Origin of the sequence: Brachybacterium halotolerans, from assembly GCF_016623465.1 — a bacterium.
Lineage (GTDB): Bacteria > Actinomycetota > Actinomycetes > Actinomycetales > Dermabacteraceae > Brachybacterium > Brachybacterium halotolerans.
Map to the genome: position 1 here is coordinate 609,519 of NZ_JAEDAJ010000001.1, position 357,635 is coordinate 967,153.

The window sequence follows — 357,635 nt, forward strand, 5'->3', positions numbered from 1 at the left end:
GAGCACGTGCTCGGGCAGTGTTCCCGCGAGAGCGGAGAACCAGAGGTCGCAGCCCGCCAGCAGCGCTATGGCTCCCGCTCCGTCCCCGGACACGCCGATCCGAACGTTCGCGGGCACCGCCTCCCGGATCCGCTGCAGGTGCGCCCGCGCAGCAGCCGCATCCAGCGGAACCGGAGGGATCTTCACCGCAGCCACCCTGGGCAGCGAGGCAACGCGCGCATAGGTCTCGAGCGAGAGCTCGACGTGGGTGGTCGCCGGGTTGTCGTACACGACCAGCGGCACCGAGAGCTCGCGCACGGCGTCTTCGTACAGCGCGACGATCTCGTCATCGGTGAGGGGCTGATAGGCCACGGGCGCGAGCAGGACGCCACGAGCCCCGGCCTGCTGCGCATCCTGTGCGAGCGCCGCGACCTCGCTGCTCGCGCAGTGCCCCACACCCACGAGCACCGGGACGCCGTCGCTCTCGGCCACGGCGATCCGCGCGACCTGACGTCGCTGTTCCCTGGTCAGGTACGTGTACGCGCCCGTGGAGCCGAGAACGCCGATCGACTCGACGCCTGCCCCGACGAGCCGGTGCACGAGGCCGGCCAACGCCGCCTCATCGACCCGACCGTCCCGCAGCGGTGTCAGGGGGAAGGCACTCACCCCGGTCAGCCAGTCGTCGCCCACGTCGTCCCCTCTCCAGGTCGCGCCAGTCGCCAGCGGCCCACATCCATCTGTCCCACGCATCATCCCCCGCCGCGAGCACGTTGCCGTCCGCGCGCAGCGCCAGGGAGTGCTGCGGGCCGGCGGCGAGGGCGATGACGTCGTCCCATGTCTCGATCTCCGCCCGGCCCGGCGTTCCGTCCCCGGTGACCAGCACCTGACCGTCGGCCCGCAGTCCGAGGACGCGGTGACTGCCGGAGGAGATCGCGACGATGTCCGTCCACCCGCTGACGGCGTGCCGACCATCGCCCGTGTCGCCGGCGACGAGCACGTGGCCGGTCGAGGTCAGGCCCACGGTGTGCAGGTGGCCGGCGTCGACGGCGACGAGGTCGTGCCAGCCGCCCACGGCGCACTGGCCCCGGGTGTCGTTGCCCGTCGCCCGCGCGGTGCCGTCGCCCCTGAGGCCCACCGTGTGCCAGTCCCCGCAGGCGGCATCGACGATGCCGCGCCATGCGTCCACGTCGCACGCGCCTTCGTCCCGGCGTCCGACGGCGAGCACCGTGCCGTCCTCCCGCACGCCCACGGTCCTGCGCCAGCCCGCGGCGATCGCCGAGACGGCGCCCCACTCCGAGACCTCGCACTGGCCATGGGCGTTCCATCCGACCGCCGCGACGGTGCCGTCCGACCGGAGCGCGACGGAGTGCGCGCGGCCGGTGTTCGCGGCGACGTGGACGCTCCCCACCGCGACCGAGACGATGCCCGTCCAGTCCTGCACGCGCTCGGCGCCCGACGGGTCCCGACCGGCGGTGACCACGGTCCCGTCGGCCCGGAGCCCGAGGGAGTGCCGGGGACCCGCGGCCAGGACGCGGCGCGCCGCGCGCGAGGGCGCGGTCACGGGGTCACTTCTTCTGGTCTGCTGCGGAGGCGTCGGAGGAGTCCTCGGTGTCCGCGCCGTCGAACCCTTCCTCGTCGGACGAGCCGTCGTCCGCCGGACCGTTCTCCAGCAGGTCCTTGAACCCCGCCTCGTCGAGGATGGTGAGGCCGAGGTCGCGGGCCTTGTCCTCCTTGGACCCGGCGTTCTCGCCCACCACCACGAAGTCCGTCTTCTTGGAGACAGAGCCGGAGGCCTTGCCGCCGCGGGAGATGATCGCCTCCTTGGCGCCGTCCCGCGTGAAGTCCTCGAGGCCGCCGGTGACCACGACCGTCAGCCCCTCGAGGGTCTTCACGAAGCCCTCCTCGACGTCGTCGGCCATGCGCACACCGGAGGCCGCCCACGCCTCGACGAGCTCGCGGTGCCAGTCGACGTCGAACCACTCGTGGACGCTCTCGGCGATGATGCCGCCCACGCCATCGGTCTCGGTGAGCTGCGCCAGGTCGGCCTCGCGGATCGCGTCCATGGACCCGTAGGCGGTCGCCAGGGAGCGCGCGGCCGTCGGCCCCACGTGTCGGATGGAGAGGGCGACGAGCACCCGCCACAGCGGCTGGGACCTGGCCTTCTCGAGCTCGTCGGCCAGCAGCTCCGTGTTCTTCAGGACGGTCGAGGGCTTCTGCTGCTTCCACGCGTTCTCGCGCTTGTAGTGGCGGAACGTGGGCCGTGACCAGAACGTCGGCTGCACGCGCCAGTCCCCCGTCACCTCCCCATCGCGCCGCTCGGGCTGCCACACGAACACCTCGCGCAGATCCTCGGCGGTGAGGTCGAAGAGGTTCGCCCCCGTCGTCACCACGGGCGTCTGCAGCGCCGGCAGCAGAGGGTCGTCCTCACGCGTGATCCGCAGCAGCGGCACGCCGTCGGCCCCCTGGACCTCCTGCCCGTTCTTGAGCACGACGAAGTTCTCGAGCTCGGCGTCCTCTGCCGAGCGGATCGGCAGGTAGATCACGTGGCCGCCGCGCAGGGCGGCGAGCGCCTCGGCTCGCCGCTTGTCCGGGTCCGTGAGCGCGATGGCGCTCTCCTCCCCGAGGGACTCGATGTCGAAGGCACCGCGCGACGCGGCGTGCTCGATGCGGCCCGTGACCTGGCTGGGGCACGACTTCGTGTTCGGGCAGCGCCAGTCCTTGTCGCCCTCCTTCATCGGGCCGATGGGCGTGCCGCAGGCGGGACACTCCTTCGGCATCTCGAACGCACGCTCGCTGCCGTCGCGCAGCGCCTCGACCGGCCCCAGGATCTCGGGGATCACGTCCCCGGCCTTGCGCAGCACCACGGTGTCGCCGATGAGCACGCCCTTGCGCTCGACCTCGAACTGGTTGTGCAGCGTCGCCATCTGCACGGTCGACCCGGCGACCTTCACCGGCTCCATGACGCCGAAGGGCGTCACGCGCCCGGTCCGCCCCACGTTGACCTGGATGTCCAGGAGCTTCGTGGTGACCTCCTCCGGCGGGTACTTGAAGGCGATGGCCCATCGCGGCGCGCGCGAGGTCGACCCCAGCCGGCGCTGCTGCGCGAAGGAGTCGATCTTCAGCACGATCCCGTCGATCTCGTGCTCGACGTCGTGGCGGTGCTCGCCGTGGTACTCGATGAACTCGTGGACGTCGGCGAGCGCGTCCAGCACCCGCCAGTGCGGGGAGGTCGGCAGGCCCCACGCCTTCAGCTGCTCGTACACTTCGGACTGCGAGGCGAGGGCGACGCCCTCGTGCACGCCGATCCCGTGGACGTAGACGGCGAGATCGCGCGAGGCCGTCACGCTCGGATCCTTCTGGCGCAGCGAGCCCGCCGCCGTGTTCCTCGGGTTCGCGAACTCCGGCAGCCCCGCCTCGCGCCGCTGCTCGTTGAGCTCCTCGAACGCGGCCGTCGGATAGAAGACCTCTCCCCTGACCTCGAGCACCGCGGGCGGATCGTCGGTCTCCAGACGATCGGGCACGTTGTCGATCGTGCGCACGTTCGCCGTCACGTCCTCCCCGACGCGGCCGTCGCCGCGGGTGACGCCGCGGGTCAGCACGCCGTCCTCGTAGATCAGGTCGATCGCGAGCCCGTCGATCTTCAGCTCGCACAGGTACTGGACGTCGGCGCCGGACCCCAGACCCTCGCCGGCACGGACCGCCCAGGCGTCGACCTCCTCGAGGCTGAACGCGTTGTCCAGGCTCAGCATCCGCTCGAGGTGCTCGACGGGCGCGAAGCCCGCCGCGACGTCGCCGTGCACGGTCTGGGTGGGCGAGTCCGCCTTCGCCAGCTGCGGGTTCTTCGCCTCGAGCTCCTTGAGCTCCCGCTCGAGCTCGTCGTACTGCGCGTCGGCCATCGTGGGCGCGTCGTGGACGTAGTAGTCCTCGATCGCCTGCTCGATCTGCGCGGTCAGCTCCGCGATGCGCTCCTGCGCGCTGCGCGGATCCGAAGCTCCCTCGGTCGAGGAGTCCGTGCCTGGGTTCCGGGGTGCGGGGGTGTCGTGTCCACTCACCCGTCCATTCTCCCCCATGGGTCCGACGGGGCGGCGGCCGGGCGGGGCATGGATGGCCGGGCGGCGGGACGAGGGCGCGGGTGGAGGGCGCGGGTGGAGGGTGCGGGTGGAGGGTGCGGGTGGAGGGTGCGGGTGCAGAGGGCAGGTGGACGGCACCGGAAATGTCGTGCTGTCCTCTGAGCTCGTTGCCTATCGTGCGGGCATGGACGAGACGGCGCGGATCCGCGAGGCGAGACGGGAGGATCTCGCGACCCTCGAGGCGATCGAGGCCGAGGGCGATGCCATGTTCGCCGACCTCTTCGGCCCGGAGCCCTTCGGTCCGGACTCCGCCGAGAGCGGGGAGGCGCGGGCGGCGGAGCCCGGGATCGTGCTGGTCGCCGTGGTGGGAGCAGCGGCCGACGAGCGGGTCGCGGGCTTCGCCCACGTGCTCGAGATCGACGGTGCCGCCGCTCGCGGGGACAGGGCGGAGGCGCATCTCGAGCAGCTGGCGGTGCTGCCCGCCTTCGGCCGCCGCGGCATCGGCCGGGCGCTCGTGGAGGCGTCGTGCACATGGGCCGCGGGGCGGGGCCACATGCGGATCACCCTGCGCACCTATGCCGAGGTGCCGTGGAACGCGCCCTTCTACGCCCGCTGCGGGTTCCGCGTCGTCGACCCGACGGTCGGTGGTGGAGACTTCGACACGGCCTTCCAGCGCGGGCTCGTCGAGACCGAGCGCAGGGCGGGGCTCGGGAGGCATGGACGACGGGTCCTCATGGTGCGGGACGTCGGCCCCGGCGTCGGTCACGACGTCGGCCCCGCGGCTTCATCCGCGACGCGCGCATGCTCCTGCGCACCTGGTCCGTGCCGATGAGCACCATCGACACGCACAGCGCGGCCGCCCCGCACGCGCACCACAGGGGCGCCGACGACGGGTGGGGCTTCCATCCGTACTCCCCTGACCCATAGCGGTAGATCGTGATGTGTTCGCCGACGTCCGCGGATCCTCCGGAGACCGTGTCCTCGACTCCCTGATCCGTGCGGAAGACGACGACCGTTCCTCTCCTGAAATGGGTCACCTGCGTCGCGGTGGCATGGACTTCCACAGGATCAGCCGCGCCGTTCCCGGAGTAGATCGCTGCGGCGACCACGGCTGCCGCTCCGAACATCAGGGCTGCGACTGCGAAGGTGACGGAGAGGAAGGCGGTGCGCACAGGATCGGAGCCTAGCCGGGCGGCGCATGCACGCGGCCCCGGCGAGTCGACCCGGCGCGACGGACGGCCCGAGGACCTCCCGCACTGCGTTGCATTCGCAACGAAGAGTTCTCCACAGTGCCCGATTCGTACTGGTTTTCGAAGGAGGCGTCGCCTAAACTGGACATATCGAACACAGTTCCGACCCGAGCTCTCTCGGGCACCCCGCTGCAGCACTCGCGATCACGAGGAGGTGAGCACGATGACGATGACCGATCCCGGCATCCACCAGGGCGTTCTGGGCGGCGCCGACTTCTTCGAGCCCGTCCCCGCGGGCGATGTGGTCGTGCTCGAGCCCCTGCTGCCTGCGCGGACCAGGACCCCGGTGAACCGGGAGAACGCCTCCCGCCACGTCCAGGTCAGCCCCACCCTCGAGGTCGACGAACTGGTGCACACGACGTGGGACCAGGGCGTCCACGAAGCACGCGAGCTGGCGCGCTCCCTGCTCCTCCTCGCACCGGCATGGGAGGGCCGCCATCTCCCGGATGCGGATCGCGACAGGGTCCGTGTCGCCGACCTCGCGGTCGCGACCGCTCTGCGCTGCACCATCGATGGGGCGCAGCGCCGTATCCGCGACGCCCACCGCGCCGTCGATCTCCTCCCCCACGTGCACGCCCTCCTCGAGACGGGCGCCTTCCCGGCGTCCTGGTTCACCGAGCTCCTCTCCCGCACCAGCGGCCTCACGGACGACGAGATGGCGGTCGTCGACCTCACTGTGCGCTTCTGGGACGTCGGCATCGCGCCCGAGCAGTTCACGCGCAGCCTGAGCTCGGTGATCGCACGGCTGCTCTCCCGCCGCGAGCTGCCACCGCATCTCGCATCCGAGAACCGTCGGCGCGTCGAACTCCTCCCGGACGACATCCCAGGGATCGCCCGCATCGAAGTGCAGGGGCCGGCGCACGAAGTCGTCTCCTTCGCTCGCCGCCTGGACGCGAGCGCCCGCGCGGTCCAGCAGGCCCAGCGCCACGCCCTCGAGGACGGTTCCCCGATCCCGTGGGATCCCGAGGGCGAGGTCCTCGCCACCGGCATGCCCCTCTCGCTCGGTCACATCCGCTATCTCCTCACCACCCTCACCACGCCCGACACCCAGGGTGTGCACGTGCCTGCGGAGCGCTTCCGGCTCGGCGTGCTGGTGCCGATGATGACGATGCTCGGCCAGGACGACGCCCCCGGCATGCTCGACGGGCGCATCCCCATCCCGGCGGACATGGCCCGTGACATCGCCGCCGGCCAGGACGACTGGGTGCGGATCCTCACCGATCCCAGCAGCGGCGAGTTCCTCCCGCTGCCCGCGGACCGCTACCGCCCCACGCAGGCCATGCTCGAGCACCTGTGCGATCGCATGACCACGTGCGGCCTGCCCGGATGCACGCGCCCGGCGACCACGGCCACCGAAGCCGACCACGTCGTCGAGTACGACCACGAGGATCCCGCGAGCGGCGGCGCGACAGCGGTCGACAACCTGCACATGCTCTGCTGGCAGCACCACGCGATGAAGACCGAGGGACTCATCGACCCCGTGCGCATCGGGCCCGAGGACTCCCCCAGCGGCCGGTGGGGCACGCTCTGGGACGTGGCGGACAGGTGCCGCGTCTTCCTCGAGGACAACGCGGACATGGCCACGGCCGAGACCGTCGCCGATCTCGAAGAGGCCTGGGACCAGCTGTGCGACGCCCGCGCCAAGCATCGGCGGGCGCGCGACGGGCTCCCGTCGCTCACCGATCACCCGCCATGTGCAGACCCGTCCACCGGGTTCGGCTCTCCGCCACCGGCGGGCCCACCGCCGCCAGCGGGCTCACCGCCGCCGGCACCCCGCGAGCCCTCGCCGCCCCCACCGTTCTGACCCGAGAGCACCCGAGGCACAGCTCCTGATCCGATGGGCTGCGTCCCAACACCCGGTCACCTCACCACTGGCATCTCACCGACCGCACCCGGTCGCGCTGCACCCGCTGTTTCGTCGGCGAGGGCATGCGCGCCGGGTGCGAGTCATGCCCGAGGCACGTGTGTCCTCGGCCTGCACCTCACACGCTCGGTGCACGAATCGCACGCACGTCCCGTGCCATCCGGGCTCGACGCGCATCACCCGCGCTCAGCGCCGTCGGCGATCAGCGCCTGGAGCGCGCCCTCGAGCCGTCCCGGCCTCACGCCCGACCACACGGCCCGCAGCGAGCGCTCCACCGCGACACCCCGCACCGGCACCTCCACGAGACGTCCCTCGCGCAGATCCCCGGCGACCACCAACCGGCTCAGCAGGGCGCAGCCCGCGCCGCCCGCCACGGCGGTGCGCACCGCGGCGTTCGAGTGCAGCTCGAGTGCGGGCTCCGCGACCTCTCGCGGCGCGAGCGCCCGGGTGAGCACGTCACGCGTCCCCGACCCCTCCTCGCGCACCACAAGCGGTGTGCGCGCGAGCAGGTCCGCGTCGATCCCGTGCTCGAGCACGTCCCGATCCAGAGCCCACGGATGCCTCGGAGCGACCACAGCGACCAGCCGATCCCGCGCGACCTCGAGCGTGGTGAGCTCGTGCGGCACCTCGAGGCCCTCCACGAACCCGAGATCCCCGCGCCCGCGGCGGAGCGCGGCGATCACCCCGGCCGTGTTCTCGACCTCGAAGGAGACCGGCACACCCGGCTGGTCCGCGGCGAGGGCGGCGAGGAACGTGGGCATCAGGTGCTCGGCGATCGTCTGCGAGGCGAGGATCCGGATCCGCCCGGCGCCCGCGGCCGAGCGGACCTGCTCGACGAGCCCATCGGCCGCGTCGAGCACGCGCCGGGCATGCTCCACCGCGACCCGGCCCGCGGCCGTCGGCTCGGAGCCCCGCGCACCCCGATCCACGAGGCGAGCGCCCAGGCGTCGCTCGAGACGGGAGAGCTGTCGCGAGGCATTGGGCTGGGCGAGACCCAGGGCCGAGGCTGCGGCGGAGACGCTGCCCAGGTCGACCACGGCGACCAGCAGCTCGAGGGAGGCCAGGTCGGGCCTCGACGCATCATGCAACGGCATATCCCCGATGATATGCGCCCGATCAGATCGACCACTACCGGGGACCGCCCTCAGCCGTGAGGCTGGATCACATGCCCGAACCCCGCCCAGACACTTCCCCGCGCACCTCGACCGCGACGGCGACGACGCCCGCGCCGTCGACCCGCCCGACGACACCGTCCGCCCCCACCCCGGGTTCCCCGCTCCTCCGCGTTCTGCCCGGGCTGCTGCTGTCGTTCGCCGTCGCCGGGCTCGCCTACGGCCTGGGAATGCTCGTCCCCGTGGCATCCCCGGCGCTCGCGGCGATCCTCGTCGGCGCGCTCGCGGCGAACCTGGGACTGCTGCCGCCGGCGCTGAAGCCAGGACTGGACCTGGCCGCGAAGCCCGTGCTGAGGATCGGGATCGTGCTGCTCGGTCTGCAGCTCGCGATCGGCGACGTGATCGCCCTCGGACCGCTGACCATCGTGGTGATCGTGGCGATCGTCGGCATCGGGATGGCGAGCGGTCTGCTCATCGGCCGGGCTCTGCACCTCCCGCCCACGCAGGCGCTGCTCATCGCCTGCGGGTTCTCGATCTGCGGCGCCGCCGCCGTGGCGGCGGCCGGCGGGGCGATCACGCCGCGGCGTCGCGAGGGCGAGAGCGCCGAGGAGGCGACCGAGCGCCTGGAGACGCAGATCGCGACGGCCGTCGCACTCGTCGTCGTGTTCGGGACGCTGATGATCCCGCTGCTGCCGCTCGTGGCCCGCGCCCTGGGCCTGGGCACGGACGCATCCGGGACCTGGGCCGGGGCGTCGATCCACGAGGTCGCGCAGGTCGTCGCCGCCGGCAGCATCCTGGGCGGCGGGGCGCTCGGCATCGCCGTGCTCGTGAAGCTGGGCCGGGTGCTGATGCTCGCTCCGGTGATCGCGATCCTCACCGCCGTGGAGCGTCGAGCGGCGGAGACCGACCGGACGTCCGTCGACTCCCCCGCCGGCGCCCCCGCGCCCGCCGCCAAGCGCCCGCCCCTGGTCCCGTTCTTCGTGCTCGCGTTCATCGTCGCGGTGTGCATCCGTTCGACCGGTCTGCTGCCCGAGGCGGTCGTCGACGTCTCGAAGCCCGTGCAGGCGCTGTGCCTGGCAGCGGCGATGTTCGCGCTCGGGACCGGGGTGCGCGTGCGTCTGCTGAGGCAGGTCGGCGGACGTCCTGTGGTGCAGGCCGCGCTGGTCACGCTCGTGGTCGCGGCCGTCGGTCTCGGCGGGGCGCTCCTGGCCGCCTGAGCCGGCTGCCCCGGACGGTCCGGCCCTCCCGCTCGGTCGTCCTGCCTGGTGATCCCGCCCAGCCATCCCGCATACCCTGACTCCATGAAGGATCCGACTCGCCGCGAGGGCACGCGCCCGTGAACCCGCTGCTGCGGGCAGTGCTGCGTCTGTTCGCCGCGCCGCGCATCGACATGCGCCAGGACTATGCGAAGGTGCGCCGGCTGCAGCGACAGTTGGCCGCGCGGCCGATCCCCCGGTTCCGCTCGCTGGATCGGCAGATCATGTCCGCCGACGGCGGGCACCAGATCCCCGTGCGCGTGTTCTCGCCCAAGGAGCGTCGGCGCGAGGACGTGCTGCTGTTCTTCCACGGCGGCGGCTGGGTCACGGGCGACATCGAGAGCTACACCCCGGCGTGCGCGACGATGGCGGACCTCACCGGCTGCGTCGTCGCCTCGGTCGACTACCGCCTCGCGCCGGAGCATCCCTTCCCGGCGGGGCTCGAGGACTGTGCGCGCGTCGCGCGGCTGCTGCTCGAGGATCCGCAGCGCGCGGGCATCAGCGACCCGCGGCGCATCGTGCTGGTGGGCGACTCGGCGGGCGGGAACCTCGCCGCTGTGCTCTCGCTGATGCTGAGGGACGAGGGAGGGCCCGTGCCCTCGCGCCAGATCCTGCTGTACCCGGTGACGCACTGGGACCACGACCCCGAGACATCGCCGTTCGCCTCGGTGCGTCGCCATGGCAGCGACTACCGCCTCACCGACACCGAGGTCCAGGACTACATGGAGCTCTACGTCCCGGACCGGGGGCGCCGGCAGGACCCGCTGGTGGCGCCGCTGATGGCGACGGATCTGAGCGCCCAGCCCGAGACGCTGCTGATCACGGCCGAACTGGATCTGCTGTGCGACGAGGGCGAGGCCTATGGCGCCGCCCTCGCAGACGCGGGGAACGACGCGGAGGTGCACAGGGTCGACGGCGCCCTGCACGGCTTCATCACCCTGCCCCGCTTCGCGCGCCCGCTGCGCGAGGCCTACCAGCACATCGACGCGTTCCTCGAGCGGACCTCGCCCACATGAGCCGCCGGACCTGGGTGCGGCTCGACAACGCCTCGAACATCTTCCTCGCCGCGCGCACCGAGTCGGACACCAAGGTGTTCCGGCTGAGCGCCGAGATGGATGCCGAGGTGGATCCGGGCGTGCTCCAGGAGGCCCTCGACGCGGTCTTCGAGCTCTATCCCCTCTACCGCGCGGTGCTGCGCCGCGGCGTGTTCTGGTACTACCTGCAGGACAGCGACCTGCGCCCCGTGGTCGAGCCCGAGCGTCGCCCCAGCTGCGCGCCGATCTACCAGGACGGCAGGCGCACCCTGCTGTTCCGGGTGATCCACCATCGCCGGCGGATCTCCCTGGAGGTCTTCCACGCGCTCTCCGACGGGACCGGGGCGATGTGGTTCCTCACCGACCTGCTCGTCGAGTACGCGCGGAGGCGCTACCCCGCGGATGCGGCGGGCGCAGCGGGCGCGCCGGGGACGACGGACGGCGCGGAGACGCCGCGCGCGCCGGCTGCGGCCGCGGCGGGAGACTCCCCGTCCTCCCACGCGCTGGAGACCGACAGCTTCGCCCACTACTTCCGACGCCGCCGCCCCACCGCCTTCGAGGAGGCGTTCGCCGAGGCCGCCGCTCCCGCCGCGCTGACCCTCGCCGAGAAGACCGTGCGCGCGGCAGGCTCCACCGGCGGCATCCCGACGAGCGCCTCCCCCGCCCCGTCCGACGCCGTCCCCGCCGGGCCTGCGCGACGCACCCGCATCCACCGCGTCCGCGGCACCCGCACGCCGGACGACCGCACCCGCGCCGTCGAGCTGACGATGCCGACCGCCCAGCTGCTCGCCCTCTCGAAGGCCGCCGGAGCGAGCCCGACCATGTATCTCACGGCGCTGTTCATGGACGCGGTGCGCGAGTCCTCGGGCGGCCTGGGCAGGGCCCGCACGCTGAGCGCCTCGGTGCCCGTGAACCTGCGGCAGTTCTTCCCCTCCACGAGCGCCCGCAACTTCTTCGCGACCATCCGCGTCGAGCACACCTTCTCCCCCGACGGCAGCGACGGCCGTGATGGCTCAGTCGGCCCAGACGGCCCCGACTCCCCCGAGGCGGTCGCCCGCGCCCTGGAGGCCGAGTTCCGCCCGCAGGCATCGGCCGCGGCGCTCGCGCCGAAGGTCGCGCGGTTCATCCGCGTGGAGCGCTCCCCGCTGCTGCGGATCGTGCCGCGTCCCCTCAAGGACCTCATCCTGGGCTGGCTGAACGCCGCCTCGAACCGGCACCTGAGCCTCGCGGTCTCGAACCTGGGGCGGCTGCGCCTGCCGGAGCCGGCGGCCTCGCACGTGGGCCGGGTGCTCTTCCAGGTCTCGGCCGCGCGCCCGCAGTTCTGCGCGATCTCCCACGGCGAGCAGATGACCGTCACCTTCACCTCGCCGTTCACTCAGACCGGGCACGTGCGTGCCTTCGCCCGCTCGCTGAGCGCGCGCGGGATCGACGTGTCGGTGACGGCCGCCCGGGTCACCGAGGCCGAGCTCGCGGAGGTCGCGCCATGAGGCGGTGCACCGAGTGCGCGGTGCGGATCGAGGGCAACTGGTCGCGCTGCCCGCTGTGCGGGTCGCACCTGGTGGGCCATCCCTCCCCCGATCCGCTGCCGAGTGTGCCCCTGCGCTTCTCCCGCCGTCGCCTGCTGCGGATCCTCACGGTGATCTCGCTCGTGCTGGTCGCGATCTCGTTCGTCGTCCAGCTGTGGCTGGGGCATCGACCGGCCGAGTTCGGGGCGGTCCGCTCGGTGTGGCTGGGCGTGTGCACCATGTGGCTGGTCGCGCTGATGGCGCTGCGCGGCCGACGCGACCTCGCCCGGTCCACCCTGACGCTGCTGGTCCTGGCCGCGCTCGTGTGCACGTATTGGGACTATCTGACCGGCTGGCATCGCTGGTCGCTGACCTTCGCGGTGCCGATCATGTGCGGATGCGCGATCATCGCGCTGGTGATCCTCGAGCACGTCATGCGCCTCGAGGTCGGCGAGCACGCCCTCTACAGCGCGCTCACCGTGCTGCTGGGGATCGTGCCGATCCTCTTCCTGCTGCTGGGCTGGGTGACCACGCCCGTGCCGTCGGCGATCTGCGTGGTGCTCGCGCTGCTCTCGCTCGCGCTGCTGCAGCTCGAGCGCGCGGCGGAGGTTCGCGACGAGCTCGCGAAGAAGCTCCACGTCTGAGTCGCGCTCCTCGGGGCGGCCGGTGGCGCGTCCTTCACGCTCGGTTCTCGATGCGCTCAGCCCTCGACGCGCTCGGCCCAGGCCGGCGCCGCGCGCAGCAGGGTCTGCAGATCGCTCTCGTCCAGGAGGGACGCGCGGGAGGGCTCGGCCGACGGGTCTGTGCCGCCGCCGGGAAGGGCGGGGCCGACGGCCCGATCCGGTCGATGGGCGAGCCACGTGAAGCCCGCGAGGTCGCGCGGACCGAAGCCGAGCTCCCGCCAGCTGCGGGTGACGGACCCGAGCTGCGCCTCGAGGCGCTGCGGGCCGGCGGGATCCACGACGAGCTCGATGCCGACTCCGGCCTCGCGCAGCTCGGCGAGCAGCTCCCAGGCGGAGAAGCCCGCCGGGGAGAGCGCGAGCCGGGTGGCGCCGGCGGTGCGGGCGGCGCTCAGCAGCGCCGTGTCGCCGCTGGGCGCGAGGGTCACGTCCTGGACGTCGAGGCCCGCTCCGGACCGGAGCTCCTCGAGCAGGGTGCGCCAGACCTCGCCGATGTCGGGAACGGGCAGCGCCGGGTAGCGGCGGTACTCCGAGGGCGTGGGGATCGCGCCGCGTGCCAGCGCGAGGGCGGCGCCGTCGCGGATCAGCAGGCGCGGCCGGGCGCCGGGCACGTGGCTGCGCACCGCGTCGAGGTGCTCGGCGATGCCCTCGGCGAGCAGGTGCGGGAGGTCGCGCAGGGCACCGCGGTCGGCGAGGGTGCGCTCGCCCGAGCCGAGGAAGGTCGCGGCGGCGAGGGTGAGCGGGCCGAGCGTGGTGACGACGAGGTCGCCCTCGTACCCGTGCAGGGCGATGCGGGCGGCCTCGAGGAGGCGCTCGCGCAGCTCCTGGGCGCGACGCCACGTGCGCGAGCTGCCCGGCCCGATCCGCCATCCGTAGCTCGCGAGATCGCCCGTGGTGCCGGCGAGCAGGGTGAGCGATTGCGGGAGCAGCTGGTCGGCACCCTCGGTGCCGAGCGCCGCGGGCAGGAACAGGCGCGTGGCGATCTGCTCCTCGAGGTCGTCGCCGAGCAGGCCCCGCAGACGGGTGAGGGCGAGCAGGCGGTCCGCATCGCCATCCGCGAGATCGGAGGCACCGCCGGACGTCCGCGCGTCCCGGCCGCCGGTCGCCCCGGACGGCACGTGCCCGGTCAGCATCTGCCCGGTCGTCTCCTGCCGGGTCGGCACCTGCCAGGTCCCGTCGCCCGTGATCGTCACGAGAGGATCGGCGCCCGTGGTGCCGCCGCCCGCCGCGCGCTGTTCCGTCACGCGGCCCTCACTCATGCGGCCCACCGTCATGCGGCGCGGCGCTCGAGGGTCGCCGACGCGATCACGCGGTCACCGTCGTACAGCACGAGGGTCTGCCCGGGGGCGACGCCGCGCACCGGGGAGCTGAGGCGCACGCTGAGCATGTCGTCGGCCCGCTCGATGATGCCGGGCAGCGCCTCGCCGTGGGCGCGGATCTGGGCGCTCACCTCGCGTCCCGGCGCGAGCGGCTCGAAGGGGATCGGCGCGGACGCCTCGAGCAGGGTGGTCGAGAGCAGCTCGGCCGCGCCGACGACGACCTGCCGGGTCTCGGGCTTCACGTCGAGGACGTAGCGCGGGGCGCCGTCGGCCGCGGGGCGGTCCAGGCCCAGTCCCTTGCGCTGGCCCACGGTGAAGCCGAAGGTGCCGCGGTGGGTGCCCAGCACGGTGCCATCGGCGTCGACCACCTCGCCCGGGGCCTCGCCGAGGCTGCGCTCGAGGAAGCCGCGGGTGTCGCCGTCGGCGATGAAGCAGATGTCGTAGCTGTCGGGCTTCGTGGACACGCCCAGTCGGCGCTCGCGGGCCTCGGCGCGCACGGCCTCCTTGTCCTCGAACGCTCCGAGGGGGAACACGGCGCGGGAGACGGCCTCGGGGCCCATGACCGCGAGCACGTAGGACTGGTCCTTGGGGAGGTTGCGGGCACGGTGCAGCGAGGGGGCGCCGTCCGGGCCCTCGGCGCGCACGTCCGCGTAGTGGCCGGTGCACACGGCGTCGAAGCCGAGGGCGCGGGCGCGCTCCATGAGGGTCGCGAACTTGATGTGCTCGTTGCAGCGCACGCACGGGTTCGGGGTGCGGCCGGCCGCGTACTCGGCCAGGAAGTCCGAGACGACCAGGTCGTGGAAGTCGTCGGAGAGGTCCCAGACGTAGAAGGGGATGCCGATGCGCTCGGCGGCGCGGCGGGCGTCGGCCGCGTCCTCGACGGTGCAGCATCCGCGCGATCCGGTGCGGTTCTCGGCCCGGTTCTTGGACAGCGCCATGTGGACGCCGACCACGTCGTGGCCCGCCTCGTGGGCGCGCGCGGCCGCGACGGCGGAATCGACGCCGCCGCTCATCGCTGCCAGCACCTTCATGGGGACCTCGCCTCCTGCTCGGATGCCGCGCGGATCCGGGACGCGCGGCCGCACCAGTCTACGAAGCGCCGGATGCGGACAGGCAACCGCTCGACGAGCGCTTGCTCACCGCACGAGCGCGCCGACGGCCCGCGCCCGCTCGATGGCCTCGGGCAGGGCGGCGAGCACGCGGTCCACGTCGTCCACGCGGCTCGACCAGCCCAGCGAGAGCCGCAGGGCGCCGCGCGCAAGATCGGGCTCGATGCCCATCGCGGTCAGCACGTGGCTGGCCCGGGTGACGCCAGCCGAGCACGCGGAGCCCGCCGAGGCGTCGATCCCCTGCTGGTCGAGCATGAGCAGCAGGGCGTCCTGGTCGCATCCGGGCAGCAGCACGTGCACCACGTGCGGGCTGCGCGGGGCGGCCTCGGCGGTGAGCACGGCGTCCGGGGCGATCTCCCGGATGCCCGCGCGCAGGCGCTGCGCCATCTCCCCCAGTCGCGCCGACTCCGCCTCCCGGTCCGCGAGGGTGCGTGCGAGCGCGGCGGCGAGCGATGCGGTCTGCGGGGCGTCGAGCGTGCCCGGGCGCACGCCGCGCTGCTGCCCGCCGCCGGTGAGGCCCGCGACGAAGGGGATGTCGGGGCGCACCACCAGCAGGCCCACGCCCACGGGGGCGCCGATCTTGTGGCCGGTCAGGCTCAGCATGTCCACCGTGCGCACGGGCAGCTCGACATGGCTCGTGGCCTGGACGGCGTCGGTGTGGACGAGGGCGCCGGCGGCGTGGGCGATCTCGGCGACCGCCGCGAGGTCCTGGACCACGCCGGTCTCGTTGTTCACGAGGGCGACGCTCACCACGCTCACGTCGCCCGGGGCGAGGGCCTCCCGCAGCGCCTCGAGGTCCAGCAGACCGTCGCCGTCCACGGGGATCTCACGCGACTCGATGCCGGGGGCCAGGGAGCGGGCGGTCTCGAGCACCGCCGGATGGTCGGTCGCGCAGACCGCGACGGCCCGGCGGGACGGATCGGCCGCCTGGGCGGCGAGGGCCGCGCCGCGCACGGCGAGGTTGTCGGCCTCGGTCCCGCCGGAGGTCAGGGTCAGCCAGGAGACCGGGACGTCGAGCGAGGCCGCGAGCGAGTCGAGGGCGTCGTCGAGGACGCCGCGGGCGCGGCGGCCGGAGCCGTGGCGCGAGGTCGGGTTCCCCGGAAAGGCGGAGGCGTCGAGGAAGGCGTCGCGGGCCTCGGGCCGGAGCGGCGCCGTGGCCGCGTGGTCGATGTAGACGCGCGGCGGGGTGCCGTGCTCACCAGGGCTGGCTGGGGTCACTGCTCGCTCCGTCGTCCGAGTCCTCGCCGTCGCCCGAGTTCGCGTCGCCGTTGCGCTTCTCGAGGTCCTCGGCCTTCTTCTGGTCCTCCGCGTCGCCCTGCGTGGGAGCCTCCTCGTCGGGCCCGTCGCCCTTCGGATCCTCCTTCTTGGGGTCGCCCGGGTCCTTGGGCGCACTGCCCTTCCCGTCCTGATCGCCCTGGTCCTCGCCCTGGCCCTGGTCGTCGCCCTCCTGGCCCTTGTCACGGGCGTCCGGGTCGTTGCCGGCCTCCTTGTCGGACGAGCGGCGCTCCTCCTCGATGCGCTTGCCGTTGTCGCCGGTGGTGCCCTTGTCCTCGTTGCCCGAGCCCTCGCCCTCGCCCTGCTGGTCCTCGCCCTGGCCTCCGCCGCCCTGGCCCTCGCCGTCGCCGCCTCCTCCGCCACCGGCGCAGGGGGCGAGCAGCTGCTCGGCCTCGTACAGGCGGTCGGCGCGGTCGCCGGCGTCGTCGATCTCGTTCGCCTGGCGCTCGATGGAGATCGCGAGGTTGTTGAGGATCTTGCACTGGGCGTGGGGCGGCTGGTTGAGGTCCTTGCCCTCCTGCCAGTCCTTCAGCGCCACGCGCAGCTCGGTCTCGGCCTCGGCGTTCTTGTCCTGCTGGAGCAGGTCCGTGCCCTTGGTGAGGTGCGGGAGGTAGGGCTCGAACCAGTTGGCATTCTGCACGGGCCACAGCCGCTCGCTCGCCCGGGCGTAGGACCCGTCGCCGTAGGCGCCGTCGTGCCATGCCTGGGTGAGGGGCATGGAGACGAAGCGGACGGCGAGCAGGGCGAGGATCAGCAGCGGGATGCCGAGGATCGCGAAGGCGATGAGCCGGATCCGGCGCAGCAGCCGCACGTCGAGCCCGAAGTCCTGGGGCCGACGGGGCTCGGCCTCGGCGAGCGGCCGCGCGGCGTCGTCGGCCGCCCCGTCCTGCGGGGACGGGCTCGCGGCCGATGGGCCCGAAGGACCGGAAGGGCCAGAGGCGCCGGGCGGCGCGGGCGGCGGAGGGGTGAGGGTCGAGCTCATGACCTGCCTCCTTCTCCCGGGGGATCGCCCGGACCGGCGGATCCCGCACCGGTCGCGGCGAGCAGCTCACTGCGGTCGCGCCGACGCGGCAGACGATACGTCATCTCCCCCAGCTCCCAGATGAACAGGGCGGCCAGCGGGATCGCCGCCACCCAGTACCAGTCGCGGAAGCTCGCCACGTCACGGCGGGACTCGATGGGGATGGGCTTGAGGGTGATGCCCTCCATCGTGCCCTCGATCGGGGCCTCGGGATCGGTGCGGTGCAGGTACGGGACGCCCATCTGCTGCGCGATGGCCTTCAGCTGGTCCTCGTCGATGCGGGAGATGCCCTTCGCGCCCGAGGAGTCGGTGATGTACTCGCCGTGCGTGCCGGCGCCCGAGGCCTTCATAGGCCCGCCCTCGCTGGTGCCGTAGCCGAGCACCGCGCCGCCGTCGATCATCGGCTTCAGCTGGTCGAAGGGCTCCGCGTCGCGGTCGTCGGTGTTCTCGCCGTCGCTGAGGAAGTACACGAGGGAGTACGAGTCCGGGTCGTCGGTCTGCGCGTCGGAGAGGGCCTTCGTGAGGGTCGCGAGCGGGCGGTCCACGTTCGAGCCCTTGGACTGGGCGGTGGACTCGGTGGCGAGGGTGTTGATCCAGGCCTTCGCGGCGCCCGCATCGGTGGTCAGCGGCAGCTGGGAGGCGGCGGTCGAGTCGAAGGAGATGATCGAGTAGCGGGACCCCTGGGTCTCGGACATGATCTGCTCCATGTCGTGCTTGACGCCGTCGAGTCGGGACTGTCCCTTCGCGTAGTCCTCGGCGTTCATGGAGCCGGTGCGGTCCACGACGAAGAACACGTTCGCGTTCATGCGCTGGGTCTGCTCGGCCTCCGTATAGGTCGCCGGGCGCAGGGCGACCACCGCGAGCAGCGCGACCATCAGCGCGCGCCGCAGCCACGCCCAGCGCTGTCGCGGGCGGCGCACCATCATCACGACCGCGAGCGCGAGCAGCGGGACGAAGACGAGGATCGTGGCCCACAGCGGGATCAGATGCTCCAGATGCATGCTCTCCTCCGTCTCTCAGCGGTTGCGCCAGCCCACGATCAGCACCCCGGCGAGGGCGATGAGCGTGAGCACGAAGGCGAACAGCGGATGATCGGTGCGGATGAGGGTGGGCTCGGCTCCCATCTTCTGGGCCTGGGTCTGCTGGATCTCCCGGATGATCGAGGGGATCGCGTTCGGGTCCGAGGACTGGTAGAGCGTGCCGCCGTGGTCCTCGGTGACCTTCTGGAGCTCGTCGAAGCACTCCTCGGAGCACTCGTAGGCGCCCGGGTAGAACGTGTACAGATCGATGTCGCGGTCCTCGATGGTCTTGGCGGCCTCGTCGAGGGAGTAGATCGGGTCGCCGTTCACCTCGTTGTCGGTCGCGAAGATGATCGAGCGGCTGCGGTCCGTCTCGGCATGGTCGAACAGCTGACCGCACGAGGCGAGGCCGTCGGGCACGATCGAGGCCTGGTCGTCGAGGCCGCGCGTGCCCTCGACGAAGTCCGCGTACTTCTCGACCTTGTCCTGCGGGTAGTCGCGGCTGCCCAGGCGGTAGCCGAACTCGTCGAAGTCGATCGCCTCGGCTCCCTCGCTGAGCTCGCGCTCGACGAGGTCGTAGTCGTCGGTGAGCGGGAAGACGGTGCGGGACGTCGAGTTGAAGATCGACAGGGCGATGCGCTCGCCGTGGAAGTCGTCGACCATCGAGGCGAAGGTCTGCAGGATCTCCGTGTCGTACTCGTACATCGAGCCGGAGACGTCCAGGCACAGCACGATGTCGCGATCGGCGAACTCGGGGGTCTGCACGCGCTCGGTGGCGATCCGGCCGGAGAGCAGGGCGGCTGCGAGCAGGCCCAGCACGGCGACGCCCACCTGCACCACGCGCAGCACGCGTGCGAGCCGCTGGCTGCGCACGAAGCTCGGGATCCGCTCGAGGAACGAGGAGTTCGCGACGAGCACGGGCGCGCGGTGCATCGAGCGGCGGTTCCAGAAGGTGATCGCCCAGACCACGATCCCGGCGACCAGGAGCAGGCAGGCCACCCACCACAGCGTCATGACCATCGGCGGATCACCTCCCGCGCGCGGTGCACGGAGCCCTCGAGGTCGACGTCGCTCGCCGGCGCGAAGTCCGGCTCGTAGAGGCGGGCGATGAGCTCGCCGACGTCCCGTGTCCGGGGATCGGCGATGAGCGTGGCGACGTCTTGGCTGGTGACGTCGTGCCCGGTGGTGCGGCGCACGAAGCGGCGCATCACGGCGGTGAGCTCGAGGTGGCCGGTGCGCTCGTCGATCGCGCCGTCCTCGTGTCGCGCCGCGATGTCGTTGACGGAGCGCAGGAACTCGGCCTTGAGCGATTCGGGCTCGTCGGGCCGCCGGCGGTAGGCGCGGCGGGAGACGACGGCGCGGGAGATCCGCAGCACGCCCACGATGATCGCGACGATGACGATCACGCACAGAACGGCGAGGATCAGCCAGGCGATCGAGTACTGGGGCGGATCGATGATCGTCGCGGGCGACGGGCTCGGCGTGGGATCGGCGAGCACCGTGAGGTCATGCGCGGGCATGGCGGTACTCCCTCTCCCGCAGCATGGCGATCATGTCGTCCACGACGGTGCTGTCGCCGGCCGTGAGCAGGTGGGTGATGTGCAGGCTGTCGAGCATCTCGGTGGTCGCCTCGCGGCGGGCGCGGCGGTAGTTCTCGACGTCCCGGGCCACCTTCGTGGAGACGCGGGCGAGCTCGGAGATCTCCCGGGGCGATTCGACGTCGACGACCTCGTGGTCGAGGTCGCCCGCCTGCAGCGGGTCGGCGTCGCCGATGCGGATGACCATGACGTCGTGCCGGGTGGACAGGCGCCGCAGCAGGGAGTGGTCCTCGGGGCCGGGGTGCGCCTCGTCGGTGATGATCGTCATCAGGGTCGAGCGGCGGGTGACGCGGAAGGCCCGCTCGAGCAGCCAGGAGACGTCCGACGGGCGGGATCCGGCGGTCGTGGACTGCTGGACGGTGCGCAGGAGCAGTTCGAGGTGCCCGTCGCTCGAGCGGGAGGGCAGCTGCACCGGCCGGGACTCGGAGCCGCCGACGAGGCCCACGAGGTCGCCGTTGTTCTGGGCGAGGAAGCACACGAGGCCCGCGGCGGTGACCATGGCGTCGCGCTTGGAGGTGCCGTCGGCCGCGAGGGTCGCCATCGCCGAGGAGGTGTCGGCGACGATCGAGAGGTGCCGCACCCGCTCCTCGTTGAACTGGCGGATCAGCGGCTCGCCCGAGCGCGCCGTCGCCTTCCAGTCGATGTCGGAGATGCGGTCGCCCGGCTGGTAGTACTTCAGGTCGTCGAAGTCCTCGCCGCTGCCCTTGAACACCGAGCGGCCGCGCCCCTGGACGATGCCGCGGGCGCGGCGTCCGGTGTGCAGGTCCACGCGCGCCTTGACGCGGGTGAGCAGGGAGGTCGCCATCAGCGGATCCTGCTCAGGGCATCGGCACGGCGTGGAAGACCGCGTCGATGATCTGCTCGGGGGTCACGCCGCCCGCGAGGGCGTCGAAGGTGAGCACGAGGCGGTGGCGCAGCACCGCGTAGCGCATGGCGCGCACGTCGTCCGGGGTGGCGTAGTCGCGCCCGTGGAGGAGGGCGTTCGCCTGGGCGACGCGCATCAGCGCGAGGGAGCCGCGGGGGCTCGCCCCCACCCGCACGCTCTGGGTGAGGTTCGCGACCGGGCGCGGGCCGGAGCCGCGGGTCGTGAAGACGAGGTCGATGATGTAGCGCTTGACGCTCTGGTCGACGTACACCTGGTCGACCATCTCTTGGAGGAACCGGATGTCCTCGAGGCCGACGGTCTGCGCCGCCTGGCGGGGCGCGGTGAGGGTGCCGCTCGTGGAGCGGTCGAGGATCTCGTGCTCCTCGGCGGGGCGCGGGTAGGTGAGGACCTCCTTCATGAGGAAGCGGTCCATCTGCGCCTCGGGGAGGACGTAGGTGCCCTCCTCCTCGATGGGGTTCTGGGTCGCGAGCACCATGAACGGCTCGGGCAGCGGGTAGACCTCGCCGCCGATGGAGGTCTGGCGCTCCTGCATCGCCTCGAGCATCGCCGACTGGGTCTTGGCGCTCGAGCGGTTGATCTCGTCCAGCAGGACCACGTTCGCGTGGACCGGGCCCAGCTGGGTGGTGAAGGTGCCCGATCCGTAGTTGAAGATCTGGGTGCCGATGATGTCGTTGGGCATCAGGTCCGGCGTGCACTGGATGCGGGAGAAGGAGCCCGAGATGCCGGAGGCGAGCGCGGAGGCCGCGGTCGTCTTCGCGAGGCCCGGCACGGACTCGAGCAGCACGTGGCCGCCCGCGGCGAGCGCCGCCAGCAGGGTGCGGCGCAGGTTCTCCTGGCCCACCACGCGGGACTGGAAGACCTGGGTGATGCTGCGGACGATGCTCCCCGCACGCTCCATGCTCGCCGGAGGGATCGCGGGCTGCGCAGGGGCGAAGGCGGCGCCTGAGCGGCCGGGGGCGGGACGCCCGGGGGATTCCTGAGGCTGCTGGGTCATCTGCGGGGGTGCTCCCGTCGCGTGGTGCTGCGTGCGGATCGTGCGGCAGCCGGCACGCCCGGTGCGGCCGACGCGCTGCTGGTGCTGCCTGGGGACGACGGGCCGTGCCCGGCGCCCCGACGATCCTAACCTCTCCGGGCCCCGCGCCCCGGTCCTGTTCGCGGGGCGCCCCGGACGGGTGCACAGGCCGCTCGTGTCGTGCTCGGGGCGGTGTGCCCGCGGTGGAAGAATGCGACGATGCCCCATCCCCCGCTCACCGGTCCCGGCGGTCCCGGCGCCGACCGCGCACGTCGCCGCGCCCCGTCCCCGCCCACGCGTCCCGGCCTCCACGTCGATGCCGGAGGGCACGGGACCTTCGCCGTGGTCGCGCCGCGCGCCGAGAGGGTCGAGCTGTGCGTGCGCCGCGACCTGGGCGGCGGACGCTTCCGCGAGGAGCGCACGACGCTGCGCCACGTCGACGGCGGACTGCACTGGGACGAGGTCGAGGCCATGGTGCCCGGCACCCTCTACGGCCTGCGCGCCCACGGGCCGTGGGACCCCGAGCGCGGCGCCTGGTTCAATCCCGCGAAGCTGCTCCTGGATCCGCGCGCCCGCGCCGTCTCGCACGCCTCCCCGCTCGCCTCCGGGATGTTCCCCCACGAGGTCGACGCGATGCTCGACCCGATCTCGCCCCTGCGCCGCAGCGAGAGCGACGACGCCGACGTGGCCGTGTGGTCCGTCGTCGCGGGCAGCCCGGAGCAGAGGGCCGCCGACGGCCCCCGCCCATCGGCCGGTTCCGACCCGTCGGCGGATTCCGACCCGTCGGCCGCGCCGCCCCGCACCCCCTGGTCGGACACGGTGGTCTGCGAGCTGCACGTCAAAGGGTTCACCCAACTGCACCCCGACGTCCCGCCCGAGCTGCGCGGCACCTACGCGGGTCTCGCGCATCCCGCCGTCACCTCGTACCTCAGCGGGCTGGGCGTCACCGCGGTGGAGCTGCTGCCGATCCATGCGGCCATGGACGAGCCGCACCTGACGCGGCGCGGCCTCACGAACTACTGGGGCTACTCGACGCTCTCCTACCTCGCGCCGAATCCCGCGTACGCGAGCGCCGCCGCCCGTCTCCAGGGGCCGCTCGCCGTGCTCGAGGAGGTGCGCGCGATGGTCCGCGCCCTCCACGCCGCGGACCTCGAGGTCATCCTCGACGTCGTCTTCAACCACACCGCCGAGGGCGGCTTCGGCGGGCCCTCCCTGAGCCTGCGCGGGCTCGATGCGAGCGAGCACTACTGGATGGACGGCGGCGCCTTCGTGGACGTCACCGGCACCGGGGCGACACTCGACCCGCGCTCCCCCGCCGTCGTGGACCTCGTGCTCGAGTCCCTGCGGCACTGGGTCCTCGACATGGGGGTCGACGGCTTCCGCTTCGACCTCGCGGCGACGCTGGGGCGCGACTCCTCCGGTTTCCGACCCGACCACGCCCTGCTGCGGGCGATCACCCTGGATCCCGTGCTGCGCGGCACCAAGCTCATCGCCGAGCCCTGGGACGTGGGAGGAGGCGGATGGCAGACAGGCGCCTTCCCCGCCCCCTTCGCCGAATGGAACGACGCCTTCCGCGACGACCTGCGGTCCTTCTGGCTCACGGACAGGGCGGCGCGCGAGCGCGAGGGCGAGGCCGGGGGCAGCGGCGTGCGCGATCTCGCCAGCCGCCTGGCCGGCTCCCGCGACGTGATGGCCGGCCGGGACCCCGCCGATCTGCCCGCGGGCCGCAGCCTGCGCGCTCCCTGGGCCTCGGTCAACTTCGTGACCGCGCACGACGGCTTCACCCTCCAGGACCTCGTGAGCTACGACGAGAGGCACAACGAGGCCAACGGCGAGGCCGGACGCGACGGCACCGCCGACAACCGCTCGTGGAACCACGGCCACGAGGGACCGCCGCCCGCCGACGACCCCGGCGCCGCGGCCCTCGAGGCGCGTCGCGAGCGCAGTGCGCGCGCGCTGCTCGCGAGCCTGCTGCTGGCCGCGGGCACGCCCATGCTCACCGCGGGCGACGAGTTCGGACGCACCCAGCGCGGCAACAACAACGCCTACTGCCAGGACAACGAGATCTCCTGGGTCGACTGGTCCCTGGTCGCGCAGCGCCCGGGGCGGATCGAGGCGGTCCGCGCTCTCCTCGCGATCCGCGCCCGCTTCCCGCAGCTGCGCGCGGCCCGCTACCTGCGCCCGCTCGACCCCCGCCGTCCGGGACCCGGGCAGGCCGGCTGGTACGACGAGCACGGCGAGGGCATGGACCACGAGCCCTGGCAGGATCCCAGCCGGCACGTGCTGCAGATGCTGCTCCCGGGCGGGACGGACGACGCGGGCGGGACCGGCGGGATCGACGCGGGCGACGGGGCCCATCGGGCCGACGGGACCGCTCGCGCCGATCATCTGCTCGTGATCCTCTCCGCCGACGAGGCCGATCTCGAGGTCGCCCTGCCCCGTGAGCCGTGGCTGGACGGCGATGTCCGCGTGCTGTTCGACAGCGCGGTCGAGGACCCCGCCGCGCTGTTCGCAGGCGGTGAGAAGGGACGGGTGCGCGAGGGCCGCACGCACGTGCGCGGGGCCTCCGTCCTCGTCCTCGCGATCGCGGGATACGGGCATCCCGACGAGCGGCTATCGTGAGTCCACCGGCGGCCCTGGGAGACCGTCGTCACCTCGCGAGACCCCGTGCACGACCGAGCGATCAGGAGCGTCCATGGCTTCCCTCCCCCCGTCCTCCGCCGCCTCGCAGCCGACGGGCCTCGACGCGGGCATCGGCCGGATCCCGGTGATGGCCGCCGGGCCCGTGGTGGACGCGGGCCGCTTCCCCGCCTCGTGCGCCGAGGGCGAGAGCGTCCGCATCACCGCGAACGCCTTCCGCGAGGGGCACGACGCGATGGGCGTGCAGGTGGTCCTCCGCGACCCCGAGGGGAACGAGACCCGGCAGTCCCTCGCGAGCACGAACCCCGGGCTCGACCTCTGGGAGACCCGGATCCGCCCCCGCGCGACCGGGCACTGGCAGTTCACGATCGAGGCCTTCGGCGACGTCTACGCGACGTGGGCGCACGTCGCCGAGGTGAAGATCCCCGCCGAGATCGACGTCGACCTCGTCATCGCCGAGGGCGCCGAGGTGCTGGGCCGCGTGCTCGCCGAGATCGAGGACGGCGAGCGCCCCGCCTCCGACGGGCCCGTCGTCCGCGCCGCGATCGACGCCCTGCGCAACCATTCCCTCTCCCCGTCGGCCCGGGTCGCCCCGGCGCTCGCCGCCGACCTGCGGGCGATCCTCGCCGCGCGGCCGCTGCGCGAGGGCGTCACGCCCGACGGGCCGCACGAGCTCGTCGTCCACCGGCGCCTCGCGCTGTTCGGCTCCTGGTACGAGTTCTTCCCCCGCTCGATCGGCGCGCGCTTCAGCGCCGAGGAGGGCGGCTGGAGGAGCGGCACCCTGCGCAGCGCGGCCGGGGAGCTGGACCGGGTGGCCGCGATGGGCTTCGACGTCGCCTACCTGACCCCGATCCACCCGATCGGCGAGACCTTCCGCAAGGGCCGCAACAACACGCTCGAGACCCGGCCCGGCGACCCCGGTTCGCCCTACGCGATCGGCGGGACCGAGGGCGGACACGACGCGATCCACCCCGAACTGGGCACCATGGAGGACTTCGAGGCGTTCGTGGGCCGTGCCCACGAGCTCGGTCTCGAGGTCGCCCTCGACGTGGCGCTGCAGTGCTCCCCCGACCACCCGTGGGTGCGGGAGCATCCCGAGTGGTTCGTGGTGCGGCCCGACGGCACCATCGCCTACGCGGAGAACCCGCCCAAGAAGTACCAGGACATCTACCCGCTGAGCTTCGACACCGACTACGAGGGGCTCTACGCGGCGATCCGCGACGTCCTCGAGGGCTGGGTCGAGCGCGGAGTCACGCTGTTCCGCATCGACAACCCGCACACCAAGCCCGTGCGCTTCTGGCAGGAGCTGCTCGCCGAGTTCGACGAGAAGCATCCCGAGGTCATCTTCCTCGCCGAGGCATTCACCCGGCCCACGATGATGCGCACGCTCGGCAAGGTCGGATTCCACCAGTCCTACACGTACTTCACGTGGCGCCACACCCCGGAGGAGCTCGAGGAGTACCTGCTCGAGCTCGTGGACTCGGCGCCATACATGACGCCGAGCTTCTGGCCGACGACCCACGACATCCTCACGCCCTTCATGTCCCAGGGCGGCCGCCCCGCGTTCCGGCTGCGCGCGATCCTCGCCGCGACCCTCGTGCCCACCTGGGGCGTCTATTCGGGGTACGAGCTCGTCGAGGACGTGCCGCGCCCCGGCGCCGAGGAGCAGATCGACAACGAGAAGTACGAGTACCGGCCCCGCGACTTCGCGGGCGCGCTGCAGTGCGGCCAGAGCCTCGAGCCGCTGCTCACGCAGCTCAACCTCATCCGGCGCGAGCACCCCGCGCTGCAGACCCTCACCGAGATCGTCTTCCACGAGGCCGACGACCCCCAGGTGGTCGTCTTCTCCAAGCACCTGCCGGGCTCGCAGACCGACTCCGGCCGCGCCGACACCGTCATCGTGGTGTCCCTGACCCGGTACGACCAGGGCACGGGCTCCACCATCCACCTGGACACCGGGGCCCTCGACGTCGAGGGGAGCTTCGAGGTCGAGGACCTGCTGACCGGCGAGCGCTTCACATGGGACGAGAGCCCCTTCGTGATCCTCTCGCCCACCGACCGCCCCGCGCACGTGCTGCGCGTGGTCCGCAGCGAGGAGTGAGCACCATGGACGAGAACACGACGACCACCGGCGGCACCCCGGCCCCGCGCGTGATGCCCGTGGGCACCCACGAGCTGGGGTCGGCGGCGACCGGCAGCTACCACGACCCGCACTCGGTGCTGGGCGTGCACTCCTACGACGGCGGCGTCACCGTGCGCACGCTCAAGCCCCTCGCGCACGAGGTCTCCCTCGTCCTGCCCGACGGCACCGTGCATCCCATGCGCCACGAGTACGACGGCATCTGGGTGGTCGCGGTCCCCCGCGCGCACCTGGATGCGTACCGCATCCGCGTGCAGTGGGCGCCCGAGGGCGGGAGCGTCGAGCTCGAGGAGCCCTACCGCTTCCTCCCCACGCTCGGCGAGCTCGACCTCCACCTCATCCGCGAGGGGCGCCACGAGGAGCTGTGGCAGGTGCTCGGCGCGCACGTGCGCGAGGTCGACGGCGTGCCGGGCACCTCCTTCGCCGTCTGGGCGCCGAACGCCCGGGCCGTCCAGGTCGTCGGCGACTTCAACGGCTGGGACGGCCGCGGGCACGCCCTGCGCTCCCTGGGATCCGCAGGGGTGTGGGAGATCTTCGTGCCCGGGGTCGGCGACGGGGCGGTGTACAAATTCCGCATCCTGGATGCGACCTCGCAGTGGCGCGACAAGGCCGACCCGATGGCGCGGCGCGCCGAGGTCCCGCCGGCGACCGGCTCGATCGTCACCACGAGCGATTACGAGTGGGCCGACGACGCCTGGCTCGCCGCGCGCGCCCAGCACGACGCGCTCGCCGGCCCGATGTCGGTCTACGAGGTCCACCTGGGCAGCTGGAAGCCGGGGCTCGGCTACCGCGAGCTCGCCACCGAGCTCGTCGAGTACGTGCAGGCCATGGGCTTCACGCACGTCGAGTTCATGCCCGTGGCAGAGCATCCCTTCGGCGGCTCCTGGGGCTACCAGGTCACCGGCTACTACGCGCCGACCTCACGCTGGGGAACGCCCGACGACCTGCGTGCGCTGATCGACGCCCTGCACGCCGCCGGCATCGGCGTGATCATGGACTGGGTGCCCGCCCACTTCCCCAAGGACGAGTGGGCGCTCGCACGCTTCGACGGCACCCCGCTGTACGAGCACGCGGACCCGCGCCGCGGCGAGCACCCCGACTGGGGCACGCTGATCTTCGACACCGGCCGCAGCGAGGTGCGCAACTTCCTGGTCGCCAACGCCTGCTACTGGCTCGAGGAGTTCCACGTCGACGGCCTGCGCGTGGACGCCGTCGCCTCGATGCTCTACCTGGACTACTCCCGGGACGACGGCGAATGGGTGCCCAACCGCGAGGGCGGTCGGGAGGACCTCGAGTCCATCGCCTTCCTGCAGGAGGCGAACGCCACCGCCTACAAGCGCGCGCCCGGCGTCGTTATGATCGCCGAGGAGTCCACGTCCTTCCCCGGCGTCACCCGCCCCACGGATGCGGGCGGCCTGGGCTTCGGCTTCAAGTGGAACATGGGCTGGATGCACGACACCCTCGAGTACATCGGCGAGGACCCGATCAACCGCCAGTACCACCACGGCGAGCTGACGTTCTCGATGGTCTACCAGTACTCGGAGAACTTCGTGCTGCCGATCTCCCACGACGAGGTCGTCCACGGCAAGAAGCCCCTGCTGCGCAAGGCGCCGGGCGACGACTGGCAGCAGGCGGCGACGCTGCGCGCCTATCTCGCCCTGCAGTGGACCCATCCGGGCAAGCAGCTGCTGTTCATGGGCAGCGAGTTCGGGCAGTCCTCGGAGTGGAACGAGTCGACGGGCCTGGACTGGTGGCTGCTCGAGTTCGACATGCACCAGGGCATCCAGCGCTTCGTCAGGGACCTCAACGCCCTGCTGCGCGAGCACCCGGCGCTCTCCGAGCTCGACCAGGACCCCGACGGCTTCGAATGGCTGCTGGCCGACGACGCCTCGCACGACACCATCGCGTTCCTGCGCCGCGACCGCGCCGGCCGCGAGCTCGTGGTGGTCCTGAACTTCTCGCCCGAGCCCTGGCACGAGCATCGCATCCCCATGCCCTCGGGCGGCTCGTGGAGCGAGGTCCTGAACTCCGACGCACCAGTGTACGGCGGCAGCGGGGTCGGGAACCTGGGCCGCGTGGACGTCGAGCAGGTTCCCGCCGGCGGGCGCTCCCATTCCGTGCGCCTCTCGGTGCCGCCGCTCGGGGCCCTGGTGCTCCGCCCCGACGACCGCGGCTGACCGGGCGCGACCTGCGCCGGGCGCGGCGCGGGGTGACCCGCCCGGCCCGGTCGGCGCAGGTCAGAAGAGCAGGTTCGCCAGTCGCTTGCGGGCGGGGGCGACGCGCGGATCCTCGGGTCCGGCGACCTCGAAGAGGTCGAGCAGGCGCGCGCGGACGCGGTCCTTGGTGTCCTGGTCGGCGCCGCGCAGCAGGTCGAGCAGGCGGCTGAAGGCATCGTCGACGTGGCCGCCGAGCATGTCGAGGTCGGCGACGAGCAGCTGCGCGTCGAGGTCCTGCGGTGCGTCGGCCGCGGCCTTGCGGGCGGCGTCGAGCTGGGCGTCCCGGGTGCGGTCCATGAGATGCACGGTCGCCAGGCCGGCCTTGGCCTCGGCGTCGGCCGGGTTCTGGTTCAGGTGCTCCTCGAAGGCGGTCTGCGCGCCGGGGAGGTCGCCCGCCTCGATCGCGTCGTAGGCGGTCTGCAGGAGGGGCGGCAGCTCGGGCTGTGCGGGGGCCGCGCCGTCCGCGTCCTCCGCGCCGGAGCCGTCGGCCCCCTGCCCGTCGGCCGCACCGCTGACGTCGAGACCGGTCTGCTGGGCGACCTGCACGATCTGGTCGAGCAGCCCGGGGATCTGGTCGGCGGGGACCATGGACTCGGCGATCGGCTGGAGCTGCCCCTGCAGGAGCAGCATGAGGGTGGGCAGCTGCTGCACGCGCAGGGCGCCCGCCACGCGGGGCTGGGTGTCCGCGTCGACGACGGCGAGACGCAGCGCGCCGCCCTTCGCGTCGACGCCGGAGCGCAGCGCGCCCAGCAGCTCGTCGATGCCCGGGACGCGCGAGCTCGTGACGAGCAGGAGCGTCGCGACCCGCGCGGAGTCCTGGATCATCTGCTCGAGGTTCGCCTCGTCGACGGACACCTCGTGCTCGCCGACGGGCCCCGCGTTCTCGGAGCCCTCGGGCTTCTTGAGCGATGCGAGGTCGATGACGCCGTAGGGATCGGTCATGGGATGCTCCTTCGCGTTGCGGGACTGCTGGGAATCTCAGGGGCGGGGTCGCCCGGGCCGGTCGGCCCGGCCGGTCACTCGCCGCTGGCGCCGATCACGGCCCGCGTCGCCCCGATGGGCTGGACCTTCGCGTCGGAGCCCTTCGGCGGGATGTAGAGGGCGACGGTCGTGCCGTACTCGCGCACGTACTCCTTGGTGAAGGTGCGGCTGCCGATGATCGTGGTGAAGATGTTGTCCTCGCCGTAGCTGACCTTCGAGCCGTCGGTGACCTTCAGGGTGCGCTTCGAGGTCATGGTGCCCAGCACGATCGCGCCGCCGTCCTCCGTGCGCAGGCCGGCGATCTCGTCCTTCACGGGCGTGTAGATCTCGCGGATCGTGCCCACCTCGTCCTTCTCGACGCCCTTGTTGAGCTGCTTGCGCTCCTCCTGGATGTCCTTGTGGGTCCGGGTGGTGAAGGGATCGCTCGCGAGCTGCTTCTTGGAGTCCTTGCCGCCGCCCCAGGCGAGCACCTCGGAGTAGAGGGTCATGGCGTCGGCAGGGGTCATCAGCAGGTCGTCGGCCTTGCCGTCGACCGCCTCGCTGCCCACCTTCGCCGAGGGAACGGTCGGCATGTCCACGCCCACGGCCTGCTGCGCCCAGCCCCAGGTCGCGTACGGGGAGTGCGCGTCCTTCTGCTGCAGGATCATGAAGTACGGGGCGGCGTCGTCGTCACCATCGGCCTCGACGAGCGCGATCGCGGTGCGCGGGAAGTCCGAGGTGGTCGAGGTGATCGGGACGACGGCCTTCTCGCCGGGCCTGTCGAGGGCGCTGGTGCGGAAGTCCTCGGCGTTCTTCGCGATCCAGTCCTTGTTCTTGGTGAGGATCGAGTAGGTGTCCTTGCGGAAGGAGGCGGCCGAACCGATCACGCGGGGCGCGAGGGCCTTCGCGTCGAGGTCGTCGTCCGCCTTCTCCACTGCGGAGTGGACCGCCTTGAGGTAGGCGGCCATCTGATCACTGGTCACCGCGGGGGTCGGCCCCTCGGCCTCGGGGCCCGTGGGCACCGCGGGCGGGGTCGAGTCATCGGATCCGCAGGCCGCCAGCAGACCGCCGACGGCGAGCACGCCGATGCTGCCCAGGAACCCGCGCCTGTTCCACGCGCTCATCGCTGCTCCTCCTCGGTGTCGGAGCCGTGCTCGGGCCCCGTGTGCTGTGCGCCGTCCTGGGATCCCTCGCCGTGCTCCGGCTCCGGGGTCGTGGCGCGGTGGCGGTGCGAGCGCCGCGGCAGCGCGGCCGACGCGTCCTCGCCCGGTCCCGCGATCGGCTCGTCGATCCGGTCGATGACCTCCGTGGGCTCCTCGGATCCCTCGGCGTCGTCGTGGCCGGCGCCCGTTCCGTCGGCGCCGCCGACGGGGATCGGCGCGGTCACCGGGCGCCGCTCGCCCTGCGCGGACAGCTGCTCCGTCGCGGGCTCGTCGGTCGAGGGCTCGGCGGGTTCGAGCTCGGTGGTCGCGGGTGTTTCCGCGCCGACGGGCTCCTGCTCGGCCGGGTCCGCATCGGCGGCGCCGGGCTCCTCGTCGACCCGATCGAGCGCGTCCGTCGAAGGCTCGGCCGACGGCGCGGCCTGCGCCTGCTCCTCGCCGACCTGCCAGGCGTCGACGCTCTCGTGCTCGTGCGTCGGGGCCTTGTCGGCTGCGAGGGTCTCGTCGGCTGCGTGAGTCTCATCGGCTGCGTGGGGCCCGTCGTCCTCGCGGGTCTCGTCGGCGTCGCCGGCGAGATGCGCCGCGCCCGCAGAGGACGAAGCAAGTGCGGACGCGGATGCCGATGCGGGCTCGAGATCCGATGCGGGAGCGTCGTCCGCCCCGAGCTCCTCGGAGTCATCCCGGGCGCCCACCCGCTCGCGCTCGCGGCGCGAGGAGCCGAAGGAGACCACGAGCATCACGAGGCCCACGATGATGAGGGTCGCGCCCGCCGCGTATGCGAAGGGGACCCACTCGTTCTTCTCGTCGACGGGCCAGGTGACCGAGATGCTGTCGGCGCCGGGCTTGCTGCCGTCGGTGACGAGCAGGATCGCGCGGTAAGGCTGCGGATCCGTCGAGGTCTCCTCGGCGTAGAAGTCGGCGATGTCGATCGTCGTCGGGCTCTTCGAGGTCTTGACGCTGCGCCAGAGGTCGGAGGACGTGGGATCGGAGATCGAGTCGTCGTCGCCGTCGACCGTCTCGGTCTTCAGCGTGCTCCAGTCGCTCAGGCCCGTGACCTGCGTGTGCTTCACGCCGTCGAGGTACGCGTCGATGTCGTCGTTGGAGGCGGTGATCACGGAGACGTCGGAGTCCGCGGTGATCTTCACGTCCCCCTGGGTGCCGCCCACGTACAGCACGCCCGGGTCGATGACGACGGCCGGGCCGGGGTCGGACAGGTCCACGGTCGCGGTGCGCTCGGTCTCGGGAGCCCACGTGGTCTCCCCCAGGCGCCCGATGAGGAGCCCCACCAGTCCCAGCACCACCAGGACGGCTGCAATGATCTTGTAGATGATGACGATCTCCTCGTTCGCACCGAATCCCTGCCACGATACGAGAATCGAACGACGAGCACATCCCCTTCGCGCGCGAGCGTGAGAGGCCGCACGCGAGGCGCATGCCTCGCCTCGCCCGTGCGCAGGCGGGCACATGGCGGCGTGCGGCCCGGGGGTCGGCCGTCCTGCCGTACCCTGGCCGGGTGCGTCTCGTCGTTGCTCAGTGCTCGGTCGACTACACCGGTCGGCTCACCGCCCATCTGCCCCTGGCCACCCGTCTGCTCATCGTCAAGGCCGACGGCAGCGTGCTCGTCCATTCCGACGGCGGCAGCTACAAGCCGCTGAACTGGATGAGCCCGCCCTGCCAGCTGAAGGTCGTGGACCGGGCCGACGTCGAGGACACGGCCGACGACCCCACCGACGACCCCGCTCCCCTCCCCGAGGAGGACTGGGTGCAGCAGTGGGACGTGGTCCATGCGAAGACCGGTGACCGCCTGCGCGTGCGCCTGCACGAGATCCTCGAGGACACGAGCGTCGAGCTCGGCATCGACCCGGGCCTGCAGAAGGACGGCGTCGAGGCGCATCTGCAGGCGCTGCTCGCCCAGAACATCGAGACCCTCGGGACGGACTGGTCGCTCGTGCGCCGCGAGTACCCGACGGCCATCGGACCGGTCGACATCCTGGCCCGCGACGCCGACGGCGCCACCGTCGCCATCGAGATCAAGCGGCGCGGCGAGATCGACGGCGTCGAGCAGCTCACCCGCTATCTCGATCTGCTCAACCGCGACCCGCTGCTCGCGCCGGTGCGCGGCATGTTCGCCGCCCAGGCCATCAAGCCCCAGGCCAAGGTGCTCGCCCACGACCGCGGCATCGACTGCGTGACGCTGGACTACGACGCCCTGCGCGGCATCGACGACGCCGAGAGCCGCCTCTTCTGACTCCGTTCCCGCACGCACCCCGTCACCGCACGCACCAGGAGCATCGATGCCCTCCACCGACGTCCCCGTCGATCCGCAGCACGCAGAGACCCTGCATGCCGATCTCGCCGTCCGCGGCACGGCCGTGCTCGATCGGGGCGTGCTCCCGAGTGCGCTGCTGCTCCTCGTGGGCGACCGCATCCTGTGGGCGGGGCCCGAGGAGCAGGCGCCGGCGCACCGGGCCGAGCGGACTCTCGAGCATCCGGGGCTGATCCTCCCCGGTCTCGTGGACCTGCACTGCCACGGCGGCGGCGGCGCCTCCTTCCCCGACTGCGCCGACGCCCAGGAGGCGATGGTCGCCGTGCGCGAGCACCGTCGCCACGGCACCACGTCCCTCGTCGCCTCGCTCGTGACCGCCTCGGCCGACGAGCTCGGCCGGCGCGTGGGCATGCTCGCCGGGCTCGTCGAGGACGGCGAGGTCGAGGCGATCCATCTCGAGGGCCCCTTCATCTCCGAGGCGCGCAAGGGCGCCCAGAACCTCGCCCACATCACCGGCGGCGACGCCGCTCTCGTCGGCGAGCTGTGCGCGGCGGGCCGCGGCGCGGTCGCGACGATGACCATGGCCCCGGAGACGGCGTCGGCCACCGCGGTCATCGACGCCCTCGCCGCCGGCGGTGCCGTCCCCTCGCTCGGCCACACCGACTGCGACAGCGCCCAGATGGACGCGGCGATCATCGCCTCCCGCGATGCCCTGCGCCGTCATCACGGCCGCTCCGCGCTGCCCACCGCGACGCACCTGTTCAACGGCATGCGGCCCATCCACCACCGCGATCCGGGCCCGGCACTCTCCGCGCTCGACGCGGCCGGCCGCGGGGACATCGTCGTCGAGGTCATCGCCGACGGGGTCCACCTCGCGGCGGAGACCGTCGCCCACGTCTTCTCCCTCGCGGCCGACGGCTGCGTCGTGCTCATCACCGATGCCATGGCCGCCGCGGGCATGGCGGATGGCAGCTACCGGCTCGGTGCGCTGGACGTGGACGTGCAGGACGGCGTCGCGACCCTCGCCGACGGCGGCTCGATCGCGGGAGGGACCGCGCATCTCATCGACGTCGTGCGCTTCGCCGTGCGCGAGGCCGGCGTGGATCTGGCCGTCGCCGTGCGCGCGGCCACCGCGGTCCCGGCGCGCGTGCTCGGACGCGAGGACGAGATCGGTGCGCTGCGCGAGGGACTCGCGGCCGACGTGCTGCTGGTCGACTCCGACCTGCGTCCCGTGCAGGTCATCCGTCGGGGCGAGCTCGTCGGCACCGCCCAGGCGGACTGAGCTCGCAGCACCCGGCGGGCACCTCGCGCACTGCTCAGTCGGCGTCCCCGCGCACCGCGCCCGTCGGCGCCGCCTCGTACCAGGCGATGACGGCCGAGGAGGTCGTGAAGGGCAGCATGAGCCACAGCGGCTCGCCCTCCCGGCGGACGAACTCGATCTCGGTGTCCAGGACGATGCGCGTCCCTCCGGGGCCGCTCGTCCCGCCGGCGTCAGTCACCGCGCCGGCGTCACTCGCCCCGACGACGCCCTCCGCACCGTCGCCCGCTCCCCCACGACCGACGACGTTCTGCCGCTGGACGTCGAGGATCTCGCTGCGGCGCAGCAGCACCTCACCGCCGGGGAACAGAGCATCGGTGCGGTGCCAGAGCAGACCCTGGGAGGTGAAGCGCAGGCGCCCGCCGCGCCAGGCGCCGCGTCCTCCTCGGGCCCGGGGTCGCCACAGGAAGCAGTCGAGCGCGCCGCCGCGGCGCGCGATCACCACGGAGCGGACCAGCACAGCGAGCGCCAGCAGAACGACCAACGTCCCGATCACCACGAGGGTGATCGGGACGTTGACGTGCATCATCGGTGCGCGTTCGCCTCAGCGGGCGGCCGTGGCGCGATCGGCATGATCGACGGCGATCGTCACCACGTCGCGATCCATGGAGACGAAGCCCCCGTCGACCGCTCGCTCGGTGACCTCACCGTCCTCGCCGATGATCCGCACCGCGCCGCGCTCGAGGATCGCGAGCGTGGGCTGCATGCGCGGCAGGATGCCCATCGAGCCGTCGGCGGCGGGGACCACGACCTGGGCGGCGGAGCCGCTCCAGACCGTCCGGTCCGCGGAGACGAAGGTGACCTCGAGGGTGCTCACTCTCCGAGCTCCTTCTGGATCCGGTGCCAGTTCTCCATGACCATGTCGATCCCGCCGACGTTGAAGAACGCCTGCTCGGGGATGTGGTCGAACTCGCCGTCGCAGATGCCCTTGAAGGACTCGATGGTGTCCTTGAGCGGCACGTCCGAGCCGTCCACACCGGTGAACTGCTTGGCCAGGTGCGTGTTCTGCGAGAGGAACTGCTGGATGCGGCGGGCGCGGCCGACGATGACCTTGTCCTCCTCGGACAGCTCGTCGACACCGAGCATCGCGATGATGTCCTGCAGCTCCTTGTTGCGCTGGAGGATCTGCTTCACGCGGTTGGCGACGTCGTAGTGCTCCTGGCCCACATAGCGCGGGTCGAGGATGCGCGAGGTCGAGGTCAGCGGGTCGATCGCCGGGTACAGACCGCGCGAGGCGATCTCGCGGGAGAGCTCGGTGGTCGCGTCCAGGTGGGCGAAGGTCGTCGCCGGGGCCGGGTCGGTGTAGTCGTCGGCCGGGACGTAGATCGCCTGCATCGAGGTGATCGAGTGGCCGCGGGTCGAGGTGATGCGCTCCTGGAGCTGCCCCATCTCGTCGGCCAGGTTCGGCTGATATCCCACGGCCGAGGGCATGCGGCCCAACAGCGTGGAGACCTCGGAGCCCGCCTGCGTGAAGCGGAAGATGTTGTCGATGAACAGCAGCACGTCCTGGCTCTGCACATCGCGGAAGTACTCCGCCATGGTCAGCGCCGAGAGGGCCACGCGCAGACGCGTGCCCGGCGGCTCGTCCATCTGGCCGAAGACCAGGGCGGTCTTCTCGATGACGCCGGACTCGGTCATCTCCTCGATGAGGTCCCAGCCCTCACGGGTGCGCTCGCCCACGCCGGCGAACACGGAGACGCCGTCGTGGTTGTTCGCCACGCGGTAGATCATCTCCTGGATGAGGACGGTCTTGCCGACGCCCGCGCCGCCGAACAGGCCGATCTTGCCGCCCTGCACGTACGGGGTGAGGAGGTCGATCGACTTGATGCCGGTCTCGAACATCTCGGTCTTGGACTCGAGCTGGTCGAAGCTGGGGGCCGTGCGGTGGATGGGCCAGCGCTCGGAGACCTCGAAGGTCTGGCCCTCCTCGATGTTCAGCGGGTTGCCGACCACGTCGAAGACGGTGCCGAGGGTGACGTCGCCGACCGGCACGGAGATCGGGGCGCCGGTGTCGGTCACGGACTGGCCGCGCACGAGGCCGTCCGTCGGCTTGAGCGCAATCGCGCGGACCATGCCGTCGCCGAGGTGCTGGGCCGTCTCGAGCGTGAGGACGGAGGGCTCGAGGCCCGCGCCCTCGGCGCTGATCTCCGTGGTCAGAGCGTTGTAGAGATCGGGGATGTTGCCCGGGGGGAACTCGATGTCGACGACCGCGCCCGTGACACGGGCGATGCGGCCGGTGCCCTGCTGCGCGGAGGCAGCCGGGGCGTCGGTGGTGACTGGGGTGCTCATACGTTTCTCTCCAATGGGTCAGGCCGGCGCGCGGAGCGCTCGCGGCGGCTCAGCGTTCGGTGCGACCGGATCCCGAGAGGGCGTCGGCGCCGCCGACGATCTCCGAGATCTCCTGGGTGATCTCCGCCTGGCGCGCCGAGTTGGCCAGCCGGGTGAACTTGCGGATCTGCTGTTCGGCGTTGTCCGTGGCCGTCTTCATCGCGCGCTGCGTCGCCGCGTGCTCGGAGGCCATCGACTGCATGAGCAGGTTGACGATGCGCGACTCGAGGTAGCGCGGGATCAGCTCGTCCATGACCGTCTCGGCGTCGGGCGCGAACTCGTACAGCGGGTACGAGGGCGCCTCGGCGCCCGCCTCGGCGTCGACGACCTCGAGCGGGACCAGGCGGGTCGCCCGAGCCACCTGCCGGAACCTGCTGAGGAAGCGGGTGCCCACGAGGTACGCCTCGTCGAGATGCACCTCCGGGTCCTCGCTGAGCAGGTCGCCGGTGAGACGCTGCGCGATCTCGTGACCGAGCGCAGGGATCTCGCTCTCCTGGAACGGGGTCCAGGCCGTGACCGGCGGACGGTTGCGGAACGTGTAGTAGGTCTCGCCCTTGCGCCCGACGACGTACAGCACGGGCGTCTTGCCCTCGTCGATCAGGTGGTTGGCGAGCTCCTCCGCGGCGCGGATCGCGTTGTGCGAGTACGAGCCCGTCATCCCGCGGTCGGCCGTGATGAGCAGGATGCCGGCGCGGCCGGTCTCGCTGCGCTCCTGGTCGAGGAACGGATGCTCGACGTCGGCCGAATGGGTCGCGACGGCGCCGATCGCCCGAGTGATCGCCTCGGCGTACGGCGTGGTCGCGAGCACCCGGGCGTGGGCCTTGGCGATGCGCGAGGCCGCGACCATCTCCTTGGCCTTGAAGATCTTCTTCATGCCCTGAGCGGAGGTGATCCGCTTCTTGTACTCCCTCTGCTGTGCTCCCATGTCTCTCCTTCGCGGGATGCTCCGGCTGGTCCCGGCGCCGCCCTTCCCTGCAGGATCTCCCCTGCCCGGGCGGACGGCGCACCGGATCATCCGCGGACGATGCGCTCCTGGTCGATGTCCTCGTCCTCCGCGCTCTCGTGCACGTCGGTGCGAGCCTCGCTCTGGCCCTTGCCGGCCAGGAAGTCGCGCTTGACCTGCTCGAGCAGCTCGGTGGCCTGCTGCTCGGTCTCCTCGGAGAACTTCTTCGAGGTGCGGATGTCCTCGAGCACGGTGCCGTTGTGGCGCAGGTGCTCGAGGAGCAGGGACTCGAACTCGCGGACGTCCTCGACCTCGATGTCGTCGAACTTGCCGGTGGTGCCGCCCCAGATCGAGATGACCTCCTCCTCGACCGGGAAGGGCGAGGACTGGGGCTGCTTGAGCAGCTCCATGAGGCGCGCGCCGCGGTTCAGCTGCTGCTTGGAGGCCGCGTCGAGGTCCGAGGCGAACATGGCGAAGGACTCGAGGTCGCGGTACTGCGCGAGCGAGATCTTCAGCGTGCCGGAGACGCCCTTCATCGCCTTGATCTGGGCGGAGCCGCCGACGCGGGAGACCGAGATGCCGACGTCGACAGCGGGGCGCTGATCGGCGTTGAACAGGTCGGACTGCAGGAAGACCTGGCCGTCGGTGATCGAGATGACGTTGGTCGGGATGTACGCCGAGACGTCGTTGGCCTTGGTCTCGATGATCGGCAGGCCGGTCATCGAGCCGCCGCCCATCTCGTCGCTGAGCTTCGCACAGCGCTCGAGGAGGCGGGAGTGCAGGTAGAACACGTCACCGGGGTAGGCCTCGCGGCCCGGCGGGCGGCGCAGCAGCAGCGACACGGCGCGGTAGGCCTCGGCCTGCTTGGTGAGGTCGTCGAAGACGATGAGGACGTGCTTGCCCTCGTACATCCAGTGCTGGCCGATGGCCGAGCCCGCGTAGGGGGCGATGTACTTGAAGCCCGCGGGATCGGAGGCGGGGGCCGCCACGATCGTCGTGTAGTCGAGGGCGCCGGCCTCCTCGAGGGTGGCGCGGACCGACGCGATGGTCGAGCCCTTCTGGCCGACGGCCACGTAGATGCAGCGCACCTGCTGGCTCGGGTCGCCGGACTCCCAGTTCGCCTTCTGGTTCAGGATCGTGTCCAGGGCGATGGTGGTCTTGCCGGTCTGGCGGTCGCCGATGATCAGCTGGCGCTGGCCGCGGCCGATCGGGGTCATCGAGTCGATGGCCTTGATGCCGGTCTGCATCGGCTCCTTGACGCTCTTGCGCTGCATGACCGTGGGGGCCTGCAGCTCGAGGGCGCGGCGCTCGGTGCTGGCGATCTCGCCGAGACCGTCGATGGGGGCGCCGGTGGGGTCGACCACGCGGCCGAGGAAGTCGTCGCCGACGGGCACGGAGAGCACCTCGCCGGTGCGGCGCACCTCCTGGCCCTCCTCGATGCCGGAGAACTCGCCGAGGACGACGACGCCGACCTCGCGCAGCTCGAGGTTCAGGGCCAGACCGAGAGTGCCGTCCTCGAAGCGGACGAGCTCGTTGGCCATGACGCCGGGGAGCCCCTCGACGCGGGCGATGCCGTCGGCCGACTCGGTGACGCGGCCGATCTCCTCGCGCTCGGGCGTGCCGGCCTGGTAGGTGGACACTGCGGTGTCCAGGGCGTTCCGGATGTCCTCCGGGCGGATCTTGAGCTCAGCCATCGCGGTGCTTCGCTTCCTTCTCTGCCCCGCGGGCGGGGCGGTGGTCGTACCAGCTGTGGTCGTCAGAGGGGAGGTCCCGGGGGATCTCCGGTGGATCTCGCCGCGCGGCCGTCAGGCCACCAGGCGGGAGCGCGCCTGGGCCAGGCGCGCGAGGACTGTCGCGTCGTAGAGGTCGTCCTCGACCTGGACGCGCAGGCCGCCGACGACGTCCTCGTCCAGCTCGAAGTTGGTCTGGACCTCGCGGCCGTAGATCCGGGCGAGGATCGAGGACAGGCGCGACTGCTGCTCGGGGGTGAGCTGTCGCGCGCTGCGCACGATCGCCAGCAGACGGCGGCGCCGCGCCGAGGCGAACTCGGCGAAGCCCAGGAGGCGGCGAGCGGGCTTGACGTCCGTGCGCCGACCCACCGCACGGCGGGCGAGCGCGAGGGTCAGCGGGTGCACGCGGCCCTCGAGCAGTCGCGAGACGATCCCCGCACGCTGCTCGGGCTGCTCGCGGGCGTCGTCCAGGGCGCCGGTGAGCTCGCCGCTCTCGTCGATCACGCGGGAGATCTGGAAGAGCTCCTCCTCGACCTGCTCGAGCACGCCCTCGCGGGCCGCCTGCTCGAGGAGGGCCTCGACGCCGAGCTGCTCGAGGGCGTCCAGGACGTCCTCCTGCTCGGACCAGCGGCGGCCGACGATCTCGAGAATCACGGAGAGCGCTCCGGGGCTGACGCGCCCTTCGAAGAGCGAGCGCGCCACGGACTGCTTGACCTCGGCGGGTCGGCCTCCGTCGCTCAGCATCCGCACCAGCTGGTTGCTGGAGTCGATCGCGTCGGCGGCCCCGAAGAGGTCCTCGGCGACCTGCGCCAGCGACGTGTCGTCGCCGCGCAGGAGGTCCTGGGACCGCTGGGTCACCTCACGCAGGGAGGTGGAGGAGGTTCCTCGCATCTGGTGTCCTTATCGGGTCGCGGTCTGGGACGACTCGAGGTCGTCCAGGAACCGGTCGATCACGCGGCGGGAGCGCTCGTCGTCGGTGAGGGACTCCCCGACGATCTTGGAGGCGAGGTCGCTCGCGAGCGTGCCGACCTCTCCCTTGAGCTGGGCCGCGGCGGTGGTGCGCTCGGCCGAGAGCTGCTGACGGCCGGCGGTGAGGATGCGCTCGTTCTCGGCCTCGGCGCGCGCCTTGGCCTCCTCGACGATCGCGGCGCCGTCCGCACGGGCCTTCTCGCGGATGGAGGCGGCCTCCTGGCGCGCCGCCGCGAGCTCCTGCTCCTGCTCGTCCTTCAGCTGGTCCGCCTGCTGCTGTACCTCCTCGGCCTTCTTCAGACCGCCTTCGATCTTCTCGCTGCGCTCATCGAGCACGGCGTTCAGCCGCGGCAGGATGAACTTGATGAAGACGACGGCGAAGATGACCAGGAAGATCAGCGACCAGACGATCTCCTGGGGCTCGGGCACCAGGATCTTCCAGCCCTCGACCTCTTCCGAGGTGCCTTCGGCAAGAATCATGGTGGGGGTCCTCAGCTGTTGAAGAGGAAGCCGGTGACGATCGCCAGCAGCGTCAGGATCTCGGTGAAGGCGATACCGATGAACATGGTCGACTGCAGGGCGCCGCGCAGCTCGGGCTGGCGGGCGGTCGCCTCGGCGGTCTTGCCCACGATGATGCCGATGCCGATGCCGGGGCCGATCGCCGCGAGGCCGTAGCCGATCGACGCGACGTTGCCGGAGAGAGCAGCGAGGGTGGTGGCGTCCACAGGGTTTCCTTTCGTTGTGCCGACCGGGTGGACGGCGCGTTCTGGGGAGGTGACGACGGAGCGGGTCAGTGCTCGTCCGACGTCGCCATGTTGATGTACACGGCGGTCAGGATGGTGAAGATGAAGGCCTGCAGGGCGGCCACGAAGATCTCGAAGCCGTAGATGCCGATCGCGAGGGCCCCGGAGAAGGGCGCGACGGCGATGAGCGCGGAGCCCGAGAACAGCAGGCCCTGTGTGAGCCCGATGAAGACCACGAGCATGATGTGCCCGGCGACCATGTTGGCGAGCAGTCGGATCGTCAGCGAGGCCCAGCGGATCACGGCGAGCTGGAGGAACTCGATCGGGATCAGCAGGATGTAGATCGGCTTCGGCACGCCGGGGGGCATCGTCTCGTGCTTGAGGTAGCCGCCCAGGCCGTGCTTCTTGATGCCGAAGGAGATGTAGACGATGAACGTCCACAGCGCCGCGAGCAGCGGCAGGCCGATCACCGAGGTGCCGGCGAGGTTCAGCCCGGGGATCACGCCCGCGAGGTTCATCGTGAGGATGAAGAAGAACATCGTCACGAGCATGGGGGCGTACTTCTTGCCCTCGCGCATGCCCAGGGTGTTCTCGATGATCGAGTGGTCGACGAACTCGATGATCATCTCGACGATGCTCTGCGCGCGACCGGGCACGAGCTTGGCGCGGGAGGCTATGACCGCCATCACCGTGAGCACGACGACGAGGATGATGAGCCGCACGAGCTGGACGCGGTTGAACTCGAACCACGTGCCGCCGAAGAGGATGGCGTCCGGGAAGAACTCGGAGATGCTCGGCGTGTGGAACTCGAAGCCCTCGGCGAGGAGGTTCGGAGTGGCGTCGGCGGTGTTCAGCGCGATCTCCCGTGGTCGTCGTGTCGGCATCCGCCCCGCCGGTTCCGGCGGACGGGTGACGAGGCCCTGGGGCCTCGGCCGTCGCTGGCGTCAGCAGTCTGGATGGTCGTGCATGTCCTCTGATCCCCCACCGGGGTCGGGGATGCCGCGAGACGGTGCCGCCGGGCCGCGGACGAGCCGAGGTCGGGGAGGCGGCGTCGGAACGATCCGGGACCCGCCGAACCCACGGCTCACCCCGGAGGGGCGGTGTGGTGGAGTGTCACGGGGGCCGTTCCAGGCCACGCGAAGACTCCCCGAGCATATCAGAGCGTCACTGCTCCCGAGGGGGTTCCGCGACCTCCAGACGTGCACGTGAGCGCACCATCCCGACCGCCTCGGTGACAGCCGCCACGACCGCCCCCGCGAGCAGGGCGACGCCGAGCCAGGGCCGCGAGAGCCAGCTCGCGTCGCCGAGCAGCAGGAGCGCGATGACCAGCACGAACATCTTCACGAGCCAGCTTCCCATGAGCACCATGGCGTACGAGGTGCCGGGCAGCGGACGGGCGATCCGGGCGCTCACCACTGTGGGCAGGGTCACCACGAGAGCGAGGCCACTCCCGACCAGCGCGCCGGGCACCGCGCCCGCGCCGCCGAGCAGCGCGGCGAGGAGGATGACGACCGCGTCGACGACGATCCCCGCGAGGATCGCGAGCAGCAGGGCCCGCATCAGCAGACGGTCGTTGTGGCGGCGGGCGCGCGCGATCCCCTCGTCGCTCGCAGCGGCGGGATCGGGTCGGTCGGCGGCGGGCATCGGCGTCTCGGATTCCTCGGGGGTCTCGGGTCGGGTCGGGTCGAGTCAGGTCTGGGCTGGGCTGGTCTGGTCTGGGGCCGCGGCCGACGGGGTCAGCCGGCCTCGCGCTCGTGGGCGGGGCGGCGCCGGGCGGAGCGGCGGCGCAGTCGGGCGACCGGATCGATCGTCACCACGAAGGCGACGAGCAGCCCGATCCCCCAGAAGATCACGACGGTGCGCATGTCCACGAGGGCCGGAAGCAGCATCCCCACCGAGATCACGATCGCCCACATGTACATGATCAGGACCGCGCCGAGCTGCGAGTGGCCGATCGCGAGGAGGCGATGGTGCAGGTGGAGCTTGTCGGCGTGGAAGGGCGAGTGGCCCGAGCCGATGCGGCGGACGACGGCGAGCACGAAGTCGAGGAACGGGATGAACATGACGCCGATGGGCAGCAGGATCGGCAGGAACTGACCGATCACCTTCGCGTCGGACAGCTGCGCGGTGTCGATCTGGCCGGTCACCGTGATGGTGCTCGCGGCGAGGAGCAGGCCCAGGAGCATCGAGCCCGAATCGCCCATGAAGATCTTCGCGCGCGGCAGGTTGTGCGGCAGGAACCCCAGACAGGCGCCCACCATCGCGGCCGTGATCAGGGCCGCGAGCGAGGAGTAGTCCGTGGTCGAGGCGCTGCGGGTGAGCATGTAGGCGTAGGCGAAGAACGCCGTGCCGCCGATAGCCATGACTCCTGCGGCCAGGCCGTCCAGACCGTCCACGAAGTTCACGGCGTTCATCGAGACCACCACGACGAGCACCGTGAGGATGATGGCGCTGCGCGAGGACAGCAGGGTGACGCCGCCGATGGGCAGGGACACCAGGCGCACGCCCTCGGCGGCCAGCAGGACGGCGGCGAGCACCTGGCCCGCGAGCTTGGTGACCCAGTCGAGGTCCCATTTGTCGTCGGCGGCGCCCAGGAGGGCGACGATCCCGGCGGCGGCGAGGATCGCCCAGGGCTGGCTGCTCTCGTGGAACAGGCCGTGGAGGAACGGGATGCGGCTGGCGATGAGCATCGCCGCGGCGACCCCCACCAGGATCCCCAGTCCCCCGAGACGCGGGGTCACGACCGTGTGGACGTCGCGCGAGCGGACCGCCGTCATCGCCCCGATCCTGCGCGCCATGAGGCGCACCGCGGGTGTGACCAGGAAGGTCACCGCCGCCGCGAGGAGCAGGACGAACAGGTAGATCCTCACGCGGGGCGGCTCCCGGTCTCCCCGGGTCCGTCGGCGGAGGCATCGGGCTCTGCGGAGGAGTCGGGATCGGCGGCGGAAGCGTCCACGACGTCGACGTCGACGTCCGCGGCGGCCGTCCCGGACTCGCCGGGCGCGACCAGCGGGGTGGAGCCGGCGGCGGCGAAGGCGTCGGCGCCGATGTCCTCGACGTTCTCCTCGCCCGCCGTCGCGGCGGACTCGTCGGCCGCGGTCTCCGCGTCCGTCGCCCCCTCGGCCGGCACATCCTCCGCCGTCGCCTCGTCGGCGTCGGTCGCGGTCCCGTCGGCGTCGGTCGTGGTCCCGTCGGCGTCGGAGTCGACCTCGCCGCCATCGGCCTCCGTCCCGGCTGCGGATCCGCCCTCGGGCTCCTCGGGCTCGGGCGCGGTGAAGATGTCGCCGACGGCCTCGACGATCTGCTCGCGGGTGAGCGCGCCCTCGCGGACGATCTCCGCGGGCTCGACCGTGGTGTCGATGATCGTGGAGGCGGTGCCCAGGCGCGCGGGGCCACCGTCGAGGTAGACGTCGACGCGGTCGCCGAGCTGGGTGGCGGCATCCATGATGCTGAGCGCCGCGGGCTTGCCGTGGCGATTCGCGCTCGAGACGGCGAGCGGGCCGGTGCGGCGCAGCAGCTCGAGGGTGACCTCGTCGTCGGGCATGCGCAGGGCGACGGTGCCCCGGGTCTCCCCCAGGTCCCAGTTCAGAGAGGGCTGCGCGGTGAGGATCAGGGTGAGCGCGCCGGGCCAGAAGGCCTCGGTGAGGCGCTCGGCGTACTCGGGGACGTCGACCGCGAGTCCCAGCAGCACGGCGGGGTCACCGACGAGCACCGGCGGCGGGGCGTCGCGCCCGCGGTCCTTGGCGTCCAGGAGCGCCTGCACGGCGTCCGGGGTGAAGGCGTCCGCGCCGATGCCGTAGACGGTGTCGGTGGGGAGCACGATCAGGCCGCCGTCGGAGAGGGCGTCCTGGGCGGCCTGGAGGCCCTCGTCGCGGGTGGCTTCGTTCGTGGTGTCGTACACGCTCACGGCGCTCAGTCTCTCATCTCGTGCTGGGGGTGGACGGGTCGGCGCGGAGGGCGACCAGGAAGCGGTCGCGGTCGGTGAGGTCGCGGACCGTGCGGATGTCGGTGAACGAGCCCGTGCCATGGGCGAGGGCTCGCGTCGAGGAGCCCTGCACGTCGGCGTGCTCCATCACGAGCAGACCGCCGGGGCGCAGCAGGCGCGCGGCGAGCGCGACCACGGAGCGGGGCACGTCGAGTCCGTCCTCTCCCCCGCCGAACAGCGCGCGGGCCGGATCGTGCTCGCGCACCTCCTGATCACGGGGGATCGCATCGGCGGGGATGTAGGGCGGGTTCGCGAGCACCGCGTCGACGCCGCCGGCGAGGGCGCCGAGGCCGGCCTCGGGGTCCGCGAGCAGACGCGCGTCCTCCACGTCGCCCGCGCGGACTGCTCCCCGCTCCGGGTCCACGGCCGCGAGGTTCTGCTCGGCCAGGTCCCGGGCGGCGGGGTCGATCTCGACGGCGAGGACGCGAGCTGCGGGCATCTCGTCGAGGACGGCGGCGGCGAGGGCGCCGCTCCCGGTGCAGAGGTCCACGACCGTGCGCACGTCGTGCGACCGCGCGTGCTCGAGGAGCAGATCGATCGCGAGCTCGGTCTCCGGGCGCGGGATGAACACGCCGGGAGCGGTGGCGAGCTGGAGGCGGCGGAACGGGGCGCGGCCGAGGATCAGCTGCAGGGGCTCTCTGCGCTCGCGGCGGGCCACGAGCTCCTCGAGGCGCGCGTCGAAGTCCTCCGGGAGCGCATCGAGCATGACCAGCGGCCCGTCGGCGCGCGCTGCGGCCTCGATGAGCGTGCGGGACTCGGCGCTCGAGGACACGATGCCGGCCTCGCCCAGACGGGCGGTCGTGCGCGACAGCGCGCTGCGCAGGCGCATCCGCACGTCGTCGCTCACAGCTCCCCCTCGGCGGCGTCGCGCAGGCGCTGCTCGGCCTCGGCGCGGCGGGAGGAGTCGATGAGGGCGTCGAGGTCGCCCGCGAGGACGGCCTCGAGGTTGCCGGCCTTGAAGCCGGTGCGGTGGTCGGTCACCCGCGACTCGGGGAAGTTGTACGTGCGGATCCGCTCGGAGCGGTCGACGGTGCGCACCTGGGAGCGGCGGCTCGCGGAGGCCTCGGCATCCTGCGCGGCGCGGCGCGCCTCGAGCAGGCGCGAGCGCAGGATCCGCATCGCCTGCTCGCGGTTCTGCAGCTGGCTCTTCTCGTTCTGGCAGGAGACGACGATGCCGGTGGGCAGGTGGGTGATGCGCACGGCGGAGTCCGTCGTGTTCACGCTCTGCCCGCCCGGCCCGGAGGAGCGGAAGACGTCGATGCGCAGGTTCGCCGAGGCCATCTGCTCGGCGAGCAGCTCCGCCTCGTCGGTCTCGTCGGCCTCGGGCATCACCAGGACGCCGACGGCGGAGGTGTGGATGCGACCGGCGGACTCGGTGACCGGCACGCGCTGGACCCGGTGGACGCCGCCCTCGTGCTTGAGGTGCGCCCAGACGCCGACGGCCGCTCCCCCGCCGGCACCGCCTGTCGCGCCACCGGTCCCGACCCCGCCGCCGACGGCGGACGAGCCCGCCCGGATCGAGAGGGTCGCGTCCTTGATGCCGCCCAGGTCGGAGTCGGTGGAGTCGATGACCTCGAGCGTCCAGCCCCGGGAGAGCGCGTACTGCCGGTACATGCGCAGCATCTCCGCGGCGAACAGGGCGGATTCCTCGCCGCCGGCGCCCGCTTTGATCTCCATGAGCACGTCCCGGGAGTCGTCCTCGTCGCGCGGGGCGAGAAGCTCTCGCAGGTGCTCGCGGAGGGTCGCGACGCGCTCGGCGTCCCGCTCGGCCTCGGCCGCGAACTCGGGGTCCTCTGCGGCGAGCTCGCGCGCGGCGTCGCGGTCCTCGGCCGCGCCGCGCAGGTCGCGCAGCGCAGTGACGATCTGGTCGACCTCGGCGTAGCGGCGCCCCACGCGGCGGGCGCGGGAGGCGTCGGCATGCAGGGCGGGGTCCGCCATGCGCCGCTGCAGCTCGGCGTGCTCGGCCTCGAGGGCGCTCAGCCGCTCGAGCGGGAGGCCGTCGAGGTCATCAGCGGGATGCGCCACGGCCTCTCCTCGGATCAGAACACCGGCAGGATCTTGTCATCGCCGGGCCGGGAGGCCGGATGACACGACACCGGCGGCTCCCCAGGGGAAACCGCCGGTGTCGGAAGCGCTGTTACTTGGACTTCTTGCCGTAGCGGGCCTCGAAGCGGGCCACGCGACCGCCGGTGTCCAGGATCTTCTGCTTGCCCGTGTAGAACGGGTGGCATGCGGAGCAGACCTCGGCGCGGATCTCGCCGTCGCCCTTGGTGCTGCGGGTGGTGAACGTGTTGCCGCAGGTGCAGGTCACCTGGGTCACGTGATAATCCGGGTGGATGTTCGCCTTCATGATCTCTCCTTCGTGAGGTCGCTGGGTCGGTGCCCGACGGGCGCCGTGAACCAGAACCGACGCCCGATTGTGCCACGTGCGCGCGAGCGGGCACACCCCTCGGCGCGCGGGGGTGACGAACTCCCCACGGGGCGCCCGGCCCGTCCCGCTCTCAGGCGGACTCGCGGACCACGAGCCGGTAGGGCACGGTGCGCGCGGCCCCGCCGTCTGCCGCGCTCAGCCGTCCGGTGAACAGCCCGTCCACGAGGTCGACCGCTTCGCGGGCCACGGCCTCGAGGTCGACGCCGATGGTCGTGAGCTCGGGAGAGACCAGCTCCCCCAGCGTGAGCCCGTCGACGCCCGTGACGCGCACGTCCTCGGGCACGTTCAGGCCTCGGGTGCGCAGTGCCTTGAGCACCTGCAGGGCGTGCACGTCGTTCCAGGCCATGAGGGTGTCCGCGCCGGCATCGAGAGCGGCCTCGACCTGCGCCGGGATGCCGTCCGCCGACGCCGGGACGAGGTCCACCGCATCGATCTGCCGGCCGACGGCCTCCCGCATCTGGTGCGCGCGGCGGCTCTCCCCGTCCTGGGCGCTGTCGAGCACGGCGACGCGCGCGGCGCCGGACCTCCTCAGGTGTGCGGCGAGCTCGGACATCGCGTCCTCCTCCGCGAAGCGCACGCCCGCACCGTCGGCCTCCTGGAGGTCTAGGCGCACGAGCGGCATGCGCGCGGGGACGATCTCGTCGGCGTCGGCCGGGAGGCTGTAGCCCAGCAGGGCGTCGGCCCGGCGCACGAGCTCGGTCGCAATCGCCTCGGCCTCCGCTCCGTTCTCGGTCTCGGCGACGACGACGTTCCAGCCGCGCCGTGCGCTCTCGCGGATCACGGCGGCGGCGATCTCCGGGAAGAACGTGTTGGTGAGCTCGTTGACCAGCAGGCCCAGCGTGGGCGGCCCCTGGGAGACGAGACCGCGCCCGAAGCGCGAGGGCCGGTAGTTCAGCTCCTCGGCCGCTGCGAGCACGCGCTCGCGGGTGTCGGGGCTGATGCCGGGCATGTCGTTCATGGCCCGGGTGACCGTCTGCCGCGAGACGCCGGCGAGCGTGGCGACGTCGACGATGGTGGCGCGCCGGGCGCCCGTCGTCCGGTCCGTCCGCGCACCGGCGCTCTCACGGCTTCTGCTCACGCAACGTCCTCCCGAAGATCCAGCCACGCGACCTGCTCGGGGGTCAGCTGCACCGAGAGGCCTTCCATAGAGGATCGCATCTCCGCGATGGAGCGGGGGCCGAACAGCGGGAACGTGGGGAACGGCTGGGCGAGCACGTAAGCGAGCGCGATCGCGGTGGGCGGCACGCCGAACTCGCGGGCGAGGGTGCGGGCGCGCTCGAGGCGCTCGAAGTTGCCGTCGGAGTAGTAGCAGCGCACGAGCTCGGCGTCCGAGCGGTCCTCGGGCGCGGCGCGGCCGGTGAAGAAGCCCCGCGCCTGCGAGGACCAGGGGAAGAGCGGGATCTTCCGCTCCTCGAGCCAGGCCTTCGAGTCCGGGTCGGTCGCGTGCACGCAGCCGGCCCAGGGGACGTCGAGCGCCTCGGCGAGGCCGAAGTGGTTGCTCAGCACGCTGAAGCCCTGCCTGCCGTGGGCCGCGGCGTACGCGTTCGCCTCGTCGACGCGCGCGGGCGTCCAGTTCGACCCGCCGAACGCACGGATCCGACCTGCCTCGAGGTGCTCGTTGAGCACGTCGACGAACTCGCCGACGGGGATGTCGAGGTTGTCCCTGTGCATCATGTAGAGATCCGCGTAGTCGGTCTGCTGGCGCTCGAGCGACTCCAGCAGCTGGCGGCTCAGGGACGCGGGGTCGCAGTGCGGGGTGTGCGCACCCTTGGTGATCACCACGACGTCCTCGCGGATGCCGCGATTCGTGATCCACTGGCCGAGCTGCACCTCGTGGTGACCGCCGCCGTAGATGTATGCGGAGTCGAAGGTGGTGCCGCCGGCCTCGACGAAGGCGTCGAACAGGGCGGAGGCATGGGCGAGGTTCGGCTGGTTGTCGCAGCCCATGACCAGGCGGGAGATCCTCTTGCCGACCCCCGGGATCTCGCCGTAGGGCATGACGGGGTGCTCGCCGTCCTCCCGCACGCGCAGCGGGGCGCCGGAGACGGTGGGGATCGCGGAGTCCTCACGCTCGAACGGATAGCGCAGGCCGATCTGCTCGCGCCAGTCGTCGAGCGCGCGGGCCTGGCCGAGGCTCACCTCGAGGTCGAGCTCGGGCACCTCGGACCGTCCCGCGGAGACGGCGCGGGCGAGAGCATCCGCTTCCAGTGCGTAGGGGTGGGCGTGCTCCACACGGATCTCGCGCGGCTCCTCCCCCACCACGTCGAGGTGGATCACGGTGTCCTCCCCGAGCGTCCACGGATCCTCGAGACGGATCACGCCCCGGCTGCCGGTGATGGTCGCGGACTGCGGGTCCGCCAGGCGCACACCGGTGCGCAGGCTCGCGGTGGCGCCGCCAGGGAAGGTGAGCTCCGCGCTCGCCCACTCGTCGACGCCCGTCGGGCCGACGGTGCCTGCGGCGGAGAGCGAGGCGGGCTCGACGGCGGTGCGCCCGGCGGCGGCCCCGGCGACCAGGCGCGCGAAGGACAGCGGGTAGCAGCCGACGTCGAGGATCCCGCCGCCGGCGATCTGCGGATCGAACAGACGGCCCTCGCGCGCCCCGGTGTCGAAGGAGAACGAGGCGTCGACGTGCGCGAGCTCGCCGATCGCGCCCTCGCGCACGAGGTCGAGCACCTGGAGGGTCTGCGGATGGAAGCGGTACATGAAGGCCTCGAGCAGCACGCGCCCGGTGCGGCGGGCGACGTCCGCGACGGCCATCGCGGTGCCGTGGTTCGCCGCCAGAGGCTTCTCGCACAGCACGTGCTTGCCGGCCTCGAGTGCGGCGATGCTCAGGCGCGCGTGCTCGGTGTGCACCGTGGAGACGTACACGGCGTCGACCGCGTCGGAGGCCAGCACCTCCTCGTAGGTGCCGATCACGGCGCCCGGGTCCTCCGCGATGCCGAACTCGCGCGCGAACTCGTGGGCCCGCTCCGGGTCGCGACTGCCCGCGCCCACGAGCACGCCGAGCTCGCTGTGCGGCAGCTGGCCCGCGAAGCGACGGGCGATCGAGCCGGGGCCGAGCACGGCCCAGCGCAGGCGGGCGGTGTCATTAGGCGCGGCAGATGCCGGGCGCTCCGTGCTGCTGTCGTCGTGGATGGGGGCGCTGCTGTCGGTGCTCATGGATGCGACCTCGCTGTCGAAGGGTGGGGAGCTGCGGAAGGCGGGTGCTGCGGGCGGATGCCGGACGAGGGCCGCACCGGGACCGCCGCGACCCGTCGGTGATGCGTGAACGTTCACGACAGGGATCACGCTACACGTCCACCGGCCGCGGCGCCATGCCTCGCGGATCTCCACCCGGGTGCGAAGACCCCCTGGGGGACCCCGGACCGGCCGCGCAGCGATGCACAGAAGAGCCGCCCTGTGTCCGGTCGGCGCCGCGAGGTCCACGGACGGCTGTGACCCTTGACACTCTCGGGGGCGGATGCCATAGTCCAGGCCAGCTGTGAACGTTCACGGCCCTGATCGCCTGCTCGATGACGAGGAGAGCCCATGCACCCACCCACACGACGACACGTCCTGCGAGGCCTCGGCCTGGCGGGGCTGGCAGCGGGAGGACTGGCCGCCTGCGGCTCCTCCCCCACGATCTCCGACGACCCCGACGAGCTGGTCATGTGGTACTGGAACCGGTCCGCCAGCCCGAAACTCCTCGAGCAGGCCGCGAAGAACGTCCCCGGCACCGATCGGCACGTGCGCGCCGACGTCATCGGCACCACCTTCGACACCAAGCTGCGCACGAGCCTCGCGGGCGGCGCCTACATCCCGGACATCACGTACATCAACTCGAACAACGCCCTCTACTTCCGCAACGAGCACCAGTTCCTGGACATGAACGACCTGGGGGCCGCCCAGCACGCGGACGACTACTACGAGTGGAAGTGGAAGCTCGGGATCACCCCCGAGGAGCGCTTCTGCTTCTTCCCTCTCGACATCGGCCCCACCGGCTTCTACTACCGCCAGGACGTGTTCGAGAAGGCGGGCCTGCCGACGGAACCGGACGAGGTCTCCGCAGCGGTCTCGACGTGGAAGGAGTGGATCGCACTCGGCGCCGAGCTCCGGAAGGCGACCGGCTCCGCGCTCGTCAACACCGCGCAGTCCATCTACGAGCAGTTCCTCAACGCGAGTCCCGAGCGCTACCTCGACGCCGAGGACACGCCCCTGTACACGGCCGAGGGCTCGGCGGTGCGCGAGGCCTGGGACACGGCCGTCGCCGCGATCGACGCGCACATCACGGCGGGGATCCCGGACGCCCGCGGCACGGACCAGAACGCCGCGTGGTCCAGCGGGAAGACCGCCGGCCACGTGAACGCCTCGTGGTGGTCCCAGATCATCCAGGAGTCCGCGCCCGACTCCGCGGGCCTCTGGCGCCTGGCCGACCAGCCCGTGCGCCCGGGGAACTCAGGAGGCTCCTTCGCCGCCATCCCCCACACCTGCAATGACCCGGAAGCCGCCTTCGCCTTCATCCGCTGGATCAACACCCCGGACCACCAGGCCGAGGCCTACAACGACGTCCAGCTCTTCCCCTCAGCACCAGCCTCCTACGAGAGCGGCACCATGAAGTACGCCGGCGACTTCTTCGGGGACCAGGATCCGCTCGCCTTCTTCTCGCACGCCGCCGAGCAGGTGCCGGAATCGTTCATCAGCACGTGGGAGAGCGTCGTCTCCGGCAGCTTCACCCTCGAGATCACCAACGTCGAGACCGCCGGCAAGGACCCGGACCGCGCATGGGCCGATGCGATCGCCGCCGCCGAGAAGGCACTGCGCAAACGAGGAGTCCAGCGATGAGCGTCATGACCACTCCCCCGCCCGTCGACGCGGCCAGGCCCTCCACCGCGGCCGTCCCGCGCACCCGGGCCCTCGGCTGGAGAGGAGTGCTCTCCCACTGGCCGCAGTACGTCGCGATCGCCCCGTTCTACGTGCTCTTCCTCGTGTTCGGGCTGTTCCCCATCGTGTTCTCGATCGTGCTCTCCTTCACCGACTGGGACGGCATGGGCGAGATCCGCTTCGCCGGGCTCTCCCAGTACATCTACCTCGTCCAGGACTCCCGGTTCTGGAACGCGGTCGCGAACACGTTCATCATCTGGTTCCTCTCCACGGTCCCGATGCTGTTCCTGGCGCTCGTCATCGCGTTCCTGCTGCACCAGAACATCCGCTTCCGCGGGTTCTACCGGGTGGCCTTCTTCCTGCCGAACGTCACCAGCATGGTCGCGATGGCGATCGTCTTCGGGTCGGTGTTCTCCGACTCCTTCGGACTCGTCAATTCGGCGCTGACCGCCCTGCACGTCGACTCCGTGCCCTGGCTCTCGAGCAGCCTGGGCATCAAGGTCACCATCGCCGTCATGGTGATCTGGCGGTTCACCGGCTACAACGCGATCATCTACCTCGCCGGGCTCCAGTCGATCCCGACGGACCTGTACGACGCAGCGAAGACCGACGGCGCCTCGACCTGGCAGATCTTCACCCGCGTGACGATCCCGATGCTGCGGCCGATCATCCTGTTCACCGTCATCACCTCGACCGTCGGCGGGCTGAGCCTGTTCACCGAGCCGCAGGTGCTCCTCGGCGACGCCGGCGGCAACGGCGAGGCCGGCATGACCATCGTGCTCTACCAGTACAACCAGGCGTTCACGCAGTTCGACTTCGGCTACGGCTCGGCCATCGCCTGGGCCCTCTTCGTCCTCGCCTCCGTGTTCGCGATCATCAACTGGCGCCTGCTCAGCGAGCGCAGGGACGCGCCCCGTCGGACCGGCAGGAAGGCACGCTCATGACCACCGCTGATTCCACCCGCACCTCCGGACCCGAGGCACCGGGAGGCCCGGCGGAGCCGCGCTCGAACGACCGGCCGGGACTGCGGACCTCGGGCGACCGGGCCGCGATCGCGCGCGCCCGCCTCGAGAAGGTGATCACGCATCTGCTGATCCTCGTCGGCGTCGTGCTGTCGGTGTTCCCGTTCTACTGGCTCGCGGTGATGTCGACGTCGACGACCGCGCAGATCTTCGGGTACCCGCCGCGTCTCACCTTCGGCACGAGCTTCGCGGAGAACCTGAGGAACCTGTTCTCGAGCGTGGACATCCTCTCCGCGCTCGTGAACACGATCATCGTGTCCGCGCTGTGCGCCGTGCTGGTGATGTTCTTCGACTCCCTCGCCGCCTTCGCCTTCGCGAAGTACGACTTCCCTGGGAAGAACGCCCTGTTCGTGCTGATGATCGCGACCTTCCTGATCCCCGGCAGCCTGTCGCTGGTGCCGAGCTTCATCCTCATGTCGAAGATCGGCTGGGTGGGGACGCTGCAGGCGCTCATCGTCCCGGGCGCCGCGAACGCCTTCGGGATCTTCCTGCTGCGGCAGATGGCGAGCTCGTCCATCCCCGACGAGCTCGTGGAGTCCGCGCGGATCGACGGCGCCGGCTTCTTCACCATCTACCGCCGGATCGGCGTGCCGATGATGCGCGGCGGCCTCGCGTTCCTGGGCATCTTCACGTTCATCACCGCATGGAACGACTACGTGTGGCCGTTGATCGTGCTGGTCGACCCGAATCGCCAGACCCTGCAGACCGCCCTGCAGAACCTCAACTCGCTGTACCTCACGGACTACGGGATGGTCATGGCGGGCGCGCTGGTCAGCGTGCTGCCGCTCATCGGGGTCTTCATCATCGGCTCGCGCCACTTCATCGCGAACATCGCGGCGGGCGCGATCAAGGGATGACGGAGCCGGGATGACGGATCCGGAATGACGAAGCGGGGGGGGGGCCCCCGGGGCCCCCCCCCCCCCCCCCCCCCCCCGCCCCCGGCGCCCCCCCCCCCCGCCCCCCGGGGGGGGGGGGGCCGGGGGCCGGGGGGGGGGGCGGGGGGGGGGGGGCCCCGGGGGCGGGGGGGGGGGGGGCCCCCGCCGCCCCCCCCCCGCCGTCGTCGACCCGGATATCCGGGCCAAGGAGCCCGCTCCCCGGGGAGGTCAGTCGCCGGAGCGGCCGCCCACGCTGGGGGTGTTCTTGGAGACCGTCATCAGGAACTCGGTGTTCGACTGGGTCTTCTTCACGCGCTCCAGGAGCAGCTCGAGCGCCTGCTGCTGGTCGAGTGCGCCGAGCACGCGGCGGAGCTTCCACATGATGGCCAGCTCCTCCTTGCCCATGAGCTCCTCCTCGCGGCGGGTGCTCGAGGCGTTGACGTCCACCGCCGGGAAGATGCGCTTGTCCGCGAGGTTCCGCGAGAGGCGCAGCTCCATGTTGCCGGTGCCCTTGAACTCCTCGAAGATGACCTCGTCCATCTTGGAGCCGGTCTCCACCAGGGCCGAGGCGAGGATGGTCAGCGAGCCGCCGTTCTCGATGTTGCGAGCGGCGCCGAAGAACCGCTTGGGCGGGTACAGCGCCGAGGCGTCGACACCGCCGGAGAGGATGCGGCCCGAGGCCGGGGCGGCCAGGTTGTAGGCGCGCGAGAGGCGGGTGAGCGAGTCCAGCAGCACCACCACGTCCTTGCCCATCTCCACGAGGCGCTTGGCGCGCTCGATCGCGAGCTCGGCCACGATCGTGTGGTCCGAGGCGGGCCGGTCGAAGGTCGAGGCGATGACCTCGCCCTTCACCGTGCGCTGCATGTCGGTGACCTCCTCGGGGCGCTCGTCGACGAGCACGACCATGAGGTGGGCCTCGGGGTTGTTCGTGGTGATCGCGTTCGCGATCTGCTGCATGATGATCGTCTTGCCGGCCTTCGGGGGCGCGACGATGAGGCCGCGCTGGCCCTTGCCGATCGGCGAGACGAGGTCGATGATGCGCGGCGCGACCGCGTTGGGGGCGGTCTCCAGGCGCAGGCGCTCGTCCGGGTAGAGCGGGGTGAGCTTGCCGAAGTCCACGCGCTGACGGGCGCGATCGGGGGTGAGCCCGTTGACGGTGTCGACCTGCAGCAGCGGGGCGTACTTGCCCTGCTGGTTGCCGCCGCGGTTGCGGCGGTTGCGCCCGCCGCCCTGCTGCGGCTGCTCCTGGCGCTGCTCCTCGCCGTCCTTGGGCGCCCGCACGAGGCCCGTGATCGCGTCGCCCTTGCGCAGTCCGCTCTTGCGGACCATGTTCATGGAGACGTAGACGTCGCTCGCGCCGGGCAGGTAGCCGGTGGTGCGCACGTAGGCGTTGTTGTCGCGCACGTCGAGGATGCCGGCGACGCTCACGAGCTCCTCGCCCTCGCGGACCTGCTGCTCGTCCTCGCTGCCGCCGCCGTCCTGCTGCGGGTTGTCGCCGCCGTTGCGGCCGCGGCGCTTGCGATCGCGCGAGCGGTTGCGGGAGCGGCGGTTGCGACCGTCCTCGGAGTCTCCGCGGCCGCCCCGGCCGCCCTGGTCGTTGCGGCTCATGTCGGAGTCCTCACCCGTGCGATCAGGCAGCTCGATGTCCTCGAGACGGGGACGCGACCCGCGTCCGCCCTGATCGCCGTGGTCGTTGCGGTCGTTGCTGTCCTTGCGGTTGTCCCGGTCCTTGCGGTTCTCGCGGCCCGCACGGTCGCCGCGGTCCTGACGGTCGCCGCGATCCTGTCGGTCGCCGCGCTGGCGGCCCTCGCCCTGGTCGCCGCGCTCCTGGCGCTCGGAGCGATCGCTCCGCTCCGCGCGCTCGTTGCGCTCGTTGCGCTCGTTGCGACCCTGACGGTCCTCGCGGCCGCGGCGCTCCTGGCGCCCGCCCGTGCCGCGCTCGTCCTGCGTGGGCAGATCCAGGCCCAGGTCCAGGACATCGGCCGACGACGCCGAGCCCTCGGAGGCTCCGCTCGTCGGCGCCGCCTTCTGCGGGGCGGTGTCGCCCGCTGCCGCGGACGTCGACGCGGTGGCCTCCGGCGCGGTCTTCGTCGGAGCGGTGCGCTTCGGGGCCGTGGTCTTCGGGGCGGAGGAGCCGCCCCCGTTGATCGCGTCGATGAGCTCGCCCTTGCGGAGGCGACGCGCCCCCTTGATGCCGAGCCCGGCAGCGATCTGCTGCAGCTCGGGAAGCTTCTTCGCCGCGAGCGACGTGCTGTCGCCCTGCGGTGCGGTGGTGTCGTTCACCCAGGTTCCTTCCTGTGGATCGCGCGGCGCGCGTCCGTGATGAGTGCATGAGCTGCGCGGCGACCGGGCCGGTGGACGGCGGGGTTCGCGGCAGTCCTCTCCCCGAGGGCGGCCGTGGCGCACAGCGCACGGAAGCACGCGAATGCGGCGTCGCCGGGGATTCTCTGGGGTACGTCCTCACCCGGGACCTCTCTGCACCCACTGTGCGGAAGTCTCCGGGCCGTGGTCGCCGGCACTGGGCCGGGCCGATCACGTCGTCGGACGCGGCTTCAAGGTACCACAGGCTCCGCACCGGTCGATGAGAGTCCGACACGGGCGATGCGCCATGCGCGGGGGTCGTCGACCACGCGTCGCACGAGCGGCGCGAGGTCGGGTCCTGCGCCGTCGATGACCAGCACGGACGGGCCTGCGCCGGAGATCACGGCGGGGTATCCCTCGCTGCGCAGCACGCGCACGAGCTCGACGCTCTGCGGCATGCCCGGGGCGCGGTACTCCTGGTGCAGGCGGTCCTCGGTCGCTGGCAGCAGCAGCGAGGGGTCACTCGTGAGCGCGTGCACGAGCAGAGCGGCCCGTGCCGCGTTGAACGCTGCGTCGGCGTGGGGCACCGTCTCGGGCAGCAGCGAGCGGGCCGTGCTCGTGGCGAGCCGGGCCGTCGGCAGCAGCACGACGGGGCGGATCGCGGGCTCCTGCGCGGTCCCGCTCCCGCTCTGTCCGGCCCCGTTCCCGCGCTGCGCCCGGTCGCCGGGCGTCGCGAGATCGAGGCGCTCCGCGCGGGCGCCGGCGCGGTCCGTCCAGGAGAGGACGACGCCGCCCAGCAGAGCCGGGGCGGCGTTGTCCGGGTGGCCCTCCATCTCGGTCGCCAGGTCCAGGAGCACCTGGTCGTCCAGGGCCTCCGGCTCGGAGACCAGGAGGCGCGCGAGCATGAGGCCGGCGACGGTCGCCGCCGCGCTCGAGCCCAGGCCGCGACCGTGCGGGATCCGGTTGCGGCAGTGCAGGCGCACCCCGGCCTGGGGGGCGCCCGCGTGGTCGAGGCCCCGTCGCAGGGCACGCACCACGAGGTGGTCCTCCCCCGCCGGGACGTCGCCCGCGCCCTCCCCCTCGACGGTGACCTCGACCCGGCCGGTGGTGGCCTCGAGCTCGAGGTCGTCGACGAGGTGCAGGGCGAGGCCCAGCGCGTCGAAGCCCGGCCCCAGGTTCGCGCTGGTGGCGGGCACGCGCACGCCGACGCGCTCGGTGGTGATCCTCATGCCGGGCGGCTCACAGCCCCATCGCGTCGGCCGCGGCCTCGACGTCGACCGGGATGACAGTCGGGGTCAGGTCCTGGCGGGTCAGCGCGGTGTCGATGTCCTTGAGCCCGTTGCCGGTGACGGTGATCGCGATGGTCGCACCGCGGGGCACGAGCCCCTTCTCGGCCTGCTGGAGGAGCCCGGCGACGCCCGCGGCCGAGGCGGGCTCGACGAAGATGCCGACCTCGCCCGCGAGCAGCGCCTGCGCATCGAGGATCTGGTCGTCGGAGACGGCGTCGATGAGCCCGCCCGAGTCGTCGCGCGCCGCGACGGCGAGGCTCCAGGAGGCGGGGGCGCCGATGCGGATCGCGGTGGCGACCGTCTCGGGATCGGTGATCGGGCGGCCGGCCTTGAAGGGCGCGGCGCCCTCTGCCTGGAAGCCCCACATGGCGGGGGCGGACCCGGTGATGCCCTTGTCGCGGTACTCGGTGTACCCCATCCAGTAGGCGGAGATGTTCCCCGCGTTGCCCACGGGAAGGATGTGGATGTCCGGCGCCTTGCCGAGCGCGTCGCAGACCTCGAAGGCGCCGGTCTTCTGGCCCTGGAGCCGGAAGGGGTTCACGGAGTTCACGAGCTCCACGGGGTGAGCGGCGTCGAGCTTGCGGGCGATCTCGAGGCAGTCGTCGAAGTTGCCCTCGACCTGGATGAGCTTCGCCCCGTGGACGACGGCCTGGGCGAGCTTGCCGGCGGCGATCTTGCCCTGCGGCAGCAGCACGGCGCAGGTGATCCCGGCGCGCGTCGCGTAGGCGGCGGCCGAGGCGCTGGTGTTGCCCGTCGAGGCGCAGACCACGGACTTCGCCCCGTCGGACACGGCGCGGGACATCGCGGAGACCATGCCGCGGTCCTTGAAGGAGCCCGTGGGGTTCATGCCCTCCACCTTGACGTGGACGTCGGCCCCGACCGTGCGCGAGAGGGACGGCGAGTGGACGAGGGGCGTACCGCCCTCGCCGAGGGTCAGCAGGGTGTCCTCGTCGGAGAACGGGAGGTGCTCGCGGTACTCGGCGAGCACGCCGCGCCACTGGTGTGCCATCGGGTCATTCTCCTTCGAGGCGGATCACGGAATCGATCGTGAGGACGGCGCCGGAGCTGTCCAGGTCGTCCAGGGCGGAGTCCATCGCGGACTCGAGCGCCCGGTAGGTGGCGATGCCGATGCGCGCGCGCTCGGGCTCGCCCTCCTCGGCCGGCTCCGTCTCCTGATGGATCGTCGAGATCGAGATGCCGTGGGAGGACAGGGTGCCGGCGACCTCGGCGAGCACGCCGGGCTTGTCCTGCACGGTGAGGGAGACGTAGAAGGCGTTGCGCAGCGCGTCGACCGGGATGATCCCGAGGTCCGCATAGCGCGACTCGCGCGGGCCGACGCCGCCGTGCACGCGCTGGCGGGCGACGGTCACGAGGTCGCCCAGGACCGCGGACGCCGTGGGCGCGCCGCCCGCGCCCTGCCCGTAGAACATGAGCGAGCCGGCGGCCTCGGCCTCGACGAACACCGCGTTGTACGCCTCGGACACCGAGGCGAGCGGGTGGCTGTCGGGGAGCATCGCCGGGTAGACCCGCGCGGAGACGCGCTCCTCGCCCTCCTCCTCGACCCGCTCGACGATCGAGAGCAGCTTGATCGTGCGCCCCATGCGGGAGGCGGCGGCGATGTCCGCGGCGGTCACCGACGTGATGCCCTCGCAGTGTACGTCCTGCATGCCCACGCGGGTGTGGAAGGCGAGGGAGGCGAGGATCGAGGCCTTCGCGGCGGCGTCGTGGCCCTCGACGTCGGCCGTCGGGTCCGCCTCGGCGTAGCCGAGCTCCTGGGCGCTGGCCAGGGCGTCGTCGAAGGAGGCGCCGGTGCGGGCCATCGCGTCGAGGACGTAGTTCGTGGTGCCGTTGACGATGCCGAGCACCTTCTCGATCCGGTCGCCCGCGAGCGATTCGCGGATCGGCCGCACCAGCGGGATCGCGCCGGCGACGGCCGCCTCGAAGTGCAGGTCCACGCCGTTCGCGTCGGCCGCCTCGTAGAGGGCGACGCCGTCCTGCGCGAGCAGGGCCTTGTTCGCGGTCACGACGCTCGCGCCGTGCGACATGGCCTCGAGCAGCAGGGTGCGGGCGGGCTCGATGCCCCCCATCACCTCGACGACGATGTCCGCGCCGGCGATCGCGGAGGCCGGATCATCGGTGAGCAGCGCACGGTCCACGTGCTCCCCGCGGTCCTTGCCGAGGTCCGTCACGGCGATTCCCGTGACCTCGAGCGGCGCGCCGATGCGGTGCGCGAGCTCGTCTCCGCTGGTGCCGATGACGCGCAGCACGTCGGCTCCGACGGTGCCGGCGCCGAGCACGGCGACCCGCAGCGGGGCGTGGTCGGGCAGGGGATCAGTCATCAGTGGTCCTTCCGCAGAATCCGGGCGACGACGGGCGATTCCAGCGTGGCCAGCGGCCTTGAGGGCCCGCGGGCTCAGGAAACTGTATCCAACTCCGAGTCGCGAACGCGTCGCCATGTGTCCGTATGCGTCGAGCGCGGGGCGGCCGTGGTGGCGCCGCCTCCCTCAGCCGACGTCGAGGGCGAGCAGGTCCTCCTCGCTCTCGCGTCGCACGAGAGTGCGCCATCGGCCATCCTTGACCGCGACCACCGGGGGCCGCGGCACGTGGTTGTAGTTCGAGGCCAGCGAGTAGCAGTAGGCGCCGGTCACGGGCACCGAGACGAGGTCCCCGCGCTGCACGTCGGCGGGCAGGTACTCGTCCTTGACCACGATGTCGCCGCTCTCGCAGTGCTTGCCGACCACGCGCACCACCTCGGGCTGGGCGTCGGAGACGCGTCCGGCGAGCAGGCACGAGTAGTCGGCGTCGTACAGGGCCGTGCGCACGTTGTCGCTCATCCCGCCGTCGACTGAGACGTACACGCGGTGGTGCGGGCCGCCCAGGCGCACGTCCTTCACCGTGCCCACCGTGTACAGGGTCTGGGTCGAGGGTCCGGCGATCGCGCGTCCGGGCTCGAACGCCACGTGCGGGACCTCGAGCTCGAGCTCGTGGCACTCCTTCTCGATGATCCCGGCGATGCCGCTCGCGAGCGCCTCGGGGGTCGAGGGGGTGTGCTGGGTGTTGTACATGACGCCGAAGCCGCCGCCGAGGTCGAGGTGCTCGATGGTGTGCCCGAGCTCCTCGCGGACCTGGGCGACGAGGTCGAGGACGCGGCGGGCGGCGACCTCGAAGCCGCCGACGTCGAAGATCTGGGAGCCGATGTGGGAGTGCAGGCCCACGAGATCCAGCTCGGGGCTCGCGAGCACCTCCCGCACGGCCGTCATGGCGTCGCCGGAGGTGATCGAGAGGCCGAACTTCTGGTCCTCGTGGGCGGTCGCGATGAACTCGTGGGTGTGCGCCTCGACGCCGGTGGTCACGCGCAGCATGACGTGCGCGCTCACGCCCAGCTCGGACGCCACGCGCGCGGCCTGCCGGACCTCGGCGAGGGAGTCGATGACGATGCGGCCCACGCCCGCTTCGAGCGCCCGGGCGATCTCGCGATCGGACTTGTTGTTGCCGTGCAGGGCCATGCGCTCGGTCGGGAATCCGGCGCGCAGCGCGACGGCCAGCTCCCCGCCGGTGCACACGTCCAGTCCCAGGCCGTCCTCGTCGACCCAGCGGGCGACGGCCCCGCACAGGAACGCCTTGCCGGCGTAGTAGACGTCGGCCCCGGCGTGGGGGGCGAAGGCCGAGGTGAAGGCGTCGCGGAAGGCGCGGGCCCGCTCGCGGAAGTCGTCCTCGTCCAGCACGAAGGCGGGTGTGCCCACCTCCTCGGCGAGCGTCGTGACGCTCACGCCGCCGACCTCGAGGGCTCCGTCCGCGTCGCGCCCGCAGGTGCTCGACCAGAGGCCCGGGATCAGCGTGTTGACATCGGTGGGATAGGGCAGCCAGGTGGGCGCGGCGTCGTTGCCGTGCAGGGCTCCTGCTTCATGGGCTCGCATCGCGCGTGGCCTCCTGGGTCGGGCGTCGGGCTCGGTCTTCGGGAACGGACGTGCCGGGCGGCCGGATGCATGCGACGATCCGCCGCATGCGGCGATCGGCGGCTCCGGCCGGGCTCCCGGGGCCGCGCGTCCGCGCGGAGCGGACGCGGTCCCGAGGACGAACACTATGCGGCGCGGACGGACGCTCGCTGGCCGTGTCCACGCAGTGAGGAGGCGCGCGCCCGTGCCCGCGCCGTCTCCGGCATCTCCCCTGGTGGCGAGCGAGGCGGCGACGACCCGGCGCACTCACGACCAGGGCCCTCGGCGAGGCTTCGGACGCGAGGTCGCGCGGTCTTCGTGACCCCTCTCACTTGATAGCCTGGCGGTGTCGTCCCACACGTCAGGAGGCCCCTGTGGCATCGCAAGAACTGCACGATCTGGTGGTCGTCGCCAACCGTCTCCCGGTCGACGCGAAGACCCTTCCCGACGGCGCCACGGAGTGGGTGACGAGCCCCGGCGGTCTGGTGACCGCGATGGAGAGCGTGATGCGGAACGTCGACTCGGCGGCCTGGGTGGGCTGGGCCGGCTCCCCGGGCGAGGCGCCCGAGCCGTTCCGGGCCGACGGCATGGACCTGTACCCGGTGAGCCTGGATGCGACGGACATCGAGAAGTACTACGAGGGCTTCTCCAACGGGACGCTCTGGCCGCTCTACCACGACGTGATCGTCGACCCCGCCTACCACCGCACCTGGTGGGACACCTATGTGAGCGCGAACCGCCGCTTCGCGAAGGCCGCGGCCGCCGTCACCGCGCCCGGCGGCACGATCTGGGTGCACGACTACCAGCTCCAGCTCGTGCCCGAGATGATCCGCTCCGAGCGGCCCGACGTCCGCATCGGCTTCTTCAACCACATCCCCTTCCCGCCCGTCGAGCTCTTCAGCCAGCTGCCCAAGCGCAACCAGGTGCTGCGCGGACTGCTGGGCGCGGACCTCGTGGGCTTCCAGCGCGAGAGCGACACCCTGAACTTCCTCGCCTCGGTGCGCCACCTGCTGGGGTACCAGGTCGACCAGCGCACCGTCACCGTGCCCGGGATCGGCGCGGTCGAGCCGCGCGACGTGATCGCCGGGACCTTCCCGATCTCTCTCGACACCCAGGCCGTCACCGCGCTGACCGACGACCCCGAGATCCAGGAGCGCGCCCGCCAGCTGCGCCACGACCTCGGGGACCCCGAGAAGGTCGTGCTGGGCGTGGACCGTCTCGACTACACCAAGGGCATCCGCCATCGCCTCAAGGCCTGGGGAGAGCTGCTGAACGACGGCTCGATCGACCCGCGCGAGACCGTCCTCGTGCAGGTCGCGACGCCCTCGCGCGAGAGGGTCGACGCCTACCGTCAGCTGCGCGACGAGGTCGAGCTGACCGTCGGCCGCATCAACGGCGACCACGCCCCCATTGGCCGCCCGGCCATCTCCTACCTGCACCGCTCCTTCAACCGCCGGGACATGACGGCGCTGTACATGGCGGCCGACGTGGTGCTGGTGACCGCCCTGCGCGACGGCATGAACCTCGTCGCCAAGGAGTACGTGGCCTCGCGCCCGGACCTGCGCGGCGTGCTGGTGCTCTCCGAGTTCGCCGGCGCGGCCGACGAGCTGCGCGCCGCCCTGCTGGTGAACCCGCACGACATCGACGAGCTGAAGTCCGCGGCGCTGCGTGCGCTCAGCATGCCGGAGGAGGAGCAGGAGGAGATGATGACCTCGCTGCGCCGGCAGGTGCTCGACCACGACGTGCAGTCCTGGGCGAAGCACTTCCTCGACGAGCTCGAGGCCGTCGGCGAGCCCGCTCCCCCGTCGGCCCCGATCATCCGGCTGTCCGGGACCGAGTCCCCGGATGCCGCGCAGCTCGACGCGGCGCTCGAGGCCTTCGCCGACACCCCGCGCATCCTCGTCGCCTCGGACTTCGACGGCGTGCTCGCACCGATCGTCACCGACCGCGACGCGGTGCAGGCGAACCCGCGCTCGATCGGCGCGCTTCGCGGGCTCACCGAGCTGTCCGGGGTGAACGTCGCGCTCGTCTCCGGGCGGGCGCTCGAGGACCTCCAGCACCACGCGGGCATGCCCAGCTCCGTCGCGCTCGTCGGCTCGCACGGCGCCGAGGTCGGGGCCCTGCCCTCGGACCTCCACGCTGACGTCATGGACGCGGGAACGATGACCATGGACGAGACCCGGCAGAACCTGCGCGACTCCATCGCGCGCCGCCTCCAACACATCGCCGACCAGCATCCGGGGGCGGAGGTCGAGGTCAAGCCCGCCTCCGCTGTGCTGCACACGCGCAATGCGAAGGGCCGCGGCGCGGGCAACGCCACCGAGGCCGCGCTCGAGTTCGCACGCGGCCTCCCCGACGTCACCGTCACGCCGGGCAAGGAGGTCGTCGAGTTCTCCGTGGTCGACTCCCACAAGGGCACCGCGGTGCGCGCGCTCGGCCGGGCCGCCGCGGCCGACGCGATCCTCTACCTCGGAGACGACGTGACCGACGAGAACGTCTTCGCGATCCTCGAGGACGGCGATCTGGGCGTGAAGGTGGGCGACGGCGACACGGCCGCCGCCTTCCGGATCGAGGGCACCGACGCGGTCGCCGAGCTCCTCGAACGCCTGCTGGAGCTGCGCGCCGGCGAGGCGTGAGCCCGGGGCCGCGACGCCCCGCATGCAGGAATCCCCGGCCGGTGACTTCGAGAGGTCTCCGTCCGGGGATTCCGTCGGTGCTCCCCGCTGGACTCAAACCGAACGTGCAGCAGCGGTTTGAACGGCTAGAAACGGTGTGGAACCAGGCGAGGATGGGCATCCGCGATAGCGGAGCGTCCCAGCGGGAGGATGACTTTGCGGTCGTCACAGAGCCAAGCAGACCGACTAGAACGCCTCCCACGCCAGAGGAAGTGGACGCTATTAGAACGGCGAAGGCCAGCGGCGAGAGCGTCCGCTCCATCGCCGAGCGCTTCAACAAGCATCGGAGCACGGTTTGGCGGCACACGAAGGACATCCGGTGACTCTCGGGCTCCGACGCTGGCAGCTCGAAGTCGCGTACCCATAAGGCACGGAGCGCTAGCAAGTTGTGCGTTCGCGTTGCTCTTGTTCAGGAACTGTGCGGCGCCTATCAGTTAGAAGGTTCCAACCACTTCGAACCCGAGTTGCCTGAGTTTTTCGGACGTGGCGTGCACGTCAGCCACTTCCTTCTGGGGGATCACGATGTCGAGTTCTGACCTTGCCCGAGAACACCCGACATAGAAGAGCCGGTAGGCAGCTAGCAAACCCTCGATCGCCGACAGTTTGAAGAGCTTTTTTGCGTGCGTCACCCCAGGCCTCTCGAGATACGCGCCATATGACTCCCCGTAGAGTTCGACAATTAAATCAGAATCGTTCAACTCATCCGCGACAATCCGAGCCTGCGCGGTGATCACTTCTGCGAACGCCGGAAAAGTCTCCTTATTCAGCTTTGAGATGTCCACGCCGATCACGTCTTTTGCTGAACGGAACAACTCGGACAGCTTTCCGTAAAGCCCTTCCAGGGAGTCGAGGTTCAGGTCGTATCTTGGCCAGAGGTCGAATAGGGACCTCATGCGCACCACCGGTGACGTACTCGTCTCCGCAATGAACACCACTTTCTCGTGGCTCTCGCCCTTGACTCCGTGCTGAGTCGAGCGAGTAGGTGATGAGCGAAAGTCGAAAACGTTGCGCACCTGCTGGAACGGGACCAGCATGATCGCGTCGTAGTCTGCATTGCCCAAGTAGTCGCTGACATCCGCAGCCCGGGTGACCGAAAGATTTGAGAGCGTTTCGAGCACATCTTTGATACTCGAAGTGCCGTTACGCATCACTTCAAAAAGCACGCCAAGTTGATTCGCAAGTCGTTCCTTGTCCTCATGAACACGGAGTGTGAAATCACCGAAATCTTTTGAATGTGCACGCAGCGTGGTGATCACAGTTCCGACGTGACCACGTGTATGTTCAGATTCGAGATCAAGCAGGCCATATAGGAGCCGAATTAGAGGGTTGGGAACCTTCTCCCAATCTGACTCAGTCAGCGCGGACGCTGCCGGGTATCGGGAGTTGTAGCCGTGATCAGGCATATCTTTTAGAGCGTTAAAGAGTTCGAGGCTGCCGATAGCTCCAAAGATCGACGAATTGTGAACGCTCAAAATCAAAGTATCTGGATCTGCAATCCGAGCTACGGTGTCGTCGGGCGTTGCGCAAAAGTGCACCCTTGGAACGCTGCCGCCAGCCTTGGAATCGGCAACCTGCCGCAGGGTCTCATCGTTGTAGATGTTGTTGAGCACTGAGACGATGGCCTCAGTTGAGCGGTAGTTGACAACCTCGCGGCGTGGTACATCGAAGGCACAGATCAGAGCCTGAAAGCGTTCTGGGTCTGATTTGTAGATCTGCTGCATGCGATCCCCGTACAGATGAAGACCGGTGTCTGAACCGCGCAGGGCCTCGAAAAAGAACTCGAGTACATTAACGTCTGTGTCTTGATACTCGTCGATGATCACCCGGCGATACTTTGCACTCACTCGCCGGTAAATATTCGGATATCGCTTTGCGCAGGATGCGACGAAGGACAGCAGGTCGTCGTGCGACAGCCCCCCGCGATAGAGGGTGTTAAACGGTCGTTCGTTGTAGTAGAGCGATTCAACTGACTCTCTAACGAGTTCGAAGGTCAGAGGATCACCCAACTCCTCGCGGTATCTCGCATTGCTTTCCTCTGTTGTGACGCTTTCCTCGGCATTTTCAATCCGAGCCTTGATCGCGTCGCCATAGATCTCAAAATAGTAAGCAACGATCTCGCGCGCTGAGAACAAGGATTGGCTGAACCTGCTCAAGAACGAGTGGATCGTGGAAACCTCGATATACGGAGAAGAGATGTCTGCCTTGAGTTCATCGGCAGCTCGATTCGTGTAGGTTACGCACAGCAACCGGTCGAGAGGACGTTCTGCCGACCACTCGCGAACGAGGCGCTTAATCTCCGTGCTCTTACCGCTACCTGCGGGCGCGTTGACAAGCTGCAACTGGCTCATGATTCTAGCCACTGGAGTGCAGAGGAGATATACGGTGGAACTGTCTTCATCAGTTCCGGTTTGAGGAGCAGAGAATACATGAAGTCGGTCTTCTGGTTCGATGTTGACAAGACGATCTCTCGGATTGTCGGAGACTCCGGTTCTCGGGGTATCGAGAATTTCAACCCAGAATCCTCGCGGTACTGTTTCCAATCTTCTTGGGTCCGAGGCGACCAGACATCCGCATTCAGCAAGACAGCAAGGATCGCCTCTTCGAAAGTGCGTGCGTAGCCTTCACGTCCTGACTGGAAAGCGACGGCTGCTGACTGCGCGTCAGGCATCGGTGCTACTCCTGTGTCTGGTGAAACTTTCCCAAGCAGGTTTTCGATCGTTAGCGTCTTCACGCCCTCGGGTTCAGTAGCCGCGCTTTCTTCGCCGAAAAGGGCGTTCAATGTTGCATTGGTCGAGCGGAGCGGTTTTAGTTCATCGAAGCTTGAAGTCACGCTCGACTTATCGTAATCAGTATCGGTAATTACCACTGTTTTTAGGCGAAGCGCGTCGACAACGAGCGGTTTGTACACATGAGCGTAAGCGCCGCCAACCTGAACATATGAGATGTACTGGGCTCGGAGGCTCGAGAGTTCTGGAAGTTCTCGGATTAGGGCCTGAATGTACATTCGCTCAGTGTCGCCTTCATACATGATGACTTTGTCAGCGAAGAGCAGGTCGGAAAAATTGATCGCATACAGGAAGCTAAATAGTCGTTGCGTTTCTGATGACTTTCCTGCAATCTCGGCGGTGTGAAAGTCCCGCAGATCGACTATGCGGCATCCATGGTCTTCAGATTTGAGGACGCGGAGCTGCTCAATTCCGCTTGCCCTCACGATCTCGCTCGAGTGCGATGTGACGGCCGCTTGAAGTCCTCCAACCTTCTCAACCCTCGACAGAAGATGTTTGATGAAGGCGCTTTGCATCTGCGGGTGCATGTGCGACTCTGGTTCCTCAAGAACCAACAGGTTTACTAGATATCCATTCTCGTCACTAGCGGCCGATCGAATGAATGACTCGGCTTCAAGATGCAAGTAGATGAGGTTGCTGTAGCCCAAACCTTGGGAGGCCTCGCCCAATGGAACGCCCGCCCCGAGGTAGCGAGTCTGCATTGCTCGCGCAATCATTTGGACAGCATGGTCCTCGGTCACATGGAAATCCAGGAAGAGGTCATTCTGTTTCGATCCGTTCGTGTTCGAGATTGACTCGATGACCGCGTTTAGGCTCTTAAGCGCTTCGTCGGCCATTACTTCACGAATCTTTAAGCCCTGAATCGCTGATAGCACCTGGTCGGGCAGCTTAGAGAGAATCTCTAGCCAGTTCTCATCCTCTTTCGCAACCTCGATTAGGCGCTGGTTCAGTCCGCCTGACTTATCTTCGTTGATGTCATCGAGGGCTCGCGACGCCTTTACTGCTCGGAAGTTGATCAGTCGCTTGAGATTCTTGTGCGTTCCCATGGGGAGGATGTTGGTGTAGCTCTCATCTGCGAAGAACACTTCCGACCTGGAGCAGTCAACGAGCGAAGCATCGACCTTTGCCTGGAGTACAAGGAACTCTGATGAGCCTGGCTTGGCGTCGTTCGCAGATGTCCAGCCGCAACTATCTATGGTCTTCTTGATGTCGGGATAGAGTTCGACGTAGGCGGCGATCAGGCCATCTCGCCTCGCGGAGAAGCGAAACTGGAAGTAAAATGAACTCTTTGTTGATTCCAAGTCCATCAAGTAGTCTGCGAATTCGCGAATGTCGTCAGAGGCTCTGTCATACTTCACTTCGAGGCGAACATCAACCGCTGGAACCTGTTCAAGAAGGTCTTCTTGCTCTAGGAAACCTCGATACGCATCCTCACCTTTAACCGCTGCATCGACGAGGGCTTTGAACCACTCATGACGAGCTGATGCGCTGAGATCCTCGGCCCGGAGGCTCCCTTCCCCTCCAAGCACGACGCGCAGAAGATCGATGAGAGAGGTCTTGCCCGAGTTGTTGGCACCAGCGAGAATGGTTGTTCCATCCTCAAACTTGATGTTCTGTGCTTTGAATCGACGGTAACCATCGATGTAGATCGAGCTGACCTTCATTGTTTGCTCCTGCCGAAGTCTCCACACTTGTCCTGAAACCGGCCAGCTCTATCATCAAGGTCCTCGGCAGAACCTTGGTCGGCCTCGACCGGGGTTAGCGCGTGGTACTTGCTCTGAAGCTCTCCATGTTCATCTCCGTCTGATTATGACAGGAACCCTGCTCTGCGGTGTAGCTTTCGGGCTTCCCCTTCGGCTCGTCGCTAGAGCTGCTGAGCTCTGTCGATCTTGCGCTGATGCTGCCGCTCCGGCCGTGATGCCGACTGCTGCGCGACGCGTCTGGCGCGTGCGAGCGCTGCCAGTGCTGCTCGGTGCTCGGATGCCTGGTCTGCGGTCGTGACGGCCTTGGCTTCACCCAGCGGTGCTGGGCCAGTGATCTCGTGGCGGTAGCGGTATAGCGCGACCGTGGCGGCGTGTGCCTCCCACCGCTCTCGCGCTTCGGGTCGTGTACTCGGCTGCCCGAGCCGCGTCACCCATGCGGCTCCTGCTTCCTGGGCGTCGTGCAGGAGTCCGCGCGCGGCAGTCTCGATGAGCATCTGCCGTTCGGTGAGCGCGGTCGGGACTGATGCACGGATAGGTGTCAGTCGGGGTTAGGCCGCCAGGCTGACGGTCTGGTTCATGATGGTCTCGTACTCGATGGGGTCAACCGGCCCAGCCGGCTCTGCCTGCGACGACGGTGGTAGGTCCTTTCGATCCAGGTCACGATCGCGATCCTCAGCTCGTCTCGTGTCCGCCACCGCCGACGGTTCAGGACGTTCTTCTGCAGCAACGCGAAGAACGACTCCATCGCGGCGTTGTCGCCGGCAGCACCGACCTTGCCCATCGAGCCCACGAGTCGATGATGGTTCAGGGCATGCACGAAACTCTGGGCCCGAAACTGGGATCCTCGGTCCGAGTGCACGACGCAACCGGCGACGTCACCACGCTTGGCCACGGCGCTGACCAGGGCGTTCACCGCGAGGCGGGCTTTCATCCGGTCGCTGATGGAGTAGCCCACGATCCGACCAGAGAACACGTCCTTGATCGCGCAGAGGTAGAGCTTGCCCTGGTCGGTCCAGTGCTCAGTGATGTCGGTCAGCCAGCGCTCGTCGACGTGATCGGCGGTGAAGTTCCGCTTGACCAGGTCGTCGTGCACGGGCGGGCCGGGGCGTTTCCCGTTCTTGCCCCGCTTCTTCCCGAACACCGACCACCAGTGATTGTCCCGGCAGATCCGCCAGGCGGTCCGCTCACACATGCGTTGACCAGCGGTCTCCGTTTCGCCGGCGAGGAATCGGTAGCCGAACTCGGGATCGTCCCGGTGGGCGTCGAACAAAGCGTTGGCCCGGTGGGCTTCGATCAGCTCAGACGGGGTGACGTGCTGTTGCCGCCAGCGGTAGTAGGGCTGGCGGGAGAGCTTCAGGACCCGCAGGGACACCGCGACGCGGATCCCGTCGGCGGCGAGCTCGCTCACGAGCGGGTAGAACCTTTTCCCGGCAGGTTCGCCTGGGAAAGGTATGCCGCTGCGCGGCGCAGGACCTCGTTCTCCTGCTCGAGGAGGCGGTTTCGTCGCCGAAGGTCGCGGAGCTCGGTCGAGTCTTCACGGGTCTTCCCGGGCCGGTTGCCGTCCTCGACGTCGGCCTGGCGCATCCAGTTCGTCAGGCAGGATTCCGAGATCCCGAAGTCCTTCGCGATCGTCGAGAGCTTCTGGCCAGGTTCACGGTTCCTCGCGACGCGGACCACGTCATCACGGAACTCCTGGGGATAGGGAGCGGGCATGGTGCACATCCTTCCCTGCGGCGCTCCACAACGCCACAGATCATGTGACACCTATCCGTGCATCAGTCCCCCCCCCCCGGCGCACATGAACCGTTGCTCGATGTCGACGTATGGGAACGAGTGCAACGCATTCTGGACGCTCGGGGGCTTGCCTCCGAACGACGCCGCACCCATGACCACTACCTCAAGGGGTCACTGTTCTGCGGTTCGTTCGGGTCACGGATGCAGCTCGACTTCCCGACCAACAGTCAGGGCATCCGATATGCATACTTCGTCTGCTCTGGGCGAGCGTCAAAACGGAAGCGCTGCACCCGGCGGGCGGTGCCCGTGGGGACCGTGGAGAAGCTGGTCGCCGACTGCTACCGGGACATCTCCATCACCGAGGCGCAGTACACCGCGCTGGCTGCGCAAGTCGAGGCGGCGTTCGATGAGCGGCTGGCCTCGAAGTCCTCCGAGATCGCGGAACTCATGTCTACCCGTAAGCGCCTCCAAGACGAGAGCGAGAAGCTGCTCGCCGCGCACTTCGCCGACGCCATCGACCTGGACACCCTCAAACGACACCAAGACCGCATCCGCACGGGGCTGGCCGACATCGACCGACGTCTCACCCAGGAGCACGAGGGCAGCGAAGGAACACGGCAGCATCTCACCGCTGCGCTGCGCCTGCTGATCGACTGCGCCACTATGTACGCGCGCACCGATGACCACGGCAGGCGTCTCGCGAACCAAGCACTGACCAGCGGCATCGACATCGGGGAGGACGGCGAGGCCACGATCCGCCTCGCCGAACCCCTCGCGTCGATCACCGAACCTGAGACATCTTCCGATGTCTCAGGTTCTAGTACGTCGCACAGAGTGCCCGCGACAGGATTCGAACCTACGACCTTCTGCTCCGGAGGCAGACGCTCTATCCACTGAGCTACGCGGGCGGACCGTGACAGTCTAGCGCGAGGACCCCGTCGTCCGCGCCCCGAGCCGGGGCGCGCGGCGCGAGTGAGGCACAGGTCTCAGCGCCGCCGGAGGGCGCCGGCCGCTCAGACGGCGAAGCCCGCGGGCAGCGGCAGCTGCGCGCCGTGGAGCACGGCCGAGGGATCGGCGGCGATCTGCAGGCCGCTGGGCGAGGCGCCGCCGCGCACCAGCAGGTCGCCGACCGCGGCGATCATCGCGCCGTTGTCGGTGCACAGCCGGATCGGCGGGATGCGCAGCTCGACGCCCGCGGCGTCGCAGCGCTCCTGGGCGACGGCGCGCAGCCGCTGGTTCGCGGCGACTCCCCCGACGATGACCAGGGTGTCGAGTCCCTTCTCCTCGATGGCGCGCAGCGCCTTCGTGACCAGGACGTCCACGACGGCCTGCTCGAAGGAGGCGGCGATGTCCGCGACGGGCACTTCCTCGCCCGCACGCTCGAGGGACTCGACAGTGCGCGCCACGGCCGTCTTCAGCCCCGAGAAGGAGAAGACGTACGGCTGATCGCCCGGGCGCAGCATGGCACGGGGGAAGGAGAAGGCCTCCGGGTCCCCGCCGACGGCCGCCTTCGAGATCGCGGGGCCGCCCGGGTAGCCGAGGCCGAGCAGGCGCGAGACCTTGTCGAAGGCCTCGCCGGCGGCGTCGTCGAGGGTGTCGCCGAGGTGCTCGATGGGGTCGGCGACCAGGTCCTTCACGTGGAGGATCGAGGTGTGCCCGCCGGAGACGATGAGGATGATCGACTGCGCGGGCAGCGGGCCGTGCTCGAGGGTGTCGGCCGCGGCATGTCCGGCGAGGTGGTGCACCCCGTACAGCGGGACCCCGAGGGACCAGGCGACGGACTTCGCGGCGGCCAGTCCCACGTGCACCGCGGTCGCGAGACCGGGACCGGAGGTCGCGGCGACGTGCGTGATGTCGCGCAGCTCGACGCCCGCGTCGTGCAGGGCGATGCGCAGGGTGGGGACGGCCGCCTCGAGATGGGCGCGGGCCGCGATCTCGGGGACCACTCCCCCGAACTCGGCGTGCTGGGAGGCGCTCGACGCGAGGCCCTGGCCGAGCAGGACGCCGTCGCTGACGATCCCGAAGCCGGTCTCGTCGCACGAGGACTCGACGCCCAGGACGACGGGGACGGTGCTCATAGGACCCTCCCGTCGGAGGTCGCGGGGACGGCCGCGCGCATCGAGGTCACTTGAACAGCGACATCGGGTTCGAGTAGGTGCCGGACTCGTCCATCTTCGCGAAGTGCAGGTGGCAGCCGGTGGAGCGGCCGGTCGAGCCGACCTCCCCGATGACGTCGCCCTGCTCGACCTTCGCGCCCACGCTCGTCTTGAACGAGGAGAGGTGGTAGTAGCCGGTGATGACGCCGTCGCCGTGGTCGATCTTCACGCGGTTGCCGGAGGCCGAGTTGTGCTCGACGGCGACCACGGTGCCGGCGGCCGCTGCGTGCACGTCGGTGCCGCAGGCCGCGCCGAAGTCAACGCCGTCGTGCATGATCCGCGTGTGCAGCACCGGGTGGACGCGCTCGCCGTACGGGGAGGTGATCCGGGCGTTGACCGGGTGGATGAAGCCCTCGTCGGACTCGCCGCCGAGGGCCTCGATGGCCTCCGCGTTGGGCGAGGTCTCCACGGAGAGGTCACCGGTGGTCTCCTGGGAGGACGACGCGTTCGACGCGGCGTCGGCGCCCTTCGCGTCGGAGCCCGCGGTGGCCGTGGCGATGGAGACCGGGGCGAGCTGGGTGCTCGCGGACTTCGCCTGCGCGGCGGACTGGCCGCCGTTGATGGTGGGCAGCGGAGCGGACTGGCCGCCCGCGCTCGCGGACGCGAGGGGGAAGGCGATGGTGGCGGTCGCGAGCGCGCCGAGCACGCCGACCTTCAGCACACCGGCCTGCACTGCCGAGTCACGATGGGAGGCGCTGCCTGTGCGCAGCGTCCGGACGTGTGCCCGGCCGAGGGCGCGATGATTCGCCACGATGGAGCTCCTGGAGGGGGGTCGGAGACGCAGAGTCCTGGTGAGTGCCCGGGGTGCGACGCCGGACGGGGAAGGACGCGTCGCCGAACAACGCGCTCCAAGGTACCCAGGTCAGCGAGGTCCGACGTCGCGAGAAGCGACCTCATTACCGAACCTTTGCCCCGCACCACGGGCGGGTAAAGACCCTTGACCCGCCTCGCAGGCCGCGTGTCGTGTCGGTCACCTCGGCGCACGGGCGCCGGACCGGGCGTCAGGACGGGCGGTCAGGCCGGACGATCAGGCCGGACGTCAGGCCCGGCTGCGCTGCATGACGTCCTTGACCTCTCCCACGAGCTCCTCCAGGACGTCCTCGAGGAACACGGCGCCCACGCTGCGCGAGGTCGGGGCGTCGACGCGGGCCAGGTGCGCGCCGTTGTACTGCATGGCGCGCAGGGCCTCCTCGATCTCGTCGTCGTCGGCCACGGAGACCACGGCGCGCACGATCCCGGGGTGGATCGGCCGGTCGTAGTCCTCCTCGGGGGCGTCCGCCGGCAGCAGCACGTCCTTGAGGTGGACGTAGCCCACCAGATCGCCCGCGTCGTTGCGCACCCCGATGCGGCTGAAGCCCGTGGCCGCGACGATCTGCTCGATCTGGCCCGGCGTGACGTCGTAGGTGACGGTGACGACGTCGGCCATGGGGACCATGACGTCCCCGGCGGTGCGGTCGGAGAACTGGATGGCGCCCTGCAGGAGTCCCTGCTCGTCCTCGAGGAGGCCCTCGCGGCGCGACTCGTCCACGATCGCGGAGATCTCCTCGGCGGTGAAGCGCGACTCGACCTCGTCCTTGGGCTGGACGCCCAGGAGGCGCAGGATCATGTTCGCGGTGTGGTTGAGCACCCAGATCACCGGAGTGAACACGCGCGCCACGAGCGCGAGCGGGGTGGCGAGCACCAGCACCGCGCCCACGGGCACGGCGATCGAGATGTTCTTGGGGACCATCTCGCCGAAGACCACGTGCAGGTACGAGGCGATGAGCAGGGCCACCACGAAGGCGATCGGGTGGGTGAGCACGGCGGGCACCGAGAGGTGCTCGAGCAGCGGCTCGAGGAAGTGCGCGATAGCTGGCTCGGCGACGGCGCCCAGGGTGACCGAGCAGACGGTCACGCCGAACTGCGCCGCGGCGAGCATCACGGAGACGTGCTCGACGGCCCAGAGCGCGGTCTTCGCGCCCGGGCGACCGGCCTCGACGAGGGGCTCGAGCTGGCTGCGACGGGCGCTCATCACGGCGAACTCGGCGCCCACGAAGAAGGCGTTGCCGAGCAGCATGGCCAGGCCCAGGGCCAGGGCGGCGGTGTCGCTCATCGGTGGTCCGCCTTCCGCTCGTCGGCGCTCTCGTCCTCGTTCTCCTCCTCGCGGCGCACGAGCGCCGCGGGGTCGGTGGCGCGCAGCCGCACCTGGTCGACGCGCCGTCCGTCCATCTCGAGGACCTCGAGGCGCAGGCCGGCGACGTCGACGACGTCTCCCGCCGCGGGGACCCGGTGGAGGTTGTCCATGACGAGGCCGCCCAGGGTGTCGTAGTCGGCGGACTCGGGCACGCGCACGCCGAGCTCACGGCGGATCTCGTCGGGCCGCATGAGGCCGCTGACGCTCCAGCCGTCCTCGCCGTCGGGCAGGAACCGCTCGGGCTCGTCGTCGTCATGCTCGTCGCTCACCTCGCCGACGATCTCTTCGATGACGTCCTCGAGGGTGACGATGCCGGAGGTGCCTCCGTACTCGTCGACGACGACGGCGAGCTGCGCGCCCACGTCCCTCAGGTCGATCAGCAGGTCGTCCAGCGGCACCGTCTCCGGCACGCGCGGGATCTCGGCCATGAGCTCGCTCGCGGGGGTGCGCGAGCGCTCGGGTCGCGGGACCGCGACGGCCTGGCGCACCTGGACGACGCCCACGATGTCGTCCTCGCCGCCGTCGGTGACGGGGAAGCGGGAGTGGCCCGTGGTGCGGGAGAGCTCGAGCACCTCCTGGGCGCTCGTGTCCGCGGCGACACTCACCATGGCGCCGCGGTGGGTGAGCACGTCGCCCGCCTCGCGGTCGCCGAGCTGGAGGGTGCGGGAGAGCAGCACCGCGGTGCCCTCGTCGAGGGTGCCGGCGCGCGCCGAGTGGCGCACGAGGGACTCGAGCTCCGCGGGAGAGCGGGCGGCCGAGAGCTCCTCCTGGGGCTCGATGTTCACCAGGCGCAGCACGGCGTTCGCGGTCGCGTTGAACACGGCGATCAGCGGCTTGAAGATCATCGTGAAGCCGTGCTGGATCGGGGCGACGATGCGCGCAGTGCCCATCGGAGTGGCGATCGCGAGGTTCTTGGGCACGAGCTCCCCGAAGATCATCGAGAAGGCGTAGGCGATGACCATCGCGACGACCACGGAGACGGGGACCGCGACGTCCTCGCCGAGGCCAGCGGCCCGGGCGAGGGGGGTGAGCAGTCCGGCCAGCGGGTCCTGGACGGCGAAGCCGAACAGCAGGGTGGTGATGGTGATGCCCAGCTGGGCGCCGGAGAGGTTCGTGGAGAGGTGCGTGAGGGCGTGGAGCACGCCGCCGGCGCGCTTGTCCCCGCCGTCGCGGGCCTTCTCGACCGTGTGGCGATCGAGGGCCACGAGCGAGAACTCGGAGGCGACGAACACCGCCGTGCCCAGCGTGAGGACGATCCCTGCTGCGAGCAGGATCCAGGTCATCGGGTGATCTCCCCACGGGCGGGGAGGGCGCGCATCCGCGGCACAGAGTCCGTCCGGGTGCGCGCGCCGGTACTCGGCACGGGCGAATCGCTCATAGTGGCACCGAGTGTATAGGAGCGCGTGCGCGCGGGCGCAGGGAGCGTCCAGGGTCCGACGGGGTCTTGTGCAGGGCCGTGCGGTTACAGTGACGCCATGTCGAAGCCTGCCGAGACCGAGAGCGCGAGCCGCCCGACCCGCGTGGTCGTCGTCGAGGACGAGCCCACCATCACCCGCGCGATCGCCGACCGCCTGACCGCCGAGGGCTGGGAGGTCTCGACCGCGCTCGACGGCCCCTCGGGCGTCGCCGCCGTGCGCGAGGCCGCGCCCGACGTCGTGGTCCTGGACGTGATGCTCCCGGGCTTCGACGGCCTCGAGGTGTGCCGTCGGATCCAGGCGGAGGACCCGGTCCCGGTGCTCATGCTCACCGCGCGCGACGACGAGACCGACATGCTCGTGGGCCTCGGCGTCGGGGCCGACGACTACATGACCAAGCCGTTCTCGATGCGCGAGCTCGTGGCGCGCCTGAAGGCGCTGCTGCGACGGGTGCGCCGTGCCACGTCGGCCCCCGAGGTCGGGAGCGGCGGCGTCGGCGAGGCGCCCGCCGTGCTGCAGCTGGGCGACCTGGTCATCGACCGCGCCGCGCACCGCGTCACCCGCGCCGGCGCGCCCGCACACCTCACCCCCACCGAGTTCGACCTGCTGCTGTGCCTGGCGAACGCGCCCGGCACCGTGCTCACCCGCGAGCAGCTGCTCGCGGACGTCTGGGACTGGGTGGACGCGACGGGCACCCGCACGGTCGACTCCCATGTCAAGGCGCTGCGCCGCAAGCTCGGCGCGGACCTCGTGCGCACCGTCCACGGCGTCGGCTACGCGCTCGAGCTGCCCGATGACGAGGACGAGCCGAGGTCCGAGGGACTCGGGTCCGACGGGTCGGGGCGGTCCTCCTGAGGCGCCCGAGCCGCGCGGCGGTCCAGGAGTCGCTCGAGAACCTCGAGGTGCGGCCGCTGGACCAGCTGCGCTCGTTCAAGGTCAAGCTCGGCGTGCTGGTCGCCGTGAGCGTCACCGTGGCGGTGGTGCTCACCTGGCTGAGCCTCGCCGCGAACCTGCATCCCCTGCTCACCCTGCCGCTCGTGGTGCTCGCGGCGCTCGCGGTCACCCAGGTCCTCGCGCGCGGCATGACCTCGCCGCTGCGCCAGATGACCCGCGCCGCGCGCGCCATGGCCCGCGGGGACTACTCCCAGCGCATCGAGGCCTCGAGCCGCGACGAGGTGGGCCAGCTCGCCGAGGCCTTCACCCGCATGGCCACCGAGCTGCAGGTCACCGACAAGGTGCGGCGCGACCTCGTGGCGAACGTCTCGCACGAGCTGCGCACTCCCGTGGCGGGGCTGCGCGCCCAGCTCGAGAACATCGTGGACGGCGTCACCGACCCCGATCCGGCCGCGCTCGAGGTGGCGCTCGGGGAGACAGAGCGCCTCTCCGACCTCGTCGACGACCTCCTGGACCTCTCGCGGATCGATGCCGGCGTGATCGACATCGACGTCGAGCAGGTCGCCCTCACCCCGTTCCTCCACGAGGCGGTCGACGCCGCGGACCTGGGCGCCCGGGCTCGCGGTCGCGAGCTGCGCTGGGTCGTGGAGGTCGACCCCGCCGACCTCACCGCCGCGGCCGACGCCGCCCGCATCCGCCAGGTCATCGCGAACCTCCTGGACAACGCCTCCCGCCACTCCCCGCCCGACGGCAGGGTGCGCGTGCGCGCCGAGCGCACCGCGGCCGACGACGGCGTGCTCATCGAGGTGCGCGACGAGGGCCCGGGCATCGCCCGCGCCGACCGCGAGCGCGTCTTCGAGCGCTTCCAGCACGGCGGGGGCACCGACGACGGATCCGGCGGCACCGGCCTGGGCCTCGCGATCGCCCGCTGGGCGGTCGAGCTGCACGGCGGGCGGATCCAGGTGATCGACGACCCGCGCCCGCACACGGACCCGGACCGCTCCTCGGCGATCCGCCTGACGCTTCCCGACCGCTGATCCCCGCCTCCGCGGACGCGGTCGCCGGGCCCTCCGGGCGGTGTCGGCTCTGGCCGCCCGCGCCGGAGGTGATCTACCCCTCCGTCATGGGTGCGCGGATGCCCACTTCATGGGCGCGGGGACCCCTCCCCTCGGTTAGGGTGGACGAGTCCGCTCCATTCGATTTTCATGAAGGTTGGCGATCGCAGAGTGTCACAGAAGACACCCCTCTCCGATTCCGTTGACGAGGAGCCCGAGTTCGGGCCCAACCAGTGGCTGGTGGACGAGCTCCACGAGCAGTGGAAGGCCGACCCCTCGAGCGTCGATCCGAGCTGGGCAGAGTTCTTCCGCTCACGCGCGCAGCAGACCCCGAGCGCCCCGGCATCCGCGTCCGGTTCCTCGTCGTCCTCCGCCGAGGACTCACCCGCTTCCTCGGAGCATCCTGCTCCGTCCGAGCAGCCCGCTCCCTCCGAGCAGCCCCCCGCGGCAGCGCAGGCGACGAAGCCCGCGCCCGATCCCGCGCCGGCCGCCTCGGCTGCTGCTCCCGCCGAGGAGCCCGCCCCCGCGGCGCCGGCCACGAAGCCCGCGTCGGCCCCGACGCCCGAGCCGACCCCGTCGTCCGCGTCCGCCGGTGCCACCCGCTCCGCATCCGCCGACGCCTCCCCGACCGCACCCTCTTCTGCGAAGGACTCCCCTGCCGTGAACGACGCTCCCGCCGCGAAGGTCTCCGACACCTCCGACCGGCCGATGCGGTCCACCACCCCGAGCTCGACCATCCCCGAGCGCGAGTTCACCGAGCCCGTCCCGACCAAGCTGCGCGGCCCCGCCGCCGCCGTGGTGCGGAACATGGACGAGTCGCTCACGGTGCCCACGGCGACGTCCGTGCGCGACGTCCCGGTCAAGCTGCTGTTCGACAACCGCATCGTGATCAACAACCACCTCAAGCGGAACCGCCGCGGCAAGGTCTCCTTCACCCACCTCATCGGCTGGGCGATGGTCGAGGCCATCACCGAGATGCCCGACATGAACAACGGCTTCGACGTCGACGAGAAGGGCAAGCCGCTCCTGCTCCAGCGCGAGGACGTGAACTTCGGCCTCGCGATCGACATGCCCCGGCCCGACGGCTCGCGCTCCCTCGTGGTCCCGTCGATCAAGGCCGCTCAGCAGCTGGACTTCTTCAGCTTCTGGGCGAGCTACGAGGAGGTCGTCAAGCGCGCCCGCGCCGGCAAGCTCACGATGGACGACTTCACCGGCACCACCGTGACCCTGACGAACCCCGGCGGCATCGGCACCGTCCACTCGATCCCGCGGCTGATGTCCGGTCAGGGCACGATCGTCGGCGTCGGCGCGATGGACTACCCCGCGCAGTTCCAGGGCGCGAGCCAGGCCACCCTCGCCGAGCTCGCGGTCTCGAAGGTCATGACGCTGACCTCGACCTACGACCACCGGATCATCCAGGGCGCCGCCTCCGGCGAGTTCCTCAAGAAGATGGCCGACAAGCTCCTGGGCAAGGACGGCTTCTACGACCGCGTCTTCGCCTCGCTGCGGATCCCCTACGAGCCCGTGCGCTGGATCGCCGACAACCCGCTGCACGACACCGAGGCTGAGAAGCTCGCGCACGTCATGGATCTCATCCATGCCTTCCGCGTGCGCGGCCATCTGATGGCAGACACGGACCCGCTGCAGTACCGCGTGCGCACCCACCCCGACCTCGACGTGCAGACCTACGGCCTCACCCTGTGGGACCTGGACCGCACCTTCCCGACCCGCGGGCTGGGAGGCCGCAAGGAGGCCACGCTCCGCGACATCCTCGGGATCCTGCGCGACGCCTACTGCCGCACCGTGGGCGTGGAGTACATGCACATCGCCGATCCGGAGGAGCGCCTCTGGATCCAGGAGCAGTTCGAGTCGCCCAAGAAGCAGTACGACAAGGACCAGGTCACCCACATCATGGACCGCCTCAACGCCGCCGAGGCGTTCGAGACGTTCCTGCAGACCAAGTTCGTGGGCCAGAAGCGCTTCAGCCTCGAGGGCGGCGAGTCCGTGATCCCGCTGCTGGACTCGATCCTCTCCGACGCCGCCCACGGCGACATCGCGGAGGTCTGCATCGGCATGGCCCACCGCGGCCGGCTCAACGTCCTCTCGAACCTGGCCGGCAAGAGCTTCGGCCAGATCTTCCAGGAGTTCGACGGCTCCTCGGGCGGCCTGGGCTCGGGAGACGTCAAGTACCACCTGGGCACAGAGGGCACGTACACCGCCGAGGACGGCACCACCACCAAGGTGTACCTCGCGGCGAACCCCTCGCACCTCGAGGCCGCGAACCCCGTGCTCGAGGGCATCGTGCGCGCCAAGCAGGACCAGCTCGAGCGGGTCACCGACTTCCCGGTGCTGCCCATCCTGATCCACGGCGACGCGGCCTTCGCCGGCCAGGGCGTGGTCACCGAGACCCTGAACCTCTCGGAGCTGCGCGGCTACCGCACCGGCGGCACCGTCCACGTGATCATCAACAACCAGATCGGCTTCACCACGCTGCCGGACTCCTCGCGCTCCTCGTTCTACTCGAGCGACGCCGCGAAGACCACGCAGCTGCCGGTCTTCCACGTCAACGGCGACGACCCCGAGGCCTGCGTGCGGGTCGCCGAGATCGCCTTCGCCTACCGCGAGAAGTTCCACCGCGACGTGGTCATCGACATGATCTGCTACCGCCGCCGCGGCCACAACGAGGGCGACGACCCGGCCATGACGCAGCCGCTCATGTACAACCTCATCAAGGACCGCCCCTCCGTCCGCAAGCTCTACACGGACTCCCTCATCGAGCGCGGCGACCTCACCGAGGACGAGACCGGCGCCCTGGTGAAGAACTTCCAGCAGCACCTGGACCAGGCCTTCGCCGACGCCCGCAACGCCAGCAGCGAAGCCGACCCGAAGAACTCGGTGCAGGGCCTGGACCTGCCCAGCTCGCAGCACACCGGCGAGATCGTGGTGCCCTCGGCGACCGCCGTCTCCGCCTCGGTGCTCGAGCGCATCGGCGACGCCCACATGGCCGCCCCCGAGGGCTTCACCGTCTACCCGAAGCTCACGGGCCTGCTCGAGAAGCGCCAGGAGATGTCCCGCAGCGGCAGCATCGACTGGGCCTACGGCGAGCTGCTGGCCTTCGGCTCCCTGCTCATGGAGGGCACGCGCGTGCGCCTGGCGGGCCAGGACTCGCGCCGCGGCACCTTCGTGCAGCGCCACAGCGTGCTCATCGACTCCCTGAACCAGGACACGTTCACCCCGCTGCTGCACCTGAGCGAGGACCAGGCGCGCTTCAACGTCTACGACTCCTCGCTCTCCGAGTTCGCGGCGCTCGGCTTCGAGTACGGCTACTCCGTGGAGAGCCCGAACGCCCTGGTGCTGTGGGAGGCGCAGTTCGGCGACTTCGTCGACGGGGCGCAGACCATCATCGACGAGTTCGTCTCCTCCTCCGAGCAGAAGTGGGGACAGCAGTCCTCCGTGGTGATGCTCCTCCCCCACGGCTACGACGGCCAGGGCCCGGATCACTCCTCCGCCCGCATCGAGCGCTTCCTCGTGCTGTGCGCCGAGGAGAACATGCGCGTGGCGATGCCCTCGACGCCGGCGAGCTACTTCCACCTGCTGCGCCGCCAGGCCCGCACCGAGCCGCGCAAGCCGCTGATCGTCTTCACCCCGAAGTCGATGCTGCGCAACAAGGCCGCCGTGAGCTCCGTCGAGGACTTCACCTCGGGCACCTTCGAGCCCGTGCTCCCGGATCAGACCGTGGACCCCTCGAAGGTCAAGAAGGTTCTGCTGACCAGCGGGAAGTTCTACTGGGAGCTCGTCGCCGCGCGGGAGAAGCAGGGGATCGACGACGTCGCGATCGTGCGCCTCGAGCAGTACTACCCGCTGCCGGAGGAGGAGCTGCGCGAGACGCTCTCCGCCTACCCCGATGCCGATCTCGTCTGGGTGCAGGAGGAGCCTCTGAACCAGGGCGCCTGGGGCTTCATGGCCCTGAACTTCCCTGCCGCTGTGGGGCGTACCCTGCAGGTCGTGGCGCGACCGGCCTCCGCCTCGCCGGCCACCGGGTCCGCCAAGACCCACAAGGCCGAGCAGGAGACCCTGGTCGCGCAGGCACTGCAGAACTGACGAGGAGACGACGTGGAACAGCCCGCCCCCCGCTCGGTCCCGGTCCAGCGGACCGTCCCGGCCAGCCCCGCCCCCGCGAGCGACAGGCCGATCCGCCTGGTGGCCCTCGGCGAGGAGCTCCTCGCCGGCGTGGGCGACGCACGCGCGCTCGGCTGGCTCGGCCGGGCCGTCGCCAAGGAGCAGGGGCCGAGGCCGCGGGTCGAGCTGTACACGAGCGCGGTGCCGTCGGAGACCTCGGCAGATCTCTCGGAGCGCTGGGACGAGGAGGTGCGTCTGCGCACCGACGCCGAGGGCCTCGCCCAGGGCACCGTGGAGCACCGCGTGGTGCTGGGCCTGGGCGGCGGGGACGTCGACGCCGGCATCTCGCTGGCCCGTTCGCGTCTGAACCTCGCCAAGGTCCTCGACGGTCTCGAGCGGCTGCGGATCCCGGCGTTCGTCGTCGGCCCGCCGCCGAGCGCCGATCGCGCGCGCACCGCCGCCCTCGTCGAGCTCTCCGGGGCATTCGACGACGTGTGCGCCCGGCGCCGCGTGCCCTACGTGGACACCGTGCGGTCCCTCGAGGGGCACGAACAGTGGACATCGGACCTCGCCCGCGGCGGCGCCGACCACCCCGGGCAGACCGGCTACGGCCTCATGGCCTGGCTGGTCCTGCATGGTGGCTTCGGTCGCTTCCTGGGCACCTCCGACTGAACCAGCCGATCCCCTGTGACAGAATGCTGAGGTTGTCTGTCCGGGCGAAGGAAGGAGAGCGTGATGAGCAAGCGCGGTCGCAAGCGCCGGTCCCGTCGCAAGAACGGCGCCAATCACGGCAAGCGTCCCAACACCTGAGGCGCGCTCGTGCAGCGTGAGGGAGAGCCGATCCGTCGGCCCCGACACGCGGCATCCCGAGCATCGACGAGGCCCCCTCCATCCGGAGGGGGCCTCGTCGCATCTGGGGCCGGCTCGGCCGAGGTCGGCGGGGATCGGCCCCGCTCAGCCCCGGTCGGCCCGGGTCAGCCCAGGGTGTCGCGGCGCACCGTGGTGGAGCGGAAGGTCGCGCCGTCGGGTCCGTGCTCGACCTCGAGGCGCTGGTACTCCACGCTGCGGTACTGCACGCTGATGCGCTCGCGCAGGGTCTGCGGGGCGGTGTCCTTCGCGCAGCAGCGCCGCACCAGGTCCTTCATGGCGCGCAGGCGCTCGAGCTCGTCGGCGCACTCCGGGCAGTCCTCGGCGTGGCGCGTCATGCGCTCGACCACGTCGCGCGGGAGCTCGCCGTCCAGCGCCTCCTCGAGACCGAACCTCAGGTCGCGGCGGGTCTCGTCATGCTCCTCGGTCATCGTCCCTCCTCCCCGTCATCTGCTCCGTCCCGCAGGAACCCGCTGCTGCGCGCGTAGTCGCTCAGCGCTTCGCGCAGCTGGCGGCGTCCGCGGTGCAGTCGGGACATGACGGTGCCGATCGGCGTGTCCATGATCTCGGCGATCTCCTTGTATGCGAAGCCCTCGACGTCGGCGAGGTAGACCGCCATGCGGTAGTCCTCACGCAGGTCCTGCAGGGCCGTCTTCACCGCGGTGTCGGGCAGGCGGTCCAGCGCCTCGGCCTCGGCCGAGCGCAGACCGCGGCTCGAATGGGACTCGACCTCCGCGAGCTGCCAGTCCTCGACCTCGTCGGTCCACGACTCGCGCGGCCGACGCTGCTTCTGCCGGTACGACGAGATGTACGAGTTGGTCATGATGCGGTACAGCCAGGCGCGCAGGTTCGTGCCCGGCGTGAAGCGGTCGCGCGCCCGCAGCGCCTTGAGGTAGGTCTCCTGGACCAGGTCCTCGGCGTCCTGGGGGTTGCGGGTCATGCGCAGGGCGCCGCCGTAGAGCGAGTCGAGGTGCGCGAGCGCCTCGGCCTCGAAGTCGAAGTCCCCGGGCGCCGTGTCCTCGGGGGCGGCGCCGGGGGCTCGGTCGCCGTCGTGATCAGTGGTGGTCATCAGGCTCCACGGTACGGCACCGGTCGGTGCGAGGACGGTCGTGCGCGAGGTCCCGCGCAGGCGGGACGGGGCCGACGGGACGGCGGGCGGCGCGGTCGGCACCGGGGTCGGCATCGGGGCCGACGGCGGTCGCGTCCGCAGGCACGTGGTCATCGGCTCTCTCCTCTCCCGGCGGCGCGGGGCGCGCTGGTGCGAACGGTGCGGACGGGCCGTCCGTTCGAGCGCGCCCCGCAGGGTCCGGTCCTTGCAACGCGCACCGAGGCTCGACTGTTCCCCGGTGGCCGGACGCACGGGGCGGGGTGCGCGATAGGCTGGTCACAACGCCGGGCCGCGCCCGGCAGAGTCCATCGAACCCGAGACGTGAGGACACCATGTCGCTCATCCGCCGCATCGCCCGCCCTGCTCTCGCCGCCCCTTTCATCTTCGAGGGCGTGCGCACCGCGATCTCCCCCGAGCGTGAGATCGAGGTCGCGCCCTCCGCCTTCGCCCAGGTCGACAAGGCCCTCGAGAGCTCGTCGGCCCCCGCCTTCGTCGACTCGCGCACCGTGCTGCGCGCCACCGGCGCCGTCGCCGCCGTCGCGGGCCTCGCCTACGCGACCGGCCGTGCGCCCCGCACCGCGGCCGGCGTGCTGCTCGTGACCACGAGCGTGGGCCTGGCCGGGCGCAAGAAGGTCTGGCAGCTGCGCGGCGAGGAGCGCATGGACGAGATCAAGTCGATCCTCGCCGACGTCGGCCTGCTGGGCGGCGTGATGATCGCGGTGCTGGACCGCGAGGGCCGCCCGTCGCTGGGCTACCAGTGGGGCCAGTTCGTCGAGCGCAGCCAGAAGAAGGCCGCCGCCACCCAGCGCGACCTCGAGAAGAAGGCCGATCGGCTGACGAAGAAGGCGGGCAGCTCCTCGGGCTCTCTCTCGAAGAAGGCGAGCAAGAAGGCCGACGAGCTGAGCAAGAAGGCCTCGATGAAGGCCGACGAGGTCGCCAAGCAGGCCAGGAAGTCCACCGAGAAGCTCGCGGACCAGCTCGGCTGATCGATGTCGGAGGTCACCTGGACCGCCCCCGTCGCGGGCAGTCCCGTGGACGCGCTCGTGCGCGTGCCCGGTTCGAAATCGCTCACGGCCCGCTGGATGATGCTCTCGGCGATCGCCGACGCCCCGACCGCGCTCACGGGGGTTCTGGTCTCCCGTGACACGCGTCTGATGCGCGATGCCCTCGAGCGCCTGGGGGCGACCCTGAGCGTCGAGGGCGAGGCGCTGCGAGTCACCCCGATCCCACCGCCCGCGGAGCATGCCGAGGGGCCGGTCGAGATCCACACGGGTCTCGCGGGCACCGTCATGCGCTTCGTCCCCCTGCTCGCGGCCCTGCACCACGGCGACGTCTCCTTCACCGGGGACGAGTCGGCGCTGCTGCGGCCCATGGGGCCGGCGATCCAGGCGCTGCGCTCACTCGGCGTCGAGGTCACCGAGACGGGCGAGCCCGGGCATCTGCCGTTCGTCGTCCACGGACGCGGGCGCCTGGCCGGCGGGAGCATCGACGTGGACGCGTCGGCCTCGAGCCAGTTCATCTCGAACCTGCTGCTGGTCGGCGCGCGCTGCGAGCAGGATCTGCAGGTGCGGCACGTCGGGGATTCCCTGCCCTCGCTCCCCCACATCGAGATGACGATGACGGAGATGCGCCGCGCGGGCATCGACGTCTCCCACAGCCAGGAGGCCGACGGCACCCACGTGTGGACCGTCCGCTCCGGGCCGATCGCCTTCGGCGACGTGCGCATCGAGCCCGACCTCTCCAACGCGGGCCCGTTCCTGGCCGCCGCGCTGGTCGCCGGCGGGGAGATCGAGATCGCCGACTGGCCCCGTCGCACCGACCAGCCGGGCGACGCCTTCCGCACCCTGCTCGCCCGCATGGGCGGGGAGTTCTGGCGCGAGGACGAGGACGTGTGTGTGCGCGGCACCGGCGTCATCCACGGGATCGACGCGGACCTCTCGGCGACCGGCGAGCTGACGCCCACGATCGCCGCCCTCGCCGCTCTCGCGGACTCCCCCAGCCATCTGCGCGGCATCAAGCATCTGCGCGGCCACGAGACCGACCGCATCCATGCCCTCGCCACGGAGCTCTCGAAGCTGGGCTGCCGCACCGTCGAGCACGAGGGGTCCCTCGAGATCCATCCCGGGCCGCTCACCGGCTGCGAGTTCGAGACCTACCAGGACCATCGCATGGCGACCGCGGGCGCGATCATCGGCCTCCGCGTGCCGGACGTGCGCGTGGTCGACGTCGCCACCACCCAGAAGACCCTCCCGGACTTCGTGGGCATGTGGCTGGCCATGCTGCACACCGACGAGGCGGGCGAGGCGCGGTGAGTCGCCGGATCCGCGACCTGGACGAATCCGACGTCCGGATCCGGCCCAATCGCCGCGGCTCGCGGCCGCGCACGAAGATCCGCCCGAGCCACGACGACGCGGTCCCGGCGTTCGTCACCGCGGTCGATCGCGGGCGCTGGCGCACCGTCGTCGGCTCCGGAACGGCCGACGAGCACGTGGTCACCGCGATGCGGGCCCGAGAGCTGGGCCGCACTCCGATCGTGCCCGGCGACGTGGTGGGTCTGGTCGGCGACACCAGTGGGACGGAGGGATCGCTCGCCCGCATCGTGAAGGTGCACGAGCGCTCCTCGTTCCTCCGGCGCAGCGCCGACGACGACGACCCGACGGAGCGCCCCCTGGTCGCGAACGCCGACCTCATGGTGATCGTCACGGCGCTCGCGGACCCCGAGCCGCGCGGCGGCATGATCGACCGCTGCCTGGTCGCGGCCTGGGTCGCCGGGATCGACGCCCTGCTGTGCCTGACGAAGTCCGACCTGCGCGAGCCCGCCGGTTTCCTCGCCCAGTACGCGCCGCTGGGCGTCGAGCACGTGGTCACGCACCTGGACGCGGAAGGGCGCGTCGTGGGCGTCGAGGAGCTCGCCGCTCACCTGCACGGCCGCACGAGCGTGCTCATCGGACATTCGGGCGTGGGCAAGTCGACCCTGCTGAATGCCCTGGTGCCGGGCGCCGATCGGGCGACGGGCCACGTCAACGACGTCACCGGCCGCGGTCGCCACACCTCGTCCTCGGCGCTCGCGCTGCGCCTGCCCGACCAGTCGGGATGGGTGATCGACACCCCGGGCGTGCGGTCCTTCGGGCTCGGGCACGTCTCCCCCGAGGAGCTGCTCGAGGCCTTCGCCGATCTCGCCCCGCTCGCCGAGGAGTGCCCGCGCGGCTGCACCCACGCCGCCGACGCCCCCGACTGCGCGCTGGACGCGGCGGTCGAGGAGGGGCGCGCGGGTTCGGCCGGACCGGAGCGCCTGGCCTCCTACCGCCGCCTCGACGAGGCGCTGCGCCGCAACGACCCGTGGGACGCGTGAGCACGGCGGTGCTGAACCCGGCGGTCGTGGGCGCGGCGGTCGTGAGCACGGCGTGGGCGGTGCCGGGAATCGGGGCGCGCAGGCCGTAGGGTTGGGCGCATGTCCTCTCGATTCGCCGATGATCTGCGGCTCGCCCACGTCCTCGCCGATGCGGTCGATCAGCTCACCATGTCCCGCTTCAAGGCCCAGGACCTCACGGTCGAGACCAAGCCGGATCTGACGGAGGTCACCGACGCCGACACCGCGGCGGAGGAGCTCGTGCGCGCCCAGCTCGCCCGCTCCCGCTCGCGCGACCAGGTGATCGGCGAGGAGTTCGGCTCCACCGGCCACTCCCCCCGCCAGTGGATCATCGACCCGATCGACGGCACCTCGAACTTCGTGCGCGGAGTGCCCGTCTGGGCGACGCTCATCGGCCTCGTCGAGGACGGCGAGACCGTTGTCGGCCTGGTCTCCGCGCCCGGGCTCTCGCGCCGCTGGTGGGCGGGATCCGGGACCGGCGCGTGGACGGGCACACGCCTCAACGCGGCGACGAAGATGCAGGTCTCGGACGTGCGGAACATCAAGGACGCCTCACTGTCCTACTCGTCGCTGCACGGGTGGGCGGATCTGGACCGGCTCCCCCAGATGCTCAACTTCATGCAGCGCTTCTGGCGCACCCGCGCCTACGGCGACTTCTGGTCGTACATGCTGCTGGCCGAGGGCGCGGTCGACGTCGCGACCGAGCCCGAGCTCAAGCTTCACGACATGGCCGCGCTCGTCCCGATCGTCACGGAGGCGGGCGGCCGCTTCACCTCGCTCGACGGCGAGGACGGTCCCTTCGGCGGCAACGCGGTGGCCACCAACGGCCACCTGCACGAGGAGACGCTCGAGGCCCTCGCCGCGCGCGACTGACGCGTCGCGCCGAGGGGTCCGACGCGCGGGCCGCCGGAGCGTGTCCGCGCACCCGGCCGATACGATGGTCGGGTTGTCCACGCGCTGCGCGGTCCGCATCCGTGCGCGCACGTCCCGTACACCGCGAAGGACCTGACCCATGACGATCAAGCGCGTCGCACTGCTCACCGCCGGCGGCTACGCCCCCTGCCTCTCCTCCGCCGTGGGAGGACTGATCGAGCGCTACACCGAGCTCGTGCCCGACGTCGAGATCATCGCCTACAAGCACGGCTACTGGGGCCTGCTCTCCGGCGAGAAAATCATCGTGGACGACGAGGTGCGCAAGCACGCCGGGATTCTCCACAACTACGGCGGCTCCCCTATCGGCAACTCCCGCGTGAAGCTCACCAACACCGCCGACCTGGTCAAGCGCGGGCTCATCCAGGAGGGCGAGGACGCCCTCGAGGTCGCGGCGAACAAGCTCAAGGCCGACGGGGTGGACGTGCTCCACACGATCGGCGGCGACGACACCAACACCACCGCCGCGGACCTCGCGAAGCACCTCCACGACAACGGCTTCGACCTGCAGGTCGTGGGGCTGCCCAAGACGATCGACAACGACATCGTCCCGATCCGCCAGTCCCTGGGCGCGAAGACCGCAGCCGAGCAGACCAGCGTCTTCGCCCAGAACGTCCTCGCGGAGCACGGCTCGAACCCACGCATGCTCATCATCCACGAGATCATGGGCCGCTCCTGCGGATACCTCACAGCGCAGGCCGCCGATTACTACCAGCAGTGGCACGCCCAGCAGCAGTGGCTTCCCGGCATCGGCCACACGCCCGAGCGCTGGGACGTGCACGCCGTGTTCCTGCCCGAGATGAAGCTCGACATCGACGGCGAGGCCGAGCGCCTGAAGGCCGTCATGGACACGGCCGGCTGCGTGAACATCTTCCTGTCCGAGGGCGCCGGCATCCCCGAGATCGTCGCCGAGATGCAGGCTCGCGGCGAGGAGCCGGAGAAGGACCCCTTCGGCCACGTCAAGCTCGACACCATCAACCCCGGCCAGTGGTTCGCGAAGCAGTTCGCGGAGCGCCTGGGCGCGGAGAAGGTCATGGTGCAGAAGTCGGGATACTTCTCGCGCTCGGCCAAGGCGAACGCGGAGGATCTGCGCCTCATCAAGTCCATGACGGACCTCGCCGTGCAGGTCGCCCTCGAGGGCGGCACCGGCGTGATCGGGCACGACGAGGAGCGGGGCGATCTGCTGCGCGCGATCGAGTTCGAGCGCATCGCCGGCCACAAGGCCTTCGACATCTCCCAGCCCTGGTTCGGTGAGATCATGGCGCGCATCGGCCAGGACGTCGAGCCCGTCGAGGACCACTGAGCAGGCTCTCCCGTCCATGAGCCGGCGCGGCCGGCTGCGCGCTCGTCGTCCCCCTGCACGGCGGGCGCGCGTGCTGTCCGCGGGCCCTGCTGACGTCGGTTTTCGCGTCGGCGACGTCCCGTTCGATCTCAAGGCCCGTCCGCGCCGAGGAGCATTCGGCAATTGCTGTGCGGCGGCGATGGGCTCGATCCACGAGGAGGCGTCCGCGCCCATCGCAGGGATGATCAGGGCCACGAGCGGTCGAGCAGCGTGCGGGGGCCGCGCGCGTCGCGGTCGGTCGACGCGAGCCGACGAGCGGGGCCGCTCAGCGCCTCGGGTCCACCGTCGCGAAGGCCTCGAGCCAGGCGTCGGCCAGCAGGCGGTGCCCCGCGATCGTCGGGTGCACGCCGTCCTCGGCGATGGTCGCCGGGGTGTGACCGGCGGCGTAGGCGCGCTCCAGCAGGTGCTCGGTGTCCACGACGGGGTGGCCGAACTCGCGGGCGAGCGCGCGGATCCGCGCGACCTTGGGGTCGAGATCCTCGTGATAGCAGGCCTTCTCCTCGTCGATGTCGGTGACGAACGGGAGGATCAGCAGCACGGGCACGCCCGGTCGTGCACCCGAGAGCTGATCGAGCAGATAGCGGTACCCGGCCTCGAAGTCCTCCACGGAGGTGGGGTCGTCGCTGTCGAAGCGGCGCCAGGTGTCGTTCACGCCCACGTAGACGGTGACGACGTCGGGCGCGAGGTCCAGGCAGTCAGGACCGAAGCGTGCCACCAGGTCCGGCACGCGGTTCCCGCCGATCCCCGTGTTCAGGACCTTCGCCTGCGGCTCATGGGCCGCGAAATGCTCGGCAATCAGCCGAACGTATCCGAATCCGAGGTGCTCCAAATCCTCGCGACGTCCGGCGTCGGTGATCGAGTCCCCGACGAAGACGAGAGTGCGGGCCGTAGATCTGCCGTGCTCAAAGGCATCCATGCCTCGATTCTTCCAGAGGGCGGAGGAGAATTCTCAGTCGACGCGGAAGTTGCTCGAACGGATCGCACCCAGTTCACCCGTGGACGGGTCCCAGTAGGCGATCCCGATCGTGTGCTCGCCGTGATCGAGGCAGAGCCATGCGTGGTGGTGCTCCCGTCCTGGACTATCCGTGATCTCCTCGGAACCGTCGACGATGAACCTGAATTGTTCACCCCGTTGCTTCGATACGGCGACGTGCACCGAGGTGCCGACTCTGCTCGCTGTGCTGCACGACCCTTGCCCTGCGACCCTAGACCCGTCCCTCGGGCTGCTAATTCGTGGGGCGTCGTAGGTGAGGAGTTCCGAGCGTGCGCTCGCCTCCGATGCGACTCCATCGACTTCCTGCACCGCCGTGTACCAGGTGCTCGAGCCGGCCTCCGGCGGTTCGGGGGTCAGCGCCCAGGTACCGTCATCATCCACCGTGCCGTAAGCGACGTCCTTCCCGCTCTGGTCCTGCAGCCTGACGGAGGCACCCGGCTGCCCCGTCCCGGTGATGTGAGCACGTACCAGCACCGTGTCGTCGCTGTTCCACGGGTCGATGCTGGGCGCACCAGGCCGCTCGGCGACGTTCGTGGTCGGCGCGACAGGCGTCGTCGTGGTCGGCGCGACAGGCGTCGTCGTGGTCGGCGCGACCGAGGGCGTCACCGAGGATGTACCGGAGTCCTCTGTGCCGCCGTCTGCGCGAGGCTCCGCTTCGGCGCTGGATGACTCGGGCGGAACGTCCGTGGAGGGTGCCGATGCCCGGGCAGAGGCTCGCAGCGATCCACTCGGAGAAGAGCTCTGGGCGCTCGGCGTCTGCGTCGAGGGCTCCACGGGCTGCGGCGTCTCCGTGTCCGGACGCAAGGGGTCGCCCTCTGCGAGGGACGGCCCTGATGATGCGGCCCTCCGTGCGGGATCTTGCTGCTCGGCGGGCGATGCGGACGGCGGTGACGAGGCGGCTGTGGAGACATCAGGATGTGAGCCGACCCCATCATGTGGCTGCGAACGTGTGGTCTCGGACGAGCCGCTCGGCTCGGGAGCCGCAGGGCTCGTCGGGCTCATGTCGGATGAATCGACGGACGTCCTCTCCGAGCCGGGGCTCATGGACGTCGTCGCCGCCTCCGCCGCGGGAGGCCCGGTACGCGTCGATCCGACCATATGGACCGCGAGGACGATGCCCCCGAGCACGAGTGCCGAGATCGCAGCCGCGGCGACCCATCCCCCGGAAGCGCCCGCACCCGCGAGAGTTGTGCCCGACGAAGAAGCCGGACCGGTGCTCGACGACTGTCCGGCATAGCCAGCAGTCGTCTCCGACGGGTCCACGGGCACCGCGGACCCTGCCTCCGCAGCGACCGCAGTGTGAGCTGCGCCGACCCTGATGATCTCCCGCAGGCCCTCCAGCAGCGGCGCCGAGCCGAGGAGCGCTGGAAGCAGGACCGCTCGCGGCCGATCGGACAGTCGTTCCAGCGCGACCAGTACCGGGCGGCACTGCTCGCATCCGGAGGCGTGCTCGAAAGCCGCGTCGTGGATCCTGGCCCCGTCCGGCTCGAGGAGTGCTCCCCGGGCATCTCGGCAGCTGGCGGCAGCCGTGGGTTCGGAATTGACGCGGATCCACGCGGCCCTCAGCCCCTCGCGGGCGCGACGAGCCAGCTGGGCGACGGAGTTCGCGCCCAGCTGGAAGTGCGCGGTCAGGGCTCGAGGCGGGACGCCCTCGACCTCCGTCATCCAGAGGATCTCGCGCCATCGGTCCGGCAGCGATGCGAATGCCGACGCGAGGAGATCATGATCCACCAGCGCTTCCACGTGGTCCTCGACGGGGGCGCTCGCCTCATCGACGAGTGCGCTTCCAGCGTCCTCGAGGGGTTCGACGCGCTGCGAGCGACGGCTCCGATCGATGGACTCGTTGCGCACGGTCCGCAGGAGGTACGGCAGGAATCGTCCCGTAGGGCCCTGACCGGTCTGCAGAGAGTCGAGGATCCTGAGGAAGGCCTCATGGACCACATCCGGGGCATCCTGTGCTGCGCCCCAGCGCTGCGCGACCGCTTGCGCCTCGTCACGATGTCGAAGGTAGAGCTGCGCATACGCAGCAGATGCCCCAGCGCGCACGTCCCGCACCAGCTCCTCGTCGCTGGCTCCCCCGCGGGCGCGCGCGAGATCATGCGGGCCGTGCTCGGTCATCGATCGTCCCCCCGGAGTCCCCACCGGGCCCGTCGCATCTCCTTGCCCACCGGAGCATCCGCGACGTGATCCGGGTACGCCGCGCATACGGACTCACCGTAAGTGCACAACCGTCCGGCTGTCTGTCCGAATTGCGAACGTCACACCCGCAGCGACCGAGATTCGGGGCCGTGGCGCAGGCCTGCCGCCGCTGTGGCGCAGGCCTCTCGAGAACCGGGCGCACGGCGCGTCATAGTTTCCCTCGATGTGCGTGGTAAGAGCAGCACGGGCGCAGAAGCACCGCCCACCGACGAGTATCGAAAGCACGGTCGAGCATGGACAACATCGAGATGACGGATGCCGACGGCGACAGCGTGACCCTCCAGGTCCGCGAGGACGGCACCTGGATCACATGCACCACCACGGACGGCGAAGTGACGGTGGGGCCGCTTCCAACGAGCGTTCTCCAGGTCGCCGTGGCGAAGGCGGGCGTCTTCAGCGCGACCCAGCAGGACTGCCACGCCCGCTGAGGCAGGAGACTCAGGAACCGGAGATCGACTCTCAGGACGGGCGCTTCGCTGCGCTCGTCCGAGGACACTGTGGTGACTCAGCCCGAACGAAGAGGTCGTTCCCGGCGCGGTCGCGCTCGCGTGGGCCGCCTTCTCGTGTCCCGATCGATCTGAAGGCGCCCCGCAGGGTACGCACAGCGGACCCTGGACCGGAGGCGGCTCACTCTGCTGCCCACCGCGGCCGCGGAGCGCCCCGACCGTCTCGCCTGAGTCCCGGGGACGAGACGGCACCGCGACCATCTCCCTCACGGCAAAGGAAAGGGCCCCTGCCTGGTGGATCACCAGGCAGGGGCCCTCATGCGTAGCGGGGGCAGGATTTGAACCTACGACCTCCGGGATCGAGCGTCGCCTGGTCGACCCGACGACCCCGGCACGCCCCGACGGAGCCGAGGCGCTGGACTCCATCGTGGATACAGCGCTCACCGAGTACTGCTCGGGCAACCTCAACGGCGATCAGGTGGCCGACTTCCTGGCCGAGTGTGGCGTGCGGGTCGGCGCTTCAACGGGCGCGCCAACGAGCGGTGGTCGTTGACGCGCCCGTTGGCGCGGCGGCTCGTGGGTCAGCAGAACGTCAGCCGGGAAGCGGGCTAGCTCCTACCCACTGGGCAACTAGATCGCTCATGACGGTCGATGTGTCACCGGAGCCGACGAACTCTCCTTGGCCCGAGTAGAAGCACACCGTGTCGAGGTAGTTGGACTCTCGAGCCAGCCATTGTTTCGCAAGGTCAGACCCACACCACCAGTGCAAGACCACCTCATGCCTGGGCAGTGCAGGGTCCTCAGGGGAACTGCGGAGCCTGATTTGTAAAGCTTCGACATTCGCCCCGGTGTCCTCTGCCTCGACCGAAACGAGGCGACCAGATCCGGATTCGCTATGCATTCAGCGAGCTCCTCAGCACTTCGCGGGTGCGGCGGCGGGGGCAACTTCGAGTTTGTCGATCATGAGCTTCGCTCCTCGATCTCGGACCATCACCTGCCAGTACGGCTTCGGCTTGGGACATCCGACCGGCTGGTACTTCCAGCACGCCGTGTCCGGACGCTTGACCCAGTCCACGTGGTCAATCAGCCAGGTTCTGCGACGCTCGCAACCAGCGGCAGAAGTGATGTGGTTGCCATCGTAGGCGACCCACGTCTGCTGGGCTGCCGCGTCGGTCGCCTGCGGTGCCGACGAGGCGGGTTCGTCCCCAGCTGCAAACGCCTGACCGGGCAGCGCCATTACGAGCACTGCAAAAACAATCGCGACGGCTCTTCTCGCTGAGAGGGAAGTAGCGCTCTTCATTGAGATATCCATTCTAGAAGGAGAACAGGGATGTGGTGTACACCACGTGCAGAGACTATGGCTGTCCGCGCCAAGGAGCAAGGCGCTGCGTGGAGCAATCTCGACCGCGCCCGAGCCGAAGCCGAGGACGCCGCCACCATCGCGCACCCGCCCATCAGGCGTGAGGACGGGAGCTCCTACGGCTCCGATGAGCACATCGCTTACCGGCGGGGGTTCATCGCCGGTGCCGAGTGGCAGGCGTCCCTCCCGCCGACCGACGTCGAGCTCGAGGACGCGATCGAGGATCGGCTCTACGACGCGGGCCTCGTCCGGTCGTCTGTCGATCCCGAGGGTGATCCCGTCGCGACGGTGGACGCCCCGCTGGTCGAGGTCGTGCGCGCCGTCATGGACGCCTTGACCGCCGCGAGGGAGACCCAGCGATGAAGAACCCAGCATGCGCGATCGGCCTCCACTGGTGGAGGTTCACCCGGCACCGCCCCGCGCTCATGCCCGTGCAGCGGTGCGCGTGGTGCGGCGCGGGGCGGTGCGACTTCACCGGGGAGACCTGGACACCAGAGCAGTACCGAGGGGAATGGGGAAGCCGATGACCACCGAACCGACCGAGCTGCGCGAAAAGATCGCGCGGGCGCTGGAGGCCGAGGGGCTGCACCCGAACCCCGACCAGTACGACTCCAGCATCCACGGCTGGCGGTGCGAGAACCCGGATATGTACGGCCCGTGCACGTGCTTCCAGGAGTGCGTGGATGCCGTGCAGGCAATCGTGCGGGAGGCGCAGGCCGAGGTCCTCCGCGACGCCGCCCAAGCGATCGAGGACAGCGACAAGGCCCTGCCCGACCTCGCCATCGCCACCGCCGTCCGCTCCCTCCGGTTCCGCGCAGACGACCTGACCGAGGGGGACCGATGAGCCTCGCGAAGCCCACGCCCTACGGCAACGCCGAAGACCTCGCCATGTTCAACCGGTCCCTCGTGGCGCAGCTCCGGAAGGAGCGGGCCACGATCCAGCGCGTCCGCGCCCTCCACGAGCACCGCGCCCCCGAGTCCCCGTACGTCGAGTACTGCGAGCACTGCGGGGCCGACTGGCCGTGTCAGACCGTGCGGGTGCTCGACGCCTGATCCCACCCGGCCCACCAAGCCCGTCCCGGATGTCCGACCCGCGGGTGATGATGGGGGCTCGCGCACCTCGGTGCACCACCACAACACGGAGGACTCATGCTCTACCTCTTGGCCCCGCCCTACCAGCTTCACTGGACGCCCCAGCCGGAATCGTGGATCGACCTCGCGAAGGAGCACGGCACCGACCTCGGGCAGATCGACTGGGCCCCGGCCGAGGAGCCGCACTCCCCCAGCATCGTCGTCAGGCTCGCGCTCCGATATGGCACCGAGTGCTCTCGCGGGATCGTGCTCCCTGCGTGGACACTCAGCCAGGCGGAGAAGCCGGTGTAGCTTGCCGCGCTCACCGGTCAGCTGCGGGAGTCCTCGGCACGGATCGCAGAGTCCAACGATCCCCTGATGGAAGCCGTCATCCCCGGGTGGACGAAGTACAACGCCGAGCAGGATCGCGAGCTCGACGCCAGCATGAAGGAGTCGATCGCTCGAGCTCAGGAGGACGCCGACGAGCTCCTGTCGGCCCCGGAGCTTCCCCACCTCGTGAGCATGTGGCAGCGGATGGGGGGCATCGCGCCCGCGCACGCGGACTGAATCAATTCCCGGCCTTTAACCGGCCCTGGACGCATTCTCGCCCGAAAAGCGAAAGGCCCCTCACCGGTGAAACACCAGGTGAGGGGCCTTCTCTTCGTAGCGGGGGCAGGATTTGAACCTACGACCTCCGGGTTATGAGCCCGGCGAGCTACCGAACTGCTCCACCCCGCGTCGACATGCTCAACTCTAGGACACCCCTGATCCGGAGTCCAGCCAGGAGGGCGGGAACGTGTGCCATGACACGTCGCTGCGCTTCGACGGTCCTGGTCACAGGCGAGTCCGAGCAGCCAGGGCGACTCTCCGCCCCGCGTCGGCCGGCCCAGACGCGCGCGGGGCCGGCCGACGTGTTCACGGTCTCCGGATCACCCTTCGTCGCCGTCGCTCGCGCCCCCGCCGTCGCTCGCCGCGCCGCCGGAGCCGGAGCCCTCGATCTCGCTGTTGGCGTCGACCGCCCGCTGCAGAGCGTCGGAGAGCTCGTCCTGCGCCGTGCCGTAGGCGTTCCAGTCGCCCTGCTTCATCGCGGCGTCGGCATCCTTGGTGGCCTGGTCCATGTCCTTCAGCGCCTGATCCAGACGCTGCTGGGCGGTGCCGCCGGCCGTGTCCGACCCCGCGTCGCCGGAGTCGCCCGAGTCCTTCGAGGCGCCCGACGCGTCGCTCTTGTCGGCCTCCCCGCTCTCGGTGTCCACGGAGCCCGAGACCACATCACTCTGGTCGCTCTGGACCTCCGCGTCGCCCGCGTTGGCACCCGAGTCGCCCTCGAAGACCTTGTCGAGGGCCTCGTCGAGCGTCGGCGCGAAGCCGATCTTGTCCCCGAAGGAGACCAGCACCAGCTGCAGCAGCGGGTACTGGGTGCCGCCGCCTGCGGACGAGGACTGGATGTAGACGGGCTGGACGTAGAGCAGACCGCCGCCCACGGGGACCGTGAGCAGGTTGCCGTTGATGACCTCGGAGTTCCCCGACTTCAGCAGGTTCAGCGCCTGCGAGACGTTGGGCTCGGCGTTGAAGGTGGCCTGGACCTGCCCAGGGCCGTTGACCGGGTTCGTCGTCGGCAGCACCAGGAGGTTCATCTTGCCGAAGGTCTTGGCGGGGTTGCCGGCCTTGTCCCCTGTCTCCGAGTCCACCGCGAGCAGGCCCGTCATCACGTTCTGCCCGCTCTGCCCCTGATAGGGGATGTAGTTCGAGGACAGGGTGAAGCGCGGGGACTCCTCCCCCGGCATCTGCATCGTGAGGTAGTACGGCGGCTGCGGGGCCTGGGTGCCCTTGGAGCCGTCGGCGTTGGTCGATGCCTTCGCCGTCGGGTCCGGCGAGACCTGCCAGAAGTCCTGCTGGCCGAAGAACTCGTCGGCCTCCGTGACGTGGTACTTCGCGAGGATCTCGCGCTGGGCCTTGAAGTAGTCGGCCGGGTAGCGCAGATGGCTCATGAGGTCGCCGGAGATCTCCGAGGCCGGCTTCAGCGAGTCCGGGAACACCTGCTGCCAGGACTTGAGGATCGGGTCCTCGGTGTCCCAGGTGTACAGGTTCACGCTGCCGTCGAAGGCGTTGACGGTGGCTTTCACGGAATTCCGCATGTAGTTCGCGTGGGCATCCTGGTAGTTGCCGCTCGCGTCCTCCTCGGCGGTCTTGGAGTCGACCGTGGCGGAGTCCAGGTTCTGCTTCGTCGAGTACGGGTAGGCGTCGGTGGTCGTGTAGCCGTCGATCACCCACACCATCTGTCCGTCCACGACCGCCGGGTACATCTCGGAGTCCAGCTGCAGGAACGGCGCGACCTCCTTCACGCGCTCCTGCGGCTGACGGTCGTAGAGGATCTGCGAGTCGGAGTTGACGTAGCTGGAGATGACGATGTTGGGGTCGCGGAACTTGATCGCGTACAGCAGGCGGTTGAAGAAGCTGCCGACCTTCGGTCCGCCGTCACCGGTGAAGGTGTTGTTGTGCTGGGCGCCCTCGTTCTTCTCGTCGGTCCCGGTCTGGTAGTCGAACTCCTCGGGCTCCGAGCCCTCGGGTCCGCCGACGATCGAGTAGTCCGGGGAGTGGCGGCCGAAGTAGACGCGCTCCTCGAAGTCGCCCAGCTCGCCCTTGCCGGGGACGCCGGACTGCAGGAAGTCGGGCTCGCCGTCGGAGTTGCGCTGGTTGCCGTAGGCGGCGGCGAGGCCGTAGCCGTGCGTGTAGACGATGTGCCGGTTGACCCAGCCGCGGCTGTCGAGGTTGAACTTGTCCGGCCGCAGCTCGCGCACACCGATCACGGTGTCCTGGAGGCGGTCGTCGATCGTGTAGCGGTCCACGCTGAGCACCTGGTCGAAGCCCCAGTACTGGCGGTTCGCCTCGCGCTGCTCGAACGTCGGGGAGACGATCGAGGGGTCCAGCAGCCGGATCTGCGCGGTCGTGTCGGCGTCCTCGCGCAGGGCGCCCGCCTCGGCCGTGGTGGACGCGGAGTACGAGGTCTCGGTGACGTCGTCGACGTTCCACGCGGTGCGCGTCGCCTCGATGTTGCGCTGGATGTAGGGCTGCTCGAGGGCGCGCTCGTTCGGGGTCACCTTGAACTGCTGGATGGCCCACGGGTAGGCGGTGCCCACCACGAGGGTGGAGAGCACCATCAGGCCTGCGCCGACGGCGGGGATCCGCCAGTCGGCCCGCCAGATCCAGAGCACGAAGAGGGCCGCGACGATGACCGCGGCGATCGCGAGGATCGTCTGGGCGGGCAGGATCGCGTGGACGTCCGTGTAGGAGGCGCCGTCGAAGCGGTCGTGCTCGCCGGTGAGCATGCCGTAGCGGTGGAACCAGTGGCCCACGCCCAGCAGCAGCACGTAGACGGCGGCGAGGATCCCGAGGTGGCGACGCGCCGTCGTGGTGACCTCGAGGCCGCTCTCCTGCGTCCAGCTGATCCCGCCGTACACGAAGTGCCCGGCCACGGCCGCGACCGCGGAGACCAGCACCATGAACTGCAGGAACGAGATGATCATCGTGATCACCGGCAGCGTGAACACGTAGAAGCCGACGTCCAGACCGAACACCGCGTCGGTGCTGCCGTAGGACTGGGGGTGCAGGAACAGCTGCACGTCCTGCCAGCGTCGGGTCGCGGCGAGACCGGCGAAGGCGCCGATGACGACGGGCGCGACGATCGTGATGCCGCGGCGCAGCGGGTCCACGGCCGCGCGGAACTGCTCCATGGCCTCCTGCTCGCGCGTCACAGGCGGGTAGACCGGCCGGCGCGTGTAGGTCAGGCGCAGGGAGAAGAACAGCGGCACCGCGAACACCAGGAAGCCGATCAGGAACAGGAGCCCCTGCGTCAGCCAGCGCGTGGTGAGCACGTCGGTGAAGCCGATCTGGTCGAACCAGAGGAATCTGGTCCATACCGCGGAGGCGATCAGCAGGAGGATCACGAGGAGCGCGAGCACGCCGATCGTGATCGAGAGCGGGGAGATGCGGCGACGCCTCCCCGACGAACCGGCACCGGCCGGCTGTGGTCGGGGTCGGGGCTGGTCGCCGAGCGGTGCGGAGAAGCTCACGGGGTCCTCTGGGAGAGTCGTGGGATGAACACCGCACCGGGGCTTCATCGCCGGGTGGAGGAGACGCCGCTCCGGATACAGTGTGTGGCCGACCGCGTGCAACGGTGGCCCTCCCATCTTGCCAGGTCTCCCCTGGAAGGATTGTGATGAGTGAGACTCCCCGTGGGGCCGATGCCCCGCACGACGACCTCGACCCCGCGCAGGCGGCCCTGGCCGGCGTGCTCCTGGAGGTGCTGCGCCACCTCGAGGAGCCGACGCTCGAGCGCGTCCATTGGTTCGCCCTCCTGCGCAGCGCTCAGCTGCTGGCCGAGCAGCCGGGGCTCGCGGCGCTGCTGGGCGATGACGTGGCGCTGAGCCTGGCCCAGGACTCCCGGCACCTCACCCCCGTCGAGCTCGACGACGTGCCCGCGGATTCCGATCCCCTCTCCTCGCTCTCGGCCCTCGCGTGGCCCGAGGGCATCACGGGTCTTGCCGCGTGCTTCGACCTGAGCGCCGCGCAGCGCGAGGAGCGCGCCCCCGAGGACTCGCTCCCCACGGGCGCCGGCAGCATGCGCGCGGCGGTCGCCGCCCTCGAGGACGGCACCATGTTCTGCGCGGTGCGCCGCGAGGGCCACAAGGAGGTCACGCTCGGCGCGCAGCTCCTCCCCGATGTCGTCGCGGCGATCCGCGAGGCCGTCACCGGGGAGGAGTGAGCCCGGTCCGCTGCGGGGACCCGGTTCAGAACGGAGCGTCGGCGCCACCCGCTCCCTGACCGGCGAGCTGCCTGCTCTCGTCCTCCTCCGGCCCTGCGCCGTCCGAGGAGCCCTCGGGCTGCGTGACGGCGGGCGCATCGTCCCCGTCGTCGCCCACGAACCCGCCGAGGGGCCGCACCAGGGAGTGCTGCCCATCGGGGAAGACCTCTCCGGTGGTGACGTCGACCGGCGGATCGTCGTGGCGCTGTGCGCGCGTCATGTGCGTGGTGCCGAACACGAGATCGTGGCCCACCGCATCCGCGCGCACCTGCATGCTGCGACCCTCGGAGCCGTCCTCCCATGTCCACTCGGAATAGCTGAGGCGGCCGGTCGCGATGACCGGGTCGCCCTTCTTCACCGAGCGCAGCATGTTCCTGCCCAGCGCCTTGGTGCCGTAGATGTTGAAGAAGTCCGGGGTGGCGGCGTCCTTGAAGTCGTCGGTCCCCTTGTCGTAGTAGCGGCGGTTCACGGCGATCCGCACCATCACGGTCGGCTCGCTCTGGTTGTTCGTGACGTGGGCGTCGCTCGTGGCGTTGCCGCGGACGGTGACGTAGACATCCCTCATGCTCATGGCGGGTTCCTTCCTCAGAGGCGGGGCTCGGCCCGCCGTCGGCCCTCTGCCGACTCCCCCAGAGTTCCCAGCAGCGTTGCCGTCCGCCACGGTCGCGGCAGGAATGGGGAAAACCGCCGATGGGGAGGACCCGCAGGTTCGAGGTGCGAACGTTGTGCCGTGAGCGGGCGGGGGCGTCGGCCGGCGCATCGGCTCCTCCGCCGGCACCGCCGAGTCCAGGAGACATGAAGAGACCGGCGGCCGACTCCTCATCAGGAGCAGGCCGCCGGTCGAGCTGATCGCTCGCCCACAGACGCAGCGCCGGTGCTCGGGCGCCCGCGCGGGGGTCAGCGGGTCAGGTGGGTCGAGGCGCTCAGGCGCCGGGGTTGACCAGGCCCTTCGTGCTGCGCGCGTTCTCGAACCGCGCCTGGACATCCGCCCAGTTCACGATGTTCCAGATCGCCTTCACGTAATCGGCCTTCACGTTCTGGTAATCCAGGTAGAACGCGTGCTCCCACATGTCCAGCTGGAACAGCGGCACCGTCGCGACCGGGATCCCGTTCTGCTGATCGTAGAACTGCTCGATCACCAGGTTCCCCTCGATCGGCTCATACGCCAGGATCGCCCAGCCCGACCCCTGGATCCCCAGGGCCGCCGCCGTGAACTGCGCCTGGAACGCATCGAACGACCCGAAGTACTCGTCGATCGCGCTCGCCAGCTCACCCGTGGGCTTGTCCCCGCCCTCCGGGGAGAGGTTCTTCCAGAAGATCGAGTGGTTCGTGTGACCACCCAGGTTGAACGCCAGGTCCTTGGACAGCTGGTTGATCGCACCGAAATCGTTCGCCTCGCGCGCCGCCGCCAGCTTCTCCAGCGCCGTGTTCGCGCCCTTCACGTACGTCGCATGGTGCTTGTCATGGTGCAGCTCCATGATCCGGCCCGAGATATGGGGCTCCAGCGCCGCGTAGTCATAATCGAGATCGGGAAGCGTGTACTCCGCCATGAGGTTCATCCCTTCCATTCGAGGTCGCGGGGACCGCAGACGGGTCCCGCCGTGTCCTCCATCCTGCCACGTCGGCCCTGCATGCGGGCAGGACGCGTTCACACAGGATCCGCGGTCGACGCGGGCCCCACCGTCTGTCGGCAGCGCGCGCGCCGGCCCCGTCTCCGACGCCCGGCCCCGTTCGTCGGGCAGCCTTGCGAGAATGGCCCGATGGCGAGCGCACGAGGTGCTGATCGGGGCAGCGGCTCCGGCACGGGGACCGATGCCGGGACGGACCTCGCCCCGGCGTCGGCCGCCTCTGCGGTGCCCGAGCGCTTCTCGCCCGCGACCCGCGCCTGGTTCACCGAGGCGTTCGCCGCGCCCACGCCCGCACAGCAGGGCGCCTGGGAGGCGATCGGCCGCGACGAGGACACGCTCGTGGTCGCCCCGACCGGATCGGGCAAGACCCTCGCCGCTTTCCTCACCGCGATCGACGATCTCGCCTTCGGCCGCGACGAGCGCCCCGGGGCCACCTCCGTCCTCTACGTCTCCCCGCTCAAGGCGCTCGGCGTCGACGTCGAGCGGAACCTCACGTCCCCGCTGGTGGGGACGATGCGCGCCGCTCAGCGCCTCGGGCTCGCGCACCGCGAGCTGCGGGTGGGCGTGCGCACGGGGGACACCTCTCCCGCCGAGAGGCGGCGTCTGCTCAGCCGCCCGCCGGACATCCTCATCACGACCCCCGAGTCGCTGTTCCTCATGCTGTCCTCGTCCGCGCGCGAGACCCTCGCCGGCGTGCGCACCGTGATCGTCGACGAGGTCCACGCGGTCGCGGGCACCAAGCGCGGCGTGCACCTCGCGCTCTCCCTCGCCCGGCTCGACGCGATGCTCGAGCATCCCGCGCAGAGAATCGGGCTCTCGGCGACCGTGGAACCGGTCGACGAGGTCGCCGCGTTCCTCGGCGGGGCGGGCCGACGGGGCGGGGAGGTGCAGGTGGTGCGTCCGCCGTCGGCCAAGACCTGGGACATCGGCGTGCGCCTGCCCGTGCCGGACCTGTCCGCGATCGACCCGCCCGCGGACGCGGTCGACGAGGACGACGTCTCGGGGACGATCTGGCCGCACGTGGAGCGGGCCGTGCTCGCGGAGGTCCTCACCCATCGCTCGACGATCGTGTTCACGAACTCCCGTCGCCAGGCCGAGCGCCTGACGTCGAAGCTCAACACCCTCCACCGCAGGCAGGTCGTCGGCGACGAGGCGGCCCGCGTGCTCGGGGCCGAGGCGGACTCCGATCTCGTGGCCCGTGCACCCGAGGACCTCGCCGTCTCCCCCGATGAGGTCGAGGACGTGGCCCGTGCGCACCACGGCTCGATGTCCAAGGAGATCCGCGCGAGCATCGAGGACCAGCTGAAGTCCGGGGCGCTGCGCTGCGTGGTGGCGACCTCCTCCCTCGAGCTCGGCATCGACATGGGGTCGGTGGACCTCGTGATCCAGGTGGAGACGCCGTTCAGCGTCTCGAGCCTTCTGCAGCGCATCGGCCGGGCCGGGCACGACGTCGGCGCGACCTCGCAGGGGATTCTCCATCCCCTCCATGCCTCCGACGTGCTGCGCGCGGCGGTCACCGTGCACGAGGCCGTCGAGGGTCGCATCGAGCCGCTCGCGGTGCCCCGCAACACCCTGGACGTGCTCGCCCAGCACACCCTCTCGGCGGCCCTCGCGGAGGACCTGGACGTCGAGGACTGGTTCGACCTGGTCCGCGAGGCCCATCCCTACCGCTCGCTGCCGCGCTCGGCCTACGACCAGACGATCGACCTGCTCGCCGGCCGGTACCCCTCGACCGCCTTCTCGGAGCTGCGGCCGCGGCTCGTGCACGACCACGAGTCCGGCACCCTGCAGGCCCGGCCCGGTGCGCAGCGGCTCGTGGTCACCAGCGGCGGCACCATCCCCGACCGGGGCCTCTACCCCGTGCACCTGGTCGCGGCCGAGGGGGACACCCAGCCGCGCCGGGTGGGCGAGCTCGACGAGGAGATGGTCTACGAGTCCCGCCGCGGGGACGTCATCACGCTGGGCACCTCGAGCTGGCGGATCGAGGAGATCACCGCCGACCGCGTCACCGTCTCCCCCGCCTTCGGCCTCACCGGCCGCATCCCCTTCTGGCACGGCGAGGGCGCTGGGCGGCCGGCGACCCTGGGCCGTGCGATCGCGAGCATGCAGGCCGAGCTCGCGGCCCTCCCGGACGAGACCGCCCGCGAGCGCCTGGGCTCCCTCGGCCTCGACGAGAACGCGCGCGGCGCCGTCGTCGACCATCTCGCCGAGCAGCAGCAGGCCACCGGGGTCGTCCCCGGCCCGGACCAGCTGGTGATCGAGCGCTTCCTCGACGAGCTCGGCGACTGGCGGGTGGTGCTGCACTGCGCGCTGGGCCAGCGGATCACCGGGCCGTGGGCCCTCGCCGTCGGCGCCCGCGTCGAGGAGCGGTACGGGCTGGACGGCCAGGTGATGGCGGCCGACGACGGCATCGTGCTGCGCATCCCCCACGGCGAGGAGCCTCCCGGGGCGGACCTGTTCGTGTTCACGCCCGAGGAGATCGAGGAGGAGGTGCGGCGGCTCGTCGGCACCTCCGCCCTGTTCGCCGCCAGGTTCCGCGAGTGCGCTGCCCGGGCCCTGCTGCTGCCGCGCCGCGACCCGCGCTCGCGGGCGCCGCTGTGGCAGCAGCGCCAGAGGGCCGGCCACCTGCTCGAGGTGGCCCGCCCCTATCCGCAGTTCCCGATCATGCTCGAGGCGGCGCGGGAGTGCCTGCAGGACGTCTACGACCTCCCCGCCCTGGTCGAGCTCATGCGCGGGGTCGCCGGGCGCCGCGTGCAGGTGCGGGAGGTCGAGACGGACTCCCCCTCGCCCTTCGCGCGGTCCCTGCTGTTCGGCTACCTCGCCCAGTTCATCTACGACACCGACGCCCCGCTCGCCGAGCGCCGCACCGCCGCCCTCGCCCTGGACCAGTCGCTGCTCGCGGAGCTGCTGGGCAGCGTGAGCCTGCGGGAGCTGCTCGACGCGCGCGTGATCGAGGACGTCGAGCGCCGCGCGCAGGGCCTCGACGGGGAGCATCCGCTGCGCGGCGCCGAGGACGCGGCCGACGCCCTGCGCCGCCTCGGCCCGCTCACGCTCGCGCAGATCGCCGCGCGGCTCGCGGAGTCGGACGACCCCGCGGGTGACCGCGCGGAGGACCGCGCCGCCGAGATCGGCCGCGAGCTGTTCGACGCGCGCCGCGCCGTCGCCGTGCGCATCGGCGGCGTCGAGCACCTGGCCGCGATCGAGGACGCAGGACTCCTGCGCGACGCGCTCGGGGCCGCGCTGCCGCCCGGGATCCCCGAGGCGCACCTGGCCGCCGTGCCGCGGGCGGTCGCGGACCTCGTCTCGCGATGGGCGCGCAGCCGCGGCCCCTTCGCCCCGTCGGACCTCGTCGACGCCTTCGACCTGGCACCCGGGGTCGCGCGCACGGCGCTCGAGCAGCTCACTGCCGAGCGGATCCTCCAGCAGGGCGAGTTCACCCCCGGCCGCGAGGGCGAGGAGTGGGTGGACGCCCAGATGCTGCGGCGCATCCGCCGGGCCTCCCTGGCCGCCTCGCGCAAGGACATCGCCCCCGTCCCCCACCCCGTCTACGCGCGCTTCCTCTCCGACTGGCAGCACCTGCCGGCGCGGCGCCCCGACGGGCGCCGGGCCCGGGCCGACTGGCGAGGGGCCGATGGCCTGCTCTCGGTGATCGACCAGCTCGCGGGCGTCTCCTTGCCGCTGAGCGCCTGGGAGACCCAGATCCTTCCCGCGCGCCTCCCGGACTTCTCCCCCGCCGTCCTCGACGCCGCCTTCGCCTCCGGCGAGGTGGTCTGGTCCGGGCACGGCCGGCTCGGTGCGGCCGACGGGTGGGTGCGCCTCCATCTGGCCGACGCGCTCCCCCTGGGCCTGGATGCGGGGGCCCTCGAGGAGGCAGTGGCCGCGCTCGTCGAGGGATCGCTGCCCGCCCGCGTGCTCGCGCTGCTGCGTGCGACCCCGGGCGCGCTGCGCCACGGCGAGATCCTCACCGCGCTCGCGAGCGACGCAGAGGACGAGGCGGGCGAGGCCGCCCGCCCGCAGGACGTGCACGAGGCCCTCTGGGACCTCGCCTTCGCAGGTCTCGTCACCAACGACTCCTTCGAGGCGCTGCGGACCTATGCGCTGGGTCCCGCACCGTCCCGCGGCGCGGGACGCTCCGGAGGCGCCGGCCGCTCGAGCCGCTCGCGTCCGCTCACCCGGCGCGGGGCGGCGCGGCTCTCGGCGGCCATGATGCGGCAGGGCGCCGCCGAGCCGTCGCAGCTGGTCACCGGGCCGGTCGGCGCAGGGCGCTGGTCGGCGCTGCGAGTCGAGGCGGTGGAGCCCTCGGCCCGGTCCGCGGCGCTCGCGACGCTGCTGCTCGACCGCCACGGCGTCCTCACCCGCGGAGCGATGGACGTGGAGGACGTGCCCGGCTCCTTCGCGGGCGTCTACCGGGTGCTCTCGGCGCTCGAGGAGGCCGGCAGCTGCCGGCGCGGCTACTTCGTGGACGGCCTCGGCGCCTCCCAGTTCGCGCCCGTGGAGGCCGTGGACCTGCTGCGCGACCGCGAGCACGAGGCGGAGGCGCGGCGGCACGCGGTCCCGGATGCGCGCGACGACACCGCCGGGCCCCCGACCCTCGTGCTCGCCGCGACCGATCCGGCGAACCCCTATGGCGCCGCCCTTCCCTGGCCGGCCCTGCCGATCGCCCCGCCCGAGGGGACGACCGCACGGCCCGCGCGCCGCGCCGGGACGCTCGTCGTCCTCGTCGACGGGGAGGTGGCCGCGTTCGTGGAGCGCGGCGGGAAGAGCCTGCTGTGGTGGGCCGGCGAGGACGCCACGCCGCTGGTGGCCGAGCAGCTCGCCCGCGCGATCCGTGACGACTCCCTGCTGCCGCAGCTGCAGGTCGAGCGGATCGTCGGGCACGGGCTCGAGGACACGGAGGTCGCCCATGTGACCCGGGCGCTCGTCGACGCCGGCTGCTACCGCTCACCGCGGTCGCTGCGCCTGCGCGCGGGAGGCCGCTGATGCCCGAGGGCGACACCGTCTTCCGCCAGTGCCGGATCCTCCACGAGGCCCTCGCCGGCGCCGAGATCACCCGCAGCGACCTGCGGGTGCCTGCCGCCGCGACCGCGGACCTGCGCGGCTGGAGCGTGAGCGAGGTGGTCCCGCGCGGCAAGCACCTGCTGCTGCGGCTGCTCCCTCCCACAGGGCCGGGCGCGCCCACCGGCCCGGGCACGTCCACTCATCCGGGCACGTCCACCCGGACGGCAGAGCCGCTGACCCTGCACAGCCACCTGATGATGGACGGGATCTGGCACGTCGACGGGGTCTCCCTGCGCTCGAGCGACACGAGCGCCGGCCCGCGTCCTCGGCACACCGCCCGCGTGGTGCTCGAGGCGATCCGGGTCGACGGCCGCGAGGTCCGCGCGGTCGGGTACGACGTGAAGCAGGTGCGCCTGCTGCGCACGGCGGACGAGGGCGAGCTCATCGGCCACCTGGGCCCCGACCTGCTCGACCCCGACTGGTCCGAACAGCTGCGTGCGAGGGCGCTCGAGAACCTGCGTGCACGCCCCGAGCGGCCCGTGGGCCTCGCCCTCCTGGATCAGCGGAACCTCGCCGGGATCGGCAACATCTATCGCTGCGAGCTGTGCTTCCTGCATCGGGTCCACCCCTCGGCCCCGCTACGCGAGGTCGCGGACCTGCCCGGCATGGTCGATCTCGCGCGGCGCCTGCTCACCGTGAACACAGGCCGTGCGGTGCGGATGACGACCGGCGGGATGATGGGCCGACGCGGCGATCTGTGGGTCTACGGGCGGGCCGGGGAGCCATGCCGCCGCTGCGGCGCGCGCATCCAGCGCGGTGAACTGCTCGAACCGGAGATCCAGGGCTCCGAGGGACGCGTGATCTTCGCGTGCCCGCGCTGCCAGGCCGGCGCATCGGAGAAGAGCTCACGGCGAGGACAGGGCGCCGCGGCAGGCTCCCGAGGGTCGCGGGGGCGCGGGTTCAGGACCTGACGAGCCCCTGGGCGATCATGCTGCGTCCGGCGTCGAGAATGGCGTCCTGTGCGGGCCGCGGCTCCCAGCCGAGCTCGCGGGCCGCCTTCTCGTGCGAGGCGCGCTTGGCGACGCCGAGGTCGGCGACGATGGCGCGCATCTGCCGGGAGAACAGCCCTGCGATGTGCACCACCGCGTTGGGCAGCGAGCGCGTGGGGACCTTCGCGGCGGCCTCGCCGAGGTGCTCGCGCAGGATCCGTGCGACCTCCTGCATCTCGAGCGCCGGCCCGTCGGACAGCAGGTACCTCTGCCCCGCGGCCGACGGGGTCTGCAGCGCGAGCACATGGGCGCGGGCGACGTCGCGCACGTCGACGATCGGGAAGAACAGGTGCGGGCTCGCCGGGATGGCGCCCTGCAGGAGGCTCAGGACCACGTGATTGGCGCCCGAGGCTCCCGCGCTCAGCAGCGGGCCCATGACGGCGACAGGCAGCATGGTCACGAGCTCCGGGGCGCCCGGCTCGCTGCGGGCGAACTCCCAGGCTGCCTGCTCGGCGAGGGTCTTCGAGCGGGCGTAGGCGTCGGCCCCGGGCCCGTCGAGCACCGTCCAGTCCTCCTCGGTGAAGACCCGGCCCGTGTCGGCGTGCCCCCAGCTCACGGCGTGGAAGGCGGAGGTGAGGATCACCCGCTCCACCCCGGCGTCGCGGGCCGCGCGCAGCACCCGCAGGGTGCCCTCGCGGGCCGTGGCCACGAGCCGGGCCTCGTCCTCCACGTGACCCGGCATGACCGGGGAGGCGACGTGGAGGACGGCGTCGACGCCGTCCAGGGCGCGCTCCCAGCCGTCGTCGGAGGTGAGGTCCGCCGCGGCGAACTCGAGGTTCTCACCACGGGTGAGGCCGGCCGCCTCGAGCTCGGAGCGCACGCGCGCCTCCTTCTCGAGGGAGCGCATCGTGGCGCGGACCCGGTGCCCCTCGTCGAGCAGCTGCAGGAGACAGTGGCCGGCGATGAATCCGGAGCCGCCGGTGACGAGGATGCGCTGTGCCGGCATGGTGGCCTCCATCAGGCGTCGAGGGGTGCGACGGTCTCGAGGAACAGTCGGGCGACAGCATCCTCCTGCGCCCCGAGAACCACCTGCACGTGCTTCCCTGTGTCCGCGAGCCCGTGCTCGGCGTCCTCTCCGGGACCGCGTCTGCGGTCGACGACGGTCTGACCCCGTGCAGGGCCGGCCGCCGTCTCCACACGCACCGGCAGGGTGCGGATGTCCATGAGATCGGGGGCGACGAGCGAGCAGACGGCGCCGGCGTCGCCGATGCGCGCCGCCTCCGGACCTCCGGGCAGGCCGTCCTCGTCGCGGAGCCAGAAGTCCAGCAGCTCGCCGAGCGCAGTGGTCAAGGGGTCGGTGCTCGCCGCGAGCCGCGCCACGGACTCCTCGTCGAGCCCCACCCGGTCGAAGACGTCGAGTCCGTACATGCGCACGGGCAGCTCGCTCTCGAAGACGATGCGCGCGGCCTCCGGGTCGTGCCACACGTTGAACTCGGCGACCGCGGTCGCGTTCCCGACCGAGGCGGAGCCGCCCATCAGCACGATGTCCTGCAGCCGTGCCGCGGTCTCGGGGTACATGCGCAGCAGCAGCGCGACATTCGTGAGCGGCGCGAGGGCGACCAGGGTGAGGGGTTCGCGAGAGTCCTCGATCGTCCGGCGCATGAGCTCCACGGCGTGCAGATCGGAGACGGGACGATCACTGTGCGGGAGCAAGATCCCGCCCAGTCCGTCGGCCCCGTGGGCCTGCGCAGCATCGCGCGGCGCCTCGAGAAGGGGCCGGGAGGCCCCGGCCGCGACGGGCAGGTCCCGCGGGGCGCCGAGCGCGTCGAGCACCCGGCAGGTGTTCTGCAGGACGCGCGGCAGCGGCACGTTGCCGTCCACGCAGGTCACCGCCCGCACATCGATGTCCTGGTGGCGCACGGCGAACATGATCGCCATCGCGTCGTCCACGCCGGTGTCGACGTCGAGCAGGATGTGATGGGTCGCCATCGGGACCTCCAGGGGATGCGGGCACAGGCGCGGGGACGGGCGCGGGGACGGGGTTCACTGTCCCACGTCATGCGCCCGCTGCGCGTCAGGTGCAGAGGCTCGTGCTGGATAGACTGGTCGGCGCATCCGCACCGGTGCGCCGAGCACCCGGCTCGGATGCACGCCTCCATAGCTCAATGGATAGAGCAACGGCCTTCTAATCCGTAGGTTGCAGGTTCGAGTCCTGCTGGGGGCACCCGACTCGTTCCGCGGAGAATTCAGACACCGACGCGATGACCCGCCAGATGCTCCTCGAGCACCTCGGTGACCAGCGCGTGCTCTACCTCGTCGCTCACGCCCGAGGCGACGGCGACTCCCACCTGGGTGGCGCCGATGCGGATCGGCACCGCTCCCCCGCTGAAGGTGAACTCCAGCGGGTCGAGCCCCAGGGCGGGCGTCGGGGCGTCGATGCCCACGGATCGCCAGCGCAGGCGCACGAGCTGCGAGCTCGCGTCATAGCGGCGCACGACGTTGACCTTGCGCAGCATCCAGCCGTGGTTGTCGGCGGTGGTCCCGGCGAGCGCGCCGTGGAAGACGAGCTGCTGGCCCAGCCACACGGAGCACGCGATGGTCTGCTCGCGCTCGCGGGCGAGGTCCATGATCCTCGCGCCCACGTGCAGCGCGTCGTCATGGGCGAAGCGGTCGAAGCGCAGGCGCGCCTCCTGGGCCTGCAGGGCGATGATCTCGTCCTGGATGTCGCCGGGCACGGTGGTCTCCTTCGGTGGGACGGGTCGATGTGCGGGTACGTCGATGTGCAGGTGAGTCGGCCGGCTCTGCCGGACGACCACTGATCGCCGTTCAACGAGACGGCGCGGGTCCCGTCGAGGAGCGGACGGCGAGCTCTGCGAGCGTCGCCTGGTCCTCGGCGGGCGCCTCCGGGTGCTCGAGACGGCGCTCGATCGCGGCGAGGGTCGCCCGGGCCGTGCGGTCGACGTCCTGGTGGACGCTCGTGAGGTCGACGTACGAGAGGGCTGCGACGCTGCTGTCGTCGTAGCCGGTCAGGGATACGTCCTCGGGGATGCGGAGGCCCGCCCGCACGAGGGCGCCGAGCATCCCGGCGCCGCAGTGATCGCTGCATCCGATGACGGCGGTGGGCAGGCGCTCGCGTGCGAGCAGGGTCCGGACCGCGAGGGCGCCGTCCTCCTCGCCGAAGCCGACGCCCAGCACGTCGATCTGTGCGTCGAGCCCCGCCGCGTGCATGGCCTCGCGGTAGGCGTCCGCACGGTCGGTGCCCACGCGTCCGCCCGCGCCGCCCGCGTAGGCGATCTCCGTGTGGCCCAGCCCGTGCAGGTGCTCGACGAGCAGGCGGAGCCCGGTCGCCTCGTCGGTGCGGACGGCATCGAGGAGGCCCCCGTCGGCCCCGAGGTCCGGCGCCCGCTCCCCCAGCCAGACCACGGGCATCGCGGCGATCGCGCTGCGCAGCGCGGGCGAGTGCGGATCGGGGTTGTAGCAGGCGAGGGCCTCGACCCGGTGCTCGAGCAGCTCGGTGACGACGACCTCGGTGGTGCGCAGCTCGCTCACGGGTCCCAGGACCACGTCGAAGCCCTGCTCGGCGGTGACCTCGAGGATCCGCTCGACGACCTGCAGCTCGAAGGTGTTCGCGGCCGCGTAGAGCACGCCGATCAGCCGGCTGCGCCGCTGGCGGAGAAGCCGCGCCGAGGCGTTGCGCCGGTAGCGTAGGGACGCGGCGGCCTCGAGCACCTTCTCGCGCGAGGCGGAGCTCGGACCCGCCTCGCCCCGCAGCACGAGGGAGACCGTCTGCTGGGAGACGCCCGCGCGCGCGGCGACATCCTTCATCGTCGGCGCAGCCCGCCCCTGTCCGCCGTCCGGATTCTCCCCGCCGGGGCTCGACCCCCTGGCGACCATCCCTGGCCCGCCCTCAGGCGCCCGCGGCGATCTGCCGGCGCACCTCATCGATCGTCGCCATCACGGAGACGATCTCCTCGTGCGGATGCACCGGCGATTCGACGAGGCCCTCGCCCACGAACTGCGCGAAGGCCGTGGCCTGGTAGCCGAGCCCGTCGTGCAGCTCGCCGCCGGTCCCGTCGGTCCAGGTCGCGATCTCGTCGCCCCCGATCGAGCCCAGCACGAGCCGCAGGCCCGTCGGCCCGAAGAAAGGGCTCGCGACCTCGAGGCGCCCTGCGCTGCCGTGGATCGACGCCTCGACCGGCAGGGAGGCGAGCAGGGAGGTGGAGAGCACGGCCTGTGCGCCGCCCTCGGTGTCCACGAGGATGTTCGCCGCGGCGTCCACGCCGGTCCCGGCGACGGCGCCGATCGCGGAGATCGCGCTCGGCCTCCCGATGACCGAGGAGGCGAAGGAGACCGGGTAGACGCCCGCGTCCAGCATCGCGCCGCCGCCCAGCTCGGGGCTCCACAGCCGGTGCTCGGGGTCCATGGGCATGACGAAGCCGAAGTCGGCGCGCACCAGGGAGACGTCTCCCAGGGCGCCGGCGTCGAGGACCTGGCGGATCACGTCGGCCTGCGGGAGATAGCGGGTCCACATGGCCTCGGTGACCAGCACCCCGGCGGCGCGACCGGCGTCGAGGATCTCACGGGCTTCCCCGGCGGACATCGCGATCGGCTTCTCGATGAGCACGTGCTTCCCGGCGGCGATCGCGGCGAGCGCCTGCTCTCGGTGGAGCGGATGCGGGGTCGCGATGTAGACGACGTCGACGTCGTCGTCCTCGAGCAGCGCGTCGACGTCGGGATGGACGGTGGGGATGGCGTGCTCGGCGGCGAAGTCGCGGGTCTTCTCGGCATCTCGCGCTGCGACCGCGACGACCTTCTGCTGGGTGCGGGCCGCGATCCCGCGCACGAACTTCGCGGCGATGCCCGTTCCGATCACGCCCCAGCGGAGGGACGGCACGGAGGCCGGGTCCAGGAGGCGAGGGGCGGGCAGCGAGCAGGTCATGGGAATCCTCCGTCGGGGGTGCCGTGCGCTCCGTGCGCAACGCGCGTTTGGTACGAACCAAGAACGTGGTGGAGACACTAGCCCGCGACAGCGGAGGGACACAAGGGATGTCCGGGGAGGACGGCGGGGATCGCGGCCGGGGACCGTGCGGAGCGCACCTGGCTGCTGGAGTCGTCTCCCGACTCGACGCGCGGCGTTCCGTCCCTGCCGCGACCAGGATATCTCCCCCACCGGGGCTTGCGGCAAGGCCCCCTCGGCCCGCCAGAATGCTCGCTCGCGGCCGGATGCTCCGGCTGCAGAGGGGCGGAGGCGCACATGGTGGACGCACGGATGGACGAGGACGTTCACGACGTGCTCGTGGTCGGCGGCGGGCCGACGGGCATGATGCTCGCGGCCGAGCTGCGGCTGCAGGGCATCGACGTGGTGGTGCTCGAGAAGGAGAAGGAGCCGAGCCGCCTCGTGCGCTCGCTCGGCCTGCACGCCCGCAGCATCGAGATCCTGGACCAGCGGGGGATCCTCGAGCGCTTCCTCGCGGAGGGGACGGTGTACCCGGGCATCGGTCGGTTCGCCGGGATCCCGTCGGCCAGCTCCCCCGAGCTCGACACCGCTCACGGGTACACGCTCGGCATCCCGCAGCCTGTGACCGATCGTCTGCTCGAGGAGAGAGCGCGCGAGCTCGGGGCCGACGTGCAACGCGGACGCGAGGTCGTCGACATCGCCCAGGGCGCGGAGTCCGTGGATCTCGTCCTCGCCGAGGGCGAGCACGTGCGCGGACGCTGGGCGGTCGCATGCGACGGCGGACGCAGCCGCGTGCGGGGCCTGCTCGGGATCGGCTTCCCGGGCGAGGCGGCCGACCACGAGTGGCTGCTCGGGGAGATGGAGGTGACGGCCCCGGCCGAGGAGGTCGCCGCCGTCTCGGAGCGCGTGCGGCGCGAGCACCGCGGCTCAGGGATCGGCCCGTCCTCGAATCCGGGGCTCCACCGGGCCGTCGTCCCCGCGGAGGGCGTGGCCGAGGACCGCACGGAGGGGCCGACGTTCGAGGAGTTCCTCGAGCGGCTGCGCGCCTTCGTGGGCACCGACTTCGGCGGCCACTCCCCCGTCTCGCTCACCCGCTTCACCGACGCCACGCGGCTCGCCGAGCGCTTCCGCAGCGGCCGAGTGCTCCTCGCGGGGGACGCCGCGCACGTGCACCCGCCGCTGGGCGGCCAGGGGCTGAACCTCGGCATCCAGGACGCCTTCAACCTGGGGTGGAAGCTCGCCGCGGTCATCGCGGGGCAGGCCCCACCCGCGCTCCTCGACAGCTACGAGGCGGAGCGGCGCCCGGTCGCCGCCGACGTCCTGACCACCACGCGCGCGCAGAGCGTGCTGATCTCCGGCGAGCCCGGCGCACTCGCCCTGCGGCGTGTGCTCGGCGAGCTGATGGACCTCCCGGAGGTGGACCGGCTGCTGAGCGAGAAGATCGCCTCGCTCTCGATCCGCTACGACCTCTGGCCCGGCGGTGAGACGCCGAGCGGCATCGTCGGCCGCAGACTGCGGGACCTGCCCGTGAGCTCCGGGCGTCTGTTCGAGCGGATGCGCGAGGGCAGGTGGACGCTGCTCGATCCGTCCGGCGCCTTCGACGCCGAGCGGTGGTCGGATGCGGTGGTCCATGTGGTCGAGCCCGTCGAGGACCTCCCCGCGCCCGCCGTTCTGCTGAGGCCCGACGGGCACATCGCCTGGGCCGCCACGGCGCCGGCGCTCGACGGCCCAGGACGGCCCGCCGCGCAGTCCTCACCCGACCCCTCGAGCCCGGAGCCCGACCCCTCGACCCTGGAGTCGGTGCTCGAGCACTGGCTCCCGCGGTGACCTCGGGGTGCCCGGATCCGCGTCCTGACGCCTAGCGTGGGGGCGAGGGCCGGATCGCCGAGCCCTCGCCCATCCACGAGGACGTCGGAGGTCCAGGCCATGAGCGATGCATCCACCCCCATCACCGCGAGCGCGACGATCGCGACATGGCTCGAGCACCCCCGCGGCGGCCCCGTGCTGCGCGCCTTCTTCGAGCACAGCGGCACCAGCCCGGACTCCCTCGGCCCGGCGCTCGACATGCCGCTTCGGCAGCTCGTGCCGCTGAGCCGCGGGCAGCTCCCCCAGAGCGCCCTCGACGACATGGTGCGCGCCGCGAACGACGGGGAGATCCCCGCGGAGGCGGACGCAGGCGTCGCGGCGGACGGGGCGGACCGGGCCGACCGGGCTGACCGGGCTGACCGGGCTGACCGGGCCGACGCATCCTCCGGCCGCTTCGCAGGCCGCACGGTCGTGGTCACCGGCGCCGCCGGCGGCATCGGCCGGGCGACGGCCGAACGGCTGCTCGCCGAGGGCGCGCGCGTGGTCGCGACCGACATCTCCGCCGAGCGCCTCGAGGCGCTCGCGGCCGAGATCTCTGACGCGCACGCGGACCGGCTGGTCACGGTCGTCGGCGATCTCGGCTCCGCGCAGACGATCGACGCGATCCTCGCCGCGGCCGGCGAGCGCGTCGACGCGCTCGCGAACGTCGCCGGGATCAACGACGACTTCTCCGCGATCCACGAGGTCAGCGACGAGATGTGGGCGAAGGTGCTCGCGGTGAACGTGGGCGGTCTCGTCGCCCTCACACGGGCGGTCACCACCCGGATGCTCGAGACCGGGGGCGGCTCGATCGTGCACGTCGCGAGCGAGGCGGGACTGCGCGGCTCGGCCTCGGGCGTCGCCTACACGGCCTCCAAGCATGCGGTCATCGGGATCACCCGGTCGATGGCCTTCATGTACGCGAAGAAGGGGATCCGCACGAATGCCGTCGCGCCGGGCGCGGTCGCGACGGGCATCCCGATGCAGCCGGAGATCGCGCCCTTCGGCAGCGCCCGGCTCGAGGAGGCGCGCGGGAACATCCCGTCCCTCGCCACGGCCGAGCAGCTCGCCTCCTCGATCCTGTACCTGCTCTCCGAGGACGCCTCGAACGTCAACGGCGCGGTGCTCGCGTCCGACGGGGGCTGGTCGGCGGTGTGACGGGACGCCGGGTCCGGGTCTCCGTCCGGGTCACAGCAGCAGGGCGATGATCGCGCCGATCACGAGGACGGCACCCGTGAAGGCCGGGATCGCCCAGTCGCCCGGCGTCGCCGACGGGCCGGCGCCTCCGCGCAGGGCCGCGGGGGCGTCGGGCCCCGCCCCGGCGAGCGCGTCGGCCCGACGGTCCGCGAGTCGGCACACCACGAACAGTCCGATCGCGAGGACCCCCGCGAGGACCATGTACAGCGGGGTGCGGTAGAGCCACCAGTACGGGGAGAAGTGCACGATCGTCACCGCCGCGAGGACGATCGGGACCTGCCGGTGCGCGCGGCGCAGGATCAGGTAGATGAGGATCGGCAGCGCGAACACCTGGGAGACGGCGAGCGCCGTGGACAGCTCGTCGAGCAGCGAGTCCTGGGGGCGCGGTCCGGCGGCGGTCAGGGCCATCAGGCCGAAGGCGATCGGCAGGGCGATCACCCCCTGCAGCAGCACCGCGTACGCGCCCGCGCGCTGCCCGCGCCATCGCCAGACGCCCGCCGCGAGCAGCCAGGTGAGGCCGTAGGCGAGGAGGAAGGCGAAGCCGTGGTGGTTGACGGTCGCGAGCTGGCTCAGATCCGTATCCATGCCGACGGTCTACCAGGGTCGGCGCCCGCCGTCCCCGGGTCCGTGCGAGGTCAGGACATCTGTCGTGGGGCACCTCGTGACGCCGGTCCCTGATCGCTCTCTAACCCGGCCAGCACCTCGCGGATCACGGCCGCGGGGTCGCTCGCGCCCATGATCGCGCGCACCAGGGCGACCCCGGCGACACCGGTCGCGGCGAGCGCGGGGACGTCGGCGGGCGTCACGTCGCCGATCGCGACGATCGGCAGGCGCGTGTTCGCGAGCAGCGTCCGGTAGCCGTCGATGCCCAGCGGCGTGCGACCCGAGTCCTTCGTGGGCGTGGGCCGGAAGGGACCGGCGCCCACGTAGTCCAGCAGCTCCGCCTGCGCCTCGGCGGACTTCACGAGGTCGAGGGTGCCCGTGGTCAGCCCGATGATCGCGTCCGGGCCCAGCAGCGCGCGAGCCGCGGTGACGGGCAGGTCGTCCTGGCCGAGGTGGACGCCGTGCACGTGCGCGCCGCGCGCCCGGGCGGCGAAGGCGACGTCCGCCCGGTCGTCGACCAGGACCCGGCACGCGGGAGCGACGGAGCCGACCGCACGGGCCACCGCGGTCACGAGACCGAGCAGCTCACGGGCCTCGAGCCCCTTCGCACGGACCTGGACGATGCCCGCGCCGGCCGCGGCGGCGGCAGCCGCGGTCTCCACGGTGCGGCGGTCGCTCCCGGAGGTCACGAGGTAGCAGCGCAGGTCGAGCGGCGCCGGGGCCGCCCCGTCTCCGTCCAGGCCCGGGTGGTCGTGGGCGTAGTCGTGGCCGTGGTCCCGATGGTGATCATGGGGCAGGGTCATCGGTCCTCCTCGGCGGTCTGCAGGGCGTGCTCGCCGATCTCGTCCAGGGCATCGAGCAGGGCGGTGCGAAAGGCACCGGGCCGCGGCGCGCACCGAGCGGCGCGCTCCCCCGCGACGTCGAGCCACACGGTCGCGGCGTGTGCGGCGTGTGCGGCGCGAGCGACACGAGCTGCGAGGTCCGATGGCCCGACGGGCGGATCGGGGGGCCCGATCCTCTCCACCGCGACGAGGCACGCGGCGGTGAGCGCCCCGAGCAGGCAGCCGGTGCCGGTCACGCGCGTGAGCAGCGGATGGCCCCGTCGGACCTCGATCCCCGGTGTGCCGTCCTCATCGGAATCACCCGTTCCTGCACCTGCACCTGCACCTGCACCTGCACCTGCACCTGCACCGACGATCCGGTCGACGGGACCCGAGACGGCCACCGCCCCGCCGGTGAGGGCGACGATCTCGCGGGCGGCGCCCCGAGCGCTCTCAATTCCGTCGCTCGCGTCGGCCCCGCGTCCGCCGGACCCTCCGCGCAGCGCGAGGACCTCCGAGGCGTTCCCGCGCACCACGTCCGGACGCAGCCCCACGAGCTCGCGGGCGAGGGCCGTGCGCACGGGCGCGCGCCCGATCGCGGTCGGATCGAGCACCCAGGGGTGACCGGCCGCGATGCTCGCGGCCACGGTCGCGGGAATGCCCGACATCGCATCGGTGCTGAGGGTCCCGAGGTTCACCAGCAGCGCGTCGGCCGCTCCGGTGACCACGGGCGCCTCGGCCTCCGTCTCCGTCATCATCGGGCGCGCGCCGGCGGCGAGCAGCCCGTCCGCCACGATGCCCATCGACACCGTCGCGGTGAGGCAGTGGACGAGCGGCGGGCACCGGCGCACCTCGGCGATCACCGGGGCGACCGCGCGCAGGTCCGCATCGTCGCCGTGCTCGTGCGGATGCTCGTCGTGGCTCATCGCCCACTCCCGCGGCCGTCCCGTGAGGCAACGGCATCGAGGTCCCGATCGATCTCAACCGCCGACAGCCGCGGCCCGAGCGCCGCGCCGAGGACGAGGAGGATCCCGCCGAGCACGAGCAGCGCGAGCACCGCGGCGCGCGGCCCGAGCAGCGCCGAGAGCCAGGGCAGGTAGAACGGGTAGAGCGCGGGAAGGATCAGCGAGAGGCTGTAGCCCATCCCGTAGCCCGTGGACCGCACCGACGTCGGGAAGCGCTCGGAGAGGTAGGCGGAGACCGGCCCGTACGCGGCGACGGTGACGACCTGGAGCGCCGCGGCGAGCACGGCCGCACCGGCCAGAGTGCTCGAGCCCACCGCCGTCCACCACAGCACCGGGCCCAGCACGGTCGCCGCGATCCCCCACCCGATGAGCAGTCGGCGCCTGCCGGTGCTCGTGGAGAGATGCCCGGCGAGCGCCATCGCGAGCGCCTGCGCGCATGAGGCGATGCCCATCGCGACCGAGACGCTGGTCGCCGGAAGGCCCGTGTCCTCGCCGAGCTGGGCGGTGAGCATGATGACGGTCGTGTTCGTGAGCAGCCACAGCCCCGTCATCAGGGTGAAGACCTGCCAGAAGGCGCACGCCCAGCGTCCGCGCAGCATGGCCGCGATGCCCGTGACGGCGGGCTCGTCCTTCGGCTCGGGCCCCTGGGGCCGCTCGCGCTCGCGCCGGGCGATCGGCGCGTCGACCACGCGCCGTCGGTAGTAGACCAGCATGCCGAGGGAGGCGAGCGCCCCGAGCACGAACAGCGCGCGCCAGCCCCAGGCGGCATAGGCGTCGGGCCCCAGGACCAGCAGCAGCGCGGCGGTCGCGAAGGCGATCGCGGCCTGCGCCCACGGCGCCATCGAGAGGATGAGCCCGCTCATGATGCCGCGCCGTCGCGGGGCCGACCATTCCATGGCCAGGGGGATCGCGGCCGAGTACTCGCCGGCCACGAAGATCCCGCCGAGGAAGCGCAGGCAGAGGATCAGACCGATCGTCCCCGCACCCAGCAGCTCATGGGTGGGCAAGGCGGCGATCAGCAGGGCGCAGGCGGCCGTGCCGGTGATCGCGACCTTCGTGGTGCGCGTGCGCCCCAGGCGGTCCGAGATCCTGCCGAAGACCATGCCGCCGACGGGCCTGCCCAGCATCATCGCGATGACCACGATCGCTCCCGTGGTGGCGGCGATCCCCGGGCCCGCGACGACGGCGAGCGCCGGGGTCAGCGCGGTGAGCGGCAGGAACACGTGGACGTTGTCGATGAAGTTGCCGACCACCCCGGCGCGCAGTGCGGCGCGGCCCTCGGGCGGCAGCTGCGGCGTCGGCCCCGCCGGCGGCGGGTGGGCCGCGGCGGCGGTCGTGGTCGGGCTCTCGGGCAGACGTGACCGCATGGCGGACATCCCTTCGTCAGTGCGAACTGCATCAGGTTCCACGGGTGTGATCTCAGCGCGCGCGGCGCACCCCGTGTCCGGCTCGCCAGTATTCCAGAGCCGCCGACGGGGCCGCGGCGCCGTCCGCGGCGACTACCCTTGCCACGTGAGCACTTCGAACCGTGGAACCGCCGACCGCATCGTCTGGGTCGACTGCGAGATGACCGGACTGGACAAGGAGAAGGACGCGCTCGTCGAGATCGCCGTCCTGGTCACCGATGGTGACCTCAACATCCTCGGGGAGGGCGTGGACGTGGTCGTCAGGCCCCCGGCCGAGGCGCTGGAGCAGATGGGCGACTTCGTGCGCACCATGCACACGAACTCCGGGCTGCTGGAGGAGCTGGACGCGGGCATCACCCTCGAGGCCGCGCAGGAGCAGTGCCTGGCCTACGTGCGCGAGCACTGCCCGGAGGCCGGCAAGGCGCCGCTCGCGGGCAACTCCGTGGGCACCGACCGCGTGTTCCTCGACAAGGACGTGCCGGAGTTCGCAGCCTGGCTCTCCTATCGCACGATCGACGTCTCGAGCCTCAAGGAGCTCGCCAAGCGCTGGTTCCCCCGCGTCTTCTACAACACGCCCGCCAAGCACGGGGGCCACCGCGCCCTCGCCGACATCCGCGAGTCCATCCAGGAGCTCAAGTACTACCGCGAGGTGCTGTTCGTGGCCGACCCGGGGCCGACGACCGCGCAGGCCCAGGCCGCCGCGCGCACCTTCGAGCTCACGGCCGACGGCGAGAGCGCCGACGGGTCCGACGACGCGGCCGCAGGCGCCGCGGGCTCCTCCGCACCGGCGGTGCCCTGGCTGCAGCGCGCCACCCATCGCACCTGGCTGGACTCCGAGGGCGAGGAGCTGCTCGTCTTCGGCGCCGAGTCGCTGCGGGAGGACGGCGGCTTCGGATGGCTCGACGAGGACGGCGAGCTCGACGGCGACAAGCCGGCCGAGCTCTGGGTGACCTGCCGCATGACCCACTGCTTCGCGCTCGCCACGATGCTGGGCAGCCCCGAGTACGGGCGCTTCGTGGACCACGGCATCGAGTCCCTGCGCACCGTCTTCAGGGACGAGGAGCACGGCGGCTGGTTCTCGAAGATCGCCGGGGAGACCGTCATCGACGACGCCAAGGAGGCCTACGCGCACGCGTTCGTGGTGCTCGCGGCCGCCTCCGCGACCGCCGCCGGACGCCCGCACGCCGCGGAGCTGCTCGAGGAGGCCCTGGGCGTCCTCGACGAGAAGTTCTACGACGAGGAGGCGGGGATGAGCGTGGACACCTTCGACCGCGCCTTCGCCGTCTGCGAGGAGTACCGGGGCATCAACGCGAACATGCACACGACCGAGGCCCTGCTCGCCGCGGCCGACGTCACCGGGGAGCGCCGCTGGCTGGACCGGGCCGTGGGCATCATGACCCGGGCGATCGACGAGTTCGCGCGCGAGCAGGACTGGCTGCTGCCGGAGCACTTCGACACCTCGTGGAACCCGATCCTCGACTACAACGAGGACAAGCCGGCCGACCCGTTCCGCCCCTACGGCGCGACCGTCGGCCATTGGCTCGAGTGGTCCCGCCTGGTGCTGCACGGGCGCGCCGCGCTGCTCGCGAAGGACGGCGAGGCACCCGAGTGGATGCTCGAGGCCGCGAACGCCCTCATGGGCAGGGCCGACGACGCCTTCGGCATGGACGGCGAGCCCGGCTTCCCCTACACGGTGGACTGGGACGGCACGCCCGTGGTGCACGAGCGCATGCACTGGGTCGCCGCCGAGGCGACCGCCGCCGCGGCCGCGATGTTCCAGGTGACGGGCGACCGGAAGTGGGCCGACCGCTACCAGGCCTGGTGGGAGTACGTCAGCGAGTTCCTGCTGGATCCCGAGCGGGGCAGCTGGCACCACGAGCTGGACCGGCGCAACCAGCCCCAGGCGCGCACCTGGGAGGGCAAGCCGGACATCTACCACGCCTACCAGGCCACGCTCATCCCGCGACTGCCCGTCACCCCGACCATGGCCGCCGCGGTCCGCGACGGCCTGGTCGACGAGATCGGCTGATTCAGCCTGGCGGCGCCGCCCTCACATGCGGCGCCGCCCTCAGCCCCGGTCGAGGGCGGCGTCGAGGCGCTCGATCTTCCCGTCGAGCTCGCCCTCGTGCCCGGGGCGGATATCGGCCTTGAGCACGAGGGAGACGCGCGAGCCGAAGCGGCCGGCCTCGGCCGTCGCGCGTCGCACGACGTCCATCACCTCGTCCCAGTCGCCCTCGATCTCGGTGAACATCGAGCTGGTGCGGTTCGGGAGCCCGGACTCCCGGACCACGCGGACGGCGGCGGCGACGGCGTCGTGGACGCTCGCGGCGTCGGATCCCTCGGCGAGGTCGCGGGTGAGGCCGGGATCGGAGGGCTCACCGGTGGGCTGGACGGAGAAGGCGATGATCATGCCCCCACTGTTCTCCCCCATCGGCCCGCGGGCAAGCGCATCATGCGCTGACGACGGCCCGCGGCTCCTCGAGATCCACTCCCGCAGCCGCGAGACCGTGTCCACGACGGGTGTCCCGGTCGTGTCGATGACCTCGACCTGCCACGCGCGCGGCCTCCCGGCGGGAGGCAGCCAGCGCTCCCATCGCATGCCCGGCTCGCCCGTCGCGACGATCACCTCGGGGGCGTGGGCGGGGTCCGCGGCGTGCCGCCGGTGCCAGCGAGCCCATCCCAGGAACGCGTCGACCTGCGTCGGCGACCACGTCCCGGGATCACGGGCCGCCAATCGGCGTCGGCGCACCTCGTCCGCGACGTCGAGGAGGCACACCGCCGCGCGCAGGTCTGCGACTTCCGGGACCGCCAGCAGTTCGCCGATCGGCGACTGGCCCGTGAGCAGCAGGTCCACACCGTGTTCCTCGAGCCGGATCGCCTCGCGCACCCACCAGCGCAGTTCGCGCTGGCGCCAGGCGGTGTCGGCATCGCTCGGCACGCCGCGCTCGTCGCTGTCGTGGACCACGAGGCGCGGAAGATCAGCGCACGAGAAGGCCGCCGTGGTCTTCCCGGAGCAGCTGGAGCCGGTCACGAGCAGGAGCATGCGGCGAGCCTGTCATGACGAGGCGGGATCCGGCTCCTGCTTTTCGGGCCTCTGCGACAGGGCCGGCCTCACCCCGCGATGGGCGGCCGCATCCCTCTCGGCATCGAGCCGACGGTGGGCCTCGATCACGCCCGCGCGCACCGCGGACCGGATCACCCAGTACGCGACGACAGCGACCGTCACCCAGAACATCACGAAGACCAGCAGCATGAGGATCTCCCACCCTGCGAATCCTCCCCCGTCGACCGCTCCCATGTGTGCTCCCCCTCGTCTGTCCGCCGGCTCGTGGGCCGACTGCTCCATCGGGCCCGGAGTCCTCCGGACCGATGCCCCAGTCTGCCGTGCCGGCGAAGTGCAAGGCGTCTCACAGCGAGAACCCCCGTCCGAGGGTGCGGAGCAGGGCCGACGCCCGGTATGCTTGCTTCTCGTTGCGGTCCTCGGAGCGCACATGGTGGTCGTAGCTCAGTAGGTAGAGCTCCTGGTTGTGGTCCAGGCGGTCGCGGGTTCAAATCCCGTCGATCACCCCAAGAAACGCCCTGGTGACAGGGCGTTTTTTCTGTCCGGAGGGTTATCCGGACATCGTCGTTGACACCAGCGGCGCCCAGCGAGCCGATGCACCCGCCGCACCGCACCCCGCTCTCATGCGACGCCGCCTCTCCCGCCTCCCACTGCAGCCCGCCACTGCCCGCCGCTGCCCGGGAATCATTCGAATCTCGATGGATTGGATTCATGATCGTTGCGCGGGAGATACCCCGCACCCATTCTCCGAACCCCTCGACCCGCGTGCGCACCGCGATCCGCCCTCACCCGGGCTTTATTCTTCCTCCATATCTCCCGTCAATTCACTTACCGTTCGTCCGCATTCCGTTCACCGCCCGTACACCTGACGTACCGTGCCCGTTCCCTCAGCCGGTGAAGTCGACCACGGATCCCCGTCCGAGCCTGTTCCGCGCACCTCGCCGGGCCAGAAACCAGCACCCGTCGATGCCGGGTCGCGACGCCGCGACCTGCACGCCATGGCCGCCGATGTTCCTCACCTGGGGTGATACCGCGTTCGCCCACCGCACCCGACGGCGGCCCGCCCCGCGATCACCGGCCCCGCACCCCGCCCTCGCCGCCCGTCCGCCGCGGTGGCCCCCGTCGGCCTGCGGGATCTCGCCAACACACCGACGCGACACGACCGATTTCCCGCGGCGATGCTGGGCTAGACTCGCCGCAAGCATTTCGGTCGCCCGCCCGGAACAACGAACGCATCGAATTCACGGGCACACGCACGAAATGCATCACAGACTCCAGGCGTCACCTCCTGCAGCAAGCGATGAGAGGCAAGGATTCACCAGATGACCGATCCGAAGCAGACATTCGACGTCGCCGTGTGCGGTTGGTGGTACGGGAAGAACTACGGGTCGATCCTCACGTACTACGGCCTGAACCGAGCGATCGAGAACCTCGGCCACTCGGTGCTCATGGTCCACGAGCCCCTGGGCTACAACGGCTTCCGTGTCGAGTGGCCGGACGACATCGTCTCGATGCAGTTCGCCGAGCGCGTCGGCTACCACACCACCCAGCAGATGCACTTCACCGAGCTGCCGCGCCTGAACGAGCGCGCGCGCACCTTCGTGGTGGGCAGCGATCAGCTGTGGAACCCGCTGATCGGCCGCGTGAACAGCGATCTCTTCCTGGACTTCGTCTCCGAGCAGAACAACCGCGTCGCCTACGGCACCTCCTTCGGGAACCGCGGCACGAAGAAGTTCACGCCCGAGTTCATCGCCACCCACGCCGCGCAGCTGCAGCGCTTCAAGGCGATCTCCGTGCGCGAGGGCTATGCGGTGGACACCGCGCGCGACATCTTCGGCGCGAAGGCCTCGCTGGTCGTCGACCCGGTCTTCCTGCTCCCCCGCGAGCACTACGACGAGCTCGCCGCGAAGGCCACGGTCGCCCCCGAGGGCGAGTACCTCAGCGTGTTCTTCCTCGACCCGACCGAGGAGAAGAAGGCCGTCGCGCAGGGCATCGCGGACAAGCTCGGCCTCGAGATCATCCGCGTGATCCCGAACCCTGACGACGGCATCGAGCACTGCCGGACCCTGTGGGCCGACGAGCCGCGCGCCCAGATCCTCGACGAGGACCGTCCGGAGAACTTCCTGCGCACCTACCAGGACGCGGAGTACGTCGTCACCGACAGCTTCCACGGCTCCGCCTTCGCGGCGATCTTCGAGAAGCCCTTCTCCTCGATCTTCAACACCAAGCGCGGTGCGGACCGCTTCAAGAACCTCATGAGCTCGCTCGGCTTCGACGAGACGCGGCGCGTGCGCGAGACCGACTCCCACGAGGACATCGCCGCGAACCCGAACGTCACCCGCGAGATCGACTACTCGACCGCCCGCGACTACATCAGCTCCGGCCGCGAGTCCTCGATGGCTTGGCTGAAGGACGCGCTGGACCCGAGCACCACCGGCTCCGCCGCGCTCTACCCGCGCCAGAAGCTCACGCTCACGGCGCCGGAGTTCGCGACCGGCGGCTCCGGCTGGAAGATCGCCCGTCGCGGGAAGCAGACCCGCCTGCGGGTGGCTCGCGACGGCGCCGTGCTGGGCAACCTGGTGTGGACCGATCTGCCGGAGCCGCTCGTCGCGGGCTCGGCCTACCAGCTGCGCATCGATTGGACGCCGACTACCGACGCCAAGAAGGTCAACATCCACGTGCGCAACCCCGAGTCGACGCGCTTCCGCGTCGTCGGCGCCGTGAACGTCGAGGGCGCACGCGGCCAGGCCCGCACCGACACGCTCACCTTCACGGTCTCCGAGCCCGGGTTCACCCAGTTCATGCTCGGCGGCGTGCACTTCACCGGCCGCCGTGCCGGGGCCGACATCCGCAGCATCGAGATCGAGCGGATCCCCACCGGCGCCCTCGCCGCGCAGGCCCCGGCCAAGCGCAAGGGCGGCGCCCCCGCGGGCGGCTTCTCCGCCCAGGCGAAGGCGCTCGCGCTCAAGGACTCCGAGCGCCAGGTGCGCTCCTTCGGCCACGCCCGCTCGGCCGACGGGGTCTCCGGCGCCCAGGCGCGGATGATCTTCCACGCGCACGCCATCGAGAAGGGGCTGAGCCGCAGCAACTTCCGACCCGGCTTCGGCGGCCGCGCGGTCCCGGGCCTCGCCAAGGAGATGAACGCCTGGCTCGCCGCGGATCGTGACACCTCGGACGAGTTCCTGCAGAGCTCGGCCGCCGTGATGAAGGCCTACTTCGATCGCCATGATCAGCTCGGCACCGACGTCTCGCACTTCCGTCAGCTGTTCTCCGAGGCAGCCCAGGCACTCATCGACGGCACCACCCATTCCGAGGGCGGCGTGCTGCCGGCCGGGCAGGTCCGGGAGCTCGTCGGCGAGGTGGAGAACGAGGACGCGGAGCGCAGCTTCCTGGACGTGGTCTACGGCCGCCGCAGCGTGCGCGAGTACACCTCCGAGCCCGTGAAGGACGAGGAGATCGCGCGCGCGGTGCAGATCGCGATGCAGTCGCCCTCGGTCTGCAACCGCCAGGGCGCGAGGGTCCACCAGTTCGAGGACCCCGACGTCATCAAGAAGGTGCTGGACATCCAGGGCGGCTTCGCCGGCTACGAGATGCCGCCCAGGCTGCTGCTGGTCTCCGCGGACCTGGACGCGTTCCTCTTCGCGCCCGAGCGCAATCAGCCGTTCGTGGACGGCGGGCTGTTCATGATGTCGCTGCTGCTGGGGCTCACGCAGGTGGGTCTGGGCTCGGTGCCGCTGAACACGGCGATGGGCACGGAGAAGGAGACCAAGATCCGCGAGCTCATCGACATCCCGGACCACGAGGTCTTCATCTCGTTCATCGGCGTGGGCCACTTCGACGAGAACGTCCTGGTGCCCCGTTCGAAGCGCACCGGCGTGCAGCGCGCGCTGGTCCAGCACAAGGACGCCTGAGGCGCGCGGAACCACCGCCCCTCCGGGGCCTGGGCAGGTGGGAGGATGCCCCGATGGACACCTCCCCCGCCTTGGTCCCGGAGCTCATGGTCGAGGACCTCACGCGCAGTCTGCGCTTCTGGGTCGAGGAGTGCGGCTTCTCCGTCCGCTATGCGCGCCCCGAGGAGGGCTTCGCCTACCTCGAGCTGGCGAGCGCCCACGTCATGCTCGATCAGCGCGGCATCGGCCGCGACTGGGTCACCGGGCGGCTCGATCCCCCGCTGGGCCGGGGCATCAACCTGCAGATCGGCGTCCCGGACGCGGAGTCGCTGGCGCAACGCCTGGTGAGGCGCGGCGTGGAGCTGTTCCTCCCTCCCGAGACCCGCTGGTACCGCATGGGAGTGCAGGAGGCGGGAGTCGTGCAGTTCCTGGTCCAGGATCCCGACGGCTACCTGCTCCGCTTCCAGTCCTCCGTCGGGAAGCGGACGGTCTAGGCGGTCGCCACGTACTTCCGCGCGCCCTCCTGGACGCCCGCGAAGCGGAACGGCGCCGTGGTCACGCGCGGGGTCTCGACGTCCTCGTCGCTGCCCAGCAGGCGCTCGTGCAGCTCCTCGTACTCGGCGACGGTCACGGGGACGCGCTCATCCAGGGCCGCTCGAGTCGCCGCGGCCCGCTCGGGACGTGCGTACCCGGGCTGGACGGTGCCGGTGAGCATCTCCCCCGCACTGCCGGAGCCGTAGCTGAACAGGCCGATCCGTCGACCCCCGAGCCCGTCGCGGTGGTCCAGCAGCGCGGCGAGGCCCGCCCACAGCGAGGCGGTGTAGGTGTTGCCGAGACGGCGGTCGTAGACGGCGCCCTGCTCGAGCGCCTCGGGGTCGAGACGGCCGCCGGTGTGCTGGTCGAGGAAGCGCTGCGCCTTGACGGCCATCTTCGTGAAGGGCTGGTGGTAGACCACGGCGTCGAGCTCGTCGACGCCGGGGCCGCCCTGCGCCTGCAGGTCGTCCCACGCTCCCAGCAGCGCGTTCTTGTAGGCGCTGATCGAGAGCCTGCCGTTCACCAGCGCGGTCGTGGAGTCGTTCGGGCGCCAGAAGTCGTCGACGTCGGCCGAGTAGACGCCGGAGACGGGGTCGATCGCGAGGAGCGCCGGGTCGGCGGCGATCAGCAGCGCGACGGCGCCGGCGCCCTGGGTGGGCTCGCCGGAGGTGCCCAGGCCGTAGCGGGCGACGTCGGCGGCGATCACGAGGACCTTCTCCTGGGGCCGACGGGCCACGATACCGATGGCCGTCTGCACGGCGGCCGCGCCCGCGTAGCAGGCCTGCTTGAGCTCGACGGAGCGCACCGAGCTCGGCAGGCCGAGCAGTCCGTGGACGATCACCGCACCGGACTTGGACTGGTCCACGCCGGACTCGGTCGCGAACAGCACGGTGCGCAGGCCCTCGGTCCCGGTGCGCGCGAGCAGCCGCGAGGCGGCGGAGGCGCCCAGGGAGACTACGTCCTCGTCGGCCGCGACCACGCCCATCTCGTCCAGGCCGATGCCGCGCGTGTACTTCGCAGGGTCGACGCCGCGCGCCTCGGCGAGCGCGCCGAGGTCCAGGACGTGATGGGAGGCGGCGAGCTCGAGGTCCTCGATGCCGATGCTGGTGCTGGTGGATTCTCCGGTGCTGGTCATGAGCGCGGTGCCTTCCTCCGCTCGAGGCGACGATGGGCCGTCATCAGCTCACCCTGGTTGGTCTGGGCGGCCAGCAGCGAGAGCTCGCCGCAGAGCACGCTCGCGGCGATCAGCGCCGCCAGCCGGCGCGAGTTCGCGCCGGGCTCGCGCTCCTCGCGGCAGCCGAGGCGCTCCATCGCGTAGTCGACGTGCGGGAGGTCCTTGCCGTTGCCCACGGTGCCGACGATCAGGTGCGGGAGCGTGCACGAGAAGTACAGCCCCTCCTCGCGGACCTCGGCGTGGGTGAATCCCTGGGAGCCCTCGACGATGTTCGCGGCGTCCTGCCCGGTCGCGAGGTAGAAGGCGAGCAGCATGTTCGCGTAGTGCGCATTGGCCGAGCGCAGGGCGCCGGCGATCGTGGACCCGATCCAGTCCTTGCGCACCACCAGGTCGGTGATCCGCTCGGCGGTCGAGCGCAGCTGCTTCTCGACGGTCTCGTGCGGGATGAGGATCTCGGCGACGACGCTGCGGCCGCGGCCCAGGACGCCGTTGACGGCGGTGGCCTTCTTGTCCGAGCAGAAGTTCCCGGAGATCGATCCGTACTCGATCCCCAGGTCCCAGGAGAGGATCCGCTCCATGAGCTGCTCGGAGGCCTGCGTGACCATGTTGTGGCCCGAGGCGTCGCCCGTGGTGAGCGCGAAGCGCGTGAACAGCAGGTTCCCGACGATCTCGGGGTGGATATCCTCGAGACGGGCGAAGCGGGACCCCGAGGAGACGACCTCGCGCAGCTCGTCGACGCGCTCGGCGATGACCTTCGACGCCTCGAAGGCGGTCGCCGCGTCGGGAGCGACGAACAGCGTGGAGCGGGTCATCCGCTCCTCCAGCACGGTCGCGCGGATGCCGCCCTCGACCAGCCGGGAGATCCGCGCCCCGCGGCCGACGGACGGCCACAGCGGGGTCTCGTAGGTCGCGAGCGGCACCTCGATCTCCCCCTCGACGGCGTTGCCGCTCATCCGCAGGGGGCCGACCCAGCGGGTGGGGATCTGCGTGGTGGGCGCGGGCGCAGCGGGGGCAGATGCAGTGGTGGCGGATGCGGTGGGTTCGGGCTCGGTGCTCATCGCTGCTCCTGGGGGTCGGAGGGATCGTCGGTGGCGCGGGCGGAGCGGTGCGCGAAGGCGCCCGCGTCGATGCCGCGCAGGGTGCAGAACTCGCGCAGGCGCCCGCGCACGAGCACATCGGTGCCCGTGAGGCCCGCTGCCGTGCGGGCGCCGAGCAGGGCCGCGAGCTCGCGGGTGTGGTGCTGCCAGGAGCCGATGAGCTCGACGAGCCCTTCGGGCCCGCCCTCGACCACGGCCTTGAGGAAGGAGCCGGCGACGCCGACGGCGCGGGCGCCGAGCGCGAGGGCCTTGACGACGTCGAGGGGGTCGCGGACACCGCCGGAGGCGAGCAGCGTCATCCCGCCCAGCTCGCCCTGGTGGGCGCGGGCGTCCAGCAGCGCGGCGGGCGCGGACTGGCCGAAGCCGGTGAGATACGAGTAGTCGCGGCCGGGGCGGCGGTCGTTCTCGATGGCGAGGAAGTCCGTGCCGCCGCGTCCTGAGACGTCGGCCCAGGCCACGCCGATGGATGCGAGGTCGGCGAGGGTGCGGGCGCTGAGCCCGAAGCCGACCTCCTTCACGAGCACCGGCACCTCGAGCGCCGCCACGATCTGCTCGATGCCCCGCAGCCACGAGGAGAAGTCCGGGCTGCCCTCGGGCATGACGGTCTCCTGCACGGCGTTGACGTGCACCTGGAGGACGTCGGCCTGCAGCAGGTCGACGGCGCGGCGGGCGTCCTCGACGCTGCGGCCCACGCCGATGTTCGCCATCACGAGGCCGTCGGGGTTCTCGCGGCGGATCACGCGGAAGGCGTCCGCGGCGGACTCGTCCTCGAGGGCGATGGAGACGGAGCCGCAGCCCATGGCGGTGCCGGTCTCGCGCGCGGCGATCGCGAGCTGCTGGTTGATGCGCCCGGTGGACTCCGTGCCGCCGGTCATGCCGTTGATGTAGAACGGGGCCGCCACGGTGCGGCCGAACAGCTCGATGCCGAGGTCGACCTCCGGCAGGCTGACCCCGCCGAGCGCGTGGTGGAGAAACTCGAGATCGTCGAACTCGGTGGTGCGCTTCCCACCCTGCCACTGCGCGGTGGCGAGGCGCACGTGGTCCTCCTTGCGCTCGCGGCGTCCCGCGGCGTCGGCGTCGGGCCTCGGCCCGTCGGTCCCCGCGCTCATCGCACGGCCCCCGCGGTGTCCGCGGTCTGCGGGAGGTGGGGGCGCAGATCGAGGCGCAGGATGTCGTGCTCGCGCCAGGTGGCGAGCACCGCGTCGTCGCTCACGTCGCCGGGCAGGAGCATGATGCCGCAGTCGCCGCCGCCCGCCCCGGAGGGCTTGCCGGCGGCGCCGCTGGCCTCGGAGAGGTCGCACAGGGTGCGCAGCTGGTCGGTCTCGATGGTGGTGCCGCGCAGGCGTCCGAGCTTCTGGAGCAGGCGGCGGCAGCGGCGGATGATCTCGAGCATCGTCGCGGGGTCGCTGTCCCAGGCGGCGACGAGCTCCTCGACGGCGGTGCGGGAGTCGTCGAGGAACCGGGCGTAGTGCGCGTCGAGGTCGTCCTCGCTCATGCGCACCCGGTCCACGAGCCTCTCGGTCGAGGCGGGAGAGCCGGTCCAGCCCACGAGCAGGCGCAGCGCGGTGAGGTCCGGCAGCGGACGCACCGTGCACACGTCCCATTCGGGGGCGGTGAGCACCTCCGCCACCGGGACGGCGTCGCTGAGGGCGAGCAGCCGCGCCCGGTCGGGCGCGGTGTAGGCGATCCACCCGCCGAAGGTCGAGGCCGCGAGGTCTCCGCCGGAGGCCTTCGGGGCGACGTGGATGGTCGCGAGCAGCGCGAGGCGGAAGCGCTCCATCGCGGTGAGCCCGAGTCCGTAGAACCGATCGAGCGCGTCGACGACGGCGACGGTGACGGCGGCCGAGGACCCCAGCCCGAACTTGCGACCGCTGGAGTCGTCCAGCTCGGAGTCGATGTGCAGGTCGAAGTAGCGCGGGTCGAGTCCCCGCTCGGAGCGCAGGCGCTCGAGGATCGTGATCGCCGCGGTGACGTAGTCGAAGGGGCTGTGGTCCACCACGATGGTGTCGCCGTCGGCGTCGCGCACCCAGGTCACGGGGCCGTGCCCGTAGCGGCTCGAGTGGACGCGTCCCATGCCGATCGCCTCGGTGAGGCGCACGGTGAGGTAGCGGTCGACGGCCACGAGGATCGCGGGATGGCCGGGCTCGACCACGGCGTACTCGCCGGCGATGTAGAGCTTGCCGGGGGCGCGGGTCTCGATCATCGCTCGCTCCCGTCCGTCTCGGCCGCATCGACCGTCGCGTCCACGAGGTGCGCGCCGGGCCCGGGGCCGACGATCCGGACGCTGCCGTGCGCGGAGACCGCCCGGGCGACCGTCTCGGCGTCCGCGGGCGTGGTCAGCACGCACACGTTGGGGCCGGCATCGGCGGTGGGGTGGGCGACGACGCCCTGGGCCCGCAGCGCGGCGGCGGTGTCGAAGACGGCCACGCTCGCGGGCGCGAGGTACCGCACGGGCGGCTCGCTCGAGGCGATGACGGCGTGCATGCGCAGGGCATGGGACTCGGTGATCTCGCCGATCCGGGTGAGGTCCCCGGCGCCGCACGCGCACACCATCTCCTCGAGGGTGCGGGCGGTCGAGGTGATCCAGGCGTCGTAGAACGGCGAGGTCGCGGCCGTGCGGCGCATGCCCTCGCGGCTCGAGACGGCCTTCTGTGCGCCGTCGACCGTGACGATCACCAGGCGCAGGTCCGGGGCGTCGATCTGCTCGGCGTAGGAGGTCTCGTCGTCGGTCCCCGCGTGCCAGACCGCATAGCGGTCGACGACGGAGCGGCAGGCCGAGCCGGAGCCGCGGCGGGCCAGGCGGCTGAGCGCGCGCTCGTCGAGCGCGAGCCCGAAGGCGCGGGAGGCGGCGAGGGCGAGGGCTGCGAATCCCGAGGCGGAGGAGGCGAGGCCCGCGGCGGTGGGCGCCTCGTTCACCGAGTCCACGCGCGCACGCTCGCTCGAGCCGGAGAGCTCGCGCACGTGGTCGAGGAACCGCGTGGTCCGGGCGAGGGCCGTTCCGGTCGCCTGCGTGCCGTTGAGGACGAAGGAGTCCTCGTCGGCCTCCGGGTCCAGAGTCACCGTGGTCGTCGTGGCGAAGGCGTCGAGGGTCATGGACATGCTGCCGGCGACGGGGAGGATGAGCTCCTCGTCGGCCTTGCCCCAGTACTTCACGAGCGCGATGTTCGGGTGCGCGCGCGCTGTCGCCGTTCTCATGCGGTCTCCACCGTGGTCTGCCAGGTGCGGGTCGCGCCGGCGTCCCGCAGCATCGTCTCAAGGTCCGCGGCGCGGGCCGCGTCGGGAGCGAGGGCGAGCACGCAGCCTCCGCGCCCTCCCCCGGTGAGCTTCGCGCCCGCCGCGCCGGCCCCGCGGGCCGCGCCGACGAGGCGGTCGAGGGTCGCATCGGACACCTCGAGCTCGGTGAGCAGGGAGTGCGCCTCGTCCATGAGCGCGCCGAGCGCGGGGACGTCGCCGGTGGCGAAGCGGTCGAGGGACTCCTCGACGATGCCGCCCAGGCGGCCGATGATCCCGTCGACACGGCTCGGGAAGGTCTCGCGCAGCTCGCGGACCGCGCCGACGGCCTCCGCGGTCGAGCCCTCGTGGCCGCTGTCGGCGAGGACGAAGGTGAGCGGCGCGCCGACGGGGACGGGGGTGACCTCCCCGCCGCGGAAGCGGATGGGCACGTCGGACGCGACGGCCCTGCCGTCCAGTCCGCTCGAGCGGCCGTGGGCGATGGTCTCGGCGGCCATGACGACGTCGTGGACGACCTCGGGATCCAGGGGCGTCTCGGTGAGGTCGCCGATCGCGCGGGCGATGCCGGCGGCCACGGCCGCGCTCGAGCCGAGCCCGCGCTCGAAGGGGATCGCCGAGTCGATCTCGACGTCCAGGCCGATCGGCGCCGAGGTGGTGAGCGCGAGGGCAGCGTGGATCGCGGTGACCAGGGGGTGCAGGCGCTGCGGGGCATCGGCCGCGGAGCCGGTGAACAGGGCGCTGCGCAGGTGGAGCTGTTCGTCGGCGCGCTCGGTGACGCGCACGGTGAGGTCGAGCGCATGCAACGGGACGGCGATCGCGGGCGTGCCGTACACGACGGCGTGCTCGCCCAGCAGGATCGATTTCGCGTGGGCCCGTCCGATGCCGGTGCGCGCACCGTGCACGCTCGTGCGCGCTGGGTTCATCCTCGCCTCTCCCCGCTGCCTGGTGGGTTGCCGGCCGACCTCCGGCCGTGCGCCAGGATACGGCGCGCCGCCCCGGGCCCGCCCGCTGCGGTGGGCCTGCTCACCTGCACGCTCACCTGCACGGACGTCGAGGGAGGACATGCGTCGATTCTGGCACGCGCCTCGCCGCCCCGAGCGGGGTTCCTGGGCCGGGCGTGCGAAGGTTCTGTGAACACCCCGGCACAGTCGCCGGAGGGCTCGCCTCACATGCGCGACCAGCCGGGGGTCGAGGGGCCGATGAGAGGGCGCCAGCCCGTCTCGGACATGAAGCGCACGGAGCTCACGCGCAGGCTGCGGCGCTGGACGTCGAGCCGGGTGCCGACGACGGCCTGCGCGATCTCGGGGTAGAACTTCGCGGGACCCTTGGCCTTGGCCTCGGTGCCGAGGTCCTTGGCCCAGCGGCCGCGGGTGATCGGCTCCCCGCCCACGTTGTAGAAGCCGCTGCGCGCGCCGAGGGCGGCGACGAAGGCGCGGCCCGCGTCGCGATGGTGCAGCAGGGTGATGTAGCTCTCGGGCCGGCCCAGCAGGATCTGGTCGCCGCTGCGGGTGGCCTTGAGCGTGTGCGTGGTCTGCGGGTCGCGGCCGAAGAGCTGGCCGAGGCGCAGGATCACGGCGCTGCGCCCGCCGGTCGCGAAGTCGACGGCCGCGCGCATCTCGCGCACTCGCGGGCGGAAGGCCTGGTTGCGGACGGACAGCGGCTCGTCCTCGCCGATCCACTCGTCGCCGTTGTCCGGGTAGAGGAAGATCGTGGACTCCTGGACCAGGCGCTGCACGCCCGCCTTCTGCGCGGCCGAGGCGATCGCGACGGAGGCCTCCATGTGCAGCTTGTCGTCCTCGCGCCAGGCCAGCGGGCGCATGGCCGCCATGCCCTTCGGGACGTGGGCGAGGGTGTTCACGACCACGTCGTGGCCCGCGAAGACGTCCTCGAGGGCGGCGGCGTCGAAGACATCGGCGACGACCGCGGAGGCGCCGCGGCCCTCGACCACGGGGATGCCGCGCTCACGGCGGGTCACCCCCGTCACCTCGTGGCCCGCGGAGACGAGCGCCTCGACCGCCTCCTGCCCCAGAACGCCGGTGGCACCGGTGACGGCGATCTTCACAGCCGATCTCCTTCCGCAGGTCGCATGTCGCGTCGTGCGCGGATCGTCCGGATCGAGAGCCCTCGAGCGGATCGAGCCTGCGCAGGTCGAGTCTAAGTGATCCTGCACCGCTCTCCCGATCCGCGGCTGGGAGCGGCGTGCACGCGACCCGGACAGGGTTCGCGAGGACGATGGGAACGACGAAGCCCCCGCGGCATGTGCGACGGGGGCTTCTCGATCGGGTGCGCCATCAGGGACTCGAACCCCGGACCCGCTGATTAAGAGTCAGCTGCTCTAACCAACTGAGCTAATGGCGCCGACGAACAAAAACATTACCCCGCTCGGGTCCGAGCGCAAAACCGGAGGCCACGCCCTGTGAGCGAGCAAACAGGAAGCGGCCCGGCCGGGCGCACCGCGCGCCGGCCGGGGCCCCCCGCCCGCGGGAAAGGGGGGCACCGCCCCCCGGGGGGGGGGCCCCCCGCCGGGGGGGGGGGGGGCGCGCCCCGCCCCCCCCCCCCCCCGGCCCCCCCCCCCCCCACGGATCGACGGTCGGGGGCGACGGTCGGGTGCGACGAGCCGGTGCGGCGGGCCGGGCGCAGCGGGCCCTGTGCGACGGTGAGCTGCGGCGGGCCGGGCGCGGCGCCGGGTCAGCTGCCCAGGGCCTTCTCGATCTTGTCGGGGAGCTGCTTGAGCGCGTACTCCTGGGCGAGCACGGTGCCCAGGGAGAAGGCGCTCTGGAGGTCGCCGTTCACGACCACGTCGCGGCCGTCGGCCACGGCGGGGATCTGGTTCCACTGCTTGTCGTCGGTGATCTCGGTGGTCTCGATGTAGATCGGGAAGGCGACGATGAGGTCGGCGTCCAGCTCGTCGAGCTGCTCAGCAGAGATCGAGACGGAGAACCCGGAATCACCGGTGGGCAGCGCCGCGATCTTCTTGGACTGCGTGAATCCGAGGTTCTGGAGGAAGCCCAGGCGGGTCTCGCCTTCGATGTACGCGCCCCACCCCTCGGAGGTCCTCGTCGCGACCGTCACCGACTTGCCCTTCCAGTCGGGGTGCGCGTCGGCGACCTTCGAGAACTTCTCGTCGAGGCCCTTCTGGAGCTCGTCGGCCTTCGCGGTAGCGCCGAGCGCCCGGCCGATCATCGCGAGCTGCTCCTTCGGGGAGCCCAGATAGTTCGCGCCATCCTTCGGGACGCCCACGGTGGTCGCGATCTGGGAGAGGCGCTTGTAGCGATCCTTGTCGCCCGAGCTCTTGACGTCCAGAATCAGGTCCGGCTCGAGCGCGGCGATGGCCTCGAAGTCGGGCTCGAGGGTCTCGATGATCGTGGGGGCCTTGTCGTACATGCCCTTGGCCCAGGGCCCGACGCCCTCGCCGCCGAAGGCGATCCAGTCGGAGGCTCCCACCGGCTGCACGCCGAGCGAGAGCGCCGTCTCCGCGTCGCCCCAGCCCAGCGCGACCACGCGGGTGGGCTTCTCGGAGACCTCGACGTCACCGAACAGGGTGGAGATGGTGACGGGGAACGCGCCGTCGGCCCCGCCAGCGTCCGAGCCCGACCCCGAGCCCGAGGAGCTCGAGTCGTCGGACCCGCCGCAGGCGGCGAGCAGGCCGACGGACCCGAGGGCGAGTCCGGTCGCGAAGAGGGAACGGCGTGTGAGCATCGAGAGGCCTCCGGGTGGGAGTGGACACAGGGGACGCTCGCGCAGTCGGGCGCGAGTCATAACAAAGGTTAGACTCACCTCAGCTGTGCGCCCAGTCCCCGACGGCGCACTTACCGCACGTCACATCCAGTCCGACCCGCGCATCCGCCGCGCGTCCCGCATCCTGTGGGACCGCATCGACCCGATCGCCTCCCGCGAGGTGACGGTGCCCGAGGCGTGAGCGCCGCCGATCCGGAGGCACCATGAGCAGTCCCGCCGCGGCGCCCTCCGCGCGCGCCCCGCGCTCCGGTGCTGGCGCTCCGCGCGCGGGCGGCCACGCCACTCGCTCGGGCGGCGGGACCACGGAGCGCGCCGCCGACAGGACGGGGCGGCACCCGTCCCCCGGCGCGGCGCGTCGCGCTCCCGCGACCCATGGCGCGCGCCCCGCCCTCCTGATCGCCGCGGTCCTCGTGATCCTGCTGGCGCTGTGCGTCGCCTCCCTCGCGATCGGGTCCCGCCCGGTCCCGCCGAGCACGGTGCTGCGTGTCCTGCTCGACACGGTCACCCACCTCGGCGGCGGCGGATCGGGCGCCCGCGCGGGGTCCCTCGGCCTGAGCGTCCAGGACTACGCGGCCGTCAGCGACCTGCGGCTGCCGCGCACGGCGATCGCCCTGCTCGCCGGGGCCGCGCTGGGCCTCGCCGGAGGCCTCATCCAGTCGCTCACCCGCAACCCCATGGCCGAGTCGGGGATCCTGGGTCTGAACGCCGGCGCGGCCTTCGCGGTCGCCCTGGCGATCACGGTCCTGGGGATCACCTCGCCGGCGGGCTTCGTCTGGTTCGCGCTGCTCGGCGCGTTCGTGGGGACGGTCGCCGTGTGGCTGATCGGCACGGCCGGCGGCATGGTCTCCCCCGAGCGGCTCACCCTCGCGGGCGTCGCCCTGGGCGCGGTCCTCGCCGGCATCACCTCGGCGATGCGGCTGACGAACCCGCAGCGGTTCTCGGCCCTGCTGGTCTGGGAGAGCGGCGATCTGTCCCAGCGCGGATGGTCCCTCGTGGTGCCTGCGCTCCCATTCCTCGCGATCGGCGTGGTCCTCGCCCTGCTGCTCGCGCCGGGCATGAACCTGCTGGCCCTCGGCGACGACCTCGCGGTCGCGGCGGGCGCCCACCTGCTGCGGATCCGTGTGCTCATGGTGCTCGCGATCACCCTGCTCGCGGGAGCGGCGACGGTGATGGCCGGACCGATCTCCTTCGTCGGCCTGATGGCCCCGCACGTGGCCCGGTGGATCGTCGGCCCCGATCAGCGCCGGCTGCTGCCGCTCGCGATGGCGATCTCCGCAGCAGTCATGCTCGTGGCCGACGTGCTGGCGCGGGTGATCCTCTGGCCGAGCGAGGTCCCCGCCGGGATCGTCGCGGCCGTCGTCGGCGCCCCCGTGCTCATCGTGCTCGTGCGCCGGACCCGAGCGAGCGGCCTGTGAGCACCGCGTCCGCCTCCCCCGACGCGCCCGCCGGCCGCTCCGGATCCGCCGACCCGGTCGCCCGGCGCCGACGCGACGAGCGCCGCCGGGACCGCATCGTCCTGGGTGCCCTGGTCTTCGCGACGCTGGCGATCGCCCTGCTCGCCCTGTACCTGGGAAGCTCCTCCGTGATCTTCTCCGACACCCCGCACGGCACGCTCGGCGGCCTCCTCGAGGCGCTGCGCGGCGATGGCCCGCGCGCGATGATCGTGCGCGAGTGGCGACTGCCGCGGGTGGTCGCGGGCCTCGCCTTCGGCGCGGCGCTCGGCGCCTCGGGCGCGATCTTCCAGACCCTCACCCGCAACGCCCTGGGCTCGCCCGACGTCCTCGGCTTCTCCACCGGCTCCTACACGGGCGTCCTGGTCGCGACCGTGCTCCTGGGCGCAGGCGGACTCGCCTCGAGCGACAGCGCGCTCGCGCAGGCGGCGGCCTCCCTGGGCGAGACCGGCGGAGCCCTGCTGGGCGGGATCGGCGCGGCGATCCTCGTCTACGTGCTCGCCTACCGGGACGGGATCCAGGGGTTCCGCCTGATCATCGTGGGCATCGCCATCGCCGCGACCCTCTCGAGCGTCAACACGTTCCTGCTGCTGCGGGCGAAGGAGGAGGTGGCGATGGCGGCGAGCATCTGGGGAGCCGGCTCCTTCGACCTCATGTCCTGGCCCGCACTGCTGCCCGCCCTCGCGGTCCTCGTGCTGCTCACGCCCGCGGTGATCGCATCCGTCCCGGTGATCCACCAGCTCGAGCTGGGCGACGACACCGCGGCCATGCACGGCGTGCGCGTGGAGCGGGCGCGCCGCATCGTGCTGCTCATCGCCGTCGCCCTGGTGGCGGTGTGCACGGCCGTCGCCGGCCCGATCGCCTTCATCGCGCTGTCCGCGCCGCAGGTCGGCCGGCTGCTGGTGCGCCGCCCGGGCATCCCGATCCTGCCGGCCGCCCTCGTCGGCGCGCTCCTGCTCACCTCGGCCGACGTCGCCTCCCAGCAGCTGCTCCCGCAGACCGTCCCCGTGGGCATGGTCACCGTGGTCCTGGGCGGGGTGTACCTCGTCGCGCTCCTGCTCGCGCAGTCCGCGCGCTCCCTGCGCCGACGGGTGTGAGGCACCCGTCCCACTCGCTCACTGCCCACGTGGAGGACTGATCGTTAGGGTCGGATCCATGCCCATCGACGACCTCCTGCCGCAGCTGTCCGCCCCGGCCGACGAAGCGACCACCCTCATGGGGAGCCTCGTGGAATGGCTCCTGAGCCATGGCGTGCGCATCCTGGTGATCATCGTGGTCGCCGCCCTGATCTCGACCATCGGCACCTGGCTGATCAAGCGCTTCGTGAACACGATGATCGACTCGTCGACGAAGATCTCGACCGTCGCCGGATCCGTCGTCAAGCGCGACGACCGCTCGGCGAAGCTCGCCCAGGCCCGCCGTGCGCAGCGCGCGACGACGCTCTCGAACGTCGCGCGCAACGTGTTCACGATGGTGGTCTGGGCGATCGCCCTGGTGATGGTCCTGGACCAGCTGGGGCTGAACGTCGCCCCCGTCATCGCCTCGCTCGGCGTGCTGGGGCTGGCCGCCGGCATCGGCGCGCAGAACATCATCAAGGACGTCGTCTCCGGCGTGCTCATGCTCTTCGAGGACCTCGTGGCCGTGGGCGACGTGGTGGACCTCGAGTACGCCAGCGGCACCGTGGAGAACATCAACCTGCGCACCACGCAGGTGCGCGCCCTCGACGGCTCCCTGTGGACCGTGCGCAACGGCGAGGTCATCCGCGTGGGCAACATGTCCCGCGGGTTCTCCAACGCCGTGGTCGTCCTGGACATCGACCACGCGGCCGACTACACGAAGGTCACCGAGATCCTCGACGAGGTCGGCGCGGAGTTCGGCGAGGACGAGCAGTGGAAGGAGCTGCTGCTGGGCCCCGTCACCGTCTCGGGCATGCTCGAGGTCGACGGCGCGAGCTACCAGCGCCGCGTCGTGGTGCGCGTCGAGCCCGGCCAGCAGTGGACCATCGAGATGGAGCTGCGCCGGCGCATCCGCCTGGCCTTCCGCGAGGCCGACATCGACTTCGCGCTCCCCCGCTTCGGGGCCGTCTCCGCGGCCTCCTGAGATCATGGGCGGCGCGCACGCGGCCGCCCGAGAACCTGGAGCATTCCATGACGATCCCCCTGCAGGGCCCCTCCTCCGATCCGTCTCGGGGCGGGTCGTCGGCCGGTCCGACGGCCCGCCCGACGGACGGTCCGACGGCCGCCCCCGCGACCGGCGGCGGCCCGGCTCCCGCATCGGCTCCGGCGCCCGCCCAGCGGCAGACGTTCTACGAGGCCGTCGGCGGTCACGAGGCCTTCGCGCGGCTCGTCCACCGCTTCTACGAGGGCGTCGCCGAGGACCCGGAGCTGCGCGCGATGTATCCCGAGGAGGATCTGGGGCCGGCGGAGGAGCGCCTGCGGATGTTCCTCGAGCAGTACTGGGGCGGTCCGAAGACCTATGGCGAGCGGCGCGGCCATCCCCGGCTGCGCAGGCGTCACGCGCCCTTCGCCGTCTCGCCCTCGCAGCGCGACGCCTGGCTGCGGCACATGCGCGCCGCGGTCGACTCCCTCGAGCTCGCGCCGATGCTCGAGGAGCCGCTGTGGGACTACCTCGAGCGCGCCGCCCACTCGATGGTCAACACCGTGGACGGCGGCGAGGCGCCGATGCCGGGAGCCGCGCTCCCCGGCCACATGGACTGAGCACCCCGGCTCGGTCCGGATCCGCCGGCGCCCCGGATCCGCCGACGCCCCGGCTCAGCCCGGATCCGCCGCGCCGCGCGCCTGCTGGCGCATTCCCTCGAGGATGAGGTCGAGCCCGGCGCGGAACTGGTCGGCGTCGTCGTGGCCGACGAACTCCTCGATGATCGCGTGGATGTACGGGAACTCCTCGGGGTCCAGGTCCCGCCAGACCTGCGCATACTGCTCGAGACCGCTGTCGCGGTCCTCGAGGGTCGCCGCCAGCTCGGCGGGCGGCTCCTGGCCCAGATCGATCGCGGTGCCGATGACGAAGCCGAGCACCGTGGAGACCGCGTGGAACGTCTCGCGCGGCGCCATCCCCAGTCGCATCACCTGCTCGCCGAGCGCCTCGTAGGCACGCACCACGTGCGGTTGGGTCGAGCTGTCGCGCATCATGTAGCGGCCCGTCCAGGGGTGCTCGCGGATCGTGTCGAACAGGTCGACGGCGAGCGCACGCAGGTCCGCGAGCGGATCCTCCGACCCGGGCAGGTGGGCTGTGCGCTCGACGTACTCCGAGACGACCTGGTCGGTCGCGCGATCCAGCAGCTCGTCCTTGCTCGAGACGTACCAGTAGATGCTCGCGACGCCGCCGCCGAGTCGCGCGGCGAGCGCGCGAAAGGTCAGCGCCCCTTCGCCGTCGGCGTCGAGCAGGGCGATCGCCTCGGTGAGCACGGCCTCGAGCGAATGCGCCGTCCGCTGTCGACCGCGCTGGGGCCCTCGCCCGGTCGCCGGTGCACGCCCGGGACCGCGCCCGGGGCCACGTCCGCCGGAGGGACCCTGACCCGGGACTCCTCCGTGACCGCGCCGGCCTCGGGGATCACCGACTCCGCGAGGGCCCCCTGGTCCGCGAGGACCGCCCGGTCCGCGCGGATCACCGGGACCCTGGTGACCGCCGGGGCCTCCCGCGCCGCCCGGACCACGGCGACCCTGTGACGCACCAGCCATGCCCATCGCCTCCCTCCGCCTTGTGCTCGTGACGGTCCAGGTCTACCTTATCGAACGTTGTTCCATTCTCGAACGTCGTTCGATACGACTCCCCAGGAGGTTCCCATGACCACCACCCGACCGTCCGTCCCACCCGACGCCCCCGACGCGTCGACTCCGTCCACCCCGACCGCCGCGCCCACCCCGTCGGCCCGCATCTATCCGAGCCTCCGCGCCGCCTGGCTGCCGATGCTCGCCCTGTGCCTCGCCTTCTTCGTCGAGATGGTCGACAACACGCTGCTGAGCATCGCGCTGCCCACCATCAGCCGCGACCTGGGCAGCGGCACCACCGCCATGCAATGGATCACCGGCGCCTACTCGCTGACCTTCGGCGGGCTCCTGCTGACCGCCGGCTCCGCGGCCGATCGCCTCGGCCGCCGCCGCGTGCTGCTCGTGGGCCTCGCCGTCTTCGGCCTGCTCAGCCTGCTGGTCGCCTTCGTCGAGACCACCGGCGAGCTGATCGCGCTGCGCGCCGCGCTCGGCATCGCCGCCGCGGCCATGGCGCCGATCACGAACTCGCTGGTCTTCCGCCTGTTCGACGACGACACCGTGCGCATGCGCGCCATCACCGTGATGATGATCGTGGGCATGAGCGGCTTCATCCTCGGCCCGCTGCTCGGCGGCACCGCCCTGGCCCACGTGCGCTGGGAGTGGCTGCTCATGGTCAACGCCCCGATCGCCCTCATCGCCTTCATCGGCGTGCGCCGCGGCGTCGCCCCGGACCGTCCCGAGGACCTCACCACTGAGAAGCTCGATCTGCCCGGCTCGATCCTCTCCATCGCCGCCATCGGCCTGGGCTGCTTCATGCTCACCAGCGGCGTCGAGAACGGCTGGACCTCGCCGGCCACGCTCGGCTGCCTCGTGGGCTGCGTGCTCGCGATCGTGCTGTTCGTCCTGCGCGAGCGCACCGCCGCCTCCCCCATGCTGGATCTGCGCCTGCTCGCGACCGGCACCGTCCGCGGCGCGGCGCTCGCCCAGATCGGCACCTCGATCGCCATGGCCGGCGTCATGTTCGCCCTGGTCATGCACTTCCAGTTCGCCTACGGCTGGTCCCCCGTGCTCGCCGGACTCGCGAACCTGCCGATGATCCTCACGATGCTGGTCGCCTCACCGCTCGTGGAGCGTCTGGTGGCTCGCTTCGGCCACCGCATCGCCTGCCTCGTGGGCGCGGCGAGCCTGTTCGTGTCCCTCGCGGGGATGGCCTGGAGCGTGGACCACGGCTACCTGCCGATCGCGATCTCCATGGTCATCATGTCCTTCGGCCTGCGGATCGTCATGACCACCTGCGCGGTCGCCCTCATCGGCGGCATGCCCGAGGACCGCACCTCCATCGGCGCGGCCCTGAACGACACCGCGCAGGAGGTCGGCACCAGCGTCGGCACCGCCGTGGTGGGCACCCTCATCGCCGCGCTCGTGACGGCGACGCTGCCCGCCGGCACCTGGTCCGACGGCCTGGTCGCGTCCTTCTTCCACGGCGAGCGGATCACCTTCGCGATCCTCGCGGTCGCCGTCGGGATCATCGCGACCGTCGGTGCGCTCACGCTCACCGACTCCCACGAGACCGACGAGCACCCGGCCTGATCAGCCGCGGAACTCGAGCGGCTCGTCGGTGTACTGGTCCAGCAGCACGCGCACCTCGTCGCTCAGACGCGTCGCCCGCCCCTGCTCGCGCTCGACCACCACGATCGTGGTGCGCGCGCTGACGTAGGGGTAGGCGCCGTCCTGGTCGTCGGCCCGCAGCAGCCTGTAGTCCACGTCGAAGCTCGCCCCGCCCACGCGCGGCACCCACATCCGCACCAGCGCGCCCTCGCGCAGGTACTCGATGGGCCGGTGGTACTCCAGGCGCTGGGAGGCGATGAGGGTGAGCAGCGGCGAGGTCGCGTCGAACAGGTCGAGCTGCGAGGGCCGGCGCACGGCCCCGCGCTCGATCTGCTCCTCGCTGGGCGACCAGAACGCGGCGATCCGCGCCTCCTCGAGGAGGCGCACCACGGCCGCGTTGTTCACGTGGCCGTAGGCGTCCAGATCGGTCCAGCGGACAGGGACTGTGATGTCGAGATGAGCCATGGGGCCATCGTAGGGATCCGTGGGGGTCCGACGTACCATCGGCGCATGTCGAACGCGCATCCCGATCCGCTCTCCGGCCCCACGACCGGCGCCGACGCGCCCGATCCCGCCGCGGTCTCCGCCGCGCTGCTCGACCTGCTGGACCTGCGCACCCTCGAGGCCGACGGGACCAGCGGGTCCACCGGGGCCGACGGGGTCGACGGGGTCGACGGAGCCGTCTTCGAGGGCGACACGCGCCCTCAGCCCGGCGGGCACGTCTTCGGCGGGCAGGTGATGGGCCAGGCCGTCGTCGCCGTGGGCCGCACCGTCCCCGAGACCCGGCACATCCACTCGATGTACTCCTACTTCCTGGCACCGGGCGATCCGCATCAGCCGATCCGCTTCAGCGTCGACGCGCTGCGCGACGGCGGCTCCTTCTCGGTGCGCCGCGTGCTCGCGACCCAGGGCGAGCGCACGATCCTCGCGATGACGGCGTCGTTCCAGGAGGTGCAGGACGGCCTCCAGCACCAGGACCGCGCTCCCGAGGCGCCGGACCCCGAGGGCCTGCCCACCACGGCCGAGGTCCTCGCCGGGATCGACCATCCCGTGGCGCGCTACTGGGCGACGCAGCGTCCGATCGACATCCGCCACGTCACCGACCCGATCTACCTGCGGCCCGACGGCTCGGGCGCCGAGTCCCAGATGCTGTGGATGCGGGTGCTCACGCCGATCGAGGCGGACCCGCTCGTGCACGACGCGATCCTCGCGTTCGCGAGCGACTACACGCCCTTCGAGCCCATCCTGCGCCGCCAGGGCCTGAGCTGGGTGACGCCGGGCCTGCGGATGGCGACGATCGACCATGCGATCTGGTGGCACCAGCACGTGGACGCCGGCGAATGGCTGCTGTACGTGCAGCGCTCCCCCTCGGCGTCGGGCGGTCGCGGCCTCACCCAGGGCGAGATGTTCGCGCGCGACGGCTCCCTGGTCGCGACCATCACCCAGGAGGGCATGATCCGCACCGGGGCCGACCGCCGCTGACGCGCGGCGCCGCCCCTCAGCGCGTCACTTCATCGCCTCGTTGCCAGCCTTCTGCGCCTCCGGGAGGCCGTCCTTCGCGCTCTTGCGGCCGATGAAGATCTCCTGGAACACGGGCATCGCCGCGGTGAGCCCGGCGTTCGCCTTGGCACCGGTGTCGGCGGGGGCCGGGTCCTTGGCGGCGTCGATGAAGACGCTGACGTCCTGCCCCTTGTCCTTCCAGTAGTTCACGAAGGTGTCCTGGACGTCGCTGTTGCCCGGGAAGGAGACGCCCATCTCGCCGAAGGGCCGCTGCCCGTCGGCGCTGCCCAGCCAGGTCAGGAGCTTCGCGATGCCCTCCTGCTGGTCGTCGTCGGCCTTCGCGTTCCCCACGGCGACCACGCCGTGGACCAGGGACTTCGCGCCCGCCGGGCCGGCGACCATCGGGGCGATGCCCCACTCGAAGCTGTCGCCCACGGCCTCGTCGATCGCGCTCAGGCTGTAGGGGCCGGACTGGAAGAGCGCGAGCTTGCCCTGGGCGAACATGTCGCGGCAGAGGTCGCCGTTCTCGTTGGTGTCGGCCGCGTCGGGCGCGATCTGGTCCTTGTTCACGAGGTCCGCAAGGTACTGGAAGGTCGCGATGCCCTCCTTCGAGGCGAAGGCGTACTGGTCCTTGTCGTTCTCCCAGTCCGCTCCGTTCGAGGCGAGGAACGGGCCGATGATCGCCTGGCGGTCGCACGAGGAGTTGAAGCCGAACCGGCTGCGGGAGTCCGCGTCGAAGCCCTTGTCGCCGGGGTGGCGGTCCTCCTTGTCGACCGTGAGGGCCTTGCCCGCCTCGCGCAGCGGGTCGGAGTCCTTGGAGGGGTCGAAGGAGAGGTCGGCAGGATCGATCTTCTCGGCGTCCAGCAGCTCCTTGTTGTAGAACAGCGCGATCGAGTCCCACAGCTGCGGGACCCCCCAGAGCTTCCCGTCGCGGGTGTAGAGGTCCACGACGGCCTTCTGCCACTGGTCCTTGTCGGCGCCGTCGACCGCGTCGTCGATCGCGACCAGGTTCCCGGCCTCCTGGAACTGCACGTAGTTCGCGGAGTTCATGAGGTAGACGTCGGGGGCGTCGCCGCTCGCGACGTCCAGGGGCAGCTTCGTCCAGTAATCGTCCCAGGCGACGACGTCGATGCTCACCTTCCACCCGGAGTCCTTCTCGAAGGCCTCGAAGGACTTCTCGTAGGCGGCCTTGGCGGTGTCGTCCCAGAGGCGGAACGTGAGGGACTTGCCGCCCTTGCCGGAGCCGGAGCCCGAACCGGAGTCGCCCGAGCCCGAGGGCGAGCAGGCCGCGGCGGCCCCCACGGCACCTGTCGCGGCGAGGGCGGAGATCATGCGGCGTCGACTGATCATGGCGGGTCCTTCCGGAGGGCGGGCGCGAGCGGGTCGGCGGGCTGATGCGGCCGACGCCCGGTGGGTCGGGCGCGGTGGTCTCCCGCCGATCCGCCCATTGTGCCCCGATCCGGCCGACGAGCCGGGACCATTCCGACGTCCGAGGACACCCGGCGTCACGCTCAGCGCAGGGTGCTCGCGCCGATCGACCGGGTGATCTGGCGCTGGAAGATCACGAACAGTGCGATGAGCGGGAGCATCGCGAGGGTCGTCGCGGACATCACGAGGGTCCAGTTGCTCGCGTACTGCGACTGCAGGGCCGAGGTGGCCACCGTGACCGTCTGCCACGTCGGCCCCGAGGTGATGATCAGCGGCCACATGAAGCTGTTCCAATGGGTGACCACCGTGATCAGCACGAGGGTGACGATGATGGGCCGGTTCAGCGGGATCACGAGGTTCCACAGCAGGCGCAGGGTGCCCGCGCCGTCCAGGCGCATGGCGTCCATGAGCTCGGTGGACATGCCGCGGAAGTTCTCGCGCAGCAGGAAGATCGCGTACGGGGAGCCCAGCACGAAGGGCAGCACGAGCGCCCAGAACGTGTTGCGCATCCCCGCCTCGCTCATCATCAGGTACAGCGGCACCACCACCACGACCTGCGGCACCATGAGCGTCGCGACGTACACCCAGAACAGCAGGTCGCGGCCGGGGAACCGCAGCAGCGCGAAGGCGTAGGCGGCGAGCACGGAGAACACCATCTGCCCCACGAGGATCACGGCCACCATCTGCAGGGTGACCACGAGCGGGGTGACGAAGCCGCCCTCGGAGGTGGTGAACAGGGACGTGAAGTTCTCGAGGGTGAGCGGTGAGGGCAGGGCCAGCGGCCCGTCCTGGACGAACTGGCGGGGCGTCTTCAGAGCCGTGATCACCGACAGCGCGAACGGCGCGAGGGTTAGCAGGACGGCGATCAGCAGGACCGCGTAGGTCGCGGCCAGGGACAGGGCTCGGCGTGCGTGCATCGGGGTCCTCCTTCAGCTCAGGTCGTAGGTGATGCGGCGGCCGAAGTACCGCTGCTGGGCGACGGTGATCACGACCAGCAGGAGGAACAGCACCACCGCGACGGCGCTCGCCTTCCCCACGGCGAAGGAGTCGAAGGCCTGGTTGTAGATGAGCGAGGCGATCACCTCGGTGCGGTGCTCGGGTCCGCCGCCGGTGAGCGCGTAGACCATGTCGAACACCTGGAAGCTCGCGACCACCTGGGTGACTCCCAGGAAGAAGGTCGTGGGTCGCAGCAGCGGGATCGTCATGAAGCGCAGCTGCTGGAGGGGGCTCGCCCCGTCGATGCGCGCCGCCTCGTAGATGCTCTCGGGGATCCGGGCCAGGCCGGCCTGGAAGAACAGGGACACGTATCCCACCTGCTGCCAGATCGCGACGAAGGCGACGGCGGGCAGCGCGAGCATCGGAGAGGTCAGCCATTCCACGCGCACGCCGAGCAGGGCGTTCAGCGCGCCCGTCGAGGGCTGGAAGATCCACTTCCACACCACGCCCAGGGCCAGCGGCGCGCACACCCACGGGATCACCACGATCACCCGCACGAGCGAGGATCCGGGCACGGCGCGCACGAGCTGCGTGGCGAGCACGAGACCCAGGGCGAGCGTGACGGGCACCGCGATGACGGTGAAGAGCACCGTGACGACCAGCGAGTTCAGCAGCGCTCCGCCGCTGAGCAGATCCGCGTAGTTCGCCAGCCCCACGAACTCGCGGGTGCCGATGAGGTCCCAGCGGAACAGGGAGACGACGAAGGCGAGCAGCACCGGCAGCAGCAGGAAGGCGGTCACGCCGATGAGGCTGGGGGCGAGCAGGAGATAGCCGACCACGGGCGAACGGGGACGCATCGGACCAGTATGACGCCCGCGGCGGGTGCTCCCACCATGCGCATCGCCGACGGGCCGCGCCCGCCGTTCCCGGTGTCAAGGCTGTCGCCGACCGGCACATAGCGGCTCTCTCTGCCACATGTGGCAGAGAGAGCCGCTATACGCCGCTCCGCGACACAGGCCCACGCCGCCGGCTGCCTCCACGAGAGCAGAGCACGGCCGGCCGGCCACTTCGGGCGCAGCGCGGCGCCGGCGCCGGCGCCGGGATCAGGCGGTGACGATGAGCCCGAGCTCGGCGGGCGAGGCGAGCACCCGGTGGCGGGGCACCACGCGCACGTTCACGCCCAGCTCGCCCGGGCGGGCGAGGGTGAAGGACGCGGACCAGCGGGCCGCTCCCCCGTCCTCCGCGCCGATTCCTGCGCTCGCGCCGGCATCCGACTCCGACCCTGCGGCCGCTTCTGCGCCGGCACCCGGGCGCAGCGGGATGAGCTGCGGGGACTCGATCTCGCCATCGGGGCCGACGGGGCCCACGAGCGCCTCGACCTCGACATCGTGGTCGCCGAGCCCGGCGAGGTCGACGGCGGCCGAGAGCGTGATCTCGGCGCCCGTGGGCACGAGGCCCTCACCGCGCCCGCCCCCGATGCGCACGTCGCGCACGCTGATGCGGCCGAAGGCATCGGCGACGCGCCCCTTCCAGGCAGTGAACTCGTCGGCGAGCGCGGGGTCGTCGGCGAAGGCCTCGGCCGCTCCGGCCGCAGGCAGGTACAGCTCGGTGACGTAGTCGCGGACCATGCGGGCGGCGGTGATCTGCGGGGCGATCCGCACCAGGGAGGTGCGCACGCGGTCGCACCAGCCGTGGCGCATGCCCTCGGCGTCGACGTCGTGGAAGAGGGGCGCGATCTCGTGCTCGAGGATCTCGTAGAGGGCGTCGGACTCGAGGCGGTCCCGCTCGCCCTGGTCCGCGACGTGGGCGGTGGGGATCGTCCAGCCGGCCTCGTCGTCCTTCATCTCGTCCCACCAGCCGTCGGAGATCGAGAAGGTGAGGCCGCCGTTGAGCACCGCCTTCATGCCGGAGGTGCCGGAGGCCTCCTCCGGGCGGATGGGGTTGTTCAGCCACACGTCGCAGCCGGCCACGAGCACGGAGGCCATGGTGATGTCGTAGTCGGGCAGGAAGACGATGCGGTGGCGCACGCCGGCCTCGTCGGCGAAGCGCACCATCTGCTGGAGGAACTCCTTGCCGGGCACGTCGGCCGGATGGGACTTGCCGGCGATGACGAACTGCACGGGGCGCTCGGCGTCGAGGAGGATCCGCCGCAGGCGCTCGGGGTCGCGGAGCATGAGGGTCAGGCGCTTGTAGGTGGAGACGCGGCGGGCGAAGCCGATGGTCAGCGCGTCGGGATCGAGGACCTCCTGGGTCCAGCCGAGCTCGGCGTCGTCGGCCCCGCGCTGGAGCCACGAGGCGCGCAGGCGCTCGCGCACCATCGTCACCAGCTCGCCGCGCAGCTGGTCGCGCACGGCCGTGAGCTCGTGGTCCCCGAGGGTCGCGAGCGGGCTCCAGTCCGACAGCGCCGAGATGTCGACGTCCCCGAGCACCTTCTTGTACAGGTCGTCCATCGCGCGCGAGGTCCAGGTGCGGCGGTGCACACCGTTGGTGATCGAGGTGATCGGCACCTCGGCGACGTCGAAGCCCGGGTAGAGGGAGCGGAACATGCTGCGCGAGACGGCACCGTGGAGCTCGGCGACCCCGTTGGAGCGCTGGGCGAGTCGCAGACCCATGTGGGCCATGTTGAAGACCTCGCCGCCGTCCTCGAGGCCGAGCGCGAGGGCGGCCTCGACGGGCAGGCCGTCGACGAGCCGGGAGATGCCGGACTCGTCGGCGTCCAGCACGCGCCGCAGCTCCCCGACGTCGAAGCGGTCGATGCCGGCGGGCACGGGGGTGTGCGTGGTGAAGACGGTGCCGGCGCGGACCTCGGTCAGGGCCTCGTCGAAGCTGCGGCCGCGCTGCATGATCCGGCCGACGCGCTCGAGCCCGGAGAAGCCCGCATGGCCCTCGTTGAGGTGGAAGACCTCGGGGGCGGGGAAGGCGCCGGTCTCGCTGAACGCGGCGACGGCGCGCACGCCGCCCACGCCCAGCACGATCTCCTGGAGGATCCGATGGTCGTGGTCGCCGCCGTAGAGACGGTCGGTGATCGCCCGCGACTCCTCGTCGTTCTCCTCGACGTCCGTGTCCAGGAGGAGCAGGGGCACGCGCCCCACCTGCACCTTCCACACGGCGATCCGCACCTCGCGGCCCCCGGGGAGTGCCACCGAGACGGTCATCGGCTCGCCGGCGGCGTCGACGACGGGCTCGACCGGAAGGTCCGCGGGATCGTTCAGGCGGTAGCTCTCGCGCTGCCAGCCGTCGCGGTCGAGGCTCTGCGAGAAGTAGCCCCACTGGTAGAGCAGGCCGACGGCGACCAGCGGGACGCCCAGGTCCGAGGCCGACTTCAGATGATCGCCGGCGAGGATCCCGAGGCCTCCCGAGTAGATCGGCAGCGTGGGGGTGATGCCGAACTCCATGGAGAAGTAGGCGACGGCCGGGGTGCGCTCCCCAGCGGCCCCCTGGGTGGGCACGGTGCGCTGGAACCAGCGGCCGGAGTCGAGGTAGGTGCGCAGGTCACCGATCTCGGCGCGCATCCTGGCGAGGTAGTCCTCGTCGCCGGCCATCTGCGCGAGACGGCTCGCGGGCACGAGGGGGAGCATCGCGATCGGGCTGCCTCCGCTCGCGGCGAAGGCCTCCGGATCGAGGTCCTGGAAGAGGGCGAGGGTCTGCCTGCGCCAGGACCAGCGCAGGTTCATCGCGAGGGTGCGCAGCGGCTCGAGCGCGGCGGGCAGATCGGAGGCGACCGTGAAGGTGGCGGCAGGCTTCATGGGGCCGAGAGTACAGGCGGAATCGGACACCGATCACCACGCGTCAGCGCGTCGGCGACCCCGCGTCACCTGCATGACCGAGACTGGACGCCGAGCGTGCACCCGCGCGAGCGCCCGGAGGGCCCTCGTGCCCGCCCGTCTGCTTCCCGACCCCCGGCCGCCCGTCCCCGAAGGAGTCCCTCCCATGTCGATCCCGCTTCCGCTTCCGACCCTCACCCTGCACGGGCGGCTCGTGGATCTCGTGCCGCTGAGCCACGATCACCTCGCGGGACTGCAGGACGCGGTGGCCGACGGCGAGCTGTGGTCCACCTGGTACACCACGGTCCCCCGCCCCGAGGACATGGCCGAGGAGATCGACCGGCGCCTCGCGCTGCGCGAGGAGGGCATGATGCTGCCGTTCACGACGATCCGGCGGGCCGACGGCCTGGTGCTGGGGATGACCACGTTCATGAACATCGACCCCTCGGTGCCGCGCGTGGAGATCGGATCGACCTGGAACCGCGCCTCCGTCCACGGCACCGGCACGAACCCCGATTCGAAGCTGCTGCTGTTCGCCCACGCCTTCGAGCAGTGGGAGGTGGAGGCGGTGCGCTTCCGCACCCATCGGGCGAACCAGCAGTCCCGCACGGCGATCGAGCGCCTGGGTGCGGAGCTCGAGGGTATCCTCCGCGCCGATTCCCGCGACCGCTTCGGGATCGTGCGCGACACCGCCCAGTTCAGCGTGCTCGCCCGCGACTGGCCGATGGTCCGCGCGACCCTCGAGCACCGGGTGGGTCGACACCTGGGCTGACGCGCGCCCGGTGCACTCGCTGCGCATGCACGACGCCCCCCCGCAGAGCGATCTGCAGGGGGCGTCGTGCGTGCTGGGGCGGTCGGGTCGTCGGCTCGGATCCTGCCGACCCGACCGGACTCAGCGGGTCAGGCGGCGGTGAGTCACGCGGTGAGGCCGTGCGGCCTCCTCGCCCAGGCGCTCGACCTTGTTCTTCTCGTAGGCCTCGAAGTTGCCCTCGAACCAGTACCAGTTCGCCGGGTCCTCCTCGGTGCCCTCGTAGGCCAGGATGTGCGTGGCGACGCGGTCGAGGAACCAGCGGTCGTGCGAGACCACGACGGCGCAGCCCGGGAACTCCAGCAGTGCGTTCTCGAGCGAGCCGAGGGTCTGGACGTCCAGGTCGTTCGTCGGCTCGTCGAGCAGGAGCACGTTGCCGCCCTGCTTGAGGGTGAGCGCGAGGTTCAGGCGGTTGCGCTCGCCACCGGAGAGCACGCCGGCCTTCTTCTGCTGGTCGGGGCCCTTGAAGCCGAACTGGCTGACGTAGGCGCGCGAGGGGATCTCGACCTTGCCGACCTGGATGAAGTCGAGGCCGTCGGAGACGACCTCCCAGAGGTTCTTCTCCGGGTCGATGTTCTCGCGGTTCTGGTCGACGTAGCTGATCTTGACGCTCTGGCCGACCTCGAGGTCGCCGCCGTCCAGCGGCTCCAGGCCCACGATCGTCTTGAACAGGGTCGTCTTGCCGACGCCGTTGGGACCGATGACGCCGACGATGCCGTTCGGGGGCAGCGAGAAGCTGAGCCCGTCGATGAGCAGACGCTCGCCGAAGCCCTTCCTGAGGTCCTCGGCCTCGATGACCTTCGTGCCCAGGCGCGGGCCCGGCGGGATGGTGATCTCCTCGAAGTCGAGCTTGCGGGTGCGCTCGGCCTCGGCGGCCATCTCCTCGTAGCGGGCCAGACGCGCCTTGGACTTCGTCTGCCGGCCCTTGGCGGAGGACCGCACCCACTCGAGCTCGTCCTTGAGGCGCTTGGCGAGCTTCGCGTCCTTCTTGCCCTGGACCGCCAGGCGCTCCTCCTTCTTCTCCAGGTAGGTGGAGTAGTTGCCCTCGTAGGGGTAGAGGTGGCCGCGGTCGACCTCGGCGATCCACTGGGCGACGTGGTCCAGGAAGTAGCGGTCGTGGGTGACGGCGATGACGGCGCCCTCGTACTGCTGGAGGTGGTTCTCGAGCCAGAGCACGCTCTCGGCGTCGAGGTGGTTGGTGGGCTCGTCCAGCAGCAGCAGGTCGGGCTTCTCCAGGAGCAGCTTGCACAGCGCGACGCGGCGCTTCTCACCACCGGAGAGGTGGGTGACCTTCTCGTCGCCGGGAGGGCAGCGCAGGGCGTCCATCGCCTGCTCGAGCTGCGAGTCGAGATCCCAGCCGTTGGCGTTGTCGATCTCGGTCTGGAGCTTGCCCATCTCCTCCATGAGGGCGTCGAAGTCCGCGTCGGGCTGGCCCATCTCCTCGCCGATGGCGTTGAAGCGCTGGACCTTGCGGAACAGGTCGCCCAGGCCCTCCTGGACGTTCTCCAGGACGGTCTTGGACTCGTCCAGCGGCGGCTCCTGGAGCAGGATGCCGACGCTGTAGCCGGGACTCAGACGCGCTTCGCCGTTGGAGGGCTGGTCGAGGCCGGCCATGATCTTGAGGATCGTGGACTTGCCGGCGCCGTTGGGGCCGACCATGCCGATCTTCGCGCCCGGGTAGAAGCTCATGGTGACGTCGTCGAGGATGACCTTGTCGCCCACGGCCTTGCGGGCCTTGTACATGGTGTAGATGAACTCTGCCAAGCTGTTCTCCCTGGTAGACGGTCGATATCGCCACGGTGCGGGCCGGTGTGCACCGGCGCGCGCGTGCGGTGGTGAGGTGGTCCCTGGAATACCCGGGCCCGACGGGCGCGCGGATGTGCGCGGTCGAGCCCCTGGATGCCCTCACCAGGGTACCCGCCCTGCCCAGCAGCCGCGGATCACGCACCGTCATCGCGATCGCTGATCGGCGCTCCGTCCCGGCGCTGTTCTCCCAGCGACCCGCGACCCGCTCGTCAGGACAGCGGGACTCCGCGTCCCTCGAGCACGCGCCGAGCCATGACCGCGCCGGGCTCGGCGGCGCCGTCCTCGCCGTTGCGAGGCCACAGGTGCGCGTCGATCCCGAGGGCGCGCGCCGCCTCCACGTTCTCGGCGCGGTCGTCGAAGAACACGACGTCGCCGGGGCGGGCCACTCCCCCGGTCTCGTGGGCGAGGACGTCCAGCAGGATCCGGTAGATCTCCGCGTCCGGCTTGACGGCCTCCTCCTCGGCGGAGATCACGGCCAGGGTGAAGGCCTCGAACCAGTCGGCGCGGCGCACGTCCTCGCCGAAGGCGGCCGAGGCGTTGGACAGCAGCGCCATCCGCATCCCGTTGCGGGCGAGGTCGTGGAGCAGCTCGCGCGAGCGCTGGTCGAGCTGCAGGAAGTAGCGGTTGTCGGCGCTCTGCAGCTCGCGCACCTCGGTCTCGGTGAGGTTCTCGATGCCCGCGGCGGCGGCCACCCGGCCCCAGTACTCGGCGGCGACGATGCGGCCCGCGTCGTAGTCGCCGCGATGCTCCCAGAGCGCCTCCCCGACCGCCTCGGCATCCCCGCCCAGCAGCTCGTGGATGGTGGGCACCGGATCGTGCCCGGCGCTGAGCACGCCTCCGAAGTCGAAGACGACGGTGATCCGCTTCGGGTCCGCGGCGGAGGTGCCGCGCCTCTTCCTGCTCATGATCGACTCTCCTGTGCTGCGCTCGTGCTCGGATGCTGGTGCACGGACACTCACCCGCAGGTGGGCAGGCCCTTGGTGCTGTGGTCCTTCGCGATGGTCTGCACGGCGTGCAGGGCCCCGTCGAAGTCCTCGACCTTCACCACCTGCAGCCCGTCGGGGACGTGCCCGACGACCTCGTCGCAGTTGGAGGCCGGGGCGAGGAAGTAGTCGGCGCCGGAGTCCCGCGCGCCGACCATCTTCTGGCGGATCCCGCCGATGGCGCCGACCTTCCCCTTCTCGTCGATGGTGCCGGTGCCGGCGATGTCCTGGCCGCCGGTGAGGGCGCCGGGGGTGAGCTCGTCGTAGATGGACAGGGCGAACATGGTGCCGGCGCTGGGACCGCCCACGTCGCCCACGCCCAGGTCCACGTCGAAGGGGAACTCGAAGCCGTCGGCCAGGATGATGCCCATGCGGGCCTTGCCGTCGACGTCGCGGGTGGGGACCTGCAGGTCGAGCTTCTTGCCGTCGCGCTCGACGCGCATGGAGACCTTGTCCCCCGGCGTGGTCTTCGCGGCGAGCGCGCGGTAGGCCTCCGCGCTGTCGGCGCTCGCGCCGCTGATGGCCAGGACGCGGTCTCCGGGCTTCAGCACACCGTCGGCCGGGGAGCCCTGCTCGACGCCGGAGACCTGCACGGAGTCCTCGTGGTCGATGCCGAGCTCGTCGAGGGCGACGACGACGGCCTCCTGCTGGGAGCTGCTCATCTGGACGGAGTTCTCCAGCGTGGTCTCCTGCGCGGTCTGGTCCTCGGGGAAGACGAGCTCGCGCGGCAGCACCGAGCGGGTGGGGTCGAACCAGGCGCGCATCACCTCGACCGGCGTCACCGGGTAGCCGGGTCCGCCGTCGACCGAGACGGTGGTCATCATCAGCGACCCGTCGGTGGGGTAGGTCTTGTGGCCTTCGATGGAGAGCACCTGCTTGTCGTCGTACTTCCCGAGGACGTCGATCGCGGGTCCGGGCTGCTCGACCACGTAGGGCACGGGCACGAACATGGCACCCAGCAGCATCGCGCAGACCACGAGGAGACTGCCGGCCGCGAGCCGCGGGTGGGCGAAGGCCTCGCCGCCGAGGAACCGGGTGACGCGCCCCATGCGCGGTTCGCCGCCGGGCGTCCCATCGGCCGACGGCCCGCCGACCGGCTGCTCACCAGCGGACGCCTCCGTCCCGGCGTCGGGTGCGGCGGGGTGCGAGGGCTGCGCGCCGTCGGGCGTCGGTCCAGGGTGGCGGGAGGTCACCGGACCATTGTGCCGCACATGCCCTGACCGGTCCGTGGCGGGGACCGCTCCGTGGCCTGGACCGCTCCGTGCCCGGGACCGCTGGGCAGCGGGAGGCGGCTTCGACGCCCTGAGCGAAACTGAATGCCCGCCCGATGCGTCCTGGATCCGGCTCGGTACGCTGATCACGACGTTGATCCAGGCCGCACCGGCCGCGAGAGCGCGGGCGGCCGCACCCGGAGGTGCCCCATGACCGAGAACCCGACACCCGACGACGACGCCCTGCGCCGCTTCCTGGAGGAGGCCCTGGGCGGCGCGATCCCCGAGGGCGCCCTGGACGGCGTGGACCTCAGCGAGCTCGCCAAGCAGGCGAACCTCCCCAGCGACCCGGCGATGCTCAAGGCCGCGGCCGCCCAGATGCAGCACGTGCTGAACGCCCAGGGCGAGGGGCCCGTGAACTGGACGCTCGCCCAGGACCTCTCGCGCCGCACCGCGCAGGGCACGGTCCAGGTGCCGGGCGCCCCGGCGCCCGCCGGCACGCCCGGCGATCCCTCGCCGAGCGACCAGCAGATCAAGGAGCTCGAGGAGGCGGCGAACATCGCCTCGCTCTGGCTGGCGGATGCGATCTCCTTCGACCTGCCCTCCCGCCCGCTCGAGGTGTGGACCCGCGGCACCTGGCTGCACCGCACCCAGGAGCGCTGGCAGTCGATCGTCGAACCCGTCGCGAAGTACATGGCCGGCGCGATCGGCGAGGCCATGACCGCGCAGATGCAGCAGGCCGAGCTGCAGTTGCCCGGGGACCCCGGCCAGATGATGGAGCGCATGGGCGGCACCTTGTTCGGCGTGCAGTTCGGCCATGCGATCGGCTCGCTCGCCCGCGAGGTCTTCGGCACCACGGACCTCTCCCTGCCGCTGGGCCCCGAGGGCCGGCCCGCGCTGGTCGCCGCGAACGTCGCCGACCTCGTGGAATCCCACGGGCTGGACGCGCCGGCCGCGAGGATCTTCCTGGCCGCGCGCGAGCTCGCCCACACCGCGCTGTTCTCCTCCGCGTCCTGGCTGCCGCGCGCCCTGTTCTCCGCGATCGAGGACTACGCGCGCGGCATCACCCTGGACCTCGATGCGCTCGACGAGATGGTGCGCGACCTGGACCTCTCTGATCCCTCGGCGCTGCAGGCCCGTCGGCCCGAGGAGATGTTCGTCTTCACCCGCCGCGCCTCCCAGGAGCGCGCCCTCGAGGAGCTCGCGACGACGCTCGCGCTCGTCGAGGCCTGGGTCGACCACGTGACCTCTCAGGCCCTGGCCGGGAAGCTCCCGCAGCTCGACGCCCTGCGCGAGGTGCTGCGCCGACGCCGCGCGAGCGGCTCGCCGGCCGAGGAGATGCTCTCCAAGACGGTGGGCATCGAGCTGCGCCCGCGCCGCGTGCGCGAGGCGCTCGCCTGGTGGGAGAGCGTGCTGGACACCGAGGGCGAGCAGGCCCGCGACGGCAAGTGGGCCCACCCCGATCTGCTGCCCGACGTGGCCGTGCTCAGCGGCCGCCCGCAGGCCCCTGCGTCCGACGCGCCCGCCCTCGCCGCCGACGGCCAGAGCGAGGAGGCCGAGGAGGCCATGGCCCTGCCCGACGACATCGACGCCGAGCTCGCCAAGCTCCTCGACGAGGCCGGCTCAGCCGATTCCGGGCCCGCGGACGGGTCGGAAGGGTCCGCGGACGGCTCGGACGGGACCTCGTCGGACGGACCCGCGTCGGACGGCTCCTCCCCCGACGACTCCCCCTCGGACGATGACCCGCGCTCCTGACCCCACGGCCCCCGCGCTCACGGCGCGCGCTCTCGAGGAGCTGCGCGCCGCATCGGAGGTCGCGATCGATCCGGCCGTGCGCGCGGACTACGTGCATCTGCTCGAGGCGATCCCCGATGCCGTGCTGCGCGACGGCCCGGCGCTGGCTGCGGAGGGCGGGTCGCTGCACCTGACGGCGAGCGCCGTCGTGCTCGACGGGCCGGCCGAGAACCTCGCACTCGTCTGGCATGCGCGCGGCCGCTGCTGGGTGCAGCCCGGCGGGCACCTCGAGGCCTCCGATGCGTCGCTCGAGGCGGCGGTGCGTCGTGAGATCGCGGAGGAGACCGGCCTGGGCGCGGAGACCGGACCGGGGGCCGACGCACGCCTCGAGCTGGTGGGGCCGGGCCCCGCGCTGCTCGAGGCCCATGACCTCGCCTCCACGTTCGGTGCGTGCGGCGGTCATTGGGACGTCGTGCTCGTGCTGCGCGCTGATGCCGCGGCCGCAGATATGCCGCTGAGGGCGGAGAAGCCCGGCGCGCCCACGCCCGTGTGGGTCCCCTGGCCGCGGATCGAGGGCCCCAGCGGCGGCTTCTCCCGCCGCGTCCCGCTGCCGGCCGACGCCGCGTCCGACATGCCCGAGATCCTCGAGCGCCTCGCGCCCTATCTGGACGAGTTCGCCGTCGAGCCGTCAGGGGACACCGGACCTGCCTCGGGCTGAGCTCCGTCGGCCGATCGCGTCCCGTCCGTCGGCCCCGCCGATCAGTCGACGCCGTCGGCGGCCGTCTCGCGACCGGGCGGGCGGGATCCTTCCGCTCCCGGCTCCGAGGGGCCCTCGTCTTGGCCCTCCCATGTCCCGCCGCCGGTGCCGTACTGCTGGGCGAAGGAGACGCCCTCGAGGAATCCGCGCGCGTGGGCGGTGCGGGGATAGTTGTCCACGAGGGCCCAGAACTCCGCCGAATGGTCGTCGACCAGCAGGTGTGTGAGCTCATGGACCAGCACGTACTCGAGCACGTGCTGGGGCATCGGGCGCAGGCGCGCGGACAGTCGGATCTCCCCCGTCGAGGAGGTGCAGGATCCCCAGCGGTGCTGCTGGCGGGTGGACCAGGCGACCGAGGTGGGACGCGCGCGACCGCCCAGGTGCGCGTCGGAGAGCCGGCGCGCCAGGCGCATGAGGTCCTCGTCGCTGCTGCGGGCGGGACCGCGGGCGAGCTCCTTGCGCTGGAGCTGATCGATCATGCTGCGAACCCAGTGCCGTTCCTGGCGGGAGCCGAAGGATGCCGGCATCGAGATCACGAGATCGCCCTCGCGGCGGGTGATGGAGACGGTGCGGCGGCGACGGGCGGAACGGCGCACGAGGACTCGCTCCCCCTGCGGGCCGCGGACCCCCTCGTGCTCGGTGAGCTCTGGCATGGAGACAGGATCTCAGAAAAAATTCTGGGATCGGCGTGTCGTCCCCAGCTGTGCATGACGAGCGTGCACGTCAGTCCTCCCCAGTGCTCGCGCGTCCTCTCGTCGTCCACAGAGGGGCGCGGATCATGCACCGTCCGTCCACACGATGAGGCGGCTTGTCCACAGCGGATCCACTGGACTGCCTTTGACCCGCACCCGGCCAGCGGCTAGTTTCGTACGTCAGTGGAGCCCCGGGATAACGGGCATGGTGCGTACGGGGAAGGTGCACACGATGCTGAGCGCCCCCGGGGCTCCACGAGAGACGCAGAGCATCTCCCGCACCCCCGCGATCCCCCGTCGTCGCGGGGGTGCGTCTTTGCGCCGACGGCGGCGCGCGGCGCGCACCCGTCCGGCAGTCCGAGGCCTGCGACACCACCTCGCGACACCCCCTGGTGTCGATTCCGTCCCTGCCCTCCCGGACCTATACAGTGTCGGGGACGACCTCGCAGGGCCCGGCCGTGATGTGCGATGCCGGGGCCGCGGGGGCAAGAGAAGGAGTGAACATGGCTGACGAGAAGTACAGCGGCGAGTTCTACTGCGTGAAGTGCCGCGAGAAGCGCGAGGCCACGGGCGACGTCGTCGTCTCGAACGAGCGTCGCATGGCCAAGGCCGTGTGCCCGGTCTGCGGCACCAAGCTGAACCGGATCCTCGGCAAGGCCTGATCAGCCAGGATCGAAGGGATCCGCTCCGCGCGGATCCTGCGGCGAGCGCCCAGCGCTCGCGTCTCAGGGGCGGCCCACCATCTGGTGGGCCGCCCCTGACGCTGTGAGGGCGCATCCGCGCGCCGGCACGCAGCCGCGTGCGGTCCCCGGGCGGGCACGCGCGTCGCCTGTCAGGCGGCGTTCTTGCGGGGCCGTCCGCGTCCGCGCTTGAACGCGATGACGGCTCCGTTCTCGAGGATCTGCCCTCCCCAGACGCCCCAGGGCTCGCCCCGGTCGAGGGCGCCCTCGAGGCAGACCGCCCGCAGGGGGCAGTCGGCGCAGAGCACCTTCGCGGACTCGAGGTCCGCGGGGCGCTCGGAGAAGAACAGGTCTGCCGCCTCGATGTCCTGGCAGGGCAGGATCGCCGAGGACGCGGCATCGTGCCGGGTATCGGTGATGGTCGTGGAGTCACTGCGGGTGAGGACGTCTGTCATCGTCTCGCTGCTTCGAAATCGTCGTGGTCGAGGAAGGGCGGGCGCAGCAGTGCGCTCTCGCCGGAGGGGGCGGCAGATCGAGACGGATGGGTCCCGATCAGATCAAGCCGTCAGCCCCTTGGGTCGATAGACCCGCTCGTTCAGGAGAGCGGGCGCCGCGAGAAGGGCGGCGTCGGACCCGGTGAAGCCGATCGGCTCGATCTGCGTCTTCCATGTGGTCATTGACGACACCCCCTTCCTGTGCGCGCGCCCCGGTCTCCCGGACCACGTCGTGGACGATGAACGAGAACAGACTACACGCCCTCGAGATCCGCGACACCTATTTTTTGACCTGCGGTTTCGTGCTGGTCAGCGGTGGCTCGCGAGGATCTCGAGGAGCTCCTCGCCGAAACGCTGGCCCTTCAGCGGGCCGACGCCGGGGACATGCACGAGTGCATCGAGGTCCGATGGTGCGCGCTCGGCGATCGCGGCGAGCGCGGCGTCGGTGAGCACCGAGTAGGCGGGGACGCCGAGCTGCGCGCTGCGCTGGCGGCGCCAGAGCCGCAGCTCGTCCAGCACGCTCTCGTCGTGGCTCGGCGGGCAGGCGACGTGACGTCCGAGCCGCTGCTCGCCGGGGGTGTTCAGGTTCTTGCCGCACGCACGGCAGCTGCTGAAGGTGGTCGCGCCGCGGCGGCCGGTGCGGCGGGCCTGCGGCCCTTTCGCCGGAGTCCTCTCGGCGGGCTGGAGCAGGCCGTCGAGGAAGCGCGAGGGCTTGCGCGAGCCGCGGGAGCCCGCGCTGCGGGCGGCGGCCCAGGAGATCGTCAGCAGGTCCTTCGCGCGGGTGAGCGCGACGTAGAAGAGGCGGCGCTCCTCCTCGACCTCGGCGGCGGTCTGCGCCATGGAGATGGGCAGCAGCCCGTCGCTCGCGCCGATGAGGAACACGACCGGCCATTCGAGGCCCTTGGCGGCGTGGACGGAGGCGAGGGTGACGCCGTCGACCGTGGGGGCGCTCTGCGCCTCGGCACGCTCCTCGAGCTCCCGCACCACGTCCGCGAGGGTCGCGCCCGGGCGGGCGAGGATCGTGTCCGTGAGGCCGACCAGGGCGTTCAACGAGTCCCAGCGCTCGCGCACGGCACCGGTGGTCTCCGGTGCCTGCGCGCTCCAGCCGAGCCCGCCCACCACGTCGCGGACGGCCCGCGCAGGGTCCTCCGGCTGGACGCGCGCGGCGGCGCGCAGCGCGACCATGGCGCGGCGGATCTCCTGGCGCTCGAAGTACTTGTCGCCCCCGCGCACGAGGTACCCGATGCCGCGGGCGGTGAGGGCCTGCTCGACCGCCTCGGACTGGCTGTTGGTGCGGAAGAGCACGGCCGTCTCCGCGGCGCTGCGCCCCTGGGAGACGAGGTCGGCGATGCGCTCGGCGACGCCTTCGGCCTCGGCGACGTCGTCGGGATAGGACTCGATGACCGGCGGTGGGCCCTCGGCGCGCTGGGAGGCGAGGGTCAGGCGGTGATCGCGCGTGCGCCCGCGCGCGCCGTCGAGCACGGTGTTGGCCAGCCGCACGATCTGCGGCGTGGAGCGGTAGTTGCGCTCCAGCCGGATCACCAGCGCCCCGCGGAACTCCTTGGGGAAGTCCAGCAGGTACGAGGCGCGCGCACCGGCGAACGTGTAGATGGTCTGGGCGGCATCGCCCACCACGCACAGGTCGCCGCTGGTCCCCAGCCACAGGCGCAGCAGGGAGTGCTGGAGGGCGGAGACGTCCTGGTACTCGTCCACCACGAAGTGCTTGTACTGGCCGTGGACCTCGCGGGCGACGTCCGGCCGCTCGGTGAGGAAGCCGACCATATGGAGCAGCACGTCCTCGAAGTCGATGACGCCCTTCTCCTTCTTCACCTCCTCGTACTGGGTGAGGATCCGGGAGATCGATCGCGAGTCGAAGCCCGCGACGCCGGGCCGACGGGTCGCCGCGGCCGCCTCGGGGTAGCTCTCGGGCGTGAGCATCGAGACCCGCGACCATTCGACCTCGGAGACGATGTCGCGCAGGGCGGCACGGTCCACGCTCATGTGCAGGCGCTGGCAGGCCTCCGCGACGCCCGCGTACTTGTTGGCCATGATCTCGGGCACGGGGCCGCCCACCACGCGCGGCCAGAAATGGCGGAGCTGGCGCAGGGCCGCGGCGTGGAACGTGCGGGCCTGCACGGCGGGCACGCCGAGGTCGCGCAGACGCGAGCGCATCTCCGCGGCGGCCTTCGCGGTGAAGGTCACCGCGAGCACGTGCCGGGGGTTGAGCCGGCCGGTCATCACCCCGTAGGCGATGCGGTGGGTGATCGCGCGCGTCTTGCCGGTGCCGGCGCCGGCGAGCACGCACACGGGCGCGTCGAAGCTGCGGGCGACCTCCCGCTGCTCGGGGTCGAGCGCCTCGAGCACCGCCTCGGCGGTGAGAGGCGGGGCGGACTCGTCCACGGGGCCCATGGTGTCGGTGTCGGACTGGTGCGCGGTCATCGCCTCCCAGTCTGCCAGCGCCCACCGACGCGCGAGGACGCGCTGTGGACCGCGACTCGCTGGGGAGGGACCGCCGGGCCCCGTCGTCGGGAGCGCCCGCGACCGGCCGCCGTCGACGGATCGGCCGCGGATCAGCCCTCGTCGATGGGACCGCCGTACCAGTCCTCGACGAGCGCGCGGCCGACGGACGCGACGTTCGGCACCTGGATCTCGCCCGCGGCGACCGCGGCGGTGAGCTCCTCGCGCGTGAACCAGCGGGCGGAGGCGAGCTCGCCGTCGGCCAGCACGATCTCCTGGCCGTCGGCCGCCCAGGCGCGGAAGGCGAGCATCAGGGAGCGCGGGAAGGGCCAGGGCTGGGAGCCGACGTACTCGACCTCCTCGACGACGAGGGAGACCTCCTCGGCGACCTCGCGGGCGACGGCCGCCTCGATCGTCTCCCCCGGTTCGACGAAGCCGGCGAGCACGGAGTGGAACCCGCTGCGGAAGCTCGCGTTGCGGGCCAGCAGCAGGCGGTCCTGCTCGTCCCGCACCGCCATGATCACGGCCGGATCGGTGCGCGGGAAGTGCTCCGTGCCGTCCTCGGTGCAGACCAGCACCCAGCCGCCCAGCCGCGCCTCGAGCAGCGCCCCGCACAGGGGGCAGTGGCGCATCGAGCGGTGCCAGGACCCCATCGCGACCGCCGCGACGGCGAGCGCGGCGTCCTCAGGTCCGAGGTCGCCGACCACGCGCCGCAGGTCGCGCATGTCGCGGCCCGGATCGTCGAGCTCGGCGCTGGGCTCGGGGAGCTCCACGGCGATGACGCGCCTGCCCTCGCGCTGCCCGAGGTAGACGGCGGAGGCGCTCTGGTGGCCGCGGGGATCGGCCTCCTCGAAGACGGGGACCAGACGGCCCTCGCCGTCCTCGAGCATGCTCGCCGCGCCCGAGCGAGTCACCAGGAAGACGGCGTCCTCCCCCGCGTCGAGCACGTGGGGGTCGGAGCGGCGCAGGGCGCCACGATCCAGATCATGCCGGGTCAGAGGGGTCTGCAGCTGGGGTCCGCGCACTCGCACCATGCGATCAGCGTAGAGCCATCTCACACCCGCGCGTCGACGCGTCCGGGAGCTCGTGCGCGCGCATCGCGGACGCACCGTGTGTCCGCCGCTGCTCCCAGCCGACGGCCGGGTACGGTGGATCCGTGCGCCACAACTCCTACTCCCTGGCAGCCTTCGCCGCCGCCTCGGTCCCCGGCTTCGAGCCCGCGCGGACCGTGGCGATCCCGACCCCGCAGGACGACGTCGACGTCGCCGGGGTCATCAGCCAGGAAGGGCGCAAGGTCCTGGTGACCTGCCCGCGCACCACCGCCGGCGGCGTGCGCCTCGAGAAGGAGCTCAGCATCTCCGGCTCCCTCGCCCAGCACGCGCTGAGCGACCTGGTGCCCGCCGTGCTCGGATCCGTGAAGCTGCCCGAGGGCGGCCGCGCCGCCGTCACGGAGGTGCACGAGGGCGCCCCGCTGCTGCTGGACCTCCTGGACCGCGACCGCGCCCTGGTCACCTCGCTCGGAGAGGTGATCGCCCGGATCCACCGCGTCCCCGCGCACGTGGTCGAGACCGTCGGCGCCGAGGCGTACACCGCGCAGGCGCTGCGCGAGGCCCACCGCGCGCAGCTCGCCCGCGCCCGCGCGCTCGAGACGATCCCCACCGCCGTCCTCCAGCGCTGGGAGACCCTGCTGGCCGACGACGGCCTCTGGGACCTCCGGCCAGTGGTCGTCCACGGCGACCTCTCCGAGGAGAGCCTGTTCTTCCACGGCTCGAGGATCACCGGCGTGCGCGGCTGGGACGCGGCGCGCATCGGCGACCCGGCCGACGATCTGGCCTGGCTCGCCTCCGCGCTCGAGGCCGAGGCCTTCGACGACCTGTTCTCCGCCTACCGCAACGCCCTGGGCACGCCCGTGCACCCGCGGCTGCTCGAGCGCGCCCATGCCGTGGGCGAGTTCGCGGTGATCGACTGGCTGCTGCACGGCATCGAGGCCGAGGACGACGTCATCATCGAGGACGCCCGCGGAATGCTCCGCGACCTCGAGTCTGACCTCTCGCAGATCGCGAAGGACCAGGCCGAATCGGCCTACCACTCCCTGGACGTGCACGACGGCCTCGCCTCCGCGCCCTCTCCCCTGCCGTCCTCGGCCGCCTCGCCCGCCGAGTCGGGCTCCGCGGTCTCGGCCACGGAGGGGTCGGCGCCCGAGGAGCCGGCGCCCGAGGAGCCGGACCACGAAGAGTCGGACCACGGGGCTTCGGATCTCCAGGGATCGACCTCCGAGGATCGGGCCGGCCAGTGGGACGCCACCGGCGGCCCGGTCCGCCGCGAGAGCCCGTCCGACGACGCACCCGAGGATCCTCGGGCCTTCTGAGCCCGACCGGGACCGTCCTCCGGGCCGGCGCCGCGCGCCGACCGGCCCACCCGGTCCGTCGCGTCGGGCACCATTCAGGTTCGCCCGCACGCGCCCTGCGCATGACGCGTCGGCCCCGTCGCCTCCGCTCACCGGCGGACGTATTCGCGACCAAGGTCTGATCCCCCGGGCGCGGAGTGGTGGTGTGCTCGTACTCGTGCAGTCGATGCCGCCCGCTCCTGCTCCGGGATGCTCCGTCATCGAGATCGTCCTTCTCCGGGATCCGGCGCCGGCGACTGTCCCTGCCCCATCGGGCGGGTCCGGTGCGCGCCGCGCACTTCTCGAGAACGCGAGAGGCAGACAACGATCATGCGATCCCTGAACCGTCGAGAACTGCTGGGAGGCGGCATCGGACTCGCCGCCGCGACCGCCGCCACGTTCGCCAGCACCGCTCCGGTGCTCGCGGAGGGCTCCGCGAAGGGCCTGGGCCCGAAGAACTGGAAGGCGCTGGACGAGGAGCTGCGCGGCAGCGTGCTGCTGCCCGACGACCACGATTACGCCGCGGACAAGAAGCTGTTCAACCCCGCCTTCGACTCCCGCAGCCCGACCGCGGTGATCCGGCCGCGCTCCCGCGCCGACGTCGAGCGCGTCATGGAGTTCGCCCGGGTCCACGGCCTGAAGGTCTCCGCGCGCGGCGGCGGGCACTCGTACGTCGGCGCGTCCGCGACCGACAGCACCGTGACCCTCGACATGCGCGACTACCACGGCCTCTCCTACTCTGCGAGCACGAAGCACGTGACCGTCCAGGCGGGCGCGGACCTGTACTCGGTGCACGAGGCGCTCTCCGCGCACGACCGCATGATCCCGACGGGCACCTGCCCGACGGTGGGCGTCGTGGGGCTCGCGCTCGGCGGCGGCATCGGGGTCGACACCCGCAGGTACGGGACGACGAGCGACTCGCTGGTCTCCGCCCACGTGGTGCTGCCCGACGGGAGGACGGTCGTCGCCTCCGCTGACTCCCGTCCGGACCTGTTCTGGGCGCTGCGCGGCGGCGGAGGCGGACTGAACGGCGTGGTCACCGACCTCACCTTCGCGACGCATCCCATCCATGCACAGGCCAGCTTCGCCCTGGTCTTCCCCGCCTCGGCCGCGACGAAGGTCATCACCGGATGGGCGTCGTGGCTGAAGTCCTCCGGCGGCAGCCGCTGGGCGAGCGTGAAGATCAGCACCGACGGGCACGGCACGATGAAGGTGAACGTCATCGGCGTCGCCTATGCCGATGACGCCCGCGACGCCGTGAACTCGCTCGCGAAGGCCACCGGCACGCGTCCCGACAGCGCGACGTACAAATCCCGCTCCCACATGGACCTCGTCGACTACCTGGGCGGCGGGAGCACCTCGGACCGCGAGATCTTCGCTGCCGGCACCGACGTGCTGCGCAGCGTCGGCTCGAGCACGGCCGAGGCGATCGTCGCGGCCGTGAAGAAGCGCTCGACGTCCGGGCAGAAGACCGCGGCGATCCTCGATCCCCTCGACGGCGCCGTCCACGACGTGAAGCGCTCCGGCACCGCGTTCCCGTGGCGCTCGCAGACCGCTTCGCTGCAGTGGTACGCGAGCCTGACCTCCACCTCGGGCCTGACGTCCGCGAGGTCGTGGGTCGAGGCCTCGCACAAGGGCGTCGCCTCAGCCAGCAGCGGCGGATACGTCAACTACCTCGAACCCGGCGACACCGCGAAGCGCTGCTTCGCCGACAACGCCGCGAAGCTCGCGCAGATCCGCTCGCACTACGACCCCAGCCACCGGATCACCTGCGGGCTCGAGGTGTGAGCTCGGGGGCTACGGCCGCCCCGCCGACGGGGTGTCCGACGGCGGGGTGTCCGCCGGCGGGGCGTCCGTCGAGGTGGGGTCCGACGGCTCGCCCTCCGCGAGGAGCATGTGCTCGAGGGCCCGGCGCGAGGGGTGGCGGCGCACCTCGTCGGTCCTGCCCGCGGAGACGTAGAAGAACACGGTGCGGATCCGCGACAGCGGCAGGCCCGTGCGCTCGTGCCAGGCCAGGCGGTACACCGACAGCTGCAGGGCGCGGGCGCGCCGACGGGCGCCGGTGGGCGGCGCCCCGGTCTTCCAGTCCAGGATGACCACGCCGTCCTCGGACTCCGGATCGGGGAACACGGCGTCGATGACGCCGCGGATCGCGAGCGGTCCGATGCGCGTGGTCACGGGCTCTTCCACGGCGAGAGGCACCTGCTGGGCGTAGGGCGAGCGCTCGAAGGACTCGCGCATGCGGGCCAGCGCCTCGGCGTCCGAGAGGTCCCCGTCGGCCATGCCCGCGGGGTCCGCGTCGGGCGCATCCGTGAGCGGAGAGTCCTCGAGGTCGGCGAGCTCGGTGAGGTCCTCGAGGTCCAGGAGCGCACCGCCCTCGAGGCGCTGCTCGAGCCATGCATGGAAGGCGGTGCCACGGCGGGCCGAGCGCGAGGGCCGTCGCGGCAGCGGCCGCAGCATCGCCCGGGCCGCCGCCTGCGGGTCCTGGGCGCGGGCGACGATCTGGGAGGCCGAGAGCCGTGCGGGCGAGCGCACCGTGAGCTGAGCGCGGCGCTCCGCGAGATCCGCGAGGACCCGGCGGGTCTGCTCGGCCAGCGCGGCGTCCTCGGGGAGATCCGGCAGTCGCCCCTCGGCAGCGGCGCGCACGAGCGCCTCGGCATCGGCGCGACGGTGCTCCGCCTCCCCCGGCGCCGGCGGCCAGGAGGCCTCGAACAGCCGCGCGTCCAGCGGGTTCGTCTCGGGGACCTCCTCGATCTCCTGGAAGCGCTCGGGCACCAGGGGCAGCGCCTCGCGCAGGTAGCGCGAGCGCGGCCGGGGCCTGGCCGCGCCGGTGCGCCACGCGCACGAGCTGAGCAGCAGGTCCTCCCGCGCCCGGGTGACCGCGACGTACATCAGCCGCCGGTCCTCGCGCAGGGACTCCTCGCCCTGGGCGAAGCGGAACTCCTGGACCAGGGACTCGGCGTCGACCTGGGTGTCGGCGCTCGCCCAGTCGAGCTGCGGCAGGATGTCGGCGTCCCCGCGCAGGGAGCTGGGGATCGAGGCATCGGCGAGCTTCCCGATCCATCCGGAGTCCGCCACGCGCACGGTGCCGTCCTCCGTGGTCTTCGCGCGGCGCAGGTCGTAGGACGGGACGGAGCCCTCGCTGAGCCCGGCGACCGCGACCAGGTCCCATTCGAGGCCCTTGGCGGAGTGCATGGTGACCACCGTGACCGCATCGGGGTCGGGGTCGGCCTGGCCCGCTCCCATGGCGAGCCCCGCCTCCTGGTCCTCGCTGATCTCGAGCAGGGCGAGGAAGGGGCCCAGGCCCGGACGCTGGGCGGTGCGCTCGAAGGCCGCCGCGTGCTCGCGCAGCGCCGGGAGCCCGCCGAGGGGCGGGTCGGCAGGCGACTGAGAGAGCAGGGTGAGGTCGAGGCCCAGCGCGCGCACGGCCTCCTGGATGAGGTCGGGCAGAGGCAGCGCCAGACGCCGCCGCAGGGCGCGCAGGATCCCCTGCAGGTCGCGCAGGCGCTCACGGGCGGTGGGGCTGAGGGAGCGTCCGTCCGGGTCGGTCCAGTCCGGGGCGGGGAGATCGTCGACCGCGTCGATGAGGGTCATCTCGTCGGCTCCGTCGGCCCCGCCGACGCCCGTCGCCCCGGTACCCGCCGCGCTGCCGCCCGCCGCACTGCCGCTCCCCTCGGCGCCTGCGCCGACGGTGGATCCTGCGACCGCTGCGGCGCGACGACGCCGTGCCGCGAGCTGCTCGCGCCAGCGGCCGAGGACGGACATGTCGCGCGCGCCGAGGCGGAAGCGGGGCCCGGCGAGCAGACGCATGAGCCAGTCGCCGCGCCCGGGGTCGTGGACGCATTCGAGGAGGGCGCGCACGTCGGCCACCTCGGGCCGGTCCAGGAGTCCGCCCAGGCCCATGACCTGCACGGGGAGTCCGGTTTCTTCGAGAGCCTCGACGATCGGAGCGATCTGCTTGCGCGCGCGCACGAGCACGGCGGCGCTCGGCAGCGGCTCCGATCCTGCCTCGCCCGCCGTCCCGGACGGGTGAGACGTCGCATCCGCGGCACCGCCGGCCCGTCCGCGCCGCTCGAGGATCCAGCGGGCGATCGCCCGCGCCTCGGAGCGCTCGTCGGCGGCCTCGTGGACGTGCACCGTCCCTTCGCCGGCGCCCGGGCGCACCTGCAGCTCGGGGATGGCGATGGCCGTCGAGGCGCTGCGCAGCGGGGCGGCGATGCGGTTGGCGACGTCAAGGACGGCGCGGTCGTTCCGCCAGGAGGTCGACAGGGTGCGCTGCAGCACCGGTGCGGCGGGGGCGTCCGGTGAGTCAGGGGTCGCGAAGGCCCTCGCGAAGCCGTCGAGGGAGGCGGCCGACGCGCCGCGCCATCCGTAGATCGCCTGCTGGGGGTCGCCGACGGCGCACGCGGCATGGCCGGGGCCGAAGAGGTCCGCGAGCATGCGCAGCTGGGCGACCGAGGTGTCCTGGAACTCGTCGAGCAGCACCACGGGGTGCAGCTCGCGGGCCAGACGGCCGGCCTCGGGCACCTCGCGGGCGATGCGCGCGGCCAGGTGCACCTGGTCGGAGAACTCCAGGGCGCTGCGCTCGGTGCGGATCGCGGCGAAGCGTTCGAGCAGCGGGATCAGCTCGAGCCGCTGCTCGCACGCGGAGATGACGGCGGCGACGTCCTTGGGTGTCGTGCGTCGGCGTCCGCTGACCTGGAGGGGGATCTGGCCGAGGTGGTCGCGGATCGCGCGCAGCTCGGCGGCGAGCTTCTCGGGTCCGACGAGGTGGTCCGCGAGCGAGGACGTGAGCGAGACGAGGGCCGCGGTGAGCGAGGCGGGCGAGGCATCGAGGTCCAGGGAGTCGTCCGTCGCCTCGACGAGCTCATGGGCGAGCTGCCAGGCGGCCGAGGGCGACATCATGGAGAACTCGGGGTCCAGCCCCACGCGCAGCGCGTGCTCGCGCACGAGGTCGAGGGCGAAGCCGTTGTAGGTGTGGACCTGGACCTCCTGGCCCAGCAGGTCGTCCCCCGCCCGCTCGAGGCCGCGCGGGACGGGCAGTCCTTCGGCGCGCAGCGCGGTCGCGAGGGTTCCGAGGCGCCCGGTGATGCGCTCGGCCAGCTCGTGGGCGGCCTTGCGCGTGAAGGTCAGCCCCAGCACCTGCCGGGGTTCGACCAGGCCGTTCGCGATCAGCCAGACCACCCGCGAGGCCATCGTCTCGGTCTTGCCGCTCCCCGCCCCGGCGACGACGAGCATCGGGGCGAGAGGCGCTTCGATGACGGCGATCTGCTCGTCGGTGGGCGCGGGCCGGTCCATGAGGGCGGCGAGGCGAGCCGCGCTCAGACGGGTCGTGTTCACAGCTCGGCCCCCTCGGCCCACAGCGGGCAGATGCGGCGCACCGCGCAGGTGTCGCAGTGGGCGTTGCGGCGGGCGGTGACGCGCGCGCCCGAGACCTCGCGGGCGGTGTCCTCGACGACGGCCTCGAACCAGTGCGGGTCCTCGGCCGTGCCGAGCGCGCTCTGGGTGCGCAGCACGGGTTTCGCGGTCCCGGTGCCGACGTAGACGAGCTGGGCCCCGGCCAGGCGCTCCGGGGCGTCCGAACCGAGGGCCTCGGCGAGGGCACCGGAGGCGACGGCGCTCTGGTAGGCGCCCAATTGCAGGTCCTCCTCGACGTCGGCCGCCTTCTTCGCCGCGCGGCCCGTCTTGAGGTCGACGATCCTCAGCGAGCCGATGTCCTTCCGGGCGGGGCTCTGTCCGGCGCCGGCCGGTTCGGCTCCCTCCTCGGCGCTCTCCTGGGCGCCCGCCTCAGCGCTCGCCCGCGTCTCGCCCTCGATGCGGTCGATCGCGCCGCGCAGCACGACGTCGCCGAGGGTGACCTCGAAGGGCGCCTCGATCGCGGCCGCGGGCGGCGCGGTGCGCAGGTAGTCCTCGAGCAGGCGCACGGAGTCCTCGGCGCGGCGCAGGGTGCGCCTGCCGGACCACGTGTCCTCGAGCTGCAGGGGTCGCAGCAGCATGTGCAGGCGCACCACCACGTCCTCGACGCGGTCGGGGGCCACGCCGGCGGGGCTCTCCTGGGCGAGGCGATGCACGGCGGTGCCCACGAGCTGTGCGGGCCCGGAGGGCTTCGAGCCGCCCGAGCGCTCGAGGAGCCAGGCCAGCGGGCACGCGTGGGCGCGCTCGAGGGCCGACGGGCTGAGCCGCACCTGCGCGCCGCTCTGCCGCACGGGCTCATCGACGCTGGGATCCTGGTGGTACCAGGTCGTCGGGTCGGTGCCCGGCACGCCCTCCGCACGCAGGCTCTCCAGGAGCACAGCTGCCTGCGCGCTCGTCCCGCTCCCCTGGGTCTCCTCCGCGTCCAGCAGGCGACGGCGCAGGGCGGCGACCAGGCGGCGCGCGTCGGGCGCCGGTCCCGGGTCCTCGGTGAGGACGGCGGGGTCGAGCCAGCCCTCGCCGGCGCGGGACTGCAGAAGCGGGACCAGGGCCGACGGCGCGACCTCCCCGCCGTCCACCGCGGTGACGAGGACGCGCTCGCGCGCCCGGGTGAGGGCGCTGAGGGCGAGGCGGACCTCGTCGGCCACGACGCTCTCGCGCTGGACGGCGCGCAGGGCCGCGGGTTCGAGCGGCAGCTCCTCGCCGTCAGGCCTCGAGCCGAGCAGGCTCAGCTCAGCGGCGCCGAACAGCGTCGAGCGCAGGCGGACATTGGGCCAGGTGCCCTCCTGGACGCGCGCGAGCACGACCGTGTCGCGCTCGGCGCCCGCGAGCTGCGCGGGGGTGAGCACGGCGACGCGCCCGGCGGCCTCGGCGCACGGCGCGAGGGTGTCCTCGGCGACGGCTTGAGTGCGGATCTGGTCGATGAAGACGAGCGCGTCGGCCTGGCCGCGACGCTCGGTGAAGCGGTCGACGGCGGCGAACAGGGCGCCGACCGCGTCGAGGCGGTGGGAGGTGAGACGGGCGCGGGCGCCGTCGACGTCCTCCGCGTCCTCACTGAGCGCCGCGCGCTGCCAGCCCTCGGCCAGGTGCGCGGCCTCCCAGGCGGCCCAGAGGGCGTCGGCCGCGGCGGGAGCGGGTCCGAGCTCGCGCACGGCGCGGATCATGCGGCGCATGCGCAGCACGGGGGTCGCGGTGCGGCCGCCGTCCTCGAGGCCCGCGGGGGCCTGCTCCGCCACGAGCGCTCGGGCGAGCAGGTCGCTCGAGCCCACGGGCGCCGCGGGGCCCTCACGCGCTTCGGGGGCCGGTGCTGAGGACTCGGCCGACGCGGCGGTCTCGGCCGACGCGGCAGTTTCGGTCGGCGCGGCGGTCTCGGTCGGCGCGGCGCGGCGGGCGTCGAGCAGTGCGCGGCGGATCCTGCGCAGGCGCAGGTCATCGGCGTCCCCGTAGGGTCCGCGCAGCAGCTGCGCGGCCTCGGCCGCCGTCAGCGCGGGAGCGAGGTCCTCCCCTGCGGGATCCGTCGCGGGACGGGCACCGGATGCGGACGCAGGCCCGAGCGCCGGGCCGCTCACCGCGAGCTCGACGATGCGCAGCAGGTCGGTGACCACGGGCTCCTCCCGCAGGGCGGGCAGGCGCTGCGGGGTGGTGACGGCGAGCCCATGGCGGGCGAGCATGTCGGCGACCTCGCGCACGATCCCGCCCGAGCGGCAGATCACGGCCATCTCGTCGTAGGGGACGTCCCCGCGATGGTGCAGATCGCGCAGGGCGCCCGCGATCGCGCGTCCCTCCTCCTCGGGGTCCGAGGCGGTGAGCACGGAGAGCCCTGCGGGGACGGCGCGCTCCGACGGGCCCGAGGACGGCTCCCCAGCGGGCCGTCGCACCTCGGCGGGTGCGCCGGCCAGCGGGAGCCGTCCGCGCAGGGCGTCGAGGGCGGCGCGGGGAGCCGCCGAGCGGTGGGCGGAGGTGAGCAGGACGGTGCGGGCGGAGCGCGGGAGGCCTGCCTCGATGCGCGCCGCGGCGTCGGCCACCGCTCCGCGGAAGGAGTCGACCATCACGTCGGGGCAGGTGGTCACGAGCACCCGGGAGCCGGCCCGGGCCAGCGCGAGGACGAGGGAGACGCCGGCGACGGTGAGGTCCTGGGCGTCGTCGACGATCACGGCGGCTGGCAGGAGGCGCGGATCGAGCCGCTCGACGAGTCGGGCGGCGCGGCGCACGAGCGCGCCGGAGTCCAGGCGGGGCCCGGCGTCGAGCGCGGCCTGGGACTGCAGGTCGAGCACGTCGAGGTATTCGCGGAGGATGTCGGCGGCGTCGAGCCAGGCGGCGCGGCCCCGATGGTGGCCCAGCCGGCGCAGCGCCGCGGGGCCGATGCCGAGCTCCTGGGCGCGGGTGATGAGGTCGCGCAGCTCCGTGCGGAAGCCCGCGAGGGTGCGGGTGGCGGCGTCCACGTCGAGCGACCAGTCGGCGCGGTCGAGGACGAGGTCGCCCAGCAGCGCGTCCTGCTCCGCGCCGGTGACCAGCGTCGGCTCCCCCCGGCCGTCCTCGAGCGCGGCGGCGCGCACCAGGGCGAACCCGAAGGCGGGAGGGGTCGCGACGCGCACCGCGGGGCCGCGCGCATCCGAGGCGCCGCCCGCCAGGGCGACCGCGTCGCGCAGCGGATCGGCCGCCGCACGACGGGGTGAGAGCAGGAGGATCTCCCGGTGCTGGTCCCAGTCGCGCCCGTCGGCCGTGCCGCGGGCGTCCTCGTCGCCCGGCGCGTCCCGTTGTTCCTCGTCCTGTTCGCGATCCTCCTCGCGCGCTCCCCCGTGCGCCTCGGCGCCCGTGCGCGCGAGGGCGGCGGCGAGCGCGAGGGCCGTGCGTCCTGTGCCCGGTGCGCCGTGGACGAGCACATCGCTCCCGCCGAGGAACGCGTCCAGCGCCTCGCGCTGCGTGGGATCCAGGTCCTGGGGGCGCAGCAGGGCGGGCAGGCGCCGGGGGTCCGGCGGCAGCACCCGCAGCTCGCCGATCCCTGGTCCCGCCTCCGTCTTCTGCACGTCGTCCAGTGGACCACAGCGGGCGGACATCCGAGGCCACGGACGAGGCCCGCGGGCGCGGGACGACGCGCGATCCCGGCAAGCCCGGCTTACCGGACAAATGCCCTAGAATGTCCCGTGCAGGTCGTGCGCGAGGGGTCGCGACCGCGCATCGACATGAGGGCCGAGGGTCGTCCTCTGCCGGGAGGAGCCACAGATGGCACGGTCCACGCAGCGGATGCCGAAGTCGGAGCGCCGTGCGCTGGTCCTCGCCACAGCCACCGACGCCTTCGTCGCGCACGGCTTCCGCAGCACCTCCATGGAGGACATCGCGCGCGCCGTGGGCGTCACCAAGCCCGTCCTGTACCAGCACTTCGACTCGAAGGAAGCGCTGTATCTCATGGTCGTCGAGGGCGTGGGCGCCCGCGTTCTCGCCGCCGCCCGCTCGCTGCCGCCGCTGACCGGGGACACCCAGGAGCGCGCGCGAGGAGCGATCCGTCGCGTGCAGCGTCTGGCCGACGACCATCTGGGCGTGCGCCTGCTGCTGAGCGAGGAGTCCGTGTCCCGGCCGGTGAGCGCCCTGGTCTCGGTCTTCCGCACCCAGCTCGCGCGCACCCTCGCCCAGGCCCTCGTGCACCGCCCCGTCCTGCCCGACCGCACGGCCGTCCTGCTGGGCCGCTGCCTGATCGCCCTCGCGGCGGGCGACGTGCTGCGCCCCGAAGGGACGGGGGCCGATGGCCCGGAGTGGACCGACCCGGAGGGGGCCGACCCGGCGGCGACTGCCGCGGACGGGACTGCCGCGGCAGGAGCCGGACCGCCCGGTCCGGCGGGCCCGTCGGCTGCGGAGCTCGACCTGCTCTCGCGGTTCGTGGCCTCGGGCATCGCCGGTCTCGAGGAGGACTCTCCGGCGGCCGACGGGGCGCACGAGCTGGTCTGAGACCACGTGGCGGACGCCGCCCCCTCCCTCCGTGATTCCGCCGACGGCGGATTCACCCCAGAGCGCACCGCACAGGGCCCCGGGACCCGCCCGTGGCGAGGCATCCGGCGATAGACTCCCGGATCGACCGCACGCACGAGGGAAGGACCTCACATGGACATCCGCATCGGCATCCAGCACGCGCCTCGCGAGCTCGTGATCGAGACCGAGGAGAGCGCCGAGTCGGTGCAGGCCGCTCTCGAGACCGCCCTGGGCGACGGCTCGATCGCGACTCTCAAGGACTCCAAGGGCGGCACCGTCCTGGTGCCGGGCGCGAAGATCGCCTACGCCGAGATCTCCAGCCCCACGCAGAAGCGGGTCGGCTTCCTGGGCTGAGTCCAGCGGCGACCGCGTCGAGCAGCACGGCCGACGGCAGCAGGGCGGAGAGCCCCTGTCGTCGGCCGTCGTGCGTCCTGGCCCGCCCAGCCCGTCTCCGCCGTCGTCCCACCCCGCCGTCGGCCGACCCCGCCGTCGGCCCGCCCCGTCGTCGGCCCGCCCCGTCGTCGCCCCCTCCATCGGGCGACGGGGCGCACAACGCTACGATGGCAGTGCACCACTTTGATCAGAGAGATGAACTGTGCCCGAATCCACCCCGCACACCCCTGAGGCCACCGGCGCGATCGCGCCCGACACCCCGGCCTCCTCCATCGCCGTCGAGCAGAGCTCCGGCACCCCCGATCCCGAGGCGACGGCCGCTGCGGCCGCGCCCGCCGAGGACACCGCTCCGTCGCAGACCTTCGCCGATTTCGACGTCCGCGAGGACATCGTCGAGGCGCTGGCCGCGAAGGGGATCACCCACCCGTTCCCGATCCAGGCCATGACCCTGCCGATCGCCCTCAAGGGGCGCGACATCATCGGCCAGGCGAAGACCGGTACCGGCAAGACCCTGGGCTTCGGCATCCCGATGCTCCAGAGCGTTGTCGCCCCCGGCGAGGACAACCCGCAGAGCCGACCCGTCGGCAAGCCGCAGGGCCTCGTCGTGCTGCCCACGCGCGAGCTCGCGGTCCAGGTCGCCTCCGACCTGCAGGCGGCCTCCGCCAAGCGTCCCGTGCGCCTGCTCACCATCTACGGCGGCCGCGCGTACGAGCCGCAGATCGAGGCCCTGGACAAGGGCATCGAGATCGTCGTCGGCACCCCCGGTCGCCTCATCGACCTCATGCGACAGGGCCACCTGGACCTCTCGCAGGTCCGCACCGCGGTCCTCGACGAGGCCGACGAGATGCTGGACCTGGGCTTCCTCGAGGACATCGAGAAGATCCTCAAGGCCGTCCCGACGACGCGCCAGACGATGCTGTTCTCCGCAACGATGCCCGGTCCGATCATGGCCCTGGCCCGCCGCTTCATGAGCCGGCCCACGCACATCCGCGCCCACGACCCGGGTGACGCCTCGCGCACCAAGGCCGACATCAAGCAGGTCATCTACCGCGCCCACCAGCTCGACAAGATCGAGGTGCTCGCGCGCATCCTGCAGGCCCGCGGACGCGGCCTGACGATCGTGTTCATGCGCACCAAGCGCCAGGCGGACAAGGTCGCCCACGACCTCATGGACCGCGGCTTCGCGGCCGCCCCGCTGCACGGCGACCTGGGCCAGGGCGCTCGCGAGCAGGCCCTGCGCGCCTTCCGCACCGGCAAGATCGACGTGCTCGTGGCGACCGACGTCGCCGCCCGCGGCATCGACGTCGAGGACGTCACGCACGTCATCAACTGGAACTCCCCGGACGACGACAAGACCTACCTGCACCGCACCGGCCGCACCGGGCGCGCAGGCAAGAAGGGCACCGCCGTGACCTTCGTGGACTGGGAGGACCTCGCGCGCTGGGCGCTCATCGCCCGGCAGCTGGGCCTGGAGTCCACCGAGGCCGTCGAGACCTACTCGACCTCCGAGCACCTGTTCACCGACCTCGACATCCCGACCGACGCGAAGGGCACCCTCCCCAAGGAGCGGCGAACCCGCGAGGGCCTGGACGCCGAGGAGATCGAGGACCTGGGCGGTCCCGAGTCGCGTCGCGAGGACTCCTCGCGCGGCGGCCGGGGGCGCGAGGGCGGCGGTCGCGGCGGTCGCGATGAGGGCCGACGCGGTGGTCGTGGCGAGGGCGGACGCGGAGAGGGCGGTCGCGGTGGACGCGGCGGTCGCTCCCGCGGCGACTCCGAGCGTCCGGCCCGTGCCGAGGGCTCCGGCGAGGGCTCGGACGCCGAGAAGCCGGCGCAGGACCGGCCGCGCCGCTCGCGCAGCCGCACCCGCACCCGTCGTGTGAACGGCGAGGTCGTCTCCGGCTCCGAGAACGGCGGCGCCTCCGGCGGCTCCGCGACCAGCGGTCCCGACAAGGGCGGCCGCGACGGCGAGGAGTCCTCGCGCCCGCGTCGTCGGCGCTCCCGCGGAGGCCGCGGTCGTCGCCAGGGCGACCAGGGCGAGCAGAGCAGCACGGGCGGGCGCTCCGAGTCCGGCCCGGAGTCCTGACCCGGCTCCGATGACCTCCCCCGCCTGCCTGATCCTCGGCGGCACCGGCACTCTCGCCGCTGCCGCCGAGGATCTCGCACGTTCAGGGGTCGATGTCACCGTCACCTGCCGTCGTCCCGAGCTCGCCCCGCGGCACTGGACCGCGCTCGGCATCCGCGTGCTCGCCCTCGACCGGGACGACGCACCCGGGATCGACGCGCTCGTCGGGGACGGCGTCGACGGGATCGTCGACGGCCAGTGCTACACCCCGGACCATGCGGCCGCCCTCGCCCGCTGGTCGCGTGCGAGCGGAAGCACGATCATGCTGTCCTCCCGCGCCGTCTACGTCGATGCCGCCGGCCGTCACGCGAACTCCGAGGAGGCGCCGCAGTGGCCAGGTCCCACTCCGGAGACCACCGCGACGATGGAGCACCACGGCGAGCCGTACGCCTCGCGCCTGGGCTACGGGGCGAACAAGGCGCAGGCCGAGCGGGTCCTCGCCGCGGACGGGGAGCGCGTGAGCGTGCTGCGGGCGGCCCGCATCCACGGCCCCTCGACCCGCCGCGTGCGCGAGTGGCCGCTGGTGCGCTCCGTGCTCGAGGGCGCGCGGGAGATCGCCGTCGCGCGGGCCGATGAGATCGGCACCCTCACCTCCACCGCGTCCCTCGCGCAGGCCCTCGCCGCGTGCCTGCGCCGGCCCGGTTCCCGCGTCGTGAACGTCGGCGACGCGCCCGCGGTGACGAACCTCCAGGCGGCCCGGATCCTCACCGGCGCACTCCGGGACGGCGGCACGACCGCGACCGGTCTCGCGGTGCGCCCTGCCGCACCCGGCGAGGCGGGCGCGCTCCCGGGGGCCTGGGCCACCGGGCAGGAGCTCGACCTCAGCACCCTGCGCGAGCTCGTCGGCCCTCCCCCGGAGCCTGCGGCGACGCTCGCGCGGACGGCCCGGTGGGTGCGATCGATCGCCCGACGCGGGGCCGACGGCGCCTGGGAGCTGCCCGACCAGTTCGACGGAGGCTGACCCCTCGGGCGGCGGCCCCGGGCGGCCCTGTCGGGACGTCGAACGGTGCGAAGTCGTTGCCAAGAGCGCTCTTGGCAACCGTTTCGCACCTCTCACGCCTCGGCGGGGCCCGGGGCGACGACGAGGCGATGGGACCCCGCGCGTCAGGACGCGGCGATCACGCCCCAGGTCTGCAGGAACGAATGCACGGAGTCGAAGAGCATCTGCACGCTGATCGCGGCGAGCAGCACGCCGGAGATCCGGGTGACCAGGGTGACGCCGCCGTCGCCCAGGATCTTCGCGATGACGTCGGCGAAGCGCATGAACACGTACAGCACGACCGCCATCACCACGAGCGCGATGACCAGCGCGTTCACCCGCGCGAGCTCGCCGTGGGACTGGTCGACGAACAGCATCATCGCCACGATCGCGCCGGGACCGCCCAGCAGCGGGGTGCCCAGCGGCACCAGGGCCACGTTCACTCCGCTGCTCTGGGCGAGCTCGCCCTCCTTGCCCATCAGCAGCTGCAGGGAGATGAGCAGCAGGAGCAGACCGCCGGAGAACTGCAGCGCCGGCAGCGAGATGTGCATGTAGGCGAGGATGAAGCGGCCGAACACGGCGAAGGACGCGATGATGAGGATCGCGACGCCCACGGCGACCATCGCCGCGCGCGAGCGCTGCTTCGATGTCATCGTGCGCGTGAGCGAGAGGAAGATCGGGACCGTCCCCGGCGGGTCGACGATCACGAACAGCGTGACGAACACTCCCGCGAGGAAGCGCAGATCGACCACGTTCACGGGAGGAGGACCTCGGTTCTGCTCGTGGCGCGCTCGATCAGAGCGGCCAGCACGGACGGACGGGTGAGGTTCTCGCCCAGCCGGTTCGGTTTGCCCGCGCCATGGTAGTCGCTGCCCCCGGTGACCAGGAGCTCGTGGGATCGGGCGAAGGCGCGCAGTCTCGCCCGCGAGACATCATCGTGCTCACGGTGGTCGACCTCGATGCCGGCCAGTCCCGCGGCGACCATCTCCTCGAGGAGGTCGTCGGGGATGGTGCTGCCGCGGGTGAGCGCGCCGGGGTGGGCGACCACGGCGACGCCGCCCGCCGCGACGATCGCACGCACCGCCTGCGCGGGCTCGGGCGCCCAGTAGCGCACGTAGTACGGGCTCGAGGAGCTCAGCAGATCACCGAAGGCCTCCGTGCGGTCCGCGACGACTCCGCGGGCCACGAGGGCGTCGGCGATGTGGGGGCGTCCGACGGTCGTGCTCTCACCCGCGACCTGCGCTTCGACGTCCTCCCAGCGGATGGGGTGATCGGCGGCGAGGCGCTCGACCATGCGACGGGCGCGCGTGCCGCGGGACTCGCGGGCGTGCTCCATGTGGGAGTGCAGCACGGTGCTCGACGACGGGTCGGGCAGGAGCGCGAGCACGTGCACCGAGAGGTCCTCGCACTCCGTGGAGACCTCGATGCCGGGGATCACCGCGACGCCGTGGCGGCGGGATGCCTCGGCGGCCTCGTCCCAGCCCGCGGTGGTGTCGTGATCGGTGAGCGCGACGACGTCCAGGCCCTCCTCGGCGGCATGGCGCACGAGCGCGTCGACGTCGTCGGTGCCGTCGGAGCACCGGGTGTGCGCGTGCAGATCGATGCGGGACTCGTCGGCGAGCCCCGGGGGCAGGTGGGCCATGCGCCCATCCTGCCAGCCCTGCGCCCGTGCGACCCCGCGCCCGTGCTGTCCCGTGCGTGCGGGCACGGCCCGTGCCCGTACGGCCCCGAGCCGGTGACGAGACAGGATGCGCAGGCCGCGCGCCGACCCCGGCGCGCACCGCGTGAGACGATGCGAGGGTGATGACCCAGAACAACGACGTGCCCCGTCCCACCACCCGCGAGACCCCCGCTCCGGCGGCCCAGGAGGCCCCGGCCGACGGCCCCGGCCCGAGCGCCGAGGAGCTCGCCTCCCGCGGCGACTCGCGCTCCGAGCGCCCCACCAACGAGGCCTTCCGCGCGTTCATCGCGGCCGATTGGGACGAGACCGTCCCGGCGGCCGAGCGCCGTGAAGTCGCGGACTTCACCCCCGCGCGCCGCGACGCCCTGATCGGCGAGATGCCCGCGACGCGCATGGCGCTGCCCGCGGGAGTGTTCAAGGTGCGTGCGAACGACACCGACTACCCGTTCCGCCCGGACACCGGCTTCGTCTACTTCAGCGGCCTGGGCACGGACGAGGAGCCCGACAGCGTGCTCGTCGTCGAGCCCGACCCCGACGCCGCGGAGGGCGAGCCCGCGTCCCGCGCGACCTACTTCTTCCGCCCGCGCGCCGGCTTCGACTCCACCGAGTTCTACGCCGACGCCCGCTACGGCGAGCTGTGGGTCGGGCGCCGTCCCACCCTCGAGGAGACCGCGGCGCGCATCGGGATCGAGTGCCGCCACATCGACGAGCTGCGCGACGCGCTCGCCAAGGACGTCGGCCCGCAGCTCTCGCTCGCGATCGTCCCGGGGGTCGACGCCGGCGTGCAGGGGATGGTCGAGGAGATCCGCTCCCAGAACGGCCTGCCGGACGGCGAGGAGCAGAGGCGCGAGTTCGATCGTCTGCAGGAGGCCGCGAGCGAGCAGCGCCTGGTCAAGGACGACTTCGAGGTCTCGCAGATGCGCGAGGCCGTGAAGGCCACCATCGCCGGCTTCGAGGACGTCGTGGCGGCGCTCCCCCAGGCCGTCGGGCACCGCCGCGGCGAGCGCGTGATCGAGGGCGTCTTCGGCGCCTCCGCGCGCGCCGAGGGCAACGGCGTCGGCTACGACACCATCGCCGCGGCCGGCAACCACGCCTGCACCCTGCACTGGGTGCGCAACGACGGCACGGTGAGCGAGGGCGAGCTCGTGCTCATCGACGCCGGCGTCGAGGTGGATTCCCTGTACACCGCGGACCTCACCCGCACCCTGCCGGTGTCCGGCACCTACTCGCCCGCCCAGCGCAGGGTCTACGAAGCGGTCCTCGAGGCGGCCGACGCGGCCTTCGCCGCGGCCCGCCCCGGCATCCGCTTCCGCGATCTGCACACGACGGCGATGCAGGTCATCGCCCGCCACCTCGAGGAGTGGGGCATGCTCCCCGGCACGGCCGAGGAGTCCCTCGCCCCCGAGGGCCAGTTCCACCGCCGCTGGATGGTGCACGGCACGAGCCACCACCTGGGGCTCGACGTGCACGACTGCGCGCAGGCCCGCCGCGAGATGTACATGGACGCCGAGCTCGTGCCCGGCATGGTGTTCACGATCGAGCCGGGGCTGTACTTCCAGGAGAACGATCTCAAGGTCCCCGAGGAGCTGCGCGGCATCGGCGTGCGGATCGAGGACGACGTGCTCGTGACCGAGGACGGCGTCGAGAACCTCTCGGCCGCGCTGCCCCGTCGGCCCGACGAGATCGAGGCGTGGATGGCATCACTCACCCCGGGCCGCTGACCGGGCAGGGCACTACCCTGAGGGACGTGACCTCTCCGCAGCCCCGCTTCTACGCCGCACGCCTGGCGGGCACCGCCGTCTTCGACCCGATCGGCGAGTCCGTCGGGAAGATCAGGGACGTCGTCGTGCTCCCCCAGGCGCGCGGCGCCGCCCGCGCCGTCGGCTTCGTGGTCGAGGTGCCGGGCAAGCGGCGCGTGTTCCTGCCGGTCACCCGGGTCACGTCGATCATGCCGGGGCAGGTGATCTCCTCGGGCGTGCTGAACCTGCGGCGCTTCGAGAAGCGCAGCGGCGAGCAGCTCGTCATCGGCGATCTGCTCGAGCGCACCGTGTCGCTGCTGGACGGCTCGGGCCGGGCGACCGTGCAGGACGTCGGCCTCGAGCAGAACCGGCAGCACGACTGGGTGGTCGCGAAGCTCTACCTGCGCCGTCTGAAGACGGGCTCGGGGCTCTCGAAGCTGGTCAGCCGCGGGGAGACCCTCACGGTCGATCAGAGCGCGGTCAAGGGCCTGTTCGGCAGCGACACCGAGCAGTCGGCCGCGCTGCTGCTGGCCTCCTACCAGGACCTCAAGCCCGCGGACCTCGCGGACATCGTCCAGGAGCTGGATGCCAAGCGGCGCATCGAGCTGGCCGCGGAGCTCGCCGACGACCGTCTGGCCGACGTCCTCGAGGAGCTGCCCGAGGACACGCGCGTCGAGGTGCTCACCGGTCTGGAGTCGTCCCGCGCGGCCGACGTGCTCGACGAGATGGACCCCGACGACGCCGCGGACCTCGTCCAGGAGCTCCCGGACCAGGTCGCCGAGACGCTGCTGGGGCTCATGGAGCCCGAGGAGGCCGAGGACGTGCGCCGCCTGCTCGCCTACGACGAGTACACCGCGGGCGGCATGATGACCACGGAGCCGCTGATCACGGCCCCGGAGACGCCCGTCGCGCACTGCCTGGCGATGATCAGCCGGGAGGAGCTCTCCCCCGCGCTCGCCTCGACCGTCCACGTGTGCCGCTCGCCGCTCGAGACGCCGACGGGCAAGCTGCTGGGCATCGTCCACTTCCAGCACCTGCTGCGGGAGCGGCCCGACCGGCCCGTCGGCGAGATCCTCGACGCCGACCGCCACACGGTCGAGCCGCAGGTCCCGCTCTCGGGCGTGACGCGAGAGATGGCGACCTACAACCTGGTCTCGATCCCCGTGGTCGACGACGAGGGGCGCCTGCTGGGCGCGGTCACAGTCGACGACGTGCTCGACCACGTGCTGCCCGATGACTGGCGAGAACAGGACGAGCCCCCGGTGACCACGGGTCAGATCGATCTCTCGGAGATCGCCCGCAGCATCCAGAGCGACAGCACGACCACCGACGACTCGCGGAAGGGGTGAGAGAGATGGCAGACCGCACGCCGAACCTGGATGATCCGGAGCCCCTGCGCCGACGCGTCCGCAACCCGCTCTCCGGCGACACCTTCGGCCGCGGCGCCGAGGGCTTCGCCCGCTTCATGGGCACCCCGGCCTTCCTGGTCGGGATGACGCTGTTCTGCGCCGTCTGGCTGGCCTGGAACTCGATCATGCCCGAGAGCGCCCAGTTCGATCCCCGCAGCCTGAACTTCACGCTGCTGACCCTGATCCTCTCGCTGCAGGCCTCCTACGCGGCCCCGCTGCTGCTGCTCGCGCAGAACCGCCAGGACGACCGCGACCGCGTGCAGGCCGAGCAGGACCGCCAGTCCAACGACCGCAACCACGCGACCACGGACTTCATCACGCGCGAGATCGCCTCCCTGCGCATCGCCCTGAACGACGTCGCCACCCGCGACTTCGTGCGCGGGGAGCTGCGCGACCTCCTCGAGGACCTCGAGAAGGAGCGCGAGGAGGACGAGCCCGCCGGGTCGGCCGAGAGCGGTCGTGCGTCCGCGGTCTCCGGGACCTCGGGAGCCTCGGGTGCCTCGGGCTCGGGTGGCTCGGGTTCGGGCTCGGGCGCGGGACCCGCTGTTCTCGTCGCGGAGGCGCAGCCGCAGGCCGTCGGCATCGATCGCGAGGAGCTGCGGGCGATGCTGCGCAGCGAGGTGCGCTCGGCACTCGCGGAGCGCGGGACACCATGACCGCCCCGCAGGACCCCGGCACGCCGGCCCCGGATCCCCGGGACCAGGCCCCGTCGTCGGCCCAGGATCCCCACGGCGCGCCCGCGTCGGCCGAGGACCCCCGGATCGCCCGCATCCATGAGGCGCTCGAGGCGGTGATCGACCCGGAGATCGGCCGCCCCATCACCGAGCTCGACATGGTCGACTCGGTGACGATCGACGCCGCCGGCACCGCCGAGGTGACCATCCTCGTGACGATCGCGGCCTGCCCGATGCGCGACCGGCTCGAGCGCTCGACCGCGGAGGCGACCGCGACCGTGCCCGGCCTGGCCGGCGTGAAGGTCGATTCGCGGGCGATGACCGACGAGCAGCGCAAGGCGCTCACCACGCGCCTGCGCCAGGGGCACCGTCAGATCCCCTTCAACAAGCCCGGGACCCTCACCCGGATCCTCGCCGTCTCCTCCGGCAAGGGCGGGGTCGGCAAGTCCACCGTGACCGCGAACCTCGCCGCCGCCATGGCCGCGCAGGGTCTGTCCGTCGGGGTGATCGACGCGGACATCCACGGCTTCTCGATGCCGGGCATGTTCGGCATCACCGACAAGCCCACGAAGGTGGGCGACCTGCTCATGCCGCCCGAGGCGCACGGCGTGAAGGTCATGAGCATCGGCATGTTCGTGCCCGACGGGCAGGCCGTCGTCTGGCGCGGACCGAAGATGCACCGGGCGATCGAGCAGTTCGCCTCCGACGTCTTCTGGGGCGAACTCGACGTGCTGCTGCTGGACCTCCCGCCCGGCACCGGCGACGTCGCGATCTCCGTCGCCCAGCTGCTGCCCAAGGCGCAGATGCTGGTCGTCACCACTCCGCAGGTCTCCGCGGCCTCCGTCGCCGAGCGGGTGGGCTCGCTCGCCAAGGCCACCAAGCAGGACGTGGCCGGGGTCGTGGAGAACATGAGCGGCCTCGTGCTGCCCGACGGCTCGCGCATGGACGTCTTCGGCACCGGCGGCGGGGAGCGGGTCGCCGAGACCCTCGCCGGCGCCGTCGAGCATCCCGTGCCGGTGCTCGGGCAGGTGCCGCTGGATCCTCGGCTGCGGGAGGGGGCCGACGGCGGTGTGCCGCTCGTGCTCTCCGATCCGGAGCAGCCCGCCGCCCAGCAGCTGCGCGCGATCGCCGCGGCGCTCGTGGCGCGCCCGCGGGGTCTCTCGGGGATGCGTCTGCCGCTCAGCGTGCGCGGCTGAGAGCTGCGGGGCCGACGAGGGCGCGGCGGGGACGGATCAGGAGAGGCGGGTCAGGTCGCCTCGTCGTCGAAGGGGGCCCGCTGGGGTCCCTCGTCCTCCGTCGATCCCTTGGTGGAGCGCTTCGAGCCGGAGGCGGCCGCGGCGGTGCCCGTGACGGCGCCGGTGAGCGCCTTGGTGTCCGGGAGGATGTCGTCCACGCTGGTGTCGCCCCAGGCGTCGCGGATGATGCGGCGCGGGTCGTACTGACGCGGGTCGTACTTGCGCAGCTCGTCCATGGACAGGCCCATCTCGTCCTCGACGGTGGCCCGGGAATCATCGACCCAGCGGCGCGCCTTGCGCACCCACTGCACGATGTTGCGCGTGTACTCCGGAAGGCGCTGCGGTCCGATGAAGATCACGAACACGATGAGCAGGATGAGGATCTCCCAGCCCCCGAAAATGTCCACGAGTCCACCTGCCATCGAACCGAAATGTGCCCGGCCATTATGGCAGAGCAACCCTGTGTGGGGCGCCGGTACGACCTGGGCGGGTGCTGACGTACCCTGGTCGACATCCGCGTGCTCGCGGCGACCCGGCGGTGACCTGCCCGGTCGCGCGACTGCCCATGACCCGACGAACAGGAGGATCCGCAGATGGCATCGGGGAAGGTGACCAGCTGGGCCCACGGCGAGGAGTTCGTCGACGAGGAATCGCTCTTCGAGGAGCCGGGCGTGCTCGCCCGCGCTCGCGAGCGCGGATCGGAGCTCGGGGTCGCCCCCGTGCTGCCCGGGGCCGGCGCCCTCATGCGCGTGCTCGCGGCGTCCGTCGGCGCGCGCAGCGCCGTCGAGATCGGCACCGGTGCCGGAGTGGCCTCCCTGTACGTGCTGGCCGGGATGCACCCCGACGGCGTCCTCACCACGATCGACCCCGAGGTCGAGAACCAGCGCGCGGCCCGCGAGGCCTTCAGCGAGGCGGGCCTGCGCTCGGGGCGTGCGCGCACGATCGCCGGCAGCCCGCGAGAGGTCATCGGCCGCCTCACCGACCATGCCTACGACCTCGTGAGCTTCCACGCCGACGCCCCTCACGCGCGCGACCTGCTGACCCATGCGCGCCGTCTGCTGCGCCCGGGCGGAGTGCTCGTGATCTCCCAGGCGCTCTACCACGACCGGGTCGCCGACCCCACCGCCCGCGACGCCACCACCCAGGAGGTCCGCGCTCTGCTGCGCGAGGTCCAGGAGGCCGAGGACCTCATCCCCGCGCTCTCCCCGAGCGGCGACGGCGTCCTCGCCGCGGTCCTGCGCGGCTGACGCCCCTACCCCGGGGCCACCGGGAACGCGGCACCGGACCCGCACCCCGACGCGGCCGCCGCCCGTCGGATGAACCCGTGAGAAGTACGAAACGGTTGCCAAGAGCGCTCTTGGCAACCGTTTCGCACTTCTCGAGGCGCCACGGACGGTCGTCGGCGCTCCGGGGCGTCCCCGGGACGGCCGGTTCGCCTCCCGAACGCTCCGCCGCCTCCATCGCCGCAATCGCCGACATCGCCGACACCCACGCCGCGCCCGCACACACAGAACCCCGCCCCTCATGTCGAGAAGCGGGGTCCGGTGCTCTGATCAGCAGCCCGTCAGGCCTTGATCACGCCCTCCAGGGCGTCGCGCAGGGTCTCGGCCTCGGAGCCGTCGATCTCGACGACGAGGCGTCCGCCGCCCTCGAGCGGGACACGCATGATGATGCTGCGGCCCTCCTCCACGACCTCGAGCGGACCGTCTCCGGTGCGCGGCTTCATAGCGGCCATGGGCCTGCCTCCTCGGTGATGTGAACGCACGCCGCTCCCACCCCTGCGGGAGCGGCGGCAGCAACTGTCGGCCACCAGTATCTCAGGTTCTCGGAGACGACGCTCACACGTCGGACGATGCGTCCTCGCCGGAGGCGTGGGCGGATGCCTTCCGACACCTCTTCCGACGCCTCCCGGCGCCCCACCGCCGCCCGGCTCCGCGCCGCCGCCGACGGTGCTCGTGATCCGCACCGGGTGCGGGCATCGAGAGGTCGAGCTTCCCCAGGGCAGCGAGCACCATGAGCACGGCGACCACCGCGGCGACGAGGAGCAGCAGCACCACGCCGGGGCTGACGGCGGTCATCGCTGCCGGAGAGCGGCGTCGCGCAGCACGTCCAGGGCCTCGTCGGCGGTGTCGACCACGCGCAGCAGCCCAAGGTCCTTCTCGCTGATCAGCCCGTGGTCGAGCACGGTACCGCGGATCCAGTCGAGCAGGCCCTGCCAGTAGTCGCGGCCCACGAGGACCAGGGGGAACATGCGGATCTTGTGGGTCTGCATGAGGCACAGCGCCTCGAACATCTCGTCGAAGGTGCCGAAGCCGCCGGGCAGCACCACGAAGCCGCTCGAGTACTTCACGAACACGGTCTTGCGGGCGAAGAAGTACCGGAAGTCGACACCCAGGTCGACATAGTCGTTCATCCCCTGTTCGAAGGGCAGCTCGATGCCCAGTCCCACCGAGACCCCGCCGCACTCCTTGGCGCCCTTGTTGCCGGCCTCCATGATCCCCGGCCCGCCGCCCGTGATGACGGCGTACCCGAGGTCGACGACGCCGCGGGCGATCTGCTCGGCCTTCGCGTAGTCCGGGTGGTCCGGGGCGATGCGCGCCGAGCCGAAGATGGAGATGGCGGGACCGAGCTCGGCGAGCGCGCCGAACCCCTCGACGAACTCCGCCTGGATCCGCATCACGCGCCACGGGTCCGAGTGGACCCACTCCCCCGGCCCCTCCTCCTCGAGGAGATGCTGGTCGGTCGTGGTGGTGGGCCGCTGCGCCCCGCGCAGCGTGATGGGGCCCTTGCGGTGCCTGTCGGTGTTCTGGGCGGTCATGGGGCGAGCGTAGCGCCCGTGCATGGTCGTCGGCCCGGGCGACTCAGAGCCCGGGGCGGGAGTGGTCGATCACCGAGGAGGAGTCGAAGAACGGCTCGAGGCTGGTCTCCTGGCCCGCGGCGTTCGCGCGCAGGCGGATGCCGTCGACGTTCATGCGGGCCTGTCGGAGGTAGCCGTCCTGCATCTGCGCCCAGTACTCGGCGGTGCCGTCCACGAGGAAGATGAAGTCGAAGCCGTGGTCGCGCACGGCCCGGTACTTCGGGTCCTGGGTGTCGTAGGGCGGGACGCCGCTGAGGTCGGCGCCGAAGGGGAGGATCAGCAGGTCGGTCGCGCCGGTGAGCGGCTTGACCTCGGCGTCCCAGCGGTCGAAGTCCCGGGTGAGGTGCGCGAGCGAGGACTTCTTGATGTCGAGGTGCCCCCAGCTGTGGCTCGCGATCTCCCACCCGGTGTCCTTGAGGGCGTCGGCGGTCTTCTTCGCCTTCTCCTGGGCGGTCTTGAGCTTGTCGGGGTGGTCCCCGTACTCGCGCTTCGAGCTGCGGTAGCCGAGGATGCCGTTGTAGCCGGTGAGGGCGAGCACGCCCTTGTGGCCGTGGTACGAGAAGTCGGGGTGGTCCTCGAGGAAGTCGTCGACGAGCGGGACCATGTCGTAGGACCCCTCGGACGTCTTCCCGTCGGCGTCGGTGTACGAGTTCACCACGCGGCCCTCGGCGTTCGGGTGGAGGTCCGTGGCGAAGCCGTCGCCCTCCATGTACTCGTAATAGCAGACGTCGTCCTGCGAGAGCACCATGGGCTTGCGGTCCTTGGGCAGCCGGATCGGCAGCGGCTTCATCGTGCCGTCGTCCTGCTTCTCGCAGATGTCGTGCGGGCTGACCAGCACGTACCCGTCGTCGTAGACGTCCTTCATGATCTTCGTGAACTCGTCGATCGTGCACATGTAGTCGTCGTAGCCCTGGGCGTCCTCGTCGCCGTCGAAGGCGCGCTCCGGATCGACGATGAGCGTGTGGAAGAACAGGTGGGAGACCTGCAGGTCGTTCGGCCATTCCACGAGGGCGTCGCGCGCGGAGGAGATCTTCGTGCGCAGCGCGTCGACCTCGTCGCCGTCCTGGCCCTTCAGGGTCTTCTCGGCGGCGTCCGGGTCGTGCTGGGCGAGCTGGCGCTGCGCCCTGGAGACCTTCTGGGCGCGGATCTCCTCGGCCGTCGGCTTCTTGGACGCCGAGCCGCCCTTCTCGCCCCCACCAGGACCGCCCTGCGTGCATCCGGCCGCCGTGAGGGCCGTGCCCCCGAGCGCCGTCGCGGCGAGTGCCGTGCTCACCGTGCGCCGGCTGGGCGTTGCATGCGGTGCGCGCGTCGCTCGTGCCATCTCTGATCCCCCTTCGTCGATGCACCGGGCCCCGATGCGGCGCCGCCGCCCCCGGCGCGTCCACACTACGGCGGCGCTGGGACCGAGCGGGGAGGCGCCGGGGGTGTGTCGGCGGGGCCGACGGGGCCGACGGCGGGGGCGCGGCCGAGGTCTCACCCGGCGACATCGAAGGTGTGTTCCTCGGCCGCAGGTGCGGACCGCCCGGGGTCAGGCGCCGGTGGCGCGCGGGCCGCGCACGAGCAGGACGATCAGCCCGAGCACCGCCCAGACGGCGCCCACGGCGAGCGCGAGCGGACTCGAGGAGACGAGCACCGCGAGCAGGGACAGGGCGCCCAGGATCGGGATCACCAGATGCGGGAGGGGGCGCACCGGTCCCCCGCGTCGGCGCACCACGAAATAGCCGATCACGGAGGCATGGACGAGGACGAAGCCGGTGATCGCGCCGACGTCCACGGCGGAGGAGACCACGTCGAGCCCGTCCGGCCGCAGGGCCGCCCAGAGGGCGACGGCGACGTTCCCGGCGGCGGCCGCGAGCACACCCGCCACGGGCGCCCCGGAGCGGGCGGAGACCTTCGCCAGGCCCCCGGGCAGCGAGCCGGAGCGGGCCATGTCCATGATCACGCGGCTCGCCGCGGCCTGCCCCACCAGCGCGCTGAACATCGCGCCCACACCCTTGGCCAGGGCGAGCAGACCGTGCAGCAGCGGACTGATCGAGGAGTCGACCATCGCGTAGTAGGCGTCGCCCTGCAGGGACGGGTCCGCCTGCAGCTGCGCGGTGCTCTGCGGGGAGAGCAGCGCGCCGATGTACGTCTGGACGATGAAGAGCACGCCGGCGACCGCGAGGCACACGGGCGTCGCCCGGGCGATCGCGGCGGAACCCCCGCGGGTCTCCTCGGCGAAGGTCGCGAGAGCGTCGAACCCCAGGTAGGACAGGACGGCGACGGAGAGCGCACCGAGCACGAGGTGGGGGTGCAGGCCGGCGCCGCCGCCGGTGATCGGGTCGAGCCAGCCGCGCACCGGCCCGTCGGACGCGAGGACCGCGATCCCGGCGATCACGACCGCCGCCAGCACGAGCACCTCGACGAGCACGACCACGGCGGAGACCTTCGACGTCACGCCCACCCCGGCGAGGTTGAGGCCGGTGGTGAGCACGACCGCGACCACCACGAACACCCACACGGGGATCTGCGGGAACAGCGAGTGCAGGGCGATGCCGCTGAACAGGTAGGCGACCGAGGGGATCAGCACGTAGTCCAGCAGCATCATCCAGCCGCCCATGTGTCCCACTCTGCGGCCGATGCCCTCGCTCGCGTAGGCGAAGATGCTGCCGGCGCGCGGCACGGCGCGGGACATGAGCGCGTAGCTCGAGGCGGTCAGCGCCATCACCAGCGTCGCGACGAGGTAGACGACGGGCACCACGCCGCCGGACTTCGCGTCGAGCGTCCCCCACACGCCGACGGCCGCGGCGGGGCCGATGAAGACCAGGCCGTAGGCGAGCAGCTGGCCGAAGCCGATGCTGCGGCGGAGGGCGGGCGCGCCGCCTGCCGGCTCCGCGGATCCGCCGGGCACCCGCGCGCTCGGGCGGCTCATCGGGCCGACGGCGACGGCTCGAGCCAGCGGCGCAGTCCGTCGAGGGCGGCGCGGAGGTCCTCGAAGGGCACGTGCTCGTCGTCGGTGTGGGCGAGGAGGGGGTCGCCGGGGCCGAAGTTCACGGCGGGGGTGCCGAGCTCGGCGAAGCGGGCGACGTCAGTCCACCCCTGCTTGGCGGCGACGCCCACCCCGTCGCCGAGAGCCGCGAGGAACGCGCGGGCGGCGGGGGTGTCCAGGCCCGGCAGGGCGCCGGCGGCGCTGTCGGTGACCACGATGTCCACGTCGCAGCCCTCCAGCAGCTCCCGCACGTGCGCCTCGGCCCGCGCGGGGCTGGTGTCCGGCGCGAAGCGGTAGTTCAGGGTGAGGGAGGCGCGATCGGGGATGACGTTGCCGGCGATGCCGCCGGTGATGGCGACGGCGTTCAGGCACTCGCGGTACTCGAGTCCGTCGATGACGGCGCGGCGGGCCTCGTACGCGTCGAGGCGCTGCAGCACCGGGGCGAGGTGATGGATGGCGTTGTCGCCCACCCAGTCGCGGGCCGAGTGGGCTGCGGTGCCGTGCGCGGTGACCTCGAGCTTCATGGTGCCCTTGCAGCCGCCCTCGACACCGGCGGAGGTGGGCTCGCCGAGGATCGCGAAGTCGCCGCGCAGGTGCTCGGGGTGGGTGCGGGCGATGCGGGTCAGCGAGTTGTCCGCCGCGGCGACCTCCTCGTGGTCGTAGAAGAGGAAGGTGAGGTCCCGTGTGGGATCGGTCGCCTCGACGGCGACCGCGAGCAGCATCGCGACGCCGCCCTTCATGTCGCAGCTGCCGCGGCCCACGAGCTCCTCACGGCCCTCGCGCACACGGCGGGACGAAGGCAGGTTGCCCGCCACCGGCACCGTGTCGAGGTGGCCCGCGAGGACCACGCGCTCCTCGCGCCCGAGGTCCGTGCGGGCGATGACGGTGTCGCCGTCGCGGAGGACCGTGAGGTGCGGGGCATGGGTGCGCAGCGCCTGCTCGACGGCGTCGGCGAGCGTCATCTCGTTCCCGGAGACGGACTCGATGTCCACGATCGCGGCGGTGAGCTCGACGATGTCGGCGCGGGGATCGAGGGACGGTGCGGAGTCGGCGGAGGCAGAACTGGAGGGCGAGGTCATGCGACCTATCGTGTCACGCGGGCAGCGCGCCGCCCCAGGCCGCGAGCCGGCGCGCGACGACCTCGGCGTGGTGCAGCAGCTGCGGGGCCGTGCCGGGCTCCGCGGTGATCGCGGATCCAGGTTGGGCGGTGGAGACCGGGACGCCGACGAGCAGGCGCCGCTCGTGGACCCGCCCGTCCTTGCCGATCGGGGCGTAGAGGCCGTCGACCGCGATCGAGCCCGTCGGCACGCGCCGGCCGGTGCCCCGCGAGGCCCACGAGTCCTGGCGGGCCTCGCCGCGCTCGCGCCAGGCCCGCAGCAGCGGGGAGGTGAAGGCGTTGAGCTCGACGCCCGGCAGATGCGCCTCGAGCACCCCGTCGCAGGAGTAGCGGAAGTCCTCGCCCGCGGTGACGACGAACCTGCCTGCCTCGTCGTCCACGTCCACGCGCATGCCCGGCCCCGTGAAGCGCACGAGCCCGGCCTCCTCGAGGGCGAGCAGCTGGCGCACGCGCAGAACGGGCGGGCCCGACGCCCAGGAGGCGAAGGCGTTGCGCAGGTGGCCGTCGATGTCGCGGGCCACGGACTCCGTGGTGTATGCGCCGAGGTCGATGAGCTGGTTGACCTGGATGCGGCATGCGGTGAGGACCCGGAAGACCAGCAGCCAGGCGGGATCCGGCTCGGCGGCCTCGCGCAGGCTGCGGCGCACCACCTCGAGGGTGCGGGCGTGCGCATCGGTGATCGGGCCGCCGCGCCGCCCGAAGGGGAACAGCATCCGCAGGATGACGGCTTCCTCGGCGAGCGCGCGGAAGCCCGAGACCGCGAGGGCTCGCTGCAGCTCGGCGAGGATCAGCGGCATCACGTCGGCCTCGTGATCGAGGCCGTCGGGTCGCACGGAGAGCTCGAGCACGCGCTCGCGGGTGAGGATCCGCGGCTCGTGGGGCTCGGGGAGGTAGGGCCGCAGATCCGGCTTGGGCCGGTAGACCATGCCGGAGCGCGAGCCGACGATCAGCTGGGGCTCCCCGCCCCCGGGGATGTAGCGCAGACCCGAGGGGGCGTGCGCGTCCGGCGCGAACCTCCCGCCGGCGGCGTCGGCGAGCATGCCGAGCGCGTCGTAGAAGTTCAGTCCCATGCCCTGCACGGCGACCCGCTCGCGGCCCAGCAGCGCGGAGTAGTCCACCTGGAGGGGGTTCGCGGGGGCCGCGTGCACGAGTCCGTGGCGCGCGGCGGCGTGCTCCATCACCTGGGAGCGCGGTCCGGGGGCCGTCGCGAGGTGACCGAGGGCGAGGGCGACGGCGTCCACGGTGAGCTCGGTGCCGTCCTGGAGCGCGACGCGCTGCGGGGTGCCCGGCTCGCCCGAGACGTCGAGAGCGCTGGTCCGGTGCACACGGATCCGCAGTCGGTTCGGGTCGGCGTCGGCGATGGCGCGCTCGAGCACGGCGGCGAGGTAGCGGCCGTGGGCGGCGCGGGAGGCTATGTCGGCCGGCCCCAGCCCTTCGGCGGCGAGGAAGTCGGCGAGGGTCTCCGTGTGTGGGACGGGCAGCTCGGGCCGGCACGACTCGTCGGGGTACATGGTGGTCTGGCAGGTCGCGGTGTTCATGAGCAGCACCTCGCCCTGGTCCTGCCGCCATACGTTGCCGCCGAGGCCCGCGCACGGATCGACGAGGTGCAGCTCGAGAAGGCCCTGCCAGTCGTCCCGCTGCGAGGCGGCGACCAGGCGCTCGATGATCGCGGTGCCGCGCGGGCCGGCCCCGATCACGGCGACCTCGCGGCGTGCCGCGCCGGCTCCGGCGTGCTCGGCGCGCCCGGTAGCGCCCGGCGGCGGCTCGCGGCGCTCGCGGTCCCCCGGGATCTCTCGGCGCGCGCGCTCGCCCGGCGCGGGTGCCGCGGCGCGGGTGCTCGGCGTGGGATCGGGGGCGACGGTCATGGATCCCAGTATCGGGGTGGTCGGCCGCGGGGCGGGAACGGGACCCTCCGGGGCCACTGTGACGTTGGACCGCGCGAGCACGCCCGCGGGGGTTCGGAGTCCTACACTTCCGGAGCGCTCCGGCGCTGCCAGGCTCCCCTCTCAGGTCCGGTCCCGCAGGGACCGTCGGCCGACGGGCGCTCCTCTTACACGACGTCCCAGGAGGACCCCATGCCCGCGGAGCCCCGCGCCACAGACCCCCGCACTGCCGCCCAGGACCCGACGTCGGCCGCGGCCCGGGCCTCGACCCCGGCCCCGGACCAGGCCCCGACGCAGCCCGCCGAGCTCAGGCCGTGGCCCGCGCTGTGGTCGATGATCATCGGCTTCTTCATGCTGCTCGTGGACGGCACGATCGTCTCGATCGCGACCCCGAGGATCCAGGACGAGCTCGACGCCGACATCACCAAGGTCATCTGGGTGACCAGCGCCTACCTGCTCGCCTACGCCGTGCCGCTGCTGGTCACCGGCCGCCTCGGCGACCGCCTGGGCCCCAAGCGGGTCTACCTCGCCGGGCTCGTCGTCTTCACCCTCGCGAGCCTGTGGTGCGGACTGTCCGGCACGATCGAGATGCTGATCCTGGCGCGTGTGGTCCAGGGACTCGGCGCAGCGCTGATGACTCCGCAGACGATGACCGTCATCACCCGCATGTTCCCGCCGCAGCAGCGCGGCCCGGCCATGGCCCTGTGGGGCGCGACCGCGGGGGTCGCGAACCTCGTCGGCCCGATCCTCGGCGGTGTCCTGGTCGATGGTCTCGGCTGGGAGTGGATCTTCTTCGTCAACGTGCCCGTGGGCATCGTCGGCTTCGTCCTGGCCATGCGCCTGGTGCCGAACCTCGAGTCCCATGCGCACCGCTTCGACCTGCCCGGCGTGCTGCTCTCCGCGGTCGGCATGTTCCTGGTGGTGTTCGGCATCCAGGAGGGGTCGACGTACGACTGGGGCACCATCACCGGCATCATCTCCGTCCCGCTGCTGATCGGCGCTGGGATCGTGGTGCTGGTCCTCTTCGTGCTCTGGCAGGCGAAGCAGAAGGGCGGCGAGCCGCTGCTGCCGCTGGGCCTTTTCCGCGACCGGAACTTCGCCGTCGCGAACCTCGCGATCGCCGGTGTGGGCGCCGCGATCGTGACCTTCGCGCTGCCCATCGTGCTGTGGACGCAGAACGTCAAGGGCTTCTCCCCCACCCAGTCGGCTCTGCTGCTCGCACCGATGGCGATCATCGGCGGGGGCCTCTCCCCGCTCGTCGGCAAGAACCTGCACCGCTGGAACACGCGGCTGCTCGCGGTCGTGGGCCTGGCCCTGTTCGGCCTGGGCATCGCGGCCATGGGCGTGCTCGTCATGAACGACGCCGCCTGGTACTGGCTGCTGATCCCGGGCGCCGTCATGGGCCTGGGCAATGCGGGCATGTGGGCGCCGCTGTCGATCTCCGCGACCTACGGACTCTCCCGTGCGCAGGCGGGCGCCGGCTCGGGCGTCTACAACGCGATGCGCCAGCTCGGCGCCGTGATCGGCTCCGCGGCGATCGCCGCGGTGATGGCCTCGCGCATCACTTCCGAGTTCGCGGACGCAGGCCTGGGCGGAGGCTCCGGCGCGGGCGGCGGGGAGAGCGACCACGCCGCCGCGGGCGGCGAGGCCGGCGCATCCTCCGGCGGCGTGCTGCCTGACATGCTGCACGCCCCGTACGCGCATGCGATGGGCGAGAGCCTGTTCCTGCCCGCGGCGATCATGGGCGTCGCGGTGATCGCGGCGCTGTTCCTCCGCAACGCCAACGCGCGGCGCTGAGGGGCCGGCGGGCCGAGCGCCCGACAGCCCGCGGGTTCACCCGCGGGCGGCGTGCTCGTCCTCGTCGGCGACTCGAGCGCCGTCCGCCGACGCGCCGTCGTCGGCACGACCGTCGGTCCGGGGCTCGTCTGCTGCGAGCCCGGTGAGCCGCGCATGCTCCACCCACCCGGCGGCGGCGGGGATCGAGCGCAGATGGGGACCGATGACGGCGATCACCGCCGCCAGTGCGCAGAGGGCGGCGAACACGCCGAGGGTCACCGGCGCCCCCGCGTGCGCCAGCCCCCAGCCCGCGATGGCGGGCGAGAGGGGCATCAGACCCATGGCCACGAGCGCGTTGAGCGCGCCCACCCGCCCCTGCATGGGCGTGGGCGTGATGTGCAGGAAGAACCCTCCGCTGCCGGCGTTCAGAGCGGGCAGCGGGAGACCCATGACCGCGTAGAGCACGGCGATCATCCACGGGGACGGGGCGAAGGGGATCGCCAGGGTGGATGCCGCCAGCACGATGAGACCGCCGATGACCACGATTCCCGTGGGCACCCGCTCGACGATCCGGGGCGCGAGCACGGCGCCCACCAGGATCGAGGCGGCGAGCACCGAGGAGAGCAGGCCGATCTGCGCGGCGGGGACGCCGCGCGCGGCGAGCATGAGGGTGACGGTGAGCAGGGCGCCGTTCGAACCGAGGTTCACGAGCGCGGCCACCGCGCCGAGCTGCACCCGCACGGGCTGGGCGATGCTCCAGCGCAGGGCGTCGAGCAGGTCCCGGCCGACGTGGGAGCGGGACAGCCCTGCCGAGGACTCCGCGGGCCGAGGGCGGTAGTCGCCGCGCATCCGCAGCGTCGCGATCAGCGAGCCGACGTGTCCGATCACGAGGGTGAGGGCAGGCAGTGCGAGGTGCACCGCGAGCAGGGCGCCGCTCGCGGGTCCGCTGCCCAGCTCGATCGCCGCCCCGCGTCCCTCGTTGATCGAGATGGCGCGCGGCAGCTGGGCGGGCGGGACGATCTGCTTGAGCATCGCGTCGGACGCGAACCCCAGGAGCGTGCCGCGCAGCCGATGGACGAAGGCAAGGGCCGCGAGCACCGGAACGCTCGCGACGCCCCCGACGAGCACCGCGACGAGGACGGCCTGGGTGAGGATTCCGGTCGCCGAGGCGAGCAGCCGCAGCCGTCGCCGGTCGAACCGATCGGCGAGCAGACCGCCGGGGATCATGCCGATCAGTCCTCCGATCCCCTCGAGCAGGCCCACGAGCCCCACGGCCGCGACCGAGCCGGTGACCGCGAGGGTGACGAGCGGGAAGGCGAAGGCCGCGATCCCCGCACCGGCGTCCAGCAGCACGTCCCCCACGAGCCAGCGCCTGTATTCGGCGTTCCGTCGGAGCGGCGCGTGGGTCCCGTGTACGGGCTTCGTCGGCCGATGCATGCCGCGAGACTAGACCCGCACAGCCCGTTGCGCAACAGTTATTGCGCATGTGTCGGTGCGGGTTCTCGGTAGGCTCCGGGCATGAGCACCGAGGAACACCACCCGTCGCCTGAGCTCCGCGGTTATGCGACGCAGGAGATGCTGCGGGCGATGGCGCACCCGCTGCGCCTGCAGCTCATGGAGCGCGTGGGCCGCCGCGGCACGGCCCGTGCCGCCGACCTCGCCGAGGAGATGGGTGTGGCGGCGAACGCGCTGAGCTACCACCTGCGCACCCTCGCGAAGGCGGGCGTCATCGAGGAGGCTCCCGGGGAGGCGCGCGACCGCAGGGACCGGGTCTGGCGGCTCACGCAGGCGAGCTTCCACTATGGACAGGGCGAGTCCTCGACCAACGATCCTGATGCGACCGACGACGAGTACCGCCGCGCGGCCATGTCCATGAGCCTCGCCGCGATCGAGTGGATCCGCACCTCTTGGATCGCCCAGAGCGCCCGCTACGAGGCGGGCGAGGCGTCGCAGAACCTCGCCGGGCAGCTGTTCTCCTCGTCGCTGCGCATCTCGCGCGATCAGGCGGAGGATCTCGCCCGACGCGCGAACGACCTCATCATGGAGTTCAACCGCCTGAACCGCGACGAGCGCGGCACGGACCTCGAGGGCGACCCGGACTCCGAGGGCCCTGCCGAGGACTTCCGCGTCCTCTTCGCCCTCGTCGGCGATCGGCCCGCGCCCGACCAGAGGATGACCGGCGGGCAGGAGGATTCCCACACCCCAGAGGGATAGGAAGCACCCGCCGCGCTCCGTAGAATCCTTCGCATGAGCACCCCCGCGAACTCCGCCGACACGACCACGCCGACGCACGCCTGGGGCATCGGCCTCGCCACCGTCGCCGCCGACGGCTCGACCCTCGACACCTGGTACCCGGCCCCGCAGCTCGGCGAGGCGCCCGCGGAACTCGAGTCCCAGCCGCTGCACGCGCAGCTCGGCGCAGCCGCCCGCGAGGACGAGGTGCGCGGCACCCGCCAGGAGGTCGTCGCCCGCGCGATCGAGCTCGCGGCCGCCCCGGCCGACACCGCCGACGCCTACCTGCGCCTGCACCTGCTCTCCCACCGTCTGATCGGGCCCAATGTGCAGAGCCTCGAGGGTCTGTTCGGCCAGCTCACCAACGTCGTCTGGACCTCCGAGGGTCCCTGCGCGGTCCCCGGCTTCGAGGAGACCCGCCTGCGCCTCATCGCCGCCGGCCGCACCCCCACCGTGTTCAGCGTCGACAAGTTCCCGCGCATGGTCGACTACGTGCTGCCCTCCGGCGTGCGCATCGGCGACGCCGATCGCGTCCGCCTCGGCGCCCACCTCGCCGACGGCACCACCGTCATGCACGAGGGATTCGTGAACTTCAACGCCGGCACGCTCGGCCACTCCATGGTCGAGGGCCGCATCTCCCAGGGCGTCGTCGTCGGCGACGGGTCCGACGTGGGCGGCGGCGCCTCCACCATGGGCACCCTCTCCGGAGGCGGCACCGAGCGCGTGCGCATCGGCCGCCGCTCGCTGCTGGGCGCCGAGTCCGGCATCGGGATAGCGCTCGGCGACGACTGCGTGGTCGAGGCCGGCCTGTACGTCACGGCCGGCACGAAGGTCTCCGTCGTCGACCCGCGCGGCGTCGAGGACGGCACCGTCGTCAAGGCGCGCGAGCTCTCCGGCATGGATAACCTCCTGTTCCGCCGCAACTCCGTGACCGGCGCGGTCGAGGTCGTGGCCCGCGAGGGCCGCACCGTCGAGCTCAACGCCGCGCTGCACGCGAACTGACCCCGCGACGCCCCGTCCGACGCCCCGCCGAGACCCGCACCGCCGAGACGACCGCCCATGGCCCGCTCCCGACGCTCCCGCTCCCGCCGCTCGCGCATGCGGCACCTCACAGTGCCCCTCGTGATGCTGCTGGTGCTGGTCTTCGTCGTCGCCGGGACGTTCTTCGCGCTGACCCGCTTCGCGTCCGTCCAGCGCAGCGGGCAGTGCACGGCGGCGGGCCTCGGGACGACGCACGAGTACACGACCGAGCGCACCGCGAACGCGGCGCTGATCAGCGCGGTCGCCGTGGACCGGGGCCTGCCGCCGCGCGCGGCGTCGATCGCGCTCGCCACGGCGTACCAGGAGTCGAAGCTGCAGAACATCGAGCACGGCGACCGCGACTCCCAGGGCCTGTTCCAGCAGCGTCCCTCGCAGGGCTGGGGCACCCAGGCGCAGATCATGGACCCGGTCCATGCGACCAACGCCTTCTACGACTCCCTCGTGAAGCTCGACTACGCCTCGATGAGCGTGAACGACGCCGCCCAGAAGGTGCAGCGCTCGGGCTATCCCGAGGCCTACGGCGACCACGAGACCGAGGGGCGGATCTTCGCCTCCGCACTCACCGGGCAGTCCGGTGCGAACCTCGTGTGCGACATCGCCGCACCCGACTCGGCGGCCTCGCCCCAGAGCGTGCAGGACGCCCTGAAGGATCAGTTCCCGCGACGCACGAAGGCCGGGACGGTCTCGAGCTCTCTGGCCTCCGCCTCATCGGTCGCGACGTCCCGACCCGACGGCTCCAGTGCGACCGCCCTGGTCATCGACACGCACGGTGACACGGCGCTGGGCTGGGCGGTCGCGAACTGGTCCGTCGCCCGTGCGGCCGACGACGGAGTCGTCCAGGTCTCCTATCAGGGGCGTGCCTGGCAGCGCGAGTCCCACGACCAGGAAGCCGGCACCTGGCCGAGCATCGACGGCGACGACGCGGACCGCGTGGTGGTGCTCGTCGCCGGAGGGTGACTACCCTCGGGAGCATGAGCGGGAACGCGCGAGCGGCGCAGGTCCCAGCACCTCCGGACACGACGCCGCAGGTCGGAATGTCGGAAGGTCGCACGGCGGACGGTCCGGCATGGGATTTCGCGAACGACCGGACGGGCAGGCCGCCGGGCATCGAGGCGATGGTCGGCTATCGCGCCCTCGACGTCCCCGAGGTGGTCCATCGCGGACTCCCCGCCTCCCGCCTGACCTTCATCCTCGCCCTCGACGAGGGCGTCGAGGCCGCATCGGGCACCGCCGGCCCGGAGGGTCTGCGCCGCGCGCAGCCGGCGCCCGTGGTCATCGGCGGCCTGCACATGACATCGAGCCTCGTACGACAGCGGCCGTCGCAGGCCGGCATCCAGATGTCCGTCCATCCCCTCGCGGCCCAGGCCCTCCTCGGAGTGCCCGCCGTCGGCCTCCCCGTGGAGGAGTTCGACGCCGCCGGCGTGCTCGGTCAATGGGCCGTCGACCTGCAGGAGCGGGTGCGCGAGGCGAGCTGCTGGCAGGAGAGGTTCGACCTGGTCTCCGCAGGTCTCCGGCAGCGGCTCGGGCAGCATGACCGCGGGCCCAGGGCCAGCGGCGGCCGCCTGCGGCCCGAGCTGCTGCGCGCCTGGTGGCTGCTCGAGCGCAGCGGCGGGCGCGCCCGCATCGGCGACATCGCGGCGGACGTCGGCCTCGGCCCCCGACGCCTCGGCGCCCTGTTCCACCAGGAGCTGGGCCGCTCCCCCAAGCAGGTCGCCGGACTCATGCGCTTCGAGCGTGCGGTGGCCTCGACCGCCCGCTCCGTGCGCACCACTGGCCGGGCCGATCTGGCGTCGATCGCTGCCACCAGCGGCTACGCCGACCAAGCCCACCTGACCCGCGAGTTCAGCCGCTTCGCGGGGATCACGCCCGGCGCGTGGATCCGCGAGGAGTTCCGGAACATTCAAGACGGCGGCCACGGCGCGGCGGAGGATCGTCTGCATGGATGAGACACAGACTCCCCCGCAGACCCACCCGACCATTCCGAGCACGCCGAGCACGCCGACCTCACCGACCGCTTCCGAGCTCACCGCGGACTCCCCCGCGGGCTCCTCCGGGCCGACGCTCTTCGCGACGTTCCGCGCCCGGGACGCCGCCGCGCTGATCGACTACCTGCAGGACGTGCTCGGCTTCGTCCTCACGGCCCGCTACGACGACGGCGAGCGCGTCGCCCACGCGGAGCTGCGCCGGCCCGACGGCCGCGGCGGCGTGATGCTCGGCGACGTCCAGGAGGGCGCCGACTGGTCCCCGGAGCCCGGCGGCGCGGGCCTCTACGTGGTCGTGGATGAGATCGATACGCTGTACGAGCGCGTGGTCGCCAAGGACGCGCAGGTCATCACGCCCCTCGCCGACACCCCGTACGGCAGCCGCGAGTTCGCGGTGCGGGACCCCGAGGGAAACATGTGGTCTTTCGGGACGTACGCGGGGGAACAGGTCCCCGCGGCCCGCGACCCGGAGTGACCTCCGCGAACAGCCACCGAGACAGGAGTGGGCCATGGACATCGACGCCGGCGCCGGCGCACCGGAGATCGTCGCCCATCGCGGGGATCCTGTCGGCGCGATCGAGAACACGCGCGAGGCGATCACGCGGGCCACGGCGTCGGGTGCCCGCACGGTCGAGATCGACGTGCGACTGACGGCCGACGGCATCCCCGTGCTGCTGCACGACCCGACGCTGGAACGGCTCTGGGGCGATCCACGCCCGATCGCGGACATCTCGCATGGGGAGCTGGCCGACCTCGCGCCGCAGATCCCCACTCTGGTCGAGGCGCTGCAGGTCGCGGCTCCCGCCCGACTGCTCATCGACATGCCGGACGCGTCACCGGCCGCCGCGAGCGCCGTGGCCATGGCCGACGCGCGCCGGGGCGCCCCGCAGCTCCCGCCGCCCGCGTGGTGCGGCGACCTCATGGCCCTGCGCATCATCCGCGATGCCGATGCCGAGGCGGAGATCTGGATGACCTGGAAGGAGGACGGCATGCCCTCGCGCGATCTCGTCGACAGCCTGCGACCTCGCTTCTGGAACCCCGAGCACAACAGGGTCACGGCCCGCAGCGCGGCTGCCGCGCGCGCCCTGGGCATGGAGGTCTCGTGCTGGACGGTCGACGACCCCGCGCGCGCCCGGGACCTGGCCGCCCTCGGGGTCCGGGCGATCATCTCCAACCGCGCCGCGCAGGTCAGGGACGCGTTCGCCGACGGGCGGTCTGGAAGCCCGGCGCAGGTCTAGCCGGCTCAGGCCTGGGCCCGCCTCAGGTCCCCAGCCGAGCCGAGGGCCTTCGCACCGCCGACGGCCTTCGACGTCACGGAGCGGCATATAGCGGACGCCTCTGCCATATATGGCAGAGGCGTCCGCTATATGCCGCTGGGCGACAGATCAGCGCCGCGGCAAGGGCCAGTGCAGCAGTCTCGGGCAACGGGACATCAGCCCCGTCGAGGTGCGACGACCCCAGCTCAGGTGCCCACACCCCGCGACCGACCGCGAGGCCCCGGCCCGCTCAGTGGTCCTGGCGGCGCTCCTGGGCGACGCGCTCTTGCTGGGCGCGGCGCTCGGCCTCGAGCTCGGCCTGGAGCTGCTCGAGGCGGATCTCGGTGGTGCCGGTGCGCTCGGGCATCGGGGCGTACTCGCGCAGCTCGGAGCCGGTGTAGATCTGGCGGGGACGGCCGATCTTCGTCTCCGGGTCGTGGATCATCTCGTTCCACTGCGCGATCCAGCCCGGCATGCGGCCGATCGCGAAGAGCACCGTGAACATCTGCGTGGGGAAGCCCATTGCCTTGTAGATGATGCCGGTGTAGAAGTCGACGTTCGGGTAGAGCTTGCGCTCCACGAAGTAGTCGTCCTTGAGCGCGATCTCCTCGAGCTGCATGGCGAGGTCGAGGCGCTCGTCGTGGATGCCCAGGCGCTCCAGGACGTCGTCGGCGATCTTCTTGACGAACTTCGCGCGCGGGTCGTAGTTCTTGTAGACCCGGTGCCCGAAGCCCATCAGGCGGATGCCGTCCTCCTTGTTCTTCACGCGCTCCATGAAGTCCTTGGGATCCATGCCGCGCTCGCTGATCTCGTCGAGCATCTCCATCACGGCAGCGTTGGCGCCGCCGTGGGCGGGACCGGAGAGTGCGCCGATGCCGGCGGAGATCGAGGTGAAGAGGTTGGCCTGCGCGGAGCCGACGAGCCGCACGGCGGAGGCCGAGCAGTTCTGCTCGTGGTCGGCGTGCAGGATGAGCAGCTGCTCGAGCGCACGCACCACGACCGGGTCGGCGATGTACTTCTCGACGGGGAACCCGAAGGTCAGGCGCAGGAAGTTCTCGATGAGGGAGAGCTGGTTGTCCGGGTACAGGAGCGCGTGGCCCTTGCTGACGCGGTAGGCGTAGGCCGCCATGGTGGGGACCTTCGCGAGCAGGCGGTAGCTGCTCAGGCGCACCTGGTCCTCGTCGAACGGGTCGAGGGAGTCCTGGTAGAAGGTCGAGAGCGCGGAGACGCCGGCCTGCATGACGGCCATCGGATGGGCGTCGCGGGGGAAGCCGTCGAAGAGGCTCTTGAATCGCTCGTCGAGCAGGGTGCGCCGCTCCACGGAGGACACGAAGTTCTCGAGCTGCCCCTGGGTGGGCAGCTCGCCGTTGATGAGCAGGTAGGCGACCTCGAGGTAGCTGGAGTGCTCGGCGAGCTGCTCGATCGGGTAGCCGCGGTAGCGCAGGATGCCCTCGTCGCCGTCGATGTAGGTGATCGACGACTTCGTGTTCGCCGTGTTCATGAAGCCCGGGTCGTAGGTGACGTCGCCGGTCTGCTTGCGCAGCGGGGCGATGCTGATGCCGCTGTTGCCCTCGACGGCCTCGACGAAGGGAAGGTCCAGATCCTGGTCGCGGTGGGTGAGGCGGGAGGTCGGCGTCGCGTTGTTCATGTGCTCTCCGTTGTGCATCGGCGTCGGTGGGGGCCGACGGGCGACCCTGGGTCGTGCGGCGGGACGCAAGGGGCGTCCCGATGGTCGTGCGGCGGGACGCGAGGAGCGTCCCGGGGGTTGGTCCGGTCCGGGGACCGGTGCGGTCGGGGTCAGGTGCGGGTCTGGGCCGGGGCCGGTGCGGCCCTCGGGTCCCGGTGGCGGATCAGCGGCGGGTGAGCCGCTCGACCGCGGCGGAGATCCGTTCGTCGCTCGCGGTCAGTGCGATGCGGACGAAACGCTCCCCCGCCTCACCATAGAACATTCCGGGGGCGGTGAGGATTCCCAGCTTCGCGAGCTCGTGGACGCTGGCCATGGAGTCCTCGCCGAAGGTGGTCCAGAGGTACAGCCCCGCGCGCGACCCGTGGATCTCGCCGCCGAAGCCCTCGACGGCCTCGCGCAGCGCGGTGCGGCGGGCGCGGTAGACGCCGTGCTGGGCGCGCACGGCGTCGTCGTCGGCCAGAGCGGCCGTCATGGCGACCTGCACGGGGGTGGGCAGCATCATCCCGGCCTGCTTGCGGATGGCGGTGAGCTCGCCCACGAGCTCCGGGTCGCCGGCGACGAACGCCGCCCGGTAGCCCGCGAGGTTCGACTGCTTCGAGAGCGAGTACACGCAGAGCAGCCCGGTGAGGTCGCCGCCGTGCACGCGCGGATCCAGGATCGAGGGCACCTCCTCGACGTCCCAGGGCAGCAGGGCGTAGCACTCGTCGGAGGCGACGATGATGCCCCGCTCGCGCGCCCACGAGACGATGCTGCGCAGCTGGGAGACGTCCAGGACCTCGCCGGTCGGGTTCCCCGGGGAGTTCAGCCACAGCAGGCCGATCCGCTCGAGGTCCTCGGCGTCGATCGCGGCGTCGCCCTCGGCGGCCAGGCGCTCCATGTCGACGGGCACGCTGCGGGCGCCCACGAAGCGCGCCCCCATGTCGTAGGTCGGGTAGGCGACGTGCGGGAAGGCGACGGCGCCGTCCGCCCCGATGCCGAGCTGGAAGGGCAGGTGGGCGACGAGCTCCTTGGAGCCGACAGTCGGCAGCACGTGCTCGTGGCCGATGCCCGCCGCGCCTGCGGACCCACCGTCGGACCCGCCGTCGGACCCCGCTCCGGCGCCGGCTCCGCGGCGCCTCACCACGAAGTCCACGAGCGCATCGCGCAGGGCCGCGGTGCCGATGGTGGTCGGGTAGCCGTGGGCGTCGGACGCCTCCCGCAGCGCCTGCTGCACGCGTTCGGGGGTCGGGTCCACGGGCGTGCCGACGGACAGGTCGACGAGTCCGCCCGGGTGGGCGCTCGCCGCGCTCTTGGCCTCCGCGAGGGAGTCCCAGGGGAAGGCGGGCAGGCGCGCGGCCAGGGGCTCGCGCGGGGCCGACGGGCGGTGCTGCGCCATCAGATCCTTCTTTCCAGACTGCGTTCCGGGCCGCTCAGCGCAGAGGTCGCCTCACGCGTCCCCGCGCAGAGGTCGCCTCACGCGTCGTTCGGGTTCGGCGGGAGCGCCTCGATGAGCGGGTGGTCCTTGTCGATGACGCCCATCTTCGCAGCCCCGCCGGGGGCGCCGAGCTCGTCGAAGAACTCGACGTTGGCCTTGTAGTAGTCGGCCCACTCGTCCGGGAGGTCGTCCTCGTAGTAGATCGCCTCGACCGGGCAGACGGGCTCGCAGGCGCCGCAGTCCACGCACTCGTCGGGCTGGATGTACAGCGACCGGGTGCCCTCGTAGATGCAGTCCACGGGGCATTCGTCCACGCATGCCCTGTCCTTCACGTCCACGCAGGGCAGGGCGATGACGTACGTCATGCAGCGATCCTTCCAGGGCAGGGACCGGACGACGGCCGGGTCTGTGCCCGCTCCCGGCCGGGGCCGGGGCGGGCGGGCCGCCGCAGCGGGGGCCGACGCGATGGTCCCAGGATGTTCTCGGGCTCCCGGGGCGAGGGAGCCGTCCCCATCATGTCACCGTCGCCCGTGCCTGCGGGGCCCACGGCCCGCCCTCCGGCGCGCAGGTGACGAGGTCGACATCGCGGCCGGGTCCGCCGATAGCCTGGAGCCATGGACCAGGAGCATTCCCCGGATCCGGCAGCGGGCGCGACGCCCGGCGACGCTCCGGACACCGCCGACCCGAGCGCGCCTCCTGCTCCCGCGCGGAGACCCCGTCCGGGGTGGGCGCCGTTCCTCCGGGTGGGGACCCGCGTGGTGGTGCGCTATGCGATCGACCGCAGCGCGTCGCCGCACGGCGAGGGGATGACCGATGCGCTGGGAGTGATCGAGGACGCCGACGAGGACACCCTCACGGTCGCGACCAAGCGCGGCAGCGACCGGGTGGTGCGGGGTCTCGTCACCGCCGCCAGGCCGGTGCCCGATCCTCCCCGCCGCCGCGGTGGCGCAGCGCGCTGAGCAGGTAGCCGGCGCCGGCGATCAGGTGCAGCAGCACGCCGACCCAGACGAGCACGCGCAGCGCCGGGATCGCGGCGGGCAGCCACGCGGCCGCGGCGGCCAGCAGGAACACGGCCGACATCAGCACCGCGGTGCGCGCCTTGCCGATGCGCGAGACGGGCAGCGCGCCCCCGGCGGCGGTGCGGCCGGCGAGCGCGAGCAGCACGATGTCCACGAGGGCGATCACGCCCAGCGGGATCCACGAGAGGACGCCGGCGAGGGCGAGCGAGAGCACCACGCCCACGAGCCCCAGGCGGTCGGCGATCGGGTCGATGATCGCGCCGGTGCGACTGGTCTGGTGCAGGGCGCGGGCCAGCAGCCCGTCGACCCAGTCCGTGAGCGCCCAGACGAGCAGCAGGATCACCGCGAGCGGGTCGGGGCCGCCATCCACCAGCAGCACGCACACCGGCAGGAGCAGCAGGAAGCGCAGCAGGGTGACCGCGTTGGGGATCGTCGCCCAGTCCGGGCGACGTGTCCCGTGGGGCGCGGCAGTGCGACGAGGGTCGGGGTCCTCCACGCCCGCTCAGACCCGTCGGCCGGTGGAGCCCGCCGAGCCCGAGCCGCCCGTCGGCCGAGCCCGACGCGAGGCGAGGTGCTGGATGCCCAGGAACACGAAGGGCACCGCGATGCCGATGCCCTGCACGATCCACCCGGAGCTCTGCGCCTTCTGCGCGATGACGGCGGGCATCAGCACTCCCCCGCCGGGGCTGGTGCCCGCGAAGGGGAGCACCATCAGGCCCCAGACGCAGCCGAGCACCACCACGGGCAGCCGTGCGCCGGTCGCGGCCCACAGGAAGGTCGCGGCGGCGAACTGGAAGACGGCGCCGAACACGAGCCCCACGGGCAGGTCGACGCCCGCGACCGTCAGCTCCAGGCGGTGCATCGTCACCAGCAGGAGCACGGAGACCACCGCCACCACGATCGCGGCGATGACCTGGGAGACCCTGGCCGCGATCGAGGCGGTCTCCGGCGCCGTGCGCGCGAGGCCCCCCGGCGCCGTGCGCACGGGGGCGCCCGGCGACGTGCGTCCGGAGGGGCCGGGGGTCACGCGGTGCCCTTGGTCTTCCCGCGCTGCTTGGAGCGCTCCTGGGCGCTGAGGGCGACCTTGCGGATGCGGACGATCTCGGGGGTGACCTCGACGCACTCGTCCTGGTTCGCGAACTCGAGGGACTCCTCGAGGGTGAGCTTGCGCGGCGGCACGAGGTTCTCGAACGCCTCGGAGGAGGCTGCGCGCATGTTCGTCAGCTTCTTCTCCTTGGTGATGTTGACGTCCATGTCCTCGGCGCGCGAGTTCTCGCCGACGATCTGGCCCTCGTAGACCTCGCTCGTGGGCTCGACGAAGAACGAGCCGCGCTCCTGGAGGTTGATCATCGCGTACGGCGTCACGACGCCGGCGCGGTCGGCGACCAGCGAGCCCGAGGTGCGGAACTCGATGTGGCCCATCCAGGGCTCGAAACCGTCGGCGTAGGAGGAGGCGATGCCGTTGCCGCGGGTCTCGGTGAGGAAGCGGGTGCGGAAGCCGATGAGGCCGCGCGAGGGCACCAGGAACTCCATGCGCACCCAGCCGGAGCCGTGGTTGCTCATGGTCTCCATGCGGCCCTTGCGGGAGGCCATCAGCTGGGTGACGGCGCCCAGGTACTCCTCGGGCACGTCGATGGTCATCCGCTCGACGGGCTCGCAGGTCTTGCCGTCGATCTCGCGGGTCAGCACGCGGGGCTTGCCCACGGTGAGCTCGAAGCCCTCGCGGCGCATCTGCTCGACGAGGATCGCGAGCGCGAGCTCGCCGCGGCCCTGGACCTCCCAGGCGTCGGGACGCTCGGTGGGGAGGATCTTCAGGGACACGTTGCCCACGAGCTCGGCGTCGAGGCGATCCTTGACCTGGCGGGCGGTGAGCTTGTGGCCCTTGCCGTTCTTGCCGGCGAGCGGCGAGGTGTTGATGCCGATGGTCATGGAGATCGCCGGGTCGTCGACCGTGATCAGCGGCAGCGGCCGCGGGTCCTCGACGTCGGTGAGGGTCTCGCCGATCATGATCTCGGGGATGCCGGCGACCGCGACGATGTCGCCCGGGCGGGCCGTGCGGGTCATGGGCTCGCGGGCGAGACCCTTGGTCTCCAGCAGCTCGGTGATCTTCACGGTCTTCGTCTCGCCGTGGCGGGTGCACCAGGCGACCTGCTCGCCCTTGGTGAGCTCGCCGCTCTTGACGCGCAGCAGGGCGAGGCGGCCCAGGAACGGCGAGGCGTCGAGGTTCGTGACGTGGGCCTGCAGCGGCATCTCGTCGTCGAAGCTCGGCGCGGGGATCGACTCGATGATCGTCTTGAACAAGGGCTCCACGTTCTCGGACGCCGGGAGCTCGCCGTCGGCCGGCTGCTCGAGATCGGCGCGGCCGGCCTTGCCCGAGGCGTAGACGACCGGCACGTCGAGGACGGCATCCAGATCGAGGTCCGGGACCTCGTCGGAGAGGTCGGAGGCCAGGCCCAGCAGCAGGTCGGTCGACTCGCCGACGACCTCCTCGATGCGGGCGTCGGGACGGTCCACCTTGTTGACCACGAGGATTACGGGGAGCTTCGCGGCCAGTGCCTTGCGCAGCACGAAGCGGGTCTGCGGGAGCGGGCCCTCCGAGGCGTCCACGAGGAGCACCACGCCGTCGACCATCGAGAGGCCGCGCTCGACCTCTCCGCCGAAGTCGGCGTGGCCGGGGGTGTCGATGACGTTGATGGTGATGCCGTCGGGCTCGCCGTTCGCCGCCGCCGACGGTCCGTGGTACCGGATCGCGGTGTTCTTGGCGAGGATCGTGATGCCCTTCTCGCGCTCGAGCTCACCGGAGTCCATGGCGCGGTCGTCGTGCTTGTCGCGCTCGCCGAGCGCGCCGCCCTGCGTGAGCATGGCATCCACGAGGGTGGTCTTGCCGTGGTCGACGTGGGCGACGATAGCGACATTGCGCAGGTCGGTGCGGTGCTGGAGGGACATGCGGAGGCTGCTCGATTCGTCGTCGGAAGGCGGCGCACTCCTCACGCCGTCGCCCCGCGGCATTCCCGGCAGCGGCCCCTGCGAGGAGGCTCGTGCACGGGTGTCCGGGGCGTGCGGACACGATGCGCCGGAGAGATTCTACCGTCCGACGGCGCCGATCCCGAGGTGCGCTTGGACACGCCGTGCCGAGGCGCCGACGGCAGGCCCAACACCAGAGCCCACGCCAGGGCGCACGGCAGGGCCCACGGCAGGGCCCACGCCAGGTCGCACGCAGACGGCCCGCCGCCTCCTCGCGGAGCGCGGCGGGCCGTCTGCGGTGCCGCACGGGGCGACGGGAGCGGATCGGGCTCGGTCGGGATCAGACGTGCCCGGCGCCGCTGAAGGGATCCTCGGGGTCCCCGCCGAGCGGGTGGTGGCCGTCGGTCCCCTCCCGGTCATCGCCTCGCGCGCCGTCGGCCTCGGGGACGTCCGTGTCGACGTCCACCTCGATGGTCTCCGCTCCCGCGAGCGGGATCGAGCCGCCGGGGATCGCCGCGAGCAGGCGCTTGGTGTATTCCTGCTGCGGGTCGTGGAAGACCTCATCGGTCGAGCCGTGCTCGACGACGCGCCCCTTCTCCATGACCACGGTGTGATCGGCGATCTGGCGCACGACGGCGAGATCGTGGGTGATGAACAGGTAGGACAGCCCCAGCTCGGACTGCAGGTCGTTGAGCAGGTGCAGCACCTGGTCCTGGACCAGCACGTCGAGAGCGGAGACGGCCTCGTCGCACACGACGACCTCGGGATCCAGGGCCAGTGCACGCGCGATCGCGATCCTCTGGCGCTGGCCTCCCGAGAGCTCGTTGGGATAGCGGCGCATCATCGAGGCCGGCAGAGCGACCTTGTCGAGCAGGTCGCGGACCTTCGCCTCACGGGACGACGCGTCCCCGATGCCGTGCAGGCGCAGCGGCTCCTCGATCGTGCGGAAGATCGAGTACATCGGGTCGAGGGTCCCGTAGGGGTTCTGGAAGATCGGCTGCACGCGGCGGCGCAGCGCCATCATCTCCTTCCCCTTCATCCCGGCGATGTCCTGGCCCTCGAACAGCACCCGGCCCGACGTGGGCTCGAGCAGGCGGAGCACCATCTGGGCGACGGTCGACTTCCCGGAACCGGACTCCCCCACGATCGCCGTGGTCGTGCCGCGGCGCAGGTCGAAGGAGACGTCGTCGACGGCGGTGAAGGGGGTCGTCCTCCACGGCACCTTCCCGCGCAGCGGGAACACCTTGGTGAGGTTCTGGACGCTGATCACCGTGTCCTCGCGGGTGCGCTGCGCATCGGCGCCACGCCCTGCGTCTCCGGCAGGGCCGGCCCCACTGGCAGGGCCGGCCCCGCCGGCAGGGGCATCCCCGTCGGTCGCCCTCCCGGACACCGCGACGGATCCGCCGGTCGCACCGGACGCCGCCTGCTCGGTCGCGTCCTGTGCCTCGCCGTTCTTGGTCGAGACCAATCGCCGCGAGGCCAGCGAGGGCGCCGCGGCGATCAGCCGCTTCGTGTACGGGTGCTGCGGGTCCTGGAGGATCTGCAGCGCGGGGCCCGATTCGACGATCTGCCCCTTGTACATCACGACCAGGTGCTGGGCGCGCTCGGCGGCCAGGCCCAGGTCGTGGGTGATCAGCAGGACCGCGACGCCGAGCTCGGCGGTCAGGGTGTCGAGGTGGTCGAGGATCTGCTGCTGGACGGTGACGTCCAGGGCGCTCGTCGGCTCGTCGGCGATGAGCAGTCGCGGCCTCGCGGCGAGGCCCATGGCGATCAGGGCGCGCTGGCGCATGCCGCCGGAGAACTCGTGCGGATACTGGCCGGCGCGGCGCTCGGCGTCGGGCAGCCCCGCCTCCTCGAGCAGCTCGACGGTGCGCTTCGTGGCCGCGGCGCCCTTGGCGACGCCGTTGGCGGCGAGCGCCTCGTCGATCTGGGAGCCGACCTTCCACAGCGGGTTGAGGTTGCTCATGGGGTCCTGCGGGACCAGTCCGATCTCGCTGCCGCGCAGGGCGCGGATCTGGCCGAGCGGCACGGAGGTGATGTCCTTGCCGTCGAAGCGGATCGAGCCGCCGGTGACCTTGCCGTTGCTGGGGAGCAGCCGGGCGATGCTCATCGCCGTGGTCGACTTGCCCGAGCCGGACTCGCCGACGATCGCGACGGTCTCTCCCGGGTAGACCTCGAGGTTGGCGCCGCGCACGGCGTGCACGGGCCCGCTGCCGGTCGAGAACGTGATGTCGAGGTCGCGGATCTCGAGCAGCGCGCCGGCCTCGGCGCTGGCGGGCTGATCGCCCGTTCGGGGTGCAGTGGTGGCGCTCATCGCTTCCTCGCCTTGGGATCCAGGGCGTCGCGGACGGCGTCGCCGAGCATGATGAAGCTCAGCACGCAGATCGCGAGCGCCACTGACGGGTAGAACAGCATCATCGGGTTGTTGCGCAGCGCGGGCTGGGCGTCCGAGATGTCGCTGCCCCACGAGATCGAGCCGTTGCCGAGCCCGAGGTAGGACAGGGTCGCCTGGGCGACGATGAACACGCCCAGGTTCACGGTGGCCGTGACGATCACCGGGGCGATCGCGTTGGGCAGCACGTGCTTGGCGAGGTTCGTGAGCTTCCCCGCGCCCAGGGCGGTCGAGGCGGTCACGAAGTCCTGGCTCTTGACCGAGAGCACGGCGCCGCGGGTGATGCGGGCGATGTTCGTCCAGCCGAAGACCGCGAGGATCAGGGCGATGGTGAAGGTGCTGACCCCGCTGCTGAGAGCGGTGAACGCGACGATCGCGCCGAGCACGAGCGGCAGCGCGAAGAAGATCTCGGTGACGCGGGAGAGGACCTCGTCGATCCAGCCGCCCACGTAGCCGGCGAAGGCGCCGATGACCACGCCGATGACGGTCGAGATGACCATGGCGAAGAAGCCGACGCTCAGCGAGGTGCGCGTGCCGTAGAGGATGCGCGCCCAGACGTCGTACCCCTGGACGGTGGTGCCCAGCAGGTGGCCGTCGCCCGGCTTCTGGTTGGAGACGCCGAGGTCGCCCTTGGTGGGGTCGAAGTCGGTGAAGAGCCCGGGGAACGCCGCGATGAACAGCAGCAGGAGGATCAGCAGGGCGGAGACCACGAACACGGGGTTGCGGATCAGGTTGTGCGCGGCCTCGCCCCACATGGAGCGGGGCGCGGCGGTGGTGTCCACCGCGTCGACCTCGCGCAGCGGCGTCTCGTCCAGGGGCGCGACGAAGTGCTCGTCGGCCGGACGCAGGGTGCGGGGGCTGTGATCACTTCGCATGGCGGATCCTCGGGTCGAGCACGGCGTAGAGCAGGTCCACGATGAGGTTGGTGAGCAGGAAGATCATCACCATGATCGTGACCACGGAGACGATCACGGGACTCTCGGACTTGTTGATCGCCTGGTAGAGCACCGATCCGATGCCGTGGATGTTGAAGATGCGCTCGGTGACGATCGCGCCGCCCATGAGGGAGCCGAGGTCGGCGCCGATGAACGTCACCACGGGGATCAGCGAGTTGCGCATGATGTGCTTGGAGATCACGCCGGTGCGCGAGAGCCCCTTGGCGGTCGCGGTGCGCACGTGGTCGGCCGTCGCGACCTCGGTGATCGAGGTGCGGGTCAGCCGGAGGACGTATGCGAAGGAGACGACGCCGAGCACGAATCCTGGCAGCAGGAGGTTCTGGAGGCTCGCGTCGCGTCCGACGTTCACGGGCACCACCCCGAGCTTCACACCGAGGGTGAACTGGGCGACGAAGCCGATCACGAAGGTGGGGACCGCGATCACCAGCAGCGAGACCATGAGCAGCGTGGTGTCGATCCAGGTGCCCTTCTTGAGGCCCGAGATGACGCCGGCGACGATGCCCAGGATGGTCTCGAAGACCACCGCGATGATCGCGAGGCGGAAGGTCACGGGGAACGCATCGCGGATCTGCTCGATGATCGGTCGGCCGTTGAAGCCGACGCCGAAGTCGCCGCGCACCACCTTCCCGACGTAGATCAGCCACTGCACGATGAGCGGCTTGTCCAGGTTGTACTGCGATCGGAGCTGGTCCTGCACGGCCGGCGAGAGGGGCTTGTCGCCCATGATCGCCTGGATCGGATCGCCGCCCGCGTAGAACGCCATGACGTAGATCAGCAGGGTCGCGCCGAGGAAGACGGGGATCATCTGCAGCAGTCGCCGCCCGATGTACCAGATCACTGGGTCACCTCAGGTTGATGGGAGAGGACGACGATCGCCGTCCCGGGGGAAGTTGGCCGGAGCGCTCGCGCGGGGCCGCTGACGCCCGTGTCCGGGCCGACGCGGGACCGGGACGCGGGCCCGGCCGACGCGGGGCCGGGCCGACGTGGGGGCCGGTCCGGTGCCGGTGGTCCTGGACGGACCTCGGGGCGGGAAGGGCTCCGTGCCCCTCCCGCCCCGGCATCAGCGGATGCGCGCAGCTCCGTCGATCACTTGGTGATCGCGTAGTACAGCGGGACGGTGTCCCAGCCGTACTTCACGTCGGAGACGTTCTCGGAGAAGCCGCCGAAGGTGTTCTGGTACCACAGCGGGATCGCCGGCAGGTCCTCCATGAGGATCGCCTCGGCCGCCTTGTACTTCTCGATCGCGGCGTCCTCGTCGGCCGCCGAGAGGCCCTCCTTGAGCAGATCGTCGAACTCGGGGTTCTTGTAGTCGCCGTCGTTCGAGCCCTTGCCGTCGGCCGCGGCCGAGGAGTAGAGGGGGCCCAGGAAGTTGTAGGCCGAGGGGTAGTCGGCCTGCCAGCCGGAGCGGAACGCGCCCTTGAGCTCGCGCTTGGTGATCTGCTCGCGGAAATCGCCGAAGGCCGGGAACGGCTTGCCCTTGGCGGTGATGCCCAGGGTGTTGGCGATCGAGTTGCACACGGCGTCGACCCAGTCCTTGTGCGGGGCGTCGGCGTTGTAGGCCAGGGTGAACTCGCCCTTGAAGGGCTGCTTCTTCTCCGCCTCGGCCCAGAGCTTCTTTGCCTCGGCCTCGTCGAACTCGAGCACCTCGGCGCCCGGGATGTCCTTCTGGCCGCCGCCGGGGATCACCGGGGCGATGAAGTCCGTGGCGGGGGTGCGGGTGCCGTAGAAGAGCTTGTCGCAGATCTGCTTGCGGTTGATCGCGCGGGAGATGGCCTTGCGGCGCAGCGTGCCGGCCTCGCCCGAGAAGTTCGGGTCGTTCTGGGCGATCGTGAAGGACTGGAAGACGGCGCCGGGATCGTTGACCGCGCGGTCGCCCAGGGTGTCCTGGTAGCTCGACAGGGCCGAGGTCGGGATGAGGTCGGTGACGTCGACCTCGCCGGACTCCAGGTCGCCGTACATGGTGTCGTCCGACGAGTAGATCGTGAAGGTCACGCCGGCGTTCTTCGCCTTGCGGGGGCCGTCGTACTTGTCGTTGGGGACGAGCACGATCTGCTGGTCGTGGTCCCAGGTGTCGACCATGTAGGGGCCGTTGGAGACCGGCTTCTCGCCGAAGGCCTTGGTGTCGTCGTAGAACGACTCGGGCAGCGGCGAGTAGGCGCTGTAGCCCAGGCGGTTGGGGAAGTCGGACTGCTCGGAGACGAGCTTGACGGTGAAGGTCAGGTCGTCGACGACCTTGAGGCCCGAGAGGGTCTCCTTGCCGGTGGCCTTGTCGGCGCTGACCTTGTCGAAGCCCTCGATGGGCTCGAAGAAGCTCTGGCTCAGCTGGGCGTTCTTGGTGTTCGCGCCGAAGTTCCAGGCGTCGACGAACGACTTCGCGGTCACGGGCGAGTCGTCGGAGAACTTCTGGCCGTCCTTGACCTTGATGGTCCAGGTCTGGTTGTCGTCGGACTCGATCGAGTCGGCGACGTCGTTCTCGACCGTGCCGTCGGCCTTGTAGTAGACGAGGCCCGCGAAGACCGAGGTGATGATGCGGCCGCCGCCCACCTCATTGGTGTTGGTCGGGATCAGCGGGTTCTGGGGCTCGGTCTCGTTGGCGTAGACCGGATCGCCCGAGCCGCCGCCGGAGCCGCCGTCGCCGCTGTCGCTCCCGCCGCCGCAGGCGGACAGGGCGAGGGCGGCGGTGCCGGCGGCACCGGTGCCGAGGATCATCGAACGTCGCGAGATGGACATGGACACTCCTTAGTGTCAAGGGATGCCGCGGCCGCGTGGACGGCCGGATCTCCGTACAGGGTCGCGCTCAGGACGATCCCGGAGGATCGGGGCGCGCGTCCTCCAGTGTGCACGACGCGACGGTGTGCGTAGCGCAAGAAGTGTCCATCCATTGGTCACGATACGGTCACTGCCCCGTCCGTCCGTCGATGCCGGGGAGATGCCGGGGAGCAGGCTGAGAGGACTGAGTTCCCACATCGGGCGCACTCGCCTCGCACGTGCGGCCCCTCGCGAGCGACAATGGGGCCATGACTTCCGCACAGAACACGCAGACCCCGCAGGACGCGCCCGTCGACCCCACGACGACGGACGCCTGGGAGCAGCTCCTCGCGCACGACGAGTCGCTCGACGGCTCGCTGCGCGAGTGGTTCGACGAGGACCCGCAGCGCGCGGAGCGCCTCACCCACGACGCCGCCGACCTGCACGTGGACCTCTCCAAGAACCTCGTGACCCCCGAGACCGTGGAGCTCCTGCTGCGCCTCGCCGAGGAGACCGGCGTGCTCGCGCGCCGCGATGCGATGTTCGCCGGCGAGCACATCAACACCACCGAGGACCGCGCCGTGCTGCACACCGCGCTGCGCCGCCCTGAGGGCGCCTCCCCCGATCTCGTCGTCGACGGCCAGGACGTCGACCACGACGTGCACGAGACCCTCGCGCGCATCTACGACTTCGCCCGCAAGGTCCGCTCGGGCGAGTGGACCGGCGTGACCGGCAAGAAGATCGAGACCGTCGTGAACATCGGCATCGGCGGCTCCGACCTGGGCCCCGTCATGGTCTACGAGGCGCTCAAGCCGCTCGCCCAGGAGGGCCTGCAGGCGCGCTTCATCTCCAACATCGATCCGACCGACGCGTACGAGACGACCGCGGACCTCGACCCCGAGACGACCCTGGTGATCGTCGCCTCGAAGACCTTCACGACGCTCGAGACGATCACCAACGCGCGCCTGGTGCGCGAGTGGCTGCTCGCGGGACTGCGCGAGAACGCCGGACTCACCGCCGAGCAGGAGAAGGAGGCCGTGGCCAAGCACTTCGTCGCGGTCTCGACCGCGCTCGACAAGGTCGAGGCCTTCGGCATCGACCCCGCCAACGCCTTCGGCTTCTGGAACTGGGTGGGCGGCCGCTACTCCGTGGACTCCGCGATCGGCACCGTGCTCGCCACGGTCCTGGGCCCCGAGGCCTTCGAGGAGCTGCTCGCCGGCTTCCACGCGATGGACGAGCACTTCCGCACCGCCCCCGCCGCGCAGAACGTGCCGCTGCTGATGGGCCTGCTGAACATCTGGAACGTGAACTTCCTGGAGGCCGAGACCCACGCGGTCCTCCCCTACTCCCAGTACCTGCACCGCTTCCCCGCATACCTCCAGCAGCTGACCATGGAGTCCAACGGCAAGTCGGTGCGCTGGGACGGCTCCACCGTGGTCACCGAGACCGGCGAGGTCTTCTGGGGCGAGCCCGGCACCAACGGGCAGCACGCCTTCTACCAGCTGATCCACCAGGGCACCCGGATCATCCCCGCGGACTTCATCGCCTTCGCGAGCCCCGTGCGCCCGCTCAAGGACGGCGAGCAGGACGTGCACGAGCTGTTCCTCGCGAACTTCTTTGCGCAGACCAAGGCCCTGGCCTTCGGCAAGACCGAGGAGGAGGTGCGCGCCGAGGGCACCGAGGGACCGCTCGTCGCCGCTCGCATGTTCTCCGGCGACCGGCCGTCGACCTCGATCATGGCGCCCTCGCTCACCCCGAGCGTGCTGGGCCAGCTGATCGCGCTGTACGAGCACATCACCTTCGTGGAGGGCTCCGTGTGGGGCATCAACTCCTTCGACCAGTGGGGCGTGGAGCTCGGCAAGCAGCTCGCCAAGGACCTCGCCCCCGCCGTCGCCGGCGACGAGGCCGCCATCGACGCCCAGGACTCCTCGACCGCCGAGCTGATCCGCTACTACCGGGACCACCGCACCGTCTGATCCCGGCCCGGGCGTCGGCGCCCGGCGCCCGGCGCCGGGGCCCGGCGCCCGGCGCCCGGCGTCGGGGCCCGGCGCCCGGCGCCCGGCGTCGGGGCCCGGCGCCCGGCCGACGGAAGCACCGCGAGAAGTACGAAACGGTTGCCCAGAGCGCTCTTGGCAACCGTTTCGTACTTCTCGTCGATTCGAGGGGCACGGCGCGCCATGCCCCGGCGCCCCGGCACGTCACCTCCCGACTCCCGACTCCGGACGCTGCGACTCCCCATCCCGCGTCCCCGCGTCTCATCGGACACCCCGTGGTGGGCCGCGCGATCCGCCGCGAGTACCCTGATCCCAGCGCTCACCGTCGCCGCGGTGGGCGCTTCCGCATTCCGGCCGGTCGTCGCGCTGCGCGCCGCATCCGGTCCGGCGACCCCAGCTCCCCCGCGTCAGGACCCCCTCCGTGCCCGAGACCCCCACTCCGCGACATTCGTCGATCGACTCCGAGCAGTCGAGCCCGTCGGCCGACCCCGCGCTCGCGGGCCCGTCGACCTCCGTGTCCGCGCCCCGCACCGCGCGTCCTGAGGACGAGCGTCTGCCCCTCCCCCGCAGCCTCGTCTACGGCGCCCAGCACGTGCTCTCGATGTACGGCGGCGTGGTCGCCGTCCCGCTGATCGTCGGCGGCGCCGCGGGTCTGCCGGGAGACCAGATCGGGGTGCTCGTCGCGTCGGCCCTGTTCGTCTCGGGCGTGACCACGCTCCTGCAGTCCCTGGGCATCCCCTTCTTCGGGGCGAAGCTGCCGCTCGTGCAGGGCACCACCTTCGGTGCGGTCTCGACGATGCTCGTCATCATCGCGGGCGACGGCGGACTCCCCTCGGTGTTCGGGTCGGTGATCGTCGCCGGTGTCGTCGGCTTCCTGCTCGCACCGGTGGTCTCGCGCCTGCAGCCGCTGTTCCCGCCGGTGGTGACGGGCACGATCATCGCCGCGATGGGCATCTCGCTGCTGCCGGTCGCGGCCGGCTGGATCATGGGCACGGAGGGAGCCCCCGGCTACGGCGGCGCCCTGCATCTGGGACTCGCCGCGCTCACTCTCGTCGCGGTGCTCCTGTTCTCGCGGATCCGGGCGCTCTCGGGCGTGGCGATCCTGCTGGGCATCGCCGTGGGCACCGTGATCGCCGCGATCGTCGGGGCCGCAGACTTCTCGAACGTGCTCACCGGCAGTGTCGTGGCCCTGCCGCGCCCGTTCGCCTTCGGCGTGCCGACGTTCCACCTCGCGGCCATCGTGCCGATGGTCGTGGTCATCATCGTGACCCTCATGGAGACCACCGCGAACCTGTTCGCGGTCACCAAGGTCGTCGGCACCGACCTGCCCCCTCGGCGCCTGGCCGACGGGCTGCGCGCCGACATGGCCGCGAGCGCACTGGCCCCGCTGGTGAACTCGTTCCCGGCGACCGCGTTCGCGCAGAACATCGGACTGATCTCGGTCACCCGCGTGCGCTCGCGCTTCACCGTGGCCGCGGGCGGGGTCATCCTCGTGCTGCTGGGGCTCGTGCCTCTCCTGGGCCGCGTGGTCGCGGCCGTCCCCCAGCCAGTGCTGGGCGGCGCGGGCCTCGTGCTGTTCGGCTCGGTCGCCGCCGCGGGCATCCGCACCATCGGTGAGGCACCGCGCCGCGACGACCGCGACGCGGGCCACGACACCCTCATCGTCGCGGTCTCGCTGTCCCTCGCCGTGCTCCCGGTCGCCGTGCCCGCGCTCTACGACGCCCTGCCCTCGCTGGCCGCGATGGTGCTCGGCTCCGGCGTGAGCGCCGCCGCCTTCAGCGCCGTGCTCCTGAACCTGCTGCTCAAGGGCCGCGGGGGCATCCGCCCCCACGATCACCTCTAGACGGCCCCGAAGGCCCGGCCGCCCGGGTGCTCGGCACCCCGCTGGGCCGGGCGCCCGCGGCCCGAGCCCGGGCACAAGACACGAGGCCGGCGAACCAAGAACGGGCGTCCTCAGTTCGCCGGCCTCATATCTTCTGTCCTCGGCCGACGGGCCGCACCTGCGCGGACCCACGGGCCGGGTCACCGTCGGCCGACGGGCCGTGCGTGCCGGCCGACGGGCCGCGCGTCCCGATCGACGGACCGGCCGCGCCGCGGCGCTCAGGCGAGGTAGTCGACGTCCTTGGTCTCCGAGCCGATGAACAGCGCGACCAGGGTGACCACGGCCGCCAGTGCGAGGTAGCCGCCGACCAGCCAGAGCTGGCCGCCCATGGCCGTCCACAGGGCGATCAGGGCGTAGGGCGCGGGCGCCGCGCCGATCACCGAGGCCATGTTGTAGCTGACGGCGCTGCCGGTGTAGCGGACGTCGGCCGTGAACATCTCGGGCAGGAACGCCGCCATCGGCCCGAAGGTGAGGCCCATGAGCGAGAAGCCGATGATCAGCGCGGTCATGACGCCCACGGTGCCACCGCCCACCAGGGGGTGCAGGAGCAGACCGTAGATGCCGATGAGCACGGTGACGATGAGAAGCATGCGGCGCCGCCCCATGCGGTCGGCGAGCGGACCGGAAACCACAGTGAAGATGCCGAAGAAGACGACGCCGATGATGAGCATGGTCAGGAACGTGGGGCGCGCGTAGCCGAGCCCGGGCACGGCCCCATCGGCCGGCGTGGTGCCGACGACCATGAGGAACGCGGTCATCATGTAGAAGAGCACGTAGGTCGCGACCATGGCGAGGGTCGCGAGGATCAGCGGCTTCCAGGCGGTCCTGAACACGCGGGCGATCGGCACCGAGGCCACGCGCTGCTCGTCGAGGACCTTCTGGAAGGCGGGGGTCTCCATGAGCTTGAGCCGCACCCACAGGCCCACGATCACGAGCGCCGCGGAGAACAGGAACGGCAGGCGCCAGCCCCAGGAGGCGAACTGAGCATCGGTCATGGTGAGGCTGAGGATCACGAACAGGATGTTCGAGAGGATGAAGCCGATGGGCGCGCCGAGCTGCGGGAACGTGCCGTAGAGAGCGCGTTTGCCGGCGGGGGCGTTCTCGGTCGCGAGCAGCGCCGCACCGGACCATTCGCCGCCCAGCCCCACGCCCTGGCAGAAGCGCAGGAGCACGAGGATCGCGGGCGCGAGGATGGTGAAGCCGGGAGCGGAAGCGGTGGGCAGCACGCCGATGAGGAAGGTCGCGATGCCCATCACCAGCAGGCTCGCCACGAGCGTGCGCTTGCGGCCGATGCGGTCGCCGAAGTGCCCGAAGATGATCGAGCCGATGGGGCGCGCGAAGAACGCGACGCCGAAGATGGCGAAGGAGCTCAGCAGCTGCGTCGTGGGCGTCTCGTTCGGGAAGAAGAGCGCGGGGAAGACCAGCGAGGCCGCGGTCGCGTACGCGTAGAAGTCGAAGAACTCGATGGTCGTGCCGACCATCGAGGCGACGATCACGCGTCCGCGGGTGTTCGCGGGGGCTGCGTCGGGAGCGTTCGGCTCGGAGGGGGCCGACGTCGTCGGGGCGGGATAGTGCGTCACGATCGGCGAATGTACGCTCAAGTCTCGACATGCGGAATTGTGTCCGAAATATGGAACTCTGGTGTCCGTCGCCGACCACCGCGTTCCGGTGACGCGGCCCACGCACCGGTGACCGACGGCACGCCCCGTCGTCCACAGCCGCCCTGCGCCGTGTCCTCGCCCGCTCTAGTCTGTCGCTGTGCCCTCAGCGATCACGCGTGATCTGACTCCCGAGGAGGCCCGTGCGCGCCTCGAGGAGGTGCTCGAGGTGTACCGCGCCGCGTGGGACGCGAGCGCGTCCCTGCTCGATCATCTGCGCGGTCGGATCCGCCATTCGCTCTCGCTGGTCCCTAGCACGCGGATCGCGGTCGTGGAGGACGAGCAGACCTCACAGCTGCACTCCATGCTGTTCGGGCACGCCTACCACCCGAGCTCCTGGTGGCCGCGGCAGGTGCAGGGGGCGCTCGAGGCTGCGGGCCTGGCGGACTGGTCGGACGACGCCTTCGAGGTGGTCGAGGTCGCCACCGCCCCCTGGGCGCGCGGACGCGGCTTCGCCCGCGCGCTCCTCGAGCACCTGCACGCGACGATGCCCCAGACCACGTCGCTGCTGTCGACGGGCCCCGACAATCCGGCGCGGGCCCTCTACCGTCGCTGCGGCTACGTGGAGCTGCTGCCGAACTTCCGCTACGAGGTCACCGGCTCCCCCGCCGTCGTCCTCGGCTACCGACGCGCCTGAGGCCGGTCGACCCGGAGGGCCGACGGGCCTGAGAGCCCACGCACCTGAGAGCCGCCGGTCCGGCGGTCCGCCCGGCCCCTCACTTCTCACGCCCGGCCGCTCACTCCCCGCGCTCGGCGCCGATCTCTCCGAGGAGCGCCCGCGCGTAGGAGCCGTGCACGGACTCGTCGTCCGAGGGGTGGTAGAGGCCGGCGCGCACGTCCCGCGAGAGCCTCTCGAGCTCCGAGGTGCGCGAGAAGTGCGCGCCGCCGCTCGCGCGGAGCACCTGGTCGACCGCGCCGATCGCGGCCTCGGTCGCGCGGTGCTTCACGCCCGAGAGCTGCAGGAACCAGCGCGTCCCGTGGTCCACGGTCCCCGGCCCACCCGTGTCCGTGCCCGTCCCCAGCGCGTCGAGGTCGGCGACCAGCTTCTCGATCTGCAGCACCGATCCGTCCAGGGCGATCGCCGCGCCGGCGAGGCGACGGCGCACGTCCGGGTCCTCGGCGAGGACGATGCCGCGCGTGGCGCTGCGGCGCCGCGACGCGATTTGCGTGCCCAGCTCGACGGCGCGTTCGGCCAGTCCCGTGTACACGGACGCCAGGAGCAGCTCGAAGGACCCGAAGATCCCGACCACGAAGGGGTCGGTGTTGGGTCCGACGGGCGTCCGGTCGATGACGTCCTCGGGCGCGAGGCGGGCGCCGTGCAGGCGGGTGGTGCGCGACTGCGTGGCGCGCATGCCGTGGGTGTCCCAGTCCTCGAGCGTCTCGACCGCGTCGGTGCGCTCGATCGAGCCGAGGACGAGCGGGAGGTCGACGTCGTCCCCCGGGATCCTCCCGTGCACGACCAGCCGGTCCCACACGGGGGCGAGCGAGGTGAAGATCTTCGTGCCCTCGAGCAGGTATCCGCCCTGGCCGTCGCTGCGGGCGACGGTCTGGGAGTCGAAGAGCATCGCCTCGTTGCCGGGTTCGGAGATGCCGAAGGCGAGGAGGCGTCCCGCGAGCGCGTGCTCGAGGAGCGGATCAGCCCCTTCGGCGCCCAGGCGATGGGCGTGCAGGGCGGCGCCGGTGATCACGAGGTGCATGTTCATGGCGAGGGCGGTCGCGGGCGCGGCGCCCGCGAGGCGGCGCTGGATGCGGCTCGCCTCCAGCAGGCTCGCGCCGATCCCGCCGAGCTCGCGGGGCACGAGCAGGCGCAGGTAGCCGAGCTCCCGGAGATCCTCGAGGTCATCGCGGGGGAAGGTGTTCTCACGGTCGTGGACCGCGGCGCGCTCGCGGAAGCCGCGCAGCAGCGGATCGGGCAGGAGGGCGGCGGCGTCGACGGTCATGGCCCCACCGTAGGCCAGGCGCGGGCCGCTCAGGCCGGGCCCGTGTCCTCGAGGGTCGCGACGACGGCCCGATGGTCCGATGCCTTCCCCGGCGGCACCTCGACGGCGCGCGCGACGAGCGGCCCGTGGACCCAGATCCCGTCGATCCTCCGCACCGGGAACACGGCGGGGAACGATCCGCGCACTCCTCGATCCGCAGCCCGACCCGTGCCCGGGAGCCGCGAGGCCACGGCGGCGACCACGTTCGAGGCCGCGGAGACCACCGCGGTGGTCGCGACGGCGAGCGCCGGCGAGCGCAGCGCGCCCGCGAGGCTCCTCCACACGCGCCCTGCCGCCGACGCACCACCGATGGCACGGCCCTCCGGGAGGTCCCTGTCCGAGGTGCGGCCGGTACGGCCACCGCCGACCGGGGCCCGGCCACTCGCCTCGAGGGCCGCGTCGCGCCAGCCCGCGGCGGCGAGCAGGCGCATCTCGGTGGCGCTCTGATCGGCGTTCATGTCTCCGAGCAGCAGCGCGGGAGGAGCGGTGGCCTCGCCGATTCCCGATCCGTCGACGCCCGATCCGCGCAGGTCCTGTGCCCGCCGGGCCGCGAGCTCGAGGATCCGCCCGATCTGCGCGCGGCGATGCTCGGGGCGCTCCGTGTCCAGGTGCGTGACGAGGACGGTGAGATCGGGGCTCGCCGGCGCGTCCGCGGGATCGGACCGGTCCCCCGCCGAAGCGTCCGCGGGGCCGGCCTCGTCCCGCGCCGTGCGCACGCTCGCGCACAGCACGGCGCGCGGTTCGCGCAGCGGCCCGAGGCCGGGAGCGGCGGGCAGCAGGTGCGTCTCGGACGCGAGGATCCGTCCTCGGGCCAGCAGTGCGACCCCGTACTGGCGCCGGGGCCCGTCGGGGTCCGTCCCCGGGCGGTCGATGGCCGGCGCGAAGGCCACGTCCATCCCGAGCATCTCGGCGAGCACCCGGGCCTGGTCCTCGCCCGCGGAGCGGCCGCCGAAGGCGACGTCGACCTCCTGCAGGCCCACGACATCCGCGTCCAGTGCGCGGATCTCCGCCGCGGTGCGCGCGAGGTCGAGGTGGTCGTCGGCCGAGGCGCCGTGATGGATGTTGAAGGTCGCCGCGCGCAGCGTCCCCGCTCGTCCGGCCTGTCCGCCTCGTCCGCCACGCCCGGTCCGCCCCGCGTGCGCGCTCATCAGTGCAGGCAGCCGGGGCCCAGCAGAGCCTTGAGCGAGGCGTAGAGCGCGGCCGACGGCGAGACCGCGAGCCTACGGTCGAGCTCCATGAGCGTGGAGCGTCCGGGCTCCTGGAGCTTCAGCCGCACCTCGCTCATGCCGCGGTTGTCCTCGAGCACGCCGCGCAGGTCCTCGGCGATCCGCTGGGTGAAGCGGGCCGCGGGCACGGTGATGATCACGGGGCCGTCGGTCCCCATCGAGCTGGAGGTGTCGGGGATCGTCATCTCCATGACGCGCATCTCGGGCATGCCCTTGGAGGTGTCGACGCGGCCCTTCATGGAGACCACGAGGTCCTCGGCGAGCTCGGTCGCGACGGTCTGGTAGGTGGTCGGGAACAGCAGGCAGTCGATCGCACCCTCGAGGTCCTCGACCGTGGCGATCGCCCACATGTCGCCCTTCTTGGTGGTCTTCCGCTGCAGGCCCGTGATGAGGCCGGCGATCGTGACCATCGTGCCGTCCTCGATCGCGCCGTCGTCCGCCAGGGAGCTGATCGTGGTCGTCGAGTTCTGGGCGATGATGTGCTCGAGCCCGTGCAGCGGGTGGTCCGAGACGTACAGGCCCAGCATGTTGCGCTCGAAGGCGAGCTTCTCCTTGCGGTCCCACTCGGGGACCTCGGGGATCGTGATGGTCGCCGAGGACCCGGAGGCCTCGTCGCCGTCCTCCCCGCCGCCGAAGAGGTCGGAGCCGAACAGGTCGTACTGGCCCTGGGCCTCCTTGCGCTTGACGCCGACGACGGAGTCCACGGCGTCCTCGTGGATGAGGACGAGGGAGCGGCGGTTGGCGCCCAGGGAGTCGAAGGCGCCGCCCTTGATGAGGGACTCGATGGTGCGCTTGTTGCACACGGTGAGCGGGACCTTGTCCAGGAAGTCGGTGAAGGACGTGAAGGCGCCCTTCTCCTCGCGGGCCTGCAGGATCGCCTCGACGACGTTCGCGCCCACGTTGCGGATCGCGGAGAGCCCGAAGCGGATGTCGTCGCCGACGGCCGAGAAGTACATGTCGGACTCGTTGACGTCCGGGGGCAGCACGGTGATGCCGTGGTGGCGGCAGTCGCCGAGGTAGAAGCCGAGGCGGTCGCGGTTCTCCTGGGTGGAGGTGAGCAGGGCCGCCATGTACTCGGTCGGGAAGTGCGCTTTGAGGTAGGCCGTCCAGTAGGAGACCACGCCGTAGGCGGCGGAGTGCGACTTGTTGAACGCGTAGTCCGCGAAGGGCAGCAGCGTGTCCCAGAGGGCCTTGATGGCGGCGGCGGAGTAGCCGCGCTCCTTCATGCCTGCCTCGAAGGAGACGTACTGCTTGTCCAGCTCCGCCTTCTTCTTCTTGCCCATCGCGCGGCGCAGGATGTCGGCCTCGCCGAGCGAGTACCCGGCGACCTTCTGGGCGATCTGCATGACCTGCTCCTGATAGACGATCAGGCCGTAGGTCTCGGCGAGGACCTCCTGCAGGGGCTCCTCGAGCTCGGGATGGATGGGGGTGATGTCCTGCAGCCCGTTCTTGCGCAGGGCGTAGTTCGTGTGCGAGTTCATGCCCATCGGGCCCGGGCGGTAGAGCGCGCCGAGCGCGGAGATGTCGCCGAACTTGTCGGGCTTCATCTGCCGGCAGAGCTCTCGGTAGCCGGCGGAGTCGAACTGGAACACGCCCGCGGTGTCGCCGCGCTGGAGCAGGGTGTACGGGGCGGGATCGTCGAACTCGAGGATCTCCAGGTCCGGGGCGGTCTTCCCGTTCTTCCCGATGTTGTCGAGCGCGTCGGAGACGATCGTGAGGTTGCGCAGCCCCAGGAAGTCCATCTTCAGCAGCCCGAGCGCCTCGCACTCGGGGTACTCGAACTGGGTGATGACCTGGCCGTCCGAGGGGCGGCGCATGATCGGGATGATGTCCGTCAGGGTGTGGCTGGACATGATGATCCCGCAGGCGTGCACGCCCCAGCCGCGGGCCAGTCCCTCGACGCCCTTGGCGATCTCCAGGACGCGCTGGGCGTCGGGGTTCTCGTCGACGACGCGGCGGAACTCACCGGCCTCGGCATAGCGCTTGTGCTCGGGGTCGTGGATGCCCGAGAGCGGGATGTCCTTGCCCATGACCGAGGGCGGCAGGGCCTTGGAGAGCATGTCGCCCATCGCGTACGGGTAGCCCAGCACGCGCGAGGCGTCCTTGAGGGAGTTCTTCGTCTTCATGACGCCGAAGGTCACCAGCTGGGAGACCTTGTCGTCCCCGTACTTGCGGGTCACGTACTCGATGACCTCGCCGCGGCGACGATCATCGAAGTCGACGTCGAAGTCGGGCATGGAGACGCGGTCGGGGTTCAGGAAGCGCTCGAACAGCAGGCCGTGCTCGAGGGGGTTGAGGTCGGTGATGCGCATGGCGTAGGCGACCATCGAGCCTGCGCCCGATCCTCGGCCCGGCCCCACGCGGATCCCGTTCTCCTTGGCCCACTTGATGAAGTCGGAGACGACGAGGAAGTAGCCCGGGAAGCCCATCTGGGTGATGATCCCGGTCTCGTACTCGGCCTGCTTCTTCACGTCGTCCGGGATGCCCTGCGGGAAGCGGTACTCGAGCCCCCGCTGGACCTCCTTGATGAACCACGAGTGCTCGTCCTCGCCGGGCGGGCAGGGGAAGACGGGCATGAAGTTCGCGCCCTCGGCGGTCGTCGTGAAGGAGACCTCGCACATCTCGGCGATCTTCAGGGTGTTGTCGCAGGCCTCGGGCAGCTCGCGGAACAGCTCGCGCATCTCGCGGGCGGACTTCAGGTAGTACCCGGAGCCGCCGAACTTGAAGCGCCCGGGAGTGTCGAAGGTGGAGCCTGAGTTGATGCACAGCAGGGCGTCCTGGATCTTCGCGTCCTCCTCCGTGACGTAGTGGAGGTCGTTGGTCGCCAGCAGTGGGGCTCCGATGTGCTTCGAGAGCTCGATGAGCTCCTTGGTCACGCGCTTCTCGAGATCGAGGCCGTGGTCCATGAGCTCGACGAAGTAGTTCTCCTTGCCGAACATGTCCTGGAACTCGCCGGCGGCCTTCACCGCCTCGTCCCACTGGCCCAGGCGGAGGCGGGTCTGCACCTCGCCCGAGGGGCAGCCGGTGGAGGCGATCAGACCCCCCGAGTACTTCTGCAGGATCTCGCGGTCCATGCGCGGCCACTTGCCCATCTGCCCGTCGAGCGAGGCCTCCGAGGCCAGGCGGAACAGGTTGTGCATGCCCTCGGTCGAGCGCGAGAGCAGGGTGAGGTGCGTGTAGGCGCCGCGGGCGGAGACGTCGTCCCCGGCCTCCTGCTGGGCCTTCGTGCCCCACTGCACGCGGGTGCGGTCGTGACGGCTGGTCCCCGGGGTCACGTAGGCCTCGACGCCGATGATCGGCTTCACGCCGGCGGCCGTCGCGGTCTTGTAGAACTCGTAGGCGCCGAACACGTATCCGTGGTCGGTGATGGCGATGGCCTTCTGGTCCTGGCGGACCACCTCGTCGATGAGTTTGTCGACCTTCGCGGCCCCGTCCAGCAACGAGTAGTCGGTATGGACGTGGAGGTGAACGAAGTCGTCGGCCATGCGCTCCAGCGTACTGGTGAGGGCCGACGGACGGGCCGTCCCGATGGGCCTCGGAAGGGTCGGGGAGGTCACCCCGGCGCGTCGGGCGCGTCGGGAATGCGGGCGCGGTTCCGGGCGTTCGCGGCGGGCGTCCGGGGGGGGCGGCGCGGTCGACGCTCCGGGGGGGGTCGACGCTCCGGGGCCCTGCCTGTCCCCTGTGTCCTGTGCCCTGCCTCCGACCCCGGGCCACCGGCCACCGGTCACCAGTCACCGGTCACCGGCCACGTGTCACCGGGCACGGGACACGGGTCACCGGTCACCGGCCACGGGCCACCCGGCAACGACAACGGCCGGCGGTACGAGCCGCGGGCCACCGGTCCCGCTGTCACCGACCGGCGTATACCGGACCTCTCTGCCATATATGCCAGAGAGGTCGCACCGGCGCCGGTGCGCGACAACTCGGGCGCGTCCGACAGTCCGCTCGCCGGGCGGAGCCGTCGGCCCGGGCACCGGCGTCGACGTCGGCACCGGCGTCGGGTGTCCCCGTCGACCCACCCGCCGGGCTCACCCGTCGGACGGCCTCCCCGCGCTCCCGTCGTCCCCAGCCGCCCCGCCCTCCTCATCCGTCCCGCTCTGCTCAGCGGTCCTGCTCTGCTCAGCGGTGCCGTCCTCCTCGGCCTCCTGCTCGCGGCGCATGCCGGTGAGCAGCTGGTCGAGGTAGTCGTGGACGTCCTCGTAGCTGAGGTGGCGCTCGTCGCGGCGGGGCGGGATGCCGCCCACGAAGGCGCCGCCGTGCCAGGCCATCGAGTCGTCGGGCAGGGTGGGATCGTCGTCGCGCCAGAGGTCCAGCGGGATGGAGTGGGCGGCGAGGTCGCGGGCGATCTCGTCGGCCTTCGCGGGATCGCCCGAGCGCTGCATGACCTGCATCAGCAGGGACTGGGCGGCCCAGGCGGAGGCCTCGTCGCCGCCGGGATCCACGGACTCCTGGACGAGGCCCAGGAAGCTCGCGGCCAGATCGTCCTCGCGGTTCTCGTAGAGGTTTTTGGCCACGCGCAGGGCGATCCTGGGCACGTCCTCGCGCTGCTCCCAGAGCGCGGCCGCGCCGAGCAGCGCCATGCCCGTGCCCGTGGGGAACTCGGGGTCCATGGCGATCGCCGAGCGCGGCATGCGGCCCGCGCGCCGGTCGTCGTCGGCCTCGAGGAAGGCGCGGCCGGCCTCGCTGATGGCCTGGTGCATGCGCTCCTCGTCGTGGAGGACCACTTCGGCATCGGCCGGATCCAGCCCCAGCAGCCGGGCCACACGGCCGACGGGGAAGCCGGGCCTCGCGAGCGCGCGCTCATGGGGAGGGATCAGGGATGTGCCCGCGTCGGGGTCGGGTCGCTCCTCGCTCATGCCTCGACCGTACAGGCCTCGGTGACCCGCACCCGGCATCGGTCCGCTCCGGCGGAGGCGGTGCTCACAGGCGCTCTGACTGCGGGCGCGACGCGCATCGACGACGGACGCGAGAGGCTCAGGCGCCCTCGCGCAGGGCGTCCAGCGCGTGCTGGAGGTCGGCGGGATAGCGCGAGGTGAAGGTGACCTGCTCCCGGGTCACGGGGTGCAGGAAGGAGAGCTCCATGGCGTGCAGCCATTGCCGCTCGAGGCCGATGCGCGCCGCGAGCGTCGGGTCCGAGCCATAGAGGGGGTCCCCGACCAGCGGGTGCCGCATGGCTGAGAAGTGCACGCGGATCTGGTGGGTGCGCCCGGTCTCGAGGCGCACCTCGCAGAGCGCCGCGCCGGGCAGCTCCTCCATCACGTCGTAGTGCGTGACCGAGGGCTTGCCGTCGCGCAGCACGGCGAACTTGTAGTGATGGTTCGGCGAGCGCCCGATGGGCGAGTCGATCGTGCCCTGCGGCGGCACCGGCCGCCCCTGGCACAGCGCGTGGTAGGTCTTGGAGACCTCGCGGGCGCGGAAGGCATCCTTGAGCACGGTGTAGGCGCGCTCGGTGCGGGCGACGACCATGAGGCCGCTCGTGCCCACGTCCAGGCGGGAGACGATTCCGCGCCGCTCGGGGTCGCCCGAGGTCACAATGCTCACGCCCGCGCCGGCGAGGTGCCCGAGGACCGTCGGCCCGCTCCAGCCCGCGCTGGGGTGGGCGGCCACGCCCACGGGCTTGTCGATCACCACGATGTCGTCGTCCTGGTGCACCAGCCCCATGCCCTCGACGATGCTCGGGCGCACCTCGAGAGGCGGAGCCTCCTGCGGGATGCGCACGGTGAGCATCGCGCCGGGCTCCAGGCGGGTCGAGCGCGCAGGCATCGCGCCGTCCACCTCGACCTCGCCGGCCATCACGAGGTCCGCGGCGCGCGTGCGCGAGAGTCCGAACAGACGGGCGATGCCGACGTCCACGCGCTCACCCGCGAGACCGTCGGGGACGGGGACGGTGCGCTCCTCGCTCATCGCGGCGGCTCCTGGGAGGTCGGGTCGGCAGGGGCAGTCGGGTCGGCGGTCGCGTCCGGGCCGGCGGAGGCGGTCGGATCGGCGGTCGCGTCCGGGCCGACGGGGGTGGCCGGGTCGGCGGGCGCGGCCGGGTCGTCGGAGCCGGCCGCGATCTCGGCGGCCGACGGGTTCGCGGGGCGGCCGATCAGTCCCAGCAGCACGACGAGCAGGGCGCCGCCGGTGACGCCCATGTCGGCGACGTTGAAGATCGGCCAATGCGGCAGCTGCAGGAAGTCGACGACCCAGCCGGTGAAGGGGCCGGGGGCCCGCAGCAGCCGGTCGTGGATGTTCCCGAGCGCTCCGCCGAGCACGAGGCCGAGGGCGATCGCGTAGGGACGCGAGCGCACCGAGCGCAGGGCGAACACCACCACGGCGACGGCGATCACGATCTGGACGATCGTCACCACGGGAGTGATGCCCGAGCCCATCCCCCAGGCCGCGCCCGAGTTGTACAGCAGGTTCAGCTGCAGGATCTCGCCGAGCAGCGGCTGCGGGGTGAGCGGTGCGAGGTGCGCCTCCGCCCAGTGCTTGGTGACCTGGTCGAGGATCAGGATGACCGCGGCGACCACCACGACGACGATCAGGGTGGTCGTGCGGGTGATGCCCCGCAGCCCGCTGCCCCCGACCTCGCCGGAGACCGTCGAACGGCGGCGGGCGGCCGCCCCCCCCGGGGGGGGGGGCCCCCCCCCCGGGGCGCCCCCCCCCCCCCCCGACTCGGTGGATCTGCGGCTCACAGGCCGAAGTTCGCGTGCTTGTCCTGGGTCTCGCTCGTCTCGAGCTCGCTGAGTTGGTTCTCCAGGTAGTTGCGCAGACGGTTGCGGTAGTCGCGCTCGAAGGTGCGCAGCTTCTCGATCTTCTTCTCGAGATCGGCCTTCTTGGTCTCGAGGTCGTCGAGCGTGGTGCGCGACTTCTCCTCGGCCTCGCCGACGATCCGCTGGTGCTCGTCGTTCGCCTCGGAGATGAGGCGGTCGCGCTCGGCCTCGCCGTTGCGCACGTGCTCGTCGTGCAGGCGGTTGGCGAGGGCGATGATGCCGGCGGCCGACTGGTCGGGCGTCTCGGCGACGGCGGCCGCGGCGTCCTGCGTGGACTGCGCATCGGCGACGGCGGCGGTGTCCGCCTCGGCGCCACCGGTCTCGACGGTCGCGGCCTCGGGGGCCGCGGTGCTCTCGCTGACCGCAGCGGTCTCGGAGGTCGCGTCCTCGGCCGACTCGGCCGGAGCGGCGGCCGCGGCGGCGGAGCCGTCCTGCGGGGAGCTCTCGAGCTCGGCGACGCGGTTGTGCGCCTCCTCGAGCTCCTTGGTCAGCCGGGCGTTCTCGTCGATGAGCTCCTGCAGGCGCGGAAGCACCTCGAGGTCGAGGTAATTGTCGACCTCGTCCATGTCGTAGCCTTCGGAGAACCGAACCGGGGTGAACCGCTTGTTCTCCAGGTCCTCGGGCATCAGAGCCATGGGTCACCTTCTCGTACGTCGTGTGGTCAACGCGCCGCTCAGCGTCGCACTGCACAGCGTAGCGGATCGCGCGCGGTGCCACGGCCAGGTCGTGAACCCCGCCGCCGTGGCAGGCGCCACGTCCACGGGCGGAGCCTCTCGACCCGTCGGTGCGCGGGCGTCGGCGCAGTCCTCAGATCGCGATGCCCCAGAGCACGCGCATCAGCAGGGAGCACACCAGCAGCAGGATGAGCAGGCTGAGGTCGAGCGAGAAGCTTCCCAGCCGCAGGGGCGGGATCACCCGGCGCAGAGCGCGCACAGGAGGATCCGTGAGCGTGAAGACGATCTCGAACAGCAGCAGCACGATGCCGCGGGGCCGGAAGTCGCGCGCGTACGAGCGGATCCAGTCGAGCACGAGACGTGCCAGCAGGACCAGCGTGTACAGCAGCAGCGCGAGGTAGAGGATCGAGGCGATCAGCTGCACTGCGCGCTCAGCTCTGGTTGTAGAAGCTGCCCTCGTCCGTGGTGGACTCGCCGTCCACCTCGACGAACTCCGGGGAGAGCAGGAACACCTTCCCGGTGATGCGCTCGATGCTGCCGCGCAGCCCGAAGACCAGGCCGGCGCAGAAGTCGACCATGCGCTTGGCGTCGCCGTCCTGCATGTCGCTCAGGTTCACGATCACCGGCACGCCGTCCCGGAAGGACTCGCCGATCGCCTTGGCGTCGTTGTACGAGCGCGGGTGAATGGTGGTGATGCGCTGCATCGTGTCCTCCGACGGGTGGCTGACGGCCACCACGCTGCTCTGGCGCTGACGGATCGGGGTCACCTGCGCCTCCCGCTCGTGGGCCGGCTCCGGCGCGCGCTCGGTGCGGCGCACGGGCGCCACCTCGTCGCGGCGCGGCTGCTCGTCCTCGTAGTAGTCCTCGTCGACCTCGTTGGCGAGGCCGAGAGCGACCATCGCGTTGTGCCAGGCTCCCATGGTGCTCTCCCTGTGCATTCGTTCGTCCGCTGCGGTTGGTGGGACTCCGGGGAAGCACGGGGAGTGCGCGGGAGTCCCGGTCAAGAACCTACCGGAGGGTCGGGACGCTCCGACGGACGTGGACGGCGTGTCGTCGCCCGGCGTGTCGCATCACCTGCGGTCGCGCCGCGTCAGTCGCGCCGGATGACTCCGGCGAACCGGCCCGTGCGCTGCGCGCGGCGGTAGGAGAACAGGGCGTCGGTCTCGAGGGTGCACGGGTGGTCGTCGTCGACGGCCGACGGCTCCAGCCCCGCTCCCTCGAGGATCGCGCGCGCTCCGGCCCGCAGGTCGAGGGCGGGGGTGCCCTGACGCGTGGTCGCCCGGACGGCGGGAAGGTCCGCGGAGGCCCGTGCGCGCATCTCCTCGGGCACCTCGTAGCAGGACCCGCAGATGCCGGGTCCGATGGCCGCCTGCATGTGCTCGGGGCGGGCGCCGAGCGCCCGCATCTTTTCGAGCGTGCGCTCGAGCACTCCGCCGAGAAGACCGGCGCGGCCCGCGTGCGCCGCCGCCACGACGCCCGCCTCGGCGTCGCTGAGCAGCACCGGGAGGCAGTCGGCCACCATGATCGCCAGGGCCACGTCCCCTCGGTCGGTGACCAGCGCGTCCGCGGTCACCACCTGCCGCTCCCCCGCCTCCGACGCATCCGCGGCATCTCCCGCGGCTGCCGCTTCTCCCGCGGCCGCTTCCGAGGACCGCAGCACGTGCACGCGGTCGGAGTGGACCTGCTCGACGAAGACGAGAGGCGCGCCGATGCGCGCGGCGATCAGCTCGCGGTTCCGCGTCACGGCCTCCGGGGCGTCGCCCACGTGGTGGGCGAGGTTCAGACCGTCGAAGGGAGGCTCGGAGACCCCGCCGAGACGGGTCGTGAACAGGGCTCGGGCCCCGCGGAGCCGCGGGGCCCGAGCACCGGTGACGGCCGTCGGCCGCTGGTCGTTCACTGCTGCCGGTCGCTCACTTGAGGAACGAGGGCAGGTCCAGGTCGTCGTCGTCGGCCGGGGGCTCCTCGACGCGCGGCGGGCGAACCGGGGAGGACTGCGGCTGGACGGGCGCCGGCTGGACGGGCTGCGCCTGCTGGGGCGCCTCCTCCTCGACGTCGGCCGGATCGGCCGCGGCGGGCTCGGCGGCCGGCGCCTGCTGCGACGGCGTGAAGCTCTGCTGGGGAGCGCCCCAGCCGCCGCTGGTCGCGGTCGACGCGGAGTCGGCCGAGCGCACCGGGCGCGGCTCGGGGCGGGCCGGGGCCGACGGCGAGGGACGGCTCGCACCGAAGGCGCGGGCGGCGCCCTCCTGTCGGGAGGCGCGGTCCGATCCGCCCGCGGCCAGGCCGCGATCCCCGCGGTCCGATCCGCCCGAGCGCACGGCGCTCGAGGAGTCGGTGCGCGGGGTGGGCCCGCCGCCCTCGAAGCCGGCGGCGATGACGGTCACGCGGACCTCGTCGCCCAGGGCGTCGTCGATGACGGAGCCGAAGATGATGTTCGCGTCCGGGTGCGCGGCCTCCTGCACCAGGCGGGCGGCCTCCGAGACCTCGTACAGGCCCAGGTCGCTGCCGCCCTGGATCGAGAGCAGCACGCCGTAGGCGCCGTCGATCGAGGCCTCCAGCAGGGGGCTGGAGACCGCGAGCTCGGCGGCCTGCAGGGCGCGATCGTCCCCGCGGGAGGAGCCGATGCCCATGAGGGCGCTGCCGGCTCCCTGCATGACGGACTTCACGTCGGCGAAGTCGAGGTTGATCAGGCCCGGCGTGGTGATGAGGTCGGTGATGCCCTGGACGCCGGAGAGCAGGACCTGGTCCGCGCTCTTGAACGCGTCGAGCATCGAGACCTGCTTGTCGGCGATCGAGAGCAGGCGGTCGTTGGGGATGACGATGAGGGTGTCGACCTCGGACTGCAGCGCCTCGATGCCGGACTCGGCCTGGCTCGAGCGGCGACGGCCCTCGAAGGTGAAGGGGCGGGTGACCACGCCGATGGTCAGAGCGCCGAGGCTGCGGGCGATCTTGGCGACGACGGGCGCGCCGCCCGTGCCGGTGCCGCCGCCCTCGCCGGCGGTCACGAAGACCATGTCGGCCCCGCGCAGGACCTCCTCGATCTCCTCGCCGTGGTCCTCGGCGGCCTTGCGGCCCACCTCGGGATCGGCGCCGGCGCCGAGGCCGCGGGTGATCTCCTTGCCCACGTCGAGCTTCACGTCGGCATCCGACATGAGCAGCGCCTGGGCGTCGGTGTTGATCGCGATGAACTCGACGCCCTTGAGGCCGGACTCGATCATGCGGTTGACGGCGTTGACACCGCCGCCGCCGATGCCGACGACCTTGATGACAGCGAGATAGTTCTGGGATCCGGCCACGTTCAGGTCCTTGCTCTTGTCGTACTCGTGCTGATGAGAGAGGGGCGAGATCCGCGAACCCTGACCCTCGACCTCGAGTTGAGGTTGGGACTTCTCCGCTCTCATCCCTTGTCTCGACGCTATGGACGAGGTCTGATCGGCGCAACGACCGACCTGCGCGTGTCGCGGCGTGTTGCGTTGATCTGTGCGGGTCCGTCGCCCGACGGTGCGCCGCGGACGGGCTCGCAGGGGCGGCGGTGCGAAGGCCGGGGAGCTCCCGCCTCCGCGAGCGGGCGCTCGCGCCGCCTCAGCGGGTGACGGGGGCGACCGGGCTGGTGACGTCGATCTCGGTGCCCGGCTGCGTGAGCAGGGTCGTGGCGACCTTCGCCTTCAGCTCGCTGTCCTGCGCGTTGCCCCACACGATGGTCTTCGTCCCGGAGTCGCTCTTCACCGTGAGCGTCACGTCGTTCGTGGAGGACGCGGTGATGCCGGTGACGGTGCTGCGCATCGAGTCCGGCAGGGCCGCGAGGACGGAGAGCATGGAGCCGGAGATCGCGTCGGTGTCGCCGCCCTTCCCGCCGATCGTCAGCGGGACGAGCTCCTTGTCCTTGCCCGCGGCCTCGGGGAGCTCGACGCCGTCCGCATCGAGGATGTGCGTGGAGCCGTCGGAGTCCTTGAGGGTCGCCAGCGGCGTGCGCTCGGTGACCTCGACGCTGAGCGTGCTCGGCCACTTCTTGGAGACCTGTGCCGTCTTCACCCCGGGCACCTTCTCGACCTCCTTCTCCACGGCGCCCGAACGCACGAGCAGCATGCTGTGGTCCTCCTGCGGAGCCGCGGCGTCGGTGATCGCGGATGCGTCCACGTAGCCGGCGCCGCTCACCGTCACCTCGTGCACGCGCAGCGGGGGGATCGTGATCGCGACGACCAGCAGCACGATCAGGGCGAGGAGCGTGCCGGCGGTGCCGAGGATGATCGCGCGGCGGCGGCGCCGCCAGGGGCGCGCCCGCAGCATCCCGCCGAAGCGGTCGGCGGCCTGGACGACGCGTCCCCGGCCCGTCGTCTCCTCGTGCGACGCGTCGGCGCCCGTGCGTCCCTGCGCAGCCGGGGTCGACGCGGACCCGGAGGCCGCGGTGCGCTGCGCGGAGCTCTTCTGCTCCGCCGAGCCCGGACGCTGCGCAGGGCGCTTCTGCGCCGCGGTCCCCTGGCGCTGCGCGGCGCTCTTCCGTGACGCGGGCGCCTGCCGCTGCGCGGGCGCCGCGCGCTGCGCCGAAGTCTGGCGCTGCGCAGGGGTCTCACGCTCCGCGGGTGCCTGACGGCGAGGGGCCGCCGGGCGCTCGTCGGCCGACGGGCGGGCCTCCGGGACTCCGGGGCGAGACCGCGGAGGGGTGGGACGGCGCGCCATCAGGACAGCTCACCGCCGAGCGCTGCGAGCACCCCCGGGGTCGCCTCGACGATGTCCCCCGCTCCGAGCATGAGGACGATGTCGCCGTCCTCGGCGGCGGCCGCGAGAGAGGGTGCGACCTCGGCGCGATCGGTGAGCGCGTGCAGCACGGCGCCCGGCTCGGCACGATCGGTGATGGTGCGCGCGTCGATGGCCGGGTCGGGATCCTCCCGGGCGCCGTAGACGGGCATCACCCAGCTCTCGTCGGCCCGGCCGAGGGCGCGGGCGAAGTCCTCCGCGAACGCGCGGGTGCGCGAGTAGAGATGGGGCTGGAAGGCGACGAGCACGCGCCCGGTGGAGCCGACGATTCCCCGGGCGGCGGCGATCGTCGCCTCGACCTCGCGCGGGTGGTGGGCGTAGTCGTCGAACACGGGCACTCCCCGGACCACTCCGCGCAGGTCGAAGCGGCGGGAGGCGCCGGCGAACGGGCCGACGCCCGTCGCCAGGGCGCGCGCCATCGCCGCGGGGTCCGGCGTCGAGGCGGAGATGCCCGCGGGATCGGCGACGTCGGCGGTCTCGTGTCCGTCCGCGGCCAGCAGGGCGAGGGACCCGGCCAGCGCGCCCATGGCGTTCAGCACGTTGTGGTGCCCGGTGACGTGCAGGTCTAGCTCGATCTCGCCGACAGGGCCTGCGACCCGGGCGTGGGTGCCGGTGGCCTCGGGCGTCTCATCGAGCAGACGCCAGTCGGCGCCCGAGGCGCGTCCGTAGGTCTGGACGTCGACGCCGCGCCCGGCGGACCGCTCCCCCAGCGCCGCGGCACCCGCGTCGTCGGCGCAGACCACGAGCGTGCCGCCCGGGACGACACGGTCGACGAGGGCGTCGAAGGCGGCCACGAGGGTCGCCTCGTCGCCGTGGAAGTCCAGATGGTCGGCCTCGAGGTTGGTGACCACGAGCGCGGAGGGGGCGAAGGCGAGGAAGGAGCCGTCGGACTCGTCGGCCTCGATCACCGCGAGCGCAGCGTCCGGACCGACCTCATCGGTCGGCCGCTCGGAGTCCGCGTCCTCGCGCAGCCCGGCATTGCGGCCCAGGTCCGGGACGGCGGCGCCGAGGGCCCAGGCCGGGTCCGCGTCCGTGCCGCGCAGCGCGAGCACGGCCATGGCGGTCGTCGACGTCTTGCCGTGGGTGCCCGCGACCGCGAGCAGTCGGCGATCCTGCAGCAGCCCGGCGAGGGCCGCGGCGCGATGGATGACGGGGATGCCGCGCTCGCGGGCGGCGATCACCTCGACGTTGTCGGCGCGCACGGCGGTGGAGACGACGACGAGATCGACGTCGTCGGCCAGCAGGCCCGCGTCGAAGCCGATCCCGATGCGGGCGCCCGCCGCGCGCAGCGGGCCGATGAACTGTCCGTCCTGCGAGTCCGAGCCGCTCACGGCGAGCCCCGCTTCGAGGGCGAGCCGCGCGACGGCGGACATGCCCGCACCGCCGATGCGCACCACGTGGATCGAGCGCACGGGGCCCTGGGGCCATGCGGAGTCGGTGACCACGTCTCCGGGACGGAGCATCGTGCGCACCCCGTCGGGCAGGGCGGGAAGGTCGTCGGAGGCAGCGCGCGGGGTCATGCGCCCACGGTAACCGGCGCTCCTCGGAGCCTCCCGGAGGCTCTCCGCGCGTCGTCGGTCACGTGCCCGGGGAGAGCCGGACGGGACCCCGCGACGGAACCCCGCGGCCGGCTCGCGGAGGGGCCGCCCGCAGTGGGGTGAGCGCCTCTGGGATCAGCCGTGCCAGGGCCTGACGCGGTGAGGTCAGCAGCGCTGGGATCAGCCGCGGTGGGCGGCGGCGAGGACGAGACCGGCGAGGCGCTCGGCGGCGTCGGTGATGCCGAAGGCGCGGGAGGCCTCGGACATCGCCCGCAGACGCTCGGGGTCGCTCAGCAGCGGCAGGATCGTGCCGGTCATGACCTGCTCGTCGAGGTCGGCGTCGGAGATCATGAGGGCGCCGCCGGCGCTCACGACCTCCTGGCCGTTCAGCGCCTGCTCGCCGTTGCCGACCGGCAGGGGCACGAACACCGCGGGCAGGCCGACGGCCGTGAGCTCGCTGACGGTGCCGGCCCCGGAGCGGGTGACGGCGAGGTCGGCGGCGGCGTAGGCGTCCTCCATGGCGCTCACGTATTCGACCAGCTGGTAGCCGTCGCGGTCCGCGAGGGCGGCTCCGACCTCGGTCTTCCCTCGGCCGGTGACGTGGAGGATCTGGCCGCCGTGCGCGAGCACCGTCTCCGCGCTGCGCACGACGACCTCGTTGAGGTGCTGGGCACCCAGGGACCCTCCGGTGACCAGCAGCACGGGGCGCTCCGGGTCCAGTCCGAAGGAGCGCACGGCGTCGGTGCGGCGGGCGGCGCGGTCGAGGGCCGCGATGCCCTCGCGCATGGGCATCCCGATGCGGCGGGCACCGGGCAGCGGGGTGTGCTCGAAGGCCGTGAGCACGGCCGCGGCCCCGCGGGCACCGAGACGGTTGGCGAGGCCGGGCCGGCGATTCGCCTCATGGATCAGGCGAGGGATGCGCGCGGAGGCGGAGGCGAGATAGGCGGGCGGGCACACGTAGCCGCCGAAGCCGCAGACAGCGCCGACGCCTCGGTCCTTCATGAGTGCGCGCACCTCGCGCAGGCTGCCGCCGAAGCGGGCCGGGAAGCGCAGCGCAGCGCCGTTGGGACGGCGAGGGAAGGGAACCTTCTCGATGGTGGCGAGCTCGAGGCCCGCGGCCGGGACGAGGTCGGCTTCCAGGCCGTCCGCCGTGCCGAGAGCGAGCACCTCGGCCTCGGGGTCCAGCTCGCGGATCTTCGCGGCGGTGGCGAGCAGGGGCGAGACGTGGCCTGCGGTGCCGCCTCCGGCCAGCAGGACGGTCGGTGCGTTCATCAGCGGGCGTATCCCTCGGTGTCGGGGCGGGCAGTGGGCTCGGCCGATCGGGCCGACGAGCGGGCACGGCTACGTCGCGCGGCGCCCGAGCTGCGGGATCCGGCGCCGCGGGACCCTGTGGTGCGGGTCCCGGAGCTGCGGGCCCCGGCACCGCGGGAGCGGGAGGACGGGGCCGCGGTGCGGGCGCGCCCGCCGGAGGCGGCGGCGCGCGTGGTGGACGCCTTCGCGGTGCCTGCCGTCGCCTTCGTCCTCCGCGCGGACGACGCTCCGCCTGCCGGCTTCGCCCCGCGGCGACCGCGGCGACGACGACGCGTCCCCTCTCCCCCGCGGCTCGCGGGGATCACCGCGAGAGCGCTGCGCACGGTGCCCATGCGGGCGGTGAGGGCCTCCTGGGCGCCGGGCTCGTGGCGGGCGAAGGACAGCAGCATGCCCAGGGCCAGCATGGACGCGACCAGGGCGGAGCCGCCGGAGGAGATGAAGGGCAGCGGCACGCCGAGCACGGGGAGCATGCCGGTGACGACCATCATGTTCACGAAGGCCTGGCCGAGCAGCCAGGCGCCCACGCCGCCGATGGTGATCTGGATGAACGGGTCCCGGGCGCGGGTGATCATCCGGAAGAGGATGAGCGAGAGCACGGAGAACAGCAGCAGCACGCCGAGCGTGCCGATCAGCCCGAGCTCCTCGCCGATGATCGCGAAGATGTAGTCGTCCTGGGCGGCGGGCAGGCGCCCCCACTTCTGGCGCGACTGCCCCAGACCGACGCCCCACCATCCGCCCTCGGCGAGGCCCATGAGGCCCTGGTCGGACTGCAGGCAGGAGTCGCCCTCGCAGGTGCCGTGCAGCCAGTTGCCGATGCGGGCCATGCGGTTGGCGTTGGTCAGGGCGAAGAAGAGGATCGCGGCGACGCCCACGCCGCCGCCGAGCACGAACCAGCGCCGCGGCACGCCGCCGATCCAGAGGGAGCCGGCGACCAGCATCGCCATGATCATCATCGTGCCCAGGTCGTGGCCCAGCAGCACGAGGCCCAGGGCGACCACGATGACCGGCACCACGGGGATCACGAGATGCATCGTGCGGTGCAGCAGCGGGCGCTTGCGAGTGAGGATCGCGCCGAGCCAGACGGCGAGCGCGAGCTTGAGGAGCTCGGAAGGCTGCAGGGTCTGGCCGGCGATGCGGATCCAGTTCGTGTTGCCGCCGGCGGCGACCCCGATGCCCGGCACATGCACGAGGCACTGCAGGGCGATGCCGAGACCGAGCAGCACCCAGGCGAACCTCTCGTAGTTGCGCGGGGGCAGGAACGCGGCGACGAGCAGGCCGACGAGCCCGATCAGTGCGAACTTCCCCTGTGCGAGAAGGCCCGCGAACGGGGAGTCGCCCTTGGCGATGCTCACCACGGAGCTGCTGGAGAGGACCATCACCAGGCCCGTGCCGATGAGCAGGGTGCCCACGCAGATCAGGCCGTAGAAGTCCAGGACCGGGGAGCGGCCCCAGTCGCCGAGGCCGTTGCGCACGCGACCGCCGACGTCGCCCAGGGGGCGGTCCTCGTCCGGGCGCACCACAGCAGGGGCCCGACGGGGCGTCTGCTGGGGGCTCATGCGCGTCCTTCCGGTCCGTCCGGCTCCTGCGTGTCCTCGGCGTCCTGCGTCCCGGTGGCCGCGCGGGCGGCGGCGGCGAAGAGGTCGCCGCGCTCGGCATAGTCCGTGAACTGGTCGATCGAGGCCGCGGCGGGTGCGAGGAGCACCGCGTCGCCATCCCGTGCCAGTCCGGCCGCCGCGTCGACGGCCTCCCGCATCAGTCGGGAACGTCCTTCGGGATCCTCAGTGTCACCCGCGGGCACGCGCACGCGGGGTATTGCGGGGGCGTGTCGCTCGAGCGCCTCGCGGAAGGGCGTGTCGTCGGATCCGATGAGCACGACGCCGCGGAGGCGTCCGGACACCTCGGCGACCAGCGTGTCGACGTCGGCCCCCTTGGTGTCGCCGCCCGCGATCCAGACCACGTGCTCCATGCCGAGCAGGGAGGCGCGGGCCGCGTCGGGATTGGTGGCCTTGGAGTCGTCGACGAAGGCGATGCCGGTGCCGACCGCGACGATCTCGCTGCGATGGCTGCCGGAGCGGAAGGCGCGCAACCCCTCGCGCACGGCCGCCTGGGAGACGCCGTGGGCGCGGGCGAGGGCCGCGGCGGCGAGCGCGTTGAAGACGACGTGGGGCGGGGCGCCGTGGGGGCCCAGGTGCGCCAGGTCGGCCAGCGAGCCGAGCTCGGCGGCCTGACGGCGGCGGTCCTCGACGAAGGCGCGGTCCACGAGCAGGTCGTCGACGACGCCCAGCTCGGACGGGCCGGGGGCGCCCAGGGTCACGCCCACGGCACGGGCGCCCTCGACGACGTCGGCGTCCTCGACGAGCCTCCGGGTGAGGTCGTCGGCCGTGTTGAAGACGCAGGCCACGCGGACGCCCTCGAAGATCTTTCCCTTGGCGCGGGCGTAGGCCTCGAGGCCGCCGTGCCAGTCGAGGTGGTCCTCGGTGATGTTGAGGACGGCCGCGGCCTCGCAGTCCACGTGCTGGGTCCAGTGCAGCTGGAAGCTCGAGAGCTCGACGGCCAGGACGTCGAACCCCTCGGGGTCGAGGGCCGCCTCGATCACGGGCAGGCCGACGTTCCCGCAGGCGACGGCGCGCAGCCCCTCGGCGCGCAGGATCGTCTCGAGCATCGTCACGACGGTGGTCTTGCCGTTGGTGCCGGTGACGCCCAGCCAGGCGGGGCCGTCCGGCGCCTGCATGCGGCGGGCGAGCTCGACCTCGCTCCACACCGGGATGCCCGCGGCGGCGGCCTGCGCGAGCAGGGGCTGATCGGGACGCCATCCGGGGGACGTGACCACGAGGTCGACGTCCGCGTCCTCGGGCAGGGCGAGCGTGTGCTCGGCGCCCAGCCGCACCTCGACGTCGAAGACCTCGAGGATGCGGGCGCGCTCGCGGTGGCGCGGGGTGTCCGCCGCGTCGACGACGATCACGCTCGCACCGCGCTGCATGGTCTGGTCGGCGACCGCGTACCCGGAGACGCCGAAGCCGACGACGAGGATCCTGAGGCCGACGACGTCCAGGCCCGGCCAGGGGCGCGCGTCGACCGGCGTGCCGTCCGAGCTCACGAGGCGATCCCCGGGAGCGCGTCGAGGTAGAACAGGCCCAGTCCGGCCGCGCCGAGGACGCCCGCGATGATCCAGAAGCGGACCACGATCGTGACCTCGTTCCAGCCCTTGAGCTCGAAGTGGTGCTGGAGCGGCGCCATCCGGAACACGCGCTTGCGGGTGAGCTTGAAGCTCGTGACCTGGATGATGACCGACAGCGAGATGATCACGAAGAGGCCGCCGATGATCGCGCCGAGCAGCTCGGTGCGCGAGACGATCGTGAGGCCTGCGAGGGCGCCGCCCAGGGCGAGGGAGCCGGTGTCGCCCATGAAGATCTTCGCGGGCGAGGTGTTGTACCAGAGGAAGCCGATGCACGCGCCGCCGATCGCGGCCGCGATGATCGCAGTGTCCAGCGGGTCGCGCGCGCTGTAGCAGTGGGCGGAGTCCAGCAGGAGGTGCCCGCTCGTGCAGGTCTGGCGCCACTGCCAGAAGGAGATCACGAGGTAGACGCCCGCGAAGATGATGGTGGCGCCGGTGGCGAGGCCGTCGAGCCCGTCGGTGAGGTTCACGCCGTTGGACCACGCGGCGACCAGGAAGTTCGCCCAGATCGCGAAGAGCACGAAGCCGATCGTGGTGCCGGCGAAGGCGAGGTCGAGCCAGGGCAGGTCGCGCACGAAGGAGAGGCGCGTGGACGCGGGCGCATGGCCCGAGTCGTTGCGGAACAGCAGGGCCATGACGGCGAAGGCCGTCGCGATGGCGAACTGGCCGATGAGCTTCTGGTAGGCCCGCAGGCCCAGGCTGCGCTGGCGGGTGATCTTGATGAAGTCGTCGAGGAAGCCGACGACGCCCAGTCCTGTCATCAGGAACAGCACGAGCAGGCCAGAGGCCGACGGCGGCTGCTGGGTGATGAGGTGGGCGACCGCGTACCCGATCAGCACCGAGAGGATGATCGCGACGCCGCCCATGGTGGGGGTGCCGCGCTTGGTGGAGTGCGAGGTCGGCCCGTCGTCGCGGATGAACTGCCCGTAATGGCGCTTGACGAGCACCCGGATGTACAGCGGGGTGCCGATGAGCGCCAGGACGAGCGCGGCGCCGCCGGCGATGATGATCGCGATCATGCGCGTGCGCCTCCTGCGTCTCCCGGCTCGTGGTCGTCGGTCGTGGGTGCCGGCCCGGTCGTCGCCGGGTCCGGCGTCGTGTCCTGCGAGTCTGCCATGCCGTCGGCCGCCCGGGCGTGAGCGCCTGCGGATCCGTCGCTCGGCGCGGCGGCCGGGTCTCCCCCGCCGCGCTCGCGCGCGTCGAGGGCATCGCGCAGCGGTTCGGCGAGCGTGCGCAGCCCGGCGTCGCGCGAGGACTTCAGCAGGATGACGTCGCCCGGCTCCACGATCTCGACGAGGCGCTCGAGGGCGACGTCGAGGTCGGGGACCTCCTCGGACTCGTCGCCGAAGCTGCCCTCGAGGCAGGCGCCCCGATGGATCAGCCGGGCCCCGGGACCGACGGCGATCAGCTGGGAGATGTTGAGGCGGACGGCGAGGCGGCCCACCTCGTCGTGCAGGCGCAGGGAGTCCTCGCCGAGCTCGAGCATCTCGCCGAGCACGGCGATGGTGCGCCGGGTGCGGCCCAGGTGCGCGAGGGTCTTCAGGGCCTGGCGCATGGAGTCGGGGTTCGCGTTGTAGGCGTCGTTGAGGATGAGCACGTCCCCGGCGGCGTGCACGGCCTCCATCCTCTGGCCGGAGCTGAGATGCAGGCGCGGCAGCAGGCGCGCGACGTCCTCGAGGTCCATGCCGAGCACGAGCGCGGCGGTCGCGGCGGCGACGGCGTTCAGCGCCTGGTGCTCGCCGAGCAGGTCGAGGGTGATCTCGCGGGTGTCCTCGGGGATGGCGCTGCCGTCCAGGCGGGTGAGGCCCTCGGGGACGGCGAGGGTGAGGCGGGCGCGGGCCTGCTCGTCGAGGCGGAGGTCCTGGACGCGCACGTCGCCGGAGGCCATGCCCCACGTGGTGACCGGCGCGGAGGTGCGCGAGGCCATGCGCGCGACGCGGGCGTCGTCGGCGTTGAGGATCGCCCGGCCCGTGGGCTGGAGGGCCTCGACGATCTCGCCCTTGGCCTGCGCGATCGCCTCGACCGATCCGAACTCGCCGAGGTGCGCGCTGCCGACGTTCAGCACGAGGGAGACGTCGGGCGGGGCGATCGCGGTGAGGTGGGCGATGTGGCCGATGCCGCGGGCGCCCATCTCCAGCACGAGGAAGCGGGTGTCCTCGGTCAGGGACAGCACCGTGAGCGGCAGGCCGAGCTCGTTGTTGGGGCTGCCGGAGGGCGCGACCGTCGGCCCGAGTTCCCGGAGCAGCGCACCCAGCAGGTCCTTGGTGCCGGTCTTGCCGGCACTGCCCGTGAGGGCGACGACGCGCAGGTCCTCGCGGCGCGCGCGGGCGCTCGCGAGCTGGGCGCGGGCCAGGTCGGACAGGGCTGTCACGACGTCGGCCACGCGCACGGCGGGGACGTCGACGGCGTCGGTGACCAGGGCGAGAGCCGCGCCGGCGTCGCGGGCGGAGCCGACGAAGCGGTGGCCGTCGACGTTCTCGCCGTGGAAGGCGGCGAACAGGTCGCCCCCGCGCACGGCGCGGGAATCGATGCGCGCCTCTCCGGTGACCTGCTCGGTGCCCGTGGCGCCGCCGATCAGCTCACCGCCGGTGAGTTCGGCGATCTCCTGGGCAGTGATGGCGAGCATTCAGCGTCCTTCTCGGGGTCGGGTCGGGGCGTCGTCCGGATCCACGGGCGCGGCGTCGGACCCGGGGAGTCGTCGCCGCAGCTGCACGCGATCATCGAACGGAAGGACTGTATCGCCGATCGTCTGACCGGTCTCCGCGCCCTTGCCGGCCAGCAGGATGGTGTCGCCCACGTCGGCCAGCTCGCACGCGAGGTCGATCGCGCGCTCGCGACCGGCGACGACGTGCACCTCGGCGGAGGTGTCCGCGGGGATGCCGGCGCGCACCTGCTCGCGGATCGAGGCGGGGTCCTCGCTGCGGGGGTTGTCGTCGGTGATGATCACGACATCGGCGAGGTCGGCGGCGACGGCGCCCATGTGGGGCCGCTTGCCGGCGTCGCGGTCGCCGCCCGCGCCGATCACGGCGAGGAGCCGGCGGGTGCCCGGCACCGCGCGCAGGGTGGCGAGGGTCTTGGCGAGGGCGTCCTCGGTGTGGGAGAAGTCGACGACTCCGCGCACGGGCTCCTCGGCGACCAGCTCCATCCGTCCGGGCACGCGGCCGGAGCGCGAGATCGCCTCGCGCACCTCGGGGCCGCTGCGGCCGACGGCCTCGAGCAGGAGCAGGACGGCGATGGTGTTGGCGACGTACGGCATGCCCGGGATCTGGGAGTTCAGATCGTGGGTCGAGCCGTCGGCCTCGCGCACGCGCAGGGAGCTGCCGAAGGCATGGGGCTCGACCTGCTCGACCACGACGTCCGCGGAGCGGGCCGGGTCCGTGGTGAAGGTCGTGACCGGGACGGGCGACTCGCGGGCGAGCCGCATGCCCCAGTCGTCGTCCACGCAGACCACGCCGACGCGCGCGTGCGCGGGCGCGAACAGGGAGGCCTTGGCGCGGAAGTAGTCCTCCATCGTGGGATGGAAGTCCAGGTGGTCCTGGGAGAGGTTGGTGAAGGCGACGGCGTCGAAGGCGATCTCGTCGGCCCGGTGCAGGACCATCGCGTGGCTCGAGACCTCCATGACGCACACCTGCACGCCGCTCTGGAGCATGCGCGCGAGGATCCCCTGCAGGTCCGGCGACTCCGGGGTGGTGCGCACGGTGGTGACCACGGCGTCCTCCCCGTCGCCGTCGCGGTACTCGGTGCCGTTGGTGCCGATGACGCCGGCCGGCACCCCCAGGGAGAGCAGGGTGCGGTGAAGCATCGTGGCGACGGACGTCTTGCCGTTCGTGCCGGTGACGCCGATCATCGTGAGCCGCTGCGAGGGGTCGCCGTAGACGGCGGCCGCGGCGCGCGCGGTCGCCGCACGGGGATCGTCCAGGACCAGGGCGACCAGGCCCGCGCGCACGCACTCCTGGGCGCCGACGGGATCGGTGAGGGCCGCGAGCGCGCCCGAGGCCGCGGCCTGGGAGGCGAAGCGGGCGCCGTGGGTGCGGGCCCCGGGCAGGGCGCAGTAGAGGTCGCCGGGCTCGACGGCGCGGGAGTCCAGGGTCGCGCCCGTCAGCACGATGGCGTCATCGGCAGGGCCGACCACCTCCGCCCCGAGCAGCCGGGCGAGCTCCCCCGCCGTGATCCGCGGGGCCGCGGAGACGTCTTCTCCGTCCTCGGCGCGCCGGGGACGGGGCGGGACCGCGCGGGGATGACCGCTCACCACTCGTCCTCCAGGGTCTTGCCCTTCTTGCCGGTGGGCGCGATGCCCTGGGTCTGGAGGGTGTACTGCATGAGCTCGGAGAACGCGGGGGCGGCCGCCGTGTTGCCCGAGATGAAGGTCTTAAGCCCGTACACGAACACGCCGATGGCGATCTCCGGGTCGTCGATGGGTGCCATCCCGATGAAGGACGCGGTGTAGCCGGCCCCGCTCTCCGCCGTGCCGGTCTTGCCGCCGACCGCGTAGTTCGGGACGGCCGCGTTGGACGCGGCGTCGTCGTCGATGTCGTTGTCCATGAGGTTGCGGATGGTCCGCGCGGTCTCGCTCGAGCAGGCGCGCACGCCCTTGGCGGTGGTGGCCGCGGTCAGCGTGCCCTTCTCGTCGCGGGTGCCCGCCACGATCGTGGGCTGCATGCGCACGCCGTCGTTCCCGAAGGCGCCGATCGCGGCGGTCATCTGGATTGGGGTCACGGAGTACCCCTGGCCGAAGGCGATCGTGAAGCGCAGGCGACCCGCCCAGTCCGCCACGGGGTGCAGGATGCCCTCGGACTCCCCGGGCAGGCCGATGCCGGTCTTCTCGCCGATCCCGAAGGCCTTGAGCGTCGCATAGCGCTGCTTGTCGGAGACGGTCTTGGAGATCTGCACGGTGCCCACATTCGAGCTGTTCTTCAGCACGCCCGCGAGGGTGAGGTGCTGGGTCTCGTGCGGGTGGGAGTCCTTGATCCGGTTGCCGTCGAAGTCCATCGTGTAGGGCACGGTGTAGTGGGAGGATGGCGTGACCTTCTTGTGCTCGAGAGCGCACGCCACGGTGAGGAGCTTGCCCGTGGAGCCCGGCTCGAACACGTTGGACAGCGACTGGTTGCCCAGGTACTCGGGGTCGGTCTTGCCGGGCTTGTTCGGGTCGAACGTCGGGTAGTCGGCGAGGGCGAGCAGCTCGCCGGTGCGCACGTTGTAGATGACGGCGCTGCCGGCGTCGGCCCCGAACTTCTTCACGGTCTCGGCGACCACCTGCTGGGACTTCCACTGCAGGTTCTCGTCGATCGTCAGGACGAGGTCGTCGCCGTCGACGGCCTCCTCGGTGGTCTGCTTGCCGGTGGGGATGACCTGGCCGCCGGCGCCGCGCTCGTAGCGCACCTTGCCGTTCCTGCCGCGCAGGTTCTTGTCGTACTTGTACTCGGCGCCGGCGAGCGCCACGCCGTCGCCGCCCATGAAGCCGATGACGTTGGCGCCGATCTCCCCGGCCGGGTAGATGCGCTCGGAGACGCGGTCCGATCCGATCCCGGGGATCTCCTGCGAGATGACGGCTTCGCGCACGTCGGGCTCGACGTTCTTGCGCAGGTAGAGGAAGCCGCGCTTCCCCGTGAGCGTCTTCTCGAGATCGTCGACGTCCTCGTCCAGCAGCGGGGAGAGCACCTTGGCGGCGGCCTTCACGCCGGTGCCCAGATCCTTGTCCTTGGGCTTGAAGTCGCCGACCTGCAGCTGGTTCACCCAGAGGTCGTAGCGCTCGACGCTGCGTGCGAGCACGGCGCCGTTGCGGTCGATGATCTCTCCGCGCAGGGCGGTGATGGTGCGATCGGTGGTGCGCTGGTCGACCGCCTCGGCGGCGCGCGCGCTCGCGTCCAGCCCCTGCACCCAGACCAGGCGGCCTCCGAGCGTGACGGCACCGGCCCCCATGAGCGTGAGCATGAGGCGGCGGCGCATCAGCGGCTCGCCCACGCGCGGGGCCGGGATCACCGGATGCGCGGGGCGGGTCTGACGGCGTCGGGACGACGACGCGCCGCGCGCCGATCCGGACGACGCGCGCGAGGACGAGGAGCCCGAACGTCCTCGGTCACGGGAGTTCGAGGCCATCGATCAGTCCCCCTCGTTGCCCATTCCGTGGTACGTCTCCACGTCCTCGTAGATCGAGGCCGCGGGGATCGAGGACGATTCTGCCCCTGAGGCGCCCTGGACCGTCTGCGCCTCGCCGACGACCTTGCCATTTCCCAGATCGATGTAGCCCGGGTCCCCGGCCTGGACCATGCCCAGATCCTTCGCGCGCTTGCCGAGCTCCTGGGGAGTGCTCAGCTCGTCCTCCTGCTCCTGCAGCCCCTGGGACTGCTCGGTGAGCTTCTGCGAGGTGGACTGAAGGCGGGTGATCTCGTAGCTGGTGTCGGACATCTGGATGTTCAGGAACAGCACCGAGGAGAGGGTGACCACGGCGATCAGGGTGCACAGGATCGCGAACGGGAGCGGGCTGCGGCGCGTCGACGGCGCGGCGACCACCGCGAGGCGGGGCCTGGCGGAGGTGCGGGCGACGGGTCGCGCGGCGCGGCGGGGTGCGACGCGGGGTGCGGTGCTGATGGCCATGATGCGTTCCGATTCGTCGGTCGTTCGTCAGTGTGCGGGTCGGAGGCGCTCGGCGGCGCGCAGGCGCACCGAGGCGGAGCGGGCATTGGACTCGCGCTCGGCCTCGTCGGCCTGGAGCGCGCCGCGCGTGAGAGCGGCGAAGGTGGGCTTGTGCTCCTCGAGCTCGAAGGGCAGGTCCGGAGGCGCCGAGGAGCGGGTGCGACGGGCCAGGGCCGTCTTCACGAGCCGGTCCTCGCCCGAGTGGTAGGACTCGACGACCACGCGGCCGCCGACGCCGACGGAGTCGAGGGCCCCGTCGATCGCGCGGGCGAGGATCGCGAGCTCGTCGTTCACGGCGATCCGCAGGGCCTGGAAGGAGCGCTTGGCGGGGTGTCCGCCGTGCGCGCGGGAGGCCGCGGGGATCGCACGGTCCAGGAGGTCGACGAGCTCTCCGCTGCGCTCGAGCGGGTGCTCGGCGCGCTCGGAGACGATGCGGCGGGCGATGCGCGGGGCGAAGCGCTCGTCGCCGTACTCCCGCAGGATGCGGGCGAGCTCCTTCTCGTCGAGGTCGCGCAGCAGGTCGGCCGCGGTGGGGCCGCCCGAGGCGGGATCCATGCGCATGTCCAGGGGTGCGTCGGCCGCATAGGAGAAGCCGCGCTCGGACGTGTCGATCTGGAAGCTGGAGAGCCCCAGGTCCATCATCACGGCCGACGCGGTCAGCCCGCGCTCGGCGAGGACCTCGGGGATCGCGTCGTAGGTGGCGTGCACGAGGTCGATGCGGTCGGCGAAGCCGTCCTGCGCGAGGCGCTCGCGGGCGAGCTCGAGGGCTGCGGTGTCACGGTCGATGCCGATGAGGCGGGAGTGCGGGCAGGCGGCGAGCACGGCGCTGGCGTGGCCGCCCATGCCGAGCGTCGCGTCCACGTAGACGGAGCCCGGCTCGACCAGAGCCGGAGAGAGGAGATCGACGCACGCCTGGAGCATGACGGGAGCGTGGCGGTCCTGGGCTCGGACCGGATGCCGGTTCTCGTCCATCCCACCGCCTCTCCTGCGTGATGCGTGCTTCTCGATCGTCGTGGTGCGGCATCGCGTGCTGCTCGTGGTGCCGTCCGGCGGGATTCCTCGTCGCTCCCGACCCGCCACCGGGGAAGTTGCGTCGGGGCGGGAGCGACGAGAGGTCTCGCGGGACGGAGTCCCTCAGAACAGGCCCGGGACCACCGACTCGGCGGTCTGGGCGAAGCCCTCCTCCTTCTGCTCGAGGTAGGACTCCCACGCGGGGAGCGACCAGACCTCGAGGCGGTCCAGAGCGCCGATCACGGCGCATTCCCGGTCCAGGCCCGCGTAGGTGCGCAGCTGGCCGGGGATCGTGATGCGGCCCTGCTTGTCCGGGATGACGTCCTCCGCCCCCGAGAGCAGCACACGCAGGTAGTCGCGCGTGCGCTGATCCGTGGTCGGAGCCCGCCTGGCCTCCTCGAGCTTCTGGCGGAACTCGGCCAGGGGGTACACCGCGATGCAGTGCTCCTGTCCCCGAGTCATCACCAGGCCCGAGGCGAGCTCGTCCCGGAACTTCGCGGGAAAGATCAGGCGGCCCTTGTCGTCGAGCTTGGGCGTGAAGGTTCCGAGGAACATCCGCGCCCCCTTTCTCGACGAGGGATCACCATCTCCCTCCTGCACGCCCCACTTTACCCCACAACTCACCACTTCCCGCTACCCATTCGTCGAACCGACCTCAGATTCGCGGCATCAGGGCAGGTCAAGAGTGTGGAGCGGGGTGGAGGGAAATCCTGCGGCACAGCCGTTCCAGGGCGTGTCCGTGCCTGGCGGGGCCGTCGAACCCTGGGAACGCGTTCAGCAAGAGCGCAGGTCACTGCCCCTCGGAGGCCTTCGGCGGGGGAACCGGGCATGCGCGGGACGGAAGGTGGGGCGAAGTGGGGGGACTCCGGGGAGCGGAGTGGAGGGGTCCCGGGGAGCGGAGTGGGGAGACCCCGGGGAGCGCAGTGGAGGCGCGCGGCGACGAGGCGCGGCCACACGCAGCGCGGGGGCGCGGTGGAGCGCCGAGGGGAGCGCCGAGGGGAGCTCCGCACAGGGCCCGGACAGACGACGACCCCGGGCCGAGGGCTCGGGGTCGCGGGTGGTGACGCGGTGGTGGGGCGCGGTGGAGAGGGCGGGCGTTCAGCCCCGGGGATCATCCCCCGAGCGCTTCTCCCAGCGCTCCTCCATGCGGCGCATGAAATCGCTGCCGCCGTTCTCGGGCTGCCGGGGCTGCTCGCCCCCATCGCCCTGATCGGCGGCCGGACCGCCAGGGCGGCTGCGCGGCGAGGTCACGGCGTAGACCGCTCCGGCGAGCATCAGCAGGAATGCCAGCACGCCCAGCCAGATGTAGTTCAGGGAGACCCCGAGGACGAGGACGCCGAGCCCGACGACGACTCCGGCGAGGCCGAGGACGATGCGGCGGCGGTCGCGCCGGTCCTGGGCGCCGGAGCGGAAGGCGCGGGCGAGCCGGGGATCGTCGGCGAAGAGCTGACGCTCCATCTCATCGAGCATCTTCTGCTCGTGCTCCGAAAGCGGCATCGTTCCGGCTCCTTGTCCCGTGCCGTGTTCCCTGCGGCTGAACGCGATCGACGTGGGCGGCTCGAGCCCCATCGTCGATCCCCTAAGGATACTGCCGCCCGCTGGGGAATGGGAACTCGGCGGCCCACCGCATGACACTCTCCCTCTCACGTCCCGGACGCGTCTCCGCGGGCACCTTCCTGCTGGACTCCGTCCTCTCCCGCTGCGTCCGGCGCGCGGAGGGTCGATCCGCGGGAGAGGCTTCCCGAGCCGAAGCGGTCGCGCGCGCGGTCCATCGCGCTCTCCAATCCCTGCCAGCCGGTTCCGCGGCCGGAGAGCTCTGCCGCGGCGGGCTGCGCGCTGGTCTCCTGCAGGCGCTCGGCCCGCACCCCGGCCAGGCGCACCGCCGGCATGCGCGGCACCTCCCTCTCCCAGAGGGCGACCACGTGCTCGCGAAGACGCTCGCCGCTCGCAGTCGGCTGATCCATAGTGGCCGATCGGGTGATGGTGGTGCCGTCCGGCGAACGGAGCTTGACGGAGACGGCCCGCGCGGCGAGGTGGCTGCGGCGCAGGCTGCGGGACACCTCGTCGGCCATGAGGGTGAGGCGGCGACGCACCTCGGCTGGGTCCACGAGGTCCTCCTCGTAGGTGCGCTCGGTGCCGACGCTGCGATCGCGCACCCGCGTGCCCAGTCCGGTGCGATCCTCCCCCGCCGCGAGCCGCGCGATCATGGGGGCCTGGGGGCCGACGGCACGACGCAGGGTCCCCGCGGGGATGTCGCGCAGCTGACCGACGGTGCGCACCCCGAGCCGTTCGAGGGCCTGCTGCGCCTTGGGGCCGACGCCCGAGATGACGCCCACGGGCAGCGGCGCGAGGAAGGCGGCGGTCTGCTCGGACGGGACGATCAGCATGCCGTCGGGCTTGGCACGGGCGGACGCGATCTTCGCGACCGCCCGGGACACGGACCCTCCGACGCTGCTGGGCAGGTCCAGCTCCTCGCGGATGCGGGTGCGCAGGCGGTGGGCGATCTGCTCGGGCGATCCGAACAGACGGCGGGCACCGGAGATGTCGAGGAAGGCCTCGTCGACGCTGATCTGCTCGATCGCGGGCGTCACCTCCCGGAGCAGATCCATGACCTGCGCGGAGACCTCGCGGTAGCGGTCGATCCGCGGCGGGACGATGACCAGGTCGCGCGCGAGGCGGCGGGCGGTGACCATCGGCATGGCGGAGCGGATGCCGCGCTCGCGCGCCGGATAGCTCGCCGCGGCGACGACGCCGCGCGAACCCGCTCCCCCGACGACGACCGGCAGACCCTGCAGGGCGGGATCGTCGCGGATCTCGATGGAGGCGAAGAAAGCGTCCATGTCCAGGTGCAGGATCGTGCAGTCCTCCGTGCCCGACATCCGTGCTCCCTCCGCTGCTCCTCCCCCGCGCCCGCGCGTGTGGGCCGGAGCGCACCATGGTAATCGGCGCGGGGCAGGTCCCGGAGATCCCCGAGTTGCCCTCGTGCCTGGATCCTCATCCGGCGAGCGCAACCGCCTCCGAGGGGGCGAGGGAGGCCAGCAGCTCCTCGCGGACCTGGGCGATGCGTGCGCGGGTCCCCTCGCGGTGCAGTGCCAGCAGGACGGGATCCGGGGTCGCGCGCTGGTCGCGGTCCAGGCGGTCGCGCTCGACCACGAAGCGCGAGGCGTCCTCCGCCCAGCGCCGGCGATCCCCGCCCATGCGGTCCAGCGCCGTCCACACGTTCAGCGGCAGCTTGCGCCGACGGGTCCGGTTCGCCCGCGTGACGAGGACGCCCGCGGTGCGCAGCGCCGCACGGTGCACGAGCTCGTAGGAGGCGCGCGGGTCGGTCCCGGCGAGCTCCTGGGCGCGTGCGAGCATCGCCTCGGCCCTCTCGAGGGCGGCGAGATCCTGATCCAGGTGGACGAGCTCCGCTGTGTGCGTGGTCATGGTGGGAACGCTAGGCGGAGGCACCGACATCCGACGCGGGAGCGTCGGTGCTGTGGACGCAGGGCACCTGGGGAGGACCGACGGCCCGCGCGCGGTCCGCCCGCACCGCCCCCGTGTGCAGAGACCAGTGCGCGCGCCTCCCGGCCCTAGAGTGTCCGGGTGACCCCACCACCCCGCGGCCGTCGCCGCAGCTCCTCGGAGGCGCCGTTCCCCGATCTCGGGCCCGTCGGCGAGGCCATCCCCATCACGACCGGCAGCGCCGAGCTCGTCGTCGAGTCCGACGGATCGGTGCTGCTCCTGGTCAACGGCGTGCCCTCCTCGCACCTGGATCCCGATCCGGAGCACCTCGTCTTCGAGTACATGCGGTGGATGCGCACGGCGATGCGCTGCTGGGCAGCCGAGAGGCGCGCCGGGGACGGGAAGGACGGCGACGGCTCGCCGCGGCGCGGGCTCGAGCTCGCCGTCGCGCATCTGGGCGGCGCCGGATGCACGCTGCCCCGCACGCTCGCCCATGACTGGCCGCGCGCCCGCCAGATCGTCGTGGAGCTCGACGCGCTCCTCGCCGAGCACGTCAGGACCTGGTTCTCCCTCCCCCGCTCCCCGCAGCTGAGGATCCGCGTCGACGACGCCGCGCATGCGCTCGCGGAATGGCGCGAGGACCGCTTCGACGTGCTCACCCGCGACGTCTTCGCGGGAGATCGCACCCCGTCCTCGCTCACCTCGGTCGCCGCCGCCCGCCACGCCCGCCGGGTGCTCACCGCAGACGGCCTCTACCTGGCCAACTGCGCCTCCCGCCCCGGATCGCGACTTCTCGCCGACGAGCTGACCACACTCTCGAGCGTGTTCGCGCATGTCGGCGCGATCGCCGAGCCGGCGCATCTCAAGGGCAGGCGGCGCGGGAACTGCGTGCTGCTCGCCTCCGACGCCCCGCTGCCCGCCTCGCTCGACCGGGCGCTGCGCTCGGATCCTGTGGCGGTGCGACTGGCCGCTGGGGAGGACGCGGCGCGGATCGCCGCCCCGGGAACGGTGCTCGAGGGCGCTGCGCAGGGCTGATGCGCGGCGGCCGGTCCCTCCCGGGAGGAGGGCCGGACCTCAGAGCGGGCGGACCTGCTCGGCCTGCGGCCCCTTCTCGCCGGGCACCACGTCGACCTCGACCCTCTGGCCCTCCGCGAGGGTGCGGTAGCCGTCCATGTCGATGCGGCTGTGGTGCACGAAGACGTCGGCCCCGGGCCCGTCGACCTCGATGAAGCCGTAGCCCTTCTCTCCGTTGAACCACTTCACGGTGCCCTGCACGGTGCTCTCTGCCATGGAAAGCGTCACTTCCTGTGTCCTGCGATGGTGCTCTGCTGCGCGCGCCGGGGGCGCGTGATGACCGGCGCACGGCGGGTCGCCGGTGCGGCCGACGGGTCCGTCCTCAGGGGACCTCGGGGCCGGAACCGGGCCCCCGCCCCGATCCGCCGCCGGGCCCGTCGTCCTCCTCGCCGGCGAGGAAGCGCTCGAAGCGATCGGCGAGCTCCTCGCCCGTGGGCAGGTCCATCGTGGTGCTGAAGACGCCGTCGCTCTCGGTGGACTGCGCGTCGTACTGCTCCTCGAGGGCCGCGACCATGCTGAGCACCTCCTCGTTGTCGGTGAGGGTGCTCTCGAGCGCCGCGCCCGCGGCCTCGGTGAGATCTCCCAGGTCCACCAGCGGGATGTCCAGACCGGCGCCCTCGCTGACACGGCGCAGCAGCGCGAGCGCGCCCGCCGGGAAGTCGGTGCGCGTGAGGTAGTGCGGGATCTGCGCCGCGTAGCCGATCGCAGGGTGCCCGGCCTTGCCGAGCTCGTGCTCGAGCAGCGCGCCGAACGAGGCCGGGACCACGATCTCCCCGCCCTGCTCGGGCTCGTGCGCAGGGATCAGGTCGGGGTCGTTGGCGTGGGTGATCATGGCGATCGGCCGCGTGTGCGGCATGGCCATGGGGATCGCGCTCATGCCCACGACCTTCTCGACGTCGAAGAACTCGATGAGGTCGATCACGGCCTGGCTGAGGCGGCGCCACTGCAGGTCCGGCTCGGGGCCGTCGAGGTAGAGGAAGGGCCGGTCGCCCTCGTCGTACATGAGGTACAGGGACATCTCGGGGACGGTGACCTCGGTGTACACCGCGCCGTCGAAGACCGCCTGCGGGCGGGAGCCGCGGTAGTCCACGAGCTCGTCGACGTCGAAGGTCACGATCCGCACGTGGCGCAGGGAGTCCTTGAGGTAGGTCGAGGCGATCCGGCACGAGTTGCCGGCGTCCACGAGACCCGGGAGTGCGTGCACGAGCGTCAGGCGGCCGCGGGGAACCGCGGCGATCACATCCGCGGACTCGTAGGCGTAGAGGTCACGGGGGTCACGCATCGATGCACCTCGCTCCTCGCAGTCGCCGTCGAGCAGGGCTTTTCCCCGCGTTCGACGCGTTCCACCATAATGGATCGCCATGTCATCGCGCGCACAGGATCAGGGCGGCACCCCCTCGTGCGCGCGGCCACCGGAAGGACGCCCCGTGGAGCCAGCAGAACCCCGGCCAGATGCGCCAGCGAGCGAGGAGGCGCACGTCGCCCGTGAGATCGCCCTCGAGCAGGACTACGCGGACCGCCTGTACGCGCGCGTGGACGAGCTGATGGCGCAGATCCAGACCAGCCTGGACGAGGTCCAGGGATCGCAGGACGCGGCGACCCATCAGAACCGCTCCGAGCGGGACGCGTTCATGGCGCTGTACGAGGACCGGCTCGCGCTGCTGCGCACGGTGAGCTCGAGCGTCGTGTTCGGCCGGCTCGACACGGACGAGGGCGAGCGCCACTACATCGGCCGCATCGGCCTGTTCACCCCCGAGCGCGAGCAGCTCCTCGTGGACTGGCGCGCCCCGGCCGCGGCCGCCTACTACCAGGCGACCAGCCTCGAGCGGCTGGGCGTGCGTCTGCGCCGCCACCTCATCTCCCAGGGGCGCGCCGTCGTGGGACTCGAGGACGACGTGCTCGACCAGTCCATGCTCGCGCAGGGCGCGGGAGGTGAGGAGGTCGTGCTGCAGGGCGAGGGCGCGCTCCTGGCCGCTGTGTCCTCGCAGCGCACCGGGCGCATGGGCGACATCGTCGCCACCATCCAGGCGGAGCAGGACCGCATCATCCGCTCCGCGAACCGCGGGGTGATGGTCGTCCAGGGCGGGCCGGGAACCGGCAAGACCGCCGTCGCCCTGCACCGCGCCGCCTACCTGCTCTACACCCATCGCCGCCGCCTCGAGCACTCGGGCGTGCTGATCGTCGCCCCCACGCGCGGCTTCCTGCGCTACATCGAGCGCGTGCTGCCGAGCCTCGGCGAGTCCGGCGTGGTGATGTCGACCCCGGGCGGGCTCTTCCCCGGTGTGGAGACGACGCTGCACGATGCGCCCGAGGTCGCGCGCCTCAAGGGCGCGGGCGCGATCGCCGAGCTGCTCTCGCGCGCGGTGAAGCAGCGTCAGCTGGTGCCGGAGCGGGATCTCGAGCTGTCGATCGACGGCACGCCCCTCAGGATCACCCGGAAGATCCTGGCCGAGGCCCGCCGCGAGGCCCGCTCGACGCACAAGCCGCACAACGCCGCGCGCGCCGTGTTCGTGCGCGCGGCCCTGGACCGGCTGGTCCAGCAGTACGAGGCGGAGCTCTCCCGCCGCGGGACCACGGTGATCCCGGAGGACCGACCGGGGTACCTCGACGACCTTCGCCGTGACCCGGAGGTGCGCCGCGCGCTGAACCTGGCGTGGCTGCCGTACACCCCGGAGTCGTTCCTGAGGGTCCTGTTCGCGCATCCCGAGCGGCTGCGCGCGGCCGCGCCGCGCTCCCTCGCCGGCGCGGATCTCGACCTCCTCGTGCGCTCCAAGGACGCGCCGTGGACGATTGAGGACGTGCCCCTGCTCGACGAGGTCGCGGAGCTGCTGGGCGAGGACGACCAGGTCCAGCAGGCGGACGCCGAGCGCTCCCGCCGACGCCGCGAGGCCGATCTCGACTATGCGCGCGAGGTCATCGAGAACATCGACACCTCGGGGATCGTGCGCGACGAGGACCTCGCGGACCGCATGGACCGGGCCTCCGACGGCCGCACGCTCGCCGAGCGGGCCGCGGAGGACCGCAGCTGGACCTACGGGCACGTGGTCGTGGATGAGGCGCAGGAGCTCTCGGCGATGATGTGGCGCACGCTCATGCGCCGCTGCCCCTCGAAGTCGTTCACGATCGTCGGCGACGTCGCGCAGACCTCGTCGTCGGCGGGGACCACCTCGTGGGAGCGCGCGCTCGCCCCCTACGTCGAGGATCGTCTCGAGGTCGAGCCGCTGAGCGTCAACTACCGCACGCCGCGTCGCATCATGGACGTGGCGCAGGCCGTGGCCGAGTCCCGCGACCTCCCGATCACCGAGGTCACCTCGGTGCGCGAGGGCGACTGGCTGGTGCTGCTGCACTCGGCCGACGAAGCGGGACTGCCGGACGCCGTGGCCGACGCCGTCGCCGCGCAGCAGGCCGAGGCGATCGGGCGCCTCGTCGTCCTCACTCCCGGACGGCTGCTCGAGGATGTCGTGCGGGCGCTGCGGGCACGGGACGGACTGGGCCGCATCGGCACCGGGAGCCGCGGCATCGACGACCCGATCGCCGTGATGACCCCGCAGGACGCCAAGGGTCTCGAGTTCGACGGGGTGGTCCTCGTGGAGCCCGCGGAGATCCTCGCCGATTCCGAGGGCGGCGCCGGCGACCTCTACGTCGCGATGACCCGTGCGACCCAGCGCCTGGACGTGGTGCACGCTCGGGAGCTCCCGGCGGGTCTCACCGGCGCCGCGGTCGATTCCTCACCCCGGACATGAGAAGACCGGCGGCCGTGGCTTCCCCTCCACGACCGCCGGTCGGCGGCGCGCCCGCTGGGCGCACCCTGAACATCTTAAGGGCATGACGGCCGTGCTTCGGACCGTTTTCCACCGATCGACACGGATCCCCCACGATTCCCGCGGCTCGCAGGCCTCGTATCGAGCGCCGACGGGCCGCTCCGCGACTCAGGACGCCGCGCCTCCGCTGCCGGCGGACGCGTCCTGACGCAGCTCCGAGATCGCGGACTCGAAGTCGTCGAGGGAATCGAAGCCCTGGTAGACGCTCGCGAACCGGAGATACGCGACCACGTCGAGCTCGCGCAGGGGCTGGAGGATCGCGAGGCCCACGGCGTGGGCGTCGACCTCGGCCTGGCCGCTCTGGCGGATGGTCTCCTCGACGCGCTGGGCGAGGACGGCCAGCTGATCGTCGCTGACCGGACGACCCTGGCAGGCCTTGCGCACTCCGGAGATCACCTTGGAGCGGCTGAACGCCTCGCTCACTCCCGAGCGCTTGACGACCGCGAGGGATGCCGTCTCGATCGTGGAGAAGCGCCGCGAGCAGTTCGGGCACTGGCGGCGACGCCGGATCGAGGCGCCGTCGTCGGCAGTGCGCGAGTCGACGACGCGCGAATCGGGGTGGCGGCAGAACGGGCAGTGCACGTCCTCCAGCCTACCGGGCGCACCGCGGGGCGGAGAGCAGACCCATGAGGCTCCCGTCGCACTGCCCCTGACGGATCAGGGGGCGCCGACTCAGGCGGCGTCGACGCTGCCCTCGGGGAGCTCGAGCGACTGCCCCTCGGTGATGCGGGGGCTCGAGAGGCCGTTGAGCGAACGCATCTCGCGCACGAAGTCCTGCGGGTCCTCCCCGGCGGGCGCGTACTGCTCGGCGTAGTCGCTGAGGGTGTCCCCCGCCTGCACGGTCACGGTGACCGGCTCCTGCGGATCGCCCGCGAAGGCGGAGGGGACGCCGAGGACGAGGACGCCCAGCAGGGCGACGAGGATCCCCGCGAGGAACGCGATGGCGGCCAGCAGGATGCGGCCGCGACGGGTGAGCTGCAGTCGAACACCCTTGCGAGCAGAGGCCTGCTCGGCGTGGGCCGAAGAGGTGGGGAGGGGAAGCATGGTGGCCATTGTCCGAACTCCTGTTCGATCGAATACGTGTACGACTGTAGGCCCGTCGTGCGCGACACGCAAGACCTTTCTCGAACACATGTTTGGAATCAAGCCGCCCGACGCCTAGGCTGAGCGACGAGTCCCACTGAATCGCAGGGGTGGGACAGACGAAGCGAGGAGCCGCTCAGATGACCCCGACGACCCCTGGTCCCGACCTGACCGACGACGGCCTCACCGCGCGCCAGCGACGGATCCTCGAGACGATCACCGCCGCCATCGAGCGCCACGGCTACCCGCCGACCATGCGCGAGATCGGCGATGCCGTCGGCCTCACCTCCCCCTCCTCCGTCTCCCATCAGCTCCAGGCGCTCGAGCGCAAGGGCTTCCTGCGCCGCGATCCGAAGCGCCCGCGCGCGCTCGAGGTGGTGCTGCCCGATGACGCCGGCGAGCCGACCCTCGCGCCCGTCGAGGCGATCGGCGCCGCCGCGTCATCCGCATCGGTGAGCGTGCCGCTCGTCGGCCGGATCGCCGCCGGCATCCCGATCACCGCCGAGGAGCAGGTGGAGGACGTCTTCACCCTCCCCCAGCAGCTCGTGGGCGACGGGGAGCTGTTCCTGCTGCAGGTCGTCGGGGACTCGATGGTCGACGCCGCGATCTGCGACGGCGACTGGGTCGTCGTGCGCTCGCAGCCGGTCGCGCAGAAGGGCGAGATCGTGGCGGCGATGATCGACGGGGAGGCGACGGTCAAGACCTTCGCACAGAGCGACGGCCACGTCTGGCTGATGCCGCACAACCCCGCGTTCGCCCCGATCCTGGGCGACCACGCCGAGATCCTCGGCAAGGTCGTCGCGGTGCTGCGCGCCGTCTGACGCGCGCCCATCGCCCCGCGCTCACTCCCCCGCGCGGGCCAGTCGTCCAAGGGCGGCGAGGGCGACCTCGGGATCCTGCGTGGGCCACAGCGGCGGCATCGCCTCGCGCAGCACGGCCCCGTAGCGCTTGGTGCGCAGACGCGGGTCGAGCACCGCGACCATGCCGCGGTCCTCGTGCGAGCGGATCAGTCGCCCTGCCCCCTGCGCGAGCAGCAGCGAGGCGTGGCGCACCGAGACCTGCATGAACCCGCTGCCGCCCTCCGCGTCCGCCCGCTCGGAGCGCGCGGAGGTCAGCGGATCGTCGGGACGCGGGAACGGCAGACGGTCGATGGTCACCAGGCGGCAGGTGCGTCCCTGCACGTCCACGCCCTGCCACAGCCCGATGGTCCCGAACAGGCTCGCGGTGTCGTCGCCGCGGAACTGCTCGACGAGCCGGGGCAGGGAGTCCTCCCCCTGCAGGCCGATGGGAAGGTCGAGCCGCGCGCGCACGTGCTCGGCGGCGGCCTCCGCTCCTCGCCGCGAGGAGAACAGGCAGAGCGCCCCGCCGTGCGAGGCCTCGACGAGCTCGGTGAGGTGGTCGAGCATCGCGAGCGACGGGCCCTCACGGCCGGGCGCGGGCAGGTGGGAGGCGACGTAGAGGATCCCCTGGCGGCGATAGTCGAAGGGGCTGCCCACGTCGATCCCCGCCCAGGCGCTGCGGTCCTCGAGCGGGGGGACGTCCTCGGCGTCCATGCGTCGGCGCGAGCCCAGGCCGATGGCGCGGGCGGGCGGCTCGAAGCGTCCGCCCAGGGCGAGCGTCGCGGAGGTGAGCACGGCGGTGGTGTCCTCGAGGATGCGTCCGCGCATGGCGCCCGCGACGTCGAGCGGGGCGACCTGGAGGCTCGAGCGGCCGGTGCGCTCGGAGTGGGAGACCGAGACGACGTCGTCCTCGTCGGGCGCGGTGAGGCGCTCGCAGACATCGACGATCTCCTGCAGGTTCGCGCGCACCGCCTTGCGGGCGCCGGCCGCGGTCGGTGCGTCGCCGCCCGCGTCCTTGGCGTCGGCGTGCGCGCCGCGCGCCTCCGTGCGCAGGTGCGTGAGGGCGTCGGTGGCGGCTGTGGGCAGGGCGCCCATGACGCGTCCGTCGGGCAGCTCGGGCAGGACCGTGTTCAGCTCCTCGCCGGCGTCGTCGAGGGCGGTCGCGGCGACGCCGAGACCGCGCAGCTCGCGCACGGCTCCGCGCACCATGCCCACGGTCAGCTGGTCGGTGACGGCGCTCGTCACGCGAGCGGTGAGCTCGTGCGCCTCGTCGAAGACCACGGCGTCGTGGTCGGGGATGATGCCGTGGTTGTCGAAGGAGTCGATCGCGAGCAGCGCGTGATTGGTGACCACGAGGTCGACCTCACGGGCGACGGCGCGGTTGCGCTCGGCGAAGCACTGGTCCACGAGCGGGCAGTGCCCTCCCAGGCACTGCGAGCCGGTCACCGAGACCTGGTGCCAGGCGCGGTCGGAGACGGGCATGTCCAGATCGTCGCGGTCGCCGGTGTCGGTGAGCGCAGACCACTCGCGCAGCCGCTTCACCTGCTCCCCGAGGCGTTCGGAGGAGCCGCTCGCGGGATCGGCGGCGGTCTGGGAGAAGAGCGCCCCGGGGTCGATGTCGCTCGGGTAGCCGCCGTCGATCTTGTGCAGGCACAGGTAGTTCCCGCGCCCCTTGAGCAGGGAGAAGGTGGGGGTGCGCGGGAGGTGCGGGGCGAGCGCCTCGACGATGCGCGGGAGGTCCTTGCGCACGATCTGCGACTGCAGGGCGATGGTCGCCGTGGAGATCACGACCGGCCGTCCCGTCACGACCGCGTGGCGCAGTGCGGGCACGAGGTACGCGAGTGATTTACCCGTGCCGGTGCCGGCCTGGACCAGCAGGTGACGCTGACCCTCGAGGGCCGTGTCGACCGCGTTCGCCATCCGGGTCTGGCCCTCGCGGCGCGTCCCCTCCAGGCCCGCCACGGCGGCGTCCATGAGCACGTCGAGATCGGCGATCGGCGACGCGGAGGCTTCACGGGCGGCAGGCACCGGCCCACCCTAGCCGCGGGCCGTGCGCGCATCGCCGAGGCGCGTCGGGGGCCGCGGAGGTGACGCGTCACGTCGGCCGGGGAGGGGCCGATGTCCTCGGGAGCGGCCCCTCAGGCACAGCGCCTCAGGCGTCGACGAGCGACCGGATCTCCGCGGCGAGCGCGGAGTCGACCCGCGCGTGCAGGCGCGTGCCCTCGGGCAGGTGCTCCTCGCCGAGGATCTCCCCCGTCGAGTGGGCGCGCGAGACGAGGTCGCCGCGCGTGTACGGCACGACCGTGTCGATCTCGACGGCCGGCCGCGGGAGGCGCTCGGCGATGAGGTCGCGCAGCTCGTCGACCCCCTCGCCCGTGCGCGCGGAGACCACGGCGGACTCCCCCGCCAGGCTGCGCAGGCGCGCGATCGTCTCGGGCGTCGCGATGTCGGCCTTGTTCAGCACGATGATCTCGGGGACGTCGAAACCGTCGATGTCGGCGAGCACACCGCGCACCGCCCGGATCTGGCCCTCGGGATCGGGATGCGAGGCATCCACCACGTGGAGCAGCAGGTCGGCGTCGCCGACCTCCTCGAGGGTGGAGCGGAACGCCTCGACGAGCTCCGTGGGCAGGTGTCGCACGAAGCCCACCGTGTCGGCGTAGGTGAACTCGCGGCCGTCGGGCGTCTGGGCCCGTCGGACCGTCGGGTCCAGCGTCGCGAACAGGGCGTTCTCCACGAGGACGCCGGCGCTCGTGAGCCGGTTCAGCAGCGAGGACTTCCCGGCGTTCGTGTAGCCGGCGATCGCGACGGCGGGCACCTCGCGGCGGTGGCGGTCGGCGCGCTTGGCCTCGCGGCTCGGGGCCATGTCCCTGATCTCGCGGCGCAGCTTGGACATCCGCGTGCGGATGCGACGGCGGTCCAGCTCGATCTTCGTCTCGCCGGGTCCGCGCGAGCCCATGCCGGCGCCGCCCGCGGCGACGCGCCCGCCGGCCTGACGGGACATGGACTCGCCCCAGCCGCGCAGGCGCGGCAGCAGGTATTCGAGCTGCGCGAGCTCGACCTGCGCCTTGCCCTCGCGGGACTTGGCGTGCTGGGCGAAGATGTCGAGGATCAGCGCGGTGCGGTCGACGACCTTGACCTTGACGATGTCCTCGAGGGCTCGGCGCTGGCTGGGCGCGAGCTCGCCGTCGGCCACGACGGTGTCCGCACCGGTCTCGGCAACGATCTCGGCGAGCTCCGCGGCCTTGCCCTTGCCCAGGAAGGTCGCGGGGTCGGGGTGCTGGCGGCGCTGCATGACGCCGTCGAGCACCTCGGAGCCGGCGGTCTCGGCGAGCGCGGCGAGCTCCCGCAGGCTGTTCTCGGCGTCATCGGAGTTGCCGGAGGTGTAGATGCCGGCGAGGACCACGCGCTCGAGGCGCAGCTGGCGGTACTCGACCTCGGTGACGTCCTCGATGTCCGTGCGGATGCCCGCGACGCGGCGCAGGGCGCGGCGGTCGGCGAGGTCGAGCTGCTCGCCGTCGGTGTCCGAGGCGTAGGTGACGGCGGAGACGGAGGCGTCGCCGCGCGCGAGGATCCGACGGGTCAGGGGGTCGCTGCTCGTGCGCTCGTCCGCTCCGGCGACCTCCTCGCCGCCGTGCTCCTGCGCGGGGGCGTTCTCGGAATCCGGGTGAAAAGCGATCGGCACGGTGGCGGCCTTCTTCCTGTGGGGTGCGTCGGGCGGGTGCTGCGGGGATCCGCCAGGGCGGATCGTTAGCATCAAGAATCCCACGGCGCGGCGCGCGGGGCGAGAGATTTATGCCCAGGGCGCATCGGCCGACGCGGTCCCGGCGCGCCGGATGCGTACGCTGTGTCCGTGTCCGAGCACTACTTCTCCCCCACCAGCGCGACCGACGCCTCCCGCCTGCCGCTGACCGCGCGGCTCGCGGGCGCCGAGAGGGACCTCTTCACCTCCCGCGCGGTGTTCTCCGCACGCGGGCTGGACAAGGCGACCGCGGTGCTCCTGGACCGTCTGGACACGCTCGCCCCGGTGCCGTCCGGGGCGCGGATGCTGGATCTGGGCTGCGGGTGGGGGCCGATCGCGCTCAGCGCCGCGCTGCTCCACCCGGACGCAGACGTCTGGGCGGTCGACGTCTCCGAGCGCGCCCGCGAGATCACCGCGGAGAACGCCGAGCGACTGGGTCTGCGGTTGCGTGTCGCCGCACCCGACGACGTCCCCTCCGACCTGCTGTTCGACACCATCTGGTCGAACCCGCCCATCCGGATCGGCAAGCAGGAGCTGCACGATCTCCTGCTGCGCTGGTGCGGACGCCTCTCCGCGCAGGGGACCGCCGGCCTCGTGGTCGGCAAGAACCTCGGCGCGGATCCCCTGGCCGCATGGCTGGACGACCAGCTGCCGGGTCGCACGGTGCAGAAGGTCGCGAGCGCGAAGGGCTTCCGGATCCTCGAGGTCGGACAGCTCGCGGGGTCCTGAGCGCACCCCTCCCGGGCGCATGCGAGCACGGCGCGCGATCCGACGCGATCCGATCTGCAGAGCGTGAGCCGCGCGGCATCCGATCGAGCGATCGGCTGCCGACCGGACGATCGGGAGCCGACCGGACGATCGATGGCCGATCGCCCATCCGGACCGGTCAGGCGTGCGGGAGCGCGGTCTCCCCGTCGGCCACGAGCTGCGCGGGGCCGGCGAGGGTGACCTGGCCGTCCTCGGTGCGGGCGACCTCGAGGGTCCCGCCGGGCACGTCGACCCGCCAGGGTCCGCTGCCGTCGTCCCCGGCCCAGAGGGCGGAGACCACGCCGACTGCCGCCGCACCCGTCCCGCAGGACTGGGTCTCGCCGACGCCCCGCTCGAAGACGCGCATCGCCACGTGCGCGGGACCGCGGCGGACGACGAACTCGATGTTCGCCCCGTGCTCGGGCTCGGGGTCGAGGCCCGGGCGGACGGTCAGGTCGAGATCCTCGAGGACCAGGTCCTCGGGCAGCTCGACGACCGCGTGGGGATTGCCCATGTCCGCGTCCCACGCGGGCAGCTCGCGCCCGGCGATGCGCACCGTGCGGGCGGGCCCGTCGGACACGCCGGCGGGGCCCATGCCCACGCGCACCTGCCAGGGGTCGCCCGGGGTCGGCGGATCCGCGAGGACCTCGAGGCGGCGCACGCCGGAGCGGGTCCAGATGTCCAGGGGCGCCTCGCCTCCGGGCAGGCGCCCGGCGCGCGAGAGGAAGGCGGCGAACACGCGCACGCCGTTCCCGCACATCTCGGCGATCGAGCCGTCGGCGTTGCGGTAGTCCATGAACCATTCGGGGGCGTCGGCGGGGGCGTCGATGCCGGCGGCGCGGGTGCGCACCACGCGGATGACGCCGTCGCCTCCGATGCCGCCGCGACGGTCCGCGAGCGCCGCGACCACGGAGGCGTCGAGCGCGAGAGCGCCCTCCGGGTCGTCGAGGACCACGAAGTCGTTGCGGGTGCCGTGCCCCTTGGTGAAGCGCAGCGCGAGGGGCGCGGAGGCGGTGACCGCGGAGGACTCGTCACGGTGTGTCGGCATGCCCGGAAGCCTACGCGCGCACCTCCGCGCGATGCGCGGCGACGAGGTCCAGCGCACGTGCGAGGAGATCGTCGGAGGACGCCGGCAACCAGGCCACGCGCTCGTCGCGCCGGAACCAGGTGTCCTGCTTGCGCACCAGGCGCCGGGTCCCGGCGACGGTCGCGTCGATCGCCTCGCGGCAGGTCATGGCGTCGTCGAGGACTGCGAGCGCCTGCTCGTACCCGATCGCGCGGCGCGCGGTCGCGCCCTCGTCGAGCCCCTGCGCACGCAGGGCGTGGACCTCGTCGAGCAGTCCCTGCTCGACCATCCGATCCACGCGCACCGCGACCCGTGCACGCAGGTTCTCGCGTTCGCGGTGCAGTCCGATCTGCAGCGTCGCGGGATCCAGGTGCTCGCGCCGCGGGAGGAAGGCGCGGAAGGATCCTCCGGTGATCTCGCCGACCTCGAGGGCGCGCACGATGCGTCGCGCGTCCTGCGCTCCGATCGCCGCGGCGGCCTCGGGATCGGTGCGCTCGAGCTCGGCCCGCAGGGAGGCGACGCCCTCGTTCTCGGCGCGCCGCTCCAGTCGCGCACGGACCTCGGGATCCGTGGGCGGGAAGCGGATGTCGTCGAGGAGGGCGCGCACGTACAGACCGGATCCGCCGACGACGACGGGCACGTGTCCGCGGGCGCGGATCTCCGTGATCGCCGCACGGGCCTCGCGCTGGTAGGCGGAGACGCTGGCCTCCTGCGTCACCTCGAGCACGTCCAGCAGATGGTGGGGGACGCGCTCGCGCTCGGCGGCGCCGACCTTCGCCGTGCCGATGTCCATGCCGCGGTAGAGCTGCAGGGCGTCCGCGTTGACGATCTCGCCGTCCAGACTCTCGGCGAGGTCGAGGGCCAGGTCGGACTTGCCCGTGGCTGTCGCGCCGACGATCGCGACGATCGGCAGGTGCGGGGCGGGCGCGGGCATGCTGCGCACTGTACCCGGAGTGCCGTGGACAACCCCCGCGGTGCCCTCGCGCGCGCAAGGGGCTAGTGTGGGGCCCGTCCCGATCGCCCCTACGTCCACGAGGTTCCAGGTGACACAGCAGCAGGCCTCCTCCGCCACCGCGTCGATGGAGGGTCTGGACCCGATCAGCACCGACCGCGTCGAGGCGGCGCTGTCCGGCCACGGCTACGCCTTCGTGGAGGACACCGATCATCCCGAGGTGCTGCGCGCGCGGTTCGACGACTACCGCTTCCAGTTCATGCTCACCGGCGAGGCCGGGAGCGTGCTGCAGATCCGCGGCCGCTGGAACCGCTCCGTCTCGCGCGCCCACAAGCCCGAGATGCTCAAGCTCTGCAACGAGTGGAACATGAGCCGCGTCTGGCCCAAGGTGTACGTGCGACGCGAGTCCGAGGGCCTGCTGGGGCTGTACGGCGAGGTCACCTCCGACTTCAGCTCGGGCGCCTCCGATCAGCAGATCGACCGCGCGATCGAGTGCGGGCTGCGCACCGTCATCGCGTTCTTCCACGAGCTCGAGGAGCGCCTGGGCGCGGAGGTCGACGAGCTCGACGACTGAGCCCGCCCGCTCGGGGGATCCGCCTCGGGAGCTTGGGGCCGACCGCGCTGGCGTCCGTGCCGCAACACCGCGTACGTGCCGATCGCCGAGGCCGTCCAGAAGATCCTCGACGAGAACCATGACGACCTGCAGGAGGTGATCGGCTGATGCAGCCGAAGATCGTAGGACACCGCGGCGCCGCGAGGCTCGCTCCCGAGAACACGCTGCGCGCCTTCCGCGCGGGCGTCGACGCGGGCGCGGACCTTCTCGAGTGCGACGTGCACCTGAGCGCCGACGGGCAGCTCGTGATCATGCACGACACCACGATCGACCGCACCGCCGCCGAGGACTCCCCGCTGCGCAGCGGCGCCCTCGCGGAGCTCACCCGCGCCGAGCTCGACACCGTGCTGCTGCCGGACGGCGAGCGCGTCCCCTCCCTCGAAGCGGTCCTCGACATCGCCCAGGGCGCGGGCGTCCCGATCTTCGTCGAGGTCAAGGCGGTCGCGGCCGCCGAGCAGACGGCGCAGCTGCTCGTCGACCGGGACCTCGACCAGAGCAGAGACGGGGTGGCCCCCGCCTGGATCATCTCCTTCAAGCCCGAGGCGCTGCGCGCCGCCCGGGCGGTGGCTCCGCAGATCCCGCTCTCGGCGATCACGCACGTCGCCGACGAGGACTTCTGGGCGCTCGCCGAGGAGCTGCGGACCGAGGCCGTGAGCCTGCAGATGTCGAAGCTGCCGGACGCCGACGTCGCCCGCGCCCGCGAGGCCGGGCATCTCGTGAACGCCTGGACCATCAACGACGAGGAGCCGCTGCACCGCGCCGTCGCCCTCGGCGTCGACACGGTCACGAGCGACGACCCGGCGTGGGCCCGCCGCGTCCTCGCGGGTCGCGGGGGCGTCGGCGCGCACTGACCCGCGTCGGCGCGGGCGGAGGATCACCGGCACGGCCGCGGACCGGGTGTCGTCAGCGGGCGCGCAGGGTCGGCATGCCGAGGCCGACAGGCCCCTGCGGGGCCGGCGCCCCGGTTCCGCACGCATCGCCGTCGCCGAGGCCGCTCTCGCGTGCCTCCCAGGCGTCGCCCGAGCGGGTGCGGCGCACGGCGAACGGGCTGTCGGCGATGAGGTAGTGCCCGGCCGCGCGGGTGACCGTCGTGGTCACGAGGTCGCCGGGGCGCGGCCGCTCTCCGTCCGCCGTGTCCTCGGGCAGGGCCACGTGCACGAGTCGGTTGTCCGCCGCGCGGCCCGAGATGCGGTGGGTGTCCGCGTCGCGCGTGCCCTCGCCCTCGGCGATGAGCACCTCGACCTCGCGGCCCTCGAAGGCGCGGTTCTCCTCGAGGCCGATGCGCTCCTGGAGCGCGGTGAGCCGCTCGAAGCGCTCGCGGACGACCTCGGGCGGGACCTGGTCCTCCATGGTCGCGGCGGGCGTGCCCGGGCGCACCGAGTACTGGAAGGTGAAGGCGCTCGCGAAGCGGGAGGCCTCCACGACCTCGAGGGTGCGCGCGAAGTCGTCCTCCGTCTCGCCGGGGAAGCCGACGATGATGTCCGTCGTGATGGCCGCATGCGGGATCCTCTCGCGCACGCGGTCGAGGATGCCGAGGAACTTCTTCGACCGGTAGGAGCTGCGCATGCGCCGCAGCACGTCGTCGGAGCCGGACTGCAGCGGCATGTGCAGCTGGGGCATCACCGCGGGGGTCTCGGCCATCGCGTCGATGACGTCGTCCGTGAACATCGCCGGGTGCGGGGAGGTGAAGCGGACGCGCTCGAGGCCGTCGATCTCCCCGCAGGCGCGCAGCAGCTTCGCGAAGGCGCCTCGGTCCCCGAACTCCACGCCGTAGGAGTTCACGTTCTGCCCCAGCAGGGTCACCTCGATCGCGCCGCTCGCGACGAGTTCGCGGACCTCCGCCAGCACGTCTCCGGGTCGGCGGTCGCGCTCCGTGCCGCGCAGGGAGGGGACGATGCAGAAGGTGCACGTGTTGTTGCAGCCCACGCTGATCGACACCCAGCCCGCGTAGACGGATTCGCGGCGCGTGGGGAGCGTCGAGGGGAAGACCTCGAGGGACTCCAGGATCTCGACCTCGGCGCGGGCGTTGTGGCGGGAGCGCTCGAGCAGCACGGGCAGGGAGCCGATGTTGTGGGTGCCGAAGACGACGTCGACCCAGGGCGCGCGCTCGGTGATCGCGGAGCGGTCCTTCTGGGCGAGGCAACCGCCCACGGCGATCTGCATGCCGGGGTTCGCGTCCTTGCCGGGGCGCAGGGCGCCGAGGGTGCCGTAGAGGCGGTTGTCGGCGTTCTCGCGCACGGCGCAGGTGTTGAAGACGACCACGTCGACCTCGCCGCGGCGGGGATCCGCTGCGGCGGGCGCGGCGACGTAGCCGGCCTCCTCGAGCAGGCCCGTGAGGCGCTCGGAGTCGTGGACGTTCATCTGGCAGCCGAAGGTGCGGACCTGGTAGGTGCCGCGGGCGGCGGAGGCGGCGTCGGCGTTCTGCGGGGCGAGCACGGAAGTCATGATGCGACCAGGGTACGACCCGTCCACGGGGGCGCCGCGAAGGTCACCATGGGGTAACGGACCGGGCCGAGCAGGGATGCGGGCGGCCGGGAGAGCGTACGGTCGCGCCATGACCCAGACCACATCTGCGTCCCGGAGTGAGTCCGGGACGGCCCCTCCTCTCGTGACGATGCGAGAGGTGCAGAAGCATTTCGGGGACCTCCACGTGCTCCGGGACATCGATCTCGAGGTCGATGCGGGCGAGGTGGTCGTGGTGCTGGGCCCCTCGGGTTCCGGGAAGTCGACGCTGTGCCGCACGATCAACCGCCTGGAGACCATCGACTCCGGCGACATCACGATCGACGGCAGTCCGCTGCCCGCCTCCGGGCCCGGGCTCGCGCGGCTGCGGGCGGAGGTGGGCATGGTCTTCCAGTCCTTCAACCTCTTCGCCCACAAGAGCGTGCTGGACAACGTGACCGTCGCCCCCATCAAGGTCAAGAGGATGCCGCGCCGGGAGGCCGAGGAGCTCGGCATGAGGTTGCTCGAGAGGGTGGGCGTGGCCGACCAGGCGCAGAAGCTGCCCGCGCAGCTCTCGGGCGGGCAGCAGCAGCGGGTCGCGATCGCGCGCTCCCTGGCGATGCAGCCCAAGCTCATGCTGTTCGACGAGCCCACGTCGGCCCTCGACCCCGAGATGATCAACGAGGTCATCGAGGTGATGACCGACCTCGCGCGCGAGGGGATGACGATGATCGCGGTCACCCACGAGATGGGCTTCGCCCGCCGCACGGCCGACAGGGTCGTGTTCATGGACGCGGGACGGATCCTCGAGGTCGCCCCGCCCGACCGGTTCTTCACCGCGCCCGAGTCCGAGCGCGCGAAGGATTTCTTGTCCAAGATCCTCCACCACTGACCACACTGACCGCCGCGCGAAGCCGCTCGGCACCCGAGGCACCGAAGGAGCCCGTCATGTCACGCCAGCGTCCCGATCACGTCCCCACCGAGCACCAGCCCTCCCCCGCCGGTCCCGTCGTCCGCACGGGTCTCTCCCTGCGCCCGGGCACCCCCAGCCGTCGCGTCTTCCTCACCGGGACGGTCGGCGCCGCCGCGGCGCTCACCCTCGCCGCGTGCGGAGGAGGCGACGACGCCTCCGACGACGTCGCCGATGTCGACTCCTCGAGCTTCGAGGAGGGCTCGACGATGGCGAAGCTCGCCGACGCCGGGAAGATCACCGTCGGCACCAAGTTCGACCAGCCGCTGTTCGGCCAGGCGGGCCCCGACGGCAAGCCCACCGGTTTCGACGTCGAGATCGCGAAGATGATCGCCGCGGCCCTCGGCATCAAGGCCGACAAGATCGAGTGGACCGAGACCGTCTCGGCGAACCGCGAGCCGTTCATCCAGAACGGTCAGGTCGACATCGTGGTCGCGACCTACACGATCAACGACGAGCGCAAGAAGGTCGTCGACTTCGCGGGCCCGTACTACACCGCCGGCCAGGCGCTCATGGTGAAGAAGGGCGACGACGCGATCACGGGACCGGACGATCTCAAGGACAAGAACGTCTGCTCGGTCGAGGGCTCGACCCCCGCGCAGAACATCGAGGACAACTACCCCGACGCGAAGCTCGTCACCTTCGACACCTACTCCAAGTGCGTCACCGCCCTGGACAACGGCCAGGCCGACACCGTCACCACCGACAACGTGATTCTGGCCGGCTTCGTCGCGGCCGACAAGGACAAGCTGCAGATGGTCGACGACGGCAAGACCTTCACGAAGGAGCCCTACGGGATCGGTCTGAAGAAGGGCGACGACGACTTCCGCGAGTTCATCAACGACACCCTCCAGAAGGCCTACGACGACGGCAGCTGGGCGGAGGCCTGGAAGTCGACGGCCGGGCAGGTCCTGCCCACCCCGGACCCGCCGAAGATCGACCGCTACTGAGCGCCCGCCGCCGAGCCGCCGCCCATGGGAAGCCTCCTCGCCTCGCGCGCCGCCGTCTGGGACGCGTTCACCACCACCCTCTTCCTCGCCGTCACCGCCGGAGTGCTCGCACTGCTGGTGGGGACGCTGCTCGCCGCCATGCGGGTCTCCCCCTACGCGCCGCTGCGCACCGTGGCGACCGTGTACACCGAGTTCCTGCGCAACACCCCGCTCACGATCGTGTTCTTCTTCTTCGTGTTCGTGACCCCCTCGATGGGGTTCACCTTCGCCTACAAGGTGGCTGCGGTGATCGCGCTGACCTGCTACACCTCGGCGTTCGTCGCCGAGGCGGTGCGCTCGGGCATCAACTCGGTGGCGGTGGGGCAGGCGGAGGCGGCGCGCTCGCTGGGCATGTCGTTCGGCCAGAACCTCGCGATCGTGGTGCTCCCGCAGGCCTTCCGCACGGCGATCCCTCCGCTGATCAGCGTGCTCATCGCTCTCGTGAAGAACACCTCGGTCGCCGGCGCCTTCAGCGTGCTCGAGCTGTTCGCGCTCTCGAAGCGGCTGACGAACGCGCACTCCTCGGACGTCATCGCGATCCTCGTGGGCATCGCGCTGTGCTATCTGGTCATCTGCATACCGCTGGGGCGTCTCGCAGCGGCCCTCGAACGGAAGGCGGCGTTCGCACGATGAGCAGCGGTCCTGTCCTGTACGACGTCCCCGGGCCCGACGAGAAGCGGCGCGAACGCCGGGTGAGCTGGGTGGTCGGCGCCCTCCTGGTCGTCGTCCTGGTGGTGCTGGGGTGGCGTCTCGCCTCCAACGGCGTGTTCGACGACCGGTGGCGGATCCTCGTCGAGGCGCCCCCGAACTTCGCCGGCTACCAGGTGCAGGACATCTGGTCGGCCGTCTTCCGGGGGCTGCTCAACACGCTGCTGGCCGCGGTGATCTCCCTGCCGCTCGCGATGATCCTGGCGATCCTCCTGGTCTCGCTCCGCTCGGCGCCGTGGCGCGGTCTGCGGTGGCTCGCCTCGGCGGTGATCGAGATCTTCCGTGCGCTGCCCGTCGTGCTCGTCATGCTGTTCGGGATCCTGGTGCTCCCCGGCGCCTCGCCCCTGGTCGCCGTGGTCTTCGGCCTCGTCGTCTACAACGCGGCGGTCTTCGCGGAGATCCTGCGCGCGGGCATCAGCGCGCTGCCTGCCGGCCAGACCGAGGCCGCGTACTCGCTGGGGATGCGCAGCGGTCTGATCTACCGCACGATCCAGCTGCCGCAGTCGGTGCGCATGATGCTCCCCTCGCTCATCGCCCAGGGCGTCGTCCTCATCAAGGACTCCTCGCTCGGGTACATCGTGGGCTACGCGGAGCTGCTGCGCCAGATCAGCCGGGTCGCCGACGCGCTCACCAACGCCGACTACCTGCTCCCCCTGCTGGCCGTGGGCGCCGCCGTGTTCGTGACCCTCAACGTGCTGCTCTCGCGCCTGGCGGTGTGGGTCCAGCGCCATGGGCGTCTGCAGCGCCGGGGCGCCCGCGTGGCGCGCACCGCGACCCTCGTGGAGGAATGATCTGCCCGCCGCAGCGCCATCAGCGGCCGGTGGCGGCGAGCAGCTCGCTCGAGACCACGCGCCGGATGAGCGCGCCGTCGTAGCCGCGGCGGCGCAGGTACCCCTCGAGGCGGCGGGCCATGCGGGCGCGCTCTGAGCGGTCCCCCATGTCGGTGCGGCGGCTCTCGGGTGCGATGCGGCCGCGCACGAGCTCGCGGCAGCGCTCCTCCTCCTCGAGCTCCGCGTGCTGCGGCGTGCCCGCCTGCGCCACCAGCGCCGCGTCGATGTCGGCGTCCGCGACGCCTTTCGCCTCGAGCTCGCGCCGCAGCGCCTCGTCCGCCAGACCGCGGAGCTCCCGGCGCTGCGTCACCCAGTCGCGGGCGAAGGCCGCGTCGTCGATGAGGTCCGCGCGGGCGATCCGCTGCATGACCTCGTGGGCCACATCGGCCGGGACCTCGCGCTCGCGCAGGCGCGCGGACATCTCCCCGGCGCTGCGTCGCCTGGTGGAGAGCAGGCGCATGAGATACCGGCACTGGGAGACGACCTGCTTCTCGCGCTCGCGCTCGGCTTCGGTGGGCTCGGCGGGAGCGCGGGCGAGGATCTCGTCGGTGCGCGCGGCGAGGTCGCGCTGCACGGGGGCGCGGTGCGCGGGCGTGGGGTGGGTCGGTGTCATGGCTCAGGGGTCCTGGGGACGAGAGCGGGGGGGGGGCGGGGGGGGGGTGGAGCGCGGGGGGGGGGGGGGGGGGTGGGCCCGCCGGGGGGGGGGGGCGGGCGCCCCCCCCCCCCCCCGCCCGGCCCCCCCCCCCCCCCCCGCCCCCCCCCCCCCCCCCCCCGGGGGGGGGCCCGCTTCATCATGCCGGCGGGCTCGTGCACTGATCCGCCCGTCGGCCGACCCATCCCGCCCGTCGGCCGACCCGTCCCGCCCTGTCAGAGCCCCAGCACCGCCGTCGCGATGGAGAAGTAGATGACCAGGCCGGTCGCGTCGCAGAAGGTCGAGATGAAGGGGTTGGAGAACACCGCCGGGTCGGCCCCGATGCGCTTGGCGATCAGCGGCATGAGCCCGCCGACGACCGCCGCCATCATGCAGATCGCCAGCAGCGTCAGGCCCATCACGATGCCGACCGGCAGGCCGTAGAAGATCCCGGCGATCACCAGGCCCAGCGTGCCGAGCACCGACCCGAGGGTCGCGCCGATCCGCAGCTCGCGCCACACCACCCGCGGCAGGTCGCGCACGCGCACCTCCCCCACGGCGAGCGCGCGGGTCACGGTGGTCGCGGCCTGGTTCCCGGTGTTGCCGCCGGTGCCCGTGAGCAGCGGGATGAACAGGGCGAGCACCACGACCTCGTCGAGGCTGGCCTCGAAGAACTCGAGCACTTGCACGGTGAGGATCGCCGAGACGGCGAGGACCACGAGCCAGACGATACGGCTGCGCACGATCTGCAGGATCGGCGTCGCGAGGTATGCCCGCGAAAGGGGCTCCGCGCCGCCGTGACGAGCGGAGTCCTCGGCGTCCTCCTCCTCGATGATCGCCATGGCGTCGTCGATGGTGAGGATGCCGACGAGCCGCTCCTCGCCGTCGACGATGGGCATGGCCAGCAGCTTCTCCGCGAGGAAGCGCCGCGCGACCTGCTCGCGCTCCTCGCTCGCGCGGGCGAGGACCGCGGTGTGCGCGAGGTCGTGGACGCGCGTCGTCCCGTCCTCGGCGAGGAGTCGGCGCAGGCCCACGACACCGAGGACCTTCCTCGAGCCGTCCACCACGGGCAGCAGGTAGATCGTCTCCGGCTCGTCGATGTGGGCGCGCACGTGGGCGAGGGCCTGGTCGACACTCTGCTCGGGATGCAGCGCGATGACCTCGGGCGACATATAGCGGCCGATGGCATCGCGCGGATATCCCAGGACCGTCGTCGTCATCGCGCGCTCGTCGGCGTCGAGCCCGTGCAGGAGTCGTTCGGCGACCGAGGCCGGCAGCTCGTCGAAGAGGGAGGCGCGGTCGTCGGGATCGAGGCCCTCGATGATCTGCGCGACCTGTGGGTCGCGCAGGGCGGAGACGAGCTCGGCCTGCTGATGGGGCGCGAGCTCCTCGAAGACGCGCAGCGCCTGGTCCTTGTCGAGCACGCGGAAGAGCAGGGCGGACTTCTCGGCGTCGCTCGTGCGCACCAGGTAGACGAGGTCCCCGACCGGCAGGGCGTGCGCCTCGTGCGCGAGACGCTCGAGGTCGGCCTCCCCGGTCGGGTCCTTCCTCAGCAGCGCGAGCACGGAATCCAGGGTCGCGATCGGGGAGGTCATGCGGCCATTGTGGCCGAGATCCGGGCCGCCGTGGCGCGCGGAGCCCCCGGGTCCGGCAGGACCACGGATCAGCGCACGACGGGGTCCTTCGTGCCCGCGGCGAGGCGGCCCAGGTCCTCGCGGTGGGCGGCGCCCTCCCAGTCGCCCGGGGTCGTGCAGATGAGCGCTCCGCACTCGTTGCCGCGCGCCAGGCGTGCGGCGAGGTCCAGGCCCTCGAGGCGGGCGCTGAGATAGCCGGCGACGAACGCATCGCCCGCCCCGACGGTGTCGACGACGTCGACGCTGAGCCCGGGAGCCCCGGCCTGCTCCGCGTCGGGGAGCGTGGTCGCGTCTGCGCCGGTCACCGATCCCGCGGCGAGCGCGCGGGCTCCCTCGGCGCCGCGCTTCTCGACCACCTCGGGGATCCCGTGGGCGTGCAGAATGCGCACCAGAGAGTCCTCTCCCCCGCGCGCCGCGTCGCCACCTGCATCCCCGCTCGCGCCGGTGGCCTGCGCCTCCGCTGCGAGGGCGTCGGCGATCAATGCGAGCTCGTCGGTACCGCCGAAGACGATGTCCGCGGCGACCGCGATGCGCGCGAGCAGCGGGGCGGCGACCTCGCGGGGCGCGAGCGCGGAGCGCAGGTTCACGTCGAAGCTGACCAGCGTGCCGACGGCCCGGGCGCGCTCGACGAGGTCCAGCACGGCCTCGCGCGCGGTGTCCGAGAGCAGCGGGGTGATGCCCGTGAGGTGGAGGATCTCGGCGCCGGCGAGCAGGTCGTCGGGCAGGCCGTTCCCGTCGTCGCCCGCGAGTGCCGCGGCATCGAGGGCGGAGGCCGCGGAGCCGCTGCGGTAGTAGCGCACCGTGCTCGCGCCGCCGCTGGGATGCGACTTCAGCATGAGGCCAGTCGGCCGGTCGGGATCGACGACCGCGCGCACCTCGACCTGCTCGGCGCGCAGCTCGCGCAGCACCCGGGCGCCCAGCTCGTCGGGCCCGACGCGGCTCACCCAGGCGACGGGGACGCCGAGGCGACGCAGGTTGATCGCGAGGTTGCTCTCGGCGCCGCCGATGCCGATCGTCATGGTGCGCGCGTGCGCGAGGGAGCCGATGCCCTCGCTGTGCAGCAGCGCCATGGTCTCGCCGACGGTGACGACGCGCGGCGCCGTCCCCGCGCGTGGATCCTGGATGGGCCAGACCGTCACCGGCCCGCCTCCGTGCAGACCGCGACGAACTCGCGGGCGCGGTCGGCGAGCGCGCCGAGGTCTCCGCCGCGGAAGGCGTCGCCGAGCAGAGGTCCGCCCACGGAGACCGCGTCGGCCCCCGCCTCGAGCCATGCCCGGGCGGCCGCGAGGTCGACCCCGCCCGAGGGGATCACGCGCAGGTCGGGGAAGGGACCGTGCAGGTCCTTGACGTATCCGGGACCGACGGTGCCCGCCGGGAACACCTTGACGGCGCTCGCGCCGGCTCGCCACGAGGTGAACAGCTCCGTGGGGGTGAGACCGCCGGGGACGATGGGCGTGCCCGCGCCGATCGAGGCCGCGATCAACGCGGGGTCGGTGACCGGGGTGACGAGGTAGGCGGCGCCGTCTTCGGCCGCGCGGCGAGCCTCCTCGGGTGTGGTGATGGTGCCGACGCCCAGATCGGCCTCGGCCCCGAAGCGCTCGACGAGCCCGGGGAGGGCGTCGAGCGTGCCGGGGGTGGTGAGGGTCAGCTCGAAGCTGCGCACCCCGGCCTCCGCGAGGGTCTCGATGACCTGGGGGTACTGGGATGCCTCGCGTCCGCGCATGACGACGATCAGCCGTGAGGCGAGGGAGCGCTGGGGCAGCGGGAGGCGGTCGACGGGGGCGGGCGGGAGGCCCGCGTCGGTCGTGGCGGCGGAGGTGCGGGGGTCGGTCATGGGGGCTCCTCGGGTCGGAGGGTCAGGGCTCGGAGGGTCTGGCGATCGGGTGGGCGCCGCTCACCAGTCGTGCACGGTGCCGTCGCGCAGGCGGTTCACGGGCAGGTAGGCGGGCTCGTAGGGGTGGGCCGCGGCGGCCTCGCGGTCCAGGTCGACGCCCAGGCCGGGGGTCTCCCCCGGGTGGAGCATGCCGTCGGCGAACGTATAGGAGGTGCGGAACACCTCGAGCGTGCGCGCGGAGTGCGGCATGTACTCCTGGATGCCGAAGTTGTGGATCGCCAGGCCGAGGTGCAGGTGCGCGGCCATGCCCACCGGGGAGACGTCCGTGGGGCCGTGGAAGCCGGAGCGGATGCCGTAGATCCCGGCGAAGGTCATCAGCTGGCGCAGGCCGGTCACGCCGCCCGCGTGCGTCGCGGAGGAGCGCACGTAGTCGATGAGCCGCTCGGTGATGAGGGTCTGGTAGTCGAAGACGGAGTTGAAGACCTCGCCGATCGCGAGCGGGGTCGTGGAGTGCTCGCGCACCAGGCGCAGCGCGCTCTGGTCCTCACCGGGGGTGCAGTCCTCGAGCCAGAACGGACGGTAGGGCTCGAGATCGCTCGCCAGGCGGGCTGCCTCGATGGGGCGCATCCGGTGGTGGCCGTCGTGCAGGAGGTGCAGCTCGGGGCCGAACTCGCTGCGCACGTGCTCGAAGACCGTCGGCAGGTGCCGCAGGTAGGCGGCGGTGTCCCAGGTCTCCTCCTCGGGGCGGCGCGGGGCGTCGGCCGCGAGGCGGCTGGCGGGCTCGTACTCGTAGGTGCCGCCGGGCGCCGAGTCGTGCACCCCGTAGATCTGGCCGAGGCCCGGCACGCCGGTCTGGATGCGCACGGCCCGGAAGCCCTGCTCGACGTAGCCGCGGATCGCGTCGTCCAGGTGCTCGAGATCGGTGCCCGAGGCGTGGGCGTAGGTCATGAGCCCGGTGCGGCTCGCCCCGCCCAGCAGGCGGTACAGGGGCACGCCCGCGCGCTTGGCGGCGATGTCCCACAGGGCCATGTCGATGGCGGCGACGGCGGCCATCGTCACCGGTCCGCGCCGCCAGTAGGGGCTGCGGTAGAGGTACTGCCAGGTCGACTCGATCTGCGTCTCGTCGCGGCCGATGAGCGTGGGCGCGACGTGATCGCGCAGGTAGGAGGCGACCGCGAGCTCGCGGCCGTTGAGGGTGCCGTCGCCCAGGCCCGTCACGCCGTCGTCCGTGGTGACGATCGCCGTGACGAAGTTGCGTCCCGGGCTGGTGACGTCGACGTCGATGCTGCGGATGCTCATGAGTGTCCTCTCGGGTGGTCGGTGGCGGAGCCGGCGCGGAGCACGGTCACATCGCCGGCTCGGGGTCGGTGAGGTCGCGGCCGGCGACCTCCTTCATCCAGATCGCGGCGAACAGCGCACAGGCGCTGAAGAACGCGATGATCACCGCGACGGGGATCCACGAGCCGGAGGCCGCCGTGACCCAGGCGGCGGCGACCACCGGGGCGACGCCGGTGGCGATGATGGCGGCGATCTCGCGGACGACGGCAGTGGCCTGGTAGCGGTTCTTCGCGCCGAAGATCTCGGGGAGGGCGAGGTTCTCCATGGAGGCCATCGACATCACGGACACGTTGTGGATGACCACGTAGCCGACGATCACCTTCCAGGTGGTGCCGCTGGAGATCGCGAGCATGCAGGGCACGACGAGCACGAGGGCGGCCGCGCTCGTCACGCCGTACATCGTGCGGCGACCGAAGCGGTCGCCCAGGGCGCCGACGATCGGGACGGTCGCGAAGGCCACCAGCGAGGAGATGATGACGACCTCGGTCGAGAGCTGCTTGTTCAGCATCAGCACGACGGTGATGAAGGAGATCAGGTAGGTCTGGATCATCCCGGAGTTGCCCGCCTGCCCGAAGCGCAGCAGGAAGGCCACGGCCACGGACTTGAAGGTCACGGACTTCGCCTCGACCGCACGGACGGCCTCGGCGGGCGCATCCCCGGCCCGGACGTCGGCCGCGGTGACGGCCTCCCCCTCGACGACGTCCTCGCGGGCCTCGAAGACGGGGCTCTCCTTGAGGGTGAGGCGGACCCACACGGCGAACACCATGACCAGGGCGCTCGCGACGAACGGGATGCGCCATGCCCAGTCCATGAGCTGCTGCTCGGTGACGGCGACCAGCAGGATCGCCCAGATGCCGGAGGCGAACAGGGTGCCGCAGTTGGTGCCGAGGGCGACCAGCGAGGCGATCACGCCGCGCCGGCGGGCGGGCGCGTACTCGGAGAGCATGACGCCGGCACCGGAGATCTCGGCGCCCGCGCCGAAGCCCTGCAGGAGCCGCAGGAACACCAGCAGCGCGGGAGCGAGCATGCCGACCTGCGAGTACACGGGCAGCACGCCGATCAGGGCGGTCGCGAGCCCCATGATCACGATCGTGTAGAAGAGCACCTTGCGGCGCCCGATCCGGTCGCCCATGCGTCCGAAGAACCAGGCGCCGACGGGCCGCGCGATGTATCCGACGCCGTAGGTGGCCATGGCGCCGACCACGGCCATGCCCGGGTCGTCGTTCGCGAAGAAGAGCTCGCTGAACACGAGGGCGGCGGCCAGCGAGTAGAGCTGGAAGTCCATGAACTCCAGCGCCGTGCCCAGCCAGCCGGAGACGGCCGCGCGCACGAGGTCGCCGACGCTGCGCTCGGGCTGCCCGGTGCCGGTGGGGGTCGACGGGGAGTCGTCGGTGGTGGGGGCGTGAGTCATCGTGCTCCTTCGCGCGGTGCCCGGGGGCGGGGTGGTTTCGGTGGTGTTCTCGAGGTGTGGGGTCGCGTCCGAGGGACCCGCGTCCGTCGGACGCGTCGGTCGGGCGCGCGTCGGTCGGGCCCGACGGACGACCGACGGCCGGGGAGGCGCCCGGACCTCGTCGGCCCGGACGCTGTCGGTCAGAGGGCGAGCAGGACCTTCGCGGAGCGGGAGGCGTCGCGTGCGGTCGCGAAGGCCTCGGTCGCGTCGGCCGCGGGGACCACCTGGGTGACGACCTCGCCGATCGCCGGGTCCTGGACGAGCAGACTGATCGCATCGTCGATCTCGGTGGAGAAGCGGAAGGTGCCGCGCAGCTCCGCCTCCTTCGCCAGCAGCGGGGCGAGGTTCACGGAGATCTCGGCGTCGGGCAGGATCCCGACCTGCACGACGATGCCGCCGGGGGCGACGGCCCGGACGGCCGAGCCCAGCGAGACAGGGGCCGCCGAGCACTCGAGGACGACGGGGAACGACCCGGGATCCACCTGCTCCTCGGTGACGAGGACGGTGCGGGTCGCGCCGAGGGCACGGGCGCGCTCGAGGGGCTCGGGCCGCACGTCGCCGACGACGATCTCGGAGGCCCCTGCATGGTGCAGCGCGGAGACGGCGAGCAGGCCGATCGGGCCCGCGCCGAGGACCAGGGCGGGGCGCCTGGCGACGTCGCCCGCGATGTGCACGGCGTGAATGGACACGGCCAGCGGCTCGGCGAGCGCGGCGGTCTCGAGGGAGAGACCCTCGGGCAGCACGCGCACCATGTCGCGCTCGACGACGAGCTGCTCCGTGGCGGCGCCCTGGCGGTGCGGGAACACGCCCGCGCTGCCCAGGTAGTCGCCTCCGGGCCAGAGGTGCGGCCGCTCCTCGAGACCCTCGACCGGGGCGCCGTAACGGGCGGGGTGCACGGTCACGGGAGTGCCCGGGGCGAGCTCGCCGGAGGGGTCGAGGTCAACCGTCGCCGAGAGCTCGTGGCCGGGGACGAAGGGCTCCCGCACGAGGTTCTCGCCGTTGCGGCCGAGGTAGTAGTAGTGCAGGTCGGAGCCGCAGATGCCCACGTACTTCACGCGCAGGCGCACCTGGCCCTCGGCGGGCTCGGCCACAGGTTGATCCTCATAGCGGATGTCCTCCGCGCCATGGATGACCAAGGACTTCATCGTCGTTCCTCCTCGCGCGGGCCGCGCGGCGCCGGTGTCGGCGACTTCTGTGGTTCCGGTGGCGGAATCGCCCATCGTTTTGTATCCTGAAACGCCAGTTCCGCAATGCGTGATCACTATAGGCCCGCCTCGCGGGCCCGGCAAGATCGCGCCCGCACCCTGGTCATCGCCGACCACGTGCCGTCCGCTCCCCGTCGCGGGGCACGGCTCGCCCACCGATCCGGAAGGCCCCCATGCCGACAGCCCCTGGCTCCGACCCGACGTCCCCCTCCCCCGTCGGCAGCGTCGACAAGGCGCTCGTGCTGCTCGACGTGCTCGCCGAGGCGGGGCCCGACGGCCTCATGCTGCGCGAGATCGCGGAGGCGAGCGGCTTCCACAAGGCCTCCTCGCACCGCATCCTGCAGGCCCTCGCGCACCGGGGCTTCGCCATCCAGGACCCCTCCGACCAGCGATACCGCCTGGGCAGCGCGCCCATCGTCCTCGCCGAGCGCTATGCGCGCGGAGATCATCTGCCCGCCCTCTTCTCCCCCGTGCTGGCGAGCATCAGCCGCAGCTCCCAGGAGCTCGTGCACCTGGGGACGATGGACGGCACGAACGTGCTGTACCTCGACAAGGTCGAGCCCGAGCGCACCCTGCGGGTGTGGTCGCGCGTGGGGAGCCGGGCGCCTGCCGCGCGCACGGCCCTGGGGCGGGCGATGCTCGCCGCGCAGGGCGTTCCTGGCCCCGCTCTCGCCCCCTACGCGGAGGCGACGACGGCCGACGGCGGCCTGGTCGTGTCGCCGGCTCGTCTGCAGGAGGTCGTCGACGAGGCGAGGGAGCGCGGCTGGTCCGCCGAGGTCCAGGAGAACGAGCAGGGGATCGCCTGCGTGGGCGTCGCCGCGCTGCGCTTCGACGGCCGGGCCGCGGCCGTGAGCATCACCGGGCCCACCGAGCGCATGGACGAGGAGCGGCGCGCGGAGCTCGGCGCTCTGCTGCGCGAGGAGCTCGAACGCCTCGGGCCCAGCGGGTTCACGGCCTTTCGATCAGGTCGTTAGATTTCGCAACATCGACGTTTCGCACAAGCGATCGCGAGCCTCGCTGGCACCCTGCACCCCGGTTCTCCTAACAATAGCGGGGCGAATAGATTCGTGCTATGATCCGCATCACATGTACGGAACTTTCACTGGACGCAAGGAGGAACAGTGGCAGAGTCGACCGAGGTATCCGATCTCATACCGATCGCTAGCAAGACACGGACAACCCAATCTTGCTTCCAACAGTGCCTTTACAGCGTGCCAAACTTCCAACGCCCCTATAGTTGGTCGATCGACCAACTAGTGGACTTCTGGGATGACGTAATCCTCGCCAAGGGTGACTTCTTTTTTGGCTCTACGGTAACATGGGTAAGCGAAAAGCGGGAACTCTTCAACGACACGTACTCGATCATCGATGGCCAACAGCGGTTAACCACCAGCGCCATTTTGCTATCGGTCGTACGAGACGCCTTCGACAAAATCACGCACGATTTCGGCTCGACCGACGCCGCGGCGTCGCTAGCCGCCAAGAACCAATCTGCCACGACTCAAAAGTACCTATTGGTATCCGATGACGACGGCGAAGAGCATCGCGTCCTGGAACGACCAGAAGACATGTTCTATGAGATAATTCAGAAACCGACAGCAATCCCTTCGGGGGCTCAGTGGAACGGGAGCGCCCAGAGAATCGGTGCGGCACGCGCCTTCTTCGAGTCGAAAGTGCTTTCAGAACTGGATGGCCTGTCGCCGGACGAACAGGTCGAACGACTCAAGGCTCTACGTGCAAACGCCTTGAAGGCACGGGTTATTCAAGTGGAGCTTGCATCGGAAGAAGACGGATTTCTGGTGTTCGAAACATTAAACACCAGAGGGTCAGAATTACGATTGACTGACCTCGTTAAGAACCTCCTTATTCGAGGCGGAGCTTCCGACGCATCGGATCGCGGCGCCATCTCGCGCCGATGGGAAAGACTCATCAGTCAGGTAGAGAGCACTAGAGGGTCAACCGACACCGCAGATCGATTTATCTGGCAGTCCTGGAATTCCCGGCGAGACGCGCTCAAGGAGCCCGAGCTTTTCAAGGCCATCAGCAAGGTCGTCGCCGGAAGCCCACGTGCACATTTGGCGTTCCTACAGGAACTTGAAGTGGACGCAAAAACATATCAGTGGCTTGAGGACGAATCTGTTCCGGCACAGTCACCACAGCGCGGTTCTCGAAATCCATTCGCTGTTCCTGAGTTCGTTGACAGCGTGCGCGCTCTAGCAATTTTTAACGTTTCGGTCGCGAATTCAACGCTCCTCGCAGTCGCTCGCAAATTTTCAGAGACAACGCTGATAACAAAGACGCAGTTGATCGACGTAGTAAGTTTGGTCGAAAAGTTCCATTTCCAGTTCACAGCGTTGACGAATAGTGGATCGACCGGAGGCACGCGTGCACGATATAATCGATTCGCTGTCCGCCTCGAGAAGGCGAGTACCCGGGCGGACGTCGCCGCGGCAATTGCCGATCTGAGAGACAAGCTCAACGCTAGCCTACCGTCTAGGTTGCGCGCGCGCGAGGCGTTTCGCGCCCTATTCTACGCTCCAAACCTTCAACTCAAGCAGTCTCAGAAGCTGCGAGCTCGACGCATATTCATCGCATACGTGTTGATTTCCTTCGCTAAAAGCCGGCAATTGCTGCCAGCCGGGCAAACTGGAGAATCCTGGTCCATAGAGCACATTAAGCCCCAGTCGCTCGCAACGGAAGGGCACGATGATCCGATATATTCGATCGGAAATCTCGCACTCCTGACAGAAGGACTCAACGGGAACTTGGGGAACGGGGACTACAGAGCAAAATTGCCCGCTCTCGAGGCTGGTAGTGTTTACTTTGACCTTGAGCTTATGCGGTGGAAAGCGGATGGAATTCTAGTGCCGAGCAGAGAGGACATCTCACGCCGTGCAGAACTTCTCGCCGATGAGGCACTGGATCGGGTGTGGGGAATTTAATCAACTACGCGCCGTCGCGACAATCGACGGTTAATTCGCATTTCTATTCCAACCTTTTGTGCAACAAGGCTCGTCGCCTTCAATCTCGAAAGGGAGGATTAGATTGCGTCCTTCATCGCCGCCTCGATGCCGTGGCGGGCGATCACCTCGAGCAGCTTGCCGACGCGCTCGGTGAACGCCTCCTCGCGGGGCAGGTCGTGCCCCAGGAAGCCCGCGTCGAGCACGGCGCGGGCGATCTCGCGCGGAGCGGTCGCGGAGCCGACGGAGCGCAGGATGCGCTCGCGCGCGGGCTCGTCGACCGCCTCCATCTCAGGGGTGACGGCCACACCGTCGGGCTGGACGGTCGTCGCGATCCATCCGGCGATGAGCAGGGCGAACACGTGCGGCATGCGCCCCTGGCGCAGGTGCTGGAGCGCGGCGACCGGGATGCGCTGGGGCAGGCGGATGGAGCCGAGCGAAGCGATGCGGGAGGTCGAGTCCGCGAGCGGCACGTTCTCCCAGCGCCGCACCAGCGAGGCGATGTACTCCTCCGGATCCAGGCCGTCGGGCAGCGGGATCGTGGGCAGGGCGTCGCGGCGGATCTGCGCGAGCACGGTGTCCTGCACGGCCGGGCGCCGCCAGGTGCCGGGGATGGTGGGGATCCCCTGCAGCACGCCCAGGTAGGCGAGGAGCGACTGCGAGGCGTTGACCAGGCGCAGCTTCACGAGCTCGTAGCGATCCACCTGGTCGCTGATCACGGCGCCGCCGGCCTCCCAGCCGGGTCGGCCGCCGGGGTGGTCCTCCTGCATGACCCACATGGTGAACTCCTCGGTGCGCACCGGGGCCTCGTCGCGCACGCCCAGCAGGCGCTCGACGCTGCGTCGGGTGTCGTCCGTGGTCGAGGGCACGATGCGGTCGACCATCGAGTTCGGGAAGCCGACGCGGGTGCCGGCGAAGCGCAGCACGTCCTCGTCGGCCCCGGCCTCCTGGAGGAACTGCGTGACGACGGCGCGGGCGACGTCGCCGTTGCCCTGGAGGTTGTCGCAGGACTGGATCGTGAACGGCTCGCCGCTCGCGGCGCGGCGCTCGATGCCCCGGGCGATCGCGCCGATGACCGTGCGCGGGGCGTCGCCGGATCCCGGGCCCGCCCCCGTTCCCGCGGCGAGGTCGGCGCGGATGGCCGGGTCCTCGAGGTCCAGGCCCCGAGCGTTGGGCGACCAGCCGTAGCCGCCCTCGGAGACGGTGAGGGTGAGGATCCTGCGTGCGGGGTCGGCGATCTCCGCGACGACGGCCGCGGGGTCCTCGGTGAGGATCCCGAAGCGTCGGTGCACGTCGACGACCTGCGCGCTCTCGCCCTGCGGGGACAGCTGCAGCACCGAGTAGAGGCCGTCCTGGGCGGTCATGGCGTCGACGACGGCTCGGCTGCGGTGCCCGAACGCGCTGATCCCCCAGTCCCCGCCCGCGGCCTCCATCGCCCGCGCGGTGTACACCGCGGTGTGGGCGCGATGGAAGTTCCCGAGCCCCAGATGGATCATCCCAGGGGTGGGCGGGGCGGAGACCCCGATCTGCGTGAGCGGGGAGAAGGTCGACCGGTTCAGGGGTTCCATGGCCCCATAGGTATCAGAACTCGTCCTCGTTGCCGTCGCTGAGCCACGCCCCGATCACCGGGAACTCCATGACGCGCAGGCGCGCCGTGCCGTAGGGGACGAGGCGCAGCCCGTGCACGGGACCGTGCTCGAGCACCGGGCTCGCCGGTGGCGGGGTCGCCGAGGCGCCGTCCGCCTGCCACTGGGAGAGGCGGCTGCCGCGGGCCTCGAGGGTGAGGGCCTCTCCCGCGGCGAAAGGAGCGGCGGGGATCTCGCCGTGGCCGATCTGCCAGGCACCTGCCTGCTCCACGTCGGCGAGCGCCCAGCTCCAGTTCCCCCGCGGGCGGATCTCCCACTCCCCCAGGCCGGGGGCGTCCGGAACCTCCACCCAGTTCTCGCCCGGGGTCGCGACCATGACCAGCGGGCCCACGTGCACCGCGGCGGCCTGCCTCTCGCGCCGCTCGACGCGGGCGCGCATCGGCAGCGTGAGCTCGATGGTGGTCTCGCCGTGCCAGGCGCGGCGCAGCTCCACGTGCCCGTCGGCCGACGGTTCGACCGGGATCTCCTCGCCGTCCACCACGAGTCGCGGCGCATCGCACCAGGTGGGGATGCGCAGGCGCAGCGGCATCTCGGCGTCCTCCGCGGCGGCCGGTCCCGACCGGTCTCCCCCGCGCACCAGGATCCGCACGCTGTCGCGGAACGGGTAGTCGGTGATCACGTCGAGGTGGAGGGGCGTGCCGTCCGCGTCGACGTCGATCGTGCAGGGAGCGTAGGCGACGGCGCGGAGGCCGCCGTCGGGGTCGCGCACCCAGAGGTTGGCGGCGAACTTGGGCCAGCCCTGGTGGAGGTTCGCGGTGCAGCATCCGAAGTGCGGCTCGAGGCCGAACATGTTCGCGTCGTCGCTCGAGAACGACCAGTCGCGGTGGGCGACGGAGACCTCGATCTGGGTGCCCTGCTGGTGGTACTGGTGGGCTCGCATCCGTGGATCGCACGAGGCCGCGAGCAGGTTGAAGGCGAGGGATTCGAGCCGGTCGCCCTGCACGGCATCGCCGTGCACCGTCGCGAGCACCTCGACGGTGTGCATCATCTCCACGACCAGGCAGGTCTCGATGCCGGCGGTCGCCTCGCGGCCGCCCAGCCACTCGTCGCCGGAGAACCAGCCGTGGGCCTGGCCGTGCCAGCGCATGAGGTGCGCGAGGGCCTCCTCGGTGCGCGCACGATGGCCGGGGTCGCCGTCGACGAGCTGGGCGGCGGCGCCGGCCTTGAGCCCCATCGCGACGTTCACGCCATGGGCCGAGTGGGCGGAGACCTGGGCCTGACCGGTGATGACGCGCTCGATGAGGTGGGTGTCCCAGTCGAAGGTCTGGGAGAGGACGAGGCGGGCGAGGTCCTCGAGCCGGTCGCTCGCCTCCGCCTGCTCCGCCGGGAGGTGTGCGCGGGTCCAGGCGATCGTGAGCACGTCCTCGGCGCCGCGCGCCTTCGCCCACTGCGCGAGCGGGCGCGCGGGCAGGTGCGCGAGCTGGAAGCGGTGCCAGCGCAGCAGGAACGGGACGACGCGCGCATCGCCGGTCGCCTCGGCGTGCTGGATCAGCACCTTCGCGGCGACCATGCGCGGCCACCAGTCCTCGTCGGCCGTCGGCCCGAAGAAGCCGTCCTCGCGCTGGGAGCCGAGCATCCATTCGATCCAGGGCCGGGCCTGGGCGATGAGCTGCTCGTCGCCGAGCACGTGCGCGAGGGGGACGAGTCCGTCGAGATAGTAGGGGCCGCGCTCCCAGCTCTCGCCGTCCCCGCCGAGCCAGCCGCTGTCGGGGCCGACGTCCGGCCAGACCTCGGGCAGACGTCCGGTGATCCCGTCGGCCTGCAGCCGCAGCTGCCGCTCGAGCCAGCCGCGCGGCCGGATCGCGCCGAGCGGGAGGGTGGCCGCGACGTCGGGTAGCGGGTTCCAGGTGCCGTCGGACGCGGAGCCCGATGTGGGAGCGGCGCTCATGCGCCGGCCTCCCCGGTGACGAAGCCGCGGATCACCGCGGCATCGAGCTTCGGCCGACGGTCGGCGGTCGCGAGACCGTTGGCCTCCTGCTGCGTGTCGGTGAGCTGGGTATAGCAGAAGCCGGCGAGGACGGGGCTCGCGGTGACGGCCTCGAACAGTCCGCCGACGCGCTCGGTGAACTCCTCCTCGCTGCCGACGACCGCGTATCCCCAGGTCTCGGCCACGGCGAAGGCGATGCCGCCGAACTCGGTGAGCATCACGGGGGCGTCGGGGCCGAGCTCGCTCGCGCCGTCGAGGACGGGCCTGCGCCCCTGCGGGCCCATGCCGGTGATCGTGCGTTCGAGGGCGGCGGCGTCGGCGTAGTGGGCGCGCAGCCGGGGCGGGTCGGTGCAGTAGTCGTGGACGGTGAGCAGGTCGCCGCCGGTGTGCTCGTAGCCGTCGTTGGAGACGACGGGCCGGCTCGGGTCGAGGGCCCGGGTCAGGGCGGTCATGGCGAGGGCGAGCTGGCGCTGTCCGGGGTGGTCGGCGAGGTCGCGCACGCCCCAGCTCTCGTTGATCGGCACCCAGGTGACGATGCTCGGGTGAGCGCGGTACTGGGCGACGATCTCGGCCCACTCGGAGCTGAGCGCGGCGACGGCGCGCGGCGAGTACGTATAGGCGTTCGCGGTCTCGCCCCAGATCATCAGACCCTGGCGGTCGGCCTGGAACAGCAGGCGCGGGTCCTCGGTCTTCTGGTGGATGCGGGCTGCGTTGAAGCCGAGGTCGAGGATCAGCCCGACCTCCTCACGGCAGGCATCGGCCGACGGCGGGGTGAGGTGCGTGTCCGGCCAGAAACCCTGTTCCAGGACGGATCGCATGTAGCAGGGCTCGCCGTTGAGCAGGAACCAGCCCCGGTCGACCCCGACGGTGCGCAGACCCAGGTAGCCGAAGGCCTCGTCTCGGACGACGCCCGCGCCCGCATCCGCGCCGTCGTCGTCGCTCGCGAGCACGAGGATGCGGGCGTCCACGAGGTGCGGGTGGCCGGGTCGCCACAGCAGGCGGTCGCGGGCCTGGGTGTTGCGAAGTGCGGAGATCTCCACGGCGCCGGCGACGCGGGGCTCCACGGCGTCGAGCTCGATCGCGCCGAGCTGCTCGGTGCCGCGATCCGTCGTGCTGCTGAGCTCGACGCGCACCCGGGTGCCGGGGCGGGGCCGACGGGCCAGGTCCACGACCACCTCGACGCGGCAGCGGGCGAGGTCCGTCTCGGCGGTGAAGGCCGTGACGTGCTGGTCCGGCACGATCTCGATCCACACGCTGCGCCAGATGCCGGTGGTGCGGTCGTACCAGATGCCGTGGGGCTTCTCCTCCCAGTCCTGCTTGCCGTGGGGCAGGTCCACGTCGTGGGGGTCGTCGGCGGCGCGGACCACGATCACCGCGGTGCCGTCGTCGGCGAGGTGGTCGGTGAGGTCGACGGTGAAGGCGGTCTGTCCCCCGGCGTGCTGCCCGGCGAGGCGGCCGTTGACCCACACCATCGCCTCGTGGTCGACCGCGCCGAGGTGCAGCAGGGCGCGATGCCCCACGGGCGGGGAGACCCGGGCGGTGCGCCGGTACCAGACGACGGGGTGGAAGCCGCGGTCGCCGATCCCGGAGGCCTCGCTCTCGGGGACGAAGGGCACCCGGATCTGCCGGTCCAGCGGATCGGGGCGGTCGGCGGACGCGCCTGCCGATCCGTCCGCTCCCGCTGCTCCGCCGGCGTCCGTCGATCCGCCCGCACCCGCCGTTCCGCCGGTGAACCAGTGCTCGGCGAGGCCGCGGTCCTCGTCGTCGTGGGCGAAGGCCCAGGTGCCGTCGAGGCTGGTCCAGCTCTCGCGGATCAGGGTGGGGCGGGGGTGGGTGCCGTCCTGGGCAGTGGCGCGCAGGGTCGTGCCGGCGGTCGCGCGAGCAGTCATCGTCGATTGCCTTTCGAGGGTTCGTGGGACCGACGCTACCGGTCCGCGAAGCCCGAGGCCAGAGGTTCTCCCCACGTGGGAATGTTCGCGATGATCGTCGAGCGTCGTCCGCACAGCCGATCCACAGCCGGGCGACAGCTGGGGCTCGACGGACGCTCGCTACGTTCGCCCGATGCACCGACCCGCACCGCACTCCCCTGCCCGGGACACCCCGTCCCGCGGCGCCGACGCCCGCCCCCTCTCCCACCGACCGTTCTCCCACGGCTCGTTCTCGCACCGCTCGCTCTCGCACCGCACGCCATCCCGGCGCTCCGTCCTGCTCGGCGCGGGGGCGGGCGCCGCGGGGCTCGCGCTGGCCGGCTGCCAGGACTCGGGCGGATCCTCGGACGCTGCGGCGAAGACGCCGCAGGTGACGATCTCCGAGTTCGAGAACGCGCGCGGGGACTGGACGATCTGGCAGGTGTCCTACGACCTCGAGGACGGCGAGTCGAACCCCGACCTGTACACCGAGGCGACGCAGACGGCGCGGCACGAGGCGCTCGAGGCGAAGAAGGCCGAGGGCGGCTGGACCGCGCAGAACCCACTGCTGGTGCTCGACCCCTACGGCACCACCCGCACCGGGCTCTACGTGCACTTCGCGGACGACTCGGCGGGCGAGCTCTCCTTCGTCGACGCCGTCGCCGATGCGAAGGATTTCGCGAAGACCGCCGCGAACCATGCGGAGTCGGGTTTCGAAGGCCTGGTCGTCGGCCTGGTCCCCGGAGCGACCAACACCCTCGCCCTCACCTGGCGCCCGAAGAGCGGGAAGGCCGTGCGCGGGTCGCTGAGCATCCGCACGCCCACCACCGCGTCGGGCTACTCCTCGACCATCTCGGCCGACGTGAAGGATGCGGAGGCGCTGACCGAGGGCCTGTTCGCCATGTCCGGGATCTCCGGGCCAGGCAACAACTCCTTCCTCATGGACAACGCAGGCATCATGCGCGCCGAGCTCGCCTCCACCACCTCCGCCCAGCACCATCTGGTGGTCGAGGACGGCCGCATCGTCACCACCACGGGCAGCGCGCAGGTCTCGGTGCTGGACCACCTGGGCCACGCCGGCACGATCATCGACCTCGGGAAGCAGTCCGTGCACCACGACCTGGATGTGGTGGGCGACGCCGCGTTCGTGCTGACCTCTGTCACCAGCAGCGGACGCTCCGAGGACCGGGTGACCCGTGTGGACCTGAGCACGGGAGAGGTCGAGCAGGTGGTCGACCTCCAGAAGGTGTTCCCCGAGTACGAGAAGCTCGCGCACACCCGCACCAGCGACGAGCTCGGGGACCCGGTCGCGACTGGTGAGGACTGGATCCACATCAACACCCTCCAGATCATCGACGACGTCATGTACCTGTCCTCGCGCGAGACCTCCACGGCCTTCGCCCTCGAGAACGCGCTGGACGCCGGATCCACGCCGAGGGTGCGCTGGATGCTCGGGGCCGAGGGCCTCTGGGAGGGCACCGGATACGAGGGGAAGTTCCTCGAGCCCTCCGGGTCGATGATCGGCAATGCGGGTCAGCACTCGGTGCACCGCGTCGACGACGATTCCCTGCCCGACGGGCAGTTCTACCTGGAGATGTTCAACAACAACTACTGGTACGTGGGCACCCGCAACGAGGTGGACTGGAAGGACGAGGTCCCGGACAACGCCTCGACGGACGAGCTCGAGGGCACGAGCCACATGCTGCGCTACCTCGTGGACGAGAACACCTGGAGCTATACCGAGGACCTCGCGGTCGAGGTGCCCTACTCGTCCGTCGTCTCCAACGTGTTCCGCCTGGGCAGCGCGGGCATCCACGAGAACGCCGTGGTGAACTCCGGGAAGTCCGGCGTGTTCTCCGAGCGCGACGCGGACGGCGAGGTCCTGGCCTCCTACCGCTACGACACCTCCAACCTGGGCTACCGGGTCTACAAGGACACCTTCGAGGGCTTCTGGTACGCGGCGTCCTGATCGCCTGATCCCCTGCTCCCCCGATCGGCCGACGGGGGCACGCGCCGCGCCCGTGCCACAGCCCCTCTCGCTTCGGCACCTCTCGCAGCGGCCTCTCCAGCGACCCCTACCGCGGGAATGTCTCCCGCACGTCTCGTCGGTCGTCCTCCTCCTGCTGACGACGCAGTGCCAGGAGAGCGACCGCTGTGCGCACGGGTCGCGGCGCCCGGAACACGATGCCCGACCGCCCGAGCTCGGAGACACCGAGGATCCCGTAGGCCTGGAGCAGGAAGAGGTCCCTCTGCGCGTCGGCGAGATGGGCGAGCGCCTGCAGATCCACCTCGCCTCGGCATTCGTCGATCGGGACCCGAGTGATCGCGGAGTTCGCGCCGATGCCCCGGAAGAGACGCGCGATCGCGGCCTCGTCGAGGCACCCGTCGGCAGGGAGTTCCGGCAATGTGACGCCGTCCTCGCAGGTCGCGGCGAGCAGGGACTCGAGCAGGAGGCCCGTGTCACGGAATCCCCCGTGCCCGGGGCAGCAGCGGCTGAGGACATGCAGCAGTTCGGCGATCGCCAGGACGCCGTCGACCTCGCCGTCCAGCTCCCCCAGCGGCTCGTCGGCCTCGTCGAGCGCCCCTCGGACCCTGCGGCGCTCCGCACTGCAGCGGCGCACCCTGCGGCTGTCGTCCTCGACGAGCACGCCCAGGTTCAGCAGCACGACCCACGGCCCGAACAGCTCGGGGATCTCCCGCAGCCGACCGCCGGGGCGGACGATCCCGGCCCGCTGCTTGAGCTCGCGGACCGCGGCATTGGGCAGCACTCCGCTGTCGGTGAGGGGCCGCCCGTCGCCGACGTAGTCGCGCAGCAGCCGGCAGCGCTGGACGAAGGGGATCGCGGCCGCCTGCCGGACCCACTCGAGGTCGTCGATCTCCTCCTCCTCGAGAAGGGAGGACGTCGGAGGCAGGAACCACGGCGTCGCGACGTCGTCCTCGAAGGGACGCGCCTCACCACCCTCCCACCAGGTGCGGCCGCAGGGATGGCCCTCCCAGAAGTCGGCGTCCTCGGCGCCGGAGATGCGGTCGGCGTCCTCGGAGTCGGCGGGGTCCATGGGTGCGTGCGTCGTGTGCGTCATGGCCCGAGACTCCCCGCCTCCGTCGGCGACCGCGAGGGGCTGACGAGGAATGTGGACAGCGGAGCGCTGGGGAGGAACGGCTGCCCCGCCCTGCAGAAGAGAGCACGACAGGGCACGACGAAACGCCATCTCCTCGGGGAACACCCAGACGACACGCGGGGGACGAGTGCGCGAAATCGGTTGATTCCGGCACCCCGACGCGCAACGATGCAAGCGTGTCCCGCGGGAATCCACTCGCGCGGGCGCACCGCCGCACGGCGGCAGGAGGTGGCAGCGATGTCCGTGGTGAAGGTCTTCAACAAGGGGTACGACCCGGCGACCGGGATCGGCGAGCTGCTGCACACGACCTCGGTCCGGCACGCGTTCGGGATGATCCGGCGCGGCGTCGCGGACCCCGTCGAGCTGACTCTGGCCGGCGATGACATCGTCCCCATGGCCCTGGAGCTGACGCGCGAGCTGAGCGGCGCATGGGTCGAGGGCGAGGGCCGCCGCTCCGTCGGCTTCTCCTTCCGTGCCGTCCACGAGCGCGACCACTGGACCTGCGCCTACTGCGGGCGCAGCGTCTCCAAGACGCCACCCTGCTCCGCGCTGCTGGCCACCGTCGACCACATCATGCCGGTCTCCCGCGGCGGCGCCTCGAGCTGGACGAACCTGGTCTCCGCCTGCCGCGAGTGCAACGGGCGCAAGGCCGACCGCACGCCCGAGGAGGCAGGCATGCCCCTGCGCTTCGGACCCTACGATCCCGCCGTCGCCTACCGCGTGGGCGGGCACGTCGAGGTGATCCCCGGGATCCGCGAGGCGCTCGCGGCCTGAGGGACGCCTGCGCCGGCTACACCCGCTCGACCGGCTCCACCCGCCCCGTCCCCGCGCTGCGACGGGCGGCATCGAGCACGGCGAGCACGGCCACGCCCTCGTCGGCCGGCGAGGGGGCGGGTCCGTCGCCCGCGCAGGCGCGCGCGAACTGCTCGTAGAAGGCGAAGTAGGCGCCCTGGGCGGAAGCGACCCGCTCCTCTCCCTCCGCGGTGCGGAGCACTCCCGCGTTCTCGGGCATGTCATACCCCCAGCCCACACGGTCCGCAGCGGGATCCTCACCCGCGAACACCGCCTGCGCCTGGACGTCGGCGCTCGTCACCGCGTACGAGCCCCGTGCACCGTAGGCCCGCAGGGTCCGCTCCGCGAGATGGTTCAGCTTGCTCGAGGAGACGTACGAGCGCACGCCCGAGGCGTGCTGGAGATCGAGCACGAACGAGGCATCCGTGCGACCCTCGGGAAGGTCGACGTGATCGAGGTGCGCGTGGACCGCCGCCACCGGCCCCAGCAGCCACATCATCTGGTCCACGAGGTGGGTGCCGAGATCGCGCAGGAGACCACCGTCCGGGCCGGCCTCGAGCAGGAGCGGCTCGTCGAGGTCGAAGCGGGAGTGCACGCGCCACAGCTCACCCAGCCGCCCGCTATCCAGGACACCGCGGAGGGTGCGCAGGTCGGCGTCGAATCGCCGGTTGTGGAAGACAGAGAGCATCACCCCGGCGTCGTCGGCCGCGCGGGCGAGCTCTCTCGCGGCGGGAGCCGCGGGGGTGAACGGCTTGTCCGCGACCACGTGGACGCCCGCCGCGATCGCCTCCAGGACCAGGTCGCGACGGGTCGCCGGCGGCGTGGTGATGGTGACGGCGTCGACACCGGGCGTGAGCGCACCGGAGCCGAGCATCTCCGCCAGGCTCCCGTAGATCGGAGTGCCCGGCAGATCCTCTCGCACCCGGGCACGCGTGGTCTCCGCTCGGGCGACCACACCTGCGAGCTCGACTCCGTCTGCCGCCCGGATGAACGGGGCGTGGAAGTACCTGCCGCCGACTCCGTAGCCCACCAGTCCCCATCGCATATGCCCTCCTCTGTCCGAACAAGTTTGTCCGAACATAGTAGGAAGGGCGCGATCGACAGAAGCCTGTCTCAGACCGGCGCACCCGGCGCGAGTCCTCGCGCCTCGCGGTCCGCCCCCGCCGGCAGGAAGTCCAGCGGCTCCTCGCGGATGCGGGAGAGGGCGAACTCGATCGCGCCGCACACGATGACGTCCCGGCCGAGCGTGCTCGCGACCAGCTCCGGGAACGGCGGGAAGAAGTCGGCCTCGAGCACGGAGCGCGCATGCCCGAGCACCGGGCCGACCGAGGGGGCGAAGCCTCCGGCGATCACGATCCTCTCGACGTCCAGCAGGCTCTCCAGCGCCACGGCCACATGTGCGAGGCGATCACCGAGTCGCCGCACGATGCCCGAGGCCAGGACATCGCCGTCGGCCGCCGCGGCCATCACCTGCTCGGCATCGAGATCCGCAGGGTCGTGCGCGCGCAGCGTCGACGGGGCATCGCTGCGCGCGAGCTCTCCGACCGCCCAGCGGCGGGCGAGGGCGCCGAGCCCATCGACCGCTCCGGCATCGGGGTCGTCCCCCGCGATGAGGGTCAGGAAGCGCATCTCGCCGGCGCCGCCGCGACTGCCCCGCAGCAGGCGGCCGTCGACGATGAGGCCCGCACCGAAGCGCTCTCCCGTGAGCAGAGCGGCCATGTGCGCCCGAGGGCCGTGGGCATGCTCGGCGATCGCGGCGAGGTTCGCATCGTTCTCGATGACGACGCTGCCTGCGAGGTGATCCTGGAAGCCGGCGTTCATGATGCCCCAGAAGGCGCCGTCGTCGTCCGGCGAGCGCCCCTCGGCATCGACAGGGGCCGGAATGCCGACGACGGTGAGCAGCAGTGCGTCCTCGCTGCGGCCCGCCTGCTCGAGGACCTCGTCCACGAGCTCGCGCACGAGAGCGACTCGCCCGTCGCGATCGACCTCGGAGGGGTCCACGTGTCGGCGGCCGCGGCCCAGGACCGCACCGCGCAGGTCCGCCGCGATGGCCGCGAAGCCCTGCTCCCCCGCATCCACGCCGACCACCACGCCGGCGTCCTCACGCAGTCGGTAGCGGCGAGCGGGCCGGCCCCGGGTGGACAGTCCCGCGGCGCGCGAATCGGCGACCTCCTCGAGCCAACCCGCAGCCACGAGGTCCCCGCACACGCCGAGCACCGTGGCCCGCGTCAGGCCGCTCGCGGACATCGCCTCCGCCGCGGTGAACTCGCCGCTGGCCAGGGCGAACCGCAGCAGCTCGCCACTGTTGATGTGCCGCAGGAGACGCGGTGATCGAGCGGAGCCTGCGGACATGCCTTGACAGTACCGGAGCACCTCCACATAATTCATGCAGGCCGTAAATCTATGTTCTATATTTACTGGGTCGACGAGTGGCGAGCCTGCAGAGAGCGGCTCGCTCACACCATCCCTCGAAGGAGACGCAGATGTCCCCCTCCTCCCCACCCCGCTCGCCGCTGAGCCGTCGCGGACTGCTGGCCGCCGGCGGCCTGCTCGCCGCCGCGGGCCTCGCCGGATGCGGCGGGAACGGCGGATCAGGCGGGTCCAGCGGATCCGTGATCTTCTACCAGTCCAAGCGCGAGGCCATCCAGTACTTCGACGACCTCCTGGGGACGTTCCGCAAGGAGCACCAGGACATCAGCGTGGTCCATGACATCGCCACGAACCTCTCGGCGAGCTTCGTGCGCAAGAACCCGCCGGACATCGCCTGCCAGAACTACAACCTCGAGATGGCGCGGTTCATGGAGCGCGGCGCCCTCTCCGACCTCGCGGACATGCCGGAGGCCGTGCTGATCAGGGACGACGTCCAGGAGCTCGTGAACTGGTACCCCGGCTACGAGGGCCGCACCTCGGTGATCCCGTTCTCCGTCGCGGGCGCCGCGGTGATCTACAACCGCCGCATCTTCGAGGAGCAGCACCTCGAGATCCCCACCACCTGGGACGAGTTCACCGAGGTCTGCGAGAAGCTCCAGAAGGCCGACATCACCCCGATCTACGGCACCTTCGGGGACCCGTGGACCGTCAGCCAGGGCCTGTTCGACTACACCATCGGCGGGATGATGGACGTGCGCGGCTTCTTCCAGCGCGTGAACGAGCTGGGCGAGGACGTCGGCCCCGACTCCGACACCTCCTTCCAGAAGGACATGCTGAAGCCCATCGAGCGGATGCTCGTCCTCAAGAAGTACCACCAGGACGATGCGGCCTCCCGCTTCTACGGCGACGGCAACACGGCCATGGGCAACGGCGAGGCCGCGATGCTCCTGCAGGGGCCGTGGGCGCTCGCCGAGATCGAGAAGGCAGGCAGCACGGAGGATCTCTCCTGCTTCCCGCTGCCCGTGACCGACGATCCCGCCGACCTCAAGATCCGCGTGAACATCGACCTCTCGCTGTGGATCCCCGAGGGTGCGGACCGCAAGGACGAAGCGCGCGAGCTCCTCTCGTTCCTGATGACGCCCGAGGTCATGGACCCCTACAACAAGGCGCTGCTGGCGATGGGCACCACCAAGGACGCCCCGCCCGCGAAGGACCCCCGGATCGCGCCGATGCAGAAGTACTACGACGACGCCGCCTTCTACCAGGGCGCCTCGCAGTTCATCCCCACCACGATCCCCTTCACGAACTATCTGCAGTCGATCCTGTTCGGCGCGGACCCGAAGACGATCCTCGCGAAGGTCGACAACGACTTCGCGAGCCTCGCCTACCGCTCCTGACCCCTCCCCTCGACACGCAAGGACACCGCACCATGTCAACGACGACATCCACCGTCGCCGACCCCTCCACGGGGTCCGCCGACACCACGCGGAAGCGCGGGGCCCGCAGGGACAGCCGCAGCCGAAGCACCCGCCGCGTCGATCCCGTCTACTACCTGTTCCTCTTCCCGGCGCTCGCGATCTTCACCCTCGCGATCACCCTGCCGGCCGTGCTCGGCTTCGCCTACTCCTTCACGAACTCGATCGGGTTCGGCGACTGGGAGTTCATCGGCCTGCGCAACTACGTGGCGATGTTCCGCGACCAGGGCATCGTCTCGGCCTACCTGTTCACGCTCGGATTCGCGCTGGTCACCGTGGTCGTCGTGAACGTGCTCGCGTTCATCCTCGCCCTGGGCCTGACCTCGCGGATCCGCCTGCAGGCGGCGTTGCGCACGGTGTTCGTGCTGCCGATGGTGATCTCCGGGATCATCATCGCCTTCGTCTTCAAGTTCCTGTTCTCCACGACGCTGCCCAGCATCGGCTCGGCGTTGGGCATCGAGTCGCTGTCCAGCTCGATCCTCGCGGACGAGTCGCTGGCCTGGATCGCGATCGTCGTCGTCACCGCCTGGTCGACGATCCCCTCGACGATGCTCATCTACATCGCGGGCCTGGTGACGATCCCCGACGAGGTCTACGAGGCCGCGTCGATCGACGGCGCCGGGCCCGCGAAGCGGCTGTGGAACATCACCCTGCCGCTGGTCTCCGGGTTCATCGTCATCAACACGATCCTGGGCTTCAAGAACTACCTCAACGCCTACGACATCGTCGTGGGCCTCACCGACGGAGGCCCCGGCACCGCGACCCGCACGGTCGCCATGTCGATCTTCAAGGGCTTCACCGGCGGCGACTACGGCTACCAGATGGCCAACGCCTTCGTCTTCTTCCTCATCAGCATCGTCATCGCGGTCATCCAGCTGAGCATCACCCGCGGGAAAGCGAGCTTCGGAGCATGAGCACCATCGCCACCACCCCTGCCTCCGCGACCCCGGGCGCCGCGTCCGGTTCGTCCGACGGGAGGCGCCCGACGGCCCGCTCGCGCGAGCGCTTCAACTGGCCCGCGACCCTCGTCCTCCTCGTGTGCTCGCTCGCGGTGCTGGTGCCGCTGCTGGTCACGATCAACATGTCCCTGAAGTCCGACGCGCAGGCGGTGGAGGGCGAGGCCTTCGCCCTCCCCGCGCCGCTGACCTTCCAGGCGTTCGTGGACGCCTGGCAGCTCACGAACTTCCCGCGCGCCCTCGCGGTCTCCGGCTTCGTCACCCTGCTCGCGGTGGCCGGGGAGATCGTGATCTCCTCCCTCGCCGCCTACGCGATCGTGCGCAACTGGGATCGCCGGCTCTTCCGCTGGTCCTTCTTCTACCTGCTCGCGGCGATGTTCATCCCGTTCCCCGTGGTCGCCCTGCCGCAGGTGCAGCTCACCGGCATCATCCACCTGGACACGCCGCTGGGCGTGGCGATCCTGCACATCGTGTTCGCCCTCGCCTTCAACACCATGCTGTTCACGGCGTTCCTGCGGGCGATCCCGATCTCGCTCGAGGAGTCGATGCGCGTGGACGGGGCGACGACCTGGCAGGTCTACTGGCGTCTGATCTTCCCGCTGCTGGGTCCGATGGCCGCGACCGTGGGCATCTTCGCCTTCCTGGGCTCGTGGAACGACTTCATGATGCCGAGCCTGATCATCTCGGACCCGACCCTGCAGACGCTGCCGGTGCTGCAGAACATGTTCCAGACCCAGTTCAACAACAGCTACAACATCGCCTTCGCCAGCTACCTCATGGCCATGGCCCCGGCGATCATCGTCTACCTGCTCGCGCAGCGCTGGGTGATCTCCGGACTCACCCAGGGCGCCGTGAAGTGACCGCTCCCCCGACCCGAAGGACCCCATGACCTCCCAGTCCGCAACCGACATCCGACCCCTCGACGAGTCCGCCGAGCTGCTCGTCGACGACCCGACCTGGTGGCGGCAGGCGGCCGTCTACCAGATCTACCCGCGCTCCTTCGCGGACGCCAGCGGCGACGGCATCGGCGACCTGCGGGGCATCACCTCTCGCGTCCCCTACCTGCGGGACCTCGGGGTGGACGCCGTGTGGCTCAGCCCCTTCTACCCCTCGGCCCTGGCCGACGGCGGCTACGACGTGGACGACTACCGCGACGTCGACCCGAGGATCGGCACGCTCGAGGACTTCGACGAGCTCTCGGCGGCCCTGCACGCGGCCGGCCTGCGGCTGATCGTGGACCTCGTCCCCAACCACACCGGCAGCGGCCACGCCTGGTTCCAGGAGGCCCTCGCCGCGGGCCGCGGCTCCCGTGCGCGCGAGCGCTACATCTTCCGCGAGGGGCGGGGCGAGCACGGCGAGCTGCCCCCGGCCGACTGGGAGTCGATCTTCGGCGGGCCCGCGTGGACCCGGGTCGAGGACGGCCAGTGGTACCTGCACCTGTTCGCGACCGAGCAGCCCGACCTGAACTGGGCGGACCGCGAGGTGCGCGAGGACTTCCTGACCACGCTGCGGTTCTGGTCCGACCGCGGGGTCGACGGCTTCCGGGTCGACGTCGCCCACGCGCTCGCCAAGGACCTCGGCGAGGACCTGCCGAGCGCCGCCGAGCTCGAGGCGATGCCCCAGGACGGCGACCACCCGCTGTGGGACCGCGACGAGGTCCACGAGATCTACGCCGAGTGGCGGCGCGTGTTCGAGGAGTACTCCCCGCCGCGCACCGCGGTCGCGGAGGCCTGGGTGGGATCGGCCGAGCGCCGCGCCCGCTACGCGAGCCCGCAGGGCCTGGGCCAGGCGTTCAACTTCGACCTGCTCGAGGCCGATTTCGACGCGGCGGACTACCGCCGCATCGTCACCGAGAACCTCGCCCAGTCCGCGCGCACGGGCTCGTCGAGCACCTGGGTGTTCTCCAACCATGACGTGGTGCGCCACGCGACCCGCTACGGCCTGCCGCCGCGCGCCGGCCGGCCCGGCAAGCAGGGCGCCGACTGGGTCGCCGCGGGCGGGCCCGACGACGGCATCGACCGCGAGCTGGGTCTGCGGCGCGCCCGCGCGGCGACCCTGTTCGAGCTGGCTCTGCCCGGCAGCGCCTACCTGTACCAGGGCGAGGAACTGGGGCTGCACGAGGTGGCCGAGATCCCCGACGAGCAGCGACAGGACCCCGCGTTCCTGCGCACCACTCCCGAGACCCGCAGCGCCGACGGCCTGGGCCGCGACGGCTGCCGCGTCCCCCTGCCCTGGACCCGCGGCGGTGCATCGTTCGGCTTCGGCGAGGGCGGCGCGCACCTCCCCCAGCCGTCGTGGTTCGCGGACTTCTCCGTCGAGGCGGAGTCCGAGGATCCGACGTCGACCCTCGAGATGTACCGGCGGGCGCTGCACCTGCGCCGCGAGCTGCAGGGCGCGGAGACGCTCACCTGGGACGATGTGCTCGCAGGTGGCGAGGTGCCCGCAGGCGGCGACGTGCTCTCAGGCGGCGATGCGCTCTCAGGTGGCGACGTGCTCGTGTTCGAGCGCGAGGGCGGCTGGGTCTGCGCGACGAACTTCGGCGACGCCGAGGTCCCGCTGCCCTCGGGCGAGGTGCTCGTGGCGAGCGGGGAGCTCGGGGGCGCCGATGATGCGGCCGACGCGGCGCGCACGCTGCCGGGCGCGACCACGGTGTGGCTGCGACGGTGAGCTGAGCGCGGCGCGGGACCTCACGGGGTCCCGCGTCGGCGGCCCGCCTCCTCCAGGATCCGTTCGGCCTCGTCGAGCGCGACATGGAGGATCGGGGCGCCGACGAAGCGCTCCCCCTCGCGGCGGAGCAGGCCGACCGCGGCGAGCTCCTCGAGGTCGGCGCGGACGTCGTCCCCGTCGGGCCCCGTGGTCACCTCTGCGCCGTCGGGTCCGCACGCCGCACGCAGCGCGGAGAGCGTCTCGGGCAGTCCGCGCAGACCGCCCTCCTCGGGGCCGCGCATGCCGAGGCCGGCGAGGAGGCTGACGATCACGGCGCGCGCGAAGCGGAGGAACTCCTCGGGCTCCGCGGTCGTGGGGCGCAGCTGCGGTGAGTCCGCGTCGCCCGCCGCGCCGACGCCGCCGTCGGCCGGAGCATCGGGGACGACCCGTCGGCCCTCGCGGACCAGCCACCCTCCGTCGAGCAGCGCGATCCAGGGGCCCACGATCCCGGGCGCCTCCCACATCGACCGCACGTCCCTCGGCCGCGCTTCGGACCCGCTGCCCAGATGGGCGAGGACCCTGCTCGTCGCGGCGCGATCGAGCCCCGCCGTGGAGGTCACGGTGATGCCGCTGCCGACCGTCTCGAGCAGCACGACGGCCGCGCGCACGAACGGCACCCTCGCGGCCATCTCCGCGCGCAGCACCATGTCCTCAGCGTCCGACTGGCCCGGGCCCGGTGGGGTCTCGGGCGTCGGCTCGCTCACGCGGTGAGGGGAGGGCGGCCACACCGGCCACGGCTCCTCCGGATCCTCGCCGTGGTGGCCTCGCGTGCGGCTGTCGCGTGGCTGTCGTCGGCCGGCGGCGTGCGGTCCTCGATGGGCGTCGGATGAAGGCCCTCGCTGGAGGCGGTCGACCTCCGCGATCCCGTCGTGATCCCCCGGCTGGGCGCGCATCGTCGCGGGGTCGTACGGCACGGAAGGGTCGGTGAGGCGGCCCGTCCGGCTGAGCTGGGTGCGCTCGTCATCGGGCAGCGAGTCGTACCAGTCGATGTACCCCATGAGCGCGGCCTCGTCGCGCGGGTCCAGGCCGTGCTCGAGGCCGTAGCCGATGAGGTTCGTGGAGAAGGAGCGGCGAGAGGGGTCGTCGGCCGCCTCGAGCACCGCGAACTCGAGGTCGGCGAGCGTGCGCGCGGCGGCCTCGGGACGCATCGAGCGGCGCGACCAGCGCCCGGTCTCCTGGAGGAACACGAAGAAGCGGGTGAGGGCCGGGACCAGGTCCATCGAGGCCTCGCGGACCTGGATGACGGTGCGCGGGACCAACTGCGTGAGCAGCTGCTCGATCACCGGGCCCGTCCATTCGCCGACGTCGTCGCTCGCGAGCCGTGAGGATTTCAGACGCAGCAGCGCGTCCACGAGCTGGGTCTCCGAGGTGACGTCGACGCCCCGCGCCGTGACCGGATCCGCGCCCGCTCCCGGTGCCTCCAGCCAGACGGAGTACTCGGCGAGCGCCTGCGCACGCTCGCGGTCGCCCGTGTCCGGGGCCTGCCGCTTGTTCCTGGGCATGCCACCAGGGTGCCCCACGCGAGGGTCGAGGACCAGGGGCAGACCGAAGGCGCACCCCGACGGGGCAGGCCGACCGGCAGACGATGGGGCAGGCCGACGGGCAAACGATGGGCGGACGACGGGGCAGGGGCAGCGGTGACCGGTCGACGCCCGCTGGGCCTGTCCGATGGACTCCGCAGACGATGCGGAGCGCTGAAACCGATCGCCCCGCAGAGCGCTTTCCGCATACTCTTGCGCGGGTGAGCTTCACCGTGGAACCCCAGATCGCCGATGCCGTGCGCTCGGCCGCCGACCGTGTCCGCAGCGAGCTCGGCGAGGAGGCCGGATCGTTCGTCGGGGCGGCAATGCTGCGCACTCTCACCGACACGATCACCCTCGCGGAGGACGGCACCGCCTTCGTCATCACGGGCGACATCCCCGCGATGTGGCTGCGCGACTCGACCACGCAGATGTTCCCGTACCTGCGCCTCGCCGGCGACTGCGCACCGCTCGCGGACGTGCTCGCCGCGGTGGTGCGGCGCCAGCTGCGGATGATCGCGCACGATCCGTACGCGAATTCCGCGAACCTGGGCCCCACGGGCGCGCACCACGATGCGAACGACCTGTGCCAGGACCCGATGATCTGGGAGCAGAAGTACGAGGTCGACTCGCTCGCGTTCCCGATCATCTTCGGTCACCGTCTGCTGCGGATCACCGGTCGCGAGGACCTGTTCGACGGTCTGGCCCACGGTGTGCTGCGCACGATCGTGGACCAGTGGCGGCTCGAGACCGAGCACGAGGAGCGCTCGCAGTACAGGTTCGTGCGCGACATCGGCATCCCCACGGAGACCCTGGACCGCGACGGACTGGGATCGCCCCTCGGCGTCACCGGCATGACCTGGAGCGGTTTCCGACCCTCCGACGACGCCTGCACCTTCGGCTACAATGTGCCGGCGAACCTGCAGGCGGCGCAGGCCCTGATGGCGATCGCGGACGTGGCGCTGTCGGTGTACGGCGACGAGGCGCTCGCGGCGGATGCCGATGCTCTGCGCACTTCGATCCTCGAGGGCGTCGCGGCGCACGGCGTGGTCGAGCACGAGGGCTCCCGGATCTACGCCTACGAGGTCGACGGCCTGGGCGGGCAGCTGCTGATGGACGACGCGAACATGCCCTCGCTGCTGTCCCTGCCGCTGGATGCGCCCGACGTGCTGGATCCCGAGCTCGCGGACGCGACACGGGCGTTCTGCCTGGGGATGGCGAACCCGTACCGCTACTCGGGGACGGTGGCGACGGGCATCGGCAGCCCGCACACGCCCGAGCAGTATGTGTGGCCCATCGCCTTCGCCGTCGAGGGCCTGACCGGCACGCCGGAGCGGGGTCGCGAGATCATCCGACTGCTGCTCGCGACGGACGGCGGAACGGACCGCATGCACGAGTCCTTCCACGTGGATGACCCCGAGCGCTTCACCCGCCCCTGGTTCTCCTGGGCCGACGCCATGTTCTGCGAGCTCGCGCTGCACCTGACCGATGGTCCCGCGCCCGCGAGGTCGTTCGCGGAGCGGGCGGAGGTGTCCGGCCAGGAGAGGTGATCGGGGCCGACGGACGGCCGACGATCAGCAGTCTTCCTCCGCTCAGATCTCCTTGGTGGTGGCGTTCGGGTCGCGTGGACCTTCGGTGTCCTTCGAGCGCTTCGGCACAAAGGGATCCTTCTCCTCGTCATGCGGACGGTCGGGATTGACCAGACGGGACTCCAGCGACTTGGAGTAGACCTCCTGGGGATTCGAAGCGACCTCCACCGTGCCGTCGATGTCCTGCCACTCCCCGCCATCCACGGAGAACTGCCCCTCATAGGTGGTCGTCAGCGTGACGTCGTACCAGCCCTCATAGGCGAAGGTCGCGCTCACATCCTTCGACGGCCACGGCTCCCCAGGGTCATCCGTGACGAGCACGTTCCCATCACCCAGATCCCACCGGTACTCCACCGGCGTGGCCCGGATCCTGACCGGAGTATCCAGCAGCTCCGTCTCCAGCACCTGCGGCTCCGAATCCGCATAGAGCACCAGGTCCATGTTCGCCGGCAACCACCCCTGCTCCGGACCTGCATGCGCCGACGCTGCCTTCACCGGCAGCTTCGCGAAGTCCTTCTGCGTGACGGTGATGACGACCGGCTTCTCGTCCTCGGCACTCTGAGACTGAGCGCCTTGAGGCGCTTCAGGAGTCTTCGAACCAATGCAGCGAGTAGAAGTAGAGGTACCTGCAGAACTACCTGCACCACGCAGTGAAGTAGTACCAACCTGACTCTGCCCGTCCCCACCCCCGCCTCGAGTTGTGGAAACTCCGGAGGTGTTCGGGATCATGACATCGACACCTGCGGTCCGAATCGTCGGCAATTCTTCCGCCGTACACGCATCAGGATCGGCCACACACTTTCCAACGTTGCCGTTTTGCGTGCATTTGTAGGGAGTGCGATCCACATCCTTCCATTCAGTTTCAAATATTGCAGAAATGGACGCCACCAAGCTCGAGAACGGATTAGAAGGCGGCGCGACCGCCTTCGTGCGCCCAGTCGGCCTATCGCGTCGATCTCGATCAGCCTTAGAATGACCCGGCCCCGTGTCAACCGGCCCATCTCCGCCTTCCCCTTTATTGATTTGCTCTTCGGCGCCAGCCCCAACCGAATCATCGTCGAGGAAGCCCTGGAAATCTCCGTACGCCGAGGAATGCCCGGCCAGAACGCCTGCAATCACGAAAAGGAACGCGATCGCCAACTTTGCCCTCGAGCAAGAGCGGCGGCGCACCCCCTCACCCATCGACGACCTTCTCAGTCTTCAAGTTGAAGGCATTCACCACCCACGAACCTTCGCTCCACGACATGCCGCCCACCGTCCCGTACCTTGTATCAGGCTCCTGCTTGAGTCGCGAGTTGCCGTAAACAGGTTCCGAGTGTTCAGAGAGAATGAAGGTGTAGCCGACTTCAAGCTCATGCTTCTCGGATTCATATGTGCGGAGATCGCGGTCATCGATCGTAGCCCGAGACCACCATTTTCCCGTCTTGTTAAGTTTCTCGATTTCGTGCAAGTTTTGATCACAACTGGCGCAACTTTCGCCAAAGAGACTTTTAAGCACTTCCGTGTCCCCCGTCTGATAGGACCAAAGCATCACAGCCCAAAAGTATTTGTACGCCTGCTCCGCCCCCTCATTCGTGTGCTCATCCATCCCCGCGTAATCCTTCGGGTCGGGCTTCGGCACGTCCGGCTTCGCGCTCTCGCCTCCCCCATCGGACTGCTCCACGGGGGCAGACGCGGTGGCTTCGCTGCCAGCGCTGGGAGAGGGGTCGTCCTTGTCACCGCAGCCGGTCATCAGACCGGCGGCGAGAGCGAGGACGGCGAGGGAGGAGAGGGCGCGTCGAGTCGTCGTCATGGCGGCTTCCGGGTGGGGGCGGGATGCCTGCACAGTATCCAGGCGACGCCCAGCCCGCCACTGCTCCCACCCCGTTGTGGATAACGGGAGCCACCCGATCGGACCCCATCGGACGGTCGCCTCGCGGGCAACATCCCCGCTTCACCAGGGCCCGCATAGCCCCCGTGTCACACCGTCAGAGATGCATCATCCCAGCGCGTCGAGCTGCGCCCACTCCTCGTCGCTCAGCTGCACATCGCCGGCGGCGACGTTCTCCTCGAGGTGCGCTCGCTGGGAGGTGCCGGAGATCAGCACGGTGTTCGGGGCGCTGTGCAGAAGCCATGCCTGGCCCACCTGCGAGGGCGTGGCCCCGTGCGCGGCGGCGATGCGCTGCACGATCTCCTCATCGGTGACCTTCGGGCCCTGGTGGAAGCCGCCGCCGAGCGGGAAGTACGGGATCCACGCGGCGGCCTTCTTCTCGGCGAGGTCGGCGAGCGCCTGGTCATGGCGGTCGACGGCGTTGAAGATGTTCTGGACGGCCTGCACCTCAACACCCAGGTCAAACGCCTGCCGCACCTGCTCGAGGCGCACATGGCTGAGGCCGATCCCCAGGATCTTGCCCTCGTCCTGCAGCGCGCGCAGCTCGCCGAGCTGATCTTCGAGCGGCACCTGCTGATCCCCCTCGACGACGAGTCCGGGGAGGAAGTCCATGCGGCGCAGATACAGGAGGTCCAACCGGTCGGTGCCGAGGGTCTGCAGGTTGATCTCCACGCTGTCGCGCAGCTCGGAGGGCTTCTGTGCCGCAGTCATCGGGAACGGTCCCTCGGGGGTCGAGCGCGCCCCGGCCTTAGTGGCGAGGAAGAGGTCGTCGCGGTGCGTGCCCAGCGCCTCGCGGATCAGCGAGTTCGCGAGCCCGTCCCCGTAGAAGTGGGCGGTGTCGAGCATGCGGATACCCAGGTCATAGACGTCGCGCAAGAGGGAGACGGCGGCATCGTGCCCGCCGGGCTGCTCGGCCGAGCGGTGCAGACTGCCCAGGCCGTAGCCGATGCGGGGCACGTCGCGCCCTCCGATGGGATACGTGCCAGCGAGGCCCGGGGTGCTCATGGGATCTCCTCATCTGCGGGGCCGACGGCCTCACGATAGGCGCTGCGGGCAGGGAGCCCGCTGAGCAATGACCAGGACTCGGCACGCCGCCGCGACCGCCCCGCAAGGTGGCGCCCACGCGCAGCCGAGGGCCGGGCATCCGGCGGCCCGTGCACTTCGCGTCGTCATACGTCGGGTCACGGCATATATGACCGGTCACCCGACCTCTGACTACGCGAAGTGCTCGCCTCGACCGGAGGCTCCTCCGGCGACCCGCCTCTATCCCGCCTGGATCCCGCTGCCGCCCCCGAGTCCGCTCACGCCCCCGCGATCAGCGCGGCCGCGGAGACCACGGTGAACACCAGGATGGCCTTCTCGAAGACGCTCTGCGGGACGCGCTGGGCGATGCGCCGGCCGATCAGTGCGCTGAGGACGACGAGCGGTGCGAGCAGCACGTCCATGAGCGCGTACTGCAGGCTGAACAGGCCCAGGCTCGCGGAGAACGGCAGCTTCAGCAGGTTCACGATCGCGAAGAACCAGGCGGAGGTCCCCAGGAAAGTCAGCACGGGCATACGCATCGCGTAGAAGTACATGGACATCGGCGGTCCGCCGGCGTTCGCGACCATCGTGGTGAAGCCGCCGAGCGATCCGTAGCCGATGCGGCCGATCCTCCCGACGGTCGGCTCCTCCTCCCCGGCCGCGTTCCCGTCGCCCTGAATATCGTCGCGGCGGCGAGCGCGCAGGGTCGCGCGGCGGCGGCGCCACAGGGTGAGCGCGACTAGCAGCAGGAGGATCACGCCGATGCCGCCGCGCACGGCCGAGGCGTCGGCGTACTTGAGGAACAGCGCGCCCACCACGAGACCGACGAGCACGCTGGGGATCAGCCGGATCAGCGTGCGCCAGTCGGGCTCGCGCCGGTACATCCACAGCGCGGTCGCATCGCCCAGGATCAGCAGGATCAGCAGCGCGGCGGTCGACTCCTTGGGCGGCAGGGCGAGGGCGAAAAGGCCCACGGCGATCGTCCCGGCGCCCGGCAGGGCGGACTTCGAGAAGCCGACCACGAGAGCCCCGGCGATGACGAGCAGCCATTCGGCAGCGCCGAGCTGGGGCAGGTGGGACAGGAGCTCGCTGATGATTCCTCCTCGGGGAGCGGCTCGCGGCGCCGCGCGAGATCGATGAGGACGCTACATCCGGCGCGGGCGGCGGGGCGGGGGCGTCCGCCGCCCGGGCGGCGCTGCCGATGCGGTCCCGCCCCGTGACAGGCTCATCTCAGTCCCCATACGTCCCGCCGTCGACCCCACCCCACCCACCCCGAGAGGACCCCATGAAGACCATCGTCCTGGACGACGACCCCACGGGCACGCAGTCCGCGACCGGCGTGACCGTACTGCTGGACCTCTCCGAGGAGACGCTCGAGCGGGACCTCGAGGAGGCCCTGACCGGGGCGGACTCGGTGTACGTGCAGACCAACAGCCGGGCACTGCCCCCGGACGAGGCCGTCGCCCTGGCGCGACGCGTGCAGGCGGCGGGGCTCGCCGTGGGCGAGCGGTCCGGTGAGCAGGTGCGGTTCGTGCTGCGCGGAGATTCGACGCTGCGCGGGCACGTGTTCGCCGAGACCGAGGTGTTCCTCGAGGACGCCGTCATGCTGTTCGTCCCGACCTTCCCCGACGGCGGCCGCACCACCCGCGACGGCATGCACCTGGTGCGCATCGACGGCCAGGACCTGCCCGCCCACGAGACGGAGTACGCCGAGGATCCGGTGTTCGGCTTCACCACCGGTTACCTGCCCGACTACGTGGGGCAAGCCTCGGGCCGTCGCGGCGTCCCCGTGCCCCTCGCCGACGTCCGCGCGGGAGCTCTCGAGCGTGCGCTGACCGCAGCCGAGCCGGGCGAGGTGGTCCTGCCCGACGCGGTGACGGACGAGGACATCGCGCTGATCGCCCGCGCGGTCGACGCGGCGGCAGAGCACGGCACGCGGATCGTGGTGCGCTCGGCCTCGCCGCTCGCGGCCCACCTCGCGGGGGTCGCGAGCGAGGGTCGGCTGCCGCTTCCCCTGGAGCGGCCGACGGGCGAGACCCTGCTCGTGTGCGGTTCGCACACGGCGGGTGCGACGGCGCAGCTCGCGCAGGTCACGCAGCGATTCGGCGAGCCGACGCTCGTCGGCACCGAGGCGGCCCTCGCGGATCCCGCCACGGCGGGGCACGCGGCGGCGGACGCGGTCGCCTCAGTCGGCACTGCCGCCCCAGCGACCCGGACCGACGACGCCACGTCCCTCCTGCTGCTGTCGACCGAGCGGCAGCGCTCCGCGAGCCACGGCACGCTCGGTCACGGCGAACGAGTGATGGCGGCTCTGACCACAGCCGTCGCGGATCTGCTGCCGCGCGTGGGCACGGTGATCTCGAAGGGCGGGATCACCTCGGCGGAGGTCGCGCGCAGGGGTCTCGGCGCGCGCACGGCGCACGTGCTCGGCCAGATCCTTCCCGGGATCTCGGCGTGGCGCCTGAGCGCCCGGGACGGCCGCGAGCTGCTGTACATCGTGGTCCCCGGGAACGTGGGCGACCAGGGCACGCTCGTCAGGGTGCTTGAGGCCGTCGGCATCACCGGTTGAGCCCGTCGGGCCGACGGCAGGGTCCCTCAGCCGTCGACCCACCGACCCGCCGCCCGCGTCGTCAGTCCTTCTCGAGCCTCTCGACGAGCGCGGCGATGCGAGTGCGGCGGGTCGCCTCGCTCGTCGCGCTCAGGATCGGGTGCAGGGCGGAGTAGCGGGCGCTGCCCGTGAGCAGGTCGAACGCTGCGCGGGCCCGGGGTGAGGCGGCGAGCGCCTCGGCGAGCGCGGGCGGCACCTGCGCGCTGGCCGCCCCGGCGTAGGCGCTGTCCCAGCGCCCGTCGGCCTTCGCCCGCTCGACCTCCGCCCGTCCGCGCTCGCGCATCCGCGACGCGGCCTCGAGCCGGCCGATGATGTCGACGTTGCGCTGCGACCAGATCGAGCGCGGGCGGCGCGGGGTATAGCGCTGGCGGAAGGAGTGCTCGTCGTGCGCGCGACGCTGCCCGTCGATCCACCCGCTGCACAGGGCCTCCTCGAGCGCCTGCTGGTAGGTGAGGGTCGTCGGCCCGGTCCCGCCCTTCTTCGCGAGCAGGAGCCAGACGCCCTCTGAGGTGTCCTCGTGGGCGTCGAGCCATGCGCGCCAGGCCGCGGCGTCGGCGACGACGAGCGGGGGCGGGAATTCAGCGGGTGCCATGCGCAGAGCCTCCCATGCCGCCCGTGGCACAGTGGGCCGCAGTCCGCGTTCGCGGACCGAGCGCCAGGAGGCACCGATGCCATCGACCACCACGTCCTCGCCCGCCCTCTCGCGCCGTGCGCGGCGCGAGGCCGACGCCGTCCCCGCCACCGCTCCCGCCGTGATCCGCGCGCGCGTCGACGGCGCCCGCGCCGCCTTCACCCGTGGTGCGAGCCGCTCGCTGGTCTTCCGCCGCGCGCAGCTCCAGGGCCTGCGGGCCCTGCTGAGAGCGCACCACGCCGAGCTCGAGGAGGCGGTCGCCGCCGACCTCGGCAAGAGCGCCACGGAGTTCCGCCTCACCGAGATCTTCCCGGTGACGAGCGAGATCGACGAGGCGCTGCGGCAGCTCGAGCGCTGGTCCCGGCCGCGCCAGGCCGGAGTGCCGCTGCCCCTCCAGCCCGCCCGCGCCCGCCTGGTGCCGGAGCCGCTGGGCACGGTCCTGGTGATCTCGCCGTGGAACTATCCGGTGCAGCTGCTGCTGGCACCGCTGGTGGGGGTGATCGCCGCCGGCAACACGGCCGTGCTCAAGCCCAGCGAGGTCACGCCGACGGTCTCGGGAGTGCTCGCGCGGCTGCTGCCCCGCTACCTCGACGCCCAGGCGTACCCCGTGGTCGAGGGCGGCGTCGAGGAGACCGCGGCGCTGCTCGAGGAGCGCTTCGACCACGTCGTGTACACCGGGAACGGCAGTGTCGGCCGGATCGTCATGGCGGCCGCCGCGAAGCACCTGACCCCGGTGACGCTCGAGCTGGGCGGCAAGTGCCCCGTGTGGGTCGACGATACCGCGCACCTCGAGCAGGTCGCGCGGCAGCTGGCCTGGGCGAAGTTCGTCAACGCCGGTCAGACCTGTGTCGCCCCCGACCACGTGCTCACCACCCCGGAGCTCGTCGAGCCCCTGGTCGCGGCCCTGCGGCGTGCGATCGCCGCGCTGTGGGGACAGAACCCCTCGCGCAGTCCCGACTACGGGCGCATCGTCGCCCCGCGGCACCTCGACCGGCTCGCCGGATACATCGAGGCGGCCGACGGGAAGGGCGCGGGCCGCGTCGCGCTCGGCGGGACCGTGGACCGCGAGGATCTGTACGTCGCGCCGACCGTGCTGGTGATGGACGAGCCCGACTCCCCCGGCGCGGCCCGCACCGAGGAGAGCACCCCGGCGGTGATGCGCGAGGAGATCTTCGGGCCGATCCTGCCGATCGTGCCCGTCGGCGGGCTCGAGGAGGCGATCGCCTTCGTCGGCGCCGGCGAGAAGCCGCTCGCCCTCTATCTCTTCACCGCATCGCGGCAGGTCGCCGATGCCTTCGTGGAGCGGACGTCGTCCGGCGGCGTGGTCGAGGGCGCGTGCCTGATCCATGTCGCGACGCCGACGCTGCCCTTCGGCGGGGTGGGCGGGAGCGGCATCGGCGCCTACCACGGGCGCTTCTCGTACGAGAGGTTCAGCCACGAGAGGCCGGTGCTGCGGAAGCCCCTGGTCCCGGACACGCTCGCGCTCATGCGTCCGCCGTTCTCGCAGCTGCGCGGGACCCTGATGCGCAGGCTCTCCGGGCTCCGCTGAGGGCGACGGACCGAGCCACTCCGCCGGTTCGATCCCGGCTGTCGGACGGAGCCCGACTGTTGGTCGGAGCCCCGCCGTCGGACCGCGCCCTGTCGTCGACCCCGCCGCTCGCCTCAGGCGTTGATGACGGCGAAGGCGATGACCAGCGGGAGCGGCACGCTCACGATCGCGGCGACCAGGACGTGCAGGATCTTGTGCCGGGCCACGAGCGCGACGACCTCCCGCAGGAAGGCGCTCGGCCAGAAGTAGCCGGCGGTGCGCGCGGGCGCGACCTGCGCGTCCAGGCCCACGCGGCGGGCGAGGGCGGCCGTGCGCAGCACGTGATAGCTGCTGGTGACGGTGAGGCCGGGCCCATCGGCCGGGAGCACGGTCCCCACCAGCCCACGGGTGTTGCGCAGGTTCTCCTCGGTGGTGCGCGAGCGGTCCTCGAGCACGATCGCCTCCTGCGGGACGCCCTGCTCGCGCGCGTACTCGGCCATCGCCGAGGCCTCCGAGCGGGGCTCGTCCGGTCCCTGGCCCCCGGAGAGGACGAGCAGCGCATCGGGGTGGGTCTCGCGCACGCGCCTCCAGTGCGCGATGCCGGCGTCGACGCGGTTCGCGAGCAGCTTGGGGACACTCCCGCGGATGAGGCCCGAGCCGTGCACCATCACGTAGCGGGCCGAGGTGCGGGAGGCGATCCACGCGTAGACGACGTCGTAGACGAGATACGAGGTCAGCACGTACCCCGCCCACGTGCCCAGCAGGGCCACGAACGTGAGGACGACGAAGAGCCACGGATATTCCGCGGCGAAGCGGAGCGAGATCGCGGCGCCGACGATGACGGCGAGCAGTCCGAGGCCCGCCAGCAGGGACAGCAGGTTCCCCAGACTCCGCCCCTCCTTGCGCATCATGAACACGCCGTTGGCGATGAGGAAGCCGATGAGCACGAGCGTGAGCAGCGGGGAGAGGACCGCGATCAGCACCAGCACCCCGCCCACGAGGGCACCTGCAGCGCTGTCGGATCCCGCGGCCAGCGCGAAGAGGACCGTGAGCGCCGTCAGGGACAGCAGGAAGGCGTTGCCCGTCCAGCGCGCGTCCCTGCGCAGGGACAGGATCAGGAGGACGACGAGCAGGATCGGCACCGGGGAGAGGAGGAGGGACATGCTCCAAGAGTCCCATCCCGCGGGCGTCCGGTCATCCCCTGCCAGAGGGATCGCGCGGCGCGGGCCTCTGCCCGTGGTCGGACCCGCGGGCCGACGGGAGCGGGGGCCTACGGGTGCCGGCGGGACCGACGCGTGAGCGGCCGAGCCTACGACGCGCGAGCGGGCGAGCCCCACGACGCGTGAGCGGGCGAGGTCGGCCTCCGTGGGCCCGGCCTCGCCCGCTCGACCTCAGACGAGCTCGACCGCGGCGTCCTTGTCGTTCAGGACGACGATCGGGGTGATCGTGGGATGCCCGTCCGCGCGCACCGCCGCCAGGTCGACGTGCAGCAGCGGGGTGCCCGCGACCACGCGATCGCCCGTGGCCACGAGGGTCTCGAAGCCTCGGCCCTGCATGGCGACGGTGTCCAGCCCCACGTGGACGAGCACCTCCGTGCCGTCGTCCAGGGTGAGGGCGACGGCGTGGCCGGTGTCGAAGACGTGCTGCACGGTGCCCGCCGCCGGGGCGATGACCACGGCATCGGCGAGGTCCTCGGGCGGCTGCACGGCGATGCCGGGGCCCATGATCTCCTGTGCGAAGGTCGGGTCCGGGACGTCGGCGAGCGGCACGGCTGTGCCCTCGAGCGCCTGGCGCAGCCGCACCAGGTGGGTGGTGCGGGCCGCCGTGGCGACGCCGCCCGCCTCGTCGGCCGAGCCGGAGGCGGCGTCGGCCGAGCTGGAGGCGGAGCCGCCGTCGGACGCGGAGACGGGCTGCGCGCGGCCGCTCATGAGGTCGTCCATCGCATCCTTCACGAACTGGACGTTCGTTCCGTAGATGACCTGCACGGAGCCGCGACCGGGCTTCATGGTGCCTGCGGCGCCCGCCCTCTTCAGTGCGGCCTCATCGATGACGGAGGCGTCGGAGACCTGCATGCGCAGACGGGTCGCGCAGTTCTCGAGATCGAGGATGTTCTCGCGCCCGCCCAGGGCGGCCAGGAAGGCCGTGGCCGTGGCGAGGTACTTCGCGTCGCCCGTGGCCGTGCCTGCTGCATCCTCTGACGTCTCGTCCTCGGGGTCCCCGTCCTCACGGCCGATGGTCTTCAGGTCGAAGCGACGGATGATGAAGCGGAAGGACAGGAAGTAGACGACGAACCAGAACACGCCCATCACGGGCAGCGCCCAGGGGTTCTCGGCCATCGGGTTCACCCAGCCCAGCACGAGGTCGATGAACCCGCCGGAGAAGCCGAAGCCCATGCGGACCGGAAGCGCGGCCGTGATCGCCATCGAGATGCCCGTGAACAGTGCGTGCACCACGTACAGGCCCGGTGCCAGGAACATGAAGGAGAACTCGAGCGGCTCGGTGACGCCGACGAAGAAGGAGGCGATCGCGCTCGAGAGCAGCACGCCTGCGGCGATCTTGCGGCGACTGGTCTTCGCGGTCGTGTACATCGCGAGCGCGGCGCCGGGCAGGCCGAACATCATGATCGGGAAGAACCCGGCCATGTACTGGCCGGTCTCGCCGTAGGTCCCGCTGGCATTGAGGAAGTTGTTGAGGTCGTTGATGCCCGCCACGTCGAACCAGAACACCGAGTTGAGGGCGTGGTGCAGCCCGAAGGGGATGAGCAGGCGGTTGAGGAAGCCGTAGATGCCCACGCCCACGGGGCCGAGCGTCAGGATGAACTCGCCGAAGGCGACGAGACCGCCGAAGACCAGAGGCCACACGAAGAAGAGGACCAGGGCGAGCACGAGCGAGATGCCGGCGGTGACGATCGCGACCGAGCGCTTGCCGGAGAAGAACGAGAGCGCGTCGGGCAGCTTCGTGTCCTTGAAATGGTCGTACGTCCAGGCGCCGATGAGGCCGCAGATGATCCCGACGAACACGTTCTGGATCTGGTCGAAGGCGGGGTTCACCTGAGCTGTGTCGATGCCCTTGAACAGCGCGACGTTGTCGGGCGAGAGAAGAGTCGTCACCGTCAACCAGGACACGAGGCCCGCGAGGGCCGACGTCCCGTCGGGCTTGGTGGCCATGCCGATCGAGACACCGATCGCGAAGAGCAATGCCAGGTTGTCCAGCAGTGCGCCGCCGGCGGTCTTCAGGAAGACGCCCGCGATGTTGGTGTCGTTGCCCGTCGCCGTGAGGATCCAGTAGCCGAGGCCGCTGAGGATCGCGGCGACCGGGAGGACCGCCACCGGCAGCATCAGGGACCTGCCGAGTCGTTGGAAGAACTTCATCGTTGCCTTACATGGGAAGGTGCGCCGCGCTGCTCAGCCATGAGCACTTGGACGGCAGAACGGTCAGAATCGGGTCCGATTGTGCAGGATCGGTCAGTCGCACGCGATGGGCTCGGTGGGCCGCGATGGGCCCGCGTCGCCCTGACGTGGGGACTCATCGGCGATCTCGGCGCTCGGGGTGTCGAGGGTCACGGTGCACGGGTCGCTTCGCGCTGCTGGAGCGCGCACGGGCGAGGTGAGGCGTCCCGCTCCACGCCCGCTCGACCTCGACCACCAGCCGGGCCCGCGCGTACGCTCGCCGCAGGCTCCCGAGTCCTCGAGCGCACGCTGCATCACTCCCGCGCTCTCCCGTGCCTGCGCGCCTCGTCGTCTCGGCTCCTCGTCCCTCGCGTCCCACCTCTCACTCCTCGGAGGTCCTCATGCCCTCGTCGTCCCCCTCGGCGATCGCCGATCTGCTGCCGGCCTCCGCGATCCGTCTCGACGTCCCCGTCGACGACCGCACCGCGGCGATCCGCGCGGCGGGCGACCTGCTCGTCGACGCCGGCATCGCCGGCGACTCGTATACCGACGCGATGATCCGCACGGTCGAGGAGCACGGGCCTTACATCGTCATCACCCCGGGCTTCGCGCTCGCGCACGCTCGCCCCGACGACTCCGTGGCCCGCACCGGCATGTCCTTCGCACGGCTCGCCCAGCCCGTGGTCTTCGGCCATGAGTCCAACGACCCGGTCACGATCGTCATGGGTCTCGCCGCGGCCGACGACGCCGCCCACCAGCAGGCCCTCGCCGCGCTCGCCGGGGCGCTGGCGGATCCGGGGCGCCGCGCCGCCCTGGACACGGCGTCCTCGGCTGACGAGGCCCTGGCGGCGCTCGACGGCAACACCACAGCGCCCGCCGCGGAGGATCGCGATGCCGCAGCCCCGTCGGAGACTGCCTCCACGAAGGCCGGCGCCGCCGAGCCGACCACCTCGGCCGAGCCGGTCGCTCCGGCCGACCCAGCCGCACTCGCCGCCCCGGCAGCGCACGCCGATGCCGTCCCCTCGAAGAACCTGATCCTCACCGTGTGCGGGAACGGCCTGGGCACGAGCCTGTTCCTGAAGAACACTGCGGAGCAGGTGCTGGACCGCTGGGGCTGGTCGCCGTACCTCACGGTCGAGGCGACCGACACGATCTCCGCGAAGGGCCGCGCGAAGGAGGCCGACTTCCTGCTGACCTCGGGCGCGATCGCCCAGACCCTCGGGGACGTGGGCGTGCCCGTCGAGGTGATCGAGAACTTCACCTCGCAGGCGGAGATCGACGCCGCCCTGCGCCGCCTCTACGCCGTCTGACCTCCCCTCCCCCGCTCGCACCCTCCTCGGCTGCACTTCCCCGCCCGCTCTTCCCGCCCACTCTTCCCGTCCCCTCCTCACCCGCACGGAGCCCGTCATGCACGTCCTCGTCGCGATCGCCCAGTTCCTCGTCAACGAGATCCTGAGCGTCCCCGCGTTCCTCATCGGCATCATCACCGCGATCGGCCTGATCGCCCTGCGCAAGAGCGTCGGCCAGATCGCCGGCGGCGCGATCAAGGCGGTGCTCGGCTTCCTGCTCATCGGGGCCGGGGCGACACTTGTGACCGCCTCGCTCACTCCGCTCGGCGAGATGATCCAGGGCGCGCTCGGCGCGCAGGGCGTGGTGCCCACGAACGAGGCGATCGCCGGCATCGCCCAGGAGCAGTTCGGCGCGCAGGTGTCCTGGCTGATGATCCTCGGGTTCGTGGTCGCGATCCTGCTCGCGCGCTTCACGCCGCTTCGCTACGTCTTCCTCACCGGCCACCACCTGCTGTTCATGGCAACCCTGATCACGATCGTCATGGCCTCGGCAGGCATGCCCTCCCCGGTCGTGGTGATCCTCGGTGCGGCGCTGCTCGGCGTGCTCATGGTGTCACTGCCCGCGCTCGCCCAGCCGTGGACCCGGCGCATCACGGGCGACGACTCGATCGCCATCGGCCACTTCGGCACCGCCGGGTACATCGCCGCGGGCAGCGTCGGCCGACTCGTCGATCCGAAGGGGAAGAGCCGCTCGACGGAGGACCTCAAGGTGCCCGAGTCACTGCGCTTCCTGCGCGACTCCATGGTCGCGACCGCGCTGTCGATGGTGCTCATGTACGTGATCGTCGCGATCGTCTACCTGGTGCGAGCCGGCGAGAGGACGGCGTTCACCGCCTTCGAGGGCGGGGCGACGAACGTGGGCAACTACCTCATGCAGTCGGTGACGCAGGGCCTGCAGTTCGGCATCGCCGTCGCGGTGATCCTGTTCGGCGTGCGCACGATCCTCGGTGAGCTCGTGCCCGCCTTCCAGGGCATCGCCGCCCGCGTGGTGCCCGGCGCGGTGCCGGCGCTGGACGCCCCGATCGTCTTCCCCTACGCCCAGAACGCCGTGCTCATCGGCTTCCTCTCGAGCTTCGTGGGCGGGCTCGTGGGCCTGCTCCTGCTCGGCACCGTGTTCGGCCCGCTGTTCGGGCTCGCGCTGATCCTGCCCGGGCTCGTCCCGCACTTCTTCACCGGCGGCGCTGCGGGCGTCTACGGCAATGCGACCGGCGGACGCCGCGGCGCCGTCGCGGGCGCGTTCGTCAACGGCCTGCTGGTCACCTTCCTGCCCGCGCTGCTGCTGAAGGTGCTGGGCACCTTCGGCTCGGCCAACACGACCTTCGGGGACACCGACTTCGGCTGGTTCGGCATCCTCATCGGCTACGGCGCGCGCCCCGGCGTGCTGCTGGGCTCGGTGATCCTCGCTGTGATCGGCCTGGTCATCCTCGGCGCGGCGATCACGGTGCAGAAGCGCGTCGTGGACCGCGGCTGGGATCCGGCGCCGACGCGCGCGAGCCTGGTCGAGGCCAGTGCGGCCGGCGGGAACGCGACGGGCGCGTCCGACGGGGCCGACGGGGCCGACGCGGTCGCGGGCGGCACCGCCGCGCGCTACCCGCGCGTCGCGCCGCCGGTGGGCGCGCCGACTCCTCCCCCGCCTCCGGGGAGCTGACGCCGGGCACCCGCCGCCCAGCAGGCATGGCAGCGCAGGAGCGTTGTCCCCGCGGACGCGGCGGCGCGGGGTCGCTGTCCCATCGAGCGTGGTGATGCAGGACGGTTGTCCCGGCGTTATGAGTTGCGGTGGGAAATGTACGCATCGCCCTTTCAGGGCTCAGCGGTCTTTTCCCACCGCAACACATAGCCTCCGCGCACTCCTCCCGGGCCGAGGACACGGACCTCGCCCGTGCCGAGGCCACGGACTGCTTCCGCCTGCCCCACCCACGCGCGCCTCCAGCGGCGAAAGGCCCCGGCGCCGAGTGCAGCCGACCTCTCATCTCGCACGAAGGCCTTCCCCTCGACGCGCGACACCGCGCGCGGAGGGCGAGCGCCCACAGCGCCGACGTCTTCCCGATCACACTACCTGCCGGTATCTCATAGATGAGATACGCTCCCGAGCATGACGACGACCGACGAGTTCACCTCGCAGACCCGTCCCGCTGACGGCTCCTCCGCGCCTTCGGACGGCTCCTCCGTGTCTTCCACGCCCTCCACACCCTCCGCCCCCTCCGCTCCTTCCGCACAGCTCGCCGCGGCGTCCGCCGCCGCCGGCGCCCGTTCGGGCGACCAGGACTACCGGAACGAGATCGGCCGCCTCATCCGCGACGCCCGTCTGCACTCGGGCCTCACGCAGGCGCAGCTCGCCGAGAAGCTCTCCACCTCGCAGAGCACGATCAACCGGATCGAGAAGGGCCAGCAGAACCTGACGCTCGACACCCTCGCGAAGATCGGCGAGGCCCTCGATTCGGGGATCGTCGGCATCGGTTCGTCCGCCCCCTCGCACCTGCGCGTGCAGGGCGGCACCACGCTGAGCGGCGCGATCGACGTGAAGACCTCGAAGAACGCCGGGGTCGCGCTGCTGTGCGCCTCGCTGCTGAACCGCGGCACCACCGTGCTGCGCCGCGTCGCGCGCATCGAGGAGGTCAACCGTCTGCTCGAGGTGCTCTCCTCGATCGGCGTGCGCACCCGCTGGCTGAACGAGAACAACGACCTCGAGATCATCGTGCCCGAGCACCTGGATCTGGCCTCGATCGACGCCGGCGCCGCCCGTCGGACCCGCAGCATCATCATGTTCCTGGGTCCGCTCATGCACCGCGAGCAGCAGTTCCAGCTCCCCTACGCGGGCGGCTGCGACCTGGGCACCCGCACCGTCGAGCCCCACATGACCGCGCTGCGGCCCTTCGGCCTCGAGGTCGTCGCGACCGAGGGCCACTACCAGGCCACCGCGAGCCCGGGCGCCGGGCCCCGTCGGCCGATCGTCCTCACCGAGCGCGGGGACACCGTCACCGAGAACGCGCTGATGGCCGCCGCCCGCTACAAGGGCGAGACGATCATCCGCAACGCGAGCCCGAACTACATGGTGCAGGACCTCTGCTTCTTCCTCGAGAAGCTCGGCGTCGAGATCGAGGGCATCGGCACCACGACCCTGCGGGTGCACGGGAAGTCGGAGATCCGTGCCGACGTCGACTACGCCCCCAGCGAGGACCCGATCGAGGCGATGAGCCTGATCGCCGCCGCGATCGTCACGAAGTCCTCGATCACCGTGCGCCGCGTGCCCATCGAGTTCATGGAGATCGAGCTCGCGGTCCTGGAGGACATGGGCTTCACCTACGACCGCACCGAGGAGTACCTCGCGGCCAACGGCAAGACCCGTCTCGTGGACATCACCACGCATGTCTCGCAGCTGCGGGCCCCGATCGACAAGATCCACCCGATGCCCTTCCCGGGCCTGAACATCGACAACCTGCCCTTCTTCGCGGTGATCGCCGCGACGGCCGAGGGGCAGACCCAGCTGCACGACTGGGTGTACGAGAACCGCGCGATCTACCTGACCGACCTCAACAAGCTCGGCGCGCGCGTGCAGCTCATGGACCCGCACCGCGTTCTCATCGACGGCCCGACCCACTGGAGCGGCGCGGAGCTGGTGTGCCCGCCGGCGCTGCGTCCGGCGGTCGTCATCCTGCTGGCGATGCTCGCGGCGAAGGGCACCTCGGTGCTGCGCAACGTCTACGTCATCAACCGCGGTTACGAGGACCTCGCCCAGCGCCTGAACGCGCTCGGTGCGCAGATCGAGACGTTCCGGGACATCTGAGCGCGGGCGTCGGCGGGGCCGACGGGGTGATGGGCCGACGGGAAAGGGCGGTCAGCCCGCGGCCCCGCCGATGAGCAGCGCGAGGATCGCTCCGAGGGTGGCGACCGCGGCCCCGCCCGGGGGACGATGACGAGCAGGCTGCGTACTGCCGCCCTGCGCAGCAGCGCACGCACCCCGAGGACGGCGGACACGATGCCCGCGAGGATCCCCACCACGGGGGCGATCAGCGGCAGCAGGACCGCCGGCTGCCAGGAGCGGTGCGCTGCCGCGTCGCCGGACGGCGTGGGCAGGTAGGTCGCCGTGGAGGCGAACGCCAGGCACTCCCGTCACGGGGTACAGCGACCCGAGCACGGCGAGGACCCCAGGACTATGAGCAGCCACGCGGTCCACGGGACTTCGCGGTGGGCGTCCTGCACGTCTGAACCGGTATCGCTCCTGGTCGCACTCGCTCCCGTCTCTCCCCCGCGTGCAGCACCCCTCGTCGCGTCCTCGAGGACAGGATCGCCCCGCGCGAGCGCCACGACAGGATCGCGAGCAGCGAGACGGCCGAGCCCACCGAGAGCACCGAGCAGAACGAGCCGACCGACCCGATCGACAGCGCCGAGCCGATGCTCGCGATCGAGCAGGTGGAGCCGCGGCTGGCGATCGACAGCGTCGAGTCCTTCGAGCAGATCGACAGCAGCGACCCCTCGGAGCGGTAGGACCAGCGGGAGGGGCGAGGGCCGTCGGGCGACAGGCCGGGTGACGGCTCGGGCCTGCGCCGCGTCGAGGTATCGGACGGGTCAGGAGGCATCGCGTTCTCCGAAGCCGGGGCGCAGATCGGGTGCGCTGCGCACGGTGGTGGCCCGACTCTACAGCCGCCCCGGAATGTCCGAATCGGTTGCAGAGGCGCGCGGCAGAGTGTGAGATGGCAGCAGGCCGCCGTGGGGAGCGCGCCGCGCCAGCGGTGCACTGCGCGGCCGTGGACGACGTCGGCATCGACGCCGGCGCCGCATGACGGAGGGGAACTCCATGCGTCGCATCCTGTGTCTCTGCGCCGCCTCATCACTGCTCGCACTCGGCCTGGTCGCGTGCGGATCGGACTCCGAGGTGGGCTCGCCGACGACGGCCGAGTCCACCCCCGAGGATTCCGCCGACGAGGACTCGCCCAGCGACAAGACCACCGACAGCGAGTCCAACGACACCGCCTCGGACGACACCGACGGCAGCGACGAGAACGACGGTTCGGGTCCGTCGACCGCCGGCTCGACCTCGATCGACACCCTCTGGATCGACAGCTCCTGGAGCATCGAGGACGTGGACGAGGACCTCTGCGCGACGGGCGGCAAGACGCGCTCGCCCTACGCCCAGGACGACGACATGTTCATCTGCGGGCCCACCGCCGCGGGCGCTGAGGCCTGCGACATGGCCGAGGGCGAGACGGTGGCCATGTGCATCACCGACCCCGTGGGACACCGCGCGATCCGCTTCGACTCCCCTACGGCAGCGGAGGGGTCCATGGACCAGGGCGACGGGGACCTGATCCCGCTGTTCGTGCTGCTGGACGACGGCAGCGAGAACGGGATTCAGTGCGCGACGGTCGCACACGACCAGGAGAAGCACTGGCACGGGAAGTTCAGCTGGTACCGCTGCGACGACGGCTCCGAGCTGCTGACCGACGAGCTCATCGAGGAGACCTTCGACCGCGGGGACGACGGCTCCACCTGGACCGTGCTGCGGTCGGTCGACACGAAGGCGCCGGAGGAGACGCCGGTGACGGACGCGGTGTTCGCGGGCAACTGACCCGCAGGGAGGGAGCGGCCATGACCGATGCACCGGGCGCGGGCTCCGACCTGGGCGAGGTGATCCGGGTGCCGCAGCCCGAAGGGTCCCTGCAGGTCATCGCCCGCGGCGAGGAGGGCACGCCCGTGCTGCTCCTCAGCGGCGCGGGCACCGACAGCGCGTCCCTGAGCTGGCGACACCTGATCCCCGCGCTCGCCGCGTCCCATCGCGTGCTCGCCCTGGACTGGCCGAAGCAGGGCGGCTCCCGCCCCTGGGACGGGCCGGCGGATCATCGGCGGATGCTGCGCTGCATCGACGGCGTCCTCGAGCGCTTCGACCTGGACTCGGTCGGCCTCGTCGGCCTCTCGCAGGGCGGCGCGCTCGCCCTCGCGTACGCGATCGAGCACCCCGCGCGCGTCTCGCGGCTGGTGGCGCTGTCGCCCGCCGGGATCCTGTCCTTCCCTCCGCTCGTGCACCAGCTGCTGTGGCTGACGGCGCGCTGGCGCCTGCTGCACCAGACCCTGCCGACGCTGGTCTTCCGCAGCCGCGCGGCGTGCGCATGGTTCGCCCGCACGAGCCTGTTCGCCGGTCCCGTCGAGGATCTCGAGGAGATCGTGGACGAGTTCCACGCCGACGTCCTCGCCTACGGATCGGGCTCCTCGGACTGGCAGAACGTCTCGATCGGCTTCCGTCGCATGCGCGTCGACCTGCGTCCCGACCTCCACCGCATCGAGTGCCCGACCCTCATCATCCAGGGCAGCGAGGACGTCGGCGTGCCGCCGGAGCGCTCGCGCGCCGCGGCGGGCGCCATCCCCGGCGCGACCTTCGCGCTGATAGACGGGGCCGGGCACTGGTCGAACAGGCAGTGCCCGGAGCAGGTGAACGCACTGATCAGCGACTTCCTCGCGGACTGACCGCGCGGGGTCGGCCGGGCGGGACGGGAGCCGTGGGACTTCTCGAGTAGGAACCGACCGGGTCAGTCTCCCAGCAGCTTCAGCTGCTCCATGAGCCGCAGGACGGCGGCGCGCTTCTCCACGTCGCTGCCGTTGTCGTTGATGATCATGAGCAGCTCGCTCCCGGGCAGCGGATACGTCGAGTGCGGGAACATGAACGGCCCGCCGTTGCGGGAGTCGTCGGCGTCGCCCGGATCCGACGCCGGATAGCTCTGGACCCAGAGCTCGGCGAAGAGCTGGATGACGTTCGGGCGCAGGCGGGAGTAGGCGCCGATGACATCGCCGGCGACCGCGTCGATCGCGAACTCAATGTCCTCCGTGCACAGGTCCGGGGCGGCGGCACGCCGGTCCCGTGGGCGTGCGGCGCCGGGGTGGTCGGGGTCCGCGCCGCGCGGTTTCGCATCGTCTGGGCCCGCACCGTCCTGCGCCGGGGCGTCGGGGTCGACGCTCTCAGCCTCGGCCTGGAGCTGCGCGACGGTCTGCAGATCGTGCGCGGCCATCCATGCCGCCATGTCCGACGCGGCGAGCGGATGCGGACCCGCGAGGATCTCGGGCGGCTCCGCGTCCTCGTCCGTACCGTCGTAGGAGGCCGCGAGCAGGGCGAGCGCGGCCAGGCGGATTCGGGCGTCGGCCCCCTCGATCCCCCGCTCCGGGATCTCGACGGGCACCACCCCGACCACGGCGAGGGTCGACCAGGCATGGCGCAGCCAGCGCACGTCGCCGCCGCTCGGCAGCCCCCGGCTGTAGTGAACGCACAGGGCCTCGAAGACAGGGGCGTCCCGGGGCGGAGCCTCGCCCCTGTCCCCCGCCGTTCCGTCGGGCTCCTCCGGTCCGTCGGCCGGATCGCTGATCCGTCTCATGAGCGCATTGTGCGCCTGGGGTCCGACGGACGAGCCGAGGCCTCGTGATGCGGCGCGGCGCGGCGCCGCCGACCGCTCAGTCGTGCAGGTGCTTGATCGCGTAGTCCGCCTGCTCCTTGGTGAACTGCTCGCCGTACTCGGAGGTGAGCTGCTCGTGGATGTCGTCGTCGGACATGCCCCCGGTCTCCTTGTAGAGCTTGGCCTTCTCCAGGGCGTTCTTGTTCCAGTCGGCGTCCAGGTGATCCACCGCGTAGGTGGCGGTCTCCTCGCTGTACCCCTCGAACACGAGCGTGTCGTGGATGCCCTTCTTCGAGGAGTAGAGGAAGTCCGACTGCGTCTTGGCGTCGCCCAGCGCGGCGTCCTTGTCGTCGGGGTCGACGTCCGTGCCGTCGTCGGCCGACGAGTCGTCGTCCGGTGTCGCGTCGACGGTGCGGTCGGACGGGGTCGGGGAGTCGGTCGGCTCGTCCGACGTGCCGTCGTCCGTGCTCGACGAGGTCGCGGGGTCCGTGGCGGGGGTCGAGTCGTCGTCCCCGGCGTTGTTGACGATGAGCACCACCACGAGCACGACCGTTGCGATCGCGAGCAGCGCGAGGCAGCCGCAGCCGCCGAGCACCCACCACAGGGTCTTCGACGTCTTCGGCGGCTCCTGCCCCTGGCCCGGTGACTGCGGGGCGGCACCGAACTGCGGTGCCTGCGAGGGCGCGTCGTACGGCGATCCCTGCGAGTCGCCGTCGTACCGCGGAGCCTGCGACGGACTGCCGTACTGCGGAGCCTGCGACGGACTGCCGAACTGGGGCGGCTGCGACGCGCTGCCGTACTGGGGCGCGGAGCCCGCGGCATCGAAGCCGCCGGCGGAATCGGGACCGGGGACGCCCGAGTTCGGGGAGCCAGGATTGCCGGGAGGAGGAGTGCTGGTCATCTGAGGGTTCCGTTCGGGCTGAGGAGGTGCGTGCGGCACCGACCGGCAGGTCGGCGGAATGCGCAGGGACGGGGCGCGGACGCCGTCAGGGAGAACTCTACGGAGTGCGCGGCGTGCGGCGAGGACGCGCGCGGATATCCGCGTTCATCGAAGGGCGTGCGGTCACCGCGTGCTGGGTGCCCGATCGGGCCGGCCCCGCCCCGTGCTACGGTCGTCGCCGATCCCTCGGGTGCCCGTCGCAACGGGCTGAGATCGGACTGCTGCCGTCCGAGTACCGACCGAACCTGCTCCGGGTCATGCCGGCGAAGGAAGAAGGAGAGCGACTGCATGTCTGCACGCCCCGAGAACTACCCCACCCACAGCCTCGGCCACCTCGAGGACGCCGAGCACGGCATCCGCGTGCCGGTCACGCAGATCGCCCAGGACGACTCCCCCACCGGGACGCCGAACCCGCCGCTCGAGGTGTACCGCACCGCCGGGCCCGGCAGCGAGCCGGAGGTGGGGCTGCCGCCCCTGCGCGAGACCTGGATCCGCGATCGCGGCGACGTCGAGGACTACGCGGGACGGGTGCGCGACTTGGCGGATGACGGCCGCGGGGCCGTGCGCCGCGGCGAGGCGAGCTCCGAGTGGCGCGGTGCGCGTCGTTCCCCGGTGCGCTCGCTGGAGGGCCGCACTGTCACCCAGATGCACTACGCCCGTCGCGGCGAGATCACCCCGGAGATGCGGTTCGTCGCGCTGCGGGAGGGCTGCGACGTCGAGCTCGTGCGCGAGGAGGTCGCCGCGGGCCGCGCCATCATCCCCGCGAACGTGAACCATCCCGAGGCCGAGCCCATGATCATCGGCCGACGCTTCCTGGTGAAGATCAACGCGAACATCGGGAACTCCGCGGTGACCTCGTCGATCGCCGAGGAGGTCTCCAAGCTCGAGTGGGCCACCCGCTGGGGGGCGGACACCGTCATGGACCTCTCCACGGGCGATGACATCCACACCACTCGCGAATGGATCCTGCGCAACTCCCCCGTTCCCATCGGCACCGTGCCGATCTATCAGGCCCTCGAGAAGGTGAGCGGCGACGCGAACGCGCTCACCTGGGAGATCTTCCGGGACACGGTGATCGAGCAGGCCGAGCAGGGCGTGGACTACATGACGATCCACGCCGGCGTGCTGCTGCGCTACGTGCCGCTGACGGCGAACCGGGTGACGGGCATCGTCTCGCGCGGCGGCTCGATCCTGGCCGGATGGTGCCTGGCACGGCACCGCGAGAACTTCCTCTACGAGCACTATGACGAGCTCTGCGAGATCTTCGCCCGCTACGACGTCTCCTTCTCGCTCGGCGACGGGCTGCGGCCCGGATCGCTCGCGGATGCGAACGACGCCGCTCAGTTCGCCGAGCTCGACACCCTCGCCGAGCTCACCGAGCGCGCCTGGGAGCACGACGTGCAGGTGATGGTCGAGGGCCCGGGCCATGTGCCGCTGAACCTGGTGCGCGAGAACGTGGAGCGCCAGCAGGAGCTGTGCCACGGGGCGCCGTTCTACACGCTCGGCCCGCTGGTCACGGACGTCGCCCCTGCGTACGACCACATCACCTCGGCGATCGGGGCGACGGAGATCGCCCGCTACGGCACCGCGATGCTCTGCTACGTCACCCCGAAGGAGCACCTGGGGCTGCCCGATCGCGACGACGTGAAGACGGGCGTGATCACCTACAAGATCGCCGCCCATGCGGCTGACGTCGCCAAGGGCCACCCGGGCGCCCGCCAGCGGGACGACGCCCTGTCGAAGGCGCGCTTCGAGTTCCGCTGGCGTGATCAGTTCGGGCTGTCCCTGGACCCGCAGCTCGCCGAGGAGTACCACGACGAGACCCTGCCGGCCGAGCCCGCGAAGACCGCGCACTTCTGCTCGATGTGCGGGCCGAAGTTCTGCTCCATGAAGATCTCGCAGGACATCCGCGACGAGTTCGGCGACGAGGCCGCCCAGCAGGAGATCGCGGCGGCGGGCATGGCGGAGAAGTCCCGGGAGTTCCGCGAGCGCGGCGGGACGGTGTACCTGCCGGAGCCGGGGGTCGGGGTGCCGGTGGGTGAATGACGCAGGCGGTGCGCCTTATGCTGCGCGCCGTACCCTGAGGCAGAAAGGTCCCGCGAGTCCGAGGAGTGCCACGTCCATGCCCGACTCCCCTATCGCCGTCGTCGGCGCCGTCATCGTGCGGGACGGGCTCGTGTTCGCGGCGCGCAGGTCTCCTGAGCGCAGCGCCGGAGGACTCTGGGAGTTCCCCGGCGGCAAGGTGGATCCAGGCGAGACGCCGAAGCAAGCACTGGCCCGGGAAATCCGCGAGGAGTTGGCGGTGACTGTAGAGGTCGGCCAACGAGCAGCTCGGTGCACGACACCTGTCGGCAACGCCCTGATAGACCTTGACTGCTACTGGGCGACCCTCGTCGGCGATGCGCCGAGCAGCAGCACGGACCACGACGCCTTGGCGTGGATCGCACCCGCGGACTTGCTCGAGCGGAAGTGGTCACCGGCCGACGTGCCGATCGTGCAAGCGGCGTTTCTCGAACTGGACCGGGCGTGGTGACTACTCGCTGACGCCACCTATCCATGCAGCGTCGACGCGACTCCATGGGCCATCCGCAGAGATGAACTTCTGATAGTGCTGCGCGAGAAGGTCTGGGTCGGGCTTGTCCGACCTGCGGCGGGGCAGCGCGCGAAGCGGTTCGTTGTGTAGCCCCTTAAGCCCGTGCTCCAGCACGGGACCGTCGATCTCATCGAGGATGTCCTGACGGATCTCCACCCTCAGTTCAGGAGTGACGCCGAGGATCCCCGCGTCATAGGCAGCATGATGGATCTTGCAGAGAGCCAGGCCATTGCGCACGGCGGCGACGCCGTTCTCGGCACGGTCCTCCACGATATGAGCAGCGTCCAAGAGCACGCTATGGCGGAGCTTGCACACCGCACAGCGGGTCTCATATGCACGCATCACCATGCTGCGGAAGACAGGCTGGTGGAGCCGCTGCTGCGTCATGCGCAGGGCATACCGGCGGAACACCTCTTCTCTGCCCATGCCAGAGGCCTCGAAGTTCTGGATCGGATCCGTGGCGACGACGAATTGCTGGTGATCCGGCTCTTCCGCGACGAGGAACACGGGGAAAATCGGTTTGTACCACCCCGGCGCGACTCCCCAAAACCAGATGAGCGGGAGCTGCAGCTCCATGGCCCGGCGCAGGCCGCGATTCGTGAACTTCTCGGGGTCGTCACCCTGCCACTTGTACCGCAGCAGCCCGTCAGCCCCCGGGGCATCGTCGTACGGGCGATCGTCACCTTCCCTGCGGAACACGGTCGAGATGGACAGCGCCGCATCGAGGTCTTTGGGCTTGTAGATACCCAGCTGACGGTCTTTCAACGGTCGCCGGACGCCTTGGAATTCAAAGTCCTTGAGGTCTTCGTGCCAGATGGCGTCAAGACCGTCATTGGTCCGCGCAGCGAGCCACGCCATCGCCTTCCGACGCAGTGCCGCATCCTCTTCGCGCGTACGCATGGGCTCATCCTGCCATGCTGCACCCGTGACCTGGGGTCACTCCCGCAGGCTTCAACTCTCACCTTCGGCCGTGCGTGTCCATGTAGTCCGCGAACGCATCGACACCCGACGGCAGACTGCGCCGCCTCTCCATGTCGGCCGTCGGGAAGCACGCGCCGCAGGCTCTCCATCCGGCAAGTGCGATGACCTCCTCGCTGCTCACATCGGCCAAGCCCACCAGCCAGGCCAAGATCGTCGTGGGGCGGAGAGTCCTGCAGTGCCGGTCGCGGTGCAGGTGGCCGCGCGGCGAGAGTGTCGCATACACACGGGACCATCTCCCCCGCTCGGTGTAAATGCGGTCGAGTGCAGCAATCTGCTCCGTCAGCTCCAGCATGACGTCGTCGTGGCGCTCGGAGTCTGCTGGGCGAGGCCCGCTCAGCATCTCAGGACCGAGGGACCCAGAGAAGACCGGCTTCATCGCGCATATGTCTGCCCCTCGTAGTTCATGACGCCGATCCGCTCTTTGTCGTCGAAGATCAAAAAGGTGGGCGTCAAAATCTTGAGGTTCCGCAGCCCAAGGGTCGAACGAAATCGCGGTGATCACGTGAAGAGAACCTGGCGCCGACTCCATCGTTGCAGCCTTTCCCTGAGCGAGTTCGCGTGTTCTAAGTTCAGGGCCGCCATGCTGCACCCTCCGAGCACTGCGCACCAGAGCACGCCGCAGGCGGCTGTCTGCTCCGGCCTAGTCCACGGCCGTCCCGCCCTATGCCGCAAACCGCCGCCCACGCTCGTGTTCGAGGGCCTCGACGAGACTGAAGTCGTCGCGCAGCAGGTGGTGCAACTCGATGCAGTCGACGTAGGCGAGGGAACTTCACGCTTCCTCCAGATAGTCCTGCGCAACTCCCTGCCGGGCGTGCTGAGCGCCGCGATCTTCACGTTCCTGCTGGCGTGGAACGACTATCTGGTGGCGCTCGTGTTCCTGCGCTCGGACTCCAAACTCACCCTGCCCATGGGCATGCAGTCCTTTTTCCAGCAGAACTCGACCGACTGGGGCTCCGTGATGGCCGCGGCCGTGCTCATGATGATCCCGCCGATCCTCGTGTTCACCGTGCTGAACAGGTACTTCAGCGTCGGTGGCATCGGGGGCTCGCTCGCGGGCAGATGACGACATGGGAGCTGCTCGGCCCGACACATTCCGACACACGCCGACGCGCACCGGCCGGCGGCCTCCACAATCGTTCCCATGCCCCCGACGATGGACCCCTCCTCCAACGCGCTCGAAAACAGCTCCGCGCACCCCGCTCTCGGCTCTGGCACCGCTACCGGCCCCGACGCGAACGTGCCCCTGCGAGTCTCCTCCGCGGCCGACGTCAGCCGGATCCTCTCCGCGCTCGGCTCTCGCTCCCCGAAGTCGACCGCGGTGATCCTGCTGGCCCTCGGCGGGATCTTCATGGACGCCTACGACTTCTCCTCGATCGCCTTCGGACTACCCGCCATCAAGGAGCAGTTCGGCCTCGACGGGTTCATGACGGGTCTGGTCAACGCCTCGATCATGGTCGGCGCGGTGGTCGGGGCCCTGGCCGGCGGGTACCTCGTGGACCGCTTCGGTCGGTACCGGCTGTTCATGGCGGACATGGTCTTCTTCGTCGTCGCGGCGCTCGGCAGCGCGCTGGCACCGGAGGTCTGGTCCCTCATCGGATTCCGGTTCGTCATGGGCATCGGAGTCGGCCTCGACATCCCTGTCGCCATGGCCTTCCTCGCGGAGTTCTCGCGGCTGCGCGGCAAGGGCAACCGCTCTCAGCGCGTCAACGCGTGGTCGCCCGCCTGGTACTTCGCGACCGGCACCGGGTACCTCATCGTGCTCCTGTGCTTCTGGCTGCTGCCCGCCACCCAGCAGGACCACCTCTGGCGGATCGTCGTCGGCTTCGGCGCCGTGCCCGCCGTGATCGTGCTGCTGGTGCGCCGACGCTTCATGGCCGAGTCCCCGCAGTGGCTCGCCGACCAGGGCGACCTGCGCGGCGCGGTCGACGTGCTCTCCAGCCACTACGGGATCACCGCCGAGCTCGACGCCGAAGCCGCGAGCGGCACCGAACGCGCGAGCGCCCGCACCCGGCTGTCGAACGTCCTCGAGCTGTTCTCCTCACGCTTCCGCCAGCGCACGGTCGCCGCCCTGTGCGTCTCCGTGTTCTCGACCTTCGGGTACAACGCCGTCGCCTACGGCACCCCGCTGATCATCGCGACGCTCTTCCATCAGGGCCCACTGGTCACGATCGTGTCCTCGCTCGTGATCAACATGGGCTTCGGTCTGGCCGGCGGGCTCATCGGCATGGGCGTGGTCAGCCGCTTCGGCTCGCGCCGGGTAACTCTGGTGGGCTTCACGATCCAGGCGGCGGCCCTGTTCACCCTCGCCGCGATCGGCGTGCCCAGCAGCGCGCTCGTGCTCGTGGCCGTCGCGATGCTCGCCGCGTTCATCTTCGCGCAGGCCGGTGGTCCCGGCGCGAACCTCATGAACTTCGCGACCCTCTCCTACCCCACGCGCCTGCGCGGGATCGGCGTCGGCTTCAACCAGGGCACCCTCCGGGCCTTCTCGGTGCTCTCCCTGCTGGGCTTCCCGATCCTCACCGCGCAGCTGGGCACGGGCGTGTTCTGGATCGTCGCCTGTGCTCCGCTGCTCGGCGCGATCTCGCTGGTGCTCAATCGCTGGGATCCGACGGGCAAGGACGTGGACGCCGAGGACCTCGAGCACGTCGCGGCCTGACCCCTGTGATCCCCGGAGCTCGGGACCACACTCATCCGGCTCCCGCGAGCGGAGATCCGCCGGCACGAGCGATGATCCGTCGCCACGAGCGACGGTCCACCGGCACGAGCAGCCAACCGCCGATTGACAGGCCCCACGCCCGGACGAAGGATCGGGCCATGCCCGTGTCGCTCCAGGAGGCCTACGAGGCCGCTCTCGCCGCCAAGCCCGCCCACGTCCAGGCGATGAGGGACGCCCAGCATCCCGTTCTGGCGAAGGATCCGGTGCCGATGCCGCCCGGGGTGCCCGAGCGCTTCGAGGTCGAGGAGCGGGAGATCGCGGGCTTCCCGGTCCAGGTCCTGCATCCGCGCGAGCGCGGATCGGGGATCCAGGTCGTCTACTTCCATGGAGGCGCGTTCACCCTGCCGTTCCAGGGGTCGCACGGGCGGATCGTGCTGGGGCTGGCCGACCGCACCGGCGCCGACCTGTGGATCCCGCACTACCTGCCGGGGCCCGACGGCACCATCGAGGACGCCCTGCCGTTCATCGACGCCCTGGCACGGGAGGTCCCGAACGCGGCCGGGGGCCACCGGTACGTGGTCGCCGGCGAGTCCGCCGGAGGGAACATGGCCCTGGTGCAGACCCTGCGCGCCGCGCAGAACGGTACCCGGATGCCGGATCACCTGGTGATCCACGCCCCTTGGGTGGACCTGCGCACCGCCGATCCCGAGTCCGTGCGGATGGAGCCGGCCGACGTGCTGATGACCGTCGACAACCTCCACCTGTCCGCCCGGAACTGGGCGGGCGGCCGGGACCTCACCGACCCGATGGTCAGCCCGATCTTCGGGGACCTCGGCGCCCTGCCGCCGGTCTCGGTCCTGCAGGGCACGAATGATCTGCTGCTCCCGGACGTGCTGCGATTCGTCGAGGAGGCCCGCGCGCAGGGCGGCGAGGTGGAGCTCGACCTGGTCGACGGCGCCTTCCACGTCTACCTCGCAGCGGACGCACCCGAAGCGCACGCCGCCCTGGATCTCGCGGCGCAGCGAATCCTGGGCTGAGCCGCCGCAGCCGCCCGGCCGCGGACCCGGACCCGCACTCGGACTCGGACTCGGACTCGGACTCGGACCACGACGCAGCACGGGAGCTCCGGCCTCCCGCATGCTGAACCCCCTGTGGGCCCCGTCGGCCGTCCCGCCATACTGGAACCATTCACACCGGCCGCCGACCGGCCCCGTGCGTCGAGGCAGACGCCGTGTCCTCGGTCCGCGCGCCGTCGGCAGCCGGCCTCCGCGTCGGCACCGCTCCCCGGCCCACCCCACTGCCCTCGAGGACCCTCCGGTGACTTCCGACCTCCACCTCGGCTTCAGCTCGTACTCCTTCCACCCCCGGCTCTCCTCCGGCGACATGACGCTGACCGAGGTGATCGACTGGGTCGCCGCGAGCGGCGCGGAGCACCTCGAGCTGGCGATCCTCTCCGACGAGCCCGACTCCCCCGTCCCCTCGATCGGCTGGGAGGAGGCCGCGATCGACGCGGTCCGCGAGCACGCGGCCTCCGCGGGCGTCGTCCTCTCCAGTCTCGCCGTCGGCGCGGATCTCACCTCCGAGGATCCTCACGAGTCCGCCGAGGCGATCACCCGGGTGAAGGCCTACGTCGACCTCGCGCACCGCCTCGGCATCACGCGCATGCGCCACGATGTGGTGCGCCACGCCGGGCTCGACGGGGACGACACCCCTCTGTTCGAGCAGGTCCTGCCCCGCATCGTGGTGAGCGCGAAGGAGATCGCCCGGCACGCGGCGACCCTCGGAATCACCACGAGCCTGGAGAACCACGGGTTCTTCGTGCAGTCCGCCGATCGCGTGCGCCGCATCGTGCACGCGGTGGACGAGCCGAACTTCCTGACCACCCTCGACGTCGGCAACTTCGTGTGCGTGGACGATTCACCCGAGGCGTCGGTCGCCCAGAACCTGCCCTTTGCGATGGTCGTGCACCTCAAGGACTTCTACATCCGTCCGGCCGACGCGGATCCCGGCGAGGGCTGGTTCCGCAGCCGCGGCGGCAAGCATCTGCGCGGGGCGATCGTGGGCTGCGGCGACCTCGACCTCACCGCGATCTGCCGCAGCATCCGCGCATCCGACTTCACGGGCTTCGTCGCGATCGAGTTCGAGGGCTGGGAGGACAGCCTCCTGGGCTGCACGCGCGGCCTCGCGAACGCGCGCCGACTGCTCAACATCTGACTCCCCCTTCCTCTCCCTCCTCCACCTCGTCCATCTCCGCCCTTCCCACACAGGAGCACCCGACATGAGCACCCTGCGCATCGGCATCATCGGCGCCGGCACCATCGCCCGCGCCCACCTCGACGCCTACGCCGTTCACCCCGAGGCGGAGCTCGTCGCCGTCAGCGACGTGAACCCCGAGCGCGCCCGGACGGTCGCCGAGGAGTACGGCGCCCGCCGCGCCTACGGCGACCCGAACGAGCTGCTGGCCGACCCCGAGGTCGACGCCGTGAGCATCTGCACCTGGAACAACACCCATGCCGAGTGGGCCATCGCCGCCGTCCGCGCCGGCAAGCACGTGCTGGTCGAGAAGCCCCTGGCCCGCAACCTCGAGGAGGCGGAGCGGATCCAGGAGGCCGTCGCGGGCTCGGACCGTGTGCTGCAGGTCGGGTTCGTGCGCCGCCACGCCCCGAACTGCCAGGTCCTGAAGTCCTTCATCGACGCGGGCGATCTGGGAGAGATCTACTACGCGAAGGCCTCCTGCATCCGGCGGGCGGGCAACCCGGGCGGCTGGTTCGCGGACAAGGACATCGCCGGCGGCGGCCCGCTGCTGGACATCGGCATCCACGTGCTGGACCTGTGCTGGTACCTGATGGGCAGCCCGACGGCCGTCACGGTCAGCGGCAGCACCTACGACCTGCTCGGCAACCGCTCCAACATCACCACCCTGCCGCGCTACCAGGTCTCGGACCACGACCCCGCGGCCAACAGCGTCGAGGACATGGCCACGGCCCTCGTGCGCTTCGACAACGGTGCGACCCTGCAGATCGACTGCTCGTACTCCCTGCACGCGGCGCAGGACTCGATCAGCGTCTCCGTCTTCGGGGACAAGGGCGGAGCCGACCTCGAGCCCCGTCTGAGCATCGCCACCGAGATGCACGACTCGATCGTGAACGTGACCCCGCAGATCGGCTCCGGCACCTTCGAGATGGAGGCCGGTTTCCAGGCGGAGATCGCGCACTTCGTCGACTCCTGCCTGGGTCGCATCGAGAACCTGGCGCCCGTCGGCCACGGCGTCGAGATCGTGAAGATCCTCGAGGCGATCTACGCATCCGCGGCGCAGGGGCGCGAGGTCGCGCTGAGCTGATCCGGGTCGCCCGACGGAGACCGACCGCTTTGCGTTCTCCGGCGAGCATCGGAAATGCCGGGAGGCACCGGGACGGAAAGCCCGATAGCGGCATTCCGGGCAGCTCTGTTCATCGCTCGGCAACGGTCGTATCGTGAACAGCGCCGCTGATGACGAAGCTGTCGATCGCTCGGATCCCGCATGGGAGGTCGCGATGTTCGAGACCGATGTCCTGGAGATTCCCCAGAGCGCTCGCACGGGCTCTCTCCCCGCCGAATCCTCCGTGCGCACGCTGCTGCGCGACGTGCATGAGCGCTACCGCGACCTGCAGGAAGGCTCGGTCGCGGACTACATCCCGGTGCTGGCGGAGGCCGATCCGGACCTGTTCGCCGTATCCCTCGCCGAGGCCGCGGGCCCGATGCACACGGCCGGTGACACCTCCGCCCTCTTCACGATCCAGTCGATCTCGAAAGCATTCGTGCTCGCTCTGGTCACCGACGCGATCGGCCACGAGAGCGTGCACGAGATCGTGGGCGTCAACAACACCGGGCTGCCGTTCAATTCCGTCATCGCCCTCGAGCTGAACAACGGGAGCCCGATGAACCCGATGGTGAATGCGGGCGCCATCGCCACCACCGCCCTCATGCCGGGGCGGGACGGCGCCGCGAAGTTCGAGGCGATCCAGGAGGGGCTCAGCGCCTTCGCGGGCCGTCCGCTGCGGATCGACGAGACGGTGCTGGAATCCGAGTCCGCGAGCAACCACCGCAACCGGGGAATCGCCGATCTGCTGACCAGCTACGACCGGCTCCGCATACCTGCGCAGGAGGCCCTCGACGCCTACACGAGGCAGTGCTCCCTCCTGGTCTCGTCCGATGATCTCGCCGTCATGGGCGCCACGCTCGCGGCGGGCGGCGTGAACCCCCGGACGGGCCGACGGGTCGTCTCGGCGGAGGTCTGCCGCGACACCCTGGCCGTCCTCGCGTCGTGCGGCATGTACGAGCGATCGGGCGAGTGGATGTTCGAGATCGGCCTGCCCGCCAAGTCGGGGGTCTCGGGCGGCATCGTCGCCGTCGCGCCGGGCAAGGGCGCCGTGGGCGTCTTCTCCCCGCCGCTCGACCGGGCCGGCAACAGCGTGCGCGGCCTGCGGACCTGCGCGTACCTCTCGCGGGCCCTCGGACTGAACCTCTTCGCCTCCCCCAGTCCCTGAACCGTCGTCGCAGTCCCTGCTCCTCCCCATCCCCGATCACCCATCCCTGATCCCCCTTCCCCGATCCCCACAGGACCACGACCACCAGGAGGGTCCTCATGTCCTCTGCCTCCTCCCCGTCCCCGTCCCCGACGCAGAACCCCGAGCAGCGCCGCTCGTGGGTACCGATGATCGGGCTGTTCCTCGCCCAGGTCCTCATGTCCTTCAACGTCGCGGCCCTGCCGATCTCCCTCGGCGGCATGGTCGAGGACTTCCACGTCCCGCCCACGACGGCGAGCTCGACGATCGTGGTCTACGGCCTCGCCGTCGCTGCGCTCGTGATGACCGGCGCCAAGCTCGGCCAGCGGATCGGCTGGACGCAGATCTTCCGCGGCGTCCTGGTGGTGTTCGCCATCTCGTCGCTGCTGATGATCTTCTCGCGCACCATCACGTGGGCGATCGTCGGCCAGCTCCTCGCCGGCGCCGCCGCCGCGATCATCGTGCCGGCGCTCGTCGCGCTGATCGCCGAGAACTATCGCGGAGCGCAGCAGGCCACCGCCGTCGGCTCCCTGGGGTCGGCCCGGGCCTTCTCGGGCATGAGCGCCTTCCTCATCGGCGGCACCCTGGGCACCCTCGTCGGCTGGCGCCCGATCTTCCTCATCACCCTCGCCCTCGCCATCGCCGTCTTCGCTCTCAGCTTCACCCTGCGCTCGGACCGCGGGGACCCGTCGGTGAAGATCGACCTCGTCGCCTCGGTGCTGATCGGTGCCGCGATCGTGATGCTCACCCTCGGCTTCAACAACCTCAACGGCTGGGGAATCCTGCGCGCCGAGGACACCGCCCCGTTCTCGGTGCTCGGCATGTCGCCCGCACCCGTGCTCGTGGTGCTCGGGCTCATCTGCGGCCAGGCGTTCCTCCTGTGGACCCGCCGCCGCATGGCGTCGGACCGGGTGCCGCTCGTGGACCTGCGGGTGCTCGGCTCGCGCGCCGAGCGCTCCGCCGTGTACGCGATGTTCATCATCGTGGCGATGGAGGCGGCCGTGAACTTCACCGTCCCCACCTACATCCAGGTGGTCCAGGGCCGCGCGCCGTTCGCCACGTCGCTGGCGATGATGCCGTTCAACCTCACCGTGTTCGTCACGGCGACCCTCATCGTCCGCTTCTACTCGCGCTTCAGCCCCCGCGCGATCGCCCTGTTCTCGTTCGCCCTGACCACGATCGCCCTGGTGTGGCTCGCAGCGGTGGTCACGAACAACTGGGAGACTCTGCCGACGATCCTCGGGCTCATCGTCTTCGGGATCGGCCAGGGATCACTGGTCACGCTGGTCTTCAACGTGCTGGTCACGAGCGCCCCGAAGCGGCTCGCCGGGGACGTCGGATCGCTGCGCGGGACCACGCAGAACCTGGCGTCGGCGGTCGGGACGGCCGTCATGGGTGCGCTGCTGGTGACACTGCTCGGCGTGAACGTGGGCCGTGCCGTCGTCGATCACACGGAGCTCCCGCCCGAGCTCGTCTCGCAGGTCGACCTCGACAGCGCGAACTTCGTGAGCAACGCCGAGCTCGAGCAGCTGCTCGAGGGGACGACCGCCACGCCCCAGCAGGTCGACGCCGCGGTCGCGGTGAACGAGGCCGAGCGCCTGCGCACCCTGAAACTGGGCTTCCTGGTGCTCGCGGGCATCAGCGCGGCCGCCGCGCTGCCGGCGTCCAGGCTCCCCCGCTACCGGCCCGAGGAGATCCCGGACCCGGCGCCGCAGGACTGATCCGTCGGCCACCGGCAGCCGCGGACGGTCGCTCGCGGATGCCGGGCCGCCGCGGCTGGTCGTCCGCGGCGACCGCTCGTCAGTCAAGACCGGTCAACTCATCGGCTGTCCCCGCCAGCGTCCGTCGGCCTCGGGCGCCCATCCGCCGGGGATCCGGGACAGCCTCCCGGTCAGGACGAGGTCGGCGGGGAGCCCGTCCAGCAGCGGCGGCCCCGCACCCACGCGCCCGGACCACACTGATCTGCCGATGGTCTCCTGGTGACAACCGGCGATCAGATGTGCCCGCAGGGGGATCGTCGGGCCTCCTCGCTCTCGCTCCGGTTCGCGTGCACCAGGACCTTCCGGTGCGTAGCCGCATCCGGACTCAAGCGCGCACGAAGAGCGAGAGCACGAGCACGCCCACAAGCCCGATCAACGACTGGAGCGAGAGCTGCAGCGTCCACGTCTTGAAGGTCTGCTTCACGCTGAGCTGGAAGTACTCCTTGAACAGCCAGAACCCGGAGTCGTTGACGTGCGAGAGCATCACCGATCCTGACGCGGCCGCCAGAGCGAGCAGCTCCGGAGAGGTCGAGCCTCCCGCTGCCAGCGGAGCGACGATCCCCGCCGCGGTGACGGTCCCGACTGTCGCTGATCCGAGCGCGATCCGCAGGAGCGCTGCGAGTGCCCACGCGAGGATCAGGGGCGAGATGCTCCACCGCTGCGCGGTGTCGACGATGACATCAGCGACGCCCGTGGCAGTCAGCATCTCCCCGAGCGCCCCTCCGGCGCCGATGATGAGGATGACGGGCCCGACCGTCTTCAATGCGCCGCCGGCGACCGACTGCAGTTCTCCGAGCTTGAGCTTCGCAGCCGGAACGAGGGTCACGAGAGCGACGACGACCGAGATGATCAGCACGAGGTCCGCATTGGCGAGCAGGCGCATGACCACTCCGAGTGCCGTGCCCTCGGCGGTCCTTCCCTCACCGACGCTCCCGATGACCAGGAGCACCGGAGCCAGCAGCACGACGAACAGCGAGAGCGCGAAGGAGGGCCTCGTCTCCGAGAGCTCGGAGGCGCCACCGGCCGGGCCACCGCTCAGATCGATCTGCTCGCCGAAGGACGACTGCAGCAGACGTGGAAGGAGCACGCCGCAGACCAGGAGCGTCGGGATCGCGATGATGATCCCGTAGAGGACCGTGAGCCCGAAACTCGCGTCGAACGCCCCGACCGCCGCGGTCGGGGCGGGATGCGGCGGGAGGAGCCCGTGCGCCGCATAGAGGCCCGCCGTCAGCGGGAGCCCGACGTACAGCAGATGAGAACCCGTGCGTCGCGCCACGGCGTAGACGAGCGGGACCAGCATGACGAACGAGACGTCGAACAGGTTGGGCAGGCCGATGATCAGGGCTGCGACGCTCAGAGCGACGGGGATCAGCGCCCTCGACCGGTTGCCCACGAACTCGTCGGCGATGCGGGAGGCCCCGCCCGTCGCGGTGAGGATCGCTCCGAGCATGACCCCGAAACCGATCACCGGGGCCGTATGCCCGAGTGTGTCGCCGAATCCCGACTCGAACCCGTCGACGGTGCCCCCCACGCCGAGGCCGCTCGCGAGGCCGAGGAGCAGGGCGCCGATCGACAGCGCGAGGAACGGATTGAACTTGAACCGCGCGATGGCGACGATGATCAGGACCACGTCGATCGCTGCGAAGATCAGATGCAGCTCGCTGGCTGACATGGGGCATGTACCTCTCTGTGAGACCGCATTCCGACATCCGCGCCGGACGGGTTCCGACGAAGCGGGCGGTCTCCCACTTCCTCGTGGCCCCGAAGATGATGAAGAACGTCTTCGAGGACGCGCGCCCGGCGGAGCCGTCAGCGCGACAGCGTCAAACTATCACAGGGAGTCACAAATATTCCCGTTCAGCCTCAGATCGAAGCATGGGCAGTGGAACAGCGCGTGTCCCGATGCCGGCCATCGGCCTCGACGTCAGTCCCCAGCGAGATCGAGGACGACGCCTGACTGTCGCAGCGCGCGACGCTCCTCCTGGGGAAGGCGGTCGTCCGTGATGACCGCGTCCAGCTCCGTCAGCCGCATGACCTTGTACTGCGCGAAGAGCCCGTACTTGGAGCTGTCGGCGAGCAGCACGGAGCGTGTGCTCGACGCGAGGGCCGCTCGCTTGGGGCCGACCTTCGCCTCCACGGGCGTGGTGAGCCCATGTGCGACGTCCCAGACCGAGCACGAGAGCAGTGCGATGTCCACGGTGAGCTGGTCCAGCGCCATCTCCGCGAGCCTCCCCACTGACGACTGGTTGTCCTTGTCGATGCGGCCGCCGATCATGATCAGCTCGGCATCCGGGTGGTCGAGAAAGGCCGTGGCCGTGCTCAGGTCATTGGTGACGATCGTCAAGCCACGTCGCTCATCGAGTTCACCGCGAAGTCCCTGCACCGTCGTGCCCGCGTCGAGATACACGCTCATTCCGTCCTCGACCAGGCCTGCGGCCCGCCGAGCGATCTCGTGCTTCTGCTCGACGTCCGAACGCGCCTTCTCGGCGCGCTGGGGTTCCTCCCGCTCGCGGGGCTCTGCTGCGACACCACCCTGCGTGGAACGTGCGCGCCCCTGCTCAGCGAGAACCGCGACGTCCCGGCGCACCGTCATCTGGCTGACCCCCAGGAGCTCCGTGAGCCGCCGGTAGCTCACCACGCCCTCCGTCCGGACCAGTCGCAGAATCTCCTTGCGCCGCTGCTCCGGGATGAGCGGGGACCCTTCGGACATCGCACCTGCCTCCTGGCCTGTTGTCACTCCACGAACTGCGTGAGCACGATTCGGCGTGCCCATCACCCGCCTGGAGGGATTCCGGACGTCATTCCCAGGGAACACCATAGGCGGCCACCAGCTCGGCCACGTGATCATCAGTCAAGGTCACAGGATCGAGACCGCGGGTCAGAACCGTCAGGCGGCACGCCTCCTCGAGCTCGACCGCGACCTCCTGCGCATGCGCGGCGTCGCGCCCGGCGACGACCATGCCGTGGTGCGCGAGCAGTGCAGCGCGGAAGTCCCCGGAAAGCCCCTCGAGCAGCTCCCCGAGCTCAGGTGACCCCGGCATTCGGTACGGGACCATCGGAACGCGCCCCACGCGCATCACCGCATAGGGGGTGAGCGGAGGGACCGCTGTGCGGTCGCTCCAGGGAGCCAGCACCGATACGGCCGTCGCGTAGGCGGAATGCAGATGGATGACGGCGCCAGCATCGCCCCTCCGCCGGTAGAACGCCGTGTGCAGAGGCGCTTCCTTGGACGCCCGCGGACCCGCCACCTGGCGCCCGTCCAGGTCCAGAACCGCGAAGGAATCGGGGGAGAGGCGGCCGAGATCGGTGCCCGTGGCAGATACGAGAACACGATCCCCTTCTCGAATGCTGACGTTGCCCGAGCTCCCCGGACTCATGCCGAGCGAGACGAAACTCCGGCCTGCCGAGATCACTGCGTCGAGAGCGGCGGTCACAGGAGCCCCCACGCATCGAGGAAGAAGCGCTCTCCGCCGAAGTTGCCGCTCTTCAGGGCGAGCGCCACCGTGCGGTCGCCGGAGTATCGCGTCCGCGCGGCCGACCAGCAGACCCCGGGACTGATCTCCGTGCCGATGGCGAGGACCTCGATACCCAGCTCGCGGACGACGGCGCCGCTGCTCTCACCTCCGCCGATGAGAATCGCCCGGACCGCGTCCCACGAGACGAGGCGGCGAGCCACCTGGGAGAGCACGGTCTCGACAGTGGTTGCGACGTCGATGCCATCGATCTCGCGCACCACGTCATCCAAGGAACGCGCGGCGCACACGACCGGACGGACACCGGGGTCGGAGGGCGTCGCGGGCCTCGCGTGCTGCGCAACCCACCGCGCGAGCACATCGGCTTCTACGGACGCGTCCGCGACCGCCTTGGCCAGATCGATCGCACGGACCGGCGCCTCCTTCGACGCGATCTCGATCTGCCGCCGCGTCGCCGAGGACACGCTCCCGCACAGCACCGCGCCACTTCCAGGCTCCGGCCACGCCACGGGAGGCGAGGTCTCACCGCTGCCCCCCGTGAGCCCAAGCGCCAGTCCCGATCCTCCTGACACAAGAGGCTCGTCCGACACTGCCGCGCCGATGATGTCGAGGTCGCCGTCATCGATCGCATCGATGACGACATGGCCCGAGCGTCGCGCGAGGAGTTCGCGAAGCCTTCCCGCCCCCGAGCGCACCTCGCGTTCGTGTATCTCGCTGACCGGGCGGTTCGTCTGCGGCTCAAGAACCTCAGCCACACGGGAGCGCGTCATCGGATTCAGCGGATGGTCCTTCATCGGGGACTCGGCCAGCAGCTGATCGTGGACGAACAGATGCCCTTGGTAGACCGTCCTGCCGTTCTCAGGGAGAGCAGGCACGACCACGCAGCGCCCCACTCCGAGCCGGTCGGCGACCGCGTCGAGCACGTGACCGATGTTGCCCTGCGGTGTCGAGTCGAACGTCGAGGCGTACTTGATGTAGATCCGGTCCGCTCCCCATTCCCGAAGCCTCGACAGCGCAGCGAGTGCTGCGTCCACTGCCTCGACGGCGGGGCAGCTGCGGATCTTCAGCGCGACGACCACCGCATCAGCACTGGCCACCTGCATCGCATCCGGGCTGGAGTCCTCGATCACCACGATGACGGAGTGCCCGGACCGTCTCAGCATGGCAGCGAGATCCGTGGCACCCGTGAAGTCATCGGCGATAGCTCCGAGCATCCGATCCCCTCCTGGTCTGAACCATGAGCCCTCGACAAAGCGCCGGCCCAGCATACGTGTTGCTTTCTGATAATATTCGTGACGATTGTAGACGACAGCGGGCGTCGCTGGCGTCGATCAGCGCAGATCGCCCGGTGGGACCCTCCGATCCCCACCTCAGCCGCACGAAACGAGGAACATCGATGAAGATCGCATCACCGCGTCGACGCACCGGCGAGATCCGTGTGGCACTGACGGGTGCCAACGGAGGCTTCGGCCGAACATTCCTGGCTCAACTCCGCAGCACTCCCGACATCCGAGCAACGGCCCTGATCGACCCGGACGTCGACGGCACAGTGGCCATGCTCGCAGACCTCGGGATCACCGCGTTCGAGATCGCCGACGCTCCGTCCAGCGCGCACGCCGCTGCCGCCTCCGGCGAAACAGCTCTGCTCTCCTCCCTCGAGGCCATCGACTGGGACTCGGTCGATGTGCTCGTCGAAGCGACCGGGAACGTCCCCGCGGGAACCGCCTACTCGGAAGCGGCGCTGGATCATGGCACGCACGTCGTGATGATCAGCAAAGAGGTCGACACGGCTGTGGGCGCCGCCCTCGCCGCGCGTGCAGCGGAGACCGGGCTGAGCTATCTCCCCGGTGACGGCGATCAGCCGGCGAATCTCCTCCGCCTGTTGGACTGGATCTCCGCTGTCGGCCTGGACATCGTCGCCGTCGGGAAGTCGAGCGAGTACGACCTCGTGTTCGATCCCGAGAGTTCGACGGTGACGCAGAACGGCGAATGCGTGCCCGTGGCAGATTTCGCAGCCCTGCTGGCGCTCGGGGAGGACGTGCCGGCGACCCTCGAGCGACGAGCGCGAGCCCTGAGCGACCTCAAGCGCCGGGCGGCCGCCGATGCGTGCGAGATGACCGTCGTCTCGCAGCGGGTGGGAATGCCCGCGGATGTTCCGGAGATGCACTATCCCGTTGCCCGCCCCTCAGAGCTCGCAGACATCTACTCCGCTCGCGAGGACGGTGGGGTCCGCTCCCATGACGGCATCGTCGATGTGTTCTCGGCGCTCCGCCTTCCGAATGAGGCCAGCTTCGCGGGCGGCGTCTTCGCCATCGTGCGCGCCGAAGACCCTGCGACATGGGACACCCTGCGTGGCAAGGGCCATGTGGTCAGCAGATCGGGCACGCTCGCCGCGATCTATTGGCCCTATCACCTCATGGGAGTCGAGACGCCGCTGAGCATCTATGCAGCTGTCGACGGGACACCGTCACGGGCGCCCCGCCCGACCACCATGATGGCGGCCCGTGCGCAGCGGCGACTGGCCGCTGGCACGGACCTGATCGTCGCCGGGCACCATCACGAGATCGCCGGGGTGGACCCGGTGATGATCACGCCCGCGGAAGGAACAGCGGCGTACTACGTGCTCTCCGGCACGACCCTCCGCCGCGACATCGCCGAGGGGGAGGTCATCTCCGTCGACGATGTCGACGGCATCGACCGCCGAGTACTCGAGCTGAATCAGTCTGTTCAGGACGTGTGACAGGCACTCCAGGCCCGGACCGCCGTCGCCCCGCGGGTTCCCCGGAGTCAGCTCCCCACTCCTGCGGCCCACCTCGCTGGCCCGGTGGACGTGCACCGGGGCCGCACTCGCCTGTCCCGTCTCGACGAGCTCCGTCATCATGGGGATTAGTCGCTTCTCCTCGACTCCGGCCCCGAACTCCTCGAAGGCGGGACTGTCCACGGTCATGGACTGCTCCCAAGGAAGGAGTCGCCCCGTGTCGTCTGATCAGCCCGGCGCACTCCAGCTCTGACCCGGAGCACGGGATCCCCGCCGCACGAGCGTTGTGCGACTCCCATTGCTCCCCCGGCTATCGCGGGTCAAGCGGTTCCGGGCGTCGGACGGATCCCGGGCGTCCGGCGCGCGGCTCAAGGTGGACGCCGGGCACCAAATGCGATGGGATCGACGCATGAGCGCTCCCTTCGCCATCGTCGGCATCGACGCCCTGACCGGCGAGCGGGACGGCGCCGTGCACCGCGACTGGACCGTCAGCGTCGGCGCCGACGGCCTGATCTCCTCCGCAGGCCCCTCGGCGCAGATCGATCTCCCGCCGACCCTGCCGCGGATCGACGGCGCGGGGAAGTTCCTCGTGCCCGGGATGATCAACGCCCACGCGCATCTGTTCGCCGACGGCAGGCCGCTCTCCTCGATCTACACGAACCCGAGGATCGCAGGGCACCTGACGCGCGCCATGCACACCCCGCCGGGCCGCGCGCTCCTGCGCCGTCGGACCCGTCAGAACGCACTGACCCAGCTGCACTCGGGGGTCACCACGATCCGGACCGTCGGCGACACGGCCGACGAGGTCATCCACGTCCGCGGGCAGATCGACAGCGGCGAGATCACGGGCCCCAGGCTGCTGCCCGCCGGCCCGCTGATGGCGATCACGGGCGGGCACGGCGCCCCTCAGATCGCGCTGATCGGCGATGAACCGGAGACCGCCCGCGCCAACACGCGCCGCAACCTGCGACGGGGCGCGCAGGCGATCAAGATCGCGGCGACCGGCGGGGTCACGGACGCCCTGGACGTCGGTCATGCCGGGAGACCGGAGATGCCGGAGGCGTCGATGCGCGCCGTCTGCGAGGAGGCCCACGGGGCGGGAGTGCTCGTCGCGGCGCACGCCCAGGGCCGGGAGGGGGTGCTCGCAGCGCTCCGTGCCGGAGTCGACACGATCGAGCACGGCGCGACCCTCCTGCCGGAGAGCATCGAGCTCTTCCATGACAACCCCGCCTCCCTGCGCGGCTGGTCGGCGCTGGTTCCGACTCTCCTGGCGTGCATCCCGCTCGTCCGGTTCGATCCGCAGGTCACGGGCCTCGGAGAGGTGGTGCAGGAGAATGCCCGCATGGTGCTCGACGAGATGCTGACGGGAGCGCAGCAGGCGATCGAGCACGGGATCGCTCTCGGGATCGGCACCGACTCGGGCGTCAGCTACTCCACCCACTCGAGCTTCTGGCGCGAGCTCGATCTCTATCCACGTCTCCTCGACGTCGATCCCGCCGCGGTGCTCCACACGGCGACTGCCGGCAACGCCTCCGTCCTCGGGCTGGAGGGCGTCACCGGACGCCTCGCCCCGGGGCTCTCGGCCGATCTCGTGGTCCTCGAGTCCGACCCCCTGGAGTCGTTCGAGGCCCTCGCCGAGCCCTCGATGGTGGTCGTCCGGGGCGAGCGCATCGTCCGCCCCGAGATCCGCCGCATCCCCGACATCGACGCGCAGCTCGACACCCTGCGCGTCTGAGCCCGCGTCCTCCTCCGCCCCCGCTGGAGGGCCCCGCGCACGAGAGCGGTGAGCAGGCGAGGACGTCCGCCGCTCGCAGCGCTACGGTGGCCGGGCCCCGGGATCCGGGCGGCGGCGTCGGCCGGTCACGGGTACCAGCTGAGCGCGCCGGCAGGGTGGTCGTTCGCACGCTGCGCTCACATGCGGCGCACCCCACCGACGACGCCGAGAGCAGATGCGCGGGTCAGCTGCGCGCTGCTCCCCCCAGCTCTGATTGCGATGCGCCGGTCCAGATCCTCGAGCTCGTCGATGACGTCGGCGACCACCCAGATCCGGTCGCGCTTGCGGCCGGTCACCTCGCGGAGGATTCCGGCGGACTCGAGGCTTTCGACGGCCGGACCTCTCGAGGGGGTGCTCTTTTCCCGTCGGCAGCCCTTCCCAGCGCCGCACCGAGCCGTCGTCGCCCCGCTCCCTCCGCACCCATCCACAACCCGCCGCCCGGCGGCCCGCCGGGTCGGTGCGCGCGCATAGGCTGGAACGCATGCATGACGCCCCCGCCGACGCGCCCGCTCCGACCGATCCTCAGGCACCGTCGACCCCTTCGGCACCGTCGGCCCCTTCGTCCTTCGGGCCCGAGCTCGACCCGGCCGCACCGGACGAGCAGGCCCCCTCGGCACTGGCGCCGACCCCCTCCGGGGACCCGCGTGCCCTCGAGGTGCTCTCGACGGTCTTCGGCTACGACTGCTTCCGGGGCGAGCAGGCGCAGATCATCGACCAGGTGATCGGCGGCGGCGACGCGGTCGTGCTCATGCCCACCGGCGGCGGCAAGTCGCTGTGCTACCAGATCCCGTCGCTGATCAGGCCCGGCACCGGGATCGTGATCTCCCCGCTGATCGCCCTGATGGCCGATCAGGTGGCGGCGCTCGAGGCCAACGGCATCCGCGCCGCCTACCTCAACTCCACGCTCGAGATGCACGAGGCGCGGGCCGTCGAGCAGCAGCTCCTCGCCGGCGAGCTGGACCTGCTGTACATGGCGCCCGAGCGCCTGGTCCTCCCCCGCACGATCCAGCTGCTGCAGCGCGCCGAGCTCGCCCTGTTCGCGATCGACGAGGCCCACTGCGTGGCCCAGTGGGGACACGACTTCCGGCCCGACTACCTGGGCCTCTCGATGCTCGCCGAGACCTTCCCCGACGTCCCCCGGATCGCCCTCACCGCGACGGCGACCCGTGAGACCCACCGAGAGATCACCGAGAACCTGCGGATGCAGGACGCGGCGCACTTCGTCTCGAGCTTCGACCGGCCCAACATCCAGTACCGCATCGACCCCAAGGCCTCCCCGCGCGAGCAGCTGCTGCGTCTGATCCGCAGCGAGCACCCGGGTGAGGCGGGGATCGTCTACTGCCTCTCGCGCAGGAGCGTCGAGCAGACCGCGGCATGGCTCTCCGAGCGCGGCGTCGCCGCCCTGCCGTACCACGCGGGCCTCGACGCGGCCATGCGCCGCGAGCACCAGGAGCGCTTCCTGCGCGAGGACGGCCTGGTCATCGTCGCGACCATCGCCTTCGGCATGGGGATCGACAAGCCCGACGTCCGCTTCGTCGCCCACCTGGACCTGCCCAAGTCCATCGAGGGCTACTACCAGGAGACGGGCCGCGCGGGCCGCGACGGGCAGCCCTCGACCGCGTGGATGGCCTACGGCCTGGGCGATCTCGTCAGCCAGCGCCGCTTCATCGACACGGGCGAGGGGTCCGAGCCCTTCAAGCGCAACGCCCGCGCACACCTGGACGCGATGCTCGCCCTCTGCGAGACGGTCACCTGCCGACGCGTGCAGCTGCTGCACTACTTCGGCCAGGAGTCGGATCCCTGCGGAAACTGCGACGTGTGCCTGAACCCGCCCAGCACCTGGGACGCGACCGTTCCCGCGCAGAAGCTGCTCTCGGCCCTGATCCGCCTGGACCGCGAACGCGGCCAGCAGTTCGGCTCGGGGCAGGTCATCGACGTGCTGCGAGGCAAGGACAACGAGCGCTCCGCCCAGTCCCGCCACCCGGAGCTGAGCGTCTGGGGCATCGGCGAGGGCCTCTCCGAGCGCGAATGGCGCACGGTGCTGCGTCAGTTGCTGTCACGGAGGATCGTCGAGGCGGTCGGCGAGTACGGGGTGCTCGTCCCCGGCGAGCACGCGGGCCCGGTGCTGCGCGGCGAGGTCATCGTGGAGCTCGCGGTGGACCGCTCCCCCGTGAAGGCGCCGCGGTCGCGAGGCGCGGGGCGCGGCGGGGGCGCGGGCGGCGCGTCGCGGGCGGCGGCCTCGCTCGAGCCCGCGCAGCAGGAGGTCTTCGAGCGCCTGCGGGCGTGGCGCACCTCGGTCGCGAAGGAGAAGCAGATCGCCCCGTACATGGTCTTCTCCGACGCCACGCTGGTGGGGATCGTCGAGCTGCGGCCGACGAGCGTGGACCAGCTGGGCGGCGTCAGCGGCGTGGGCGCGAAGAAGCTCGCCGAGTACGGCGAGGACGTCCTCGAGGCGCTCGAGGGGAGCTGACGTCCCGGGGGCGGGTCCACCCGGGCACTCAGCCCTCGGTGATCCCGTCGACGAAGGCGTCGATGGCCTGCTCGTTCGAGCGGGGCCCGCCGGCGCCCCAGATGCGCGGCGGGAAGGCGTGCGCGCGCCCCGCCTTCACGGCGGGCAGGGAGCTCCAGATGTCGTTCTTCTGCATCTCGTCGATGTAGCTGCCCTCTCCGGTGCCCTCGTCGTTCGCGTAGAAGAGGTTCGCGTCGCCCACCGCGGTGAGGCCCTCGACGTCGGTCTGGGTGAGGCCGTACTCCTCGCTCACGCCGCCGGTGCCGTAGGCCTCCTCGAGGTCGTCGTCCCAGGCGGGCGTGAGGCCCAGCTCCTTGCCGAGCTCGGTGAACAGGGCGCCGTCGGTGTACGGGCGGATGGTGAGGTTGCCGCCCTCGACCCAGCCGTCGAAGAACAGGAACTCCTTCGTCTCCAGGTCCGCGTCCTGGACCTCCTTCTTGGCGGCGGCGAGGTGGTCGTCGAACTCTCCGAGCACGGCATCCGCGCGCTCGGAGCGACCGGTGGCCTCGCCGATCATGGAGAACACGCCCTTCATGTGCCGATCGGGTCGTCGGGGTCCGCGCCCAGGGTCGCGAGCACAGGCACGCCGGTCTTCTCGAGCTGGCCGATGATCTCGTCGTCCTTGCTGAAGGCCTCGACCACGACGAGGTCGGGGTCGAGCGAGAGCACCGTGTCCAGGTCGGGTTCGCCGCGGGTGCCGACGTCCTCGACGCCCTCGGGGAGGGTCTCGGCGCTGTCCCAGGTGCGGAAGCCGTCGGGCTCGGAGACGCCGACGGGCTGCACGCACAGGCTCAGGGCGTCCTCGACCTGCTGCCATTCGAGGACGACGACGCGCTGCGCGGGCTTCTCGAGCTCGACCGTGCGGCCGACGCCGTCGGTGATCGAGACCGGGTCGTCCGAGGTGGCGGTCGTGTCCTGCGCACAGTCCTTCGAGATCGCCGCCGCGGCGCCGCCGTCGGACGCCCCGGAGTCGGCCGACGAGGAGGAGACGTCGGTCGTGCCGCAGGCGCCCAGGGCCAGGGTGAGGGCCCCGGCGGCGAGCGCGGAGGCTGCTGCGGCGAGGCGGCGCGGGCGGGCACGGAGGGAGGAGGACATCGAGGGCCTTTCGGGGAGCGCGGGATCCCGGGCTCCGGAAGCGCCCGAGGCGAGGGCAGCAGTGCCGCGATCAGGTTAGGTTACCCTCACCGAGTCCGCAATCACGACCTCCAGACGCATGATCAGGGTTTTGGGACACCCGCCGCGAGGTGCGCGCCCGGCGTGCGACCGGTGACGCGATGGAAGGCGTCGATGAAGGTGCTGGGCTGGGAGCAGCCCAGGATCCGCGAGACCTCCTGCACCGCGCGGCCCTCCCCGAGCAGGCGCAGCGCGTGATGGATGCGCAGCATCTGCCGCCAGCGCGCGAAGGACAGCCCGGTCGCGGCCCGGAACGCCCTGATGACCGTGCGTGTGCTCAGCCCCGCCTCGCGGGACCAGGCGGGCAGGTCGCGCGGGTCGGCGGGATCGGCGAGCAGGGCACGGGCGATCGGGTCGATGCGGGGATCGCCCGGCAGACGCAGGTCGAGGGCGGGGGCCGACGGCTCGAGGACGTCCAGGACCACCGCCTCCGCACGCGCCCGCGCGGCGGGCGCGAGGTCGCGGCGGGTGAGATGCAGCAGGAGGGACTCGAGCAGCGGAGTCATCACCAGGGTCATCGCCGCGTCGAGCGGCTCCGGCAGGGCGGCGGGCGCGAAGAACGCGTCGCACAGCTCGACGTCGGCCGTGAGCCGGCCCGCGTGCTCCACCCCGGCGGGGATCCACAGGCCCTGACCCTCGGGGACGGTCACCAGCAGGTCGTCGACGCGCGCGGTCATCGTCCCGCCGCGCACCCACACCAGCTCGTGCAGCGGATGGGTGTGGGCGGGGTACTCGGAGGGGGCACCGGACGGATGCGACTCGGCGTGGATCGTGAACGCCGCGGGGGCATCCTGGGGCAATGGGGCGACGTCGTAGGTGACGGTGCCGGACTCGCGCGTCCAGGCGCCGAGGCTCGCGAGAGCACTCACCCCTTGGCCGCGCGGGTCGGGACCACCATGACCGGTCCGCCGGCGCCGTGCAGCACACCGCGGGAGACCGAGCCCAGCAGGGCGCTCTTCACCGTGCCCCGCCCGCGCGTGCCGAGCACGGTGAGAGGGGCGTCGCGGCTCTGCTCGGCCAGCAGCTCGATGCTGTTGCCGATCTCGACGACGACCTCGATCTCGAGGTCGGGGTGCTCCGCGCGCAGCGGGGCGATGCGGTCCTCGACCATGCCCTCGAGCTCGACGCGGCGCTCCTCCACGGACACGTGGTCGTCCGTGTACGTGGGGTACCAGTAGGTCCACTCGTCCAGCAGCGGCATCGCGACGAACACCCGCAGGGGCGTGCCGAGCCTCTCGGCCTGACGGGCGGCGACGCGCAGCACGAGGCCGCTCTGCTCCGATCCGTCGACCCCCGCGACCACGGGGCCGCGGCCGGCTGCAGGAGCGCTGGCGCCCGCAGGAGCACCGTCGGACGATCCGTCGGCCGCCTCGCGGCGGGGCACGACGACCGTGGGGCAGCGGGAGTGGGCGGGCAGTCCGGACGCGACCGAGCCGAGCACGCGACCGGCGAAGCCTCCGCGTCCGCGCGAGCCCACGACCACGAGCTGCACCGAGCCGGAGGCGTCCACGAGCACCCCGGTCGCGTCGCCCCTGGCGGAGCGGAAGGTGAGCGGGCCGGGGTGGTCCTTCACGATCTCGGCCGCCTCCTCGAGGATCTCCCGGGCGGCCGCCTTCCCGGCGTCGTCGGCGTCGTGCGGCATCGAGGCGAGGTTCGCGTAGAAGGCGCCCGGAGCGGCGTAGGCGGTGACGACGGTGAGCCCGCTGCCGCGCCGTCGCGCCTCCTCGGCGGCGAAGCGCAGGGCGGATCGGGCCTGCTCGGACCCGTCGAAGCCGACGAGGACCTCCAGGTCGCGGTCTGCGGAGTCGAAGGGGATCTGGTCGTCCATGACTGACCTCCCGGCAAGAGTGACCAGCGGTTCCGTGTCCCTCAGGCTAGCAACCGGGGTGTGGGAGCGGGAGGGGCGGACGGGGCGGGCGAGGCGACGGGAGGGCGGGTTCCCGGCGGCGACGAGGAGACGATCTGCCTGCTCAGCGCCGGTCGGGCTCCGCGCGCACCGCGGCGCTCAGGTCCTCGGGCAGCGGCGCGGGCTCCCCCGGCTGCACTCCGGGCGTGAGGTCGATGCCGTACTCGGAGGCGAGGCGCAGCTCTGTGCTCGCGAGCACCCCGTCGACCGCTTCGTCCAGGTGCAGCACGCGTGCGCCGCGCAGCCGATGCTCGTCCTCGCCCTCGAGGCCGTAGGCCCCGAATCCCGTGCCGGGACCGTAGCCCAGCAGAACCCCGTAGTAGTCGGCGACATAGGTGTTCGTGTGGTCGTGGCCGACGAAGAGCCCCCTGACGTCGCCCCGCTCGAGCATCGCGGCGAACATCCCCGAGTTCAACGGGCCGGGACTCTCCTCCTCGTTCCGCTCCCCCTCGATGCGGTGGCGGGCCGCGGCGCGCTCGTGATCAGCGTCCGTGCGCGAGTCGACGCTGCCGAACCAGGCGAAACGGTGCTCCCACAGCGGGATGTGCTGGAAGACGACACCGGGCACGAGCGCGCCGTTGCGGTGCTCGAGCTCGACGGAGCTCTCGCGGTACCAGCGGATCTGGTCGGGCCGCAGCCAGTCCCAGCCGGGATACCCCGCGAAGCCCTGCGCGGCGCCGTCGCGGCCGAGGATGGTCTCCGGGGCGTAGCGACCCGAGTCCAGCAGCCAGACGGCGAAGGCGTCGCGGGTGCCGTCGGCCGAGCGCACGGGAAGCATCTGGTTGCCGGTGCCGGTGATCGCCGGGTCGTCGGGCGCGTTGAGGTTGTGCGGCAGGATGCGCGCCAGATCCAGCAGGTCACGCTCGTGCAGCCCTGTCATGGGCGCGGAGTCCTCGTCGTGGTTGCCGAACGTGAGCACCCAGGGGATGGAGCGCTCCTCCATCGGCCGGGCCACGTTGTGGAGCGCCTGCGCGACCTCGTGCGGAGTCGTGGGGCGGCCGTCGATGACGTCCCCATTGAGGACGACGAGGTCCGGCAGGACATCGTCGAGCACAGCCTCCTGGAGAGCTGTCGTGCGACGGTCGGTCCGGGGCCCGTCCTGGGTGTCGTTGAGCTGGACGATCGTGAACATGCGGTCCTCGCGGAAGCGCAGCGGTGCAGGCATGCCCCCATCCTTCCAGGCTCGGGCCCCGCACGGGCGTGCCCGGGCCGGGCGGGACCCACGGGAACAGGCAGGACATCGGGTCCGACCGCGCAGGTGCGGCTCATGTTCCTCTGCGCCATCCCGCTGCTGGTCAAGCGTTCCCTGCCCGTGCTCTCCCCGACCGTCAGGACGGTGATGATGGCGGCGCCGGTGCTGGGCGGGGTCTAGGCTCGGAATCCCTCGCGCCCCGTGGAACGGAACCCCATGCCCTGGAGCACGCGCCAGCTCGCTGACCTCGCCGGCACCACCGTGAACACGGTGCGCCACTACCACCAGGCGGGTCTGCTGGCCGAACCCGAGCGCCTCAGCAACGGCTACAAGCAGTACACGGTCCCCCACCTGGTGCGCCTGCTGCGGATCCGTCGGCTCGCCGACCTCGGCGTCCCGCTCGCGCGGATCGAGAGCATCGACGACCTCGCGCCGGGCGAGGTCGGGTCGAGGGACGATGACCCTAACTCCGTCTCCTCGACCCTGCGCGAGCTGGACGAGGAGCTGCAGTCGCGCATCTCCCAGCTCGAGGAGGCGCGCACGCAGATCGCAGCGCTGCTCGCCGGTGGCGCACCCGCCCACACCCCGCCGGGCTTCGAGTCGGTGAGCGCCGGCATGAGCGAGGCCGATCGCTCGCTGATCCAGATCTACGCCGAGCTGTACCGCCCCGAGGCCCTGGCCGACGTGCGCTCGATGGTCGAGGCGGCCGACTCGGCGTCGCGACGCTTCGACGACCTTCCCGCAGACGCCGACGATGCCTCCCGGCAGCGGCTCGCCGAGGAGCTGCTGCCCGGTCTGCGGGTGCAGCTCGAGGCGCACCCGTGGCTCCGAGATCCTGCGCCGCAATACCAGAAGAGCAGGTCGGAGACGCGGAAGGCGCTGCGCGATGCCCTGCACGAGGTCTACAACGATGCCCAGATCGACGTCATCGCGCGGGTCGAGCGACTCGCCGAGGAGCAGACCCCTTGACCCTGTGGTGACCACACGGTCTTGTCTGGTCGTCTCGTCACCGACCGGTCCGCTCCGCAGGACCGACGAAGGAGGACCCCGATGACCGACCGACGCACCGCTCCCGCATCGACCGCTCTCCCGACCGCCTCGCCGACCACGCGCCCCACCGCCCCGGGCTGGCCGGAGATCGTCGTGGGACTCATCGCCTACGTGATCTGCTTCGGACTCGTCTTCCTGCTGCTGCCTCTCGCGGGCGGCGGCGCCCTGGGCGGGGTCATCGGCCTGTTCGTCTCCGGCGTGATGGGGCTGATCGCTTTCGGCGCCGCCTGGGCGGTCCGCATCCGCTCGGCCGCGGCCTTCGGGTTCCGACGTGCGAGCGGCCGGCAGCTGCTCGCCGGGGCGGGCCTCGGCGTGCTCGCGGCGATCATCGGCAGCGCGCTCACCATCGTCTACGTGATGCTCTCCGGCGACATGCAGTCCCCCCAGTCGAGTTACCAGGCAGCCTCGGCGGGCGGCGCGCTGTCCCTGGTCCTCACGCTCGTGGGCGGCTCGATCATCACCCCGATCGGCGAGGAGTCGCTGTTCCGCGGCGTGATCGCGAACGCCCTGCTCAGCCGGTATGGAGCGTGGATCGGCGTACTCGCGAGCGCGATCGTGTTCGCCCTGTTCCACGGCATCAACACGGTGCTGCCCTCGGCCTTCATGGTCGGCCTGTTCGCCGCGCTGCTGTTCCGCCGCACCGGATCGGTCTGGCCGGGAGTGGTCCTGCACGGCACCAACAACCTGGTCAGCTCGCTGCTCCCGCTCGCGCTCGCGGGTATGGCAGCGGGGGCGTGAGGGGCGCGAGCGCCCTCACGTCCCGTGCGCTCGCCTCAACTGCCGGCCCGCCCGCCGCGTCGCATCCCGGCCCGTCCCGCGATCCTGCTGACCAGCGCCTCGAGGGGCCCGCGGGAGCCGCGGGCCGAGAGCACGAGGCCGATCAGCGCGACGATCGCGAGGTGCGCGAGCAGGATCCAGGCGCCCGCGATGAACCATGGAGCGCTCTCGAAAGCGCCGGCACCCGCGACGATCAGCGCGGCGATCATGGCGACTCCGGTGAGCAGCACGTGGATCGTGTAGATCGTGAGCGGCGCGCCGCCGGCCGCGCGGAGAGCTCGCGGCAGTGCGCCGGCGAGGTGGCGGGTCGGCGGGATCACGAGCGTGAGCACGCCGATCACGGCGACGGCGACGCCCGCGGTCGCGCCCATGTCCGCGACCGAACCGGTGTGCGGGGTCGCAAGGGCCTGCATCCAGAGGTCGCCGCGCAGGGGTGCGCCGAAGCCCTGGAGGTCGAGCAGCATCTTGTCCTCGCCGTGCGCGAGCGCCCACGCCTTCACAGCGGCCGAGATGGCGTAGGCGAGCACGGCCGCGCCCGCCCCGGTGCCGAGCGCCGTCATCGACCAGCGGCGCGCGCGCCCCGCCTCGACAGCACCGAGCAGGGAACGCATGAGGATGACGCCCAGAAGCAGGTACGGCAGCCACGTGATCAGCGGATACATGCCGGTGAGCGCGAGCCCGCGAAGAAGCGCGGCGGGCTCGAGCACGTTCAGCGGAGTCACGTTTCCGATCTCCTGGACGATTCCGAGGTCCGAGCGGACGCTCGCGTTCAGCCAGCCGCCGACGGCGGTGAGGACGAGCGCGATGGCCGCCAGCACGCGGCTCGAGCACAGCAGCAGGGGTGCGGTGATCATCATCCCCAGGCCGAAGGGCACGAGGACGACCACCACCCACGTGGGCACGAAGCCGAGCAGCAGGCCGATCGCGAGGACGAGCGCCCCGCGGACCATGCCGCTGCGCACGGCCCCGGCGCGGTCGCCGACCCCGAGCCGCTTCCGGGAGGCGAGCACGAGGCTGCAGCCGCCGATCACGGCGAACAGCGCCGCGGAGGTCCCTTCGGTGAGGACGCTCGCGATCCGGGCCGCAGCGTTCTGCCAGGGCGATCCGCCGGACGAGGTGCCCAACGGCACCAGCAGGTGGGCGGTCATCATGCCGACGATCGCGACGAGCCGCGCGAGGTCGAGCGCCTCGAGGCGGGCGGGGCCGGCGGAGGGAGACGGGCCGGTCACGGTGGCGGCCGGCGCTGACCGGGGATGAGGGGACGCGGTTGTGTGCATGCCCTCGAGACTCTCGTTCCCACCAGCGCGTTCGCGTCATGCTGGGGTCCCTGTGCACTGCCACCGTGCGACGATCTCCTCCTCAGTCCACGGTCTGACGCGCGCAGGGGGCAGAGCCGGGTTCAGCAGGATTCGTAGCGATAGCCGTCGGCGCCCTGGGCGACGAGGTCGCGGTCCCTCAGGATCGTCAGTGGTGCGCGGTCCGGGAGGGTGCAGACGTCGGCGAAGGTCATCCCGGCGTCCTCGAGGCTGTCGGGGTACTCGATCTGCAGGACGCGGGCGCCGTAGACGCCCGTGTACGCGGCGCATTCGTCGTAGGCGCCGCATTCTTCGGCGACGGCGAAGTCGAAGCCGAGCTCCTCGTGCGCCGTCGCCGTGATCTCGGCGGCGTTCTTCTGGGCGATCGCGAGCCCGGACTCGTGCGCGAGGTCCACGTAGGCGGAGGCGAGGGCCATCGCACCGTTCTCGTCGATCCGGTCGAACCGGTCGAAGGTGTCGAGGTTGTCGATCTCGACGGCGTCGTAGCCGGCCGCGGCGCAGCCCGTGATCACCGGGGCGAGGATCTCCAGGATGTCGTCGCGCTGCGTCGAGCCGGACGGATCGAGGATGTACTCGTCGTCCCAGTCGGGGTCTGTGACCAGGTCGCCATGCGCGTCGTGCAGCAGCAGATCGGCGTGCTCCTTCCACATCGCGGCATCGCCGGGCTGGGTCTGGAAGCCGTTGACGTAGCAGACGTTGTAGGCGCCCTTCAGCGGTTCGGCGGTCGCATCGCGCACGACCACGTCGATCGGGCCCGACGGCGTGTAGGCGCCCCCGAGCTGATAGTCGAAGGCGCCGCTGGCGGGAGGCAGCTCCGGGGTGTGCTCCCCCTCCGAGGAGGGGTGATCGGAGGGCGCCGCGGCAGGATCATCGGCCGATCCCCGCGAGACCGGCGACATCGACCTGCCGTCGGCCTCCGCGTCCTCTCCTGCGCAGGCCGCGGCCATCAGCAGCACCAGAGCCGCCGCCGCGGCGCCCCGCCTCGTCCGCCCCATCCGGCCTGCCCTCTTCTTCTCGGTTCCGCAGCGCCTCAGTTCCGCAGCACCTGGGCTCAGCAGCCCGCACGGGCGGCCACGTCCCGCCCGTGCGGGTCGCGCTCAGTTCGCCGGGGTGCGGGTCTCGGCGCTGATGAACCAGGCCTGCTGCTCGAGCTTCTCGATGATGCCGTGCAGAATGTCGGCAGAGGTCGGGTCGGCCTCATCGACCTCGTCATGGACGTAGCGCATGCTGCCCACGG

At 71.6% G+C, this 357,635-nt stretch carries 291 protein-coding genes, 5 tRNA genes, 5 pseudogenes and 2 riboswitches (1 of these 303 only partly in view); of the genes and pseudogenes, 116 read left to right on the top strand and 185 right to left on the bottom strand.

Features of this window, described 5'->3' with window-relative positions; all coding sequences use genetic code 11:
- The 3 genes in view from I8D64_RS02790 to ligA are tightly spaced (at most 7 nt apart) and all read right to left on the bottom strand, a layout consistent with a single transcriptional unit that may run on beyond the window.
- Positions 1-591: the 5' portion of a dihydrodipicolinate synthase family protein gene (locus I8D64_RS02790; RefSeq protein ID WP_200501288.1), read on the bottom strand. 240 nt of this gene lie to the left of the window's left edge; the window shows 591 of its 831 coding nt (coding positions 1-591); its start codon is at positions 589-591; its stop codon lies beyond the left edge, outside the window.
- Positions 592-598: 7 nt separating this feature from the next.
- Entirely contained in the window at positions 599-1,540 is a 942-nt protein-coding gene (locus I8D64_RS02795; protein ID WP_200500953.1) for an RCC1 domain-containing protein, read from the bottom strand.
- 4 nt (positions 1,541-1,544) lie between these two features.
- A complete protein-coding gene (ligA, locus tag I8D64_RS02800) occupies positions 1,545-4,049 on the bottom strand; it encodes an NAD-dependent DNA ligase LigA (RefSeq protein ID WP_200500954.1) in 2,505 nt (834 codons plus the stop codon).
- Positions 4,050-4,233: 184 nt separating this feature from the next.
- On the opposite strand from ligA, the gene I8D64_RS02805 reads away from it, so the two are divergent.
- Together I8D64_RS02805 and I8D64_RS02810 are read left to right on the top strand one after the other, a co-directional pair.
- Positions 4,234-4,881 (top strand): GNAT family N-acetyltransferase, encoded by a 648-nt coding sequence (locus I8D64_RS02805; RefSeq protein WP_200500955.1) that lies wholly within the window; start codon positions 4,234-4,236, stop codon positions 4,879-4,881.
- 581 nt (positions 4,882-5,462) lie between these two features.
- Complete coding sequence (locus I8D64_RS02810) at positions 5,463-7,103, top strand: HNH endonuclease signature motif containing protein (RefSeq protein ID WP_200500956.1); 1,641 nt, start codon at positions 5,463-5,465, stop codon at positions 7,101-7,103.
- Positions 7,104-7,339: 236 nt separating this feature from the next.
- On the opposite strand, the gene I8D64_RS02815 is transcribed toward I8D64_RS02810, so the two are convergent.
- Positions 7,340-8,257, bottom strand: a complete 918-nt coding sequence (locus tag I8D64_RS02815) for a LysR family transcriptional regulator (RefSeq protein WP_200500957.1) — start codon at positions 8,255-8,257, stop codon at positions 7,340-7,342.
- 71 nt (positions 8,258-8,328) lie between these two features.
- Between I8D64_RS02815 and I8D64_RS02820 the strand changes: the two genes are divergently transcribed.
- The 4 genes from I8D64_RS02820 (at position 8,329) to I8D64_RS02835 (ending at position 12,714) form a co-directional block, all read left to right on the top strand.
- Positions 8,329-9,492, top strand: coding sequence for a YeiH family protein (locus I8D64_RS02820; RefSeq protein ID WP_200500958.1), 1,164 nt, complete (start codon positions 8,329-8,331; stop codon positions 9,490-9,492).
- A gap of 119 nt (positions 9,493-9,611) precedes the next feature.
- Positions 9,612-10,547 (top strand): alpha/beta hydrolase, encoded by a 936-nt coding sequence (locus I8D64_RS02825; protein ID WP_228358207.1) that lies wholly within the window; start codon positions 9,612-9,614, stop codon positions 10,545-10,547.
- Positions 10,544-12,052 carry an alcohol acetyltransferase gene (locus I8D64_RS02830; RefSeq protein ID WP_200500959.1) on the top strand — a complete coding sequence of 503 codons (1,509 nt, stop codon included), beginning with the start codon at positions 10,544-10,546 and terminating at the stop codon, positions 12,050-12,052. Before I8D64_RS02825 ends, I8D64_RS02830 begins: the two co-directional genes overlap by 4 nt.
- Positions 12,049-12,714, top strand: coding sequence for a DUF6320 domain-containing protein (locus I8D64_RS02835; protein WP_200500960.1), 666 nt, complete (start codon positions 12,049-12,051; stop codon positions 12,712-12,714). The genes I8D64_RS02830 and I8D64_RS02835 overlap by 4 nt, the downstream gene beginning before the upstream one ends.
- A gap of 56 nt (positions 12,715-12,770) precedes the next feature.
- Here I8D64_RS02835 and I8D64_RS02840 read toward each other — a convergent pair whose 3' ends face one another.
- From I8D64_RS02840 to I8D64_RS02880, 9 genes are all read right to left on the bottom strand, one after another.
- Positions 12,771-14,009, bottom strand: coding sequence for a hypothetical protein (locus tag I8D64_RS02840; protein WP_200500961.1), 1,239 nt, complete (start codon positions 14,007-14,009; stop codon positions 12,771-12,773).
- An 11-nt stretch (positions 14,010-14,020) separates the two neighbouring features.
- Complete coding sequence (gene mnmA, locus I8D64_RS02845) at positions 14,021-15,100, bottom strand: tRNA 2-thiouridine(34) synthase MnmA (RefSeq protein WP_200500962.1); 1,080 nt, start codon at positions 15,098-15,100, stop codon at positions 14,021-14,023.
- A gap of 105 nt (positions 15,101-15,205) precedes the next feature.
- Positions 15,206-16,396 carry an aminotransferase class V-fold PLP-dependent enzyme gene (locus I8D64_RS02850; protein ID WP_200500963.1) on the bottom strand — a complete coding sequence of 397 codons (1,191 nt, stop codon included), beginning with the start codon at positions 16,394-16,396 and terminating at the stop codon, positions 15,206-15,208.
- A complete protein-coding gene (locus I8D64_RS02855; protein WP_200500964.1) occupies positions 16,374-17,435 on the bottom strand; it encodes a hypothetical protein in 1,062 nt (353 codons plus the stop codon). Before I8D64_RS02855 ends, I8D64_RS02850 begins: the two co-directional genes overlap by 23 nt.
- Positions 17,432-18,475, bottom strand: a complete 1,044-nt coding sequence (locus tag I8D64_RS02860) for a vWA domain-containing protein (RefSeq protein ID WP_200500965.1) — start codon at positions 18,473-18,475, stop codon at positions 17,432-17,434. Before I8D64_RS02860 ends, I8D64_RS02855 begins: the two co-directional genes overlap by 4 nt.
- Positions 18,476-18,490: 15 nt before the next feature.
- Complete coding sequence (locus tag I8D64_RS02865) at positions 18,491-19,513, bottom strand: vWA domain-containing protein (RefSeq protein ID WP_200500966.1); 1,023 nt, start codon at positions 19,511-19,513, stop codon at positions 18,491-18,493.
- On the bottom strand, positions 19,504-20,013 hold the full coding sequence (locus I8D64_RS02870) for a hypothetical protein (RefSeq protein ID WP_200500967.1): 510 nt from the start codon (positions 20,011-20,013) through the stop codon (positions 19,504-19,506). Before I8D64_RS02870 ends, I8D64_RS02865 begins: the two co-directional genes overlap by 10 nt.
- A complete protein-coding gene (locus I8D64_RS02875; RefSeq protein ID WP_200500968.1) occupies positions 20,000-20,896 on the bottom strand; it encodes a DUF58 domain-containing protein in 897 nt (298 codons plus the stop codon). Before I8D64_RS02875 ends, I8D64_RS02870 begins: the two co-directional genes overlap by 14 nt.
- Before the next feature lie 13 nt (positions 20,897-20,909).
- Positions 20,910-21,971, bottom strand: coding sequence for an AAA family ATPase (locus I8D64_RS02880; RefSeq protein ID WP_200500969.1), 1,062 nt, complete (start codon positions 21,969-21,971; stop codon positions 20,910-20,912).
- Between the two features lie 237 nt (positions 21,972-22,208).
- Between I8D64_RS02880 and glgX the strand changes: the two genes are divergently transcribed.
- From glgX to glgB, 3 genes are all read left to right on the top strand, one after another.
- Positions 22,209-24,611: a glycogen debranching protein GlgX gene (gene glgX / locus I8D64_RS02885; RefSeq protein WP_200500970.1), complete on the top strand. Its 2,403-nt coding sequence runs from the start codon at positions 22,209-22,211 to the stop codon at positions 24,609-24,611.
- A 73-nt stretch (positions 24,612-24,684) separates the two neighbouring features.
- Entirely contained in the window at positions 24,685-26,730 is a 2,046-nt protein-coding gene (locus I8D64_RS02890; protein WP_200500971.1) for an alpha-1,4-glucan--maltose-1-phosphate maltosyltransferase, read from the top strand.
- 5 nt (positions 26,731-26,735) lie between these two features.
- The gene (gene glgB / locus I8D64_RS02895; RefSeq protein ID WP_246482640.1) at positions 26,736-28,946 is read left to right on the top strand and encodes a 1,4-alpha-glucan branching protein GlgB; all 2,211 of its coding nucleotides are present in this window, start codon (positions 26,736-26,738) and stop codon (positions 28,944-28,946) included.
- Positions 28,947-29,006: 60 nt separating this feature from the next.
- On the opposite strand, the gene I8D64_RS02900 is transcribed toward glgB, so the two are convergent.
- The 3 genes from I8D64_RS02900 to I8D64_RS02910 all read right to left on the bottom strand — a co-directional run bounded on the left by I8D64_RS02900 (position 29,007) and on the right by I8D64_RS02910 (position 32,406).
- On the bottom strand, positions 29,007-29,927 hold the full coding sequence (locus I8D64_RS02900) for a co-chaperone YbbN (protein ID WP_200500973.1): 921 nt from the start codon (positions 29,925-29,927) through the stop codon (positions 29,007-29,009).
- A 74-nt stretch (positions 29,928-30,001) separates the two neighbouring features.
- Positions 30,002-31,069: a DUF8094 domain-containing protein gene (locus I8D64_RS02905; RefSeq protein ID WP_200500974.1), complete on the bottom strand. Its 1,068-nt coding sequence runs from the start codon at positions 31,067-31,069 to the stop codon at positions 30,002-30,004.
- Positions 31,066-32,406, bottom strand: a complete 1,341-nt coding sequence (locus I8D64_RS02910; RefSeq protein ID WP_200500975.1) for a hypothetical protein — start codon at positions 32,404-32,406, stop codon at positions 31,066-31,068. The genes I8D64_RS02905 and I8D64_RS02910 overlap by 4 nt, the downstream gene beginning before the upstream one ends.
- 212 nt (positions 32,407-32,618) lie before the next feature.
- Between I8D64_RS02910 and nucS the strand changes: the two genes are divergently transcribed.
- Both nucS and I8D64_RS02920 read left to right on the top strand, forming a co-directional pair.
- Positions 32,619-33,353 (top strand): endonuclease NucS, encoded by a 735-nt coding sequence (gene nucS, locus I8D64_RS02915; RefSeq protein ID WP_200500976.1) that lies wholly within the window; start codon positions 32,619-32,621, stop codon positions 33,351-33,353.
- A 46-nt stretch (positions 33,354-33,399) separates the two neighbouring features.
- On the top strand, positions 33,400-34,653 hold the full coding sequence (locus I8D64_RS02920) for an N-acetylglucosamine-6-phosphate deacetylase (RefSeq protein ID WP_200500977.1): 1,254 nt from the start codon (positions 33,400-33,402) through the stop codon (positions 34,651-34,653).
- 34 nt (positions 34,654-34,687) lie between these two features.
- Here I8D64_RS02920 and I8D64_RS02925 read toward each other — a convergent pair whose 3' ends face one another.
- The 17 genes from I8D64_RS02925 to I8D64_RS03005 all read right to left on the bottom strand — a co-directional run bounded on the left by I8D64_RS02925 (position 34,688) and on the right by I8D64_RS03005 (position 50,977).
- The gene (locus tag I8D64_RS02925) at positions 34,688-35,218 is read right to left on the bottom strand and encodes a DUF2550 family protein (RefSeq protein WP_200500978.1); all 531 of its coding nucleotides are present in this window, start codon (positions 35,216-35,218) and stop codon (positions 34,688-34,690) included.
- 15 nt (positions 35,219-35,233) lie between these two features.
- Positions 35,234-35,506 carry a F0F1 ATP synthase subunit epsilon gene (locus I8D64_RS02930; RefSeq protein WP_200500979.1) on the bottom strand — a complete coding sequence of 91 codons (273 nt, stop codon included), beginning with the start codon at positions 35,504-35,506 and terminating at the stop codon, positions 35,234-35,236.
- Positions 35,503-36,978 (bottom strand): F0F1 ATP synthase subunit beta, encoded by a 1,476-nt coding sequence (gene atpD / locus I8D64_RS02935; RefSeq protein WP_200500980.1) that lies wholly within the window; start codon positions 36,976-36,978, stop codon positions 35,503-35,505. The genes I8D64_RS02930 and atpD overlap by 4 nt, the downstream gene beginning before the upstream one ends.
- Positions 36,979-37,027: 49 nt before the next feature.
- A complete protein-coding gene (locus I8D64_RS02940; protein WP_200500981.1) occupies positions 37,028-37,942 on the bottom strand; it encodes a F0F1 ATP synthase subunit gamma in 915 nt (304 codons plus the stop codon).
- Between the two features lie 86 nt (positions 37,943-38,028).
- Positions 38,029-39,654 (bottom strand): F0F1 ATP synthase subunit alpha, encoded by a 1,626-nt coding sequence (gene atpA, locus I8D64_RS02945; RefSeq protein WP_200500982.1) that lies wholly within the window; start codon positions 39,652-39,654, stop codon positions 38,029-38,031.
- A 111-nt stretch (positions 39,655-39,765) separates the two neighbouring features.
- Positions 39,766-40,581, bottom strand: coding sequence for a F0F1 ATP synthase subunit delta (locus tag I8D64_RS02950; RefSeq protein WP_200500983.1), 816 nt, complete (start codon positions 40,579-40,581; stop codon positions 39,766-39,768).
- Between the two features lie 9 nt (positions 40,582-40,590).
- Positions 40,591-41,139: a F0F1 ATP synthase subunit B gene (locus I8D64_RS02955; RefSeq protein WP_200500984.1), complete on the bottom strand. Its 549-nt coding sequence runs from the start codon at positions 41,137-41,139 to the stop codon at positions 40,591-40,593.
- Positions 41,140-41,150: 11 nt separating this feature from the next.
- Positions 41,151-41,384, bottom strand: a complete 234-nt coding sequence (gene atpE / locus I8D64_RS17110) for an ATP synthase F0 subunit C (RefSeq protein WP_200500985.1) — start codon at positions 41,382-41,384, stop codon at positions 41,151-41,153.
- A 65-nt stretch (positions 41,385-41,449) separates the two neighbouring features.
- Positions 41,450-42,286: a F0F1 ATP synthase subunit A gene (atpB, locus tag I8D64_RS02965; RefSeq protein ID WP_152352682.1), complete on the bottom strand. Its 837-nt coding sequence runs from the start codon at positions 42,284-42,286 to the stop codon at positions 41,450-41,452.
- A gap of 280 nt (positions 42,287-42,566) precedes the next feature.
- Positions 42,567-43,046: a Cg1360 family ATP-synthase-associated protein gene (locus I8D64_RS02970; protein ID WP_200500986.1), complete on the bottom strand. Its 480-nt coding sequence runs from the start codon at positions 43,044-43,046 to the stop codon at positions 42,567-42,569.
- 92 nt (positions 43,047-43,138) lie between these two features.
- A complete protein-coding gene (locus I8D64_RS02975; RefSeq protein WP_200500987.1) occupies positions 43,139-44,272 on the bottom strand; it encodes an MraY family glycosyltransferase in 1,134 nt (377 codons plus the stop codon).
- Positions 44,269-45,309, bottom strand: coding sequence for an L-threonylcarbamoyladenylate synthase (locus tag I8D64_RS02980; RefSeq protein ID WP_200500988.1), 1,041 nt, complete (start codon positions 45,307-45,309; stop codon positions 44,269-44,271). Before I8D64_RS02980 ends, I8D64_RS02975 begins: the two co-directional genes overlap by 4 nt.
- Positions 45,310-45,322: 13 nt before the next feature.
- Positions 45,323-46,234: a peptide chain release factor N(5)-glutamine methyltransferase gene (gene prmC / locus I8D64_RS02985; RefSeq protein ID WP_343068404.1), complete on the bottom strand. Its 912-nt coding sequence runs from the start codon at positions 46,232-46,234 to the stop codon at positions 45,323-45,325.
- Positions 46,231-47,325: a peptide chain release factor 1 gene (locus tag I8D64_RS02990; protein WP_246482713.1), complete on the bottom strand. Its 1,095-nt coding sequence runs from the start codon at positions 47,323-47,325 to the stop codon at positions 46,231-46,233. The genes prmC and I8D64_RS02990 overlap by 4 nt, the downstream gene beginning before the upstream one ends.
- Before the next feature lie 199 nt (positions 47,326-47,524).
- The gene (rpmE, locus tag I8D64_RS02995; RefSeq protein ID WP_200500990.1) at positions 47,525-47,737 is read right to left on the bottom strand and encodes a 50S ribosomal protein L31; all 213 of its coding nucleotides are present in this window, start codon (positions 47,735-47,737) and stop codon (positions 47,525-47,527) included.
- Between the two features lie 151 nt (positions 47,738-47,888).
- The gene (locus I8D64_RS03000; protein WP_343068405.1) at positions 47,889-48,896 is read right to left on the bottom strand and encodes a LacI family DNA-binding transcriptional regulator; all 1,008 of its coding nucleotides are present in this window, start codon (positions 48,894-48,896) and stop codon (positions 47,889-47,891) included.
- Positions 48,893-50,977, bottom strand: a complete 2,085-nt coding sequence (locus I8D64_RS03005; RefSeq protein ID WP_200500991.1) for an aldo/keto reductase — start codon at positions 50,975-50,977, stop codon at positions 48,893-48,895. Before I8D64_RS03005 ends, I8D64_RS03000 begins: the two co-directional genes overlap by 4 nt.
- 369 nt (positions 50,978-51,346) lie before the next feature.
- Here I8D64_RS03005 and I8D64_RS03010 point away from each other — a divergent pair, with 369 nt between their 5' ends.
- Genes I8D64_RS03010 through I8D64_RS03020 form a run of 3 tightly spaced genes read left to right on the top strand, consistent with a single transcriptional unit; the run spans position 51,347 to position 54,557 of the window.
- Complete coding sequence (locus tag I8D64_RS03010; RefSeq protein WP_200500992.1) at positions 51,347-52,639, top strand: ABC transporter substrate-binding protein; 1,293 nt, start codon at positions 51,347-51,349, stop codon at positions 52,637-52,639.
- Positions 52,636-53,622 carry a carbohydrate ABC transporter permease gene (locus I8D64_RS03015; protein WP_246482641.1) on the top strand — a complete coding sequence of 329 codons (987 nt, stop codon included), beginning with the start codon at positions 52,636-52,638 and terminating at the stop codon, positions 53,620-53,622. The genes I8D64_RS03010 and I8D64_RS03015 overlap by 4 nt, the downstream gene beginning before the upstream one ends.
- On the top strand, positions 53,619-54,557 hold the full coding sequence (locus I8D64_RS03020; RefSeq protein WP_200500993.1) for a carbohydrate ABC transporter permease: 939 nt from the start codon (positions 53,619-53,621) through the stop codon (positions 54,555-54,557). The genes I8D64_RS03015 and I8D64_RS03020 overlap by 4 nt, the downstream gene beginning before the upstream one ends.
- Before the next feature lie 246 nt (positions 54,558-54,803).
- Here the strand turns inward: I8D64_RS03020 and rho are convergent, their stop codons facing one another.
- The 5 genes from rho to lysA form a co-directional block, all read right to left on the bottom strand.
- Positions 54,804-56,858: a transcription termination factor Rho gene (gene rho, locus I8D64_RS03025; RefSeq protein WP_200500994.1), complete on the bottom strand. Its 2,055-nt coding sequence runs from the start codon at positions 56,856-56,858 to the stop codon at positions 54,804-54,806.
- A 269-nt stretch (positions 56,859-57,127) separates the two neighbouring features.
- A complete protein-coding gene (thrB, locus tag I8D64_RS03030; RefSeq protein ID WP_200500995.1) occupies positions 57,128-58,105 on the bottom strand; it encodes a homoserine kinase in 978 nt (325 codons plus the stop codon).
- 10 nt (positions 58,106-58,115) lie between these two features.
- A complete protein-coding gene (gene thrC, locus I8D64_RS03035; protein ID WP_200500996.1) occupies positions 58,116-59,174 on the bottom strand; it encodes a threonine synthase in 1,059 nt (352 codons plus the stop codon).
- A gap of 4 nt (positions 59,175-59,178) precedes the next feature.
- Positions 59,179-60,504 carry a homoserine dehydrogenase gene (locus tag I8D64_RS03040; protein WP_200500997.1) on the bottom strand — a complete coding sequence of 442 codons (1,326 nt, stop codon included), beginning with the start codon at positions 60,502-60,504 and terminating at the stop codon, positions 59,179-59,181.
- A gap of 165 nt (positions 60,505-60,669) precedes the next feature.
- On the bottom strand, positions 60,670-62,082 hold the full coding sequence (lysA, locus tag I8D64_RS03045) for a diaminopimelate decarboxylase (RefSeq protein WP_200500998.1): 1,413 nt from the start codon (positions 62,080-62,082) through the stop codon (positions 60,670-60,672).
- A 392-nt stretch (positions 62,083-62,474) separates the two neighbouring features.
- Here lysA and I8D64_RS03050 point away from each other — a divergent pair, with 392 nt between their 5' ends.
- Both I8D64_RS03050 and I8D64_RS17880 read left to right on the top strand, forming a co-directional pair.
- Complete coding sequence (locus tag I8D64_RS03050; protein WP_343068406.1) at positions 62,475-64,736, top strand: bifunctional alpha,alpha-trehalose-phosphate synthase (UDP-forming)/trehalose-phosphatase; 2,262 nt, start codon at positions 62,475-62,477, stop codon at positions 64,734-64,736.
- A 152-nt stretch (positions 64,737-64,888) separates the two neighbouring features.
- Entirely contained in the window at positions 64,889-65,098 is a 210-nt protein-coding gene (locus I8D64_RS17880; RefSeq protein WP_425490263.1) for a helix-turn-helix domain-containing protein, read from the top strand.
- 111 nt (positions 65,099-65,209) lie between these two features.
- Here the strand turns inward: I8D64_RS17880 and I8D64_RS03055 are convergent, their stop codons facing one another.
- From I8D64_RS03055 to I8D64_RS03065, 3 genes and pseudogenes are all read right to left on the bottom strand, one after another.
- Positions 65,210-67,123 carry a UvrD-helicase domain-containing protein gene (locus tag I8D64_RS03055; protein WP_200500999.1) on the bottom strand — a complete coding sequence of 638 codons (1,914 nt, stop codon included), beginning with the start codon at positions 67,121-67,123 and terminating at the stop codon, positions 65,210-65,212.
- Positions 67,120-69,225 carry an AAA family ATPase gene (locus I8D64_RS03060; protein ID WP_200501000.1) on the bottom strand — a complete coding sequence of 702 codons (2,106 nt, stop codon included), beginning with the start codon at positions 69,223-69,225 and terminating at the stop codon, positions 67,120-67,122. The genes I8D64_RS03055 and I8D64_RS03060 overlap by 4 nt, the downstream gene beginning before the upstream one ends.
- Before the next feature lie 587 nt (positions 69,226-69,812).
- Positions 69,813-70,977 (bottom strand): annotated as a pseudogene (locus tag I8D64_RS03065) (IS3 family transposase).
- A 120-nt stretch (positions 70,978-71,097) separates the two neighbouring features.
- Between I8D64_RS03065 and I8D64_RS17885 the strand changes: the two are divergent.
- Positions 71,098-71,322 (top strand): annotated as a pseudogene (locus I8D64_RS17885) (recombinase zinc ribbon domain-containing protein); the annotation flags it as partial.
- Between the two features lie 511 nt (positions 71,323-71,833).
- Here the strand turns inward: I8D64_RS17885 and I8D64_RS03075 are convergent.
- From I8D64_RS03075 to I8D64_RS03095, 5 genes are all read right to left on the bottom strand, one after another.
- Positions 71,834-71,906, bottom strand: a tRNA-Arg gene (locus I8D64_RS03075).
- Positions 71,907-72,011: 105 nt separating this feature from the next.
- On the bottom strand, positions 72,012-73,076 hold the full coding sequence (gene tsaD, locus I8D64_RS03080; RefSeq protein WP_200501001.1) for a tRNA (adenosine(37)-N6)-threonylcarbamoyltransferase complex transferase subunit TsaD: 1,065 nt from the start codon (positions 73,074-73,076) through the stop codon (positions 72,012-72,014).
- Between the two features lie 46 nt (positions 73,077-73,122).
- A complete protein-coding gene (locus tag I8D64_RS03085; protein WP_200501002.1) occupies positions 73,123-73,905 on the bottom strand; it encodes a peptidoglycan DD-metalloendopeptidase family protein in 783 nt (260 codons plus the stop codon).
- 288 nt (positions 73,906-74,193) lie between these two features.
- Positions 74,194-75,246 carry a hemolysin family protein gene (locus tag I8D64_RS03090; RefSeq protein ID WP_200501003.1) on the bottom strand — a complete coding sequence of 351 codons (1,053 nt, stop codon included), beginning with the start codon at positions 75,244-75,246 and terminating at the stop codon, positions 74,194-74,196.
- Positions 75,243-76,610, bottom strand: a complete 1,368-nt coding sequence (locus tag I8D64_RS03095; protein WP_200501004.1) for a hemolysin family protein — start codon at positions 76,608-76,610, stop codon at positions 75,243-75,245. Before I8D64_RS03095 ends, I8D64_RS03090 begins: the two co-directional genes overlap by 4 nt.
- Before the next feature lie 192 nt (positions 76,611-76,802).
- Between I8D64_RS03095 and I8D64_RS03100 the strand changes: the two genes are divergently transcribed.
- The 5 genes from I8D64_RS03100 (at position 76,803) to I8D64_RS17890 (ending at position 83,620) form a co-directional block, all read left to right on the top strand.
- Positions 76,803-77,597, top strand: a complete 795-nt coding sequence (locus tag I8D64_RS03100; protein WP_200501005.1) for a response regulator transcription factor — start codon at positions 76,803-76,805, stop codon at positions 77,595-77,597.
- 47 nt (positions 77,598-77,644) lie between these two features.
- Entirely contained in the window at positions 77,645-78,673 is a 1,029-nt protein-coding gene (locus I8D64_RS03105) for a HAMP domain-containing sensor histidine kinase (protein WP_200501006.1), read from the top strand.
- A 168-nt stretch (positions 78,674-78,841) separates the two neighbouring features.
- A complete protein-coding gene (locus tag I8D64_RS03110; protein ID WP_200501007.1) occupies positions 78,842-82,792 on the top strand; it encodes a multifunctional oxoglutarate decarboxylase/oxoglutarate dehydrogenase thiamine pyrophosphate-binding subunit/dihydrolipoyllysine-residue succinyltransferase subunit in 3,951 nt (1,316 codons plus the stop codon).
- Between the two features lie 12 nt (positions 82,793-82,804).
- Positions 82,805-83,482 (top strand): GDSL-type esterase/lipase family protein, encoded by a 678-nt coding sequence (locus I8D64_RS03115; protein ID WP_343068407.1) that lies wholly within the window; start codon positions 82,805-82,807, stop codon positions 83,480-83,482.
- Between the two features lie 63 nt (positions 83,483-83,545).
- Positions 83,546-83,620, top strand: a complete 75-nt coding sequence (locus tag I8D64_RS17890) for a 50S ribosomal protein bL37 (protein WP_370645926.1) — start codon at positions 83,546-83,548, stop codon at positions 83,618-83,620.
- Positions 83,621-83,784: 164 nt separating this feature from the next.
- Here the strand turns inward: I8D64_RS17890 and rsrA are convergent, their stop codons facing one another.
- Together rsrA and I8D64_RS03125 are read right to left on the bottom strand one after the other, a co-directional pair.
- Positions 83,785-84,108, bottom strand: a complete 324-nt coding sequence (gene rsrA, locus I8D64_RS03120) for a mycothiol system anti-sigma-R factor (RefSeq protein ID WP_200501008.1) — start codon at positions 84,106-84,108, stop codon at positions 83,785-83,787.
- Positions 84,105-84,746, bottom strand: a complete 642-nt coding sequence (locus tag I8D64_RS03125; protein WP_200501009.1) for a sigma-70 family RNA polymerase sigma factor — start codon at positions 84,744-84,746, stop codon at positions 84,105-84,107. The genes rsrA and I8D64_RS03125 overlap by 4 nt, the downstream gene beginning before the upstream one ends.
- A 371-nt stretch (positions 84,747-85,117) precedes the next feature.
- Here I8D64_RS03125 and I8D64_RS03130 point away from each other — a divergent pair, with 371 nt between their 5' ends.
- The 5 genes from I8D64_RS03130 (at position 85,118) to I8D64_RS03150 (ending at position 90,388) form a co-directional block, all read left to right on the top strand.
- Complete coding sequence (locus tag I8D64_RS03130; protein ID WP_246482642.1) at positions 85,118-85,771, top strand: hypothetical protein; 654 nt, start codon at positions 85,118-85,120, stop codon at positions 85,769-85,771.
- A 3-nt stretch (positions 85,772-85,774) separates the two neighbouring features.
- Positions 85,775-87,097, top strand: a complete 1,323-nt coding sequence (gene aroA / locus I8D64_RS03135; RefSeq protein WP_200501010.1) for a 3-phosphoshikimate 1-carboxyvinyltransferase — start codon at positions 85,775-85,777, stop codon at positions 87,095-87,097.
- Positions 87,094-88,137, top strand: coding sequence for a ribosome small subunit-dependent GTPase A (gene rsgA, locus I8D64_RS03140; protein ID WP_200501011.1), 1,044 nt, complete (start codon positions 87,094-87,096; stop codon positions 88,135-88,137). Before aroA ends, rsgA begins: the two co-directional genes overlap by 4 nt.
- Before the next feature lie 99 nt (positions 88,138-88,236).
- Positions 88,237-89,028 (top strand): inositol monophosphatase family protein, encoded by a 792-nt coding sequence (locus tag I8D64_RS03145; protein ID WP_200501012.1) that lies wholly within the window; start codon positions 88,237-88,239, stop codon positions 89,026-89,028.
- A gap of 139 nt (positions 89,029-89,167) precedes the next feature.
- Positions 89,168-90,388 (top strand): pyrophosphate--fructose-6-phosphate 1-phosphotransferase, encoded by a 1,221-nt coding sequence (locus tag I8D64_RS03150; protein ID WP_200501013.1) that lies wholly within the window; start codon positions 89,168-89,170, stop codon positions 90,386-90,388.
- Positions 90,389-90,692: 304 nt separating this feature from the next.
- Here I8D64_RS03150 and I8D64_RS03155 read toward each other — a convergent pair whose 3' ends face one another.
- Both I8D64_RS03155 and I8D64_RS03160 read right to left on the bottom strand, forming a co-directional pair.
- Positions 90,693-91,343, bottom strand: a complete 651-nt coding sequence (locus tag I8D64_RS03155) for an SGNH/GDSL hydrolase family protein (RefSeq protein WP_200501014.1) — start codon at positions 91,341-91,343, stop codon at positions 90,693-90,695.
- 33 nt (positions 91,344-91,376) lie between these two features.
- A complete protein-coding gene (locus I8D64_RS03160; protein ID WP_200501015.1) occupies positions 91,377-93,539 on the bottom strand; it encodes a sigma-70 family RNA polymerase sigma factor in 2,163 nt (720 codons plus the stop codon).
- Positions 93,540-93,853: 314 nt separating this feature from the next.
- On the opposite strand from I8D64_RS03160, the gene I8D64_RS03165 reads away from it, so the two are divergent.
- A complete protein-coding gene (locus tag I8D64_RS03165; protein ID WP_200501016.1) occupies positions 93,854-94,048 on the top strand; it encodes a hypothetical protein in 195 nt (64 codons plus the stop codon).
- Between the two features lie 931 nt (positions 94,049-94,979).
- On the opposite strand, the gene I8D64_RS03170 is transcribed toward I8D64_RS03165, so the two are convergent.
- Entirely contained in the window at positions 94,980-95,378 is a 399-nt protein-coding gene (locus I8D64_RS03170; protein ID WP_200501017.1) for a hypothetical protein, read from the bottom strand.
- Positions 95,379-95,396: 18 nt separating this feature from the next.
- Here I8D64_RS03170 and I8D64_RS03175 point away from each other — a divergent pair, with 18 nt between their 5' ends.
- The 5 genes from I8D64_RS03175 (at position 95,397) to I8D64_RS03195 (ending at position 97,064) form a co-directional block, all read left to right on the top strand.
- Positions 95,397-95,789, top strand: a complete 393-nt coding sequence (locus tag I8D64_RS03175; protein ID WP_200501018.1) for a hypothetical protein — start codon at positions 95,397-95,399, stop codon at positions 95,787-95,789.
- 160 nt (positions 95,790-95,949) lie between these two features.
- Positions 95,950-96,270 (top strand): hypothetical protein, encoded by a 321-nt coding sequence (locus I8D64_RS03180; RefSeq protein ID WP_200501019.1) that lies wholly within the window; start codon positions 95,950-95,952, stop codon positions 96,268-96,270.
- Entirely contained in the window at positions 96,267-96,479 is a 213-nt protein-coding gene (locus tag I8D64_RS03185; protein WP_200501020.1) for a hypothetical protein, read from the top strand. The genes I8D64_RS03180 and I8D64_RS03185 overlap by 4 nt, the downstream gene beginning before the upstream one ends.
- 96 nt (positions 96,480-96,575) lie before the next feature.
- Positions 96,576-96,809 carry a hypothetical protein gene (locus I8D64_RS03190; protein ID WP_200501021.1) on the top strand — a complete coding sequence of 78 codons (234 nt, stop codon included), beginning with the start codon at positions 96,576-96,578 and terminating at the stop codon, positions 96,807-96,809.
- A 66-nt stretch (positions 96,810-96,875) separates the two neighbouring features.
- The gene (locus I8D64_RS03195; protein ID WP_200501022.1) at positions 96,876-97,064 is read left to right on the top strand and encodes a hypothetical protein; all 189 of its coding nucleotides are present in this window, start codon (positions 96,876-96,878) and stop codon (positions 97,062-97,064) included.
- Between the two features lie 97 nt (positions 97,065-97,161).
- Here I8D64_RS03195 and I8D64_RS03200 read toward each other — a convergent pair.
- Together I8D64_RS03200 and I8D64_RS03205 are read right to left on the bottom strand one after the other, a co-directional pair.
- Positions 97,162-97,235, bottom strand: a tRNA-Met gene (locus I8D64_RS03200).
- A 191-nt stretch (positions 97,236-97,426) separates the two neighbouring features.
- A complete protein-coding gene (locus I8D64_RS03205; RefSeq protein WP_343068408.1) occupies positions 97,427-100,567 on the bottom strand; it encodes a UPF0182 family membrane protein in 3,141 nt (1,046 codons plus the stop codon).
- Between the two features lie 146 nt (positions 100,568-100,713).
- On the opposite strand from I8D64_RS03205, the gene I8D64_RS03210 reads away from it, so the two are divergent.
- A complete protein-coding gene (locus I8D64_RS03210; protein ID WP_200501024.1) occupies positions 100,714-101,259 on the top strand; it encodes a PPA1309 family protein in 546 nt (181 codons plus the stop codon).
- 25 nt (positions 101,260-101,284) lie between these two features.
- Here the strand turns inward: I8D64_RS03210 and I8D64_RS03215 are convergent, their stop codons facing one another.
- Positions 101,285-101,869, bottom strand: coding sequence for a single-stranded DNA-binding protein (locus tag I8D64_RS03215; RefSeq protein ID WP_200501025.1), 585 nt, complete (start codon positions 101,867-101,869; stop codon positions 101,285-101,287).
- A gap of 352 nt (positions 101,870-102,221) precedes the next feature.
- The gene (locus I8D64_RS03220; RefSeq protein ID WP_200501263.1) at positions 102,222-102,848 is read right to left on the bottom strand and encodes a superoxide dismutase; all 627 of its coding nucleotides are present in this window, start codon (positions 102,846-102,848) and stop codon (positions 102,222-102,224) included.
- A gap of 210 nt (positions 102,849-103,058) precedes the next feature.
- Between I8D64_RS03220 and I8D64_RS03225 the strand changes: the two genes are divergently transcribed.
- Both I8D64_RS03225 and I8D64_RS03230 read left to right on the top strand, forming a co-directional pair.
- On the top strand, positions 103,059-107,906 hold the full coding sequence (locus I8D64_RS03225) for an ATP-dependent helicase (RefSeq protein WP_200501026.1): 4,848 nt from the start codon (positions 103,059-103,061) through the stop codon (positions 107,904-107,906).
- Positions 107,906-108,895, top strand: coding sequence for a DNA-formamidopyrimidine glycosylase family protein (locus I8D64_RS03230; protein WP_200501027.1), 990 nt, complete (start codon positions 107,906-107,908; stop codon positions 108,893-108,895). The genes I8D64_RS03225 and I8D64_RS03230 overlap by 1 nt, the downstream gene beginning before the upstream one ends.
- On the opposite strand, the gene I8D64_RS03235 is transcribed toward I8D64_RS03230, so the two are convergent.
- Together I8D64_RS03235 and I8D64_RS03240 are read right to left on the bottom strand one after the other, a co-directional pair.
- Entirely contained in the window at positions 108,885-109,919 is a 1,035-nt protein-coding gene (locus I8D64_RS03235; RefSeq protein WP_246482643.1) for an NAD-dependent epimerase/dehydratase family protein, read from the bottom strand. The two genes, I8D64_RS03230 and I8D64_RS03235, sit on opposite strands and share 11 nt — an antisense overlap.
- Positions 109,920-109,930: 11 nt before the next feature.
- Entirely contained in the window at positions 109,931-110,902 is a 972-nt protein-coding gene (locus I8D64_RS03240) for a nucleoside hydrolase (RefSeq protein ID WP_214650980.1), read from the bottom strand.
- 162 nt (positions 110,903-111,064) lie between these two features.
- Here I8D64_RS03240 and I8D64_RS03245 point away from each other — a divergent pair.
- A tRNA-Arg gene (locus tag I8D64_RS03245) sits at positions 111,065-111,137 on the top strand.
- 22 nt (positions 111,138-111,159) lie between these two features.
- Here the strand turns inward: I8D64_RS03245 and I8D64_RS03250 are convergent.
- From I8D64_RS03250 to I8D64_RS03260, 3 genes are all read right to left on the bottom strand, one after another.
- The gene (locus I8D64_RS03250) at positions 111,160-111,648 is read right to left on the bottom strand and encodes a heme-binding protein (protein ID WP_200501029.1); all 489 of its coding nucleotides are present in this window, start codon (positions 111,646-111,648) and stop codon (positions 111,160-111,162) included.
- Between the two features lie 91 nt (positions 111,649-111,739).
- Entirely contained in the window at positions 111,740-112,738 is a 999-nt protein-coding gene (locus I8D64_RS03255; RefSeq protein WP_200501030.1) for a LacI family DNA-binding transcriptional regulator, read from the bottom strand.
- Between the two features lie 82 nt (positions 112,739-112,820).
- Positions 112,821-113,852, bottom strand: coding sequence for a Gfo/Idh/MocA family protein (locus I8D64_RS03260; protein ID WP_214650981.1), 1,032 nt, complete (start codon positions 113,850-113,852; stop codon positions 112,821-112,823).
- A 330-nt stretch (positions 113,853-114,182) separates the two neighbouring features.
- On the opposite strand from I8D64_RS03260, the gene I8D64_RS03265 reads away from it, so the two are divergent.
- A complete protein-coding gene (locus tag I8D64_RS03265; protein ID WP_200501031.1) occupies positions 114,183-115,697 on the top strand; it encodes an FAD-dependent monooxygenase in 1,515 nt (504 codons plus the stop codon).
- Between the two features lie 99 nt (positions 115,698-115,796).
- Positions 115,797-116,873 carry an SDR family NAD(P)-dependent oxidoreductase gene (locus I8D64_RS03270; protein WP_200501032.1) on the top strand — a complete coding sequence of 359 codons (1,077 nt, stop codon included), beginning with the start codon at positions 115,797-115,799 and terminating at the stop codon, positions 116,871-116,873.
- Between the two features lie 30 nt (positions 116,874-116,903).
- Here the strand turns inward: I8D64_RS03270 and I8D64_RS03275 are convergent, their stop codons facing one another.
- The 4 genes from I8D64_RS03275 to I8D64_RS03290 all read right to left on the bottom strand — a co-directional run bounded on the left by I8D64_RS03275 (position 116,904) and on the right by I8D64_RS03290 (position 120,668).
- Positions 116,904-117,497 (bottom strand): DUF7010 family protein, encoded by a 594-nt coding sequence (locus tag I8D64_RS03275; protein WP_200501033.1) that lies wholly within the window; start codon positions 117,495-117,497, stop codon positions 116,904-116,906.
- Positions 117,498-117,547: 50 nt separating this feature from the next.
- Positions 117,548-118,318 carry a thiamine phosphate synthase gene (locus I8D64_RS03280; protein ID WP_200501034.1) on the bottom strand — a complete coding sequence of 257 codons (771 nt, stop codon included), beginning with the start codon at positions 118,316-118,318 and terminating at the stop codon, positions 117,548-117,550.
- Positions 118,315-119,262 (bottom strand): hydroxyethylthiazole kinase, encoded by a 948-nt coding sequence (locus I8D64_RS03285; RefSeq protein WP_200501035.1) that lies wholly within the window; start codon positions 119,260-119,262, stop codon positions 118,315-118,317. The genes I8D64_RS03280 and I8D64_RS03285 overlap by 4 nt, the downstream gene beginning before the upstream one ends.
- On the bottom strand, positions 119,259-120,668 hold the full coding sequence (locus I8D64_RS03290; RefSeq protein WP_246482644.1) for an MFS transporter: 1,410 nt from the start codon (positions 120,666-120,668) through the stop codon (positions 119,259-119,261). Before I8D64_RS03290 ends, I8D64_RS03285 begins: the two co-directional genes overlap by 4 nt.
- Positions 120,660-120,752, bottom strand: a riboswitch (TPP riboswitch). It overlaps the preceding gene by 9 nt.
- 61 nt (positions 120,753-120,813) lie before the next feature.
- Between I8D64_RS03290 and orn the strand changes: the two genes are divergently transcribed.
- Entirely contained in the window at positions 120,814-122,736 is a 1,923-nt protein-coding gene (gene orn, locus I8D64_RS17710) for an oligoribonuclease (RefSeq protein WP_343068410.1), read from the top strand.
- Between the two features lie 39 nt (positions 122,737-122,775).
- Here the strand turns inward: orn and I8D64_RS03300 are convergent, their stop codons facing one another.
- On the bottom strand, positions 122,776-123,117 hold the full coding sequence (locus I8D64_RS03300; RefSeq protein WP_200501267.1) for a thiamine-binding protein: 342 nt from the start codon (positions 123,115-123,117) through the stop codon (positions 122,776-122,778).
- Between the two features lie 645 nt (positions 123,118-123,762).
- A complete protein-coding gene (locus tag I8D64_RS03305; protein WP_200501037.1) occupies positions 123,763-124,005 on the bottom strand; it encodes a hypothetical protein in 243 nt (80 codons plus the stop codon).
- 196 nt (positions 124,006-124,201) lie between these two features.
- On the opposite strand from I8D64_RS03305, the gene I8D64_RS03310 reads away from it, so the two are divergent.
- The 3 genes from I8D64_RS03310 to I8D64_RS03320 all read left to right on the top strand — a co-directional run bounded on the left by I8D64_RS03310 (position 124,202) and on the right by I8D64_RS03320 (position 128,152).
- Positions 124,202-124,277 (top strand) — tRNA-His (locus tag I8D64_RS03310).
- An 813-nt stretch (positions 124,278-125,090) separates the two neighbouring features.
- Complete coding sequence (locus I8D64_RS03315; protein ID WP_200501038.1) at positions 125,091-127,679, top strand: polysaccharide pyruvyl transferase family protein; 2,589 nt, start codon at positions 125,091-125,093, stop codon at positions 127,677-127,679.
- Between the two features lie 53 nt (positions 127,680-127,732).
- Positions 127,733-128,152 carry a bleomycin resistance protein gene (locus tag I8D64_RS03320; RefSeq protein WP_200501039.1) on the top strand — a complete coding sequence of 140 codons (420 nt, stop codon included), beginning with the start codon at positions 127,733-127,735 and terminating at the stop codon, positions 128,150-128,152.
- On the opposite strand, the gene I8D64_RS03325 is transcribed toward I8D64_RS03320, so the two are convergent.
- The 9 genes from I8D64_RS03325 to I8D64_RS03365 form a co-directional block, all read right to left on the bottom strand.
- Positions 128,149-129,327, bottom strand: a complete 1,179-nt coding sequence (locus I8D64_RS03325; protein WP_200501040.1) for a hydroxymethylglutaryl-CoA synthase — start codon at positions 129,325-129,327, stop codon at positions 128,149-128,151. The two genes, I8D64_RS03320 and I8D64_RS03325, sit on opposite strands and share 4 nt — an antisense overlap.
- Positions 129,324-130,424, bottom strand: a complete 1,101-nt coding sequence (locus I8D64_RS03330) for a hydroxymethylglutaryl-CoA reductase (protein ID WP_200501041.1) — start codon at positions 130,422-130,424, stop codon at positions 129,324-129,326. Before I8D64_RS03330 ends, I8D64_RS03325 begins: the two co-directional genes overlap by 4 nt.
- Positions 130,421-131,572 carry a type 2 isopentenyl-diphosphate Delta-isomerase gene (gene fni, locus I8D64_RS03335; protein ID WP_200501042.1) on the bottom strand — a complete coding sequence of 384 codons (1,152 nt, stop codon included), beginning with the start codon at positions 131,570-131,572 and terminating at the stop codon, positions 130,421-130,423. Before fni ends, I8D64_RS03330 begins: the two co-directional genes overlap by 4 nt.
- On the bottom strand, positions 131,569-132,666 hold the full coding sequence (locus tag I8D64_RS03340; protein WP_200501043.1) for a phosphomevalonate kinase: 1,098 nt from the start codon (positions 132,664-132,666) through the stop codon (positions 131,569-131,571). Before I8D64_RS03340 ends, fni begins: the two co-directional genes overlap by 4 nt.
- The gene (gene mvaD, locus I8D64_RS03345; protein WP_200501044.1) at positions 132,663-133,658 is read right to left on the bottom strand and encodes a diphosphomevalonate decarboxylase; all 996 of its coding nucleotides are present in this window, start codon (positions 133,656-133,658) and stop codon (positions 132,663-132,665) included. The genes I8D64_RS03340 and mvaD overlap by 4 nt, the downstream gene beginning before the upstream one ends.
- Positions 133,655-134,617 carry a mevalonate kinase gene (gene mvk / locus I8D64_RS03350; protein WP_200501045.1) on the bottom strand — a complete coding sequence of 321 codons (963 nt, stop codon included), beginning with the start codon at positions 134,615-134,617 and terminating at the stop codon, positions 133,655-133,657. The genes mvaD and mvk overlap by 4 nt, the downstream gene beginning before the upstream one ends.
- A 242-nt stretch (positions 134,618-134,859) precedes the next feature.
- Entirely contained in the window at positions 134,860-135,756 is an 897-nt protein-coding gene (locus tag I8D64_RS03355; RefSeq protein WP_200501046.1) for an NAD-dependent epimerase/dehydratase family protein, read from the bottom strand.
- A 222-nt stretch (positions 135,757-135,978) separates the two neighbouring features.
- Positions 135,979-136,052, bottom strand: a tRNA-Lys gene (locus I8D64_RS03360).
- A 330-nt stretch (positions 136,053-136,382) separates the two neighbouring features.
- Positions 136,383-137,393: an iron-siderophore ABC transporter substrate-binding protein gene (locus I8D64_RS03365; protein WP_200501047.1), complete on the bottom strand. Its 1,011-nt coding sequence runs from the start codon at positions 137,391-137,393 to the stop codon at positions 136,383-136,385.
- A gap of 85 nt (positions 137,394-137,478) precedes the next feature.
- Here I8D64_RS03365 and I8D64_RS17540 point away from each other — a divergent pair, with 85 nt between their 5' ends.
- The 5 genes and pseudogenes from I8D64_RS17540 to I8D64_RS03385 all read left to right on the top strand — a co-directional run.
- The gene (locus tag I8D64_RS17540) at positions 137,479-137,613 is read left to right on the top strand and encodes a hypothetical protein (protein ID WP_281391971.1); all 135 of its coding nucleotides are present in this window, start codon (positions 137,479-137,481) and stop codon (positions 137,611-137,613) included.
- A gap of 22 nt (positions 137,614-137,635) precedes the next feature.
- Entirely contained in the window at positions 137,636-138,847 is a 1,212-nt protein-coding gene (locus I8D64_RS03370) for a FecCD family ABC transporter permease (RefSeq protein ID WP_200501048.1), read from the top strand.
- The gene (locus tag I8D64_RS03375) at positions 138,844-139,980 is read left to right on the top strand and encodes an iron chelate uptake ABC transporter family permease subunit (protein ID WP_200501049.1); all 1,137 of its coding nucleotides are present in this window, start codon (positions 138,844-138,846) and stop codon (positions 139,978-139,980) included. The genes I8D64_RS03370 and I8D64_RS03375 overlap by 4 nt, the downstream gene beginning before the upstream one ends.
- A gap of 58 nt (positions 139,981-140,038) precedes the next feature.
- Complete coding sequence (locus I8D64_RS03380) at positions 140,039-140,983, top strand: mechanosensitive ion channel family protein (RefSeq protein WP_200501050.1); 945 nt, start codon at positions 140,039-140,041, stop codon at positions 140,981-140,983.
- A 200-nt stretch (positions 140,984-141,183) separates the two neighbouring features.
- Positions 141,184-141,600 (top strand): annotated as a pseudogene (locus I8D64_RS03385) (globin domain-containing protein); the annotation flags it as partial.
- 54 nt (positions 141,601-141,654) lie between these two features.
- Here the strand turns inward: I8D64_RS03385 and I8D64_RS03390 are convergent.
- A complete protein-coding gene (locus I8D64_RS03390; RefSeq protein WP_228358774.1) occupies positions 141,655-142,308 on the bottom strand; it encodes a TetR/AcrR family transcriptional regulator in 654 nt (217 codons plus the stop codon).
- A 378-nt stretch (positions 142,309-142,686) separates the two neighbouring features.
- Between I8D64_RS03390 and I8D64_RS03395 the strand changes: the two genes are divergently transcribed.
- Positions 142,687-144,201: an MFS transporter gene (locus tag I8D64_RS03395; protein ID WP_200501053.1), complete on the top strand. Its 1,515-nt coding sequence runs from the start codon at positions 142,687-142,689 to the stop codon at positions 144,199-144,201.
- Here I8D64_RS03395 and I8D64_RS03400 read toward each other — a convergent pair whose 3' ends face one another.
- Complete coding sequence (locus I8D64_RS03400; protein ID WP_200501054.1) at positions 144,202-144,684, bottom strand: acyl-CoA thioesterase; 483 nt, start codon at positions 144,682-144,684, stop codon at positions 144,202-144,204.
- 45 nt (positions 144,685-144,729) lie between these two features.
- Between I8D64_RS03400 and I8D64_RS03405 the strand changes: the two genes are divergently transcribed.
- Entirely contained in the window at positions 144,730-145,701 is a 972-nt protein-coding gene (locus tag I8D64_RS03405; protein ID WP_200501055.1) for an acyl-CoA thioesterase, read from the top strand.
- Between the two features lie 24 nt (positions 145,702-145,725).
- Here the strand turns inward: I8D64_RS03405 and I8D64_RS03410 are convergent, their stop codons facing one another.
- From I8D64_RS03410 to glgP, 4 genes are all read right to left on the bottom strand, one after another.
- Positions 145,726-147,069, bottom strand: coding sequence for an ABC transporter substrate-binding protein (locus tag I8D64_RS03410; protein ID WP_200501056.1), 1,344 nt, complete (start codon positions 147,067-147,069; stop codon positions 145,726-145,728).
- 161 nt (positions 147,070-147,230) lie between these two features.
- Positions 147,231-148,064, bottom strand: a complete 834-nt coding sequence (locus tag I8D64_RS03415; RefSeq protein ID WP_200501057.1) for a carbohydrate ABC transporter permease — start codon at positions 148,062-148,064, stop codon at positions 147,231-147,233.
- A gap of 12 nt (positions 148,065-148,076) precedes the next feature.
- Positions 148,077-148,940 carry a carbohydrate ABC transporter permease gene (locus I8D64_RS03420; protein WP_200501058.1) on the bottom strand — a complete coding sequence of 288 codons (864 nt, stop codon included), beginning with the start codon at positions 148,938-148,940 and terminating at the stop codon, positions 148,077-148,079.
- Between the two features lie 246 nt (positions 148,941-149,186).
- A complete protein-coding gene (glgP, locus tag I8D64_RS03425; protein WP_200501059.1) occupies positions 149,187-151,829 on the bottom strand; it encodes an alpha-glucan family phosphorylase in 2,643 nt (880 codons plus the stop codon).
- A 184-nt stretch (positions 151,830-152,013) separates the two neighbouring features.
- On the opposite strand from glgP, the gene I8D64_RS03430 reads away from it, so the two are divergent.
- Positions 152,014-152,619 carry a GNAT family N-acetyltransferase gene (locus I8D64_RS03430; RefSeq protein ID WP_200501060.1) on the top strand — a complete coding sequence of 202 codons (606 nt, stop codon included), beginning with the start codon at positions 152,014-152,016 and terminating at the stop codon, positions 152,617-152,619.
- A gap of 120 nt (positions 152,620-152,739) precedes the next feature.
- On the opposite strand, the gene ettA is transcribed toward I8D64_RS03430, so the two are convergent.
- From ettA to I8D64_RS17545, 3 genes are all read right to left on the bottom strand, one after another.
- On the bottom strand, positions 152,740-154,419 hold the full coding sequence (gene ettA / locus I8D64_RS03435; protein WP_200501061.1) for an energy-dependent translational throttle protein EttA: 1,680 nt from the start codon (positions 154,417-154,419) through the stop codon (positions 152,740-152,742).
- 251 nt (positions 154,420-154,670) lie between these two features.
- Positions 154,671-155,366, bottom strand: coding sequence for an HAD family hydrolase (locus I8D64_RS03440; RefSeq protein ID WP_200501062.1), 696 nt, complete (start codon positions 155,364-155,366; stop codon positions 154,671-154,673).
- 50 nt (positions 155,367-155,416) lie between these two features.
- A complete protein-coding gene (locus tag I8D64_RS17545; RefSeq protein WP_343068411.1) occupies positions 155,417-156,637 on the bottom strand; it encodes a YlbL family protein in 1,221 nt (406 codons plus the stop codon).
- Between the two features lie 228 nt (positions 156,638-156,865).
- On the opposite strand from I8D64_RS17545, the gene I8D64_RS03450 reads away from it, so the two are divergent.
- Both I8D64_RS03450 and I8D64_RS03455 read left to right on the top strand, forming a co-directional pair.
- Positions 156,866-158,410, top strand: a complete 1,545-nt coding sequence (locus tag I8D64_RS03450) for a zinc-dependent metalloprotease (protein ID WP_200501063.1) — start codon at positions 156,866-156,868, stop codon at positions 158,408-158,410.
- Positions 158,394-159,107: an NUDIX domain-containing protein gene (locus I8D64_RS03455; protein ID WP_200501064.1), complete on the top strand. Its 714-nt coding sequence runs from the start codon at positions 158,394-158,396 to the stop codon at positions 159,105-159,107. Before I8D64_RS03450 ends, I8D64_RS03455 begins: the two co-directional genes overlap by 17 nt.
- Positions 159,108-159,148: 41 nt before the next feature.
- Here the strand turns inward: I8D64_RS03455 and I8D64_RS03460 are convergent, their stop codons facing one another.
- Positions 159,149-159,799 carry a M48 family metallopeptidase gene (locus I8D64_RS03460; protein ID WP_200501065.1) on the bottom strand — a complete coding sequence of 217 codons (651 nt, stop codon included), beginning with the start codon at positions 159,797-159,799 and terminating at the stop codon, positions 159,149-159,151.
- 542 nt (positions 159,800-160,341) lie between these two features.
- Between I8D64_RS03460 and I8D64_RS03465 the strand changes: the two genes are divergently transcribed.
- Entirely contained in the window at positions 160,342-160,500 is a 159-nt protein-coding gene (locus I8D64_RS03465) for a DUF5679 domain-containing protein (protein ID WP_193636287.1), read from the top strand.
- Between the two features lie 170 nt (positions 160,501-160,670).
- On the opposite strand, the gene I8D64_RS03470 is transcribed toward I8D64_RS03465, so the two are convergent.
- From I8D64_RS03470 to nudC, 3 genes are all read right to left on the bottom strand, one after another.
- Positions 160,671-160,973, bottom strand: coding sequence for a WhiB family transcriptional regulator (locus I8D64_RS03470; RefSeq protein ID WP_200501066.1), 303 nt, complete (start codon positions 160,971-160,973; stop codon positions 160,671-160,673).
- A 348-nt stretch (positions 160,974-161,321) separates the two neighbouring features.
- Entirely contained in the window at positions 161,322-163,451 is a 2,130-nt protein-coding gene (locus I8D64_RS03475; protein ID WP_425490259.1) for an ATP-dependent DNA helicase UvrD2, read from the bottom strand.
- Positions 163,452-163,582: 131 nt separating this feature from the next.
- Entirely contained in the window at positions 163,583-164,503 is a 921-nt protein-coding gene (gene nudC / locus I8D64_RS03480; RefSeq protein WP_200501067.1) for an NAD(+) diphosphatase, read from the bottom strand.
- Between the two features lie 122 nt (positions 164,504-164,625).
- Here nudC and I8D64_RS03485 point away from each other — a divergent pair, with 122 nt between their 5' ends.
- Positions 164,626-165,837 (top strand): phosphotransferase, encoded by a 1,212-nt coding sequence (locus I8D64_RS03485; RefSeq protein ID WP_200501068.1) that lies wholly within the window; start codon positions 164,626-164,628, stop codon positions 165,835-165,837.
- A 348-nt stretch (positions 165,838-166,185) separates the two neighbouring features.
- Positions 166,186-167,643 (top strand): FAD-binding oxidoreductase, encoded by a 1,458-nt coding sequence (locus I8D64_RS03490; RefSeq protein WP_200501069.1) that lies wholly within the window; start codon positions 166,186-166,188, stop codon positions 167,641-167,643.
- 9 nt (positions 167,644-167,652) lie between these two features.
- Here the strand turns inward: I8D64_RS03490 and I8D64_RS03495 are convergent, their stop codons facing one another.
- Together I8D64_RS03495 and I8D64_RS03500 are read right to left on the bottom strand one after the other, a co-directional pair.
- Positions 167,653-171,195 (bottom strand): ATP-dependent helicase, encoded by a 3,543-nt coding sequence (locus tag I8D64_RS03495; protein ID WP_343068412.1) that lies wholly within the window; start codon positions 171,193-171,195, stop codon positions 167,653-167,655.
- Entirely contained in the window at positions 171,192-174,794 is a 3,603-nt protein-coding gene (locus tag I8D64_RS03500; RefSeq protein WP_343068413.1) for a PD-(D/E)XK nuclease family protein, read from the bottom strand. The genes I8D64_RS03495 and I8D64_RS03500 overlap by 4 nt, the downstream gene beginning before the upstream one ends.
- Positions 174,795-174,990: 196 nt before the next feature.
- Between I8D64_RS03500 and I8D64_RS03505 the strand changes: the two genes are divergently transcribed.
- The 4 genes from I8D64_RS03505 (at position 174,991) to I8D64_RS03520 (ending at position 179,207) form a co-directional block, all read left to right on the top strand.
- Positions 174,991-175,710 carry a TetR/AcrR family transcriptional regulator gene (locus I8D64_RS03505; protein ID WP_200501071.1) on the top strand — a complete coding sequence of 240 codons (720 nt, stop codon included), beginning with the start codon at positions 174,991-174,993 and terminating at the stop codon, positions 175,708-175,710.
- 153 nt (positions 175,711-175,863) lie between these two features.
- Positions 175,864-176,085, top strand: coding sequence for a DUF3107 domain-containing protein (locus tag I8D64_RS03510; protein WP_152353481.1), 222 nt, complete (start codon positions 175,864-175,866; stop codon positions 176,083-176,085).
- 241 nt (positions 176,086-176,326) lie between these two features.
- Positions 176,327-178,207 carry a DEAD/DEAH box helicase gene (locus I8D64_RS03515; protein ID WP_200501072.1) on the top strand — a complete coding sequence of 627 codons (1,881 nt, stop codon included), beginning with the start codon at positions 176,327-176,329 and terminating at the stop codon, positions 178,205-178,207.
- Between the two features lie 10 nt (positions 178,208-178,217).
- Positions 178,218-179,207 carry an NAD-dependent epimerase/dehydratase family protein gene (locus tag I8D64_RS03520; RefSeq protein WP_200501073.1) on the top strand — a complete coding sequence of 330 codons (990 nt, stop codon included), beginning with the start codon at positions 178,218-178,220 and terminating at the stop codon, positions 179,205-179,207.
- Positions 179,208-179,350: 143 nt separating this feature from the next.
- On the opposite strand, the gene I8D64_RS03525 is transcribed toward I8D64_RS03520, so the two are convergent.
- Both I8D64_RS03525 and I8D64_RS03530 read right to left on the bottom strand, forming a co-directional pair.
- The gene (locus tag I8D64_RS03525; protein ID WP_200501074.1) at positions 179,351-179,983 is read right to left on the bottom strand and encodes a MarC family protein; all 633 of its coding nucleotides are present in this window, start codon (positions 179,981-179,983) and stop codon (positions 179,351-179,353) included.
- Positions 179,980-180,867, bottom strand: a complete 888-nt coding sequence (locus I8D64_RS03530; RefSeq protein WP_200501075.1) for a PHP domain-containing protein — start codon at positions 180,865-180,867, stop codon at positions 179,980-179,982. The genes I8D64_RS03525 and I8D64_RS03530 overlap by 4 nt, the downstream gene beginning before the upstream one ends.
- 161 nt (positions 180,868-181,028) lie before the next feature.
- On the opposite strand from I8D64_RS03530, the gene I8D64_RS03535 reads away from it, so the two are divergent.
- Genes I8D64_RS03535 through I8D64_RS03550 form a run of 4 tightly spaced genes read left to right on the top strand, consistent with a single transcriptional unit; the run spans position 181,029 to position 185,924 of the window.
- On the top strand, positions 181,029-182,627 hold the full coding sequence (locus I8D64_RS03535; RefSeq protein ID WP_200501076.1) for an aminopeptidase P family protein: 1,599 nt from the start codon (positions 181,029-181,031) through the stop codon (positions 182,625-182,627).
- A 26-nt stretch (positions 182,628-182,653) separates the two neighbouring features.
- A complete protein-coding gene (locus tag I8D64_RS03540; RefSeq protein ID WP_200501077.1) occupies positions 182,654-183,994 on the top strand; it encodes a magnesium transporter MgtE N-terminal domain-containing protein in 1,341 nt (446 codons plus the stop codon).
- A 5-nt stretch (positions 183,995-183,999) separates the two neighbouring features.
- Entirely contained in the window at positions 184,000-184,710 is a 711-nt protein-coding gene (locus I8D64_RS03545; RefSeq protein WP_246482645.1) for a DUF1003 domain-containing protein, read from the top strand.
- Positions 184,707-185,924, top strand: coding sequence for an Mrp/NBP35 family ATP-binding protein (locus I8D64_RS03550; RefSeq protein WP_200501078.1), 1,218 nt, complete (start codon positions 184,707-184,709; stop codon positions 185,922-185,924). The genes I8D64_RS03545 and I8D64_RS03550 overlap by 4 nt, the downstream gene beginning before the upstream one ends.
- A 50-nt stretch (positions 185,925-185,974) precedes the next feature.
- Here the strand turns inward: I8D64_RS03550 and I8D64_RS03555 are convergent, their stop codons facing one another.
- Entirely contained in the window at positions 185,975-186,370 is a 396-nt protein-coding gene (locus tag I8D64_RS03555; protein WP_228358798.1) for a twin-arginine translocase TatA/TatE family subunit, read from the bottom strand.
- 186 nt (positions 186,371-186,556) lie between these two features.
- Here I8D64_RS03555 and I8D64_RS03560 point away from each other — a divergent pair, with 186 nt between their 5' ends.
- A complete protein-coding gene (locus I8D64_RS03560; RefSeq protein WP_200501080.1) occupies positions 186,557-187,210 on the top strand; it encodes an O-methyltransferase in 654 nt (217 codons plus the stop codon).
- A gap of 317 nt (positions 187,211-187,527) precedes the next feature.
- Here I8D64_RS03560 and I8D64_RS03565 read toward each other — a convergent pair whose 3' ends face one another.
- From I8D64_RS03565 to I8D64_RS03595, 7 genes are all read right to left on the bottom strand, one after another.
- Entirely contained in the window at positions 187,528-187,698 is a 171-nt protein-coding gene (locus I8D64_RS03565) for a DUF3117 domain-containing protein (protein ID WP_200501081.1), read from the bottom strand.
- A gap of 103 nt (positions 187,699-187,801) precedes the next feature.
- A complete protein-coding gene (locus tag I8D64_RS03570; protein WP_200501082.1) occupies positions 187,802-188,041 on the bottom strand; it encodes a hypothetical protein in 240 nt (79 codons plus the stop codon).
- A complete protein-coding gene (locus tag I8D64_RS03575; RefSeq protein WP_200501083.1) occupies positions 188,038-188,781 on the bottom strand; it encodes an LOG family protein in 744 nt (247 codons plus the stop codon). The genes I8D64_RS03570 and I8D64_RS03575 overlap by 4 nt, the downstream gene beginning before the upstream one ends.
- 43 nt (positions 188,782-188,824) lie before the next feature.
- Positions 188,825-190,093 carry a polysaccharide deacetylase family protein gene (locus tag I8D64_RS03580; protein WP_200501084.1) on the bottom strand — a complete coding sequence of 423 codons (1,269 nt, stop codon included), beginning with the start codon at positions 190,091-190,093 and terminating at the stop codon, positions 188,825-188,827.
- 255 nt (positions 190,094-190,348) lie between these two features.
- Entirely contained in the window at positions 190,349-191,731 is a 1,383-nt protein-coding gene (locus I8D64_RS03585; RefSeq protein ID WP_200501085.1) for an APC family permease, read from the bottom strand.
- Positions 191,728-192,867 (bottom strand): succinyl-diaminopimelate desuccinylase, encoded by a 1,140-nt coding sequence (gene dapE / locus I8D64_RS03590; RefSeq protein ID WP_200501086.1) that lies wholly within the window; start codon positions 192,865-192,867, stop codon positions 191,728-191,730. The genes I8D64_RS03585 and dapE overlap by 4 nt, the downstream gene beginning before the upstream one ends.
- Positions 192,868-192,880: 13 nt before the next feature.
- Positions 192,881-194,770: an FAD/NAD(P)-binding protein gene (locus I8D64_RS03595; protein WP_200501087.1), complete on the bottom strand. Its 1,890-nt coding sequence runs from the start codon at positions 194,768-194,770 to the stop codon at positions 192,881-192,883.
- Between the two features lie 210 nt (positions 194,771-194,980).
- On the opposite strand from I8D64_RS03595, the gene I8D64_RS03600 reads away from it, so the two are divergent.
- Positions 194,981-196,585 carry an MDR family MFS transporter gene (locus I8D64_RS03600; protein WP_200501088.1) on the top strand — a complete coding sequence of 535 codons (1,605 nt, stop codon included), beginning with the start codon at positions 194,981-194,983 and terminating at the stop codon, positions 196,583-196,585.
- Between the two features lie 36 nt (positions 196,586-196,621).
- On the opposite strand, the gene I8D64_RS03605 is transcribed toward I8D64_RS03600, so the two are convergent.
- A complete protein-coding gene (locus I8D64_RS03605) occupies positions 196,622-198,001 on the bottom strand; it encodes an MFS transporter (RefSeq protein WP_200501089.1) in 1,380 nt (459 codons plus the stop codon).
- 81 nt (positions 198,002-198,082) lie between these two features.
- On the opposite strand from I8D64_RS03605, the gene I8D64_RS03610 reads away from it, so the two are divergent.
- From I8D64_RS03610 to I8D64_RS03635, 6 genes are read left to right on the top strand one after another with little or no spacing between them, the layout of a single operon-like run.
- Positions 198,083-198,778, top strand: a complete 696-nt coding sequence (locus tag I8D64_RS03610; RefSeq protein WP_200501090.1) for an ArsR/SmtB family transcription factor — start codon at positions 198,083-198,085, stop codon at positions 198,776-198,778.
- Between the two features lie 33 nt (positions 198,779-198,811).
- On the top strand, positions 198,812-199,798 hold the full coding sequence (gene dapD / locus I8D64_RS03615; protein WP_200501091.1) for a 2,3,4,5-tetrahydropyridine-2,6-dicarboxylate N-succinyltransferase: 987 nt from the start codon (positions 198,812-198,814) through the stop codon (positions 199,796-199,798).
- Positions 199,799-199,855: 57 nt separating this feature from the next.
- A complete protein-coding gene (locus I8D64_RS03620; protein WP_200501092.1) occupies positions 199,856-200,794 on the top strand; it encodes a hypothetical protein in 939 nt (312 codons plus the stop codon).
- A 14-nt stretch (positions 200,795-200,808) separates the two neighbouring features.
- Entirely contained in the window at positions 200,809-201,783 is a 975-nt protein-coding gene (locus tag I8D64_RS03625) for a helix-turn-helix domain-containing protein (protein ID WP_200501093.1), read from the top strand.
- Positions 201,776-202,294 carry a VOC family protein gene (locus tag I8D64_RS03630; protein ID WP_200501094.1) on the top strand — a complete coding sequence of 173 codons (519 nt, stop codon included), beginning with the start codon at positions 201,776-201,778 and terminating at the stop codon, positions 202,292-202,294. The genes I8D64_RS03625 and I8D64_RS03630 overlap by 8 nt, the downstream gene beginning before the upstream one ends.
- A gap of 34 nt (positions 202,295-202,328) precedes the next feature.
- The gene (locus tag I8D64_RS03635; protein WP_200501095.1) at positions 202,329-203,057 is read left to right on the top strand and encodes a glycerophosphodiester phosphodiesterase; all 729 of its coding nucleotides are present in this window, start codon (positions 202,329-202,331) and stop codon (positions 203,055-203,057) included.
- Between the two features lie 268 nt (positions 203,058-203,325).
- On the opposite strand, the gene I8D64_RS03640 is transcribed toward I8D64_RS03635, so the two are convergent.
- From I8D64_RS03640 to fdxA, 3 genes are all read right to left on the bottom strand, one after another.
- Entirely contained in the window at positions 203,326-204,723 is a 1,398-nt protein-coding gene (locus I8D64_RS03640) for a citrate synthase (protein WP_200501096.1), read from the bottom strand.
- Positions 204,724-204,925: 202 nt separating this feature from the next.
- On the bottom strand, positions 204,926-206,137 hold the full coding sequence (gene dapC, locus I8D64_RS03645) for a succinyldiaminopimelate transaminase (protein WP_200501097.1): 1,212 nt from the start codon (positions 206,135-206,137) through the stop codon (positions 204,926-204,928).
- 77 nt (positions 206,138-206,214) lie between these two features.
- Positions 206,215-206,541: a ferredoxin gene (fdxA, locus tag I8D64_RS03650; RefSeq protein WP_200501098.1), complete on the bottom strand. Its 327-nt coding sequence runs from the start codon at positions 206,539-206,541 to the stop codon at positions 206,215-206,217.
- A gap of 249 nt (positions 206,542-206,790) precedes the next feature.
- Here fdxA and I8D64_RS17015 point away from each other — a divergent pair, with 249 nt between their 5' ends.
- On the top strand, positions 206,791-207,135 hold the full coding sequence (locus I8D64_RS17015) for an acetyltransferase (RefSeq protein WP_214650982.1): 345 nt from the start codon (positions 206,791-206,793) through the stop codon (positions 207,133-207,135).
- Here I8D64_RS17015 and I8D64_RS03660 read toward each other — a convergent pair.
- The 7 genes from I8D64_RS03660 to I8D64_RS03690 form a co-directional block, all read right to left on the bottom strand.
- A complete protein-coding gene (locus tag I8D64_RS03660) occupies positions 207,077-207,691 on the bottom strand; it encodes a CDP-alcohol phosphatidyltransferase family protein (protein ID WP_200501099.1) in 615 nt (204 codons plus the stop codon). The two genes, I8D64_RS17015 and I8D64_RS03660, sit on opposite strands and share 59 nt — an antisense overlap.
- 6 nt (positions 207,692-207,697) lie before the next feature.
- A complete protein-coding gene (locus I8D64_RS03665) occupies positions 207,698-208,222 on the bottom strand; it encodes a hypothetical protein (RefSeq protein ID WP_200501100.1) in 525 nt (174 codons plus the stop codon).
- Positions 208,219-210,141 carry a translational GTPase TypA gene (typA, locus tag I8D64_RS03670; RefSeq protein WP_200501101.1) on the bottom strand — a complete coding sequence of 641 codons (1,923 nt, stop codon included), beginning with the start codon at positions 210,139-210,141 and terminating at the stop codon, positions 208,219-208,221. The genes I8D64_RS03665 and typA overlap by 4 nt, the downstream gene beginning before the upstream one ends.
- A 358-nt stretch (positions 210,142-210,499) precedes the next feature.
- A complete protein-coding gene (locus tag I8D64_RS03675; protein ID WP_200501102.1) occupies positions 210,500-212,473 on the bottom strand; it encodes an ABC transporter ATP-binding protein in 1,974 nt (657 codons plus the stop codon).
- Positions 212,470-213,426 (bottom strand): ABC transporter permease, encoded by a 957-nt coding sequence (locus tag I8D64_RS03680; protein WP_200501103.1) that lies wholly within the window; start codon positions 213,424-213,426, stop codon positions 212,470-212,472. The genes I8D64_RS03675 and I8D64_RS03680 overlap by 4 nt, the downstream gene beginning before the upstream one ends.
- Positions 213,416-214,345: an ABC transporter permease gene (locus I8D64_RS03685; protein WP_200501104.1), complete on the bottom strand. Its 930-nt coding sequence runs from the start codon at positions 214,343-214,345 to the stop codon at positions 213,416-213,418. Before I8D64_RS03685 ends, I8D64_RS03680 begins: the two co-directional genes overlap by 11 nt.
- A 248-nt stretch (positions 214,346-214,593) precedes the next feature.
- Positions 214,594-216,237, bottom strand: coding sequence for a peptide ABC transporter substrate-binding protein (locus I8D64_RS03690; RefSeq protein WP_200501105.1), 1,644 nt, complete (start codon positions 216,235-216,237; stop codon positions 214,594-214,596).
- 287 nt (positions 216,238-216,524) lie between these two features.
- On the opposite strand from I8D64_RS03690, the gene pgi reads away from it, so the two are divergent.
- Both pgi and I8D64_RS03700 read left to right on the top strand, forming a co-directional pair.
- Complete coding sequence (gene pgi / locus I8D64_RS03695; RefSeq protein WP_200501106.1) at positions 216,525-218,231, top strand: glucose-6-phosphate isomerase; 1,707 nt, start codon at positions 216,525-216,527, stop codon at positions 218,229-218,231.
- A 439-nt stretch (positions 218,232-218,670) separates the two neighbouring features.
- The gene (locus I8D64_RS03700) at positions 218,671-220,092 is read left to right on the top strand and encodes a solute carrier family 23 protein (RefSeq protein ID WP_200501107.1); all 1,422 of its coding nucleotides are present in this window, start codon (positions 218,671-218,673) and stop codon (positions 220,090-220,092) included.
- Positions 220,093-220,349: 257 nt separating this feature from the next.
- Here the strand turns inward: I8D64_RS03700 and I8D64_RS03705 are convergent, their stop codons facing one another.
- Positions 220,350-221,711, bottom strand: coding sequence for an MFS transporter (locus I8D64_RS03705; protein ID WP_343068414.1), 1,362 nt, complete (start codon positions 221,709-221,711; stop codon positions 220,350-220,352).
- A 178-nt stretch (positions 221,712-221,889) separates the two neighbouring features.
- Here I8D64_RS03705 and I8D64_RS17715 point away from each other — a divergent pair, with 178 nt between their 5' ends.
- The gene (locus tag I8D64_RS17715; protein ID WP_200501108.1) at positions 221,890-222,426 is read left to right on the top strand and encodes a GNAT family N-acetyltransferase; all 537 of its coding nucleotides are present in this window, start codon (positions 221,890-221,892) and stop codon (positions 222,424-222,426) included.
- Positions 222,427-222,526: 100 nt separating this feature from the next.
- On the opposite strand, the gene I8D64_RS03715 is transcribed toward I8D64_RS17715, so the two are convergent.
- From I8D64_RS03715 to I8D64_RS03840, 26 genes are all read right to left on the bottom strand, one after another.
- Positions 222,527-223,729, bottom strand: coding sequence for an acyl-CoA dehydrogenase family protein (locus I8D64_RS03715; RefSeq protein ID WP_200501109.1), 1,203 nt, complete (start codon positions 223,727-223,729; stop codon positions 222,527-222,529).
- 29 nt (positions 223,730-223,758) lie between these two features.
- Positions 223,759-224,916: an endonuclease/exonuclease/phosphatase family protein gene (locus I8D64_RS03720; RefSeq protein WP_200501110.1), complete on the bottom strand. Its 1,158-nt coding sequence runs from the start codon at positions 224,914-224,916 to the stop codon at positions 223,759-223,761.
- On the bottom strand, positions 224,916-228,479 hold the full coding sequence (gene dnaE / locus I8D64_RS03725) for a DNA polymerase III subunit alpha (protein WP_200501111.1): 3,564 nt from the start codon (positions 228,477-228,479) through the stop codon (positions 224,916-224,918). Before dnaE ends, I8D64_RS03720 begins: the two co-directional genes overlap by 1 nt.
- A gap of 543 nt (positions 228,480-229,022) precedes the next feature.
- Positions 229,023-229,850, bottom strand: a complete 828-nt coding sequence (locus tag I8D64_RS03730; protein WP_246482646.1) for a hypothetical protein — start codon at positions 229,848-229,850, stop codon at positions 229,023-229,025.
- Between the two features lie 118 nt (positions 229,851-229,968).
- Entirely contained in the window at positions 229,969-230,898 is a 930-nt protein-coding gene (locus I8D64_RS03735; protein WP_200501112.1) for an RluA family pseudouridine synthase, read from the bottom strand.
- Positions 230,895-231,548: a signal peptidase II gene (lspA, locus tag I8D64_RS03740; RefSeq protein WP_200501273.1), complete on the bottom strand. Its 654-nt coding sequence runs from the start codon at positions 231,546-231,548 to the stop codon at positions 230,895-230,897. The genes I8D64_RS03735 and lspA overlap by 4 nt, the downstream gene beginning before the upstream one ends.
- 119 nt (positions 231,549-231,667) lie before the next feature.
- Positions 231,668-232,384, bottom strand: a complete 717-nt coding sequence (locus I8D64_RS03745) for a DivIVA domain-containing protein (RefSeq protein WP_200501113.1) — start codon at positions 232,382-232,384, stop codon at positions 231,668-231,670.
- Between the two features lie 172 nt (positions 232,385-232,556).
- Complete coding sequence (locus tag I8D64_RS03750) at positions 232,557-232,847, bottom strand: YggT family protein (protein WP_200501114.1); 291 nt, start codon at positions 232,845-232,847, stop codon at positions 232,557-232,559.
- 7 nt (positions 232,848-232,854) lie between these two features.
- The gene (locus tag I8D64_RS03755) at positions 232,855-233,343 is read right to left on the bottom strand and encodes a cell division protein SepF (protein WP_200501115.1); all 489 of its coding nucleotides are present in this window, start codon (positions 233,341-233,343) and stop codon (positions 232,855-232,857) included.
- A 170-nt stretch (positions 233,344-233,513) separates the two neighbouring features.
- Positions 233,514-234,320: a peptidoglycan editing factor PgeF gene (gene pgeF / locus I8D64_RS03760; RefSeq protein ID WP_200501116.1), complete on the bottom strand. Its 807-nt coding sequence runs from the start codon at positions 234,318-234,320 to the stop codon at positions 233,514-233,516.
- A 13-nt stretch (positions 234,321-234,333) separates the two neighbouring features.
- Positions 234,334-235,716, bottom strand: coding sequence for a cell division protein FtsZ (ftsZ, locus tag I8D64_RS03765; RefSeq protein ID WP_200501274.1), 1,383 nt, complete (start codon positions 235,714-235,716; stop codon positions 234,334-234,336).
- 286 nt (positions 235,717-236,002) lie between these two features.
- Positions 236,003-237,097, bottom strand: coding sequence for a cell division protein FtsQ/DivIB (locus tag I8D64_RS03770; RefSeq protein WP_200501117.1), 1,095 nt, complete (start codon positions 237,095-237,097; stop codon positions 236,003-236,005).
- Entirely contained in the window at positions 237,097-238,695 is a 1,599-nt protein-coding gene (gene murC / locus I8D64_RS03775; protein WP_200501118.1) for a UDP-N-acetylmuramate--L-alanine ligase, read from the bottom strand. Before murC ends, I8D64_RS03770 begins: the two co-directional genes overlap by 1 nt.
- Before the next feature lie 198 nt (positions 238,696-238,893).
- Positions 238,894-239,985, bottom strand: a complete 1,092-nt coding sequence (murG, locus tag I8D64_RS03780) for an undecaprenyldiphospho-muramoylpentapeptide beta-N-acetylglucosaminyltransferase (protein WP_200501119.1) — start codon at positions 239,983-239,985, stop codon at positions 238,894-238,896.
- Complete coding sequence (gene ftsW / locus I8D64_RS03785) at positions 239,985-241,580, bottom strand: putative lipid II flippase FtsW (protein WP_200501120.1); 1,596 nt, start codon at positions 241,578-241,580, stop codon at positions 239,985-239,987. The genes murG and ftsW overlap by 1 nt, the downstream gene beginning before the upstream one ends.
- Positions 241,577-243,121 carry a UDP-N-acetylmuramoyl-L-alanine--D-glutamate ligase gene (gene murD, locus I8D64_RS03790; RefSeq protein ID WP_200501121.1) on the bottom strand — a complete coding sequence of 515 codons (1,545 nt, stop codon included), beginning with the start codon at positions 243,119-243,121 and terminating at the stop codon, positions 241,577-241,579. Before murD ends, ftsW begins: the two co-directional genes overlap by 4 nt.
- Positions 243,118-244,218, bottom strand: a complete 1,101-nt coding sequence (mraY, locus tag I8D64_RS03795) for a phospho-N-acetylmuramoyl-pentapeptide-transferase (RefSeq protein WP_200501122.1) — start codon at positions 244,216-244,218, stop codon at positions 243,118-243,120. The genes murD and mraY overlap by 4 nt, the downstream gene beginning before the upstream one ends.
- Entirely contained in the window at positions 244,215-245,825 is a 1,611-nt protein-coding gene (locus tag I8D64_RS03800) for a UDP-N-acetylmuramoyl-tripeptide--D-alanyl-D-alanine ligase (RefSeq protein WP_200501123.1), read from the bottom strand. The genes mraY and I8D64_RS03800 overlap by 4 nt, the downstream gene beginning before the upstream one ends.
- Positions 245,826-247,448 (bottom strand): UDP-N-acetylmuramoyl-L-alanyl-D-glutamate--2,6-diaminopimelate ligase, encoded by a 1,623-nt coding sequence (locus I8D64_RS03805; protein WP_200501124.1) that lies wholly within the window; start codon positions 247,446-247,448, stop codon positions 245,826-245,828.
- Positions 247,445-249,295 (bottom strand): peptidoglycan D,D-transpeptidase FtsI family protein, encoded by a 1,851-nt coding sequence (locus I8D64_RS03810; protein ID WP_200501125.1) that lies wholly within the window; start codon positions 249,293-249,295, stop codon positions 247,445-247,447. Before I8D64_RS03810 ends, I8D64_RS03805 begins: the two co-directional genes overlap by 4 nt.
- 3 nt (positions 249,296-249,298) lie before the next feature.
- Positions 249,299-249,793 carry a cell division protein FtsL gene (gene ftsL / locus I8D64_RS03815; protein WP_200501126.1) on the bottom strand — a complete coding sequence of 165 codons (495 nt, stop codon included), beginning with the start codon at positions 249,791-249,793 and terminating at the stop codon, positions 249,299-249,301.
- Between the two features lie 27 nt (positions 249,794-249,820).
- The gene (gene rsmH / locus I8D64_RS03820) at positions 249,821-250,804 is read right to left on the bottom strand and encodes a 16S rRNA (cytosine(1402)-N(4))-methyltransferase RsmH (protein WP_200501127.1); all 984 of its coding nucleotides are present in this window, start codon (positions 250,802-250,804) and stop codon (positions 249,821-249,823) included.
- Between the two features lie 162 nt (positions 250,805-250,966).
- Entirely contained in the window at positions 250,967-251,398 is a 432-nt protein-coding gene (gene mraZ / locus I8D64_RS03825; RefSeq protein ID WP_200501128.1) for a division/cell wall cluster transcriptional repressor MraZ, read from the bottom strand.
- 543 nt (positions 251,399-251,941) lie between these two features.
- The gene (locus I8D64_RS03830) at positions 251,942-252,340 is read right to left on the bottom strand and encodes a DUF3040 domain-containing protein (RefSeq protein WP_200501129.1); all 399 of its coding nucleotides are present in this window, start codon (positions 252,338-252,340) and stop codon (positions 251,942-251,944) included.
- A 146-nt stretch (positions 252,341-252,486) separates the two neighbouring features.
- Positions 252,487-253,722 carry a DNA polymerase IV gene (gene dinB, locus I8D64_RS03835; protein WP_200501130.1) on the bottom strand — a complete coding sequence of 412 codons (1,236 nt, stop codon included), beginning with the start codon at positions 253,720-253,722 and terminating at the stop codon, positions 252,487-252,489.
- Between the two features lie 115 nt (positions 253,723-253,837).
- A complete protein-coding gene (locus I8D64_RS03840) occupies positions 253,838-254,269 on the bottom strand; it encodes an SAV_6107 family HEPN domain-containing protein (RefSeq protein WP_200501131.1) in 432 nt (143 codons plus the stop codon).
- 159 nt (positions 254,270-254,428) lie between these two features.
- Here I8D64_RS03840 and I8D64_RS03845 point away from each other — a divergent pair, with 159 nt between their 5' ends.
- Positions 254,429-255,322: a fused MFS/spermidine synthase gene (locus I8D64_RS03845; RefSeq protein WP_200501132.1), complete on the top strand. Its 894-nt coding sequence runs from the start codon at positions 254,429-254,431 to the stop codon at positions 255,320-255,322.
- A 39-nt stretch (positions 255,323-255,361) separates the two neighbouring features.
- Here the strand turns inward: I8D64_RS03845 and I8D64_RS03850 are convergent, their stop codons facing one another.
- Together I8D64_RS03850 and I8D64_RS03855 are read right to left on the bottom strand one after the other, a co-directional pair.
- Positions 255,362-255,577, bottom strand: coding sequence for a cold-shock protein (locus I8D64_RS03850; protein ID WP_200501133.1), 216 nt, complete (start codon positions 255,575-255,577; stop codon positions 255,362-255,364).
- 106 nt (positions 255,578-255,683) lie between these two features.
- Positions 255,684-256,643 carry a PAC2 family protein gene (locus I8D64_RS03855; RefSeq protein WP_200501134.1) on the bottom strand — a complete coding sequence of 320 codons (960 nt, stop codon included), beginning with the start codon at positions 256,641-256,643 and terminating at the stop codon, positions 255,684-255,686.
- 145 nt (positions 256,644-256,788) lie between these two features.
- Between I8D64_RS03855 and I8D64_RS03860 the strand changes: the two genes are divergently transcribed.
- The gene (locus I8D64_RS03860) at positions 256,789-259,104 is read left to right on the top strand and encodes a HelD family protein (protein ID WP_343068415.1); all 2,316 of its coding nucleotides are present in this window, start codon (positions 256,789-256,791) and stop codon (positions 259,102-259,104) included.
- Positions 259,105-259,290: 186 nt separating this feature from the next.
- Here I8D64_RS03860 and nrdR read toward each other — a convergent pair whose 3' ends face one another.
- Both nrdR and I8D64_RS03870 read right to left on the bottom strand, forming a co-directional pair.
- A complete protein-coding gene (gene nrdR / locus I8D64_RS03865) occupies positions 259,291-259,764 on the bottom strand; it encodes a transcriptional regulator NrdR (RefSeq protein WP_200501136.1) in 474 nt (157 codons plus the stop codon).
- 90 nt (positions 259,765-259,854) lie between these two features.
- Complete coding sequence (locus tag I8D64_RS03870; protein ID WP_228358849.1) at positions 259,855-260,226, bottom strand: LysM peptidoglycan-binding domain-containing protein; 372 nt, start codon at positions 260,224-260,226, stop codon at positions 259,855-259,857.
- Between the two features lie 179 nt (positions 260,227-260,405).
- Between I8D64_RS03870 and lexA the strand changes: the two genes are divergently transcribed.
- Positions 260,406-261,086: a transcriptional repressor LexA gene (gene lexA, locus I8D64_RS03875; protein ID WP_200501138.1), complete on the top strand. Its 681-nt coding sequence runs from the start codon at positions 260,406-260,408 to the stop codon at positions 261,084-261,086.
- 21 nt (positions 261,087-261,107) lie between these two features.
- On the opposite strand, the gene I8D64_RS03880 is transcribed toward lexA, so the two are convergent.
- Positions 261,108-263,078 (bottom strand): ATP-dependent DNA helicase, encoded by a 1,971-nt coding sequence (locus I8D64_RS03880; protein WP_200501275.1) that lies wholly within the window; start codon positions 263,076-263,078, stop codon positions 261,108-261,110.
- A gap of 178 nt (positions 263,079-263,256) precedes the next feature.
- Positions 263,257-264,861 (bottom strand): GTPase HflX, encoded by a 1,605-nt coding sequence (gene hflX, locus I8D64_RS03885; protein WP_200501139.1) that lies wholly within the window; start codon positions 264,859-264,861, stop codon positions 263,257-263,259.
- Between the two features lie 96 nt (positions 264,862-264,957).
- Here hflX and I8D64_RS03890 point away from each other — a divergent pair, with 96 nt between their 5' ends.
- Entirely contained in the window at positions 264,958-265,575 is a 618-nt protein-coding gene (locus I8D64_RS03890) for a methyltransferase (protein ID WP_200501140.1), read from the top strand.
- A gap of 157 nt (positions 265,576-265,732) precedes the next feature.
- Here the strand turns inward: I8D64_RS03890 and dapF are convergent, their stop codons facing one another.
- Together dapF and miaA are read right to left on the bottom strand one after the other, a co-directional pair.
- A complete protein-coding gene (gene dapF / locus I8D64_RS03895; protein WP_200501141.1) occupies positions 265,733-266,641 on the bottom strand; it encodes a diaminopimelate epimerase in 909 nt (302 codons plus the stop codon).
- A gap of 10 nt (positions 266,642-266,651) precedes the next feature.
- Positions 266,652-267,593 carry a tRNA (adenosine(37)-N6)-dimethylallyltransferase MiaA gene (gene miaA / locus I8D64_RS03900; RefSeq protein WP_200501142.1) on the bottom strand — a complete coding sequence of 314 codons (942 nt, stop codon included), beginning with the start codon at positions 267,591-267,593 and terminating at the stop codon, positions 266,652-266,654.
- Between the two features lie 109 nt (positions 267,594-267,702).
- Here miaA and I8D64_RS03905 point away from each other — a divergent pair, with 109 nt between their 5' ends.
- Positions 267,703-268,185: a type III secretion system chaperone family protein gene (locus I8D64_RS03905; protein ID WP_227488213.1), complete on the top strand. Its 483-nt coding sequence runs from the start codon at positions 267,703-267,705 to the stop codon at positions 268,183-268,185.
- A 146-nt stretch (positions 268,186-268,331) separates the two neighbouring features.
- Complete coding sequence (locus tag I8D64_RS03910) at positions 268,332-269,075, top strand: glycerophosphodiester phosphodiesterase (RefSeq protein ID WP_200501143.1); 744 nt, start codon at positions 268,332-268,334, stop codon at positions 269,073-269,075.
- Between the two features lie 52 nt (positions 269,076-269,127).
- Here the strand turns inward: I8D64_RS03910 and miaB are convergent, their stop codons facing one another.
- Positions 269,128-270,669, bottom strand: a complete 1,542-nt coding sequence (miaB, locus tag I8D64_RS03915) for a tRNA (N6-isopentenyl adenosine(37)-C2)-methylthiotransferase MiaB (RefSeq protein ID WP_200501144.1) — start codon at positions 270,667-270,669, stop codon at positions 269,128-269,130.
- A 169-nt stretch (positions 270,670-270,838) separates the two neighbouring features.
- Between miaB and I8D64_RS03920 the strand changes: the two genes are divergently transcribed.
- The 4 genes from I8D64_RS03920 to I8D64_RS03935 are packed head-to-tail and all read left to right on the top strand — an operon-like array spanning position 270,839 to position 274,124.
- Positions 270,839-271,558: an amino acid ABC transporter ATP-binding protein gene (locus tag I8D64_RS03920; protein WP_425490264.1), complete on the top strand. Its 720-nt coding sequence runs from the start codon at positions 270,839-270,841 to the stop codon at positions 271,556-271,558.
- A gap of 56 nt (positions 271,559-271,614) precedes the next feature.
- On the top strand, positions 271,615-272,586 hold the full coding sequence (locus I8D64_RS03925) for a glutamate ABC transporter substrate-binding protein (RefSeq protein ID WP_200501146.1): 972 nt from the start codon (positions 271,615-271,617) through the stop codon (positions 272,584-272,586).
- Between the two features lie 24 nt (positions 272,587-272,610).
- Positions 272,611-273,258, top strand: a complete 648-nt coding sequence (locus I8D64_RS03930; protein ID WP_200501147.1) for an amino acid ABC transporter permease — start codon at positions 272,611-272,613, stop codon at positions 273,256-273,258.
- A complete protein-coding gene (locus tag I8D64_RS03935; RefSeq protein WP_200501148.1) occupies positions 273,255-274,124 on the top strand; it encodes an amino acid ABC transporter permease in 870 nt (289 codons plus the stop codon). Before I8D64_RS03930 ends, I8D64_RS03935 begins: the two co-directional genes overlap by 4 nt.
- A gap of 19 nt (positions 274,125-274,143) precedes the next feature.
- Here the strand turns inward: I8D64_RS03935 and I8D64_RS03940 are convergent, their stop codons facing one another.
- The 7 genes from I8D64_RS03940 to I8D64_RS03970 form a co-directional block, all read right to left on the bottom strand.
- A complete protein-coding gene (locus I8D64_RS03940; RefSeq protein ID WP_200501149.1) occupies positions 274,144-274,776 on the bottom strand; it encodes a regulatory protein RecX in 633 nt (210 codons plus the stop codon).
- Positions 274,777-275,030: 254 nt separating this feature from the next.
- Positions 275,031-276,389, bottom strand: a complete 1,359-nt coding sequence (mgtE, locus tag I8D64_RS03945) for a magnesium transporter (protein WP_200501150.1) — start codon at positions 276,387-276,389, stop codon at positions 275,031-275,033.
- A 68-nt stretch (positions 276,390-276,457) separates the two neighbouring features.
- A complete protein-coding gene (locus I8D64_RS03950; protein WP_343068416.1) occupies positions 276,458-277,567 on the bottom strand; it encodes a sugar kinase in 1,110 nt (369 codons plus the stop codon).
- Entirely contained in the window at positions 277,564-278,262 is a 699-nt protein-coding gene (locus tag I8D64_RS03955; protein ID WP_200501151.1) for a bifunctional 4-hydroxy-2-oxoglutarate aldolase/2-dehydro-3-deoxy-phosphogluconate aldolase, read from the bottom strand. The genes I8D64_RS03950 and I8D64_RS03955 overlap by 4 nt, the downstream gene beginning before the upstream one ends.
- 60 nt (positions 278,263-278,322) lie before the next feature.
- Positions 278,323-279,561: a D-mannonate dehydratase ManD gene (manD, locus tag I8D64_RS03960; protein WP_200501152.1), complete on the bottom strand. Its 1,239-nt coding sequence runs from the start codon at positions 279,559-279,561 to the stop codon at positions 278,323-278,325.
- Between the two features lie 46 nt (positions 279,562-279,607).
- Positions 279,608-281,011: an MFS transporter gene (locus tag I8D64_RS03965; RefSeq protein ID WP_200501153.1), complete on the bottom strand. Its 1,404-nt coding sequence runs from the start codon at positions 281,009-281,011 to the stop codon at positions 279,608-279,610.
- A gap of 179 nt (positions 281,012-281,190) precedes the next feature.
- The gene (locus tag I8D64_RS03970) at positions 281,191-282,195 is read right to left on the bottom strand and encodes an L-idonate 5-dehydrogenase (protein WP_200501154.1); all 1,005 of its coding nucleotides are present in this window, start codon (positions 282,193-282,195) and stop codon (positions 281,191-281,193) included.
- Between the two features lie 233 nt (positions 282,196-282,428).
- On the opposite strand from I8D64_RS03970, the gene I8D64_RS03975 reads away from it, so the two are divergent.
- Both I8D64_RS03975 and I8D64_RS17720 read left to right on the top strand, forming a co-directional pair.
- A complete protein-coding gene (locus I8D64_RS03975; RefSeq protein ID WP_200501155.1) occupies positions 282,429-283,229 on the top strand; it encodes an IclR family transcriptional regulator in 801 nt (266 codons plus the stop codon).
- A 147-nt stretch (positions 283,230-283,376) separates the two neighbouring features.
- Positions 283,377-285,197: a GmrSD restriction endonuclease domain-containing protein gene (locus tag I8D64_RS17720; protein ID WP_200501156.1), complete on the top strand. Its 1,821-nt coding sequence runs from the start codon at positions 283,377-283,379 to the stop codon at positions 285,195-285,197.
- A gap of 98 nt (positions 285,198-285,295) precedes the next feature.
- Here the strand turns inward: I8D64_RS17720 and I8D64_RS03985 are convergent, their stop codons facing one another.
- The 3 genes from I8D64_RS03985 to I8D64_RS03995 are packed head-to-tail and all read right to left on the bottom strand — an operon-like array spanning position 285,296 to position 290,677.
- Entirely contained in the window at positions 285,296-286,783 is a 1,488-nt protein-coding gene (locus I8D64_RS03985) for a mannitol dehydrogenase family protein (RefSeq protein WP_200501157.1), read from the bottom strand.
- 13 nt (positions 286,784-286,796) lie between these two features.
- Entirely contained in the window at positions 286,797-288,749 is a 1,953-nt protein-coding gene (locus I8D64_RS03990) for a glycoside hydrolase family protein (RefSeq protein ID WP_200501158.1), read from the bottom strand.
- On the bottom strand, positions 288,746-290,677 hold the full coding sequence (locus tag I8D64_RS03995; RefSeq protein WP_200501159.1) for a glycoside hydrolase family 2 protein: 1,932 nt from the start codon (positions 290,675-290,677) through the stop codon (positions 288,746-288,748). The genes I8D64_RS03990 and I8D64_RS03995 overlap by 4 nt, the downstream gene beginning before the upstream one ends.
- A 172-nt stretch (positions 290,678-290,849) precedes the next feature.
- On the opposite strand from I8D64_RS03995, the gene I8D64_RS04000 reads away from it, so the two are divergent.
- Positions 290,850-292,664, top strand: coding sequence for an aryl-sulfate sulfotransferase (locus I8D64_RS04000; RefSeq protein ID WP_200501160.1), 1,815 nt, complete (start codon positions 290,850-290,852; stop codon positions 292,662-292,664).
- A 106-nt stretch (positions 292,665-292,770) separates the two neighbouring features.
- On the opposite strand, the gene I8D64_RS04005 is transcribed toward I8D64_RS04000, so the two are convergent.
- Complete coding sequence (locus tag I8D64_RS04005; RefSeq protein ID WP_200501161.1) at positions 292,771-293,775, bottom strand: hypothetical protein; 1,005 nt, start codon at positions 293,773-293,775, stop codon at positions 292,771-292,773.
- A 276-nt stretch (positions 293,776-294,051) separates the two neighbouring features.
- On the opposite strand from I8D64_RS04005, the gene I8D64_RS04010 reads away from it, so the two are divergent.
- Complete coding sequence (locus I8D64_RS04010; RefSeq protein WP_200501162.1) at positions 294,052-294,588, top strand: HNH endonuclease; 537 nt, start codon at positions 294,052-294,054, stop codon at positions 294,586-294,588.
- Between the two features lie 16 nt (positions 294,589-294,604).
- On the opposite strand, the gene I8D64_RS04015 is transcribed toward I8D64_RS04010, so the two are convergent.
- Together I8D64_RS04015 and I8D64_RS04020 are read right to left on the bottom strand one after the other, a co-directional pair.
- A complete protein-coding gene (locus I8D64_RS04015) occupies positions 294,605-295,651 on the bottom strand; it encodes a Gfo/Idh/MocA family protein (RefSeq protein ID WP_200501163.1) in 1,047 nt (348 codons plus the stop codon).
- Between the two features lie 68 nt (positions 295,652-295,719).
- The gene (locus tag I8D64_RS04020) at positions 295,720-296,958 is read right to left on the bottom strand and encodes an ROK family transcriptional regulator (protein WP_200501164.1); all 1,239 of its coding nucleotides are present in this window, start codon (positions 296,956-296,958) and stop codon (positions 295,720-295,722) included.
- Between the two features lie 131 nt (positions 296,959-297,089).
- Between I8D64_RS04020 and I8D64_RS04025 the strand changes: the two genes are divergently transcribed.
- The 4 genes from I8D64_RS04025 to I8D64_RS04040 are packed head-to-tail and all read left to right on the top strand — an operon-like array spanning position 297,090 to position 302,074.
- Positions 297,090-298,373 carry an ABC transporter substrate-binding protein gene (locus tag I8D64_RS04025; protein ID WP_200501165.1) on the top strand — a complete coding sequence of 428 codons (1,284 nt, stop codon included), beginning with the start codon at positions 297,090-297,092 and terminating at the stop codon, positions 298,371-298,373.
- A 32-nt stretch (positions 298,374-298,405) separates the two neighbouring features.
- On the top strand, positions 298,406-299,365 hold the full coding sequence (locus tag I8D64_RS04030; RefSeq protein ID WP_200501166.1) for a carbohydrate ABC transporter permease: 960 nt from the start codon (positions 298,406-298,408) through the stop codon (positions 299,363-299,365).
- Positions 299,362-300,267 (top strand): carbohydrate ABC transporter permease, encoded by a 906-nt coding sequence (locus tag I8D64_RS04035; protein WP_200501167.1) that lies wholly within the window; start codon positions 299,362-299,364, stop codon positions 300,265-300,267. The genes I8D64_RS04030 and I8D64_RS04035 overlap by 4 nt, the downstream gene beginning before the upstream one ends.
- Positions 300,268-300,292: 25 nt before the next feature.
- Positions 300,293-302,074: a glycoside hydrolase family 13 protein gene (locus I8D64_RS04040; RefSeq protein WP_200501168.1), complete on the top strand. Its 1,782-nt coding sequence runs from the start codon at positions 300,293-300,295 to the stop codon at positions 302,072-302,074.
- Between the two features lie 20 nt (positions 302,075-302,094).
- Here the strand turns inward: I8D64_RS04040 and I8D64_RS04045 are convergent, their stop codons facing one another.
- The gene (locus tag I8D64_RS04045) at positions 302,095-303,615 is read right to left on the bottom strand and encodes a hypothetical protein (protein WP_200501169.1); all 1,521 of its coding nucleotides are present in this window, start codon (positions 303,613-303,615) and stop codon (positions 302,095-302,097) included.
- A gap of 239 nt (positions 303,616-303,854) precedes the next feature.
- Here I8D64_RS04045 and I8D64_RS04050 point away from each other — a divergent pair, with 239 nt between their 5' ends.
- Positions 303,855-305,183, top strand: coding sequence for a glycoside hydrolase family 125 protein (locus I8D64_RS04050; protein ID WP_343068418.1), 1,329 nt, complete (start codon positions 303,855-303,857; stop codon positions 305,181-305,183).
- Positions 305,184-305,225: 42 nt separating this feature from the next.
- On the opposite strand, the gene I8D64_RS17550 is transcribed toward I8D64_RS04050, so the two are convergent.
- The 4 genes from I8D64_RS17550 to I8D64_RS04070 form a co-directional block, all read right to left on the bottom strand.
- Positions 305,226-306,068, bottom strand: a complete 843-nt coding sequence (locus tag I8D64_RS17550) for a PKD domain-containing protein (protein ID WP_343068419.1) — start codon at positions 306,066-306,068, stop codon at positions 305,226-305,228.
- A gap of 328 nt (positions 306,069-306,396) precedes the next feature.
- The gene (locus tag I8D64_RS04060; protein ID WP_200501171.1) at positions 306,397-307,014 is read right to left on the bottom strand and encodes a DUF6318 family protein; all 618 of its coding nucleotides are present in this window, start codon (positions 307,012-307,014) and stop codon (positions 306,397-306,399) included.
- 186 nt (positions 307,015-307,200) lie between these two features.
- Complete coding sequence (locus I8D64_RS04065; RefSeq protein ID WP_200501172.1) at positions 307,201-308,097, bottom strand: aldo/keto reductase; 897 nt, start codon at positions 308,095-308,097, stop codon at positions 307,201-307,203.
- 296 nt (positions 308,098-308,393) lie between these two features.
- Positions 308,394-309,197 carry a sulfite exporter TauE/SafE family protein gene (locus I8D64_RS04070; RefSeq protein WP_214651078.1) on the bottom strand — a complete coding sequence of 268 codons (804 nt, stop codon included), beginning with the start codon at positions 309,195-309,197 and terminating at the stop codon, positions 308,394-308,396.
- Between the two features lie 203 nt (positions 309,198-309,400).
- Here I8D64_RS04070 and I8D64_RS04075 point away from each other — a divergent pair, with 203 nt between their 5' ends.
- The gene (locus I8D64_RS04075; RefSeq protein WP_200501173.1) at positions 309,401-310,684 is read left to right on the top strand and encodes a four-carbon acid sugar kinase family protein; all 1,284 of its coding nucleotides are present in this window, start codon (positions 309,401-309,403) and stop codon (positions 310,682-310,684) included.
- Positions 310,685-310,745: 61 nt separating this feature from the next.
- Here I8D64_RS04075 and I8D64_RS04080 read toward each other — a convergent pair whose 3' ends face one another.
- Positions 310,746-311,315: a YdeI/OmpD-associated family protein gene (locus tag I8D64_RS04080; RefSeq protein WP_200501174.1), complete on the bottom strand. Its 570-nt coding sequence runs from the start codon at positions 311,313-311,315 to the stop codon at positions 310,746-310,748.
- Between the two features lie 76 nt (positions 311,316-311,391).
- Here I8D64_RS04080 and I8D64_RS04085 point away from each other — a divergent pair, with 76 nt between their 5' ends.
- Entirely contained in the window at positions 311,392-312,903 is a 1,512-nt protein-coding gene (locus I8D64_RS04085) for an aldehyde dehydrogenase family protein (protein WP_200501175.1), read from the top strand.
- Positions 312,904-313,016: 113 nt separating this feature from the next.
- Here the strand turns inward: I8D64_RS04085 and I8D64_RS04090 are convergent, their stop codons facing one another.
- Positions 313,017-314,045, bottom strand: coding sequence for a YdcF family protein (locus I8D64_RS04090; RefSeq protein WP_200501176.1), 1,029 nt, complete (start codon positions 314,043-314,045; stop codon positions 313,017-313,019).
- A 228-nt stretch (positions 314,046-314,273) separates the two neighbouring features.
- Complete coding sequence (gene nagE / locus I8D64_RS04095; protein WP_200501177.1) at positions 314,274-316,253, bottom strand: N-acetylglucosamine-specific PTS transporter subunit IIBC; 1,980 nt, start codon at positions 316,251-316,253, stop codon at positions 314,274-314,276.
- A 419-nt stretch (positions 316,254-316,672) separates the two neighbouring features.
- On the opposite strand from nagE, the gene I8D64_RS04100 reads away from it, so the two are divergent.
- From I8D64_RS04100 to I8D64_RS04120, 5 genes are all read left to right on the top strand, one after another.
- On the top strand, positions 316,673-317,581 hold the full coding sequence (locus I8D64_RS04100) for a PTS sugar transporter subunit IIAB (RefSeq protein WP_200501178.1): 909 nt from the start codon (positions 316,673-316,675) through the stop codon (positions 317,579-317,581).
- 97 nt (positions 317,582-317,678) lie between these two features.
- Positions 317,679-319,268: a PTS ascorbate transporter subunit IIC gene (ulaA, locus tag I8D64_RS04105; protein WP_200501179.1), complete on the top strand. Its 1,590-nt coding sequence runs from the start codon at positions 317,679-317,681 to the stop codon at positions 319,266-319,268.
- A 444-nt stretch (positions 319,269-319,712) separates the two neighbouring features.
- The gene (locus I8D64_RS04110; RefSeq protein WP_214650984.1) at positions 319,713-321,404 is read left to right on the top strand and encodes a helix-turn-helix domain-containing protein; all 1,692 of its coding nucleotides are present in this window, start codon (positions 319,713-319,715) and stop codon (positions 321,402-321,404) included.
- Between the two features lie 1,011 nt (positions 321,405-322,415).
- Complete coding sequence (locus I8D64_RS04115; protein WP_200501180.1) at positions 322,416-323,186, top strand: hypothetical protein; 771 nt, start codon at positions 322,416-322,418, stop codon at positions 323,184-323,186.
- A 20-nt stretch (positions 323,187-323,206) separates the two neighbouring features.
- On the top strand, positions 323,207-324,079 hold the full coding sequence (locus tag I8D64_RS04120; protein ID WP_200501181.1) for an alpha/beta fold hydrolase: 873 nt from the start codon (positions 323,207-323,209) through the stop codon (positions 324,077-324,079).
- A gap of 62 nt (positions 324,080-324,141) precedes the next feature.
- Here I8D64_RS04120 and I8D64_RS04125 read toward each other — a convergent pair whose 3' ends face one another.
- Together I8D64_RS04125 and I8D64_RS04130 are read right to left on the bottom strand one after the other, a co-directional pair.
- A complete protein-coding gene (locus I8D64_RS04125) occupies positions 324,142-324,978 on the bottom strand; it encodes a hypothetical protein (protein ID WP_200501182.1) in 837 nt (278 codons plus the stop codon).
- 76 nt (positions 324,979-325,054) lie between these two features.
- The gene (locus I8D64_RS04130) at positions 325,055-325,897 is read right to left on the bottom strand and encodes an Ltp family lipoprotein (RefSeq protein ID WP_200501183.1); all 843 of its coding nucleotides are present in this window, start codon (positions 325,895-325,897) and stop codon (positions 325,055-325,057) included.
- Between the two features lie 217 nt (positions 325,898-326,114).
- A riboswitch (TPP riboswitch) is annotated at positions 326,115-326,225 on the top strand.
- Here I8D64_RS04130 and thiC point away from each other — a divergent pair.
- Positions 326,225-327,982: a phosphomethylpyrimidine synthase ThiC gene (gene thiC, locus I8D64_RS04135; protein WP_200501184.1), complete on the top strand. Its 1,758-nt coding sequence runs from the start codon at positions 326,225-326,227 to the stop codon at positions 327,980-327,982. It overlaps the preceding riboswitch by 1 nt.
- Positions 327,983-328,058: 76 nt before the next feature.
- Positions 328,059-328,469 carry a (deoxy)nucleoside triphosphate pyrophosphohydrolase gene (locus I8D64_RS04140; protein WP_200501185.1) on the top strand — a complete coding sequence of 137 codons (411 nt, stop codon included), beginning with the start codon at positions 328,059-328,061 and terminating at the stop codon, positions 328,467-328,469.
- Here I8D64_RS04140 and I8D64_RS04145 read toward each other — a convergent pair whose 3' ends face one another.
- A complete protein-coding gene (locus I8D64_RS04145) occupies positions 328,470-329,429 on the bottom strand; it encodes an HNH endonuclease (RefSeq protein WP_200501186.1) in 960 nt (319 codons plus the stop codon). It lies immediately after the preceding gene.
- A gap of 58 nt (positions 329,430-329,487) precedes the next feature.
- A complete protein-coding gene (locus I8D64_RS04150; RefSeq protein WP_200501187.1) occupies positions 329,488-329,886 on the bottom strand; it encodes a hypothetical protein in 399 nt (132 codons plus the stop codon).
- Between the two features lie 405 nt (positions 329,887-330,291).
- Here I8D64_RS04150 and I8D64_RS04155 point away from each other — a divergent pair.
- The 7 genes and pseudogenes from I8D64_RS04155 to I8D64_RS04185 form a co-directional block, all read left to right on the top strand.
- Positions 330,292-330,573, top strand: a pseudogene (locus I8D64_RS04155) (ABC transporter permease subunit); the annotation flags it as partial.
- 78 nt (positions 330,574-330,651) lie between these two features.
- Complete coding sequence (locus tag I8D64_RS04160) at positions 330,652-332,166, top strand: MFS transporter (protein WP_200501189.1); 1,515 nt, start codon at positions 330,652-330,654, stop codon at positions 332,164-332,166.
- A gap of 158 nt (positions 332,167-332,324) precedes the next feature.
- Entirely contained in the window at positions 332,325-333,203 is an 879-nt protein-coding gene (locus I8D64_RS04165) for an alpha/beta hydrolase fold domain-containing protein (RefSeq protein ID WP_200501190.1), read from the top strand.
- 280 nt (positions 333,204-333,483) lie between these two features.
- Positions 333,484-334,380, top strand: a complete 897-nt coding sequence (locus I8D64_RS04170; RefSeq protein WP_343068421.1) for a sugar phosphate isomerase/epimerase family protein — start codon at positions 333,484-333,486, stop codon at positions 334,378-334,380.
- A 64-nt stretch (positions 334,381-334,444) separates the two neighbouring features.
- A complete protein-coding gene (locus I8D64_RS04175) occupies positions 334,445-335,506 on the top strand; it encodes a Gfo/Idh/MocA family protein (RefSeq protein WP_200501191.1) in 1,062 nt (353 codons plus the stop codon).
- A 193-nt stretch (positions 335,507-335,699) separates the two neighbouring features.
- Positions 335,700-336,692 carry a glutaminase A gene (gene glsA, locus I8D64_RS04180; RefSeq protein WP_200501282.1) on the top strand — a complete coding sequence of 331 codons (993 nt, stop codon included), beginning with the start codon at positions 335,700-335,702 and terminating at the stop codon, positions 336,690-336,692.
- Positions 336,693-336,790: 98 nt separating this feature from the next.
- Positions 336,791-338,431, top strand: coding sequence for an MFS transporter (locus I8D64_RS04185; RefSeq protein ID WP_246482647.1), 1,641 nt, complete (start codon positions 336,791-336,793; stop codon positions 338,429-338,431).
- 364 nt (positions 338,432-338,795) lie between these two features.
- Here the strand turns inward: I8D64_RS04185 and I8D64_RS04190 are convergent, their stop codons facing one another.
- The 4 genes from I8D64_RS04190 to otnK all read right to left on the bottom strand — a co-directional run bounded on the left by I8D64_RS04190 (position 338,796) and on the right by otnK (position 343,157).
- A complete protein-coding gene (locus tag I8D64_RS04190; RefSeq protein WP_200501192.1) occupies positions 338,796-340,142 on the bottom strand; it encodes a GntT/GntP/DsdX family permease in 1,347 nt (448 codons plus the stop codon).
- A gap of 252 nt (positions 340,143-340,394) precedes the next feature.
- A complete protein-coding gene (locus I8D64_RS04195) occupies positions 340,395-341,180 on the bottom strand; it encodes a DeoR/GlpR family DNA-binding transcription regulator (protein ID WP_200501193.1) in 786 nt (261 codons plus the stop codon).
- Positions 341,181-341,268: 88 nt separating this feature from the next.
- A complete protein-coding gene (locus I8D64_RS04200; protein ID WP_343068422.1) occupies positions 341,269-341,904 on the bottom strand; it encodes a class II aldolase/adducin family protein in 636 nt (211 codons plus the stop codon).
- Positions 341,901-343,157 carry a 3-oxo-tetronate kinase gene (otnK, locus tag I8D64_RS04205; protein ID WP_200501194.1) on the bottom strand — a complete coding sequence of 419 codons (1,257 nt, stop codon included), beginning with the start codon at positions 343,155-343,157 and terminating at the stop codon, positions 341,901-341,903. The genes I8D64_RS04200 and otnK overlap by 4 nt, the downstream gene beginning before the upstream one ends.
- A gap of 23 nt (positions 343,158-343,180) precedes the next feature.
- On the opposite strand from otnK, the gene I8D64_RS04210 reads away from it, so the two are divergent.
- Together I8D64_RS04210 and I8D64_RS04215 are read left to right on the top strand one after the other, a co-directional pair.
- Entirely contained in the window at positions 343,181-344,683 is a 1,503-nt protein-coding gene (locus I8D64_RS04210; protein WP_246482648.1) for a homoserine dehydrogenase, read from the top strand.
- 427 nt (positions 344,684-345,110) lie between these two features.
- A complete protein-coding gene (locus tag I8D64_RS04215; RefSeq protein WP_200501195.1) occupies positions 345,111-346,436 on the top strand; it encodes an amidohydrolase family protein in 1,326 nt (441 codons plus the stop codon).
- A gap of 176 nt (positions 346,437-346,612) precedes the next feature.
- Here I8D64_RS04215 and I8D64_RS04220 read toward each other — a convergent pair whose 3' ends face one another.
- Positions 346,613-346,771 carry a hypothetical protein gene (locus I8D64_RS04220; protein ID WP_200501196.1) on the bottom strand — a complete coding sequence of 53 codons (159 nt, stop codon included), beginning with the start codon at positions 346,769-346,771 and terminating at the stop codon, positions 346,613-346,615.
- A 185-nt stretch (positions 346,772-346,956) separates the two neighbouring features.
- Here I8D64_RS04220 and recQ point away from each other — a divergent pair, with 185 nt between their 5' ends.
- Positions 346,957-348,945 (top strand): DNA helicase RecQ, encoded by a 1,989-nt coding sequence (gene recQ / locus I8D64_RS04225; RefSeq protein ID WP_200501197.1) that lies wholly within the window; start codon positions 346,957-346,959, stop codon positions 348,943-348,945.
- 28 nt (positions 348,946-348,973) lie between these two features.
- Here recQ and I8D64_RS17725 read toward each other — a convergent pair whose 3' ends face one another.
- The 5 genes from I8D64_RS17725 to I8D64_RS04245 all read right to left on the bottom strand — a co-directional run bounded on the left by I8D64_RS17725 (position 348,974) and on the right by I8D64_RS04245 (position 353,228).
- Positions 348,974-349,519, bottom strand: coding sequence for an ABC transporter substrate-binding protein (locus I8D64_RS17725; protein ID WP_343068423.1), 546 nt, complete (start codon positions 349,517-349,519; stop codon positions 348,974-348,976).
- Positions 349,516-350,079 carry an ABC transporter substrate-binding protein gene (locus I8D64_RS17730; RefSeq protein ID WP_343068424.1) on the bottom strand — a complete coding sequence of 188 codons (564 nt, stop codon included), beginning with the start codon at positions 350,077-350,079 and terminating at the stop codon, positions 349,516-349,518. The genes I8D64_RS17725 and I8D64_RS17730 overlap by 4 nt, the downstream gene beginning before the upstream one ends.
- Positions 350,080-350,201: 122 nt before the next feature.
- Positions 350,202-351,026, bottom strand: a complete 825-nt coding sequence (locus I8D64_RS17735) for a helix-turn-helix domain-containing protein (protein ID WP_200501198.1) — start codon at positions 351,024-351,026, stop codon at positions 350,202-350,204.
- Positions 351,023-351,985 carry a universal stress protein gene (locus tag I8D64_RS04240; RefSeq protein WP_200501199.1) on the bottom strand — a complete coding sequence of 321 codons (963 nt, stop codon included), beginning with the start codon at positions 351,983-351,985 and terminating at the stop codon, positions 351,023-351,025. Before I8D64_RS04240 ends, I8D64_RS17735 begins: the two co-directional genes overlap by 4 nt.
- Positions 351,986-352,127: 142 nt before the next feature.
- Complete coding sequence (locus I8D64_RS04245) at positions 352,128-353,228, bottom strand: metallophosphoesterase family protein (protein WP_200501200.1); 1,101 nt, start codon at positions 353,226-353,228, stop codon at positions 352,128-352,130.
- Between the two features lie 243 nt (positions 353,229-353,471).
- On the opposite strand from I8D64_RS04245, the gene I8D64_RS04250 reads away from it, so the two are divergent.
- Positions 353,472-354,224, top strand: coding sequence for a MerR family transcriptional regulator (locus I8D64_RS04250; protein ID WP_200501201.1), 753 nt, complete (start codon positions 353,472-353,474; stop codon positions 354,222-354,224).
- A gap of 81 nt (positions 354,225-354,305) precedes the next feature.
- Positions 354,306-355,043, top strand: coding sequence for a CPBP family intramembrane glutamic endopeptidase (locus tag I8D64_RS04255; protein WP_200501202.1), 738 nt, complete (start codon positions 354,306-354,308; stop codon positions 355,041-355,043).
- Between the two features lie 35 nt (positions 355,044-355,078).
- On the opposite strand, the gene I8D64_RS04260 is transcribed toward I8D64_RS04255, so the two are convergent.
- The 3 genes and pseudogenes from I8D64_RS04260 to I8D64_RS17160 form a co-directional block, all read right to left on the bottom strand.
- Positions 355,079-356,359: a heparan-alpha-glucosaminide N-acetyltransferase domain-containing protein gene (locus I8D64_RS04260; protein ID WP_200501203.1), complete on the bottom strand. Its 1,281-nt coding sequence runs from the start codon at positions 356,357-356,359 to the stop codon at positions 355,079-355,081.
- Between the two features lie 122 nt (positions 356,360-356,481).
- Complete coding sequence (locus I8D64_RS04265) at positions 356,482-357,393, bottom strand: endo alpha-1,4 polygalactosaminidase (protein ID WP_200501204.1); 912 nt, start codon at positions 357,391-357,393, stop codon at positions 356,482-356,484.
- A gap of 102 nt (positions 357,394-357,495) precedes the next feature.
- Positions 357,496-357,635: pseudogene (locus I8D64_RS17160) on the bottom strand (DNA starvation/stationary phase protection protein); the annotation flags it as partial.

What these genes read in the sequence shown, in the direction of transcription:
- I8D64_RS02890 (WP_200500971.1), top strand. Translation starts at nt 24,685, where the DNA reads ATGGCTTCCCTCCCCCCGTCCTCCGCCGCCTCGCAGCCGACGGGCCTC.
- I8D64_RS03920 (WP_425490264.1), top strand. Translation starts at nt 270,839, where the DNA reads ATGCGAGAGGTGCAGAAGCATTTCGGGGACCTCCACGTGCTCCGGGAC.
- typA (WP_200501101.1), bottom strand. Translation starts at nt 210,141, where the DNA reads ATGTCCCTCCAGCACCGCACCGACCTGCGCAATGTCGCTATCGTCGCC.
- I8D64_RS04060 (WP_200501171.1), bottom strand. Translation starts at nt 307,014, where the DNA reads ATGACGACGACTCGACGCGCCCTCTCCTCCCTCGCCGTCCTCGCTCTC.
- I8D64_RS02865 (WP_200500966.1), bottom strand. Translation starts at nt 19,513, where the DNA reads ATGGTCATGACGCTGTGGTGGGTGGCCTGCCTGCTCCTGGTCGCCGGG.
- mvk (WP_200501045.1), bottom strand. Translation starts at nt 134,617, where the DNA reads ATGAACCCAGCGCGCACGAGCGTGCACGGTGCGCGCACCGGCATCGGA.
- I8D64_RS03830 (WP_200501129.1), bottom strand. Translation starts at nt 252,340, where the DNA reads ATGCCGCTTTCGGAGCACGAGCAGAAGATGCTCGATGAGATGGAGCGT.
- mraZ (WP_200501128.1), bottom strand. Translation starts at nt 251,398, where the DNA reads ATGTTCCTCGGAACCTTCACGCCCAAGCTCGACGACAAGGGCCGCCTG.
- I8D64_RS03850 (WP_200501133.1), bottom strand. Translation starts at nt 255,577, where the DNA reads ATGGCAGAGAGCACCGTGCAGGGCACCGTGAAGTGGTTCAACGGAGAG.
- I8D64_RS04110 (WP_214650984.1), top strand. Translation starts at nt 319,713, where the DNA reads ATGACGACGACCGACGAGTTCACCTCGCAGACCCGTCCCGCTGACGGC.
- thiC (WP_200501184.1), top strand. Translation starts at nt 326,225, where the DNA reads ATGTCTGCACGCCCCGAGAACTACCCCACCCACAGCCTCGGCCACCTC.
- I8D64_RS04250 (WP_200501201.1), top strand. Translation starts at nt 353,472, where the DNA reads ATGCCCTGGAGCACGCGCCAGCTCGCTGACCTCGCCGGCACCACCGTG.
- I8D64_RS03730 (WP_246482646.1), bottom strand. Translation starts at nt 229,850, where the DNA reads ATGAGCGAGGAGCGACCCGACCCCGACGCGGGCACATCCCTGATCCCT.
- murC (WP_200501118.1), bottom strand. Translation starts at nt 238,695, where the DNA reads ATGACCCCGCGCGCTGCCTCCGACGACCTTCCCGCCCTGCCCGACGGG.
- I8D64_RS03125 (WP_200501009.1), bottom strand. Translation starts at nt 84,746, where the DNA reads ATGACCACCACTGATCACGACGGCGACCGAGCCCCCGGCGCCGCCCCC.
- I8D64_RS02810 (WP_200500956.1), top strand. Translation starts at nt 5,463, where the DNA reads ATGACGATGACCGATCCCGGCATCCACCAGGGCGTTCTGGGCGGCGCC.
- murG (WP_200501119.1), bottom strand. Translation starts at nt 239,985, where the DNA reads ATGAACGCACCGACCGTCCTGCTGGCCGGAGGCGGCACCGCAGGCCAC.
- I8D64_RS03220 (WP_200501263.1), bottom strand. Translation starts at nt 102,848, where the DNA reads ATGGCGGAGTACACGCTTCCCGATCTCGATTATGACTACGCGGCGCTG.
- I8D64_RS03090 (WP_200501003.1), bottom strand. Translation starts at nt 75,246, where the DNA reads ATGAGCGACACCGCCGCCCTGGCCCTGGGCCTGGCCATGCTGCTCGGC.
- I8D64_RS03550 (WP_200501078.1), top strand. Translation starts at nt 184,707, where the DNA reads ATGACCGCCCCGCAGGACCCCGGCACGCCGGCCCCGGATCCCCGGGAC.
- I8D64_RS04125 (WP_200501182.1), bottom strand. Translation starts at nt 324,978, where the DNA reads ATGAGACGGATCAGCGATCCGGCCGACGGACCGGAGGAGCCCGACGGA.
- glgX (WP_200500970.1), top strand. Translation starts at nt 22,209, where the DNA reads ATGCCCCATCCCCCGCTCACCGGTCCCGGCGGTCCCGGCGCCGACCGC.
- I8D64_RS04015 (WP_200501163.1), bottom strand. Translation starts at nt 295,651, where the DNA reads ATGCGATGGGGACTGGTGGGCTACGGAGTCGGCGGCAGGTACTTCCAC.
- I8D64_RS03270 (WP_200501032.1), top strand. Translation starts at nt 115,797, where the DNA reads ATGAGCGATGCATCCACCCCCATCACCGCGAGCGCGACGATCGCGACA.
- I8D64_RS03690 (WP_200501105.1), bottom strand. Translation starts at nt 216,237, where the DNA reads ATGTCCATCTCGCGACGTTCGATGATCCTCGGCACCGGTGCCGCCGGC.
- I8D64_RS03755 (WP_200501115.1), bottom strand. Translation starts at nt 233,343, where the DNA reads ATGGGAGCCTGGCACAACGCGATGGTCGCTCTCGGCCTCGCCAACGAG.
- dnaE (WP_200501111.1), bottom strand. Translation starts at nt 228,479, where the DNA reads ATGGCCGACGACTTCGTTCACCTCCACGTCCATACCGACTACTCGTTG.
- glgB (WP_246482640.1), top strand. Translation starts at nt 26,736, where the DNA reads ATGGACGAGAACACGACGACCACCGGCGGCACCCCGGCCCCGCGCGTG.
- I8D64_RS02950 (WP_200500983.1), bottom strand. Translation starts at nt 40,581, where the DNA reads ATGCGAGGAACCTCCTCCACCTCCCTGCGTGAGGTGACCCAGCGGTCC.
- hflX (WP_200501139.1), bottom strand. Translation starts at nt 264,861, where the DNA reads ATGCTAACGATCCGCCCTGGCGGATCCCCGCAGCACCCGCCCGACGCA.
- otnK (WP_200501194.1), bottom strand. Translation starts at nt 343,157, where the DNA reads ATGCTCGGAGCTATCGCCGATGACTTCACGGGTGCCACGGATCTCGCT.
- I8D64_RS04130 (WP_200501183.1), bottom strand. Translation starts at nt 325,897, where the DNA reads ATGACCAGCACTCCTCCTCCCGGCAATCCTGGCTCCCCGAACTCGGGC.
- I8D64_RS03745 (WP_200501113.1), bottom strand. Translation starts at nt 232,384, where the DNA reads ATGGCTCTGATGCCCGAGGACCTGGAGAACAAGCGGTTCACCCCGGTT.
- I8D64_RS03330 (WP_200501041.1), bottom strand. Translation starts at nt 130,424, where the DNA reads ATGAGCACCGAGCCCGAACCCACCGCATCCGCCACCACTGCATCTGCC.
- atpB (WP_152352682.1), bottom strand. Translation starts at nt 42,286, where the DNA reads ATGCCGACACGACGACCACGGGAGATCGCGCTGAACACCGCCGACGCC.
- I8D64_RS03535 (WP_200501076.1), top strand. Translation starts at nt 181,029, where the DNA reads ATGACCCAGAACAACGACGTGCCCCGTCCCACCACCCGCGAGACCCCC.
- I8D64_RS03720 (WP_200501110.1), bottom strand. Translation starts at nt 224,916, where the DNA reads ATGAGCGCGCACGCGGGGCGGACCGGGCGTGGCGGACGAGGCGGACAG.
- I8D64_RS03325 (WP_200501040.1), bottom strand. Translation starts at nt 129,327, where the DNA reads ATGACCAGCACCGGAGAATCCACCAGCACCAGCATCGGCATCGAGGAC.
- I8D64_RS03630 (WP_200501094.1), top strand. Translation starts at nt 201,776, where the DNA reads ATGGATGAGACACAGACTCCCCCGCAGACCCACCCGACCATTCCGAGC.
- I8D64_RS03675 (WP_200501102.1), bottom strand. Translation starts at nt 212,473, where the DNA reads ATGAGCGCCACCACTGCACCCCGAACGGGCGATCAGCCCGCCAGCGCC.
- I8D64_RS02970 (WP_200500986.1), bottom strand. Translation starts at nt 43,046, where the DNA reads ATGCCCGCCGCCGACCGACCCGATCCCGCCGCTGCGAGCGACGAGGGG.
- I8D64_RS03405 (WP_200501055.1), top strand. Translation starts at nt 144,730, where the DNA reads ATGTCGAACGCGCATCCCGATCCGCTCTCCGGCCCCACGACCGGCGCC.
- I8D64_RS04260 (WP_200501203.1), bottom strand. Translation starts at nt 356,359, where the DNA reads ATGCACACAACCGCGTCCCCTCATCCCCGGTCAGCGCCGGCCGCCACC.
- I8D64_RS03625 (WP_200501093.1), top strand. Translation starts at nt 200,809, where the DNA reads ATGAGCGGGAACGCGCGAGCGGCGCAGGTCCCAGCACCTCCGGACACG.
- I8D64_RS03290 (WP_246482644.1), bottom strand. Translation starts at nt 120,668, where the DNA reads ATGCGGTCACGTCTGCCCGAGAGCCCGACCACGACCGCCGCCGCGGCC.
- I8D64_RS04145 (WP_200501186.1), bottom strand. Translation starts at nt 329,429, where the DNA reads ATGCGTACGCGCGAAGAGGATGCGGCACTGCGTCGGAAGGCGATGGCG.
- I8D64_RS03170 (WP_200501017.1), bottom strand. Translation starts at nt 95,378, where the DNA reads ATGGATATCTCAATGAAGAGCGCTACTTCCCTCTCAGCGAGAAGAGCC.
- I8D64_RS03605 (WP_200501089.1), bottom strand. Translation starts at nt 198,001, where the DNA reads ATGCATCGGCCGACGAAGCCCGTACACGGGACCCACGCGCCGCTCCGA.
- I8D64_RS03150 (WP_200501013.1), top strand. Translation starts at nt 89,168, where the DNA reads ATGACGATCAAGCGCGTCGCACTGCTCACCGCCGGCGGCTACGCCCCC.
- I8D64_RS03715 (WP_200501109.1), bottom strand. Translation starts at nt 223,729, where the DNA reads ATGACCGTCGACGCCGCCGCCCTCCTGCCCGATCCGCTGCTGCGCGGC.
- ftsL (WP_200501126.1), bottom strand. Translation starts at nt 249,793, where the DNA reads ATGGCCATCAGCACCGCACCCCGCGTCGCACCCCGCCGCGCCGCGCGA.
- I8D64_RS04210 (WP_246482648.1), top strand. Translation starts at nt 343,181, where the DNA reads ATGAGCCCTCGACAAAGCGCCGGCCCAGCATACGTGTTGCTTTCTGAT.
- I8D64_RS03230 (WP_200501027.1), top strand. Translation starts at nt 107,906, where the DNA reads ATGCCCGAGGGCGACACCGTCTTCCGCCAGTGCCGGATCCTCCACGAG.
- dapD (WP_200501091.1), top strand. Translation starts at nt 198,812, where the DNA reads ATGAGCACCCCCGCGAACTCCGCCGACACGACCACGCCGACGCACGCC.
- glsA (WP_200501282.1), top strand. Translation starts at nt 335,700, where the DNA reads ATGTTCGAGACCGATGTCCTGGAGATTCCCCAGAGCGCTCGCACGGGC.
- I8D64_RS04090 (WP_200501176.1), bottom strand. Translation starts at nt 314,045, where the DNA reads ATGTCCCTCCTCCTCTCCCCGGTGCCGATCCTGCTCGTCGTCCTCCTG.
- nudC (WP_200501067.1), bottom strand. Translation starts at nt 164,503, where the DNA reads ATGGTGCGAGTGCGCGGACCCCAGCTGCAGACCCCTCTGACCCGGCAT.
- ulaA (WP_200501179.1), top strand. Translation starts at nt 317,679, where the DNA reads ATGCACGTCCTCGTCGCGATCGCCCAGTTCCTCGTCAACGAGATCCTG.
- thrB (WP_200500995.1), bottom strand. Translation starts at nt 58,105, where the DNA reads ATGAGGATCACCACCGAGCGCGTCGGCGTGCGCGTGCCCGCCACCAGC.
- I8D64_RS02805 (WP_200500955.1), top strand. Translation starts at nt 4,234, where the DNA reads ATGGACGAGACGGCGCGGATCCGCGAGGCGAGACGGGAGGATCTCGCG.
- I8D64_RS03010 (WP_200500992.1), top strand. Translation starts at nt 51,347, where the DNA reads ATGCACCCACCCACACGACGACACGTCCTGCGAGGCCTCGGCCTGGCG.
- I8D64_RS03770 (WP_200501117.1), bottom strand. Translation starts at nt 237,097, where the DNA reads ATGGCGCGCCGTCCCACCCCTCCGCGGTCTCGCCCCGGAGTCCCGGAG.
- I8D64_RS03180 (WP_200501019.1), top strand. Translation starts at nt 95,950, where the DNA reads ATGACCACCGAACCGACCGAGCTGCGCGAAAAGATCGCGCGGGCGCTG.
- I8D64_RS03320 (WP_200501039.1), top strand. Translation starts at nt 127,733, where the DNA reads ATGGACACCTCCCCCGCCTTGGTCCCGGAGCTCATGGTCGAGGACCTC.
- glgP (WP_200501059.1), bottom strand. Translation starts at nt 151,829, where the DNA reads ATGAAGCCTGCCGCCACCTTCACGGTCGCCTCCGATCTGCCCGCCGCG.
- I8D64_RS03315 (WP_200501038.1), top strand. Translation starts at nt 125,091, where the DNA reads ATGACCGATCCGAAGCAGACATTCGACGTCGCCGTGTGCGGTTGGTGG.
- I8D64_RS03145 (WP_200501012.1), top strand. Translation starts at nt 88,237, where the DNA reads ATGTCCTCTCGATTCGCCGATGATCTGCGGCTCGCCCACGTCCTCGCC.
- I8D64_RS03195 (WP_200501022.1), top strand. Translation starts at nt 96,876, where the DNA reads ATGGAAGCCGTCATCCCCGGGTGGACGAAGTACAACGCCGAGCAGGAT.
- I8D64_RS03415 (WP_200501057.1), bottom strand. Translation starts at nt 148,064, where the DNA reads ATGCACGCACGCCGAGCCCTGTCCCTGGCCGCGACCTACGCGGTCCTG.
- I8D64_RS02940 (WP_200500981.1), bottom strand. Translation starts at nt 37,942, where the DNA reads ATGGGAGCACAGCAGAGGGAGTACAAGAAGCGGATCACCTCCGCTCAG.
- I8D64_RS03300 (WP_200501267.1), bottom strand. Translation starts at nt 123,117, where the DNA reads ATGATCATCGCCTTCTCCGTCCAGCCCACCGGTGAGCCCTCCGATCCC.
- I8D64_RS03240 (WP_214650980.1), bottom strand. Translation starts at nt 110,902, where the DNA reads ATGGCGACCCATCACATCCTGCTCGACGTCGACACCGGCGTGGACGAC.
- I8D64_RS02830 (WP_200500959.1), top strand. Translation starts at nt 10,544, where the DNA reads ATGAGCCGCCGGACCTGGGTGCGGCTCGACAACGCCTCGAACATCTTC.
- I8D64_RS02870 (WP_200500967.1), bottom strand. Translation starts at nt 20,013, where the DNA reads ATGCCCGCGCATGACCTCACGGTGCTCGCCGATCCCACGCCGAGCCCG.
- I8D64_RS02820 (WP_200500958.1), top strand. Translation starts at nt 8,329, where the DNA reads ATGCCCGAACCCCGCCCAGACACTTCCCCGCGCACCTCGACCGCGACG.
- I8D64_RS03640 (WP_200501096.1), bottom strand. Translation starts at nt 204,723, where the DNA reads ATGAACAACGCGACGCCGACCTCCCGCCTCACCCACCGCGACCAGGAT.
- I8D64_RS03565 (WP_200501081.1), bottom strand. Translation starts at nt 187,698, where the DNA reads ATGGCCGCTATGAAGCCGCGCACCGGAGACGGTCCGCTCGAGGTCGTG.
- I8D64_RS02860 (WP_200500965.1), bottom strand. Translation starts at nt 18,475, where the DNA reads ATGCATCTGGAGCATCTGATCCCGCTGTGGGCCACGATCCTCGTCTTC.
- I8D64_RS04080 (WP_200501174.1), bottom strand. Translation starts at nt 311,315, where the DNA reads ATGGCACCCGCTGAATTCCCGCCCCCGCTCGTCGTCGCCGACGCCGCG.
- mgtE (WP_200501150.1), bottom strand. Translation starts at nt 276,389, where the DNA reads ATGACCTCCCCGATCGCGACCCTGGATTCCGTGCTCGCGCTGCTGAGG.
- I8D64_RS02835 (WP_200500960.1), top strand. Translation starts at nt 12,049, where the DNA reads ATGAGGCGGTGCACCGAGTGCGCGGTGCGGATCGAGGGCAACTGGTCG.
- I8D64_RS03910 (WP_200501143.1), top strand. Translation starts at nt 268,332, where the DNA reads ATGCAGCCGAAGATCGTAGGACACCGCGGCGCCGCGAGGCTCGCTCCC.
- I8D64_RS04025 (WP_200501165.1), top strand. Translation starts at nt 297,090, where the DNA reads ATGTCCCCCTCCTCCCCACCCCGCTCGCCGCTGAGCCGTCGCGGACTG.
- I8D64_RS03530 (WP_200501075.1), bottom strand. Translation starts at nt 180,867, where the DNA reads ATGGCCCACCTGCCCCCGGGGCTCGCCGACGAGTCCCGCATCGATCTG.
- I8D64_RS03100 (WP_200501005.1), top strand. Translation starts at nt 76,803, where the DNA reads ATGTCGAAGCCTGCCGAGACCGAGAGCGCGAGCCGCCCGACCCGCGTG.
- I8D64_RS03420 (WP_200501058.1), bottom strand. Translation starts at nt 148,940, where the DNA reads ATGCGTCCCCGTTCGCCCGTGGTCGGCTATCTCCTGCTCGCCCCCAGC.
- lysA (WP_200500998.1), bottom strand. Translation starts at nt 62,082, where the DNA reads ATGCGAGCCCATGAAGCAGGAGCCCTGCACGGCAACGACGCCGCGCCC.
- I8D64_RS03055 (WP_200500999.1), bottom strand. Translation starts at nt 67,123, where the DNA reads ATGAGCCAGTTGCAGCTTGTCAACGCGCCCGCAGGTAGCGGTAAGAGC.
- I8D64_RS03455 (WP_200501064.1), top strand. Translation starts at nt 158,394, where the DNA reads ATGACCCGCGCTCCTGACCCCACGGCCCCCGCGCTCACGGCGCGCGCT.
- I8D64_RS02905 (WP_200500974.1), bottom strand. Translation starts at nt 31,069, where the DNA reads ATGAGCGCGTGGAACAGGCGCGGGTTCCTGGGCAGCATCGGCGTGCTC.
- I8D64_RS03285 (WP_200501035.1), bottom strand. Translation starts at nt 119,262, where the DNA reads ATGAGCCACGACGAGCATCCGCACGAGCACGGCGACGATGCGGACCTG.
- I8D64_RS02855 (WP_200500964.1), bottom strand. Translation starts at nt 17,435, where the DNA reads ATGAGCTCGACCCTCACCCCTCCGCCGCCCGCGCCGCCCGGCGCCTCT.
- I8D64_RS03265 (WP_200501031.1), top strand. Translation starts at nt 114,183, where the DNA reads ATGGACGAGGACGTTCACGACGTGCTCGTGGTCGGCGGCGGGCCGACG.
- I8D64_RS04185 (WP_246482647.1), top strand. Translation starts at nt 336,791, where the DNA reads ATGTCCTCTGCCTCCTCCCCGTCCCCGTCCCCGACGCAGAACCCCGAG.
- mraY (WP_200501122.1), bottom strand. Translation starts at nt 244,218, where the DNA reads ATGATCGCGATCATCATCGCCGGCGGCGCCGCGCTCGTCCTGGCGCTC.
- I8D64_RS02875 (WP_200500968.1), bottom strand. Translation starts at nt 20,896, where the DNA reads ATGGCGACCTCCCTGCTCACCCGCGTCAAGGCGCGCGTGGACCTGCAC.
- I8D64_RS03620 (WP_200501092.1), top strand. Translation starts at nt 199,856, where the DNA reads ATGGCCCGCTCCCGACGCTCCCGCTCCCGCCGCTCGCGCATGCGGCAC.
- I8D64_RS02955 (WP_200500984.1), bottom strand. Translation starts at nt 41,139, where the DNA reads ATGATTCTTGCCGAAGGCACCTCGGAAGAGGTCGAGGGCTGGAAGATC.
- I8D64_RS03570 (WP_200501082.1), bottom strand. Translation starts at nt 188,041, where the DNA reads ATGACCGCCGTCAGCCCCGGCGTGGTGCTGCTGCTCCTCGTCGCCGCG.
- I8D64_RS03595 (WP_200501087.1), bottom strand. Translation starts at nt 194,770, where the DNA reads ATGACCGTCGCCCCCGATCCCACGCCGAGCACCCGCGCCGCGGCACCC.
- I8D64_RS04005 (WP_200501161.1), bottom strand. Translation starts at nt 293,775, where the DNA reads ATGACGCACACGACGCACGCACCCATGGACCCCGCCGACTCCGAGGAC.
- I8D64_RS03610 (WP_200501090.1), top strand. Translation starts at nt 198,083, where the DNA reads ATGAGCACCGAGGAACACCACCCGTCGCCTGAGCTCCGCGGTTATGCG.
- I8D64_RS03680 (WP_200501103.1), bottom strand. Translation starts at nt 213,426, where the DNA reads ATGCGAAGTGATCACAGCCCCCGCACCCTGCGTCCGGCCGACGAGCAC.
- I8D64_RS03215 (WP_200501025.1), bottom strand. Translation starts at nt 101,869, where the DNA reads ATGAGCATGAGGGATGTCTACGTCACCGTCCGCGGCAACGCCACGAGC.
- I8D64_RS03505 (WP_200501071.1), top strand. Translation starts at nt 174,991, where the DNA reads ATGGCACGGTCCACGCAGCGGATGCCGAAGTCGGAGCGCCGTGCGCTG.
- I8D64_RS04035 (WP_200501167.1), top strand. Translation starts at nt 299,362, where the DNA reads ATGAGCACCATCGCCACCACCCCTGCCTCCGCGACCCCGGGCGCCGCG.
- rpmE (WP_200500990.1), bottom strand. Translation starts at nt 47,737, where the DNA reads ATGAAGGCGAACATCCACCCGGATTATCACGTGACCCAGGTGACCTGC.
- fni (WP_200501042.1), bottom strand. Translation starts at nt 131,572, where the DNA reads ATGAGCGCGGGGACCGACGGGCCGAGGCCCGACGCCGACGCCGCGGGA.
- I8D64_RS17725 (WP_343068423.1), bottom strand. Translation starts at nt 349,519, where the DNA reads ATGAAGGGCGTGTTCTCCATGATCGGCGAGGCCACCGGTCGCTCCGAG.
- I8D64_RS03880 (WP_200501275.1), bottom strand. Translation starts at nt 263,078, where the DNA reads ATGGACGCCGCCGTGGCGGGCCTGGAGGGGACGCGCCGCGAGGGCCAG.
- I8D64_RS04085 (WP_200501175.1), top strand. Translation starts at nt 311,392, where the DNA reads ATGCCATCGACCACCACGTCCTCGCCCGCCCTCTCGCGCCGTGCGCGG.
- I8D64_RS03585 (WP_200501085.1), bottom strand. Translation starts at nt 191,731, where the DNA reads ATGAGCCGCCCGAGCGCGCGGGTGCCCGGCGGATCCGCGGAGCCGGCA.
- I8D64_RS04120 (WP_200501181.1), top strand. Translation starts at nt 323,207, where the DNA reads ATGACCGATGCACCGGGCGCGGGCTCCGACCTGGGCGAGGTGATCCGG.
- I8D64_RS02900 (WP_200500973.1), bottom strand. Translation starts at nt 29,927, where the DNA reads ATGACCGATCCCTACGGCGTCATCGACCTCGCATCGCTCAAGAAGCCC.
- I8D64_RS03235 (WP_246482643.1), bottom strand. Translation starts at nt 109,919, where the DNA reads ATGCCGGCACAGCGCATCCTCGTCACCGGCGGCTCCGGATTCATCGCC.
- I8D64_RS04255 (WP_200501202.1), top strand. Translation starts at nt 354,306, where the DNA reads ATGACCGACCGACGCACCGCTCCCGCATCGACCGCTCTCCCGACCGCC.
- I8D64_RS03510 (WP_152353481.1), top strand. Translation starts at nt 175,864, where the DNA reads ATGGACATCCGCATCGGCATCCAGCACGCGCCTCGCGAGCTCGTGATC.
- lexA (WP_200501138.1), top strand. Translation starts at nt 260,406, where the DNA reads ATGACCCCGACGACCCCTGGTCCCGACCTGACCGACGACGGCCTCACC.
- I8D64_RS03975 (WP_200501155.1), top strand. Translation starts at nt 282,429, where the DNA reads ATGCCGACAGCCCCTGGCTCCGACCCGACGTCCCCCTCCCCCGTCGGC.
- I8D64_RS04165 (WP_200501190.1), top strand. Translation starts at nt 332,325, where the DNA reads ATGCCCGTGTCGCTCCAGGAGGCCTACGAGGCCGCTCTCGCCGCCAAG.
- I8D64_RS04245 (WP_200501200.1), bottom strand. Translation starts at nt 353,228, where the DNA reads ATGCCTGCACCGCTGCGCTTCCGCGAGGACCGCATGTTCACGATCGTC.
- I8D64_RS03275 (WP_200501033.1), bottom strand. Translation starts at nt 117,497, where the DNA reads ATGGATACGGATCTGAGCCAGCTCGCGACCGTCAACCACCACGGCTTC.
- I8D64_RS04150 (WP_200501187.1), bottom strand. Translation starts at nt 329,886, where the DNA reads ATGAAGCCGGTCTTCTCTGGGTCCCTCGGTCCTGAGATGCTGAGCGGG.
- I8D64_RS03575 (WP_200501083.1), bottom strand. Translation starts at nt 188,781, where the DNA reads ATGACCGCCCAGAACACCGACAGGCACCGCAAGGGCCCCATCACGCTG.
- I8D64_RS03955 (WP_200501151.1), bottom strand. Translation starts at nt 278,262, where the DNA reads ATGACCGACCCCCGCACCTCCGCCGCCACGACCGACGCGGGCCTCCCG.
- I8D64_RS03130 (WP_246482642.1), top strand. Translation starts at nt 85,118, where the DNA reads ATGTCGCTCATCCGCCGCATCGCCCGCCCTGCTCTCGCCGCCCCTTTC.
- I8D64_RS02880 (WP_200500969.1), bottom strand. Translation starts at nt 21,971, where the DNA reads ATGACCCAGCAGCCTCAGGAATCCCCCGGGCGTCCCGCCCCCGGCCGC.
- I8D64_RS03400 (WP_200501054.1), bottom strand. Translation starts at nt 144,684, where the DNA reads ATGGCTCATCTCGACATCACAGTCCCTGTCCGCTGGACCGATCTGGAC.
- I8D64_RS04010 (WP_200501162.1), top strand. Translation starts at nt 294,052, where the DNA reads ATGTCCGTGGTGAAGGTCTTCAACAAGGGGTACGACCCGGCGACCGGG.
- I8D64_RS03260 (WP_214650981.1), bottom strand. Translation starts at nt 113,852, where the DNA reads ATGACCTGCTCGCTGCCCGCCCCTCGCCTCCTGGACCCGGCCTCCGTG.
- atpA (WP_200500982.1), bottom strand. Translation starts at nt 39,654, where the DNA reads ATGGCTGAGCTCAAGATCCGCCCGGAGGACATCCGGAACGCCCTGGAC.
- I8D64_RS03870 (WP_228358849.1), bottom strand. Translation starts at nt 260,226, where the DNA reads ATGCTTCCCCTCCCCACCTCTTCGGCCCACGCCGAGCAGGCCTCTGCT.
- I8D64_RS03210 (WP_200501024.1), top strand. Translation starts at nt 100,714, where the DNA reads ATGAGTGAGACTCCCCGTGGGGCCGATGCCCCGCACGACGACCTCGAC.
- rsrA (WP_200501008.1), bottom strand. Translation starts at nt 84,108, where the DNA reads ATGACCGAGGAGCATGACGAGACCCGCCGCGACCTGAGGTTCGGTCTC.
- dapC (WP_200501097.1), bottom strand. Translation starts at nt 206,137, where the DNA reads ATGGCGCAGCACCGCCCGTCGGCCCCGCGCGAGCCCCTGGCCGCGCGC.
- I8D64_RS04115 (WP_200501180.1), top strand. Translation starts at nt 322,416, where the DNA reads ATGCGTCGCATCCTGTGTCTCTGCGCCGCCTCATCACTGCTCGCACTC.
- I8D64_RS03185 (WP_200501020.1), top strand. Translation starts at nt 96,267, where the DNA reads ATGAGCCTCGCGAAGCCCACGCCCTACGGCAACGCCGAAGACCTCGCC.
- I8D64_RS03225 (WP_200501026.1), top strand. Translation starts at nt 103,059, where the DNA reads ATGGCGAGCGCACGAGGTGCTGATCGGGGCAGCGGCTCCGGCACGGGG.
- I8D64_RS03465 (WP_193636287.1), top strand. Translation starts at nt 160,342, where the DNA reads ATGGCTGACGAGAAGTACAGCGGCGAGTTCTACTGCGTGAAGTGCCGC.
- I8D64_RS03110 (WP_200501007.1), top strand. Translation starts at nt 78,842, where the DNA reads ATGAAGGTTGGCGATCGCAGAGTGTCACAGAAGACACCCCTCTCCGAT.
- I8D64_RS03190 (WP_200501021.1), top strand. Translation starts at nt 96,576, where the DNA reads ATGCTCTACCTCTTGGCCCCGCCCTACCAGCTTCACTGGACGCCCCAG.
- I8D64_RS03490 (WP_200501069.1), top strand. Translation starts at nt 166,186, where the DNA reads ATGCGATCCCTGAACCGTCGAGAACTGCTGGGAGGCGGCATCGGACTC.
- I8D64_RS17730 (WP_343068424.1), bottom strand. Translation starts at nt 350,079, where the DNA reads ATGTCCTCCTCCCTCCGTGCCCGCCCGCGCCGCCTCGCCGCAGCAGCC.
- I8D64_RS04240 (WP_200501199.1), bottom strand. Translation starts at nt 351,985, where the DNA reads ATGGACGACCAGATCCCCTTCGACTCCGCAGACCGCGACCTGGAGGTC.
- nagE (WP_200501177.1), bottom strand. Translation starts at nt 316,253, where the DNA reads ATGAAGTTCTTCCAACGACTCGGCAGGTCCCTGATGCTGCCGGTGGCG.
- I8D64_RS04065 (WP_200501172.1), bottom strand. Translation starts at nt 308,097, where the DNA reads ATGAGCACCCCGGGCCTCGCTGGCACGTATCCCATCGGAGGGCGCGAC.
- I8D64_RS03600 (WP_200501088.1), top strand. Translation starts at nt 194,981, where the DNA reads ATGCCCGCGGAGCCCCGCGCCACAGACCCCCGCACTGCCGCCCAGGAC.
- miaB (WP_200501144.1), bottom strand. Translation starts at nt 270,669, where the DNA reads ATGACTTCCGTGCTCGCCCCGCAGAACGCCGACGCCGCCTCCGCCGCC.
- mvaD (WP_200501044.1), bottom strand. Translation starts at nt 133,658, where the DNA reads ATGAGAACGGCGACAGCGCGCGCGCACCCGAACATCGCGCTCGTGAAG.
- I8D64_RS04030 (WP_200501166.1), top strand. Translation starts at nt 298,406, where the DNA reads ATGTCAACGACGACATCCACCGTCGCCGACCCCTCCACGGGGTCCGCC.
- I8D64_RS04100 (WP_200501178.1), top strand. Translation starts at nt 316,673, where the DNA reads ATGCCCTCGTCGTCCCCCTCGGCGATCGCCGATCTGCTGCCGGCCTCC.
- recQ (WP_200501197.1), top strand. Translation starts at nt 346,957, where the DNA reads ATGCATGACGCCCCCGCCGACGCGCCCGCTCCGACCGATCCTCAGGCA.
- I8D64_RS02990 (WP_246482713.1), bottom strand. Translation starts at nt 47,325, where the DNA reads ATGGCGGACCCCGCCCTGCATGCCGACGCCTCCCGCGCCCGCCGCGTG.
- I8D64_RS03155 (WP_200501014.1), bottom strand. Translation starts at nt 91,343, where the DNA reads ATGGATGCCTTTGAGCACGGCAGATCTACGGCCCGCACTCTCGTCTTC.
- I8D64_RS03520 (WP_200501073.1), top strand. Translation starts at nt 178,218, where the DNA reads ATGACCTCCCCCGCCTGCCTGATCCTCGGCGGCACCGGCACTCTCGCC.
- ligA (WP_200500954.1), bottom strand. Translation starts at nt 4,049, where the DNA reads ATGGGGGAGAATGGACGGGTGAGTGGACACGACACCCCCGCACCCCGG.
- I8D64_RS02815 (WP_200500957.1), bottom strand. Translation starts at nt 8,257, where the DNA reads ATGCCGTTGCATGATGCGTCGAGGCCCGACCTGGCCTCCCTCGAGCTG.
- I8D64_RS03475 (WP_425490259.1), bottom strand. Translation starts at nt 163,451, where the DNA reads ATGACCGCGCACCAGTCCGACACCGACACCATGGGCCCCGTGGACGAG.
- I8D64_RS03840 (WP_200501131.1), bottom strand. Translation starts at nt 254,269, where the DNA reads ATGACCACGCACACAGCGGAGCTCGTCCACCTGGATCAGGATCTCGCC.
- I8D64_RS03255 (WP_200501030.1), bottom strand. Translation starts at nt 112,738, where the DNA reads ATGAAGGATGTCGCCGCGCGCGCGGGCGTCTCCCAGCAGACGGTCTCC.
- pgi (WP_200501106.1), top strand. Translation starts at nt 216,525, where the DNA reads ATGACTTCCGCACAGAACACGCAGACCCCGCAGGACGCGCCCGTCGAC.
- I8D64_RS02840 (WP_200500961.1), bottom strand. Translation starts at nt 14,009, where the DNA reads ATGAGTGAGGGCCGCGTGACGGAACAGCGCGCGGCGGGCGGCGGCACC.
- tsaD (WP_200501001.1), bottom strand. Translation starts at nt 73,076, where the DNA reads ATGAGCACCGTCCCCGTCGTCCTGGGCGTCGAGTCCTCGTGCGACGAG.
- I8D64_RS03735 (WP_200501112.1), bottom strand. Translation starts at nt 230,898, where the DNA reads ATGAGCGAGGAGCGCACCGTCCCCGTCCCCGACGGTCTCGCGGGTGAG.
- I8D64_RS03395 (WP_200501053.1), top strand. Translation starts at nt 142,687, where the DNA reads ATGACCACCACCCGACCGTCCGTCCCACCCGACGCCCCCGACGCGTCG.
- thrC (WP_200500996.1), bottom strand. Translation starts at nt 59,174, where the DNA reads ATGGCACACCAGTGGCGCGGCGTGCTCGCCGAGTACCGCGAGCACCTC.
- I8D64_RS03965 (WP_200501153.1), bottom strand. Translation starts at nt 281,011, where the DNA reads ATGACTCACGCCCCCACCACCGACGACTCCCCGTCGACCCCCACCGGC.
- I8D64_RS04075 (WP_200501173.1), top strand. Translation starts at nt 309,401, where the DNA reads ATGAAGACCATCGTCCTGGACGACGACCCCACGGGCACGCAGTCCGCG.
- I8D64_RS04045 (WP_200501169.1), bottom strand. Translation starts at nt 303,615, where the DNA reads ATGCCCAGGAACAAGCGGCAGGCCCCGGACACGGGCGACCGCGAGCGT.
- I8D64_RS03175 (WP_200501018.1), top strand. Translation starts at nt 95,397, where the DNA reads ATGTGGTGTACACCACGTGCAGAGACTATGGCTGTCCGCGCCAAGGAG.
- I8D64_RS03060 (WP_200501000.1), bottom strand. Translation starts at nt 69,225, where the DNA reads ATGAAGGTCAGCTCGATCTACATCGATGGTTACCGTCGATTCAAAGCA.
- I8D64_RS04000 (WP_200501160.1), top strand. Translation starts at nt 290,850, where the DNA reads ATGCACCGACCCGCACCGCACTCCCCTGCCCGGGACACCCCGTCCCGC.
- I8D64_RS04040 (WP_200501168.1), top strand. Translation starts at nt 300,293, where the DNA reads ATGACCTCCCAGTCCGCAACCGACATCCGACCCCTCGACGAGTCCGCC.
- aroA (WP_200501010.1), top strand. Translation starts at nt 85,775, where the DNA reads ATGTCGGAGGTCACCTGGACCGCCCCCGTCGCGGGCAGTCCCGTGGAC.
- I8D64_RS03995 (WP_200501159.1), bottom strand. Translation starts at nt 290,677, where the DNA reads ATGACTGCTCGCGCGACCGCCGGCACGACCCTGCGCGCCACTGCCCAG.
- I8D64_RS03160 (WP_200501015.1), bottom strand. Translation starts at nt 93,539, where the DNA reads ATGACCGAGCACGGCCCGCATGATCTCGCGCGCGCCCGCGGGGGAGCC.
- I8D64_RS03430 (WP_200501060.1), top strand. Translation starts at nt 152,014, where the DNA reads ATGTCGATCCCGCTTCCGCTTCCGACCCTCACCCTGCACGGGCGGCTC.
- rsmH (WP_200501127.1), bottom strand. Translation starts at nt 250,804, where the DNA reads ATGGACGAGAACCGGCATCCGGTCCGAGCCCAGGACCGCCACGCTCCC.
- I8D64_RS03280 (WP_200501034.1), bottom strand. Translation starts at nt 118,318, where the DNA reads ATGACCCTGCCCCATGATCACCATCGGGACCACGGCCACGACTACGCC.
- fdxA (WP_200501098.1), bottom strand. Translation starts at nt 206,541, where the DNA reads ATGACGTACGTCATCGCCCTGCCCTGCGTGGACGTGAAGGACAGGGCA.
- I8D64_RS17015 (WP_214650982.1), top strand. Translation starts at nt 206,791, where the DNA reads ATGGACCAGGAGCATTCCCCGGATCCGGCAGCGGGCGCGACGCCCGGC.
- I8D64_RS03985 (WP_200501157.1), bottom strand. Translation starts at nt 286,783, where the DNA reads ATGGAACCCCTGAACCGGTCGACCTTCTCCCCGCTCACGCAGATCGGG.
- I8D64_RS03440 (WP_200501062.1), bottom strand. Translation starts at nt 155,366, where the DNA reads ATGAGCAGGAAGAGGCGCGGCACCTCCGCCGCGGACCCGAAGCGGATC.
- I8D64_RS03470 (WP_200501066.1), bottom strand. Translation starts at nt 160,973, where the DNA reads ATGACAGACGTCCTCACCCGCAGTGACTCCACGACCATCACCGATACC.
- I8D64_RS03855 (WP_200501134.1), bottom strand. Translation starts at nt 256,643, where the DNA reads ATGCGTGACCCCCGTGACCTCTACGCCTACGAGTCCGCGGATGTGATC.
- dapE (WP_200501086.1), bottom strand. Translation starts at nt 192,867, where the DNA reads ATGACCTCGCCCTCCAGTTCTGCCTCCGCCGACTCCGCACCGTCCCTC.
- I8D64_RS03095 (WP_200501004.1), bottom strand. Translation starts at nt 76,610, where the DNA reads ATGACCTGGATCCTGCTCGCAGCAGGGATCGTCCTCACGCTGGGCACG.
- I8D64_RS04175 (WP_200501191.1), top strand. Translation starts at nt 334,445, where the DNA reads ATGAGCACCCTGCGCATCGGCATCATCGGCGCCGGCACCATCGCCCGC.
- I8D64_RS03925 (WP_200501146.1), top strand. Translation starts at nt 271,615, where the DNA reads ATGTCACGCCAGCGTCCCGATCACGTCCCCACCGAGCACCAGCCCTCC.
- manD (WP_200501152.1), bottom strand. Translation starts at nt 279,561, where the DNA reads ATGAGCATCCGCAGCATCGACGTCGACGTCACCAGCCCGGGACGCAAC.
- I8D64_RS02925 (WP_200500978.1), bottom strand. Translation starts at nt 35,218, where the DNA reads ATGATGCACGTCAACGTCCCGATCACCCTCGTGGTGATCGGGACGTTG.
- dapF (WP_200501141.1), bottom strand. Translation starts at nt 266,641, where the DNA reads ATGCCGACACACCGTGACGAGTCCTCCGCGGTCACCGCCTCCGCGCCC.
- I8D64_RS04265 (WP_200501204.1), bottom strand. Translation starts at nt 357,393, where the DNA reads ATGGGGCGGACGAGGCGGGGCGCCGCGGCGGCGGCTCTGGTGCTGCTG.
- I8D64_RS04190 (WP_200501192.1), bottom strand. Translation starts at nt 340,142, where the DNA reads ATGTCAGCCAGCGAGCTGCATCTGATCTTCGCAGCGATCGACGTGGTC.
- I8D64_RS04195 (WP_200501193.1), bottom strand. Translation starts at nt 341,180, where the DNA reads ATGTCCGAAGGGTCCCCGCTCATCCCGGAGCAGCGGCGCAAGGAGATT.
- I8D64_RS03340 (WP_200501043.1), bottom strand. Translation starts at nt 132,666, where the DNA reads ATGATCGAGACCCGCGCCCCCGGCAAGCTCTACATCGCCGGCGAGTAC.
- I8D64_RS03015 (WP_246482641.1), top strand. Translation starts at nt 52,636, where the DNA reads ATGAGCGTCATGACCACTCCCCCGCCCGTCGACGCGGCCAGGCCCTCC.
- dinB (WP_200501130.1), bottom strand. Translation starts at nt 253,722, where the DNA reads ATGTCGGGCACGGAGGACTGCACGATCCTGCACCTGGACATGGACGCT.
- I8D64_RS03005 (WP_200500991.1), bottom strand. Translation starts at nt 50,977, where the DNA reads ATGAGCACCGACAGCAGCGCCCCCATCCACGACGACAGCAGCACGGAG.
- I8D64_RS03165 (WP_200501016.1), top strand. Translation starts at nt 93,854, where the DNA reads ATGGACAACATCGAGATGACGGATGCCGACGGCGACAGCGTGACCCTC.
- I8D64_RS03365 (WP_200501047.1), bottom strand. Translation starts at nt 137,393, where the DNA reads ATGCTCACACGCCGTTCCCTCTTCGCGACCGGACTCGCCCTCGGGTCC.
- I8D64_RS04215 (WP_200501195.1), top strand. Translation starts at nt 345,111, where the DNA reads ATGAGCGCTCCCTTCGCCATCGTCGGCATCGACGCCCTGACCGGCGAG.
- I8D64_RS03930 (WP_200501147.1), top strand. Translation starts at nt 272,611, where the DNA reads ATGGGAAGCCTCCTCGCCTCGCGCGCCGCCGTCTGGGACGCGTTCACC.
- I8D64_RS03560 (WP_200501080.1), top strand. Translation starts at nt 186,557, where the DNA reads ATGGCATCGGGGAAGGTGACCAGCTGGGCCCACGGCGAGGAGTTCGTC.
- I8D64_RS04020 (WP_200501164.1), bottom strand. Translation starts at nt 296,958, where the DNA reads ATGTCCGCAGGCTCCGCTCGATCACCGCGTCTCCTGCGGCACATCAAC.
- I8D64_RS03040 (WP_200500997.1), bottom strand. Translation starts at nt 60,504, where the DNA reads ATGACTGATCCCCTGCCCGACCACGCCCCGCTGCGGGTCGCCGTGCTC.
- mnmA (WP_200500962.1), bottom strand. Translation starts at nt 15,100, where the DNA reads ATGAAGGTGCTGGCAGCGATGAGCGGCGGCGTCGATTCCGCCGTCGCG.
- I8D64_RS03635 (WP_200501095.1), top strand. Translation starts at nt 202,329, where the DNA reads ATGGACATCGACGCCGGCGCCGGCGCACCGGAGATCGTCGCCCATCGC.
- I8D64_RS03020 (WP_200500993.1), top strand. Translation starts at nt 53,619, where the DNA reads ATGACCACCGCTGATTCCACCCGCACCTCCGGACCCGAGGCACCGGGA.
- I8D64_RS03970 (WP_200501154.1), bottom strand. Translation starts at nt 282,195, where the DNA reads ATGAAGTCCTTGGTCATCCATGGCGCGGAGGACATCCGCTATGAGGAT.
- I8D64_RS04140 (WP_200501185.1), top strand. Translation starts at nt 328,059, where the DNA reads ATGCCCGACTCCCCTATCGCCGTCGTCGGCGCCGTCATCGTGCGGGAC.
- I8D64_RS03800 (WP_200501123.1), bottom strand. Translation starts at nt 245,825, where the DNA reads ATGCTCGCCATCACTGCCCAGGAGATCGCCGAACTCACCGGCGGTGAG.
- I8D64_RS03935 (WP_200501148.1), top strand. Translation starts at nt 273,255, where the DNA reads ATGAGCAGCGGTCCTGTCCTGTACGACGTCCCCGGGCCCGACGAGAAG.
- I8D64_RS03305 (WP_200501037.1), bottom strand. Translation starts at nt 124,005, where the DNA reads ATGGGAGCGGTCGACGGGGGAGGATTCGCAGGGTGGGAGATCCTCATG.
- I8D64_RS03810 (WP_200501125.1), bottom strand. Translation starts at nt 249,295, where the DNA reads ATGGCCTCGAACTCCCGTGACCGAGGACGTTCGGGCTCCTCGTCCTCG.
- I8D64_RS02920 (WP_200500977.1), top strand. Translation starts at nt 33,400, where the DNA reads ATGCCCTCCACCGACGTCCCCGTCGATCCGCAGCACGCAGAGACCCTG.
- miaA (WP_200501142.1), bottom strand. Translation starts at nt 267,593, where the DNA reads ATGCCCGCGCCCGCCCCGCACCTGCCGATCGTCGCGATCGTCGGCGCG.
- I8D64_RS03370 (WP_200501048.1), top strand. Translation starts at nt 137,636, where the DNA reads ATGAGCAGTCCCGCCGCGGCGCCCTCCGCGCGCGCCCCGCGCTCCGGT.
- I8D64_RS03545 (WP_246482645.1), top strand. Translation starts at nt 184,000, where the DNA reads ATGGCAGACCGCACGCCGAACCTGGATGATCCGGAGCCCCTGCGCCGA.
- I8D64_RS03940 (WP_200501149.1), bottom strand. Translation starts at nt 274,776, where the DNA reads ATGACACCGACCCACCCCACGCCCGCGCACCGCGCCCCCGTGCAGCGC.
- I8D64_RS03450 (WP_200501063.1), top strand. Translation starts at nt 156,866, where the DNA reads ATGACCGAGAACCCGACACCCGACGACGACGCCCTGCGCCGCTTCCTG.
- I8D64_RS04160 (WP_200501189.1), top strand. Translation starts at nt 330,652, where the DNA reads ATGCCCCCGACGATGGACCCCTCCTCCAACGCGCTCGAAAACAGCTCC.
- atpD (WP_200500980.1), bottom strand. Translation starts at nt 36,978, where the DNA reads ATGAGCACCCCAGTCACCACCGACGCCCCGGCTGCCTCCGCGCAGCAG.
- I8D64_RS03380 (WP_200501050.1), top strand. Translation starts at nt 140,039, where the DNA reads ATGCCCATCGACGACCTCCTGCCGCAGCTGTCCGCCCCGGCCGACGAA.
- I8D64_RS03410 (WP_200501056.1), bottom strand. Translation starts at nt 147,069, where the DNA reads ATGATCAGTCGACGCCGCATGATCTCCGCCCTCGCCGCGACAGGTGCC.
- I8D64_RS03460 (WP_200501065.1), bottom strand. Translation starts at nt 159,799, where the DNA reads ATGCCAGAGCTCACCGAGCACGAGGGGGTCCGCGGCCCGCAGGGGGAG.
- I8D64_RS03990 (WP_200501158.1), bottom strand. Translation starts at nt 288,749, where the DNA reads ATGAGCGCCGCTCCCACATCGGGCTCCGCGTCCGACGGCACCTGGAAC.
- I8D64_RS17880 (WP_425490263.1), top strand. Translation starts at nt 64,889, where the DNA reads ATGGGCATCCGCGATAGCGGAGCGTCCCAGCGGGAGGATGACTTTGCG.
- ftsW (WP_200501120.1), bottom strand. Translation starts at nt 241,580, where the DNA reads ATGAGCCCCCAGCAGACGCCCCGTCGGGCCCCTGCTGTGGTGCGCCCG.